We start from the raw sequence: 345,048 nt of genomic DNA, 5'->3' as shown, positions 1-345,048 counted from the left end.
CAGCGTTCGTCCTGAGCCAGGATCAAACTCTCCGTGAATGCTTTTCACGGGAGCGGAACAGTCGGAGGAATAATCCGACCGTTCACAGCGTCCTCGCTGTGTTATTTCAAAGGAACCTCGCCTCGGCTGTGATGGCCGGAGACGGGGTATCAACATATCTGGCGTTGACTTTTGGCACGCTGTTGAGTTCTCAAGGAACGGCCGCTTCCTTTGTACTCACCCTCTCGGGCTTTCCTCCGGGCGCTTCCCTTCGGTGTTCCAAACTCTATCAGTGTTTTTCCGGCTCTCTGACCACCATCCTGCGGGCATGCAGAAGGTGAGTCCGAGATAGGCTCTGACAAGTTGGGTGCTGCCGGATGAGGGCACGAGCTTGTGTCGCTCACCCCCAGGCAGGAGTACGACTGTACACGCGGCCGCGGATTGGGTGCAAATCACTCTGCGGTATGGTCTAGACCACTTCGGAGTGCTCACGCGGAACCGGCACTTCACGTGACATACCCTGCTGAACAGTGTGCCGCCTGGTACCGACCGGGACGGCCCCTACGATCTCCACCCCTGGGAGGCTTCCCATGACCACCGTGACGTCCCCACTCGCAGGACGCGCCATCGGACTGGCCGCCGTGCCGGATCCGGTCTTCTCCGGGGCCATGGTCGGCCCGGGTACAGCGATCGACCCCGTACGCGAGCCCTCCGAGGTCGTCTCTCCCGTGGACGGCGTCATTGTCTCCCTGCACCCGCACGCCTTCGTCGTCGTCGACGACCAGGGGCACGGCGTGCTCACCCACCTCGGTATCGACACCGTTCAGCTCAACGGCGAGGGTTTCGAACTGCTCGTGAACAAGGGTGACACCGTGAGGCGCGGTCAGGGCGTCGTCCGCTGGGACCCGGCCGCAGTCGAGGCCGCCGGCAAGTCCGCGGTGTGCCCGGTCGTGGCACTCGAAGCCACGGCCGAAGCTCTCTCCGATCTTCGCGACAACGGCGATGTGAAGGCCGGTGACAGTCTCTTCCTCTGGAAGTGACGTCGGTGCCGCCGTGAGGCGGCGAGTAATGCAGAACAACAGGCGACGGGAGTCGCCGCACTACGGAGACGGGTGAGATGGAGACAACGCTGCGAGGCGTCGGCGTGAGCCACGGTGTGGCCATCGGCGAGGTTCGGCATATGGGAACGGCGGTGCTGGAGCCGCCCGCGAAGCAGATACCGGCTGAGGAGACGGAGCGTGAACAGGGGCGCGCCCGCAAGGCCGTGGAGGCTGTGGCCGCCGACCTGACGGCGCGCGGCAATCTGGCGGGGGGCGAGGCGCAGGCGGTGCTCGAGGCGCAGGCCATGATGGCCCAGGACCCCGAGCTGATGGCCGATGTGGAGCGGCGGATCGCCGTCGGCAGCACGGCCGAGCGCGGGGTGTACGACGCTTTCGCCGCGTACCGCGAGCTGCTGGCGGGGGCGGGTGAGTATCTGGCCGGTCGTGTGGCCGACCTCGACGACGTGCGCAACCGCATCGTCGCCCGTCTGCTGGGGGTGCCGATGCCGGGCGTCCCCGACAGTGACGAGCCCTACGTCCTTGTCGCCCGCGACCTGGCACCCGCCGACACCGCCCTGCTGGACCCCACTCTGGTGCTCGGCTTCGTGACCGAGGAGGGCGGCCCGACCAGCCACAGCGCGATCCTGGCACGGGCGCTCGGTGTGCCTGCCGTGGTGGCGCTGCCGGGTGCCGGTGAGCTCGGCGAGGGCACCATGATCGCCGTCGACGGCAGCACGGGTGAGATCTTCGTGAACCCGAGCGAGGACAAGAAGGCCGAACTCCAGGCGGCGGCCGCCGCGCGAAAGGCGGCGCTGGCCGCATCGACCGGGCCCGGCGCCACCGCGGACGGTCACAAGGTACCGCTGCTCGCGAACATCGGTGGTCCTGCGGATGTGACCGCCGCCGTCGAGGCCGGTGCCGAGGGCGTCGGTCTTTTCCGCACCGAGTTCCTCTTCCTCGACGACAGCAAGCAGGCGCCGTCCGAGGAGAAGCAGGTCGCGGCCTACCGGCAGGTGCTCGAGGCGTTCCCGGAGGGGCGGGTCGTGGTGCGGGTGCTGGACGCCGGCGCTGACAAGCCGCTCGACTTCCTCACGCCGGGTGATGAGCCGAACCCGGCGCTGGGTGTGCGGGGGCTGCGGACGCTGCTCGATCACCCGGAGGTTCTGCGCACCCAGCTGACGGCGCTCGCGAAGGCCGCGGAAGGGCTGCCGGTGTACCTCGAGGTCATGGCCCCGATGGTGGCGGACCGTACGGACGCCCGGGCGTTCGCGGACGCGTGCCGTGAGGCTGGGCTGCGCGCGAAGTTCGGCGCCATGGTCGAGATTCCGTCCGCCGCGCTGCGGGCACGCTCGGTCCTTCAGGAGGTCGAGTTCCTGTCGCTGGGGACCAACGACCTCGCCCAGTACACCTTCGCCGCCGACCGTCAGGTGGGTGCGGTGTCCCGTCTGCAGGATCCGTGGCAGCCCGCGCTGCTCGACCTGGTCGCGCTGTCCGCCGAGGCGGCGAAGGCCGAGGGCAAGAGCTGCGGGGTGTGCGGTGAGGCCGCGTCCGACCCGTTGCTCGCGTGTGTGCTCGCTGGTCTGGGCGTCACCTCCCTCTCGATGGGCGCGGCGTCGATCCCCTATGTCCGGGCCACGCTGGCGAAGTACACGCTGGCGCAGTGCGAGCGTGCTGCTGCGGCGGCGCGGGCGTCGGACAGTGCCGAGGACGCGCGCGCGGCGGCGCAGGCGGTGCTGGCGGGCGAGTAGGCCCGGTATGAACGGCTGACATCCGGTCGTCAGGGGCGCTCCACCGTGGTGGCGCGCCCCTGACGCGTCTCAGTGGTGGTGCCCCTGGGCGGGCCGCTCTCCTCCGAGGTCCGGTGGTTCGCAGTAGTCGACGTTGGACTCCGGTGAGATGGGTTCCCCGGATTCGATATCGGTGCAGTAGGCGTCGAAGACCTCGCCCGCGGTGAGGGGTTCGAGTCCGAAAGCACGCACGCGCCAGCCGTAGATGCGGTCCGGGGTGCCTGGGGCGCTGGTGCGGATGACGAGGCCGCCGGGGCTTTCCGTGGTCAGCCCGAGGGCCAGGACCGTGGTGAATTCGAGGGCTTCGGCCTCGTCCAGTTCCAGGGCGTCTCCGGTGTCGGTGGCGTGGAGAGCGGCGAGGAGGGTTTCGGGCGGTCCGGTGACGCTGCACACGAGGTGCCGGTCGCCGGGCGGGGCGGTGTCGAGGATGCGGACGAGGAGGTCGGCGGCCCGGTCGAAGGCGGCGCGGCCGATGTCCTCGCCGCAGGAGGCGCAGGCGCCCAGACGGGCGAGGAGTGTGGTCGCGTACTCCCACGTGGCCTGCCGGACGGCTTCGTCCACGAGGGCCGGGAGGAGATCGCTCAGCGGCCGGCCGTCGTAGGGGAGCGTGGGGCCGGTGACCGCGAGTTGCGCCGTGAAGTGTGTGCGGCTGGTGGGGCTGTCGGGATCCAGGTCCTTGCGCGCGCAGAACTCGGCGTACTCCTCGGGGTCGAAGAGGGCGATCGTGGTGTGGCTCCCTTGCAGGGCGCGTGTCCTGAGGAGGCCTTCCACGTGTTTGAGGTAGGCCGTGTGGTCGTCGAAGGTGAAGCTGCGGTAGCGCCGCATGGCCCGGAAGTCGTGCTCGTCGGTCAGCAGGCCGATGGTGCCGGCGATCTCGCGGTGCAGTACGCGTCGCATGGTCCGGCTGTCGGTGTGCGCCATTGTTCTTCCCCCTGTGCGCGAACGATCAATGCTCACTCACCGTAATCGGGGGCACTGACAACGGGGTGCGCCAGCTGATGCACGTACTGGTGGGCGAGGGAGAACCGCAGGTCGCGACAGCTCAGTGCTGGGACCTGCGGTCACGGTCACGATGACGAGAAGTAGCCGAGGGTGTCGGTCAGGCACGTCGGGTGCGGTTGCGGGCCAGGTCCTGGTAGAAGGTGAGCAGGTCGAGGTTGTCGATGGAGCCGGGGTTGACCGCCTTGTCCAGCGGGGTGCCCTGGAGGAGGCGTTTGACCGGTACCTCGATGCGCTTGCCGGTGAGGGTGTGCGGGATGCCGGGTACTTCGATGATCTCGTCGGGGACGTGGCGGGGTGACAGCTGCTCGCGGATGGTCTGCTTGATGCGGTCGAGCAGGGCCTCGTCGAGGGCGGCTCCGGGGGCCAGGTGCACGAAGAGGGGCATCCAGTAGCCGCCGTCGGGCTCTTCGATGCCGATGACCAGGGACTCCCGGATTTCGGGGAGGCGCTCGACGGCCTCGTAGATGTCGGCGGATCCCATGCGGACGCCCTGGCGGTTGAGCGTGGAGTCGGAGCGGCCGTGGATGACGACGGACCCGCGGGATGTGACGGTGATCCAGTCGCCGTGCCGCCAGACTCCGGGGTACGTGTCGAAGTAGCTGTCGTGGTAGCGGCTGCCGTCGGGGTCGTTCCAGAAGTGGACGGGCATGGACGGCATGGGATTGGTGACCACGAGTTCGCCGACCTCGTCGACCAGGGGTTTGCCGCTGGGGTCCCAGGACTGCAGGTCGGTGCCGAGGCAGGGGGCCTGGAGCTCGCCGACGTGGACCGGGAGGGTGGGTACGGCGCCGGCGAAGCAGGAGCACACGTCCGTGCCGCCGCTGACGGAGGCGATCCAGAGGTCGTCGCGGACCTCGTCGTGGAGCCAGCGGAAGCCGTCGGGCGGCAGGGGTGAGCCGGTGGTGGCGACGCACTGGACCGAGGAGAGGTCGAAGTCGCGGGACGGGTGCACGCCCGCCTTGCGGCAGGCCATGACGTAGGCGGCCGAGGTGCCGTAGAGGGTGGCCCCGGTACGTTCGGCGACGCGCCACTGTGCGCCGGTGTCCGGGTAGCCGGGACTGCCGTCGTAGAGGACGGTCGTGGTGCCGGTGAGCAGGCCGGAGACGAGGAAGTTCCACATCATCCAGCCGGTCGAGGTGTACCAGAAGAAGCGGTCCTCGGGGCCCAGGTCGCAGTGCAGGCCGAGCTGCTTGAGGTGCTCGAGCAGGATGCCGCCCTGGGACTGGACGATGGCTTTGGGCAGGCCGGTGGTGCCGGAGGAGTAGAGCACCCACAGGGGGTGGTCGAAGGGCACCTGCTCGAAGACGGGGGCCGTGTCGGCGGAGGTGAGGGCCGACCATTCCAGTGTGCCCTCGGGCGGTTCGGTGCCCAGGAGGGGGATGTGGACCACGGCGCGCAGGGTGGGCAGGTCGCGGCGCAGTTCGGCGACGATGTCGCGGCGATCGTGCTCCTTGCCGCCGTAGCGGTAGCCGTCGACCGCGAACAGTACGACGGGTTCGATCTGCTGGAACCGGTCGAGGACGCTGCGGGCGCCGAAGTCGGGCGCGCAGGAGGACCAGACGCCGCCGACGGCGGCCGTGGCGAGGAGGGCGATCACGGCCTGCGGGATGTTGGGGAGGTAACCGCTCACGCGGTCTCCGGGACGGACGCCGAGGGTGCGCAGTTCGGCGGCCAGGGAGCCGACCTGGCGGCGCAGTTCGGCCCAGGTGACGGGGCGGGGTTCGTGTGTCTCGTCGACGTGCAGGAGGGCCGGTCGGTCCGCGCGGGTGCCGGCTGCGCGCAGGGCGTGTTCGGCGTAGTTGAGGGTCGCTCCGGGGAACCACCGGGCGCCCGGCATCGTCCGGTCGCCGAGCACCTGCGTGTAGGGGGTGGAGAAACGGACGTCGAACCACTCCGTGAGGGCTTTCCAGAAGGTGTCCAGCTCGTCGACGGACCAGCGATGGAGTGCCGCGTAGCCGCCCTCGGCGGGGGCGCCGTGCTGTTCGGCGGCCCAGGCCTGGAAGCGGGTGATCCGTGCCCGGGCGATGCGCTCGGGGTCGGGCTGCCAGAGCGGCTGGGGACTAACGGTCGACATGGTCGGCTCCCGGACTGTGCGCGTCGTGTGCGTCCTGCGCGCACGGGCTGGGGTGTGCGCGTGGCGCGGCTGGCACGGACAATGCCATGTGATCGACTTCGGCACCAGGGTGCGCCCCACATAGTCCGTGTCGTGAAGATGTGGCCCTGGCACGGGTGAACGGCAGTTGAACGACACCCACGCGCCGGGCGGTCAGTGGCAGGGTGAGCAGCATGAACGGTCGTGGCCTGGTGCGTTCGGTGAAGGCGGTGGGTTCGGTGGGGGCGGCGCAGGGTGTGCGCACCGTACGAGCAGCGTGGCGCAGGCGGCGGGCCGATGCCACCGGGCTGCCGCCCAGGGGGGCGGAGCGGGCTCGGGTGCCAGGGCACGTGGAGGACGTGGTGCCGGGGCCCGGGGGCGGTGTCGTCCGGTTCGCCCGGTCGGAGCTGCGGATTCTGGTCGCGGTGAACGGGGCCGTCTTCTGGGGCTGGGACGGGGCCGAGCCGGAGCCGTCGTACGCGCTGGCCGGGTGCCCGGAGCCGGACCCGCGGGCGGTGCTGGAGCCGGACACCGACGGTGGCTGGCGAGTGGTGGCCGAGCGGGTGACGGTCGTGGTCTCGCGGCACGGCGCGGTGGAGGTGCGGACACCCGGTGGTGTGACCCTGCGGCGTGATCTGCCGCCGCGCTGGTGGGAGCCGGTCGCCGGCGGCCCGGCGCGGTGGATGCAGCGCTCGGAGGTGGCTGCCGACGCGCGGTTCTTCGGGCTCGGCGGGCGGGCGTCGGGTCCTCGGTTGCCGGACGGGACGTACCGGCTGTGGAACACCGACCCGGGCCGCCCGTTCGCACCGGGCGACGACCCGTTGTACATCACGATGCCGGTGCAGTTCGTGGTGGCCGACGGCGGTACGCATCTGGCGTTCCACGACAGCTCGTGGGACGGCACGGTGAGGCTCCGGGAGGGTGAGGAGGGCGCGGGCTCCGGCCATGACCGCGCCGGGACGAGCGAGCTGCGCATGGAGGGCGGTCCGCTGCGCTGCTGGGTCATGGTGGGCACCCCGGCTCGCGTGCTGCTCGCCTGGGCGTCCCTCACCGGGGCTCCCGCGCTGCCACCCTCGTGGGCGCTCGGTCATCATCACGCCCGGTGGGGGTTCGGCAGCGAGCAGGAGGTGCGGCGGGTCGTCACGGGCTACCTGGAGCACGGACTGCCACTCGACGCCGTGCACCTGGACATCGACCACCTGGACGGGCACCAGGTGTTCACGGTCGACCAGGACCGCTTCCCGAAGCTGCCCGTGCTGGCCGAGGAACTCCGCAGGGACGGCGTCCGGCTGGTGTCCATCGTCGATCCGGCCGTCAAGGCGCTGCCGGGCAACGCCGTGTACGACGGCGGTGCGGCCGTGGACGCGTTCGTGCGGGACGCGGCCGGTGAGGTCGTGGAGGGTGTCGTGTGGCCCGGGGAGGCGGTGTTCCCGGACTATACGCAGGCGCGTGTGCGTGAGTGGTGGGGCGGCCTCTACGAGGAGCGGCTCGCCCAGGGGTTCTCGGGCTTCTGGCACGACATGAACGAGCCGACGTCGTTCACCGCCTTCGGGGAGTCCACGCTGCCGCGTTCGGCGCGGCACGGTCTGGAGGGGCGGGGCGGTGACCATCGTGAGGCGCACAACGTGTACGCCCTGTGCATGGCCCGGGCCGGCTTCGAAGGGCTGCGGAAGCTCGCCCCCGGGGAGCGGCCGTTCCTGTTCTCCCGGTCCGGGTGGGCCGGCATGCAGCGCTACGGAGGGGCGTGGTCCGGGGACGTGGCCACCGGCTGGTCCGGGCTGCGCGCGTCCCTGGCGCTGGTGATGGGGCTGGGGCTGTGCGGCGTTCCGTACTCGGGGCCGGACATCGGGGGCTTCGACGGGGAGCCGTCACCCGAGCTGTATCTGCGGTGGTTCCAGCTGGGCGCCTATCTGCCGCTGTTCCGGACGCACGCGAGTCTGCGGGCGGGGCGCAGGGAGCCGTGGGAGTTCGGTCCCGAGGTGCTTGAGCACGCGCGGGCGGCGCTGGTCGAGCGCCGTCGGCTGCTGCCGTACTTCATGACGCTGGCACATCTGGCGCGGCGTACCGGAGCGCCTTACGTGCGGCCCCTGTGGTGGTCGGCGCCGGAGGAGCGGGCACTGCGGGACTGCGAGGACGCCTTCCTGCTGGGTGACAGCCTGCTGGTGGCGCCGGTGCTGGGCCCGGGCGCGGACCGGCGCGCGGTGCAACTGCCGCGGGGGCGCTGGTATGACACGGTGACGGAGCGGGCTTACGAGGGGCCGGCGCAGGTGCTCGTCGACGCGCCCCTGTCACGGGTCCCGGTGTTCGCGCGCGCGGGTGCGGTGATCCCGGTACGGGGTCAGGACGACAGGCTCGAACTGGAGGTGTGGGCGCCCGCCCCGGGCCGGGCCGGGGGCGGGCTGGTCGTGCCGCCGGACGGGGACGAGGCCGGGGAGGAGCCGGAGATCGAGCGCTACACCGCTCGGTGGACGGGCTCGCGGGTGGTCGTCGACCGAGAGGGTGAGGACGGCGGGGCCGCGCCGTCCCACCCCGTGCGCGTCCGCGGGGCCGCAGAGGGCTGAGCTCAGATGTACCGCCCCTCGAACCAGGCCCGTACGGCCAGTGTGTGCAGGGGGAACGCGAGCTCTTCCGCCCTGCGCAGAAGGTGCCAGCCCGTCGTCTCGTCCGTGGTGGCGGAGGGCGGCAGGCTTTCGACCGGGCGTTCGGGCAGAAGACCGAACAGCAGCAGGTGCCCGTCGGGCGCGCTCATCGCGTCGACGAGGCGCACCTCCCGGGCGGCCGCGTCGATGCCTGTCTCCTCCTTCAGTTCGCGCACGACGGCCTGCCGCCAGTCCTCCCGGTCGTCGATGTAGCCGCCGGGCAGTGCCGTGCCTCCGCGCGCGGGAGCCACGGTTCGGGTGATGACGACCAGGGCGGTGCCCCTGGTGTCGTAGACGGGCTGGAGGGCCACCGCGACCGGGAGTGGATTGCGGTAGGCCACGGCGGCGCACGCCGGGCAGGTGCGGGGCCAGCCGGAGACGCCCTCTCCGTACGGCGCGCCGCAGCTCGAACAGTGGGAGCCCGGCGCTGAGTTGGCAGTGGAGGCTTGAGTTTCGGACACGCGGCGGACTGTAGCCGATCACGCGGAGGGCGTCGCGGGCAGGCGGCTCAGTGGTGGCCGGTGAGCGACTTCCTCGACACCGGGAAGTCGAAGTAGGTGTCCGGGTAGGGCTCGGGCTTGTAGGTGTAGTGCCACCACTCCTCTGCCAGGTTCACGAAGCCGAGCTTCTCCAGGGTGGTCTTGAGCAGCAGCCGGTTGGCGCGGCGGTCGCCCTGGACACGTGGGTCCAGGGTGTGCGAGAGGGTGTCGAAACAGTCGAAGCCGGTGCCCATGTCGACGGAGTTGTCGGGGAACCGCTCGCCCTTGGGTGCGAAGCACGGCACGAGGGGCTCTCCGGGGCGGTACGGCCGGGTCGGCCTGGCCGGCAGCTTCACCAGGGTGAGGTCCACGGTCGATCCGCGGCTGTGGCCGGACTTCCCGGCGATGTAGCCGTCGGTGAAGAGCCGGCTCTTGTCGACGTTCGGGTAGAACTCGCCCTTCATCGCCTGGTCGTCGAGGTCCTCGGCCCAGCGGACGAAGTGGTCCACCGCGCGCTGCGGCCGGTAGCAGTCGTACACCTTGAGTGTGTAGCCCTGGCGCAGCAGTTTCCGCTGGGCCTCGTGGAGGGCTCGGGCGGCGGGCCGGGTGAGCAGGCAGACCGGCTGGACGTAGCCGTCGACGCGCTCGCCGACGAAGTTGTGCGGGGTGAAGTAGCGCATCTCCTGGATGATCGTCGGGTCCACGCTTCTCAGGGCCACGAAGTCCCCGGGCGCCTCGGGCTCGGCTCCGGCCCGGGCGGTGGCGGTCGGGACGGTCGCCGCCAGCAGGGCGGCGACCGCGGTGATCAGGCCTCGGGCCAGGGAGGTGAGTCGTGTCATGGCTCTTGCGTCTACCAGGAGATGGTGCCGCCCGGGAAGGGATGCCGATTCCCGAAGGCCGTGGCAGACTTCTGACGTACCGTCAGATCCGGGTCGACGGGAGGCGCTGTGCCACGGACACGAACACCTGTGGTGGCGGGGTGGTTCGAAGGGGACGGGGACGGTTTCCGGCTGCTCGGGACGCGCTGCGCGTCGTGCGCCTCGGTCTTCTTCCCGCGTGAGGACCATTACTGCCGTAACCCCGCCTGTGCGAGCGGGGAGTTGGAGGAGATCCGCCTCTCGCGACGGGGGCGCGTCTGGTCGTTCACGGACAGTCGGTACCGGCCGCCGTCACCCTATGTGAGCGACCCGGAACTTCCGTGGCAACCGTACGTGTTGATCGCTGTGGAGCTGGCGGCCGAACGGATCGTGGTGCTGGGGCAGGCCGCCCCCGGGGTCACCGTCGCGGATCTGGCGGTGGGGATGGAAGCCGAGGTCGTTCCCGGCGTGCTCCACGAGGACGCGGCGACGACGTGGACGACGTGGCACTGGCGGCCGGCGGGGGTGCGGGCGTGACGGCGGAGGTGGCGGTGCTCGGAGCGGGGATGCACCCGTGGGGCAAGTGGGGACGGAGCTTCGTCGAGTACGGCGTCGTGGCCGCCCGCGCGGCGCTCGCCGACGCCGGGCTGCAGTGGCGGGACATCGGCTCTGTCATCGGCGCGGGCACCGTGCGGGGCGGCTATCCGGGGTACATCGCCGGAGCGACGTTCGCGAGAGCACTGGGTTGGCAGGGATCCCGGGTCGCCAGCGTGTACGCGGCGTGCGCGTCGGGGGCGCAGGCCGTCGACGCGGCACGGGCCCAGATTCTGTCCGGGCAGGCCGATGCGGTGCTCGTGGTGGGAGCGGACGCCGCTCCCAAGGGTTTCTTCCGCCCTGCGGGCGGGGACCGGCCCGACGATCCCGACTGGCTGCGCTTCCGGGTCCTCGGGGCGACCAACCCCGTGTACTTCGGGCTGTACGCCCGCAGACGCATGGCTGTGTACGGCGACACCACGGACGACTTCGCACAGGTGAAGGTCAAGAACGCGGCAATGGGGGCGCTGAACCCCAGGGCGCGCTACCGCAGCCCGGTCACCGCCGAGGAGGTCGCCGCGTCAGCCGTCGTCGCCGATCCGCTGCGCCTGCTCGACATCTGCGCGACCTCGGACGGCGGCGCGGCCGTGGTGCTCGCGAGCATGGAGTTCGCACGGCGGCACGGGCACCCCGAGCCGGTGCGGATCCGGGCCGTTTCCACGGTGACACCTCGTTTCCCGAACACCGTGCTGGACCTGCCGGACATCGCCACGGACTCCGCGGTGGCGGTCGATCCGCCCGGCGGGACGTTCCGGATGTCGATCGCCGGGGCCGCCTACGAGGAGGCGGGCATCGGGCCGGAGGATCTGTCACTGGCCGAGGTGTACGACCTCTCGACCGCTCTGGAGGTGCAGTGGTACGAGGACCTGGGGCTGTGCGGTGCGGGCGAGGGCGTGCGGCTGCTGCGGGACGGTGCGACGGCCCTGGGCGGGCGCGTACCCGTGAACGTCAGCGGTGGGCTGGCGTCCTTCGGAGAGGCGGTTCCGGCTCAGGCGATAGCGCAGGTGTGCGAGCTGACCTGGCAGCTGCGGGGTGAGGCCGGTGGCCGGCAGGTCGCGGGCGCACGCGTGGGCATCAGCGCCAACCAGGGGCTGTTCGGGCACGGCTCGGCGGTGATCGCGGTGCGGTGAGGTGCGGGCTGCCGGGCGGCCGTGACCGTGTCCGGCGTTACCTTGTGTCATCGCGTCGGAATTCTGCGTGAACGCCTCACGAAGCGGGCCCGGGGCGGGTGCCCCGGTGGAGTCCTCATGCTCCGGCGCGCTCCTGGACGGGCACTCTGTGCTTCGCCTTCCGGTCGGTGGTCGCCTCTTGCGCGAGGCTGCGAGGGCGTCGCACGGGGCGAGTCTGGTGCCGGGCCGGGCCAGCATGCCCGGGCACTCGTACCCGTGCACGCCCGGGTGCGAGTGCCGGAATGGCTCCAGGGCGGCTGAGCCCGCTCGGCAGGGCTGGATCAGATCTGCTGAGGAGTTCGGGGAGGGCCGGGCCCGGCGCAGGCACGGGACGCCCCGGGAGGGGCCGGCACACCCATGACAGCCCCACCCGTAGGGGCGCGCAGGCCGGGCAGGCGGCGCCCGGACACGGGCCAGGGCCTACTCCGTCGTGGCCGCGCACCGCGGCCGTCGGCGGGGCGGCACTTGTGCGGTTGAGGAACCGCCAGGTCAGGTGGATGCTGGTGCTAGCAAGCGAGGAGCAAGGTGCGGCTGGGCGATCGCCCGCGGCGGAGCCCAGCGAAGGCCGGACACCACCAGCCAAGCCTCGCGTGGCCGACCGAGGCCCGCGATGGCCCGACCAGATCTGAACAACGATGCGACCGGGCGCCGCCAGGGCCGTGCAACAACCGGCCACCCGGCCCGGCAGGAGCCCGGCCCGTCACATGGCCGTCAGCCGTTGCGGTCGGCGACCTTGACGCCCTTTGGGTGCCGGTGAACACTTCCGGTGTCAGTCGACATCGCCGTACATAATCGGCGCATTCCGGCAATGCGGCGCGCGGGCGCGCCAGAGCCAAGGCCTCTTCCCCCCACGGCGATTCGGCTGCGGCGGCACGCTCGTCACGGATGCCGGGCGGCGCGCGGGACCTCCCTGCCGCCGGCCGAAGTGGCCATGGGAACGCACCCTGCACGTGAGGACCGGGGCGGACCGTCTCGGGCCACGGCCTAGGAGCCGCCATGAGTAACGGAGACATTTTCTTCGGTGAGTTGATCGGCACGGCGATCCTGATCCTGTTCGGCGCCGGCGTGTGCGCCGCCGTCACACTGAGATTCTCGAAGGCCCGGGCCTCGGGCTGGATCGTCATCGCGTTCGGCTGGGGATTCGGCGTGCTGGCCGGCGCGTACACCGCCGCTCCCCTCTCCGGAGGGGTCATCAACCCGGCCGTCACCTTCGGTCTCGCCGTCGACACCGGCGTGTGGAGCAAGGTCTGGGTCTACCTGCTGGGTCAGATCACCGGGGCCATGATCGGGGCCATCCTGTGCTACCTCGTGTACTACGCCCAGTTCGCGGCCAACGTGCGGCAGACGGGCACCACGGAGGGCACGGCGGATGAACCGGTGCCGACACTCGGGATCTTCTCCACCATCCCGGAGATCCGGAACCCGATCGCCAACCTGATCACCGAGATCCTCGCCACCATCGCCCTGGTGCTGCCGATCCTCGCCCTGGTGGGCCAGGACAGGCACGTCGAGGGCATCGGCATCGGCCAGATCCCGGGCGCCGACGGCATCTACGGGTCCGGCATCGCGATCCTGCTGGTGTCCCTGCTGGTCGTCGGCATCGGCCTGTCGCTGGGTGGTCCCACGGGTTATGCCATCAACCCGGCGCGTGACCTCGGCCCGCGCATCATCCACTCCGTCCTGCCGATCCCGAACAAGGGAACCTCCGACTGGGGTTACTCCTGGATCCCGGTCATCGGTCCACTGATCGGCGGACTACTGGGTGGCGTCATCTACAACGCAGCCTTCTGAACCAGCCAAGGGGTAGCCATGACGGACAACGCCGAGAAGTACGTCGCAGCGATCGACCAGGGCACCACGTCGAGCCGCTGCATCGTCTTCAACCAGGACGGCGCCATCGTCGCCGTCGACCAGCGCGAGCACCGCCAGATCTTTCCCAAGCCCGGCTGGGTGGAGCACGACGCCACCGAGATCTGGTCCAAGACGCAGGCGGTCGTCGCGGGCGCGCTCGCGAAGGCCGGCCTGAGGGCCGACCAGCTGAGCGCGATGGGGATCACCAACCAGCGCGAGACGACCCTGCTGTGGGACCGCAAGACGGGCAAGCCGGTGCACAACGCCATCGTCTGGCAGGACACGCGGACGGCGGCGCTGTGCAACCAGCTGGGCGGCTCGGACGGGCAGGACCGGTTCCGTGAGCAGACGGGACTGCCGCTGGCCACGTACTTCTCCGGGCCCAAGGCGGCATGGCTGTTCGACAACGTGCCCGACCTGCGGGCCCGGGCCGAGCGCGGTGAGATCGCCTTCGGCACGATGGACTCCTGGCTGATCTGGAACCTCACGGGCGGTACGGACGGCGGGCAGCACGTCACCGACGTGACCAACGCCGGGCGCACCATGCTGATGAACCTGGAGACCCTGCAGTGGGACCCCTCGATCCTCTCGGCGATGAACATCCCGGAGGCCGTGCTGCCCGAGATCAAATCCTCCGCCGAGGTCTACGGCACGGCCGTCGGACAGCTCGCCGGGGTTCCCGTGGCCTCCGCGCTCGGCGACCAGCAGGCCGCCGTGTTCGGCCAGGCCTGCTACGACGTGGGCACCGCGAAGAACACGTACGGCACGGGCAGCTTCCTGCTGCTCAACACCGGGAACCGTCCGGTGCAGTCGAAGAGCGGTCTGCTGACGACGATGGGCTACAAGATCGGCAGTGAGGCGCCGGTCTACTGCCTGGAGGGAGCGATAGCCATCACGGGCGCGCTGGTCCAGTGGTTCCGCGACCAGCTCGGCATCATCCGTACCGCCGACGAGATCGAGCCGCTGGCGGCGAGCGTGGAGGACAACGGCGGCGCGTACATCGTGCCGGCGTTCTCGGGCCTGTTCGCACCGTACTGGCGCTCCGACGCGCGCGGCGTGGTCACCGGGCTGACCCGGTACGTCACGAAGGCGCACCTCGCGCGCGCGGTGCTGGAGGCCACGAGCTGGCAGACCCGCGAGGTCGTGGACGCCATGTTCCAGGACTCCGGGGTGCACATCACCACCCTGAAGGTCGACGGCGGCATGACGAAGAACAATCTGCTGATGCAGCACCAGTCGGACGTGCTCGACGTGCCGGTGGTGCGGCCCAAGGTCTCGGAGACGACCTGTCTGGGAGCCGCTTACGCAGCCGGTCTGGCCACCGGTGTGTGGAACGACACCGACGAACTCAAGGCGCACTGGCAGAAGGACGTCGAGTGGACCCCGTCCATGGAGGCGTCGGTACGGGACCGCGAGTACCACAACTGGCACAAGGCCGTGGAGAGGAGCTTCGGCTGGGAGGAGGACGGCGGCAGCTAGCCACGCAGATCCCGGCCCGGACCCTGTCGGCGTGGGTCCGGGCCGCGCCCGCGGGCCGGCCGTCGTCAGGTGGTCACGGACCGACGACGGTCGGCCGCGTACGCCATGGCGTGCTGGACGACCCCGATGAGTGCCTCCTTGACCGACTCGCGGTCGCGGGCGTCGCACATCAACAGCGGTACGCCCTCGTCGAGGTCGAGGGCCTGACGGACGTCCTCCACCGGGTAACGCGGGGCGCCCTCGAAGCAGTTGACGCCGACGAGGAACGGTATCGAGCGCCGCTCGAAGTAGTCGACGGCGGCGAAGCAGTCCTCGAGGCGGCGGGTGTCGGCGAGGACGACCGCGCCGAGCGCGCCCTCGGACAGCTCGTCCCACATGAACCAGAACCGCTCCTGGCCGGGCGTGCCGAAGAGGTACAGCACCAGGTCCTCGCGGAGCGTGATGCGGCCGAAGTCCATGGCCACCGTCGTGGTGCGTTTGCCTTCCACACCGCTGGTGTCGTCGACCGGGCGCCCGGCCTCGGTGAGCAGTTCCTCGGTGCGCAGCGGTCTGATCTCGCTGACCGCGCCGACGAGCGTGGTCTTCCCCACGCCGAAGCCGCCTGCCACCAGGATCTTGAGCGTGACGGGCTCGACCGGAGGCTTGCCGCGCTCAGAACGCCCGAAGATCATCGATCTCTTCTCCTGCTTGATGGGTGTCGGGCGACGGGGAGCCATAGCCTCCGCCGCCTGGGGTTTCGATGACGAGTACGTCGCCGGCATCGACATCGGCGAAGTCGCTGCCGCCGAGCGCGGTCACCGTGCCGTCGGCGCGTTCCACGCGGTTGGCTCCGAGCGCGCCCGGCTCTCCGCCCGCCATGCCGTACGGCGGGACCCGGCGGTGCTGCGACAGCGTGGAGACGGTCATGGGCTCCAGGAACCGGATGCGGCGCACCGCGCCGTCCCCGCCGCGCCACCTGCCGGAACCACCGCTGCCGCGCCGGACCGCGAACTCCTCGAGTCGGACGGGCAGGCGCCACTCCAGAACCTCGGGGTCGGTGAGGCGTGAGTTGGTCATGTGGGTCTGCACGACCGATGCGCCGGGGAAGCCGTCACCCGCGCCGGAGCCGGAGGCGACGGTCTCGTAGTACTGGTGGCGTTCGTTGCCGAAGGTGACGTTGTTCATGGTTCCGGAGCCCTCGGCCTGGACGCCGAGCGCCGCGTAGAGCGCGCCGGTGATGGCCTGGGAGGTCTCCACGTTGCCGGCGACCACGGCGGCCGGCGGCTCCGGGGCGAGCAGGGAGCCGGGCGGCACGACGATGTCCAGCGGGCGCAGGCAGCCGTCGTTGAGGGGGATGTCGTCGGCGACGAGGGTGCGGAAGACGTACAGGACGGCCGCGTTGACGACCGAGACGGGGGCGTTGAAGTTGGTGGGCAGTTGGGCGGAGGTGCCGGTGAAGTCGATGGTCGCGGCACGGTTCTCGCGGTCCACGCGCACGCGCACCCTGATGACGGCGCCCGAGTCCGTCTCGTAGGCGTAGTCACCGTCGTCGAGGGCGTCGATGACGCGGCGCACGGCCTCTTCGGCGTTGTCCTGGACGTGCTTCATATAGGCCTGGACGACGTCGAGGCCGAAGTCCTCGATCATGCGGCCCACCTCGTCGGCGCCCTTCCGGTTGGCGGCGATCTGGGCGCGCAGGTCGGCGAGGTTGGTCTGCGGGTTGCGGGAGGGGTGGGGCGCCCCGGTGAGGAGGCGGAGGGTCTCCTCCTCACGGAGACGGCCGTTCTCGGTGAGCAGCCAGTTGTCGAAGAGGACGCCCTCCTCGTCGATGGTGCGGCTGTTCGCGGGCATGGAACCGGGGGCGATGCCGCCGATCTCGGCGTGATGCCCGCGTGAGGCGACGTAGAAGAGGATCTCTGGGTCACTCTCCGTGTCACCGGGGGGCGTCGCGTCGAAGACCGGGGTGATCACCGTGACGTCGGGCAGGTGGGTGCCGCCGTGGTACGGGTCGTTGACGGCGTAGGTGTCTCCCGGCCGCATGCCGGAACCGCGCCGCCGGATGACCTCCTTGACGCTCGTGCCCATCGAGCCCAGGTGGACGGGGATGTGGGGGGCGTTGGCCACCAGGTTTCCGTCCGGGTCGAAGAGGGCGCAGGAGAAGTCCAGGCGCTCCTTGATGTTGACGGACTGTGCGGTGGATTCGAGGCGGGCGCCCATCTGCTCGGCGATGGACATGAAGAGGTTGTTGAACACCTCAAGCAGAACCGGGTCGACTCTGGTGTCGAGATCGGAACTCTGCGTAACCGCGACGCGTTCCATGACCAGATGCCCGTAGTGGGTCGCCGCGGCCCGCCAGCCGTCGTCGACGACGGTCGTCGCGCCGGCCTCGGTGATGATCGCCGGGCCGGTGACGGTGTCACCCGGGGGAAGGTCCTCGCGGCGGCGCAGGGGTACGTCGCGCCAGGCGCCGCCCGTGTGCAGGCGGACCGTCCGCGGCGCGGCGGGGCTGCCGCCGGTGGGGGCCTCGTAGGGGGCGAGAGCGGAGAGATCGGGGGGTTCGGTGATGCCGGTGGCTTCGACGGAGAGGGCTTCGACGACGATCGGACGGTCGAGCGTGAAGGAGTACGTGGCGCGATGACGTTCCTCGAAGGCGTGCCGCATCGCGTCGGGCTCGGTCAGCTCGACGGTGAGGGTGGTGTCCGTGCCGTCGTAGCGGAGCTCCGCGCGGCGGGTGACCTGGATCTGTTCTTCCGGGATGTCCTCGGCGCGGAGTTCGGCGCGTGCGGCTGCTTCGAGGTCCTCGGCGGTCCGGAGGACACCGGGCATCGATGCGGGTTCCAGGGGGGCCTCGACCGACTGTTCGCGCATGGCGGTGGTGTCGGCGAGGCCGATGCCGAGTGCGGACAGGAGGCCGGCCATGGGTGGCACGAGCACGGTGCCGATGCCGAGGGAGTCGGCGACCATGCAGGCGTGCTGACCGCCGGCTCCTCCGAAGGTGGTGAGGGCGTAGCGGGTGACGTCGTGGCCCTTCTGGACCGAGATCCGCTTCACGGCGGACGCGATGTTGGCCACGGCGATCTGCAGGTACCCCTCGGCGACCTGTTCAGGGGTGCGGTCGTCGCCGGTCCGCTCGCGGATCTCGCGCGCGAGGGCGGTGAAGCGGTCCCGGACGACCGCGTCGTCGAGGGGCTCGTCGCCCTGCGCCCCGAACACCTTCGGGAAGTGGGCAGGCTGGATGCGGCCGAGCATGACGTTGGCGTCGGTGACGGCGAGCGGGCCACCGCCCCGGTAGCAGGCGGGCCCGGGGGACGCGCCCGCCGAGTCCGGCCCTACGCGGTAGCGGGAGCCGTCGAAGCGCAGGACCGAACCACCGCCGGCCGCGACGGTGTGGATGTCCAGCATGGGCGCCCGCAGCCGGACGCCGGCGATCCGGCTGGTGAGGACGCGTTCGTACTCGCCCGCGAAATGGGAGACGTCGGTGGAGGTGCCGCCCATGTCGAAGCCGATGACCCGGTCGTGTCCGGCGAGCTGCGACATGCGGGCCATGCCGACGATGCCACCGGCCGGGCCGGAGAGGATGGCGTCCTTGCCGCGGAACTGCCCCGCCTCGGTGAGACCGCCGTTGGACTGCATGAACATCAGCCGTACGCCTTCGAGCGCGTCGGCGACCTGCCGGACGTAGCGGCGCAGGACGGGCGACAGATAGGCGTCGACGACAGCGGTGTCCCCGCGCGGGACGAGCTTCATCAGAGGGCTGGCCTCGCTGGAGAGCGAGATCTGCGGGAAGCCGATGCGGCCGGCGAGTTCCCCGACGGCCTGTTCGTGGGCCGGGTGGAGGTGGCTGTGCATGCACACCACGGCGACGGCCCGGATCCCCTCGTCGTACGCCTCCCGGAGAGGCCCGGCGAGGGCGTCCAGGTCGGGCTCGCGCAGCACGGTGCCGTCCGCGGCGATGCGCTCGTCCACCTCGACGACCCGCTCGTACAGGAGCTCGGGCAGTTCGATGCGACGGGCGAAGATGCTGGGGCGGTTCTGGTAGGCGATGCGCAGGGCGTCCCGGAAGCCGCGGGTGACGAGCAGCAGGGTGCGCTCGCCCGTGCGCTCCAGGAGGGCGTTGGTGGCGACCGTGGTTCCCATGCGCACGGTCTCGACCGGGGTGCCGGAATCGGCGAGCAGCGTGCGGACGCCCTCGACCGCGGCGTCGGCGTACCGCGCGGGGTTGTCCGACAGGAGTTTGTGCGTGAGCAGCCGGCCGTCCGGGCGACGCGCGACGATGTCGGTGAAGGTGCCGCCTCGGTCGACCCAGAACTGCCAGCCAGTCACGTCAGTACCCCGCTTCCGCGCTGCTCACAGCGCCCGCAGGCCGTTGATCACATCGCGCAGGATACTCTCGTCCGGCAGCTCGGCCGGGGGCACGGGCCGGTTCACATGGACGAATTCCGCGTCCACGAGATCCCCGACGAGGACCCGTACCACCCCGATCGGCAGGTCGAGTTCCGCTGCGAGTTCGGCGACCGACTGCGGGATGTCACGGCACAGCTCGACGATGTCCACGTGCTCCGGGGAGAGCATGTGGTCCGCCTCCGGATCGTCCGCGTGCGGCTCCGTGACCACGACGGCGATCAGGTCCAGGCGGTGCTGGCCCTGGCTGCTGGTGCGGCCGCGCGTCATAGCGTACGGACGGACCACCGGTCCGGCCTCGTCGTCGAACCAGTGCCTTCTTCCCTGTCCGTCAGCGCTCATGTCATCCCACTACCCGCCTGCGGGCAGGTCGGTGCGCGGAGCGGCACCCAGATGCACACCCACCCGCTTCACGAGGAGCGTCATCTCGTAGGCGACCTGGCCGACGTCCGAGTCGGCGTCCGAGAGGACGGCGAGGCAGCTGCCGTCCCCAGCGGCCGTCACGAACAGGAACGCGTCGTCGAGCTCGACGACGGTCTGCCGGACGCTGCCGGCCTCGAAGTGGCGTCCCACGCCCTTGGCGAGGCTGTGGAAGCCGGAGGCCACGGCGGCCAGGTGCTCGCTGTCCTCCCGGGTCAGGTCCCTGGACACGCCCGTCGGCAAACCGTCGCCGGAGAGCACGAGGGCCTTGCGGATGCTCGCGACGCGGTCCACCAGGTCGTCGAGGAGCCAGTTCAGCTCCCCCTTGATGGTCGCGGTGTGGCCGGTCGCCTTCGGTGCGGTCATCGACCGTCCCCCTTGTTCGTTCCTCGTGGTGCTGTGCTGCTGTGGGCGGCGTCGCCCGCTGCGTTCTCGTCGCGGCCGCGCTGCCAGCCTCGCTGGAGCGAGGCCATACGGCTGCGTACTTCCTCGGCGTCGCGTTCGACGGACTCGGTTCTGTCCTCCGTACGCGGCTCCGGCCCGCGCTTGAGCTGCGGGGCCAGGTTGGCCTGCCGGACACGCCGGGGCAGCGGAGCGGTGCCCGGGCGGGGCCCGGGTGGTGCGGAGCCGAGCCCGTCGTTTCGCTGTGCGGAGCCGGTCCACTGGCCCGTGCCGGGAGCCGAGCCGGTCCTCTGGTCCGCCACGGCCGGGCCTGACTCGTGTCGCATGGGCCCGCCGGTCCTCTCCGGCCCGGAGCCGGGGAGGTGATCGGGGCCGTCCGGGCCGCTCGAGGCGGACTCCGCACGGCGTGTGCGCTTGGGCAGGGCGGGCGGCTCGGACCCGGCGGCGCTGCCGGGCGAGGCCGGCGAGGTGGTGTGGTCCTCGCTGTGCCCGGCGGCGCCGATGCCGCGGCGGCGGGCCGGCAGCGGCGGTGCGTCCGGCTGCGCCTCGCTCCGGGCGCTCCCGGGCGAGGAGCTGTCGGTGCGGCGCCGCGCCGGAAACGCGGAAGCGGGCTCCGGCCCGGTCCGGTCCGTGGTCCGCCCACCCTCCTCGCCTCGGCGGCGGGACGGGAGTGAGGGTGGCATCCCGGATTCCTCCCGGCCGGCGCCCGTGGTGGTTTCCTCGTCGGTGTTCCCCCGCCGGGGGCGCTGGCCGGTGACCGGACGGCCGTGGGAACTGACCAGCTTGGGGGTGTGGCGGCGGGGCAGCTGCACCGGTGCGTTCAGCTCGTCGTCGGTGTCGGTCCGGTCCGCCGCGCCGCGGGCGTCGGACTGCTGGTGGGGCTCGCCCCGGCCGGCCGACCCGTCCTGTGCGCGGGTCAGGGAGTGGCGGGAGCGGAACAGACCGCCGTGCTCGCTGTTTCCGTCCTCGAGGACGCCGCGGAAGCCGTCGATGGTGTCCAGGTCGACGGGGGCCTCCAGCTCGACCGGTCCGTCCAGGAGGGAGGCCGGAAGGCCGGGCCGGGGTGCGGGTGCCTGGGACAGCGCGGCGCGGCGGCTGTCCCGCGGCTCGCTCTCCGGGGCCGGCTGGGGGCGGTCGAGCCGGAAGCCGATGCCGTTGGTGTCCGGGACCTCGTCCGTCAGCAGGGCGTCCGGGATGAAGACGACAGCGGTGGTGCCGCCGTACGGAGACGGCTGCAGGGAGACGCGGACGTTCTGCCGCTGGGCGAGGCGGCTGACCACGAACAGGCCGAGCCGGTCGGTGTCGGAGAGCTCGAACTCGGGCGTCTCGGCGAGCCGGAGGTTGGCGTCCAGCAGGGCTTCGGCGGCCATTCCGAGACCCCGGTCGTGGATTTCCAGGGTGAAGCCGTTGGCGACCCGCTCGCCCACGACCTGGACGGCGGTGTGCGGTGGCGAGAAGACCGTGGCGTTCTCCAGGAGTTCCGCCACCAGGTGCGTCAGGTCGGCGACGGCCGGGCCGGTGACGGCGATCCGCGGCAGGCGGCGCACCTCGATGCGTTCGTAGTCCTCGACCTCGGCCACGGCGGCGCGGACGACATCCATGAGCTGGACGGGCTTGCGCCACTGCCGGGACGGTGCGGCGCCGGAGAGGATCACCAGGCCCTCGGCGTGCCGGCGCATGCGGGTGGTCAGGTGGTCGAGCCGGAACAGGTCGGCGAGTTCCTCGGTGTCCTCGGTGCGGCGCTCCATGGCGTCGAGCAGGGTGAGCTGCTTGTGGAGCAGGACCTGGCTGCGGCGCGCGAGGTTGACGAAGACCTCGGAGACCCCGGCGCGCAGTTCGGCCTGTTTGACCGCGGCTTCGACGGCGGCGCGCTGGAGGGTGTTGAGAGCCTGGCCGACCTCGCCCATCTCGTTCTTGTCGTACTCCAGGCGCGGGACCTCGGTCTCGATGTCGACCTGCTCGCCCGCCGAGAGGCGGCGCATCACACTGGGCAGCCGCACCCCGGACGCCTCGTGGGCCTCCAGGCGAAGCTGCCGCAGGTCGCGGATGAGGGTGCGGCCGACGCGGACGGAGAGGAAGAGGGAGAGCAGCAGCGCGATCAGGCCGAGCGCGCCGGCGATGACCGCCTTGGCGATGACGCCCACGGCCACGGGGTGGACGCGGTCCTGGTAACGGTCGTTGGCCTGGTCGTTGAGGGTGCCGAGCTCGTCGAGCACGTTGCCTGCGGCGCTGTCCCAGCTCTTGGCGGTGACTCCGCGGGGGGTTCCGGAGCCGGAGTCGAGGGCTGCTTCCTCCGCCACCCGCAGCGGTGCGGAGGAGGCGTTCTTCCAGAAGCTCTCGTAGCGGTCGCGCTCCGCCACGGGCAGCAGCTGCAGGTTGACGTCGTACATCAGGGTGCGCTGGGCCACCAGGTCGGAGATGTCGCGCTCTTCGGAGTGCGAGATCCGGCCGACGACCAGGGCGGAGCCGAGGAGGGCGTCCTCACGGGAGAGCAGTTCGCGGGCGCGGGCGAGGTTGACCAGCGCGCGGTACTGCTTGTCCAGTTCCACGTTGTCGACCACGTGCAGGTTGGCCAGCAGCACGTAGCAGGGGTCGACCAGCCGGTTGTAGAGGCCCAGGGCCTGGGCGCGGTCGGCCGTGCCGTCCTCCACGCTGCGGCGCAACGGCTCGATGCCCTCGAAGGCGTCCAGGACCGCGGTCAGCCGCTCGTCGGTGTCGGCTCCCATCGCGTCGCGCACGTCGGGGTTCCGGGCGTTCTCGCGGATGCTGCCGACGGCCTTGTCGGTGGCGGCCCGGCTGCGCCGGAGCGCGGCGAGCCCGTCGGAGGCTCGTGGGTCAGCGAGGTAGACGAGGGTCTGGCGGCGTTCCTCCTGGAGGACGCGGACCGTGTCCTCGATGGGGTAGCCGATCTTCTCCACCACGGACGACACGTTGAACAGGTCGCCCGCCTCACGTCCCGTGAGCACCGTGGCGAAGGACCAGATCGCGGTCAGGGACACCAGCGGCACGAGGAGCAGCGCCACGATCTTCCGGCGGATGGACTTCCCGCGAAAGCGCATGGCCTCCCCCAGCTCGGGCCCCCCGGCCTACCGGGGGTACACATGTGCGTCAACAAACGCCGCGAGCCTACTACCGACGAACAGGGAACTCGAAGACCGGTCCGGAGCCTGAACTTCCGCGCCACTCGCCGGGCATGTCGAGTTGTCCGGGCATTGCGGGAGTTGTCTCCCCGAAACCGATGGCGGACGCATCGGCCGACCTCCGGGACTCACTTGGGCGGTTGGCTGAAATTTTTCGTCCTCTGGGAATCTTCGTGGTGGGTCGCTCGTCCTTCCCCGTAGGAAATGGGGGCGGAATCGGCCACAGGCGCCGCATCCCGCACTTGGGCGGCGTAATACAGCGCAAGCAGGGCAGCCACTGGGGAGCGCGGGTCTTCGGACGCGAGCGGGAGCGGTCTGCTGGCGGTGGGGAGTGACAGGGTGATGGGCACGGCGGAGCGGTACGAGGCGCCCGGGGCGGGCGGAAAGGCGCGAGACCCGCGCGAGCAGCGGTCCAACCGGCCCCTGTGGGTGGAGGAGCCCGCGCGGCGGCGCAGGCTGCCGGATCCGGTGAGGACGGCAGCCGTGCGGGCGGTCCTCGTCATCGCCCTGACGCTGCTTCAGGCCATGACGGCCTTCCTGTGCACGATGGCCGGCTCCTGGCTGGCCCTGCCCATGGTGATCAGCAGCGTGGTCAGCACCATCGTGGCGACGTGGGGCGTGCTCGACGTATGGGTGACGCGCCAGGTGTGGAACCAGCGCCATGGCGTGGTGTCCGTGCCGAGCAGCACGGCCCGGGCCCTGCGGCGCGAGCGGCGCCGTGCCCGACGGCGGGCGCGCGCCGACGAACGGGCGCGGGAGCGGATACGCCGGCGGGGCGGTGCCGGGCAGCTGTCCCACCCTTGAGGAGCACGCAAGGCGTCCGAGGGCACCCGTCAGGACGCCGATGGCGAGGGACGTCTGAACATCCTGGTCGCCGTGATCTCGCTGTGCACCGCCTCTCCCGCCTGGGGCTGCTGGGGCAGGCCCGGTCGGAGATGTTCCTCGACGCTGATGTACTTGAGGCCGGCCCGCAGGTCGGCGTCGTTGCGCATGCGGATGACGAGGGGGAACTCGGCCAGCGCGGTGGTGTCGAACAGGCCGGTGGTGTACAGGAGCTGGACGCCCAGGGCGTCGGACACCGCCCGCTGGAGTTCCAGCAGGTAGGTGGCGTTGGCGCGGCCGATCGGGTTGTCGAGGAACAGCGTGCCGGCGTGCCGGTGCTTGTCGCGGCCCCGGTCGTTGCTCCGCAGCGCGGCCATCGTGCAGTACAGCGCGATCGCCGCGGTGAGCAGCTGGCCGCCGGAGAACACGTCGCCCATCTGCCCGACGGGGACACGCTCGGCGCGCAGCACCGCGTCGGGCTTGAGGATCTCCACGGCGACGCCCCTGGGCTGCAGCGCGGCGGCGACGCCCCGCAGCAGCAGGGACATGCCGTCGCGGCGCAGGTCGGAGTTCTTCTTGACGGCGGCGCGGGTCGCCTCGTCGATGACCTCGCCGAGCCGTTCGGTGAGCGTGGCCTGGTCGGGCTCCTCGAAGCGGATGCGCAGGAACTCCTGCCCCGACCATTCGCCGAGGCCCTCCGGCAGCCGGGAGAGCCGCTGGGCGGAGCGCAGGGTGGCCAGTGAGGACTCGACCAGGCCGCGCAGGCGGTCCACGATCGAGTCGCGGTTTCGCTCCAGTTGCTCCAGCTCGTCCGTCAGGACGCGGAGCCGGGGCGCGAAGGCGTCCGCCCACTTCTGGGCGTGCTCGGGCAGCGCGGAGGCGGGCAGTTCGCGGATCTGCTGGCGGGCCGGCGTGCGGACCTGCTCGTAGCGCGTGGAGTTGGCGTGCCGGACGAGGATGTCGCAGGCCTCGCGGACGGCGGCCTCGGCGGCGGACAGGTCGGCGGCGCAGCCGCGCAGCGAGCGGCGGGCCTCGGCGGCCGACTGCCGGGCCTCCTCGGGGCTGCCGGGGTACGGCTCGGTCTCCTCCTGCTCCTCGTCCGTGGTGTGCTCGCGCAGCAGGTCGCGGAGCATCGCGGCGATCTCGTCGAACCCGCTCGCCGCGTCCTCGGCGGCGCGGTGTGCGTCGAGGAGTTCGGCGTGCGCCTCGCGTGCCTGGGTCAGCGCCTCGGTGTGGGAGGCGAGTTCGGCCGTGGCCGTGCGCAGCAGGGCCTGCGCGTGCTCCGCGTCGCGCGGCCGGCGGTCCTCGGGGAGTTCGGTGTGCGCGTCACCGTCCTCGGGTGCGTGCCGTTCGGCCTCGCCGCGCAGCCGCCCGAGCTGCTCGCTCGCGCTCGACATACGGGTTTCCAGGAGCTGCACCAGCTCCTCGGCGCGGGCGGCGGCGGCCTGGCGGCTGGGCCCGTCGGAGCCGTCGGGGGATTCGAGGAGCTGCTCCGCGCGTGTGCGGACCTTGTTGCTCAGCCGGTCCAGGTCCGCGCGCGCCGCGCTCTCGTCGCTCTCCGCGCGGGCCTGCTCGGCCCGCAGGTCCGCGCCGACACCGACCTTCTCGTACACCTGGGAGGCGGCCCGGTAGGCCTCGCGCAGAGCGGGCAGGGAGGCCTTCGGGGTCTGGGCGTCGTCCTCGGGCACGACATCGGGCGCGCCCGCGATCTCGGAGCGTTCGGCGCGCAGCGCACGGGCGGTGCGGCGGGCGTCGTCGGCGGCGCGCTGGGCGGCGCGCCGGTCCTCGTCGGCGGCCCGGGCGCGCTCCAGACACGCCTGGGCGGCCGCCTCGGACTCGGCCGCCTCGTCGGCCAGTTCGCGCAGCTTGGCCTGCCAGCCCGCCCGCTCGCGCAGCCGGAAGGCGAGCCCGGCGAGGGCGTCGGCGGAGCGGCGGGCCTTCTGGGCGGCCTCCTGCCGCTCGTCCCGGACGTGCGCGGCCTCGGCGGCGGCCTCCTCGGCCTCCGCCCGCGCGGTGCGGGCCTCGGCCAGCTCGGCCTCGGACTCCTCGGCGAACTCGCGGGTGGCGCGGGCCGCCTGGGCCAGCTCGGCCAGCCGGCCGGCCGGGCAGCCGGTGCGCCAGGAAGCGAGCCGGGCCGCCAGCTCCCGGTCCTTGCCCAGCCGGGCGGCGAGCGTACGGATCTCCTCGTCGCGTTCGGCCGCCCTGGCGCGCAGGGCCTGCCGCTCCTCGTCCGCGGCGTGCTCGTCGTGCATGGCCGGGTTCGGCGGCACGAGGAACACGTCACCGCCGTCGGTGTCCGGGGCCGGGGCCGGGGCGAGCAGGGCGGCGGCCGTGCCGACCGCCACGGCGGACCTCGGCAGCAGGGCGGCGTCGCCCAGCGCCTCCCGGGCCCGGGCGTGGGAGTCCGGGTCGGTGATGATCACGCCGTCGACGAGTTCGGGCCGGGCGGCCAGCACGCGCGCGTGGTCGGCCGGATCGACGGCCTGTGCGAGGTAACGCCAGCCGGGCAGCGCCGGGATGCCGTGCTCGCCCAGGAACTCGACCGTGGCCAGGACGTCCGGGCCGGGCGGCAGCAGGCCGCCGTCGCCGAGCGCGCCGAGGATCCGGGAGTCGTCGGCGGCGGCCGTCCGCAGGTCGAACAGCTGCCGTTCGGCGGAGGAGACGGCGTCGTCGAGCAGTTCGCGCAGGTCGTCGGCGAAGCGGTCGAGTTCCTCGGGGCTGAGTTGCTGCTCGCCGGCGTCCGGCGGGGCGGGCTGCTCGCCGTCCGTGCCGTGGCGGGGTTGGGGGATACCGGGGCGGGCCTTGGGGGTCAGGCTGAGCAGTTCCGCCAGCCGCTCCTCCCCCGCCAGCGCCTCGGCGGTGCGGCGCTCGGCTTGATAGGACCGCTCCGCCGCCGTGGCCGCGTCCGCCGCGCGGGCCGCGGTCAGCTCCGCGCGGGTCTCGGTGGCGGCTGCCTCCCGCGCGTGCTCGGTCGCCCGGCGTGACGCCTCGCGGGCGGCGTCCCAGGCCTCGACGGCGCTCTTCTCCGCGTCACTGGCGGCGAGGGCGGCGCGGGCCGGGTCGGCGTCGGGCGCGCTGTCGTCGAGCCAGCCGGCCCGCACCGCCTCGGCGGTCTCCTGCTCGACCTCGGTGAGACGCTGCTTCAGGTGGCCGACCTCGCTGCGGGCCCGTTGCGCCTGCGTGGCCGCGGCGGTGGAGTCGCGGTAGGCGCTGTCGCTGACCTCCTGGAGGGCGGCCGAGCGCTCCTCCTCCTCGTTGGCGTGGCTCTCGGCCTTCTCCGCGGCGGCGTGCAGGGCCCGTACCAGGTCGACGGCGGCCTGGGAGCGGGCGGCCAGGGCCGGGGCGGCGTCCCGCTCCGCCTCCTGGATCGCGGCGGACACCCGGGCGACACGGTCGGCGGCGGCGCGGTGCCGCAGTACGGCCTCGGCGGCCTGCCAGGCCGAGTACAGCGTGCGGGCGTCGGCGAGTTCGCGTTTCTGCGCGGCGGCGGACTTCTCGGCCGCGGCGAGGGCCAGTGAGGCGTGCCGGTAGGCGAGTTCGGCGGCAATCAGGGCACTGCGCTCGCGGGCCGCCTCGGCGTGGGTGACGGCGTACGCGGCGGCGGTGACCCGCTGGGCCAGGTCGGCGGCTCTGGCCCGCTCCCGCACGCCGCGCGCGGAGAGCCGGCGCGCCAGGGCGCGGGTACGGCGCTCGGCCCCGGCGTGGACGTCACGCGCGCGGGTGCGGGCCTCGGCGGCCTCGACGATCCGCCCGAGCAGGTCCACGGACCCGGCGGTGAAGTCCCGTTCGGCGATCAGCTCGGCGCGCCGGCCCAGCTTGTTGCCGAAGCCGCTGACCAGGTCGGCGAGCCCGTCGGTGTCCCGCGTGTCGGTGACGGCGCGCAGCAGCAGGTCGGTGAAGTCGGCGTCCTTCTTGACGGCGAAGAGGCCGGCGGCCTCGCCTTCGTCGGCGTTCATCTCCCGCTGGTAGCGGAAGAGTTCGGGGTCGAGGCCGAGGTCGCCGAGGTGCTCGATCCAGCGGTCGTGGATCTCCTCCCAGTGCACCTCCAGGTGTGGGTAGGTCCTGCCCGCCTCCGTCAGGGCGTCGCGGAAGCCCTTCATGGTGCGCCGCCGCCCGCGCGCACCCGACTGGCCCTCGGCCGGGGGCCGGACGGTGGTGGCCTCGGCCACGGGGAGGTTGTCGAGGCTGAGTCCGGGACCGGGCCGGAAGGAGTACCAGGCCTCCGCGAACTTCCGGGGGTCGTTGGAGACCTGCCGTCCGCGCCACTCGCTCACCTTGCCGACGACGACGCACTCGCCGGTCTGCACGTGCTGCCACTCCAGCGCCACGTGGCCGCAGTCGTCGGCGAGCAGGAACTTGCGCAGCACACCGGAGCTGGCGCCGCCGAGCGTGTTGCGGTGTCCCGGCAGCATCACCGAGAAGATCAGCTTGAGCAGTACCGACTTGCCGCCGCCGTTCTCCAGGAAGAGCACGCCGGCGGGCGCGGGCCGGCGCGGCGGCCCGACGGGCTCCTCCTCGAAGAACTCCGCCTGCGTGGGGGCGGGGTCGGGCACGGGTGCGCCCACCCCGCGCAGGTCAAGCACGGTGTCGGCGTAGCGCGCACCGGCGGGTCCGATGGAGTAGAGGCGGACCCGGGACAGCTCGTACATGGCGGACTCTCGTAAGCCTTCTTCAGAAAGGGATGTTCAGGAGGAGTGGAACGGCAGCCCGGCGTCGGCGACCAGCTCCAGGTCGTCGCTCTCCTCGGCGGGCAGCAGCGTCGGCGTGCCGTCGGTGACCGGGACGACGCCGAGCTCCAGCAGCTCGGCCATGGCTGCGCTGCCGGCCATGTCCCGGACCTGGAGCTGGTAGCGGGCGGTGGTGCGGTACGTGCCGCCGTTGTCGTCGCCGGTGCGCTGGAGGAATCCGGAGTCGGTGAGGAAGGCGAGGGCCTTGGCGACGATGCCGGTGGTCGAGCCGGCGAGCCGGCGGGCGTCCTTGGTGGCGCCGGTCGAGCTGCGCCGCACCCAGATCCGCCAGGCGGCCTCCAGCCCGGGCGCCTCGGTCGCCGGGTCGGTGTTCTCGCCCTGTTCGGCGGCGCGCTCCTCCAGCCGGCGGCAGGCCTGGCGTACGAAGGCGTCGACGCCGTTGACCGTGACACGGCCGATGTAGCCGTCGTCGGCGAGGTCCTCGGGGCGCGGGAACGCCATGGCGGCGACGGCGAGATGGGCGAGCCCGTGCAGGAACCGGTCGCCGCCGTCGGCGGACGTACGACGCGCGTAGTCACCCATGCGGACGGCGAACACCGAGTCCTCGGCGGCGGTCACGGCCATGCCCGCGCGCGGGGAGACCTCCAGCACGATCAGGCCGAGGCCGGTCGCCACGGCGTCGGCGAGCCGCGCGAACGGCGGGTCCTCCCGGTAGCGCCGCAGCAGGTCCGCGTACTCCTGGTCGCGGGCGGGCTGAAGCTTGGGCTGCAGCCCGAAGGACACGAGCCGCGCCGCGTCGGCGGCGTCGGCCGGAGTGACGGCGGCGGTGGCCGTCGCAGCCGGGTCCTCCGGCTCGCTCCACTCGACGTGCTCGGTCACGGTCGGGGCTCCTCGTTCCACTGGTGCTCGGTCATGCTGCTTCCGTCCGGTCCGCGGCCATCCCCGCCGCGTCCAGCAGTGCCGTGCCGACGATGAGGTCGGCTCCGCCGAACTCCGGGTCGTCGAGTTCGGTGCCGTCGTCCACGGCGAACAGCAGCTTCTGCTCGCCCTGGCGATAGGCCGTGCCGACCGGCGGACTGGCGGCGTGCACCGCCAGCAGGGCCACCAGATACGGCAGTTCGGGGTCTTGCCTGCGGGCTTCGGCCAGCAGCCCGGACAGCCGTCTCGGCGCGTCCGCCGGCAGGTCGAGCAGCTCCTGCGCGGCCGCCAGCTGCTCCTCGCTGAACCGGCTGTCGTCGGGTGTGGCGATGAGATCCGGCTCGGGCATCTCCGCGCCCAGGTGCTCCCGCTCCACCGGCGGCGTGAGCAGTATGTCGACGAGGTCGCCGACCCGGACGGACACGGGCGTGCGCAGACCGGTGCCGCGCCCGAAGAAGGCGTCCGTGACACGGACGGCCTGCTCGAGCGGCAGCGGCAGGACCGGGACGACGAGTTGGCCGTACAGGTCGATGCCCGAGGTGGCCGTCGGAGTGGCGAAGGCCTGCCGGTCCTGCTCGGCGCGGAACAGCGGCCCGGCCTCGAGCAGCCGGGACTGCAGCTGCGTGTGCCGGCGGATGCAGTCCTTGACGATGTCGACGAGCTCCGCGGCGCGGCGCTTGTGCTCCGGCTCCTCGGTCTCGTCGCGTGCCTTGCGGATGTTGGTGAGGATCGCGTTCTCGTGGCGGTAGCGGTCGGCGACGTGCTCCAGAGCCTCGGCGATCATGTCGGGCACGGTGCTGAGCCAGTCCACCGCGCGCACGTTGCGCCGGGTCGCCTCGAGGGCCCTGCGCAGGGTCTCCGAGTACTGCACGGTCCGGTAGCGGGCCTGTTCGGCGGCGAGCTGGGCGTCGGCCAGCCGGCCCCGGTTGATCAGCACCTCCAGCTTGACCTCGGCGGCGATCTGCGCGCTGGTGACGTCCGTGTCGAGGGCGCCGACGAGGACGTTGACCGCCTCGTCCGTCGTGCGCAGGTACACCGTGCCGCCCGGGCCGGGGACCTCCTCGATCAGCTTGAAGTCGTAGTCACGGCGCACATAGGCGCCGTCCGCACCGAAGGTGCCGTACACCGCGCGGAAGCCGCGGTCGACGCTGCCGACGTTGATCAGGTTCTCCAGGACCCAGCGGGCCACCCGCTCGTGCTCGGCGGCGGGCCGCCGCGGTGCCTGGGCGGCGATGCGCGGGATGAGCCGGGCGACGATCTGGTCGTGGTCCGCGCCCGTGTCGAAGTCCATGTTCAGGGTGACGAGGTCGATGGCCGCGAGGGCGACCTCAGCCATGCCGTACACCGAGTACTCGCCGGCGAGGTTGGCCTTGCGCGCGTCGAGGTCGTGCAGCGGCGCGGTGCAGGCGAGCGCGCGCAGGCGCCGCGCCAGGCCCTCGTCGGCGGCCGGCCCCGGCGCGGGGCGCGGCCCCGCGCTGAGCTGGGGCGGAACGCTGTCCGTCGATGCAGGCGAAGTCACGGTGCACAGACTAGGTCCTGGGTCTGACAACATCCCAAACGGCGCGGTACGGCTCCTCAGCCGTCCTCCCCGACGCGACGGCGGTACACCTCGACGACCCGCTGCAGCGAGTCGTCGAGGTATCCGGCGAGCAGCCTCGCGGCCTGCTCGCGGTCCCCACCCTGAAGCGCCTGCAGAATTGCGACATTTCGAGCGATATAGGGCTCATGCAGCCGCTGCGGGTCGTCCACCACGTGGAACGCGAGACGCAGTTCGGCGAAGACGCTGCGCATCAATTCGTCGGTGCGTTCACTCGCGGCCAGCGCGACCAGTTCCCGGTGGAAGTGGATGTTCGCCGTCCCCACTCCCTTCCAGTCGCCCTCGCGAGCCGCCCGCCTGCCCTCCTCGACGGCGGCGACCAGCCCGTCGAGAGCGTACGGCGGCTCCCCCAGGCTCCCGACCACGGCGCACTCGACCAGCTGCCGGGTGCGGTAGATGTCCTCGACGTCCTCCACGGTCAGGACCCGCACGAAGACTCCCCGGTTCAGCTCGTGGACAAGCAGGCGTTCGTGGGTGAGCAGCCGGAACGCCTCGCGCAGCGTGTTGCGGGAGACGCCGAGCGCGCCGCCGATGCTGTCCTCCGACAGCCGGGTCCCGGGCGGGAAGTACCCCTCGGCGATCCGGCTCCTCAGGATGTCGGAGACCCGTTCGGCGGTGCTGGTGCGCCCCAGGAGGGCCCGGTCGCCGGCGAGGTCCTTCAGCTGCTCTGCCATGCCGGAATTCAATCGCAGATCACAAGAACGAACCAACAGAGGTATTGAGGAATCGTTGAACAATCCTCTACGGTGCTCGCACGGCTCACCCCGAAGCGCCCTCCTCTCCTCCCTCTGCGAGGTGCCCATGAGCACGCCCCCTCCCCCCAGGACCCTGACCGACGAGACACGATCCACCGCGGCGGAACACCGCTCCGGCGACGGGGCATTCGCCTGGTTGCGCGCCCTGGGGCCGCGTGGCCGCCGCGCGTTCGCCGGTGCCTTCGGCGGCTATGCCCTGGACTCCTACGACTACTTCACGCTCCCGCTGAGCATGGTCGCGCTGTCCGCCTACTTCGGCCTGAACAGCGGCCAGACCGGCCTCTTCACGACGGTCACCCTGGTGGTCTCCGCGATCGGCGGCGCTCTCGCGGGTGTCCTCGCGGACCGCATCGGCCGGGTCAGGGCACTGATGATCACGGTGATCACATACGCCGTCTTCACCGTCGCCTGCGGCTTCGCGCCCAACTACGAGACGCTGCTGGTCTTCCGCGCCCTCCAGGGCCTCGGTTTCGGCGGTGAGTGGGCGGTCGGCGCCATCCTGGTCGCCGAGTACGCGAGTGCCAGGCACCGGGGCCGCACGCTCGGCGCGATCCAGAGCTCCTGGGCCGTGGGCTGGGGCCTCGCCGTGATCGTCTACACGCTGGTCTTCTCGGTGGCCGGCGACGACCTGGCCTGGCGCATCATGTTCTGGACCGGGGCACTGCCCGCGCTGCTGGTGATCTGGCTCCGGCGCAGTGTGCACGACGCGCCCGAGGCCGCCGCCGCACGTGAACAGAGCGCTGACAAGGGCTCCTTCACGGCGATCTTCAAGCCCGGCCTGCTGCGGACGACCGTGTTCGCGGTCCTGCTCTCGACCGGGGTCCAGGGCGGTTACTACACCCTGGCCACCTGGGTGCCGACGTACCTGAAGTCCGAGCGCGAGCTGTCGGTCGTGGGTACCGGCGGCTACCTGACCTTCCTGATATCGGGCGCCTTCATCGGCTATCTGACCGGCGGTTACCTCACCGACAAGCTGGGCCGGCGGCGCAACATCTGGCTCTTCGCCCTGCTCTCGGCGATCTGCATCCTGGCGTACGCGAACATCCCGAGCGGCGCCAACACCCTGATCCTGGTGCTCGGTTTCCCGCTCGGTTTCTGCATGTCGGCGATCTTCAGCGGCTTCGGCTCCTACCTCAGCGAGCTCTACCCGACGGCGGTGCGCGGCACGGGACAGGGCTTCACGTACAACACCGGACGCGCGGTGGGTGCCGTGTTCCCGACCACGGTCGGGTTCCTGGCCGACAGCTGGGGCGTCGGCGGCGCGCTGGTCTTCGGCGCGATCGGCTACGGCCTGGCGGCGCTGGCGCTGCTCGGGCTGCCGGAGACGCGTGGGAAGGAACTCGCGTGAGCCGCGCGGGCACCGGCACCGGGGACCGTCCTGTGGTTCTCGTCGACGAGCACGCGCACGCGTGGAGCCCGGAAACGGCACGGGCGCGCTTCCGCGAAGGCCTGACCGGCCCCACGGCCGGAGTCGCGGCGGGCCACACCCAGGTCAACCTGATCTCGGTGCCCGCCGACTGGGCCTACGACATGCTGCTGTTCTGCCAGCGCAACCCCAAGCCCTGCCCGGTCCTCGACGTCACGGACGCCGGTTCCTTCACGACCGTCCTCGCGAAGGGCGCGGACCTGCGCACCGACCTGCCGCGCTACCGGGTCTGGCGGGACGGCGAGCTGGTGGACGAGCCGACCGACGTACGCGCCCACTGGCGGGACGACCTGGTGTCGTTCCTGATCGGCTGCAGCTTCACCTTCGAGTGGGCGCTGGGCGAGGCCGGGGTGCCGATGCGCCACGTCGAGCAGGGCCGCAACGTCCCCATGTACGTGACGGGCCGGCAGTGCCGCCCGGCGGGGCGGCTGCACGGACCGCTGGTGGTGTCGATGCGGCCGGTGCCGCCCGGGCACCTGGCGGCGGCCATCCGGGAGAGCGGTCTGATGCCGGCGGTGCACGGCAGCCCGGTGCACTGCGGCGACCCCTCGGGGCTCGGCATCGACGACCTCGGCAGCCCCGACTTCGGAGACCCGGTGCGGACCGAGCCGGACGACATCCCGGTGTTCTGGGCGTGCGGAGTGACCCCGCAGGCGGCCGTGATGGCCTCGCGTCCACCGTTCGCCCTCACGCACGCGCCGGGGCAGATGTTCCTCACCGACGCCCGCGACGAGCAGTACCGCGTCGCCTGACAGGAGAACCCGTGACTTCGATCGACCTGAACGCCGATCTCGGCGAGGGCTTCGGCCGTTGGCGACTCACCGACGACGAAAGGCTGTTGTCCGTCGTCACCAGCGCCAACGTGGCGTGCGGCTTCCACGCCGGGGACGCGGCCACCATGCGCCGGGTGTGCGAGCTGGCGGCGGAGCGCGGTGTGCGGATCGGCGCCCAGGTGTCCTACCGGGACCTGGCCGGGTTCGGGCGGCGCGCGATGGACGTACCGCCCGCCGAGCTGGCGGCCGAGGTCGCCTACCAGATCGGCGCCCTGGAGGTCTTCGCGCGCGCGGCCGGCGCCGGTGTGGCCTACGTCAAGCCGCACGGCGCGCTCTACAACCGGGTCGTGCACGACGAGGAGCAGGCCGCCGCGGTGGTCGACGGCGTGCTCCTCGCCGACACCACGCTGCCCGTGCTCGGCCTGCCCGGTTCACGCCTGCTGGAGCTTGCCGCGAAGGCCGGACTGCCGGTCGTCACCGAGGCGTTCGCGGACCGGGCGTACACCGACGCGGGCACCCTGGTGCCGCGCGCCCAGGAGGGTGCCGTGGTCACCGACCCGGAGGCCGTCGTGGAGCGGTCCCTGGGGCTGGCCCGGACCGGGGAGGTCGTCTCCCGGTCGGGCACGCGGATCGAGGTGCGGGCGCGCTCCCTGTGCCTGCACGGCGACACGCCCGGCGCGGTGGAGCTGGCGCGGCGGGTGCGGGAGCGGCTGGAGGCGTCGGGGGTCCGGGTGGAGGCCTTCTCATGAAGGTCCTGCCCGTCGGCGAGGACGCCCTGCTCGTCGAGGTCTCCTCGGGCGAGGAGGCCCAGGCCCTGCACGCGGAGCTGCTGCGACGTCGTGCGGAGGGGTCGCTGTCGGCCCGCGAGATCGTCCCGGCGGCCCGTACGGTCCTCCTCGACGGCCTGGACTCCCCCGCCCGGCTGGCCGCCGAACTGGCCGCCGCCGAACTGCCGCCCGCTCCGCCCCGCGCGCGTGAGGCGGTCGAGATCCCGGTGCGCTACGACGGCCCGGACCTGGCCGACGTCGCCGCGCACTGGGGCGTACCCGAGGGGGAGGTCGCCCGCATCCACGCGGAGACGGAGTTCCGCGTGGCCTTCTGCGGCTTCGCGCCCGGCTTCGGCTACCTCACCGGACTGCCGCCTCGCTACGACGTCCCGCGCCGGGCCACCCCGCGCACGGCCGTCCCGGCCGGCTCGGTGGCCCTGGCCGGCCCGTACACCGGCGTGTACCCGCGCTCGTCGCCGGGCGGCTGGCAGCTGATCGGCACGACGGACGCCGTGCTGTGGGACCACGCGCGCGTGCCGGCCGCGCTGCTCTCGCCGGGCACCCTCGTGCGGTTCGTCCCCGAGGCGGGCCCATGACGGACCGCGCACTCGCCGTCGTACGGGCCGGTGCCCTGACCACCGTGCAGGACCTCGGCCGCCCCGGGCACGCCCACCTCGGCGTGCCCCGCTCCGGGGCACTGGATAGGCCCGCCGCGGACCTCGTCAACCGGCTGACCGGCAACCCGCACGGGGCGGCCGTCCTGGAGACGACCCTCAGCGGCTGTGCCGTGCGGCCTCGCTCGACCGTCACCGTGGCGGTGGCGGGCGCTCCCTGCCGGGTCACGGTGGACGGACGGCCCGTCGCGTGGGGGGCGCCGGTGCGCGTGCCCGCCGGCGCGCTGCTGGACGTCGGTCCGGCGGTGTCGGGGGTACGCGCCTACGTCGGGATCTCCGGGGGCATCGCCGTCGAGCCCGTGCTCGGCAGCCGCTCCACGGACCTGCTGTCGGGTCTGGGCCCGGCGCCGCTCGCGGACGGCACGGTGCTGCCCCTGGGCCGGCCGACGGGCGCGCCCGCGCGGGTGGACGCCGCCCCGCAGCCGGCGCCGCCTGCCGAACTGGTCCTGCGGGTGACGCTCGGCCCGCGCGACGACTGGTTCACGCGGGAGGCCTTGCGGGCCTTCGTGTCACGCTCCTACCGCGTGTCCCCCGCGAGCAACCGCATCGGACTGCGCACGGACGGCCCCGCTCTGGAGCGGGCACGGCCCGGGGAACTCCCCAGCGAGGGAGTGGTGCTGGGCGCGGTCCAGGTCCCGCCCGACGGCAGGCCGGTGGTGTTCCTGGCCGACCACCCGACCACCGGGGGCTACCCGGTGATCGCGGTGGTCCACACGGCCGACCTCGCGGCCGCCGCCCAGGCGGTTCCCGGAACGCCGGTCCGCTTCGTGGCGGTACGTCGCCGCTGAACCGGTCATGCCGCGTCGGGCCGCTCGGCCACCGACAGCGCCGCGAGGGCGGCCGACACCGCCGCGGACGCCCGCAGATCGAGGCGGGCGCTGGTGCCGCGGGCACGATGCCGGAGCTCGTCGGCGGCGAGTGTCAGCAACTGCGGCAGCAGGTCGGTGCACCGGCGAGCCACCCAGCCGGTGCCTGCCGTGGCCAGCCACCACAGGCTCGCCGACCTGGTGGGGACGGGGAACTCCGGCTCGGGCGAGGGCGCGCGCCCCGTCACGAGCCCGTGCTCGGCGAGCAGCGCGTGGAAGCGCAGGGCCAGCTGCCGGTGCCCCCGCTCCCCCGGGTGCAGGCGGTCCGCGCTCCACATGGACCGGTCCGTGATCCAGTCGCCCTCACAGGCGTGCAGATGCAGGGCTCCGTACCGGTCGGACAGGACGTGCACCACCGTGTTCACGGCCCGCTGCCGCCGGGCCAGCGGACGGCCCAGCGCCCCGGGCAGCCCGAGCATCGTGCCCGGGTCCGGCAGGCAGGCGGTGAGCAGGACCGCGCCCTGCTCGGTGAGGGCCGCGTACACCTGGTCGAGCCGGGCGGCGACGGCCTGGATGTCGAAGGTGCGGCGCAGGGTGTCGTTGACGCCGACGACGACGGACACGAGATCGGGCCGCAGCCCCAGCGCCACAGGAAGCTGCCGCTCCAGCACTTCCCGGGTCTGCGCCCCGCTCACCGCGAGGTTCGTGAAGCCGCCGGACCCGTCGGTGACGGGTTCCTCCGCGAGGCCGCGGGCCAGCAGCGCGGCCCAGCCGCGCCACGCCCCGTCGCCGGCCGGGTCGCCCACACCCTCGGTCAGCGAGTCGCCGAGGGCCACGAACCTCAAAGGTCCCGCGACCCCCCGGGGGCCGGCGAGGCTCCGCGGTCTCATGCCGCGCCTCCGGGCACGAACGGGCGCACGGCTGCGGCCGCGTCGTGCGCGGCGAGGAAGGCGTCCACCGCCGCGTTCCACCCGAAGCACTCGGCACGCCCGCGTGCGGCCTCGCGGCGGTACCGCCGCGGCCGGCGCAGCAGCAGGTCCACGGCATCCGCGAAGGACTCCCCGTGGTCCGCCGCGACGGCCCCGGCCGAGCCGATCACCTCGGGCAGCGCGGACGACGCGCTCGCCACGACGGGCGTACCGCACGCCATGGCCTCCAGGGCGGCGAGCCCGAAGGTCTCGGCGGGTCCCGGCGCCAGGGCCACGTCTGCGGACGCCTGGAGCGCGCCGAGCAGTCCACGGTCGGAGACATGGCCGAGGAAGGTGACCGGCAGCGCCCTCTCGCGGGCCCGCTGTTCCAGCCGGGCGCGCAGGGGGCCGTCCCCGGCCACCACCAGCACCGCCCGCCGTCCGCGCCGGCGCAGCACCTCCAGGGCGTCGAGCGCCGTGCCGGGCCGCTTCTCCACGGACAGCCGCGAGCACATCACCAGCAGCGTCTCGTCCCCACGGGCGTGGCGCGCGCGTACCTCCGGGTCGCGCAGGGCGGGGTGCCGCCGCACCAGGTCGACGCCCAGCGGGGCCCGGACGACGTTGCGGGCTCCGATCCGCACGAACTCCCGCTCGGCGAACTCGGTGGTGCACACCACGCGCGCGTACGTGTGGGCCGTACGGACGTTGAGGGCGTCGGCGGCACGCCGGGCGGCCCCGTCGGGCAGGCCCCAGGTGCGCAGTACGCCGTCGGCGGTCTCGTGGGACACCATCACGGCCGGGACGCGCGCCCGACGGGCCCACTTGCCGGTCCACCTCAGGGTCGTACGGTCGGACACCTCGAGCCGGTCCGGGGCGAGCTCCTCCAAGAGCCGGCTCACCCGCCGCCGGTCGGCGAGGACGCGGTAGCCGCCGGTGCCGGGCAGCAGCGGCCCGGGGAGGGTGATCACCCGCCCCTGTTCGGTCTCGCGGTCTGCGAAACGCTCGCCCGGGATCACGAGAACGGGTTCGTGCCCCGCCGCCTTGTAGCCCTTGCCGAGTTCGCGCAGTGCCGTGCGCAGACCGCCGGAGGCGGGCGCGACGAAGTTGGCCAGCCGGACGATCCGCAGCGACCGGTTGCTCTGGTTGCCCGTGTTCATGCCGCCACCGCCGTCCGGCGCCCGGCGAGCACGTTCGCGTAGTGCCCTATCAGCCGGTCCCCGACGGCCGCCCAGGTGCGGCCCCGCACCGCGGCCCGCCCGGCGGCGCCGAAGGCGGCCCGCAGCGCGGGGTCGGCGGCCAGGGCCCGCACCGCGTCCGTCACGGCGGTGGCGTCGCGCGGCGGCACGAGCAGCCCGGTGTGTCCGTGGGTGATCAGGTCCAGCGGTCCCCCCGCGGCGGGCGCCACCACAGGCAGGCCACTGGCCATGGCCTCCTGCACCGTCTGGCAGAAGGTCTCGAAGGGGCCGGTGTGCGCGAAGACGTCCAGCGAGGCGAAGACCCGGGCCAGGTCGTCACCGGTACGGCGGCCCAGGAAGACCGCCCCGGGCAGCGCCTGCTCCAGGCCGGGCCGGCTCGGGCCGTCGCCGACGACCACGACCCGGACGCCCTCCAGAGCGCACGCACCGGCGAGGAGTTCGACCTGCTTCTCGGGGGCGAGCCGGCCGACGTAGCCGACGATCAGCTCGCCGTTCGGGGCGAGTTCCCGCCGCAGGGCCTCGTCGCGGCGGTCGGGCCGGAACCGTTCGGCGTCCACGCCGCGCGGCCACAGCGCGACCCGGGGCACCCCGTGTGTCTCCAGGTCGCGCAGGGCCGCGGTGGACGGGGCGAGGGTGAGGTCGGCGGCACCGTGGACCGAGCGGATGCGTCGCCAGGCGGCGGCTTCTCCGGCGCCCATGTACGTGCGGGCGTATCCGGCCAGGTCGGTCTGGTAGACGGCGACGGCCGGAACGCCGAGGCGGGCGGCGGCGGCCATGCCGCGCACACCGAGGACGAAGGGACTGGCGAGGTGGACGACGTCGGCACGGTGCTCGACGAGGGTGGCGGTCAGGCGGCGGCTGGGGAGGGCGACACGGACCTGGGGGTAGCCGGGGAGCGGGAGGGAGGGGACGTGGACGACGGGGCACGGCACATCGGCGTCGGGCTTGTTCCCGGGCGCCGGGGCCGGGGCGACGACGACGGGGGCGTGACCGCGATCGACGAGGTGCCGGGCGGTCTGGAGCGCGCAGTGGGCGACGCCGTTCACATCGGGGGGAAAGGATTCGGTCACGATGACGACACGCATACCGGTGTTGTCGCCGTACCGGACGTGGCCGCGTCAACGTCGATCTTTCCGGGCGGGGAACGTCCCATGAGCGTTCTGAGGTGCACCCGCGCAGGTCAGGCGGTGTCCATGCCCTCCTGACCCGCGAGTCATCCCACGTTCACCCGGGCGGCCTGACGCTGCCCCGCCGATCTGCTGCGGAGGGGGTCACACAGCGGTCTCCTCCGGACCGATCCGGCTGCGTACGGCCGTCTGGACCTCGGCCTCCTCGGCCGGGTCGGCGGCGAGCCGGCGCAGCCGCTCGACGACCCGGGCGTCACCGGTCTCGGCATGCCGGGCGGCGACCTCTCGGGTGGACTCCTCGCAGTCCCACAGGCACTCGACGGCGAAGCCGGTGGCGAAGGAGGGGTCGGTGGCGGCGAGGGCGCGAGCGGCCCGGCCGCGCAGGTGGGAGGAGGCGGTCTCGCGGTAGATGTGCCGGAGCACGGGTGCGGCACAGGCGATGCCGAGCCGTCCGGCGCCGTCGACCAGGGTCCACAGCGTCTGTGCGTCGGGGCCCTCGCCGCGCACCGCCTCCCGCAGAGCCGCGAGGACCAGGTCCCGGTCGTGCGTTCCGCCCCGGCAGGCCAGGACGCGTCCGGCGGCGGCACCGAGCTCGTCGGGCCGGTGTGCCCAGCCCCGCGCCCGGTCCACGGCGGCAAGGCTCCGCATCCGCTCGAAGGCGTCGACGGCGGCCTCCACGACGACCGTCGAGCCGGTGGCCACGGCGCCCTCGATCAGGTCGAGGGCGTCGGGATCGCCGCCGTCGGCCAGGTAGCGCAGAGCCGTACACCGGGCTCCCTCGGTGCCGTCCTTCGCCGCCTGCACGATCTCGGCCCGGTCCTCGGGCCCCGCCACGGCCGTGAGGCAGCGGGCGGCCGGGACATGGAGGGCCGCCCCCCGTTCCAGGCCCTGCTGGGCCCACTCGAAGACGGCGCTCACGCTCCACCCGGGGCGAGGCCCGGGCGGCCGCATCTGCCGCTGCCAGCGGTCGAAGCAGCCCGCCTCGTGGGCGGCCCGCACGCGGGTGGCGACGGATTCGCGCGGGTCCTCGGCCCACAGCCGCCACGGCCGGGGCTCGAAGGCGTCCCGGACGGCGGCGGCCAGTTCGGCGTCTCCCTCGGGATCGGCCGGGAACCGCGCGAGGACGGGTGCGGCGAGGGCACGCAGGCCGGCGTCGTCGTCCCGGAGGGCGAGTTCGTCGAGGGCCCAGGCCCAGTTGGAGCCGTGGGCGGCGTACCTGCGCAGCAGTTCGAGCGCGTCCCGCCTGCCGTAGGAGGCGAGGTGCCCGAGGACGGCGAGCGCGAGCCCGGTGCGTGACTCGTCGGTGCCGAGGACGTCCTCGGCACTGAAGAGATGGGATTCGACCGCGTCCAGCTCGCCGTTCAGATCGAGGTAGAGGCGGGCGTAGTAGAGGGAGCGGTTCTCCAGCTGCCAGTCGTGGCGGGGATCGCGCAGTACGCAGTGGTTCAACGCCGCGAGCGCCTCGGAGCGCGGGGCGGTGAGCGCGTGCAGCGTGCCGTCGCCGCGGCCCCGCTGGAGCAGGCCGAGCAGCGTGCCGCTGGGCGCTATGACCGGATCGAACATGGGAAACAGCCTCACATCAAGCGTCGACGCGACCGGGGACGTGTAACTACCTGGCCGCGTGACAACACGTCGGGGCGCCCGCCGTTTCCTGCTTGCTGTAGACCATCTTCCTCTGCCTCTCGTCGGTGGCCCTTGCGGACCGCGTCACGGTCCGCGCGGTGCGGCACTACCTGCCCAGCCATCACGTCCGTGAACCACGTCGTCATGATGACCCGGCACTTCCGTCTGCCGCGACCGAAATTTCGGCGGCCTTGTACCGCCTCCCCCGTTTTCGTCGTCGTTTCAGGTCAGACTGGCCTGTTCAGTGCTCGCCGAACAGTTCCAGCAGTTCCGTCCGGCCGAACATCCGGGCCGTGTCGACGGCCGAGGGAGTGCCGGCGGACGGGTCGGCGCCGCCCTCGAGGAGGGCTCTGACCACTTCGGTCTCACCCTTGAAGGCCGCTCCGGCGAGCGGGGTCTGGCCCCGGTCGTTCACCCGGTCGGCCTCGGCGCCGCGGGCGAGCAGGGCCCGCACCGCGCCGGAGTGGCCGTGGTAGGCGGCGAGCATCACGAGCGAGTCGCCGCGGTCGTTGGTGAGATCGGCCGGAACACCCGCGTCGACGTACGCCACGAGCGCCTCGGTCTCCCCCCGCCGGGCCAGATCGAAGATCTTGGTCGCCAGCTCCACGACCTCGGGGTCGGGGACTTCGGTCATCGGCCGGACCGCCTCTCCACTGCACGTCACGTCAGGCGCGTACGCCTGCGAGTGGGGCAGCCGTACGAGTGAATCGCCAGGGTACTGGCTCGCGCCGTACATGACCCGATGTGCCCGAGGTAAAGATCACCACGGATCACCGACCAACCTGAATGGTCGGATTCATACCCAGTTGCACCTTTTATCGTATGGATACATCCTGTGAGCCTGGAAGTACTCATGGTGACTGTCCCCGCGAACCAGGAGAACCCACATGATTCTGTCCATCTCAGGCGTGGTCCTGCTCGGCATCGTCGTCTTCATCTTCTTCCGCAAGGACGGCCTGAAGGCGTCGCACGCCGTGGTGACGATGCTCTTCGGCTTCTATCTGGCCAGCACGGCCATCGCGCCGAGCATCAAGGCGGGTGGCGAGAGCCTGGCGAGCCTCCTGGGCGGAATCAAGTTCTGACGGCCCCGAGCCTCGTACGCGTCCCGACCGTAGGTACCCAGTGGAGGCAGCAGTGACCCGGCGCCCCCTCCCCCGCATTCTGAGCAACGGCGGCGCGCAGTTCGCCCGGAGCCGGGAGCTGGCCCGGACGGCCGCCGACAGCGCCACGGATGTGCTCCATCCGCTGATCACGATCACGCGGGGTCTGCGCCGGCTGGCGGCGGCCGGGCGGCGCAGATGGGCGCAGACCCCGAAGGAGAGGCGGGGGGCGCTGCTGTTCCTGGCGGCCTCCGTGATCCTGGTCGTGGCGCTGGTGCCGTACGGACCCCTGCTCGCGGCCATCACGCTGACCGCTTCGGCGGCCTGGCAGGGCAGGGACCGCGCCGCGACGGCACCCGACGGGCCCGACGAGTCGCAGTCCCAGCGCCTGACGTCGCTCTACGAGGCGCTCGTGCCCTACTTCTCCACCGCCGAGGACCCCGATCCGCTGTACGCGCACGGCGGCGCGTGGGACAAGGCCTTTCCCACCTACGCGTTCGACGGCGGCGCCCGGATCTCGCACCTGGTGGTGCGCTACCCGCCGTACTTCGCCGACGGCGAGGCCGACGCCCGGGCCCGGATCGAACACCTCCTCGCCGCCAAGTCGGGCCGTGGCCGCGAGTACCACTTCACGTGGGACGAGGAGGACAACCAGTTGACGGTCCGTGTGCTCATGCCGCTCGCCGCCGACATCGCCGCCCAGCGCTTCGTCACGGCTCCCGGCGAGATCGTCCTCGGCTTCACCGACCGGACCCGGGTCCGGCGCACGCTGCCCGTGGTCTGCGGAGAACAGCGACGGGACGTTCATCCGGTCCTCTGGCGCACGGGCCCGCGCTCCACCGAGCCCCACCTGCTCGCCCTCGGCCGGCCCGGCAGCGGCACGTCCACGCTGCTGCGGTCCGTCGCCCTGCAGGCGCTCCGGCACGGCGACGTGGTGATCGCCGACGGTGGCGGCACCGGCGAGTACGCCTGCCTGACCGGACGGGACGGCGTCCTGGCCGTCGAGTGCGGGCTCGCAGGGGTACTGGCGAGCCTGGAGTGGGCCGCGCACGAGACCGAGCGCCGCCTGATCGCCATCAACCGCGCCCACCAGGCGGGGCACCCGCCGCCCGACGACACCAGGCGCCCGCTCTGGATCCTGCTGGACCGCCCGTCGGCGTTCACCCACCTGGCCGCCGCGGACGACCGCAAGGACCCCCAGTCCCTTCTCCAGGTCCCCCTGCGGCACGGCCGCCTGGCGAACGTGACGGTGGTGGTGGCCGACCAGCTGGACAGCATGGAGACCCTCAGCGAACCGGTGCTGCACCACACGCGCGCCCGCGTCGTCCTCGGTCCGGCGACGGCCGGGCTGCTCGAGTCCGTCCTGGGCGCACCCCCGCACACCACCCCCGTCGACGAGGTCCCGCCCGGTCGCGGCTACGCCCGCCTGGGCACCGGCCCGGTCCACCGTCTCCAGGTCCCCGCCACCCCTCACCCCTACGACGACGCGACCACGGACGCCCACCGCCAGGCGGTGCTGGACCTCCTCCCGCCCCGCACGGCGCCGGCGGACGAAGCGACGGTGCCGGAACCGGCGGAAGGCGGCCCCGAGCCGGCGGATCAGGAGCCGGAGCCGGCGGAGCCCGAGCCCGTACCGGCGCTGACCAAGCCCACCCAGACGCCTTGAGCCGGTCGGCGAGCGCCGGCCCCGAGGGCTGGGGCCTGTTGTGAGAGTGACCAGCCTGTCACTTTCACAACAGGCCCTAGGCGACGAACGTACGCGGCGCCTCCGTACCGCCGACCCCACCGGACTCCACAAGCCCCGCCGCCGCGGCCAGCCGCACAGCCGCCTCCTCGGCCACCACACCCCCCACGGTGAACGGCAACCGCACGTATCCCTCGAACGCCCCGTCCACTCCGAAGCGCGGCCCGGACGGCACCCGGACCCCGACCCGCTCCCCGGCCTCCGCGAGCCGGGACCCGGAGAGGCCCCCGGTCCGCACCCACAGCGTCAGCCCGCCCCGCGGCACCTCGAACTCCCACCGGGGAAGCTCCCTGCGCACCGCCGCCACGAGCTCGTCCCGGTTCTGCCGCGCCTGCTCCCGCCGCGCCTGCACCGCCCGTTCCCAGCCACCCGTGCCGAACAGCCAGTTCACGGCCAGCTGCTCCAGCACCGGCGTGCCGAGATCCGCGTAGGCCCGTGCGGCGACCAGGCTGCGGACCACGTCCGGCGCGGCCCGTACCCACCCGATGCGCATCCCGGCCCAGAAGGCCTTGCTCGCCGAGCCGACCGTGATGACGGTCGAACCGGCCGGGTCGAACGCGCACACCTGCCGCGGCATCCGCACATCCGGATCCAGCCACAGTTCGCTCATCGTCTCGTCGGCGATCAGCACGGTCCCGGCGGAGCGCGCCGCGTCCACCAGACGCCGTCGCTGGTCCTCGTCGGCGAGCGCCCCGGTCGGGTTGTGGAAGTCGGCGACGACGTAAGCGAGCCTCGGCGCGGCGTCCCGCAGGACCTGCCGCCAGCGGTCCATGTCCCATCCGGCGAGCCCCTCGGCCATCGCGACGGGCACCAGCCGGGCTCCGGCCTCGCGCATCAGCTGGAGGATGTTGGCGTACGAGGGTGACTCGACGGCGACGCGCTCGCCCCGCCCGGCGAACAGATGGCAGATCGCGTCGATCGCGCCCATCGCCCCGGTGGTGACCATGATCTGCTCGGGCATGGTCGGAATCCCGCGAGCGGTGTACCGCTCGGCGATCATCGACCGCAGCGCGGGCAGCCCGGCGGGATAGTCGCCGTGCGTGTGCGCGTACGGCGGCAGTTCCTCCAGCGCGCCCTGCACGGCCCGGGTCAGCCACGGCTCGGGGGCCCCAAGCGCCGCGCAGCCCAGGTCGATCATCGACCCCAGGGCCTCGGGCGGCAGCGGTTCGAGGCCGCGCGCGGGCAGTGGGTTCCCGGCCGGCACCGCGGTCCAGCTGCCCGCGCCCCGCCGGGACTCCAGGAACCCCTCGGTGCGCAGCGCCTCGTACGCGGCGGCGACCGTGGTACGGCTCACGGACAGGGACAGGGCCAGTTCGCGCTCGGCCGGCAGCCGGGCGGCCACCGGGACGCGTCCTTCGAGCACCAGCAGGCGGATGCCGTCGGCGAGCGCACGGTAGGCCGGCGGGCGGCGGGCGCCGGGCCCCGCCGGGCGGTCCTGCTGGGAGCTGAGCAGCCGGGCGAGCTGCGCCGCACCGACGGCAGAGGTCCACTGCGCCATGAAATCAGTCCACCTTCCCCGGATTGGCCATGGATGGCTCGTCCGTACAAGCCACAGGGTGTCATGCGTCAGTCCACTACCACCACAGGGGGGCACCTCATGTCCACGCAGCGCCGTCTCGGTCGGCGACTGACCCAGCTGTACGCCGGTCTCGCGCTGTACGGCGCGAGTTCGGCACTGCTCGTCCGGTCGGGGCTCGGCCTGGAGCCGTGGAACGTGCTGCATCAGGGCATCGCCGAGCGGACGGGCATGTCCATCGGCGTGGTCCTGACCATCGTGGGTGCCATGGTGCTGCTCGCCTGGATCCCGCTGCGACAGCGGCCGGGTCTGGGCACGGTCTCCAACGTGCTGGTCATCGGCATGGCGATGGACGCCACACTGGCCCTGGTGCCCGATGCGCACGGCCTGGCGGTGCGCGGGGCGCTGACGGTGGGGGGAATCGTCCTCAACGGGGCCGCGACCGGCCTGTACATCGCGGCGCGCTTCGGCCCGGGACCGCGCGACGGTCTGATGACGGGCCTGCACCGGCTCACCGGCGTCTCGGTCCGCCTGGTGCGCACGGGCATCGAGCTCACGGTCGTGGCGACCGGCTTCGCCCTGGGCGGCACCGTCGGCGTCGGCACGCTGCTCTACGCGGTGTCGATCGGCCCGCTCGCCCAGCTCTTCCTGCGGGTGTCCGCCATTCCCTCGGCATCCGGCGGCAGCGCGGTCGTTGCCACCGGTCAACCACGAGGAGCGATACTGCGAGCGTGAGCTCGCGGATACGCCACCCCTACCTCGACCATCCCGGCCCGATCCCCTTCGCCCACCGGGGCGGGGCCGCGGACGGCCTGGAGAACACCGTGCGGCAGTTCCGGTGCGCCGTCGAGGCGGGATACCGGTTCATCGAGACCGATGTGCACGCCACGCGGGACGGCAGGCTCGTCGCCTTCCACGACGCGACCCTGGACCGGGTGACGGACGGGGCGGGCCGGATCGCCGACCTGCCGTGGCAGGAGGTACGGCGGGCGCGGGTGGCGGGCGCGGAACCGGTACCGCTCTTCGAGGAGCTCCTGGAGAGCTTCCCCCAGGTGCGCTGGAACGTCGACGTCAAGGCGGAGGCGGCCCTGCTGCCCTTCCTGGACCTGGTCGGGCGGACGGGCTCCTGGGACCGGATCTGCCTCGGTTCCTTCTCAGAGGCGCGTGTGGTGCGCGCCCAGCGGCTGGCGGGCCCGCGCCTGGCCACGTCGTACGGCACCCGGGGCGTGCTCAACCTGCGGCTGCGCTCCTGGGGGCTGCCGGCGGCGGTGCGCCGCTCGGCGGTCGCCGCGCAGGTCCCGGAGATCCAGTCCGGCATCCAGGTCGTGGACCGCCGCTTCCTCCACGCCGCCCACGCGTGCGGGCTCCAGGTGCACGTGTGGACCGTCAACGACCCCGAGCGCATGCACCGGCTCCTGGACCTGGGCGTGGATGGCATCATGACCGATCACATCGACACGTTGCGCAAGGTCATGGAGGACCGGGGCGTCTGGGCCTGAGGAGTGCGAGGACCTCTGAGGGCCCCGGGTCGCTCGCCTGCGCGTGTTCACGGGGAAGCGAGGGCGCGGGTGGGCACCGACACCGTGCGGACACCGCCGGCCGACGGGGCCGGGGAGCTCAGACGCGAGCAGCGGGGCTGGTACTTCTACGACTGGGCGTGTTCCGTCTACTCGACGAGCGTGCTCACCGTGTTCCTGGGCCCCTATCTGACCTCGGTCGCCGAGTCCGCCGCCGACGCCGACGGGTACGTCCACCCTCTCGGCATCCCGGTCCGGGCCGGTTCCTACTTCGCCTATTCGGTGTCCCTGTCGGTGATCGTGGCGGTGCTGACGATGCCCATCGTCGGGGCCGCCGCCGACCGCACCGGCCGCAAGAAGCCGCTGCTCGCCGCCGCCGCGTACCTGGGGGCGACGGCCACCACGGCCATGTTCTTCCTGGACGGCGGCCGTTATCTGCTCGGCGGGCTGCTCCTGGTGGTCGCGAACGCGGCGCAGTCCGTGGCGATGATGCTCTACAACTCGTACCTGCCGCAGATCGCGCCGCCCGAGCAGCGGGACGCGGTCTCCTCCCGCGGCTGGGCCTTCGGCTACGCGGCGGGCTCGCTGGTCCTGGTCGCCGACCTCGTCCTCTACACCGGGCACGACGGCTTCGGCGTCTCGGAGAGCACGGCGGTCCGCATCTGCCTGGCCTCGGCGGGCCTGTGGTGGGGCGCGTTCGCCCTCATCCCGCTGCGGCGGCTGCGCGATCGCGGGCCGGCCGCGCCGGGGGCCGCCCTGCCGGGCTTCCGGCAGCTCGCGGCGACCGTCCGCGACATGCGCCGCCACCCGCTGACCCTGGCCTTCCTGCTGGCCTACCTCGTCTACAACGACGGCATCCAGACGGTGATCAGCCAGGCCTCGGTCTACGGCTCCAAGGAGCTCGGCCTCGGGCAGTCCACCCTCATCGGCGCCGTCCTGCTGGTGCAGGTGCTGGCGGTCGCGGGTGCGCTGACGATGGGCCGGCTGGCCCGGGCCTACGGGGCCAAGCGCACGATCCTCGGTTCGCTGCTCGCGTGGACGCTGACACTGGCGGCCGGCTACTTCCTGCCGGCCGGGGCTCCGGTGTGGTTCTTCGCACTGGCCGCCGGGATCGGTCTGGTCCTCGGCGGCAGCCAGGCGCTCTCCCGGTCCCTGTTCTCCCATCTCGTGCCGCCCGGAAAGGAGGCCGAGTACTTCTCGGCCTACGAGATCAGCGACCGCGGGATGAGCTGGCTGGGCCCGCTGCTGTTCGGTGTCATCTACCAGCTGACCGGGAGCTACCGGGACGCGATCATCTCGCTGGTGGCGTTCTTCGTCATCGGGTTCGTTCTGCTCGCGAGGGTTCCGGTGCGGCGTGCGATCGCCGAATCGGGGAATCCGGTTCCTGACCGGATTTAGCACTGGAAGCGAAAGGGCTGTAGTGTACGCGTTTGGCCTGCCAGGCGGACCGTTACTGCGCGTCAAAGATGCCGAAACGCTAGGTCACATCTGCTATTAGATGTGACAAACCGGGCGCTGGTGGGTACAACAAGGGCGGCTACGACGGCGACGCATGACCCGGAACGGGACCCGGAACGGGAATCTTTACCGCCGACCGGACGTTGACCGGATGACGACGACAGCGACACCTGTCCTGTGGGCGACAAGCCCGGGAGGCACGATTCATGAGTGAGCGAGCTCTTCGCGGCACGCGCCTCGTGGTGACCAGCTACGAGACGGACCGCGGCATCGACCTGGCCCCGCGCCAGGCCGTGGAGTACGCATGCGAGAAGGGGCACCGCTTCGAGATGCCCTTCTCGGTCGAGGCGGAGATCCCGCCGGAGTGGGAGTGCAAGGTCTGCGGAGCCCAAGCACTCCTCGTGGACGGCGACGGCCCGGAAGAAAAGAAGGCCAAGCCCGCGCGTACGCATTGGGACATGCTGATGGAGCGGCGCACCCGTGAGGAACTCGAAGAGGTCCTCGAGGAGCGCCTGGCGGTTCTGCGTTCCGGTGCGATGAACATCGCGGTTCATCCGCGAGACAGCCGCAAGTCGGCGTAAGTCCCCTCCGGGGTCTGGCCGAGATTACAGCGCGTCAGTGACCGCGGGCGCCGTACGTGAAGTACGGCGCCCGCGGTCTTCTGCGTCCTGCCAGGCCTGCCAGACCTGCCAGGGGAAGAACTCAGTGCGCCAGCGGCGGGCGCGGTCCCTGCGGGGCGTCGCCCGGCTCGTCCCTGATCACCTCGCCCTGGACGACCTTGCCGTCGGGGCGGCGCATCCGGGCCTGCTGGAAGGCGCCGCCCAGACTGCCCGGACCGGCCTCCCGGAGCCTGCGCTCGAAGGTGCGTTCCGCTGAACGGCTCACGGCCTTCTGGACCGGGGGCAGCAGCAGGAGCAGGCCCACCGCGTCCGACACCACGCCGGGGATCATCAGCAGCAGACCGCCGAGCATCATCAGGCCGTTGCCCTCGCTGTTCGGGCGGTCCGCCGCCGGCATCACACCGCTCTGCTGCTGTTGCAGCGCCTCGGAGAGGTTGCGGAAGGCCCGCCGGCCGGCCCGCTTGATCACGACCGCGCCGAGGACGAAGCCGGCGATCAGGACGAGGAGGACCACCAGTCCGCTCGACGCCCCCGCGATCATCGTGAGCAGCCAGATCTCCAGCACGAACCACGCGGCGACGCCCAAGGGCAGGAAGGTGCGCAGCCGGGAGCGCCGGGGCCGGGCGGGGGACGTGGGAGTCTGAGCGCCAGTCGTCATGCCTCCAGTGTGCCTGGCCCCGGCTCAGCACGGGATAAGCCCGTGATCAGCGGTTCCTGGGCGCGGCCGGCCCGGCGGTGACCCGGTCGGCGTTACGGCTTCGACGGCCTGCTGTCGCGCCCCGTGACCTTGCCGACCCGCTCCCCGACGCCCCACGCGGTGACCCGCCACAGCGCCTCCACGAGGATGTCGCGGCTCATCTTGGAGTCACCGTGTTCCCGCTCGACGAAGGTGATCGGCACCTCGACCACGTGGTAGCCGGCCTTGACCGCGCGCCGGGCGAGGTCGACCTGGAAGCAGTAGCCCTGCGAGGCGACCTCGTCGAGTCCGAGGCCCTCGAGGGTCTCGCGGCGGAAGGCACGGTAGCCCCCGGTGATGTCACGCAGCGGCAGGTCGAGCGCCAGGCGGGAGTACAGGCTGCCGCCCCGGGAGATCACCTCGCGGGACTTCGGCCAGTTCACCACCCGGCCGCCCGGCACCCAGCGTGAGCCGAGGACCAGGTCGGCGCTCTTGAGGGCGGTGAGCAGTCGGGGCAGTTCCTCGGGCTGGTGGGAGCCGTCGGCGTCCATCTCGATCAGCACGCCGTAGTCGCGCTCCATGCCCCAGCGGAAGCCGGCGAGGTAGGCCGCGCCCAGGCCCTCCTTGCCCTTGCGGTGCAGCACGTGCACGTGGTCGTCGTCGACGGCCAGCTCGTCGGCCAGCTTGCCCGTGCCGTCCGGGCTGTTGTCGTCGGCCACCAGCACGTGTGCCTCGGGGACGGCCCCCCGCACCCGGCCGACGATGCTCTTGATGTTCTCCGCCTCGTTGTAGGTCGGGATGATCACCAAGGCCGTGCCGAGCGGGCCGAACTTCCTCCCCTGGGCTCCTGCCGCGAGGGTTCCGTCGCCGTCGTTCACTGATGCCCCTTCATGTCCGTACGCAGGGGTCCACCATAGTGCGCCCGGCCTGCGATGACATGACTGGACGTACGAATGGCGGTGTCGAGTCCGCGAGAAGCGGGTAGGAATGCGCCTTTGGCCGCGCGCGTACGGCGGATGGGGGCCCGGCGCCCTTCGGGCCGACCTGGGACCCGCTGGCTGCGGATCGACCGAAAGCCGTTGTCTACTGAGCGCCCGGGCCCCACCCGGGTCACACCTCCCCGACCGGCCGGAACCTTCCCTCGGCGCCGCGCCGGCCTGAGCCTGGCTCCCAGCGACGGTGCCCGGTGCGGCACACCGTCCCTGACCCGGCGGCGCTGCGGCGAGTGCGCGGACGGTTCCCGGTCGGGCGTCCGGTGGTGGACTCGGCCGAACCTACCGGCCTCCTGCGGCCGCCTGTCAACAGCCGTTTGACCTGCGCATGTTGCGGCAAAGCCCTGGTCAGGCGCAGGTCGAGTGACGGGGGTGCGGCACACGACCCGCGCGCGCCACCCCCCGTAGATCACTCGCCCGGCCGTACGAAGACCGTGCGTCCGCCCACCACGGTGCGCAAGCAGACGGGCAGGTCCCGGCCCGGGGTCAGGTCGGGCAGCCCCGGGGTGCCCGAGCGGGGGTCCGTCGACCAGCGGGCGACCCGGTCGTCCGGCGCCTGGACCACGAGTTCGCCGGTGCGCCACACCGCGTAGTCGGCGGGTGCCCCGGGGACCAGGACGCCCGCGTCGTCCCGTCCGACGGCCCGCCAGCCGCCCCGCGTGTGCGCCGTGAACGCCGCGCGGACGGACACGCGGTGCTCCGGGGTGCGATGGAAGGCGGCGGCCCTCACCGTGCCCCACGGGTCGAGCGGGGTGACCGGGCTGTCGGAACCGAAGGCGAGCGGGACGCCCGCGCGCAGCAGGCCCGCGAAGGGGTTCAGCGCACGCGCCCGCTCGGCACCCAGCCGCTGCGCGTACATGCCGTCCTCGCCGCCCCACAGGGCGTCGAAGGCAGGCTGGACCGAGGCGGTGAGGCCGAGTTCGGCGAACGCCGCGATCGTCTCGGGGCTGAGCATCTCGGCGTGCTCGACGCGGTGGCGGGCGGCCCGGACCCGTGCGAGACCGAGCTTCTCGGCGGCTTCCCGCACACCCTCGGCCACGGCGTCCACCGCCGCGTCGCCGATGGCGTGGAAGCCGGCCTGGAGGCCCGCCTCGGTGCAGGCCACGACGTGTGCGGCGACCTCGGCGGCGTCCAGGTAGGCCGTGCCGGTGTGGCCGGCGTCGGCGTACGGCTGGTGCAGGCAGGCCGTGTGCGAGCCGAGGGCGCCGTCGACGAACAGGTCGCCCGCGGCGCCGGCCGCGCCCAGCTGCCGGGCCTTGGCGACGTCCCGCTCGGCCCAGTAGCCGACGACGCGCGGGCCGGGCTCCTCGGCGGCGAGACGCAGCAGCCCGGTGAAATCGTCCTCGGAGGAGATCTCCGGGCCGGCGCACTCGTGGACGGTGCCGATCCCGAGCGACACGGCGTGCGCGAGGGCGGCGCGCTGGGCGTCGGCGCGCTGCTGAGGCGTCACGGCCGCGAAGGCGGCGGCGCGCACCGCGTGGTGGGCGTCGGCGGTGAGCGGTCCGTCCTCGCGGGTGACGTCCGCCGGGAGGAGGTCGAGCAGGGCCGTGGTGACGACCGCGGAGTGGACGTCGATCCGGCTGAGGTAGAGGGGCCGGTGGCCGGTGGCCTCGTCGAGTTCGGCGCGTGTCGGGGGGCGGCCGCCGGGCCAGCGGGCGGCGTCCCAGCCGTGCCCGAGCAGCACGCGGTCGTCCGGCCGGGAGGCGGCGAAGTCCCGTACCAGGGCCAGGGCCGCCTCGAGGGAGGGGGCGGCCGACAGATCGAGTCCGGTCAGCGCGAGCCCGGTGGCAGTGGTGTGCACGTGCGCGTCCGTGAACGCCGGTGTGACCAGAGCGCCGTCGAGGTCGATCACTTCGTCGACCCCGTCGGCGAAGGCGTCGGCGGCTCCCTCGGAACCGACCCAGGCGACCTGTCCCCGTTCCACGACCATCGCCGTGGCGAAGGGATCGGCAGGACTGTGGACCTCTCCGCGACGGAGCAGGAGGGTCTGGGGCGGCGCACTGGACTCACTCATGGGGCACAGTCTCACAGGGGCGGGTGCGACGCCCCGAGTCAGGGGCGCGGGGCCGCACGGCTGTGCGGCCCGCGGTGTGGGCACGGGCAACCCCCGAGACCCGCGCCCGGGAACCCGCGATCAGATCCGCGGCGGTCGCGCCTCGTACGGCGTGGACAGCACCACCGTCGTCCGTGTGGAGACCCCGGCCAGCGACCGCACCCTGGCCAGCAACTCCTCCAACTCGTGCGGGGTGGCCACCCGCACCTTGAGGATGTAGTTCTCGTCGCCCGCGACACTGTGACAAGCCTCGATCTCGGGCACACCCGCCAGCCGGTCCGCGATGTCGTCCGGCGCACTGGGATCGAACGGCTTCACCGAGATGAAGGCCGTCATGGGCAGTCCCACGGCCTCCGGGTCGACGACCGCCGCATAGCCCCGGATGACCCCCCGCTGCTCCAGCCGCCGCACCCGCTGATGCACGGCCGACGTGGACAGACCCGTGGCCTTGCCCAGGTCGGTGTAGCTCATCCGCCCGTCCTTGACGAGCAGCTGCACGATCTGTCGGTCCAGCTCCTCCATGGCGCAAGAACCTACAGGGCGCCCGGTCCCCCCGGACACCCGAGGAGCCAGAGCGGGCACCTGCGTACGGCATGTGACGAACGCCACAGGGTTCGAACAGTCTGCGTAATGTTCTCGTGATTACCGCCCAGGGGGGACGGGAAGTGCTTGCTGTGGCCGAGGCCGCAGCGCCTGAACGGCCCAGCCCGAGGGGGAGAATCCAATGCAGAGTCTTAAGCGCCCTGGTCGCACCGCACCCAAGCGGCAGCTCGTCGTCGAGCCCGAGCCGGAGGGCGTCGAACCCGACGCTCTCGACGACGAACTCGACGCCTACGACACCTTCGAGATGTTCCGGGTCGTCTGCCCGGACTGCGCGCAGCCCATCGCCCTCCTGGCGGACGAGGAGGTCCTGCCGGAGCACGCGCTGTGCGCCTCGCCGTGGAACCCCTTCGGGCTGACGGTCTGCGCCGGAACCGGCCGCCGGGCCACCGACGCCCGCCCCGCCGACGAGTCCGTCGGCCCTCAGGAGCAGGACACCGGCCTGTTGTTGACGCTCCCTCAGGGACTCGACTGGCGGACCCAGCCCTTCTCGCACGTCGGCGGACCGGGCTCACGCCCCATCAGGGTCCCCGTCCTGCGCCGCCAGGCGGCGTGAGCACGGACCTTTCCCGGCCCGCACGCTCCACTCCCGTAACTGCCCGCACCACGGCCCGAGGCCTGCCGTGGTGCGGTTCAGTGCGCCCCGGCGGATGACGGCGGTGCCCTGGTGCCGACGCGCCGGACGGGACACGGACGGCACACGGACCGGGCGCCCGTGAACGCACGCCCGAATCCACCCGCCGGTGACCTGTCCGGCCTTCGCCACGTTGCCCTGGCATGACCCCCATCTCCTCAGCGACCGGGCGTCAGCGCCTCCTCTACGTCCCGCCGCCCGCAGAATCGGTTCGGCCGACTGCGCCGCGGTATCAGGACCCGCCGATCTACAGCGACCTGATGCGGGCCTGGGCAGAGCGCGGCCGCACCCTCCCGGGCCGTCACGACCCGGAGTGGATGCGGCTCGCGGCACCCTGGCGGGGCCTGGACCAGTTCAGCGTCCCTCTGGACCCACGAGATGACGGGCGATGACCATCCGCTGGATCTGATTGGTGCCCTCGACGATCTGGAGCACCTTGGCCTCGCGCATGTAGCGCTCGACCGCGAAGTCCGCGGTGTAGCCGTAGCCGCCGAGGATCTGCACGGCGTCGGTGGTGACCCGCATCGCCGTGTCGGTGCAGTGCAGCTTCGCCATGGCCGCCTGCCGGGCGAAGGGCCGGCCCGCGTCCCGCAGTCGCGCCGCCGTCAGGTAGAGCGCGCGGCCCGCCTCGATCTGCGTCGCCATGTCGGCGAGCATGAAACGCAGACCCTGGAAGTCGGCGATCGGCTTGCCGAACTGCCGCCTCTCGGCCGCGTAGGCCAGCGCCTCGTCGAGCGCCGCCTGGGCCACGCCGATGGCGCACGCCGCGATGCCGAGCCGTCCCGAGTCGAGCGCGGACAGCGCGATCGCGAAGCCCTGCCCCTCCTCACCGATGCGACGGTCGTCGGGGACCCGTACGTCGTCGAAGTGGACCTGGGCGGTGGGCGAGCCCTTCATGCCCATCTTCTTCTCGGGCGCGGCGGCACCGACCCCCTGGGCGTCGCCCGGCACGAGGAAGGCGGTGATCCCACGGGGGCCCTCCCCGCCGGTGCGCGCCATGACCGTGTAGAAGTCGGCGATCCCGCCGTGCGTGATCCAGGCCTTGGTGCCACTGATCACCCACTCGTCACCGTCCCGCACGGCCTTGGTCCGCAGGGCGGCCGCATCCGATCCCGAATGCGGCTCGGAGAGGCAGTAGGCACCGAGCATGCCACCGCCGAGCATCGCGGGCAGGTGCTCGACCTGCTGCTCCTTGCTGCCGTAGGCGGCGAGGGCGTACGAGGCCAGGGTGTGCACGCTGACACCGAGGCCGACGGTGAGGCGGGCCGCGGCGAGCTCTTCCAGGACCTGGAGGTACACCTCGTACGGCTGGTCGCCGCCGCCGTACTCCGAGTCGTACGGCAGGCCGAGCAGGCCGGAGCGCGAGAGGAGGGTGAAGAGTTCGCGCGGGAAACGGCCGGCGTCCTCCTCCTCGGCCGCCTTCGGGGCGATCTCCTGCCGCGCGATGTCACGGACGAGCGAGATCAGATCCCGGGCCTCGTCCGTGGGCAGTTGCCGGTCCACCGGCTGCGGGGCGCGGTCGGGCATGTCGACGCTCTCCTCCCTGTCGGGCGCTGGCGGACGGGCCCGTGGGTGAGGGCGGCGCCGCCGGGTCGTTCCTGGTGCCTGGCCGATGCTTGCAGTTCCGGGTCTCGGAAGCTGCTGACCAGCGGCTCTGGGCTGTGAGTATGCCCGATCGGAGGCGTCCCGTCACCAGTTAACGACCGCTCACTTCAAGAAATACCCGAGTGCGCCCGCGAGGGCGAATTGGTCCGCACCATTGACCTGACTGGTCTAGTCCTCCTACTGTTTCGCTCCACCAAATCACCGCGTTCATGCCAATCTGCGCGCCTCGCGCTCCCCCTCTCCCCACGAGGAGACACCGGATGCACATCCCCCACCGCTCCCGCTTCCGGGCCATCGTGTCCGCGGCCTGTTGCGCCGTCCTCGGCGCCGGTCTGCTGGCCGGCGCGGGCACCTCGTCCGCCACCGCGGCGGCCTCGGCTCAGGAGGCCGCCGCAGTTTCGAAGACCGCCCCCGGCTCCCGGGCCGCCGGCTCCAAGGTCATCGGGTACTTCACCGAATGGGGCACCTACGACCGCAAGTACCACGTCAAGAACATCGAGACGTCCGGCTCGGCGGCCCGGCTCACGCACATCAACTACGCCTTCGGCAACGTCACCGGCGGCAAGTGCGCGATGGGCGACGCCTATGCGGCCACCGACCGGGCCTACACTGCCGCCGAGTCCGTCGACGGCAAGGCCGACACCTGGGACCAGCCACTGCGCGGTAACTTCAACCAGCTGCGCAAGCTGAAGCAGAAGCACCCGAACCTCAAGGTGCTCTGGTCCTTCGGCGGCTGGACCTGGTCGGGCGGCTTGCCGGAGGCGGCGAGGAACCCGGCCGCCTTCGCCCAGTCCTGCTACGACCTGGTGGAGAACTCCAAGTGGGCCGATGTCTTCGACGGCATCGACATCGACTGGGAGTATCCGAACGCCTGCGGCGCCACCTGCGACACCAGCGGCAAGGCGGCCTTCAGGAACCTGATGCAGGCCCTGCGCGCGAAGTTCGGCGCGCGGAACCTCGTCACCGCGGCGATCACGGCGGACGCCACGCCGGGCGGCAAGATCGACGCCGCGGACTACGCGGGCGCCGCACAGTACGCCGACTGGTACAACCCGATGACGTACGACTTCTTCGGTGCCTGGGACGCCGCCGGCCCGACGGCCCCGCACTCGCCGCTGACCTCGTACTCCGGCATCCCGAAGGCGGACTACCACACCTCGGCGACCATCGCGAAGCTCAAGGGCCTCGGCATCCCCGCCGCGAAGCTGCTGCTCGGCGTCGGCTTCTACGGCCGCGGCTGGACCGGCGTCACCCGGTCGGCTCCCGGCGGCACGGCGACCGGCCCGGCGGCGGGCACGTACGAACAGGGCATCGAGGACTACAAGGTGCTGAAGACCAAGTGCCCGGCGACGGGCACGGTGGCCGGTACGGCGTACGCCAAGTGCGGCAGCGACTGGTGGAGTTACGACACGCCCGCCACCATCGGGACCAAGATGGCCTACAAGAACCAGCAGGGCCTGGGCGGCACCTTCTTCTGGGAGCTGAGCGGCGACACGGCCGGCGGTGAGCTGATCAAGGCCATCAAGTAGGCCGGGTGGAGCGCCGGGGGCGGAGGGGCCGTGACGGTTCCTCCGCCCTTGCTCACGCCCCCTGCCGGGCGGCCTTTGGGGCCGGGTAGGCGGGGTCCAGGTCCTCGATCGCGCGCAGGGCGCCGCCGAGCCCCTTCACCAGCAGCTCGCACATGGTCCCGCGGGGCAGCTCGGGGCGGTCGATCCATTCGAGGGTGGCACCCTCGACGCCGCACACCCAGGCCAGCAGCCCCATGCGAGCCAGCGGGGCGATGTCGACGCGACCGTACGCCCCCTCGGCGATGGCGGCGACGATGGCCTCACGCACCCCGTCACGGATGGCGTGCACCTCGGTGTCGAAACCGACGCCGCCGCTGACGATCGTGCGGTACGCGGCCTGATGGTGCTCGGCGTAGCGCAGATAGCTGTCGATGGTGCGCTGGACACGGTCGACCGGGGGCAGTTCCAGGCCGCTCGCCGCCAGAGTGACCAGGTCGGTGACCGAGTCCTCGATGATGGCCAGGTAGTAGCCGCGCTTGGACTGGAAGTAGTAGTAGATCAGCCCCTTGGCCACGTGCGCCTGCCGGGCGATGTCGTCCATCGACAGGGCGTCGTAGGACGTGTGGGCGAACAACCTGCGCCCGATGGCGATGAGTTCGGCACGGCGCGCCAGCGAGCGTTCGGTGCCGCGGGCTCTGGGACGCGCGGCAGGTTGCTGACTGATATTCAATTTCGACCCTGGTTCCAACGGGCGGACTGGAGCCCTTCTCCCGCGGAGATCCATCAGAAGGGCCCAGGCGGGACACCCGCAGTATGGCAGGTCGCAGGGCCGGGTCGTGGGTCAGGTCACAGTGCCCCGGAGAGCCGGGTCACGGCGCTCAGGGACGGGGCACGGGCATCGCCGCGACAACCATGACGCGGACTCACACGCGCACGCCCACGGCCGCGAGCGCCATGCGCTGGGCCGCGGCCGGACGCGCCGGGAAGTAGAGGTAACAGACGCCGCCGGTTCCGGAGACGACCTTGCCGGAGGAGTTGTACCGCTTCGTCCGCAGCCAGATGTTCTCGAACTCACGACGCCGGTAGACCCGCCGCACGGCCTCGTTGCTCGCCGAGGCCGGGTCGTTCGCGATCACGTCGCCCTCGCCGGTGAAGCCGATGACGGTCATCAGATGTCCGGCGGTGCCGTACCCGGCGCCCGTCAGCTCCTCCTTCAGGAAGGACTGGGACGTTATGACCGGGACGCCGGCGGCGATCAGCGTCTCCAGGTCGGTGAGCGAGCCGAGCCGGGTGACCACACCCCGGAGATCCCTGAACGTGGCCGCGTAGGCGGCGTTGAACGGCCAGTTGCCGCAGCCCGCGTACTGGTGGTCGTACGTGAACCGGGCCGCGTGGCAGACCTGCGGGTCGGCGTACGCCGGATCGACCCAGGCCAGCTGCTCGGGTGTGAGCCGGCCGCCCCAGTACTCGATGATCATCTGGGAGGACGTGGGACTGCACCAGGCCTCGCCGCCGTTGTCGTACTCGGGGTACTGGCCCTTGTGGATCTCCTGTGAGTACCGGGGGACGGCCAGTTCGTTCGCGAGGCCGGGTACGGACGCCGGGACGGTGAAGCGGTCGGGGACGTCCGAGCCCATCACGTGCAGCCGCCACACGGTGGGCGTGGCCTTGGAGCCCGGCTTGCGGTACAGGGTCAGACGCAGCCGGCAGGAGGCCAGGCGCAGCCCCGTCGCCGGGTCGTCGACCGCCAGCGTGTCCGTCCAGACGGTGCTCCTGCCGTCGCTCTGGTCGTCGACCGAGGTGCGCCGGATGTCCTGGTCGCCGGCCGCCCAGCGGCCCATCACGTACCAGGGGGTGCTGGTGCCGTCGGTGTAGGTGCCCTTGAGCTCGGCCTGGAGCCAGGTGCCGGCCGGGGTGTGCGCGTTCCAGGAGACGATCGCCTCCGTCGCGGGAACCGCGAACCGGTGGGTGGGGGACGTCCAGGTGCCGTATTCCCAGGAGGCTGTGGTGCCGGTGTGCGGGTCCCTGTAGTCGGTGGTTCCGGCGGGCGTCGCGATCACCACGCCCGGGCGGGAGCCCGCGACGGCACGGGTGCCCCGGGCGGCGCCCCCGCTCCAGTCGGCGAACGAGGTCCAGGCCCGGTTGCCCACGGTGCGGGCCGGGACGGCGCGGGCGGGATCTGCGGTGTCGGTCGGCATGACGGCCTCGGGCTCGGCGGCTGCCGAAGTCGAGCCCGCTGTTAAGGCGGCGACGGCCGCGGCGGCCAGGACGGTTCTGCGTGACGGGTGTTCGGCTCTGCTCATGGCGGGGACCCCCGGATGTCGGAGTCGGGCAGGGGCGGGGCAGGCTCTGGCACGTGGATCGCACGTGTATGCGCCACATAGGAGCACAGCGCGCCGGGTCCCGCCAGCACTTCGACCGGCGCCACGCCAACCGGTACGGGCGTGGACCGGCCGCCGGGGCCGAGGGCACCCTCGTTAGAGTGCTGCACGAGATGAATGTGCCCTTCCGCTCCGCCCCGGGATCAGCAGTCCGCGATCTGGCCTCGCACATCCGCGGCCTCCCGCCCTCCTGCGGCCCGGTCCGTCTCGTCGGCGTGGACGGGCACGCCGGATCCGGGAAGACCACGTTCGCCGGTCGCCTGGCCACGGCGCTGGACGGCGCACCGGTGCTGCGCCTCGACGACATCGCCAGCCACGACGAACTCTTCGACTGGACCGGGCGCCTGCTCGACCAGGTGATCGAACCGCTGCGCCACGGCCGGACCGCGCGGTACGCCCCCTACGACTGGCGGGCCCGCCGCTTCGGCCCCCCGCGCCCCCTGCCGGCCGCCCCGGTGGCGCTCGTGGAGGGCGTCGGCGCGGGACGCCGGGACCTGCGCCCTCATCTGGCCCTGCTGCTGTGGATGGAACGGCCGGACGAGGAAGCCTGGGCGCGCGGGCGGGCGCGGGACGGGGAGGAGCAACGGGAGTTCTGGAACGGCTGGATCCCCGCCGAACGCCGGCACTTCGCCGACGACCCCTCGCGGCCCTACGCCGACCTCCTGGTGCGGGAGGTGGAGAAGGGGTATCACGTGCTTCCGGGGCCTGCAGGGTCCACTGGACCGGACCGGAATCTCACTCAGGGTGACGGGCCGCCCGCAGTGTGCTGAACTCGTGAAAGCCCTTGCGGGGCAACTTGGCGAAGTGCTCCAACTCGGCTTGACCGAGGGCCCGTACAGGATTTACGTTCTCAATGTGCGGCCATTCGGAGCCGCCCACAGACGCGAAGCCCCCGGTTGTTCCCCCGTGACCGGGGGCTTCGTTCTGTCTTCTTCCGGTTTTCGAGGCGCCGTATGCCGAGAACGCTCACCCTCGGTCACCGTGCGCTGCTTCGCCGCGTCCGCTCCCACCTCGCCGAACGGCCCGTGCGGCACCCTACGGGGCAGCGGCCCCCGCGGGTACGATGCCCTCGTTGCGACCCACGGACGGTTGCTTCGCGCACCTGGCAACTCCGGTCCGTGGCAGAGCGGTTCGAGCAGGGCAGCCGGCTGGGGGCGGCTCGTTGGCATTCCGACGGGGGCACGGTTCGTGGGGGACGTGATGGACTTCGGCACGCAGGGCCCTCAGGCCCCCGCCGACCTCGCCTGGCTGCGAGGCGTGGACGCCTACACCATGGGTGCCTATCCGCAGGCGGAGGAGGAGTTCCACGCCGCCGTCCGGATGGACCCGGGGATGGCCGACGGCTGGCTCGGGCTGCACGCGCTGCGCGTCGACACGACGACGGCGCTCCTCAGGATGTTCCGGCACCGTGACCGCTTCGGCGAGCAGCGTTCCCGCTACCGGCGCACCCTCAACTCCTGGTACTGGCTGGGCTGGTGGGTACAGCCCGTGCTGGAGAGCCCGCGCGATCTGCTGCTCGCGCACGCCTCCCACTGGCTGGACGGCCGCCACGTCCCCGAGCTGGACCGGGCGCTCGCCGGACTGCCGCCGGTGGACACCGATCACCACATCCGGTTCCTGCACGCCTGCCGCGCCTACCTGGTGAAGGACTGGGAGCAGCTGGTCCGGCACACCGACCCCCTCCTCGACGACCCGGTGCTCGGCATCGAGGCGGGCCTGTTCGGCGGCATGGCCCGGGTTCGCCTGGAGATGTACGGCCAGGCCGAGCCGCTGCTGTCCGCCGCGCTGATGCGCTGCCGCAGTGAGCAGCCCCAGCGCAAGGAGCTGCGCTACTGGCTGGCCCGGGCGCACGAGGGCACCGGCCGCAGCGCCGCCGCGCTCCCCCTGTACCGGGCCGTGCACCGCGTCGACCCCGCCTTCATGGACACCTCGGCGCGGCTCGCCGCGATCGCCGAGGGCGACGGCTACGACGCCGCCGATCTCGCGGCCATCACACTCACCGGCGCCGGCCAGGACGCCGTGGACGGTCCTGACGGGTTCGATCCCCTCTTCGGCACCGACGGCCGCGATCTGAGACTGCCCGATCCCGAGCCGCCCGGCTCCGCTCCCCTGCCACCGGTCAGCGACCCCTCGGTGCGCGAGAAAGGCGGGCCGGCGTCGTGGCTGCCCGCCGGGCCCACCGACCCGGCGTTACTCGAGGCGGCCCTCGCCGAGCTGGAGCGCATGGTGGGGCTGGAGCCGGTGAAGCGGCAGGTCAAGGCGTTGTCGGCACAGTTGAACATGGCCCGGCTGAGGGCCGGGCAGGGGCTGCCGGTCCAGCCGCCGAAACGGCACTTCGTCTTCTCCGGCCCTTCCGGCACCGGCAAGACCACCGTCGCCCGGATCCTCGGCCGCGTGTTCTACGCCCTCGGCCTGCTCGGTGGCGACCATCTGGTGGAGGCCCAGCGGGCCGATCTGGTCGGCGAGTACCTCGGGCAGACGGCCGTGAAGGCGAACGAGCTGATCGACTCGGCCCTCGGCGGTGTGCTCTTCGTCGACGAGGCGTACTCGCTGTCCAACTCCGGTTACGGCAAGGGAGACGCGTACGGCGACGAGGCGCTGCAGGTGCTGCTGAAGCGGGCCGAGGACAACCGCGACCACCTCGTGGTCATCCTGGCCGGCTACCCGGAGGGCATGGACCGCCTGCTCGCCGCGAACCCCGGGCTCTCCTCCCGCTTCACCACCCGCGTGGACTTTCCTTCGTACCGGCCCCCGGAACTCACCGAGATCGGCAAGGTGCTCGCGGCGGAGAACGGGGATCTGTGGGACGAGGAGGCCCTCGACGAGTTGCGGTCGATCGCCGGGCACGTGGTGGATCAGGGGTGGATCGACGAGCTGGGGAACGGGCGGTTTCTGCGGACGCTGTACGAGAAGAGCTGTGCGTACCGGGACCTCAGGCTGTCCGGGTACCCCGGGGTGCTGGGGCGGGACGATCTGGCGACGCTGCGGCTGCCGGATCTGATGCAGGCGTATGGAGAGGTCTTGTCGGGGCGGGGACCGCAGGATCCGTCGGCCATGTGAGTTCGCCGGCCGCGGGCCGGTGGGGCTGGTCGCGCGGTTCCCCGCGCCCCTGAGTGGGTCCGGTGAAGGCCGGTCGAGCCGCACCCACCTGTCCGGGGGCGGGGAACCGCGCGACCAGCCCCCACGTGCCCGCAGCTACGGTGCTACGTCGCCAGCACCTCTTCACCGGACCTCGGCTCGGTCAGCCGGACCTCGCGCACCTGCCGGTGAGCCGGATCCCGCACCTCCCCCACCAGCAGCTCCAGCACGTCCTCCAACGCGACAAGACCGAGCACCTTCCCGGCCCCGTCGGCCACCTGCGCCAGGTGCGTGGCCGCCCGCCGCATCACCGTCAGCGCGTCGTCCAGCGGCAGCTCGGGCCTCAGCGTCGTCATGGGCCGCCACAGCTGCTGCGGCACGGCCCGGTCCGAGTGCTCCAGGTCGAGGACGTCCTTGACGTGCAGGTAGCCCATGAACACACCGTTGTCCGCGGCGACCGGGAAGCGGGAGTACCCGGTGCGGGCGGTGAGCTCGACGATGCGGGCGGGGGTGACCGACGGGCTCACCGTCACCAGTGACTCGTGTGTCAGCAGGACGTCCGTCACCGGGCGGGAGCCCAGCTCCAGGGCGTCCTCCAGGCGTTCGGCCTCCTCGGGGTCGAGCAGCCCCGCCTGGCCGGCGTCCTCCACCAGCCGGTTGAGCTGCTCGCTGGTGAAGACGGCCTCGACCTCGTCCTTGGGCTCGACGTGGAACAGCCGCAGGATGCCCTGCGAGACCGCGCCGAGGGCGGCGGTGATCGGCTTGCAGAAGCGGGCGAACCAGACCAGACCGGGGCTGAGCCACAGCGCGGTCTTCTCGGGGGCCGCCATCGCCAGGTTCTTCGGGACCATCTCACCGATGACGAGGTGGAAGAAGACCACCGCGGCGAGGGCGATGACATAGGTGAGCGGATGGATCATGCCGTGCGGCAGGTGGATCCACTCGAACACCGGCTCCAGCAGGTGCGCGACCGTCGGTTCGGCGACCGCGCCCAGAGTGAGGGAGCAGATCGTGATGCCGAACTGGGCCGCCGCCATCATCTGCGGCAGCCGCTCCAGTCCGTAGAGGACCTGCCGGGCCCGGGCGGTGCCGAGCGGTTCGATCTGACTGCGGCGTACGGAGACGAGCGCGAACTCCGCGCCGACGAAGAAGCCGTTGGCCAGCACCAGGAGCGCGGCGAAGGTCAGTTGGAGCACGCTCATCGGGCGGCCTCCATCACGGCGACCGGGGCGGTCCTGACGAGCCGCACCCGCTCGGCGCGGTAGTGGCCGACCTGGCGCACCGACAGCCGCCAGCCGGGAAGCTCCGCCTTGTCACCGACGGCCGGGATCCGGCCCAGCAGGTCGGCGATGAGGCCCGCCACGGTCTCGTACGGGCCCTCGGGCACCTCCAGGCCTATGCGCTGGAGGATGTCGACACGGCAGCCGCCGTCGACGTCCCAGGCGGGCCTGCCGTCCTCGGGCGGGGCGGCGGCCAGCTCGGGCAGGTCGTGTTCGTCGTGCTCGTCGCGGACCTCGCCGACGATCTCCTCGACGATGTCCTCCAGCGTGACCACACCGGCGGTGCCGCCGTACTCGTCGACGACGACCGCGATGGGCTGCTCGCTGCGCAGGCGGGCGAGCAGCGGCCGTACGGGCAGGGTCTCGGGGACGAGCAGCGCCGGGCGGGCGATGCGGCCGACGGGGGTGCGCAGCCGGTCCCGCACGGGCACCGCCAGGGCGTCCTTGAGGTGGACCATGCCGACGACCTCGTCGATCTTGTCCCGGTAGACGGGGAAGCGGGACAGGCCGGTGGCGCGGGTCAGGTTGACGACGTCCTCGGCGGTGGCGGAGGACTGCAGGGCACTGACCTTCACCCGCGGCGTCATCACGTGCTGAGCGGTGAGCTCGGCCAGCGACAGCGTGCGGACGAAGAGATCGGCCGTGTCCTGCTCCAGGGCGCCGGCCCGGGCGGAGTGACGGGCCAGGGAGACGAGCTCGCCGGGAGTGCGGGCGGAGGCCAGTTCCTCGGCGGGCTCGATGCCCAGGGCGCGTACCAGCCGGTTCGCGACGGCGTTCAGACCGGCGATCACCGGGCGGAACAGCCGGGCGAAGACATGCTGCGGGCCCGCGACGAAGCGCGCGACCTGGAGCGGCCTGGACACCGCCCAGTTCTTGGGCAGCAGCTCGCCGATCACCATCTGCACGGCGGAGGCCAGCAGCATGCCGACGACCACCGTGACCCCGGAGACGGCACCCTCGGGTACGCCGATCGAGGTGAACGGGCCGTGCAGCAGCTCCGCGAGCGCCGGTTCGGCGAGCATGCCGACGACGAGGGAGGTGATGGTGATGCCGAGCTGGGTGCCGGAGAGCTGGAAGGACAGTTCCCTGAGGGACTCGACGACGCGGTGGGCGCGCCGGTCGCCCTCGGCTGCGGCCTTCTCGGCGTCCGCCCGCTCGACCGTCACGAGGCCGAACTCGGCGGCCACGAAGAAACCGTTGGCCAAAATCAGCAGGAACGCGGCTGCCAGGAGCAGCAGGGGGATGGTCATGATGCCGCCGCCTCCGCACGGTCGCGGACACGGTCCGCGCTATGTCGGCAGGGGGCGGCGCAGGTACTGCAGGACGATCCGTCCATCGCCGGAGAGGGTCACTCCTCGATCAGCAGGAGCCCCTGGCACACCGGGCGGGGCGACAGGGGCGGAGGCGCATCCGTTCACGCCTCCGCCACCAGATTAATCAAGACATGGCCCGATGCGGCAGGGTGACCACCCCGAGGATCTCTCCGAGCCGGTCCTCAGGGCCGCTCGCGGTCCGGCACGGAACGGGCCTCGGCGAGCGAGCGCAGGGCTCGGGCGTCGGCGATCGCGCGCTGTCTGGCCAGGCCCGGCTGAATGCCGAGCGCGGGCAGGCTGGTGCCGTCGCTGAGGTTGAGGAACACCCAGGGATCGCCCGGGCGGAGGGTCACCTGAAGGATCTCGGCCCACTCCAGCCGGCGCTTGTTCGTGAGATTGACGACAGTGACGCCGTCCTCGTCGGCGACGACCTTGGGCCGTGCCAGCAGGAGCAGCACGGCGTCCAGCAGGAGCGCCGTGAACACGAAGCTGACGCGCTCGCCCGGACTGAGCTGCTGCAGCGACATCGCGACGGCCGTGATCACCACGAAGACGGCGACGGCGGCGGTGAGCAGCACCACGCGGGTGCTGCCCGGCCGGAACGTGACGGGCAGGGTGGGCAGGTCGGACATCGGCTCTCGCCCCTCAGAGACGGCAGGCGTGGATGGCCGTGGTCAGGATGGCCCGGGCGCCGATGTCGTACAGATCGTCCATGATCCGCTGCGCCTCCTTGGCCGGAACCATCGCGCGGACGGCGACCCAGCCCTCGTTGTGCAGCGGGGAGACGGTCGGCGATTCCAGACCGGGGGTGAGGGCGACGGCCTTCTCCAGCTGCTCGACTCGGCAGTCGTAGTCCATCATCACGTACGTCCGGGCGACCAGGACGCCCTGGAGGCGGCGCAGGAACTGCTGCACCTTGGGGTCGTCGGCGTCCGCGCCGGTGCGGCGGATGACGACGGCCTCGGACCGCATGATGGGCTCGCCGACGACCTCGAGGCCGGCGTTGCGCAGCGACGTGCCGGTCTCGACGACGTCCGCGATGACCTGGGCGACGCCGAGCTGGATGGCGGTCTCGACGGCGCCGTCGAGGTGGACGACGGAGGCGTCGATGCCGTGGTCGGCGAGGTGGCCCGCGACGATGCCCTCATAGGAGGTGGCGACGGTCTTGCCCGCCAGGTCGGCGAGGCCGCTGATGGTGCCGGGCTTGCTCGCGTAGCGGAAGGTCGAGCGGGCGAAACCGAGGGCGAGGATCTCCTCGGCGTCGGCGCCGGAGTCGATGAGCAGGTCCCGGCCGGTGAGGCCGATGTCCAGCTGACCGGAGGCGACGTAGAGGGCGATGTCGCGGGGGCGCAGGTAGAAGAACTCGACCTCGTTCGTCGGGTCGACGATCCGCAGTTCCTTGGACTCCCGGCGCTGCTGGTAGCCGGCCTCATGCAGCATCTCCGCCGCAGGGCCGGACAGTGAACCCTTGTTGGGGACGGCGATGCGCAGCATGAGGTCGGCTTCCTTCGCGTGGTGTCTTGCGTGAACGGGGTGCGGCTCAGAGGTGGGCGTAGACGTCGTCGAGCGAGATGCCGCGGGCGACCATCATCACCTGGACGTGGTACAGCAGCTGCGAGATCTCCTCGGCGGCCGCCTCCTTGCCCTCGTACTCGGCGGCCATCCAGACCTCGGCGGCCTCTTCGACGACCTTCTTGCCGATGGCGTGGACGCCCTTGCCGACCAGTTCCGCGGTGCGGGACGTGGCCGGGTCGCCGTGGGTGGCCTTGTGCTGGAGCTCGGTGAAGAGCTCCTCGAACGTCTTCTTGGACATGGTGACGCTCAGCCTATGCCACAGCCGGCTTTCGTCAGCGCCAGGGTTCGGATACTGAGCGGAGGGTGGCCGCGGTCGCCACCGCCGCCGTCACCGCCTCGTGCCCCTTGTCCTCGTTCGAGCCCTCCAGGCCGGCGCGGTCCAGGGCCTGCTCCTCGGTGTCGCAGGTGAGCACGCCGAAGCCGACGGGGACACCGGTGTCGACGGAGACCTGGGTGAGGCCCTGGGTCACGCCCTGGCACACGTAGTCGAAGTGGGGGGTGCCGCCGCGGATGACGACGCCGAGGGCGACGATCGCGTCGTAGCCCCGGCCCGCGAGGACCTTGGCGACGACCGGGAGCTCCCAGCTGCCGGGGACCCTGAGGAGGGTCGGCTCGTCGATGCCCAGGTCGTGCAGGGCCCGCAGGGCGCCGTCGACCAGACCGTCCATCACCTTCTCGTGCCACTGTGCCGCGATGACGGCGACCCGGAGGTCACCCACATTGCGTACGGACAGCTCCGGTGCACCCTTGCCGCTCACGTCTCTCCCTCGTGCTTTCTTACTGGTTGCCGCAGGCCGGCACGGTGGTCGTGTCCAGCCAGGGCAGGTCGTGGCCCATCCGGTCCCGCTTGGTGCGCAGGTAGCGGAGGTTGTGCTCGCCGGCGCTCACCGGCATTGGGACGCGCGCCTTGACGATGATGCCGTGCCGGACGAGCGCGTCGGTCTTGTCGGGGTTGTTGGTCAGCAGGCGGACGCCGCGCACGCCGAGGTCGGCGAGGATCCGGGCCCCTGCCGCGTAGTCCCTGGCGTCGGCGGGCAGGCCGAGTTCGAGGTTGGCGTCGAGGGTGTCGCGGCCGCGCTCCTGGAGTTCGTAGGCGCGCAGCTTGGACATCAGGCCGATGCCGCGGCCCTCGTGTCCGCGCAGGTACACCACCACGCCCCGGCCCTCGGCCTGGATGCGCGCCAGGGAGGCGTCCAGCTGGGGGCCGCAGTCGCAGCGGGCGGAGGAGAAGACGTCACCGGTGAGGCATTCGGAGTGGACGCGGACCAGGACGTCCTCGCCGCCGCCGACCTCGCCGTGCACCAGGGCGACGTGCTCGACGCCGTCGACGGTGGAGCGGTAGCCGTACGCCGTGAAGGTGCCGTGGGCGGTGGGCAGTTGGGTCCTGGCCTCACGGCGGACGGTGGGTTCGCTGCTGCGACGGTAGGCGATCAGGTCCTCGATGGAAATGATCGTCAGGCCGTGCTTGCGGGCGAAGAGGATGAGTTCGGGCAGGCGCAGCATCTGCCCGTCCTCGCCGGCGATCTCGACGATGGCGCCTGCCGGGCGCAGGCCCGCGAGGCGGGCCAGGTCGACGGCGGCCTCGGTGTGTCCGTTGCGGGTGAGGACGCCGCCGGGGCGGGCCCGCAGCGGGAAGATGTGGCCGGGGCGGACGAAGTCGTCGGGCCCGGAGACACCGTCGGCGAGCAACTGGAGCGTGGTGGCGCGGTCGGAGGCGGAGATGCCGGTGCTCACGCCGTGCGCGGCGGAGGCGTCGACGGAGACCGTGAAGGCGGTCTTCATCGACTCGGTGTTGTCCTCGACCATCTGCGGGAGGTTCAGCCGGTCCAGTTCGTCGCCCTCCATGGGCGCGCAGATCAGGCCGCGGCACTCGCTCATCATGAAGGCGACGATCTCGGGGGTGGCCTTCTCCGCGGCGATGACGAGGTCGCCCTCGTTCTCCCGGTCCTCGTCGTCGACGACCACGACCGGCCGGCCGGCCGCGATGTCGGCGATGGCCTGCTCGACGGGGTCGAGCCCGAAGTCCTCGGGGTCTTCCGTGCCGTACAGGACAGTTGCGGCACTCATGCCGGCGCTCCTTCCAGAGTGGGCTGGGCTGCCGCGCGGGAGCGCAGCCACCAGTCGCGCAGGCCCCACAGGACGAGCGCGCCGTAGATGACGTAGACGAAGCCGGAGAAGGCGTAGCCGTTGGCGAAGTTGAGGGGGACGCCGACGAGGTCGACGAGGAGCCAGGCGAACCAGAACTCGACCATGCCGCGGGCCTGGGCGTACATGGCGACGATGGTGCCGACGAAGATGTAGGCGTCGGGCCAGGGGTCCCAGGACAGCGTGGGGTACGCCTTGAAGAGCAGCGCCACCGCGACGGTGCCGGCGGCGGCCGCCGCGGCCATCACCGCGCGCTCACGCCAGGTGGCGAACCGTACGGCGATGTGGCCGTCGTCCCCCTCCCTCTTGCCGCGCTGCCACTGCCACCAGCCGTAGAGGGCCACGAGCATGACGACGGCCTGCTTGCCCGCGCTGCCGGTCAGATGCCCGAAGAAGGCCCCGAAGAGGATGAGGCCGGCCAGGAACTGCACGGGCCAGGTCCAGATGGAGCGCCGCCAGCCCAGGGCGAGGGCGGCCAGGCCGAAGAGGTTGCCGACCATGTCGGACCAGAGGATGTGCTGGCCGAAGAGGACGAACGCCTCGGAGTTCAGCGAGTTCACTCGGCCGCCCCCAGCGTGCGGTCGCCCAGCATCCGCTCGACGTACTTGGCGATGACGTCCACCTCGAGGTTGACCGGGTCGCCGGGCTGCTTGTGGCCGAGCGTGGTCAGGTCGAGGGTGGTGGGGATGAGGCTCACGGTGAAGTGGTCGGGGCCGGCGTCGACGACCGTGAGGCTGATGCCGTCGACGGTGATGGAGCCCTTCTCGACCACGTACCGGGTGAGGTCCGCGGGGAGGGAGATCTTCACGATCTCCCAGTTCTCGGACGGCTTGCGCTCCAGGATCTCGCCGGTGCCGTCCACATGGCCCTGCACGATGTGCCCGCCGAGGCGTTCGCCGACGGCCATGGGGCGTTCGAGGTTGACGCGGGAGCCGGCCTTCAGAGCGCCGAGGCTGGAGCGGTGCAGCGTCTCGGCCATCACGTCGGCGGTGAACTCGTCGCCCTCGTGGTCGACGACCGTGAGGCAGACGCCGTTGACGGCGATGGAGTCGCCGTGCTTGGCACCCTGGGTGACGACGGGGCCCCGCAGGCGGAAGCGACAGGCGTCGTCGAGGGTCTCGACGGCGGTGACCTCGCCCAGCTCTTCGACGATTCCGGTGAACACTTCCCGGGTCCTCCTGCCTCTTCGGGCACGGACTCCGGGGCTGTCGATGACGACAGAAGGTACGAGCAGGAACACCGGGGACGACGCCGGTGGACTTCGTCCGAGGACGGTCCACTTCGGCGGCGCGCACGGATGCCCGCTCGCCGCGCACTGCCTCCCATCCGGACTTTAACCGTCGGTCCAGGAATTTCACCTGGTCAACCGGCCACTGGAGGCGGCCGGGTCGCGGACTTTAACCGCCGGTTCGGACTTTCACCGACCCCGGAGTGCGCTGCTGCTGATACATGGCCAGTGTGCCACGTCTGATCGACGTTAAGAATGTGGGGTGCCTCACAGACCGTGGCACCGCCCTTCCGCAGTGCGACAGGGCGGCCCAACCGCTGTCAGAGGCACACCTATTGACGCTCTGGTCTAGTCCTTTCTAGGGTCGACGCACATCCGCACAGACCGGCCCGGCGGCGGTGACGACGGCCCTTGCCCGCCGTCGGGCCCTACCACCCCGGAACGGGCCGTTCCCCAAGCGCGAAGAGTTCCTGCTGGGCGCGATCGCGGGCGGTGAGGAGGGCGCCGCGCAGGACCGCGCCGCCACCCAGTGCGGTCGTCCGCACCTCCGTGGCCAGCGGTGTCATCCGGGCGACGCGCCGCTGCACACGCCCCGCGAGTTCCTCGCCGCCGGCCTGGCCCACCTCGCCGCCGAGCACCACGCACCCGGGGTCCAGGATCGCCACGACCGCGGCGACACCCACGGCGACACGGTCGGCCAGGGCGTCGAGGAACCGAGCGGCGGAGCCGGCCTCAACGGTATGGCTCGCCCCCTCCCCCACCAGCCCCACCGCCGACCGCACCGCACAAGTCGCCGCCCGCACCACCCCCACCAGCGACGGTTCCTCCTCCGCGGCCACCGGCACGCCGCACAACGCCGCCAGCTTCACCACGGCAGCCGAGGAGGCCAGCGCGTGGAACCCGCCCTCGCAGTCCGTCGAGGACGGCAGCGCGGCCGCGCCCGGCACCGGCAGGAAGCCGATCTCGCCGGTGCCGCCCGAAGCCCCGCGGCGCAGGGCGCCGTCGAGGACCACCGCCGCGCCCGTGCCGTGCCCCAGCCACAGCAGCACGAAGGTGTCCCGGTCCCGCGCCGCCCCGTCGCGCTGCTCCGCGAGTGCCGCGAGGTTGGTCTCGTTCTCGACGCCGACCCGGGCCTCGGGCAGGCGCTCCTGGAGGGCGGCGACGAGCCGGCGGTGCCACTCGGGCAGCCCGGAGGAGTCGCGCAGTTCGCCGCCCGCCGGGTCGATCAGGCCGGGGGCCCCGATCCCGACGGTGTGCAGCCGGTCGGCGCCGGCTTCCTTCACCACGCGCTCGACCAGTGCGACCGCCTGCTCCACGGCGGGCCCCGTCCCCGTGTCACCGCCGATCGGCACGGACGCCTCGGCCAGCACCCGGCCCACCAGATCGGCGACGGTCACGGCGACGCCCTCGGTGCGCACGTCCAGCGCGGCCAGGTGCGCCCGGTCGGCGACGATGCCGTACACCTTGGCGTTGGGTCCGCGCCGCCGCTCCCCCGCCTCACCCACCACCGCGATCAGGCCGGCGGCGGCGAGGCGCTCGACGAGGTCGGCGACGGTCGGCCGGGAGAGGCCGGTCAGCTGCTTCAACCGCCCTGCCGTCAGCGGGCCCTCCTGCTGGAGCAGACGCAGGGCGAGCCGGTCGTTGATGGCCCGGGCGGTGCTCGGGGATGCGGGCATGCCGGAATCCTTCCAGACGGCGAGCCCGTCGGCCGCGGCCCGCCGGAAGACCCTCTTATTATCAGGCAGGGTTCCTGATAGTTTACGCCCGCTGCGGTGAGCGCGGCGGCGAAGACCTGGAGGGGGGCCGCAGAATGGGCAACGTGCTCGACGAACTGCGCGAGGTGAGGCGGTCGCGGTACGCCGTGGCCGCCGTCTTCGCCGTGCACGGCGCCGTGACCGGCTCCTTCGCCACGCGTGTGCCGTGGATCCAGGATCACGCGGGTGTCAGCGCGGGGCAGTTGGGGATCGCCCTGGCCTTCCCCGCGCTGGGCGCGTCCGTCGCCATGCCGCTGGCGGGCAGCGTCAGCCACCGTTTCGGGGCCCGTAACGCACTGCGCGGGCTGATCGCCCTGTGGACGATGTCGCTGGTCCTGCCGTCCCTCGCCCCGAACCTCCTCGCCCTCTGCCTGGCCCTGTTCACCTACGGCGCGACGGCGGGCATGGCGGACGTGGCGATGAACGCCCTCGGTGTCGAGGTCGAGAACCGCCTCGGCCGGTCGATCATGTCCGGGCTGCACGGCATGTGGAGCGTCGGGGCCCTGGTCGGTTCGGCCGCCGGCACGCTCGCCGCGCACCTCGGATCGGACGCCCGGCTGCACCACGTGCTGGCCGCCGCGGTCCTCACCTTGTCCGGTGTTCTGTCCTGCCAGTGGGTGCTCGACCTGCAGCCCGCCGAGGACGAGGAGCCGCCGCCGAGGTTCGCGCTGCCGCCCCGGTCGGCGCTGGTCATCGGCGCGATCGGATTCTGCGCGGTGTTCGCCGAGGGCGCGAGCCTGGACTGGTCGGCCGTGTACCTGCGCGAGCAGCTCGAGACCTCGGCCGGTCTCGCCGCGGCGTGCACGACGGGCTTCACCCTCACCATGGCCGTCGCCCGGATCGCCGGGGACCGGGTCGTGGACCGCTTCGGTGCCGTGCGGACCGTGCGGACCGGCGGGGTGCTCGCCGTCCTCGGCGGGCTGCTGATCGTCGTCGCGGAGCAACCGGCGGTGGCGATGACCGGGTTCGCGCTGACGGGGTTGGGCATCGCCGTCGTCGTGCCGCTGTGCTTCGCGGCCGCGGGGCGCAGCGGTTCCAACCCGAGCCTGGCCATCGCGGGTGTCGCGACCATCACGTACACCTCGGGCCTGATCGCGCCGAGCGCGATCGGCATGCTGGCCCAGGCGACCAGCCTGATGGTGTCGTTCTGCCTGGTGACGCTGCTGTCCGGCGGCCTGATGGCGTTCGCGGGCGTGCTGCGTGCCGGCGACCGGGCGAGGATCAGCCGGCCGGACGCGGTCGTTTCCGGCCCGCGGACCTGAGCGGATCCGGGGCCGGCCGGGGCGGCCCCCGTCAGCACCGCTCCGGGGGCACCCCGACAATGGTCCGGACACTCGCACGCACGACGAAAGCGATACCGCACCATGGATCTCGGCGTCCGCTGGAAACTGCACGGCGACGGACGCACCCCGGCGCCCGGCGCGGTGGTCCGCCCCGACGAGCGCCTGTCCTGGCCCCGCACGGCCGGGCTGGGTGCCCAGCACGTGGTGGCCATGTTCGGCGCCTCCTTCGTGGCCCCGGTCCTGATGGGTCTGGACCCCAATCTGGCGATCATGATGTCGGGCGTCGCGACCGTCGTGTTCCTGCTGGCCACGCGCGGGCGGGTCCCCAGCTACCTGGGCTGTTCCCTGTCGTTCGTGGGGGTGGCGGCGGTCATCCGCGCGCAGGGCGGCAGCAGCGCCACGGTGACCGGCGCGGTCCTGGTCGTCGGCGCCGCGCTGTTCCTGGTGGGGCTCGCCGTGCGGCGGTTCGGGGCGCGGATCATCCACGCCACGATGCCGCCCATCGTGACCGGCGCGGTGGTGATGCTGATCGGCTTCAATCTGGCGCCGGTGACGGCCTCGACGTACTGGCCGCAGGACCAGTGGACGGCGCTGCTGGTGATGCTGTTCACGGGTCTCGCCGTGGTGTGCCTGCGCGGGTTCTGGTCCCGGATCGCGATCTTCCTCGGGCTGGTCTTCGGTTACGGCATCTCCTGGGTCTTCGACCTGGTCTTCGGCAAGATCCACTCGGTCGACGCGAGCGGCGAGCTCACCGACCACTGGCGGCTCGACCTCTCCGGCGTCGGCCAGGCCGACTGGATCGGGCTGCCGGCCCTGCACGGCCCGTCGTTCGAGTGGTCGGCGATCCTGGTCGCCCTGCCGGTCGTCATCGCGCTGGTCGCGGAGAACGCCGGGCATGTGAAGGCGGTCGGCGAGATGACCGGTGACTCACTGGACGACAAGCTCGGCACCGCGATCGCGGCCGACGGCGTCGGGTCGATGCTGTCCACCGCGGTCGGCGGCCCGCCCAACACCACGTACTCCGAGAACATCGGCGTGATGGCCGCGACCCGCGTCTACTCGACGGCCGCCTACTGGGCCGCCGCCGGTTTCGCGCTCCTCTTCGGCGTCTGCCCGAAGTTCGGCGCGGTCGTGGCCGCGATCCCGGGCGGTGTGCTCGGTGGCATCACCGTCATCCTGTACGGCATGATCGGCCTGCTCGGCGCGCAGATCTGGATCAACGCCGAGGTGGATCTGCGCAATCCGCTGAACCTGGTCCCGGCGGCCGCGGGAATCATCATCGGCGTCGGCAACGTCTCCATGAAGTTCACGGACACCTTCTCGCTGAGCGGTATCGCCCTCGGCACACTGGTCGTCATCACCGGCTACCACGCGCTGCGGGCCTTCGCACCGGCCCACCTCAAGACGCAGCACCCGCTGCTGGACGAGGGCACCTCCTCCTACGACGACACCAAATCGTAGGAGCGTGGGCGCCCGTCGCCTCCCCGCGGCGGGCCGTGTTCCCCCGTTTCGGGGAAGTACCGGGCCCGCCGGCTCTCCGGCCGGTCCGGAACTGCGACGCTGCCCGCATGCCGCGATGCGAACAAGTCCCCCCGGCCGTGGACACTCCGGTCGACGGAGTCGTCTCCCGTATGCGCGCCCTCGACGCGACGCTGGATCCCCGGGACGGCGTGGCCGTCTTCAACCGCGTCTACCTCACCGTGACCCAGGCGGTGGACCGGCATGTGGACACCGGGCGGTTCGCCGACCGGTGCGCCGCGATCACGCTGTCCGTCCGGTTCGCGCAGCGGTACCTGACCGTCGTGGAGGGGGTCGCGGACGAGCGGCCTCCCCCCGCCTGCTGGCGGCCGCTGTTCCAGTTCCGCCGGCATCCGGGCGTACGGCCGGTGCAGTTCGCGCTCGCGGGCATCAACGCGCACATCGGGCACGATCTCGCACTGGCCGTCGTGGACACCTGCCGTACGCTCGGCTGCGCACCGGCCGAGCTGGAGGACGAGTTCGACACGGTGGGCGATCTCCTCGTCTCGCTTGAGGAGCGCATCCGCGAAGACCTGATGCCGGGTCCCGACCTCCTCCAGATCGCCGATCCGCTGACCCATCTGCTCGGCTCATGGAGCCTGGAGCGGGCCAGGGACGCGGCGTGGACGGCGGCCCGGGCCCTGTGGGCGCTGAGTGAACTCCCGGATGTCGCGACCGAGTTCACCGAGCGTCTGGACACGGCGGTGGGTTTCGCGGGGCGCATGCTGCTCACGCCCCTGCCCGAACCGCCGCCCGCGCGCTGCCGGTTCTCCTAGTCCTCCGGCAGCTCGACCGGTGCGATGTCGTCGTAGACGTCGCCGGGCCCCGGGTTGGTCGGGTCGGTCGTGCCGCCGAGGTGGTGCATGACGCCCCAGACCGCGTTGAGGGCGGTCTGGATCGCGCCCTCGGCCCAGCCGGCCGTCCAGGAGATGTCGTCGCCGGCGAGGAAGATGCCGCGCTTGTCCTCGGGCAGCCGGTCCTGCATGAAGTGGGTGAACAGGCGCCGCTGGTAGCGGTAGTGACCGGGGAGGTTGGCCTTGAACGCGCCCATGAAGTAGGGCTCGTTCTCCCAGGACACGGTGACCGGGTTGCCGATGATGTGCTTGCGGATGTCGACCTTGGGATAGATCTCGCCGAGCGACTTCAGCATGACCTCCATCCGCTCGTTCGCCGACAGCGGCAGCCACTTGAGGCTGTCGTCGCACCAGGTGTACGAGAGGCAGATGACGGCGGGCTTGTCCGGGCCGTCGTCCAGCAGGTAGGTGCCGCGCGTCATGCGGTCGGTGAGCGTCATCGACATGACGTCCCGGCCCGTCTCCTCGTCCTTGTCCAGCCAGAACGGGCGGTCGACCGGCACGAAGAGCTTGGAGCTCTCCATGTAGTGGGTGCGCTCGATGGCGGTCCAGTGGTCGATCGGGAAGAGCGAGTCGTCGCAGTCGATCTTCGACAGCAGCATCCAGGACTGGGCGGTGAAGATCGCCGCCCGGTAGGTGCGGATGTCGCCGCGCGCGTCCGTCACCGTGATCCGGTTGCCTGCGGTGCGGTGCAGGCGGGTCACCGCCGGGCGGGGCTCGCGGCCCTCGTGCAGGCTCGCCAGCGAGGTCCCCTGAGCCCAGTGGACGATCTTCTGCGGCTCGCGCTCCCACAGGCGCAGCGGCAGTTGCTGGGAGCCGCCGACGATGCCGCGGTGGTGGTCGTCGGCCTCGGTGTAGACGACGCGCAGGATCTCCAGGATGGAGTTGGGGAAGTCGGTGTCCCAGCCGCCCGTGCCGAAGCCGACCTGGCCGAAGATCTCGCGGTGCCGGAAGGACCGGAACGCCTCGGAGTCGCACAGGAAGCCGTAGAAGGTCTGGTTGTCGAGCTTCTCGACGAGCCTGGACCAGATCTCACGGATGCGCGGGACGTCCCGCTCGCGCAGGGCCCGGTTCATGTCGGAGAAGTCGGCGCCCTCCTCCAGGCAGCGGTTCCAGGCCTCGGCGACGTCCCGGTACACCTGCGGCAGGTCGTCGATGGTCTCGGCGTAGTGCGACTCGCCCTTGAGGTCGACGACGGTCGACGGGGTCGCTTCCGCCAGGGGGTTGGGGAAGGGCCGCGTCTCGAGGCCGACCAGGTCGATGTAGTGCTGGAGGGCGGTGGAGGACGGCGGGAAGCGCATCGCGCCCATCTCGGCGGTGAGGGACTCGTCGCAGCCGTCGAAGCCCACCGTCCGAAGACGCCCACCGATCTGGTCGGCCTCGTAGACCACCGGCTTGAGGCCCATCTTCATCAGCTCGTACGCGGCGACGATGCCGGACAGACCGCCGCCGATGACCGCGACCTCCGCGCCGTGCTCGGTCGCGGGTATCTGTCCGAGACCGGCCGGGTGGGCAAGGAAGTCGTCGTAGGCGTAAGGGAAGTCCGGGCCGAACATGGTGATCGGCGGCTGCTGCGCGTCTGCGTGCTCGACGGCGTTGGGCACGGTGGACGTCATGGGGTACGGACTCCTTGCAGGAAAGAACGGGAGGGAAGCTCGGGGGGGTGTCAGATCAGCGACTGGTACAGGCCGGGGCGCCGGTCCCGCAGGTACGGGTTGGTCTCGCGGGAGGCTGCGAGGAAGGCCGGGTCGACGTCGGCGAGCACGAGTTCCTCGCCGCGCCCGGCGCGGGTGCGGGCGACCCCGTCGGGCCCCGCGAGTGTGGAGAGGCCGACGAACTCGAACTCCCCTTCCCGCCCGGCCCGGTTGACGTACGCGACGTACATCTGGTTCTCGAAGGCCCGCACCGGGATCATCGACTCGGCGACGAACTGGAACGGGTGCATCTGCGCCGTCGGGACGACCAGCAGGTCGGTCCCGGCGAGGGCGTGGGCGCGGACGTTCTCCGGGAACTCGACGTCGTAGCAGATCAGGACGCCGACCCGGACACCGTCGATCTCCGCCTGGACCACCGGCCGGTCGCCCGGGGTGAAGTGGTCGCGCTCGAAGCAGCCAAAGAGGTGCGTCTTGCGGTAGTTGGCCAGACGGGTGCCGTCCGCTGAGATCAGCTGGGCGGAGTTGAACACCGTCGCGCCGGCCCGCTCAGGGTAGCCGTAGGCGATCGCCAGGCCGTGCCTGGTGGCTGTCTCGGCGATCGCGTCGGCGCAGTCGCCGTCGGCGGGTTCGGCGAGCCGGCCGATGTCGTCGCCGATCGCGTACCCGGTCAGGAACATCTCCGGCGTCACCAGCAGCCCCGCGCCCGCGGCGGCGGCCCGGCCCGCGGCCTCGTCGAGGACCTTGAGGTTCTCGGCGGTCGAGCCGGGGCGGCCGGAGCTCTGGAGCAGGGCGGTGCGCATGCGTGTTCCTCAGCGGGCGGAAGGGTGGTTGGAGGGGCCACATAGAAGGTACGGGCGGCTGACCAGGGGGGACAAGAAGGAGCCGTTGCGCGCCGGTGAACGGTTCGTTGCGTGCGCCGGGCGCCGGACGGCGATTCGTTGCGCGACGTGAGTCGGATCCCGGTTCCTCCTCGAAGCCCGGTCCGTCCCGCTCCCTTCCGCCGTCCGGCGGAGGCGGGGTCCCGCCCGCAGCGCGATGTCCTGGCCGTGCCGGGCCGCGAGAGTAGGGGCTGTCCGATCGACCTGCGGGAAGGAACGAGATGAAGCGCCGTACCAAGATCGTCGTACTGGGCTCCGCGCTGCTGCTCACCGCCGGGGTGGCGTCGGCCGCGACCGCCTCGGACGCGCCCCGGGGGCGGGAGGCCGCGGCCCTCACCGGCGCCGCCGAGCTGTACCGCTCGGACGGGGACGACATCACCTTCTCGTTCGACGCGCACCTGGCCGCGAGGGACAAGGCCGACCCCGCGAAGGCCACCGGCACTTTCGAGTTCAGCCACTACCTGAACGGCTCGGGCGCTCGGGCCGAGGTCAGGGTCGACTGCTTGCTCACAGGGGGCAAGGTGGCCGTCGTCTCCGGTGTGATCACGGAGTCGGACCTGCCGGGCGCCGAGGGCAGGCGGGTCGGCGTCACCGTCCACGACCTCGGGCGTCACGACCGGCTCGGCTACAGCTGGGCCGCGACGGGCAGTCCCAGTGAGGGGAACGAGCCGCCGAAGTGCGTCAGCTCCGCCCCCTTCGAGAAGGTCGAGAAGGGGACGGGCGACTTCACGGTCGTGCCGTGGCAGCCCGAGCTCTAGCCAGCGCCAGGGCTGTCACCAGGTAGGGAACCGCCAGCACGGCGAAGACCGTGCTGTGCGGCATGCCCCTGCCGAGCAGCGCGTACACGCCGAACGTGGCGACGGTGGCCAGCTCGGTGACCAGGCTCGCCACCGAGGTGAGCGTGGCCCTTCGGGACTCCTCGACACGGTGCTGGAGGCGGGCGTCGGCGAGTACCTCGGCCAGCTGGAAACCGGCGAAGGCGAGGCTCAGGAGGGCGATGCCGGCCAGGGAGCGCGACACGGCGCCGACGGCCAGGGCGAGCGCGGCGCCCGCGATCAGTGCCGCGAGCCCCCTCGTGCCGAGGCGTTCGGCCGGTCCGGCCAGGAGGCTGCCGACGGTGACGCCGGCCCAGATCGCCATGATCAGGTAGGGCACCGTCGCCTCGGCGACGCCGGTGTCCCGGACCAGCAGCGGGGTGTACTCGTCGAGCGCGCCCCACACCGCGGCCACCGCCGGGACCAGCAGCAGAGCGCCACGCACCGAACGGTCCCCGCGCACCTCGGCGAGTCCGGTCCGCAGGGTCGTCGCCCAGCCGGGGCGGGCGGTCTCCGGCCGCGCCCGGTGCTCGGGGAACCGGGTCGCGGTGACGGCGGTCAGCACACAGGCCAGGAAGCTGGCGGCGCCGACGGCCGCGTAACCCCCCTCGGCGAGGACGGGCCCCGCGAGACCGGTGGCGGCCACGGTGCCCAGCAGCCGCGCGGCCCGGGCCCGGCCCATGACCCGCGCGTACCGGCCGGCGGCGCCGAGCCGGTCCAGCTCGTCGTAGACCAGAGCCTCCAGCGCGCCGGAGCCGAGCGCCCCGCCCGCGCCCCACAGGACGAAGCCGATCGCGAAGGCCCCGTAGGAGGGGAGAACCACCCACAGCGCGAAGCCGGCGGCGGTGAGCAGCGGGCCGGTCCACAGCAGCCGGCGACGCGACACCGCGTCGGCCCAGGCACCGGAGGGCACCTCCAGTACGACTGACGTGATCGACCACAGGGCGAAAAGCGAGGAGATCTGCCAGAGCGACATGCCGGTGCCGGCGAACAGCAGCGCGTACACCGGATAGAGCAGGACGAAGTCGTCGAGGAACGCGTAGCCGTACAGCGTGACCGTCAGCCGGCGGACGCCGGTGGCGGTCACGCGTGTGGGTGAGACTGTCATGAGGCCTTCCCGCGGGGACGGATCGGATGCCGGAGGTACGGCGTCCGAGGCGGCCCTCGGGAGGCGCGGCTGGTGGATCAATGTCGCCAGGTCATGCCCCCGATGCTAAGGGCTGACCGGCGGATCGTCCCGTGGATTACGTGGGCGATCCCGACGAGAAGCGCCGCAGCAGCGGCGACAGGACGAGCACGGACTTGGTCCGCTCGACGAACGGCTCCCCGGCGATCCTCTCCAGGACCCGTTCGAAGTGCCGCATGTCGGAGGCGAAGACCTGGGCGATCGCGTCCGCGTCCCCGGTGACGGTGGAGGCGGCCACGACCTCCTGGTAGCGCTCCAGCCCCCGCTGGATGGTCTCCGGGGAGGTGTTGCCGCGGCAGTAGATCTCGACGAACCCCTCCGTCTCCCAGCCGAGGGCGCCCGGGTCCACCCGTACGGTGAAGCCGGTGATGGCTCCGGTGGCGCGCAGCCGGTCCACGCGCCGTTTCACGGCGGGCGCGGACAGGCCGACCAGTTGGCCGATGTCGGCGTAGGAGCGGCGGGCGTCCTCGGCGAGGGCGTGCACGATGCGTTCGTCGAGATCGTTCAGCACAGTGAGTTGGTCACTTCTCGGATGGTGCCAGTCGGGAACGGCGGTAGCCGTACCCGAAGTAGAACACGAGCCCGGCGGCCATCCAGACACCGAAGACCACCCAGGTGATGGCCGGCAGGCTGCCCATCATCCACAGGCAGAAGCCGAAGCCCACGGCGGGCAGGACCGGGGAGAGCGGCACCCGGAAGGTACGGGGCATGTCCGGCCGGGTCCGGCGCAGCACCACGACGGCCACGTTGACCAGCGCGAAGGCGAACAGGGTGCCGATGCTGGTGGCGTCGGCGAGCTGCCCGAGCGGGATCGCGGCGGCCAGGACACCGCAGAACAGGGACACGATCAGGGTGTTGGCGCGAGGCGTGCCGGTCTTCGGGTTGACCTTGGCGAAGACCTTGGGCACCAGTCCGTCGCGGGACATGGCGAACAGGACGCGGGTCTGGCCGTACAGCACGGTCAGGACGACGCTCGCGATGGCGATGACGGCGCAGAACGCCAGCAGGGTGCCCCAGAACGTCTGTCCGGTGACCTCGCGCATGATCTGGGCGAGGGCGGCCTCGGAGTCGGTGAAGTTCTTCCAGGGCTTGGCGCCGACCGCGACGGCCGCGACGAGCACGTACAGGGCGGTGACGATGACCAGCGACAGCATGATCGCGCGGGGCAGGTCGCGCTGGGCGTTCTTCGCCTCCTCACCGGCGGTGGACGCGGCGTCGAAGCCGATGTAGGAGAAGAACAGGGTCGCTCCCGCGGCGCTCACACCGGCCATGCCGAGCGGCATGAAGTTCTCGTAGTTGCCGGAGCGGAAACCCTGCACGCCGATGGCGCAGAACAGCACCAGGGCGCCGATCTTGACGATGACCATGACGGTGTTGGCGCGGGCGGACTCGCGGGCGCCGCCCAGCAGGAACGCCATGGCGAGGAGGACGACGATCAGCGCCGGCAGGTTGAAGACACCGCCGTCGCCGGGCGGAGCGGAGAGGGCCGCCGGGATGGTGACGCCTATCGTCCCGTCGAGCAGCTCGTTGAGGTATTCGCCCCAGCCGACGGCGACGGCGGCGACCGAGACGCCGTACTCCAGGACCAGGCACCAGCCGCAGATCCAGGCGATCAGCTCGCCCATCGTTGCGTACGCATACGAGTACGAGGAGCCGGAGACCGGGATGGTGCCCGCGAGCTCGGCGTAGGACAGGGCCGAGAACAGGGCGGTCAGACCGGCGATGACGAAGGCGAGCGTGACGGCCGGTCCCGCCTTGGGGACGGCCTCGCCGAGGACGACGAAGATGCCGGTGCCGAGGGTGGCACCGATGCTGATCATGGTGAGCTGCCACAGCCCGAGGGAGCGCCGCAGCGACCCTCCCTCGCCCTGGCCGCCCTCGGCGACCAGGCGTTCCACGGGCTTACGACGCATGAGGCGCGCGCCGATGCCAGGGGAGGCGGATACGGCGGTCTGGCCTGGGTTCTGCGGGGGTGCGCCTTGGTCGAGCACGCGCTGGCTCCTTCATCGCTGCCGGTCAGGGCGGCAGGGACCGGCAGCACCCTTGAGCAGGGACCACCTAGCGGAGTCCCCGCCACGCCACGTACGAGGCGACAGCCTACGAGGATTGGCGTTGCTGGTGAAATGCAGCAACCTTGCGCATCCCCGCAAGATCATTGCGTTGCTCCGCGCTCCGTGACTTTTCGTTGCGGTAGGCGTGTCGACCGTTGCGCGAGACCACTTCGACGAGGCCCTGACGACCACGCCGGTGAGCACACGGAACGGCCCCCGCGTTCCCGCGGAGCGGGTCGACGGGGGCCGACGACGCGACGCCGGGGAGCGTCAGCTCCAGCTGGCGTGCAGCGGCTTGCCCTCCGCGTAGCCGGCGGCGCTCTGGATGCCGACGATGGCCTTCTCCGCGAATTCCTCCAGGGAGCCGGCCCCGGCGTAGGTGCAGGAGGAGCGGACGCCCGCGATGATCGAGTCGATCAGGTCCTCGACGCCGGGGCGGTCCGGGTCGAGGAACATCCGGGAGGTGGAGATGCCCTCCTCGAACAGCGCCTTGCGGGCCCGGTCGTATGCCGACTCCTCCGAGGTGCGGTTGCGCACCGCGCGGGCGGACGCCATGCCGAAGGACTCCTTGTAGGCACGCCCCTGAGCGTCGTGCTGGAGGTCGCCCGGGGACTCGTAGGTGCCCGCGAACCAGGAGCCGATCATCACGTTGGACGCACCGGCCGCGAGGGCCATGGCCACGTCGCGGGGGTGGCGGACGCCGCCGTCGGCCCACACGTGCTTGCCGTACTTCCTCGCCTCGGCGGCGCACTCCAGGACGGCGGAGAACTGCGGCCGCCCGACGCCGGTCATCATGCGCGTGGTGCACATGGCACCGGGCCCGACACCCACCTTGACGATGTCCGCACCGGCCTCGATCAGGTCGCGCACACCCGCGGCGGCCACGACGTTGCCCGCGACGATCGGCACCTGCGGGTCGAGGTCGCGCACCAGCTTCAGGGCGCTGATCATCGACTCCTGGTGGCCGTGCGCCGTGTCGATGACGAGCGCGTCGGCACCCGCGTCCAGCAGCTGCTCGGCCTTGCCCGCGACGTCGCCGTTGATGCCGACGGCGGCGGCGATGCGGAGCCTGCCCCGCGCGTCGGTGGCCGGCTGGTAGAGCGTGGCGCGCAGGGCGCCCTTGCGGGTGAGGATGCCGGCGAGCGTGCCGTCCTCGTTGACCGCCGGGGCGTAGCGGCGGTTGGCGTGGTCGAGGGTGTCGAAGGCCTCCCCCGGGTCCATGTCCGCGTCGATCAGCAGCAGGTCGCGGGACATGACCTCGGCGAGCTGGGTGAAGCGGTCCACGCCGGACAGGTCGGAGTCGGTGACGACGCCGACCGGCTTGTGGTCCTCGTCGACGACGACGCCCGCGTTGTGCGCGCGCTTGGGCAGCAGGGACAGCGCGTCCGCGACGGTCTGGTGCGGGGACAGGATGATCGGGGTGTCCAGGACCAGATGACGGCTCTTCACCCAGGAGATGACCTCGGTGACCACCTCGATCGGGATGTCCTGCGGTATGACGACGAGGCCACCGCGGCGGGCCACGGTCTCGGCCATGCGGCGCCCGGCGATGGCGGTCATGTTGGCGACGACGAGCGGGATGGTGGTGCCCGTGCCGTCCGGGGCGCTGAGGTCGACGCCCTGCCGCGAGCCGACCGCGGAGCGGCTCGGCACCATGAAGACGTCGTCGTACGTCAGGTCGTACCCGGGCTGGATGTCATTGAGGAAACGCACGTGCTGCACATCCCAGTCGATCAGAGGTGACCCCCCAACCGGCCGGCCAGGGGGAAAGAGCACGTACTTCATTCTCCCATGCCGGTCGTGCGAACAACCCCCAGCAGATCATCCAGGCTGGTCAGGGCCCTGCTTGGAGGATTCTCCAAGGCCGAGGGTCACGAAGAGGCCCGGCCCCCGGTCCGTCGCCTCGGCGAAGATCTCCTCGGCGACCTGCCACTCCTCGGGCCGTGTCGCGGCGTACGTCCGCCAGCCCACGACGACGACCAGCAGCCCCCGCTCCTGAGCGCCCTCGGGCCACAGGGCGGGGTCGGACAGGCTGTCGGCGAGGGCGTCCCAGTCGCGGCCGAACCACTCGGGCAGCGCCAGGTCACGGGCGCAGCGGTCCATGAGGCCCGCCTTGTCCGTGACCCCGTCGAGGTCCAGGACGATCACGATCCGGCCCGCCGGGTCGTCCGGCACCCCGTGCGACTGGACCACGCGTCAGACTCCGTCCGGGTCGGCCCGGTTGAGCGCGGACTTCGGCGGCGGGCCCGCCGTCATCAGGTAGTCCGCGGCCGAGGTGTCCGTCACCAGGCTGGTGACCAGCCCGGAGCGCAGCACCGCGTCGATCGCGGGCCCCTTGCGCTGCCCGCCCGCGATCGCGACGACCTCGGGGATCCGGCGCAGCTGGTCGGCCTTGACGGTGATGCACCGCTCGCCCAGGTCGCGGCCGACCCGGCGGCCCTCGGCGTCGAAGAGGTGCGCCGACATCTCGGCGGCGACACCGAGGGAGGCGTAGTGCGCGCGCTCCTCGTCACTGAGCATGTCGTGCACCGTGGAGATGCCCGGCTCCCAGGAGCCGATGGAGACACAGGCGACGGTGACCTTGTCGAAGTGCTCGAAGGCCCGGGCGATGCCCGTCTGGTTGCGCAGCGCCGAGGCCGTGGCCGCGTCGGGCAGCAGCATCGGGGCGTAGATGGGGTGGGCGTCGCCCCCGGACACCTGGGCGGCGCGGCGTACGGCCTCGACCGAACCGCGCTCGGCGGTCCCGGCGTCGTACACGCCCGTCAGCTGCACCACCGTGCACGGCGGCAGCCGGTCGAGCGCCGCCGCCATGTGGATGGTGGAGCGGCCCCAGGCCAGGCCCAGGACGTCACCTTCGTCGACCAGTTCGCCGAGCAGGTCGGCGGCCACCTCTCCCAGGTTCTCGGGGTCGGGCGTCTCCTCGGCCTCGGCCGGGGACTCGACCACGACGGCGTGCCTGAGGCCGTAGCGGGCACGGAGCGCGTCCGAGCGATCCGCGTCCAGCTCGGCGGGCACACGGATCTCGATGCGCACGAGATCCCGTTCGAGGGCGGTCTCCAGGACCCGGGCCACCTTGAAGCGGCTGACGCCGAACTCCTCCGCGATCTGGATCTTGGACTTGCCCTCGAGGTAGAAGCGGCGGGCCATGGCCGCCGCCTGCACCAGCTCAGCGGGTCCCATCCGCATGGCTGACCGGCCCGCCGACATACCCGACACGGCGATCTCCTCACTGCTGTTCACACTCTGGATTCGCCGTTCATCCTTGCAGATCCGGCGCGCTTGATCAGCCCTGATCGGAGCCGTTCACTTGGCTGTGGCTCAGTGGTCGCAGGCCCAGGAGGCCTTGGCCGTCGTCGCCTCCGCCTGTGTGCGTAGTGCACGTACCGCCTCTGCCGGGTCGTTTGCCCCGTAGACCGCCGATCCGGCCACGAAGACGTCGGCCCCGGCGTCCGCGCAACGCTCGATGGTGGAAGCCGACACTCCGCCGTCCACCTGGAGCCAGAGCTCCAGTCCGTGCTTGCTGATCAACTCGCGGGTGCGGCGAATCTTGGGAAGCATGATGTCGAGGAAGGCCTGTCCCCCGAAGCCCGGTTCGACCGTCATGATCAGCAGCATGTCGAGCTCGGGGAGCAGGTCCTCGTACGGCTCGATCGGGGTCGCGGGCTTCAGCGCCATGGAGGCGCGGGCGCCCTTGGCACGGATCTCCCGGGCGAGCCGGACCGGGGCGGCGGCGGCCTCGACGTGGAAGGTGACGGAACCGGCCCCCGCCTCCACGTACTGGGGCGCCCAGCGATCGGGGGCCTCGATCATCAGGTGGCAGTCCAGCGGAGTGTCCGTCGCACGGGCCAGCGACTCTACGACCGGCACACCGAGCGTGAGGTTCGGGACGAAATGGTTGTCCATGACGTCGACGTGGAGCCAGTCGGCTCCCTCCACGGCCTTCGCCTGGTCCGCGAGGCGGGCGAAGTCGGCGGACAGGATGCTGGGGTTGATCTGCACGGCCATGTCCTAAGACTGCCATGCCCTCCGGGGGTTGCGGGCATCGGTCCCCGGTGGTCTGTTGGCTGCGGGCCGTGGGTGCTTGCTCGCGCCCACGCGGCGGAGCCGCAGATGTCACCGGCCCGCGCCCCTTGCGGGGCGCTTCTGCGGAGGGGGTGGCCATGAAGCAGGGCGTCGCGCATCTCGTCTGCGGGCGGCGGGCCAAGTGGCTGGTGCTCGTGCTGTGGCTGGTGGTGCTGTTCGTCGCGGCGCCGTTCGCCATGAAGCTCACCGACGCCCAGGACAACGACGCCGCGTCCTGGCTGCCGGGGTCCGCGGAGTCCACGCAGGTGCTGGAGATCTCCGAGGACTTCCGGCCCGAGCAGATCCCGGCGGTGGTGATCTACGCCCGGGACAGCGGGCTGACCGCCCCGGACCGGGCCCGCATCGCCGAGGACGTGCGGCAGCTCAAGGAGCTGCGGGACCACGGCATCATCGGGGCGCAGACCCGGGGGCCCGTGTTCGACCGGCAGGCCGATCCGCGGGCGGCGCAGGTGCTCGTGCCGATCATGATGGACGAGAAGGGCTGGGAGCGGATCTCGCCCGCCGTCGACTCCATCCGGGAGGACGTCGGGGAGAGCGGGGCCGGGCTGGCCGTACACGTGACCGGCCCGGGCGGCACCTCCGCCGACTTCGCGAAGGCCTTCGAGGGCATCGACTCGACGCTGCTGTTCGCGGCGATGGCCGTGGTCATCGTCATGCTGCTCATCACGTACCGCAGCCCCACCCTGCTGCTGGTCCCGCTGATCGCGGTGGTGTGCGCGCTGTTCACCGCACAGGCGCTGATCTACCTGCTGGCGGAGCACGCGGGCCTGACCGTCAACGGGCAGAGCGCGGGCATCCTCACGGTGCTCGTCTTCGGCGCCGGGACGGACTACGCCTTGCTGCTGGTCGCCCGCTACCGGGAGGAGCTGCGCCGGCACGAGGACCGGCACGAGGCGATGGCCCTCGCGCTGCACCGCGCCGGCCCTGCGGTCCTCGCCTCCGGCGCGACGGTCGTGCTGAGCATGCTGGTGCTGCTGGTCGCCGAGATGAACTCCACGAGCAGCCTGGGGCCGGTCGCCGCGATCGGCGTGGCGGTCGCGGCGCTGGCGATGATGAGCCTGTTCCCCGCCCTGCTGGTGATCTTCGGCCGGTGGATCTTCTGGCCGGTGATCCCGCACCTCGGCACGGCCGACCCGACCGAGCGCGGCGTCTGGGCGCGTATGGGCCACCGCATCGCGCACAGGCCCCGGATGACGTGGAGTGTGACGGCGGTGGCCCTGGCGATCTGCTCGCTGGGCCTGATCCAGCTGCGGGCGGAGGGCATCGGCAACGCGGACGCCTTCACCGGGAAACCGGACTCGATCACCGGTCAGGAGGTGTCGGCGCGCTACTTCCCGGCGGGCAGCGGTGATCCCCTGGTCATCGTGAGCAACCGGGCGCAGGCCGAGCAGGTGGGCCGCACGGTCGCCGGGACGCAGGGCGTGGTTCCGACGTCCCTTGGCCTGCCACCCGGCACGAAACCGATCCACGAGGGCAAGGTCCTCTTCGAGGCCACCATGACCGCCCCGGCGGACAGCGCGGCGGCCAAGCAGACGGTGGAGCGCGTCCGGGACGCCGTGCACGCGGTGCCGGACGCCGACGCCCAGGTGGGCGGCGGTACGGCCGCTCTGCTGGACATGGACGAGGCGACCACGCACGACAACGTGCTGATCATCCCGCTGGTGCTGGTCGTCGTCCTGCTGATCCTGTGCGTCCTGCTGCGCGCCCTGATCGCCCCGCTGCTGCTGGTCGGTACGGTGATCCTGTCGTTCACGGCGGCGCTCGGCATCAGCGCCCTGGCCTTCCGGTACGTGTTCGACTACGCGGGGGAGGCGACCGACTTCCCGCTGTTCGTCTTCGTCTTCCTGGTCGCCCTGGGCATCGACTACAACATCTTCCTGACCACCCGCATCCGGGAGGAGGCGACCCGCCAGGGCACCAGAGCGGGCGTGGTCACCGGGCTCGCCACCACCGGCGCGGTCATCACCTCCGCAGGCCTGGTCCTGGCCGGCACCTTCGCCGCCCTCGGCACCCTCCCGCTGGTGGGCTTCGCCGAGATCGGCTTCGCGGTCGCGCTGGGCGTCCTCATCGACACGTTCATCGTGCGCTCGGTCCTGGTGACGTCCCTGTTCCTGGACGTCGGCCCGAAGGTGTGGTGGCCGCACCGCCTGGCCAGGGAGGACGGCGGCGCGGCGGCCCGCGATGGCGTGGGGGCGGGGGTCAGCCGGTCCGGCGAATGAGCGCCAGATACATGGCGTCGGTCCCGTGCAGATGCGGCCACAGCTGGACGTCGGGCCCCTCGCCCAGGTCCGGCACGCCGGGCAGCAGCGGCCGGGCGTCGACGAGGTCGGTGTCCGGGTGCTGCTTGAGCACGTCGGCGACCACGGCCCGGGTCTCGGCGAGGTGCGGCGAGCAGGTCGCGTAGCCGACGACACCACCGACCCGCACCGACTCCAGGGCGGTGCGCAGCAGCCCGCGCTGCAACGGCGCGAACCCCTCCAGGTCGTCCGGCCGGCGCCGCCAGCGTGCCTCGGGGCGCCGGCGCAGGGCGCCGAGGCCGGTGCAGGGCACGTCGACCAGCACCCGGTCGAAGCTGCCGGGCCGCCAGGCCGGGCGGGTACCGTCGGCGGCGATCACCTGATAGGGCCCGGGATTGCCGTCCAGTGCCCTGGCGACCAGCCCCGCGCGGTGGGTCTGCTTCTCGGAGGCCACCAGCAGGGCCCCTCGCTCGGCGGCCAGAGCGCCGAGCAGCGCGGCCTTGCCACCGGGCCCCGCGCATCCGTCCAGCCACCGCCGGTCGGGCCCGTCCAGGGGCGCGCCCGCCAGCGCGATCGCCACGAGCTGGCTGCCCTCGTCCTGCACACCCGCACGCCCGTCCCGTACGGCGGCGACAGCGCCCGGCTCGCCGCCCTCGGTCAGCCGCACGGCGTACGGGGACCAGCGTCCGGGCACGGCGGCGTCCTCGTCGAGCAGTTCCCCGGCGGTGGATCGCCCGGGCCGCGCCACCAGTGTCACCTCGGGGCGCTCGTTGTCGGCGCTCAGCAGTTCCTCGATACCGGCGCGCCCGCCGCCGAGGGAGTCCCACAGCGCGGACACGACCCACCTCGGATGCGAGTGGACGACGGCGAGGTGTTCCTCGGGATCGTCGTCGTAGGGCGGCGCGACGCGCTCCAGCCAGCCGTCCAGATCGTGCTGCGCGACCTTGCGCAGCACGGCGTTGACGAACTTGGCCCGCCCGTCGCCGAGCACGACCCGCGCGAGCTCGACGGTGGCGGACACGGCCGCGTGGGTCGGGATACGGGTCCCGAGCAACTGGTGCGCGCCGAGGCTCAGCGCGTCCAGCACCGGCGGGTCGACCTCCCCCAGCGGCCGGTCCACGCAGTTCGCCAGGACCGCGTCGTACGTTCCCTGCCGCCGCAGCGTCCCGTACACCAGCTCGGTGGCGAGCGCCGCGTCCCGGGCGTCGAAGTTCTCGGGGCCCTCCCTCTCCCGCGCCTTGCGCAACAGGGGCGGCAGAACGAGGTTGGCGTAGGCGTCCCGCTCGTCCACGGCCCTCAGCGCCTCGAAGGCGAGGATGCGGACAGGGTCCTTCTTGGGCCGGCGGTAGGGCTTGCCGGACGAACGGGGCCGACGGGGCTGGTCGCTCACGAAAAAGGTGCTCCGGGTGTGAGAAGAAGTGCGCCGTCCAGCCTACGCCGCGCCGGGTGTGAACAGGTCACGGGAGGGTGAGCCCGTTCAGCCGGCGGGCCGGCCCACGCCACCTGCGGATCAGGCTCCGAGCCGCTCCCCCGCGCCGATCCGCACCCCGCGTGCCCAGTCCGCCGCCCGCATCGGCTTCTTGCCCTGGGCCTGCACCCACAGCAGTTCGACGCCGTGCGAGCCGGTGCCGGCATACACGTTGTTCTTCTGGGCGGCGATCTGTCCCGGCGCGAGATCCGTCCGGTCCGGCACCAAGGCGACCTGGATGAGCTTGAGCCGCTCACCACGGAACGTGGTCCAGGCGCCCGGTGCCGGGGTGCAGCCCCGCACCATCCGGTCGACGCGCAGCGCGGGGGCGTTCCAGTCGACGCGGGCGTCCTCGACGTTGACCTTCGGCGCCAGGCTGATCCCCTCGGCCGGCTGCGGCACGGCCTTCAGCGTGCCGTCCTCGATCCCGTCCATGGTCGCCGCGAGCAGCCCGGCACCGGCGAACGCGAGCCGCGTCAGCAGGTCCCCGCTGGTGTCGGTGGACCGGATCTCCTCGGTCACCGTCCCGTACACCGGCCCCGAGTCGAGTCCCTCCTCGATCAGGAAGGTCGAAGCCCCGGTGATCTCGTCACCGGCCATGATGGCGTGCTGCACGGGCGCGGCGCCCCGCCAGGCCGGCAGCAGCGAGAAGTGCAGATTGACCCAGCCGTGCGCGGGAACGTCGAGGGCCACCCGGGGCAGCAGCGCTCCATAGGCGACGACGGGGCAGCAGTCCGGCCCGATCTCCCGCAGCCGCTCGAGGAACTCGGGGTCCTTCGGCTTCGCGGGCTTCAGCACCTCGATCCCGGCCTCCTCCGCCCGTTCGGCGACGGGTGACGCGACGAGCCTGCGCCCGCGCCCGGCAGGCGCGTCGGGCCGCGTGACGACGGCGGCCACCTCGTGCCGCCCGGAGGCGAGAAGAGCGTCCAGAGCGGGAACGGCGACCTCGGGTGTACCGGCGAAGACGAGCTTCATGGGGTGGTGGGGGCCTCTCGGGCAGGGATCGACGACGGGCAACGCCCAAGTCTATGAGCCACGCACCGCAAAGCCGCCGACAGCGCCCCACCCCCACGGGAGAGCCCGGCCACTCAGCCAAGAGCTACGGGCAACGCCCAAGTCCATCAGCCACGCACCACAAAGCCGCCGACAGCGCCCCACCCCCACGGGAGAGCCCGGCCACTCAGCCAAGAGCTACGGGCAACGCCCAAGTCCATCAGCCACGCACCGCAAAGCCGCCGACGGCGCCCCACCCCCACGGGAGAGCCCGGCCACTCGGCCAAGAGCTACGGGCGGTGCGCGGGTGGGAGACCAACGCCGAAGGCCGCAGGCCGAGGCGCGCACCCCGCGCAAACAGGCGCACGCATATGCCCCCACGCCCCCACCCCGTGACCCGCGGAGCGAATCCGCGTTGGTCAAGACAGAGTTGACCACACGGGGCCGCCATCGCGGCCCATTCCTTTCATCGCCGGTTCGAGAGGCTTGTTCATGGCCGACCACGCAACCCACGACGCCCAGGCTCGGGCCAGCCTGCACTTGCTGGTGCGCGACATCGAGCGGGTCCGCCGGCAGGTGGACGCACTGCGCACGCTCACCGCCCAGCTGGGCAACGTCTACCGCCCGCGCCGCTCCGGCCCCTCCACGGGCTTCGTCGTCTACGGACGCGCCCCCGCCCCGACGGTGCGTCTCGCCCAGGAGCTGCGGGACAGCGTCGAGACCCTGGTCACGGCGGCCGTGGACTTCGACCGCTCACTCGGCTTCTCGTGGGACGCCGTGGGCTCCGCGCTGGGCGTCACCAAGCAGGCGGTGCACCGTCGTTACGGCGCTCGCCGTGCCACCGCCCAGCCGGCCGCGGCCGAGGCGGAGCGCGCCCCGGAACCCTCGGGAAACCGCACGGTCCAGGTGAGCACCGGTCTCCCCGCGGTCCCGACGGTCCCGGCGGCCCGCTCCATGCCCACCCAGCCGACGGCAGGCAGCCCGGCCCTCCGCGACGGGGCGAGGCCGACGGCCTTCCCCGGCCCGCGCAACGGCTGACCCGCGACAACTTTTCCTGCCCTCCCGGAAGTCCTCCGGGAGGGCAGCCGCGTCTTCGGACGAGGCGCAGCGAGCCGGCCCACACAGGTCACCCGATGTCAGCCGGATCGATCCGCACCCACACCCCGGTACCACTGGCTCCGCCACTGCCGCTCCCCCGGGCCATCCGCGCTGCCTGAGCAGCCTTCAGGGAGGCAGCCAGCGCCGCCCCCCTTCCGGGCGGCACCCGCAGCAAGGCCCGTTCCCACTGCTCCCCCGGCGGCGGCGCCCCCGTCCGCCGCGGTCGCCCCGCGGCGGGGACGGGCAGCGGCACCGGCCCCAGCACCTCGGCCTCCGGCGGCAGCCGGACCGCACGCAGGAAGCCGGCCACCGCTTCCGGCGGCCCCGACACCGCCGCCATCCGCGACACCGGCGGAAATCCCAGCTCCGCCCGCTCGGCCAGCTCCCGCACCGCGTGCCCCACGGGATCCCATCGCACCAGCGCCTGCACGGGCCGTAGCGTCGGCTCGGCCACGACCACCACCGTGCCCCCCTCCGACTGTGGCCGGACGAGCGCCCCGGCCGCGATCCACCGCCGCAACGCGTCCTCGCCCGCCCGCAGATCCGGCCGCCCGAGCATGGCCCACCCGTCCAGCAGCAGCGCCGCCGCGTACCCGCCTTCGGCGACGGGCTCGGCCCCCGGCGTACTGACCACCAGCGCGGGCGCCCCCGGCACCGTGTCGAGCACGTGCTCACGACCGGACGTCCGCACCGGAACCGCGGGGAAGGCCCGTCCGAGTTCCTCGGCGGTCCGCCGCGCCCCCACCACCGAGGCGCGCAGCCGGAAGGACCCGCACTCCGGGCAGTGCCAGCCCGCTTCCTCCCGGCCGCACCAGCCGCAGTTCAAGGCACCGCCGTCCCGCGCCTGGAGCGGCCCGGAGCAGTGCCGGCACCGCGCGGGCGCCCGGCAGGCGGCGCACGCCATGCGCGGCACGTATCCCCTCCGGGGCACCTGCACCAGCACCGGGCCCTGCCGCAGGCCGTCCCTGACGGCCTGCCAGGCGAGCGTCGGCAGCCGGGCGGCCCGGGCGGCCTCGTCCCGCGCCAGGTCCCCGTCCCCGACGGTTCGTACGAGTGGTGCGGCGGCGCGTACCTGCTCCCGCGCCGCGACGAGCGGCCGCGCCCACCCGGTCTCGACGAGCTGCGCCGCCTCCACCGTGCAGCCCCAGCCGCCGACCAGGAAGCCGCACTTGTCCTGGGCGGCTCGCAGCAGCAGCACCTCCCGGGCGTGCGGCTGCGGGGCGTGCTGCTCGCTGTGGCTGTCGTCCCCGTCGTCCCAGAGAGCGACCAGTCCCAGGTCCCGGACCGGCGCGAACATCGCCGCCCGGGTGCCGATCACCGCCCGGACGGAGCCCCTGCGCACCGCGAGCCACTGCGCGTACCGCTTCTCGGGCCCGGCGTCGGCCGTGAGGACCGCGTGCCGGCCTTCCCCCAGCAGGGCGGTCAGGGCCGCGTCGACCCGGGCGACCGCCCGTCCGTCCGGCAGGACGGCGAGCGCCCCGCGCCCCGAGGCCAGGGTCGCCGCGAGGGACCGTGCCAGTTCCTCGCTCCAGTGCGGTCCGGGCAGCGCGTTCCACACGGCCCGGGGCGCGCCGCCGGAGGCCAGCGACTCCACGAAGGCCGCTCCCCGCTCGTAGCGCTGCCAGGAGCCCGCCCCGGGCGCCGGGGGCGGCGGCAGCGGTGCGGGGGACGGGCGCTGCTCGGCCCGTGCGTTGCGTGGCGGCACGGCGAGTTGCAGGACGTCGGCGAGGCTGCCCGCGTACCGGTCGGCGACGGCCCGGGCCAGTCCCAGCAGTTCCTCGCTGAGCACCGGCTCGGGCGACACGACCTGGGCGAGGGCGGCCAGCGGCCCGGAGTAGTCGGACTCGGGCAGCCGCTCGACGAGGAACCCGTCGATCAGCCCGCCGCCCTCACGCCGCCCCTCCCGCACCCGGTGCCGTCCGGCCCCGAAGCGCACCCGCACGCGCACACCCGGCTGGGCCTCGGCGTCCAGCTCCTCGGGCACGGCGTAGTCGAAGTACCGGTCGAGATGGAGCACTCCCTTGTCGACGAGCACCCGCGCGACGGGCAGCTCCCTGGCCAGCGCGGCCCCCCGCCACGTCCGCGGTTTGGCCCGGGGCGCCTTGGCCTTCCGCACGCTCTCCCGGATGAGCGCGAGCTGCTCGGGCGGCGCGCCCTGCGCACCGCCGTCCGGCTGTTCGTTCCCGCTGCTCACGCTTGCATTCTTCCAAAAGCCACTGACAACCGGCGGCGCCCCTTCAGGCGCCCGGGGCGCGACGAGGCCCGGCCCCCCGAAGGGTGCCGGGCCTCGTGCGGTGTCCGGGGGACTTACAGCCCCGCCGCCTCGCGCAGCGCGTCCACGCGGTCCGTGCGCTCCCAGGTGAACTCGGGAAGCTCACGGCCGAAGTGGCCGTACGCGGCGGTCTGGGAGTAGATCGGGCGGAGCAGGTCGAGGTCGCGGATGATCGCCGCCGGGCGGAGGTCGAAGACCTCGTCGATCGCCTTCTCGATCTTCTCCGTGTCGATCTTGGCGGTGCCGAAGGTCTCGACGAACAGGCCGACCGGCTCGGCCTTGCCGATGGCGTACGCCACCTGGACCTCGCAGCGGGTGGCGAGACCCGCGGCCACCACGTTCTTGGCCACCCAGCGCATCGCGTACGCGGCGGAGCGGTCGACCTTGGACGGGTCCTTGCCGGAGAAGGCACCGCCGCCGTGACGGGCCATGCCGCCGTAGGTGTCGATGATGATCTTCCGGCCGGTGAGGCCTGCGTCGCCCATCGGGCCGCCGATCTCGAAGCGGCCGGTGGGGTTGACCAGGAGACGGTAGTTCTCCGTGTCGATCTTGATGCCCTCGTCCAGGAGCGCCTTCAGCTCCGGCTCGACGACGAACTCCTTGATGTCCGGGGCCAGGAGCGAGTCCAGGTCGATGTCGGACGCGTGCTGGGAGGAGACGACGACCGTGTCGAGGCGGACGGCCTTGTCGCCGTCGTACTCGATGGTGACCTGGGTCTTGCCGTCCGGGCGCAGGTAGGGGATCGTGCCGTTCTTGCGCACGTCGGAGAGGCGCTTCGACAGGCGGTGCGCCAGGAAGATCGGCAGCGGCATCAGCGTCGGCGTCTCGTCCGTCGCGTAGCCGAACATCAGGCCCTGGTCGCCCGCGCCCTGCTTGTCGAGTTCGTCCTCGTCACCCTCGACACGGGACTCGTAGGCCGTGTCGACGCCCTGGGCGATGTCCGGGGACTGCGCGCCGATCGACACCGACACGCCGCAGGAGGCTCCGTCGAAGCCCTTCTTCGAGGAGTCGTAGCCGATTTCGAGGATCTTGTTCCGGACCAGCGTCGCGATGTCCGCGTACGTCTTGGTCGTGACCTCACCGGCCACATGGACCAAACCGGTCGTGATCAGCGTCTCGACGGCGACCCGGGAGGTCGGGTCCTCGCGGAGCAACGCGTCGAGAATGGTGTCGCTGATCTGGTCAGCGATCTTGTCGGGGTGGCCCTCGGTCACGGACTCCGAGGTGAACAGGCGACGGGACACAACGCTCCCTGTGGTTGCAGCGGCTGCTGGCTGATCATTGGCGGACGGCGGGGGCTGCACCCGGCGCCGTCCGTGGAACAGTTTATCGGTCACGCTTCGGCCACGGTCCCCCTGTCTCGACACTCGGGAGCGCTGTGACCTGCGGCACAGGCATTCTGCCCAATGCCGAGCCGCGTTGGCCAGAGGCGCCACGCCCCGATCGCCGGTTTCAGGAAGGTGCAGGGCGACTGAAACATCAGCGCAGCCGCTCGGTCACCAGGTCCCACACGGTTTCGGCCAGGGCTTCCTTCGGTCCGTACGGCACGGCGGTCTCCTGGCCGTCGGCGCCGAGGACGACGGCCTCGTTCTCCTCGGATCCGAAGGTCTTGCGCTCCCCCACCTCGTTGACCACCAGCAGATCGCAGCCCTTGCGCTTCAGTTTCGCGCGGCCGTTGGCGAGCACGTCGTCGGTCTCCGCGGCGAAGCCGACGATCACCTGTCCGGGGCGGGCACGACCGGCGGAGATCTCCGCGAGGATGTCCGGATTCCGCACCAGAGCGATCGGCTCCGGTTCCTGGTCGTCCTTCTTCTTGATCTTCCCGGCCGCGTACGCCGCCGGGCGGAAGTCCGCCACCGCCGCCGCCATCACCACCGCGTCGGCGTCGGCGGAGGCCTTCAGCACCGCCTCACGGAGCTGGACGGCGGTGCCGACCGGGACGACGTCCACACCGGCGGGGTCCGGCAGGGCGCTGTTGGCCGCGATCAGGGTGACGCGGGCGCCACGGGCGGCCGCGGTGCGGGCCAGGGCGTAGCCCTGCTTGCCCGAGGAGCGGTTGCCGAGGAACCGCACGGGGTCCAGGGGCTCGCGCGTGCCGCCGGCGCTGACCACGACATGCCGGCCCGCGAGATCGGGCTCGGCCACGCCCCGGGCGAGCACCCGGCGGCAGACCTCGAAGATCTCGCCCGGGTCGGGCAGCCGGCCCTTGCCGGTGTCGACGCCGGTGAGGCGTCCCACGGCGGGTTCGACGACGACGGCGCCGCGGCGGCGCAGCGTCGCCACGTTCTCCCGGGTGGCCGGGTGCTCCCACATCTCCGTGTGCATGGCGGGGGCGAAGACGACCGGGCAGCGGGCGGTGAGCAGGGTGTTGGTGAGGAGGTCGTCGGCGAGGCCGTGGGCCGCCTTGGCGAGCATGTCGGCGGTGGCCGGGGCGACGACGACCAGGTCGGCGTGCTGTCCGATGCGGACGTGCGGGACCTCGTGCACGTCGTCCCACACCTCGGTGGAGACCGGGTTGCCCGACAGCGCGGACCAGGTGGCGGCGCCGACGAAGTGCAGCGCGGAGGCGGTGGGCACCACACGCACGTCGTGGCCCGACTCGGTCAGCCGCCGCAGCAGCTCACAGGCCTTGTACGCGGCGATGCCGCCACTGACCCCCAGAACGACCTTCGGCTTGTCCACCGTCTCTCCCCGGATCTCGGCGACCTACATGTCCCATCACACACCACAGGCCCGGCAGTAGGCCTGCCGGGCCTGTGGTCACGTCAGCGTCAAGCTGCGAGTGCCGCTTACTGCGCCGGGCCCTCGACGGCCTCGGACGTCAGCAGTCCCGCGTTGATCTCGCGGAGTGCGATCGAGAGCGGCTTCTCGTGGACGTGGGTGTCGACGAGAGGACCGACGTACTCGAGGAGACCCTCGCCGAGCTGCGAGTAGTACGCGTTGATCTGGCGGGCCCGCTTGGCCGCGTAGATCACGAGGCTGTACTTCGAGTCGGTGGCCTCGAGGAGCTCGTCGATCGGCGGGTTGATGATGCCCTCGGGCGCGGAGATGGAAGAGGACACGCTCTACCTTCCGATGGATGGGAAAGATTCTGTCGGGGTGATCAGCGAGGACCGGAAAGACCAGCGATGGTCACACGACGTTCATCAAGGCTAGCAGCTCGCGCGCCACGTCCTCGACGGAGGTGTTGACCAGGGTCGTGTCGAACTCCGGTTCGGCGGCCAGTTCGATCTTCGCCGCCTCGAGCCTGCGCTCGATCACCTCGGGCGGTTCGGTGCCCCGCCCGGTGAGTCTGCGCACCAGCTCCTCCCAGGAGGGGGGAGCCAGGAACACCAGCTGGGCCTCGGGCATCGACTCCCGCACCAGGCGGGCGCCCTGCAGGTCGATCTCGAGGAGGACGGGCTCGCCCTTCTCCAGACGCTCCTGTACGGCCGCACGCGGCGTGCCGTAGCGGTTGCCGGCGAATTCGGCCCACTCCAGCAGCTCGCCGTTGGCGATCAGCTTGTCCATCTCGTCGTCGGTGACGAAGAAGTAGTGGACGCCGTGCTGCTCGCCGGGGCGGGGCCCCCGGGTCGTCGCCGACACCGAGAGCCAGACCTCGGGGTGTTCCTTGCGCATATGGGCGACGACCGTGCTCTTGCCGACCCCGGAGGGGCCGGAGAGCACGGTCAGCCGCGGACGTACGTCCGGGGGTACGGGGGTCGTCCCCCGGGGTGTTGCAGCCATGCAGCGATTATCCAGCAATCCCGGACTGCCCGGGGCCGCTCCCCCGGACTGTCCGGTTCAGGAGCCGGTGCTGCCGAACTCGCGCTCCAAGGAGGCGATCTGGTTGGAACCGAGGCCACGCACGCGGCGGCTCTCGGAAATACCGAGTCGCTCCATGATCTGCTTGGCGCGGACCTTGCCCACGCCCGGCAGGGACTCAAGGAGGGCGGAGACCTTCATCTTGCCGATGACGTCGTTCTCCTGGCCCTGCTTGATGACCTCGTGAAGGGAGGCGCCGGAGTGCTTGAGTCGATTCTTGACCTCGGCCCGCTCCCGGCGAGCCGCGGCGGCCTTTTCGAGCGCGGCTGCGCGCTGTTCAGGGGTAAGGGGCGGAAGAGCCACGCCTACGTCACCTCGGATGTCGAACTGTCGGATACGGACCGGTGAGGAACCTAGTCGCCCCACACCTGGGGAGCTACGAGCAACACGCTTGCCCGTTCACTCTCGTCGGAGACTAGCGGGCAAGTCCGCCAGAGTCAGCGAGAACAGCGGAAAAGTCCTGGTCAGCCTTCATCTGAACGGACATTTAGGACATACTGCCCCGGATTTGAGAATGTATTCAGATTCAAGAAGGCCGCGAACCACTCATCGCAGGTCCCGGGAAGAGGTCAGGACGCGCCCCGGAGGAGGCCCGGAGGAGGTCAGGACGGGGCCACGACGTGACGAATCTCCTCCGCGACCCGCTCCGCGGCGTCACGGAGCGTGTCCGCGTCGGGACCGTGACGCAGCACACCCCGGCTGACGTTCGGCACGACGTTGCGCACCGCCGCGCCGAAGACCCGGGGCAGGTCGGCCGGTGTGGCCCCCTGGGCGCCGATGCCGGGTGCCAGGAGCGGGCCGTTGATGTCCAGGTCGTACGTCGACAGATCACCGAGGGTGGCCCCGACGACGGCGCCGAAGGACCCCATGGGCTCCTCCCCCGCGTTCTCCACGGACAGGTGCGCCAGCATCGTCGCTCCGATGTTGCGGCCGTCGGACCGCACGGCGTGCTGGACCTCGCCGCCCTCCGGATTGGAGGTCAGCGCCAGCACGAACAACCCCGCGCCGCTCTCCCGCGCCAGCGTGACGGCCGGGCTGAGCGAGCCGTAGCCGAGGTAGGGCGAGACCGTCAGCGCGTCGGAGAACAGCGGCGCGTCCTTGTGCAGGAAGGACTCGGCGTACGCGGCCATGGTCGACCCGATGTCGCCGCGCTTGGCGTCCATCACGACCAGCGCCCCGGCCGCCCGTGCCTCGGCCACGGCCGTCTCCAGGACGGCGAGCCCGCGCGAGCCGAACCGTTCGAAGAACGCGCTCTGCGGCTTGAGCACGGCGACCCGGTCGGCGAGCGCCTCGACGACCGTGCGGCTGAACCGCTCCAGGCCGGCCACGTCGTCGTTCAGCCCCCACTCGGCGAGCAGGGAGGCGTGCGGGTCGATGCCGACGCACAGCGGGCCGCGCCGGTCCATCGCCCGGCGCAGGCGGGCGCCGAAGGGTTCGAGAACGCTCATGCCGTCTTCCTCACGTCGGCGCCCACCGCGTCGGCGAGCGTGGCGTACGGGCTGGTGCGCAGGCGTGCGGCGAGGCCCTTGTGAATCGCGCGGGCGTAGAAGGGCCCCTCGTAGATGAAGGCGCTGTAGCCCTGGACCAGCGTTGCACCGGCGAGGATGCGCTGCCAGGCGTCCTCGGCGTTCTCCACGCCGCCGACGCCCACCAGGGTGATCCGGTCGCCCACGCGGGCGTACAGGCGGCGCAGGACCTCCAGGGAGCGTTCCTTCAGGGGTGCCCCGGACAGGCCGCCGGTCTCCTTGACCAGAGCGGGGCCGGACTTCAGGCCGAGTCCCTCGCGGGCGATGGTGGTGTTCGTGGCGATGATCCCGTCCAGGCCGAGCTCCACGGCGAGGTCGGCGACGGCGTCGACGTCCTCGTCGGCGAGGTCCGGCGCGATCTTGACCAGGAGCGGGACACGCCGCGCGGACGCGGTGCGGTCGGCGGCCTCCCGGACGGCGCTCAGCAGCGGGCGCAGCGCCTCGGTGGCCTGCAGGTCGCGCAGCCCGGGCGTGTTCGGCGAGGAGACGTTGACGACGAGGTAGTCGGCGTACGGCGCGAGCCGCTCGGCGGACTTCACGTAGTCCGCGACGGCCTCCTCCTCGGGTACGGCCTTGGTCTTGCCGATGTTGACGCCGACCACGGTCCGGAACACGGGCGTGCGGGAGGCCAGGCGGGCGGCGACCCGGAGCGAGCCGTCGTTGTTGAAGCCCATGCGGTTGATCAGCGCGCGGTCCTCGACCAGCCGGAACAGCCGCTGCTTGGGGTTGCCGGGCTGCGGCTCGCCGGTCACGGTGCCGATCTCGACGTGGTCGAAGCCGAGCATCGCCATGCCGTCGATGCCGACGGCGTTCTTGTCGAAGCCGGCCGCGAGTCCGAAGGGGCCGTGCATGCGCAGGCCCAGGGCCTCGGTGCGCAGTTCCTTGTGGCGGGGCGCGAGGGCCGCCGCGAGGAAGGTGCGCAGCACGGGGACGCGGGCGGCCAGGCGGATCCAGCGGAAGGCGAGGTGGTGGGCCTGCTCCGGGTCCAGCCGCTTGAAGAACAGGCTGAAGAAGATCTTGTACATGTCGTCCTCACGAGGACATGGCGTCCTCACGAAGAGGGGGACACCGTTTCCGGTGTCCCCCTCGGGGCTGCTAGTCGCGGGCCGCGGTCAGGTGTTCCGCGTGTTCCTGGAGCGATCGGACGCTCACGTCGCCGCGGTTGAGGGCGTCGATGCCCTGGACCGCCGCCGCGAGCGCCTGGACCGTCGTCAGGCAGGGCACGGAGCGCGCCACGGCCGCCGTCCGGATGTCGTAGCCGTCGAGGCGGCCGCCCGTGCCGTACGGGGTGTTGACGATGAGGTCGACCTCGCCGTCGTGGATGAGCTGGACGATGGTCTTCTCACCGTTCGGGCCGGTGCCCTCGGACTGCTTGCGCACGACCGTGGCGTTGATGCCGTTGCGCTTGAGGACCTCGGCCGTGCCGGACGTGGCCATCAGCTCGAAGCCGTGCGCGACCAGCTCGCGGGCCGGGAAGATCATCGAGCGCTTGTCGCGGTTGGCGACCGAGATGAACGCGCGGCCCTTGGTGGGCAGCGGGCCGTAGGCACCCGCCTGCGACTTGGCGTACGCCGTGCCGAAGACGGAGTCGATGCCCATGACCTCGCCGGTGGAGCGCATCTCCGGGCCGAGGACCGTGTCGACGCCGCGGCCGTGGATGTCGCGGAAGCGCGACCACGGCATGACGGCTTCCTTGACCGAGATGGGCGCGTCCAGCGGAAGCTCGCCGCCGTCGCCGTTCGCCGGGAGCAGGCCCTCGGCGCGCAGCTCGGCGATGGTGGCGCCCAGCGAGATCCGGGCCGCGGCCTTGGCCAGCGGCACCGCCGTCGCCTTCGAGGTGAAGGGGACGGTCCGCGAGGCGCGCGGGTTGGCCTCCAGGACGTAGAGGATGTCGCCCGCGAGCGCGAACTGGATGTTGATCAGGCCGCGTACGCCGACGCCCTTCGCGATGCCCTCGGTGGAGGCGCGCAGGCGCTTGATGTCGAAGCCGCCGAGGGTGATCGGGGGCAGGGCACAGGCCGAGTCGCCGGAGTGGATGCCGGCCTCCTCGATGTGCTCCATGACGCCGCCGAGGTAGAGCTCCTCGCCGTCGTAGAGCGCGTCGACGTCGATCTCGATGGCGTCGTCGAGGAACCGGTCGACCAGGACCGGCCGGGACGGGCTGATCTCGGTCGACTCGGCGATGTACGCCTCCAGGCGCGTCTCGTCGTAGACGATCTCCATGCCGCGCCCGCCGAGGACGTAGGAGGGACGCACCAGGACCGGGTAGCCGATCTCGTCGGCGATGGCCTTGGCCTCGGCGAAGGTGGTGGCGGTGCCGTGCTTGGGGGCCGGGAGGCCGGCCTCCTTGAGGACCCGGCCGAAGGCGCCCCGGTCCTCGGCGGCGTGGATGGCCTCCGGGGAGGTGCCGACGATCGGCACGCCGTTGTCCTTGAGCGCCTGCGACAGACCCAGCGGGGTCTGGCCGCCGAGCTGGACGACGACGCCCGCGACCGGGCCGGCCTGCTGCTCGGCGTGCACGATCTCCAGCACGTCTTCCAGCGTCAGCGGCTCGAAGTACAGGCGGTCGGAGGTGTCGTAGTCCGTGGAGACGGTCTCCGGGTTGCAGTTGACCATCACCGTCTCGTAGCCCGCGTCGCTCAGCGCGAAGGAGGCGTGGACGCAGGAGTAGTCGAACTCGATGCCCTGGCCGATGCGGTTCGGGCCGGAGCCCAGGATGATGACGGCCGCCTTCTCACGCGGCGCGACCTCGGTCTCCTCGTCGTAGGAGGAGTAGAAGTACGGCGTCCTCGCGGCGAACTCGGCGGCGCAGGTGTCGACCGTCTTGTAGACCGGGCGGATGCCGAGCGCGTGCCTGACCTCGCGGACGACGTCCTCGCGCAGCCCCCGGATCTCGCCGATCTGCGTGTCGGAGAAGCCGTGCCGCTTGGCCTCGGCGAGCAGGTCGGCGGTCAGCTCGGGCGCCTCGGCCAGCTCGTCGGCGATCTCCTTGATCAGGAAGAGCTGGTCGACGAACCAGGGGTCGATCTTCGTGTACTCGAAGACCTCCTCGGGCGTGGCTCCCGCGCGGATGGCCTGCATGACGGTGTTGATGCGGCCGTCGGTGGGACGGACCGCCTCACGCAGCAGTTCGTCCTTGTCGCCGGTCTCGCCGACGAAGGTGAACTGGCTGCCCTTCTTCTCCAGCGAGCGCAGGGCCTTCTGGAAGGCCTCGGTGAAGTTGCGGCCGATGGCCATGGCCTCGCCGACCGACTTCATGGTGGTGGTGAGGGTGGAGTCCGCGCTCGGGAACTTCTCGAAGGCGAACCGCGGGGCCTTCACGACCACGTAGTCGAGCGTGGGCTCGAAGGAGGCCGGGGTCTCCTGCGTGATGTCGTTCGGGATCTCGTCCAGCGTGTAGCCGACGGCGAGCTTGGCGGCGATCTTGGCGATCGGGAAGCCGGTCGCCTTGGAGGCCAGCGCCGAGGACCGGGAGACGCGCGGGTTCATCTCGATGACGATGACCCGGCCGTCCTCGGGGTTCACCGCGAACTGGATGTTGCAGCCGCCGGTGTCGACGCCGACCTCGCGGATGACGGCGATGCCGATGTCGCGCAGGATCTGGTACTCGCGGTCGGTGAGCGTCATCGCCGGGGCGACCGTGATCGAGTCGCCGGTGTGCACGCCCATCGGGTCGAAGTTCTCGATGGAGCAGACGACCACGACGTTGTCGTGCTTGTCGCGCATCAGCTCCAGCTCGTACTCCTTCCAGCCGAGGATGGACTCCTCCAGGAGCACCTCGGTGGTCGGCGAGAGCGTGAGGCCGGTGCCCGCGATGCGGCGCAGCTCCTCCTCGTCGTGGGCGAAGCCGGAGCCGGCGCCGCCCATGGTGAAGGACGGGCGGACGACGACCGGGTAGCCGCCGAGCTCCTCGACGCCCTTGAGGACGTCGTCCATCGAGTGGCAGATGTAGGAGCGGGCGGACTCGCCGTGGCCGATCTTCTTGCGGACCTCCTCCACGACCTCCTTGAACTGGTCGCGGTCCTCGCCCTTGTGGATCGCCTCGACGTTGGCGCCGATCAGCTCGACGCCGTGCTTGTCCAGGACGCCGTTCTCGTGCAGCGAGATGGCGGTGTTGAGGGCCGTCTGGCCGCCCAGCGTGGGCAGCAGCGCGTCCGGCCGCTCCTTGGCGATGATCTTCTCGACGAACTCGGGGGTGATCGGCTCGACGTAGGTGGCGTCGGCGATCTCCGGGTCGGTCATGATGGTCGCCGGGTTGGAGTTCACGAGGATGACCCTGAGGCCCTCGGACTTCAGCACCCGGCACGCCTGGGTGCCGGAGTAGTCGAACTCGGCGGCCTGGCCGATGACGATCGGGCCGGAGCCGATGACCAGGACGGACTGGATATCGGTGCGCTTAGGCACGCTGGCCCTCCATGAGCTTCACGAAGCGGTCGAACAGGTAGGCGGCGTCGTGCGGGCCGGCTGCCGCTTCGGGGTGGTACTGGACGCTGAAGGCGGGGCGGTCGAGGAGCCGCAGCCCCTCCACCACGTTGTCGTTCAGGCACACGTGCGACACCTCGGCGCGGCCGAACGGGGTCTCGGAGACCTTGTCGAGCGGGGCGTCGACGGCGAAGCCGTGGTTGTGCGCGGTGACCTCGACCTTGCCGGTCGTGCGGTCCTGCACCGGCTGGTTGATGCCGCGGTGGCCGTACTTCAGCTTGTAGGTGCCGAAGCCGAGCGCGCGGCCGAGGATCTGGTTGCCGAAGCAGATGCCGAACAGCGGGGTGCCGCGCTCCAGGACGCCCTGCATCACGGAGACGGGGTGGTCGGCGGTGGCCGGGTCGCCCGGGCCGTTGGAGAAGAAGACGCCGTCCGGGTTCACCGCGTACACGTCGTCGACGGTGGCGGTGGCCGGGAGCACGTGCACCTCGATGCCGCGCTCGGCCATCCGGTGCGGGGTCATGCCCTTGATGCCGAGGTCGACGGCGGCGACGGTGAACTTCTTCTCGCCGATCGCGGGCACGACGTACGGCTCGGTGGTGGCGACCTCGGCGGAGAGGTCGGCGCCCTTCATCTGCGGGGCTTCCTGGACGCGGGCGAGGAGAGCGCCGTCGTCCTGGACGGCGTCGCCGCTGAAGATGCCGACGCGCATGGCGCCGCGCTCGCGCAGGTGGCGGGTGAGGGCGCGGGTGTCGATGCCGGAGATGCCGACGACACCCTGGGCGGCCAGCTCCTCGTCCAGCGAGCGGCGGGAGCGCCAGTTGGACGGCACGCGCGCGGGGTCGCGGACGACGTACCCGGAGACCCAGATCCGCTTGGACTCGGGGTCCTCGTCGTTCACGCCGGTGTTGCCGACGTGCGGGGCGGTCATCACCACGACCTGACGGTGGTAGGAGGGGTCGGTGAGGGTCTCCTGGTAGCCGGTCATGCCGGTGGAGAACACCGCTTCGCCGAAGGTCTCCCCCACGGCCCCATAGGCACGGCCGCGGAAGATCCGGCCGTCCTCCAGGACGAGTACGGCGGGAGTTTTGGCGGCTCCCCTGGTGGAGGTGGTCATCGTTCGGCGCCTTCCCTGGTGTTCGTTTCGATCATGGAGTTGAGGGCTTCGACCCACTCGTTGTGCTCGGCCGCGCGGTCGGAGCGGAACCCGGAGTCGATCAGCCGGTCGCCGTGCGCCCAGGTGACGACGAGCAGGCCGCCCTCGGTGAGCACCTTGCCGGCGATGCCCTTGTCGAGGCGGGCCTCGCGCAGGGCGGCGGCCGGGACGAAGAAGTCGGTCGCCCCGGGGCGTACGACGTCCAGGCCGGCGTCGGTGAGGGTGAGCTCGGCACGGCTGCGGGTGCCCAGGCCGTGCGCGACGATGCGGTCGAGCCACTGCCCGGCGGTGGTGGAGCCGTGGTAGCGGCCGCTCATGGTCAGGCGCGGCGGGCCCGGTTCGTCCGGGCCGGTGGGCAGCTCGGGCAGGTCGCCCTGGAGGGTGCCGCGCCACTTCCAGCCCTCACGCATCAGCCAGTAGAGGAGCGCGACGAACAGGGCGAGGCCGACGACCCAGCCGATGCGGGCGGCCCAGTCGGTCACTTGCGCCGATTCCTTCTCGGCGGCCAGCAGGAGTACAGGTGTCACGTGAGCTTCCCGTCGACGAGCGTGGCCTTGCCCCGCAGCCACGTGTGCGTCACACGGCCCGGCAGCTCACGACCCTCGTAGGGGGTGTTGCGGCTGCGCGAGGCGAAGCCCGCGGGTTCCACCAGCCCACGGTATGCCGTGTCGACCAGGGTGAGGTTGGCGGGCTCACCTGCCGAGACGGGACGGCCGTGGCCCGTGGCCTGTCCGATCCGCGCGGGCTTGACGGACATCCGGTCGGCGACGCCGGCCCAGTCCAGCAGGCCCGTGTCGACCATGGTCTCCTGCACCACCGACAGCGCGGTCTCCAGCCCGACCATGCCCATGGCGGCCGCGGCCCACTCGCAGTCCTTGTCCTCGTGCGGGTGCGGGGCGTGGTCGGTGGCGACGATGTCGATCGTGCCGTCGGCGAGCGCTTCGCGCAGGGCCATCACGTCGCGCTCGGTGCGCAGCGGGGGGTTGACCTTGTAGACGGGGTTGTAGGTGCGCACCAGCTCGTCGGTGAGGAGCAGGTGGTGCGGGGTGACCTCGGCGGTCACCTGGATGCCGCGGGACTTGGCCCAGCGGACGATCTCGACGGACCCGGCGGTCGACAGGTGGCAGATGTGGACGCGGGAGCCGACGTGGTCGGCGAGCAGGACGTCGCGGGCGATGATCGATTCCTCGGCCACGGCGGGCCAGCCGCCGAGGCCGAGCTCGGCGGAGACGACGCCCTCGTTCATCTCGGCGCCCTCGGTCAGCCGCGGCTCCTGCGCGTGCTGCGCGATGACACCGCCGAAGGCCTTCACGTACTCCAGGGCGCGGCGCATGATCACGGCGTCGTGGACGCACTTGCCGTCGTCGGAGAAGACGGTGACGCCGGCGGCCGACTCGTGCATGGCGCCCAGCTCGGCGAGCTTCCTGCCGTCGAGACCGACGGTCACGGCGCCGATCGGCTGGACGTCGCAGTAGCCGTGCTCCCTGCCGAGCCGCCAGACCTGCTCGACGACACCCGCCGTGTCGGCGACCGGGAAGGTGTTGGCCATGGCGAACACGGTGGTGTAGCCGCCGGAGGCCGCGGCCCGGGTGCCGGTGAGGACCGTCTCGGAGTCCTCACGGCCGGGCTCGCGCAGATGGGTGTGCAGGTCGACCAGGCCCGGCAGCAGCACCTTGCCGTCGGCCTCGACAACGGTCACATCGTGCGCGCCTCCGGCACGACCGGCGCCCTCGGCGCTCAGACCGGCACGCACCTCGGCGATCGTCCCGCCGTCGATCAGCACGTCCTGCGGCTCGCCGCCGAGCACCTTCGCACCACGGATCAGGATCTTGCTCATCTGTCTTACTTCTCCTCGGTACGGGGGTGGGTGACGGCGGGCTCGTTGCCCCCGAGCAGCAGGTACAGGACGGCCATCCGGACGGACACTCCGTTCGCGACCTGCTCGACGACGGTGCAGCGGTCGGAGTCGGCGACCTCGGCGGTGATCTCCATGCCGCGGACCATCGGACCGGGGTGCATGACGATGGCGTGCTCGGGCATCCGGGCCATGCGGTCGCCGTCGAGCCCGTAGCGCCGGGAGTACTCGCGCTCGGTCGGGAAGAACGCGGCGTTCATGCGCTCGCGCTGGACGCGCAGCATCATCACCGCGTCGGACTTGGGCAGCGTGCTGTCGAGGTCGTAGGAGACCTCGCAGGGCCAGGTCTCGACGCCGACCGGCAGCAGGGTCGGCGGGGCGACGAGGGTGACCTCGGCGCCGAGGGTGTGCAGCAGGTCGACGTTGGAGCGGGCGACCCGGCTGTGCAGGACGTCGCCGACGAGCGTGATGCGCTTGCCCTCGAGGTCCTGGCCGAGTCCCGCGTCCGGGCCGATCAGTCGGCGGCGCATGGTGAAGGCGTCCAGCAGGGCCTGGGTGGGGTGCTGGTGGGTGCCGTCGCCGGCGTTGACGACGGCGGCGTCGATCCAGCCGGAGTTGGCGAGGCGGTAAGGGGCTCCGGAGGCGCCGTGCCGGATGACGACGGCGTCGACGCCCATGGCTTCCAGGGTCTGGGCCGTGTCCTTCAGGGACTCGCCCTTGGAGACGCTGGAGCCCTTGGCGGAGAAGTTGATGACGTCCGCGGACAGCCGCTTCTCGGCGGCCTCGAAGGAGATCCGGGTCCGGGTGGAGTCCTCGAAGAAGAGGTTGACGATCGTGCGGCCGCGCAGGGTCGGCAGCTTTTTGATCGGCCGGTCGGCGACCCGGGCCATCTCCTCGGCGGTGTCGAGGATCAGGACGGCGTCGTCGCGGGTGAGGTCGGCGGCCGAGATGAGATGACGCTGCATCTGTCAGGCTCCGTAAGGCAGTTCATTCGGGAGATTCGGGGCAGACGGGCGCGCGAGGGCGCGACGAGCGGGCGTACGGCGGTGGCGTACGCCTCGGGCGCTACTGAGGGGTCGGCTTGGCACCGAGCAGCACGGTGTCGCGACCGTCCTCCTCGGCGAGCTGGACCTTGACCGTCTCCCGCAACGACGTGGGGAGGTTCTTGCCGACGTAGTCGGCGCGGATGGGCAGTTCCCGGTGACCGCGGTCGACGAGGACCGCGAGCTGCACCGCACGCGGGCGCCCGAGGTCGTTCAGGGCGTCCAGGGCGGCGCGGATGGTGCGGCCGGAGAAGAGCACGTCGTCGACGAGGACGACCAGCTTGCCGTCGAGGCCGTCACCCGGGATCTCGGTGCGGGCCAGCGCACGCGGCGGGTGCATGCGCAGGTCGTCGCGGTACATGGTGATGTCGAGCGAGCCGCACGGAACCTTGCGCTCGGTGATCTGCTCGAGCTTGTCGGCGATCCGCCGGGCGAGGAAGACACCCCGGGTCGGGATGCCGAGGAGCACCACGTCGTCGGCGCCCTTCGCGCGTTCGACGATCTCGTGGGCGATGCGGGTCAGCACCCGCGCGATGTCGGGTCCCTCGAGAACGGGCCTGGCATCGGACTGCGTGTCGTGCTTGTCCATACGAAACGGACCTCCTTCTCCGCCTCACGGGACGGACCTTAAAGGACGTCGGGATTGCGCCATCCACCGTAGCAGGCCCCCACGATCGCCCGGACAGCCCCCTCGGATCACCCGTTCGGCCCAACGGGGTGCCGCTACCACGGAAGAGTCGGGGCGGACCATTCGGCTTGACGCGGCAGAGTAACGCTGCGTAACCTCACAGTGAGTTACCAGCCGCGCGGTCCGGCAACACAGCCGAGTCGCGTCGACACAGTGCCGGGGAGCTATATGTCCAGCGAATACGCCAAACAGCTCGGGGCCAAGCTCCGGGCGATCCGCACCCAGCAGGGCCTTTCCCTCCACGGTGTCGAGGAGAAGTCCCAGGGACGCTGGAAGGCGGTCGTGGTCGGTTCGTACGAGCGCGGCGACCGCGCCGTGACGGTGCAGCGCCTCGCCGAACTGGCGGATTTCTACGGCGTTCCCGTGCAGGAGCTGCTCCCGGGCACCACCCCGGGCGGCGCCGCCGAGCCGCCGCCGAAGCTGGTCCTGGACCTGGAGCGGCTGGCCACGGTGCCGGCCGAGAAGGCGGGCCCCCTGCAGCGCTACGCGGCCACGATCCAGTCGCAGCGCGGTGACTACAACGGCAAGGTGCTCTCGATCCGCCAGGACGACCTGCGCACACTCGCCGTCATCTACGACCAGTCGCCGTCGGTCCTCACCGAGCAGCTGATCAGCTGGGGTGTGCTGGACGCGGACGCGCGTCGCGCCGTGGCGACGCACGAGGAGGGCTGAGCGCTCCGCCAGGGGGCGCAGAAACGTGCCGCCGGGGTGGCCGGAACCATATGGTTCCGGCCACCCCGGCGGCGTTCCCAGGGCCTGACAGCACGCGGACCGGGCGGGAATGCCGGAGGGCCCGCAGCGGTGTCGCTGCGGGCCCTCCGGCATTCCCTGTCTGTCTCAGGCCTCGTCGCGGCGGAGCGAGGGCTTGAGGTCCTTCAGCCGGCCGAGCAGACCGTTCACGAACGAGGGCGACTCGTCCGTGGAGAACTCCTTCGCCAGCTGCACCATCTCGTCGAGGACGACGGCGTCCGGGGTCTCGTCCACCCAGATCAGCTCGTAGGCGCCGAGCCGCAGGATGTTGCGGTCGACGACGGGCATCCGGTCGAGCGTCCAGCCGACCGAGTACTGGGCGATCAGCTCGTCGATGCGCTTCGCGTGCTTCGCGTAGCCCTCGACCAGCTCCATCGTGTACTCGCTCACCGGCGGCTGCCGGGTGTCCGCCCGGGAGAGCCGGACCCAGTCCGCGAGGACCGTCAGGGCCTCGGCGCCACGCTGGTCGCCCTCGAAAAGGATCTGGAAGGCGCGTTTGCGGGCCGTGTTGCGGGCAGCCACGGTTAGCTGTTCACCCGGCCGAGGTAGTCACTGGTGCGGGTGTCGACCTTGATCTTCTCGCCGGTGGTGATGAAGAGCGGGACGTTGATCTGGTGACCGGTCTCCAGGATGGCGGGCTTGGTGCCGCCGGTGGAGCGGTCGCCCTGGACGCCCGGCTCGGTCTCCTGGATGACGAGCTCGACGGCGGCCGGCAGCTCGACGAAGAGGACCTCGCCCTCGTGCTGGGCGACGGTGGCGGTGAAGCCCTCGATCAGGAAGTTGGCGGCGTCGCCGACGGCCTTCTTGTCGACGTGGAGCTGGTCGTAGGTCTCCATGTCCATGAAGACGAAGTAGTCGCCGTCCATGTAGGAGAACTGCATGTCGCGCTTGTCGACGGTGGCCGTTTCGACCTTGACGCCGGCGTTGAAGGTCTTGTCGACGACCTTGCCGGAGAGCACGTTCTTGAGCTTGGTGCGCACGAAGGCCGGGCCCTTGCCGGGCTTGACGTGCTGGAACTCGACGACGGACCAGAGCTGGCCGCCTTCGAGCTTGAGCACCATGCCGTTCTTGAGGTCGTTCGTGGAAGCCACGGTTGCGGAATCTCCTGGACTGACGTACGACCCCGGGGCACGCACCTGCCTACAGGGCGAGCAGCTCCTTGGTCGTGATGGTGAGTAGCTCGGGTCCGCCGTCCGCCTCGGGGCGGACGACGAGCGTGTCATCGATCCGGACGCCGCCCCGGCCCGGGAGGTGGACCCCCGGTTCGACGGTGACCGGCACGCAAGCGTCCAGTTTACCCATGGCCGCGGGACTCAACTGAGGGTCCTCGTCGATTTCGAGCCCGACCCCGTGTCCGGTCAGGACCGTGAGGCCCTCGGTGTACCCCGCGGAGTCCAGGACCTGGCGGGCGGCGCGGTCGACATCCCGGCAGGCGGCGCCGGGTACCAGGCTCTCACGTCCGGCCCGCTGCGCCGCGAAGACCAGGTCGTACAGCTCGATCTGCCAGTCCGCGGGAGCGGTGCCGATGACGAAGGTACGGCCGATCTCACAGCGGTAGCCGCGGTAGGTGGCGCCGAGGCAGACGGAGAGGAAGTCGCCCTCCTCCAAGCGCCGGTCGGTGGGCCGGTGGCCGGGCCGCCCGGCGTTCGGCCCGGTGGCTACGGAGGTCGGGAAGGCAGGTCCGTCGGCTCCGTGATCCACGAGTCGTCGCTCGAGTTCCAGGGCGAGATGGCGTTCGGTGCGGCCGACGAGGATGGACTCCAGCAGTTCGCCCAGTGCCTGGTCGGCGATCTCGGCGCCGATGCGGAGGCAGGAGATCTCCTCCTCGTCCTTGACGACGCGGAGCTGTTCGACCGCGCTGCCGAGGTTGGCAAGGCGCAGGCGCGGGGCGACCGAGCCGAGGGCGCGGTGCCGGGCCACGGTGAGGTGGTGCTCCTCCACGGCGAGGGAGTCGGCGCCCTGGCCCGCGGCGAGGTCGGCGGCCGCGACGGCCGGGTCGCCTCCGCCGGCTCCGGGCAGGGTCTGTACGCGCAGCGCCTCGTCGGGGCGCTCCTGGCCGGGTCGGTCGGCCGTCGGATCGCTGCACACCAGCAGATCCTCGGTCTTGCCCAGCAGCAGAACGGCGCCGCGCGGGGCGGCACCCGCGAGATAGCGCACATTGGCGGGACGGGAGATCAGCGCCGCCGCGCTGCCGCCCGCGTTGCAGCATTCCCTCAGGCGCGTCCGGCGGGCCGCGTACACCTCTGACATGACCCGAGCCTACGAGCGGGGGCGGGATGTCGCCGGTCGAGAGGGCCGAGTGGGGGTTATGGCGCGTGAGCGCGGGCGCGCGCGGTCGGCTTCGTGGTGGGTCGGGGCCGTGCCGGGGGGTGTCCGTCCTCGGAACGGCGCGATGGAGTCGGATACCGAGTGACTGTCCGTTGACGCGCCAACCGCTGCGGGCGGACACCCCCCGACACGTCCCCTTCCGTGCGTGCGCGGCTGCGGGCCGTCCTAGCTGCCGGCCGTCCTAGCTGCCGGCCGTCCTAGCTGCGGGCCGTCCTAGCTGCGGGCCGTCCTAGCTGCGGGCAGTCGTGCCGCTGGGGCGGCACGGGTGGGCGCAGCGGCACCTCGTCGCGCCGAGTTGCGCAACGCCCCGCCCCTCGCACCAACGCCCAGCACCTCGCAACGCCGGGCTCCGCACCCACCCGCCCCCAGCACCCACGCCGGGTACCTGGAACCGGCCGCCGCCGCTGCGGGCAGTCGTCCCGCTGGGGCGAGGGGGTCCCCTGCTCGAGCGAAGCCGAGAGCTTGGGGGAGGGTGGGCGCAGCGGCACCCCGCAACGCCGGGGCGCGCAACGCCCCACCCCCAGCACCAACGCCCAACACCCGAAACGCCCGGGTCAGTGCACCGACCGCACGTCGGCTACCACTGCGGCGGACTCGCGATGGACCTGGCCAGCACATCGTCCAGCACCCGCGCCGTCTCCGGCACGTCCAGCTGCGAATTGTCGATGATCGGCAGACCGGACCCGTACCACCCGGCCATGCGCCCATGGATACGCGCGACCTCCTCGTCCGTCAGCCGCCGGTTCCCCGAGCGCTCCGCATTGCGTTCCAGAACGATGTCCAGCCCGGGAAGAAGGACGACCGGCAGCAGCCCCGGCCCCACATGCCGCTTCCAGCCGCCGAGGCCGACGACCGGCCGGTCGGGGAAGACCGCGTCGTCGAGGATGCACGAGATGCCGTTGGCCAGGAAGTTCCGCGCGGCGAAGCCGCAGGTGCGGCGGGCGAGGCGGTACTGCGCCTCCGAGTTGTCGTTCCACCCGGACTGCGGGTCCGCGAAGCCGGAGCGGACCCACTCGCGTACGTCGTCGAGGCTGATGTGCGCGGTGGGAACCCGGCGATGGTCCGCCCAGTACTTGGCGACGCTGGTCTTCCCCGCCCCGGCGGGCCCGATGAGCAGCACGGCGAGCGTCGTACCGGCCGGGTCGGATGCTGCCGGGGCGGGCGGCGCGCTCGGCGCGCCCACCGGCCCGGCCGGTGGCAGCGGCACATGGCCGGTGGTGTCCGGCGCGGGAGGAACGGGGGCGTGCCGGGGAGGCGGGGCAGGTGGAACCGGCCCGGGCGGGGGCGCGGCCGGGGGCGGCGGTGGCACGGGCGGGGAGCCGTGGTGGGTGCCCGGGTGGTGCGGCCCCGGGTGCTGTGCGGCCGGCGACCAGCCGGCGGCCGGTCCGTGCCCCGTCTGGTGGGGCGGCGGCAGCGGGGAACCCACTGCGTGCTGCATCCGGTGCCACTCCGTCTCGTACAGGCGATGGGCTCTGACCGCGGGGGCGGAACCCGCTGCTAGCGAACGGTACCGCCCCCGGTCGTCGTTGTGTGAACGGCCGGGGGCGGCCCTAAGTGCCCGGCCCCGTAAGGCGATCCGGGCAGAAGGCGCGTCGCGTGACTTACTGGCCCACCTCGCCGTACGCGGCGAGCAGCACGGCCGGGTCGGGTCCCTCCAGCACGGTGGGCTTGGCCAGACCGTCGAGGACGATGAAGCGCAGCAGGTCTCCGCGGGACTTCTTGTCGACCTTCATGGTCTCCAGCAGCTTCGGCCACTGGTCGTGACGGTAGTGCAGGGGCAGCCCGACCGATTCCAGGATCGAGCGGTGACGGTCGGCCGTCGCGTCGTCCAGCCGGCCCGCCAGGCGGCCGAGTTCGGCGGCGAAGTGCATGCCGACCGAGACGGCGGCGCCGTGGCGCCACTTGTAGCGCTCGTTCTTCTCGATGGCGTGGCCGAGCGTGTGGCCGTAGTTGAGGATCTCCCGCAGGCCCGATTCCTTCAGGTCCGACGAGACGACGTCGGCCTTGACGCGGATGGAGCGCTCGATGAGCTCGGCGGTGTGGGGCCCTGCCGGTGTGCGGGCGGCCTCGGGGTCGGACTCGATCAGGTCCAGGATCACCGGGTCGGCGATGAAGCCGGCCTTGATGACCTCGGCGAGTCCGGAGACGTAGTCGTTCACCGGGAGGGAATCCAGCGCGGCCAGGTCGCAGAGGACACCGGCGGGCGGGTGGAAGGCTCCGACCAGGTTCTTGCCCTCGGCGGTGTTGATGCCGGTCTTGCCGCCGACGGCCGCGTCGACCATGGCGAGCACGGTGGTCGGGACGGCGATCCAGCGCACCCCGCGCAGCCAGGTGGCGGCCACGAACCCGGCGAGGTCCGTGGTCGCGCCGCCGCCGACGCCGACGATGACGTCCGTGCGCGTGAATCCGGACTGGCCCAGCGCCTTCCAGCAGTAGGCGGCGACCTCGGCGGTCTTCGCCTCCTCGGCGTTGGGCACCTGGATGGCGACCGCCTCGTAGCCCTGCTGGGCCAGGTCGGCACGGAGCGCGTCACCGGTCTCGGCCAGGGCCTCGGGGTGGACGATGGCGACCCGCTTGGCCTGGGTGCCGATCAACCCGCCGAGTTCGGCGAGGAGTTGGCGGCCCACCAGGACCTCGTAGGGGTCGGTTCCCGCGGTGCCGCCGACCTGGATCCGCGTCACTGCCTCAGTCATACGTCCTTCAACTCCAGTGCGTCCAAGGCGGCTCGGGTCACTTCTTCGGGGGTGCGGCCGTCGGTGGCGACCACGGCCGTGGCGACCTCTTCGTACAGGTGCCGGCGGGCCTCCATCAGCTCGCGCCACTGCTTGCGGGGGTTGACCGCGAGCAGCGGCCGGGCCGCGTTGAGGCCGGTGCGCTTGACCGCCTCCTCGACGTCCATCGACAGGTACACCACTCGCTGCCCGGCGAGCAGCGCACGTGTGTCGGCGTCGAGCACGGCGCCGCCGCCCAGCGCCAGGACTCCGTCGTGCTCGGTGAGCGCCTTGTGCACGGCCGCCTTCTCGATCGCCCGGAAGGCGGGCTCGCCCTCGTCGACGAAGATCTCGGCGATGGTCCGTCCCTGGGCGGCGACGATGTCGTCGTCGGTGTCCCGGTAGGCGACATCGAGCCGCTCGGCGAGCAGCCCGCCGACAGTCGACTTGCCCACCCCCATGGGGCCGACCAGGACGACCAGCGGCCCGCTCATCGGATGGCGAGGTTGTCGAGGTACGAGGTGACGTTGCGGCGGGTCTCGGCCACCGAGTCACCGCCGAACTTCTCCGCCACGGCGTCCGCCAGAACCAGGGCCACCATGGCCTCGGCGACGATGCCGGCGGCCGGGACGGCGGAGACGTCGGAGCGCTGGTGGTGGGCCTGCGCCGCCTCGCCGGTGGTGACGTCCACGGTCTGCAGGGCGCGGGGGACCGTCGCGATCGGCTTCATCGCGGCCCTCACGCGCAGCAGCTCACCGGTGGTGAGGCCGCCCTCCGTGCCGCCGGAGCGGCCGGAGGTGCGCCGGATGCCCTCATCGGTCTTCACGATCTCGTCGTGCGCCTTGGAACCCGGGACCCGCGCCAGCTCGAAGCCGTCGCCGATCTCCACGCCCTTGATCGCCTGGATGCCCATGAGGGCGCCGGCGAGCCGGGCGTCGAGCTTGCGGTCCCAGTGCACGTGGGAACCCAGCCCGACGGGCACGTCGTACGCCAGCACCTCGACCACACCGCCGAGGGTGTCACCGTCCTTGTGGGCCTGGTCGATCTCGGCGACCATCGCCTTCGAGGCGTCGGCGTCCAGGCAGCGCACCGGGTCCGCGTCCAGCTTCCCGACGTCCGCCGGTGTCGGGTACACACCCTTGGGTGCCTTCGCCGCGGCCAGTTCCACCACGTGGGAGACGATCTCGATGCCGGTCGTCTCCTTCAGGTAGGACCGGGCCACCGCGCCCAGCGCCACCCGAGCGGCGGTCTCCCGGGCGGAGGCCCGCTCCAGGACGGGCCGGGCCTCGTCGAAGCCGTACTTCTGCATGCCCGCGAGGTCGGCGTGACCGGGCCGCGGGCGGGTCAGCGGGGCGTTACGGGCGAGTCCGTCGAGGATCTCCGGGTCGACCGGGTCGGCCGCCATGACCTGTTCCCACTTCGGCCACTCCGTGTTGCCCACCATGACCGCGACCGGGGAGCCGAGCGTGAGCCCGTGCCGGACGCCGCCGAGGAAGGTGACCTCGTCCCGTTCGAACTTCATGCGGGCACCGCGCCCGTAGCCCAGGCGCCGCCTCGCGAGATGGTCCGCCACCATGTCCGTGGTGATCGGCACGCCGGCGGGAAGACCCTCCAACGTCGCGACGAGTGCGGGACCGTGGGATTCCCCCGCGGTCAGCCAGCGCAACCTGCTCAACGGTGCTCCTCAGTGCTCGCGGCCTGCTTACTGCCCAGCGTACGCATGCCACCGCGTACGGCGACGGGCGGACCGGATGCGCGGCCACGGCCCGCCGCCTTTGATCCTCCCATGTCCTGGGAACGGCTCCGATCCGAGTCCGGCAGACGGACAGACGGACGGCGGGCAGACGAACCACGGGAGGCGTCAGCCCCGCTGTGCGGCCTCCCGCATCGCGGCGAGCGGCGACCGCGGATCGCCCGTGAACTGCCGGAACTGGAACACCGCCTGGTGGACGAGCAGGTCGAGGCCGCTCAGCACCTGCCCGCCACGCTCCGCCCACGCCGCCGCCAGAGGCGTGGGCCAGGGCTCGTAGAGCACGTCGAACAGCGTGCCCACCCGCGCGGGCACCTGCTCGGCCAGCGCGTCCGTCCCTCCGGCGGGGGTCGTGGAGACGACCAGGGGCGCCTCCAAGGCCTGCGCCGCCTCGGCCCACTCGGCGGGCCGGACCCGGACGCCGAGCCGCTCGCCCCACTGGCGCATCTGAGCCGCACGCCGCTCGCTGCGCACGTACACGGCGACCTCGCCCGTGCAGATCCTGGCCAGTGCCGCGAGAGCCGAGGACGCCGTGGCGCCGGCGCCCAGGATCGCCGCGCTCTCCACCTTCTCCACACCGCGCTCGTGCAGTGCCGCCACCAGTCCGGGGATGTCGGTGTTGTCACCGACGAGCCGCCCGTCCGGCTGGAAGACCACGGTGTTGACCGCCTCCACCGAGGCCGCCGTGCCGGTGATCTCGTCGAGCAGCGGGATCACCGCCCGCTTCAGCGGCATGGTGAGCGACAGCCCCGCCCACTCAGGTCCGAGCCCCGCGACGAATCCGGGCAGCGACTCCTCGTCGATCTCGAACCGGTCGTAGGACCAGTCGGTCAGTCCCAGCGCCCGGTACGCCGCGGTGTGCAGCCGCGGTGACAGGGAGTGCGCGATCGGCGAGCCGAGAACGGCGGCCCGGCGGGGTACGGCCATCGGTTGTTCCTCAGTTGTTCCGCGAGGCGTTGAACTTGTCGACCAGCTTCTGGTGATCCGCGTTGGTCTTGGTGAACTCGCTGGTCTTGCCGTCCAGCGAGATGAAGTAGTACCAGCCGTCCTTGGTCGGGTTGAGAGCGCCCTTCAGCGCCTCCTCCCCCGGGTTGTCGATCGGTCCGGGCGGCAGGCCCTTGTGGAAGTACGTGTTGTACGGGTTGTCGTAGGTCCGCAGTTCGCTCAGACTCAGGTCGATCTTGCTCTGGTTCTTGATGTAGTTGTACGTGGAGTCGAACTCCAGCATGCCGTTGGTCTGCGGGTTCCCCGGCTTCATGCGGTTGTAGACGACCTCGGCCATCTTGCGGAAGTCGTCGTGGCTCGTGCCCTCGGCCTGGGCCAGGCTCGCCACGGTGATCAGCTGCCAGGGGTCCTCGAGCCCGAGGCTCTGGGCCTTCTGCTCGACGCCGAGCTTGTCGTACGTCTGGGTGGCTCGCTCGACCATCTGCTTCAGGACGCCCTCCGGGGTCTGTCCCTTGGCGATGCCGTAACTGGAGGGGTAGAGGAAGCCTTCCAGCGGGTCCTTGACGCCCGGGTGGTTCATCGCCCAGCCGGGCAGGCCGAGCTTCTCGTAGTCCTTCTTGGCGACGGCGGCGGTGGTGCCTTCCTCGACTTCCAGCCGCTTGTCGATGAGGCGGTAGATGTCGGCGTTGCGCTTGCCCTCGGCGATGATCAGGTTGTCGCGGCTCTCCGGGCTGAGCATCATCTCGACCGCGCTCGCGGCCGACATTTGCTTCTGCAGCGTGTACACGCCGTCCTGGATGTTCCGGCCGTCGGGGTTGCCGGCCTGCGCCGAGACGAAGGCGTCGACGCTCTTGACGACCCCGGCCGACTTCAGCACCCGGCCGATCGCGTAGCCGTCCGCGCCCTTGGGGATCTCGACGGACACTTCCTGCCCGCTGCCGTCCCCGGCGAAGTCCGGGGCGTCGGCGAAACGGTCCTGGAAGAACTGGTAGCCGAAGTAACTGACGCCCGCCAGACCGCCGCCCAGGACCACGGCGACCAGCAGGCAGGCCATGCCGTTGCGGCTCTTCTTCGGTTTGCCGCCCCGTGCTCGCTGGTCGTCGCGCCCGCGGCGGTCCCGCTGCTCGTCGCCGTCGTCATCGTCGTCCCCGCCGGCGAAGAAGGCGTGCTCGCCCTGGTCGGGTCCGGGGTCCCAGTCGGTCTCCGGCTCCGGTTCCGGCTCGGCGCGCCGCCGGCCGGGCGGTTCCGGAGGCGGGTAGGCATCGGCCGTGCCGTAGTCGTCCGCCTGTTCCGGGCCGTACCCGCCGGCGTGCTGCCCGTAGGGGTCCGCGGCGTCCCCGGGGTACGGCGTGTGCGGGTGCGATCCGGTGGCCCAACCACCGTCGTGGTACTGCTGCTGGTACTGGCCCTGCTGAGAGCCGTGCCCCTGCGCGTACTCCTGCCCCTGGTAGGGCTGGCGTCCCTGCGCCGCGTACTGCTGGTCGTACGGGTACTGCTGCTGACCGTGTCCGGCCTGCTCGCCGGTGCCCCAGTCGCCGTACTGCTGCTGCTCTGGATAGTGCTGCGGCTGGCCGCCGTAGGGGGACTGCTGACCCTGGTGGGCCTGCTGGCCTCCCCATCCGCCGTCCCCGTACAACGGGTCCTCCGGATGCCACGGTTCGGAGCCTGGGCTCCGGCCATACTCAGTCATCGATCCCCTAGAGCCGCGAGGCGGCGGTCGCGCGGCTTCCGGCCCGCCTCCCGTCCCGCCTCTTGCTGTGCGGTGGCTGTTCGAACGCCGCCGCATCGCGCGGAACGTTACCGTATCGCGATCAGATGACCACTTCGACGCCTTCGCCGGGTGCTTTACCTGACACCCGTTCGGATTCAAGGGCCTGTTGCAGGATGATCACGGCTGCTGCCTGGTCGATCACGGACCGCCCCTTCTTGGATCTCACGCCCGAGGCGCGCAGTCCCTGACTGGCCGTCACCGTCGTCATGCGTTCATCGACGAGTCTCACCGGAATCGGCGCGATCATGCGCGCCAGTTCCTGGACGAAGCCACGGACCTTGACCGCGGCCGGGCCCTCGCCGCCCTTGAGGGAACGCGGGAGACCGACCACCACCTCGATCGGCTCGTACTCCTCGACGAGTTGCTTCAACCGTCGGTGAGCTGCGGGGATGTCACGCCCTGGCACCGTCTCCACCGGGGTGGCGAGGATCCCGTCGGGGTCGCACGAGGCGACCCCGATGCGGGCGTCCCCGACGTCGATCGCGAGTCGACGTCCTCTGCGCATCTTCTCTACCTGATCCTTACTTGGCCGTCTCGGCGACCAGGCGCTCGACGGCGTCGACGGCGTCACCGACGGCGGCCGGGTTCTGGCCGCCGCCCTGGGCGACGTCCGGCTTGCCGCCACCGCCGCCGCCGAGGGTCTTGGCGGCCGTGCGGACCAGGTCGCCGGCCTTCAGACCGCGCTCGCGGGCGGCCTCATTGGTGGCGATCACCGTCAGCGGCTTGCCGTTCGCCACCGTGAACAGGGCGACGACGGCGGCCCGGCCGCCCTGGATGCGGCCCCGCACGTCGAGGACGAGCTTGCGCAGGTCGTCGGCGGTCGTGCCGTCGGGGACCTGACCGGTCACGAGCGCAACGCCCCGGACGTCCTTGGCGGACTCGGCGAGACCGGCGGCGGCCTGGAGGACCTTCTCGGCGCGGAACTTCTCGATCTCCTTCTCGGCGTCCTTCAGCTTGCCGAGCATGGCGGAGACCTTCTCCGGGAGCTCCTCCGGGCGGCCCTTGATCAGCTCCTGGAGCTGGGCGACGACCGTGTGCTCCCGGGCCAGGAAGTTGTAGGCGTCCACGCCGACCAGGGCCTCGATGCGGCGCACACCGGAGCCGATGGAGGACTCGCCGAGCAGCTTCACCAGGCCCAGCTGGGCGGTGTTGTGCACGTGCGTGCCGCCGCACAGCTCCTTGGAGAAGTCGCCGATGGTCACCACGCGCACGCGCTCGCCGTACTTCTCGCCGAACTCGGCGATGGCGCCCTGCTTCTTGGCCTCGTCGATGCCCATGACGTCGGCGCGGACGTCCAGGTCGCGGGCGAGCACCTCGTTGATCTTCTGCTCGACGTCGGTCATCACGGCCGTCGGGACGGCGGACGGCGATCCGAAGTCGAAGCGGAAGCGGCCGGGCTGGTTCTCGGAACCGGCCTGGGCGGCCGTCGGGCCGAGGGCGTCGCGCAGGGCCTGGTGGGTCAGGTGCGTGGCCGAGTGGGCGCGGGCGATGGCCTTGCGGCGGCGGTCGTCGATGGCGGCGTGGGCCTTGGCGCCGACGGTGACCTCGCCGACCTGGACGACGCCCTTGTGGACGTAGACCCCGGGGACCGGCTTCTGGCAGTCGCGGATCTCGATGACGGCACCGGAATCGACCTTGATGCGGCCGGTGTCGCCGATCTGGCCGCCGCCCTCGGCGTAGAACGGGGTGCGGTCGAGGACGATCTCGACCTCGTCGCCCTCGGTGGCGGCCGGGGAGGAGGCACCGTCGACGAGGATGCCGACGATCGTGGACTCGCTCTCGGTGTCGGTGTAGCCGATGAAGTCGGTGGCACCGGCCTGGTCGGCGATCTCACGGTAGGCACCGGCACCGGCGTGCCCGGTCTTCTTGGCCTGGGCGTCGGCCTTGGCGCGCTCCCGCTGCTCCTTCATCAGGCGGCGGAAGCCGTCCTCGTCCACGGACAGGCCCTGCTCGGCGGCCATCTCCAGGGTGAGGTCAATCGGGAAGCCCCAGGTGTCGTGGAGCAGGAAGGCCTTGTCGCCGGGCAGGACGGTGCCGCCGGCGGCCTTGGTGTCGCTGACGGCCGTGTCGAGGATGTTGGTGCCGGCCTTCAGCGTCTTGAGGAAGGCGTTCTCCTCGGCGAGGGCGACCTTCTCGATGCGCTCGCGGTCGGTGATGAGCTCGGGGTACTGCTGGCCCATCATGCCGATCACGGTGTCGATCAGGTCCTTGACGACCGGACCGGTGGCGCCGAGCAGGCGCATGTTGCGGATGGCGCGGCGCATGATGCGGCGCAGCACGTAGCCGCGGCCCTCGTTGCCGGGGGTGACACCGTCGCCGATGAGCATCACGGAGGTGCGCATGTGGTCGGTGACCACGCGCAGGGAGACGTCCGAGGCCTGGGCGTCGCCGTAGCGGACGCCGGTCAGCTCGGTGGCCTTGTCGATGACGGCCATCGAGGTGTCGATCTCGTACATGTTCTGCACGCCCTGCAGAATCATGGCGAGGCGCTCGAGGCCGAGGCCGGTGTCGATGTTCTTGCTGGGCAGTTCGCCGAGGATCTCGAAGTTGTCCTTGCCGATGCCCTCGCCCCGCTCGTACTGCATGAAGACGAGGTTCCAGATCTCCACGTACCGCTCGTCGTTGACGGCGGGGCCGCCCTCGGCGCCGAACTCGGGGCCGCGGTCGTAGTTGATCTCGGAGCAGGGGCCGCAGGGGCCGGGGACGCCCATGGACCAGTAGTTGTCCTTCATGCCGAGGCGCTGGATGCGCTCCTTCGGCACGCCGACGACCTCGTGCCAGATGCGCTCGGCCTCGTCGTCGTCCTTGTAGACGGTGATCCACAGGCGCTCGGGGTCGAGGCCGTAACCGCCCTTGTCCTGGGGGCTGGTGAGCAGCTCCCAGGCGAGCTTGATGGCGCCTTCCTTGAAGTAGTCGCCGAAGGAGAAGTTGCCGCACATCTGGAAGAACGTGCCGTGCCGGGTGGTCTTGCCGACCTCTTCGATGTCCGGGGTGCGCACGCACTTCTGGACGCTGGTGGCGCGGGCGAAGGGCGGCTTGACCTCACCCAGGAAGTAGGGCTTGAAGGGCACCATGCCGGCCGGGACCAGGAGCAGAGTCGGGTCGTCCGCGATGAGCGACGCCGAAGGGACGACGGTGTGACCGCGCTCCTCGAAGAAGCTCAACCAGCGGCGGCGAATCTCAGCCGACTCCATCAGTGGTCCTCATTCCGGTTGTACGGGTACGTCTGGTACGCCGAGCCCTCGACGTACTTCGGGTTGTTGCGGTTCTCGATGGCGGCGTACCGCCTGGGGGCGGGGAGTTCGGGATTCTCGTTGATCCCCAGGGCGTCACCCAACTCGGCTTCCCGCACGGCCATGTTGTGCCGGACGTCGAGGGCGAAGCCAACCGCCCGGTCCTTGATGCGGTGACCGGCCTCGATCGCCTTGTTCCCCGCGGTTCTGGCGAGGCTCTCGGGGGTCAGCTGCTTGAGCTTGCGGTTGACCTTGTTGGTGGCCCAGACACCGGCGGCGACGCCCGTGGTGAACCAGAAGGTACGGCGGAACATCGCTGACTCTCAGTCCTTCTTGCCTCGGGTGCTGCGCCGGGAGACCGTACGGCCCACGATCACGGCCCGCCTGGACTCCTTGGCCGGCGCCTCCTGCTTGCGGCCGCCGATGGCCCGGCGCACGCCGTACCCGAAGGCGGCGACCTTGACCAGGGGGCCGCCGAAGGTGGACGCGACGGTGGTCGACAGCGCGGAGGCGTTCGACGTGACCTCCTGGACGTCGGAGGCGATCGCGTCGACCCGGTCGATCTGGGTCTGCGCGGAACGCACCGCGGAGGAGGCGTCCGCCAGCAGCGGGACGGCCTGGTCGGTCACGTCCGCCACGAGCTTGGTGGTCGCCTTGAGCGTCTGGGCCAGCCTCGCCAGCGCGACGGCGAGGAAGGAGACCAGGATCGCCCAGAAGACGGCCACCAGGATCCCGGCCACCTCTCCACCGGACACTGTGTGCACCCGCTCCCTGAAACGTGCCTGAACATCGAAAAAGTCGTGCCACGAGCCTATCGCGCCGGGGGTGGCGCTCCGTACCGGATTACCGCCCAGGGGCAGGGCAATCGCGAAAGCCCGCCGTCCCGCCCGCCCGGAAGGGCGGGGAGACGGCGGGCTGAGGTACCGCGTGCCTGCCGAGAGATCAGCGGGCGTAGTACTCGACGACGAGCTGCTCGTCGCAGATCACCGGGATCTCCTTGCGGTTCGGCTCACGGTCCAGGCGGAACGCCAGGGCCTTGAGGTTCACCTGGAGGTAGCGCGGGGTCTCGCCCTCGGGGGCGAAGCCACCCTCACGGGCGATCGTGAAGAGCGTCTTCTCCTTGGAGCGCTCGCGCACCTGCACGACGTCGTCCGGGCGGACACGGAAGGAGGGCTTGTCGACCTTCTTGCCGTTGACCGCGATGTGGCCGTGCACGACCATCTGACGGGCCTGGTAGATCGTGCGGGCGATGCCCGAACGCAGGACCAGGGCGTCGAGACGACGCTCGAGCTCGATGATCAGGGCCTCACCGGTCTTGCCCTGGACCTTGGAGGCACGCTCGTAGGCGCGGACGAGCTGACGCTCGGACACGTCGTACTGCGCGCGCAGGCGCTGCTTCTCGAGCAGACGGACCTTGTAGTCCGAGTTCTGCTTGCGGCCGCGGCCGTGCTCACCCGGCGGGTAGGGGCGGGCCTCGAAGTACTTGACGGCCTTCGGGGTCAGCGCGATGCCGAGGGCACGCGACTTCTTGACCTTGGGGCGGGACTGGTTCGCCACTGTCTCTCATTTCCTTGATTCGGCTTGTCAGGGTTGTGGGAGGTCGCATCCGCAGCCGGGGAATCCCGCCTCGCCCTTGCGGACGGGGTGGGCAGCCGCTCCCCTGGTCTGGGCACATACGTGCAGCACGCGAGTGGCCCACCGGCCGCTCCCGCCAGGGGCGGGTGGTGGTGGGCTGCCCGCGACACCGTTCGACGGTGCGCGACGCTCCTGGAACCGGATCCGGAGGACTGTGCCCCGACCGGCTCCGGCCGACTGTCCCGTTCTGACTGCACGGGACGCGGCACTCCGGACGAGTTTACAGGGTGCTCAGGACCGCTTTCGACCGAGGTTCTTCCGGGTCCACTCGACGGCGTCCGCGTAGCGCGCCTCCGCGCCGTGCCGGGTGGGCTCGTAGTACTCGCGGTCCTTGAGCGCGTCCGGGGCGTACTGCTGGGCCGCGATGCCCTCGGGCAGGTCGTGCGGGTAGACGTATCCGTGGCCGTGGCCGAGCTTGGTCGCGCCCTTGTAGTGGCTGTCGCGCAGATGCGCGGGGACCGGTCCGGCCAGGCCCTTGCGGACGTCCTCCAGCGCGGCGCCGATCGCGGTGGTCGCGGCGTTGGACTTGGGCGCGAGGGCGAGGGCGATGGTGGCGTGGCTGAGGGTGAGGGCGGCCTCGGGGAAGCCGATCATGGCGACGGCCTGGGCGGCGGCGACCGCCGTCTGCAGGGCGGTCGGATCGGCCAGCCCGATGTCCTCGCTGGCGGAGATCATCAGACGCCGGGCGATGAAGCGGGGGTCCTCGCCGGCCTCGATCATGCGGGCCAGGTAGTGCAGGGCGGCGTCCACGTCGGATCCGCGGATGGACTTGATCAGAGCGCTGGCCACGTCGTAGTGCTGGTCGCCGTCGCGGTCGTACTTCACGGCGGCGCGGTCGACCGTCTCCTCCAGGGTGGTCAGGCCGATCTCCGTCTCGCCCTTGTCCAGGGCGGCTCCGGCGGCCGCCTCCAGGGCGGTCAGGGCGCGGCGGGCGTCGCCGCCGGCGATGCGCACGAGGTGGCTCTCGGTTTCCTCGGGGAGGGTGACGGCGCCCCTGAGACCGCGCTCGTCGGTGAGGGCGCGGCGGATGAGGCCCCTGATGTCGTCGTCGGTCAGCGGTTCGAGGGTGAGCAGCAGGGAACGGGAGAGCAGGGGTGAGATCACCGAGAAGTACGGGTTCTCCGTCGTCGCCGCGATCAGCGTCACCCAGCGGTTCTCGACGGCCGGGAGCAGGGAGTCCTGCTGGGCCTTGCTGAAGCGGTGGATCTCGTCGAGGAAGAGGACGGTCTCCTTGCCGTACCCACCGGAGGCGCGACGGGCGCCGTCGATGACCGCGCGGACCTCCTTGACGCCCGCGGTGATCGCGGACAGTTCCACGAAGCGGGCGTCGGTGGCCTTGGAGACGACGTACGCCAGGGTGGTCTTGCCGGTGCCGGGCGGGCCCCAGAGGAGCACCGAGGAGGCGCCGGCGGGTCCGGCGGCGCCCTCGCCGACCAGTCTGCGCAGGGGCGAGCCCGGCTTCAGCAGATGCTGCTGGCCCACGACCTCGTCGAGGGTGCGCGGGCGCATCCGCACCGCCAGGGGGCTGCTGGACGGTTCCTTCTCCTGGCGTTCTTCGGCTGCGGCGGTGAACAGGTCGGGCTCCACGTCTGAAACCCTAAATCAACGCACTGACAATCCGGCCGGGCCCCGGAGCGGGCTCAGCTGGTCCAGAAGTCCCACCAGCGGGTCAGGACCAGCATGCCGATGATGCCGATGTGCAGCACGGGCATGACCCAGGTGAACTCGCCGAAGAAGCCCTTGAGCCAGTTCGGGGCGGGCAGGAAGCCCTTGCGGATGTTGAACGACGTCACGTACCAGAACATCAGGATCGTCGCGACCCAGGCGAGGGAGCACCACAGGCACAGCGCGTTGATCCGGTACAGGGACTGGAACATCAGCCAGGCGCAGAAGGCGACGCCGAACAGGCAGCCGGCGTTGAAGGTGAGCCAGTACCAGCGCGGGAAGCGGGCGCGTGCGAGCAGCGCCACGCCGACGCCGATGACGATGCCGTAGCAGACCAGGCCGAGCATCGGGTTCGGGAAGCCGAAGACGGCGGCCTGCTTGCTCTCCATGACGCTGCCGCAGGAGACGACCGGGTTGAGGCTGCAGCCGGGCGTGAACGTCTTGCCCTCGACCTTGGCCTCGAGGATCTTGAACTTGTCGATCGTGATGACCCACGACGCGAGCAGCCCCGCCGCTCCGGTGATCACCAGCAACAGGGCGAAGGCCCGGCTACCGCCCTCACGACGGGGCGCGATCCCGGCGCGCTCCGGCTGTGGCTCCGTGGAGACGTCCTTCACTGTCGTCTTGCTCATCCCGCCCGATTCCGTCACTAGAGACCCGGACTGCTTCGGTCAGGGCCATTGTGCCGCACGGGGCCTCCGTCCACCGTTCAGCGGACATAAGCATGTCCGCGCGGCGCCCCTGAGGGGCGGGTTCCGGCCGGTGCCCGTCGCAAGGCGCCGGGAGGCCCGGCGCCTTGCGACGCGTCTCAGCCCAGCCGCGCTTCCAGTTCCGCCACGATCTCGTTGACGCCCACCGGCGTCTGCTCGCCCGACTCCATGTCCTTGAGCTGGACGACGCCGTCGGCGAGGTCGCGTTCGCCGGCGACGATCGTGTAGCGGGCGCCGCTGCGGTTGGCGTTCTTCATCGCGCCCTTGAGGCCCTTGCCGCCGTAGGAGAAGTCGGCCGCCACGCCGTTCTTGCGCAGCTCGGTGACCTTGGCGAACAGGACGCGGCGGGCCTCCTCGCCGAGCGGGACGGCGAACACGCTGGTGGTGGCGGGCAGTTCGAGTTCGACGCCCTCCGCCTCCAGGGCGAGGACGGTGCGGTCGACGCCGAGGGCCCAGCCGACGGACGGCAGCGCGGGTCCGCCGATCATCTCGGACAGGCCGTCGTAGCGGCCGCCGCCGCCCACCGCGGACTGGGAGCCGAGGCCGTCGTGGACGAACTCGAAGGTCGTGCGGGTGTAGTAGTCCAGGCCGCGCACGAGCTTCGGGTCGTCCTCGAAGGCGACGCCCGCCGCCGTGATCAGCTCGCGGACCTCCTCGTGGTACGCCTTGCACGCGTCGCAGAGGTAGTCGCGCAGCAGCGGGGCGTCCCCCAGCTGCTTCTGGACCGACTCGCGCTTGTCGTCCAGGACGCGCAGCGGGTTGATCTCCGCGCGGCGCAGGGTGTCCTCGTCCAGGTCCAGGCCGCGCAGGAACTCCTGCAGCGCCGTCCGGTACACCGGGCGGCACTCCTTGTCGCCCAGGCTGTTGAGCAGGATCCGGAAGTCGCTCAGGCCCAGCGAGCGGTACGCCTGGTCGGCCAGGATGATCAGCTCGGCGTCGAGCGCCGGGTCCTCGGCGCCGATCGCCTCGGCGCCGACCTGGGAGAAGTGGCGGTAGCGGCCCTTCTGGGGGCGCTCGTAGCGGTAGTACGAACCCGAGTACCAGAGCTTGACCGGGAGGTTGCCCGCCTTGTGCAGGTTGGCCTCCAGCGCCGCGCGCAGAACCGAGGCCGTGCCCTCGGGGCGCAGGGCGAGCCGGTCGCCGCCCTTGGTCTCGAAGGCGTACATCTCCTTGGTGACGATGTCGGTGGACTCGCCGACCCCGCGCGCGAAGAGCTCCACGTTCTCGAAGCCCGGCGTCTCGATGTAGCCGTAACCGGAGTCGCGCAGCGGCGCGGCGATGGCCTCGCGGACGGCGAGGTACTTCGCGCTGTCCGGCGGGATCAGGTCGTACGTGCCCTTGGGGGCCTTGAAGGTGCTCACGGAAGGTCTCGTCACATTCCTCGTCGGGGAGCGTCGGCGGCGCCGTGTCCTTGGCGGCCTGCCGCCACCTGCCGCAGATACGGGTTGGTGGCGCGCTCCTGGCCGATGGTCGTCTGGGGGCCGTGGCCGGACAGCACCACGGTCGAGTCGTCGAGCGGCAGGCACACGCGGGCCAGCGAGTCGAGCAACTCGGCCATGTCACCGCCGGGCAGGTCGGTGCGTCCGATGGAGCCGGCGAACAGCAGGTCGCCCGAGAACAGGATCGGCGGGATGTCCGCCGCCTCGGGCATCCCGAAGGTCACCGACCCCTTGGTATGGCCCGGGGCGTGCGCCACGGTCAGCTCCAGGCCGGCCAGCTCGAGCTTCGCGCCGTCGGCAAGTTCCCTGACGTCGTCGGGCTCCCCCACGGTCAGCTCGCCCAGGAGCGGCATGCCGATGGCACGGCCGATCCCCTTTGCGGGGTCGTTCATCATGTAGCGGTCGTCGGGGTGGATCCAGGCCGGCACGTCGTGCGCGCCGCACACCGGGACGACCGAGGCCACGTGATCGATGTGGCCGTGGGTGAGGACGACGGCGACGGGCTTGAGCCGATGCTTGGCGATCGCCTCCGCGACGCCGTCGGCGGCCTGGTGGCCGGGGTCGATGATCACGCACTCCTCACCGGCGGCGGGGGCGACGAGATAGCAGTTCGTCCCCCAGGCCCCGGCGGGGAACCCGGCAATGAGCACGATCGTCCTTCGTTGTGTCGATACGGGCGGCTGCGGCTGTCCACAGAGCCTACCGGCGCTGCCGATTCCTCAGCGAACCCATATACGGTACGGGGCACACGCAGGCGGTCGGCGCACAGGCCCCACGCGTACCGGTCGACGTATCCGACGCATGAGGAGAGAACCCGGTGGTCAGCCAGGAACAGCGGCGGCGTCAGCTCGCCCGTGAGAAGTACTTGCGGCAGCAGCAGCGACGCACCCAGACGCGACGCAAGGCCCGGATCCGGAACTCCGTGATCGCCTCGGTCCTCGGCGTGGTCGTGGTGCTCTCCGTGACGGTCTTCCTGACCAAGCCGTTCGAGGACGACGGAAAGAAGGAGAACGCGGGCGCGGAGGTGTCCCCGAGCGCCTCCCCCAGCAAGGCCCCGGACCCGTGCGAGAAGCCCGCCGCGGGCAAGGTCAAGTCGGAGACCTGGAAGAAGGAACCGGCTATGACCATCGACAAGTCGGCGAAGTACACGATGAAGATGGACACGACCTGCGGCGAGATAGACATCGCCCTGAAGGCGTCGGCGGCGCCGCACACGGTCAACTCGTTCAACTTCCTCGCCGGAAAAGGCTACTTCGATCACAGCAAGTGCCACCGGCTCACCGACCGGGGCATCTACGTGCTGCAGTGCGGTGACCCGCAGGGCACCGGCATGGGCGGACCGGGCTACACGATCCCGGACGAGAACCTGAAGGACAAGAGCCTCAAGGGCGGGGTGTACCCGGCGGGCACGGTCGCGATGGCGAACCAGTACAACCCGCAGGCCAAGAAAGGCCGGAACACCGGTGGCAGCCAGTTCTTCCTGGTTTACCAGGACAGTCAGCTGCCGCCCGACTACACACCGTTCGGTACGGTGTCCGAGGCGGGCATGAAGGTCCTGAAGAAGATCGCCAAGGCGGGGGCGCAGGCTCCCGATCCGCAGACGGGCAACACGGCGCCCAACGCGACGGTAGTGATCGACAGGGCCACGGTCACGAAATCCTGATCCTCAACTGCCTGATTTCGGTCGCGCGGGATGCGGACACGCCCCCCGCCGGTCGCCTATGTTGGCCGTGACGAAACTGTGGACGATGCCCGGGGGAGCTTCAGGCCCCTCGCAGGCATCATGTGGAGGAGGCGCTGTGAGCAGCGACCCGTGGGGCCGCGTCGACGAGACGGGGACCGTGTACGTGCGTACGGCCGACGGCGAGCAGGTCGTCGGTTCGTGGCAGGCAGGCTCCCCCGAGGAGGCGCTGGCCTATTTCGAGCGCAAGTACGAGGGCCTGGTTGTCGAGATCGGCCTCCTCGAGAAGCGAGTGAAGACCACCGACCTGTCCGCGAAGGACGCCCAGGCCGCGATCGACCACATCCGCGAGCAGGTCGACGCGCACCACGTGGTGGGCGACCTGGACGCGCTGCGGGTCCGGCTGGACAAGCTCGTCGAGCTGGTGGAAGCGCGCCGCGAGGAGCGCAAGGCGCAGCGGGCGAGGCAGTCCGACGAGGCGCGCAAGGCCAAGGAGGCGCTGGTCGCCGAGGCCGAGGAACTGTCGCGGTCCGACCAGTGGCGGGCGGCCGGTGAACGGCTGCGGGCCCTGGTGGACACCTGGAAGGGCCTGCCGCGGCTGGACCGCAAGTCCGACGACGAGCTGTGGCACCGGTTCTCGCACGCCCGGTCGGCGTTCTCCAAGCGGCGCAAGCAGCACTTCGCGCAGCTGGACGCGCAGCGCGAGGAGGCGAGGCGGACCAAGGAGCGACTGGTCTCGGAGGCCGAGGCGCTGTCGAACTCGACGGACTGGGGTGCGACGGCCGCGCGCTACCGCGAGCTGATGGCCGAGTGGAAGGCCGCCGGCCGTGCCCAGCGCGAGCACGAGGACGATCTGTGGAACCGCTTCCGCGGCGCCCAGGACGTCTTCTTCGCGGCGCGCAGCTCGGTCTTCGCCGAGCGGGACGCCGAGCAGGCGGAGAACCTCAAGCTCAAGGAGGAGCTGGCCGAGGAGGCCGAGAAGCTCCTGCCGATCACGGACCTGAAGGCGGCCCGTGCCGCGTTCCGGAACGTGAACGAGCGCTGGGAGGCCATCGGTCACGTGCCGCGCGACGCCCGGCCGAAGGTCGAGGGCCGTATGCACGCCGTCGAGCGGGCCATCCAGGAGGCCGAGGAGGCCGAGTGGCGCCGGACGAACCCGGAGGCACGCGCGCGTGCCGAGGGTCTGACCGGCCAGCTGCAGGCCGCCGTGGACAAGCTGAGGGGCCAGATCGAGCAGGCCCGCGCGCAGGGCAACAACGCCAGGGCCGACAAGCTCGAGCGTGAGCTCGAGGGCCGGCAGGCGCTGCTGGACCAGGCTCTGAAGGGTCTGCAGGAATTCGGAGGCTGATCGGCCTTACGGAAAGGGGGCTCCCGTACGCGCGGCGTACGGGAGCCCCCTTGTCCGTGGGCGCTACGGCCGGTTACGACCTGCTGCGCGCCGAGGTCACGCGGTACACGTCGTAGACGCCCTCCACGCCCCGGACCGCCTTCAGCACATGGCCGAGATGCTTCGGGTCGCCCATCTCGAAGGTGAAGCGGGAGGTGGCCACGCGGTCGCGGGAGGTCTGGACGGCCGCGGAGAGGATGTTGACGTGCTGATCGGACAGCACCCGCGTGACGTCGGACAAAAGCCGGGAGCGGTCCAGTGCCTCGACCTGGATGGCGACCAGGAACACCGAGGACTGGGTGGGCGCCCACTCGACGTCGAGGATGCGCTCCGGCTCACGGGAGAGTGAGTCGACGTTCACGCAGTCGCTGCGGTGAACCGAAACGCCGCTGCCGCGGGTGACGAAGCCGATGATGGGGTCGCCCGGGACGGGCGTACAGCAACGGGCCAGCTTGACCCATACGTCCTCGACACCCTTGACGACGACGCCCGGGTCGGCGCTGGAGCGGCGCTTGCGGCTGCGGCCGCGGGCCGGCGGGACCGACTCGTCGATCTCCTCGGTGGCGGCCTCCTCGCCGCCCAGGGCCTGGACCAGCTTCTGCACGATGTTCTGTGCGGAGACGTGGCCCTCGCCGATCGCCGCGTACAGCGCGGAGATGTCCGCGTAGCGCATCTCGTGCGCCAGGGTCACCAGCGAGTCGCCGGTCAGGATGCGCTGGATCGGCAGGTTCTGCTTGCGCATCGCGCGGACGATGGCGTCCTTGCCCTGCTCGATCGCCTCGTCGCGGCGTTCCTTGGAGAACCAGGCCCGGATCTTGTTGCGGGCGCGCGGCGACTTGACGAAGCCGAGCCAGTCGCGGGAGGGCCCGGCGCCGGGTGCCTTGGAGGTGAAGACCTCGACCAGGTCGCCGTTGTCGAGCGTGGATTCCAGCGGGACCAGCCGGCCGTTGACCCGGGCGCCTATCGTGCGGTGCCCGACCTCGGTGTGGACCGCGTACGCGAAGTCCACGGGTGTGGCGCTGGCCGGGAGCGCTATGACGTCGCCCTTGGGGGTGAAGACGAAGACCTCGTTGCGGGACAGGTCGAAGCGCAGTGACTCCAGGAACTCGCCGGGGTCCTCGGTCTCCTTCTGCCAGTCGAGGAGCTGGCGCAGCCACGCCATGTCGTTGAGGTGGTCGTCCTTGCTCTTGCCGGACGACTTGGGGGCGTCCGTGCGGACCTTGGAGGCGCCGGCGACGGCCTCCTGCTTGTACTTCCAGTGCGCGGCGATGCCGTACTCGGCGCGGCGGTGCATGTCGAAGGTGCGGATCTGCAGCTCGACCGGTTTGCCGCCGGGGCCGATGACCGTCGTGTGCAGCGACTGGTACATGTTGAACTTGGGCATCGCGATGTAGTCCTTGAACCGGCCGGGGACCGGGTTCCATCGCGCGTGCACCGTGCCGAGGGCCGCGTAGCAGTCGCGGACGGTGTCCACGAGGACGCGGATGCCCACCAGGTCGTAGATCTCCGCGAAGTCCCGGCCGCGGACGATCATCTTCTGGTAGACGCTGTAGTAGTGCTTGGGGCGGCCGGTGACGGTCGCCTTGATGCGGGCCGCCCGCAGGTCCTGCTGGACCTCGTCGGTGACGATGGCCAGGTACTCGTCACGCTTCGGTGCCCGCTCGGCCACCAGGCGGACGATCTCGTCGTACATCTTGGGGTAGAGGATCGCGAAGGCGAGGTCCTCCAGCTCCCACTTGATGGTGTTCATGCCCAGGCGGTGGGCGAGCGGCGCGTAGATCTCGAGGGTCTCGCGCGCCTTCTTCTCCTGCTTCTCGCGCTTGAGGTAGCGCATGGTGCGCATGTTGTGCAGGCGGTCGGCGAGCTTGATGACCAGCACGCGCGGGTCCTTCGCCATGGCGACGACCATCTTGCGCACGGTTTCGGCCTGGGCGGCCTCGCCGAACTTGACCTTGTCGAGCTTGGTGACGCCGTCGACGAGGAGGGTGACGACGTCGCCGAAGTCGCGGCGCAGGTCGTCCAGGCCGTACTCGGTGTCCTCGACCGTGTCGTGCAGCAGGCCGGCCATCAGCGTGGCGGGATCCATGCCCAGTTCGGCCAGGATGGTCGTGACGGCGAGGGGGTGCGTGATGTACGGGTCGCCGCTCTTGCGCTTCTGGCCGCGGTGCCAGCGCTCGGCGACCTGGTAGGCGCGCTCGATCTGGCGGAGTGTCGCCGTCTCGATCTTCGGGTCGTTGCTGCGCACTATGCGCAGCAGCGGCTCCAGCACCGGGTTGTACGGGTTCGCGCGCTGGACGCCGAGGCGGGCGAGGCGGGCGCGGACGCGGTTGGAGGAGCCGGTGCGGGCGGGCTGGCCGGCTGTCTGGCGCACGGCGGGCGGGGCCGGCTTGGGGCGCGACTGCTCGGCCGGCTTGTCGACCGGCGCCGACTGGGCGTGCTCGACCGGCCCGCGGGTGTCGTTCTTCGCGTGCGGCGCGTTCGGCGCGGGCTTTGCCGCGGCTGCCGAGGCGGACTCGGGCTTGGCGGCGGTCAGGTGCTGGGCCTCGTCTGGCAAGAGGGCTCCTCGTGCGCGATCCGGGTCCCCCGGTCAGGCTCCGGAGACCCCATGGTAGCGATCCTGAGGCCAGGGATCGCCTTCGAGCCGATGTGAGGACCGTCTACCCGGGAAACGCGAGAGGCGGACGCCGGATTCCTCCGGGTCCGCCTCCGCGGTGCCGTGCCGGTGTCCACCGGGCTGCCGTGGGCCTTCTAGACCGTGAGCAGTGCCTCCAGCGGGGCTCCGTTCAGGGCCGGCTCCAGGCGGGTCCGGCCGTTCAGGAAGCCGAGTTCCATGAGGACGGCGAGACCGGCGACCTCGGCGCCGGCCCGGCGGATGAGCTGGGCCGAGGCCTCGGCGGTGCCGCCGGTGGCGAGGACGTCGTCGACGATCAGGACGCGGTCGCCGGCGGTCAGGTCCTCGGCGTGCACCTCGATCTCCGCCGAGCCGTACTCCAGGTCGTAGGCCTGGGCGAGGGTGGCTCCGGGGAGCTTGCCCGCCTTGCGTACGGGGATGAAGCCGAGGCCGGCGCGGACGGCGACGGGGGCGCCGAGGATGAAGCCCCGGGCCTCCAGCCCGACGACCTTGGTGGCGCCGGTGCGGTCGGCGATCTCGGCGAGGGCGTCGGTGAGCGCGGTGAAGGCCGCCGGGTCCGCCAGGAGCGGGGTGATGTCCTTGAACATCACGCCCGGCTCCGGGTAGTCCGCCACGTCCCTGATGCGGCTGAGCAGCAGCTCCTTGATGTCGGTCATCGGCGCTTCCCCGAGGGTCGGCCGCGGCCTCGGCTGCGGGACGCGGGCTGGTTGCGGGGGCCGACGACCGCGGCCGCGGCGTCCCCCGGCTCGCCGGCGTACGCCTCGTCGGCGGCCTCCGGCCGTGAGGTCTCCTCCTGCTGGGCCCGCTTGGCCAGGACGCGCTTCTTCAGGGCCTTCATCTGCGGCTCGCGTTCCTTGAGGTCGGCGACGAGCGGCGTGGCGATGAAGATCGAGGAGTACGCACCGGCGGCGAGGCCGACGAACAGCGACAGGGAGATGTCGTTCAGCATGCCCGCGCCGAGGACACCGCCGCCGATGAACAGCAGGCCCGCGACCGGCAGCAGCGCGACCACCGTGGTGTTGATGGAACGGACCAGGGTGCTGTTGATCGAGCGGTTGGCGACGTCGCTGTAGGTCCAGCGGGTCTGCTTGGTGATGTCCTTGGTCTGTTCCTTGAGGCTGTCGAACACCACGACCGTGTCGTAGAGCGAGTAGCCGAGGATGGTCAGCAGACCGATCACCGTGCCCGGTGTGACCTCGAAGCCGACGAGGGCGTAGATGCCGACCGTGATGGTGATGTCGTGGATCAGGGCGACGAACGCGGCCACCGCCATGCGCCACTCGAAGGCGATCGCCAGGTAGATGACCACGAGCACCATGAAGATGCCCAGGCCCTGCCAGGCCTTGTTCGCGATCTGCTCACCCCAGCTGGGGCCGACCAGTTCCGCGTTGATCTGCTCCGGGTCGATCTCGAAGTCGTCGGCGAGGCTGGCCTTGATCTTGCTCGCCGCGCCGGTGTCGATGCCGGCGACCTGGATGCGCAGGCTGCCGTCACCGAGCTTCTGGACGATCGCGTCGTGACCGGAGGCCTCTTCCGCGTACTCCTCCGCCTTCAGCACCGAGACACTGGTGTTCTTGGGGGTGTTGAAGACGGCGCCGCCCTGGAACTCGATGCCCATGTTCAGGCCGCGGACCGCCAGGCCGACGATGGCCGTGATGGTGATCAGGATGGACAGGCCGTACCAGATCCTGCGGTTCTTGACGAAGTCGTAGCCGATCTCACCGCGGTGCAGCCGGGCGCCGAGGGTGCCGAGTTTCGACATCTCACGCCTCCTTCGTCTCGATGGGGGCGGAGGGACGGCGGGTGCGGCGCAGCGGCGGTTGGGCACCCAGGCTCTTCGGGTCGAGGCCGGACCACTTGTGGCCGTTCGCGAAGAACGGGCGGCGGGCCATCAGCGTGAGCAGCGGCTTGGTGAAGAGGAACACGACGACCACGTCGAGCAGGGTGGTCAGGCCGAGCGTGAACGCGAAGCCCTGCACCTTGCCGACGGTGACGATGAACAGCACCGCGGCGGCGAGGAACGACACGAAGTCGGAGACCAGGATGGTGCGCCGGGCGCGTGGCCAGGCCCGCTCGACGGCGGGACGCAGCGAGCGACCCTCGCGGATCTCGTCGCGGACGCGTTCGAAGTAGACGATGAACGAGTCCGCCGTGATGCCGATGGCGACGATGGCACCGCACACGGCCGGCAGGTTCAGCGCGAAGCCGATGGCCGGGCCGAGCAACGACATGAGCGTGTAGGTGAGGGCGGCGGAGACCAGCAAAGAGAGGATCGCGATGAACGACAGGCCGCGGTAGTAGAGCAGGAGGTAGATGACGACCAGCGCGAGGCCGATGGCGCCGGCGATCAGGCCCGCCTGCAACTGGTCACCGCCCAGTGCGGCGGTCACGGTATTCATGCTGTCGACCTTGAAGGTCAGGGGCAGCGCGCCGTACGACAGCATGTTGGCCAGCTCCTGAGCGGACTGCTGGGTGAAGTTGCCGGAGATCTCGGCGTTGCCACCGGTCAGAGCCTGCCTGACGGACGGGTCGGAGACCACGTCGCCGTCCAGGACGATCGCGAACTGGTTCTGCGGCGGCTGGTTCTGGGCCAGCTTGCCGGTGATGGCGCCGAACTTCTTGGCGCCACCATTGGTGAAGTCCATCTGGACCGTCCAGCCGGCGCCCGTCTGGGTGTTCAGGGTGGCCTGGGCCTTGTCGACGTCGGTGCCGTCGACCTCGGCCGGGCCGAGGATGTACTTCTGCCACTGGCCACCCGAGTTCTTGCCGCAGGCCAGGGTGGACTGGGAGGCCTTGACGCCGTCGCCGACGGAGGAGCGGGTCTTCGGGTCCGTGCAGTCGAGCTTCGCGTACCGCTCCTGGAGCTTGCCCGGGTCGTCGGCGCCGGTACCGCCGCTCGCGGAGGCGGAAGGGCTGGCCTTCGCCTGGTCCGAGGCGCTCGCGGACGGCGTCGGGGAGGCCTTCAGCGCGTCGGTGACCGCACGGCCCTGCGTGGTGGGAGAGGCGGACGGAGACGCGGAACCCTTGTCCGTGACCTCGGGCCTCTCGGTGGCCTTGCCGGACGGCTTGCCCGTGGGGCTTCCGGTGGGGCTGGGCGAGGGTTTGGCCGCGCCGCCGCCGGAGACCTCGGTGGCGATGACCGGACGGAAGTAGAGCTTGGCGGTGGTGCCGACCTGCTTACGGGCCTGCTCGGAGTTCGTCCCCTTGGGGATGTTGACGATGATGTTGTCGCGGCCCTGCGTCTGGACCTCGGCCTCCTGAACGCCCAGACCGTTGACACGGCGTTCCATGATGGAGACGGCCGTGTCCATGTTGGTCTTGTTGATCGCCGACTCGTTGCCGGCCTCCGGGACCGCGCGGAGCGTGATGCTCGTGCCGCCGGCCAGGTCGATGCCGAGACGCGGGGTGGTGTGCCCCGAGGCGAACATTCCACCGGTGAGCGCCGCGATGGCGATCAGGATCAGGGCCAGCGAGCGCCCCGGCTTGCTCTGGGCGCTCGCGTTCCGGCCCTTTTTAGGTGTGGCCACCTTCTCGTACTCCCTCTCGGGCCGCCTCGCTCCGGATCGGCGGACGGGCGGCCATGACTAATGTCGGGATTCCGTGCGAGCTGGGCGTGTCCCGGGGCGCGCGGGCAGGACCCGCGCACCCCGGGACACGACTACTTCGCCTCGGAGTCGCCGTCGGTCTTCTTCGGCTCTTCGTCCGTCTTCGCCTCGCCGGCCGGAGCGTCGTCGGCGGGCTCGTCGGCCGCGTCCTTCTTGCCGAGGTCGACGGCCTTGTCGTCAGCGGTGGCGTCGGCGGCGGGGGCGCCGGTCTCGGTGAGGGAGGAGGCGTCGTCCGGGACGAGGTCGGCGTCGGACTTCAGGTCGTGCTCGATGCCGTGCACGATGCGGTTGTACTCGTCGTCGGTGAGGACGGCACCGATCGCGTTCTTGGCGAAGAGGAGCTCGACGCCCGGGCCGGCGTCGACGAGGACGGTGTCCTCGTTCACCTCCTTGACCGTGGCGTACATGCCCCCGATGGTGCGGACACCGCTGCCGGGCTGCATTTGGTTCCGCATCTCCACGGCCTGCTGCTGCTTCTTCTTGGCCGACCGGGTCATCAGGAACATGGCCCCGATGAGCACGATGAACGGGAGGAGGGTCAGGAGACTCACGGGTCGGTACTTCCTTCACACGACCGCGCTGTGAGCGGCCAGATGGTTGGGGGTGTGTACGCCGCCGACAAAGGCGGCATCGGCGGAGTCTAAGCGAGTCCGCGCGCATGGAACAACGCTCAGCATGGCACCGGGGTTCCTGCTCCGGCCACTGGCCTCGCCGTCCCGGAGGCGTGATGGCGGCGTCACGCCCCGAACAGATCCTGTTGTCCGTTTCCCGCGGTCTGGGAGCGGGGCGGGGTGAGGCCGAGATGCGCCCACGCGGCGGGGGTGGCGACCCGGCCGCGCGGGGTTCGGGCCAGCAGTCCCTCCCGTACCAGGAAGGGCTCGGCGACCTCTTCCACCGTCTCACGCTCCTCCCCCACCGCGACGGCGAGCGTGGACAGGCCGACCGGACCGCCGCCGAACAGCTTGAGCAGGGCTTCGAGCACGCCTCGGTCGAGGCGGTCGAGGCCGCGGGCGTCCACCTCGTAGACGGCGAGGGCGGCCGCCGCGATGTCCTTGGTGATCAGCCCGTCGGCCTTGACCTGCGCGTAGTCCCGGACGCGGCGCAGCAGCCGGTTGGCGATGCGGGGCGTGCCGCGGGAGCGGCCGGCGATCTCGGCGGCGCCGTCCGGCTCGATCTCGACCTCGAGGAGGTTCGCGGAGCGGTGGATGACCCGCTCCAGTTCGGCCGGTTCGTAGAACTCCATGTGGGCGGTGAAGCCGAAGCGGTCGCGCAGCGGCGGCGGCAGCAGCCCCGCGCGCGTGGTGGCGCCGACCAGGGTGAACGGGGGCAGCTCCAGCGGGATGGCGGTGGCGCCCGGGCCCTTGCCGACGATGACGTCGACCCGGAAGTCCTCCATCGCCATGTACAGCATCTCCTCGGCGGGCCGGGACATGCGGTGGATCTCGTCGAGGAAGAGCACCTCGCCCTCCTGGAGGGAGGAGAGGATCGCGGCGAGGTCGCCGGCGTGCTGGATGGCGGGGCCCGAGGTGATGCGGATGGGGGCGCCCATCTCGGCCGCGATGATCATCGACAGGGTGGTCTTGCCGAGTCCGGGGGCACCGGAGAGCAGCACATGGTCGGCGGTGGCGCCACGCGCGCGTGCGGCGCGCAGGACGAGGTCGAGCTGCTCGCGGACCTTCTCCTGGCCGATGAACTCGTCCAGGTCCTTGGGGCGCAGGGCGGCCTCGACGGCCTGGTCCTCACCGTCGGCGACAGGGCCCACCAGCCGCTCGCCGGCGGAGGTGTCGGTCGTGTCGTCCCAGTTCATAGAAGTGCCTCAGGGGGTCGTGGATCAGCGGGCGCGGTTCAGGGTCTGCAGGGCCGCCTTCAGCAGCTGGCCCACCTGGGGCGCGCCCTCGGCGGCCTCGGCCTGCGGGGCCACGGCGGTCACGGCCTCGTCGGCCTCCCGGGTCGCGTATCCGAGGCCGATCAGGGCGGCGTGCAGCTGGTCGCGCCACCCGGTGCTGGCGGGTGCGCCGACGGCGGGCGCGCCGACCGGCTCGCCGAGCCGGTCCTTCAGCTCCAGGAGCAGCTTCTGGGCGCCCTTCTTGCCGATGCCGGGGACGGCGGTGAGCGCCTTCTCGTCGGCTGTGGCGACGGCTCGGCGCAGGGCGTCGGGGCTGTGCACGGCGAGCATCGCCTGGGCGAGTCTCGGCCCCACGCCGCTCGCGGTCTGGAGCAGCTCGAAGACCTGTCGCTCGTCGTCGTCGGCGAATCCGTACAGGGTCAGGGAGTCCTCCCGTACGACCAGGGAGGTGTGCAGTTTGGCGGGCCGGCCCACGCGGAGCGTGGACAGGGTGTTCGGTGTGCACTGGACGGCCATGCCGACGCCGCCGACCTCGACGACCGCGGCGTCCGGAGCGAGTGCGGCCACTGTGCCGTTGACGAAGGCGATCATGCCGTACGGCCTTTCGGTGCTTTGGCGGTGTGCAGGGCGACGGCCCGCTGGAGCCGGTTCTGCGCGGGGGCGCGCCAGATGTGGCAGATGGCGAGCGCGAGGGCGTCGGCCGCGTCGGCGGGCTTGGGCGGTGCGCCGAGCCGCAGCAGCCGGGTCACCATGGCGCCCACCTGGGCCTTGTCGGCCCGGCCGCTGCCGGTGACGGCGGCCTTGACCTCGCTCGGGGTGTGCAGGGCGACGGGGATGCCGCGGCGGGCGGCACAGAGCATGGCGACGGCACTGGCCTGGGCGGTGCCCATCACCGTACGGACGTTGTGCTGGCTGAAGACGCGCTCGACGGCGACGAACTCCGGCCGGTGCTCGTCCAGCCACTGCTCGATGCCCTGCTCGATGGCGACCAGGCGGTGGCCGAGGTCGGCGTCGGCGGGCGTCCGGACGACGCCGACGCCGACCATGGTGAGCGGCCGCCCGGCGACGCCCTCGACCACGCCGACACCGCACCGGGTCAGTCCCGGGTCCACCCCCAGCACGCGCACGCGCGCCCTCCCCTCTTTGCGGCTGAACCGCCGCCGCTCTCGCGGACGTGGCTGAGCACCGTCGTGGTTCCTCAATCGATGGTCGCGGTCGTGGACGGTGATCTTTGACTCCGCCAGGCTATCCGCTGCCACTGACAACGACAGCGGGCCGGAGGACTCGTGTCCCCCGGCCCGCCGAGATCGCGGCGCTCGCACATTCGCGGCAGCGTTACGCGTCGACCTTCTCCATGACCTCGTCGCTGACGTCGAAGTTGGCGAAGACGTTCTGCACGTCGTCGCTGTCCTCGAGCGCGTCGATCAGCTTGAAGATCTTCTTGGCGCCCTCCTCGTCCAGTTCGACCTGCATGGTCGGGACGAAGTTGGCGTCGGCGGAGTCGTAGTCGATGCCGGCGTCCTGGAGGGCGGTGCGGACCGCGACCAGGTCGGTGGCCTCGCTGAGGACCTCGAAGCTCTCACCGAGGTCGTTGACCTCCTCGGCGCCCGCGTCGAGCACGGCGGTCAGCACGTCGTCCTCGGTCAGCTCGCCCTTGGGGACGATCACGACGCCCTTGCGGTTGAACAGATAGGACACCGAGCCCGGGTCGGCCATGGAGCCGCCGTTGCGGGTCATGGCGACGCGGACCTCGGAGGCGGCGCGGTTGCGGTTGTCGGTGAGGCACTCGATGAGCACCGCGACGCCGTTCGGGCCGTAGCCCTCGTACATGATCGTCTCGTAGTCGGCGCCGCCGGCCTCCAGGCCCGCGCCGCGCTTGACCGCGGAGTCGATGTTCTTGTTGGGGACCGACGACTTCTTCGCCTTCTGAATGGCGTCGTACAGCGTCGGGTTGCCCTCGGGGTCGGCGCCGCCCATCCGGGCCGCCACCTCGATGTTCTTGATCAGCTTCGCGAAGAGCTTGCCGCGCTTGGCATCGATGACGGCCTTCTTGTGCTTCGTCGTGGCCCATTTAGAGTGGCCGGACATCTGCCTGTCTCCTTCGCGTAACCCATCTCAGCAACGAACGCAGGAATCCTACTAGGAGTCGGCTGCCCGGTTCGCGCGCACCATCTCGACGAACAGGGCGTGCACACGGTGGTCACCGGTCAGTTCCGGGTGGAACGACGTGGCCAGCGCGTTGCCCTGGCGGACGGCGACGATGTGGCCGCCGTGCTCGGCGAGCACCTCGGCCCCGGCGCCGACGGACTCGACCCAGGGGGCTCGGATGAAGACGCCCTCCACGGGGTCGCCCTCGACACCCCTGACCTCGACGGCCGCCTCGAAGGACTCGTTCTGCCGGCCGAAGGCGTTGCGGCGCACGATCATGTCGATGCCGCCGATGGTCTCCTGGCCCGAGCGCGGGTCGAGTATCTTGTCGGCGAGCATGATCATGCCGGCGCAGGTGCCGTAGACGGGCAGGCCGTCCCGCACACGCGCGCGGAGGGGCTCCATCACCCCGAACAGGACGGCCAGCTTGGAGATGGTGGTGGACTCGCCGCCGGGGATCACGAGGCCGTCCACCTCGGCGAGTTCTTCGGGGCGCCGCACCGGCCTGGCCACGGCGTCGGCCGCGGCCAGGGCGACGAGGTGCTCCCGTACGTCGCCCTGGAGGGCCAGGACGCCGATCACAGGTGCTTCGGTCATGTCTCTGATGTGCCTTACCAGCCGCGGTTGGCGTAGCGCTCGGCCTCGGGGAGGGTGTCGCAGTTGATGCCCACCATGGCCTCGCCGAGGTTGCGGGACGCGTCGGCGACGATCTTCGGGTCGTCGTAGAAGGTGGTGGCCTTGACGATGGCGGCGGCACGCTTGGCCGGGTCACCGGACTTGAAGATGCCGGAGCCGACGAAGACGCCCTCGGCGCCGAGCTGGCGCATCAGGGCCGCGTCGGCCGGGGTGGCGACGCCACCGGCGGAGAACAGCACCACGGGGAGCTTGCCGAGCTCGGAGACTTCCTTGACCAGCTCGTACGGGGCGCGCAGTTCCTTGGCGGCGGCGTACAGCTCGTTGTTGTCGTAGCCGCGCAGGCGGGCGATCTCGTTCTTGATCTGGCGCAGGTGACGGACGGCCTCGACGACGTTGCCGGTGCCGGCCTCGCCCTTGGACCGGATCATCGCGGCGCCCTCGGCGATGCGGCGCAGGGCCTCGCCCAGGTTGGTGGCGCCACAGACGAACGGCGTGGTGAAGGCCCACTTGTCGGAGTGGTTGACCTCGTCGGCCGGGGTGAGGACCTCGGACTCGTCGATGTAGTCGACGCCGAGGGACTGCAGCACCTGGGCCTCGACGAAGTGGCCGATGCGGGACTTGGCCATCACCGGGATGGAGACGGCTTCGATGATGCCCTCGATCATGTCCGGGTCGGACATGCGGGCCACGCCGCCGTCCTTGCGGATGTCGGCCGGGACCCGCTCCAGGGCCATGACGGCGACGGCTCCCGCGTCCTCGGCGATCTTCGCCTGCTCCGGCGTGACGACGTCCATGATGACGCCGCCCTTGAGCTGCTCTGCCATGCCGCGCTTCACACGGGCGGTGCCGGTCTCGGGGGCCTGGTTCTCGGAGATGGACACGGGTGACCTCGCTGGGTGAAAGAGGGTTACTGCGAGCACCGAGGAAACGCGAGGGGACCGGTCCACATCAAGGGCCAATGGGAAGCCGGTGGATTTTTTTGGTGAGCGACGCGCGGGAGGGCCCCACCGGCGTCCCGGCCGGTGGGGCCTCGTGAGCTGCTTGCCCTAGGAGGAACGGCTCCTCTTCTCGCGGGCGATCCGTATGTCCGTGTCGAGGGTGCTCAGCCGGACGGGGTCCCGCCGGTCGTCGATGACGACGGCACGCAGGACGGTGCCGACCAGAGCCTGTTGATCACCCGACGGCCATGCCGGGCTCTTCGTGTTGTCGATGAAGCCGCGGGAACCATGTCCCGATTCGACCTCCAGGCCCCACGGGCGGGCGGCGACCACGGTCACGTCGACTTCATGGTGCAAGTGATAGTCCATGGCCGTCAGTCCTTCTTGCCCTTCAGCCACTCACGCTTGACGGTGAGATCGTTGAAGTCCTTCAGCCGGTCGACCGGGATGACGAACTCGATGCGAGGCTTGCCGTCCGGCCCCTTCCAGTCGTATCGCTCGGCGCAATCGGCGAACTTGGCCAGGAATTCGGGGGACATTTCATAGCGGATCATACCATCAGCAAAGGGGCCACTTCCGCTGCCCACGTATTCCTTGGCCACGCTGTACTCCCCGAAGTAGACGGAGGCATCGCCTCCTGTGTGCGCGGCCCCGTTCGGCCCGTTCTTCAACTCGTAGTCCTTGTCGACCATCTTGGGTGTCCGGTAGATGGAGACCGTCACTGCCGGGCAGTCGTCGTCTCCCTTGCCCCTGCTTCCGGCCAGGCGCATCGCGGACTTGGGGGAAACTCCGGACTTACGGCCCTTGGCCTTCTTCGCGAAGCAGTCCGGGATTTTTCGTCTGATTTCCTCGATGAACTTCTCGCCCTTGTCGACAAGTTTCCTCGCCTTGGCCGTCTTGTCGAGAAAACCGTTGATCCCCGCGATGGCCTTCGCGATTCTCGGCAGCTTGCTGGCGATCTTGAGCGCCTTGGCCGGGCCGAGGTTCTGGATGATGGCCCAGAGGCAGATCCCGACGTCGGGAGCGTCCCAGCACTCCTTGATGTCCTCGGCGAACAGTTCGACGAGGAGCTCGCCGCCGTTCTCCTTCAGGTAGTCGAGCAGGTCCTGCTGGGCGAGTGCGCGGGCCGCCTCGTACTCGGCGGGGGTCATACCCGCTGCTTCGAGCGCCTTGCGGTCAGCGTCCGAAAGGTCACTCGGGGCGTCCTTCTTGCCCTTAGCGGCCTCCTCGCGTTCCTTTCGCTCCAGTTCGCGCTGGTACTCCTCGGCCTTCTTGGCGGCCTCGTCGGCCTCCTTGGCGTAGGTGCCGGCGTTCTTGGCGGCGGTCTCCGCCGACTTGGCGTGCTCCTCGGCCGAGGTGGCGAGCTTGGCGGCGTCGGCGGCGTCCTTCTCCGCCTGGGTGGCCGCACTCTGGGCGACGCTCGCCTCCTTCTCGGCCAGCGTGGCGGCGCTGCTCGCGGCCGCGGCATGGTTCTCCGCTTCGGCGGCGGCTCCCCGGGCGCGTGCGGCCTCGGCCTCGGCCTGGGTGGCGGCGTTGCGGGCCGCTGCCGCGTCCGCGAATGCCTGGTCGGCGGCCTGGCGGGCGAGTTTCGCGTCGGCCTGCGCCTGGGCGTCGGCCTCGTCGGCCCGTGCCGCCGCGGCTCGGGCCTTGGCTCCGTCCTCGGCGGCCTGGGCCGCGGATTTCATCGCGGCCACGGAGGAGCGTGCCGCGTCCGCGGAGGAACGCGCCGCCGCTGCCGCCGCCTTGAACGCGGGACCCACCTCGGCGTTGGCACGTGCGGCGGCGGCTTCGGCCGCTTCGGCGGCCTTGACCGCCTCCACCGCTCTGGCCTCGGCCTTGGTCACCTCCGCCTGGCCCATCGCCTGGGCGGCCTGGGCGACCTCCGCGGCGAAGTCGGCGTTCACGTCGGTGCCGGTGAACGGCGCGGTGATCTGGATGGCGGTGTTGGCCGGGTCGGCGATTCCGGAGGCGGTGGTACGGGCGGAGGTGGCGGCCTGGACGGCGATGGTCGACTGCAGGCGGGCCATCGCCGCTTCCCTGGTGGCGCCGTCGGCTTCCTCCCGGGTGCGGTTGGCCGCCTGGAGAGCCTGGTTGGCGTGGAGGGCGGCGAGCCCGGCGAGCCGGGAGGCCTCGTGGGCGGCGATGCCGGCCCGGGCTTCCTGCGCGGTGGCCTCGGCCGCCTTGGCGTTGGCCCGCTGCGCCGCGGCACGCGTGGCCGCGGCCTCGGACTCCGCCTTGTTCGCCGCCGCGTTCGCGGCGAAGGCGGCGGCTTCGGCCTTGTTGGCCGCGGCGTTTGCCCGCGCGGCGTGCGCCGCGGCTTCACTGGCCGCTGCCCGCGCCCGCGCGGCCGCACCGGCGGCCTCGATGGCCGCCGAACGCGAACGCACCGCCGCCTCGGACGCCTGATCCGCAGCGCCACGGGCCGAACCGGCGGCAGTCCCTGCCGCGTTCGCAGCGGATCGTGCCTCCGTGGCCGCCGTGCGCGCGGTCTCGGCGTGCTCGGTTCCCTTCGCCTTGGCGGCCAGCGCTTCGGTCGCCCTGGCCCGGGCCTCTTCCGCCCTGTGGACGCGTTCGGCCTCCACCGCCTTGTTCCGGGCGTTGCGGGCCTTGGTCTCCTCGCCCCTGGCCAGCTCGTCGGCCTTGGCGGCGATACCCTCCTGGGCCTGCGCGGTGGCCCGCTTCTCGGCCGCCACGGCCGCGGCGCTCTGGGCATCGGCCCGCTTGGCCGACGCGGTCCGCGCTTCGGCCTCGGCACGCGCGCGTGCCTGAGCGGCCACATCGCGTTCCTGTTCGGCACGCGCCCGTGCGGCCGCCGCCAGGTCACGCTCGCGTTCGGCGATCGCCCGCTGGTCCGCTGCGATCTTGGCCTGCCGCTGCGCTTCGATCCGCGCGGCGCGCGTCCTCTGGGCGTGGTCCCACGCCTGCTTCTCGGCCTGCTCGGCTTCGATCCTGGCCTGGCGGGACTTGGCCGCCGCGTCCGCCGCGATCTTCGCCTGCCTGGCCGCCGCCTCGGCGAGCCGGGCCGCCGCCTTCGCGTGCTCCTCGGCGTTCTCCCGCCACTTGGCGGCCTGCCGGGCGTGGAGCTCGGCCTGGTTCTTGGAGTTCAGCCCGGCGGCGTCGGCGGCTGTCGCTCCCACGGCTTGCTGCGCGGTGGCCGCAGCCTTGGCCGCAGCGTCCGCCGCGGCCTCGATACCGGAGGCGACCTCCGCCCACTGGACGCCGTGGGTGAGCCCCGTCTCGACCAGAACGCCGGCTTGTACCTTGGCCTGGCCCGCCGCCACCTGCGCCTGCTTGGCCGCGTCCTCGGCGATACCGACCTGCCGGGCGATCTCGGTCTTGACCGGCCCGTAGTCCGACAGGCGCTTGCCCGCCCGGTCGGCGGCCAGCATCCGGTCGGCCTCGCGGGACTGCGCAGCCGCCGCGCTCATCGCGTTCGAGGCGGTCTTGAGATCCTTCACCGCCTTGCCGTGCGCGGCGATCAGCTTGGTACGGGCCTCGGCGGCCGTGGCCGCCTGCTCCGCCAGCTTGCGCAGCCGCTCCGCGGCCTCCAGCGCCTCCTTCTGCGCCTTCTCGTGCGCGGCCCGGTCGTCCGCGTCCTTCTCCGCGGCGACCAGGTAACCCTTCTCCAGGAACTCGGCGATCACCTTGTCGTCGCCCGTGGCGAGGGCTTCCTGTGCGGTCCGCTTGACCTCCGGACCGCCCACCGCGACGAGCATCTCCACCCGCTTGCGGTTCTCCGCCGCGCGTTCCTTGTCGTTCTGCTCCGTCGCTTTGTCCCGCTGCCGCGCGATCTCGGCACCGAAGGCCAGGAAGTCGGCGCGGTCGCGGGCTGTTCCCTTCAGGACCCGCTCGACCTCCGCGTTGAAGAACGGGCCGCCCGTGCCGCGCATCGCCTCGATCTGACGACGGTTGGCGACGTCCGCAGTGTCCCTCTTGTCCTTGGCACGCTGCCGTGCCTCGGCTTCTCCCCGCTCCAGGAAGTCACGGATCGCATTCGGATCCGTACTCTCCAACGCCTTCCTGGCTGCCTCGCGGACCTCCTCCTCCTCGTCGAACTCCGCGAAGTCCTCCACCAATTGCCGATCGCGGTCCTCGGCAGCCTCCTCCAGAGAGGAACGCGCCGGGACCGGGTCGGTCTCCGGCTTCGGTAATCCGGCCAGGATGCGTGTCAGCTCAATCCCGTCGCCCGGCCTCTCCGGTGTGACGGCACGGGCCTCGCCGGCCACACCGCCGAGGACGGCCAGGGCCATGACGGTCGACACCGCCTTGCCCAGCATTCCGGGCACCCGCCCGCGTAATGTTCCGGCTCTCAGCCGGAATCTTCCCCTCACGGGAACTCCTTCAATAAGTTGACAAGTCAGAGGACGTCGGCAAAAAAATTCCCCGCCCTCTGTGCGCGGGCAGGGGTGAGCGGGGCCTCGGCCGCGAAGGGCGGCAGCAGTACAGAGCCGCTGTGTGGCCGTCGGCCCGGTGGACCGGCCCGGCGCGGTGTGCGCCGGGCCCGCGGCGTCAGCCCTGGACGCGGTTCTCGCTGTCCCGGGCCCGGTCTGCCATGTCCTTCCAGAAGGCGGCCGTCAGGGCGGCTTCCGCCTGCTCCGCGGCCCAGTCACTCTGCCGGGCCTCGGCCGGCGCGCTGATCTTCTCCCAGATGGCGTCCGCGCTCTCCTTGGACAGCCGGGCGATGTTCTGCCAGCTCTCCGCCTGCGCCCTGGCCGCCTCCTGCTCGGCCAGCCAGGCCTTCTGCGCGCCGTCCGCGTGATCGGCGACCGCCCGCCAGGCCAGCTCGGCCTCGGCACGCGCCTTCGCCGCGTCGGCCGACGACTTCAACGCCTCCTCCGCGGCCACCGCACGCGCGACCAGCAAAGACAGCGCGTGCTGTCGCCGCACCTCCCCGTCCGCCACCCGAAGGCGGTACGCCTCGACGTCCAACGCCGCGCCCGTCGCCCAGCCGTAGCCGAAGAACTCCGCGACGTCCGCGTCCGTGGAGCCGGGACGCAGCGCCCACTGCGCCGCCACCCGCACCTGTTCGCCCGGATCGCCGTCCGCGACCGCCCGCACGAAGGCACGGTCCTTCGCGGCCACCTCCAGACGGCGCTGCGCGTCAGCCTCCCGCATCACGCGGTCACGCTGCTGCGCCTCGGCGTAACCGGTCTTCACGAACGCGGCCCGATCGGCGTCGGTGCCCTTCAGCGCCCGCTCGGCGGCCGACCGCACCTCCGGGGAGAAGGCCACCGGATGCGTGCTCACCACCCGTTCGCAGAACGCCCGGTTGCGTGAGCGCGCGTCACGCAGGCGCTGCTTCGCCGCGTCGTAACCGCCCCCGGGGGCCAGCCACTCCGCGATCGCCGCGTCTCCGCGCGTACTGCGCAGCGCGTTCCACGCCGAGGTGCGGATCTCCGCGGGCAGACCCGATTTGGCCAGCCGCAGCACACGCGCCCGCGCCTCGTCCGCCGCGGCTGCGGCCACCAGCGACGTCGGGTCGGCCAGGTCGGCGGCCACCGCGGGCGTGTCAGCCCCAGCGGGCGCCGCGTGCACCGGTGCGCCGCCACCGGCCAGCACCGCGACCACCAGCGCGGACACGGCCCATCTCTGACGTCTCACGCCGTGACCGGCGGAATCTGCCACCACTGCCGCCCTCGCTCGTCAGGGTGCCATCGGTGCGGTGACGCGCCAGGCCGCCATCCGCACCGGCTGGGCTTCACCCGGGACACCACCGGGCAGGGGGAACGACATCTCCGAACGGGCGTAGACCTCCGTCGTCGTGGGCGCCAGCCAGTTCACGCCGCTACCGGCGTCCTGCTTGAAGGACACACCGTTGATCGGGCTGGGCAGCGGCCGCGCCGGGAACGGCCGTGTGCACCACGTGGCACTCTTCCGGAACGCAGCGCTCCGATCGTCCGCGGCGATCTCCACGCGCAGTCCGTTCCTCTCGGCCTTGCCGCTCCTGATGTAGTAGCCGGGCTTGCGCACGGACTCGAAGGAGTAGCACCCCGGCCGGCTGGCGAGGGAGGGCACGATGACCCAGGTGGCGTCCTCGCGGTCGGCCTGTGCGCTGGTGCTCTTGAGCGTGCCGTTGAGGACGACCTTCCCGCCGTTCGCGCTGGACTGGCGCGCGTACTCACCGTCCCCCCACGCCCTGAGGGACTGGCGCTTGAGCCGGTACTGGGTGTCCGCCTTCAGGAAGACGGCGACGTCGTCGTCACTGCCGGCCAAAGCCTTTTTGGCCGCGGCGACCAGGTTGGGGTTGACTCCCCCGTTCTCGGCGGCGGCCTGGATCTGGAGAGCGAGCTTGCGGTTGGCCTCGGCGAGCTTCTTGCGCCGGTTCTCGTCGTCGCGCTTGTACGCGGCGTCGGCGCCGGTGTGGATGTACGCCTTCCACACGGCCGGATCCGAGCTGCTGGTCGCGCGCTGCCCCTCGGCATACAGCTCGGTGCCGTGCAGGTCGGCGGCGGCCAGGCGCAGCAGCTCGCGGATGAAGTTGTCGTCGCTCAGCCCGAGCATGGCCTCGGAGGGAGTGATCCGGAACAGGGCCGCGGCGTTCTTGCGCGCGGCGAGCTCCTTGCGGCGCTCGGCCTCCAGGCGGTCCTTCTCGGCCAGGTCCTCGAGTTCCTTGGCCACGTCGCGTTTGTGCGCCTCGCGGGCGCCGTTGACGATGAACTCCCGCCAGTCCGCCGGCTCACCGGACAGCGCCTGCAGTGCCGCGGCCCGCACCTCGGGACCGGACGCCTCGTGCCTGGCGACGGCCCGGATGAAGTTGTCGTCGCTGAGGGCCAGCAATTCAGGGGTGCTGGGGATGCCGATGGTGAGCAGGACCTGCGACTTGGCCAGCCGCGCCACCCGCTCGGCTTCGGCCTTCTCCCGCTCCCGCTGCTGGTCGAGCCGGTACGCCTCGTGGACGCCGGTCACGATGAAGCGCACGTGGTCCTCGGCGACCGTGCTGGCCATCGCCTGCTCGGCGGCGGTGCGTACCGCGTCCAGCTTCTCGCCCGCGTCGCTGGCCTTCTGCCACAGCGCGTGGATGAAGTCGTAGTCGCTGAGCAGAAGCACCTCGGCGGTCGGGTCCAGACGGACCACGGCCGCGGCCTCGACGCGCTGGGCGTCGGTCGTGCCGATGCTCGCCGCGCCGGCCACGAGGTTCGATGCCGCGATGTCCGGAGAGCTGTCGGCGACCGCTGTCGGCGCGACGGCGCCGGCGACGGCCGCGAGGGCGGTCGCGGTCACAAAGCCGCGCGTCACGATCCGCCCCACACGCGCAGAGGCGATGTGATTGCTGTTCATAGGTGAAAAAGAAACCTTTCTGCCGTCACGTGTTGGCGGCTCGTCAAATGGGCATGCAGAGGGGGCCCGAAGGCTCGGGCGGGCGACGGCCACGGCGAAGTGGGCGCGGCAGGCGGGCGCGTCGGCGGTCGTCGCAGCACACCTGTACTCGTACACGCCGATCGGTGACATGCGGGCGCGAGGTTCAGGACCCCGAATATGGCTGCGACCTCACGAATGCGAGACTACAAAAGCGTGAGGAAGCGCTGAAGTGTCACAGATAAAAGCGCACGCCTACCGTGCCCTGAGGCGAAGACGCACTCGGTAGCGCAACAGCACAGACGTCCGCAATTTGATTTCCCCCACAGAAGTCAGAAATTGGGGAAGCGCCCGGTCCTTCAGAGCATCACTGCCCTTTTGGTTCCCCTCCAGCACGCTACCCGGCCAAGCTGGTCAGGCCGGCCGCCAAGACGTTAACCCACCTTCATCGAAGCGCGCAACGATTTTCGTGCCGCTGAGAATGGGGGGCGATTTATGGATGAGCAGAATCAAGCCAGTTCCCTCACGGACCCTGATGCATGGATCCTAGGCGGCCCGGTCCACCAGGGCCGCCGGAGGCTCGTCGTCCATTTCGAAGGCCATGGGGAAGGGCGCGTGGCCGGCCAGCCGGAACCAGCGCACCTTGCGGTGGCGGCGCAGGGCCCGAGCGGCCCGTACCGCGTCGTTGTGGAAGCGCCGGGCCATGGGGACCCGGCGGACGGCCTCGCTGAGCTCCCTGGCCGCCTCCTCTCCCCCGGGTGCCTCGCGTACCGCCTCCACCTGCGCGGGCTCGGCGAAGACGGCGCGCAGTGCCTGGCTCAGCTCGCTCTCGGCGACCTCCCGCTGATCTTCCTCGGCTTGGCGGGCGGCGTGGGCGGCTTCGTACAGGACGATCGAGGCGGCCGGGTCCAGGACTCCGGAGGTGGCCAGCTCCTGGGCCACCGACGCCCGGCGCAGCAACTGCGCGTCCAGGGCGGCCCGGGCGGCGTCGATCCGGGCGTGGAGGCGGTCGAGGCGTCCGGCGGTCCAGCTCAGGTAGAGCCCGATCGCCACCAGGGCCACGGCGATCCAGATGAGAGTGGTGGTCACGGGCGGCAAGGCTAGCGCCAGGGCGGGTCCGGCCGTGCATCCCACCCCGCCCCGCGCACCGGCTCGAAACTCCCCCGCAGCCAGGTGTCAGGTCAGTCCCGGGCCAGGCCCAGCCTTCCCCAGAGCCCCGTCGTGCGCTCGTCCTCCGCTACCGCCGCCGCTCCCGCCGTCACCGTCTCGTACACGGACAGGATGTCCGCGCCGACCGTCGACCAGTCGAAGCGGCGTACGTGGGCGCTGCCCCGTGCGCGCAGTTCCGCGCGGCGGGCGGGGTCGTCCAGGAGCCGGACGGCCGCGTCGGCCAGGGCGTCGGCGTCCTCGTTGGGGAACAGTTCGCCGGCCTCGCCGCGGTCCAGGACCTGCGCGAAGGCGTCCAGGTCGGAGGCGAGGACGGGCGCTCCGGCGGACATGGCCTCGACCAGGATGATGCCGAAGCTCTCGCCGCCGGTGTTGGGCGCCACGTACAGGTCGACGCTGCGCAGGAAGCGCGCCTTGTCCTCGTCGCTGACCATGCCGAGGAACTCGACCCGGGAGCGCAGCTCGGCGGGCAGGGACTCCACCGCCTCCTTCTCGTCGCCGCGCCCGGCGACCAGAAGGCGGGTCTGCGGCCGGGCGGCGAGGATCCTGGGCAGGGCCTTCATCAGCACCGGCAGACCCTTGCGGGGCTCGTCGATGCGCCCGATGAAGCCGATCGTGTCGCCCTGCCACTCGGTCTTGGGCTCGGCCTCGGCGAAGAAGTCGACGTCGACGCCGTTCGGGATCACCACCGCGTCACCGCCGAGGTGCTCCACGAGCGTGCGGCGGGCGTACTCGCTCACCGCGATCCGCGCGCTGATCTTCTCCAGTGCGGCCTGGAGGATGGAGTACGCGGCGATCATGGCCCGGGAGCGCGGGTTGGAGGTGTGGAACGTCGCCACGATCGGGCCCTGGGCTGCCCAGCAGGTCAGCAGGCCCAGCGAGGGCGAGGTCGGCTCGTGGATGTGGATGACGTCGAACGCGCCGTCGTGCAGCCAGCGGCGCACCCGGGCGGCGCTCAGGAAGCCGAAGTTCAGCCGGGCCACCGAGCCGTTGTACGGCACCGGTACGGCGCGTCCGGCCGAGACGACGTACGGCGGGAGGGGCGTGTCGTCGTCGGCCGGGGCGAGGACGGACACCTCGTGCCCGAGGCGGATGAAGTACTCGGCCAGGTCCCGGATGTGGAACTGGACGCCGCCCGGTACGTCCCAGGAGTACGGGCAGACGATGCCGATTCTCACGAGGTTCCCTTCGCGGGGTCGAGGTCCGCGAGCCACAGACGCTGCAGCATGTGCCAGTCCTCCGGGTGGTCGGCGATCCCGGTGGCGAAGGCGTCGGCCAGCGCCTGTGTCATGACAGACGTCTTCTCGGTGCGCGTGCCCGACTCGGGCACCTCCACCGGCGGGTGGACGCGACCCCGCATCACGGGCGACTCGTCGTACCAGAGCGTGACGGGCAGCAGCAGGGCGCCCGTCTGCTGGGCGAGCAGAGCCGGTCCGGCCGGCATCCGGGCCGTGTCGCCGAAGAAGCCGACCTCTACGCCGGAGGCGGACAGGTCACGGTCGGCGACGAGGCACACCAGGCCACCGTCGCGCAGCCGCCGGGCCAGGGTGCCGAAGGCGGTGCCCCCGCTGTGCGGCAGGACCTCCATGCCGAGGCCCTCGCGGTAGGCGACGAACCGGTCGTACAGGCTCTCCGGCTTCAGGCGCTCCGCGACCGTGGTGAAGGGGATGCCCAGCTCCGTGGTGACCCAGGCGCCTGCCAGGTCCCAGTTGGCCAGGTGCGGCAGGGCGAGTATGACGCCCTTGCCGGCGGCCAGGCCCTCGGTGAGGTGGTGCAGGTCCTTGGGTTCGAAGCCGTCCCTGACGCGCTCCTCGCTCCACGCGGGGAGCCGGAAGGACTCCATCCAGTAGCGCAGGTAGGACCGCATGCCCGCGCGCGAGAGCTCGGCGAGGCGCTCGGGGCCTGCGCCGGGCACCACGCGCGCGTAGTTGCTCTCCAGGCGTTGCACGCCCTTGCCCCGCTGCTTCCAGGCCAGGTCGGCGATGGTCCGTCCGAGCCGGGCGGCGACCGGCTCGGGGAGCTTCTTGACCGTGCCCCAGCCGAGGCCGTACAGCGCGTCCGTCAGGCGGTCCTGGGCGCTCACGTGGCCGCCTCGCTCCCGTGAGAGGCGTTCTGCTGCTTGCCTTCATTGTCCTGCGCCGCCTCGGCCTGCTCGGCCTGCTCGGCCTCGGCGGACTCCCGGCGGACCGTGACGACCCGCTGGATCAGGGTGACGAGGCTGCCCACGGCGACGATCCACAGGGCCACGGGCAGCAGGTACTGGATGCCGGGGACACCGAACGCGTGCAGGCCCGCGAGACCGGCCGCGACCAGGGAGATCACCAGCCGTTCGGCGCGCTCGACGAGCCCGTTGACGGCGACCGGCAGGCCGATCGACTCGCCTCGGGCCTTGGTGTACGACACCACCTGGCCGCTGGCCAGGCAGAAGATCGAGACGGCGCACAGGACGAGGTCGTCGCCCCCGCCCGCGTACCAGAGGATGAAGCCACCGAAGATCGCGCCGTCGGCGACCCGGTCGAGCGTGGAGTCCAGGAAGGCGCCCCAGCGGCTGGAGCGGCCCAGCTGGCGGGCCATGTTGCCGTCGACGAGGTCGGAGAACACGAACAGCGTGATCACGACCGTGCCCCAGAAGAACTCGCCCATGGGGTAGAAGACCAGCGCGCCCGCGACCACACCGGCGGTGCCGATGAGCGTGACGGTGTCGGGGCTGACGCCCCGCCGGATCAGAAACGCGGCGAACGGTGTGAGGACACGCGTGAAGAATGCACGCGCGTACTTGTTCAGCATGGCCTTCCCGAGGGTCGGTGTCGCCGTCTGGCCCCTGCTGGCCACCGGCTGGCCCATCGTAGCCACGCGCGGGTGCGGGCGAGGGGTGGGCACCCTGACCCCTTCGGTTGAACCGTCAAGCGGCTGCCGTGAGGGGCGATCACGCCGTTCGTATGGACGCACCGGGACGGGAGTGGGAAGGTCGAATGACCGCGGGCGTCGCCGGAGCCGCACCGCACGCGGATCCCGCGTGTCCGCGCCCACAGTGACCTCACCGTGCACGGGAGGCAGGATCATGGGCGACAAGGCACAGACACACCCCGGAGCCGCCGGCAGGGCACAGGCGGCCGACCACCCCCAGTCCGTACGGAATGTGGTGCTGGTCGGCCACTCCGGATCGGGCAAGACCACGCTGGTGGAAGCCCTCGCGCTCACGGCGGGGGCGGTGAACCGGGCGGGCCGCGTGGAGGACGGCGGCACCGTCTCCGACTACGACGAGATCGAGCACCGGCAGCAGCGCTCGGTACAGCTCTCCCTGGTGCCCGTCGAATGGGACGGCATCAAGGTCAACCTTCTCGACACCCCCGGATACGCCGACTTCGTCGGGGAGCTCAGGGCCGGTCTGCGGGCGGCGGACGCGGCCCTCTTCGTCGTCTCGGCCTCGGACGGCGTGGACGGCTCCACCCGCATGGTGTGGGAGGAGTGCGCGGCCGTGGGCATGCCACGTGCCATCGTCGTCACGCACCTCGAAGCGGCGCGCGCGGACTTCGACGAGATGACGCGGGTCTGCGCGGAGGCCTTCGGCGCGGACGACCCCGATGCGGTCCTGCCGCTCTACCTGCCCCTGCACGGTCCTCAGGCCCCGGACGGGCACGCGCCCGTCACCGGTCTGATCGGACTGCTGTCGCAGAAGCTGTTCGACTACTCGACCGGCGAGCGCAAGGAGTCCGAGCCGGGCGAGGACCAGCTGCCGCTGATCGAGGAGGCGCGCAACCGGCTCATCGAGGGGATCATCTCGGAGAGCGAGGACGAGACCCTGATGGACCGCTATCTGGGCGGGGAGCCGGTCGACGTCAAGACGCTGATCGACGACCTGGAGCGGGCCGTCGCGCGCGGTGCCTTCTTCCCGGTCCTGGCCGCCGCCCCCGCGGCCGAGGGCTCCCGGCAGGGGCTCGGCACCGTGGAACTGCTGGAGCTGATCACGCGGGGCTTCCCGACGCCGCTGGAGCACGAGACGGTGCGGGTCACCACCGTCGACGGCGAGCCGCGCGAGCTCAAGCCGTGCGATCCGGACGCTCCGCTGGTCGCCGAGGTCGTGAAGACGTCCTCCGACCCGTACGTCGGCCGGCTGTCCCTGATCCGGGTGTTCTCCGGCACCCTGCGCGCCGACCAGACGGTGCACGTCTCCGGGCACGGGCTGGCCGACCGCGGGCACGAGGACCACGACGTCGACGAGCGGATCGGCGCCCTGTCCACGCCGTTCGGCAAACTGCAGCGGCCGGTGTCGCACGTCATCGCGGGCGACCTCGCGTGCGTGGCCAAGCTGAGCCGCGCCGAGACCGGTGACACCCTGTCCGCCAAGGACGACCCGCTGCTCATGGAGCCGTGGCAGATGCCCGACCCGCTGCTGCCGCTGGCGATCCAGGCGCACAGCAAACCGGACGAGGACAAGCTCTCCCAGGGCCTGGCCCGGCTGGTGGCCGAGGACCCTACGATGCGACTCGAACAGAACCAGGACACCCACCAGGTCGTCCTGTGGTGCCTGGGCGAGGCGCACGCGGACGTCGCCCTGGAGCGGCTGCGCAGCCGGTACGGCGTCCAGGTCGACGTCGTCCCGCACCGGGTCTCCCTGCGTGAGACGTTCGCGAGCAGGTCGGCCGGGCGCGGCCGGCACGTCAAGCAGTCCGGTGGGCACGGCCAGTTCGCCATCTGCGAGATCGAGGTCGAGCCGCTGCCGGGGGGTTCGGGCATCGAGTTCGTGGACAAGGTCGTCGGCGGCGCGGTGCCGCGGCAGTTCATCCCGTCGGTGGAGAAGGGTGTACGGGCCCAGGCCGCCAAGGGAGTCGCCGCCGGGTATCCGCTCATCGACGTACGCGTGACCCTGCTGGACGGCAAGGCGCACTCGGTGGACTCCTCCGACGCCGCGTTCCAGACGGCCGGCGCGCTCGCGCTGCGGGAGGCCGCGGTGGACGCGAAGATCCATCTGCTGGAGCCGGTGGCCGAGGTGTCGGTACTGATCGGCGACGACTTCGTGGGTGCCGTGATGAGCGATCTGTCGGGGCGCCGCGGCCGGGTGCTCGGCACCGAACAGACGCCCGGCGGGCGCACCCTGATCCGGGCCGAGGTGCCGGAGATCGAGATCGGCCGCTACGCGATCGACCTGCGGTCGATGGCGCACGGCACAGCCCGTTTCAGCCGCCGCTACGCGCGGCACGAGCCGATGCCGCCACAGGTGGCGGAACGGGTGCGCGAAGAGGCGCGCGCGGCCTCATAGTTGGCGCCCGGCGCCACCAAGTTCACCCTTGGGGACTCCTTTCCGCAGCGGCGAGCGGCTTGCGGGCCGCCCGCCGACGGACGCCGGCGTCTGCCGATACGCTGATGACCTGATCAACAGGTGTGCGGAGCGCGGAAGTCGGGAAGGCCGCAATGCAGGTGCGGCAGCGATGGGGGCGGCAGTGACGGACGGATTCGACTTCAGCCCTGGGGCCCAGGTGCCCTTGGCGGGTGCGACTGGCCAGACGGCGGCGACCTATGCACTGGCCGCCGCGGCGTACCGGGACGACGAGGTCACCAAGATCCTCGCCGCCGACAACGAGTGGCACCAGTCGAAGGTGACACCGCCGCGCCCCTGGGCGAAGATCTTCCGCCCCCGTCTCGGGGAGGCCTTCTCCCGCGCGATCATCGACCGGATGCTGGGTGCCGAGCGCGCGCCGGTCATCCAGTCCTTCGGTATCGAGCCCCAGGTCGTGGTGGAGCACTGTCTGGCGGCCCACCGCATCCGCCGCGACCGCGACAACTGGCTCTCGGCGGTCACGGTGCTCTGCGGGGTGCTTTTCCTTCCGGGCTTCCTGGTGTGGCTGCTGGTGTTCACGCTGCGCACCACCATGGCCAAGCGCGAGGACAAACGCACCGGGGTCCTCGCCACGACCCTGCTGGTCGCGGTGGGCGCGCTCGCGGTGCTGTTCCTGGTCCGCATGCCGTTCACGGGCTTCTGGGCGCTGTACGGGCGCGCGGCGGTCGTCATGCCGGTCGTCGGCTGGTTCTGGGCCAAGCACATCTGCGAGCGGACGGCCCGTGACCTGCGGGAGCGCTGGGCGGGTCTGCTGGCCGGCGGCGGCGTGGGAGCCAAGATCCCCGAGGCCGTGCCGGGCAACCCCGGCGACGCGGCCGAGCAGGTGCGCAAGGAACTGGCCCGCCTCGGCGCCGAGCAGCGCTCCAACTCCGTCTTCTACGCCGGGCCCAAGGGCATACTCGGCATGGGCACGCGCTGGGGCAGCTGGCAGCTGGCCGAGGAGCTGGTCTCCGCGGAGCCGGGCAAGGAGTTCCATCCCTTCCGCAGCTGGGACGTCATCGTGGCGATCCAGGGCGGCCTGGGCATGCTGGAGCGCACGTCCATCAACACCGGCGGCTTCCCCAAGCCGTCGATCACGCACTGGATCGTCACGCCGATCGGTGAGAAGGCGACGGAGGTGTCCCGGCCGAGCGGCACGGACGTCGACGCGTACACGGTCCGGACGCACGCCATCCAGGACATCTGCAACAAGCAGCAGTTCGGCAGCGGCGACCGGCACTACCTGGGCGTGCAGTGGACGCTCTGGGACGGCCATCTGGTGATCACGATGCTGATCACGGTGACCGTGCTGCACGACACCCTGCGCATCGAGGTCACGGGGCACGCGCTGGGACCGGTCAACCCGCTGTTCAACGAGAAACCCGCGGCCAAGGAGAAGACGGTCCAGAAGTCGTTGCGGTTCTGGGAGACCCGCACCGTGAAGCTCCCGCTGATCGACACCGACGAGGTGGTACGGCTGGCCGCGCGGGCCCCGCTGACCTGGTATCCGCCGTTGCTCAACTGGCTCGGCGGCAAGCTGACGCTTCCGGAGCCGTTCGGTCTGCGGCACGCGTGGGCGGATCAGCCGTGGCGGCACCGGTTCATGGCGGACGATGCGCTGCGGGCTGCGACGCCTGTGCTGCGTGTGGTGCATGCGGCGGCGTTGAAGGTGCTGCGGGAGAACGGGGTGGACGTGGAGAAGTTCGGGGCGCGGTCGGCGGCGCTCAGTGGGACCGTGCAGGAGGCTTCGCCGAAGAAGGCGGATGTGTACGACGCCTAGGCCTCCGGCGGTCGAACTGTTCAGCCGCAGGCCGGTTGTGGATTGAGTCCCTGGGGGCTGCGCCCCCAGACCCCCGTCGGCCTGAACGGCCTCGTCCTCAAACGCCGGACGGGCTGAGGAGGCCCGAGCTCGCCGGGTTCAGCTGGTCGGCCAGGCCTCCGACAGCATCTTCCTCGTGTCGGCCAGGAGTTGGGGAAGTACCCGGGTGTGGCCCACCACCGGCATGAAGTTCGTGTCTCCGCCCCAGCGCGGCACGATGTGCTGGTGCAGGTGCGCCGCGATGCCCGCGCCGGCGACCGAGCCCTGGTTCATGCCGATGTTGAAGCCGTGAGCGCCGGAGGCCGTGCGCAGGGCCGTCATCGCCTGCTTGGTGAGCTCGCCGAGCTCGGCGGTCTCCCCCGCGGTGAGTTCGGTGTAGTCGGCGACGTGGCGGTAGGGCACCGTCATCAGGTGCCCGCCGGTGTACGGGTACAGGTTGAGCACCGCGTAGACCTGCTCGCCGCGCCTGACGACCAGCCCGTCCTCGTCGGACTTGGCCGGGATCGAGCAGAACGGGCAGCCGTCACCCGAGCCCGGGCCGGTCGGCTTGTTCTCACCCTGGATGTACGCCATCCGGTGGGGTGTCCACAGACGCTGGAACGCGTCCTGCGTCCCCACTCCCAGCTGCTGCTCCGGCTCACTCGTCATGCAGTGCAGCATATGGCGTCGAACTGGGGGGACGGCAAAAGGCCCCCGGGATCATCCCCGGGGGCCCGTGCGCCGTGTGATCAGACCTGCGCCCGCTCCTCGACGACCTTCTGGATCTTCGTGATGGCCTCGTCGAACGGGATGCCGTTCTCCTGCGAGCCGTCGCGGTAGCGGAAGGACACCGACCCGTGGGACATGTCCTCGTCGCCCGCGATGACCATGAAGGGCACCTTCTGCTTCTGGGCGTTGCGGATCTTCTTCTGCATCCGGTCGGAGGAGGAGTCCACCTCGACGCGCAGGCCCTTCTGCCTGGCCGCCGCCGCGAACTTCTCCAGGTACTCGACGTGCGCGTCACCGATCGGGATGCCGACCGCCTGGACCGGCGCGAGCCACGCCGGGAAGGCACCGGCGTAGTGCTCCAGGAGCACCGCGAAGAACCGCTCGATCGAGCCGAACAGCGCGCGGTGGATCATCACGGGGCGCTGCTTGGCGCCGTCCGCGCCGGTGTACTCCAGGTCGAAGCGCTCCGGCAGGTTGAAGTCGAGCTGGATGGTCGACATCTGCCAGGTGCGGCCGATGGCGTCCTTGGCCTGGACGGAGATCTTCGGCCCGTAGAAGGCGGCGCCGCCCGGGTCCGGGACGAGGGGCAGTTCCTGCTTCTCGGCGACCTTGCGGAGGGTCTCGGTCGCCTCCTCCCAGGCCTCGTCCGAGCCGACGAACTTCTCCGGGTCCTTGGTGGACAGCTCCAGGTAGAAGTCGGTCAGACCGTAGTCGCGGAGCAGGCCGAGGACGAAGGTGAGCGTCTTGTCGAGCTCCTCCGACATCTGCTCGCGGGTGCAGTAGATGTGCGCGTCGTCCTGGGTGAAGCCGCGGGCGCGGGTCAGGCCGTGCACGACGCCGGACTTCTCGTACCGGTACACGGTTCCGAACTCGAACAGGCGCAGCGGCAGCTCACGGTAGGAGCGCCCGCGCGCGTCGAAGATCAGGTTGTGCATCGGGCAGTTCATGGGCTTGAGGTAGTAGTCCACGCCCTCGTCGAGCTGCATGGGCGGGTACATGCCGTCGGCGTACCAGTCCAGGTGGCCCGAGGTCTCGAAGAGCTTCCCCTTCGTCGCGTGCGGGGTGTAGACGAACTCGTAGCCCTCCTCCTCGTGGCGGCGGCGCGAGTAGTCCTCCATGACGCGGCGGATGATGCCGCCCTTGGGGTGGAAGACGGCCAGCCCGGAGCCGATCTGCTCGGGGATCGAGAACAGGTCGAGTTCGCTGCCGAGCTTGCGGTGGTCGCGCTTCTCGGCCTCGGCGAGGAACTCCAGGTGCTGCTTCAGCTCGTCCTTGGTCGGCCAGGCCGTGCCGTAGATGCGCTGGAGCATGGGGTTCTTCTCGCTGCCGCGCCAGTAGGCGGCCGCGTTGCGCATCAGCTTGAACGCCGGGATCGCCCGGGTCGAGGGCAGGTGGGGACCGCGGCAGAGGTCCTTCCAGCACAGCTCGCCCGTCTTGGCGTCAAGGTTGTCGTAGATCGTCAGCTCGCCGGCGCCGACCTCGACGTCCGCGCCGTCGTCGCTGGACGCGGAGCCCTTGAGGCCGATCAGCTCCAGCTTGTACGGCTCGTTCGCCAGCTCCTCGCGGGCGGCCTCGTCGGTGACCACGCGGCGGGAGAACCTCTGGCCGCGCTTCTGGATCTCCTGCATCTTCTTCTCGATGGCCTTGAGATCCTCGGGCGTGAACGGCTTCTCGACGTCGAAGTCGTAGTAGAAGCCGTCCTTGACGGGCGGGCCGATGCCGAGCTTGGCCTCGGGGAAGAGCTCCTGCACGGCCTGCGCCATGACGTGCGCGGTGGAGTGGCGCAGGATGTTGAGGCCGTCCTCGGAGGAGATCTCGACGCCTTCGACCTCGTCGCCGTCGCGGAGGGCGTACGACAGGTCCTTGAGCTCGCCGGCCACACGCGCGGCGACGACCGACCGCTCGCCGGCGAAGAGCTCGGCGGCCGTAGTGCCCGTCGTCACCACGCGTTCTTCCCGCTCGGAATCGCGCTGGATGATCACACGGACGTCTGACACCGGTCTCTCCTGACTGAAGGTGGGGCTGCGTGCGCCATACCGGAGCGCGCGCACGAGTAAGGATCGTACCGACCTCGGACCGCCCTGGGCGAAATCAGTCCCCGCAGTCCCCGCCGCAGGCTTCCTCGAAGAAGTCGAGGTTCTCGTGGAGCTCCTTCATCATCCGGTCCCGGTCGGCGTCGTCGACGTGCACCGGCACGACCCCGTGGGCGCCGGTGAGGCGCCGGAACCCGCCGCGGCTCTCCAGTCGCCCCCGCACCCGCACCGGCAACCCGACGAGGTGGGCGTGCCCGGCGATCCGGTACGCCTCCTCGTCCAGGGTGATCCGCACGTGCGGCACGTCGCTCCCGGCGAGTACCCGCAGCCGTACGGTGCCCTCCCCACGCGGTCCCGACCTGCGCATACGGACGACCGTTCCGGTGATCTGGACCGGCACGGCGGGTTCCTGGCGGCGGTAGCGTGCGCCGGCCTCGCGCAGCGCGGGCAGGTCGCCGGGGGAGAACTCGACGGGCCCGGCGGAGGGCGCGCAGCCCTCGGGCACTCCGGCCGCCGGGGCCCAGTCGACGGCGATCCGGGCGCCCTCGGTGCCCCCGACCAGGGTCACGAGCGCCTCGGTGAGCTCATGGCTCACTCCGGCCTCGACCGCCCCGTCGAAGGCGTCCATGCCACCGGTGGCGCGCTGGTAGTCGATGGCCTCCCGGGCGGCGAACAGGGCGTGGTGGAGACGTACGGCGAGCGGGCGGCCGCCGGCGACGGGCACGAAGGCGGTGAGCCTGCCGTCGGTGGCGGAGCCGACGAGGACATGCTCCAGGGACGCGGCGGCGAGGCGGCGGTGGCGGGCCCCGTGGTAGCCGGCCCGTGCGCGGGTGGCGAGCGCCGCCGCTAGCAGCATACGTCGGGCGGCGGTGCGCAGCCGGTCCTCGACGGTCCAGGGCGCCGCACCGGCGGGCCCGGCCGGTACGTCGTGCCACCAGCGGATCTCGTCGCTGGGCACGGCGAGGGCGACGAGGACCTCGCGCGCCGACGGCGAGCCGCTGCGGGACAGGGCGAGCAGCGCCTCGCCGAGCAGGTCGTCGCTGTCGGGGAAGGCGCGGCTCTCGGGCACCAGCAGGCTGGTGCCGCCCGTGCCGGGACCGGGCGGGGTCCAGCGGCCGTAGCGCCCGGGGGCGCCGCCGCGCCGCCGCCAGCCGTGCCGGCGCAGCAGGATGCTCAGGACGGCCGGGTCGACGTCCGCGGGCTCGGGCGGGCTGCCGTACCGGCCCGTGGTCTCGGCCGGGTGCGGCCGGACCTGCCGTAGGGGCTCCTGCGTCGGGCGGTGCGTCACGGTCTGCCTCCCGTCCCGGCCCGCGTCATGATCTCGCACAGCGCGCGGTCGTCGAAGATGCGTGAAGTCGGTATCCGCACGGTGGTGCGGCGGCGGCCGGTGATCGGGTGGCCGGCGAGGTTGGTCCAGTAGCAGCAGTGCCGGAGGTCGAGCCGGTCGTGACCGGCGCGCAGCCAGTCGTCCTGGGAGCGCGGCACCAGCATCACCACCAGGATCTTGTGCACGGAGACGGGGGTGCGGGCGAGCTTGGCCAGGTGGTCGTTGTCGAGTGTGAAGGCGAAGGTGCGCCCCGGTGGGTTCGGCGGCACCTGGTAGGTGGCCTTGAGCTGCACCTTGATGGTGACCTCGTCGTCGACCGTGTGCCCGGGGGCGCTGTGGCTGACGTGCCAGTCGATGCCGTTGTCCGGGAAGGGCTGTGACAGCGAGCAGCCGGCGGCCGCCGCGACGGCGTGCAGATAGCCGACCTGCAGTGTCTCCATGCAGGCGGTGGTGGCGAGAGTGCCGCGAGAGGGAGCCGTGCGCTCGGGCAGCAGCCCGCCCCGTTCGGGCTGCGCAACGGCCATGGCCAACAGCCTTCCAGAACAAGTGAGTCCCCGTGCGGGCCGCTGAACTGCATCAACCCGTACTTCTGTTGTCTCCTTCCGGCGTACGGCGCAAACAGCCCGGGTATCACCGGATCGGGCAGCGGACGGTGCGTCAACTGCCGAAGGTCGACAAGGGGTTGATGGCTATGACGACGTGCTGGTACGAGGGGCCGTTGGCCGCCTTCGACACGGAGACCACGGGCGTGGACGTCGAGACCGACCGGATCGTGTCGGCCGCCGTGGTCGTCCAGGACGCCCCGGGCGTCCGGCCGAGGGTCAGCCGCTGGCTGGTGAACCCGGGGGTTCCGGTGCCCGCCGAGGCGACGGCGGTGCACGGACTGACGGAGGAACACTTGCAGCGCAACGGGCGCTGGCCGGCGCCGGTGATGTACGAGATAGCGGAGGCGCTGGCCGAGCAGGCCCACGTCGGCCGTCCGGTGGTGGTGATGAACGCGCCGTTCGATCTGACGCTGCTCGACCGGGAGTTGCGCCGCCACCGCGCCTCGTCCCTGGGCCGCTGGCTGGAGTCGGCGCCCCTGTGCGTGCTCGACCCGAGGGTCCTGGACAAGCATCTGGACCGGTACCGCAAGGGCCGCCGCACGCTGACGGATCTGTGCGCGCACTACGGCGTAGCCCTGGAAGGGGCGCACGACGCGGCGGCCGACGCCGTGGCGGCGCTGGAGGTCACCCGAGCGGTGGGCCGGCGCTTCGCGACCCGGCTGGAGCGGCTCGCTCCGGGTGAGCTGCACACGCTGCAGGCGGTGTGGCACGCGGCGCAGGCCCGGGGGCTGCAGGCGTGGTTCGCGCGCAGCGGGGTGGAGGAGGCGGTCGACCCTGCCTGGCCGCTGCGTCCGGACCTGCCGGCGGCGGCCTGAGACCTGGTGCGGGCATGAAAAAAACCGGCCCGTCTGAGACGGACCGGCTGTTTCCGGTGGGCGATACTGGGTTCGAACCAGTGACCTCTTCGGTGTGAACGAAGCGCTCTCCCACTGAGCTAATCGCCCGGGAACGCACTGAACAATACAGGTCCCGGCACGTTTCCTTCAAACCGCTTGGAGATGGCCGGCCAGTCCGCGTGCGCCCGCCCGCATCATCAGCCGGTGATTGGCCCGGAAGACGGGCCGGCAGGGCAGCGCGAGCCAGCGCAGCAGCGGCTTGCGGACGTCGACGACCTGCTCGTACCGCGCGAGGGTGCCGGTCCCGAGCGGCGTGACCGTCCAGCGTGCCCAGCCCTCGATGTCGCCGGACAGGGAGCTCTCCAGCACCCCGGCCGCGGGGTCGCGCCGCACCTCGCGCGCCGTGAAGGTCATGTCGTACGGCAGGACGGAGCGGATCCGGAGCACGCCGGTCGTGTCGTCGAACCGGGTCACCTCCCGGACCTGGGGCCACCACCGGGGGTACTCCTCGGCGCGCTCCAGCGCCTGGTACACGGTGGCGGGCGGCGCGGGCAGGGCCCACCGGCTGCGGAAGCGGTAGTGGTTCCAGTCCATGGCGCCAGTCTGCCCACTGACCGTGGTGCGCTGTCTGAGTACGCGCCTGAGTACCCGCACTCATGCCCGCAGGAGGTGACCCGCACCACACTGCCGGGCATGACACACCTTCCGCCCCCGGCCGAGGAGTTGCGGCTCCTCGATGCCGAACTCCGGCAACTGGATGCCCGACGCACCCAGTTGCTGACCCGTCGCGCCTGGCTGGTCGCGACCCTGCGACAGACGCGGCCGCAGGCGCCGTCCGCGGCGCCGCCCCGCCCGGAGACCACGGCGCCCGGCGTGCAGAACGTACTCCTGGTGCTCGGCGGTGTCCTGCTCACCCTCGCGGCGGCGGTGTTCACGCTGGTCAGCTGGGGACATCTGGGGATCGCCGGGCGGGCGCTGGTGCTCGGCGCGGTGACGCTCGCCGCGCTCGCCGCGCCGGTGGTGTCGCTGCGGCGGGGGCTGCGTTCGACGGCCGAGTCCGTGGCGGGGCTCGGGCTGGCGCTGAGTGTGCTGGATGCCTACGCGCTGTACGCGGCCGCCCTCGCCGGGGTGGACGGCACCGGGTACGCGTCGGCCGCGTCGGCGGTGCTGGCGGTGGTCTGGTCGGCGTACGGGCTGCTGCCCGCCACGTCCGCGCTCCGGCTGCCCCTCCCCTGTGCCTTGACGGCGGCCCAGTTCCCGCTGCCGTTGTGCGCCCTGGCCGTGGACGCGGGTCCGTACACGATGACGGCCGCCGTGCTGGTGACGGCCGGGTTCGACGCCGCGGTGGCATTGCGCGTCGTGACCAAGTCGGTACGGATCACCGCCATGGCCGGTGCGTACGCCGTGGGCGGCTGCGGCGTCCTGGCCGCGGCCTGGCTGTCCCTGGCGGCCGGCGGTCCGGCCGCGGCCGCTCGTGCCGGGGTCCTCCTGCTGTTCGCCGCGGCGATCGCGCTGGGCGCCGCCTGGCAGAGCCCGGGCGGGAAGCACCCTCTGGGCCTCGCGGTGGCCTCGGGGCTGCTCACGGTCGGCGCGCTCGGCGGCGTGGTCCGCTCCTGGACGCCGGGGATGTGGACGGTTCCGGCCTGTCTGGCCTGCGGGATCGCGCTGCTGGCGGCGCTGCGGGCCGGGTGGCTGCCGGACCGGGTGCGGGTGGGCTTCGCCTGGGCCTCCGGTGTCGTGCAGGCACTGGCCGTGCTGTGGACGCTGCCCGTCGTCGCCGTGGTGACGCTGGGACCGGCCGGCTGGCTGGGCCGGGTGTGGAGCGGTGCGCCGGCGGACGCGCGGGCGGCGGTCACCGTCGAAGCCCCCTGGCCGCCCGGCGCGTCGGGAGCACCGCTTGTCCTGGTGGCCGTCGCGGTGGTTCTCGCCCTGGCGGTCCGTGCGCAGGGGTGGCGTGCCCGGGCGCGGACCGGCGCGCTCGGTCTGGGGGCGGCCACGGCGCTGATCCTCCCGGCGGTCCTCGACATCCCGTACGTCGCGGGCCTGCTGGTTCAGGTGGTGCTGACAGCGGCTGCCCTGTACCTGTGCCGGACGGCGGTGCCCGCCGCACGGACCGCCGCCCTCGTCCTCGCCCTGGTCATCTCCGCATGTCTCACCCTGGTGTCCCTCGCCTCCCAGAGCGCCACCCTCGTGGTGCTGTCGGTGCTGACGGCACTGTTCGCGGCGGCCTCGTGGCAGCCGGCCATGGCACCCGTGACGGCTCCGGCCGCCCTCGGGTACGCCGCCGCCCTGGCCTCGGCGACGGGTGCCGCCGCGGACTGGGCACCGGCCCGCGTCGCCCTGCTGGTCCTTGCCGTCCCCGTGGCCGCCGCCCTGCTCGCGGCACGCCTCGACGGGTCCCGGGCGACCGTGCCGGTCGAGGTCGCGGGAGCCGCCACCGGCGTGCTCGCCGTGGGCCTCGCCGTCACGGAACCACCGCTGCTCGCCCTGGTGCTCGCCCTGTGCGGAGTGATCGCCGCGGGCACGGCGCTGCGTCCGGGGCGTCGCCGGGCCGGTTACGCGGCCACGGCCCTGTTCGTGCTGGCCGCCTGGGTGCGCCTGGCCGCCTGGGAGGTCGCCACACCCGAGGCGTACACGCTCCCGGTGACCGTTCCGGCTCTGGTGGTCGGCGCCCTGCGGCTGCGGCGCGATCCGCAGGCCTCCTCCTGGGCGGCCCACGGTCCCGGGCTCGCGGCCACCCTCGTGCCGAGTCTCGTCGCGGCCTGGGGCGACCCGGGCTGGACCCGGCCGCTGCTGCTGGGCGCGGCCGCGCTGCTGGTGACCCTGCTGGGAGCCCGGCACCGCCTCCAGGCGCCGCTGGTGCTCGGCGGCACGGTACTGGCCCTGGTCACGCTGCACGAACTCGCGCCGTACGTCGTGCAGGTGACCGGGGCACTCCCCCGCTGGGCACCTCCCGCCCTCGCGGGACTCCTGCTGCTCGCGCTCGGAGCCACGTACGAGCAGCGGCTGAGGGACGTCCGGCGGGTGCGGGAGGTACTGGGGAGGATGAACTAGCTCTCGGCTAGGGCATCTTGTCTCCGACCAGCGCCAGGTTCTGGATGGCGGCCAGCCCGTACAGCGCCGTGGCGTTGGTGGAGACCCAGGCCGCCTCGCTGCCCGCCACCAGACCGGCCGGGCCCTCGATCCTCTTGGTCGACCAGTCGGTGCTCTCCTTGTAGTCCCAGGTGTCGGCGCTGTTGTAGAACTGCCGCCATGCCCGGGCGGCCAGTTTCTCGTCGCCCGTCAGGGCGGCAGCGTAGGCGTCCTGCCGGGAGTGGCCCTGGAAGAGCAGCAGGCTGCCGAAGTCGGAGCCGTAGCGGGCCTTCTGCTCGGCCTTGGTGGCGTTGTAGTAGCGGCAGTAGTCGAGCCAGGCCTCCTTGAACTCCGGCATGTCGATCTGGTCGATGAGTTCCGCGCACATCTCCACCAGGCCGAACATCGCCGACAGGTGTGAGACCCCGACCACGGGCTTGTCCGCGACGGCGAACCTCCCGGTGTCCAGGTCGTACAGCCCGTTGCCCTGGACGAAGCCGTTGGGCTGGGCGGCGATGGTCTCCATGGTCGACAGGACCCGGGCCCTGGCCTTCTCCCACTTGGGGCCGCGCCGCTCCCACTCGGTGAGCCAGGCGGAGACCAGGCCGCTCCAGTCGGTGCCGAAGCCGATGGAGAGGGCGTTGCGGTCGGGGGTGTAGGGCTCGGTGCGGATCTTGCGGATGGGGTCGAGGACGAGGAACGTCTCGTCGGAGTCGACGTTGGCGTGCATGAGGTCGCCGACCCGTTCGTCCGCCGTGAGGAAGTAGTAGTACCGGCGGTACGTGGTGTTGGCGATGCGCTGCTGCTTGGCGCTGTCCGCGAAGTGCTGGACGCCGTGCCGGGTGCCGAGGCCCGCCCACTTGCCGAGGTGGTAGACGTCGACCTCGCCGGTGTGCCGGGTCATGGCCTCGGCGAACCGGAAGATGTCGGCGCGGCCGGAGCGCATGTACGCGAACCAGAGCCACAGGTCGGGCGAGAGTTCGGAGTTGTCCCAGGCGTAGCCGCCGACGTCGTAGCACCACTGGTGACGGCTGGGGTCGTAGCTGTGCATGATGTCGCCGTAGTCCCAGAAGCCGTACCAACGGCGCTGCTCCACCTGGTCCTTGTAGTACGTGAAGAGGAAGTCGAGGTGGTCCTCGATCTTCGCCTTGGCGGCGGTGGAGCGGTCGGGCTCGGAGAACAGCTTGCCGAAGACGCCCGCCGTGATGAGCTGCTCGGGCGGGGCGGCGAGCTGCGGTGGGGTGCGTACGGCTTCGACCTGCCCGGCCATCCGCTCGGCGCTCGGTGTGGAGTCGTGGGCCCAGAAGAGGAGTTCGCTGGTGCGGGCGATGCCGTAGGGGGTGCCGAAGCCGGGCTCGTAGTCCTCGTAGGTGATGTTGAGGCCTTCGAGCTGCTCGGGATAGGTGTCCTGGCCCATGCCGTCGTGGTAGAAGCGCAGGTCCATGGGCTGCGCCTCGGGCGACCAGAGCCAGAGCGTGATCTCGGCGGTGTCGGTCTGGGCGTCGCGGATGTCGAGCTGGGCGGGGAACTTCTCCCAGAAGTCCCTGAGGCCGAAGGCGAATCCGCCGCTCGCGCCGCCGACGTACCCGAAGCCGCTGGCCCTCCGGCCGCCGCCCGCGCCGATCCAGCCGTGGCCCTTCTTGGTGCGCTTGCGGACCGTGAAGCCGTCGGCGGACAGCTGGGAGAGGGTGTAGTCGCCCCACTCGGGGATGTACCGCAGGCGGGTGGTGACCCGCTGGTCCCAGGTCGCCGGGTCGGACAGCTTCCTGCCCTCGAACTGGGCCGTGCGCACGGCCGCTCCCGGGTCGCGGCGCAGGCCGGTGATGCCCTTGACGGCCTCGCGGAGCAGGCCGGTGCCGTCGCCGCCGATGCGGATGTGCCGGTCGTAGGCGGCGTCGCGCATCGGCACCTGGAAGCGCACGCCGAGCCCGCGGATGAAGTCGCCGCTCGCCTTTCCGGGCTCCTGGGTGCCGTCGAAGGTGAGGGTGTGGACCATGCGGAACGACTCGGCGCCCGCGTAGAAGTAGAGCCGGATCGAGAAGGGCAGCAGTCTGCGGCCGCCCTTGCGGTGCTTGCCGTCGATCCTGACGACCGCGCGGACCGGGCCCTCCTGCTCGACCTCCACCTTGGAGACGGCGCCGTCGAAGCGCTCGGTCCTGACCGCGCCCTGGTCCTCGTCCTCGATCTCGGGCTGGCGGATCAGCACCAGCCGGCCGTTCCTGGCGATCTCCGTCGAGCCCCGGGAGACCGACTTGACGATCGTGGAGCCGGACTTGCCGATCCTCACGGTGATGACGCCGGTCGAGACGCCGATGGTGCCGCCGCTCCTGTCGACGGTGACCTTCTTCTCGGGCGCTGCGGGCTTCCCGGCCGCGAGGGTGAGTTTGCCGGTACCCGAACCGACCGCGTGCGCGGTCCACTTGAGGGAGCCGTCGGGCCAGTAGGCGATCGGCCACGACTGCACGGGTACCGCCTGGCCGGTCGCGTCCGTCAGCGCGAAGGTCTGGTCCTTCCGGTAGGCGCCCTTCGGCCAGGGCACGCCGACGGTGGAGCCGGGGGCCGCACCGAGGCCGCCGTCCTCCAGCCAGTCCAGGGTCACCGGATCGGGGTCGGCGGTCCCCGCTTGGGGGGCGGCCTGCGCGTCCTGCGCTCCCAGCGCCCAGCTGAACTGGGCAGCGGCTCCGGCGACGGCGGCCGCCTTCAGGAGGGACCTGCGGGGGATGGGAGACATGGGGATGCTGCCTTTCCTGGTGGGCTGGTCAGGGGCATGACAGAACAAGGTGCGGCGCCGGGGCGCCGACCCGGAATGCGGGCACCACAGGTCAGCGGTGCCGGTACCGCTCCTCCACGGCCACGGCCGCCGCCGCCACGGCCCCGAGGACGGGGGCCGCCAACGGCGCGGCGAACCAGGCGGACAGGGCCACCACGGCCAGACCCGCGACGACGAGGAAGGAACCGGCCGGGTCGAGGATCGTCCGGCGCCAGGCCTGGGCGAGCAGCGTCCGCCAGCGGGCGTCCGGCTCCCAGACCGCCGCCGCGCGCAGCCCGGCCACGACGAGCCCGATGAGCGCGCCGACTCCGGCGGCCCCGACGAGCGGCCCGCCCGGAATCCCCGCCCGGGCCGCCTGGACGTCCACCCAGACCGCGGCCACCGCCGCCCACCCGGCCACCCCGGCGAGCCACCCGCCGCGCAGGGCGGTACAGAAGTCCGCGGCGAACTCCCGCCAGCCGCCGTCCTCGTGCGCGGTACGGCGCCGCAGGTGCCGCGCCCCGGCGGCGAAGGCCGCCGGGTACGTGACGCCCCCCAGCGAGGCCACCGCGATCCACACGCCGGTCAGCAGGCACTCGGCGAACACGGAGAACCTCTCGGCGAGCATCGACTCACCACGTGCCTTCACCCGAGTCCCGGCCATGCTCACCTCAGCCCTTCAGGCCCGACGTGGCCATGCCGTCGATCAGGTACCGCTGGAAGGCCAGGAAGAAGGCGAGGACCGGCAGCAGCGCGACCAGCGACATGGCGATCATGCCGCCGTAGTCGGCCACGGCCTCCTGGTCCACGAACATCTTCAGGCCGAGCGAGACCGTGTACTTGTCCGGCTCGTTGAGGTAGATCAGCGGTCCCATGAAGTCGTTCCAGGCGTTGATGAACGTGAAGATGGCGCTGGTGATGAGGGCCGGGCGGCACAGCGGCAGCACGATCGACCAGTAGATGCGCAGGTGCCCGCAGCCGTCGAGCCGGGCCGCCTCGTCGAGCTCCTTGGGCAGATTGCGCATGAACTGCATCATCAGGAAGACGAAGAACGCCTCCGTGGCCAGGTACTTCCCCAGCAGCAGCGGGGTGTAGGTGTTGATCATCTCCATGTTGCGGAACAGCACGTACTGCGGGATCAGCAGCACGTGGTACGGCAGCAGGAGGGTGCCGATCATCAGGGTGAACAGCAGGTTCCGGCCCGCGAACCTGATCCGCGCGAAGGCGTACGCCGTCAGCGAGCAGGACAGCAGGATGCCGGCCACGGAACCCACGGACAGCGTGAGCGAGTTGAGGAAGAACGTGGAGATGGAGATGTCCGCGATGCCCTCGCCGAGCCGCGTGTAGTTGGAGGTGATCGGGTCGCCCGGGAAGAGGTCCAGGCTGCCGACGATGTCCTCGCTCTTCTTGAAGGACCCGCCGATGACCCAGACGACCGGGTAGAGGATCACCGCGAGGATCAGCAGGGATCCCAGGTGCCAGGCCAGGGAGCCGGGCAGCTTGTGCCGCAGTCCGCCCGCGCGCGGGGTGACGTCGGTGGCGTGCGCGCTCATCGGGCGCCCTCCTCGTAGTGCACCCAGCGCTTCTGGGACCAGAACAGCACCGCCGTCACCAGGGCGACCGCGACGAGCAGCATCCAGGCCATCGCGGAGGCCAGTCCCATCCGGCTGTTCTCGAAGCCCTGGACGTAGAGGTAGCAGGTGTACACCATGGAGCCGTCCGCGGGGCCGCAGGCGTTGCCGCCGGCGCCGCCGCCGACGATGTACGCGGAGCTGAAGATCTGGAAGGAGTGGATCGTCTCCAGCAGGACGTTGAAGAAGAGCACCGGGGAGATCATCGGCAGCGTGATGTTCCAGAACCGACGCAGCTTGCCCGCCCCGTCGACCTCGGCTGCCTCGTACAGCTCGCGCGGGACCTGCTTGAGGCCGGCCAGGAAGATGACCATGGGGGCGCCGAACTGCCAGACGGTGAGCGCCACCAGGCTGTAGATGATCATGTCCGGGTCGCCGGTCCAGCCGCCGGCGTCCACGCCGAGGATCTTCTGCGTACGGTCGACGATCGCGTCGTCCGAGAAGATCGCCTTCCAGACGATCGCGACGGACACGCTCGCACCGATCAGCGACGGCGCGTAGAACGCGGCCCGGTAGAAGGCCTGGCCGCGCCGGCTCTGGGCGAGCAGCAGCGCGACGCCGAGGGCCGCGAGCAGCTTCAGCGGTGTACCGACGACGACGTACCAGAGCGTGACCTGCACCGAGTGGCGCCAGCGCGGGTCGCCGAACATCTCGGAGAAGTTGTCGAGGCCGATCCACCTGGGCGCGTCGAACAGGTTGTAGTCGGTGAACGCGAAGTACAGCGAGGCGACCATCGGGCCCGCGGTGAGCAGCAGGAACCCGGCGATCCACGGGGACATGAAGAGGTAGCCGGCCAGGTTCTCCCGGCGCCGCCGCCGCTTGAGGGCGGCGGGGCGCGCGGACTTCACCGGACCGTGCCGCGGCTCGGAGTCCTTCGTCAGGCCCTCCATCGCAGGGGCGTGTGTCACGGTGGTTCCCATCAGGTGCCGAGAGCCGTCTTCGACTCGGTGAAGAACTGCTTGACGGCCTCGTCCACCGAGCGCTTGCCCAGGGCCAGCTCCTCGGCGATGCGCAGGAACGCGGACTCACAGATGTCCGCGCCGTTCGGGTGCGGCGTGATGGGCTCCAGAACACCGGCCTGGACGAGAGACTCCTCGTAGGCGGCGATCGCCTTGTTCACCTCGTCGGTCGGCTTGTACGCGTCGTACTGGGCCTGGGTCGCGGGCACTCCTCGGTCGTAGCCCATGATCTTGGCGACCTCGGGGTCGTGCACCATGAAGTCGATGAACTGGGCGACCTCCTTGGGGTGCTGGGTGCGCTTGGAGGCGCTCAGCATCAGCGAGCCGAGGTACTGGCCGGTCTTCTTGCCGTCCGTGGTCGGGATGGGCGCGAGGCCGTACTCGCTCTTGCCCTCGGCCGTGTAGCGCACGGTGAAGTTGTCCCAGGTGAACTCACCACCGGCGAGCTCGGCGGCGACCGCCGACTTGGGCTTGATCTGGGCGACCTTCTTGGGGTCGGCGTAGACGCCGTCCTTCACGCCCTTCTCGGCCTTGGTCCACCAGTCCGTCAGGTCCGCCTCGGTGAAGCCGAGTCCGTCCTCGGTGAAGAAGGCCTTGCCGTTCTGACGCAGGTACAGGTCGTAGAGGTACATGACCCCGTACATGCCGCTGTCGCCGGCGCGGCCCGTCCTGTCCCGGATCTTCTTCATCGCGGCGTCGAATTCGTCCCAGGTCCAGCCCTGCTCCGGCTTCACTCCGGCCCGCGTGTAGACGGGCTTGTCGATGACCAGGGACATGGAGTTCGAACCGACCGGAACACCGAGGAGCTTGCCGTCGATCTCGCCGAACTTCTCGAGGCCCGCGCGGAATCCGTCCATCCGGAGGTTGCCGGCCTCGACCTGCTCGCCGAGATCGAGCAGCACGTTCTTCGCGTCGTATTTGCGCAGGAAGCCGATGGCATTCTGGAAGACGTCCGGCGGATTCCCGCCGGAAGCCTGGGTGTTGAACTTCTTCCAGAAGTCGAGATAAGGCTGGAAGTCCGTTTTCACCTTGATCTTCGGGTACTTCTTCTCGAAGAGGGCGATGGTCTTGTTGATGCGCTGGGCGCGGTCCTCGGCCCCCCACCACGCGTAACGGATCGTCACCGTTCCGTCCGTGGAGGCCCCTCCGTCCCCACCGCAGCCCGTGGTCGCGGCCAGCCCCAGCGTGGCCGCCGTGGCACCGGCCGCCTTCAGGATCGTACGTCTCTCAACATTCCTGGCGTTCACCACAGTTGGGCCTCCCCGCACGTCGTCCCGCTCGCATGAATCGTTTCAAGTAAGCGCTTGCTGGCACAAGGTACGGAGGGGCTGAGGGTGCGTCAATGATTCGGACAAGAATTTCTCGGGGACGGGCTGCGAGGCAGGGAGGGGGCAGCACCCGCCCCGCACGGCACCGACACGGCGATGTCACTGGTGAGAGGGGTGCGGCTCGAGGGAGGAACGAGACGCGGCAGATCACGGACATTCCGGCCGCGACCGAAAAACGACGCCGGGATGGAGAGCCGGGCGGTGCGGACGATGTCCGGTTTCCGGCGGCCGGCGAGGGCCTGCGCGAGGTTCGAGGCTCCGTGGACGACGACGTCGGCCCGCCTGCACGCAGTGTGCAGACGGGCCGACGATCCGGGTGGGCGATACTGGGTTCGAACCAGTGACCTCTTCGGTGTGAACGAAGCGCTCTCCCACTGAGCTAATCGCCCGGGCGCAGGAAGAACATTACCCCATGTCAGAGGGTGCCTGTGACCACAGGGCCGGCACCGGCACCCTCACCGGGGCTCACTGGTTCTCGATCTTCCACGGCATGACGATGCCGAACTTCCACACGTAGATACCGACCAGTACGGCCACGATGACCAGCCCGATCGAGGTCAGGATGATGTTCCGGCGCCGCACCCTGGGGTCGAGGGCGCGGTGGGCCGCCTCCGTGACCTTGCGCTTGGTCCAGCGGAGCACCAGCTGGGCCCACACGAACTCGGTGGCCCAGATCGCCATACCGCCGAAGATCACGACCCAGCCCGGGCCGGGCAGCGGCAGCATGATGATGCCCGTCACGACCACCGCGAGCCCGATGACGAAGACGCCGACCTGCCAGCTCACATGCAGTGCGCGACGCGCCTTGATGAATTCCGGCGCACGCGAACCGAGCCCCCGGTCCTGTTCGCTCCGCGTCTCGTCGGTCCCCGTCTCGTCGGACGCCACGGCCACCTCGCCCGGCTCGTTACTCCCCGTATTCATACGGGCAAACACTACCCGAGCGAAACCAGTCACCGGAATGGACGCACGACGCGAACGATCTCTCGGCCAGAAGAGTTACGTAAAGGCACGCAAAACACTCAGAGGGGTTTACAACGGCACCGTAGGTGGCATGTCGATTTCGCCGACGTGCGAATCCCCGAGCGCACACTGAGCGAAAGGCCCTGGCGCTTATGAACACCACGGTCAGCTGCGAGCTGCACCTGCGCCTCGTTGTGTCGAGCGAGTCCTCCCTGCCTGTCCCCGCAGGCCTGCGGTACGACACGGCCGACCCCTACGCCGTGCACGCCACCTTCCACACCGGAGCCGAGGAGACCGTCGAGTGGGTGTTCGCCCGCGACCTCCTCGCCGAGGGACTTCATCGCCCTACGGGCACCGGCGACGTCCGCGTCTGGCCGTCGCGCAGCCACGGTCAGGGCGTCGTGTGCATCGCCCTGAGCTCTCCGGAGGGCGAGGCCCTGCTCGAGGCCCCGGCGCGGGCCCTGGAGTCCTTCCTGAAGCGCACAGACGCCGCCGTGCCGCCCGGCACGGAGCACCGGCATTTCGATCTCGACCAGGAGCTCTCGCACATCCTGGCGGAGAGCTAGGGCGAGGCCCCTCACCAAGCCGCCCGGCGCCGTCGACTCGGGGAGACGGCTCGGGCCCGGACAACCGCATACGGGATACACCGGCGCCGGCACCGCGCATCTCGCGGGGCGGCGCCGGTTCGCGTGCGCACGCGGCCTCGCGGGGCCGGCCGGGCGGGAACCATGTCCGGCCCGGCGGCGTTGTAATCGAAGCCATGTGCGGGCATGGGGACGGTCCGGCGCTGGTGGAGCCGTTACCATCGGCCAGCATCGGCGGGCGCCTGCCCGACCCTCAGGCCAGGGAGCGAATCGTGCTGATCACCCACGACACCCGGTGCGCCCTCGACACCGTGGTCGATCTGGTGAACACCGCACCGGAGGACGAACCGGCCTCCGACGGTCTGCCTGACGTGGCGGCCCTCGGGGACTTCGTACGAAACCACGAGATCAGCGACGTCGGCACGCTCTCGGAGTTCGATCTCTCCGCGGTGCGGAAGATCCGCGGGCGTTTCGCCTCCGTCTTCGCCGCCCCCGACGCCCGGACCGCCGCCGGCCTGATCAACGAGCTGGTAGCGGCCGCCGGCACCACTCCCCGGCTCACGGACCACGACGGCTACGACTGGCATGTGCACTATTTCGCGCCCGGCGCGTCCGTCGCCGACCACCTGGCGGCCGACTGCGGGATGGCGCTGGCGTTCTTCGTCGTCGCCGGGGAGCAGGAGCGGCTGCGGCGGTGCGAGGCGCCCGACTGCCGGCGTGCCTTCGTCGATCTGTCCCGCAACCGCTCGCGGCGGTACTGCGACAGCCGTACCTGCGGGAACCGCCTGCATGTGGCCGCGTACCGGGCACGCCGCAAGGAAGCCGCCGGCTGACGCCCGGTCCGCCGCGCGGGGCCGGCCCGACCGCGCACAGGGACATGATGCCGACGCGGTCCCGGCGGGTGGCGCCGGGCAACGCGGGTACGGCTCACAGCAGCAGCAGGTCGTGCAACGAGGCCATGAGCAGCAGACTCCCGATCACCGCAAGGAAGATCATCAGCGGTGGCTGGGAAAGGGCGAAGAGGCAGCCACGTGCCTCTTCCTGTGGCGGCGCGGGGTCGCTCTGTGTCGTGTCCAGCATCTCGCGGCGATGATGACGCAGCCGGGCGGCCGAACGCGATCAGTGCCCCGGTTCGGAGCGGGAGTGCGCCGATTCGGCGAGGTCCGGTCCAGGTTGTGATCACTTCCGCGCGCCCTCGGACGCACTGTGACGATTCGGCCGCCGTGGGTCCCGTCAGATGCCGTGCTTCTTGAGGATGGCCTCGATGTCGCTGAAGTCGTCGTCCCCCTTGGGGGCCGCCGCGGGCCGAGAAGCCGGGCGGGAGCCCTGCCGCAGGGAGGGTGCCGAGGCCGCCGGGTCCACCGCGTCCGGCTGGGCCGCGGCGCGGGCGGCCGCTCTGCGTTCCGCGCGGGTGCCGCCGCGGCGGCGCTCCACGACACGGGTGGTCATGAACAGCACCCACGCGAGGCCGAGCACCCCGAATCCGGCCCACGCCGTGGGGCTGAACGCGGTGTCGGCCAGCCACTCGACGACTCCGGTCATCACCAGACCGATCGGCACGAGCGAGTACGCGGCGATGCGGACCGCCGCGAGGAAACGCTTGCGGTACGCCGTGACGGCGGCGATGCCCAGGCCTGCCGCGGACACGGCGGAGCAGACTGTCTCGGCGATCATCCGGTCCTCCAGCGTGGCGCGGTCGAGCAGGGGCTTCGTCCCTTCCATCCTGCACCCGCCGCCCCCGGCGGGCCACGCCCCGGCCGGGACATCAGGGACAACTCCGGGTCGTCTCCTCCGCGGGTGCCGCTCGCCCCTGCCTCGTGAGGTCCGGTTGGGGCGGGTGCCGCGAGGGCTGGAAGACTGTCGGCATGAGCGACTCAGCCCCCGCCCGCCCCGCCGCCCCCGTACTCGAGGTCTGGTGCGATCTCCAGTGCCCGGACTGCCGCACCGCGCTGGACGACCTCCACGCCCTGCGCGCCCGCTACGGCGACCGTCTGGAGCTGCGGCTGCGGCACTTCCCCCTGGAGAAGAACAAGCACGCCTTCGCCGCCGCCCAGGCCGCGGAGGAAGCGTGGGAACAAGGCCGGGGGTGGCCCTATGTCGAGGCACTGCTCGGGCGGGTCGAGGAGCTGGGCCGTAAGGGCGAACCCTTCCTGGTCGAGCTGGCCCGCGAACTGGATCTGGACGCCGAGGAGTTCGACACGGCGCTGATCGACGGCCGGCACATCCTGTTCGTGGACGCCGACCAGGCCGAGGGCAAGGCGATCGGCGTCACGGGCACCCCGACCTACGTCATCGGGGGTGAGCGGCTCGACGGGGGCAAGAGCCAGGAGGGTCTGCGCGAGCGGATCGAGGAGATCGCGGACCGGCTGCTGGCGGAGCAGGAGCGGCAGGGCTGACACCCGCCGGCCCTGGAGCTACAGCAGCGGCTTGTACATGGCGTACTGCTCCGTCTCGTAGCCGAGGGACGCGTAGAGGCGTTCCGCCGGTTCGTTGCCCGCGAAGACGTTGAGGCCGATGACCCGTCTGCCCTCGACGATCGCCTGGGCCTCCGCCAGCAGCATGAGGGTGCGTCCGTGTCCCCTGCCCCGGTGGGCGGCGTGGGTCTCGACGTCGAAAACGTAGGCGTTGTCCTCGCGCAGCGCGAGCCACAGCGTGCCCACCGGTGTGCTCCGGTGTTCCACGACGCTGATGAGATGCCCGGGGGTGGCGAGACCCTCGGGCAGCACAGTGGCGTGGTCGCGCTCCGACTTGGCCCGGGCCTCGGCCTCCGGAACACCCCGCTCGATCCAGCTCCGCGCGTAGCCCTCCTTGCCCTTCTCCAGCCAGGGGCCGAACTCCGCCTCGGTCATGGGCCGGCCACGGCTGCCCTCCGGCAGGTCCGGCGGGGTGTCGCCGAGCGGCTTGGCCATGGCGCGGTTGCGCACGACATAACCGAGCGCCGTGGCGAGCCGGAACGCCGGCTCGGAACCGGCCGGCACCGCCACCTCGATACGGCGGCACCCCCAGCCCCGCGCCACCTCCTCCGCCGCGAGCGCGGCCACCGTGCCCCGGCCGCGCCCGCGGTCCGGTTCCTCGATGCGCAGGCTCATGATCCGGGCCACGGCACCGCCGAACACGGGATGTGTGCCGAGGTGTATCGCCCCTACGGGTCGGCTGTTCACGCACACCTGGTAGCGGCGCGAGCGCGTCCCGTCGGCGTTCTGCTGCAGCGGCTCGGTCGGCCGCAGGGTCGTGGTCATCAGGGCTGTTCTACCCGCGAGCCGCGCCCCTGTTCAGCCGAATATCCCGACGACGGTCAGGGGTCGAGGTCGTTCCCGGACCGCTCCTCGAAGATCCGCATGGCCTTGGCCGTCGCCGGGCCCGGCGCGCCCGGCAGCTCACGGCCGTCGACCCGGTGCACGGCCTGGACGTCCCGCAGCGTCGAGGTGAGGAACACCTCGTCGGCCCGCTCCAGTACGTCCAGCGGCAGGTCGGTCTCCGTGGCGCCGGTCCACTCGATCGCCAGCTCGCGCGTGATGCCCGCCAGGCAGCCCGAGGCCAGCGGCGGCGTGTGGATCTCGCCGTCGAGGACGACAAAGACGTTGGACCCGGTGCCCTCGCAGAGCTGTCCGACGGTGTTCGCGAAGAGGGCCTCGGAGGCGCCCCGTTCACGGGCCCGGGCGAGGGCGACGACGTTCTCGGCGTACGAGGTGGTCTTCAGGCCGGTGAGCGCGCCGCGCTCGTTGCGGGTCCAGGGGACCGTGATCACGGCGGTGGAGTCGGGGCGGCGGGTGGTCTCGCCGACGGCGACGACCAGCGTGGGGCCGTGTTCGCCCCGGTCGGAGCCGAGCGGGCCGTGGCCGCCGGTGTAGGTGATGCGGAGGCGGCCGAGCGGCACGGGGTTGGCTTCGAGGACGGCGGCGCAGGCGCGGCGCACCTCGTCCTGGTCCGGGTCCGGCAGGCCCAGGCCGCGCGCCGACCTGGTGAGCCGGTCGAGGTGCCGGGTGAGTGCGAAGGCGTGGCCGTGCACGGCCTTCAGCGTCTCGAACACACCGTCGCCCACGGTCAGTCCGTGGTCGAAGACGGAGACGCGGGCGGACTCGATGTCCTGCAGCCCGCCGTCGAGCCAGATCTTCACGTCAGGTCCTCTCCACTCGCCTCGTACCCTCCCGACGCTATCGCGAGCAGCCGGGCCGCCTTCAGTTCGGTCTCCCGCCACTCCCCCTCGGGGTCCGAGCCCCAGGTGATGCCGGCGCCGGTGCCGAAGCGCAGCAGGCCGTCGGCGCGGTCTATCCAGAAGGTCCGGATGCCGACGGCCAGCTCACCGGCCCGCCGGTCCGCGTCGACCCAGCCGATCCCCCCGCAGTAGGGTCCCCTGGGCGCGGTCTCCAGGGTGTCGATGATCCGCAGGGCACTCGACTTGGGCGCGCCGGTGACGGAGCCGGGCGGGAAGGCGGCGCCGAGCAGCTCGGCCCAGCCGGCCCCGTCCGCCAGCTCGCCGCGGACCGTCGAGACGAGATGCACCAGCCCTGGATGCTTCTCGACGGCACACAAATCGGGCACCGTCACACTGCCGGTCGCGCAGACCCGTCCGATGTCGTTGCGGACCAGGTCCACGATCATCACGTTCTCGGCGTAGTCCTTCTCCAGCAGGTCCGCCTCGGTGCGGCCGGTGCCCTTGATCGGCCCGGACTCGACGACCCGCCCGGCGCGCCGCAGGAACAGTTCGGGGGACGCCGTGGCGATCTCCACACCGTGCGCGGGCAGGCGGATCGTTCCCGCGTAGGGGGCCGGGTTGCCGCGGGCCAGCAGCGCGGTGAGGGCGTCCACGTCGGCTCCGGGCGGGACGGGCGCGGACAGGACCCGGCACAGGTTCGCCTGATAGACCTCGCCGGCCGCGATGTGCTCGCGGATCCGCCGTACCGCCGCCGTGTACGCGGCGCGGTCGAGCGAGGACGTCCAGTCACGCGCCGCCGGGCCCCGCCATGCGCCGGGTACGGGAGCGGGCACCGGAGCCCTGCGCACCTCCCGGAAGCGGGCGCAGGTCAGACGGCCCTCGAAGTCGGCGCAGACGGCCCAGAAGCCACTGGATTCCAGGGCCTCGGGATCATCGGTGACGTCGAGGAGCCCGGTTGCGACACGGTCGCCGAAGCGGGCGAGGGGAGGGTGGTCGAGCACGCAGTCGAGTCTATGGCGGTGTCCTCGGGATGACCGGGGCATGTCCCCTCAGGGGGCTCCGCGACGTCCCTGAGCAGGGGAGGCGCAGCACGCTGCACAAACGCGTTTTTGTACTGGCTCCGGAATCCGCTAGAGTTCAACACGTCGCCGGGCCGCGAGAGCGGACCGAAACGACAGGCGGACGTAGCTCAGTTGGTAGAGCGCAACCTTGCCAAGGTTGAGGTCGCGAGTTCGAACCTCGTCGTCCGCTCGAAGGAACAGGGGGCTTCCCGGCCCCCTACACTCCTGGTGGAGTGGCCGAGAGGCGAGGCAACGGCCTGCAAAGCCGTCTACACGGGTTCAAATCCCGTCTCCACCTCCAAGGACGATTAGCTCAGCGGGAGAGCGCTTCCCTGACACGGAAGAGGTCACTGGTTCAATCCCAGTATCGTCCACTGGATCTGATCGAAGATCCGAACCCGCGCGATTAGCTCAGCGGGAGAGCGCTTCCCTGACACGGAAGAGGTCACTGGTTCAATCCCAGTATCGCGCACGCAGTGCCCATGATCCGCTCCATTGGGTGGCCATGGTCCCGAGGACGATTAGCTCAGCGGGAGAGCGCTTCCCTGACACGGAAGAGGTCACTGGTTCAATCCCAGTATCGTCCACAACACCGGAGCCCCCGGTGGCCGAACGATTCGGCCACCGGGGGCTTCGTCGCGGCCGACTCGTCCCGTTACGACGAGAACAGCATGTGCCCGAAGCTCTTGTGGCGGTGGTGACCGTGGTGACCGTGGCCGCCGTGCGGAGCGCCCCAGGCGGGGGCGGGATGGGCCGGGTAGGCCTGCGGGGCAGGCGGAGGCGGCGGGGCGCCTTGTGACCACTGGGCCTCCAGGCGGGTCAGCGACTCCAGCTCGCCGTAATCGAGAAAGATCCCCCGGCAGCCGCTGCACTGCTCGATCTGGACGCCGTTGCGGTTGTACGTGTGCATCGGCGCATGGCACTTCGGACACTGCATGGTCGTTCACTCCTCGCCGGTTCGGTCCCGCTTCGTGTGTCACCGGGACAGACTTCGTCCCGCTGTGGTCGGTTGCAGCCTACTTCGCGTACTCCCGCGTCAACTGTGCGGCGGGACGGCAGCCATTCGGTCACAGGCGTCCACGACCGACCGCTCCACCTCGTCCAGGGGCCGGCCGGCCGCTGCCGCCTTCACCACGGCCCGGGCCGCGGTCTGCACGGTGAGCGCGCGGGCGGGGACGTCCAGGACGGGCCAGGGGTCGCCGTCGGCGGGGACGGCCGGGCCCCCGGCCTCCCGGTAGGCGGCGAGGAAGCGGCCCCAATCGTCGGGCGGGAGCAGTCCGCACGCGTACCAGGCGGCGGGGCGGGCGAGGTCCCAGGCCGGGACGCCGACACCGAGATCGTCAACGTCGATCAGCAGCCAGGGCCCTTCGGGGGCGGGGTGGCGTACGAGCTGGCCCAGGTGCAGGTCGCCGTGGCACATCGTCGTGGTGTCCGGCATCGGGGCCCCCGCCCGGGCCCAGGCGGGGAGCGTGCCCCAGGCCCGGCGGACGGGGGCGGCGGCCGGGTGCGGGCCCGCCTCCCGGAGACGGGCGACGGCACGGGCCGCCTTGGCGGGGCCCCGCATGGCGGGCAGTGCGCGCGGGGCCGGGGTGCGGTGCAGCCGGGCGAGAAGCGCGGCGGCGGCCTCCCAGGGGGCGGCGTCAGGGGCCTCCGGGTCGACGGGCGCTCCGTACGGCCAGAACGTCACGAGGCGACCGTGCAGGTCGACCGGGGTCGGGACGAGTGGGGCCAGCAGGATGCCGGGGTGACTCGCGGCGACGGTGAGGCGGCTGGTGAGTTCGGTGGAATCGGTGTCCGGGGGGTGGGCCTTCGCGACGGTGTCCGCGTGGCGGACGACGGTGCCGTCGGGGCGGTCCGCCAGGGTGGCCGCTCCGCAGGGGCAGGCCGGGGAGCGGGCGTGGGCGGTGGCTCTGGCCCGGGCGGTGAGGTCTTGCAGGAGCAGGGTGGCGGTCACGGGGCGAGGGTACGCGCAGGTGGAAGCAGGACTGTGGGAACTGTCCGCTTCAGGTGCCCGGCGTGGCTGCTGAGGCCGGGCAGGTCCGCAGCCCGGCGTTGCGGGGTGCCGCTGGGCCCACCCTCCCCCCATCGCCCATAGCGGCACGACTGCCCGCAGCTAGGACGGCCGGCGCCCGGTTCCAGGTACCCGGCGTGGGTGCTGGGGGGGCGGGGCGTTGCGCAACTCGGCGCGACGAGGTGCCGCTGCGCCCACCCGTGCCGCCCCAGCGGCACGACTGCCCGCAGCTAGGCGGATCGGCGGCCCGCCCCCGCGCACCCGCAGCCGCGTACGTACGGAAGGGGACGTGTCAGGGGGTGTCCGCCCGCAGCGGTTGGCGCGTCAACGGGGAGTCACTCGGTATCCGACTCCGTCGCGCCGTTCCGAGGACGGACACCCCCCGGCGCGGCCCCGACCCACCACGAAGCCGACCGCGCGCGCCACCGCCAGAGGCAAAAGCAATGCCGGCGCAGCTCCCCAGCTGCGCCGGCATCTGTGCCGTCCGCCGCACCCCCGTCCCCACGGGGTTTCATGGGTGGATGTCCCCGCCCGGACCGCTCTTCCGGGCCTGGGGTCGCCGCTCAGCGCCCCAGCATCTCGCCCACGGACGACGCCTGTGTGGCCACTGTCTCCCACCCGTCGAAGACGACCAGGAGCAGGACCGCCAGGGGAAGGGCCATCAGCGTCGCCACCACGGGGTGGCGACGGCCCTGGCGGCGGGGGCGGAACGCGGCGGCGTACGCCTTGCGTCCCTCCTCGCGGATCAACGTCCGCGGTGCCGTGTGGGCCATGGTCCCTCTCCTGACCGTTCTCAGTTGTCGTTGGCAGCGGCGGGTGTGTGACCTCGGGGGACGAGTGCTGCACCCGCCGCTTGACCTCAAATCTAGGCTCCCGGCCCTCCCCGGGGCGTCATGCCCTCGTACCGATTGCCGGGCCTCCCCGAGGATGAGCCGTCCTCCGCGACGTACTCCCCTGGTTGGAGACGCGCCCCCCGGTCTCAGGGTCTTCCCCGAGGGGACTCAAGGCTCACCCGCCCTGTTCGCCCCCCCCGGGGCCCCATCGCGTGACTTCGCTCACTCCTGCGTGCGCGCCGCGTCACCGGCCTTCACGGCCGTCTTCACGCGACCCCCCGTGACGGGTCCAATCGCCCTACCCCGTCAGCCGGTTGGGATACCCGTCCGTGTGACACCTCCGGTCCGCGGGTCCCCTGACCGCCCTTCAAGTTTCCGGCCCCACACTGACATCCGTCGCCCCGAGAGGGCGCGGCCTCTGCGCAAGGGCGGCTGTGGAAACGTAAGCTGTGGCTCGTCACAGGACCGGGCAGCGGGGATGAACATGGCGATGATGCGCCTGAGGCGCGAGGACCCGCGCGTCGTCGGCTCGTTCAGGCTTCACAGACGGCTCGGCGCGGGTGGGATGGGCGTGGTCTACCTGGGCTCCGACAAGAAGGGCCAGCGGGTCGCGCTCAAGGTCATCCGGCCCGATCTCGCGGAGGATCAGGAGTTCCGCTCGCGGTTCGCCCGCGAGGTCTCGGCTGCCCGGCGGATCCGCGGTGGCTGTACGGCACGTCTCGTGGCCGCCGACCTCGACGCGGACCGCCCCTGGTTCGCCACGCAGTACGTACCCGGCCCCTCCCTGCACGACAAGGTCGCCGCCGAGGGACCGCTCTGCGCGGCCGACGTCGCGGCCGTCGGGGCCGCACTGTCGGAGGGCCTGGTCGCCGTGCACGAGGCCGGGGTCGTGCACCGGGACCTCAAGCCGTCCAACATCCTGCTGTCCCCGAAGGGGCCGCGGATCATCGACTTCGGTATCGCCTGGGCCACTGGCGCCTCGACGCTCACCCATGTCGGCACGGCGGTCGGCTCACCCGGCTTCCTCGCGCCCGAACAGGTGCGTGGGGCGGCCGTGACCCCGGCCACCGACGTGTTCTCGCTCGGTGCCACGCTCGCGTACTGCTCGATGGGCGACTCTCCCTTCGGACACGGAAGTTCCGAGGTGATGCTGTACCGCGTCGTGCACGAGGAACCGCAGCTTCAGGGTGTGCCCGACGCGTTGGCCCCGCTCGTCCGGGCCTGCCTGGCCAAGGACCCCGAGGAGCGGCCCAGCACGCTCCAACTGTCCCTCCGGCTGAAGGAGATCGCCGCTCGTGAGGCGCAGGACCTCACCGGCGTCAGGCCGCCCGGGCCGCGCGTCGCCGACACCGAGCGGCATACCGAGACCTACGCCGAGCGCCCGCGCCGTCCGCAGACACAGCAGGGTGCGGGGCCGTCCGGCGCGCAGCGGGGCCGTGGCACTCCCCCGCCGCGGGCGGCCTCTGCCACGGGGGACGGCGTTGCCCGGCGGGCGAACGGTACGCAGGGCGGCGGCAAACCCGCGGGGCGCGGCTCCCGCGGTGGCGCGCCGTCACGATCCGGGTCGCGGCCGACGCCCACCGGGCGCGACGGGACGCGTTCGGGCAGCGGCAGCCGCCCCGCTCCGCACAGCGGTGCCGGGCGTCCGGCGTCCAGGAACACGGGGACCCGGCTGCGGCCCGCCAATCCGCGGCTGCTCCGGCAGCGGCTCTTCGTGTTCGTCGTGGTCACCTTGGTGGTGGCGCTGGGCATCGCCCTGATCCAGGGCTGCCAGGGCCCGGCGCGGGGGCTCGGCGACGGAGACGGTGTGCAAGAGCGGCAGGTGCACCGCTCGCAGCCGCTGGACGACGCGGCTGCGAAGCCGCGGCACCCGAGCCGGGGCTGAGCCGGCCCGTCCGGCAGCCGGAGCCGGAGCCGGGGCCGACCTCACGCCTCCGGCAGGATCCGCTCGAAGAACTCGCGATCGCCGTCGAACACCGGGTCGAGGGCCAGGAACTCCTCCGGCGTGACCCAGCGGGTCTCGGCAACCTCCCCCGGGTCGGGGACCACCTCCCCCGTGTCCGCGCGGGCGGTCCACCAGTGGAGGCGGAACCGGTGGTCGTCGGTCTCCGACTCCCAGACCTTCCCCAGCGGCACCACGGTGAGGCCGACCTCCTCGCGGACCTCCCGGACGACCGCCTGCTCCTGGGTCTCGCCCGGTTCGACCTTGCCGCTGAGCGGCTGCCAGTAGCCGGGGCGGGCGACGGCCGGACCGCGCCGGACAGCGAGGACGCGGTCCCCGCGCCGCAGGACAGCCACGATGGCCTCGCGCTGCTCCACGTACCGGCCCTAGCTCTGAGGGCGGCCGGTGGCCACGGCGTAGAAGGCCACCGCGGCGGCCGCGCCCACGTTGAGGGAGTCGACGCCGTGGGACATGGGGATGCGGACCCACTCGTCGGCTGCGACCAGGGCCTGGGTGGACAGGCCGTCGCCTTCGGCACCGAGCATGAGGGCCACCCGGTCCATGGTGTGCGGGGCGGCCTCGTCGAGGGGGCGGGCCTTCTCGTCGGGGGTGAGGGCGAGGAGCGTGAAGCCCGCCTCGCGGACCGACTCCAGGCCCTTGGGCCAGGTGTCCAGACGGGCGTACGGCACGGAGAAGACCGCGCCCATGGAGACCTTCACGCTGCGGCGGTAGAGGGGGTCGGCGCAGTCCGGTGAGAGCAGGACGGCGTCCATGCCGAGGGCCGCGGCCGAGCGGAAGATCGCCCCGATGTTGGTGTGGTCGTTGACCGACTCCATGATCACGACGCGGCGGTTGGTGCGGAGGAGGTCGGCCGCCGTGGGCAGTGGCTTGCGCTGCATGGAGGCGAGCGCGCCGCGGTGCACGTGGTAGCCGGTGACCCGCTCGGCGAGCTCAGGACTGACGGCGTAGACCGGGGCGGGGAGTTCGTCGATGACGTCGCGCATGACGTCGACCCACTTGGCCGAGAGCAGCATGGACCGCATCTCGTAGCCGGCTTCCTTGGCCCTTCTGATGACCTTCTCGCCCTCGGCGATGAAGAGGCCCTCGGCGGGTTCGCGCTTGCGGCGCAGTTCCACGTCGGTCAGGCCCGTGTAGTCGTGCAGGCGCGGGTCGTCGGGATCCTCGACGGTGATGAGATCGGCCACAGGGTGATACTGCCTTGTCCTGGGTGCGGTGCCAACGGCTCGGGACGGGTTGGTTACCCCGGGTTACTCGCTTGTCGCCGCAGTCGTGGGGCCGACCTTCACGACCTCACCGATGACGATGACCGCCGGGGGCTTCACGTCCTCGGCCCGGACGGTCTCGGCGACGGTCGCCAGCGTCGCGTCGACGCGGCGCTGGGCGGCCGTCGTGCCCTCCTGGACCAGAGCGACGGGGGTGTCGGCCGGCTTCCCGTGCGCGACGAGCGTCTCGGCGATCTTTCCGATCTTGTCGACGCCCATGAGGATCACCAGCGTGCCGGTCAGCCTGGCCAGAGACGGCCAGTCGACCAGGGAGCGCTCGTCGTCGGGTGCGACATGGCCGCTGACCACGGTGAACTCGTGGGCGACCCCGCGGTGGGTGACCGGGATGCCGGCCGCGCTCGGAACCGAGATCGAGCTGGAGATCCCGGGTACGACCGTGCAGGGGATGCCGACCTCGGCGAGGGCCTGCAACTCCTCCATGCCACGGCCGAAGACGTACGGGTCGCCGCCCTTCAGACGGACGACCGACTTGCCCTGCTTCGCGTGCTCGATGAGCGCGTTGTTGATGGCCTCCTGGGCCATGTAGCGACCGTAGGGGATCTTCGCCGCGTCGATCACCTCCACGTGGGGCGGGAGTTCGGCGAGAAGGTCGCGCGGGCCGAGGCGGTCCGCGATGACGACGTCCGCCTCCGCGAGCAGACGGCGCCCGCGCACGGTGATCAGGTCCGGGTCGCCGGGGCCGCCACCGACCAGGGCGACGCCGGGCGTCCGGGTGCGGTGGTGCGGGGCGACGAGCGTGCCGTCGCGCAGGCCCTCGACCACGGCGTCCCGGATGGCGGCGGTGTGCCGGGGGTCGCGGCCGCGCGCGTCCGTGGTGAGCACGGCGATGGTGACGCCCTCGCTGTGGCCGGTGGCCGGGGTCCAGGCCGTCGCCTCGTCGGCGTCGTCGGAGCGGACGCACCAGACGCGGTGGCGTTCCGCTTCGGCGGAGGCGAGGGTGTTGGCCTGGGTGTCCCCGGTGGCGATCAGGGCGTACCAGGCGCCGGTGAGGTCGCCTTCCTCGTAGCGGCGCCGGTGCCAGGTGATCTCGCCGGCGTCGGCCATGGCCTCGACGGACGGGGTCACCTCGGGAGAGACGAGATGGACGTCGGCGCCGGCCGCGATGAGGGCGGGGAGGCGGCGCTGGGCGACCTGACCGCCGCCGAGGACGACCACGCGGCGGCCGGTGAGGCGGAGGCCTACGGGGTAGGCGGGGTGTTCGGCCATGACGGTGTGGCTCCTGTTGTGGCGGTTCTCGGGGCCCTGACGTGCGGATTTTAGGCTGCGGGTGGGGTCGGGCGCACAGGTGTCCGGTGGCTGGGCATCGTTACGGAGTGCGGGCCCCGCAGGACCCGCAGACCTACGGGACCTACGGGACCAACGGGACCCACGGGGGGCTTACTTCTCGGTCACTCCGGCCGAATCGAAGGTCGCCACCTCGTGCATCGCCCTGGCCGTGCTCTGGACCAGCGGGAGGGCGAGCAACGCGCCCGTGCCCTCGCCCAGCCTCAGGTCCAGGTCGACCAGGGGGCGCAGGCCGAGCTTGTTGAGGGCGGCCACATGGCCCGGTTCGGCGCTGCGGTGGCCTGCGATGCAGGCGGCCAGGACCTCGGGGGCGATGGCGCGGGCCACCAGGGCGGCGGCGCCGGCGCTGACGCCGTCCAGGATGACGGGCGTCCGCAGGGACGCTCCGCCGAGGAGGAGACCCACGATGGCCGCGTGTTCGAAGCCGCCGATCGCGGCGAGCACGCCGATCGGGTCGGCCGGGTCCGGCTGGTGGAGTTCCAGGGCACGGCGGACGACCTCGGTCTTGCGGGCGAGGGTCTCGTCGTTGATGCCGGTTCCCCTGCCGGTGACCTCGGCCGGATCCGCGCCCGTGAAGGCGGAGATCAGGGCGGCCGAAGCGGTCGTGTTCCCGATCCCCATCTCACCGGTGAGCAGGGCCTTGTTACCGGCGGCGACCAGGTCGCGGGCGGTCTCGATGCCCACCTCGATGGCCTGTCGGGCTTCCTCGCGGGTCATCGCGGGGCCGGTGGTCATGTCGGAGGTACCTGCCCGGACCTTGCGGGGCAGCAGGCCGGGAGTGGCCGGGAGGTCGGCGGCCACACCCACGTCGACGATGCAGACCTCGGCACCGACCTGAGTGGCGAAGGCGTTGCAGACGGCGCCGCCGCCGAGGAAGTTGGCCACCATCTGGGCGGTGACCTCCTGCGGCCAGGGGGTGACCCCCTGCGCGTGCACGCCGTGGTCACCGGCGAAGATCGCGACGGCCGCGGGCTCCGGGATGGGCGGCGGGCACTGGCGGGACAGGCCGGACAGCTGCGCGGAGATGATCTCCAGCATGCCGAGCGCTCCGGCCGGCTTGGTCATGCGCTTCTGACGCTCCCACGCCTCGCCGAGCGCCTTGGCGTCGAGCGGGCGGATCTGCGCGACGGTTTCGGCGAGCAGGTCGTGTGGTTCCTCTCCGGGCAGGGCACGTCGGCCGTACGTCTCCTCGTGCACGACCCAGGACAGCGGGCGGCGCTTGGACCAGCCCGCCTGCAGCAGTTCGGGCTCGTCCGGGAACTCGTCGACGTATCCGACGCACAGGTAGGCGATGACCTCGAGGTGCTCGGGCAGGCCGAGGGCGCGGACCATCTCGCGCTCGTCGAAGAAGCTGACCCATCCGACGCCGAGGCCTTCGGCGCGGGCGGCGAGCCAGAGGTTCTCCACGGCGAGGGCGGCCGAGTACGGAGCCATCTGGGGCTGGGTGTGGCGGCCGAGGGTGTGGCGGCCGCCGCGGGTCGGGTCGGCGGTGACGACGATGTTCACCGGGGTGTCGAGGATGGCCTCGATCTTCAGTTCCTTGAACTGCTTGGCCCGGCCCTTGGGGAGGGACTTGGCGTACGCGTCGCGCTGGCGCATGGCCAGTTCGTGCATCGCGCGCCGGGTGTCGGCGGAGCGGATGACGACGAAGTCCCAGGGCTGCGAGTGGCCTACCGAGGGCGCGTGGTGGGCGGCCTCCAGGACGCGGAGCAGCACCTCGTGCGGGATCGGGTCACTGCGGAAGCCGTTGCGGATGTCACGGCGTTCGCGCATGACCTTCAGCACGGCCTCGCGCTCGGCGGGGTCGTAGCCGGGTGCGGCGGGGCCGGTGGGCTGTCGTGCTTCCGGCACTTCGGCCGTGCCCTCCGGCTCGTGGCGTTCCTGGTCCGCCACGTCTTCCTGTTCGGCGGCCCTGGTGTCCAGGTCGTCGGCGTTCTGTACGAGTTCGGTGTCGCCCTCGCGGGGGGCGGGGACGATGACCACGGATTCCGCCTCGGGTCGGGCCGGCTGAGCGGCGGCCGGCTGGGACTGCTGCGGGCCCTGGAGGCCGGGCTGTGCGCTCTCGTCGGTGGCCTGCGGGGGGACGTTCCCCGCGGGCTCCGACGTGGGTGCGGCCGGCTGGGGTCCGGTCGGTTCAGGTGCGGGCTGTGCCGCCGGATCGGGTGCGGTCGGTTCCGGTGCTTCGGCGTGCGGTGCCTGAGCAGGTGCGGGGGTCTTCGCCGAGGGCGCCGGGGCGACCGTCTCGGCGGGCTGAGCGGGTGCGGCCTCAGCGGGCTGAGCCGGTACTTCTGCTGGTGCCTCGGAGGCGGACGCGGCAGGGGCCACCGCCTCGGCGGCCGTAGCCCCGGCAGCGTCTGCCGGTGCTTCGGTGGCGGGGGTCTGCGGAGGCCTCGCCTCATGGACGACTGTCGTGACGTCAGTTGCCTCAGGTACCTGGGGGTTGGTCTGCGGGGCAATCGGCTCGGCAGGCTGCGCGGCGGACTCGCCAGCGGTGGCCTCCGGCTCCTGACCGGCGGCCTGCGCGGGGTCCACGGCCCCACCCGGCGCAACCGCCTCGGGCCCAACACCTCCCGCCGGAACCTGCGCAGCGGACTCGACACCCGACGCCTCCGGCTCATCACCGGCTGCCTGCCCAGGGCCCACGGCCCCACCCGGCGCAACCGCCTCGGGCCCAACACCCGCCGCCGGAACCTGCACAGCGGACTCGACACCCGACGCCTCCGGCTCATCACCGGCTGCCTGCCCAGGGCCCACGGCCCCACCCGGCGCAACGGCCTCGGGCCCAACACCCGCCGCCGGAACCTGCTCGGCGGACCCCGGCGCGCCGGGTGTCTGCGCGGCAGTGCCGGGCTCGGCAACCGCCTCTGCGGCGCCGGCCTCACAGGGCGCGGTGGCGGTGGGCTGGGGCGTGACGGGAGCCTCCGGGAAGGGGACCGCCTCGGGGGCCTGGACCGCAGCCTCGGGGGCAGGGGCGGGCGCCACGCCCTGCTCCTCGGCAGGGACTGCCGTGCCCTGTCCGGCGCCGTCGGCGATGTCGTCGGCGACGGCCGTGCCCGGGGCGTCGGGAGCCGCAACGGCCGGAGCCTGCTCGCCGTCCCGGCCGGCGCCGTCCACGACCGGCGCCGGCACGGTCCCGCCCTCGGCTGGGGCAGCAGCGGCGGCGGCGCCCTGACCGGACGCCGGCGGCCCGGCCTCGGCGGCTACCGGATGATCTGCTTCCGGTCCGGTGCCCGTGCCGGCGGCGTCAGCCACGCCGGGCGCGGGGGCGGCCACCTGGCCGCTGCCCGGGTGGGCAGCCGCCGTACCGGGCTCGCCGGCAACCTCCGGGTTCTGCGTGGGCATCACCTGCGCGGCCTCGGCGGCAACCTCCGGGTTCTGCGTGGGCATCACCTGCGCGGCCTCGGCGGCAACCTCCGCGTTCTGCGTGGGCATCACCTGCGCGGCCTCGGCGGCAACCGCCGCGTTCTGCGTGGGCATCGCCTGCGCGGCCTCGGCGGCAACCGCCGCGTTCTGCGTGGGCATCGCCTGCGCGGCCTCGGCGGCAACCGCCGCGTTCTGCGTGGGCATCACCTGCGCGGCCTCGGCGGCAACCGCCGCGTTCTGCGTGGGCATCACCTGCGCGGCCTCGGCGGCAACCTCCGGGTTCTGCGTGGGCGTCGCCTGCGCGGCCTCGGCGGCAACCGCCTGACTCCCGTCCGGGCCTGGGCCGGTGGGGTGCGTCGGTGCCGGCCGGCCCGTCTCCGTAGTCGCGCTCGTGGCAACCGCCTGGGCCTCGCCCACCGGATGCGGAGCCGGAACAACCGTTTCCGCAGCGGCCGCCCCGGCGCTCACCGGGGCCTGCGGGGCCGACTGCGCGCCCCAGGGGGCCGCCGGGGGCGAGGACGCCTCCGTGGCGCGCGGGGCGTCGAGGTACTCGGGGCCGGCCGACGCGGGCGCGGCCTGGCGCGCCGGCGCGTCCGCGGGACCGCGGTCGGCGAGGGAACGGACCGGGCTGGCGGAGCTGTCGGGCAGCGGCGGGCCGAGGTGCAGGGGCCTGCGCGGAGTGATGGGCGGGATGGGCGGCGGGTCGGGGAGGCGTACGCCGCCGAGGTCGACCGAACCGCTGTCGCGGCCGGAGAGCTCGTGCGGGCCCGGCTGGTGCACGGCCTCGACGACCGGCTCCGGCGCGGGCGGGGCGACCTCGTTGCCCCAGGCGCCCTGGGAGCCCGGCAGCAGCAGCTCCTCGTCCTCGACGGTGTCCTCGGAGAGGTAGGCGTACGCACCGTGCGCGGCGGCGCCCGGCTGCTCCACCATGCCTGCGCTCTCCGGCTGCCCCTCGCCCGGGACCTGGCCGGTGTCGGTCATGCGTACCCCTCGCCCATCGGTTAGTGCTCCTCAGTCCAGCTCGCCCGGAACGGCGCACCGACCGCCCCACAGTGAAGAACGAGCGTGCGTCCCCAGCGGCACGAACGGCCCGCCCGGAAAAGGCGACAAAGCCACTCACTGGCATTGTTGCGGCCGAACCACCGTCACGGCACCTTGATCCGCGACGGTTCCGCTGTGGACTGCGCCACGTTGCGTGTCCTTCGGTTGTGCCGTACCACACCCACCCCAAAACGGGCGGGTTTTCCGGACATTGACCGACGAACCGCCGGGCGTCCTGGTGCGGTGCAGCGATCGGCCAGCCTACCGCGCGCGGTACGACAAACCGATCACGGGGACGACGGCGGGGTCAGGCGCCGCGCCGCGGCAGCACGCCGCTGAGCAGGAACGTGACGCTCCGTTCCTTCTCCGTCCAGGCCCGGGTGTCGAGTTCGACGGACTGGAGCAGGGCGCACTCGACGTCGTAGCCGTGCTCCGTCAGGTCCCGGCCGATGAGCTCGGCGGCGTCACGGGTGGCGGCGTGGGTGACGATGCGCTGCGGGCGACGGTCGGCCACCGCGGAGACGACCGCCGCTCCCCCGCCGCCGACGCGGACGACGTCGGGTTCGGGGAGGTTCTCCAGGATGTGCGGGGCGGTGCCGTGCACGAGCTGGAGCTGGACGCCGAGACGGCGGGCGGTCGCGTCGGTGCGGGCGCAGGCCGCCTGGTCGCTGTCGACGGCGATGACGGCCGCGCCGGCGCGTGCGGCCTCGACGGCGAGGGCGCCGCTGCCGCAGCCGATGTCCCACACGAGGTCGCCCACGCGCGGTCCGAGACGGGCGAGTTGGGAGTCCCGCAGCAGCTGGTTCTCGCCCTCGCCGAGGTCACCGCCGTACGCCTCGGCGGGCAGGGTCCAGCCACGTGGCCCGGCGGACGGGTCGCGGCCGGCGATCCAGCCGCCGGACTCCGCGCCGGGGCGGGCCGGACCGCCGAGGACGATGACGACGTTGGGGTCGCGCCAGGTGTGGTCGGCGGCCTTGTCGGAGGTGACGACGGTGACCCGCTCGCGTTCGGTGCCGAGTTCCTCGCAGATGACGAAGGAGCGGTGGACTCCTTCGAGAAGCAGGCCGAGTTCGGCGGGGCCGGCGCCGGGTGAGGTGAGCACGGCCACCTTGGTGTGCGCGCGGCACACATTGACCGCGCGACGCAGGGTACGACGGTGTGCGACGACCACCTGTGCGTCGTCCCAGGGCATACCGGCGCGGGCGAAGGCCGCGGCGACCGAGGAGACGGCGGGGACGACCTCGACCTCGAGGCCGAATTCGGGGGCGCGCAGGGTGCGTACCACGCCGAAGAAGCCGGGGTCGCCGTCTGCCAGCACGACGGCCGTGCCGCGGTGGGCGGCGATACGGCGGGCGGCGAGGGCGACGCTGCCGAGGCGGATGCGCTCGGCGCCGGCGGGGACCTCCGGGAGCGCCAGGTGGTGGGCGGCACCCGCCACGAGCGTGGCGGCGCTCAGGGCGGCGCGCGCCGCGGCGGTCAGCGGCGAACCGTCCCAGCCGATCACCGTGACCCGGTCGGCCATCGTCGTCAGTCTCCAGGGGTTCTCGCAGGTCGTCTGCGTGTCGTTTGGTGAGCGGCCCGCGGGCGGGCTCCGTGAGAGTACCCGGTGAAGACGGCGGAGGGGGGCGGCGGTGCCGTGGTGGGCGGGGTCCGTCCGGTCAGTTCCAGTCGCCGAAGGACGTGAAACCGTCCGGCGACTGCTCGCCGACGCCGTCGAGGTCCTCGGGGAGCAGGCTCCAGACGATGAGGTCGGTGCGCACCTCGGTCCACTCGTCGTCGTGCCGGGACCGCGCTATCCAGGCTCCGCGCAGCACTCCCTCACTGATGCAGCCGATCTTCTGGGCCACCTGCTGGGAGGCGGTGTTGTCGGCCGCGGTGCGCAGTTCGAGGCGCTCGAACTTCTGGTCGTTGAAGAGCCACTGCGCGGTGGCCAGCGCCGCCTCACAGGCGTAGCCCTCGCCGCGGGCCCAGGGGGCGATGACGTAGGAGATCTCGCTGGAGCGGACCCGCCAGTCGGTGTTCTTGAGGTGGACGACGCCGACGAGCCGCTGAGTGAGGAACTCGGCGACGGCGAAGACGATGCCACGGCCCTCGGCGCGTTCGGCGGGAGCCTGTTCGGTGATCCAGGAGCGGGCGTGGGCCTCGGTGTAGGGGCGCGGGACGGTCGTCCACGTGGTGACGAGCTCGTCGTTCATCATGTCGGTGAACGACTGGATGTCCGGCTCGTCGAGGGGGCGCAGTACCAACCGCTCCGTGCTGATGGAGACGTTGGGAAAGGTGCTCGTCATGCGCCGCTCCAAAACCTTCGGTAAAACCTTCAGGGCCTGCTGAACTGCCCAGCATGCAGCATGAAAGCCCTGATCCGCACCACGGGCCCTCCCCCACCCCGGTGAGGGAGGACGCCGTGCGTGGCGGGTGCCGGACGCGGGCTCAGAAGGAGGCGAGCACGGAGCCGGCGTACTTGTCCTGGATGAACTTCTTCACCTCGGGCGAGGTGAGGAGCTTCGCGAGCTTCTTCACCCGCGGGTCGTCCTCCTCGCCCTTCTTCACGGCGAGGAAGTTGCCGTACGGGTTGTTCTCCGGGGACTCGAGGACGAGGGCGTCCTTCGAGGGCTCGAGGTCGGACTCGATGGCGTAGTTGCCGTTGACCACGGCGGCGTCCACGTCGTCGAGGGAGCGCGGGGTCTGGGCCGCCTCCAGCTCCTTGAACTTGAGCTTCTTGGGGTTCTTGGCGATGTCGCCGGGGGTGGCCTCGCTGCCGACGCCTTCCTTGAGGGTGATGAGCCCGTGGGCGGCGAGGAGCTTGAGGGCGCGGGCCTCGTTGACGGTGTCGTTGGGGATGGCGAGGGTCGCACCGCTCTTCAGGTCGCCGGCCTTCTTGACCTTGTGGGAGTAGAGGCCGAGCGGCTCCAGGTGGACCGTGACGACGGGCACGATGTCGGTGCCGTTCTTCTTGTTGAAGTCGTCGAGGTACGGCTTGTTCTGGAAGTAGTTGGCGCCGACGGAGCCGTCCTGCGTCGCCGTGTTCGGCGTGACGTAGTCGGTGAACTCCTTGACCTGGAGGTCGAGGCCTTCCTTCTTGGCGAGGTTGTCCTTGACGTAGTTCAGGATCTCGGCGTGCGGGGTGGGGCTGGCGGCGACGATCAGGGGTCCGTCGGAGCCCGAGGCACCCGAGCCGCAGGCGCTGAGCCCGAGGGTGAGGGCTCCGGCGGCGAGGGCGGCAGTGGTGATCTTGGCGGTGTTACGCACGAAAAGTGCCTTTCCTTAGGGCCTTGCGAGTGGTGCGACCTCGTCGTGGATGGACGAGGGGATCAGGAGGCGGCTTTGAGCAGCCGCAGTTTCGGGGCGGGTCCCGAATGGGCGCCGCGGCGGTGCAGGGAGCGGGCCGCGTAGTCGCCGGCGAACTGGATGAGCGAGATGACGACGGCGAGGATCGCGACGGTGATCCACATCAGCTGCGTCTCGAAGCGCTGGTAGCCGTAGCGGATGGCGATGTCGCCCAGGCCGCCGGCGCCGACGGTGCCCGCCATCGCGGAGTAGCCGATGAGGGCGACGATCGTGGTGGTGGTGCTGGAGATCAACGACGGCAGGGACTCGGGCACCAGGACCTTGCGGACGACGGTCCAGGTGTTGCCGCCCATGGACTGCACGGCCTCGACGAGCCCGTGGTCCACCTCGCGGACGGCCGTCTCGACCAGGCGCGCGAAGAACGGGATGGCGCCGATGGCGAGCGGCACGATGGCGGCCTCGCGGCCGATGGTCGTGCCGGTGATCCAGCGGGTGAAGGTCATGAGCGCGACCATCAGGATGATGAACGGCAGGGAGCGGGCGATGTTCACGACCTGCCCGATGACCTTGTTGGCGGCGAGGTTCTGCAGCAGGCCCCCGCGGTCGGTCAGGACGAGCAGGATGCCGAGCGGGAGCCCGCCGACGACGGCGATGAGGGTGGACCAGCCGACCATGTAGAGGGTGTCCCAGCACGCCTGCTCCAGCAGGGGCCGCATCTCGGACCAGGTCACTTGGCGCTCTCCTTCACCAGTTCGGCCTCGTGGCCCAGGACGTCGATCTGCAGGCCCTTCTCGCGCAGGAAGCCGATGGGCACGACGTTGTCCTCGTAGCGGCCGGGAAGTTCGATGCGCATCCGGCCGACCTGGAGCCCGCCGACGGTGTCGATGGCGGCGCCGAGGATCGATATGTCGATGTTGTAGGTGCGGGCCAGCTGCGAGATGACCGGCTGGGTGGCGCTCTCGCCCTGGAAGGTGACGTCGACGACGGTGCGGTCGTCGCCGGAGGCCTCGCCGCCGAGCGGGAACAGCGCGGCGGCCAGTTCGGAGCCCGGGGTCGCGAGGAGCTCGCTGACCGTGCCCGACTCGACGATGCGGCCGTTCTCCATGAGCGCGGCCGAATCGCAGACCGACTTCACGACGTCCATCTCGTGGGTGATGAGCAGCACGGTCAGGCCGAGCTGCCGGTTCAGGTCGCGCAGCAGGGCCAGGATCGAGCGGGTGGTCTCCGGGTCGAGGGCGCTGGTGGCCTCGTCGGACAGCAGGACCTTCGGATCGCCGGCCAGGGCGCGGGCGATGCCGACGCGCTGCTTCTGGCCGCCGGAGAGCTGGGCGGGGTAGGCGCCGGCCTTGTCGGCGAGGCCGACCAGGTCGAGCAGTTCCAGTGCCTTGCGGGAACGTTCCTTCCCGGACTTGCCGAGGATCTCCAGCGGCAGCTCGACGTTGTCCTGGACGGTCCGCGAGGACAGCAGGTTGAAGTGCTGGAAGACCATGCCGATCCTGCTGCGCGCCCGCCGGAGCTCCCGTCCGGCGCGCGGGCCCCTGCCCGCCAGGGCGGTGAGGTCCTCGCCGGCGACCGTCACGGTGCCGGAGGTGGGGCGTTCCAGCAGGTTGACGCAGCGGATGAGCGAGGACTTGCCGGCGCCGGACTGGCCGATGACGCCGTACACCTCGCCTTCGCGGACGTGCAGGTCGACGCCGTCCAGGGCGGTGACCTCGCGGCCGCGCGAACGGTAGACCTTGGTCAGGTCCGTTGTGGTGATCACGTGGGTTTCCGTCACTGTCGAGTGCGCGGGCGCGGGTGTGCCCGGGCACGGGTGCGTTCGTTCAGGGACGCGACACGGTTCTCGCGGGGGCGTGGAACCGGGGAGAACATGTGCGCGGGGCGGCTGGGCGTCACGCACCGCTCAGGGCGTGCGGACATGCCGCGGTCTCGCTTCGGGGCGCGAGCTCAGGGGGTGGTGCAGGGGCCCTCTAGAAGGCGCACATTCGACACGTACAACGAGCACCGGGCGTCATGGTCGCCTCGGTCGCGGGGATGCGGTCGCTCGTCGTGGTCATGCCGTCAGTAAAACACGCGTACGGTCCTGACAAGCCGCCACTGTCCGCATGGTGGACAGCGGTGGACAGGGGCCGGGGGCACGTCAGCCCCGGGCGGAGATCTCCACTCCCCGCTCGGTGACCAGTGCCGACAGGGCCGACAGATCCTCGACGACCAGATCGGCGCGCAGCTCGTGGGCCTGGTGGGTTGTGGTCAACGCCACGGTGGTCATGCCGGCGGCGCGTCCGGCCGCGAGGCCGGCGGGCGCGTCCTCGAAGACGACGCAGTGGGCGGGGTCGGCGCCGAGGGCGCGGGCCGCGAGCAGATAGGGTTCGGGGTCGGGCTTGCCCCGGGTGACGTCGTCGGCGGCGACCAGCGTCTTGGGCAGGATGCCGACGGCGTCGAGCCTGGCCTCGGCCAGCCGCCGGGTGGCGGAGGTGACGACGGCCCACCGCTCGGCAGGCAGGGCGTCGAGGAAGGCACGGGTCCCCGGCAGCAGGTGCACTCCGCCGCCCGGCACGTCCTCCACCTCCAGGTCCTCGATCCGCGCGACGGCCTGCGGCACGAGCTCGGCGGGCAGCAGGTCGGTGGCTATCTCGGCGGCCGGCCTGCCGTGCAGCTCGACCCGCGCGAACTCCTCGGCCGTGATCCCGTACTCGGCGGCCCACCGCGTCCAGCAGCGGTCCACGGAAGCGAGGGAGGAGACGAGGGTTCCGTCGTTGTCGAACAGCAGGGCGTGCGCGTGGATCTTCATGTCCTCGACCCTACGGGGCGGCCCGGGGCCGGAGGCATCGGGCCTTTTCGGCCGTAATAAGGTCGCAGCATGCTTGATGCCCTGACGCTGGTGACCGGCGTCGCCGCGCTGCTGCTCGCCGTCTGGTGCGGCTGGGCCGCCTACCGTGACCAGCCGACGAAGGACTGGCACTTCATCGGGATGGCCGTGGTCACGCTGCTGTCGGTGGTCCAGCTCGTGGTGGGGATCGTGCTGCTGGCGCGAGGCGAGAAACCGGAACAGGGCACGACGATCTTCGTCGCGTATCTGCTGGGGGCGTTCGCGTGCGTCCCGGCGGCGGGGTTCATGTCGCTGGCCGAGCGGACACGGTGGGGCTCGGTCACGGTCGCCGCGGGTGGCGTGGTGCTGGCGGTGCTGGAGGTGCGGCTCCATGACATCTGGGGAGGTTGAGGTGAGCCGGCGACGGCTGACCAGTGGGCCGGGCACGCTGCTGGTGTGGCTGTACGGCGTGATGGTCGTCGGGGCGGTGTCGCGGTCGGTCTATCAGATCGCGACGGAGTTCGACCGGGCGCCGCTGGCGTACTCGCTGTCGGCCGTGGCCGGTGTCGTGTACGGGTTCATCACGTACACGCTGGTGCGGGGCGGGGAGAGGGCCCGGCGAGTGGCGCTGGTGTGCTGTGCCGCGGAGCTTGTGGGTGTGCTGACGGTGGGGACCTGGACGTTGGTCGAGCCGTCGGCGTTTCCGGACGCGACCGTGTGGTCGGACTTCGGGATGGGCTATGTGTTCATCCCGGTTCTGTTGCCGTTGTCGGCCATCTACTGGCTTCGGCGGTCGCGTACGCGGCAGGGGGACGCGGGCTGAGGGGCGCCGGCGAGTACGCCTCGTGTGTGGCTGTTCGCGCCCACGCGGCGGAGCCGCACTTCGACACAGCCCCGCGCCCCTGAGAGCTACGCCGTCGCCGCGTACGTCCCGGCCGGCTTCTCCAGGACGATCATCGGGACGCCGTCCGCGCCCTGGGAGGTGCCCACCGTCTGGTAGCCGACCTTGCGGTAGAGGCGGAGGTTGCCCTCGCTGCGATGGCCCGTGTGCAGGCGGAAGCGGGTGGCGCCGTGCTGGCCGGCGAGGGCCGATTCGGCCGCGCGGAGGAGACGGGCGCCGATGCCGTGGCCCTGGAGCCGGGGGTGCACGCAGAGCTTTCCGATGGCGGCCGCGCCGTCCTCGGTGACCGAGCCGCGTACCGAGCCCACGACCTCGTCGCCGAGCCGGGCCACGAAGACGCAGTCGCGGGTGACCTCCTCGCGGACGGAGTCGAGTGTTTGGACGAGCGGGTCGATGCGGTAGTTCCCGTACAGCGCCGCCTCCGGCTGGAAGCACAGGTACTGCAGCCTGAAGATCTGCTCCGCGTCCTGCTCGGTCGCCGCAGAGATGGTCACACTCATGCCCATGTGCGCACGCCTCCCGCTCATCTGATCACTGTCGTCCCTCACTCCTATCCCCGTCCTCAGCGGGCCGCAACCTCCGGCGTGAGCAATCTCCGCAGACATCCCAGGCATCTGGAACGTTCCGGACCAAGACTCCCCTGTGAGATACCCAACTCCCCTGCGATTTCCTGGTATGTCAGGTCCTCGGGCGAGAGCAGGGCCTCCATCAGCCGGGGGCAGCGGCCAGGGAGGCGGCGCACGGCCTCGCGCAGGGTACGGCCGCCGGCCGCGGCGAGTGCGAGCTCTTCGGGGCCGCGGTGATCGTCGTCGACCGGCTCGACGGCGTACGGCTGTTCGAGGCTGCTGGTCCGGCGGGTGCGTCGGGCCTCCGAGCGGACGGCCCGGCGGAGCCATTCCGGCGGGTCGGGCGGCGGATCCTCGGCGTCGAGACGCTCCAGCAGGCGGAGCCAGACCGCCTGCTCCAGGTCGCCCGGTTCGGCTCCGGCGGCAGGCGCTTCCGCGCGCGCCTCGGCGGCGAGCAGCGGGCGCAGGGCGTCGACCAGGTCGTGCGTCACATACGGATCGACGCGGCCGCCCGGGCGGCGGGTTGCCCCGGCGGCCGAAGCTCACCCCACCGGGGGGGTGTGAGCTGAAGGCGTTGACGCGCTCAGCCGTTGAGGAAGTCCTCGCGGGCCAGCAGGCCCGTGTCGGGCTGGTCGGTGAAGACGCCGTCGATACCGGTCGCGAAGTACGCCCGGTACGCGCCGAAGACGTCTCCGTAGGCGTCGGCCTCCGTGCCGTCGCGGAAGTCCGCGGGGAGGAAGGGGTTCTCGTTGCGCAGGGTCCACGGGTGCAGGATCAGGCCCACCCGGTGCGCGTCCGTGACCAGCGTCGTCGGCTCAGTGAGGTTGCCCTCGGCGTCCCGCGGGATCACCAGGTCCAGGGTCGGGCCGATGCCCTGGGCGTAGGAGGCGATCTCCCTCAGGCCGGCCGGCTTGACCAGGTCGGCGACGGTGCGCGGGTCGCCGGTCTCCACGAAGTCCCAGGGGCGGGAGTTCGCCGAGGACAGCAGGACGACCAGGGGGTTGTCGACGAGCTTGTTGAGGCGTTCGATGCTGGTCGGCTCGAAGGACTGGATGACGACCGGGGAGGTCCGCCCGTCCTTGCCGTGCATGCGCAGCAGCTTGGCGACCCGCTCCTCCAGCGGCAGGCCCTGCTTGCGGAAATAGGTGGGGTGCTTGAGCTCGGGGTAGATCCAGACCTGCTTGCCGCTCCTGCGGGTCTGCTCGTCCTGCCACTGGAGGACCTCTTCGAAGGTGGGCACTTCCCAGCGCCCGTCGTAGAGGGTGTTGTGCGGTCGGTTGGCCGGGATGCGCTCGACCGCCCGCAGGGTCTTCAGCTCGGCGAGGGTGAAGTCCTCGGTGAACCAGCCGGTGGTGGAGACGCCGTCGAGGAGCTTGGTCCGCTTGCGGTCGGCGAACTCGGGGTGGTCGGCGACGTCGGTGGTGCCGCCGATCTCCGGCTCGTGACGGCAGACGAGGTGGCCGTCCTTCGTCGGCACCAGATCGCCGGCCTCGACGATGTCGGCGCCCATGTCGAGAGCGAGCTGGTACGAACCGATGGTGTGCTCCGGGCGGTAGCCGCTGGCCCCCCGGTGGCCGACGATCGTCGGCCTGGGAAGGCTCCTCAGTCCCCCGTGCGCGCCGCCGTGCCGGGCACCGTCCGCTCTCGCCGTGCCGGTCACCCCGAGGACCGCTCCGCCGGCGCCGAGCACGGCCGCCCCGAGCAGGGCCCGCCGTCCGGTGCCGCTCGATACCTCGTTCGACTTCTGCGTTCCCATGAGCGGCCTCCCTGCCGTCGGCTCGTCACTGCGGGCTGATCGTAAGGGCGCGTACATGACGAGTGGGAGACGCCGCGCGGAACAGGCGGGTGACGACGGGTGTCACAGTGGTCCGTGTGGGCGAGAGTTGACGGCCCGTCGGGTTTCCACCGCGATCCGGTGGATTCGGAGCGGCTGTGCCGGGAACGCGTGCGAGGTCACCGGCGGTGCGCCCGGGGCGATGTCCGTCACACCGTGACGGCCGGGTCACCGGCCCTCGACTGTGCGTCACCGCAGGTAAACACGCGTCAACAGTACGTAAGGCCTCGGTTAAGTCGCCGTGCCGATGTGCGCGACCCCGGGGGCCGCGAGTATCGTCCTCACCTGCACAGACTCATAAAGCATCCCTTGACACCGGAGGATCCGTTGTCCCGCTTCGCGCTCATCAAGGCAGTGCTCGGCCCGATCATGCGCCTGATGTTCCGCCCACAGGTGGAAGGTGCGGAGCACATTCCCGCCCACGGTCCGGTCATCCTGGCCGGCAACCACCTGACGTTCATCGACTCGATGATCCTTCCGCTGGTCTGCGACCGGCAGGTCTTCTTCATCGGCAAGGACGAGTACGTGACCGGGAAGGGCTTCAAGGGCCGGCTGATGGCCTGGTTCTTCACCGGCGTCGGCATGATCCCGGTCGACCGCGACGGCGGCCGGGGCGGCGTGGCCGCGCTGATGACCGGGCGGCGGGTGCTGGAGGAGGGCCGGGTCTTCGGCATCTACCCGGAGGGCACGCGGTCGCCCGACGGCCGCCTGTACCGGGGACGTACCGGCATCGCCCGGCTCACGCTGATGACGGGGGCACCGGTGGTGCCGTTCGCGATGATCGGCACGGACCGGCTCCAGCCGGGCGGAGCGGGTCTGCCCCGGCCGGGCAAGGTCACCGTGCGGTTCGGTGAGGCGATGGAGTTCTCCCGGTACGAGGGGATGGACCGGGATCGCTATGTGCTGCGGGCCGTGACCGACTCGGTGATGAGTGAGGTCATGCGGCTGTCCGGGCAGGAGTACGTGGACATGTACGCGAGCAAGGCGAAGGAAGCGGCGTAGCTCCGAGCGGGCGCGCGCCGTGGTCGGGGGCCGTGGCTCTCGCGGCCGCGGATGCGTGGGGGCTGGTCGCGCGGTTCCCCGCGCCCCTGAGGGCGCGGACCCTCAGGGGCGACATGCGTGGTCCGTGTCGTTCTCCAGCTTCTGCCCCCGCAGCAGGAACCACGCCGCCGACGCCGCGGCCAGCAGGACCGCCGCGCCGACGCCCGACGCGAGTGCCAGTCCGTCGACGAAGGACGTGCGGGCCGCGTCCAGCATCACCGTTGCGTTGTGCGCGGGCATGCCCGTGGCCGCCTCGACCGCGCCGCCCAGTGACTCGTGGGCCGCGGCGGGCGTGCCCGCCGGGCCGGTGAAGTCGCGGTAGACGCCGGTCACGATCGAGCCGAGCACGGCGATGCCGAGGGCGGCGCCGAGTTCGTAGGCCGTCTCGGAGACGGCGGAGGCCGAGCCCGCCTGCTCCCTGGGCACGCTGGAGAGGATCACGTCGGCGGTCACGGTGAACGAGAAACCGGCACCGACACCGACCACCAGCAGCACGGCCCCGAGCAGCGGATAACCGGTGGACTGGTCGATCACCGTGAGCGCGGCCAGGGCGAGGCCGATCGCCGCGAGGCCGCCGGAGACCACGGCACGCACCGAGAGGCGGCGTGCCGCCCGCCCCGCGACGAGACCGGCCGCCACCGCGCCGATCGCGGCGGGCAGTTCGGCCAGACCCGCCTCGAGCGGGCGCCTGCCCTGCACGAGTTGCAGGTACTGGGAGAGGAAGAACACCAGCCCGGACAGGCCGAGGATGGTCAGCAGGTCGGCCAGCACCGCTCCGCTGAAGCCGCGGCTGCGGAAGAGCCGCATGTCGAGCAGCGGGGCCGGGAGCCGGAGCTGACGGCGGACGAACCCGTACAGGGCGGTGGCGCCCAGCAGGCCGGCGACCGAGGCGGTCCAGGCGAGACCGTGTGTGGCGGTCTCCTTGATCGCGTACACCACACCGACCATGCCGACCAGCGACAGCAGGACGCTGACCAGGTCCCAGGGGCCCGGGTTCGCGGTGCGCGACTCGGGCAGCAGCCTGATCCCGAGGAGGACCAGCACGGCCATCACTGGCAGGTTGATCAGGAAGACCGAGCCCCACCAGAAGTGCTCCAGCAGGAACCCGCCGACGATGGGGCCGACGGCGGTGCCCGCGGAGGCGGTGGCGCCCCAGACGCCGACGGCGAGACTGCGTTCCCGCGCGTCGTGGAAGAGGTTGCGGATCAGCGCGAGGGTGGCCGGCATCAGGGTCGCGCCGGCGACGCCGAGCAGCGCCCGCGCGGCGATCATCATGCCGGGCGTGGTGGCGTAGGCGTTGAACACCGATATCGCACCGAACGCCGTGGCACCGGCCAGCAGGATCCGCTTGCGGCCGATACGGTCGCCGAGGCTTCCCATGGAGACGAGCAGACCGGCGATGACGAACGAGTAGACGTCGCCGATCCACAGCAGCTGTGTGCCCGAGGGGTTCAGGTCCTCACTGATGTAGGGGGTCGCGAGACCGAGGACGGTCGCGTCGACGGCCACCAGCAGCACGGCGAGCACGAGAACGCCGAGCGCGAGCCAGCGGCCCGGGCGCTTCACCGCCTCGGTCGTCGTCGCCGTCTGCAGGGTGCTGGTCATGATTCCTCTCTCCGTAGTGCGCCGCCGAGCAGCAGCTCGACGATCATGTGCTGGAAGTCCTTGGGGGCGCCCTTGCCGCTGCGCACCATCCAGGCGCCGGACGCGATCAGCCCGTACAGCGCCTCGGTGAGCCAGGCCGGCGTGAGGTCGATGCGGAACTCGCCGCTGAGCTGGCCGCGCCGGAACAGGGCGGAGATCCGGTCGTCGATCAGGGACCAGCCCGCGTTCTGCTCCTCGCCCTCGAACAGCTGGTTCTCGGTGTAGAGGAAGGCGAGCAGTCCGGCGGCCGGCTCGGCGGCCCCGACCAGCCGGCGGACGGCCTCGCTCGCCGTGCCCTCGTCCAGCCGGGCCGCGTCCAGGGCGGCCTTGCACTCCGCGATGCAGAGCGTCTCGAGTGCGCGGACCAGGGCGTCCCGTCCGGCGAAGTGGCGGTGCAGCGTGGCCCGGCTGATCCCGGCGGCCTTGGCGACCTCGTCCATCGTCGCGGTGGATTTGCGGGTCAGCAGCGCGGCGGCGGAGCGCAGCACGTGGTCAGGGTCGACAGCCATGAGACAAGCATAGGCCATATGAGACATGAATGTCTCATGCGGGGCGTGCGTGACTCACGATGCGGAGTCACGGAGAAGGAAGAGTGGTCAGTGCCAGGGCAGCTGTCCGCGCCGCTCCCAGTAGGCACGGGGTTCCTCGGCCAGCGTGGCGAGGCGGGCCAGCTGGTCGTCGTCGAGGTCCACGACCGCGGCGTGCAGGTTGGAGGCGAGCTGGCCGGTGGTGGCGGCGCCGGAGAGGACCACGCCGGCCCAGGGCTGACGCAGGACGACGGCCAGGGCGACGGCGTCGCAGCCCAGCCCCGTACGCTCGGCGACCTCCTTCATGACGTCCGGCGCGTGCGGGCTGGCCAGCCGGCCGTTGGCCATGCCCTCCTTGACGATCACGGTCAGTCCGGCGGCGTGCGCCTCGGCGAGGGCGGGGGCGGCGGAGGTCTCCAGCACGTTGTACGTGGACTGCACGGTGCGGAAGAGGGGTTCGCCGTCGACCGTCACGGCCAGGGCGGCGCGGATCGCGTCCGCCTGCGCGGGACCACTGGTGGAGAAGCCGACGGTGAGGCCCTGGGCGGCGGCCTCGGCGAGCCTCGCGTGGAGTTCCCTGTCGGCGAGGGCCGGGCTGTCCGGGGTCACCGAGTGGATCTGGTACAGGTCGAGCCGGTCGCCGAGCAGCGCCTCGCTCTCCGCGCGCTGCCGCTCGTAGGCGGCCAGGGTGTGGTCCTTGACCTCGTGCGTCTCCGCGTCGGTGGACCAGTCGGCGGTGTAGGTGTAGCCCCATTTGCTGCCGACGACGATGTCATCGAGGCCGGGCCTGCCGCGCAGCCAGTCGGCGAGGAACTCCTCCGAGCGGCCGTAGGAGCGAGCGGCGTCGAAGTAGCGGACGCCCTGCGCGTAGGCGGCGTCGAGGAGTTCGTGGGTGCGTTCCCGCAGGGCGTCGACCGTGCGCTCTGCGGGAAGGTCCTCGTCCCGGCCGAGGTTGATGTAGCCGGGGCGTCCTACGGCGGCGAGGCCCAGGCCGATGTGACAGGTGGGGGTTGTCGCCGTGGCCAGGCGGGCGAAGGGCATCGGGGGCTCCGTTCGGTCGGCTGATGACCAACGTAACCCCGGCGATGACCTTCGCCTCCGAGCTCGGGACCTGTGGTGGCGTGGCGTGGTGGCGTGGCGGGTGCGGGTTGTCTGTGGTGACTCGCGCGGTTCCCCGCGCCACTGGGGCCGGTCAGTCCTGCTTCTTGGCCGTCGCCCACTCGTGCTGGGCCGCCACGTCCGCCTTCACCTCGGCCAACTGGGTGGCGACCGCACTCGGTGCCGTGCCGCCCCTGCCGTTGCGGGAGGCCAGCGCGCCGGGGACGTTGAGGACCGTCCGCACCTCGGGAGTCAGGTGGCTGGAGATCTTCGCGAACTGCTCGTCCGTCAGGGCGTCCAGTTCCTTGCCCTCGGCCTCGGCGGCCTTCACGCACTCGCCGGCGACCTCATGGGCGACGCGGAACGGGACGCCCTGCTTGACCAGCCATTCGGCGATGTCGGTGGCGAGGGAGAAGCCGGCCGGGGCCAGTTCCTCCATGCGCTCGCGGTGCACGGTGAGCGTGGCCATCATGCCGGTGAAGGCCGGCAGCAGGATCTCCAGCTGGTCGATGGAGTCGAAGACCGGCTCCTTGTCCTCCTGGAGGTCTCGGTTGTAGGCGAGGGGCAGTGCCTTCAGGGTGGCGAGCAGGCCCGTCAGGTTGCCGATCAGGCGGCCGGACTTGCCGCGGGCCAGCTCCGCGATGTCCGGGTTCTTCTTCTGCGGCATGATCGACGAGCCCGTCGAGAACGCGTCGTGCAGGGTCACGAAGGAGAACTCCTTCGTGTTCCAGATGATGACCTCCTCGGCGATCCGGGAGAGGTTGACGCCGACCATCGCGGTGATGAAGGCGAACTCGGCGACGAAGTCGCGGGAGGCCGTGCCGTCGATGGAGTTGCCCGCCGAGCCGTGCTCGAAGCCGAGGTCCTCCGCCACCGCCTCCGGGTCCAGGCCGAGGGAGGAGCCCGCGAGGGCGCCCGAGCCGTACGGGGAGACCGCCGTGCGCTCGTCCCACTGGCGCAGGCGCTCGGCGTCCCGGGACAGGGACTGGACGTGGGCCAGGACGTGGTGGGCGAAGAGCACCGGCTGGGCGTGCTGGAGGTGCGTGCGGCCGGGCATCGCCACGTCGGGGTGGGCCTCGGCGAGGCCGATCAGCGCGTCCTGGAGTTCGGCGAGCAGACCGCCGATGACCCGGGCGTGGTCCCGCAGGTACATCCGGAAGAGGGTCGCGACCTGGTCGTTCCGGGAGCGGCCCGCGCGCAGCTTGCCGCCCAGGTCGGGGCCGAGCCGCTCCAGGAGGCCGCGCTCCAGGGCGGTGTGGACGTCCTCGTCGGCGATGGTGCCGACGAAGGAGCCGTCGGCGACGTCCGCCTCCAGCTGGTCCAGCCCGGCGATCATCCGGGTCAGCTCGTCCTCGGTGAGCAGGCCCGCCTTGTGCAGCACGCGGGCGTGCGCACGCGAGCCGGCGATGTCGTACGGCGCGAGCCGCCAGTCGAAGTGGACGGACGCGGACAGCTTCGCCAGGGCCTCGGCGGGACCGTCGGCGAAACGGCCGCCCCAGAGCCGGACGTCACCGCTGTTGCTGCTCACGTGCTGTGCTCCTCAATGGGTGTCGGTGTTCCCCCGCCTCCCCACGTGTGGGTGAGGTGGCGGTCATCACGCTACTGCTTACGCGAGGTCCCGCCGGGGCGCGATCTTCGACGACAGGCCGCATGCATGAGTATGCAGAAGTCTGCATGATTCGTCAATCCGCCGAGGGGTGAGAACCCGCTTCCGGCCATGCCGAGAGAAATTTGAAGATCCCTTGAACACGGGAAACCGCTTACCCGTATCTCTCGCCGAACGCAGGCGCCGCGTTGTACGACCACAACACCCCCCGACCCCTAGTGAGGCATCGGCATGTCCAGGGCTCTTCCGAAGTACAACAAGCGTCGCGTCACGTTCATCGGCGGCGCCGCCGCGGTGGCGCTGTCCGGCACGGTGATCGCCGGCTTCGCCCTCGCCGGGGAAACGCCCGAGGGCGGCGGAAAGAGCGCGCGGACGCTGGCCGGTCCCGGCACCATCTCGTGCCCCGACGTCACCGGCCAGCTTCCGGCGGTCCCCGCCTCGGCGAAGGCGGAGGTCGACCGCAACCTGGCCGAGCTGGACAAGCAGATCGCCGAGGCCAACAAGCGCCTCGTCGACACCGTCGGCCAGGGCGGACCCAACTTCGTCCAGAACGCCATCCTCGGCCCGCTCGAGGACAAGCGCGTCGCCGCCCTCAACCGCATCGAGACCGCCATCGGGCGGGCCGCCGCGAAGCCCGAGGGCCTGGAGGCCTTCGCCGCCTGCCAGCTCAGCGCCGACGGAGCGGCCGGAGCGGGCGAGGCCGCGGGTGGCGAGGCGGGCGCCGGTCAGGAGGCCGGCGCCGGAGCGGAAGCGGGTGCCGGAGCGGGCGCCGAGGCCGGTGCGGGCGCGGAAGCCGGTGCGGGCGCGGAAGCCGGTGCCGGGCAGGACGCGGGTGCGGGCGAGGCGGGGAACGCCGGGGCCGGCACGATCAGCTGCCCGGACGTCGCCTCCCAGCTGCCGGCGATCCCCGCCTCCGCGCAGGCGGAGGTCGACCGCAACCTGGGCGACCTGGACAAGCAGATCGCCGAGGCCAACAAGCGCCTCGTCGACACCGTCGGCCAGGGCGGACCCAACTTCGTCCAGAACGCCATCCTCGGCCCGCTCGAGGACAAGCGCGTCGCCGCGATCAACCGCATCGCCACCGCCATCGGCCGCACGGCGGAGCGACCCGCGGGCCTCGACTCCCTGGCCGCCTGCACGCTCACCAAGTGAGGTGACAGGCGCTGTGGCCGCCCCGTTTGAGCGCCGGCCGGGGCGGCCGCAGAGCAGGCGCCGGGGGCGGGATCCGGCAGAGGTGACCGGATCCCGCAATTCCTTAGACTGCCGAAGGAGTTGCGCCCATAATCGTCAGACATGGGAAAGACTCATGAGGGCATAGACGGCCGGCTCCGCTCGTTCATCGAGGCGCAGCCGGTCTTCTTCACCGCCACCGCTCCCCTGTCCGCCGACGGCACGGTCAACCTCTCCCCCAAGGGCCTCAAGGGTTCCTTCGCGGTGCTCGACGAGCACACGGTGGCCTATCTCGACTTCGCCGGCTCCAACGCCGAGACCATCGCCCACCTGCGGGAGAACGGGCGGATCACCCTGATGTGGTGCGCCTTCCAGGGGCCGCCGAACATCGTGCGCGTGCACGGCAGGGGCGAGCCGGTCTTCCGCGACGATCCCCGGTTCCGGGAACTGCTCGCGCACTTCCCGGACATCGACCCGACGCGGCACGGCCTGCGCGCCATCATCGTCGTCACCGCCGAACTCGTCCGTGACACCTGCGGCTACGCGGTGCCCTTCATGGCGTACGAGTCCGAGCGCGATCTGCACGGCAAGCGTTTCGCCCGCGAGGACGACGCCTCGCTCAGCGCCTACTTCACCAAGAAGGAGCACATCGCCACCAGCCTGGACGGACTACCCGGGCTGCCGTTGCCGCTGCCTCCCTCTAGCGTCTGAGGCATGCGCCCCGGTGGCCTCGCCCTCGCCGTCTCCTCCCTCGTGGCGCTCGGCACCGGGCCCCCGCCCCCCTCGTCACAACCGTTGCCGGCCCGGATGGCGGACACCGGCGGCGGCACCCAGCTGATCACCGCGGTGGCCCCGCAGGCCGCCTCGACGACGGGCACCGTCACCTGGTGGGACCGCAGGGACGGACGATGGGTGAAGGCGGGCTCCGCGCGCGCACGCTTCGGGGTGAACGGGCTGGTCCAGGGCGCCTCCCGCGAACAGGGCACGAACACGACACCCACGGGTCTGTTCGGCCTGCCGTACGCCTTCGGCATCGAGGCGGCGCCGCGCGGGACGGCGTACCGGTACCGCCGGGTGCACCGGGACTCCTGGTGGTGCCAGGACAACGAGTCCCGCTCCTACAACCGCTGGACCGAGCCCCGCGCGGCCGACTGCCGGTCCGCCGAGTCCGAGCACCTGATCACCTACGGAGAGCGGTACGCGCACGCGCTCGTCATCGGCTTCAACTACCGTCGTCCCGTCCGGGGGCGCGGGGCCGGCATCTTCCTGCACGTCCACGGACGCGGGGCGACAGCCGGCTGCGTGTCCGTGCCCAAGGACGCCATGCGGCGGATCCTGACGTGGGCCGACCCGGCACGGCGCCCTCACATCGCGGTCGGGACGACGAGCGGCGCCACGGCCGTCACCCGGTACTAGGGGGCTGGCAACGTTCGCCCCGGCACGACGACGGGTTACCCCCGGTCACTTCTGTCGGCACAGGACTCGGCGCGTGGCTGAACACTCCCGTGCCCCGGCACGTATCTGTGGGCCAAGGGTCAATGCCCCACGGAGGAACCGTGACCACCACGCTCGCAGGCGGACGTGCCGCCCGCCGCCAGACGATGCGCCGCATCCGCCCGCGCCGCTCCCCGGCCGTCCCGCTGCTGATCGCCCTGGCGGCCGGGGCGGCGGCCGTGCTGTGGCTGTGGTGGGACAACACACCGTCCCTCGCGGACACCTCGAGCAAGATCCTGGCCGCGGGCCGGATCACCGGACTGCTCGCCGGATACCTCATGGCGCTCGTGGTGCTCCAGATGGCCCGGGTGCCGGCGCTGGAGCGGCGGGTGGGCAGCGACCGGGTCGCGCGCTGGCACGCCATGAGCGGCCGTTACACGCTCTGCCTGGTCCTCGCCCATGTCTTCCTCACCATGTGGGGCTACGCCCTCCAGGCGGGCAAGGGGCTCGGCGACATCGTCCAGCAGACGATCGACTCCATCAACCAGCTGCCGGACATGGGCAAGGCCGCCATCGGCACGGGCCTGCTGTTCGTCATCGGGATCCTGTCGATCGGCGGGGTCCGCCGGATGATCGGGTACGACACCTGGTACCACGTGCACCTGCTGACGTACGCCTCGGTGTACATGACGTTCTGGCACCAGATCACCACCGGCAACGAGTTCGCCGTCGAGCCCGCCGCGAAGACCTTCTGGTACGGGCTGTACGGCGCGGTCACCGCGCTGGTGCTCTGGTACCGGATTCTCGTCCCGATCCGGCTGAACCTGCGGCACCGCATGCGCGTGGCGGCGGTCATCGAGGAGACACCGGGCATCGTGTCCGTGCTGATCAGCGGGCGCAAGCTGCACCGGATGGGCGCGGAGGCAGGGCACTTCTTCCGCTGGCGGTTCAAGGCACCGGGCATGCGCTTCAGTTCGCACCCGTACTCGCTGTCGGCGGCGCCCCGCCCGGACATGCTGCGGATCACGGTCAAGGCGATCGGTGACCACACCTCCCGGCTGCGTGAACTCGAGCCCGGCACCAAGGTGTGGGCCGAGGGCCCGTACGGCGCGATGACCGCGCAGCGCCGCAGCCGCGGCAAGGTGCTGCTGGTCGCGGGCGGTGTCGGCATCACCCCGATGCGGGCGCTGTTCGAGACGCTGCCGGGGGCGTCCGGCGACATCACCCTGCTCTACCGGGCCAACACCACGCAGGACCTGGCCCTGTGGGGCGAACTCGCCAAGATCGCCGAGGAGCGCGGCGCCCGGCTGATGTACGCGGTCAACAGCCCGGACGGGGAACGCCCCGACATCTCCGCGGAGTCCCTCCAGCGGAAGATCCCGGACATCGAGAACCACGACGTCTTCATGTGCGGGCCGCCCGGCTTCGCGCAGTCGGTGTACGAGGCACTGCGCGGCGCGGGAGTCCCCGCCCGCCGTATCCATCACGAGTCGTTCGAGATGTGAGCGACGGGACATCAACGGCCCTTCAGGAGCTTGAGGAACATGAGGAAGAGTCACCCCGTCCGGCGTGCCGTGCTCGCCGGCGCAGCCACCGTCTCCGGCATCGTGCTGCTGCTGTCCATGAAGCCGGCCTCCGACCCGGGCGGCGCCCAGGCCGCGGGCGGTCAGATCCCGCCCGCGGCGGCGGGGCAGGCCCCGCAGGGCGGCGTGAACGGCGCGGTCACCGGTGACGCGGCGCAGACGCAGTACGGCGCCGTGCAGGTCCGCCTGACCATGAGCAACGGCAAGATCACCCAGGCCGAGGCGGTGCAGGCGCCCAAGGGCGGACGCAGCGACCAGATCACGGCCAGCTCGGTGCCCCGCCTCAACCAGGCGGCGGTCGCCGCGCAGAGCGCGGACATCGACGCCGTCTCCGGGGCGACGTACACCAGCGCCGGTTACAAGAAGTCCCTCCAGTCCGCGCTGGACAAGGCCAAGGCCTCGTCAGGCGCCTCGCAGGGCTCGGGCAACGCCCAGACCGTCACGGGCGACGTGGCGCAGACGCAGTACGGGCCGGTGCAGGTCCGCATCACCGTCGCCGGCGGAAAGATCACCAAGGCCGAAGCCGTCCAGGCCCCCAAGGGCGGACGCAGCGACCAGATCACCTCCTCCTCCGTCCCCCGCCTCAACCAGGCGGCGGTGGCGGCGGGCAACGCCCAGTTCGACGCCGTCTCCGGAGCCACCTACACCAGCGCCGGATACAAGAAGTCCCTGCAGTCCGCGCTGGACAAGGTCCCGGCGGGAGGCGGCTCCTCGCAGGGCGCGGGCTCCGGCGCGGGCAGCGCCCAGGCCAGGACCGTCACGGGCAGTGTCGCGCAGACGCAGTACGGTCCGGTCCAGGTCCGCATCACCGTCGCCGGCGGAAAGATCACCAAGGCCGAAGCCGTCCAGGCCCCCAAGGGCGGACGCAGCGACCAGATCACCTCCAACTCGGTGCCCCGCCTCAACCAGGCGGCGGTCGCGGCGGGCAACGCCCAGATCGACGCCGTCTCGGGAGCCACCTACACCAGCGCCGGCTACAAGCAGTCCCTGCAGTCCGCGCTGGACCAGGCCGGTGGCTGACACGGTGGCCGACTCCGCACAGGCACCCGCCGCGGTGCGTCATGTGGAGGAGACGATGGGGACCGTCTTCTCCCTCGACGTCCGCGGCGGGGAACCGGCCGCCGTGCGCGCGGCGGTGGACGAGGCCGTGGCCGGGCTGCACCGGGTGGACGAGGTGTTCAGCACCTATCGCGAGGACAGCCAGATCTCCCGGCTGCAGCGCGGCGAACTGACCGTCGAGGAGTGCGACCCCGAGGTCGCCGAGGTGCTGGAGCTGGCCGCCGAGGCGGAGCGGCTGAGCGACGGCTGGTTCAGCACGACGTACCAGGGCCGCCTCGATCCGACCGGCATCGTCAAGGGCTGGGCGGTCGAGCGGGCGGCGCGGCGGCTGGCTCGGACGCCCGGCGTGAGCGGGGTGAACATCAACGGCGGCGGCGACGTGCAGATGCTCGGGGCGCCGGAGGCGCAGCGGCCGTGGCGGGTCGGAGTGTCGGACCCGCTGCGTCCCGGGGGTCTCGCGGCGGTCGTCTCGGCGGCCGGGGCGGACGAGCTGGCGGTGGCCACGTCCGGTACGGCGGAGCGGGGTGCGCACATCATCGACCCGCGCACGGGGCGTTCGGCTGTCACCGACCTGGTCGCCGTGACCGTGGTGGGGCCGCGGCTGACGTGGGCGGACTGCTGGGCGACGGCGGCGTTCGCGATGGGGTCGCGGGAAGGGCTGGCGTGGCTGGAGTCGCTGCCGGGGGTTGAGGCCTTACTCATCACGGCGGGTGACGAGGTGCGCTGTACCGGGGGGTTGGCGGCGCGGCTGGGGTGAGCGGGGGCTGGGGCGGGGCGTTGCACAGCCCGGCGGAGCGGGGTGCCGCTGCGCCCACCCGTGCCGCCCTAAGCGGCACGATTGCCCGCAGCTAGGCGGAACCGGCCTTCTTGGGGGCGCGGGGAACTGCGCGACCGGCCACAGTCCACCCGCACACGCCCACCGGCGCTCAGTGGCCGTTCTGCGCCAGCCTCAGCAGGTGATCGGCCAGCGCCTGCCCCCCGTCCGGCTCCCGGCTGATCAACAGCAACGTGTCGTCACCGGCGATGGTCCCGAGGATGTCGTGCAGCTCGGCCTGGTCGATCGCCGAGGCCAGGAACTGCGCCGCCCCCGGAGGGGTCCGCAGGACCACGAGATTCGCCGAGGCCTCCGCCGAGATCAGCAGCTCCTGCGACAGCCGCCGCATCCGCTCCTCCTTCGCCGACCCGCCCAGCGGCGCCCGCGGCGTACGGAAACCGCCCTCGCTGGGCACGGCGTAGATCAGGTCGCCGTCGGCATTGCGGATCTTCACCGCGTTCAGCTCGTCCAGGTCCCGCGAGAGCGTCGCCTGCGTGACGCTCAGCCCGTCGTCGGCGAGCAGTTTCGCCAGCTGACTCTGCGACCGCACGGGCTGGCGGTTGAGGATGTCCACGATCCGGCGGTGGCGTGCGGTGCGGGTCTGCGGCACGGCGGGCCCGTTCGCCCCCGGCTGCTCGTGGTCCTGCGCCTGGCTCATCGTCGTCTCATTCCCCGGCTCGTCCGTCCCCGTAGGCTGTGTCGAGGACGCCGGGCAGGGCCCGGAGGAACGCGTCCACCTCGGCATCGGCGATGTTCAGCGGCGGCATGAGCCGTACGACATCGGGGGCGGGCGCGTTCACCAGGAGACCGGCGTCCTGAGCCGCCTGCTGCACCTGGGGCGCGAGCGGCTCGGTGAGCACGATACCCAGGAGCAGGCCCGCGCCCCGGACGAAATCGATCAATCGGTGGCCGAGGCCCTCGATCCCGTCCCGCAGCTTCTCGCTCTGCCGCTTGACGTTCTCCAGCAGCCCCTCGTTCTCGATGGTGTCGAGGACCGCGAGCCCGGCGGCGCAGGCGACGGGGTTGCCGCCGAACGTCGTGCCGTGGTGGCCGGGCCGGAGCAGCTCGGCGGCCCGCCCGAAGGCGACGGTCGCGCCGAGCGGCAGTCCGCCGCCGAGGCCCTTGGCGAGGGTGACGACATCGGGCAGCACACCCTCGTGGGCCTGGTACTCGAACCAGTGCCCGGTCCGGCCGACGCCGGTCTGCACCTCGTCGAGGACGAGCAGCGCCCCGGTCGCGGCGGTGATCGCGCGGGCGGCCTTGAGATAGCCGACGGGCGGTACCACGACCCCGTTCTCGCCCTGGACCGGCTCGATGACGACGAGGGCCGTCTCCTCCGTCACCGCGGCGGCCAGCGCCTGCGCGTCGCCGTACGGCACGTGCGTGACGTCGCCGGGCAGCGGCAGGAAGGGCTCCTGCTTGCCGGGCTGGCCGGTGAGCGCGAGGGCGCCCATGGTCCGGCCGTGGAAGCCGCCCCGGGTGGCGACCATGTGGGTCCGGCCGGTGAGCCGGCCGATCTTGAAGGCGCCCTCGTTCGCCTCGGCACCGGAGTTGCAGAAGTAGACCTTGCCGTCGCGGCCGAAGAGCCGCAGCAGCCGCTCGGCGAGCGCGACCGGCGGCTCGGCGACGAACAGGTTGGAGACATGGCCGAGGGAGGCGATCTGCCGGCTCACGGCCTCGACGATCGCCGGGTGGGCGTGGCCGAGCGCGTTGACCGCGATGCCGCCGACGAAGTCCAGATACTGGTTGCCGTCGGCGTCCCACAGCGTGGTGCCCTCGCCGCGGACGAGCGGGAGCCTCGGGGTGCCGTAGTTGTTCATGAGCGCGCCCTGCCACCGCGCGGTCAGTTCCTGGTTGCCCACGACGTTGCCCGCGGCCTGGTCCACGGCGTTGTTCACGATTCCCCCTGTTCGCCCGGTCCCCCGGGTTTCTCGTCGGGCACGACCATCGTGCCGATGCCCTCGTCGGTGAAGATCTCCAGCAGGATCGAGTGCTGGACCCGGCCGTCGATGACGCGGGCGGTGGTGACGCCGCCCCGTACGGCGTGCAGGCAGCCCTCCATCTTCGGCACCATGCCGGAGGACAGGTCCGGCAGCAGCCGCTCCAGCTCGGTGGCGGTGAGGCGGCTGATCACCTCGTCGCTGTTCGGCCAGTCCTCGTAGAGTCCCTCGACGTCCGTGAGAACCATGAGGGTCTCGGCGCCCAGTGCGGCAGCGAGTGCCGCAGCCGCCGTATCGGCATTGACGTTGTAGACATGTCCGTCGTCCTGGGAGCGGGCGATGGAGGAGACGACCGGGATGCGGCCGTCGGCGAGCAGGGCCTCGATCGCGCCCGTGTCGATCGCGGTGATCTCGCCCACCCGCCCGATGTCGACGAGCTCGCCGTCGATCTCGGGCTGGTGCCTGGTCGCGGAGATGGTGTGGGCGTCCTCGCCGGTGAGGCCGACGGCGAGCGGCCCGTGCTGGTTGAGCAGCCCGACCAGCTCGCGCTGCACCTGGCCGGCCAGCACCATCCGTACGACGTCCATGGCGTCCTCGGTGGTCACCCTCAGGCCCGCCTTGAACTCGCTGACGATGCCGTGCTGGTCGAGGGCGGCGCTGATCTGAGGGCCGCCGCCGTGCACCACGACGGGCTTGAGGCCGGCGTGGTGCAGGAACACCACGTCCTGGGCGAAGGCGGCCTTGAGGTCCTCGTCGACCATGGCGTTGCCGCCGAACTTGATGACGACGGTCTTGCCGTTGTGCCGGACCAGCCAGGGCAGCGCCTCGATGAGGATCTGGGCCTTGGGGAGGGCGGTGTGTTTCCGCGTCGGACTGCTCATGACGAATACGCGCTGTTCTCGTGGACGTAGTCGGCGGTCAGGTCGTTGGTCCAGATGGTCGCGGTCTCGGCGCCGGCGGCCAGGTCGGCGACGATGTGGACCTCGCGGAAGCGCATGTCGACCTTGTCGCGGTCCTCGCCGACTCCGCCGTTCTTGCAGACCCAGACGCCGTTGATGGCGACGTTCAGCCGGTCCGGCTCGAAGGCGGCGGCGGTGGTGCCGATGGCGGAGAGCACCCGGCCCCAGTTGGGGTCCTCGCCATGGATGGCGCACTTGAGGAGGTTGTTGCGGGCGATGGAGCGGCCCACCTCGACGGCGTCGTCCTCGGTCGCGGCGTTGATCACCTCGACCTTGATGTCCTTGCTGGCGCCCTCGGCGTCCCGGATGAGCTGCTGACCGAGGTCGTCGCAGACCTGCCGCACGGCCTCGGCGAACTCCTCGTACTGCGGGGTGACGCCGGCCGAGCCGGAGGCGAGCAGCAGCACGGTGTCGTTGGTGGACATGCAGCCGTCGGAGTCGACCCGGTCGAAGGTCGTCCGGGTGGCGGCCCGCAGCGCCTTGTCCAGGGCGTCGCTGTCCAGGTCGGCGTCGGTGGTGAGGACGACGAGCATGGTGGCGAGGCCGGGGGCGAGCATGCCCGCGCCCTTGGCCATGCCGCCGACGGTCCAGCCGTCCTTGGTCACGACGGACGTCTTGTGGACGGTGTCGGTGGTCTTGATGGCGATGGCGGCCTTCTCACCACCGTGCTCGCTCAGGGATCCGGCGGCCTTCTCGACGCCGGGGAGCAGTTTGTCCATGGGCAGGAGGACGCCGATCAGGCCGGTCGAGCAGACGGCGACCTCGATGGCGCCGACACCGAGCACGTCGGCGGCCTTCTCGGCGGTGGCGTGGGTGTCCTGGAAGCCCTTCGGGCCCGTACAGGCGTTGGCGCCGCCCGAGTTGAGGACCACGGCGGAGAGCCGGCCGTCCTTCAGCACCTGCTCGGACCACAGCACCGGGGCGGCCTTCACCCGGTTGGAGGTGAAGACGCCGGCAGCGGCGCGGCGGGGGCCCGTGTTGACCACGAGGGCCAGGTCGGGGTTGCCGTTCTCCTTGATCCCGGCGGCGATGCCCGCCGCCGTGAATCCCTTCGCTGCCGTCACACTCACGGCGCAACTCCGATCGTCGTCAGTCCGGTGGACTCGTCGAGCCCGAGGGCGATGTTCATGCTCTGCACGGCACCGCCCGCGGTGCCCTTGGTGAGGTTGTCGATGGCGCTGATCGCGATGATCCGTCCCGCGGCGGCGTCGTACGCGACCTGCACCTGAACGGCGTTCGAACCGTAGACGGACGCCGTGGCGGGCCACTGCCCCTCGGGCAGCAGGTGCACGAAGGGCTCGTCGGCGTAGGCCTTGTCGTAGGCGGCGCGCAGGGACTCGCCCGTGACGCCTTCCTGGGCGGCGGCGGTGCAGGTGGCGAGGATGCCGCGGGGCATCGGCGCGAGGGTGGGCGTGAAGGAGACGGAGACCGGATCCCCCGCCGCCGCACTGAGGTTCTGGGTGATCTCGGGGGTGTGCCGGTGGCCGCCGCCGACACCGTAGGGGGACATGGAGCCCATGACCTCGCTGCCCAGCAGGTGCGGCTTGGGTGCCTTGCCCGCGCCGGAGGTGCCGGACGCGGCGACGATCACGGCCTCGGGCCGGGCGAGACCGGCGGTGTAGGCCGGGTAGAGCGCCAGCGACACGGCCGTGGGGTAGCAACCGGGCACCGCGACGCGCTTGGACCCCTCCAGCGCGGCGCGGGCACCCGGCAGTTCGGGGAGGCCGTAGGGCCAGGTTCCGGCGTGCGGCGAGCCGTAGAACTTCTCCCAGGCGGCGGCGTCCGTGAGCCGGAAGTCGGCCCCCATGTCGATCACCAGCACGTCGGGGCCGAGTCGCTCGGCGACGGCGGCGGACTGCCCGTGCGGCAGAGCGAGGAAGACGACGTCGTGCCCGTCGAGGACCTCGGGGGTCGTCTCCTGGAGCACCCGGCCGGCCAGCGGCAGCAGATGCGGCTGCAGCGCGCCGAGCCGCTGTCCGGCGTTGGAGTTGCCGGTCAGGGCACCGATCTCGACCTCGGGGTGCGCCAGGAGCAGACGCAGCAGCTCCCCGCCCGCGTATCCACTCGCTCCGGCCACTGCCGCACGTACCGCCATGGAATCTCCTCCTTAGAGGGCATGACTATACGTTTCTCCGCAGGTTTATGCAATCGGCGGTGGCTCGTGAACACGCGCCGGGGCCGCTGACCGGCGGACAGCGGCCCCCGCGGGAATGGTGTTATCTCTGCTTGATCCTCAGGAACGTCACGGAGTTCGCCGGGAAGGTGTACGTGAACTTCCCGGCCACCCCGCGGAACGTGGACGTCACCGGCGCCACCGGCGTGTCCGTCTCGGTGTTCACCGCGTCCTGGCCGGCGGCCAGCGTGGTGACGCGGGCGGTGGAGGCGACCTTCGCGCCGCCCAGGTCGACGGCGGTCCGGGCCTGTGCGGACTGGGCGTTGACGACCTTGACGATCAGCTCACCGGTCTTCGCGTCCTCGGTGACGACCTGGCGGAAGGGCTCGGCCGGCTTGTCGTCGGTGAAGCCGCCCCACTCCTTGCCGTCCAGGAACAGCGTCACCTGGCGGCCACGCACCTTGATGTCGATGTCGTAGGCGCGGCCCGTCTCGATCGATCCGGCCTTCGTCATCAGTGTGCCCTTGCCGCCGTCCACGGCCTGCTCGATCGCGGACTGGGTGTTGTTCCAGCCACCCAGGTTCCACCAGTAGTAGTTGCCGGTATCCTTGACGCCGAAGGCGATCAGGAAGCCCTCCTTGCCGGACTTCTTGGTGGCCCTCACATGCAGGTCGTAGTCCTTCCAGGCCGGGTCGCCCGCCGTGACCATGGTGTTCTCGGCGGCGGTGTCGCTCTGCACGAACTGGCCGTCCTGGACGCTCCAGCTGCCCCGGCCGCTGGTGGTCCACTTCGAGGCGCCGGCGGAGAAGTCGTCGCTGAGCAGGGTCGAGCCGTCCGCGGAGGTGACCGACACGTCGTCGTACGCGGCGCTGGTCGCCCAGGTGGACAGGCCGACGGCGCCGGTGATGGGGCCGCTGACGTTCGGCGTGGTGGTGGCCGTCGACGGGACCACGCGGTCGCCGACGTTGGTCATGAACAGCTTCTGCACCTCGTAGTCGGCCGAGTTCCAGGAGGCACGGTTGTTGAACCAGATCATGTCTGGCCGCCACTGCACGTAGTCCTCGTTGGCGAGCAGCGGGGCGTACGAGGCGAGCTTGACGATGTCCGCGTTGCGTTCCAGACCGGTCATGTACGCGGCTTCGGCGAGGCCGTTCTTCCAGGCGTTGCCCTGCGAGGCGTACTCACCGAGGAAGACCTTCGGGCCTTCGCGGTCGTAGGAGTCGTAGCGGTCGTTGTTCTGGAGGAACCAGGTGGGGCTGTTGTAGTAGTGCTCGTCGACCATGTCGACCTTGCCCTCGCGGTTGAGCTGCCAGGCCGTGTCGAAGGTCGTTCCGGCGTCGTCCGGGCCGGAGTTGGAGATGACGGTGATGTCCGGGTACTCGGCCTCGATCGCGGCCCGGAACCGCTGGAAGCGGGCGAAGAACTCCCTCGGGAGGTTCTCCTCGTTGCCGACGCCGATGTGGGTCAGGCGGAAGGGCTTCGGGTGGCCCATGCGGGCGCGCACCTTGCCCCACTTCGACGTCGCCGGGCCATTGGCGAACTCGATGAGGTCGAGGGTGTCCTGGATGTGCCGCTCGAGCAGGGCGTCGTCGTCGGTGGCCTTGTTCTGGCCGCAGCCGGTGACCAGAGCCGGGACGACGGGCAGCGGCATGGCGCCGATGTCCTCGGAGAAGCGGAAGTACTCGTAGTAGCCGAGGCCGTAGCTCTGGTTGTAGCCCCAGAAGTTGGCGTTGGTGGCACGCTCCTCGACGGGCCCGACGGTGTCCTTCCACTGGTAGCTGCGCTTGCGCTGCCAGCCGCTCGCCTCGCTGTAGTCCGCCATGGAGCCGGTGTTGACCAGGCAGCCGCCGGGGAAGCGCACGAAGCCCGGCTTCAGGGCGGCGATCTTCTCGGCGAGGTCCTTGCGCAGGCCGTTCGGCTGGTTCTTGTAGGTGTCGCGCGGGAACAGCGACACCATGTCGAGCGCCGCGGCGTTCGTCGAGGCGACGGCGAGGCGGCCGCGGTTGCTGGTGCGGGTCGCGGTGAAGGTGGCCTTGTACTTCGCCCAGCCGCCCTTGACGGCGATCCGGCGGGCGGTCGCCAGGGTACCGGCGGCGTCCTTCAGGGAGACGGTGAGCGTGGTGCCGCTCGCGGCGCGGGCCCACACGGAGAAGTCGTACCGCTTGCCCTGCTCGACGCGGATGCCGGTGTTGTAGCCGGCGTTCGTGACGGACGAACCGGCGCCCAGGGAGAGGTAGTTGCGGTTGCGCTCGCCCAGCCGGCCCGAGTCGTTCACGACCTCGGCCGTGCCGCCGGCCGTCCAGGAGGTCAGGGGCGTGTAGGAGCCGTTGTCGGCGGTGGAGTACTCGAAGGACCGGTTCTGCACGAGCTCGGCGTACAGACCACCGTCGGCGGCCCGGTTGATGTCCTCGAAGAAGACGCCGTACATCGTGTCGTCGATCTTCGCGCCCCGGGCGGAGGAGTCGACGGTGATCGCGTAGTCGGTGACGTCCTCGGCGTGCGCGGGGGCCGGTACGAGGGCTGCCGCCGTCAGGAGGGCGGTGGCCGTGAGGCCGGCTCTCCATCGGGTGCGGACGGTGCGTGGCATGGATACTCCGCGGCTCTCTGGTAGAGGAGTGTTCGAAATATCAGACATTGATCAGCACTTCGAACGGCAACATAGGGAGGGAGATCAAGCGCGTCAATGGGTCGCGCGGCAACGGATGTGGCGGAGAGCGGGACGGTATGGGTGAGTTCTGGCCAGTGCCCGACGCCCTGGCGTATCTGGCCGGGCGGTGGAGGGTGACGCGGTCGGTGCGGGATCTCGCGAGCGGCATGGAGGGCGAGTTCACCGGAACCACTGTCTTCGAGGCCGAGGAGAGCGGCGGCCTGCTGCACTTCGAGTCCGGCACCTTCGTCTGGCAGGGCATCGCCCGGCCCGCGCAGCGGACCCTGCGGTTCCTGCCGGGTCCGGGCGGCACGGCCGACGTGCGGTTCGCGGACGGCCGACCGTTCCACGACCTCGACCTGCGGTCCGGCCGGCATGTCGCCCGCCATCCCTGCGCGGCGGACCTCTACCGCGGAGAGTTCACCGTTCTCGACGCCGGCCGCTGGCGGACGGTGTGGCGGGTCCGCGGCCCCGCGAAGGACCTCGTCCTGCGCACCGGCTACGCACGCGCGGGCTGAGCGGACGCACCGTCGAAGCGCAGGTTCCAGCGCCCCGCCCGGCCGGTCACGACGGTCGTCGACAGCGGGCGGACGTCGATGTTCCAGTACGTCGAGGGCGGCGCCTTCAGGGCGTACACCAGGGCGGCCCGGATCACCGACGGCTCGGCCACCGCCACCACCCGGCAGCCGTCCTCGACGGGCCGGGTGTCGAGCCAGCCGCCGACGCGGGTGATGAAGTCGACCAGCGACTCACCGCCGTGCGGAGTGGCCCGCGGGTCGGCGAGCCAGGTGTCCACGGCCGCCGGCTCCCGGGCCATCGCCTCACCCAGGGTCAGGCCGCGCCACCGGCCCATGTCGCAGTCCCGCAGACCGAGCTGGACGAGCGGCGCGTAGCCGAGCCCTTCTCCCGTCGCACGGCTGCGCGGAGTCGGCGAGCAGTACCGCAGTTCGGCGGCGGCGAGCGGGAGCAGCTCGTGGGCGGCGCGCTCCACCTCACCCCAGCCGGCCTGGTCCAGCGGCCGGTCGTCCTCGAAACGCTCGGCGAGCAGCGGGGAGCTGCGAGCGGCGGCGACGAACGTGACCCTCAGTGGCATGCGGGGATCGTGCGTCCCGCAAGTGCGCAGGTCAAGAGGTGTTGTCCGGAAGTTACCTAGGGTGTGCCCGCTCTCACTGCGCGAAGATGAGGGCCATCCACTGCTCGGGGTGCTCCAACTCGGCGAAGCCCAGCTTCTCGTAGACGCCGTGGGCGTCGTGCGTGGCGAGCAGGATCCGGCGCACGCCGTACGAACGAAGTTCGTCCCGCACGGCCGCCACGAGCGCCGAACCGACTCCCTTGCCGCGTACCGACCGGTCGACGTACACGTCACACAGCCAGCCGAAGGTCGCCCGGTCGGTGATGACCCGGGCGTACGCGACCTGCTCCCCCGACACCGCTTCGTACACGCCGAAGTTGAGCGAGCCCGCGATCGCCCCGTCCTGCTTCTCGCGGGGGCGGCCCAGCGCCCAGTACGCGTCGGTGGACAGCCAGTGGTGCACGCGCCCACGGTCGATGCGGCCAGGGTCGGTGGAGAGCTCGTACCCCTCGGGCAGGGGCTGGGTGTCGGTCATGGCGTGATGCTCGCAAACCTTCGGCCCGGGCGTCGAACGCTTATCCCAGCACCTCGTCGCAGGCGGTACGCAGCCGCCGCACACCCTCCGCGATCTCACCGGTCCCGGCGACCGCCGCGAAGCTCAGCCGGATGTGCGGGGCCGGCGGCTCGGCGCTGAAGTAGGGACGGCCGGGGGCGATCGCGACGCCCGCGCGCAGGGCCGCCGCCGTCAGGGCGGCCTCGTCCGTTCCGTCGGGCAGACGCGGCCACAGGTGGTAGCCGCCGGACGGGACGTGCGGCAGGGCGATTTCCGGCAGGTGCAGCGCGAGCGCGCCGGTCATGGCGTCGCGGCGCGCCTTCAACTCGGAGGCGACGGCCCGCAGATGCCGCGGCCATGCGGGAGAGCCGACGAGTTCGAGCGCTGCCTCCTGAAGGGGCCGCGGCACGAAGAAGGTGTCGACGACCTGGATGGCGCGCAGCCGCTCAAGGACCGGGCCGCGCGCGGCCAGGGCGCTCACCCGGAAGCTCGGCGAGGTCGCCTTGGTCAGCGAGCACACGTGGACGACGACGCCGTCCGGGTCGTCGGCGGCCAGCGGCCGGGGCAGGGGGCCCGCGTCCTCGTGCACCAGTCGCCGTACGAAGTCGTCCTCGACGACGAACGCGCCCGCCTCACGGGCGATGCGCAGCACCTCACGGCGCCGCTCGGGCGCGAGCACGGCACCGGTGGGGTTCTGGAAGAGTGGCTGACAGACGAAGGCCGGGGCCCCGCTGGCGCGGAACGCGTCGGCGAGCAGCGCCGGTTTCACGCCGTCCGCGTCCACCGGCACGGGCACCGGCCGCAGGCCCGCGGCACGGGCGATGGCGAGCATGCCGGGGTAGGTCGGCGACTCGACCAGCACGGGGGCGCCTGGCGGGGCGAGGGCACGCAGGGCGGTGGTGAGCGCGGACTGGCCGCCCGCGGTGATCAGCACCTCGGCCGCCGTGCAGGACCCGCCGATACCGCGCGCGAACCACTCGCGCAGTTCCGCGAGCCCCTCCATGGGCGGACGCCCCCAGGCTCCGGGGCGGCGTCCCGCACGGGACAGGGCGGCGGCCATCGCCCGCTCCGGCTGCAAGGACGAGTGCAGATAGCCGCCGTTGAACTCGATGACGCCGGGCGGCGGGGCGGCCAGCGAGACCAGCACGCCGGAGGCGTCCACCGAGCGCGGCACGAGCTCGGCGGCGCTCTCGGCGCTGAGGGCGACCTCCTGCCAGGACGTGTCGCCCGCCGGGGCCGGTGCCGTCCGGGCCGGTGCGCGGAAGGCGCCCGCGCCGGGCCGGGTGACCACCAGTCCCTCGGCGGCGAGCTGGGCGAGGGCGCGCGACACGGTCACCGGGCTCACCCGGAACCGGTCGACGAGGGCCCGACTCGACGGCAGCTTTCCACCAGGTGAGTAGCGGTCCAGCTCCCGCCGCAGTCGTTCCGCCATTTCACCGACGCTGCTACGCTCTTGCATGAGAGCAGAGAGTAGCGCTACCGCCGCACCGCGGATAGCAGTCACCAGTGAGCGGGACCGCCCCGGCCTCGGCGCCCTCCAGGCCGCCCTCGGCGTCGTCGCCTTCTCCCTCACCTTCCCCGCCACCGCTTGGGGGCTCGAGGGATTCGGGCCCTGGTCGCTCGTCGCGGCACGCAGCGTCCTGGCCGCGGTGATCGCGGGCGCCGCGCTGACGGCGGTGAGGGCGCGGCTGCCCGCCCGCCGCCACTGGCCGGGGCTCGCCGTCGTCGCGGCCGGTGTGGTGCTCGGCTTCCCCCTGCTGACGACGCTGGCGCTGCAGACGTCGACCACCGCGCACGCAGCCGTCGTGGTCGGACTGCTCCCGCTGACCACCGCGCTCATCTCCGCCCTGCGCGTGGGCAGCCGCCCCTCGCGCACCTTCTGGGCGGCGGCCCTCGCGGGCGCGGCGGCGGTGCTGGCTTTCACCGCGCAGCAGAGCGGCGGCGCCCTGACCACGGCCGACCTGTACCTCTTCGCGGCACTGCTGGTGTGCGCCGCCGGCTACACCGAGGGCGGCCGGCTGGCCCGGGTCATGCCGGGCTGGCAGGTCATCGGCTGGGCGCTGGTGCTGTGCCTGCCGCTCACCGTGCCCGTCGCGGCCCTGGCGCTGGCGCATGAGCCCGTGCGGCTCACCGCGCACAGCGTGACCGGGCTGCTGTGGGTCGCGGCGGGCTCACAGTTCCTCGGACTCGTCGTCTGGTACCGGGGCATGGCGGCCATCGGCATTCCCAAGGCCAGCCAGTTGCAGCTGGCCCAGCCGCTGCTCACACTGGTGTGGTCGGTGCTGCTGCTGGGCGAACACCTGACGGTGGCCGCACCGCTGACGGCCGCGGCGGTGCTGGTCTGCATCGCCGTCACACAGCGGGCGCGCGGCTGAGCGGGGCGGCACACCCCCTGCCAACCCGGGCCCCCCGCCGTAGACTCGTGGCCACGGACCGCTGCTCCGCACCCCGTGAGGAGGCCCCAGATGCGCGCAACCGTGGGCGACCAGCTTGTCCAGCACGGCAGGGTGGTCGGTCAGCACGACAAGGTCGGCGAGATCGTCGAAGTGCTCGGCCAGGAAGGCACTCCCCCGTACCGCGTCCGGTTCGAGGACGGGCACGAGGGCATCTGCTCGCCGGGGCCCGACACCGAGATCCGGCACCGGGAGACCACCACCGGGCCGTGACCACCGTGACTCAGCGCGGGGCAGGCGCCGGCTGCCCGTAGTGGTCGGCGACCACCCGCGCCATCGCCCCGATCCGATCGACCGCCATGTCCTTGGCGGCGAAGAAGACGTGCCCGCGCACCTGCGCGTGCTCCTTCGCCAGTGTCAGGTGCCGGGACAACTCGGCCGGGTCCTGCCAGGCGGCCGGCTGCGCCGGGTCACCGGCCTTGTACAGCGCCTCCCCCACGTAGAGCCGCGTCGAACTGCCACGCGCGGCGTCCGCCCACCAGCGCACGAGTTTCTCGTAGTCGGCGGCGGCGAAACCGATGTTCCAGTACAGCTGCGGGACGATGTAGTCGATCCAGCTCTCCCGCACCCACTTGCGGGTGTCCGCGTGCAGGTCGTCGTACGTCTGGACGCCCGCCCGGGTGTCCGAGCCGAGCGGGTCGGTGGCGGCGTTGCGCCACACGCCGAACGGGCTGATGCCGAAGGCGGCGCCGGGCCGGACCCGCTTGACGCGGTCCGCCGTCTCCCGCACCAGCCGGTCGATGTTGTCCCGCCGCCACGCCGCCCGGCCGGGAAAGCCGGCGCCGTGCTCCTCGTAGGCCGTGTCGTCGTCGAAGGTCTGGCCCGCCACCGGGTACGGGTAGAAGTAGTCGTCGAAGTGGACCCCGTCGACGGGGTACCTGGCCACCGCGTCGAGCATCGCGTCCTGAACGAAGGCACGGACCTCGGGCAGCCCGGGGTTGTAGTAGAGCTTCCCGCCGTAGGTGACCACCCAGTGCGGGTTCCTGCGGGCGGGGTGCCCGGCGGCGAGCCGGGCCGGATCGGCGTGCACGGCGACCCGGTACGGGTTGAACCAGGCGTGCAGCTTCAGGCCCCGGGCGTGCGCCTCCTCGACCGCGGTGCCCAGCGGGTCCCAGCCGGGGTCCTTGCCCTGGGTTCCGGTGAGGTACTGCGACCACGGCTCGTACGGCGAGGGCCACAGGGCATCCGCCGTCGGCCGGACCTGGAGGATCACGGTGTCGAGCCGGTTGCGGACCGCCCTGTCGAGGTGGGTGATCAGCTCGGCGCGCTGCTGGGCGGCGGTCAGTCCCGGCTTCGACGGCCAGTCGCGGCCCGCCACGGTCGCCAGCCACACCCCCCGCATCCCGGTGGTCGCGCCGCCGCCCCCCTTGCCGTCCGGCTTCGGCGCGGCCGACGCCGGAGGCATCATGGTGAAGGCCGACAGCGCCGCCACCGCGAACGCCCTGCGTGACACTCGTCCCATCCGCATGCCCCAAAAGCCGCGGATCCGCCGGTCGCGGATCCCTCCGGGGTCAGCATGCCCGGAGCGGGCCCGCCCCCACCCGATCGATCATCGATACTTGGGAGTAACGTGCACGATCGGAGCAGGCACCGGAACCCGGCGCACCTGCCCAGAAGTGGATCAGCAGCGAAAGGGACGATGTGACGGACATCCCAGCGGGAGACATTGCACGCGTCGGAGTCGTGGGCTGCGGTCAGATGGGCGCGGGGATCGCCGAGGTCTGTGCCCGCGCCGGCCTGAACGTCATGGTCGCCGAGACCACCGGCGAGGCGCTGGAGATCGGCCGGACCCGGCTGTTCAGCTCTCTGGCCAAGGCGGCGGAGCGGGGCAAGATCACCGAGGAGGAGCACGAGGCCACCCAGTCCCGGCTCAGCTTCACCACGGACCTCGGCGAGTTCGCCGACCGTGACCTGGTGATCGAGGCCGTCGTCGAGAACGAGCAGGTCAAGACGGAGATCTTCCAGGTGCTCGACCAGGTCGTGACCCGGCCGGACGCCATCCTGGCCTCCAACACCTCCTCCATCCCCCTGGTGAAGCTGGCGGTGGCGACCTCACGGCCCGACCAGGTCATCGGCATCCACTTCTTCAACCCGGCGCCGGTGCAGAACCTCGTCGAGCTGATCCCGGCGCTCACCACCTCCGAGGGCACCCTCAGCCGCGCCCAGCTGTTCACCGAGAAGGTGCTGGGCAAGCACGCGATCCGCGCCCAGGACCGCTCCGGCTTCGTGGTGAACGCGCTGCTGATCCCCTACCTGCTCTCCGCGATCCGCATGTTCGAGACCGGCATCGCGAGCCGCGAGGACATCGACAACGGCATGGAGATGGGGTGCGCCCACCCGATGGGCCCCCTGAAGCTCTCCGACCTCATCGGCCTGGACACGGTCGCCTCGGTCGCCCAGTCGATGTACGAGGAGTACAAGGAGCCTCTGTACGCCGCTCCCCCGCTGCTCCAGCGCATGGTCGACGCCGGCCGGCTGGGCCGCAAGACGGGGTCGGGCTTCTACGCCTACTGAGCCCGGGGCCACCTCTCAACGCCGCCGCTCCTCCGGCCACGGCCGGACCCGGCGGCGTCCCCATTCCTGCGCCTGTTCGCTGAGGCGGTTGCGGAGCCAGCCCATCCACAGGGCGAGCGGAGTGGCCACGAGAGCCAGCAGCAGCGCCGTGCCCCACCCGGTGCCACCGGAGGAGAACCGGATCATCAAGACCGCCACCGCGTACAGTGCCAGCGCGTACGCCGCGGTCTTCTGCCACTTCGTCATGGCGTCCCGGGTACCCCCGGCGGCCGGTTACGGACGGTCAGATTTCGGCCAACCAGCGGGCCCGGCACCGGTTCTGGTGCCGGGTCCGCGGCATTCACACACCGTGTGCGCGCCGGGCTCGCATATGCCCGTCGCACACTCTCCCCAGGTGCCCACCAGGCGAGTTGACTCCACTGCGCACACCAGGGATGTGAAACGACTACGGAAAGGAGCGGACTTGTGACCGCCGATCCCGAGCATCCCGTCGTCCATGGAGAACTCGCAGAGTTACGACGCCGCCTCGATGTGGCGTACGCCCGCGTCGAGGGCGGGCTGGCTCTGCTCAGCCATCGCACCGAGGAGACCGCCAAGGAGATCGAGGAGCTCAACACCCGGATCCACACGCTCGAACACGCGCGCTGGCCGCTGCCCGCGGTCGCCGCCCTCACCGCCGTGGGTGCCCTCGTCGTGGCGATCTGGCAGGCACTCGGACGCTAGGGGTGTCAGGGCAACGTGTCCTGTCCCAGCCTGAGATGGTGCAGCAGAAGTAACGCGGCCGCCATGTTGGCGGCCGGGACCTCCCCGCGGGCGACCAAGTCGGGGACGAGCTTGAGGGGAACCCATTCCCTGCGGTCCGACTCGAAGTCGTCCACGGGGTGCCCGACGTACTCGCCCGCGTCGGCCCAGTACACGTGGTGCCGGGCGTCGGTGAGCCCGTTGGACGGCTCCACGCTCATCAGGTGGCGCAAGGGTCCCGGCCGCCAGCCGGTCTCCTCCTCCAGTTCCCTGGCGGCCGCGCGGGCGACGTCCTCGCCGTCCTCGACGACGCCCGCCGCGAGTTCCCACCCCCAGCTGTCCGTGATGAAGCGGTGCCGCCAGAGCAGCAGCACCTCGTTGGCCTCGTTCACCACCGTGGCCACGGCGACGGGCCGCAGCCGGATGAGGAAGTGGTCGAGGTGCCGGCCGTCCGGCAGTTCGACATCCGCGAGATTGACGCTGAACCAGCGGTTTGAGTACACACGTTGTTCGTTGTGTTTCGTCCACTGCACGGTTCTGCCACCTTCCATCGAGTGAGTGGCAATATCGCAGCAGGGACGTGCTGACAGCAGGCGCACAGGAAGCGGCTGGGGGTCAGGCGGGCGCCGCCGCCCGGGATCTACAACGGTACGCGCAGTGCCCCGTCGATGAGTTCGGCGGCCTCGCCCGTGCCCGCGCACCCACTGCGCACCAGGTGCTCGCGCACCGCCCGCAGCCGGTCGCGCAACCGCTGGGACTCCATGCCGCGGGCCTGCTCGGCCATCTGCACGGCGATGACCACCGCCTTGTCGGCGTTGCCCTGCCGCAGTTCGATGGTGCTCAGCATGGCCAGCCGGTGCACCCGGCCGCGGTCGTGCGCCGGGTTGCCGACGGCGGCAGTGGCATGCTCCCCGGCGGCCGCGACCTCCCCGAGACTGAGCAACGCCTCCGCCACCTGGACGTTGACGAGCCCGGGCTGGACATAACCGGTCTCGTCGGGCTCGTGGCCGCGCCGGATGCGCTCGGCGGCCTGCTCGGCCCGCCCGATGCACGCCAGGGCGCTGGTGCCGTCGCCGAGGTGCGCGTACGCCTTGGCCTGCATCGCGTACAGGTCGGAGGCGAGCGCCGGGGTGATGTGCTTGCCGGCGGCCCGCAGAGCGGCCTCCGCGAAGGCGACGGCCTGCCGGTACTCCCGCATGAACAGCGACTGGTTGACGAGCAGCGCGATCACATAGGCGCCCAGTCCGCGGTCCCCGCTGGCCTTCGCGAGCCGCAGCGCCTGGTGGAAGTAGCGCTGGGCGAGGCCGTGCGCGTCGGAGTCGTAGGCGCAGATCCCGGCGACGGCCACCAACCCGCCGGTGGCGCGGTGCAGCTGACGGCCCGTCTCGTCGGTGTAGCTGCCGCGCAGCAGCGGAGCGGCCTCGGCGTTGAGGAACCCGACGATCCGGGCACGTGTCGCGATGCCCCCGGCCTTGCGGTACATCTGCTCGTAGTGCGTACGGGCGGCGCGCAGCATCTCCAGTTCGCCCGGGGTGACCCGGTGTCTGCCGCCTCGGGAGACGTCGACGTCCTCGGGCGGGTTCTCCCACTCCCACACCGGCATCACGGCGGGCGTGCCGGTGAGCGCGGGCGCGCCGAGGATGTGCGGGCGCTGCTGCTGGTCCGAGCGCCACAGGGCGGTGGCCCGCTCGACGAACCCGGACAGCGAACCGGTGTGCGGGGCGGACGGCTCGCCGGGCACACCGAGGCCGATGTCGTCGAGGGTGACCTGCCGGCCGAGCCGTGCGGCGAGCACCTCGCAGATCAGGTCGGGCACCTGGCCGCGGGGACGCTGCCCCTTCAACCACCGTGCGACGGCGGTGTGTTCGTACCTCAGGGACAGGCCACGGGCCCGTCCCGCCTGGTTGACGTGCGCGGCCAGCCCCGCGTGCGAGATCCCGGCCTCGTCCAGGATCGCGTCGAGCAGAGTGTTGGGCTGCATGTGGGCCCCCCGGTGGCTCGGTGCGCACAGATTAGTGGCTGCGCCTTCACACGGGGTGTGAACGGAGTGCTCGAATCCGTGCTGTGTGCGCGCTGTCGCTCAGAGTTGCCGGCCGGTTGACTGAAAGACCTCGCAAGAGGCCGGCCGGGCCGCCGGCTCCCCCTCGTACAGTGCGGCGGCTCGCACCCGCCGTCCGCCCAGCTGCCTGCCCGACACTCCGTGGCGGGGCGGACGGCCCCGCCGGCCCGTCTCCGTCGCGTCATCGGCGCGTTTCCGGCCGCTGGTGCCCCGTGGCTTGTCGCGCAGTTCCCCGCGCCCCCGAGGGACGCGCACGCACCGGCCCGTACCACGCAAAACCGGACCGGCCCAAGAGACCGGTCCGATTCGGCCCCTTTTCAGGGGCGCGGGGAACTGCGCGACAAGCCACCACAGCCCGGCGGCCGACGGCGACGCGCAGCTCCACGCCGCTAACTCCGCAGGACGGCCCCCACGCGCTCACCCGCGAGCGCTACCGCCGCGTCCCGGGCCGCGGAAGCCTCATCCACGGTCAGGGTCCGGTCAGCCGCCCGGAACCGCAACGCGTACGCCAGCGACTTGCGGCCCTCGCCCAACTGCTCGACGTTCTCGTACACATCGAACAGCCGGATCGACTCCAGCAGTTCCCCGGCCCCGTCCCGCAGCGCCTTCTCGACCTCCGCCGCCGGAACGACCGCGTCGACGACCAGGGCGACATCCTGCGTGGCGACGGGGAACGTGGAGATGCCCGGAGCCTTCACGGTCGCGTCGCCGGCCGACGCCACCGCGTCCAGGTCGATCTCCATCGCACAGGTGCGCTCCGGAAGCCGCAGCGCCTTCACGACCCGCGGATGCAGTTCACCCGCGTGTCCCACGACCCGCTCCGCGCCGTCCACGGTGATCGCCAGCTCGGCGCACCGCCCCGGGTGCCACGGCCCGTACTGCCCGTTGCGGATGACCAGTTCGGCACCGGCCTCACGGGCGACCACCCGCGCCGCCTCGACCGCGTCGGCCCAGTCGGCCGGCCGGCCCTTGCCCCACCAGCCGGCCTGCTCGCGGGCGCCGGCGAGCACGATGGCCGCGTGGCGCGGCTGGTCGGGGAGCGCCGCGTCCAGGTCGGCGATCTGCTCGTCGGTGGGCCGTCGGTCCACGGGCAGCCGGACGGCGATCCGCTGTTCCTCGCGCGGATGGAAGACCAGCCCGGTCTCGAACAGCGCGAGGTCGTGGCTGCCGCGGCCGTCGTTGCGGCGCAGCGCGGCGAGCAGCCCCGGCAGCAGCGAGGTGCGCAGCGCGGGCTCCTCGTCACTGAGCGGGTTGGTCAGCCTCACCACGCGGCGGGCGGGGTCGTCGGAGTCGAGTCCGAGCTGGTCGAAGACCTGCTCGCTGACGAACGGGTAGTTCGGCGCCTCGACGTAGCCGGCTCCGGCCAGGGCGCGGCCGATCCGCCGGTGCAGCCGCTGCCGGTGGGTCAGGCCGCGTCCGGCGGGGGGCCTCGGCAGCGTGGACGGCAGGTTCTCGTAGCCCTCGAGCCGGATGACCTCTTCGGCGAGGTCGTTCGGGTCGGTGAGGTCGGGCCGCCAGGACGGCACGGTGACGATCAGCTCGTCCTGCCCGTACACGTCGCAGCCGATCTCCTGGAGCCGCCGTACGACGGTCTCGCGGCCGTAGACGACGCCGGCGACCTTGTCCGGGTGGTCGGCGGGGATGGTGATGGTGCGCGGCGCGGTCGGCGCGATGACCTCGGTGACGCCGGCCTCGGCGGTACCGCCCGCGAGCAGCACCAGCAGGTCCACCGTGCGCTGGGCGGCGGCAGCGGCGGCCTCGGGGTCGACGCCGCGCTCGAAGCGGCGGGACGCCTCGGAGGACAGCTTGTGGCGGCGGGCCGTGCGGGCGATCGACGTGGCGTCGAAGTGCGCCGCCTCGATGACGACGTCAGCCGTGGCGTTCTCGGCGTCGTCGTGGTCGGCGATCTCCGTGTCGGCGCCGCCCATGACGCCCGCCAGCCCGATGGGGCCCCGGTCGTCCGTGATCACCAGGTCCTCGGCGTCCAGCGTGCGCTCGACGCCGTCGAGGGTGGTGAGCCTCTCGCCCGGCTCGGCCCGGCGCACGCCGATGGTGCCCTGGACCAGGCCGCGGTCGTAGGCGTGCAGCGGCTGGCCGAGCTCCATCATCACGTAGTTGGTGACGTCGACGGCGAGCGAGATCGGGCGCATGCCGACCTTCTGCAGGCGGCGCTGGAGCCAGATCGGGGAGCGGGCCTCGGCGCTCAGGCCGGTCACGGTGCGGGCGGTGAAGCGGTCGCAGCCGGTGGGGTCCGAGATCCGCACCGGGTAGCCGTGGGCGTTCGGGGCGGGCACGTCGATCAGGGCCGGGTCGCGCAGCGGCAGGCCGTAGGCGGTGGCGGTCTCGCGGGCGACGCCGCGGATCGACAGGCAGTAGCCGCGGTCGGGCGTGACGGCGATGTCGAGGACCTCGTCGACCAGCTCCAGCAGCTCGACGGCGTCCCTGCCGACCTCGGTCTCCGGGGGCAGCACGATGATGCCCTTGGTGCCGTCGTCGCCCATGTTCAGCTCGTCGCTGGAGCAGATCATGCCGCGGGACATCCGGCCGTACGTCTTGCGCTCGGCGATCTCGAAGTCACCGGGCAGGACGGCGCCCGGCAGGGCCACCACGACCTTGTCACCGACGGCGAAGTTGCGGGCGCCGCAGATGATCTCCTGGGGCTCGCCGGTGCCGTTGGCCTGGCCGACGTCGACGGTGCAGAAGCGGATCGGCTTCTTGAACTCCGTCAGCTCCTCGATCGTCGCCACCTGGCCCACGACCAAGGGGCCCTTGAGGTCGGCGCCCAGGTGCTCGACGGTCTCGACCTCGAGGCCTGCCGAAATGAGTTTGGCCTGGACGTCGCGCCCGGTCTCCGTCGCCGGCAGCTCGACGTACTCCCGCAGCCAAGAAAGCGGGACCCGCATCAGATCTCCATCCCGAACGGCCGGGTGAACCGGACGTCACCCTCGACCATGTCTCGCATGTCCTCGACGTTGTGGCGGAACATCAGCATCCGCTCGATGCCGAACCCGAAGGCGAAGCCGCTGTACTTCTCGGGGTCGACGCCGCAGGCGGTGAGCACCCGCGGGTTGACCATGCCGCAGCCGCCGAGCTCGATCCAGCCCTCGGAGGAGCAGGTGCGGCAGGAGCGGTCGGGGTTGCCGACGGACTCGCCCTTGCACACGTAGCAGAGCATGTCCATCTCGGCACTCGGCTCGGTGAAGGGGAAGAAGTTCGGCCGCAGCCGGGTCTTCATGCCCTCGCCGAACAGCGACTGCACCATGTGGTCCAGGGTGCCCTTGAGGTCCGCCATGGTGAGGCCCTCGTCGACCGCGAGGAGCTCGACCTGGTGGAAGACGGGGGTGTGGGTGGCGTCCAGCTCATCGGTGCGGTACACGCGGCCGGGGCAGATGACGTAGACCGGCAGCTCGCGGTCGAGCAGGGAGCGGATCTGCACGGGCGAGGTGTGGGTACGCAGCACTACGCCGGACTCGGTGCCGCCCTCGGGACCCTGGACGAAGAAGGTGTCGTGTTCACCACGCGCCGGGTGGTCCGGGCCGATGTTGAGGGCGTCGAAGTTGAACCACTCCGCCTCGACCTGCGGGCCCTCGGCGACCTCGTAGCCCATGGCCACGAAGATGTCCTCGATGCGCTCGGACAGTGTGGTCAGCGGATGACGGGCGCCCGCCGCCAGTCGGTCGTGGGGCAGCGTGACGTCCACCGCCTCCTCGACCAGCACGCGCGCGTCCCGTTCGGCCTCCAGCTCGCTCTGGCGGGCCGCGAGGCCCTTGTTCACGGCGCCGCGGGCCTGGCCGACGCGCTTGCCGGCGTCCGCCTTGGCGTGCGGGGGCAGGGCGCCGATCTCGCGGTTGGCGAGGGCCAGCGGGGAGGCGGGGCCGGTGTGGGCGACCTTGGCCTCGTGGAGCGCGTCGAGGGAGTCCGCGGCGGCGAAGGCGGCGAGCGCCTCGTCCCGCATGCGCTCGATCTCTTCCGGTTTCAGTGCCTCGACCTCGACAGGGTCGTACGACTTATTGGGTGCCGACATCTCTTCCCGTGCTTCCGGTTGGCTGGCTGGAACGCCCCGTCTACGGTCCGCAGACGCTTCGGCTGCGGAACTGGACGCAAAGGTGCCAATGGCCGAGTCTAACGGGGCGGAGGTGTGCGAATGCGCCCGCGGGCCGCTCAGGTCAGGTAGGCCGGAGCGCTCACGGGCAACGTAAATCGGAACTCGGCGCCGGCACCGGGGGCGCGGCCGACGGTGATGGTGCCGCCGTGGGCCTCGACGATGCCCTTGACGATGTAGAGCCCGAGGCCCGTGCCGCCGCGCTTGCTGCCCCGCCAGAAGCGGGTGAAGACGCGGTTCATGGACTCCTCCGGGATGCCGGGCCCCTCGTCGCTCACCGTGACCGACGTACCGGTGTCCTCGCCCTCCCGGGGAGACGCCGTGGCCGTGATGTCGATCGTGACAGTTCCCTCGCCGTGCCGCACGGCATTTTCCAGGAGGTTGCTTAGCACCTGGTCGATCTTGTCGGGGTCGGCCCACAGGTCGGGCAGCGGCTGCTGGACGCGGAGCAGGAACCGGTCTGCGGGCTGTCCGGCGGCGACGTAGGCCTGGATGTGCCGTCCCACGGCGGCGCCCATGTCGACGGGCTGGCGGCGCACCTCCAGGCGGCCGGAGTCGATGCGGGAGATGTCGAGCAGCTCGGCGATGAGCCGGGTGACCCGGTCGGCGTCGGCGTCGACGGTCTCCAGCATCAGCCGTTTCTGGTCGTCGGTGAACCGTTCCCACTTCGCGAGCAGTGTGGCGGTGAAGCCCTTGACCGAGGTCAGCGGGGAGCGCAGCTCGTGGGCGACGGTGGCGATCAGCTCGGCATGGCTGCGCTCGGTGCGTCGGCGGGCCTCGGTGTCGCGCAGGGTGACGACCAGGCGCCGGACGGGTCCGGTGGGCCGGGTGCGGACGTAGCGCGCGGAGACCAGCACCTCGCGGCCGCCGGGCAGGAGCAGGTTGCGCTCGGGCTGTCCGACGCGGATGGCGAGCCCGCCGTAGGGGTCGGTCAGCTGCCACCAGCGCCGGCCCTCCAGGTCTTCTAACGGCAGGGCCTTCTCCAGGCGCTGCCCGAGGACGTCCCGGGCGCGGGCGCCGGTGATGCGCCCGGCGGCGGTGTTGAAGCAGATGACGCGGCCCTGCTCGTCGGCGACGACGAGCCCGTCGGGCAGCTGGTCGGGGTCGATGCCGAGGTCGGCGTGATCACCGCTGGGCCGGGACGCGGCGGGCGGGTTCCCGGCGTCCTGGGCTCCCGGTGCGCTGCTCGTGCCGGCAGTCATCCCCGTACCCCACCTCCAAGGCTCGCAGAGGGGTCCCTGAGCTGGTCACCTTACTAGTTCCCGGTGACGGAGCGGCACCCTCCGGCGGCGCGCTGTGCACGCGCCGACGCATAGAGACATACGGCGGCGGCGGTGGCGAGGTTCAGGCTCTCGGCCTTCCCGTGGATCGGAACACGTACGACGGCGTCGGTGAGGGCGCGGGTCTCCTCCGGCAGGCCCCAGGCCTCGTTGCCGAAGACCCAGGCGGTCGGGCCGCCCATGGTGCCCTTGTCGAGCTCGTCGTCGAGGTCGCGGTCTCCGGCACCGTCGGCGGCGAGGATCCGGACACCGGCGTCCCGCAGCCCCTCGACCGCCTGCTCGACGGGGACGCCGACCGCCACGGGCAGGTGGAACAGGGAGCCGACCGAGGCGCGGACGGCCTTCGGGTTGTACACGTCGACGGAGGCGTCGGTCAGCACCACGGCCTCGGCACCGGCGGCGTCGGCGCAGCGCAGCACGGTCCCGGCGTTGCCGGGGTCGCGGACGTTGGCCAGCAGGGCGACGAGCCGGGGGCGTGCCTCCAGGACCTGGTCGAAGGGCGTGTCCAGGAACCGGCAGACGCCGACGAGGCCCTGCGGGGTGACGGTGGTGGAGATGTCGGCGATGACCTGCTCGGAGGCGAGGTGCAGCCGGGCGCCGGCGTCCCGGGCGGCCCCCACGATGTCGGCGTACCGCTCGGCGGCCTCCAGCGTCGCGAACAGCTCCACGAGCGTGGGCGCGCCACCGGCCCGGTGCCCGGCCGCCTCCCTTACGGCCTGCGGCCCCTCCGCGAGGAACAGCCGCTCCTTCCCCCGGAAGTTCCGCTTGGCGAGCCGCCGCGCCGCCGAGACACGGGAGGACCGGGGGGAGATGAGCTCGGGGGTGGGCATGCGATTCACCTTGTCAGTAACTCGGACACAGCAGGACCCGCAGGCGTTTCCACCTGCGGGTCCTTCAGTCACTTCGGCTCAGAGCCGGCGTCAGGCCGCCTTGGGGGCGTTGACGTCGCTCGGCAGCGCCTTCTGGGCGACCTCGACGAGCGCGGCGAAGGCGCCGGCGTCGTTGACGGCCAGCTCGGCCAGGATCTTGCGGTCGACCTCGACGTTCGCGGCCTTCAGACCCTGGATGAAGCGGTTGTAGGTCATGCCGTTGGCGCGGGCAGCGGCGTTGATGCGCTGGATCCACAGCTGGCGGAAGTCACCCTTGCGCTTCTTGCGGTCGTTGTAGTTGTAGACCAGCGAGTGGGTGACCTGCTCCTTGGCCTTGCGGTACAGGCGCGAACGCTGACCGCGGTAGCCGGAGGCCTGCTCGAGGATCGCCCGGCGCTTCTTGTGGGCGTTGACTGCCCGCTTGACGCGTGCCACTTCTTAACTCCTTGTAGGGGGGCCGCGGTGGTCCTCACACGGCCCGAAATCGATTGGGTCCCGGTCCTGACGTGCGGCGCTCACGCGCCCGGCGTCACTTGCCGAGAAGCTTCTTGATCTTCTTGGCGTCGCCCGGGGCCATCTCGGCGTTGCCGGTGAGGCGACGCGTCACACGGGACGACTTGTGCTCGAGCAGGTGGCGCTTGCCGGCACGCTCACGGAGCACCTTGCCGGAGCCGGTGACCTTGAAGCGCTTGCTGGACCCGCTGTGCGACTTGTTCTTCGGCATAGCGCCGTTCTCTCCTCGTCGGTGGCGCTCCGGTGCCCGGTCGCGAAAACCGGGCACGGTGGAGCGTCGTCTTGTTTCGATTGCTTCCTGGGACTCGCGTCCCCAGGGGTCACGCCTCGGCGGGCTCCTCAGCCGGCGCCTCGACGTCCGCGTCCGCGGCGTTCTGCGAGCGGCCGGGGTTGGCCTTCGCTTCCGCCTTGCGGGCCTCCTGCGCCTGGCGAGCCTCGGCCATCGCCTCGGTCTTCTTCTTGTGCGGACCGAGGACCATGATCATGTTCCGGCCGTCCTGCTTCGGGTTCGACTCGACGAAACCGAGGTCCTGGACGTCCTCCGCGAGACGCTGCAGCAGTCGGTAGCCCAGCTCGGGCCGGGACTGCTCGCGACCACGGAACATGATCGTGATCTTGACCTTGTCGCCCTGCTTGAGGAACCGGACGACGTGACCCTTCTTGGTGTCATAGTCGTGCGGGTCGATCTTCGGCCGGAGCTTCATCTCCTTGATGACCGTGTGCGCCTGGTTCTTGCGCGCCTCACGGGCCTTCATGGCCGACTCGTACTTGAACTTCCCGTAGTCCATGAGCTTGCACACGGGCGGACGGGCGTTCGCCGCGACCTCGACCAGGTCCAGGTCGTACTCCTGCGCAAGCTCCAGTGCCTTGGCCAGCGGGACGATGCCCACCTGCTCGCCACTGGGACCGACAAGTCGCACCTCGGGAACGCGAATCCGGTCGTTGATGCGGGGCTCGGCGCTGATGGATCCTCCTCGGTAGCACCACGCGACGGTCTGGCGGACGGCCGCGTAACGTCTCTTTTCGATAGACCTAACCGCGCCGAAGCAAGAAAAATGCCCCGGACGATTCCCAGGCGGGGCTCCTCGAACTACCGGAGCACCGCCGCGGGGAAACCGCGGGGCGCGCTTTCGGACGGATCACCGCCGCTGGGACGGGCCGTCTGACCGGTGACCCGCCGCCCTGGGGGTGGCCGGGTGGGAGTTCGAAAGCCTCCACTTGTGGGCCGGACTCGCGGGCCGCGAGGCATGCATGTCCAGCCGGTCGTTACATGAGGTTACCAGCAATGGCCAGCAACGGCTAATTGCGGCGCCCCGGGGTCCGGTGCGGTGCCCGCCCGCTCTGCGCCTATCGTGTGGGACATGAGTGAGACCCCTGCTGAGTCCCCCGACTTCGACGCCATGGCCCGCGACATCGCCGAGGTCCCGGCGGTCGAGGTGATCGTGACGGTCGCCGTCAACCTGATGAGCGCCGCCGCGGTGAAGCTCGGTCTGACCGAGGAGGGCGACAAGCACAAGGACCTGGACGAGGCCCGCAAGCTGGTGCACGCGCTCGCCGGTCTGCTGGACGCGACGGCGACCGAGATCAGCTCCTTCCACGCGGCGCCCCTGCGCGACGGCCTGAAGTCGCTCCAGCTGGCGTTCCGCGAGGCCTCGCTCGTCCCGGACGAGCCGGGCAAGGGGCCGGGCGAGAAGTACACCGGCCCGGTCTACGGCTAGCCCCTGGGGCAGGCCCCCGCGTCAGCGTTCGTACAAGGGCTCGCCCGGAGGCGTCGCCCCGGCCGGCAGCAGTGCCAGGTCGAGGCCGCGCACCAGGCGGGCCCTCAGTGTCTCGTCGGCGGCGAGCCGCCGGGCGACGGCCTGCGCGGCCTCGGCCGGGGCGGCGGACGGGTCCAGGACCAGCGCGAGGGTCCCGTCGGCCTGGCCCGGACCGAGGTGGGCGCGCAGGACGGCGGGCTCGGCCGCCACGGCGGCCCGTACGGCCTCGACGACGGCCGGGTCGGCGAGCGGATCGGTGCTCGTGCGGCCCTCCGCGAGGGCGAGCAGGGCGGGCCCGGTCAGTTCGAACGGCACCGGCCCGGCCAGGTCGAGCACGACCGTGTCCGCCTTCTCGTGCGCCGCGGCCTGGAGGGCCTGGTGCAGCGGCACGGCCACGGGCCGCGCCGCCGGGTCCCAGCGGGCGAGGGAGTCCGTGGAGGTGAACGCGGGCAGGGCGGTGCGTTCGCCGGCCTTCAGGGTCGGCACGGCCATGTCGCTGGTCTTCTCGCGGCGCAGTCCCCGCTCGTCCTCCTCGACCTCGCCGAGTACGGCCACGACGGGGACGAGCAGCCGGGCGTCCTTGAGGGCGTTCAGCACCGGGCCCACCGCGGCGCGGTTCTCGGACCAGGCGGCGAGGGCCGCGCTCAGCCGGGGGTCGGCGGAGCCGTCGTCGTCGGAGAAGCCGGGGTCGGGGATGTTCTTGTTCGCCACGGTCGTCGACCCTATCGGCCGGGTGCCACGCCGTCGGCGGCGGCTCAGAAGTCCTCAGTCCTCGCGGCCGGCTCGGCGGCCGCGCCACAGGACCACGGCGGCGACCAGCAGGACACCGCCCGCGCCCCCCGCGAGGGGGGCGGCCCAGTCCGCGGTGCCGTCGCCTGAGGCGGCGGCGTCGGGGCCGCTGCCGAAGTACTCCTGGCCGTACGCCGCCGCGTGCAGGCCCTTCGGCTCGATCCGGCCGGCGGCCCTGATGGCGGCGGCCGGGTCGACGAAGCCGAAGCCGCGGGAGTCGTCGCGGCCCCCGGCGGGGGCATTGCGGGCGGTGTCCTCGAGGAGCGTCTTGACCTGGGCCGGCGTCAGATCGGGGTGGGCCGCCTTGACCAGGGCGGCGGCGCCGGAGACGAAGGCGGCTGCGGCGCTGGTGCCCCAGCCCTCGTAGTACTTCTCGTCGGGGTCGGCGATGACGACGTCCACCCCGGGGGCACTGACGGTCGCGTACCAGCGGCGGGTGGAGAAGGGCGCGCGGGTTCCGGAGCGGTCGACCGCGGTGGCGGCTATCACGCCCGGGTAGGCGGCCGGGTAGGAGATGTGGTCGCCCTTCTCACCGCCGTTGCCGGCGGAGGCGACGACGATCACACCCTTTCTCAGGGCGTACTGGATGGCCTGGTCCTCGCTGGGTTCGGGGTGCGCGGAGGCCGAGTCGTCGCCGAGGGAGAGGTTGATGACGTCCGCGCCGTGGTCGGCGGCCCAGCGGATGCCGTCGGCCAGGGCGTTGCCGCGGGTGCTGCGGGCCTTGGCGCGGGAGGGGTCGCCGTCCTCCAGGATCACGCGGACGGGGAGGATCTTCGCCTCGGGGGCGATGCCTATGACGCCGTCGCCGTTGCCCGGGCCGTGTCCGTGGCCGGCGATGATCCCGGCCATGGCGGTGCCGTGCCGGGCCCAGGCGCGGTCGCCGGGTTCGGCGCCGAAGCGGACCAGGTCCTTGCCGGTGAGGACGTTGCCGGTCAGGTCGGGGTGGTCGGCCTCGACGCCGGTGTCCAGGACGGCGACGGTGACGCCCTCGCCCTTCGTGGTCTGCCAGGCCTCCTGGGTGTGCATGGCCTCCAGGGCCCACTGCTGGGCGCGGATGCCGTCGGCGTGGGCGGAGGTGGCCGGGAGGAGGACGAGGCCCGCGGCGAGCAGGACGCTCAGCGCCGCGGGGCGACGGGCTCCGGGGGCCGCCGCCCTCGTCTTCCTGGTGGCTTTCACGACGGCTGCTCCGAGGCCGAGCGGACGTTCTTGCGCAGACCGCGCTCGACACGGTCGGCCAGGCCCTGCGCCTCGTTGCCGAGGCCGGCCTGGGCCGGGGCGGTGGTGGCGCCGGACCGCATCGCGTCCTCGGCGGGCTGCGGGTCGTCGACGGCGCGGCCGTCGGCCCAGCCGGAGACGGCGAAGACGACGACCGGTGCCTCGGTCAGGACGGAGACGGTCCAGGCGGCGCGCTGCTCCGCCCCGAAGTGGGCGGCGGGCGTGCCCTTGGCGGCGTACGGCAGGGGCATCAGGTCGCTGCGGCGGTCCAGGCGCTCCGTGCGGAAGCGGTTCGCGAGGGAGGTCATGCCCGGGGCGTCGGCCGTGGTGAAGAGCAGGCCGACGGTGGTGACGTAGCTCTGGGTGGCGTCGGTGTAGGTGGCCCGCAGGAGCCGCTCGCAGCCGACGGGGGCCAGGACCTTGCTCAGCAGGGGGTCGAAGGCGTCCTTGCAGCCGCTGTCCCGGGCGACGGCGATACGGGTCCAGGTGCGGTCGGCTCCCCCGGGGCCGGCGCCCCGGCCCTCCACGGTGGGCGGGAACAGCTGGTCGACGGGGACGCTGTGCCACAGGCCCCCGGCGGTGGCGAAGGTGCCGCGCGAGCCCTCTTCCCCGGAGTCCCCGACGAGCCAGCTCCCGGTGACCGCGCCCGAGATGAGCCCCAGTCCGAGCACGAGACAGGCGGTGGCCGCGGCGGCCTGTGACGCGCGGCGCCGCCCGAGCGGCCGGGGTTGTCCGTCGCGGTCGTATCCCTCGGGCTCGCCGAAGGACACCAGGGGGCGCGTGGCGCCGGGGGCGCCGCCCGGGGCGAGGGGCGCACTCCAGGAGAGGGCGGGGTCGGGAGCGACGGGGGCGGCCTCCGGGCGCGGTGGGGTTGCGGGGGCGGGGCGCTGGGCGGGAGCAGCTGTGCGGGGTTGCCCGGCGGGCGGCGACGGCAGGCGCGTCCCATGGCCGGTGGGGTCGGCATCGGCACCGGGTGCGACTTGGGCGCCCGTCCGTGCGCCGGCCTGGGGGGCGTAGGCGGGGCGGGGCGGGACCTCGGCGCGCGGAGTACCGGGACGGCCTGCCCGCGATCCGGAAGCGGCGGACGCCTCCGGCGCACCGGGGCGGCCGGAGGGGGCCGGGGGGACGGGACGCAGGCGAGCGGTCGTCTCGGACGAGTTCCGGTCGGGCACGCCGGCGGGGCGGGGCGGGGCAAGGCGGAACGGCCGCCCCGGCGCGGCCGGCGAAACCCCCGACGAACCATCCGAACGCCCCGACCGGTCGGACTCAGCCGACGCCTCACCCGACCCACCAGGCGAAGCCACGCGGAACGGCCCACCGGACGCGGCCGGCGAAACCCCCGACGGCGCCTCCGAACGCCCCGGCCGGTCGGACGAGGTCGAGGCGTCTGCGGAGCGATCCGGTGCGTGACGCGGACGGGGAGGCGTGGCAGGGGGTGCGGACGGCCTGTTCGACTCGGATCGTGTCATGTGCCCGACGGCGGGGGGCGTGTCCGGAAAGCGGGCGGAGGCGGGAGGCGGAGGCGGTGTGGCGGGCTCGCCGCGCCGGGGGGTCGTCGGCTCGGGGGCCGTGCGGCCGGTGCCCGGGAAACGGGGGTGGCCGTTCGAGCCGGGGGATGCCGGACCGGCCGTGCCGGCGCTCCGTGGAGCCGTTCCGGCGCTGGTGCCTTCACCGGCCGAGGAGCCACTCACATGCCTGTCGGTTTCCGTACCGGCCGACGAACGCGGTCCGGGGGAAGCGCCTCGCGACGGTCCGCGCCCGCCGGACGCATCCCGGGTCCTTGGGTCAGCGGACCGCGCCGGGCCCGTCTCCCGCTCCGGCGACGGCCGCCGCGCGCCCGGCGTGTGCTGCCCGGCCGGATCCGGGCTCGGCCTGTCGGTGCCCACGCGCCCGGTGCTGTCCGGGGAGGACGGCACGCCGCCCCCGGCTCGCCCGGAGGGCTCGGCCGGGCGGTGCGGCCGCTCCACTCGCGGGTCATCCGGCCGGGTCGGCGGGTGTGCGGGGGGCGGTGGTGTGCCCGGCTGCGGAGGGAACGGGGCACGCCGTGCTTCCGTGCTCATGCCCCCCCGTTTCCTCGTGCCCGGGCCGCCGCGGTTTGCTGGGCGGCGGTGTCGTCCTGCCCGGCGCCCGGCACCGAGTCGTCCCGGGCACCCATACCCGTACGGACGGAGCGTCATCCCGGCTCGGATTTCCGGCCGGCGCCGTTCCGCCGTACGTGCGCGTCACTCTACGGCGTGTTCCTGCGCGAACGGGAACCAGTCCACAACGCCGGGGCATCTGCCCGGAACGTCCCCCTACCCTGCGGTAATCCTGTCTGGCAGGCTGCGTTCATGACTGCGCGCGCCGCCGACCGGGCCCGTTATGACCGGGCCACCGCCCACCTCGAAGCCCCTCTCGCGATCGTGGACCTGGACGCCTTCGACGCCAACGCCGCCGACCTGGTCCGCCGCGCCGCGGGCAAGCCGATCCGGGTCGCCAGCAAGTCGGTGCGGTGCCGGGCGCTGCTGGAACGCGTCCTGGCCCGGGACGGTTTCGCGGGGATCATGTCGTTCACCCTCGCCGAGTCGCTGTGGCTGGCCCGGTCGGGTTTCGGCGACGTGCTGCTCGCCTACCCCTCGGCCGACCGCGCCGCGTTCGCCGAACTCGCCGGTGACCCGAAACTCGCCGGCGCCGTGACCGTCATGGTCGACGACGTCGCCCAGCTGGACCTGATCGACGCGTCGAGGGGCGGTGGCCGCGAAGTCGTCCGCGTCTGCCTGGAGTTGGACACGTCCCTGAAGTTGCTCGGCGGGCGGGTGCGGGTCGGGGCGCGGCGTTCGCCGTTGCACTCCCCCGCCCAGGTCGCCGACGTGGCCCGGGCGGTGGCCCGGCGGCCGGGTTTCGAGGTCGTGGGGATCATGGCGTACGAGGGTCATGTCGCCGGTGTGGGGGACTCCGTGGCGGGTCGGCCGCTCAGGTCCCGTGCCGTCCGGCTGATGCAGGCCGCGGCCAAGCGTGAACTCGCCGCCCGGCGCGCGGAGGTGGTGCGGGCCGTGCGGGCGGTCGTTCCGGGGCTGGAGTTCGTGAACGGTGGCGGCACCGGCTCGGTGCAGCACACGGCGGCCGAGGACGCGGTGACGGAGATCGCCGCCGGGTCGGGTCTGTACCTGCCGCGGCTGTTCGACAATTACACCTCGTTCCGCGGCCGTCCGGCGGCTCTCTTCGCGCAGCCCGTGGTACGGCGGCCGGGGGTGGGGGTGGTGACCGTGCTCGGTGGCGGGTATCCCGCCTCGGGGGCCGCCGGGGCCGACCGGTCGCCCGTGCCGTACCTGCCCGAGGGACTGCGCTACGACCCCCAGGAGGGGGCCGGCGAGGTGCAGACGCCGCTGCTCGGCTCGCCCGCCGACGATCTGCTGATCGGCGACAAGGTGTGGTTCCGGCACGCGAAGGCCGGTGAGTTGTGCGAGCGGTTCGACCGGCTGCACCTGGTCGAGGGCGACGCGGTGACGGCGACCGTGCCGACGTACCGCGGCGAGGGCCACACGTTCCTGTAGACCACCGGCCGGAAAGCGGCCGGCCGGCGGGCCACCCCGGCGACGGGCGCGGCGGTCCTCGTCCGCCCGGTGCCACCGCCCTGAGGCGAGGGCACCGGGCCGGTGACGGTCCCGGGTGCGCGGCGGCGCAGGTGCGGGCCGAGCGGATCGGGATACCGGCCGGCCGGTGGCGTCACGCTCATCCCGGCACCGCGCGGCGGGATCCCGGCCGTCAGGGCACGCCTACAGGGGGGTGACGTACGCCCCGGCGATCCCGCCGTCGACCAGGAAGTCGGTGGCGTTCACGAAGGAGGAGTCGTCACTGGCGAGGAAGGCCACGGCGGCGGCGATCTCCTCCGCCTCGGCGAACCGCCCGACCGGGATGTGCACCAGGCGGCGGGCGGCGCGCTCCGGGTCCTTGGCGAACAGCTCCTGCAGCAGGGGGGTGTTGACCGGGCCGGGGCACAGGGCGTTCACGCGGATGCCGTCGCGGGCGAACTGCACGCCCAGTTCCCGGGACATGGCCAGGACGCCGCCCTTGGAGGCCGTGTACGAGATCTGGGAGGTGGCGGCGCCCATCCGGGCCACGAAGGAGGCCGTGTTGATGATCGAGCCCCTGCCCTGCTGCCGCATGTACGGGATGGCGGCCTTGCAGCACAGGTAGACGGAGGTGAGGTTGACCTCCTGGACACGCTTCCAGGCCTCCAGGCCGGTCTCCAGGATGGAGTCGTCGTCGGGCGGCGAGATGCCCGCGTTGTTGAAGGCGATGTCGACGCTGCCGTAGGTGTCGTGGGCGGTCCTGAAAAGCGCCTCGACCTGCTCGGCGTCGGTGACGTCTACCTTCACGAAGATGCCGCCGGTGTCTTCGGCGGCCGCCTTGCCCCGGACCTCGTCGACGTCGCCGCAGACGACGTGGGCGCCCTCGGAGGCGAGGCGCCGGGCGGCGGCGAGACCGATGCCGCTGCCGGCTCCGGTGACGACGGCGGTACGGCCGACCAGGCGGCGGCAGATGGTGTCCTGAGCAGTCACTGTGCGGGGCCCTCCGTGCTGATGAAGACGTTCTTGGTTTCGGTGAAGGCGGCCAGGGCGTCGGGGCCGAGCTCGCGGCCGACGCCCGACTGCTTGTAGCCGCCGAAGGGGGTCCAGTAGCGGACGCTGGCGTGGGAGTTGACGGACAGGTTGCCGGCGCGGACGGCCTGGGAGACACGCAGGGCGCGGCCGACGTCCCGGGTCCAGATGGAGCCGGAGAGGCCGTACGGGGTGTCGTTGGCCAGGCGGATCGCGTCCTGCTCGTCGGTGAAGGGCAGGAGCACGGCGACGGGGCCGAAGATCTCCTCGCGGGCGGCCGGCGAGTCGGGGCTCTCGCCGGTCAGGACGGTGGGCGGGAACCAGAAGCCGGGGCCCTCGGGTGCGCTGCCGCGCAGGGCCGGGGCGGTGTCGGGCACGAAGCTGCGGACCCGGTCGAGCTGCTGTCGGGAGATCAGCGGGCCCATCTGGGTCTTCTCGTCGGCCGGGTCGCCCACCACCACGGCGGACAGGGCGTCGGCGAGCAGTTCGCGGACCTCGTCGAGGACGGACTCCTGGACCAGCACGCGGGTGCGGGCGCAGCAGTCCTGGCCGGAGTTGTCGAGGAAGGAGAAGGGATCGACGGCCGTCTTGAGGTCGGCGTCGGCGAAGACGATGTTGGGGCTCTTGCCGCCGAGTTCGAGGGTGACCGGCTTGACCTGCTCGGCGCCGAGCGCGGCGACGCGCGTGCCGGTGCGGGTGGACCCGGTGAAGACGATCTTGGCGACTCCGGGGTGCCGGACCAGGGCGTCGCCCGTGATGTCACCGCGTCCCGGCAGGACCTGGAAGAGGTGCTCCGGCAGCCCGGCCTCCAGGGCGAGTTCGGCGAGGCGCAGCGCGGTGAGCGGGGTGGTCTCGGCGGGCTTGAGGAGGACCGCGTTGCCGGCCGCGAGGGCGGGGGCGGTGCCCCAGGCGGCGATCGGCATGGGGAAGTTCCAGGGCGCGATCACGCCGACGACGCCGAGCGGTTCGAGGATCGTGACGTTCAGTCCGCCGGGGACCGGGATCTGACGGCCGGTGAGCCGCTCCACTCCCCCGGCGGCGTAGTCCAGCAGGTCACGGACGTTGCCGGCTTCCCAGCGGGCGTTGCCGATCAGGTGTCCGGCCTCCCGGACCTCCAGGCGGGCCAGTTCCTCCAGGTGCTCGTCGACGGTGGCCGCGAAGCGGCGCAGCAGCCGGGCCCGGTCCGCGGGGGGCAGGGCGGCCCAGATCCGCTGTGCCCTGGCGGCGTGGGTGACGGCCGCGTCGACGTCGGCCGGACTCGCCCCGGCCACGGCGGCGACGACCTCCTCGGTCGCGGGGTTCAGTACTTCCAGAAGGTGCTCGGAAGACACGAAGGACCTCACATGCGTTCGAAGGAGCGGCGCAGCTCCCAGTCGGTCACCGCGGCGTCGAAGGCGTCCAGTTCGACGCGCGCCATGTTGCGGTAGTGCGCGACGACCTCGTCGCCGAAGGCGGCCTTGGCGATGGGGCTGTTCTCCCAGAGCTCGGCGGCCTCGCGCAGGGTGGTGGGGACGTGGGCGAAGTCGGCGGTGTAGGCGTTGCCCGGGCAGGGCTCGGGCAGTTCCAGCTTCTGCTCGATGCCGTGCAGTCCTGCGGCGACCAGCCCGGCCACGGCGAGGTAGGGGTTGACGTCGCCGCCGGGGAGCCGGTTCTCGAAGCGCAGGGAGCGGCCGTGGCCGACGACGCGCAGCGCGCAGGTGCGGTTGTCGTGACCCCAGGCGACGGCGGTCGGGGCGAAGGAGCCGGGCTGGAACCGTTTGTAGGAATTGATGTTGGGGGCGTAGAGGAGGCAGAAGTCGCGCAGGGCGGCGAGCTGCCCGGCGAGGAAGTGCCGCATGAGGTCCGACATGCCGCCCTCGCCGTCCCCCGCCATGGCGTTGTGGCCATCGGCGTCGGCGAGCGAGAGGTGGATGTGGCAGGAGTTGCCCTCGCGTTCGTTGTACTTGGCCATGAAAGTGATCGACATGCCCTCCTGGGCGGCGATCTCCTTGGTACCGGTCTTGTAGACCGAGTGCTGGTCACAGGTGACCAGGGCCTCGTCGTAGCGGAAGGCGATCTCGTGCTGTCCGGGGTTGCACTCGCCCTTGGCGGACTCGACGACGAGGCCGGCGGCTGCCATCTCGTTGCGGATGCGGCGCAGCAGGGGCTCGATGCGGCCGGTGCCGAGGACCGAGTAGTCGATGTTGTACTGGTTGGCCGGGGTCAGGCCCCGGTAGTTCGCGTCCCAGGCCTGTTCGTAGGTGTCCTTGAAGACGATGAACTCCAGCTCGGTGCCGACCTGCGCGGTGTAGCCGAGTTCGGCGAGGCGCTCCAGCTGGCGGCGCAGTATCTGGCGGGGAGCGGCGACGACCGGGGAGCCGTCGCTCCAGGCGAGGTCGGCGTGGAGCATGGCCGTGCCCTCGTTCCAGGGGACGCGGCGCAGCGTGGCGAGGTCGGGGTGCATGGCGAAGTCGCCGTAGCCGCGGTCCCAGGAGGACATCGCGTAGCCGTCGACGGTGTTCATCTCGGTGTCGACGGCGAGCAGGTAGTTGCAGCCCTCCGTGCCGTGCCGGAGGACCTCGTCGAGGAAGAAGCGCGCGGCGAACCGCTTGCCCTGGAGCCGCCCTTGCATGTCGGGGAAGGCCAGGACGACAGTGTCGATCTCACCGCCCGCGACGAGGGCGTGCAGCTCCTCGACGCTCAGCGGGGGTGTGCGGTCTGCCACGGGAGGGCCTCCTTGGCTCTTGGTCCGCCGGGAGCCATAAGGTATTGCGGAGAACCATTGCTTGGGAAGGGGGTACGGCCACATGCCGGAGGAAGCGGGCGGCGAGGTGCCGGACGGGCTGGCGCCGGTGCTGCGGCCGGTGCGCGCGGGCAACGGCTTCGAGGAGGCGCTTGAGCAGATCCTCCAGGTGGTACGGCTGGGCCTGGTACCGGGGGGCGAGCGGCTGCCGGCCGAGCGGGAGCTGGCGGAGCGGCTGGGCATCAGCCGGGTGACGCTGCGCGAGGTGCTGAAGGTGCTCCAGGACCAGGGGCTGGTCGAGGCGCGGCGCGGACGGTACGGCGGCACGTTCGTGCTGCCGCGCGCGGACGTCGGCGGCGAGGACGAGCTGCGGCGCCGGATGGCCGAGGTCGACCTGGAGGACGTGCTGCGGTTCCGCGAGGTGCTGGAGGTGGGTGCGGCCGGGCTGTGCGCGGCGCACGGGCTGGACGAGAAGCAGGCGCAGCGGCTCCGCGAGGCCCTGGCCCGCACGCACGACGCCCCGCTCGCCGACTACCGCCGCCTGGACACGCTGCTGCACCTCACGCTCGCCGAGCTGTCCGGCTCACCCACGCTCACCGCCCAGTACGCGGCCGTCCGCGCGACCGTCAACGACCTGCTGGACTGCATCCCGCTGCTGGTGCGCAACCTGGAGCACTCGCAGCGCCAGCACACCGCGGTGGTGGAGGCCGTGATCGAGGGCGACGCCGACCAGGCGCGGGAGATCATGCGCGAGCACTGCGGGGGCACGGCGGCGCTGCTGCGCGGGTTCCTCGGCTGAGCGCGGTGGTGAGGATTTACGGGCGATTAACGCACGGGTATTGCGTTCCCGCGACGGACACGGCAAAGGTATGGATCCATTCCATTGGGCCGGGGCCCGCTCGACCCCGCGCTCGACCCCGTGTCCGCCTCCCGTGGGGAGTCTGCCCATGTCCCAGGAATCCACCAGTACACCCGCCGCGGAGGCGGACGTCTACCTGGAGCGCCGGGCGCTCCGCCGCGGCAGCGCCGGCTGGGTGCTGCTGACCGGTCTCGGCGTCGCCTACGTCGTCTCCGGTGACTACTCGGGCTGGAACTTCGGCCTCGCCGAGGGCGGCTTCGGTGGCCTCGCGATCGCGATGGTGCTCATGGGCGCGATGTACGCGTGCATGGTCTTCGCGCTCGCCGAGCTGTCCTCGATCCTGCCGACGGCGGGCGGCGGCTACGGCTTCGCCCGCCGGGCGCTCGGCCCGTGGGGCGGCTTCCTGACCGGTACGGCGATTCTCATCGAGTACGTCCTCGCGCCCGCCGCGATCGTCATCTTCATCGGTGACTACGTCGAGTCGCTCGGCCTGTTCGGTCTGGAGTCCGGCTGGCCGGTGTACCTGGTCTGCTTCGCGATCTTCCTCGGTATCCACCTGTGGGGCGTGGGCGAGGCACTGCGGTTCAGCTTCGTCGTCACCGGCATCGCGGTGGCGGCTCTCATCGTGTTCGCGCTGGCGGCTCTGCCCGGCTTCTCCCTCGGCTCGCTGGACGACATCCCGGTCGACACCTCGGCCGCCGGGTCCGGCTCCTGGCTTCCCTTCGGCCTGCTCGGCATCTGGGCGGCGTTCCCCTTCGGCATGTGGTTCTTCCTGGGCGTCGAGGGGGTGCCGCTGGCCGCCGAGGAGACCCGGGAACCGGCCCGCACGCTGCCGAAGGCCATCCGCTGGTCCATGGGCATCCTGGTGGTGCTGGCCGTGGTCACGTTCTTCGCGGCGGCCGGCGCCCGCGGCTCGAACGCGATCCAGGAGGCGGGCAACCCGCTGGTCGAAGCGCTCCAGCCGGACGGCGAGGCGACCGCCCTGAGCCGCGTCGTCAACTACGCGGGGCTGGCCGGCCTGGTGGCGTCGTTCTTCTCGCTGATCTACGCGGGCTCGCGGCAGCTGTTCGCCCTCTCCCGCGCGGGCTACCTGCCCCGCTTCCTGTCCCTCACCAGCCGCCGCAAGGCCCCGTACCTGGGCCTGCTGGTGCCCGGCACGATCGGCTTCGTGCTGGCGGCGGTGTCGGGCGACGGCGCGCGGATGCTGAACATCGCGGTGTTCGGCGCGACCATCTCCTACGCGCTGATGTCCCTGTCGCACATCGTGCTGCGCCGCCGGGAGCCGGAGCTGCCGCGGCCGTACCGTACGCCGGGCGGGGTACTGACCTCCTCGGTCGCGCTGGTGCTGGCCTGCGCCGCGCTGGTGGCGACGTTCCTGGTGGACGTGACGGCGGCGTTCATCGCGCTGGTGGTGTACGCCGTGGCCGTCGCCTACTTCGGTCTCTACAGCCGGAAGCGGCTGGTGGCGAGGGCTCCGGAGGAGGAGTTCGCGGCGCTGGCGGCGGCCGAGGCGGAGTTGGCGAGGGACTGACGGGGTACTGGGGCATCGACCGTGAGGGAGTTTTCGTGGCCAGGCCGTTGATCGGTGTCAGCACCTATCTGGAGTCGGGTGCGCGCTGGGGCGTGTGGGAGCTGGAGGCCGCCCTGCTGCCGGCCGGATATCCGCGACTGGTGCGGCGGGCGGGCGGTCTCGCCGCGATGCTTCCGCCGGACGACCCCGAGTACGCGGCGGCGGCCGTGGCCCGAATGGACGGGCTGGTCATCGCGGGTGGCCCGGACGTGGAACCGGCCCGTTACGGCGCGGAGCGCGAGCCGCGGACCGGGCCTCCGGCGCGGGAGCGGGACGCGTGGGAGCTGGCGCTGATCGACGCCGCGCTGGAGGCGGGGGTGCCGTTGCTGGGCATCTGCCGGGGGATGCAGCTGCTGAACGTCGCCCTCGGGGGGACGCTGGTGCAGCACCTCGACGGGCACGCGGAGGTCGTGGGCGTCTTCGGCGAGCATGCCGTCAAGCCCGTGCCGGGGAGTCTGTACGCGGGTGTCGTTCCGGAGGAGACGTCCGTGCCGTCGTATCACCACCAGGCCGTGGACCGTCTGGGTGAGGGCCTCGTCCCCTCGGCGTACGCGGAGGACGGGACGGTGGAGGCGGTGGAGCTGCCGGCCCACGAGGGGTGGGTGCTCGGGGTGCAGTGGCATCCGGAGATGGGGCAGGACCCGCGGGTGATGCGGGCCCTGGTCGAGGCGGCAGCGGCACGCTGAGTACCAGGGGGCTCCTGCTCAGCCCGTCCGGCGTTCGAGGACTAGGCCGTTCAGGCCGAAGGGGGCCTGGGGGCGCAGCCCCCAGCGGGGCCGAAGGGACAGCGCCCCTGGGGACGGGACGGGAAGGGGCGGCGGGGGCGAGGAGAACTACCCCCGCGTCAGCGACAGCAGGTCCCGGGCCGGACCGGTGGGCCGATGCCCCGTGGGCCACACCGCCCTCAGGTCCCGCGCCAGGGCCATCCCCTCCACCGGCACGCGGACCAGACGGCGCATCGCCAGCTCCTCCCCCACCGCCAGCTCACTCAGCACCGCCGGCCCCGCACCGCTCACCGCCGCGGCCTTCACCGCCGTCGTCGAGGACAACTCGATCAACGGCCGGGCCAGCCCACCCAGCGCCGCGTCCAGGACCTGCCGCGTGCCCGAGCCCCTCTCACGGAGGATCAGCGGTGTCGCGGCCAGCTCCGGCGCCTCCAGCGGACGCCGGCGGCGGGACCAGGCGTGGCCCGGCGCGGTGACGACTATCAGGCGGTCGTGGGCGATGACCACCGAGTCCAGCCCGGTCGGGACCGTCAGCCCCTCCACGAAGCCCAGATCCGCCTCGTCCGACAGCAGACGCTCGGCGACCACCGTCGAGTTGCCGGCGTGCAGCGACACCGCCGTGTCGGGCCGCTGCGCGCGCAGTGCGAGGAGCCAGCCCGGCAGCAGGTATTCGGCGATCGTCATGCTCGCCGCCACCCGCAACCGGGAATCGCGGCGGTCCCGCAACGCCTGCGCACCCACGTCGAACGCTTCCGCGGCCTCGACGATCCGCCGGGCCCAGTCCGTCACCAGCGCACCGGCGTCCGTGAGCCGGGAGCCACGCGGCGAGCGGTCGACCAGCGCCACGCCGAGCTGCCGCTCCATCGACCGGATCCGGCTGCTGGCCGCGGGCTGGGTGATGCCGAGTTCCCGCGCGGCTCCGCCCAGGCTGCCGAGCCGCGCCACCGCCAGCAGCAGTTCGAGCGCCCCCAGGTCGGGCACCCGGTGTGCCAGGGCCCCGGCCGACGGCGCACCTGGCTGCTCATCCGTGTGGCTCATAAACCCAGCTTATGCCGGTGCTGATCGCAGGGCCCGGCCCAGAACCCGCGGCGCCTCGGCCAGCGACGGCCCGTACCACGTCAGGTGCCGACCGCTGACGAGCGCGCAGGGCAGGCCCGAGAAGGCCTCCGGGCCGTCGTCCACGGTGAAGCGGTACGGCTCGTCGGGGAGTATCACCACGTCCGGCCGCCCGGCGCGCAGTTCGGCGAGCGGGATCCTGGGATAGCGCTCGGGGTGCGCCGCGTGGAGGTGGTCGACGCCGAGGCGGCTGAGGACATCGCCCGCGAAGGTGTCGCGGCCCAGGACCATCCACGGCCGGCGCCAGACCGGCACGATCGCCGTGCGGCGGGTCTCCGGCTCCGGCAGGCACGACCAGGTGTCCTCCGCCTCGTCAAGCCAGCGCGGCCGGGACGCCACCTGGCAGGCGTCCAGGACCCGTGCCAGTTCCCCGAAGGCCTGCGGCACGTCGCGGATCTGCGTGACCAGGACCGCGATGCCCGCCGCGCGCAGGGCGGCGAGGTCCGCTTCGCGGTTCTCCTCCTCGTTGGCGATCACCAGGTCCGGAGCCAGGGAGGCGATCCGGTCGGCCCGGGGGTTCTTGGTGCCGCCGACGCGGACGACGTCGAGGCCGGGCGGATGCGTGCACCAGTCGGTGGCGCCGACCAGGGCACCGGGCGCGGACCGGGCCACGGCCTCGGTCAGCGAGGGCACCAGCGAGACGACCCTCACCTGCGTGGCCGGTCCCGGACCGCCTCGATGTGCTCGGCCACGGCGACGACGAGCACGCGGGTGTCCGACTCCGCGGCCCGCCAGCGGTGACGTACGCCGCCGGTGAGGTACAGCGTGTCGCCGCGTCCGAGCCGGTAGGCGCGGCCCTCCGCCTCGACCTCCACGGCACCGTCGGCGACGTACATCAACTGATCGTTTCGGTACTGGAGTTCACGGCCCGCGTCGTGCTCGCCGGTGAATTCGGAGGCGTGCATCTGATGGTGGCCGCGGACCAGGGACCGGCTCCGCGGCTGCGGCAGCGACAGCGGCTCGGTGTCGTCGCCGCGGACGACGTCCACGCTGCACGCCGGGTCGGCCGCGGCGAGGAGCTCCACGGCGGTGGTGCGCAGGGCGTCGGCGACCTTCTCCAGGGAGCTGGTGCTGGGCCGCGCGCGGTCGTTCTCCACCTGGCTCAGGAACGGCACCGACAGGCCGCTGCGCTCGGCCACGACGGCGAGGGTGAGCTCCAGCGCGCGGCGCCGCCGACGCACGGCCGCGCCCACTCGAAGGGGCTGTTCCTTGTGGTCGCCCATCGCCCCGGCTCCCTCCTTCGCCCGTCGATCCGCTCCCTGCGCGCCGGCGTCGCGGCGCACTCTCCGATGTTGCGTTGTCTGCACCCTACGCAGGTTCGGCAAACCGTTTCAGGGGGCCGTCGCATCGACGTCGTACCGGGCGGCGCGCGACCTCACGGTTCGCGCCGGGGTTCCGCCTCCTGGAGGGGGCCGCTGGATTCCTCCTACGGGAGGAACGGAGGGAGGAAGAGGTGGTCGGCGGATGGCGTAGCGCTCTGCGGTTGTCCGGATCCCGCTCGCGGGAAGAGGGTGTGTGCGGCACGCGGCGTATCGCGCACCCCACCCCGGAACCCTACTGCGGAGTCCCCGCGGCGTCATGCGCTGCCCCCCCTTGACCGCCTTGTTGATCCCGGCCTCGCGAACCCGGTCGCTGTCGGTGGCGTACGGCATGATGCGTGACGTGACCGGACGACTGATGCTCCTCGACACCGCCTCCCTGTACTTCCGCGCCTACTTCGGCGTGCCCGAGTCGGTCAGGGCACCGGACGGCACTCCGGTGAACGCCGTACGCGGGCTGCTCGACTTCATCGACCGGCTGGTCAGGGACCACCGGCCGGATCACCTCGTGGCCTGCATGGACGCCGACTGGCGGCCGCACTGGCGGGTCGAGCTGATCCCCTCCTACAAGGCGCACCGCGTCGCCGAGGAGCACCCGGCCGGCCCGGACGAGGAGGTGGTGCCCGACACGCTGTCGCCGCAGGTGCCGGTCATCGAGGAGGTGCTGGACGCCATCGGGATCGCCCGGGTGGGCGTCGCCGGCTACGAGGCGGACGACGTGATCGGCACGTTCACCGCCCGGGCGAAGGGCCCGGTCGACATCGTCACGGGCGACCGCGACCTGTACCAGCTGGTCGACGACGCGCGCGGCGTGCGGGTGCTGTACCCGCTGAAGGGTGTGGGCACGCTGCAGCTCACCGATGAGGCCGTGCTGCGGGAGAAGTATGGGGTCGACGGCAGCGGGTACGCGGATCTGGCCCTGCTGCGCGGCGACCCCAGCGACGGCCTGCCGGGCGTGCCGGGCATCGGAGAGAAGACGGCCGCCAAGCTGCTGGCCGAGTTCGGCGACCTGGCCGGGATCATGGCGGCGGTCGAGGACCGGCGGTCGAAGCTGACGCCGACGCAACGCAGGAGGCTGGACGAGGCTCGCCCGTATCTCGCGGTGGCGCCGAAGGTGGTCCGGGTCGCGGACGACGTCCCGCTGCCGGACGTCGTGACGGAGCTGCCGGGGGCCCCGCGTGATCCGGCGGCGCTTCAGGCGCTGGCGGCCCGGTGGGGGCTGGGCGGGTCACTGGAGCGGCTGCTCGCGACGCTGAGGGTGTGACGGACGCGGGTTCGGCGGACTTCCTGGGGCCCCGGCTCTGCCGGGTGCTCGAGAGGTGTCAGGTGGTGGCGGGGTGCTAACTTAGGTAACCCTAACTATGTGAGACAGGGAGGTCCTCATGACAGAGCGACCGGGACGCCAGCCGCGCAGGACGCACTCCGCTCAAGTCGTCCGCACCGAGCGGCTCACGCCGCACATGCAGCGCGTGGTGCTCGGCGGCGAGGGCCTTGCCGACTTCTCGGCGGACACCTGCACCGACCACTATGTGAAGCTGCTGTTCCCGCCGGCGGGCGTGGCCTATGCAGAACCCTTCGACCTGCAGCGCGTCCGCGACGAGCTGCCCCGCGAACAGTGGCCGGTGACCCGGACGTACACGGTGCGCCATTGGGACGCCGAGCACCGCGAGCTGACGCTGGACTTCGTCATCCACGGCGACGAGGGTCTGGCCGGTCCGTGGGCGACCCGGGTCCAGCCGGGCGAGACCGTGGTGTTCATGGGGCCCGGCGGAGCGTACGCGCCCGCCCCGGGCGCCGACTGGCATCTGCTCGCCGGTGACGAGAGCGCGCTGCCCGCGATCGCCCGGGCCCTGGAGTCGTTGCCGCGCGGGGCCAGGGCGTACGCCTTCGTGGAGGTCTCCGGTCCCGAGGAGGAGCAGAAGATCGACTCCGATGTGGAGGTCGTCTGGCTGCACCGCGGTGACCGGCCCCTCGGTGAGGCGCTGGTCGAGGCGGTACGGGACCTGGACTTCCCCGAGGGCCGGGTGCACGCCTTCGTCCACGGCGAGGCGCACTTCGTGAAGGAACTGCGCCATCTGCTCCGGGTCGAGCGCCACATCGCACGCGAGGACCTGTCCATCTCCGGCTACTGGCGGCTCGGCCACAACGAGGACGGCTGGCAGGCCTCGAAGCGCGAGTGGAACGCCCGGATCGAGGCGGAGCAGGAGAGCACGCCGGCCGCCTGAGCCGGGCCGTGGGCAGGCCGCTCAGCCGGGCGCCTGGTGCCCTCCGGGCCTGCGGGGTGCGGCGGGCCTCGTACCCTGGGCGGCGATGAGACGACGCAGAACCACGCTCCCGCCCTCTCCCCTGCCGCAGCGCCGCGGGGTGGACGCGGTGCGGGTGCGGTTGCCCGCCGAGGGCACGTGGGCCACGGTGCGTGAGCACCTGGTGGAACGGCTCACCGGGGCCGGCGACGGAGTCGTGGACGGGATGTTCGAGGCGGGGCTGGTCGTCGGGGCGGACGGGCGGGCCGTGGCCGCCGACGCACCCTACGTGCCGGGGATGTTCGTGTGGTTCCACCGGGACCTGCCCGACGAGGTGCCGGTGCCGTTCCCCCTGGAGGTCGTGCACCGGGACGAGCACATCGTCGTCGTCGACAAGCCGCACTTCCTCGCCACCACCCCGCGCGGCAGCCACGTCGCCGAGACCGCGCTGGCCCGGCTGCGCCGGGAGCTGGAGATCCCGGCGCTCACCGCCGCCCACCGCCTGGACCGGCTCACCGCCGGACTCGTGCTGTTCACCGTGCGCCCCGAGGAACGCGGCGCGTACCAGACACTGTTCCGCGACCGGCGGGTGCGCAAGGAGTACGAGGCCGTAGCGCCCCACGATCCCGGACTCGCGCTGCCGCGGACCGTACGCAGCCGGATCGTGAAGGAGCGCGGGGTGCCGGCGGCCCGGGAGGTGGCGGGCGTGCCCAACGCCGTCAGCCGTGTCGAACTCGTCGAGCACCGCTCGCACGGGGCCGGGCGGCTCGCCCGGTACCGGCTGGTACCCGGCACCGGGCAGACCCATCAACTGCGCGTGCACATGACCGCGCTGGGCGTGCCCATCCTCGGCGACCCGCTGTACCCGGAGGTGACCGGCCCCGCACCGGCCGGCGACTTCCGCCGTCCGCTGCAGCTGCTGGCGCGGGCCCTGGAGTTCACCGACCCGGTCACGGGCGGCGAGCGCCGGTTCCGCAGCGGCCGGGAACTCGCCGCGTGGACGTCGTACGACCGGTGGGCCGCCGGGACGTACGACGGCCCGACGGTCCGTCAGTAGCCCTGCCACCAGCGCAGCAGACGCTGCCAGACGCCCTTGCGGCGAACGGGTTCCTCCGCCGCCGGGTGCGCCTGCGGGTGCGCGGGGGCCGGCTGCGGCTGAGGCTGAGGTTGCGCGGCGGCCGGTGCCGGCTGGGGCTGGCGCTGTGGCTGTGGTTGTGGTTGTGACTGGACGGTGCCGATCTGCCAGTCGCGCTGCCTCGGGACGACGTTGTGGTGGGGCGTCTCCGACACGTCCTGGGGCGGCTTGGGCGAGAACTGCACCGGCAGGGACACGAGGTGGCGGGCGGCGATGGACGCCGTCCAGCGCAGCTCGTCCTGGTCGCAGTCGAGTTCGACGTCCGGAAGCCGCATCAGCAGCGCGTCGACACCGACGTCGGCGATGGAGCGGCCGATGTCCTGGCCGGGGCACTCGTGCGGGCCGCCGCCGAACGCGAGGTGGGAGCGGTTGCCCTGCATGCTGGCGGACAGGTCCGGCCGGATCCGCGGGTCGACGTTGGCCGGGAGCGGGGCGAAGAGGAGTCCGTCGCCCCGGCGGATGCGCTGACCGCCGAGTTCGGTCTCCTGCTTGGCGAAGTAGGCGAAGACCGTGCTGAACGGCGGCTCGTTCCACAGCGACTGCTCCACCGCCTCCGGCACCGTCATCTGGCCGCCGTTGAGCTGAGCCCTGAAGCGCGGGTCGATCAGCACCGTGAGCAGCACGTTGGACAGCAGGTTGGTGGTGGCCTCGTAGGCGGCGAAGAGCACCAGGCGCAGGTGCTCCCTGACCTCATCGTCGCTCAGCCGGGCCGGGTGGGTGATCAGGTAGCTGGCGAGGTCCTCCTCGGGCTGGGCGCGACGCCGGGCGGTGAGCCGGCTCAGGGCCTCCATGACGTACGAGTGGCTGGCGATGGCGGTCTCGGTGCCCTTGAGCGCGTCGCGGGCGGCCTCGACGAGACGGTCGTCGTAGTCGTCGCGCATGCCGAGGATCTCGCACATCACGGCCATCGGCAGGTGCTCGGTGAACTGGCTGACGAGGTCGGCCTCGCCCTCCTCGCAGAAGCGGTTGACGATGGCCTGCGTGCTGCGGTTGATGTAGCGGCGCAGGCTGCGGAAGTCGATGGTCGAGATGGCGCCCATGACGGCGCCGCGCAACCGCTTGTGCTCGTCGCCCTCGGCGTGCGAGGCGATGGGCTGCCAGGCGATGTGGGGCATCAGCGGGTGGTCGGGCTTGACCAGGCCGTCCCTCAGGGGCGTCCAGATACGGCTGTCCCGGCAGAACTGCGAGGGCGAGCGCACCATGTGCAGGTTCTCGGCGTGGCCGAGGACGATCCAGATCGGCACGTCGTCGTGGAGCAGCACGGGCGCGACGGGGCCGTGCTCCTCCCGCAGTTGTTCGTACAGCGCTCCCAGGTCCTCCGACTCGTGCAGCCGGTGCAGTCCCCCGGGCCCGAGTCCGTGCGCGGGGCAGCCGGGGGGCGGGCCGGGCCGGGAGGTGTCCGTACCGGTCGGGGCGTGGGTTTCAGGCGTCACAGTGCTCGCTCCGGAAACTGAGGTGGATCCAGGTGTATGGGGGGGGTGGAAGGTGGGGCGGGCGCGGATCCCGGTCAGGTTCGCGAGCCCGTCATCGCGAGTGAGTGCAGGAAGCGCATCAGGGTCATCAGCACGTCACGGCTGGAGGCCCGGCGCCGCGCGTCGCACTCCATGATCGGGATGTCCGGGGTGAGGTCGAGGGCCGTGCGCAGCTCTTCGATGGCGTAACGGGGCGCGTCGGGAAAGGCGTTGACGGCGACCACGAACGGCACGCCGCGCTCCTCCAGGCGCCCCATCACGTCGAAGCTGACCTCAAGCCGGCGGGTGTCGACCAGCACCACCGCGCCGAGCGCGCCCTCGAACAGTCCGTTCCACAGGAACCAGAACCGCTGCTGGCCGGGCGTGCCGAAGAGGTACAGCACGAGCTGCTCGGTGATGCTGATCCGGCCGAAGTCCATCGCCACGGTGGTGGCCGTCTTGGACGCGGAGCCGAAGTTGTCGTCGACACCGATGCCGGCCTGCGTCATGGTCTCCTCGGTGGTCAGCGGGGTGATCTCGCTGACCGAGCCGACCATGGTGGTCTTGCCGACGCCGAAGCCACCCACGATCACGATCTTGGCCGCGGACTGTGCCGTGTGGGGCAGCTGGTCCTCGGCCCGGGGGCCCGGGATGGTGTCAGAGCCTTTGAAGTCCATTCATCACCGCTTCGAGAAGGGAACGGTCGGTGCGTGACTGGCGGACGATCGGCGCGCGCGCCTGCACCAGTTCCGCCGTCAGCAGTTCGGTGAGCAGTACGCCCATCGCGCTGAACGGCAGGTGGAGGTAGGCCGACAGTTCGGCCACCGACAGGGGGGCGGCGCAGAGCCGGAGCAGCGCCGCCTGCTCGGGAGAGGCGGAGGGCGGCGGGTCCGCGACACGCGCCACGATCAACGTGACCAGGTCGAGTTCGGCCCGCTCACCGTCCGGACCGGCCACCACGTACATCCGCTCCGGGTTCCTGGCCTCGCCCTCGCCCTCGCTCTCCTGGGAAGGCCGCGGGGGCGGTTCCGGTGCGGGTCCGCGCCGCTGGCGTTGCGGAGGCGTCATACGGTCTGCCCGTTCCGCCGGGGCGGACTGGTGAGGTGGCCGCCGATCCGGACGACCAGATCGCGCATCATCGCGCTCATCCGGCCGGGTTCGCACCGCACGTCGGAGAGCACCGCGAGGAACGCGTTGGCTCCGGCGTTCATCAGGTAGAAGTAGCCCCGGTCGATCTCGATCATGACCAGCTTCATCTCGCCTTCGCCGACGGTGAGTTCCTGGCAGATGCTGCTCGCGAGGGACTGCAGGCCGGCACAGGCCGCGGCCACGCGGTCGGCCGCGTCGGGCTCGCCGCCGTAGCGGGCGATGCGCAGGCCGTCGGCCGAGAGCACCACGATCATCTCGATGCCCGGCACGCCGTCGGCGAGCTGCTTGAGCATCCAGTCGAAGTTGCCTCGCTGCTGGATCACTTGAGGTCCCCCTCGTCGTCGGCCTCGGTGGGGGCCGGGTCGTTGAGCAGGTGCAGGTACTTGGTCGGGTTCCGGATGAAGTCGGTCGGGTGGGTGCCGGGTTCGATGCCCTGCTTGAGTCCCTCCCAGAAGGCTTCGAGGCCCTTGCCGGGGGCGTCGGGCGCCGACATGTCAAGCAGGGGCTTGGTCTCGGGCTCGGGCTCGTGTGTCGCCGCCCAGGGGTTGTACTCGCCCCGTGCGGCCGCCTCCCGGTCGGCCTTCTCGTTCTCGGCCTGCTGGGCGAGCCGCTCGGCGAGCGGTGTCTTCACCCGGCTGCGGCGCTGCGGAAGGCCGTTCGCCGTCCACTCGGTGACCTCGGGGACGTCGTCCTCGAGGGAGACGGTCGCGGGGATCTTCGGGCTGGTGGGGCGGCGCCTCTTGGGCGTGCGCTTGGGGCCCTCGGGGATGCCGACCGTCATGGGGATGCCGGTGGCGCCGATGCCGTGGGCGAGTCCGACGCCGGGCTCGTGGGTGATCATCTCGCTCGGCACGATGAGGATGGCGCGGACGCCGCCGTACGCAGAGGCCCGCAGCGAGACCTGCATGTTGTACGCCGTGCAGAGGCGGCCCACGACGGCCAGGCCCAGGCGCGGGTGCTCACCGATGTCCTGGAGGTCGACGCCCGCCTTGGCGGCCTCCAGCATGCCCTCGATCCGGGCCCGGGCCTCCTCGTTGAGGTTGACACCGCCGTCCTCGATCTCGATGCACACGCCGGTCTGCACCTCGGTGGCCGTGACGTGCACCTTGGTCTGCGGCGGCGAGTAGCGCGTGGCGTTGTCGAGGAGTTCGGCGGCGGCGTGGATGACCGGCTCGACGTAGATGCCCTTGACGCTGACCTTGGCGATGGAGGACAGCTGGATGCGCCGGTACTCCAGGATGCGGGACATGGCGCCGCGCAGCGTGCTGTACAGGGACACCGCCTCGGGCCACTGCCGTCCCGGACGTCCGCCGCCGAGGACGGAGACGGAGTCGGCGAGCCGGCCGATCAGTGCGTTGCCGTGGTCGATGCGCAGCAGGTCGTCGAAGACCTCCGGGTTGCGGCCGTGGTCCTCCTCCATCTCCCGCAGTTCCTGGGCCTGCTGGTGGATGATCGCCTGGACGCGGCGGGCGACACTGACGAAGGAGCGCGCGGCGGCGTCGCGCATGGTGACTTCGTAGTCCACGATCTTGAGCAGCTTCAGCAGCGTCTCGTGCTGCGGAGCGGGGAGGTCCCGGTAGGCGGGGTCGGCCAGGCCGAGCTTGCGGATCGCCTCCCTCGGGGAGTTGCCGGCGTGCAGCAGATCGAGCGCCGCGGGGATGATCTCCCTCGCGAAGCGGACCAGTTCGTGTTCGTGGGCGGCGATCCGCTGTTCCAGGTGCGCGCTGTGACGGGCGTGCTCGCTCCGGTGCCGCCGCAGGACACGGCCGCGGCGCACCGCCTCGGCAGCCGTCGCGATGACCAGCACGGTGGCGAGGCCGCCGCACCAGCCGACGGCGAGCCGGGCCGGCGCCGTCACCAGGGCGACGGCGGCCACGGTCGCCGCGGCCATCACTATGGCCGGGAGCAGCAGCACGCGCGCGTAGGGAAGTTCACGGCGACCGGGAGGGGATTGGACACTCACCATGTAGGCCTTCTGACAGGAGTCAACTGGGGGCTTCCGCACATTGGGGAACAAGCGCACGAATTCACCTCAAGCTGGTGCGCTGCGGGCGAGCTTAGTCCGACCGGATCATCGCCATGTCATATTCGGCAACTGCCGGAAACCGGACGCGAAGGGATAGTACGCTCGGTCGCTTATACGCTGCGACATCGTTCGAATGCGGTACGTAACAGCGAACGGACGTACGAAAGCCCACTCACCATGAAGAGTGAATGGGCTTCGGTACGGCGCCGTTCCGCCGGTCACCCCACCGACGAGTACGCGACGACACCCCGCAGCAACAGGTCCACGGCCTTACGGGCGTTCTTCACCACGGACGAGCCCTGCGGAGCGGCCGCCGCGATCTGCCCCAGCACGTCGATGACCTGCTTGCACCACCGCACGAAGTCGCCCGCCGGCATCTCGGCCTCGCGCAGCACCTCGTCGAGTCCCTTCCCGGAGGCCCACATGTACGCCGCCCAGGCGAAACCGAGGTCCGGCTCGCGCTGTCCGACGCCCTCGGTCTGGGTGATGCGGAACTCCTCCTCCAGCGCGTCCAGCCGGCCCCAGATCCGCACCATCTCGCCCAGCGCGGCCTTGGCCTTCCCCGAAGGCAGCTTCGGCGCCATCGCGTCGTCCGCGACGCGCGACTCGAACACCAGCGCCGAGACGCACGCGGCGAGTTCGGCGGGTCCGAGCCCCTCCCAGACGCCCTCGCGCAGACACTCGCTGGCGAGCAGGTCCAGTTCGCCGTACAGCCGCGCGAGCCGCTTGCCGTGCTCGGTGACCTCGTCGGCGCGCAGGTAGTCCATCTCGGTCAGCAGCGCGACGATGCGGTCGAAGGTCCGGGCGATCGTGTTCGTACGGCCCTCGATCCGCCGCTCCAGCTGCGAGGTGTCGCGCAGCAACCGGTGGTACCGCTCGGCCCAACGGGCGTGGTCCTCACGGTCGTCGCACCCGTGGCAGGGGTGCGCGCGGAGCGCGGTGCGCAGCCGCGCGATCTCGCGGTCGTCGGCCGCCTGGGAACGCCGCTTGCGGTGCCGCTCGGCCGGGATGTGCCCGGCCTTGGTACGCAGGGCGGAGGCGAGGTCCCGACGGGACTGCGGGGAGCGGGGGTTGAAGGACTTCGGGATCCGCATCCGCTCCAGCGGCTCGACCGGCACCGGGAAGTCCATGGACGCCAGCCGCTTCACCTGCCGTTCGGCGGTCAGCACCAGCGGGCGCGGCCCGTCGTGGTGCTCGAAGCCGCGGTGTCCGTTCGAACGGCCGGCGGGCAGACCCGGGTCCAGCACCAGCGCCAGGCCCGCGTACTTGCCGGTGGGCACGTGGATGACGTCACCTGGCTTCAGCTTCTCCAGCGCGACGGCGGCCTCCGCGCGCCGCTGTGCCGCGCCCTGCCGGGCGATCTCGTTCTCCCGGTCCTTCAGTTCGCGGCGCAGTCGGGCGTACTCCTCGAAGTCACCGAGGTGGCAGGTCATGGAGGCCTTGTAGCCCTCTAGGCCCTCCTCGTTGCGCTGCACCTGCCGTGAGATGCCGACGACCGACTTGTCCGCCTGGAACTGCGCGAAGGACGTCTCCAGCAGTTCGCGCGAGCGGTGCCGCCCGAACTGCTCGACCAGGTTGACCGCCATGTTGTACGACGGCTTGAAGCTGGACCGCAGCGGGTACGTGCGCGTGCCCGCGAGCCCCGCCAGGTGCTCGGGGTTCATACCGCGCTGCCAGAGCACCACCGCGTGGCCCTCGACGTCGATACCGCGTCGCCCCGCACGCCCCGTCAGCTGCGTGAACTCGCCCGGCGTGATGTCGGCGTGCTGCTCGCCGTTCCACTTGACGAGCTTTTCCAGCACGACCGAGCGGGCGGGCATGTTGATGCCGAGGGCGAGGGTCTCGGTGGCGAACACGGCCTTCACCAGGCCGCGCACGAACAGTTCCTCGACGACCTCCTTGAAGGTGGGCAGCATGCCCGCGTGGTGGGCGGCGATGCCGCGCTCGAGGCCCTCCAGCCACTCGTAGTAGCCGAGGACGTGCAGGTCCTCGGCCGGGATGGACGCCGTGCGCTCCTCGACCAGCGAGCGCACCTGCTCGCGTGCCTCCTCGTCGTTGAGCCGGAGCCCCGCGTACAGGCACTGCTGGACCGCGGCCTCACAGGCGGCGCGGCTGAAGATGAAGGTGATCGCGGGCAACAGCCCCTCGGCGTCGAGCCGCTCGATGACCTCGGGCCGGCTCGGTGTCCACACCCGGGACCGCTGCCTGCGCTCACGCTCGCGGTCGGCCTCGCGCATGGACCGGCCGCGCCGGCGGTCCTGGTACGACGGCCGGCTCGCCTCCATCCGCGCAATGCGCGTCAGATCGGGGTTGACGGCCTTCTTCTGGCCCTCGCCCTCCTCGAACAGGTCGTACATCCGCCGCCCCGCCAGCACGTGCTGGAACAGCGGCACGGGCCGGTGCTCGGAGACGATCACCTCGGTGTCGCCGCGGACCGTGTCGAGCCAGTCGCCGAACTCCTCGGCGTTCGACACCGTCGCCGAGAGCGAGATCAGGGTGACCGAGTCGGGAAGGTGGATGATCACCTCTTCCCAGACGGCGCCCCGGAACCGGTCGGAGAGGTAGTGCACCTCGTCCATGACCACGTAGCCGAGGCCGAGGAGGGTCTGGGAGCCGGCGTACAGCATGTTCCGCAGCACCTCGGTGGTCATCACGACCACCGGGGCGCCGGAGTTGACGCTGTTGTCGCCGGTGAGCAGGCCCACCTTCTCCGTGCCGTAGCGGCGGCACAGGTCGGCGTACTTCTGGTTCGACAGCGCCTTGATGGGCGTCGTGTAGAAGCACTTCTTGCCCTGCTGGAGGGCCAGGTGGACGGCGAACTCGCCGACGATCGTCTTGCCGGAGCCGGTGGGCGCGGCGACCAGCACCCCCTTCCCCGCCTCGAGCGCCTGGCAGGCCTCGATCTGGAAGGGGTCGAGGCCGAAGTCGTACATCTCGCGGAAGGAGGCGAGCGCGGTGGCCTGCTCGGCAGCGCGCCTACGGGCTGCCGCGTACCGCTCGGCCGGTGAGAGGTCCTCTGTCATCGTGCTTTCGAGCGTACCGGGCCGCACTGACAACAGGACGATCATTATCCGGATCCGTCTCTGTGCGGCAAACCTCAGAAGCCGGGATCGGTGCAGCTCAGGGACAACGGACCTCGGGGCCTCAGGGCCTCAGGGGCCGACGACCCGCACGCCCCCGCGCACACAGCGCGCGCTCAGCGGCAGCGGGCCGAGCGGCTCCCCGTCCGCGTACCCCGTGATGCCATCGGCGGCGATCTCGACCCGGGCGGCCCGCAGCACGGTCACCTTCGGATGCTCGACGTGCGTCCCCCGGTACACCCGTGGGAACACCCGCAGCAGCGTCCTGCGGTCGCAGTCCCCGACCACGGTGATGTCGAACAGCCCGTCGGTCAGGTCGGCTCCGGGGCAGATCCGCATCCCGCCGCCGTACGACGAGCCGTTGCCGACGGCCACGAGGGTCGCGTCCACCTCACGGACGTCGCCGTCGTCGAGCCGGATCCGGTAGGGGACGGGCCGGAACGCGGCCAGTTCGGCGATCATCGCCAGGTCGTACTTGAAGCGGCCGGCGGGCCGGCGCATGCGGTTGCCCCGGTCGCTGACACGCGAGTCGAAGCCGGAGGCGAGGACCGTGCCGAACCATCGGTCGCCCACCTGCCCGAGGTCGATGTCGCGGATCCGGCCGCACTTGAGGGCGTCGGCGACCATACGTCCGGCCGCGGCCGGCTGGCGCACGGGCAGGCCCAGGGCGCGGGCGAAGTCGTTGCCGGTGCCGACGGCGACCAGACCGAGCGGAGTGCGGGTCCCGGCGACGGCGCGCAGGGCGAGGCCCGCCATGCCGTCGCCGCCGACGGCTATCAGCGCGCCGGTGCCGCCCGCGACGGCCGCGCGGGCCCGGGTGAGGGCGTCCTCGGCGTCCTCCCCGAGCACGGTACGCACCGAGAAGCCGGCCGCCCGCAAAGCCGAAGCGGCCGGCTGCGCCGCGCGGGCGCCCCGGCCGCGGCCCGCGGTGGGGTTGACGAAGAGGGTGATCTCGCTGGTCACGGGAGTGACCCTATGAGCTGTCCGCCGATCTTCAGGTCACGTCGTCATAACCGTTGACCCGGTCCGAGCGGTCCGCGCTCGCCTGCTCGGGCAGGGCGGCCCGGCCGGTCGTCACGGGCTCGATCTCGCCGATGTCCTCGGGGGTGAGGTCCAGCTCGGATGCCTCGTCGTCGGCGGGGCCCAGCGCCTCGCGGCGGCTGCGGCGACGGTCGTTGAGCAGGGAGACGGCCGTGGCGCCGAAGTAGAGGATCCAGATCGGCCCGGCGAGCGCCAGCATGGTCAGCGGGTCGGTGCTGGGTGTGGCGATGGCCGCGAAGACCGTGATGCCCATGATCATGCCGCGCCACCAGCCGAGCATGCGCTTGCCGCTGATCGCCCCGGTGAGATTGAGCATGACCAGCAGCAACGGCAGCTCGAAGGAGAGGCCGAAGACGAGCACCATCCGCATGACCAGGTCGAGCAGGTCGTCCAGCGGGAGGAGGTTGGACGTGCCGACCGGAGTGAAGTCGAGCAGCACCTTCGCGGTGGTGGGAAGGACGGTGTACGCGAAGTAGGCACCCACGACGAACAGCGGGGCGCCCGTGCCGACGAAGGCGTAGGCGTACTTCTTCTCGTGCCGGTGCAGGCCGGGCGCGACGAAGGCCCAGAGCTGGTAGAGCCAGACCGGTGAGGCCAGCACGACACCGGCCATCAGCGACACCTTCAGCGCCAGCGTGAAGGGCGTCAGCAGGCCGTTGATGGTGATCTGCGCGCACGGCTTCGAGCCGGGCTGCGACTTGGCCAGTTCCGCGAAGGTCTTGTCACAGCCGACCGAGTCGAGGATCGGCCTGGTGATCAAGTCGATGATGTCGTTGTAGAAGAAGGCGGCGAAGACCGTGACGACGACGATCGCCAAAATCGCCTTGGCGAGCCGGTTGCGGAGCTCGCGAAGGTGCTCCGCGAGGGGCATCCGCCCCTCGGGATCCTTCTCCTTCTTGCGGGCAGACTTCAGCAACCCACGTTCCCATCTCGTGCGGCGGGCCGGAGGTCACCGGCCCTGCGTCAGCGCTTGGTCGTGTCCTTCGGCTCGTTGACCGGGCGGGAGCTGGTCACGTCACCGGGTGCGGCCTGGATGGTGCGCTGCGCGGGCTGCTCGTCGTTGTCGGGCGGACCGGCCGGGGTCGTGGACGACTTGCCGTCGTCCTTCATCGCCTTGGCCTCGCTCTTGAGGATGCGGGCGGACTTGCCGAGCGACCGCGCCATGTCCGGAAGCTTCTTCGCGCCGAACAGCAGGATGATGACGACGAGGATGAGAATGATCTCGGGGGCTCCGAGCCTTCCGAACATAAGTCTTTACCTTCTCACCGAGGCGGCTGTGGTGGGGTGCTGTCCGACCGGTCGGACATGTGTCCGAACGATCGTGTCGACAGCGATCGTAACGCTCGGGGGTGAACGTGAGGCAATCCCTCTGCATCCCCTGTGCGTACTCCCGTCCGCGGCCAGTGCCTCGTTAACCGGGCCGCGACCAGCAGCGTACCTGTCCCAACCGCACCGGTGACAGGGCGAACCAGCCCAAAAGCACATCCCACAGCCGACGGCCGGCGACTCACAGGGCGTCGACGGACCGGGCCGCGCTCTCCGCCGCCCGCTCCAGGTCCTCGGCGGCCCGGTTGATGCGCCGTGCCGAGTCCGTGACCTGCCTGCCCAGACGCTGCGCCTCGACGAAGACCCGTACCGCGAGCACCCCCAGCACGGCGAGACCCACGAACCCCAGAGCAATCGCGAACATCGGCCAGAACATGACGCCGAGCCTAGACCCTCCTGGCGGGGGGAACGGCCAGGCCCTCTAGAGGGCCGAGTGCAGCCGCAGGGTCCGCACGCCGCCGACGGTGAGCAGTTCCACGATCCGCTCGCCCGCGGGCTTGCGCACGGACGCGCCGCACTCCGGGCAGGTGAACGAGTAGAAGGTGGTGCGGCTCGTCGCGCCGATGGCGAGGCGCAGGGCGCCCGCGGTGAGCTCGAACCGCTCGCGGCAGTCCGGGCAGCCCGCCCGGAACACGACCGGGGCCACGCTTCTCATCCCGGCGAACGCGGACTCCGCCGTCATGCCCCGCGCACCGGACGTCGCCGACTCGCTCACAGCTCTCGCTCCTCTTCGTCGGGTGGTTCGCCTCCGGGACACCAGGTCCGGGCAGGTCACGGCCGGACGCGCGGTCCCCCACGCGCGGCCCGGGACGGCCGGACCGGGGGACCCGAGGGCGGCACCGGCCCGGGCCGGCCCGCGGCCGTACGCCTTCGGGACAGGCGGGCGCTCCCGTGCGCACCTGCCCCACCGCACCGCACGCCAAGACGGCTCACGCACGCCCGCCGTCCGGCCCGGCCGCAATGGTGTGCGCCGGACTCGGCGCCTGCGCCCCGGCCGCCTCCACCCTGTCGCCCACCGACTCCAACCCGTCGTACGCCGCGAGTGCCTCACGGGCTGCCTGCCGGGCGCTGTCGGCCAGCTCGGGCGGCGACACGATACGGCCGTCACGCCCGAGCCGCAGCGCAAGACGCCGCAGCGACGCCGGGTCGGGGGTCCGCAGAGTGATACGCAGCCCGCCGTCCGCGAGTTCATCCGCACTGTCGTGCGGGTAGTACTCGGCGACCCAGCGGCCGCCGGGTCCGACCTCGACCACCACTTCCGGGTCCTCGGCCGCGGGCTGCACCAGTCCTTCCGACAGATCCCGCAGCTCGATCTCCGGCGGCGCCGACGGCTCGTCCAGGATCCTGATCTCGGCGACCCGGTCGAGGCGGAACGTGCGGCGCGCCTCCGAGCGGCGGCACCAGGCCTCGACGTAGGTGTGCCCGACGCTGACCAGGCGGATCGGGTCGATCTCCCGCTCGGTGACCTCGTCGCGCGCGGGCGAGTAGTAGCGGATCCACAGACGGCGGCGCTCGGCGATCGCCCGGTCGACGTCCGCGAAGACGCCGCCCTCGGACTCGAAGGTCACCGACAGCCGCGAAGAGGCACCCGCCGCCTCGCCGGCCGCGGTCTCCACCTTGGCCGTCGCCCGCAGGAGTGCCTGCCGGTCGCTCTCCCGCAGCCCGGGCAGCGTGGCCACGGCCCGGGCGGCGACGAGCAGGGCGGTCGCCTCGTCGGCGGCGAGTCTGAGCGGCTCGGCCGCTTCCGCGGCGAGGGCGGCCGGGTTGTGCCACCAGATGCGCTCGCCGTCGGTGTCGATGTCGAGCAGGTCGCCGCCGCGGAAGCTGGTGCCGCACATGGGCAGCACGTCGAGGTCGGAGACCAGCTCGTCCTCGGTGATGCCGAAGGCGCGCGCGACGTCCTCGACCCGCGCCCCGGGGCGCTCTCTCAGATATGTCACCAGGGAGAGCATCCGCCGGGTCTGGTCGATGGCGTTCACGGGCCTGACCGGTTTGCCTGCCACTGTATTGCTCCGCTCCCCCTCAGCCCTTGGCCACGGCCCGCAGGCGGTCCACCACGTCGGCCCGCAGCTCAGCGGGCTCCAGGACGACCACGTCCGGCCCGAACTCGACCAGCCAGGCGTCCAGCCCGTGGCCGTACGGAATCTCCAACTCGTCCCAGCCGTCCCCCAGTTCCCGCACCGAGGTGGCCTTCGCCCGAAGGGGGTACCCCGCGTCCGACCTGAGCCGGATCCGTGCCGAGCGGTCCGCGATCTCTCCGGCCCAGCTCGCGACGGTCTCACGGACCGTGACCACGTCCGGCACGGGGGCCGTGTACCGGCCGCCGCGGGAACGGACCTTGCCGGTGATCCTGGAGAGCCGGAAGACCCGCTCGGCGCCGCGGTCGCGGTCCCACCCCGCCAGGTACCAGTGGCCCCGCCAGCACTCCAGCGCCCACGGCTCCACGTGCCGCTGCTCGGGCCGGGCGGCGGTGGCCTTGCGGTAGTCGAACACGACCGGCCGGCGGTCCCGGCAGGCGAGCATCAGCGGTTCGAACGCCGCCTCGTGCACGGGGATGCGAGGCTCCAGCGCGCCGTGCGGCCCGTACGGGTCGACGTCCTCGGGGAGTCCGGCGGCGCGCAGCTTCTGCAGGGCGCCGCTGGCCGCGCCGGCGAGGCGGGCCTGCTGCCACACCTTGGCGGCGAGCCCGAGCGCGGCGGCCTCCTCGGCGTCCAGGGTGATGGGCGGCAGGCGGTTGCTGTCGCGGCGGGCCAGATAGCCGATCTCGCCCTCGAGGCTCTCCACGGTCTCGATGACGAGTCCGAGTTCGCGCAGGTCGTCCTTGTCGCGCTCGAACATGCGGTTGAAGGAGTCGTCGTTGCCGGTCGCGCCGTTGCCCGGACCGAAGGCCTCGACGTAGGCCTCGATGGAGTCGCGCAGCTCACGCTTGCTGAGCGGACGTCGCGTCCCGAGCAGACACAGCGCCAGGTTCATCAGCCGCTCGGCCTTGGCAATGGCCATCGACGCCCTTCGCCTCCCTATGGTGCTTTACGACGACGACCGTACCGCCCCGCGGGGGCACCGCAAAGCCGAGGGCCCACGCCCGAACAGGCGTGGGCCCCACGTGATCGAGTCTGTCGGACCTTGCTCAGACCCCGAGCAGGTCGACCACGAAGATCAGCGTCTCGCCGGGCTTGATCGCCGGGGTCGGGCTCTGGTTGCCGTAGGCGAGGTGGGCGGGGATGGTCAGCTGGCGGCGGCCGCCGACCTTCATGCCCTGCACGCCCTGGTCCCAGCCCTTGATGACCCGGCCGCCGCCCAGCGGGAAGCGGAAGGGGGTGCCGCGGTTCCAGCTGGCGTCGAACTCCTCGCCCGTGCTGAAGGCGACACCCACGTAGTGCACGGTGACGGTCTGACCGGCCTGCGCGACCGGGCCGTCGCCTTCCCAGATGTCCTTGATCTCGAGGTCCGCCGGGGGCTCGCCGCCCGGGAAGTCGATCTCGGGCTTGTCGATGCTCACGTCTGATGCTCCTGCTTGTCTGCGAAAAGGCGAACACGCACAGTCTTACATCCCACGCGCGTCACAGCTTCGCGAGGATGTCCACCGAAAAGACCAGCGTGGAGTCCTTCTTGATACCGCTGCCCTGCGGCGGGTTGTCCCCGTAGCCCAGCTTCGGCGGGATCACGATGAGGACCCGGCTGCCGACCTTCTTGCCGGTCAGGCCCTGCGCCCAGCCCTTGACGACCTGCTGGAGCGAGAACGACACCAGCTGCTTGTTGGCGTACGACGAGTCGAACTCCTTGCCGCCGTCCCACAGCACACCCTTGTACTGCACGAGGACGCTGTCCTCGGCGGCGACCTTCTCGCCGTCGCCCTCCAGGACGTACTCGGCGACGAGCTTCTTCGGGGCGGAGGCCTTGGGCACCTCGATGGAGGGCGCCTTGCCGTCGGTGTTGGTTCCCACCTTGGGCAGGTCCGCGTCCTCCTGGGGAACCTCCTCGCCCTTGGCGGAGCTCGTGGCGTTGAAGGTGTCCTGCACGTCGACGACGAAGACCAGGGTGTCGGTGCCCTTGATGCCCGCCTGCGGGTTGCCCTGCGAGCCGTATCCCCAGGTGGGCGGGACGGCCATCTCGACACGGCTGCCGGCCTTCTTGCCGGCCAGCGCGTACCGCCAGCCGTCGATGATCCGCCCCTGGGAGAGCTGGATGGCCAGACGGGCCTTGCGGTCGTAGGAGTTGTCGAAGACCTTGGCGGTGTTCCAGACCTGGCCCAGGTAGTTCGCCACGACGAAGTCGTTCTCCGCGACGGCCTTGCCGCTGCCCGCGATCAGCGTCTTCACCGCCAGCTGCTTCGACGGCTCGCCGCTGCCCTTGGCCACCGTCGGCTTCTCGTCGAACCCGGTGCCCGCGGTGACCGCCGGCAGCGGACCGTCCACGATCTTCGGCGGCGGGGCCGAGGCGGGAGCGGACGCCGAGGGCGACGGGCTGTCGCTGGCCTTGCTCGAGTCGGACTTTTCGTCACCGCATGCGGCGAGCGTGGCCAGTCCTGCGGGAACGGCGATGAGAAGTGAGCGTCGGCGCACTGTGGGGGCCTCGTAATCAGTCGATCTTCTGATGGCGTGCGCGCAACTCTACGGCGTGAGCAGGGCGCCGTACTTGTAACGTACGGCGCCCGTGTGGCGTTCCGGCGATTTCCTCTCCGGCGCGATTCCTCACATTCCGGCGATGAGCTTCTCCACCCGGTCGTCGACGGAACGGAACGGGTCCTTGCACAACACGGTGCGCTGGGCCTGGTCGTTCAGCTTGAGGTGGACCCAGTCGACCGTGAAGTCGCGGCGCTGTTCCTGGGCGCGCCGGATGAAGTCGCCGCGCAGCCGGGCCCGAGTGGTCTGCGGCGGGACGGACTTGCCCTCGAAGATCTTCAGGTCGTTGCAGACGCGCGCCGCCTGCCCCTTCTTCTCCAGCAGGTAGTACAGGCCACGACGCCGGTGGATGTCGTGGTACGCGAGGTCTATCTGCGCGACCCGCGGATGCGACATGGTCATGTTGTTCTTGCTGCGGTACCGCTCGATGAGCTTGTACTTCATGACCCAGTCGATCTCGGTGCCGATGCGGTCGAGGTCCTCGGTCTCGATCGCCTCCAGCGTCCGGCCCCACAGCTCAAGCACGCGCTCTACGGTTCCGGTGCGGATGCCGCGGCGCTCGCAGAAGTCCAGGGCCTTCTCGTAGTACTCGCGCTGCACCTCCAGCGCGGAGGCCTCCCGGCCGCTGGCCAGGCGGACCTTCCGCCGCCCGGTGATGTCGTGACTGACCTCGCGGATGGCCCGGATGGGGTTCTCCAGGGTGAGATCCCGCATCACCGTGCCCGCCTCGATCATGCGCAGCACCAGGTCGGTGGCGCCGACCTTGAGCAGCATGGTCGTCTCGGACATGTTGGAGTCGCCCACGATGACGTGCAGGCGGCGGTAGCGCTCGGCGTCCGCGTGCGGCTCGTCGCGGGTGTTGATGATCGGCCGGGAGCGGGTCGTCGCCGAGGAGACGCCCTCCCAGATGTGCTCGGCCCGCTGGCTGACGCAGTACACGGCCCCGCGCGGCGTCTGCAGCACCTTGCCCGCACCGCACAGCAGCTGCCTCGTCACCAGGAACGGAATGAGAATGTCCGCGAGCCGGGAGAACTCCCCGTGCCGGGCGACCAGATAGTTCTCGTGGCAGCCGTAGGAGTTGCCCGCCGAATCGGTGTTGTTCTTGAAGAGGTAGACGTCGCCCGCGATTCCCTCCTCGTGCAGGCGTCGTTCGGCGTCCACCAGGAGTCCTTCGAGAATGCGCTCGCCCGCTTTGTCGTGGGTGACCAGTTCGATCACGTTGTCACATTCGGGAGTGGCGTATTCCGGATGTGAGCCCACGTCGAGATAGAGGCGGGCGCCGTTTCGCAGAAAGACATTGCTGCTGCGGCCCCATGACACGACACGGCGGAAGAGGTACCGCGCCACCTCGTCAGGAGACAGGCGGCGCTGTCCCCTGAACGTACACGTGACGCCGTACTCGTTCTCCAGCCCGAAAATGCGGCGGTCCATGAGGGAACATTACGCCCGATCCCCTGAACTGAAACGGGGTTCGAGGGCACGGTTCGGATCATTTTCCGAACCGGCCGCGACGACCGCACCCTGGCCGGGAGCTGCGAGTACCCGTGCCGTGGCGATCAAAACCAGCAGGGACAAGCCCCCCGCGACACCCGGCACGGCGAAGCCCCACAGGGCCCCGCCGGCCTCGACGACGGGCCCCGCGACGCCCGTTCCGACCGAGTGGCCCACGGTGAACGTCGTCACGAGCCAGGAGAACGCCTCGGTGACCGTCCCGCGCGGCGCGTGCCGGTCGACCAGGACGAAGGCACAGGCGATGGTGGGAGCGAGGAAGACTCCGGCCAGCACCGTCAGCGCCACCATGGCGGCCGCCCCCGGCATGAGCAGCAGCGGCAGGTAACACACCACCAGAAGAGCCACCAGTACCGTCAGTCGCCGCGCGGGCTCACCGGCCCACTGCCGGGCCCCGTAGACGGTGCCGCCCACCAGCGCCCCGAAGCCCAGCGCCGCCATCAGCCAGCCGTACACCACGTCACCGCCGTGCTCGTCCGCGTAGGGGACCGAGGCGACGGTGATGGACCCGAGCGCCATCCCCACGAACAGCAACGCCGCCAGCAGCGCCAGCAGCCCCGCCGAACGCAGCGCACCCAGCCAGTGCGCCTCGCGCGGCGCCGACCGCCAGGCCCGCGAGGGCGGCGACACCACCACGGACAGCGCCCCCAGCACCCCGACCGCGTTCAGCACCAGCAGCGCGGCCTGGGCCGACCACAGGGACACGCACAGCGTCACCAGCAGCGGCCCGACGGTGAACATCACCTCCTGGGCCACGGCGTCCATGGCGTACGCCGTGTGCACCTGGCTCTCCTTGCGGAGCACCGAGGGCCACAACGCCCGAAGCCCGCCCTCCAACGGAGGGGTGAAGAGCCCGGCGGCCGCGACGGCGGCATACGCGAGGGGCAGCGACCCGATACCGGCGAAGGCGAAGAGAGCCATCGCCAGCCCGGACAGGACCGCCGCGGGCAACTGCACACGCGGCTGCCCACGCAGGTCCACGAGCCTGCCGAGCACCGGCTGCCCCACGGCGTTGGCGACGCCGTACACGGCCGCGAGCGCCCCCGCGAGACTGTAGGAACCGCCCTCGGCCCGGACGAACAGCAGGATCGCGATGGCCGCCGTGGCGTTGGGCAGCCGGCCCACCAGCGTGCCGGCGAGCAGCCGGGCGGCGTGTCGCGCCCGAAGGATCTCCAGGTACCCCAAGACCATGCCCCCCTCTAGGTTTTACGTATAACGTCGGCTCCCATACGTACCATGTCGGCTGTTCGGGAGTCCAGACGAAAGAGCAGGCCGACGGTGGCACAAGGCAGCACCCGCCCCACGAGCCGGGACGTCGCCCAGGCCGCCGGCGTCTCCCAGGCGGCGGTCTCCCTGGTTCTCGGGGACAAGTGGCGCGGACGCGTCTCAGAGGCCACCGCCGAGCGCGTCCGCGAGGCCGCCCGCGACCTGGGCTACCGCCCGAACCTGGCCGCCCGCAACCTGCGCCTGGGCCACACCCGCACGGTCCTCCTGGTCGTCCCCGCCCTCACCACGGAGTTCTTCGCCGGCGTCTACACGGGCGCCGCCCGCGTCGCCGCCGAGCACGGCTTCGGCGTGGTCCTCTACCCCTCCCCCGAGGGCATCGGCCCCGCGCGCGACCCCTTCGCCTCCGCCCAGGCCGCGCTGGACGGCGTGATCGCCTCGTCCATGGCCGCGGACGCGCTGACGGCGATCCGCGGCGACCAGTTGCCGCTGGTGATGCTGGACAGCGACCCCCAGGGGAGCCTGGGGGCGGCCACGGTGAACCTGGACATCGCCGACGGTGTCCGCCAGATCGCGGAACACCTGCTGTCGCTCGGCCACCGCCGCTTCCTCCACCTGGCGGCGGACGTGCCGTCCTGGACCTTCGAGGCACGCGCCCGGGAACTCTCGGAACGTCTGCGCAGGGTGCCGGGTACGTCGATCCGCACGGCTCGCGCGCCGATCTCCATCGAGGGCGCGGTCGCCGCGACCGAGAGGGCCCTGTCCGAGGCCCGCCCGCGCCCCACCGCCCTCGTCTGCGACGACGACAAACTGGCCGCCGGGGCGTACAAGGCGGCCCGCCGACTGGGTCTGCGCATCCCGGACGACGTCTCGGTCACCGGCCTGGACGACCTCGCCCTGGCCACGGCGATCGACCCCGAGCTGACGACGGTCCGCCTGGACGCGGAGCTCTTCGGGGAACGGGGTATGCGGGCGCTGCTGGCCGTTCTGGAGGGCCGGGAGCCCGAGGGTGGGGACATCCCCGTGCGGCTGGTCGTACGGGGCTCTACGGCACCGCCAGGGCGCCTCTAGGTACTCGGCGTTGCTGCCGGGGCCGGGGCGTTGCGCAACCCGGCGTTACGGGGTGCCGCAGCGGCGGCGGCCGGTGCCCGGTTCCAGGTGCCCGGCGTGGGTGCTGGGGGCGGGGCGTTGCGCAGCCCGGCGTCGCGGGGTGCCGCTGCGCCCACCCGTGCCGCCCAAGCGGCACGACTGCCCGCAGCTAGGACGGCCGGCAGCCGCGTATGGCGAGAAGGGGACGTGTCGGGGGGTGTCCGCCCGCAGCGGTTGGCGCGTCAACGGGGAGTCACTCGGTATCCGACTCCATCGCGCCGTTCCGAGGACGGACACCCCCCGGCGCGGCCCCGACCCACCCACGAAGCCGTTGGCGCCCCGGCCAGGAGAGACCGGGGCGCTCGGCAACACGCGACTACTCGTCGTCTCCGGACTCGGACTCGGACTCGGACTCGGACGCCGACGCCCCCGCACCGTCCGAGCCCAGCAGCCTCGACAGCTGACGCCCACTGATCCGCTTGAACTTGCGCTTCTGCGGACGCGTACGGTCCAGCACCGCCACCTCCAGCCGCTCCGCGGGGATCTCCCGCTCGCTGCCGTTGGTGTCGCGGGACAGGGACTGCACCGCCAGCTTCAGCGCCTCGGCCAGCGTCATGTCGTCCCGGTGGCGCTGGTCCAGGTAGCTGCTGATCTGCTCCGCGTTACCCCCCACCGCGACCGAGCCGTGCTCGTCCACGATGGAGCCGTCATGCGGCAGCCGGTAGATCTGGTCCTGCTCCGTGGTCTCCCCGACCTCGGCCACCACCAGCTCGACCTCGTACGGCTTCTCCCCGACACTCGAGAAGATCGTGCCCAGCGTCTGCGCGTACACGTTCGCCAGGCCCCGGGCCGTCACATCGTCCCGGTCGTAGGTGTAACCCCGCAGGTCGGCGTAGCGCACACCGCCGATCCGCAGGTTCTCGTACTCGTTGTACTTGCCGGCGGCCGCGAAGCCGATCCGGTCGTAGATCTCGCTGAACTTGTGCAGCGCGCGGGACGGATTCTCCCCGACGAACACGATGCCGTCGGCGTACTGCAGCACGACCAGGCTGCGACCACGAGCGATGCCCTTGCGGGCGTACTCCGCCCGGTCGGCCATCTGCTGCTGGGGTGAGACATAGAACGGCGTCGACACCGGTTATCCGTCCCTCTCTTCAGGATTCCGTCGGTTCACTGGACCACCCTCATGAAGACAGCCCGCCGCTCACAGCAGCGCGGCCCGCGGACCGTCGGGCTGCTCCAGACGCCGCTCCAGGACCGAGCGGGCGATGTCGGACGCCTCGCCCTCGGAGAGCCTGCGGAAGCCGTCCTCGGTGATCACGGTGACGATGGGATAGATCCGGCGGGCGACATCGGGACCACCGGTCGCCGAGTCGTCGTCTGCCGCGTCGTAGAGCGCCTGGACCACGAGTGTCGTGGCCTCGGACTCGCTCAGGTCGTCCCGGAAGAGCTTCTTCATCGCGCCGCGCGCGAAGATCGCCCCGGACCCCGTGGCCGCGTACCCCTGCTCTTCGGAACGCCCACCCGTGACGTCGTAGGAGAAGATCCGCCCCTTCTCCCGGTCCACGTCGTACCCGGCGAACAGCGGAACGACGGCCAGCCCCTGCATGGCCATCCCCAGGTTCGAGCGGATCATCGTCGACAGCCGGTTCGCCTTGCCCTCCAGCGACAGCTGCGCGCCCTCGACCTTCTCGAAGTGCTCCAGCTCCAGCTGGAACAGCTTCACCATCTCCACGGCCAGACCCGCCGTGCCGGCGATGCCCACCGCCGAGTACTCGTCGGCCGGGAAGACCTTCTCGATGTCCCGCTGCGCGATGACGTTGCCCATGGTGGCCCGCCGGTCACCGGCGAGCACGACACCACCGGGGAACGTCACGGCGACGATCGTCGTCCCGTGCGGTGCCTCGATGACGCCCTTGGTGGGAGGCAGTTGCCGGTTGCCGGGAAGGATCTCCGGCTGGTGCTCGGACAGGAAGTCCATGAAGGAGGAGGACCCTGGCGTCAGGAAGGCAGCTGGTAGACGCCCGGTGCTACGAGTGTTGGCTTCCACGCGATTCCTTCCACGTAAGCGGCAGCCCGCCTTATGGCATCGGGCCGATCTTTGAACTGCCCCAGTGCGGCGTTGCAGCTGAAGCACAGTACGCCACGGACCCTACCCGTCTTGTGGCAGTGATCCACATGCTCAGGCACGGCCGCCAGACGGATACAGCACACGCCTCCCTGAGAAGCGATCAGACTGTCGCGCTCGGCTTCCGTGATGCCGTACTTCCGCTTCAGATGCCCCTGCCGACCCTGCACCGCTCGGCATGCCTTGCAACGGGTCGACAACCCGTCGGAAGCGGTCGCGTTGCGGTGCCATGCGCTGTGAGGCTTGATCTCGCCACATGTCCGGCAGAGCTTGTGTCCAGTCGGAACGTCCACCTGCTCCCGGACCGGCTTCCCCATGGCCTCCCGACGACGCCGGTAGTGCGCAGCGCTGTACTCCGCCACGCACTCCCGGCAGTGCACCTGGAGGCCGTCACGCCGATTCTTGTCGCGGGCGAATGCAGCAAGAGGTAAATCCCGCTCGCACTTCCTGCATTGCCTCGCGTTCGGCTCGTTGGCCGCTTCCATCCCCCGTCACCTTCAGATCAAAGGCTGAAGCGCCACCCCGCCTTTACTCTCCGCCTTTTTGCACGAAGCTTCGGACGAAATCCTCGGCATTTTCCTCGAGTACGTCGTCGATCTCATCGAGGACAGAGTCCACGTCGTCGCTCAGCTTCTCCTGACGCTCCTTGAGGTCCTCCGAAGCCTGCGCCTCCGCGGCCTGCTCCTCGACCTCCTCGGTGGACCGGGTGGCCTTCTGCTGTCCGCCGCCGGTGTCCTTCGTCGCCATATCCCTCACCCCGCTCGGTTCGCCCGACACAGTTGCTCGGTCAAGATCAGACCCTACTCTCCGGGTCTGACAATGGCCCCGCAGTTTCTCCAACGTACGGGGACCACCTCGATGATTCCCGGACCAGGGACTTTCCACCCTGCCCGGGCGGCTTCTCCCGGAAACCCGTGATCGGCGCTCACCCGCCGGACAGGACCCTGACCAGGTCTTCCGCGGTGCGGCAGCGGTCCAGGAGCTCCTTGACGTGATTACGCGTTCCGCGAAGCGGTTCCAGGGTTGGCACGCGCTGCAGGGAGTCCCGCCCCGGCAGGTCGAAGATCACCGAGTCCCAGGAGGCCGCCGCGACGTCGTCCGCGTACTGCTCCAGGCAGCGGCCGCGGAAGTAGGCGCGTGTGTCCTCAGGAGGCGCCGTACGGGCCCGCTCGATGTCCGCCTCGCCCAGCAGGCGCTTCATCCGCCCGCGGGCCACCAGACGGTTGTACAGGCCCTTCTCGGGGCGCACGTCGGCGTACTGCAGGTCGACGAGGTGCAGCCGTGCCGCGTCCCAGTCCAGGTCGTCCCGCCGCCGGTAGCCCTCCATGAGCTCCCGCTTGGCGACCCAGTCCAGCTCGCCGGCCAGGCTCATCGGGTCGTGCTCCAGACGGGTGAGGGTGTCCTCCCAGCGGGACAGGACGTCCTTGGTCTGCTCGTCGGCGTCCGCCCCGAACCGCTCCTCCACGTACTTGCGCGCTAGTTCGTAGTACTCCATCTGCAGCTGGACGGCGGTCAGTGTCCGGCCGCTCCGGAGCGTGACGAGACGCTTGAGCGACGGGTCGTGCGAGACCTGGTGCAGCGTGCGAACGGGCTGGTCGACCGCCAGGTCCACCGCGATGAAGCCGTCCTCGATCATCGACAGCACGAGAGCCGTCGTCCCCAGCTTCAGGTACGTCGAGATCTCCGACAGGTTCGCGTCGCCGATGATCACGTGCAGCCGGCGGTACTTCTCGGCGTCCGCGTGCGGCTCGTCGCGGGTGTTGATGATCGGGCGCTTGAGCGTGGTCTCGAGGCCGACCTCGACCTCGAAGTAGTCGGCCCGCTGGCTGAGCTGGAAGCCGTGCTCGTGCCCGTCCTGGCCGATGCCGACGCGGCCCGCTCCGGCGAAGACCTGACGGGAGACGAAGAACGGCGTCAGATGGCGCACGATGTCCGAGAAGGGGGTCTCCCGCTTCATCAGGTAGTTCTCGTGCGTGCCGTAGGACGCGCCCTTGTTGTCGGTGTTGTTCTTGTACAGGTGGATCGGCTGGGCACCGGGCAGCTGAGCGGCCCGTTCCGCGGCCTCCGCCATGATCCGTTCCCCGGCCTTGTCCCAGAGGACGGCGTCCCGGGGGTTGGTGACCTCGGGGGCGCTGTACTCGGGGTGTGCGTGGTCGACGTAGAGCCGTGCGCCGTTGGTGAGGATCACGTTGGCCAGGCCGATGTCCTCGTCGGTGAGCTGGCTGGCGTCGGCGGCCTCGCGGGCGAGGTCGAAGCCTCGGGCGTCCCGCAGCGGGTTCTCCTCCTCGAAGTCCCAGCGGGCCCGGCGGGCCCGGTGCATCGCCGCCGCGTAGGCGTTCACGATCTGGGACGAGGTGAGCATGGCATTGGCGTTGGGGTGGCCGGGGACGGAGATCCCGTACTCCGTCTCGATGCCCATTACTCGCCGTACGGTCATGCGGCCCTCCTTGCCCGGCGGCACCCTCGGTCATGGGCGCCGCTCAGATACCGCTGGCGCTCGGTTGCGTGTGCGGTGCCCGTCCCCGCACTGCGCGACTTGGCGGTACGCAAGAGCCTAGAACGCCTTTGCGCTGGTGGGGAGATCATTTGCGTCATTGCGTTGCTCCAGCCGTGGCCTGGAAAGCAGTCGGCTGCGGGTACCCGCCGAGGGCACCCGCAGCCGCCCTGTCTTTTACAGGTACTGACCGGTGTTCGCCACCGTGTCGATGGAGCGTCCGGTGTCCGCGCCCTGCTTTCCGGTGATGAGCGTACGGATGTACACGATCCGCTCGCCCTTCTTTCCGGAGATCCGGGCCCAGTCGTCCGGGTTGGTGGTGTTCGGCAGGTCCTCGTTCTCCTTGAACTCGTCCACGCAGGCCTGGAGGAGGTGGGAGACGCGGAGACCCTTCTGGTTCTTCTCGAGGAAGTCCTTGATCGCCATCTTCTTGGCACGGCCGACGATGTTCTCGATCATGGCGCCGGAATTGAAGTCCTTGAAGTAGAGGACTTCCTTGTCACCATTGGCGTAGGTGACCTCCAGGAAGCGGTTCTCCTCGGATTCGGCGTACATCTGTTCCACGGCTGTCTGGATCATGCTCTGGACCGTGGAGGCCTTGGAGCCGCCGTGCTCGGCGAGGTCGTCGCCGTGCAGCGGGAGGCGCTCGGTGAGGTACTTGCCGAAGATGTCCTTCGCCGCCTCGGCGTCCGGACGCTCGATCTTGATCTTCACGTCCAGGCGGCCGGGGCGCAGGATGGCGGGGTCGATCATGTCCTCACGGTTGGAGGCGCCGATCACGACCACGTTCTGCAGGCCCTCCACACCGTCGATCTCGGCGAGCAGCTGCGGGACGATGGTGTTCTCCACGTCCGAGCTGACACCGGAGCCACGGGTGCGGAAGAGGGACTCCATCTCGTCGAAGAAGACGATGACGGGGGTGCCCTCGCTGGCCTTCTCACGGGCCCGCTGGAAGACGAGGCGGATCTGCCGCTCCGTCTCACCGACGTACTTGTTGAGCAGCTCGGGGCCCTTGATGTTGAGGAAGAAGCTCTTGCCGGCGGCCTGGCCGGTCACCTCGGCGACCTTCTTGGCCAGCGAGTTGGCCACGGCCTTGGCGATCAGGGTCTTACCGCATCCGGGGGGCCCGTACAGCAGCACACCCTTCGGCGGCCGCAGTTCGTGCTCCTTGAACAGGTCCGGGTAGAGGTACGGGAGCTCGACGGCGTCCCGGATGGCCTCGATCTGGCCGCCGAGTCCGCCGATCTGCTCGTAGCCGATGTCGGGGACCTCTTCGAGGACGAGTTCCTCGACCTCGCTCTTGGGGACGACCTCGTAGACGTATCCGGAGCGGGGCTCCAGGAGCAGGGCGTCGCCGGGGCGGATGGTGACGTCCAGCAGCGGCTCGGCGAGCCGCACCACCCGCTCCTCGTCGGTGTGCCCGAGCACCAGGGCCCGCTCACCGTCCTCGAGGATCTCCTTCAAGGTGACGATGTCACCGACGCTCTCGTACTCCATGGCCTCGACCACGTTGAGAGCTTCGTTGAGCATCACTTCCTGGCCGCGCCGGAGCTCCTCGAGCTCGACGCTGGGGCTGACGTTCACCCTGAGCTTGCGGCCGCCGGTGAAGATGTCGGCGGTACCGTCCTCGTTCGCCTGCAGGAAGACCCCGAAGCCGGCCGGCGGCTGCGCGAGCCGGTCGACCTCCTCCTTGAGGGCCACGATCTGGTCCCGGGCCTCACGGAGTGTGCTGGCGAGTCGCTCGTTCTGTGCGGACACGCCGGCCAGGTTGGTCTGCAGCTCGACGATCCGCTCTTCGAGAATCCTCGTGTGTCGCGGAGAGTCGGCGAGCTTGCGTCGCAGGACGGCGATCTCCTGCTCAAGGTAAGCGATCTGCCCGGCCGGGTCGTCGGACCCGCGTCCCGGGCGGATGCCGCGGTTCATGTCGTCGTCGTGGGCTGCCACGGTCCTCACCTCCTCCAAGGGGAGCTGGACGCTTCCAGACCCTACCTGGGCGGGTGTCGATTGAAACCCCTAGATCACAAAGACGGTCGGGGTGTGTCCGATCTTCACCCTTGCGCTCTCCCTCACGCCAGGGGAATACCCAGCGAAGATGATTGGAACCCAGCCGGAGGTAGGGTCGAAGCGTTCAACACCCGTCAGAGCTGGCCGGATTCCCGACCCGGCTCGACGTATGAAACGGCAGGAGACATGAGCGTGCAGCAGGAGGCCGGAGTCGAGGGCGAGGCGCTGGAGGTCTGGATCGACCAGGATCTGTGTACCGGCGACGGCATCTGCGCGCAGTACGCGCCCGAGGTGTTCGAGCTGGACATCGACGGTCTGGCCTATGTGAAGAGCGCCGACGACGAGTTGCTCCAGGACAAGGGCGCGACAACGCCCGTCCCGCTGCCGCTGCTCACGGACGTGATCGACTCGGCGAAGGAGTGTCCGGGCGAGTGCATCCACGTGCGCCGCGTTTCGGACAGGGCCGAGGTATACGGACCGGACGCGGAGTGACTACTTCTCTACGTTCCGTCACTACTGTCTGATATCTCACACACCGGTGCCGCACGGGTCTCACACGCTGCGGGCGCCGGAGGGCGTCGAGCGGACGAACGCACCGTTCTGCCAACGCCATTTCACGTCGCTCTTCACGTCGGGGCAGCAACGCGGCACGTCGGACGACGAGTAGCCGAGGAGCGTGGCCGTGACGGCGCCGCCGTGTACGGCGAAGTCGCCGACGGTGCTGCGGTCCTCGGGGGCGAGCAGGGTGGCCACCACGCGCGGCTTGCCGCCGTCGCCGTCCCGGGTGATGACGTACACGCCGTCGGGCGGTGTACCCATCGGCGAGTCGCAGTGAACCACGGCCACCGTCTCGGGATCGCCGTCGCCGTCGAGGTCTGCGGAGGCCTTCTTCTTCACCACCGCCTCCACCGGCCCGCACTCGATGGGGAACGTCACCGCGGCCGGGTCGGGCGGAGCGATGTGCGCCGCGGCGCTCTTCGTCTCGGGGCCGGCCGCCTGGGCCGCCGTCGCGGCTCCCGGCTGCATGAGCGAGGAGAGGGCCACGACGCCGGCGACGGCCGTCGCGGTGGCGAGCCAGTGGATGGGGCGGGTGTGGGTGTGGGCGAGCTCCGGGACGGCAGAAGGCTGCACTAGGAGTGTCTCCTGAGGCTGTGCCGGTGGGGTGGGATGGCCAGCATGGTGCCACACGTCACACCGCGAGGGAACAGCGGGGTGTGTGCACGTCCTGCGCCGGGGAAGCCGGACGGGTTACGGCTCCTGCCGCTGTGTCAGTCGGCTGGTGTCCGCGCGGCACGGCGCGGTGGTGCGCCCGCGGTGGCAACGGAGAGGCGCGGTGGCGGAGTTCCCGGAGTGACCTGGGGAACTCCGCCACCGCGCCGGTGCGTTCTGCGGGGGACGGGCGGTCTCAGCGGCCGTTGCCGCCGTCGGCGTTGGGGCCGGCGTAGTCCTCGCCGTAGGCGCCCTTGGCGGGACGGCGTCGGCGCATGGGCGGCTCGACGCCGTCGGCGAGCCGGCGGGCGGTGAGGAGGAAGCCGGTGTGGCCGATCATCCGGTGGTCCGGGCGGACGGCGAGGCCCTCGATGTGCCAGTTGCGGATCATCGTCTCCCAGGAGGTCGGCTCGTTGAAGCAGCCGATCTCGCGGATGGACTCGACGGTCCGGGCGAGCTGGGTGGTGGTCGCCACGTAGCAGCACAGGATGCCACCGGGGACGAGCGCCTTGGAGACGGCCTCCAGGCACTCCCAGGGGGCGAGCATGTCGAGGATCACGCGGTCCACGTCGGTGTCGGACAGGTTGTCCTGGAGGTCGCCGACGGTGAGCTGCCAGGCGGGGTGCGGGCCGCCGAAGTAGCGTTCCACGTTCTGCCGGGCGATGTCGGCGAAGTCCTCGCGGCGCTCGTACGAGTGCAGCATGCCCTGGTCGCCGATGGCACGCAGCAGGAAGCTGCTGAGCGAGCCGGAGCCGACACCGGCCTCCACGACGCGGGCGCCGGGGAAGATGTCGGCGAAGGCGAGGATCTGCCCCGCGTCCTTGGGGTAGACCACGGCGGCGCCGCGGGGCATGGACAGGACGTAGTCGGGGAGCAGGGGGCGCAGCGCGAGGTAGGCGACGTTTCCGGTGGTGCGGACAACGCTGCCCTCGGGAGCGCCGATCAGTTCGTCGTGCGGGAAGGAACCCTTGTGGGTGTGGAAGTTCTTCCCGGACTCGAGCGTGAACGTGTAGTGGCGGCCCTTGGGGTCGGTCAGCTGAACCTGGTCCCCGACCTTGAAGGGCCCGCGCCTGCGGGCGGCACCGGTCGGTTCGGACATGTGACCAGCCTACCGGCAGCCGGGAGGGCCGCCGACCATCAGGAGGGCCTGGCCATCGCCTTGACGAAGGCGCGTTCCACGTCGGCCGCGGACAGCACGCCGTAGATCTCACCGGTCTCCTCCACCACCAGGTACTCGGTGGCGGGGGCGGCGCGCAGGGCGTCCAGCAGTGCCTCTCCGGAGAGTTCCGCCGAGACGCGCATGCCGTCGGTGAGCTCCTGGGCGAGGCCGCTGACGGCGACCCAGGGGCGTCGGTGTTCGGGGACGCCGGCGATGGCGGCCTCGCGGACGAGGGAGACGGGCCTGCCGTTCGTGTCGACGACGACCAGCGCGCGGGCGCCGGCGGAATTGGCTCGGCGCAGGGCCTCCGAGAGGGGGGTCTGGGGCTCGACCGGGACGGCACGGCGGGTGAGCGCACGGGCGCGCAGTTCGGGGAGGTGTTCGCGCAGCCGGGCCATGCGCAGGCTGTTGCCGGCGCCGGTCCAGATGATCGCGGCGAGGATGGCGGCGAGCAGGGCGTCCAGGACGGTGTCCATGCCGACGTTGTCCACGGCGTCGGAGCCGAGTGCGCCGGACTGGGTCAGCAGCGGCAGGCCGATCAGGACGGAGACGGCGAGGACGCGGCCGACCCAGGCGGCGGCGACGGTGCCGCTCATCGGTTTGCCGGTGAGCTTCCAGACGACGGCGCGGAGCATGCGGCCGCCGTCGAGGGGCAGACCGGGCAGCAGGTTGAACGCGGCCACGATGAGGTTGGAGATCATCAGGCCGGCGAGCAGGACACCGGGGACGGTGCCGGGTTCCACGGTCTGCACCGCACCGTAGAAGACTCCGGCCAGGACGAGGGAGAGCAGCGGGCCGACGAAGGCGAGCACGAACTCGCGGCCGGGGGTCTCGGCCTCCTTCTCGATCTCGGAGACGCCGCCGAAGAACTGGAGCTGGATGCGGCGGACCGGGAGCTTGAAGCGGAGGGCGGCGACCGTGTGGGCCAGCTCGTGGACGAGTACGGAGGCGTAGAAGGCCACCGCGAAGAACAGGGAGACCAGGTACCGCGCCGCCCCGAGCTCGGGCAGCACGCGCTCCAGCTGCCCGCCGAACACCCAGGTGATCAGCGCGGCGACGAGGAACCAGCTGGGCGCGACGTACACGGGCACCCCGAACGGCCGCCCCATGAGCAGCCCGCCTCGGCGCTCTGGGGGCCGCTGGGGGGCGTGGCCCTTGGCGTCGGTGTGCGCGGGAGGACGGGGGCGGCGGTGCGGGCCGTCCGCGTCCGGGGCCGGCGCCGTGGGCCGGCTTTCCGCGTCTGGTTTGCCGCGGGCGGGGGCCGGATGGGGGCCGCCGGCGTAGGCGCGGTCGGGGTGCGTGTCGTCCTCGGGCGAACGCCTCCCGTCGGCCTCGCCGTACCCGGGGGCCGATCCGGAGCCGTCGGCGCGTGCGTCACCGGAAGGACCCGGAGTCGATTGCTGCGCCGGGCCGTCGGCGGACTCGGCCGACCCCGGCGGGACCTGGCGGCCGTCAGCGGACTCGGTCCGCCCTCGCACGACCTGCGAACCAGCCTCCGACCCGGCCTGCGTCGGCGGGGTCTGCGAGCCGGCGGCGGTCCCGGCCTGCCCTGACGGGGTATGCGAGCCGGCGGCGGACCCGTCCCGCGCCGGCGGGGCTTGCGAGCCGGCGGCGGAATCGGCCTGCCCCAGCGGAGCCCGCGAGCCAACGGGGGAATCGGCCTGCCCTGGCAGGGTCTGCGAGCCAGCGGCGGAATCGGCCTGCCCCTGCGGAGCCCGCGAGCCAGCGGGGGAATCGGGCTGTCCGGGCGAGGGCTGCGGGCCGTCGGGGTTCTGGTGCGTCATCGAGTCGGCCGGCCGTCCGGGGGTCTGTCCGGACGGGTGGTCGCCGGTGTCGGGGGCCTGGTCCTGGGCCGAGTCGGTGGCCACCGGCGGCTGCGGGGACGGGCGGTCGTCGGAGCCGGGGTGCGCGCCCGGCCGCGGCGATGTCGCGGCCGGGGCGTCGTCGTCGGGCTCGGGAGGGAACCGCCCTTCGCTCGCGGGCCGTTCGTCGGCGGGAGTCGGGTCGGTGGACCGGGCCGGAGGTCCCGCGTGGCGCTCGGCCGACTCGTCGTTGCCGGACCGCGGCTGCCCGCGCCCGCCGCTCTCGTCCACCGGTGTCCCCTCGTTCGAAGCGTCTCCCGCACTTGCCGGACGGGAGGTTCTCGACTCGATGGTATGCGTCCGTCGAGCCGCGTTTCTCCCCGGCACCCTGTGTTTCACTCCGTCCCCGCCCGCCTCACGCCGCGGGCGCGGCCCGCGGCTGGGTCACTGTCAGTGGCGGGCCGTATGGTCTGAGGCATGGAGACGAGCACCGAGGACGGGGCGCCGCCCGACGCGGCAGTGGACGCGTCCGTCAAGACGGCCATGGAATCAGCGACCGAGACCGTACCCACCGCCATACCGCCCGCCTCGCTGTCCCCCTCCCGTGCGAGTGACTTCATGCAGTGCCCGCTGCTCTACCGCTTCCGGGTCATCGACCGGCTGCCGGAGAAGCCGAGCGAGGCGGCGACGAGGGGCACCCTGGTGCACGCGGTCCTGGAGCGGCTCTTCGACGCCCCGGCCGCCGAGCGCACGGCGCCCCGGGCGAAGTCGCTGATCCCGGGCCAGTGGGACCGGCTGCGCGAGACGCGGCCGGAGGTCCTGGAGCTGTTCGCCGACGATCCGCAGGGCGAGCGGCTGGCGCGCTGGCTGGGCGAGGCCGAGCGGCTCGTCGAGCGCTGGTTCACGCTGGAGGACCCCAGCAGGCTGGAGCCGGCCGAGCGGGAGCTGTTCGTCGAGGCCGAGCTGGAGTCCGGGCTGCGGCTGCGCGGGATCATCGACCGGGTCGACGTGGCGCCCACGGGCGAGGTCCGGATCGTCGACTACAAGACGGGGAAGGCACCCCGGCCCGAGTACTCCGAGGGTGCCCTGTTCCAGATGAAGTTCTACGCCCTCGTGGTCTGGCGGCTGAAGAACGTGGTGCCACGGCGGCTCCAGCTGGTCTATCTCGGCAGCGGCGAGGTGCTGACGTACGACCCCGTCCTCGCCGACCTGGAGCGGATCGAGCGCAAGCTGCTGGCGCTGTGGGAGGCGATCCGGCGGGCGACCGAGACCGGTGACTGGCGGCCGCGCCCCACGAAGCTGTGCGGCTGGTGCGACCACCAGGCCCACTGCCCCGAGTTCGGCGGCACTCCCCCGCCGTATCCGCTTCCCCTCCCCCGGAGGGACACAGCCGCCGCCGGTGAGGGCGCCTGATCCGGTCGGGTCCGCGCAGGGCAGAATGGGCCGGACTAGCGAAGGAGACTTACGTGGCCATCCGCGTCCTACTGGTCGACGACCAGCCGCTGCTCCGTACGGGCTTCCGGATGATCCTGGAGGCCGAGCAGGACATCGCGGTCGTCGGCGAGGCCGGAGACGGCCTGCAGGCGCTCGACCAGGTGCGGGCCCTGCAGCCCGACGTGGTCCTGATGGACATCCGCATGCCGCGGATGGACGGTGTGGAGGCGACCCGGCAGATCACCGGCCCCGGGCGGGACGGCCCGGCGAAGGTGCTGGTGCTGACCACCTTCGACCTCGACGAGTACGTGGTGGAGGCCCTGCGCGCCGGGGCCAGCGGATTCCTGCTGAAGGACGCCCCGGCCAACGAGCTGGTGCAGGCGATCCGGGTCGTGGCCGCGGGCGAGGCGATGCTCGCGCCGAGCATCACGCGCCGCCTGCTCGACAAGTACGCCACGCATCTGCCCTCCGGTGACGAGCCGGTGCCGGACACGCTGCACACGCTCACCGACCGCGAGGTCGAGGTGCTGAAGCTGGTGGCGCGCGGGCTGTCCAACGCCGAGATCGCCGCCGACCTGTTCGTCAGCGAGACGACCGTCAAGACGCACGTCGGGCACGTGCTCACCAAGCTGGGCCTGCGCGACCGTGTGCAGGCCGCGGTCTACGCGTACGAGAGCGGGCTGGTGCGCCCCGGGGCGCAGTGACACCGAACGCGTGAGGGCGCCCCCTGGGGACAGGGGGCGCCCTCTTTCCATCGCGTGCTTTCACACCTGCGTGTCAGACGTCGTCCTTGCTCAGCTCCCAGAAGCGGAACACGGTCGACGCGTCGAGGCAGTACTCCAGGCCGTAGACGCCGTCACGGACGACCGCGTACTGCTTGGCCTGCCACACCGGCAGGACGGGCAGCTCGTCGGCGACGATGTCCTGGAGTTCGCCGAACTCCTTCTCGGTGGAGGAGCGGTTGGTCAGGGCGGCGGTGCGCGGGATGAGCGTGCCGGTGATGGTGCCGTTGTCGTAGTTGTTGCCCAGCACGTTGTCCTTGCCGAAGAAGGGCGCCGTGAAGTTGTCGGCGTCCGGGTAGTCGGGCACCCAGCCCTTCACGTAGACGCCGTACTTGCCGGCGGCGATGTCCTTCTCGTACTGGCCGAAGGGCACGGACTTGACGTCGGCGTCGAACAGGCCGCTGGCGTTGAGCTGGCCGGCGATGGCCTTCAACTCCTGGTCGGTGGCCGGGCCGTAGCGGGACGGGGTGGACCAGAGGGTCAGCTTCACCTTGCCGGTGATGCCGTCGGCGCGCAGCGCGGCCTCGGCCTTGGACTTGGACGGGCGGGCGCCGTAGGTGTCGAAGAAGGCCGTGTTGTGGCCCGCGATACCGGCCGGGATGATCGAGTACAGCGGGGTCGCGGTGCCCTGGTAGACGTCCCTGATGAGGGCTTCGCGGTCGAGCAGGTGGGCGATGGCTTTGCGGACGCCGACCTTCCCGGCGACCGGGTCGTCCATGTTGAACACCAGGTGCTGGACCTCGGCGCTGCTTCCCTCGACGACCTCGGTGCCGGTGCCGTCGTCGGCCTTCTCCATGTCGGCGATGTCGCTCGCGGTGAGACCGCGGTAGGCGATGTCGACGTCCTCGTTCTGGATGGCCTGCTTCAGGGCGGCCTGGTCGCCGTCGAAGAACTTCAGGGTCACGCCCTTGTTCTTCACCTTGGCGGAGCCCTTGTAGTTCTCGTTGACGGAGAAGACGGCCTGGTCGTCGTCGATCGAGTCGAGCTTGTAGGGACCGGAGCCGACGGCCTTGCGGTCCTTGCGCAGCTTGCCCGCGTCGTACTCGTTGTGGTTGACGATGGAACCGGCGCCGGAGGCGATCTTGCTGGGGAAGGTGGCGTCGGACGTGTTGAGGTGGAAGACGACCGTCGTCTCGTCCGGCGTCTCGACCTCGTCCAGCGTGGGGAACATGATCGCGGGCCCGTCGGGGTCGTTGATCTTCAGCATCCGGTCGAAGGAGAACTTGACGTCCTCGGAGGTGAGGGCGTCACCGTTGCTGAACTTGAGGCCGTCTTTCAGCGTGCACCTGTAGACCGAGCTCTGCGTGTCCGTGAAGGTGCAGCTCTCGGCGGCCTCCGGCTGGGGCTCCGTGGCGCCCTTGGGGAAGCTGAGCAGTGACTGGAAGACGTTGTTGAACAACAGCCAGGAGCCTGGGTCGTATCCGGAGGCCGGGTCGGTGGCGAGGACGTCGTCGGACATCCCCACCACCACGTTGTTGCCGTCCCCCGAGGAGTCTCCGGTCTCCGAGCCGCAGCCGGTCAGCAGGCCGGAGGCGAGCCCCGCCACGATGGGCAGGACCGGCCACTGGTTGCGTATGTTCACGTGTGTGCCTTGTCGTCGGTTCTCGAGAACACCCGGAGCATGTCCCTGGCTCCGGGGCACGGTTCCCCGGGGCCGCGGTCAGAGGCCCCGGGGTTCCATCGGGTCCGTCAGCCGCTCACACCGCGGCCGAGCTCCCACAGCTGGAGCGTCGAGGCGGAGTTGAGCGCGTAGGCGGTACCCGTGATGTCGTCGCGTGCGGCGACGTACTGCTTGCCCTGCCACAGTGGCAGCACCGGGACATCGCCGGCGACGATGTCCTGAATGTCCGTCAGGCTGGTGGAGGCTGACAGCCGGTCCGCCTCGCGGCGGGACTCCGGGATCAGGGTGTCGCGGATCCGGCTGTTGTCGTACGGCGAGCCGAGGGTGTTGTCGGCGTCGAGGAACGGCGCGAGGAAGTTGTCGGCGTCCGGGAAGTCGGGGAACCAGCCCATGCCGTAGACGTCGTACCGGCCCTTCTTCTCGGCCGGGCGGAAGGTGCCCCAGGGCGCGCCCTTGATGTCGACGTCGAACAGGCCGCTGGAGTTCAGCTGGTCGCGGAGGACCTCGAACTCCTCCTTGGTGGCCGGGCCGTAGTGGTCGGTCGTGTAGTGCAGGGTCAGCTTCACCGGGGTGGTGATGTTCGCCTGGTTCAGCAGGGCACGGGCCTTGGCGGCGTTCGGCTCCCCGTACCTGTTGAAGAACGAGTTGGAGTGGCCGGTGATGCTGGCCGGGACCAGCGAGTACAGCGGCTCGGCCTGGGAGCCGTAGACCTTGGAGACCAGCTCGCTGCGGTTGACGACCTGGGCCATGGCCTGCCGCACGGCCTTCGACTTCACGGGCGGGGCATCGGTGTTGAAGCCCAGGTAGCGGATTTCCAGGCCGGACATCTCGACCAGGTCGACACCGTTGTCCGCGTCACCCGAGAGCTCCCGGATCTGCTTCGGGGACATGGCACGGGTCATCAGGTCGATGTCACCCTTGTCCAGCGCCGCCCCCATGGCGTCGGCGTCCTTGAAGGAGACCATGGCGACCTTGTCGTTGTTCACCTTCAGGCTCCCCTTGTAGTGGGGGTTCCGGGTGAACTCGGCCCTGACCATCTCGCCGTTCTCGACGTCGGCCCTGAGGGTGTACGGGCCGGAGCCCTGGAGGTCGAAGCCGTCGCGCAGTTGGCCCTTCGGGTAGTCGTCGGGGTCGACGATGCCGGCGACAGGGGTCGACAGCTTGTACGGGAAGGTGGCGTCGGCGGTCTTGAGGTGGAAGACGATCTCGCGGTCGCCCTGCGTCTCGACGGTGTCGATGGTGGACAGCAGCGCGGAGACTCCGCTGTCGGCCTTGAGGGAGAGCGCGCGGTCGATGGAGTACTTGACGTCGGCCGCGGTGACGGGGTCGCCGTTCGCGAACTCCAGGCCGTCCCGCAGGGTGCAGGCGTAACGCTCGTTGCCGGTGTCGGTGAAGCCGCAGCGTTCGGCCGCCTCGGGAACCGGCTCGCCCTCGCCGCGGGGCTGGATCATCAGGGTCTGCACGGTCTGGCGGAGGATGTTCCAGGTGCCGACGTCGTAGGCGTACGCCGGGTCGAGGGGCGCGGGGGCCTCCTTCGAGGCGGTGAACCGGTCCGTGGTGCCGACGACGATCGCGCCGTCGTCTTTGCTCCCGCTGTCGGTCCCGCCGCAGGCGGCGAGCACCGGCGCGAGCAGGCCGATCACGGCCGGCAGCACCAAAGTCTTGCGGTTCATGCTCGAGTTTCTCCACAGCTGTCGACTCCGTGTACCCGGCATGCAGGGGTGGCGCAGCGGATCACGGGGGGTGGGGCGATGTTCTCGCATCGAGATTAGTCCGCGCCCGCAGGAGGGTTCGCCGCCACCGGAGTTGAGCACCCATCACGCTGCGGAACCGGGCGTGGACACACCGAAAACCCGACAGCGGAAGCTTTGGTGCAGCGTTCCACCAATCGGGACACAAGGGCACGTCGATGACCCCCTGATGGTGACCTGCAGCACATGCCGGATCCGGTGTCGACCCCGGCCCGCGTGGGGAACGTCACACGCGTAAACGGGTTCGACGTACGGGAATTCGACCCCCGTGAGGGGTTCGAATTCGCCTTCGGAATTACTGTTGTAACTCCGTTGCACGCTGGGTGAACGCCTAGCGCATTTCCGTCATCAGGCCGTGCAGAAATGTCAGGTCGACTTCTTCCAGGGAGCTGACGACCGTGCGGCGCAGGGCCGGGGTGATGGGAGCCACCGAGGGCACGGCCACGACATGGCAGCCCGCCGCCTCGGCCGCGGCGACTCCGGTCGCGGTGTCCTCGATGACGGCGCACCTGGCCGGCTCCGCGCCCAGGCCGGCGGCGGCCGCCAGGTACGGGTCCGGGTGCGGCTTGGTGCGCGGCACCTCGTCGCCGGCCACCGTCAGGCCGAAGTGGTGAGCGCCCAGGGAGGTGAGCACCCGGTCGATGATGCGCCGGTGCGAGGCGGAGACCAGGGCGGTGGGGATCTCGTACTCGTACAGCTCGGCCAGCAGCCGCGCGGCGCCCGGCATCAGCGGCAGGGCGCGGCCGATGCGCTGCTCGAAGCCGTCGTTCAGGAGCACCGTGAGCTCGTCGAGGGTGATGTCGGCGCCGGTGGCCTCGATCAGGAAGCCCGCGCTGCGGGTCATGGGACCGCCGACCACGACATGGCGCCAGGAGTCGTCGAGTGTGTGGCCGAGGGACGCGAAGACCTCGACCTCGACGTCCCACCAGAAGCCCTCCGTGTCCACGAGGGTGCCGTCCATGTCGAGGAGCACGGCCTGCAGGGCCGACCCATCGGCCGTACGGGTACTGAGCGCGGGGACCGTACTGGTCATCCACCTACCTCCTTGAAGGGACGATCAGGCCGGTTCCCGCACGGGGAACCGGCCTGCAGTGGACCGACCAGTCTACGTCGTGTGCGGGCGAAGCGCCTCGTTTAGCCGTTGCGCCCCGGGGCATACCGTGGATACGCCGAGGGGCGCCGTGACGTGCGCGGAAGCGCCGCTCAGCGGGCGTTGAAGTACTTCGCCTCCGGGTGGTGGATCACGATGGCGTCCGTGGACTGCTCGGGGTGGAGCTGGAACTCCTCGGACAGGTGGACGCCGATGCGCTCCGGCTGGAGCAGGTCGGCGATCTTCGCGCGGTCCTCCAGGTTCGGGCAGGCGCCGTAGCCGAGGGAGAAGCGGGCGCCCCGGTACTTCAGCTCGAACATGCCCTGCATCTCGTCCGGGTCCTCACCCGCGAAGCCGAGTTCGGAGCGCACGCGCGCGTGCCAGTACTCGGCGAGCGCCTCGGCGAGCTGTACGGACAGGCCGTGCAGTTCGAGGTAGTCCCGGTAGGCGTTGGCCTCGAAGAGCCGGGCGGTCTCCTCGCCGATCCGCGAGCCGACGGTGACCACCTGCAGGCCCACGACGTCCGTCTCGCCGGACTCCTCCGGGCGGAAGAAGTCGGCCAGGCACAGGCGGCGGCCACGGCGCTGACGCGGGAAGGTGAAGCGGGTGCGCTCGTTGCCCTGCTCGTCCAGGATGATCAGGTCGTCGTCCTTGGAGACGCACGGGAAGTAGCCGTAGACCACGGCCGCCTCCAGCAGGTTCTCCGTCTGGAGCCGGTCGAGCAGGCCGCGCAGCCGGGGCCGGCCCTCGGTCTCGACGAGCTCCTCGTAGGAGGGGCCCTCGCCGGTGCGGGCCTGCTTCAGGCCCCACTGGCCCTTGAACAGGGCGCCCTCGTCGAGCCAGCTCGCGTACTCCTTGAGCTGGATGCCCTTGATCACGCGGGTGCCCTGGAAGGGTGCCTTCGGGACGGGGTTGTCGGTGGCGACGTCGGAGCGGACGTGGCCCTCCTCGGGGCGCTCCTCCACGGCGGCCGGGGCGGTGGCCCGGACGCGGCGCTGCTTCAGCTCGGGCAGCTTGGCGCCGGGTACGCCCCGCTTGACGCCGATCAGGGCGTCCATCAGGCGCAGGCCCTCGAAGGCGTCGCGGGCGTAGCGGACCTCGCCCTCGTAGATCTCGTGCAGGTCCTGCTCGACGTAGGCGCGGGTCAGGGCGGCGCCGCCGAGGATGACCGGGAAGTTCGCCGCCAGGCCGCGCTGGTTCAGCTCCTCCAGGTTCTCCTTCATGATCACGGTGGACTTGACCAGGAGACCGGACATGCCGATGACGTCGGCCTTGTGCTCCTCGGCGGCGTCCAGGATCGCGGAGACCGGCTGCTTGATGCCCAGGTTGACGACGTTGTAGCCGTTGTTGGACAGGATGATGTCGACGAGGTTCTTGCCGATGTCGTGCACGTCGCCGCGCACGGTCGCCAGCACGATGGTGCCCTTGCCCGCCTCGTCGCTCTTCTCCATGTGCGGCTCCAGATGGGCCACCGCCGTCTTCATGACCTCCGCGGACTGCAGGACGAACGGCAGCTGCATCTGGCCGGAGCCGAACAGCTCGCCGACGACCTTCATGCCGTCCAGCAGCGTCTCGTTGACGATGTCCAGCGCCGGCCGCTGCTGGAGGGCCTCGTCCAGGTCGGCTTCGAGACCGTTGCGCTCGCCGTCGATGATGCGCCGCTTCAGGCGCTCGTCCAGCGGCAGGGCGGCCAGTTCCTCGGCCTTGCCGGCCTTCAGCGACTTGGCGGTGGCGCCCTCGAACAGCTGCATGAGCTTCTGCAGCGGGTCGTAGCCCTCGGCACGGCGGTCGTAGATCAGGTCCAGAGCCGTCTGGACCTCCTCCTCGCTGAAACGGGCGATCGGCAGGATCTTCGAGGCGTGCACGATCGCCGAGTCCAGGCCCGCCTTGACGCACTCGTCGAGGAAGACGGAGTTCAGCAGGATGCGGGCGGCCGGGTTGAGGCCGAAGGAGATGTTGGACAGGCCCAGCGTGGTCTGCACCTTCGGGTGGCGCCGCTTGAGCTCGCGGATGCCCTCGATGGTGGCGACGCCGTCCCCCCGGGACTCCTCCTGGCCGGTGCAGATGGTGAAGGTCAGGCAGTCGACGAGGATGTCCTCCTCGTGGATGCCCCAGTTGCCGGTGAGGTCGTCGATGAGCCGTTCGGCGATCTCGACCTTCTTCTCGGCGGTGCGGGCCTGGCCCTCCTCGTCGATGGTCAGCGCGATCAAGGCCGCGCCGTGCTCCTTGGCCAGGGCCGTGACCTTGGCGAAGCGGGACTCGGGGCCGTCGCCGTCCTCGTAGTTCACCGAGTTGATCACGGCGCGGCCGCCGAGCTTCTCCAGGCCGGCCCGGATGACGTCGACCTCGGTGGAGTCCAGCACGATCGGCAGCGTGGAGGCGGTGGCGAAGCGGCCGGCGAGTTCCTCCATGTCGGCGACGCCGTCGCGGCCGACGTAGTCCACGCACAGGTCGAGCATGTGCGCGCCCTCGCGGATCTGGTCCCGGGCCATCTCCACGCAGTCGTCCCAGCGGCCTTCCAGCATGGCCTCGCGGAACTTCTTCGAGCCGTTGGCGTTGGTGCGCTCACCGATGGCCAGGTAGGAGGTGTCCTGCCGGAACGGCACGGACTGGTACAGGGAGGCCGCGCCCGGCTCGGGCTGCGGGCTGCGCTCGGTGGGGGCGAGGTCCCGGACGCGTTCGACCAGCTGGCGCAGGTGCTCGGGGGTGGTGCCGCAGCAGCCGCCGACGAGGGAGAGGCCGTAGTCCTGGACGAAGTTCTGCTGGGCGTCGGCCAGGCCCTCGGGGTCCAGCGGGAAGTGGGCGCCGTCCTTGGTGAGGATCGGCAGACCGGCGTTCGGCATGCACAGCAGCGGGATGCGCGAGTGCCGCGTCAGATAGCGCAGGTGCTCGCTCATCTCGGCGGGGCCGGTGGAGCAGTTCAGGCCGATCATGTCGATGCCGAGCGGCTCCAGAGCGGTCAGCGCCGCGCCGATCTCGGAGCCGAGCAGCATGGTGCCGGTGGTCTCGAAGGCCATCGAGCACAGCAGCGGCACCTCGACGCCGGTGGCCTCCATGGCCCGGCGGGCGCCGAGGACGGACGCCTTCGTCTGGAGCAGGTCCTGGGTGGTCTCCACGAGCAGCGCGTCGGCGCCTCCCGCGAGCAGGCCCTCCGCGTTGGCCTGGTAGCCGTCGCGGATGGCGGTGTAGGTGACGTGGCCGAGCGTGGGCAGCTTGGTGCCTGGGCCGATGGAGCCCAGGACCCAGCGCGGGCGGCCGTCCTGGGCGGCGTACTCGTCGGCCACCTCGCGGGCGATCCGGGCACCGGCCTCGGACAGCTCGTGCACGCGGTCGGAGATCTCGTACTCCGCCGCGGCGGTGTGGTTGGCGCCGAAGGTGTTGGTCTCGACGCAGTCGACGCCCACGGCGAAGTACGCGTCGTGGACGGAGCGGACGATGTCCGGCCGGGTCAGGTTCAGGATCTCGTTGCAGCCCTCGAGGTTCTGGAAGTCCTCGAGCGTCGGGTCCTGCGCCTGGAGCATGGTGCCCATGGCACCGTCGGCCACGACCACACGGCTGGCCAGCGCCTCTCGGAGGGCGGACACACGGGTCCGGCTGTCTGCGGAAGGGGTCGGCGGCAACGAGGCCATATAAGGGCTCCCTCAAGTGCGACGGCTGTCGGCTATGCGGCTTCCCGGCCACCCGGGAGTGGTCCCGGGGGGAAGGGCGCACGGCGCCAGCCTAACCGGGAGTCGCCCGGGACGGGCAGGGCGTCCACGAGGCGGACGCCTCTGGCGGCCGGGCGGGCCGTTGCGGAACGTATGGCCGCTGGGAGGCGTCTGCCCTGCGAACCCGAGTCGACACGCCGACGCGGCCCCTCCGGCCCCGCCGGCGCAACGAATGGTGACGCGCCATTAGCGAGAGGTCGCCTTCGACCGGTAGTGTTCGACATTGCCGAACGAGGGCTGCGGACGCCGCTGCTCGGCGGTCAAGGGGACGGAGGCAGTACGGCGATGGCACGGAACATCCAGTCGCTCGAGCGGGCGGCCGCGATGCTGCGGCTGCTCGCGGGCGGCGAGCGGCGGCTCGGCCTGTCGGACATCGCCTCGTCGCTGGGCCTGGCCAAGGGCACGGCCCACGGCATACTGCGCACCCTCCAGCAGGAGGGCTTCGTGGAACAGGACGACGCCTCCGGGCGCTACCAGCTGGGCGCCGAGCTGCTGCGCCTCGGCACCACCTACCTCGATGTGCACGAGCTGCGGGCGCGCGCCCTGGTGTGGACCGACGACCTGGCCCGGTCCAGCGGTGAGAGCGTCTACCTGGGCGTCCTGCACCAGCAGGGCGTGCTGATCGTGCACCACGTCTTCCGGCCGGACGACAGCCGGCAGGTCCTGGAGATCGGGGCCATGCAGCCGCTGCACTCCACGGCGCTGGGCAAGGTGCTGTCCGCCTACGACCCGGTCGCGCACAGTGAGGCCCTGGAGTCCGACCGCAAGGCGTTCACCGACCGGACCGTGTGCGAGCCGGAGGACTTCGAGCACATCCTCGACGTCACCCGCGCCCGCGGGTACGCGGCGGACGTCGAGGAGACCTGGGAGGGCGTCGCCTCCATCGCCGCGCCCATCCACGACCGGCGGCGCATGCCGGTCGGCTCGGTCGGCATCACCGGTGCCGTGGAGCGGCTGTGCCGGCCCGACGACGAGGGAGCGCTGCGCCCGGAGCTGATCGCGGCCGTACGGGACTGTGCCCGCGCGGTGTCGCGGGATCTGGGCGCCGGGCGGTTCTGACGGCACACGCCGGCACCTGCCGGGGACCGGGACGCCGTGCGGCGTCCCGGTCCTCGGCATGTCCGCGCTCACCTGCGGCGAAGATCACCGAACCCACGGCGATCAGTAACGATCAGATATTCGAGTACACAGCCCTTGACGTGCTCGTAACGCCGAAGCAAGACTCCCGTCCATCGGTCGACATTGTCGAACAGCTACCGGCAATACGCGCTAGAGTGTGACAACGCCAGGCCGGTATCGAACTTCCCTGGACGTAGGACAAAGGAGTCGCGGGTGTCCAGCTCCGACATCTTCATCGGCGAGACCATCGGGACCGCCATACTCATCCTCCTCGGCGGCGGAGTCTGCGCCGCCGTCACGCTGAAGGCCTCCAAGGCACGCAACGCCGGCTGGCTCGCCATCACCTTCGGGTGGGGCTTCGCGGTGCTCACGGCCGTCTACACCACGGCGCCGCTCTCCGGCGCACATCTGAATCCGGCCGTGACGCTGGCGATCGCCATCAAGGACGGCGACTGGAAGAACGTTCCGGTCTACTGGGCCGGACAGGTGCTCGGCGCCATGATCGGCGCGGCGCTGGTCTGGGTCGCCTACTACGGTCAGTTCCACGCCCACCTCACCGACCGCGAGATCGTCGGCGGTCCGGGCGCGCAGGACACCGCCGCCAAGGCCGTCGAGGCCCAGGAGAAGGGCGCGGGCCCCGTGCTCGGCGTCTTCTCCACCGGCCCCGAGATCCGGGTCGCCTGGCAGAACATCGCCACCGAGGTCATCGGCACCATCGTGCTGGTTCTCGCCGTGCTCACCCAGGGCCTGAACGACAAGGGCAACGGCCTCGGCACCCTGGGCGCGCTGATCACCGCGTTCGTGGTGGTCTCCATCGGTCTGTCCCTCGGCGGCCCGACGGGGTACGCGATCAACCCGGCCCGTGACCTCGGTCCGCGCATCGTGCACGCCCTGCTGCCGCTGCCCAACAAGGGCGGCTCCGACTGGGGCTACGCCTGGGTCCCCGTGGTGGGTCCGCTGCTCGGCGGCGCCATCGCGGCGGGCATCTACAACGTCGCGTTCGCCTAGGAGCGATTCCCGCGCCTTTCGCGAAACTCTCAGCACGCGCCGTACGTAAAGCCCCATAAACACGGAATTTCCAGGAGCACACAGTGACCGACGCGCACACCGCCGGCCCCTTCATCGCAGCCATCGACCAGGGCACCACCTCCAGCCGCTGCATCGTCTTCGACCGGGACGGCCGGATCGTCTCCGTCGACCAGAAGGAGCACGAGCAGATCTTCCCGAAGCCGGGCTGGGTCGAGCACGACGCCAACGAGATCTGGACGAACGTCCAGGAGGTCGTCGCCGGAGCCGTCCAGAAGGCCGGCATCACCCGTGACGACATCAAGGCCATCGGCATCACCAACCAGCGCGAGACGACCGTGCTGTGGGACAGGAACACCGGCGAGCCCGTCCACAACGCCATCGTCTGGCAGGACACCCGCACCGACGCCCTCTGCCGCGAGCTGGGCCGCAATGTGGGCCAGGACCGCTTCCGCCGCGAGACGGGCCTGCCGCTCGCCTCCTACTTCGCCGGCCCGAAGGCCCGCTGGCTGCTCGACAACGTCGACGGGCTGAAGGAGCGCGCCGAGGCGGGAGACATTCTTTTCGGCACGATGGACACCTGGGTCATCTGGAACCTGACCGGCGGTGTCGACGGCGGCCGGCACGTCACCGACGTCACCAACGCCTCCCGCACCATGCTCATGAACCTGCACACCATGCAGTGGGACGAGAAGATCTGCGAGTCCATCGGCGTCCCGCAGCAGGTCCTGCCCGAGATCCGGTCCTCCGCGGAGGTCTACGGCGAGATCAAGGGCGGCAAGCTGGGCGACCTGCTCGGCGGCATCCCGGTCGCCTCGGCGCTCGGCGACCAGCAGGCGGCCCTGTTCGGCCAGACCTGCTTCTCCGAGGGCGAGACCAAGTCGACGTACGGCACCGGCACCTTCATGGTGATGAACACCGGCGACAAGATCATCAACTCGTACAGCGGCCTGCTGACCACCGTCGGCTACAAGATCGGCGACCAGGACACGGTCTACGCCCTGGAGGGCTCGATCGCCGTCACCGGCTCGCTGGTGCAGTGGATGCGCGACCAGATGGGCCTGATCTCCACGGCCGCCGAGATCGAGACGCTCGCGCTGTCGGTGGAGGACAACGGCGGCGCCTACTTCGTGCCGGCCTTCTCCGGCCTGTTCGCCCCGTACTGGCGCTCCGACGCCCGCGGTGTGATCGCCGGCCTGACCCGGTACGTCACCAAGGCGCACCTGGCCCGTGCCGTCCTGGAGGCGACCGCCTGGCAGACCCGGGAGATCGCCGACGCCATGACGAAGGACTCCGGCGTCGAACTGGCCGCCCTCAAGGTCGACGGCGGCATGACCTCCAACAACCTGCTGATGCAGACCCTCGCCGACTTCGTGGACGCCCCCGTGGTGCGCCCGATGGTCGCCGAGACCACCTGCCTCGGCGCCGCCTACGCCGCCGGTCTCGCCGTCGGCTTCTGGAACAGCACCGACGACCTGCGCGCCAACTGGCGCCGGGCCGCCGAGTGGACCCCCCGCATGGACGCGGACACCCGCGCCCGTGAGTACAAGAACTGGCTCAAGGCCGTCGAGCGGACCATGGGCTGGCTCGAGGACGAGGAGTAAGAAACAGCATGACCAGTCAGTCCACCCTGCAGTCCGTGCCTGCCCTGGGGACGCACCCGGCCTCCGGCTCGAACCCGAGCCGGGCCGAGACCAGGGAGCAGCTCTCCAAGGCGTCGTACGACCTTCTCGTGATCGGCGGCGGCATCCTGGGCATCTCCACCGCCTGGCACGCCGCGCAGTCCGGCCTCAGGGTGGCTCTGGTCGACGCCGGCGACTTCGCCGGCGCCACCTCCTCCGCCTCCTCCAAGCTGCTCCACGGCGGCCTGCGCTACCTGCAGACCGGCGCGGTGAAGCTGGTGGCGGAGAACCACTTCGAGCGCCGTGCGGTCTCCCGCCAGGTGGCACCCCACCTGGCGAACCCGCTCACGTTCTACCTCCCCGTCTACAAGGGCGGGCCGCACGGCGCGGCGAAGCTCGGGGCGGGTGTCTTCGCCTACTCCGCGCTCTCCGCGTTCGGTGACGGCGTCGGGCACCTGCTCTCGCCGGCCAAGGCGGCGCAGGACGTGCCCGAGCTGCGCACCGAGAACCTCAAGGCCGTGGCCGTGTACGGCGACGACCAGATGAACGACGCGCGCATGGCGCTGATGACGGTCCGCGCGGCCGTCGAGGCGGGCGCGGTCGTCCTGAACCACGCCGAGGTGACGGGCATGCGCTTCACGCAGGGCCGGGTCACCGGTGCCGAGCTGAAGGACCGCCTGTCCGGAGACGAGTTCGGCGTCAACGCCCGGCTGGTGCTGAACGCGACCGGCCCGTGGGTCGACCACCTGCGCAGGATGGAGGACCCGAACGCGGCGCCGTCCATCCGCCTGTCGAAGGGCGCGCACCTGGTCCTGAAGCGCACCTCCCCGTGGAAGGCCGCGCTCGCCACGCCCATCGACAAGTACCGCATCACGTTCGCCCTCCCCTGGGAGGACATGCTGCTGCTCGGCACCACGGACGAGGAGTTCGAGGGCGACCCGGCGGACGTCGCGGTCACCGAGCAGGACATATCCCAGATCCTCGACGAGGCCGCCTTCTCGGTCCGCGACCAGCAGCTCAGCCGCGACCTCATCACCTACTCCTTCGCGGGCCTGCGGGTGCTGCCGGGCGGCCCCGGCGACACCGCCAAGGCCAAGCGCGAGACCGTCGTCACCGAGGGCAAGGGCGGCATGCTGTCCGTCGCGGGCGGCAAGTGGACCACCTTCCGCCACATCGGCCGTACGGTCATGCAGAAGCTTCAGGCCCTGCCGGGCCACCCCCTGGGTGACGACTTCGAGCCCATCAGCTCGCTGCCGAAGAAGCTTCCGCTGCCCGGCATAGCCAACCCGCGCGCGGTCGCCCACCGGCTGCTGACCGACCGCCCGGCACCCGGCCCGCGCATGGCCGCCGACACCGCCAGGCACCTGGCCACCCACTACGGCTCGCTGGCCTTCGACATCGCCCGCCTGGCCAACGAGAGCCCCGAGCTCGCCGAGCGCGTCCACCCGGACGCCCCGGAGATCTGGGCGCAGGTCGTCTGGGCCCGGGACCACGAGTGGGCCGAGACGCAGGACGACGTGCTGCGCCGCCGGACGACGCTGACGATCCGCGGCCTCGCGACGGACGACGTCCGCGCCAGGGTCCAGGACCTTCTCGACAAGAAGTAGACCCCGGGGGGTTCCCGATCACGGAAGGGGCGGCTCCACGCCGACGGAGCCGCCCCTTCCGGGCTGCCGACCCCGCATAATGGCCTGATACGTCGGAGGTCTTGAGCGACAGGGAGCCCGCCATGGCAGTCACCGACGAGGCGATCGAGAAGATCAAAGGCATGATCGTCTCCGGCGCGCTGCGGCCGGGCGACCGGCTGCCCAAGGAGAGCGAACTCGCCGCCGGCCTCGGGCTGTCCCGCAACTCCCTGCGGGAGGCCGTGCGGGCGCTGGCACTCATCCGCATCCTGGACGTCCGGCAGGGCGACGGCACGTACGTCACCAGCCTCGACCCGCAGCTCCTGCTCGAGGCGCTGAGCTTCGTCGTCGACTTCCACCGCGACGACACGGTCCTGGAGTTCCTGGCCGTACGCCGCATCCTGGAACCGGCCGCGACGGCCATGGCGGCGCTGCGCATCAGCGAGCAGCAGCTGGACGCGCTCACGGCCCAGCTGGACAAGCTCGGTGACGCCCCGTCCGTGGAGGACCTCGTCGCCTGCGACCTGGAGTTCCACCGGGGCATCGTGCGGAGCTCGGGCAACTCCGTGCTGTGCTCGCTGCTCGACGGCCTGTCGGGTCCCACCACCCGGGCCCGGGTCTGGCGCGGCCTCACCCAGGAGGACGCCGTCGGCCGCACCCTGCGCGAGCACCGGGCGATCCTCGCCGCGCTGCGGGACCGGGACGCCGAGGCGGCGCGCTCGTGGGCGACGGTGCACATCGCGAGCGTGGAGCAGTGGCTGCGCTCCACGCTGTGACCAGAGGCTCTCACCTACTGCTCGGATGATTACGGGGTGTTCAGGGACGTATCACGGGGCAGTCATGGGGTCACTCCCCCTGCAAGGGGGCTGCGGGCGCCCCCTTGGCACGCCGTAAGGTTGGGTGGTCAAGCGAGGGCACGTCGGAAGGAGGCACTGGGTGATCGAGCTCGAGGGGGTTCCCGAGCTGATCGACCCGGTCATGGTGGCCGCGTTCGAGGGCTGGAACGATGCCGGCGACGCCGCCTCCACCGCGGTCGCGCATCTCGACAGGGAGTGGAAGGGCGAGGTGTTCGCGGCGCTGGACGCCGAGGACTACTACGACTTCCAGGTGAACCGCCCCACGGTGTTCATGGAAGCGGGCGTCCGCAAGATCACATGGCCGACGACAAGGTTGTCGGTGGTCCGGGTCGGTGGTGAGAAGCCACGCGACCTGGTCCTGGTCCGGGGTATCGAACCGTCGATGCGGTGGCGCTCGTTCTGCAACGAACTCCTCGGCTTCGCGCACGAACTGGGCGTGGAGCTGGTGGTCGTCCTGGGCGCCCTGCTCGGCGACACCCCGCACACCCGTCCGGTGCCGATCAGCGGGACGACGTCCGACCCGGACCTGGCCCGCCGCATGGACCTGGAGGAGACCAAGTACGAGGGCCCCACGGGCATCGTCGGAGTCCTCCAGGAGGCGTGCACGCACGCGGGCGTGCCGGCCGTGTCGCTGTGGGCGGCGGTGCCGCACTACGTGTCCCAGCCGCCGAACCCGAAGGCCACGCTGGCCCTTCTGAACCGGCTGGAGGACCTGATCGACGTGCGCATCCCGCTGGGCGAGCTGCCCGAGGACGCGCGGGCCTGGCAGGTCGGCGTGGACCAGCTGGCCGCCGAGGACAGCGAGGTCGCCGAGTACGTCCAGTCACTGGAGGAGGCCCGGGACACGGCCGAGCTGCCGGAGGCGTCGGGCGAGGCGATCGCCCGCGAGTTCGAGCGCTACCTGCGCCGCCGGGACGGCGGCGGACCGCCGGCTTCCGGCGGACACGCGACAGCGGACGGCAGCGACAGCACGTCGTACCTCAGGGACAACCCCAGCGGCCGTACGCGCCCGCCGAAGCCGCCGAAGGCCGGCGGCGCCGATGACGAGGAGTCGTCGGAGGACTGAGCCCGGGGGGCGGCCTCACTGTCGGGTGCCCTGGTCGGCGCGACGCCGCGACGTCGGTGCTGGGGGGGTAGGCGTTGCGCAGCCCGCAGCGGCGGCGGCCTGCGCCCGGTTCCAGGTACCCGGCGTGGGTGCTGGGGGCGGGGCGTTGCGCAACTCGGCGCGACGAGGTGCCGCTGCGCCCACCCGTGCCGCCCAAGCGGCACGACTGCCCGCAGCTAGGACGGCCACGACTGCCCGCAGCTAGGACGGCGGGCAGCCGCGTACGTACGGAAGGGGACGTGTCGGGGGGTGTCCGCCCGCAGCGGTTGGCGCGTCAACGGACAGTCACTCGGCATCCGACTCCATCGCGCCGTTCCGAGGACGGACACCCCCCGACACGTCCCCGCCCCCCCACCCCGCGGCACGCGCACGCGCAGGACGCCCGGGCGGCGCCGATGCCGCCCGGGCGCCTCCGGCTTGATCGCGGCTACAGCGCGACGCCGAGCAGCGCGTCCACCGCCCGGGAGACCACCCCGGGCGCGCTGATGTCCGTGCCGCCGGTCTCCTCCTGCAGCGCGGCCCAGCGGTCGACCGCGGTGAGCGCGGCCGGCGCGTCCAGGTCGTCGGCCAGAGCCTCGCGGATCTCCTCCACGAGCGCCTGGGCCGATGGCCCGTCGGGCCGGGACACGGCGGCCCGCCAGCGGCCCAGCCGCGCCACGGCGTCCGCCAGGACCTGGTCGGTCCACTCCCAGTCGGCACGGTAGTGGTGGGCGAGCAGGGCGAGCCGGATGGCGGCCGGGTCGACGCCGTCGTGCCGGAGCTTGGAGACGAAGACCAGGTTGCCCTTGGACTTGGACATCTTCTCGCCGTCGAGGCCGACCATGCCGGCGTGCACATACGCCTTGGCCATGGGGAACTCACCGGTGAGGGCCTGGGCGTGGGAGGCGCCCATCTCGTGGTGCGGGAAGGCGAGGTCGGAGCCGCCGCCCTGGATGTCGAAGCCCATGCCGAGGTGGTCGAGGGCGATGGCCACACACTCGATGTGCCAGCCGGGCCGCCCGCGTCCGAGCGATCCGCCGTCCCAGCTGGGCTCGCCCTCGCGGGCCGCCATCCACAGCATCGGGTCGAGCGGGTTCTTCTTGCCCGGCCGGTCCGGGTCGCCGCCGCGCTCGGCGGACAGCAGCCGCATCGCGGCGGCGTCCAGGTTCGAGACCTTGCCGAAGTGCGGGTCGGACTCGACGGAGAAGTAGACGTCCCCGTCGAGCTCGTACGCCGCGCCCAGGTCACGCAGTCGCTCGACGAGCGGCACGATCCCGGGTATGGCCTCGACGGCGCCTATGTACTGCTGCGGCGGCAGCATCCGCAGGGCCGTCATGTCCTCGCGGAAGAGGGCCGTCTCCCGCTCCGCGAGCGCGGCCCAGTCGAGGCCGTCGCGCTGTGCGCGTTCCAGGAGCGGGTCGTCGACGTCGGTGACGTTCTGGACGTAGTGAACCTGCCGCTTGGTGTCGAGCCACACGCGCTGCACGAGGTCGAACGCGTTGTACGTCGCCGCGTGTCCCATGTGGGTGGCGTCGTACGGGGTGATGCCGCAGACGTAGATACGGGCGACGGGACCGGGGTCGAGGGTGACGAGGCCGCCGGTCGCGGTGTCGTGGATCCTCAGGTCGCGGCCCTGACCAGGCAGGGCGGGGACCTCGGAAGCGGGCCAGGCATGCATGCCATGAGCCTAACCGGACTGAAGTTCCATATACGAATGGGAGCGGCCCGGACGGCCGAGAAGGCGCTCTTGCGGGAAACCGCCGGTCGTGCTGCTACACGGGTGGCCAGGGGATCGCCGGCCACTCCCCGCTCGGCTCCGGATGCTTCCCCGAGGCGAGCAGCGCGCCGACCCGCGCGCGCGTGGCCTCGATCTCGGCGCCGGTGATCAGCGGTTCGAGCCGGGCGGCGAGGGCCCCGCCCTCGGCCAGGTTCGTCCTGAGGTCCTCGAGGACGTCGGCCGCCTCGGAGGTGAGCGGCTCCCCCGCCCATCCCCACAACAGGGTCCGCAGCTTGTTCTCGACGTTGAAGGTGACCCCGTGGTCGATCCCGTACAGCCGCCCCTCGCCGGTGGGCAGCAGGTGCCCGCCCTTGCGGTCGGCGTTGTTGAGCACGGCGTCGAGCACCGCGAGCCGCCGCAGCCGCTCGTCGTCCGCGTGCACCAGCAGCGCGGTGCGTCCCTCGCCGACCTCGGCGAAGCCGATCGCCTTCCAGCCCGGCCCGGGTTCCTCCCGGTCGACCAGCGCCAGGAGTTCCGCCTCCGGCGCCGCCTCGACCCACAGCTGGCACATGCCCTCGCCGTACGGTCCGTCACGCAGCACGGTGGGCGGTACGAGCCCCCAGCCGGTCGCCTCGGAGACCTCGTACGCGGCGACCTCGCGCTGGGCGAGCGTCCCGTCGGGGAAGTCCCACAGGGGCCGCTCCCCGGCGATCGGCTTGTAGACGCAGGCCGCCTCCCGGCCGTCGTAGGACACGGTGCAGTACAGGGCCGCGTTGGACGCCTCACGGATGCGTCCGCGCACGGTGAGTTCGCCCCGGGCGAGCAGCCGGGCGGTGTCCGGGGGAGGTGTCACGCTCCGCGGCGGTATCCGTTCTGGCGCGGACATACGTGTCCTTCCGGGTCGAGCGGGAGGCTGCACAGCGGGCACGGCGGCCGCCCCGCGTTGACGACGTCGAGGGCGCGCTTGGCGAAGGCCCTGGCCTGCGCGCCGGTGAGCCGGACCCGCAGCATCGGGGGCCCGTTCTCCTCGTCCTGGAGCAGCCGTTCCTCGGCCTCGGCGAGATCCTCCTCGGATTCGGCGTCGAGTTCGACGAGCGCCTGCGCCTCGACGATCATGAGCTGTTCGTCGCCGTCCCAGGCGAGTGCCATCGTGCCGACCCGGAACTCCTCCTCGACGGGGGTTTGCAGCGGGTCGGTGTCGGTGATCTCCGACGGCGCGACGGCAGGTACGGAGGCGCTGCCTCCACTACGGCGTACGACCTCGTCGAGCAGTTCGTCCATGCGTTCGGCGAGCGCTGCGACCTGGGTCTTCTCCAGGGCCACGCTGGTCACCCGGGTGCCGGCTGTGGCCTGGAGGAAGAACGAACGACGCCCGGGCAGCCCGACCGTACCGGCCACGAAACGCTCCGGATGGTCGTAGAGGAACACCTGACGGGACACGTCCTGTCTCCATTGGAATCGTGGGAACCGTGTGACCACGGCACTGCTGCGACCGCTTCACCCTACTGCGGCCGACGATCACGGTGCGCCCGCACCACCACCGACTTGGGCTTGGTCGCCCGGCGGTTCCTCGCGCGGCACGAGGGACGTGAGGTTCCCGGTGTCGCCGAGGCGGACGAGAAAGGGCCGCAGCCGGGTGTAGCGGATCGCGGTGATGGAACACGGTTCAACAGAAATCCGCTGGAAGAGGTCCAGATGAAGTCCGAGGGCGTCCGCGACGAGCGACTTGATGATGTCGCCGTGCGAGCACATGAGGTAGACGGCGTCGGCGCCGTGGTCGCGCTCCACGCGCGCGTTCCACTCGCGTACGGCCTCGGCGGCGCGCGTCTGCATCGCCCGCATGGACTCCCCGCCGGGGAACGCCGCCGCGGACGGGTGCGCCTGCACCACCTCCATCAGGGGCTCGTCCTTGAGCTCGTCGAGCTTGCGTCCGGACCAGTCGCCGTAGTGGCACTCGCCGATGCGCTCGTCGGTGTGCGGGGTCAGCTCCGGCCGGGCGTCCAGAAGGGGCCGGATCGTCTCCTGGCAGCGCTGGAGCGGGCTGGTGACGATCTCGGCGAGGGGCAGTTCGGCCAGGCGGCCGGGCAGCGCGGCGGCCTGCGCGGCGCCGCGTCCGTCGAGGGCGACACCGGGCGTCCAGCCGGCGAGCAGTCCCTCGGTGTTGGCGGTGGAGCGTCCGTGCCTGACCAGGATCAGCGTGGGCATGCGGTCCAGCGTAGGCGCACGCACGCGTGCCGTGTCGTTCGAGTGACGGGAGACTCGCTTCGTGATCGTCGACTGTGCCATCTACCGCGACGGACACCGGTCGGAAGGGCCCGAGGACTTCTCCGACGCCCTGGGTGAGGCCCGCGCTGCGGGCGGTTTCGTGTGGGTCGGGCTGCATGAGCCCACGGAGCGCGAGTTCGACCACGTCACCCAGGAGTTCGGCCTGCACCCGCTGGCCGTCGAGGACGCCCTCAAGGCGCATCAGCGGCCGAAGCTTGAGGTGTACGACGACTCGCTGTTCGTGGTGCTCAAGCCGGTGACGTACGAGCCGCAGAGCGACACCGTCTCCTCCGGCGAGATCATGGTCTTCCTCGGTGACTCGTTCGTGGTGACGGTCCGGCACGGCGAGGGCGCCCCGCTCAAGGCCGTGCGGCGCCGTCTGGAGCAGGAACCGGAACTGCTGGGCAACGGCCCCACCGCCGTGCTGTACGCGGTCGCCGACGCCGCCGTCGACCACTACCTGGACGTGGCGACCGAGTTGCAGACCGACCTGGAGGAGCTGGAGGCGGAGGTCTTCTCACCGGACACCGGCGGATCGGGGAACACCGCCTCCCGGATCTACACCTTCAAACGGCAGGTCCTGGAGTTCCGCCGGGCGACCGGGCCGCTGGCCCTGCCGATGAGCCGGCTGGCGGGCACGGCTCCGTACGGCGTGGCGGTCCCGTTCCTGGACGACCGGGCCCGGCCCTTCTTCCGGGACGTCAGCGACCACCTCACGCGCGTCAACGAGTCCGTGGAGAACCTGGACCGGCTGGTGTCCGACATCCTCTCGGCCCACCTGGCGCAGATGAGTGTCCGGCAGAACGACGACATGCGGAAGATCTCCGCGTGGGCTGCCATGGCCGCGATCCCCACGATGTTCGCGGGGATCTACGGCATGAACTTCGAGCACATGCCCGAGCTGCGCTGGGTGTGGTCCTATCCGGCGCTGATCGTGCTGATGGCCGTGCTGGAGGTTCTGGTGTTCCGGCTGTTCAAGCGACGGGGGTGGTTGTGAGGCGGCCCGGCTAGACGAACTCGGGTTCCGCTGGGGCCGGGCCGCCGAGGGCGTTGCGGCGCTCGGGCGTCTTCAGCGACACCATCCGGCGCCAGCCGCCCAGCCGTTCGTAGGCGTACATCGCGTGGATGCCCGCCGCGAGCACGGCCGACTTGGCCTTGGACCAGCCGAGGATGCGGCCCATGTTCGCCATGACCGCGAGGCTGACGTCCCGGTAGATCCGGATCTCGGCCAGCGCGCACTCGCGCAGGGTCCGCTGGATGGCCCGGCCGTGGCCCGCGTAGGCGAAGCGGAGCAGTTCCTCGTGGCAGTACGCGAGGTGGTTGTCCTCGTCGTTGGAGATCTGCTTGACCGCGCGGCCGATGTCGGGGTGGTCCGCGAAGTGCTTGCGCAGCAGGTCCATCTGCTCGGAGGCACGTTGCTCGGTGACCCTGCTGTGCGAGAGATACGTGACGATGTCCTGGACCGTGAGCCGCTGGTCCCGCTTCAGCTGCTCGTGGGCGAGGCCGATGCCGTGCTTCTCCAGCAGCATGGTGTAGTCGGTCTCCGGCGGGACCGGGACCGGTTCCAGGCCGCGCTTCTTCATCAGGGCGTTGAAGATCCGGCCGTGCTTGTCCTCGTCGGCACCGTGCCGGGTGATCTTGGGGGCGAGTTCGCGTTCGCTCTCCGGGACGAGGGCTGCGATCCGGGCGTTCTCCCAGCCGCCTTGGGACTCGCCGCTCGCGGCGATGGAGCAGAACAGGGCGAAGGAATCGTCGTTGGCGAGGATCTCCTGGAACAGACTCTTGGCCGAAAGCATCGTGAGCACCTCTCCCGCGCGCGTGCGCGTGCCGCGTGACTCCGCAGGATCCGATCCGCAGGATTCCGCAGACAACGAGTCAAGTGCGGGGCGGCAGGGGCTGCAACAGGTGCGGGGGAGGACTCCGCCGAATGGAGGACGCGGCGGGGCGGGGCCGGGCCGGGCCGGGCCTGTCCGGGACGGCACGGGCGTAACCGCCGGGGGGTACGGAGCGTTGTTCCGCGTGACGGCCGTGGCGGGGATGACCCCCGAGCCCCCACCACGGCCGCAGAAACCTACGCGAGTCCCGCGCGCTCCAGGGCCTCGCTGCCGGCCCGCAGGGACGTGAGCCGTTCCTCCAGCGTGAAACCGGCCGGCGCCAGGCTGAGGGTGGTGACCCCGGCGGCGGCATAGGCCTTCATCCGATCGGCGATCCGGTCCACGGAGCCCAGCAGGGTGGTCTTGTCGATGAGGTCGTGCGGGATCGCGGCGGCGGCGCCCTGCTTGTCCCCGGACAGGTACTTCTGCTGGATCTCGGCGGCCTCCTTCTCGTACCCCATGCGCTGCGCGAGCTGGTTGTAGAAGTTCTGCTTGGCGCTGCCCATGCCGCCGACGTACAGCGCGGTGTAGGGACGGAACGTGTCGGCGAGCGACGTCACGTCCTTGTCGTCGCCGACGGCGAGGGGCAGGGTCGGGCAGACGTCGAAGCCGTCGAGGGTCTTGCCGGCCTTCTCGCGGCCGGCCCGCAGGTACTTGATCGCGGTGTCCTCTAGGTGGTCGGCGGAGGGGAAGATCAGCAGTGCGCCGTCGGCGATCTCGCCCGTCTGCTCGAGGTTCTTGGGCCCGATCGCGGCGATGTACAGGGGGATGTGCTCGCGCTGCGGGTGCACGGTCAGCTTGATGGGCTTGCCCGGGCCGCCCGGGAGGGGGAGGGTCCAGTGCTCGCCCTCGTAGGTGAGCCGCTCGCGGGTCATGGCCCTGCGGACGATCTCGACGTACTCGCGGGTGCGGGCGAGTGGCTTGTCGAACCTGACCCCGTACCAGCCCTCGGAGACCTGCGGGCCGGAGACGCCGAGGCCGAGGCGGAAGCGGCCGCCGGAGAGGGAGTCGAGGGTGGCAGCCGTCATGGCGGTCATGGCGGGCTGACGGGCCGGGATCTGGAAGATGGCGGAGCCGACGTCGATCCGTTCGGTCTGGGCGGCGACCCAGCTCAGGACGGTGGCGGCGTCGGAACCGTAGGCCTCGGCGGCCCAGCAGACGGCGTATCCGAGCCGGTCGGCCTCCTGGGCGACGGCCAGATTGTCCGCGTCCATTCCGGCACCCCAGTAGCCGAGGTTGATACCGAGCTGCATGCCGTATCCCCTTACCGATCAGTAACGTGCCTTGTGCGGAGACCATAGCGCGGGGGCTGCGCCTGCGGCATGGGGTGGGTCGGGGCCGCGTCGGGGGGTGTCCGTCCTCGGAACGGCGCGATGGAGTCGGATGACGAGTGACTGTCCGTTGACGCGCCAACCGCTGCGGGCGGACACCCCCCGACACGTCCCCTTCCGTGCGTGCGCGGCTGCGGGCCGTCCTAGCTGCCGGCCGTCCTAGCTGCGGGCCGTCCTAGCTGCCGGCCGTCCTAGCTGCCGGCCGTCCTAGCTGCGGGCCGTCCTAGCTGCGGGCAGTCGTGCCGCTGGGGCGGCACGGGTGGGCGCAGCGGCACCTCGTCGCGCCGAGTTGCGCAACGCCCCGCCCCTCGCACCAACGCCCAGCACCTCGCAACGCCGGGCTCCGCACCCACCCGCCCCCAGCACCGACGCCGGGTACCTGGAACCGGCCGCCGCCGCTGCGGGCAGTCGTGCCGCCATGGGCGATGAGGGTCCCCCCGCTCGAGCGAAGCCGAGAGCTTGGGGAAGCACCGGGCACAGTCGTCGTGCACGGCCCCTCACACGAAAGGCTCTGGCCAGTAATCTCGGCGTTCATGGAGCAGAGGCATCTCGGCCGCACCGGCCTGCGTGTGTCCCGGATCGGGCTCGGCACCCTGACCTGGGGACGGGATACCGACGAGCATGACGCGGCGGACCTGATGAAGACGTTCTGGGAAGCGGGCGGGACCCTCGTCGACACCGCGGACGTGTACGGCGACGGAGAGGCCGAGTATCTGATCGGCAGGCTCATGGACGGCCTGGTGCCCCGCCGGGACCTGGTCATCTCGACCAAGGCCGGCAGCGTGCCGGACCCCGACCGCCGCTTCGACGCCTCCCGCGGCCACCTGCTCTCCGCGCTGGACGCCTCGCTCTCCCGGCTCGGCACCGACTACGTCGACCTCTGGCACGTGCACGCCTTCGACCCGGACACGCCGCTGGAGGAGACCCTGCACGCCCTGGACCTCGCGGTCGCCAGCGGCCGGGCCCGCTACGCCGCCGTCTCCAACTTCTGCGGCTGGCAACTGGCCAAGGCCGCGACCTGGCAGCTGGCGGCCCCCGGCACCCGGACCCGGCTGGCCGGTACGCAACTGGAGTACTCGCTGCTCCAGCGCGGCGCCGAAAGGGAGGTGCTGCCGGCCGCGCTGGACCTCGGCATCGGACTGCTGCCGTCCTCACCGCTCGGGCGTGGCGTGCTGACGGGCAAGTACCGGGGCGACGAGATGCCACCGGACTCGCGCGGTGCCTCGGAACACCTCGCACCGTTCGTCGCGCCGTACCTCGACGACACGGCGAGCCGCATCGTGGACGCCGTGGCGACCGCGGCCGACGGTCTCGCGGTGACACCGCTCCAGGTGGCGCTGGCGTGGGTCCGCGACCGGCCGGGCGTGGCCGCGCCCGTCGTCGGCGCGCGCAACGCGCAGCAGCTCGCGGCGGCATTGTCAGTGGAGACCCTTAGTCTTCCTGACGAGATCTGCCGGGCGCTCGACGACGTGTCGGCGCCTGTGCACCGCTATCCCGATCACGACTGGAGCACGCTGTGAGCACGGAGCCGGAGACCACGGGCGACGCCGAGCCGGGGACACCGACCGGTGGTGCGGGCACCGAGGGGGACGCTCCCGGCGCCGGTCAGGTGTCCGAGGCAGAGGCCGAGCTGCGGGCTCAGCAGGCCGAGCGGGAGCGCATCGAACAGCGGAAGGCGGAGAAGCAGGGGCCGATCGAGAGCGGCGGGAAGCTGAGCGGCAAGGCCGCCGATCTGCTGGCGGCCGTACGGGCCGTGGAGAGCGGCGAGAAGCCGGCGGCCGCGGTGTTCACGGAGCCCGAGCCGGGCCCCCGGCGCTCCGCACCGGAGCCTGCGGTGCGGCGGCCGCAGCCGGTGGCCGCCGAGACCGTCGCCGCGTCGGCGGCCCCCGCGCCGGAAGCGGTGCGGGCCGTGCGGGCGTTGCTCGGCGAGGGGGGTGCGCCGGAGACGCTCGCGCCGCAGGTGGCCGCGGTCCTCGGCGAGGACGCGGACGACCAGCTGCGTGCTGATCCCTGGCAGTTGCTGCGGATCGCCGGCGTGCGACCCGAGCAGGCCGACGGGTTCGCGCGGACGCTGCTGGGCGCCGGCTGCGGGCCGGACGACGATCGGCGCGGCCGGGCCGTCACCGTCTGGCTCCTGGAGCAGGCCGCACTGGCCGGGCACACCGCCCTGGAGCTGCCGGCGCTCGTGACCGCCCTGGCCCAGCGGGGCGTGCCGGACCCGGACCGCGCTGTGCAGGACACGATCGCGGAAGGCGAGGCGCTGGTCTTCCAGGACGCCTTGGAGGAGTCCGGTGCGGCGCCGGCCCGGGCCGAGGAGGAGGGCGCGGAGGACGAGGAGCGCCCCGTCCGTGTGCTGGTCGGGCTGGAGCGGTACGCACTCGCTGAGGAGAGCCTCGCCGACGGTCTGGCCCGGCTGGCCAACTCCGCGCCCAAGCAGGACGGGCCCACCGAGGAGTGGGAGCGGGCCGCCGCCTCCGCGCAGGGGTCGGCGGGTGAGCTGATCCGAGCGGTCGCCGCTCACGGGCTGGTCCTGCACACCGGCTCGGAGGCGTCGCTGGCCGAGCCGGCGGCGCTGCTGCACGCGGCGCGCTCCCTCGGGCTGCGTGCCTGGGCGGCCGCCTACGCCCCGATCGGCCGCAACCGCTTCGCGGCCCTGCTGGGGCGGTCCGGTGGGCCCGAGGTGTCCCCCACCGCCCACTCCCCCGTCGCCACCGTGGCAGGGCTGCTCTCCGGCCTGGAAGGTCCCGGACGGGATGCCGACGGGGCGCTGGATCTCGATCTGCTCGTCGTGCTCGACGCACCGCAGCTGGACGTCGAGACGGCGGCTCTGCTGGCGGAGTCGCTGCCGGACGGGGCGAGGCTGGTGCTGGCCGGGGACCCGGGGGTGCTGTGGTCCGTGGGCCCTGGGCGGGTGTTCGCGGATCTGCTCGCGGTGCGGATCTGCCCGCAGATCGCCTCACGGCGGCCGGACCCCGGGCCGCTGGGCGAGCTGGTCTCCGGTATCGGCGTCGGCGAGCTGAACCAGGTCGAGGCCCCCGGCAGGGAGGTCGTGATCGTGCCGGTGCGGGACGCCGGTGAGGCCGTTCACCGGACGGTGCAGCTCGTCGTGGACTCGGTGCCGCGGGCGATCGGTGTTCCGGCCGAGCAGACGCAGGTGATCACACCGGGGCACGGCGGCGCCGCCGGTACGCGTGCGCTCAACGCGGCGTTGAAGGAGCGGCTCAATCCGGGCCCGGGCCGCTTCGGCGGCTTCGACCCCGGTGACCGGGTCGTCCACTCCCCCGTTCCCGGGCGGGTGCTGCCGGGCCGTGTGGTGAAGGCGGACGCCGAGGGGCTGCACCTGTCGTGCGAGGGCGAGGCCGTCCTCGTACCGAGGGAGCGGGTGGAGCAGTCCGTGCGGCACGGGTGGGCGCTGACCGCGCACCAGGCCGTGGGGAGCCGCTGGCCCGCGGTGGTCGTGGTGCTGCCCGGTGACGCTGCGCAGGCCCTCAGCCGGCCGTGGGTGTACACGGCGTTCGGGCGGGCCGACCGCCATCTGTCCGTGGTGCATGGCGTGGAGCAGGCGCTGCCGAAGGCCGTGGCCGAGGTTCCGGCGAAGCCCCGGACGACCCGCCTTCCCGTGCTGCTCGCCCCGCAGATGGGTGGGTGAATGACGTGGGGGGTGGTCACCGGGCCGGGCCCTGCGACCACCCCCCACATGGTGGCTGACGCACCGGCTCAGCGGCTGTCCACGTCCAGTGGCTCCAGGTCCTCGTCCTCGTCGAGGTCGCTGTCGAAGTCGTCCGTGTCCTCGGTCTCGTCGTCATCGTCGGCGTCGTCGTCGATCTCGTCGTCGAAGACGGCGCTCACGTCGAAGCGGCAGACCACCTGCTGCGGATCGACCTGCTCGAACGGCGCCTGAAGCCACTCACCGGGCTCGGCGGGTTCGTCCGCCGCTGTCACCCAGAGCGTGGAGTCGCCCTCCTCGAGCCCGAACTCCTTGTGCCGGGAGGCGATCTCGTCGGGTTCGAACTCGCCGAAGAGGAGTCCGAGCGCGCCGTGGATCGTCCCGGAGGCGGCCGGGCCGTCCTCGCCTTCCGCGGCCTCGATCCGTTCCGCCTGCGCCAGCAGCCGCTGTGGCTCCGCCACCGCGTAGTCGCGGCGGATCAGCACGCTCAGCGCGTTCGGTTCCTCGGGCCCGTTGTACGGAGGCAGCGCGTCCTCCGCACCGGGGATCTCGAAGGGTGTCACCTCGTCGTATCGGTCGTAGAGCAGTTCGTCGTACACCTCTGCGGCCGCGGCCAGCTGGTTGAACGCCTCGTAGACGGCCGGGTCGTCCTCTCCCGACCTGCGTTCGACCGCGGCCAGGTGGCGGTCGAGCGCGGTCTTGACCGCCTCGGCGGCGGCGCGTACCTCGGCAGCGGTGGGCTGCGCAGCATCAGACATAGTGCAGACGCTATCCGTACCAGGGCCCAGCCCGCACAATAGATGCGATGCCGGAATACGAATTTGTCGACGTGTACGTACCTCGCGGGGTCTCCCGCAAGGAAACGGCACGTCTGCTGACGGACCATGCCGAGTACGGACACTGGGAGTTGTACCGCCTGAGCCTGCTCCGCGACGGCAGCCGCAGGGTGCGGTTGCGTCGGCGGATCATCCGCCAGGTGCGGGCCACGTGGTGAGCTGAGAGGCGCACGGGAGGATCACACACAGAGCGGGCCCCGCTACGGCGGGGCCCCCTCCGTTTCCCGGGGATCAGGCCGAGGCGCGCGCCTTGCGGTAGAGGATCGCGCCCGCCAGCAGCGCGCCGGCGCCGGCCGGCAGGGCGATCCCGAGCGGCAGGTCGCTGCCGGTGCTCGCGAGCTGGGCGTCGCCCTTGGGCTCGGTGACGAACTGGCCGCCCGGCTTGTTCCCGTCCGGCGAACCGCCCGGCGTCTCACCGCCGGTGGCGGGCGGCGTACCGGGGGCGCCGGGCTGACCCGGCTCGTCAGGGTTGCCGGGGCCGCCCGGGTTTCCGGGACCGCCCGGGTTACCAGGGCTGCCGGGATCACCCGGGTTTCCGGAGCCGCCAGGGCCACCCGGATTGCCCGGGTTACCGGGGTTACCGGGGTTACCCGGGTTACCGGGGTTGCCCGGGTTACCGGGGCTGCCCGGCTGCCCCGGGTTCTCGTGGCCGCCCCCGGGCGGGTTGGTGTGGTGTCCGCCGGAACCGCCGTTTCCGCAGCCGTTGCCCGTGGCGGCGTTGCCTGCGCCGATGATGTCGACGCTGTTGCCGCAGACGTTCACCGGCACATGGACCGGAGCCTGGACGTGGTTGCCCGAGCCGACGCCGGGCGAGTCGGTGGCGTGTCCGTCGGCGTGCGAGCCGCCGTGTCCGCCGTGTGCTCCCGACGACGATCCGCCCCCCTTGTTCGCACACGAGTTGCCGACCGACGGATTGAGAAGCCCGATCACGTTGACCGTGTTGCCGCAGACGTTGACCGGCGCGTGCACCGGCGCCTGCACCGTGTTGCCGGACAGCACGCCGGGTGAGCCCGATCCGGCGCCGTGTGCGCCCGAGTCGGCGTGCGCCGATCCGCCCGCGGCGGCGATCACGCCGGTCGCGGCCGCCACGGTCATCAGGCCCTTGCGGGTGACCTGTCGCATTGCTGAGTACCTGCCTTCGACCCTGTCTGGAATTCTTCTCGAATTCGTCTCGAATTCCGCAAAAGAAGCATTCGGTCCCGGAGCGCATGGCGGGCACTCCGGGACCGATGGCTTGGAACTCCCCTCAAAGAGGGGGAATCACTTGTTGATGCAGGTGTTGCCGAAGGTGGGGTTCAGCAGCCCGATCACGGAGACCGTGTTGCCACAGGCGTTCACCGGAACGTGCACGGGCACCTGAATGACGTTGCCGGACACGACACCCGGGGAGTTCACCGCGGCACCCTGAGCACCCGAGTCGGCAACGGCCATGCCCGCGCTCGCGAGAACCAGCCCACCGGTGGCAGCCGCAGCAGCGACGACCTTCTTGATCATTATTCCTCCTAGTTGGCAAAGCGACCCATCTTGCGATCGCATGAGATGTAACGAGGAGGGAGTAATGAGGCTACGAGCTTATGGTCGCATTCACCCTTCCCAGTCGATCTCGCACGCCCGACCGAATAACGGTGTTTTCCCCGTGCCGATTCAGGACGCGTCGATGAACCGGTCGAGCACCCGCACGCCGAACTTCAGGCCGTCGACCGGCACCCGCTCGTCCACGCCGTGGAACATGCCGGCGAAGTCCAGCTCCGGCGGCAGCTTCAGCGGCGCGAAGCCGAAGCCCCGGATGCCCAGGTCGTCGAAGGACTTCGCGTCCGTCCCGCCGGAGAGCATGTAGGGGATCGCCTTGGCGGTCGGGTCCTCGGCCAGCAGCGAGGACTGCATCGCCTCCACGAGCTTGCCGTCGAAGGTGGTCTCGACGGCCTTGTCGGCGTGGACGTCCTCACGCCGCACCTTCGGGCCGAGGATGCGGTCGAGGTCGGCGAGGAACTCGTCCTCGAACCCGGGCAGGAACCGGCCGTCGACGTGGGCGGTCGCCTCGCCGGGGATGACGTTGACCTTGTACCCGGCACCGAGCTGCGTGGGGTTGGCCGTGTTGCTCAGGGTCGCGCCGATGAGCTTGGCGATGCCACCGAGCCTGGCCAGGGTCGATTCCATGTCCTCCGGGTCCAGCTCGATGCCGAAGGCGTCACCGAGCTCGTCGAGGAAGGCACGGGTGGTCTTTGTGACCCGCACGGGGAACTTGTGCCGCCCCAGCCGCGCGACGGCCTCCGACAGCTCGGTGATGGCGTTGTCCCGGTGGATCATCGACCCGTGACCGGCGGTGCCGGCCACGGTGAGCTTCATCCAGTGCATGCCCTTCTCGGCCGTCTGGATGAGGTACAGCCGCCGCTGCTCGCTCACGGTGAACGAGAATCCGCCCACCTCGCTGATCGCCTCCGTGACGCCCTCGAAGAGGTCGGGGTGGTTGTCGACCAGGTAGCGGGCCCCGAACTTGCCGCCGGCCTCCTCGTCGGCGAGGAAGGCGAGGACGATGTCGCGCGGGGGCTTGCGGCCGCTGCGCAGCCGGTCCCGTACGACCGCGAGGGTCATCGCGTCCATGTCCTTCATGTCCACGGCCCCGCGACCCCACACGCAGCCGTCGGCGATCTCGCCGGAGAAAGGGTGGTGGGTCCAGTCGTCCGCGTTGGCCGGTACGACGTCGGTGTGGCCGTGGATGAGGAGCGCCGGCCGGGAGGGGTCCTCGCCCTCGATCCGGGCCACCGTGGAGGCGCGCCCCGGGTGGGACTCGAAGATCCGCGGTTCGAGCCCGACCTCGGCGAGCTTCTCGGCGACGTACTCGGCCGCCTTGCGCTCGCCCGGACCCGAGTGGTCGCCGTAGTTGCTGGTGTCGATCTGGATCAGCTCGCGGCAGAGGTCCACGACCTCGTCCTCGCCGGTGACGCTCCTGGCCGTGTCCGTCTCGCTCACGTGCTTCCTCCCGCTGTCACTGCTGGTGGGTCCCCTCATCCTCTCTCTCCGCGGCGCCCGCCCCAAGAGCGCTCCCGGCCCGTCACACGTCGTTCACGCCCGGTCGCGGCGCGGCCGGGGGGTGATCGGCCACCCCTGAAAGCCTGGTAATGTTTACGTCGTCGCCGCGGGGAGAACCCGCGCGACAGACACCTTGTCCGGGTGGCGGAATGGCAGACGCGCTAGCTTGAGGTGCTAGTGCCCTTTATCGGGCGTGGGGGTTCAAGTCCCCCCTCGGACACATGAGGCTGAGGGCCGTGACCGCGAGGTCACGGCCCTCAAGCGTTGTCGCGGAAGGGTGACCATGACCAGCCGTTCCTGCCCGTGCGGACTGCCCGGCGCCTACGAGGCGTGCTGCGGGCGCTATCACGCCGGGACCGCCGCCCCGACCGCCGAGGCGCTGATGCGGTCGCGGTACTGCGCCTTCGTGAAGGGGGACGTCCCCTACCTGCTGCGGACGTGGCATCCGCGGACCCGGCCCGGGCGGCTTGAGCTCGATCCCGGGATGCGGTGGACGGGGCTGGAGATCCTGGACACGAGCGACGGAACCGCGTTCCACACCACCGGGACCGTGGAGTTCCGGGCGTCGTACCGGGGCGGGTCGCTGCACGAGCGGAGCCGGTTCGAACGGGTGGACGGGGCGTGGGTCTACGTCGACGGGGTCTTCCCGGCCTAGCCGGGCGTCACGGCGCCAGGATGTCGAGTTCCTGGAGGGCGCCGACCGTGATCTCGCGGGTCAGCTCCTCCGCCCGGGCCGCGTCGCCCGCGCGCACGGCCTCGGCCACCTGGACGTGCAGGGTGACGGCGGCCGGGTCGGGGTCCTCGAACATCACGTCGTGATGGGTGCGGCCCGCCAGGACCTCGGCGACGACATCGCCGAGGCGGGCGAACATCTCGTTGCCGGAGGCGTCCAGGATGACGCGGTGGAAGGCGACGTCGTGGACGAGGTACGCCTCGAGCTTGTGACCGCGTGAATTGGCGACCATGCCGAGGGCGCACTCGGTGAGTTCGGCGCACTGTTCGGCGGTGGCGTGCCGGGCGGCGAGGCCGGCCGCGACCGGTTCGACGGCGGAGCGCAGCAGGGTGAGGGAGCGCAGCTGCCCGGGGCGGTCCTTGCCGGCCAGGCGCCAGCGGATGACCTGCGGGTCATAGACGTTCCACTGCGACTTCGGACGCACCGTCACGCCGACGCGGCGGCGCGACTCGACCAGGTGCATGGACTCCAGGACGCGGACCGCCTCGCGCATCACGGAGCGTGAGACGTCGAAACGCTGGGCGAGTTCGTCCGTGCGCAGGACACTGCCCGGCGGGTACTCACCCGCCGTGATCTCGGGGCCGAGAGTCTCCAGAACATGGCCGTGCAGCCCCCGGCCCGGTGTGGTCATGCACTCAGCGTACGGGGTAGATCACGGAGACAAAAAGTCAGACTTATTCATCATCACCTCTTGAATTAGTCGTATCTAATGGGTTTCAGTTGCGTCGACATCACGTGTCGACCTCGGACAGCAGACAGTGAGGCAGCGATGAACACCCCCCACGTCGTCGTGGTCATGGGCGTCGCCGGCACCGGCAAGACCACCATCGGTCCGCTGCTCGCGGCCCGGCTCGGCGTTCCGTACGCCGAGGGCGACGACTTCCACCCGCAGGCCAACATCGCCAAGATGTCGGCCGGGACGCCGCTCACCGACGAGGACCGCCTGCCCTGGCTGGACGCCATCGGCGCGTGGGCGCACCGGCGGGCCGGGCTCGGCGGGGTGGTCAGCTGCTCGGCGCTGAAGCGGTCGTACCGCGACCGGCTGCGGGCCGCCGCGCCCGGCGTGGTCTTCGTGCACCTCGCGGGTGACCGCGCGCTGATCGAGGACCGGATGTCGCACCGGCAGGGGCACTTCATGCCCACGGCGCTGCTCGACTCCCAGTTCGCCACGCTCCAGCCCCTTCAGGCGGACGAGGCGGGGGCCGAGGTGGACGTCTCGGGCAGTCCGGAGGAGATCACCCGGCGGGCCGCGCTCGCCCTTAAGGACCTCCCCGAACCCGTGCAGTAGCCCCTGGCGGGACCCGTCCCCCGCTCCCCAACGCAAAGGGAACCCACCCCGTGACCAGACTCAGCGTCGAGATGCTGGCAGCGGACGCACCCGAGCCGATCACCTCGGCCGGCCACGCTCAGCTGGGCATCGCCGTCCTGGCGGGCATCGCCGTCATCGTCCTGCTCATCACCAAGTTCAAGCTGCACGCCTTCCTGTCGCTGACCATCGGGTCGCTGGCGCTGGGCGCGATCGCCGGGGCGCCGCTGGACAAGGTGCTCCTCAGTTTCAGCACCGGCCTCGGCACCACGGTCGCCGGCGTCGGGGTGCTGATCGCCCTCGGTGCGATCCTCGGCAAGATGCTCGCCGACTCCGGCGGCGCCGACCAGATCGTGGACACCATCCTCGCGAAGGCCGGCGGGCGGTCGATGCCCTGGGCGATGGTGCTGATCGCCTCCGTGATCGGACTGCCGCTGTTCTTCGAGGTCGGCATCGTGCTGCTGATCCCCGTGGTGCTGATGGTCGCCAAGCGCGGCAACTACTCGCTGATGCGGATCGGCATCCCGGCCCTCGCGGGCCTGTCCGTGATGCACGGCCTGGTGCCGCCGCACCCCGGCCCGCTGGTCGCGATCGACGCGGTCGGGGCCGACCTCGGCGTGACGCTGGCCCTCGGTGTCCTGGTCGCCATACCCACCGTGATCATCGCCGGTCCGGTGTTCTCGAAGTACGCGGCCCGCTGGGTGGACGTCCCCGCCCCGGAGCGCATGATTCCGCAGCGTGCGTCGGAGGACCTGGAGAAGCGCCCCGGCTTCGGCGCCACTCTGTTCACTGTCCTGCTGCCGGTGATCCTCATGCTGGCCAAGGCGCTCGTCGACATCGTCGTCGACGACCCGGAGAACCCGGTCCAGCGCGTCTTCGACGTGATCGGCGCCCCGATGATCGCGCTGCTCGCATCGGTGCTGGTCGGCATCTTCACGCTGCTGCGTCCCGCCGGGTTCTCCAAGGAGCGGATGTCGCCGCTCGTCGAGAAGAGCCTCGCGCCGATCGCGGGCATCCTGCTGATCGTCGGCGCGGGCGGCGGCTTCAAGCAGACGCTGATCGACACCGGGGTGGGCCGGATGGTCCTGGACATCTCGAAGGACTGGTCGATCCCCGCGCTGCTGCTGGCCTGGCTGATCGCGGTGGCGATCCGGCTCGCGACGGGTTCGGCGACGGTGGCGACGGTCTCGGCGGCGGGTCTGGTCGCCCCGCTCGCGGCCGACATGTCGACCACGCACGCGGCCCTCCTCGTCCTGGCCATCGGCGCGGGCTCGCTCTTCTTCAGCCATGTCAACGACGCCGGGTTCTGGATGGTGAAGGAGTACTTCGGGCTGAGTGTCGGACAGAACATCAAGACCTGGTCCGTCATGGAGACGATCATCTCGGTGGTCGCCGGCGGCATCGTCCTGCTGTTGTCCCTGGTGATCTAGGAGAGACGCGATGACGGCTCACCCACTCTTCGACATCAGCGGCCGTACGGCCCTGGTGACCGGCTCCAGCCGGGGCATCGGACTGGCCCTGGCCCGTGGTCTGGCGGAGGCCGGCTGCACGGTCGTCCTGAACGGACGCGACGAGGACCGGCTCGCCGAGGCCGCCGCCGAACTGCCCGGCGGCACGGTGCACACGGCGGCCTTCGACGTGACCGACGGGCCGTCCGTGGCGGACGGCATCGCGGACGTCGAGGAGCGGGTGGGCCCGCTCGACATCCTCGTCAACAACGCGGGCATGCAACTGCGCGCACCGCTGCTGGAGTTCACCGACTCCGACTGGCACCGGATCCTGGACACCAACCTGACCAGTGCCTTCCTGGTCGGCCGTGAGGCGGCGCGCCGGATGACGGAACGCGGCCACGGCAAGATCATCAACATCTGCTCGCTGCAGAGCGAGGTGGTACGGCCCGGGATCGCGCCGTACGCCGCCACCAAGGGCGCGCTGAAGATGCTCACCAAGGGCATGTGCGCGGACTGGGGTCCCAGCGGCGTGCAGGTCAACGGGCTCGGCCCGGGTTACATCGAGACCGAGCTGACACAGCCGCTCGTCGAGGACGAGGAGTTCGGCGCCTGGGTGCGGCGGCGCACCCCGGCCGGGCGCTGGGGCCGTACGCGGGACCTGGTGGGCGGGGTGCTGTTCCTCGCCTCTCCCGCCGCGGACTTCGTCAGCGGGCAGGTGCTGTACGTCGACGGTGGCATGACGAGCGTGCTGTGACCGGCCGGGAGGCTGTGATGCTGGGTTGTGTGATCCACGGTCAGGGTGATCTCCGGGTCGCGGAGTTGCCGGTCCCGGCTCCCGGGCCGGGTCAGGCGCTGGTCGCCGTCCGGTACGGCGGGGTGTGCGGATCCGATCTGCACTACTGGCGGCACGGCGGGGTCGGTGACTTCCGGCTCCGGGAGCCGATGGTGCTGGGGCACGAAGTGGTGGGGACCGTTGTGGAGTACGGCCCCGGTGCTTCGGGTCCGGCTCCGGGTACGGCCGTCGCCGTGCATCCGGCGAGCCCGTGCGGGGCGTGCCCGGAGTGCGGGGACGGGCGGCGCAACGTCTGCGGGGACACGCGGTATCTCGGCAGTGCGGCGCGGTTCCCGCATGTGCAGGGGGGATTCGCGGATCGGGTGGTCGTGCCGGGTGAGCAGCTGCGGGCCCTGCCGGAGGGGCTTGGGCTGCGGCGGGCCGCGCTGGCCGAGCCGCTGGCCGTCGCCCTGCACGCGGTGCGGCGGGCCGGGAAGGTGGCAGGTCGTCACGTTCTGGTGACCGGTGCCGGGCCCATCGGGTGTCTGGTGGTCGCGGCGGCGAAGGCGGCCGGGGCCTCGCGTGTGACCGTCACGGATCTGGTGCCGGAGGCGCTGGAGTACGCCCGGGTCGCCGGGGCGGACGTGGGGGTGCGGGCCGACGATCCGGACGACGCCGGGTGGCCCGATGACGTGGATGCCGCGATCGAGGCGTCCGGGGTGGCCGCGGGGCTCGACGCGTGTCTGCGGCGGGTGCGGCGCGGTGGGGTGGTGGTGCAGCTCGGGATGTTGCCGCCGGGGCGGAGTCCGTTCGCGGGGAACCTGGTGGTGAGCCGGGAGATCGAGCTGCGCGGGGCGTTCCGGTTCGATACCGAGTTTGACGAGGCGTTGGGCTTGCTGTCGGTGGAGCCGGTGTTCGACGGGCTGGTCAGTGCGGTGGTTCCCGTGCGGGAGGCCGAGTCGGCGTTCGTGCTGGCGGCTGATCGAAGCCGGTCCTGCAAGGTGCTGTTGGATTTCGCCCCGGCGCCGTAGGGGTTGTCGCCGTTGGGCGGATGCGGGCGGGTTGTGGCTTGTCGCGCAGTTCCCCGCGCCCCTGAGGTGGTGCACCTACCTACGGGTCCTGCGAGGTGCTGTTGGATTTCGCCCCGGCGCCGTAGGGGTTGTCGCCGTTGGGCGGGCGCGGGCGGGTTGTGGCTTGTCGCGCAGTTCCCCGCGCCCCTGAGGTGGTGCACCCACCTACCGGTCCTGCAAGGTGCTGTCGGGTTTCGCCCCGGCGCCGTAGGGATTGTCGCCGTTGGGCGGATGCGGGCGGGTTGTGGCTTGTCGCGCAGTTCCCCGCGCCCCTGGGGGGAGAGCTACGGGCGCCACAACGAGTGCTGTCGGTCCGCCCACTCTCGGCTCACCTCGCCCGTGCGCATGCCCTTGCGGGCCTCCGGGTCGGCCAGGGCCATGCCGATGTGACCGGCCAGGACGATGCCGATGGTGAGGGCCAGCCAGTCGTGGACGAAGGTCGCGCTGGTCCGCCAGACGAGGGGGGTGAGGTGGGTGAACCACATCATCAGGCCGGTGGCGAGCATGACGAGGGTGGCGCCGGCGATCCAGGCCGCGTAGATCTTCTGGCCGGCGTTGAACTTGCCGGCCGGGCGGGACTCGTGGCGTCTGTCGCGGTGCAGGGCGGCTCGCAGCCAGGTCCGGTCGTGCGGGCCGAAGCGGTTGAGGCGGCCGAGGTCGGCGCGGAAGGCGCGGGAGGCGAGGCCGGCCAGGACGGGGACGGGCAGCGCGAGGCCGGCCCACTCGTGCAGGGTGACGACCAGGGCCCGGCGGCCGACGAGTTCGGCGAGCTGGGGGACGTAGAGACAGGCCGCGGTCAGCACGCAGACGCCCATCAGGGCGGCGGTCGTGCGGTGCACCCAGCGCTCGGTCCGGCTGAAGCGCCTGACACCGGCCGTGGTGTCAGCTCGTAGGCTCATCGTCGCGTCCGTTCGAGCGGCCCACCCAGGCGTCGACGTCGTAGCCGCGCTCCTCCCAGTAGCCCGGCCGGACCTCGTCGGTGACGGTGATGCCGGAGAGCCATTTGGCGGACTTGTAGAAGTACATGGGCGCCACGTAGAGGCGGACGGGGCCGCCGTGGGAGTGGCCGAGGTCCTTGTCCTGCATGCGCAGGGCGACCAGGACGTCCGCGCGGCGGGCCTGACGGAGGGTGAGGCTCTCGGTGTACGTGCCGTCGAAGCAGGTGAAGCGGATGGCCCTGGCGGTGGGCCGGACCCCTGCCGCGTCCAGCAGGCGGGACAGGCGTACGCCTTCGAAGGGCGTGTCGGGGACGCGCCAGCCGGTGACGCACTGGACGTCGCGGACCATGCGGGTCTGCGGGAGGGCCTTGAGGTCGGCCAGGGTGTAGGTCGTGGGGTGGTCGACCAGGCCGTCGACCTTCAGCCGGTAGGTGTCGGCGTTCTTGCGCGGGACGGAGGAGGCCACCGAGTAGTAGCGGAAGCCGCCGCCGTTCGGGAGCAGTCCGGTCAGGCCGGTGGGGTCCTGGTCGGCGGCGCCGCCGAGGAGGCCTTCCAGGCCGCTTTGCAGCTTGGGCGCCGCGAGCACGCCGAGGGCGCCCAGGCCGAGCGTGCCGAGGAAGACGCGGCGGCCGACCGGGGTGCCCCGCTGTTCGGGGTCGGTGTCGTTCACACCCTTGTACACGTCCTCGTCCACGTTCTCATTCGAACACCCGCGACCCCCGTAGGACAGGGATCGCGGGTGCTCGTCAGACTTCCGTAACCACTTCTCGCGTCGCCCGTGTCAGGACGACGCCGCCTTGTCCAGCTGGAACGCCTCGTTGCCGAGGCCGATGCGGGCGTGCTTCTCGGGGGCGCGGGCGCGCAGCACCAGGCCGAGGGCCAGGCCGGCGATCAGGGCGAGCCCGATGGTGCCGGGCAGGATCCAGCTCAGGGAGGAGCCGGGGCCGGCGCCGACGAGCACCTCGAAGTCCTTCACGGTGTAACCGGCGATCACGACCAGGGCGAGGCCCGCCAGCGCGGAGGTGACCAGCCGCCAGGCCTGGGCACCGGCGGCGCCGCGGCGGACGAAGAAGACGACGACCGACAGGGAGGCCGCCGCCATCAGCACGATCACGCCGAGTGCGCCGATGTTGCCGAACCAGGTGAACAGGTGCAGTACGGGCGCGGTCGGGTCGCCGGCCGGCTTGTCGTCGGCGATCGCGAAGGCGACGACGACCGCGACGGCCACCGCGCTCTGGAGCAGGGAACCGGTGCCGGGGGCGCCGCTGCCGCCGCTGGTGCGGCCGAAGGCGGCGGGCAGCAGGCCCTCGCGGCCCATGGCGAAGGCGTACCGGGCGACGACGTTGTGGAAGCTGAGCAGGGCGGCGAACATGCCGGTGACGAACAGGACGTGCAGGACGTCGGTGAATGTGCCGCCGAGGCGGGACTCGGTGAGGAAGAACAGCAGTCCGGCACTCTGCTTCTGGGCCGCGCCGACGATCGCGGAGGGTCCGGTGGCGACGGTGAGGGCCCAGCTGCTCAGCGCGAAGAAGACGGCCACCCCGCCGACGGCGAGGAACATCACGCGCGGCACCAGGACGTGCGGACGGCTGGTCTCCTCGGCGTAGACGGGGGCCTGCTCGAAGCCGAGGAAGGCCGCGATGCAGAAGCACAGCGCGGTGCCGACGCCCGCGCCGGTGAGGGTGTCGGGGTTGAAGGCGTGCAGCGACAGGCCCTCCCTGGCGGGGTCGGCGAGGGCGGCGATGTCGAAGATCACGACGAGGAGCACCTCGATGACCAGTAGCACGCCGAGCACACGCGCGTTGACGTCGATCTTCAGCCAGCCCAGCAGACCGACGACGACCGCGGCGACGAGGGCCGGTATCCACCAGGCGACCTGCACGTCGGCGTAGGTGGCGAAGAGCCCGGAGACCTCGAAGCCGAAGATGCCGTAGATGCCGACCTGGAGCGCGTTGTAGGCGACGAGGGCGACCAGGGCGGCGCCCGCGCCGGCGGTGCCGCCGAGGCCGCGGGAGATGTACGCGTAGAAGGCACCCGCGTTATGGACGTGGCGGCTCATCTCGGCGTAGCCCACGCTGAAGAGGATCAGCACGACACCGAGGACGACGAAGAGCAGGGGCTGGCCGACGATGCCCATCACCGCGAATGTGGTGGGCATGACACCCGCGACCACCATGAGCGGGGCGGTCGCGGCGAGGACGGAGAGCAGCAGTCCCCCGGTGCCGAGGCGGTCGGCGCGCAGGGCTCGCTCCTGCCCCTTGAACGTACTGATGCCGCCGCCGGCGGCGGACGTGCTCGTGCTCGTGCTCGAACTGTCCGTGGTCATCGGGAGAGCGTCCTCATTTCTGGGATTTCCGGGATCCGTGGGTGTCAGGCGGTGCCGAGCGCGCCGGCGCGGGCGGCGGCGAAGGCGGCGTGCGGGTCGCGGTCCGGGTACGACCAGGGCGCCTGGGTGGCGTACCGGCCGATCCGGTGGAACAGGGCGGCGGCCTCGGCGCCCCGCCCCTCGCAGTACTTGGCGTGGGCGAGGAAGTTGAGGTCGATCAGCCGGCGTGGATGGCCTTCGAGCTCCCACTCCAGCCACCAGTCGAAGGCGGCCTTCATCACCTGCCGGGCACGGCGGCCGGTCCAGTGGCCGGAGGCGGACGGGTCGGCTGGTTCGTACCCGGCGGCGGCCAGGACGCGGTAACGCTCGGCATGCGCGATGACCGGCAGGATGGCGAGCGGGGAGTCGGCCGGTGCCTGTTCGGCGGCCCAGGCGGCGAAGTCGTAGACCTCGTGCAGCGGGTCCGGGCCGGCCTCGGCGCGGCGTTCGGCGAGCCGGGCGACCATCAGGTGGTGAGCGTGGTGGTGGTCCGCGTACCGGGCCCGGACGTGCTCGAACGTCCGGACCACGTCCTGGTCGGTGCCGACCGCGCACTCCAGCATGAGCAGGCCGAGCCAGGGAGTGGGGTCGGCGGGGAGGCGCGCGGCGGCCGTCAGGCAGGCCTCGCGGGCGCCCACCGGCGTGCCCTTGCCGTGCAGTACGCGCCGGACCTGGGCGAGGGCGAGCAGCACGGAGGCGTCGGCGGACTCGGGTTCGGCGAGCAGCCACTCGCGGGCCCACGCGGCGCAGTAGGACTCCTTCGCGAGGACGGTGACGCGGTGGCAGCGCCGGTCCCAGTCGTCTCCGGTGTGCACCAGCAGCGAACGGGCGTTCTGCCAGCGGCCTTGCGCCAGCGCGGCGCGCGCGGCGACGAGGTCGGCGTCGTCGAGGGCCTCGTCGAAGGGCTGCGGCGCACGTCTGCGGCCACGGCCGAGGGGAGGCGGGGGTGGGGGCACCGCGGACTTCCTCACGCGCTCTTCTTGTGTTTCGGCTCACGGCGGTCGATGGAAGCGCGGTGTGCGCAATGCCATGAACTGATCACAGACAGCAAACCCCCAGCCAACGTTTGACGTCAAGGGCCGCAAGGCCGTTACACGCGTCAACCGGTGTCACTCGTGAGCATTCCGTGACCAAAGGGGATCGGGAGAGAGCCATGACGGCCATCCGATATTTCCGTTTCGCCCTTTGTGACGTGCGTCATAGTGCGGAGCGGCAACCGCCCCTCACGATGGCATGACGTACGGGCGCGCCGGGCGGAGCCGGCCGGTACAGTCGGCCCTTACGCAACCGTGACCCGACCTGATCATCGAGGTACACCGCGTGTCGGTTCTAGTCCTGGTGCTTGCTGTGAGTGCCGCCTGCTGTCTGGGCTTCGGCTTCGTCCTGCAGCAGAACGCGGCCCGCCAAGCTCCGCTCAACGACTTCCTGTCCTTCCGCCTGCTCGTCGACCTGGTGAAGGTTCCGCGCTGGCTCGGCGGTATCGCGCTGATGGTGGCGGGCATGGCGCTGGGCGCCGCCGCGCTGGGGCAGGGAGAGCTGTCGCTGGTGGAACCGCTCCTGGCGACGAACCTGCTCTTCGCGCTCGCGCTGTCCCGCAGGCAGACCAGGCAGCCGCTGGGCCGCCAGGGCTGGGGGGGTCTGCTGCTGCTGGCGGGCGGCGTGACCGCTTTCATCATGGCGGGTGAGCCGCAGGGCGGCACCGCGATGGCCGACCCCACACGGCAGTGGGTGATCATCGGCGCCATGATCGCGCTCGCCCTGATGCTCACGACGCACGCGAAGCGCTCCCGGCTGAGCTCCGGCCCGGTGCTGCTGGCCCTGGCCGCCGGGCTGCTGTACGGCGTACAGGACGCGCTGACCCGGGTGAGCGGCCAGAGGTTCTCCGAGGGCGGCTTCGCCGAGCTGCTGACCGGCTGGCAGCCCTACGCGGTCCTCGCGCTGGGCGTCACGGGCCTGCTCCTCGTGCAGAGCGCCTTCGAGACCGCGTCGCTGCGCAAGTCGCTGCCCGCCCTGACCGCGGCCCAGCCGCTCGCCGGGATCATCTGCGGCGTCGGCTTCCTGGGCGACCGGCTGCGGACCGACGCGGTGGCCCTGTCCTGGGAGGCGGGCGGGCTCCTGGCCGTGGTGGCCGGGATCGTGCTGCTGGGCCTGCACCCGGCCATGCCGACGGGCGCGGCGGAACCGGCGCGCGTGGGGCAGCTGCAGCCTCAGCCGCAGTGAGGCCGTTTCTCGCCCGCGGGCGTGCCCTGCTTGGATGAGGGCATGAGCGCCGCTGACGAGATCCTCGACATCGTCGACGAGAACGACCAGGTCACCGGGCAGTCCCCCCGGGGCGAGGCCTACGCCCGGGGACTGCGCCACCGCTGCGTGTTCGTCCAGGCCAGGGACACCGAGGGCCGGATCTTCGTGCACCGGCGGACAGCGAGCAAGCTGGTCTTTCCCTCCCTGTACGACATGTTCGTCGGCGGCGTGGTCGGCGCGGGCGAGGACTACGGGGCGGCGGCGCTGCGCGAGGCCGAGGAGGAACTGGGCGTGTCCGGCCTGCCGCGCCCCCGGTACCTGTTCAAGTTCCTCTACGACGACGGTGCCGGCCGGAGCTGGTGGTCGGCGGTGTACGAGGTCACCTGTGAGCTTCCGGTCCGGCCGCAGGCCGAGGAGGTCGCCTGGCACGACTTCCTGGCCGAGGACGAGGTGCGGCGGCGGCTGCGGGACTGGGAGTGGGTGCCGGACGGGCTGGCGGCCTACGAGCGGCTCACGGCGTTCCGGTCGAGGGGCTGAGCGGACTCGGGCCGGGACAGCGGACGGCGTGCCGGTAGGGTCGCGCATGTGATCGAGTTCGTACGGAACGTCCGGTTGTGGTTCGCGCCCGCGGAGATCCGGCAGGACGGCAGGACGCCCGACTACCGGTTCTCGCTGGCGAACGAACGGACCTTCCTGGCCTGGCTGCGCACCGCGCTCGCGCTGATCGGCGGCGGTTTCGCCGTGGACCAGTTCCTGCCGGACCTGCGCTGGGGCTGGCGGGTGGGGCTGGCGCTCGCGCTGCTGGCCGCGGGCGTGCTGTGCTCACTGCGGGCGGTCAACCACTGGGTGCGCTGCGAACGGGCCATGCGCAGAGGTGAGGACCTGCCGGTGTCCCGTTTCCCCGCGGTGCTGAGCCTCGTCGTCGCGGTCGTGGCCCTCGCCATGGTGCTCGTCGTGCTCGTGGGGTGGGAGGGGTGAGCCCGCAGGAGCGCGTGCCCCGGGACTCCGACCGCGACCCGGGCCTCCAGCCGGAGCGGACCCGCCTCGCGTGGCGGCGTACGACACTCTCCGCCACCGTGGCCGCCGTGCTCGCCGTGAGGGCCGCGCTGCACGGCGGGGCATCGGCGCCCGGGATCGTGGCGTGCGCCCTGTGCTGCGCGCTGTGGCTGGGCTTGCTGACTGTCGCCCACCGGCGCATCCGCACCCTCGCGGCCCGCGCCAGTCCGACGCCGTTCCCACCCCGGCACGCCACGGCCGCAGCGCTGTGCACGGTGGCGATGGCGGTGTGCGGGGCAGCGCTGGTTCTCTAGTGCCGCGGCAGGCGACGTTCGCCCCGTGCGCGGCGCTACGCGTTCTCCTGCTCCCAGTCCACCGTCACGACGATCTTGCCGCGGGTCCGGCCCTCCTGGTTCAGCCGGTGCGCGTCCGCCGCCCGCTCCAGGGGAAACGTTTCGGAGACGTGCACGCTCACGACGCCTTCTTCGGCCAGGTCGGACAGCCGCTGCAGGTCCTCGGGGTCGGGTCGGACGAAGTAGTAGCGGCCGCCGTAGTTCACGACGTCGCCGTCGGCGATCGACACCAGGCGGCCCTCGGGGGCCAGCAGGTTCGCCGAGGCCTTCAGCGCGTCCCCGCCGACCGTGTCGAACACCGCGTCCACGCCCTGCGGGGCCAGTGCCCGCACCCGATCACCCAAGCCGTCGCCGTACGTCACCGGCTCCCCGCCGAGCCTGCGTACGAAGTCGTGGTTGGACTCGCTCGCCGTGCCGATCACACGGGCGCCGAGGTGGACCCCGAGCTGCACGGCGAGCGAGCCGACACCCCCGGCCGCGGCGTGCACCAGGATCGTCTCGCCCCGCCGTACCCGCAGCCTCTTGATCAGCACCTGGTAGGCGGTGAGCCCGGCCAGCGGCAGACCCGCCGCCTCCTCGAAGGAGAGGTTGCGCGGTTTGCGCGCCAGGGTGCGCAGGGGCGCCGCCACGTACTCGGCGAAGGTGCCGCGGGAGAGGAAGTCCTCGCGCACGTACCCGATGACCTCGTCGCCGACGTCGAACTCCGAGACCGCCACCCCGGGCCGTACCACCACGCCCGACACGTCCCAGCCGGGCACCACGGGGAAGACGGCTTCCAGGGTGCCCTCGAGGTAGCCCTCGCGGGCCTTCCAGTCGACGGGGTTCACGGCCGCGGCCCGCACCTTCACCAGCACCGCGTCCGGGCCGACCTTCGGATCGCGGACCTCCCCGAACGCCAGCACCTCGGGGCCGCCGTACCGTGAGTAGCTGATGGCCTTCATGGGTCCGACCTTCCAGGCTTCCCGCGCGGCCCGCAAGCCGGATGGGCCGACGGACGGGCTGGACGAACCGGCGGGAGGCTCCCCCTGCGCCCCGCGATCGGCCCTGTCGGCCTATCGTGGCTCCGATCACGTTTCGCCCCCGCTCTGGACGACATACCGACCGGTCGGCATCATGAGTCGGGAACCGTTCACCTCCCCGAGGAGCGACGCATGAGCCCCGACCATCCGCCCGGACTCGATCTCGACCGGCTGCGCGGCCTGCTCGAACGGGAGCGGCCCGGCCTGGTGACCGGCCCGCTGTCCGGCCGGCTGATCGAGGGCGGACGGTCGAACCTCACCTACGCGGTCTCCGACGGCACCTCGCGCTGGGTGGTACGGCGGCCCCCGCTCGGCCATGTCCTGGCCACCGCGCACGACATGAGGCGCGAGCACCGGGTGATCAGCGCCCTGCACCCGACGGCCGTTCCGGTTCCGGAGCCGGTGCTTTTGTGCGAGGACGAGGAGGTGCTCGGGTCGCCGTTCTACGTCATGGAGTTCGTCGAGGGCACCCCCTACCGGACCGCCGACCAACTCGCCCCGCTCGGCCCGGAGCGGACCCGGGGCGCGGTGCTGAACCTGGTGGACACGCTGGTGGAGCTGCACGCGGTAGACCCGGGCGAGGTGGGGCTCGCCGACTTCGGGCGGCCCGAGGGCTTCCTGGACCGGCAGCTGCGGCGCTGGGGCAAGCAGCTGGACGCCTCCCGCAACCGCGACCTGGACGGCATCGACGAACTGCACGCCGCCCTCGGCCGGGACCTGCCCCGCTCCCCCGCGCCGGCCGTCGTGCACGGCGACTACCGGCTCGACAACGTACTGATCGGCGAGGACGACTCGATCCGGGCGATCCTCGACTGGGAGATGTCGACGCTGGGCGACCCGCTCACCGATCTCGGCCTGCTGGTGATGTACAGCATGCCGCTGGGCATGCCCGAGTCCCCGGTCTCCACGACCGCCGAGGCCCCCGGGCATCCGGCGCCGTCCGAACTCATCGAGCGGTACGCCGCACGATCGGGGCGCGACGTCTCCGCGGTCTCCTGGTACACGGCCTTCGCCTGGTTCAAGCTCGCCGTGATCCTCGAGGGCATCCACTACCGCTACACGCTGGGCCAGACGGTCGGGCGCGGCTTCGACCGCATCGGCGACCTCGTGCCCGTCTTCGTCCGGCACGGACTGACCACGCTCAACGAAGGCCTCCAGGAGGGCTGATCCGTATGGACTTCGCTTTCGACGCGCGCACCGAAGAGCTGCGCGCCAAGCTCCTCGCCTTCATGGACGAGTACGTCTATCCGGCCGAGTCCGTCGCGCACGAGCAGCGCGAAGGGCTGGCCTCGCCGTGGGAGACGGTGCCCGTGGTCGAGGAGCTCAAGGCGGAGGCACGCAGGCAGGGCCTGTGGAACCTCTTCCTGCCGGACTCCGAGTACGGGGCCGGACTGACCAACCTCCAGTACGCGCCGCTCGCCGAGATCATGGGCCGCTCCCCGCAGCTGGCGCCCACGGTGACGAACTGCGCGGCGCCCGACACCGGCAATATGGAGGTGCTGACGCAGTTCGGCGACGAGCAGCAGCGCAAGCAGTGGCTGGAGCCGCTGCTCGCGGGCGAGATCCGCTCGGCGTTCGCGATGACCGAGCCGGAGGTGGCCTCGTCGGACGCCACCAACATCACCACCCACATCGAGCGGGACGGCGACGAGTACGTCATCACCGGCCGCAAGTGGTACATCTCCGGGGCGATGCACCCGGACTGCAAGATCTTCATCGTGATGGGCAAGACGGACCCGGACGGGGAGGACATCCGCCGTCAGCAGTCCATGGTGCTGGTGCCGCGCGACACGCCCGGTGTCACCATCAAGCGCGCGATGCAGGTGTTCGGCTACGAGGACCACTACCACGGCGGGCACGCCGAGGTGGTCTTCGACCGCGCGCGGGTGCCGGTGTCGAACCTGATCGGTGAGGAGGGCGGAGGCTTCGCGATCGCGCAGGCGCGGCTCGGCCCCGGGCGGATCCACCACTGCATGCGGCTGATCGGCATGGCGGAGCGGGCGATCGAGCTGATGTGCCGGCGGGCGGTGTCGCGGACGGCGTTCGGGAAGGCGCTGGCTCAGCAGGGGGTGGTGCACAACTGGATCGCGGACGCGCGGGTGACGGTCGAGCAGTTGCGGCTGCTGGTGCTGAAGACGGCCTGGCTGATGGACACGGTGGGCAACAAGGGGGCCCACACCGAGATCCAGTCCATCAAGATCGCGACGCCCCGGGCGGTGGTGGACATTCTCGACCGGGCGATCCAGTTGCACGGGGCGGGTGGGGTGAGTCAGGACTTCCCGCTGGCGGAGCTGTACGCCGGGGCGCGGACGCTGATGATCGCCGACGGGCCCGATGAGGTGCATCAGCGGTCGCTGGCTCGGCGGGAGCTGAAGAAGTACCTGTGACCGGGGGCGGGCGGCGGGGTTCTTCGCCCCCGCCGCCCCTTCCCGTCCCGTCCCCAGGGGCGCTGCCCCTTCGGCCCCCACTGGGGGCTGCGCCCCCAGACCCCCCTTCGGCCTGAACGGCCTCGTCCTCAAACGCCGGACGGGCTGGATGAGGCGGCGGGTGGCATGGGCCCAGGGCCCAGAGGGGCGCTGCCCCCTCGGCCTGACGGCCTCGTCCTCAAACGCCGGACAGGCTGGATGAGGCGGCGGGTGGCATGGGCCCAGGGCCCAGAGGGGCGCTGCCCCCTCGGCCTGACGGCCTCGTCCTCGAACGCCGGACAGGCTGGATGAGGCGAGCCCGGCTTCCTGGCCGGCCGATTCGGGTGGCGGGTGGGCGCAGGGGCGGAGCCTCTCGGTTACGGGCGCAGGGCCCGCAGCAAGAGGTCGGCCAGATGATCGGCTACCTGCTGGGGGGTCAGGGGCCCGTCCGGCCGGTACCACGTCGACAGGTGGTGGACCGAGCCGAAGTGATAGTCCACGACCAGGTCCGCCGGGGTCGCCTTGGAGAACACGCCCGATTCCTGGCCCTCCTCGACCAGCGCGCGGAAGCGCTCGTGGTAGCGGCGGCGCTCGGCGCGCACCTGTTTGTCCTTCTCGGGGCTGAGGTGGTGCATCGAGCGCCAGAAGATCATCGCGTCGTCGAGGTTGTCGATGGTCGTGACCACGACATCCGCGGCGGCGGCCCGCAGGCGCTTCTCGACCGGCTCGTCGGCGTCCGCGACGGCGTCCAGTCGCTCCTGCTGGATGCGCAGCACACGCGCGTACACCTCGTGCAGGAGGTCGTCCTTGGAGCCGAAGTAGTGGTAGAGCGCGCCCTTGGTGACTCCGGCCGCCTCGACGATCTCCTGCACCGAGGTGCGGTCGTAGCCCTGCTCGGCGAAGAGCCGGGTGGCGGCGGCCAGGAGCCGCTGAGGCACGGGAGTGCCGTCCGAGTCCGTGGTCCTGGGCACTGCCGCCACCTGCCTTTCCGTTCTGCTGTCAGTTGTCTCGCGTCCGGGAACGCAGTTCCCGACGGAGGATCTTCCCACTGGCCGTCTTCGGCAAGTCGGGCAGGATCTCCACCTGGCGCGGGTACTTGTAGGCGGCCAGTCTCTCCTTGCAGTAGGCGGCGAGCGCATCCGGGTCCGTCCCGGCGTCCGGACGCAGACTGATGTAGGCCTTGACGGTCTCCCCGCGATACCCGTCCGGCACGCCGACGACGGCTGCCTCACGCACCGCCGGGTGCGTGTAGAGCACGTCCTCGACCTCACGCGGCCACACCTTGAAGCCGGACGCGTTGATCATGTCCTTCTTGCGGTCGACGACGTACAGCCAGCCCTGCTCGTCCATGAATCCGATGTCGCCGGTGCGCAGTTCCGCGCCGGGGAAGGTCTCGGCGGTGGCATCGGGGCGGCGCCAGTATCCGGGCACCACCTGCGGGCCCCGTACGACGATCTCGCCCTGCTCCCCGAACGGCACCTCGTCGCCGTTGTCGTCGACGATCCGTACGACCGTGTCGGGGCCGGGCAGGCCCACGGCCAGGGTCCCGGACGCCGGGTCGACGGGCGCCTCCAGCCCCGGTGGCACGGAGGCGCAGGGCGCGGTGCACTCGGTCAGCCCGTAGCCGTTGCGGATGTACGGCCCGAAGCCCGCCCGGAACTTCTCCACCAGCGCCGGGGGCAGCGGGGCGCCGCCGGAATTGATCACCCGGAAGGAGGAGAAGTGGTCGCGGGTGACGGAGGGGTGGGCGGCCAGGGCCATGAAGGCGGTGGAGGGGCCGACGGTGTAGTGCGGGCGGTGCTCGGCGAAAGCGTCCAGCACCACGCCCGCCTCGAAGCGGTACGCCAGGACGAGGGTGCCCGCGCTGTTCAGGCAGGCGCCGAGCTGGCAGACCATGCCGGTGATGTGGAACAGCGGCGCCAGCGCGAAGTACACCGGCCGTTCGGGCAGCCCGAGCCCCGTCCGCTGCCGCTCGGCGTTGTACATGATGTTGCCGTGCGTGTTGGTGGCGCCCTTGGGTGTGCCGCTCGTGCCCGAGGTGTAGCTGATCAGCGCGATGTCGGAGGGACCGGGCACGCGTCCCTCGGGCGCCTTGTGCCCGGCCCGGGCGACGGTCGCGAGGTCGTCGGCGTCCGAGGCCCGCGGCCGCCGCTCGAAGGTCAGCACACGCGCGTCGTGACGGCTCTGGAAGTCCAGTTCGCATCCGGTGAGCACGATCCGGACGGGCGAGTCCGCGGCCGTCTCGCGCAGATACGACTCCCACGCCCGGTCCGAGCAGATCAGCGCGGTCACCTCGCCGTCCCGCAGGACGTGGGCCACCTCGCCCGACTTGTACATCGGGTTGACCGGCACGACGACCGCACCCGCCTTCCAGGCGCCCAGCAGGGCGAGCACGAAGTGCGGGGAGTTCTGGAGCAGCACCGCGACCCGGTCACCGGGCTCCAGGCCGCGCGCCGCGAGGTGCCCGGCGACGGAGTCGCTGAGCCGGTCCACGTCCCGGTAGGTCAGCCTGCCGTCGAAGTAGGCCAGGCAGTCGGTGCCGGGCGCCTCGGCCACGGCCCGGCGCAGGGCGTGCACGAGGGACGCGGCGGGGCTTATCGCACCCTTCTGGGCGTCGCTCAGCAGGCCCAGCCAGGGCCTGGCCGCGTAACGGGACTCGGTCACCGGCTCTCCTCCCACTGCCGCTGGATTCGGTTCATGCCGGACAGCCACCGGTCGGGGTCACCGGCCCGGGCCTGGTAGTACTCGGCGACCTCCGGGTGCGGCAGGATCAGGAACCGGTCCTCCTCGATGCCCTTCAGCAGGGCGTCCGCCACGGCCTCCGGCTCGATCGCGGTCGGCTGCAGCACCAGGTCGCCCGCGCTGCCGGTGGCGGCGAGCATGTCGGTGCGGACGCCCTGCGGGCAGATGGCGTGGACCTTGACCCCCCGGTGCCGGTACGTCAGCGACAGCCACTCGGCGAAGGCGAGGGCGCCGTGCTTGGTGACGGCGTAGGGCGCGGCACCGATCATGGTCAGCAGCCCGGCGGCGGAGACGGTGGAGACGAACCGCCCGTTCCCGCGCTCCAGCCAGGCGGGCAGCAGCGCGTGGGCGGCGCGGACATGCGCCATGACGTTGACCTCCCAGGAGGTGGCCCACCCCGTCTCGTCCAGCGGCGCGTCCGCGTCGCCGCCGCCGAAGGCGACGCCGGCGTTGGCGCAGTAGACATCGACGGCCCCGCCGAGCGCGTCCCGTGCGTCGTCGACGACCGCCGAGGCATCGCCGGGCAGGGCGATCCCCCCGATCTCCTCCGCGACGTGCTTGGCCCGCTCGGCGTCCAGGTCATTGACGACGACCCGGGCGCCTTCGGCGGCGAAACGCCGGGCGAGCGCGGCCCCGATACCGCCACCGGCCCCAGTGACAACGACCCCGGACCCCTGAAAGGCTCCCACCATCGGCTCCTTAGACGCGGCTCTGCAACGCGGTCAGACTAACCGGTCGGTATGTTTCAGGGAAGGGGAAGGCGCAGCACTCTAAGGGGCGCGAGGAACTGCGCGACCAGCCACGACGAACCGTCACGAAACGGATCACGGAGGCCCCCCCCATGCGCCCTTCCAGACGAGCCGTACTCACGGCGGCCACGGCGACAGCCGTCTCAGCCGCACCCACCGCCGCGGCGGTCCAGCGTCACGGACAGTTACGCACCGGCTTCGAACGACTCGCCCGCGACGGTTACGCCCTGCTCGGAAAAGAAAAGGTCGGCATCGTCACCAACCCCACCGGCATCACCCGCGACGTCCGCCACATCGTCGACGTCATGCACGCCGACGACCGCGTGAACCTCATCGCCGTCTTCGGCCCCGAGCACGGCTTCCGCGGCACCGCCCAGGCCGGCGGCTCCGAGGGCCGCTACGACGACCCGGCGACCGGCCTGCCCGTCTACGACACGTACCTCAAGAGCGGCCGGGCGCTCGCCGACGTCTTCACCGCGTCCGGCGTGGACACGGTCGTGTTCGACATCCAGGACGTCGGCGCGCGCTTCTACACCTACATCTGGACCCTGTACGACTGTATGGAGGCCGCCCGGCTCGCGGGCAAGCGCTTCGTGGTCCTGGACCGGCCCAATCCCGTGACCGGACGAGCCGCCCTGGGACCGGTACTCCACAAGGAGTTCGCCACCTTCGTCGGGCGGCAGCCCGTCTCCCAGGCACACGGGATGACCGTCGCGGAGCTGGCGCGGCTGTTCAACGGCGAGTTCCTGACCGAGCCCGTGCCGCTGGAGACGGTGAAGATGTCGGGCTGGACACGGTCGGAGTTCTTCGACGCCTCCGGGCTGCCCTGGGTGCCGCCGAGCCCGAACATGCCGACACCGCGGACCGCCCTGGTGTACTCGGGCACGTGCCTGTTCGAGGGCACCAACCTGTCGGAAGGGCGCGGTACCACACGGCCGTTCGAACTGCTGGGCGCGGAGGGCGTCGACGGGCGCTGGGCGGCCGCGGTCAACGAACTCGCCCTTCCCGGCGTGCGCTTCAGGGAGGCGTACTTCGCGCCCACCTTCTCCAAGTTCCAGGGCAGGACGATCGGCGGCGTGCAGCTCCATGTGCACGACCGGGACGTCTTCGACCCGGTGCGCACGGGAATCGCCCTGCTCGTGACCGCGAAGAAGGTCTGGAGCGGCTTCGCCTGGCGCCCCGACCACTGGATCGACAAGCTCACCGGCTCCGCGCGCGTGCGCACGATGATCGACGCGGGCACGGACACCGACGAGGTCGTGGCGGGGTGGCAGGAGGAGCTGGCCGCGTTCCGCAGGACGCGGCGGAAGTACCTGCTCTACCGCTGAGTGCCGGCTCGCGCGCCGAATGCGCCCGTGACGTATGGCCATGTGCCTCCGTTGGCAGGACGATGCGCCCATATCGTGGCGTCACCCGGGGACGAGGGGGCCTGTCATGGCGGATCCGGCGATGAGTGTGACTCCCTACTGGGAGCTGGCCTTCGACGCGGACGGGGACCCGGCCGGCCGCCTGCGCGACCGGCTGCTCGCCGGGGTGAGCGACCGCAAGGTGCGCGATCTGATCGTCTTCGCGCACGGCTGGAACACCGACCGGTCGGGCGCGAACCGGCTCTACGACCGGTTCCTGGCACCCATCCCACGGCTCGCCCCGTCAGCCCGGATCGGTTATGTCGGAGTGCTGTGGCCCGCTATGCGGTTCTCCGACGAACCCATCCCGGACCTGCCGCGGGCGGTGGCGGCGGAAGCACCCCCGCGGCCCGCGCTCGACAAGGACACGCGGCACGCCCTGCTGGAGACCTTCCCGGGCCGGGCCGTCCTGGTCGACCAGATCGCGCGGCTGCTGGAGCAGCAGCCGCCGGAGGAGGGCGAGCTGGAGGAGTTCGGACGGCTCGTGCGGCTGCTGGTGGAGGTGGTGCCGCCCGGGCCGCAGGCGCTGTTCGCGGCGGACACGGTGGCGGAGGGGCTGCCGCAGAGCGAGCCGGAGCTGGTCGCCGGGTCCGCGGCGAGGGCCTGCGAGGAGTTCGCGCGGGCACTGGCGGGCCTCGAAGCGTCCGGCGCACAGCGCGGGTTCAGGCTCCCGAACCCCTGGGACGGGGCACACGAACTGCTCCGCCAGGCGACGTACTACGCGATGAAGCGGCGCGCCGGGACCGTCGGTGAGCGAGGTCTCGGCCGGGTCGTCGGGCAGCTCGCGAAGGCGGCGCCCGGCGTGCGGGTGCACCTCGTCGGGCACAGCTTCGGCGCGCGGCTGGTGTCGTTCGCGCTGCGCGGCCTGCCCGAGGGCGTCCGCACGGTGAAGTCCGTGACACTCCTGCAAGGCGCGTTCTCGCACTACGCGTTCGCGGCCCGGCTGCCGCACGACGCGCGCGCCGGAGGGGTGCTCCAGGGACAGCAGAACCGCGTCGACGGCCCCCTGGTGTGCTGCCACTCCCGGCACGACTCGGCCCTCGGCACGATGTACCCGCTGGCCTCGCGCATGGCGGGGGACAGCCGGTCGGTCACCGGACTCGACCTCGGCCGGGCCCTGGGCGCGAAGTGGGGTGCGATCGGCTACGGCGGGATCCGGGCCGTACCGGGCACACGCGCGTACACCCTCGCCGAAGCCCTGCGGGCGGAACTGCCCGGCTCGGGGTGCGTCAACGTCGACGCGACGGCGGTGGTCCGCCGCGGCGGCCCGCCGGCCGGCGCGCACAGCGACATCCTGCACGAGGAACTGGCCAGACTGGTGCTGGCGGCGGGCCGCATCCGCTGACCCGCCGCCGGACTCAGGGCCTGTGGTGTCTCACCGGTGCGAGGTGAACTCCACGACCTGCTGGTAGGTGGGCCGGTTCTGCCAGCTGATCTTGCCGTGCTTGATGCCGCCGAGGGTGCGGTGGTTGATGGAGTCGGCGCACCACTGGTCCCCCGCCGCGCACACGTCGTCGCCGGGGTAGACCTGGGCCGCGGTCTTGCCGGCCGCCTCCTTCAGGGTGCTGATGAGGGTGTCGCGACAGGCGGCCAGGCGGCCGTCGCCGCAGTAGGTACGGGCCAGCGGGCCCTTCACCTGCTCGCCGAGCACGGCCCGGACGTCCTTGTCGACGTAGCTCCACCAGCCGTACTGGAAGGAGCTCCCGGCGTGCGAGCCGGTCGGGCCGTGCGCGGCGGACGGAGACTCGTCGACGGGCAGGTTGGCGGTCATGGCCCCGAACAGCTCGCTGCCGAGGCCCGGTTCGAACTCGGCCTTGACCAGCAGCGGCCACCAGGCGTCGAGGATGCGGATCGCGTCGGCGTCGGCGTACTTCCTGGAGCCGGCCGAGGTCTCCGTGCGCTTGCCGCCTGCGGCAACCCAGGCCTGGAGCTTGCTCACGGCGGCCGCCGCGGCGGGGTCGGTGACAGGCGAACCGCTGATCACCTTCAGCAGCTTGGGCAGGACGTCTTCCGCCCGCAGGTCGGCGAGCCCGGCGTCGGCCATGGCCTTCGTCAGCGAGGCCCGGGTCACGCCGCCCTGCTGGACCAGCTTGCGCACCCGGTCCTCCAGGAGGTTGCCGCGGTGCACGGAGCCGTTGCCCCAGGGCGCGGCCGCGTAGTCCTTGGCCTGCTTGTTGTTCCAGGAGACGTAGTAGTCCTGGTCGATGGAGTGGGGGTGGGCGGAGGGCGGCGTGTAGTCGGCCGTGTTGGTCGCCGGGTCCCAGGTCCGCCACTCGTACGCCGGCCGCGCCCACACCGGGAACTCCGCGTCGACGCCGCTCGCGCGCACCGGGTTGTCGCCGCTGTTGTAGTACGCGGTGTGCCGGGAGTCGGCGTAGAACCAGTTGAAGGTGTAGTTGATGTGCTGCACCGCCTTCTGGAAGGACTCCGGACCCTTGACGTAGCCGGGGTCGTTCAGCATCTGGAAGCCGATGATGGAGTCGGCCTCGTGCATGAAGGAGGAGCGCAGGGTGGTGTAGGCGACCTTCTTGCCGCCGACCGTCGCGCGGTACTCGACGGGGCCGTACTTCGTGCGCCAGGCGCGCATCGTGTACGAGCCGGCCGCGGTCCCGTCGGCGGTCGTCGGCTTCCAGGCGTTCTTCTGCTCGATCTTCTCCATCGGCGTGCAGGTGCCGCGGTACAGGTAGTGGTAGTCGTCCTGGCAGAGTTCGACGGCGTAGGTGTCGATGATGTCCTGCCCGGAGGTCGTGGCGCTCCACGCGTAGTCCTGGCCGCGGCCGAGTTCCACGTACATGCTCAGTCCGGCGAAGGAGGCGCCACGGGCGCTGATGCCCGGGCCCTGGAGCTCCTGGAGCAGCAGCAACTGAGGGGCGAAATAGCCGGTCTGCGGGCCGAACACGGCGACGGGACGGCCGCTGGCCGTGTGCTCGCCGCTGACCACGAGGGCGTTGGACATGCCGCGCTTGGCGGACGACACGGCCGCCCTGGCCGCCTCCCCGGACGCACCCCTGGCGTCGGACGTGGCGGCGCTGCCGGTGCGGTCGTGGACGAGCGGCTCGGGCTTCACGGTCCCGGCGTCGGGCAGGGCGGCGCCCTGCGGGGCGTCCGGCCTGGCCCCGTACGGGAAGCTGCCGTCGTGGACGGTGAGGACGGCCTCCGGGTCGTTGCGCATCCGGAAGGACTCCCACACCTTGGTGCCCTCCGCCACGCCGTACTTCTCCTGTGCGGCGAGCAGCGAGAGCGCGTTGTTGACCTCGCCGCCCCCGCCGGAGCCGAACAGGGCGCCGATGACGGAGCCCAGCGCGACCATGTCGGTGATCTTGAAGTGCTCGATCGTCCCGGCGTTGGTGACGGAGTCCTTGTGCCCGGTGAGGACGTACTCGCCGGGGAAGTACCGGCCGCTGTCCGAGGCGTCGATGTAGGCGTTGATGCCGTCGAGATAGGCCTTGGCGTCGGCCAGTGCCTGCTGGCCGCGCTCACCGTTGGCGGCGACGGCGTTGTCGATCTGTGCCTGCAGATCGGCCTCGGTGTACGGGGCGTGCCGCCAGAACTGCTGTTCCAGGCCCTGGTTGGAGGGTGCGCCGCCGGCGAATGAGGTCAGCCGGCCGCGCCCGACGTGCCGGAAGACGTCCATGAGCCACAGCCGGTCCTGGGCGGCCGCGTAGCCGGCGCCGAACTCCGTGCCGTACCTGGTGGTACCGGTGATGTGCGGCACACCGGTCTTCTTGTCCCGGACGATCGTCACGTCACCGCGCCCGGCGGGCTTGAGGGTGGAGGCGACCTGGTCGGCGGGCACCCCGAACGACGCGTCGTTGAAGAAGGTGTTGATCGTGTCGTTGGTGAGGCCGGTGTGCCCCTTGGCGAGGGCGGCGTAGGGCCCGAGCTGGTCCTCGGCGTGCTCGGGCTGGGTGCCGAAGGCCTGGTTCAGGAGGATCTGGGCGAGGGTGGCGTTGCCGTTCTGACCGGGCGGGAGGATGTCGGAACACTGGTTGCCGCAGTAGTCGTTCACCGCGGCTGATGTTTGCGCGGTCTCTGTTTCCGAAGCGGCAGCCGGGGCAATCGGCGACAAAAGACCCGCGATCAGGGCGCATACCGAGGCGGTCTTCAGGAACCCGGGGATTTCGCCGGGAGTTCTCATGTGGGGGGCTCCTCGCGACTGGGGTGGCCGGGATGTTACCGCCGGTATCCCCGAGTTTGAAGGTGAACAAGCGTCAACTTCTGGAGTCAGCACAACAGACACACGGGCCACGGCAGTCGACTCGCGAGCCTCGACGGAGGCTTATGGAGGCCATTTGAAATCGGATGGAGCCGATTCGCTTGTCGATACGTCTATTCGGCGACGTCCGTACGACGACGCCGAAATGACCGGATTACAGGTGCAGGTGTGACGGAGGTGCAGGACGATGGCCGGTTTCCGGAGTCTGGCGAGACAGGTTCGCGATCCGCGGTGCGATCTGGCCTTGCGGCGCTATTCGCTGCGCAAGTGCCTTGAGAGGTTCGCGCCTTACGGGCACAGGGCGACCTGGGACCATTTGTGCTCCCGGGCAGGGTTCGGTCCCGAGGACCGGTCCCCCGATCCGGCGCGGCTCGTGGCCGCACTGGACGAACTGGAGGAGGCGCGGGCGGTCTGGCTGGCCTACGAGGTCGAGTTCGCCGAGCGCCGCAAGAAGGAGAAGCACGACGGACTGCGCCGGCCGGGCAGCGTGGACGACTGGCACCGGCTGACCTGGGGCGGCTTCGGCGTGGCGTGGTGCGACGATCCGGCGGTCCATCCCCGGGAACCGCTGGCCGAGGTACTGCGCCGGCTGATCGCCGCGCTGGAGCGCGAGCCGGGCTCGGCCTGCCCGGTGTGCGGCGGGGATCGGCTCGCTTGGAAGTACGGCCTGGACCATGAGCCCTCGGCGGGTCCGGTCTGCTCGGACTGCGGGATCCTGGTACCGCGTCCGGTGCTCACGCCCGGGGCCCTGGCCGATGCCAGGCGAGCGAGGATGCTGGTGTCGGCTTGACGATGGCGAGTGCGCGGGGGGTGCGCCGGGGATGCCGCACCCCCACTGTCGCGGCGGGAGCCGACGGTCAGTGCTGACTGGCATCATCGGGGCATGGTGCAGGTGTGTCTGAACGGGGGGCGGGGCGCCGCGGACGGCGCGGTGGTGCCGCTGACGCCCGAGACGATGGCCGGGTCGGCCGCCGACGCCGTCGCGGCCGGGGCCACGGACATCCATGTCCATCCCAAGACGCCGTGCGGGCGGGACACTTTGTCGCCGAGGGTGCTCGCGGTGAC

At 71.5% G+C, this 345,048-nt stretch carries 304 protein-coding genes, 8 tRNA genes and 1 riboswitch (1 of these 313 only partly in view); of the genes, 97 read left to right on the top strand and 215 right to left on the bottom strand.

The features are described from left to right. The first annotated feature begins 569 nt into the window (after positions 1 to 569). Together IE212_RS07910 and ptsP are read left to right on the top strand one after the other, a co-directional pair. Positions 570 to 1,019: a PTS sugar transporter subunit IIA gene (locus IE212_RS07910; RefSeq protein ID WP_190196981.1), complete on the top strand. Its 450-nt coding sequence runs from the start codon at positions 570 to 572 to the stop codon at positions 1,017 to 1,019. A gap of 77 nt (positions 1,020 to 1,096) precedes the next feature. After that, a complete protein-coding gene (ptsP, locus tag IE212_RS07905; protein WP_190196980.1) occupies positions 1,097 to 2,767 on the top strand; it encodes a phosphoenolpyruvate--protein phosphotransferase in 1,671 nt (556 codons plus the stop codon). A gap of 69 nt (positions 2,768 to 2,836) precedes the next feature. Here the strand turns inward: ptsP and IE212_RS07900 are convergent, their stop codons facing one another. Further along, a complete protein-coding gene (locus tag IE212_RS07900) occupies positions 2,837 to 3,727 on the bottom strand; it encodes a DUF8829 domain-containing protein (RefSeq protein WP_190196979.1) in 891 nt (296 codons plus the stop codon). 178 nt (positions 3,728 to 3,905) lie between these two features. Continuing rightward, the gene (locus IE212_RS07895) at positions 3,906 to 5,882 is read right to left on the bottom strand and encodes an acetoacetate--CoA ligase (protein WP_190196978.1); all 1,977 of its coding nucleotides are present in this window, start codon (positions 5,880 to 5,882) and stop codon (positions 3,906 to 3,908) included. Between the two features lie 212 nt (positions 5,883 to 6,094). Here IE212_RS07895 and IE212_RS07890 point away from each other — a divergent pair, with 212 nt between their 5' ends. Continuing rightward, a complete protein-coding gene (locus IE212_RS07890) occupies positions 6,095 to 8,461 on the top strand; it encodes a glycoside hydrolase family 31 protein (RefSeq protein ID WP_190196977.1) in 2,367 nt (788 codons plus the stop codon). 2 nt (positions 8,462 to 8,463) lie between these two features. Here the strand turns inward: IE212_RS07890 and IE212_RS07885 are convergent, their stop codons facing one another. Both IE212_RS07885 and IE212_RS07880 read right to left on the bottom strand, forming a co-directional pair. After that, complete coding sequence (locus tag IE212_RS07885; RefSeq protein ID WP_190196976.1) at positions 8,464 to 9,000, bottom strand: NUDIX domain-containing protein; 537 nt, start codon at positions 8,998 to 9,000, stop codon at positions 8,464 to 8,466. Positions 9,001 to 9,047: 47 nt separating this feature from the next. Next, positions 9,048 to 9,857, bottom strand: coding sequence for a M15 family metallopeptidase (locus IE212_RS07880; protein ID WP_190196975.1), 810 nt, complete (start codon positions 9,855 to 9,857; stop codon positions 9,048 to 9,050). A gap of 129 nt (positions 9,858 to 9,986) precedes the next feature. Here IE212_RS07880 and IE212_RS07875 point away from each other — a divergent pair, with 129 nt between their 5' ends. The 4 genes from IE212_RS07875 to glpK (IE212_RS07860) all read left to right on the top strand — a co-directional run bounded on the left by IE212_RS07875 (position 9,987) and on the right by glpK (IE212_RS07860) (position 14,968). Then, complete coding sequence (locus IE212_RS07875; RefSeq protein WP_190197009.1) at positions 9,987 to 10,412, top strand: Zn-ribbon domain-containing OB-fold protein; 426 nt, start codon at positions 9,987 to 9,989, stop codon at positions 10,410 to 10,412. Next, positions 10,409 to 11,599, top strand: a complete 1,191-nt coding sequence (locus tag IE212_RS07870) for a lipid-transfer protein (protein ID WP_190197008.1) — start codon at positions 10,409 to 10,411, stop codon at positions 11,597 to 11,599. Before IE212_RS07875 ends, IE212_RS07870 begins: the two co-directional genes overlap by 4 nt. Positions 11,600 to 12,634: 1,035 nt before the next feature. Beyond that, positions 12,635 to 13,429: an MIP/aquaporin family protein gene (locus IE212_RS07865; RefSeq protein ID WP_190196974.1), complete on the top strand. Its 795-nt coding sequence runs from the start codon at positions 12,635 to 12,637 to the stop codon at positions 13,427 to 13,429. Between the two features lie 18 nt (positions 13,430 to 13,447). After that, a complete protein-coding gene (gene glpK, locus IE212_RS07860; RefSeq protein ID WP_190196973.1) occupies positions 13,448 to 14,968 on the top strand; it encodes a glycerol kinase GlpK in 1,521 nt (506 codons plus the stop codon). Positions 14,969 to 15,033: 65 nt separating this feature from the next. Here glpK (IE212_RS07860) and IE212_RS07855 read toward each other — a convergent pair whose 3' ends face one another. From IE212_RS07855 to IE212_RS07835, 5 genes are read right to left on the bottom strand one after another with little or no spacing between them, the layout of a single operon-like run. Continuing rightward, a complete protein-coding gene (locus IE212_RS07855; protein WP_190196972.1) occupies positions 15,034 to 15,639 on the bottom strand; it encodes a GTP-binding protein in 606 nt (201 codons plus the stop codon). Continuing rightward, the gene (locus IE212_RS07850) at positions 15,620 to 19,270 is read right to left on the bottom strand and encodes a hydantoinase B/oxoprolinase family protein (protein WP_190196971.1); all 3,651 of its coding nucleotides are present in this window, start codon (positions 19,268 to 19,270) and stop codon (positions 15,620 to 15,622) included. Before IE212_RS07850 ends, IE212_RS07855 begins: the two co-directional genes overlap by 20 nt. Positions 19,271 to 19,294: 24 nt before the next feature. Next, complete coding sequence (locus IE212_RS07845; RefSeq protein ID WP_190196970.1) at positions 19,295 to 19,690, bottom strand: DUF742 domain-containing protein; 396 nt, start codon at positions 19,688 to 19,690, stop codon at positions 19,295 to 19,297. Positions 19,691 to 19,699: 9 nt separating this feature from the next. Next, positions 19,700 to 20,134: a roadblock/LC7 domain-containing protein gene (locus tag IE212_RS07840; protein WP_190196969.1), complete on the bottom strand. Its 435-nt coding sequence runs from the start codon at positions 20,132 to 20,134 to the stop codon at positions 19,700 to 19,702. Beyond that, on the bottom strand, positions 20,131 to 23,229 hold the full coding sequence (locus tag IE212_RS07835) for a sensor histidine kinase (RefSeq protein ID WP_190196968.1): 3,099 nt from the start codon (positions 23,227 to 23,229) through the stop codon (positions 20,131 to 20,133). Before IE212_RS07835 ends, IE212_RS07840 begins: the two co-directional genes overlap by 4 nt. Before the next feature lie 423 nt (positions 23,230 to 23,652). On the opposite strand from IE212_RS07835, the gene IE212_RS07830 reads away from it, so the two are divergent. Next, on the top strand, positions 23,653 to 24,114 hold the full coding sequence (locus IE212_RS07830; RefSeq protein WP_190197007.1) for a hypothetical protein: 462 nt from the start codon (positions 23,653 to 23,655) through the stop codon (positions 24,112 to 24,114). 29 nt (positions 24,115 to 24,143) lie between these two features. Here the strand turns inward: IE212_RS07830 and IE212_RS07825 are convergent, their stop codons facing one another. The 4 genes from IE212_RS07825 to IE212_RS07810 are packed head-to-tail and all read right to left on the bottom strand — an operon-like array spanning position 24,144 to position 32,009. Then, positions 24,144 to 28,781, bottom strand: a complete 4,638-nt coding sequence (locus tag IE212_RS07825; protein WP_190196967.1) for a hypothetical protein — start codon at positions 28,779 to 28,781, stop codon at positions 24,144 to 24,146. Between the two features lie 36 nt (positions 28,782 to 28,817). Continuing rightward, on the bottom strand, positions 28,818 to 29,699 hold the full coding sequence (locus tag IE212_RS07820; RefSeq protein ID WP_190196966.1) for a hypothetical protein: 882 nt from the start codon (positions 29,697 to 29,699) through the stop codon (positions 28,818 to 28,820). A 31-nt stretch (positions 29,700 to 29,730) separates the two neighbouring features. Continuing rightward, a complete protein-coding gene (locus IE212_RS07815; RefSeq protein WP_190196965.1) occupies positions 29,731 to 31,257 on the bottom strand; it encodes a hypothetical protein in 1,527 nt (508 codons plus the stop codon). 56 nt (positions 31,258 to 31,313) lie between these two features. After that, the gene (locus IE212_RS07810) at positions 31,314 to 32,009 is read right to left on the bottom strand and encodes a GntR family transcriptional regulator (RefSeq protein WP_190196964.1); all 696 of its coding nucleotides are present in this window, start codon (positions 32,007 to 32,009) and stop codon (positions 31,314 to 31,316) included. A 127-nt stretch (positions 32,010 to 32,136) separates the two neighbouring features. On the opposite strand from IE212_RS07810, the gene IE212_RS07805 reads away from it, so the two are divergent. The 5 genes from IE212_RS07805 to IE212_RS07785 are packed head-to-tail and all read left to right on the top strand — an operon-like array spanning position 32,137 to position 36,518. Beyond that, on the top strand, positions 32,137 to 33,438 hold the full coding sequence (locus IE212_RS07805; RefSeq protein WP_190196963.1) for an MFS transporter: 1,302 nt from the start codon (positions 32,137 to 32,139) through the stop codon (positions 33,436 to 33,438). Then, positions 33,435 to 34,268 (top strand): putative hydro-lyase, encoded by an 834-nt coding sequence (locus IE212_RS07800; protein ID WP_190196962.1) that lies wholly within the window; start codon positions 33,435 to 33,437, stop codon positions 34,266 to 34,268. Before IE212_RS07805 ends, IE212_RS07800 begins: the two co-directional genes overlap by 4 nt. A gap of 11 nt (positions 34,269 to 34,279) precedes the next feature. Next, positions 34,280 to 35,038, top strand: coding sequence for a LamB/YcsF family protein (locus IE212_RS07795; RefSeq protein ID WP_190196961.1), 759 nt, complete (start codon positions 34,280 to 34,282; stop codon positions 35,036 to 35,038). Further along, on the top strand, positions 35,035 to 35,652 hold the full coding sequence (locus IE212_RS07790) for a 5-oxoprolinase subunit B family protein (protein ID WP_190196960.1): 618 nt from the start codon (positions 35,035 to 35,037) through the stop codon (positions 35,650 to 35,652). The genes IE212_RS07795 and IE212_RS07790 overlap by 4 nt, the downstream gene beginning before the upstream one ends. Next, positions 35,649 to 36,518, top strand: a complete 870-nt coding sequence (locus IE212_RS07785; RefSeq protein ID WP_190196959.1) for a 5-oxoprolinase subunit C family protein — start codon at positions 35,649 to 35,651, stop codon at positions 36,516 to 36,518. Before IE212_RS07790 ends, IE212_RS07785 begins: the two co-directional genes overlap by 4 nt. Before the next feature lie 5 nt (positions 36,519 to 36,523). Here the strand turns inward: IE212_RS07785 and IE212_RS07780 are convergent, their stop codons facing one another. The 5 genes from IE212_RS07780 to IE212_RS07760 all read right to left on the bottom strand — a co-directional run bounded on the left by IE212_RS07780 (position 36,524) and on the right by IE212_RS07760 (position 42,024). Then, positions 36,524 to 37,426, bottom strand: coding sequence for an SGNH/GDSL hydrolase family protein (locus IE212_RS07780; RefSeq protein WP_190196958.1), 903 nt, complete (start codon positions 37,424 to 37,426; stop codon positions 36,524 to 36,526). Continuing rightward, positions 37,423 to 38,601 carry a glycosyltransferase gene (locus tag IE212_RS07775; protein ID WP_190196957.1) on the bottom strand — a complete coding sequence of 393 codons (1,179 nt, stop codon included), beginning with the start codon at positions 38,599 to 38,601 and terminating at the stop codon, positions 37,423 to 37,425. Before IE212_RS07775 ends, IE212_RS07780 begins: the two co-directional genes overlap by 4 nt. Further along, positions 38,598 to 39,725, bottom strand: a complete 1,128-nt coding sequence (locus IE212_RS07770) for a glycosyltransferase family 4 protein (protein ID WP_190196956.1) — start codon at positions 39,723 to 39,725, stop codon at positions 38,598 to 38,600. Before IE212_RS07770 ends, IE212_RS07775 begins: the two co-directional genes overlap by 4 nt. Positions 39,726 to 39,911: 186 nt before the next feature. Beyond that, positions 39,912 to 41,330 carry a HEAT repeat domain-containing protein gene (locus IE212_RS07765; RefSeq protein WP_190196955.1) on the bottom strand — a complete coding sequence of 473 codons (1,419 nt, stop codon included), beginning with the start codon at positions 41,328 to 41,330 and terminating at the stop codon, positions 39,912 to 39,914. Positions 41,331 to 41,631: 301 nt separating this feature from the next. Continuing rightward, complete coding sequence (locus tag IE212_RS07760; protein ID WP_190196954.1) at positions 41,632 to 42,024, bottom strand: ankyrin repeat domain-containing protein; 393 nt, start codon at positions 42,022 to 42,024, stop codon at positions 41,632 to 41,634. 253 nt (positions 42,025 to 42,277) lie between these two features. Between IE212_RS07760 and IE212_RS07755 the strand changes: the two genes are divergently transcribed. After that, entirely contained in the window at positions 42,278 to 42,472 is a 195-nt protein-coding gene (locus IE212_RS07755; protein ID WP_003988891.1) for a hypothetical protein, read from the top strand. A 52-nt stretch (positions 42,473 to 42,524) separates the two neighbouring features. Beyond that, positions 42,525 to 44,156 carry a hypothetical protein gene (locus tag IE212_RS07750; RefSeq protein WP_190196953.1) on the top strand — a complete coding sequence of 544 codons (1,632 nt, stop codon included), beginning with the start codon at positions 42,525 to 42,527 and terminating at the stop codon, positions 44,154 to 44,156. Positions 44,157 to 44,232: 76 nt separating this feature from the next. On the opposite strand, the gene IE212_RS07745 is transcribed toward IE212_RS07750, so the two are convergent. Further along, positions 44,233 to 45,732: an SCO1417 family PLP biosynthesis transcription factor gene (locus IE212_RS07745; RefSeq protein ID WP_190196952.1), complete on the bottom strand. Its 1,500-nt coding sequence runs from the start codon at positions 45,730 to 45,732 to the stop codon at positions 44,233 to 44,235. 63 nt (positions 45,733 to 45,795) lie between these two features. On the opposite strand from IE212_RS07745, the gene yczE reads away from it, so the two are divergent. The 4 genes from yczE (at position 45,796) to IE212_RS07725 (ending at position 49,306) form a co-directional block, all read left to right on the top strand. Beyond that, positions 45,796 to 46,485, top strand: a complete 690-nt coding sequence (gene yczE / locus IE212_RS07740) for a membrane protein YczE (protein ID WP_190196951.1) — start codon at positions 45,796 to 45,798, stop codon at positions 46,483 to 46,485. Further along, positions 46,482 to 47,249: a glycerophosphodiester phosphodiesterase family protein gene (locus IE212_RS07735; protein WP_190196950.1), complete on the top strand. Its 768-nt coding sequence runs from the start codon at positions 46,482 to 46,484 to the stop codon at positions 47,247 to 47,249. Before yczE ends, IE212_RS07735 begins: the two co-directional genes overlap by 4 nt. A gap of 69 nt (positions 47,250 to 47,318) precedes the next feature. Then, entirely contained in the window at positions 47,319 to 48,665 is a 1,347-nt protein-coding gene (locus tag IE212_RS07730; RefSeq protein ID WP_190196949.1) for an MFS transporter, read from the top strand. A 266-nt stretch (positions 48,666 to 48,931) separates the two neighbouring features. Next, on the top strand, positions 48,932 to 49,306 hold the full coding sequence (locus tag IE212_RS07725) for an RNA polymerase-binding protein RbpA (RefSeq protein WP_003977404.1): 375 nt from the start codon (positions 48,932 to 48,934) through the stop codon (positions 49,304 to 49,306). Positions 49,307 to 49,427: 121 nt separating this feature from the next. Here the strand turns inward: IE212_RS07725 and fxsA are convergent, their stop codons facing one another. The 4 genes from fxsA to IE212_RS07705 form a co-directional block, all read right to left on the bottom strand. After that, positions 49,428 to 50,003, bottom strand: a complete 576-nt coding sequence (gene fxsA, locus IE212_RS07720; protein WP_190196948.1) for an FxsA family membrane protein — start codon at positions 50,001 to 50,003, stop codon at positions 49,428 to 49,430. A 92-nt stretch (positions 50,004 to 50,095) separates the two neighbouring features. Continuing rightward, positions 50,096 to 50,899, bottom strand: coding sequence for a polyprenol monophosphomannose synthase (locus IE212_RS07715; RefSeq protein WP_190196947.1), 804 nt, complete (start codon positions 50,897 to 50,899; stop codon positions 50,096 to 50,098). Between the two features lie 523 nt (positions 50,900 to 51,422). Then, positions 51,423 to 53,027 carry an amidohydrolase gene (locus IE212_RS07710; protein WP_190196946.1) on the bottom strand — a complete coding sequence of 535 codons (1,605 nt, stop codon included), beginning with the start codon at positions 53,025 to 53,027 and terminating at the stop codon, positions 51,423 to 51,425. A 120-nt stretch (positions 53,028 to 53,147) separates the two neighbouring features. Continuing rightward, on the bottom strand, positions 53,148 to 53,588 hold the full coding sequence (locus IE212_RS07705) for an Lrp/AsnC family transcriptional regulator (protein ID WP_006136660.1): 441 nt from the start codon (positions 53,586 to 53,588) through the stop codon (positions 53,148 to 53,150). Positions 53,589 to 53,790: 202 nt separating this feature from the next. Between IE212_RS07705 and IE212_RS07700 the strand changes: the two genes are divergently transcribed. Beyond that, on the top strand, positions 53,791 to 54,222 hold the full coding sequence (locus IE212_RS07700) for a hypothetical protein (RefSeq protein ID WP_190196945.1): 432 nt from the start codon (positions 53,791 to 53,793) through the stop codon (positions 54,220 to 54,222). Between the two features lie 432 nt (positions 54,223 to 54,654). Here the strand turns inward: IE212_RS07700 and IE212_RS07695 are convergent, their stop codons facing one another. Continuing rightward, positions 54,655 to 55,827 carry an acyl-CoA dehydrogenase family protein gene (locus tag IE212_RS07695; RefSeq protein WP_190196944.1) on the bottom strand — a complete coding sequence of 391 codons (1,173 nt, stop codon included), beginning with the start codon at positions 55,825 to 55,827 and terminating at the stop codon, positions 54,655 to 54,657. A 338-nt stretch (positions 55,828 to 56,165) separates the two neighbouring features. On the opposite strand from IE212_RS07695, the gene IE212_RS07690 reads away from it, so the two are divergent. Further along, on the top strand, positions 56,166 to 57,434 hold the full coding sequence (locus IE212_RS07690) for a glycoside hydrolase family 18 protein (protein ID WP_190196943.1): 1,269 nt from the start codon (positions 56,166 to 56,168) through the stop codon (positions 57,432 to 57,434). Positions 57,435 to 57,486: 52 nt separating this feature from the next. Here the strand turns inward: IE212_RS07690 and IE212_RS07685 are convergent, their stop codons facing one another. Next, a complete protein-coding gene (locus IE212_RS07685; protein ID WP_190196942.1) occupies positions 57,487 to 58,143 on the bottom strand; it encodes a TetR/AcrR family transcriptional regulator in 657 nt (218 codons plus the stop codon). A gap of 193 nt (positions 58,144 to 58,336) precedes the next feature. Beyond that, positions 58,337 to 59,716 (bottom strand): C39 family peptidase, encoded by a 1,380-nt coding sequence (locus tag IE212_RS07680; protein WP_190196941.1) that lies wholly within the window; start codon positions 59,714 to 59,716, stop codon positions 58,337 to 58,339. Between the two features lie 191 nt (positions 59,717 to 59,907). Between IE212_RS07680 and IE212_RS07675 the strand changes: the two genes are divergently transcribed. Further along, positions 59,908 to 60,564 (top strand): uridine kinase family protein, encoded by a 657-nt coding sequence (locus tag IE212_RS07675; protein WP_190197006.1) that lies wholly within the window; start codon positions 59,908 to 59,910, stop codon positions 60,562 to 60,564. A 430-nt stretch (positions 60,565 to 60,994) separates the two neighbouring features. Continuing rightward, positions 60,995 to 62,854 (top strand): AAA family ATPase, encoded by a 1,860-nt coding sequence (locus tag IE212_RS07670; protein ID WP_190197005.1) that lies wholly within the window; start codon positions 60,995 to 60,997, stop codon positions 62,852 to 62,854. Positions 62,855 to 62,997: 143 nt separating this feature from the next. Here the strand turns inward: IE212_RS07670 and IE212_RS07665 are convergent, their stop codons facing one another. From IE212_RS07665 to IE212_RS07620, 10 genes are all read right to left on the bottom strand, one after another. Further along, on the bottom strand, positions 62,998 to 64,074 hold the full coding sequence (locus tag IE212_RS07665; RefSeq protein ID WP_190196940.1) for a hemolysin family protein: 1,077 nt from the start codon (positions 64,072 to 64,074) through the stop codon (positions 62,998 to 63,000). After that, positions 64,071 to 65,402, bottom strand: coding sequence for a hemolysin family protein (locus IE212_RS07660; protein WP_190196939.1), 1,332 nt, complete (start codon positions 65,400 to 65,402; stop codon positions 64,071 to 64,073). Before IE212_RS07660 ends, IE212_RS07665 begins: the two co-directional genes overlap by 4 nt. A gap of 245 nt (positions 65,403 to 65,647) precedes the next feature. After that, complete coding sequence (locus tag IE212_RS07655; RefSeq protein ID WP_190196938.1) at positions 65,648 to 66,097, bottom strand: PH domain-containing protein; 450 nt, start codon at positions 66,095 to 66,097, stop codon at positions 65,648 to 65,650. Between the two features lie 13 nt (positions 66,098 to 66,110). Beyond that, a complete protein-coding gene (gene hisG / locus IE212_RS07650) occupies positions 66,111 to 66,959 on the bottom strand; it encodes an ATP phosphoribosyltransferase (RefSeq protein ID WP_190196937.1) in 849 nt (282 codons plus the stop codon). Positions 66,960 to 67,005: 46 nt separating this feature from the next. Further along, positions 67,006 to 67,278: a phosphoribosyl-ATP diphosphatase gene (locus tag IE212_RS07645; protein ID WP_190196936.1), complete on the bottom strand. Its 273-nt coding sequence runs from the start codon at positions 67,276 to 67,278 to the stop codon at positions 67,006 to 67,008. Between the two features lie 34 nt (positions 67,279 to 67,312). Further along, on the bottom strand, positions 67,313 to 67,798 hold the full coding sequence (gene ribH / locus IE212_RS07640) for a 6,7-dimethyl-8-ribityllumazine synthase (RefSeq protein ID WP_030247057.1): 486 nt from the start codon (positions 67,796 to 67,798) through the stop codon (positions 67,313 to 67,315). A gap of 19 nt (positions 67,799 to 67,817) precedes the next feature. Next, positions 67,818 to 69,107 carry a bifunctional 3,4-dihydroxy-2-butanone-4-phosphate synthase/GTP cyclohydrolase II gene (locus tag IE212_RS07635; RefSeq protein ID WP_190196935.1) on the bottom strand — a complete coding sequence of 430 codons (1,290 nt, stop codon included), beginning with the start codon at positions 69,105 to 69,107 and terminating at the stop codon, positions 67,818 to 67,820. Further along, positions 69,104 to 69,745 carry a nicotinamide mononucleotide transporter family protein gene (locus IE212_RS07630; RefSeq protein WP_190196934.1) on the bottom strand — a complete coding sequence of 214 codons (642 nt, stop codon included), beginning with the start codon at positions 69,743 to 69,745 and terminating at the stop codon, positions 69,104 to 69,106. The genes IE212_RS07635 and IE212_RS07630 overlap by 4 nt, the downstream gene beginning before the upstream one ends. Then, positions 69,742 to 70,350, bottom strand: coding sequence for a riboflavin synthase (locus tag IE212_RS07625; RefSeq protein ID WP_190196933.1), 609 nt, complete (start codon positions 70,348 to 70,350; stop codon positions 69,742 to 69,744). The genes IE212_RS07630 and IE212_RS07625 overlap by 4 nt, the downstream gene beginning before the upstream one ends. 143 nt (positions 70,351 to 70,493) lie before the next feature. Beyond that, a riboswitch (FMN riboswitch) is annotated at positions 70,494 to 70,624 on the bottom strand. 217 nt (positions 70,625 to 70,841) lie between these two features. Next, on the bottom strand, positions 70,842 to 72,089 hold the full coding sequence (locus IE212_RS07620; RefSeq protein ID WP_190196932.1) for an ROK family transcriptional regulator: 1,248 nt from the start codon (positions 72,087 to 72,089) through the stop codon (positions 70,842 to 70,844). Between the two features lie 134 nt (positions 72,090 to 72,223). Here IE212_RS07620 and IE212_RS07615 point away from each other — a divergent pair, with 134 nt between their 5' ends. The 3 genes from IE212_RS07615 (at position 72,224) to IE212_RS07605 (ending at position 75,744) form a co-directional block, all read left to right on the top strand. Next, positions 72,224 to 73,429, top strand: coding sequence for an MFS transporter (locus IE212_RS07615; protein WP_190196931.1), 1,206 nt, complete (start codon positions 72,224 to 72,226; stop codon positions 73,427 to 73,429). Between the two features lie 102 nt (positions 73,430 to 73,531). Continuing rightward, a complete protein-coding gene (locus IE212_RS07610; RefSeq protein WP_190196930.1) occupies positions 73,532 to 74,911 on the top strand; it encodes a uracil-xanthine permease family protein in 1,380 nt (459 codons plus the stop codon). Between the two features lie 107 nt (positions 74,912 to 75,018). Continuing rightward, positions 75,019 to 75,744: a DUF5995 family protein gene (locus tag IE212_RS07605; protein ID WP_190196929.1), complete on the top strand. Its 726-nt coding sequence runs from the start codon at positions 75,019 to 75,021 to the stop codon at positions 75,742 to 75,744. Here the strand turns inward: IE212_RS07605 and IE212_RS07600 are convergent. Both IE212_RS07600 and IE212_RS07595 read right to left on the bottom strand, forming a co-directional pair. Beyond that, positions 75,741 to 77,438 carry a flavin monoamine oxidase family protein gene (locus IE212_RS07600; protein WP_190196928.1) on the bottom strand — a complete coding sequence of 566 codons (1,698 nt, stop codon included), beginning with the start codon at positions 77,436 to 77,438 and terminating at the stop codon, positions 75,741 to 75,743. The two genes, IE212_RS07605 and IE212_RS07600, sit on opposite strands and share 4 nt — an antisense overlap. Before the next feature lie 50 nt (positions 77,439 to 77,488). Next, positions 77,489 to 78,277 (bottom strand): carbon-nitrogen hydrolase family protein, encoded by a 789-nt coding sequence (locus tag IE212_RS07595; RefSeq protein WP_190196927.1) that lies wholly within the window; start codon positions 78,275 to 78,277, stop codon positions 77,489 to 77,491. Between the two features lie 299 nt (positions 78,278 to 78,576). Between IE212_RS07595 and IE212_RS07590 the strand changes: the two genes are divergently transcribed. Further along, positions 78,577 to 79,113 (top strand): Repetin, encoded by a 537-nt coding sequence (locus IE212_RS07590; protein WP_190196926.1) that lies wholly within the window; start codon positions 78,577 to 78,579, stop codon positions 79,111 to 79,113. On the opposite strand, the gene IE212_RS07585 is transcribed toward IE212_RS07590, so the two are convergent. From IE212_RS07585 to rpe, 7 genes are all read right to left on the bottom strand, one after another. After that, positions 79,082 to 80,278, bottom strand: a complete 1,197-nt coding sequence (locus IE212_RS07585) for an MFS transporter (protein ID WP_190196925.1) — start codon at positions 80,276 to 80,278, stop codon at positions 79,082 to 79,084. The two genes, IE212_RS07590 and IE212_RS07585, sit on opposite strands and share 32 nt — an antisense overlap. 136 nt (positions 80,279 to 80,414) lie before the next feature. Beyond that, complete coding sequence (locus IE212_RS07580; RefSeq protein WP_053668336.1) at positions 80,415 to 80,867, bottom strand: Lrp/AsnC family transcriptional regulator; 453 nt, start codon at positions 80,865 to 80,867, stop codon at positions 80,415 to 80,417. A gap of 10 nt (positions 80,868 to 80,877) precedes the next feature. Then, positions 80,878 to 82,347: an amino acid permease gene (locus IE212_RS07575; protein ID WP_190196924.1), complete on the bottom strand. Its 1,470-nt coding sequence runs from the start codon at positions 82,345 to 82,347 to the stop codon at positions 80,878 to 80,880. Positions 82,348 to 82,677: 330 nt separating this feature from the next. Beyond that, the gene (locus IE212_RS07570) at positions 82,678 to 84,120 is read right to left on the bottom strand and encodes a GuaB1 family IMP dehydrogenase-related protein (RefSeq protein WP_190196923.1); all 1,443 of its coding nucleotides are present in this window, start codon (positions 84,118 to 84,120) and stop codon (positions 82,678 to 82,680) included. 108 nt (positions 84,121 to 84,228) lie between these two features. After that, the gene (locus IE212_RS07565) at positions 84,229 to 84,582 is read right to left on the bottom strand and encodes a barstar family protein (protein ID WP_190197004.1); all 354 of its coding nucleotides are present in this window, start codon (positions 84,580 to 84,582) and stop codon (positions 84,229 to 84,231) included. Between the two features lie 21 nt (positions 84,583 to 84,603). Then, complete coding sequence (locus IE212_RS07560) at positions 84,604 to 85,647, bottom strand: sugar-binding transcriptional regulator (protein ID WP_190196922.1); 1,044 nt, start codon at positions 85,645 to 85,647, stop codon at positions 84,604 to 84,606. A 78-nt stretch (positions 85,648 to 85,725) separates the two neighbouring features. Next, positions 85,726 to 86,412, bottom strand: a complete 687-nt coding sequence (gene rpe, locus IE212_RS07555) for a ribulose-phosphate 3-epimerase (protein ID WP_190196921.1) — start codon at positions 86,410 to 86,412, stop codon at positions 85,726 to 85,728. Between the two features lie 155 nt (positions 86,413 to 86,567). Here rpe and IE212_RS07550 point away from each other — a divergent pair, with 155 nt between their 5' ends. Beyond that, on the top strand, positions 86,568 to 88,709 hold the full coding sequence (locus IE212_RS07550; protein WP_190196920.1) for an MMPL family transporter: 2,142 nt from the start codon (positions 86,568 to 86,570) through the stop codon (positions 88,707 to 88,709). Here the strand turns inward: IE212_RS07550 and IE212_RS07545 are convergent. Both IE212_RS07545 and fmt read right to left on the bottom strand, forming a co-directional pair. Continuing rightward, positions 88,690 to 90,117, bottom strand: coding sequence for an RsmB/NOP family class I SAM-dependent RNA methyltransferase (locus IE212_RS07545; protein WP_190196919.1), 1,428 nt, complete (start codon positions 90,115 to 90,117; stop codon positions 88,690 to 88,692). The genes IE212_RS07550 and IE212_RS07545 overlap by 20 nt on opposite strands. 120 nt (positions 90,118 to 90,237) lie before the next feature. Next, positions 90,238 to 91,170, bottom strand: a complete 933-nt coding sequence (gene fmt, locus IE212_RS07540; RefSeq protein ID WP_190197003.1) for a methionyl-tRNA formyltransferase — start codon at positions 91,168 to 91,170, stop codon at positions 90,238 to 90,240. Between the two features lie 510 nt (positions 91,171 to 91,680). Here fmt and IE212_RS07535 point away from each other — a divergent pair. After that, a complete protein-coding gene (locus tag IE212_RS07535; RefSeq protein WP_190196918.1) occupies positions 91,681 to 92,226 on the top strand; it encodes a hypothetical protein in 546 nt (181 codons plus the stop codon). Between the two features lie 88 nt (positions 92,227 to 92,314). On the opposite strand, the gene IE212_RS07530 is transcribed toward IE212_RS07535, so the two are convergent. The 14 genes from IE212_RS07530 to pyrR all read right to left on the bottom strand — a co-directional run bounded on the left by IE212_RS07530 (position 92,315) and on the right by pyrR (position 108,953). Further along, positions 92,315 to 94,480, bottom strand: coding sequence for a primosomal protein N' (locus tag IE212_RS07530; RefSeq protein ID WP_190196917.1), 2,166 nt, complete (start codon positions 94,478 to 94,480; stop codon positions 92,315 to 92,317). A 113-nt stretch (positions 94,481 to 94,593) separates the two neighbouring features. Continuing rightward, positions 94,594 to 95,802 (bottom strand): methionine adenosyltransferase, encoded by a 1,209-nt coding sequence (gene metK, locus IE212_RS07525; protein ID WP_190196916.1) that lies wholly within the window; start codon positions 95,800 to 95,802, stop codon positions 94,594 to 94,596. 235 nt (positions 95,803 to 96,037) lie between these two features. Continuing rightward, positions 96,038 to 97,240 (bottom strand): bifunctional phosphopantothenoylcysteine decarboxylase/phosphopantothenate--cysteine ligase CoaBC, encoded by a 1,203-nt coding sequence (gene coaBC / locus IE212_RS07520; protein WP_190196915.1) that lies wholly within the window; start codon positions 97,238 to 97,240, stop codon positions 96,038 to 96,040. A 107-nt stretch (positions 97,241 to 97,347) separates the two neighbouring features. Then, positions 97,348 to 97,620 carry a DNA-directed RNA polymerase subunit omega gene (gene rpoZ, locus IE212_RS07515; RefSeq protein ID WP_003988945.1) on the bottom strand — a complete coding sequence of 91 codons (273 nt, stop codon included), beginning with the start codon at positions 97,618 to 97,620 and terminating at the stop codon, positions 97,348 to 97,350. A 70-nt stretch (positions 97,621 to 97,690) separates the two neighbouring features. Beyond that, complete coding sequence (gene gmk, locus IE212_RS07510) at positions 97,691 to 98,284, bottom strand: guanylate kinase (RefSeq protein ID WP_190196914.1); 594 nt, start codon at positions 98,282 to 98,284, stop codon at positions 97,691 to 97,693. A gap of 57 nt (positions 98,285 to 98,341) precedes the next feature. After that, complete coding sequence (locus IE212_RS07505; RefSeq protein WP_003977346.1) at positions 98,342 to 98,665, bottom strand: integration host factor; 324 nt, start codon at positions 98,663 to 98,665, stop codon at positions 98,342 to 98,344. 299 nt (positions 98,666 to 98,964) lie between these two features. Further along, positions 98,965 to 99,810, bottom strand: coding sequence for an orotidine-5'-phosphate decarboxylase (pyrF, locus tag IE212_RS07500; RefSeq protein WP_190196913.1), 846 nt, complete (start codon positions 99,808 to 99,810; stop codon positions 98,965 to 98,967). Then, a complete protein-coding gene (locus tag IE212_RS07495; protein WP_190196912.1) occupies positions 99,807 to 100,913 on the bottom strand; it encodes a quinone-dependent dihydroorotate dehydrogenase in 1,107 nt (368 codons plus the stop codon). Before IE212_RS07495 ends, pyrF begins: the two co-directional genes overlap by 4 nt. Before the next feature lie 70 nt (positions 100,914 to 100,983). Continuing rightward, a complete protein-coding gene (carB, locus tag IE212_RS07490) occupies positions 100,984 to 104,292 on the bottom strand; it encodes a carbamoyl-phosphate synthase large subunit (RefSeq protein ID WP_190196911.1) in 3,309 nt (1,102 codons plus the stop codon). Next, positions 104,285 to 105,427, bottom strand: coding sequence for a glutamine-hydrolyzing carbamoyl-phosphate synthase small subunit (gene carA, locus IE212_RS07485; protein WP_190196910.1), 1,143 nt, complete (start codon positions 105,425 to 105,427; stop codon positions 104,285 to 104,287). Before carA ends, carB begins: the two co-directional genes overlap by 8 nt. Continuing rightward, positions 105,424 to 105,993, bottom strand: a complete 570-nt coding sequence (locus IE212_RS07480) for a PH-like domain-containing protein (protein ID WP_190196909.1) — start codon at positions 105,991 to 105,993, stop codon at positions 105,424 to 105,426. The genes carA and IE212_RS07480 overlap by 4 nt, the downstream gene beginning before the upstream one ends. Next, entirely contained in the window at positions 105,990 to 107,303 is a 1,314-nt protein-coding gene (locus tag IE212_RS07475; protein WP_190196908.1) for a dihydroorotase, read from the bottom strand. The genes IE212_RS07480 and IE212_RS07475 overlap by 4 nt, the downstream gene beginning before the upstream one ends. A 5-nt stretch (positions 107,304 to 107,308) precedes the next feature. Beyond that, the gene (locus tag IE212_RS07470; protein WP_190196907.1) at positions 107,309 to 108,286 is read right to left on the bottom strand and encodes an aspartate carbamoyltransferase catalytic subunit; all 978 of its coding nucleotides are present in this window, start codon (positions 108,284 to 108,286) and stop codon (positions 107,309 to 107,311) included. 100 nt (positions 108,287 to 108,386) lie between these two features. Next, positions 108,387 to 108,953, bottom strand: a complete 567-nt coding sequence (gene pyrR, locus IE212_RS07465) for a bifunctional pyr operon transcriptional regulator/uracil phosphoribosyltransferase PyrR (protein ID WP_190196906.1) — start codon at positions 108,951 to 108,953, stop codon at positions 108,387 to 108,389. Positions 108,954 to 109,220: 267 nt separating this feature from the next. Between pyrR and bldD the strand changes: the two genes are divergently transcribed. Next, positions 109,221 to 109,724, top strand: a complete 504-nt coding sequence (bldD, locus tag IE212_RS07460) for a transcriptional regulator BldD (RefSeq protein WP_010046440.1) — start codon at positions 109,221 to 109,223, stop codon at positions 109,722 to 109,724. A gap of 165 nt (positions 109,725 to 109,889) precedes the next feature. On the opposite strand, the gene nusB is transcribed toward bldD, so the two are convergent. The 18 genes from nusB to IE212_RS07370 form a co-directional block, all read right to left on the bottom strand. Next, entirely contained in the window at positions 109,890 to 110,324 is a 435-nt protein-coding gene (gene nusB, locus IE212_RS07455) for a transcription antitermination factor NusB (protein ID WP_190196905.1), read from the bottom strand. A gap of 2 nt (positions 110,325 to 110,326) precedes the next feature. Next, positions 110,327 to 110,893, bottom strand: a complete 567-nt coding sequence (gene efp / locus IE212_RS07450; protein ID WP_190196904.1) for an elongation factor P — start codon at positions 110,891 to 110,893, stop codon at positions 110,327 to 110,329. Positions 110,894 to 110,942: 49 nt separating this feature from the next. Next, on the bottom strand, positions 110,943 to 112,052 hold the full coding sequence (locus tag IE212_RS07445; RefSeq protein ID WP_190196903.1) for an aminopeptidase P family protein: 1,110 nt from the start codon (positions 112,050 to 112,052) through the stop codon (positions 110,943 to 110,945). A gap of 655 nt (positions 112,053 to 112,707) precedes the next feature. Next, a complete protein-coding gene (locus IE212_RS07440; RefSeq protein ID WP_190196902.1) occupies positions 112,708 to 113,568 on the bottom strand; it encodes a Pro-rich N-terminal domain-containing protein in 861 nt (286 codons plus the stop codon). Positions 113,569 to 113,731: 163 nt separating this feature from the next. After that, entirely contained in the window at positions 113,732 to 114,823 is a 1,092-nt protein-coding gene (aroB, locus tag IE212_RS07435; RefSeq protein WP_190196901.1) for a 3-dehydroquinate synthase, read from the bottom strand. Next, positions 114,820 to 115,335, bottom strand: coding sequence for a shikimate kinase (locus IE212_RS07430; RefSeq protein ID WP_190196900.1), 516 nt, complete (start codon positions 115,333 to 115,335; stop codon positions 114,820 to 114,822). The genes aroB and IE212_RS07430 overlap by 4 nt, the downstream gene beginning before the upstream one ends. Next, positions 115,332 to 116,516, bottom strand: coding sequence for a chorismate synthase (gene aroC / locus IE212_RS07425; RefSeq protein WP_190196899.1), 1,185 nt, complete (start codon positions 116,514 to 116,516; stop codon positions 115,332 to 115,334). The genes IE212_RS07430 and aroC overlap by 4 nt, the downstream gene beginning before the upstream one ends. Before the next feature lie 186 nt (positions 116,517 to 116,702). Beyond that, positions 116,703 to 117,518: a shikimate dehydrogenase gene (locus IE212_RS07420; protein WP_190196898.1), complete on the bottom strand. Its 816-nt coding sequence runs from the start codon at positions 117,516 to 117,518 to the stop codon at positions 116,703 to 116,705. A gap of 10 nt (positions 117,519 to 117,528) precedes the next feature. After that, entirely contained in the window at positions 117,529 to 119,226 is a 1,698-nt protein-coding gene (gene mltG, locus IE212_RS07415; protein ID WP_190196897.1) for an endolytic transglycosylase MltG, read from the bottom strand. 121 nt (positions 119,227 to 119,347) lie between these two features. After that, on the bottom strand, positions 119,348 to 119,812 hold the full coding sequence (gene ruvX, locus IE212_RS07410) for a Holliday junction resolvase RuvX (protein ID WP_190196896.1): 465 nt from the start codon (positions 119,810 to 119,812) through the stop codon (positions 119,348 to 119,350). Positions 119,813 to 119,828: 16 nt separating this feature from the next. After that, positions 119,829 to 122,501: an alanine--tRNA ligase gene (gene alaS / locus IE212_RS07405; RefSeq protein WP_190196895.1), complete on the bottom strand. Its 2,673-nt coding sequence runs from the start codon at positions 122,499 to 122,501 to the stop codon at positions 119,829 to 119,831. Next, positions 122,501 to 122,854: a hypothetical protein gene (locus IE212_RS07400; RefSeq protein WP_190196894.1), complete on the bottom strand. Its 354-nt coding sequence runs from the start codon at positions 122,852 to 122,854 to the stop codon at positions 122,501 to 122,503. The genes alaS and IE212_RS07400 overlap by 1 nt, the downstream gene beginning before the upstream one ends. Before the next feature lie 9 nt (positions 122,855 to 122,863). Then, complete coding sequence (locus tag IE212_RS07395; protein WP_190196893.1) at positions 122,864 to 123,304, bottom strand: DUF948 domain-containing protein; 441 nt, start codon at positions 123,302 to 123,304, stop codon at positions 122,864 to 122,866. A 178-nt stretch (positions 123,305 to 123,482) separates the two neighbouring features. Then, positions 123,483 to 124,097, bottom strand: a complete 615-nt coding sequence (gene rpsD / locus IE212_RS07390; protein ID WP_190196892.1) for a 30S ribosomal protein S4 — start codon at positions 124,095 to 124,097, stop codon at positions 123,483 to 123,485. A gap of 309 nt (positions 124,098 to 124,406) precedes the next feature. Next, positions 124,407 to 125,762, bottom strand: coding sequence for a replication-associated recombination protein A (locus IE212_RS07385; RefSeq protein WP_190196891.1), 1,356 nt, complete (start codon positions 125,760 to 125,762; stop codon positions 124,407 to 124,409). Positions 125,763 to 125,815: 53 nt separating this feature from the next. Beyond that, complete coding sequence (locus IE212_RS07380) at positions 125,816 to 126,472, bottom strand: vitamin K epoxide reductase family protein (protein ID WP_190196890.1); 657 nt, start codon at positions 126,470 to 126,472, stop codon at positions 125,816 to 125,818. 176 nt (positions 126,473 to 126,648) lie between these two features. Then, complete coding sequence (gene hisS, locus IE212_RS07375) at positions 126,649 to 127,911, bottom strand: histidine--tRNA ligase (protein WP_190196889.1); 1,263 nt, start codon at positions 127,909 to 127,911, stop codon at positions 126,649 to 126,651. An 11-nt stretch (positions 127,912 to 127,922) separates the two neighbouring features. Beyond that, positions 127,923 to 128,639, bottom strand: a complete 717-nt coding sequence (locus IE212_RS07370) for an MBL fold metallo-hydrolase (protein ID WP_190196888.1) — start codon at positions 128,637 to 128,639, stop codon at positions 127,923 to 127,925. A 167-nt stretch (positions 128,640 to 128,806) separates the two neighbouring features. On the opposite strand from IE212_RS07370, the gene IE212_RS07365 reads away from it, so the two are divergent. Together IE212_RS07365 and IE212_RS07360 are read left to right on the top strand one after the other, a co-directional pair. Continuing rightward, the gene (locus IE212_RS07365; protein WP_190196887.1) at positions 128,807 to 129,652 is read left to right on the top strand and encodes a peptidylprolyl isomerase; all 846 of its coding nucleotides are present in this window, start codon (positions 128,807 to 128,809) and stop codon (positions 129,650 to 129,652) included. Between the two features lie 136 nt (positions 129,653 to 129,788). Beyond that, positions 129,789 to 131,018, top strand: coding sequence for a DUF349 domain-containing protein (locus IE212_RS07360; RefSeq protein WP_190196886.1), 1,230 nt, complete (start codon positions 129,789 to 129,791; stop codon positions 131,016 to 131,018). Between the two features lie 73 nt (positions 131,019 to 131,091). Here the strand turns inward: IE212_RS07360 and relA are convergent, their stop codons facing one another. The 19 genes from relA to pgsA all read right to left on the bottom strand — a co-directional run bounded on the left by relA (position 131,092) and on the right by pgsA (position 154,169). After that, positions 131,092 to 133,611: a GTP pyrophosphokinase gene (gene relA / locus IE212_RS07355; RefSeq protein WP_190196885.1), complete on the bottom strand. Its 2,520-nt coding sequence runs from the start codon at positions 133,609 to 133,611 to the stop codon at positions 131,092 to 131,094. 194 nt (positions 133,612 to 133,805) lie between these two features. Further along, positions 133,806 to 134,345: an adenine phosphoribosyltransferase gene (locus IE212_RS07350; RefSeq protein ID WP_190196884.1), complete on the bottom strand. Its 540-nt coding sequence runs from the start codon at positions 134,343 to 134,345 to the stop codon at positions 133,806 to 133,808. Further along, entirely contained in the window at positions 134,342 to 135,451 is a 1,110-nt protein-coding gene (gene secF, locus IE212_RS07345) for a protein translocase subunit SecF (protein ID WP_190196883.1), read from the bottom strand. Before secF ends, IE212_RS07350 begins: the two co-directional genes overlap by 4 nt. Position 135,452: 1 nt before the next feature. Further along, positions 135,453 to 137,216, bottom strand: coding sequence for a protein translocase subunit SecD (secD, locus tag IE212_RS07340; protein WP_190196882.1), 1,764 nt, complete (start codon positions 137,214 to 137,216; stop codon positions 135,453 to 135,455). A 131-nt stretch (positions 137,217 to 137,347) separates the two neighbouring features. Next, on the bottom strand, positions 137,348 to 137,845 hold the full coding sequence (gene yajC / locus IE212_RS07335; protein ID WP_190196881.1) for a preprotein translocase subunit YajC: 498 nt from the start codon (positions 137,843 to 137,845) through the stop codon (positions 137,348 to 137,350). A 185-nt stretch (positions 137,846 to 138,030) separates the two neighbouring features. Further along, positions 138,031 to 139,101, bottom strand: a complete 1,071-nt coding sequence (gene ruvB, locus IE212_RS07330) for a Holliday junction branch migration DNA helicase RuvB (protein WP_190196880.1) — start codon at positions 139,099 to 139,101, stop codon at positions 138,031 to 138,033. Positions 139,102 to 139,125: 24 nt separating this feature from the next. Further along, positions 139,126 to 139,731, bottom strand: coding sequence for a Holliday junction branch migration protein RuvA (gene ruvA, locus IE212_RS07325; RefSeq protein WP_190196879.1), 606 nt, complete (start codon positions 139,729 to 139,731; stop codon positions 139,126 to 139,128). Further along, a complete protein-coding gene (gene ruvC / locus IE212_RS07320; RefSeq protein ID WP_190196878.1) occupies positions 139,728 to 140,267 on the bottom strand; it encodes a crossover junction endodeoxyribonuclease RuvC in 540 nt (179 codons plus the stop codon). The genes ruvA and ruvC overlap by 4 nt, the downstream gene beginning before the upstream one ends. A 208-nt stretch (positions 140,268 to 140,475) precedes the next feature. Further along, positions 140,476 to 141,228, bottom strand: a complete 753-nt coding sequence (locus tag IE212_RS07315) for a YebC/PmpR family DNA-binding transcriptional regulator (protein ID WP_190196877.1) — start codon at positions 141,226 to 141,228, stop codon at positions 140,476 to 140,478. Between the two features lie 51 nt (positions 141,229 to 141,279). After that, positions 141,280 to 141,885 carry a pyridoxal 5'-phosphate synthase glutaminase subunit PdxT gene (gene pdxT / locus IE212_RS07310; RefSeq protein ID WP_190196876.1) on the bottom strand — a complete coding sequence of 202 codons (606 nt, stop codon included), beginning with the start codon at positions 141,883 to 141,885 and terminating at the stop codon, positions 141,280 to 141,282. A gap of 14 nt (positions 141,886 to 141,899) precedes the next feature. After that, on the bottom strand, positions 141,900 to 142,805 hold the full coding sequence (gene pdxS, locus IE212_RS07305; protein WP_190196875.1) for a pyridoxal 5'-phosphate synthase lyase subunit PdxS: 906 nt from the start codon (positions 142,803 to 142,805) through the stop codon (positions 141,900 to 141,902). A gap of 165 nt (positions 142,806 to 142,970) precedes the next feature. Next, on the bottom strand, positions 142,971 to 143,231 hold the full coding sequence (locus tag IE212_RS07300; RefSeq protein ID WP_190196874.1) for a hypothetical protein: 261 nt from the start codon (positions 143,229 to 143,231) through the stop codon (positions 142,971 to 142,973). Positions 143,232 to 143,236: 5 nt separating this feature from the next. Then, the gene (locus IE212_RS07295) at positions 143,237 to 147,139 is read right to left on the bottom strand and encodes a hypothetical protein (protein WP_190196873.1); all 3,903 of its coding nucleotides are present in this window, start codon (positions 147,137 to 147,139) and stop codon (positions 143,237 to 143,239) included. A 232-nt stretch (positions 147,140 to 147,371) separates the two neighbouring features. Beyond that, positions 147,372 to 148,463, bottom strand: coding sequence for a hypothetical protein (locus tag IE212_RS07290; protein ID WP_229864112.1), 1,092 nt, complete (start codon positions 148,461 to 148,463; stop codon positions 147,372 to 147,374). A gap of 42 nt (positions 148,464 to 148,505) precedes the next feature. After that, positions 148,506 to 150,140, bottom strand: coding sequence for an AbfB domain-containing protein (locus tag IE212_RS07285; RefSeq protein WP_190196871.1), 1,635 nt, complete (start codon positions 150,138 to 150,140; stop codon positions 148,506 to 148,508). A 564-nt stretch (positions 150,141 to 150,704) separates the two neighbouring features. Continuing rightward, positions 150,705 to 151,247, bottom strand: coding sequence for a LemA family protein (locus IE212_RS07280; protein ID WP_190196870.1), 543 nt, complete (start codon positions 151,245 to 151,247; stop codon positions 150,705 to 150,707). 92 nt (positions 151,248 to 151,339) lie between these two features. After that, on the bottom strand, positions 151,340 to 152,503 hold the full coding sequence (locus tag IE212_RS07275) for a glycosyltransferase family 4 protein (protein ID WP_190196869.1): 1,164 nt from the start codon (positions 152,501 to 152,503) through the stop codon (positions 151,340 to 151,342). Continuing rightward, positions 152,500 to 153,408 (bottom strand): phosphatidylinositol mannoside acyltransferase, encoded by a 909-nt coding sequence (locus IE212_RS07270; protein WP_190196868.1) that lies wholly within the window; start codon positions 153,406 to 153,408, stop codon positions 152,500 to 152,502. Before IE212_RS07270 ends, IE212_RS07275 begins: the two co-directional genes overlap by 4 nt. After that, complete coding sequence (gene pgsA, locus IE212_RS07265; protein WP_190197002.1) at positions 153,405 to 154,169, bottom strand: phosphatidylinositol phosphate synthase; 765 nt, start codon at positions 154,167 to 154,169, stop codon at positions 153,405 to 153,407. The genes IE212_RS07270 and pgsA overlap by 4 nt, the downstream gene beginning before the upstream one ends. Before the next feature lie 217 nt (positions 154,170 to 154,386). Here pgsA and IE212_RS07260 point away from each other — a divergent pair, with 217 nt between their 5' ends. Both IE212_RS07260 and IE212_RS07255 read left to right on the top strand, forming a co-directional pair. Next, on the top strand, positions 154,387 to 156,585 hold the full coding sequence (locus tag IE212_RS07260; protein ID WP_190196867.1) for an elongation factor G-like protein EF-G2: 2,199 nt from the start codon (positions 154,387 to 154,389) through the stop codon (positions 156,583 to 156,585). A gap of 169 nt (positions 156,586 to 156,754) precedes the next feature. Then, entirely contained in the window at positions 156,755 to 158,422 is a 1,668-nt protein-coding gene (locus tag IE212_RS07255; RefSeq protein WP_190196866.1) for an AbeC-like domain-containing protein, read from the top strand. Between the two features lie 138 nt (positions 158,423 to 158,560). On the opposite strand, the gene IE212_RS07250 is transcribed toward IE212_RS07255, so the two are convergent. The 4 genes from IE212_RS07250 to IE212_RS07235 all read right to left on the bottom strand — a co-directional run bounded on the left by IE212_RS07250 (position 158,561) and on the right by IE212_RS07235 (position 163,053). Further along, entirely contained in the window at positions 158,561 to 159,121 is a 561-nt protein-coding gene (locus IE212_RS07250; protein WP_190196865.1) for an HIT family protein, read from the bottom strand. 68 nt (positions 159,122 to 159,189) lie between these two features. Beyond that, positions 159,190 to 161,166, bottom strand: a complete 1,977-nt coding sequence (gene thrS, locus IE212_RS07245; RefSeq protein WP_190196864.1) for a threonine--tRNA ligase — start codon at positions 161,164 to 161,166, stop codon at positions 159,190 to 159,192. A 94-nt stretch (positions 161,167 to 161,260) separates the two neighbouring features. Further along, positions 161,261 to 162,490, bottom strand: a complete 1,230-nt coding sequence (locus IE212_RS07240) for a hypothetical protein (protein WP_190196863.1) — start codon at positions 162,488 to 162,490, stop codon at positions 161,261 to 161,263. Next, entirely contained in the window at positions 162,487 to 163,053 is a 567-nt protein-coding gene (locus IE212_RS07235; RefSeq protein ID WP_190196862.1) for a DUF4365 domain-containing protein, read from the bottom strand. Before IE212_RS07235 ends, IE212_RS07240 begins: the two co-directional genes overlap by 4 nt. Positions 163,054 to 163,220: 167 nt before the next feature. On the opposite strand from IE212_RS07235, the gene IE212_RS07230 reads away from it, so the two are divergent. Further along, positions 163,221 to 163,949: a 3'-5' exonuclease gene (locus IE212_RS07230; RefSeq protein ID WP_190197001.1), complete on the top strand. Its 729-nt coding sequence runs from the start codon at positions 163,221 to 163,223 to the stop codon at positions 163,947 to 163,949. A gap of 57 nt (positions 163,950 to 164,006) precedes the next feature. Here the strand turns inward: IE212_RS07230 and IE212_RS07225 are convergent. Together IE212_RS07225 and IE212_RS07220 are read right to left on the bottom strand one after the other, a co-directional pair. Further along, positions 164,007 to 164,078: transfer RNA gene (locus tag IE212_RS07225), tRNA-Val, on the bottom strand. 39 nt (positions 164,079 to 164,117) lie between these two features. Further along, entirely contained in the window at positions 164,118 to 164,564 is a 447-nt protein-coding gene (locus IE212_RS07220; protein ID WP_190196861.1) for an SRPBCC family protein, read from the bottom strand. A 99-nt stretch (positions 164,565 to 164,663) separates the two neighbouring features. Between IE212_RS07220 and IE212_RS07215 the strand changes: the two genes are divergently transcribed. Beyond that, entirely contained in the window at positions 164,664 to 167,024 is a 2,361-nt protein-coding gene (locus IE212_RS07215) for an SCO7613 C-terminal domain-containing membrane protein (RefSeq protein ID WP_190196860.1), read from the top strand. Between the two features lie 7 nt (positions 167,025 to 167,031). Here the strand turns inward: IE212_RS07215 and IE212_RS07210 are convergent, their stop codons facing one another. The 7 genes from IE212_RS07210 to IE212_RS07180 form a co-directional block, all read right to left on the bottom strand. After that, the gene (locus IE212_RS07210; protein ID WP_190196859.1) at positions 167,032 to 169,773 is read right to left on the bottom strand and encodes an exo-rhamnogalacturonan lyase family protein; all 2,742 of its coding nucleotides are present in this window, start codon (positions 169,771 to 169,773) and stop codon (positions 167,032 to 167,034) included. A 91-nt stretch (positions 169,774 to 169,864) separates the two neighbouring features. Then, entirely contained in the window at positions 169,865 to 170,455 is a 591-nt protein-coding gene (locus IE212_RS07205) for a hypothetical protein (RefSeq protein ID WP_190196858.1), read from the bottom strand. A 7-nt stretch (positions 170,456 to 170,462) separates the two neighbouring features. Further along, positions 170,463 to 171,344, bottom strand: coding sequence for a carbohydrate ABC transporter permease (locus tag IE212_RS07200; protein ID WP_190196857.1), 882 nt, complete (start codon positions 171,342 to 171,344; stop codon positions 170,463 to 170,465). After that, positions 171,341 to 172,342: a carbohydrate ABC transporter permease gene (locus IE212_RS07195; protein WP_190196856.1), complete on the bottom strand. Its 1,002-nt coding sequence runs from the start codon at positions 172,340 to 172,342 to the stop codon at positions 171,341 to 171,343. The genes IE212_RS07200 and IE212_RS07195 overlap by 4 nt, the downstream gene beginning before the upstream one ends. Next, positions 172,342 to 173,631 (bottom strand): ABC transporter substrate-binding protein, encoded by a 1,290-nt coding sequence (locus IE212_RS07190; protein ID WP_190196855.1) that lies wholly within the window; start codon positions 173,629 to 173,631, stop codon positions 172,342 to 172,344. The genes IE212_RS07195 and IE212_RS07190 overlap by 1 nt, the downstream gene beginning before the upstream one ends. 395 nt (positions 173,632 to 174,026) lie before the next feature. Next, a tRNA-Val gene (locus IE212_RS07185) sits at positions 174,027 to 174,098 on the bottom strand. 76 nt (positions 174,099 to 174,174) lie between these two features. After that, entirely contained in the window at positions 174,175 to 174,633 is a 459-nt protein-coding gene (locus tag IE212_RS07180) for a TIGR02611 family protein (protein ID WP_190196854.1), read from the bottom strand. 191 nt (positions 174,634 to 174,824) lie between these two features. Between IE212_RS07180 and IE212_RS07175 the strand changes: the two genes are divergently transcribed. Together IE212_RS07175 and IE212_RS07170 are read left to right on the top strand one after the other, a co-directional pair. Beyond that, positions 174,825 to 175,238: an SsgA family sporulation/cell division regulator gene (locus IE212_RS07175; protein ID WP_004002642.1), complete on the top strand. Its 414-nt coding sequence runs from the start codon at positions 174,825 to 174,827 to the stop codon at positions 175,236 to 175,238. A gap of 290 nt (positions 175,239 to 175,528) precedes the next feature. Then, complete coding sequence (locus IE212_RS07170) at positions 175,529 to 176,089, top strand: CGNR zinc finger domain-containing protein (RefSeq protein ID WP_190196853.1); 561 nt, start codon at positions 175,529 to 175,531, stop codon at positions 176,087 to 176,089. 94 nt (positions 176,090 to 176,183) lie between these two features. On the opposite strand, the gene IE212_RS07165 is transcribed toward IE212_RS07170, so the two are convergent. Both IE212_RS07165 and IE212_RS07160 read right to left on the bottom strand, forming a co-directional pair. Next, on the bottom strand, positions 176,184 to 176,336 hold the full coding sequence (locus IE212_RS07165) for a hypothetical protein (protein WP_190196852.1): 153 nt from the start codon (positions 176,334 to 176,336) through the stop codon (positions 176,184 to 176,186). Between the two features lie 153 nt (positions 176,337 to 176,489). Next, positions 176,490 to 176,930, bottom strand: a complete 441-nt coding sequence (locus IE212_RS07160) for a hypothetical protein (RefSeq protein WP_190197000.1) — start codon at positions 176,928 to 176,930, stop codon at positions 176,490 to 176,492. A 191-nt stretch (positions 176,931 to 177,121) separates the two neighbouring features. Between IE212_RS07160 and IE212_RS07155 the strand changes: the two genes are divergently transcribed. Continuing rightward, entirely contained in the window at positions 177,122 to 177,652 is a 531-nt protein-coding gene (locus IE212_RS07155; RefSeq protein ID WP_190196851.1) for a DsbA family protein, read from the top strand. An 18-nt stretch (positions 177,653 to 177,670) separates the two neighbouring features. On the opposite strand, the gene IE212_RS07150 is transcribed toward IE212_RS07155, so the two are convergent. The 3 genes from IE212_RS07150 to IE212_RS07140 are packed head-to-tail and all read right to left on the bottom strand — an operon-like array spanning position 177,671 to position 180,413. Next, complete coding sequence (locus tag IE212_RS07150; RefSeq protein WP_190196850.1) at positions 177,671 to 178,495, bottom strand: GNAT family N-acetyltransferase; 825 nt, start codon at positions 178,493 to 178,495, stop codon at positions 177,671 to 177,673. Positions 178,496 to 178,551: 56 nt separating this feature from the next. Then, entirely contained in the window at positions 178,552 to 179,373 is an 822-nt protein-coding gene (locus IE212_RS07145) for an aminotransferase class IV (protein ID WP_190196849.1), read from the bottom strand. Then, complete coding sequence (locus IE212_RS07140; protein WP_190196848.1) at positions 179,370 to 180,413, bottom strand: chorismate-binding protein; 1,044 nt, start codon at positions 180,411 to 180,413, stop codon at positions 179,370 to 179,372. The genes IE212_RS07145 and IE212_RS07140 overlap by 4 nt, the downstream gene beginning before the upstream one ends. Before the next feature lie 177 nt (positions 180,414 to 180,590). Between IE212_RS07140 and IE212_RS07135 the strand changes: the two genes are divergently transcribed. The 5 genes from IE212_RS07135 (at position 180,591) to IE212_RS07115 (ending at position 181,060) form a co-directional block, all read left to right on the top strand. Next, positions 180,591 to 180,663, top strand: a tRNA-Gly gene (locus IE212_RS07135). 37 nt (positions 180,664 to 180,700) lie between these two features. Next, positions 180,701 to 180,774 (top strand) — tRNA-Cys (locus tag IE212_RS07130). Between the two features lies 1 nt (position 180,775). Further along, positions 180,776 to 180,847: transfer RNA gene (locus tag IE212_RS07125), tRNA-Val, on the top strand. A 26-nt stretch (positions 180,848 to 180,873) separates the two neighbouring features. Continuing rightward, positions 180,874 to 180,945: transfer RNA gene (locus IE212_RS07120), tRNA-Val, on the top strand. Positions 180,946 to 180,988: 43 nt separating this feature from the next. Next, positions 180,989 to 181,060: transfer RNA gene (locus IE212_RS07115), tRNA-Val, on the top strand. Positions 181,061 to 181,128: 68 nt separating this feature from the next. Here the strand turns inward: IE212_RS07115 and IE212_RS07110 are convergent. The 3 genes from IE212_RS07110 to IE212_RS07100 form a co-directional block, all read right to left on the bottom strand. After that, positions 181,129 to 181,410 carry a TFIIB-type zinc ribbon-containing protein gene (locus tag IE212_RS07110; protein WP_190196847.1) on the bottom strand — a complete coding sequence of 94 codons (282 nt, stop codon included), beginning with the start codon at positions 181,408 to 181,410 and terminating at the stop codon, positions 181,129 to 181,131. A gap of 99 nt (positions 181,411 to 181,509) precedes the next feature. Further along, positions 181,510 to 182,427 (bottom strand): phosphotransferase family protein, encoded by a 918-nt coding sequence (locus IE212_RS07105; RefSeq protein WP_229864110.1) that lies wholly within the window; start codon positions 182,425 to 182,427, stop codon positions 181,510 to 181,512. Between the two features lie 620 nt (positions 182,428 to 183,047). Next, positions 183,048 to 183,257 carry a hypothetical protein gene (locus tag IE212_RS07100; protein WP_190196845.1) on the bottom strand — a complete coding sequence of 70 codons (210 nt, stop codon included), beginning with the start codon at positions 183,255 to 183,257 and terminating at the stop codon, positions 183,048 to 183,050. A gap of 538 nt (positions 183,258 to 183,795) precedes the next feature. Here IE212_RS07100 and IE212_RS07095 point away from each other — a divergent pair. Further along, positions 183,796 to 185,202 (top strand): serine/threonine-protein kinase, encoded by a 1,407-nt coding sequence (locus IE212_RS07095; RefSeq protein ID WP_190196844.1) that lies wholly within the window; start codon positions 183,796 to 183,798, stop codon positions 185,200 to 185,202. Positions 185,203 to 185,243: 41 nt separating this feature from the next. On the opposite strand, the gene IE212_RS07090 is transcribed toward IE212_RS07095, so the two are convergent. The 10 genes from IE212_RS07090 to IE212_RS07045 all read right to left on the bottom strand — a co-directional run bounded on the left by IE212_RS07090 (position 185,244) and on the right by IE212_RS07045 (position 198,330). After that, positions 185,244 to 185,636, bottom strand: coding sequence for an NUDIX domain-containing protein (locus tag IE212_RS07090; protein ID WP_190196843.1), 393 nt, complete (start codon positions 185,634 to 185,636; stop codon positions 185,244 to 185,246). Between the two features lie 9 nt (positions 185,637 to 185,645). Continuing rightward, positions 185,646 to 186,464: a TrmH family RNA methyltransferase gene (locus tag IE212_RS07085; RefSeq protein ID WP_190196842.1), complete on the bottom strand. Its 819-nt coding sequence runs from the start codon at positions 186,462 to 186,464 to the stop codon at positions 185,646 to 185,648. 63 nt (positions 186,465 to 186,527) lie between these two features. Beyond that, positions 186,528 to 187,769, bottom strand: coding sequence for a uroporphyrinogen-III C-methyltransferase (cobA, locus tag IE212_RS07080; protein ID WP_190196841.1), 1,242 nt, complete (start codon positions 187,767 to 187,769; stop codon positions 186,528 to 186,530). A gap of 171 nt (positions 187,770 to 187,940) precedes the next feature. Beyond that, positions 187,941 to 192,191 (bottom strand): nicotinate-nucleotide--dimethylbenzimidazole phosphoribosyltransferase, encoded by a 4,251-nt coding sequence (gene cobT, locus IE212_RS07075; protein WP_190196840.1) that lies wholly within the window; start codon positions 192,189 to 192,191, stop codon positions 187,941 to 187,943. 367 nt (positions 192,192 to 192,558) lie between these two features. Then, positions 192,559 to 193,773, bottom strand: a complete 1,215-nt coding sequence (gene cbiE / locus IE212_RS07070; protein WP_190196839.1) for a precorrin-6y C5,15-methyltransferase (decarboxylating) subunit CbiE — start codon at positions 193,771 to 193,773, stop codon at positions 192,559 to 192,561. A 136-nt stretch (positions 193,774 to 193,909) separates the two neighbouring features. Beyond that, positions 193,910 to 194,539: a GNAT family N-acetyltransferase gene (locus tag IE212_RS07065; protein ID WP_190196838.1), complete on the bottom strand. Its 630-nt coding sequence runs from the start codon at positions 194,537 to 194,539 to the stop codon at positions 193,910 to 193,912. Positions 194,540 to 194,681: 142 nt separating this feature from the next. Then, positions 194,682 to 195,500 (bottom strand): MetQ/NlpA family ABC transporter substrate-binding protein, encoded by an 819-nt coding sequence (locus IE212_RS07060; protein ID WP_190196837.1) that lies wholly within the window; start codon positions 195,498 to 195,500, stop codon positions 194,682 to 194,684. Positions 195,501 to 195,562: 62 nt separating this feature from the next. Further along, the gene (locus IE212_RS07055; RefSeq protein ID WP_190196836.1) at positions 195,563 to 196,270 is read right to left on the bottom strand and encodes a methionine ABC transporter permease; all 708 of its coding nucleotides are present in this window, start codon (positions 196,268 to 196,270) and stop codon (positions 195,563 to 195,565) included. Beyond that, on the bottom strand, positions 196,267 to 197,301 hold the full coding sequence (locus IE212_RS07050) for a methionine ABC transporter ATP-binding protein (RefSeq protein ID WP_190196835.1): 1,035 nt from the start codon (positions 197,299 to 197,301) through the stop codon (positions 196,267 to 196,269). The genes IE212_RS07055 and IE212_RS07050 overlap by 4 nt, the downstream gene beginning before the upstream one ends. 378 nt (positions 197,302 to 197,679) lie before the next feature. Further along, positions 197,680 to 198,330, bottom strand: coding sequence for an HAD-IA family hydrolase (locus IE212_RS07045; RefSeq protein WP_190196834.1), 651 nt, complete (start codon positions 198,328 to 198,330; stop codon positions 197,680 to 197,682). 69 nt (positions 198,331 to 198,399) lie between these two features. Between IE212_RS07045 and IE212_RS07040 the strand changes: the two genes are divergently transcribed. After that, positions 198,400 to 198,759 (top strand): hypothetical protein, encoded by a 360-nt coding sequence (locus IE212_RS07040; protein WP_190196833.1) that lies wholly within the window; start codon positions 198,400 to 198,402, stop codon positions 198,757 to 198,759. Then, positions 198,740 to 199,171 carry a hypothetical protein gene (locus tag IE212_RS07035; protein ID WP_190196832.1) on the top strand — a complete coding sequence of 144 codons (432 nt, stop codon included), beginning with the start codon at positions 198,740 to 198,742 and terminating at the stop codon, positions 199,169 to 199,171. The genes IE212_RS07040 and IE212_RS07035 overlap by 20 nt, the downstream gene beginning before the upstream one ends. Positions 199,172 to 199,257: 86 nt before the next feature. Here IE212_RS07035 and IE212_RS07030 read toward each other — a convergent pair whose 3' ends face one another. From IE212_RS07030 to IE212_RS07020, 3 genes are all read right to left on the bottom strand, one after another. Further along, on the bottom strand, positions 199,258 to 199,755 hold the full coding sequence (locus tag IE212_RS07030) for a GNAT family N-acetyltransferase (RefSeq protein WP_190196999.1): 498 nt from the start codon (positions 199,753 to 199,755) through the stop codon (positions 199,258 to 199,260). 56 nt (positions 199,756 to 199,811) lie between these two features. Beyond that, positions 199,812 to 200,306, bottom strand: coding sequence for an RNA polymerase sigma factor (locus IE212_RS07025; protein WP_190196831.1), 495 nt, complete (start codon positions 200,304 to 200,306; stop codon positions 199,812 to 199,814). Between the two features lie 92 nt (positions 200,307 to 200,398). Continuing rightward, the gene (locus IE212_RS07020; RefSeq protein ID WP_190196830.1) at positions 200,399 to 201,571 is read right to left on the bottom strand and encodes a glycerophosphodiester phosphodiesterase; all 1,173 of its coding nucleotides are present in this window, start codon (positions 201,569 to 201,571) and stop codon (positions 200,399 to 200,401) included. A gap of 405 nt (positions 201,572 to 201,976) precedes the next feature. Between IE212_RS07020 and IE212_RS07015 the strand changes: the two genes are divergently transcribed. Next, the gene (locus tag IE212_RS07015) at positions 201,977 to 202,651 is read left to right on the top strand and encodes a lysophospholipid acyltransferase family protein (RefSeq protein WP_190196998.1); all 675 of its coding nucleotides are present in this window, start codon (positions 201,977 to 201,979) and stop codon (positions 202,649 to 202,651) included. Between the two features lie 102 nt (positions 202,652 to 202,753). Here IE212_RS07015 and IE212_RS07010 read toward each other — a convergent pair whose 3' ends face one another. The 4 genes from IE212_RS07010 to argH form a co-directional block, all read right to left on the bottom strand. Further along, positions 202,754 to 204,295 carry an MFS transporter gene (locus IE212_RS07010; protein WP_190196829.1) on the bottom strand — a complete coding sequence of 514 codons (1,542 nt, stop codon included), beginning with the start codon at positions 204,293 to 204,295 and terminating at the stop codon, positions 202,754 to 202,756. Continuing rightward, positions 204,292 to 204,843, bottom strand: coding sequence for a TetR/AcrR family transcriptional regulator (locus IE212_RS07005; protein WP_229864109.1), 552 nt, complete (start codon positions 204,841 to 204,843; stop codon positions 204,292 to 204,294). Before IE212_RS07005 ends, IE212_RS07010 begins: the two co-directional genes overlap by 4 nt. Positions 204,844 to 204,930: 87 nt before the next feature. Beyond that, entirely contained in the window at positions 204,931 to 205,902 is a 972-nt protein-coding gene (locus IE212_RS07000; protein ID WP_190196827.1) for an aldo/keto reductase, read from the bottom strand. Between the two features lie 151 nt (positions 205,903 to 206,053). Further along, positions 206,054 to 207,487 carry an argininosuccinate lyase gene (argH, locus tag IE212_RS06995; protein WP_190196826.1) on the bottom strand — a complete coding sequence of 478 codons (1,434 nt, stop codon included), beginning with the start codon at positions 207,485 to 207,487 and terminating at the stop codon, positions 206,054 to 206,056. A 309-nt stretch (positions 207,488 to 207,796) separates the two neighbouring features. On the opposite strand from argH, the gene IE212_RS06990 reads away from it, so the two are divergent. From IE212_RS06990 to IE212_RS06965, 6 genes are all read left to right on the top strand, one after another. Continuing rightward, a complete protein-coding gene (locus tag IE212_RS06990) occupies positions 207,797 to 208,717 on the top strand; it encodes a hypothetical protein (RefSeq protein ID WP_190196825.1) in 921 nt (306 codons plus the stop codon). Between the two features lie 141 nt (positions 208,718 to 208,858). Continuing rightward, complete coding sequence (locus IE212_RS06985) at positions 208,859 to 209,446, top strand: pyridoxamine 5'-phosphate oxidase family protein (protein ID WP_190196824.1); 588 nt, start codon at positions 208,859 to 208,861, stop codon at positions 209,444 to 209,446. Between the two features lie 3 nt (positions 209,447 to 209,449). Further along, the gene (locus tag IE212_RS06980) at positions 209,450 to 210,151 is read left to right on the top strand and encodes a L,D-transpeptidase family protein (protein WP_190196823.1); all 702 of its coding nucleotides are present in this window, start codon (positions 209,450 to 209,452) and stop codon (positions 210,149 to 210,151) included. A gap of 140 nt (positions 210,152 to 210,291) precedes the next feature. Further along, positions 210,292 to 211,674, top strand: a complete 1,383-nt coding sequence (locus tag IE212_RS06975; RefSeq protein ID WP_190196822.1) for a ferredoxin reductase family protein — start codon at positions 210,292 to 210,294, stop codon at positions 211,672 to 211,674. Between the two features lie 39 nt (positions 211,675 to 211,713). Continuing rightward, positions 211,714 to 212,772: an FMN-binding protein gene (locus IE212_RS06970; protein WP_190196821.1), complete on the top strand. Its 1,059-nt coding sequence runs from the start codon at positions 211,714 to 211,716 to the stop codon at positions 212,770 to 212,772. Beyond that, positions 212,765 to 213,568: an FAD:protein FMN transferase gene (locus IE212_RS06965; RefSeq protein WP_229864107.1), complete on the top strand. Its 804-nt coding sequence runs from the start codon at positions 212,765 to 212,767 to the stop codon at positions 213,566 to 213,568. The genes IE212_RS06970 and IE212_RS06965 overlap by 8 nt, the downstream gene beginning before the upstream one ends. Before the next feature lie 169 nt (positions 213,569 to 213,737). Here IE212_RS06965 and IE212_RS06960 read toward each other — a convergent pair whose 3' ends face one another. The 6 genes from IE212_RS06960 to IE212_RS06935 form a co-directional block, all read right to left on the bottom strand. Further along, entirely contained in the window at positions 213,738 to 214,283 is a 546-nt protein-coding gene (locus IE212_RS06960; protein WP_190196820.1) for an arginine repressor, read from the bottom strand. 7 nt (positions 214,284 to 214,290) lie between these two features. Further along, on the bottom strand, positions 214,291 to 215,487 hold the full coding sequence (locus IE212_RS06955; RefSeq protein WP_190196996.1) for an acetylornithine transaminase: 1,197 nt from the start codon (positions 215,485 to 215,487) through the stop codon (positions 214,291 to 214,293). 32 nt (positions 215,488 to 215,519) lie between these two features. Further along, positions 215,520 to 216,446, bottom strand: coding sequence for an acetylglutamate kinase (gene argB, locus IE212_RS06950; RefSeq protein WP_190196819.1), 927 nt, complete (start codon positions 216,444 to 216,446; stop codon positions 215,520 to 215,522). Then, positions 216,443 to 217,594, bottom strand: coding sequence for a bifunctional glutamate N-acetyltransferase/amino-acid acetyltransferase ArgJ (gene argJ, locus IE212_RS06945; protein WP_190196818.1), 1,152 nt, complete (start codon positions 217,592 to 217,594; stop codon positions 216,443 to 216,445). The genes argB and argJ overlap by 4 nt, the downstream gene beginning before the upstream one ends. Next, the gene (gene argC / locus IE212_RS06940; protein WP_190196817.1) at positions 217,591 to 218,619 is read right to left on the bottom strand and encodes an N-acetyl-gamma-glutamyl-phosphate reductase; all 1,029 of its coding nucleotides are present in this window, start codon (positions 218,617 to 218,619) and stop codon (positions 217,591 to 217,593) included. The genes argJ and argC overlap by 4 nt, the downstream gene beginning before the upstream one ends. A 121-nt stretch (positions 218,620 to 218,740) precedes the next feature. Beyond that, the gene (locus IE212_RS06935) at positions 218,741 to 221,224 is read right to left on the bottom strand and encodes an alpha-L-arabinofuranosidase family protein (protein ID WP_190196816.1); all 2,484 of its coding nucleotides are present in this window, start codon (positions 221,222 to 221,224) and stop codon (positions 218,741 to 218,743) included. Positions 221,225 to 221,361: 137 nt separating this feature from the next. On the opposite strand from IE212_RS06935, the gene IE212_RS06930 reads away from it, so the two are divergent. Continuing rightward, positions 221,362 to 221,802, top strand: a complete 441-nt coding sequence (locus IE212_RS06930) for a DUF6314 family protein (RefSeq protein WP_190196815.1) — start codon at positions 221,362 to 221,364, stop codon at positions 221,800 to 221,802. Here the strand turns inward: IE212_RS06930 and IE212_RS06925 are convergent. The 3 genes from IE212_RS06925 to IE212_RS06915 form a co-directional block, all read right to left on the bottom strand. Continuing rightward, on the bottom strand, positions 221,784 to 222,377 hold the full coding sequence (locus IE212_RS06925; protein ID WP_190196814.1) for a histidine phosphatase family protein: 594 nt from the start codon (positions 222,375 to 222,377) through the stop codon (positions 221,784 to 221,786). The two genes, IE212_RS06930 and IE212_RS06925, sit on opposite strands and share 19 nt — an antisense overlap. A gap of 73 nt (positions 222,378 to 222,450) precedes the next feature. Then, a complete protein-coding gene (locus IE212_RS06920) occupies positions 222,451 to 222,891 on the bottom strand; it encodes a GNAT family N-acetyltransferase (RefSeq protein ID WP_190196813.1) in 441 nt (146 codons plus the stop codon). A gap of 40 nt (positions 222,892 to 222,931) precedes the next feature. Beyond that, positions 222,932 to 224,368 carry an aminotransferase-like domain-containing protein gene (locus IE212_RS06915; RefSeq protein WP_190196812.1) on the bottom strand — a complete coding sequence of 479 codons (1,437 nt, stop codon included), beginning with the start codon at positions 224,366 to 224,368 and terminating at the stop codon, positions 222,932 to 222,934. Here IE212_RS06915 and IE212_RS06910 point away from each other — a divergent pair. Further along, complete coding sequence (locus tag IE212_RS06910) at positions 224,367 to 225,284, top strand: DMT family transporter (RefSeq protein ID WP_190196811.1); 918 nt, start codon at positions 224,367 to 224,369, stop codon at positions 225,282 to 225,284. The genes IE212_RS06915 and IE212_RS06910 overlap by 2 nt on opposite strands. Positions 225,285 to 225,374: 90 nt before the next feature. Further along, positions 225,375 to 225,575: a DUF1918 domain-containing protein gene (locus IE212_RS06905; protein WP_030243868.1), complete on the top strand. Its 201-nt coding sequence runs from the start codon at positions 225,375 to 225,377 to the stop codon at positions 225,573 to 225,575. A gap of 10 nt (positions 225,576 to 225,585) precedes the next feature. On the opposite strand, the gene IE212_RS06900 is transcribed toward IE212_RS06905, so the two are convergent. After that, positions 225,586 to 226,824, bottom strand: a complete 1,239-nt coding sequence (locus IE212_RS06900; protein ID WP_190196810.1) for a glycoside hydrolase family 10-like protein — start codon at positions 226,822 to 226,824, stop codon at positions 225,586 to 225,588. Positions 226,825 to 227,003: 179 nt separating this feature from the next. Here IE212_RS06900 and IE212_RS06895 point away from each other — a divergent pair, with 179 nt between their 5' ends. Next, the gene (locus IE212_RS06895; protein WP_190196809.1) at positions 227,004 to 227,876 is read left to right on the top strand and encodes a 3-hydroxybutyryl-CoA dehydrogenase; all 873 of its coding nucleotides are present in this window, start codon (positions 227,004 to 227,006) and stop codon (positions 227,874 to 227,876) included. Positions 227,877 to 227,891: 15 nt separating this feature from the next. Here IE212_RS06895 and IE212_RS06890 read toward each other — a convergent pair whose 3' ends face one another. Beyond that, the gene (locus IE212_RS06890; RefSeq protein ID WP_190196808.1) at positions 227,892 to 228,122 is read right to left on the bottom strand and encodes a hypothetical protein; all 231 of its coding nucleotides are present in this window, start codon (positions 228,120 to 228,122) and stop codon (positions 227,892 to 227,894) included. 219 nt (positions 228,123 to 228,341) lie between these two features. On the opposite strand from IE212_RS06890, the gene IE212_RS06885 reads away from it, so the two are divergent. Further along, on the top strand, positions 228,342 to 228,599 hold the full coding sequence (locus tag IE212_RS06885) for a hypothetical protein (protein WP_037760511.1): 258 nt from the start codon (positions 228,342 to 228,344) through the stop codon (positions 228,597 to 228,599). A gap of 5 nt (positions 228,600 to 228,604) precedes the next feature. Here IE212_RS06885 and IE212_RS06880 read toward each other — a convergent pair whose 3' ends face one another. The 9 genes from IE212_RS06880 to infC form a co-directional block, all read right to left on the bottom strand. Then, positions 228,605 to 229,150, bottom strand: coding sequence for an NUDIX hydrolase (locus IE212_RS06880; protein ID WP_190196807.1), 546 nt, complete (start codon positions 229,148 to 229,150; stop codon positions 228,605 to 228,607). 107 nt (positions 229,151 to 229,257) lie between these two features. After that, positions 229,258 to 230,598: an NsdA family TPR-like regulatory protein gene (locus IE212_RS06875; protein ID WP_190196806.1), complete on the bottom strand. Its 1,341-nt coding sequence runs from the start codon at positions 230,596 to 230,598 to the stop codon at positions 229,258 to 229,260. 467 nt (positions 230,599 to 231,065) lie between these two features. Further along, positions 231,066 to 233,579 carry a phenylalanine--tRNA ligase subunit beta gene (gene pheT, locus IE212_RS06870; RefSeq protein ID WP_190196805.1) on the bottom strand — a complete coding sequence of 838 codons (2,514 nt, stop codon included), beginning with the start codon at positions 233,577 to 233,579 and terminating at the stop codon, positions 231,066 to 231,068. Then, positions 233,579 to 234,700, bottom strand: a complete 1,122-nt coding sequence (gene pheS / locus IE212_RS06865) for a phenylalanine--tRNA ligase subunit alpha (RefSeq protein ID WP_190196804.1) — start codon at positions 234,698 to 234,700, stop codon at positions 233,579 to 233,581. Before pheS ends, pheT begins: the two co-directional genes overlap by 1 nt. 137 nt (positions 234,701 to 234,837) lie before the next feature. Beyond that, entirely contained in the window at positions 234,838 to 235,980 is a 1,143-nt protein-coding gene (locus IE212_RS06860; protein ID WP_190196803.1) for a sensor histidine kinase, read from the bottom strand. Between the two features lie 53 nt (positions 235,981 to 236,033). Next, complete coding sequence (locus tag IE212_RS06855) at positions 236,034 to 236,888, bottom strand: TrmH family RNA methyltransferase (protein ID WP_190196802.1); 855 nt, start codon at positions 236,886 to 236,888, stop codon at positions 236,034 to 236,036. Between the two features lie 90 nt (positions 236,889 to 236,978). Further along, positions 236,979 to 237,362: a 50S ribosomal protein L20 gene (gene rplT, locus IE212_RS06850; protein WP_003989074.1), complete on the bottom strand. Its 384-nt coding sequence runs from the start codon at positions 237,360 to 237,362 to the stop codon at positions 236,979 to 236,981. A gap of 94 nt (positions 237,363 to 237,456) precedes the next feature. Further along, positions 237,457 to 237,651 (bottom strand): 50S ribosomal protein L35, encoded by a 195-nt coding sequence (rpmI, locus tag IE212_RS06845; RefSeq protein WP_003989075.1) that lies wholly within the window; start codon positions 237,649 to 237,651, stop codon positions 237,457 to 237,459. Positions 237,652 to 237,760: 109 nt separating this feature from the next. After that, on the bottom strand, positions 237,761 to 238,405 hold the full coding sequence (gene infC / locus IE212_RS06840) for a translation initiation factor IF-3 (RefSeq protein ID WP_229864124.1): 645 nt from the start codon (positions 238,403 to 238,405) through the stop codon (positions 237,761 to 237,763). 396 nt (positions 238,406 to 238,801) lie between these two features. Between infC and IE212_RS06835 the strand changes: the two genes are divergently transcribed. Further along, on the top strand, positions 238,802 to 239,158 hold the full coding sequence (locus IE212_RS06835; RefSeq protein ID WP_190196801.1) for a DUF1844 domain-containing protein: 357 nt from the start codon (positions 238,802 to 238,804) through the stop codon (positions 239,156 to 239,158). Positions 239,159 to 239,179: 21 nt separating this feature from the next. On the opposite strand, the gene IE212_RS06830 is transcribed toward IE212_RS06835, so the two are convergent. Genes IE212_RS06830 through IE212_RS06820 form a run of 3 tightly spaced genes read right to left on the bottom strand, consistent with a single transcriptional unit; the run spans position 239,180 to position 241,971 of the window. Then, positions 239,180 to 239,908, bottom strand: a complete 729-nt coding sequence (locus tag IE212_RS06830; RefSeq protein WP_190196800.1) for an SseB family protein — start codon at positions 239,906 to 239,908, stop codon at positions 239,180 to 239,182. A 54-nt stretch (positions 239,909 to 239,962) separates the two neighbouring features. After that, a complete protein-coding gene (mycP, locus tag IE212_RS06825) occupies positions 239,963 to 241,162 on the bottom strand; it encodes a type VII secretion-associated serine protease mycosin (RefSeq protein ID WP_190196799.1) in 1,200 nt (399 codons plus the stop codon). Then, complete coding sequence (locus IE212_RS06820) at positions 241,159 to 241,971, bottom strand: hypothetical protein (RefSeq protein ID WP_190196798.1); 813 nt, start codon at positions 241,969 to 241,971, stop codon at positions 241,159 to 241,161. Before IE212_RS06820 ends, mycP begins: the two co-directional genes overlap by 4 nt. 1,560 nt (positions 241,972 to 243,531) lie before the next feature. Here IE212_RS06820 and IE212_RS06815 point away from each other — a divergent pair. Beyond that, on the top strand, positions 243,532 to 244,734 hold the full coding sequence (locus tag IE212_RS06815) for an amino acid deaminase/aldolase (RefSeq protein WP_190196797.1): 1,203 nt from the start codon (positions 243,532 to 243,534) through the stop codon (positions 244,732 to 244,734). 222 nt (positions 244,735 to 244,956) lie between these two features. Here IE212_RS06815 and IE212_RS06810 read toward each other — a convergent pair whose 3' ends face one another. From IE212_RS06810 to IE212_RS06800, 3 genes are read right to left on the bottom strand one after another with little or no spacing between them, the layout of a single operon-like run. Continuing rightward, a complete protein-coding gene (locus IE212_RS06810) occupies positions 244,957 to 245,742 on the bottom strand; it encodes a 3-oxoacyl-ACP reductase (RefSeq protein ID WP_190196796.1) in 786 nt (261 codons plus the stop codon). Next, the gene (locus IE212_RS06805) at positions 245,739 to 247,112 is read right to left on the bottom strand and encodes an aldehyde dehydrogenase family protein (RefSeq protein WP_190196795.1); all 1,374 of its coding nucleotides are present in this window, start codon (positions 247,110 to 247,112) and stop codon (positions 245,739 to 245,741) included. The genes IE212_RS06810 and IE212_RS06805 overlap by 4 nt, the downstream gene beginning before the upstream one ends. An 8-nt stretch (positions 247,113 to 247,120) precedes the next feature. Continuing rightward, positions 247,121 to 248,485, bottom strand: a complete 1,365-nt coding sequence (locus tag IE212_RS06800; protein WP_190196794.1) for a glutamine synthetase family protein — start codon at positions 248,483 to 248,485, stop codon at positions 247,121 to 247,123. Positions 248,486 to 248,567: 82 nt separating this feature from the next. On the opposite strand from IE212_RS06800, the gene IE212_RS06795 reads away from it, so the two are divergent. The 3 genes from IE212_RS06795 (at position 248,568) to IE212_RS06785 (ending at position 251,618) form a co-directional block, all read left to right on the top strand. Then, positions 248,568 to 249,302: a FadR/GntR family transcriptional regulator gene (locus IE212_RS06795; RefSeq protein ID WP_190196793.1), complete on the top strand. Its 735-nt coding sequence runs from the start codon at positions 248,568 to 248,570 to the stop codon at positions 249,300 to 249,302. Positions 249,303 to 249,450: 148 nt separating this feature from the next. Next, on the top strand, positions 249,451 to 250,893 hold the full coding sequence (gene eat, locus IE212_RS06790; RefSeq protein WP_190196792.1) for an ethanolamine permease: 1,443 nt from the start codon (positions 249,451 to 249,453) through the stop codon (positions 250,891 to 250,893). 47 nt (positions 250,894 to 250,940) lie between these two features. Then, on the top strand, positions 250,941 to 251,618 hold the full coding sequence (locus IE212_RS06785) for a gamma-glutamyl-gamma-aminobutyrate hydrolase family protein (protein WP_190196994.1): 678 nt from the start codon (positions 250,941 to 250,943) through the stop codon (positions 251,616 to 251,618). Positions 251,619 to 251,765: 147 nt separating this feature from the next. Here the strand turns inward: IE212_RS06785 and IE212_RS06780 are convergent, their stop codons facing one another. From IE212_RS06780 to IE212_RS06770, 3 genes are read right to left on the bottom strand one after another with little or no spacing between them, the layout of a single operon-like run. Continuing rightward, positions 251,766 to 252,695 (bottom strand): LysR family transcriptional regulator, encoded by a 930-nt coding sequence (locus IE212_RS06780; protein ID WP_190196791.1) that lies wholly within the window; start codon positions 252,693 to 252,695, stop codon positions 251,766 to 251,768. Positions 252,696 to 252,704: 9 nt separating this feature from the next. Continuing rightward, complete coding sequence (locus tag IE212_RS06775) at positions 252,705 to 253,424, bottom strand: helical backbone metal receptor (protein ID WP_190196790.1); 720 nt, start codon at positions 253,422 to 253,424, stop codon at positions 252,705 to 252,707. Next, positions 253,421 to 253,996 (bottom strand): helix-turn-helix domain-containing protein, encoded by a 576-nt coding sequence (locus IE212_RS06770; RefSeq protein ID WP_190196789.1) that lies wholly within the window; start codon positions 253,994 to 253,996, stop codon positions 253,421 to 253,423. Before IE212_RS06770 ends, IE212_RS06775 begins: the two co-directional genes overlap by 4 nt. Before the next feature lie 430 nt (positions 253,997 to 254,426). Between IE212_RS06770 and IE212_RS06765 the strand changes: the two genes are divergently transcribed. The 3 genes from IE212_RS06765 (at position 254,427) to IE212_RS06755 (ending at position 257,392) form a co-directional block, all read left to right on the top strand. Next, entirely contained in the window at positions 254,427 to 255,356 is a 930-nt protein-coding gene (locus tag IE212_RS06765) for a 5'-3' exonuclease (RefSeq protein WP_229864123.1), read from the top strand. A 118-nt stretch (positions 255,357 to 255,474) separates the two neighbouring features. Further along, on the top strand, positions 255,475 to 256,317 hold the full coding sequence (locus tag IE212_RS06760; protein ID WP_190196788.1) for a siderophore-interacting protein: 843 nt from the start codon (positions 255,475 to 255,477) through the stop codon (positions 256,315 to 256,317). A gap of 85 nt (positions 256,318 to 256,402) precedes the next feature. Next, a complete protein-coding gene (locus tag IE212_RS06755) occupies positions 256,403 to 257,392 on the top strand; it encodes an RluA family pseudouridine synthase (RefSeq protein ID WP_190196787.1) in 990 nt (329 codons plus the stop codon). Here IE212_RS06755 and IE212_RS06750 read toward each other — a convergent pair. From IE212_RS06750 to IE212_RS06670, 17 genes are all read right to left on the bottom strand, one after another. Beyond that, positions 257,386 to 258,903 (bottom strand): cytochrome P450, encoded by a 1,518-nt coding sequence (locus IE212_RS06750; protein WP_190196786.1) that lies wholly within the window; start codon positions 258,901 to 258,903, stop codon positions 257,386 to 257,388. The two genes, IE212_RS06755 and IE212_RS06750, sit on opposite strands and share 7 nt — an antisense overlap. 74 nt (positions 258,904 to 258,977) lie before the next feature. Beyond that, positions 258,978 to 259,598, bottom strand: a complete 621-nt coding sequence (locus tag IE212_RS06745) for a GTP-binding protein (protein ID WP_190196785.1) — start codon at positions 259,596 to 259,598, stop codon at positions 258,978 to 258,980. Beyond that, positions 259,579 to 259,989 (bottom strand): DUF742 domain-containing protein, encoded by a 411-nt coding sequence (locus tag IE212_RS06740; RefSeq protein ID WP_190196784.1) that lies wholly within the window; start codon positions 259,987 to 259,989, stop codon positions 259,579 to 259,581. Before IE212_RS06740 ends, IE212_RS06745 begins: the two co-directional genes overlap by 20 nt. Continuing rightward, positions 259,986 to 260,393, bottom strand: a complete 408-nt coding sequence (locus IE212_RS06735; protein ID WP_190196783.1) for a roadblock/LC7 domain-containing protein — start codon at positions 260,391 to 260,393, stop codon at positions 259,986 to 259,988. The genes IE212_RS06740 and IE212_RS06735 overlap by 4 nt, the downstream gene beginning before the upstream one ends. Beyond that, positions 260,390 to 262,036: an ATP-binding protein gene (locus IE212_RS06730; RefSeq protein ID WP_190196782.1), complete on the bottom strand. Its 1,647-nt coding sequence runs from the start codon at positions 262,034 to 262,036 to the stop codon at positions 260,390 to 260,392. Before IE212_RS06730 ends, IE212_RS06735 begins: the two co-directional genes overlap by 4 nt. 278 nt (positions 262,037 to 262,314) lie before the next feature. Then, positions 262,315 to 265,164: a DEAD/DEAH box helicase gene (locus tag IE212_RS06725; protein WP_190196781.1), complete on the bottom strand. Its 2,850-nt coding sequence runs from the start codon at positions 265,162 to 265,164 to the stop codon at positions 262,315 to 262,317. An 84-nt stretch (positions 265,165 to 265,248) separates the two neighbouring features. Beyond that, a complete protein-coding gene (locus tag IE212_RS06720; protein ID WP_190196780.1) occupies positions 265,249 to 266,139 on the bottom strand; it encodes a diacylglycerol kinase in 891 nt (296 codons plus the stop codon). 31 nt (positions 266,140 to 266,170) lie between these two features. Beyond that, positions 266,171 to 267,133 carry a twin-arginine translocase subunit TatC gene (gene tatC / locus IE212_RS06715; RefSeq protein WP_190196779.1) on the bottom strand — a complete coding sequence of 321 codons (963 nt, stop codon included), beginning with the start codon at positions 267,131 to 267,133 and terminating at the stop codon, positions 266,171 to 266,173. 47 nt (positions 267,134 to 267,180) lie between these two features. Further along, on the bottom strand, positions 267,181 to 267,465 hold the full coding sequence (gene tatA / locus IE212_RS06710; RefSeq protein ID WP_190196778.1) for a Sec-independent protein translocase subunit TatA: 285 nt from the start codon (positions 267,463 to 267,465) through the stop codon (positions 267,181 to 267,183). A gap of 259 nt (positions 267,466 to 267,724) precedes the next feature. Further along, the gene (locus IE212_RS06705; RefSeq protein WP_190196777.1) at positions 267,725 to 267,919 is read right to left on the bottom strand and encodes a hypothetical protein; all 195 of its coding nucleotides are present in this window, start codon (positions 267,917 to 267,919) and stop codon (positions 267,725 to 267,727) included. 45 nt (positions 267,920 to 267,964) lie between these two features. Beyond that, positions 267,965 to 268,258 (bottom strand): hypothetical protein, encoded by a 294-nt coding sequence (locus IE212_RS06700; RefSeq protein ID WP_190196776.1) that lies wholly within the window; start codon positions 268,256 to 268,258, stop codon positions 267,965 to 267,967. A 214-nt stretch (positions 268,259 to 268,472) separates the two neighbouring features. After that, the gene (locus IE212_RS06695) at positions 268,473 to 269,546 is read right to left on the bottom strand and encodes a helix-turn-helix transcriptional regulator (RefSeq protein WP_229864104.1); all 1,074 of its coding nucleotides are present in this window, start codon (positions 269,544 to 269,546) and stop codon (positions 268,473 to 268,475) included. A 19-nt stretch (positions 269,547 to 269,565) separates the two neighbouring features. Next, a complete protein-coding gene (locus IE212_RS06690) occupies positions 269,566 to 270,543 on the bottom strand; it encodes a helix-turn-helix transcriptional regulator (protein ID WP_190196775.1) in 978 nt (325 codons plus the stop codon). Positions 270,544 to 270,670: 127 nt separating this feature from the next. Further along, entirely contained in the window at positions 270,671 to 271,042 is a 372-nt protein-coding gene (locus IE212_RS06685; RefSeq protein WP_019754140.1) for an FKBP-type peptidyl-prolyl cis-trans isomerase, read from the bottom strand. Between the two features lie 61 nt (positions 271,043 to 271,103). Continuing rightward, a complete protein-coding gene (locus IE212_RS06680) occupies positions 271,104 to 272,105 on the bottom strand; it encodes an FKBP-type peptidyl-prolyl cis-trans isomerase (protein ID WP_190196774.1) in 1,002 nt (333 codons plus the stop codon). A gap of 129 nt (positions 272,106 to 272,234) precedes the next feature. Further along, on the bottom strand, positions 272,235 to 273,596 hold the full coding sequence (pafA, locus tag IE212_RS06675; RefSeq protein ID WP_190196773.1) for a Pup--protein ligase: 1,362 nt from the start codon (positions 273,594 to 273,596) through the stop codon (positions 272,235 to 272,237). Positions 273,597 to 273,605: 9 nt separating this feature from the next. Beyond that, the gene (locus IE212_RS06670) at positions 273,606 to 274,865 is read right to left on the bottom strand and encodes an MFS transporter (RefSeq protein WP_190196772.1); all 1,260 of its coding nucleotides are present in this window, start codon (positions 274,863 to 274,865) and stop codon (positions 273,606 to 273,608) included. Between the two features lie 87 nt (positions 274,866 to 274,952). Here IE212_RS06670 and IE212_RS06665 point away from each other — a divergent pair, with 87 nt between their 5' ends. After that, on the top strand, positions 274,953 to 275,969 hold the full coding sequence (locus IE212_RS06665; RefSeq protein WP_190196771.1) for a LacI family DNA-binding transcriptional regulator: 1,017 nt from the start codon (positions 274,953 to 274,955) through the stop codon (positions 275,967 to 275,969). A gap of 394 nt (positions 275,970 to 276,363) precedes the next feature. Here the strand turns inward: IE212_RS06665 and prcA are convergent, their stop codons facing one another. The 6 genes from prcA to arc form a co-directional block, all read right to left on the bottom strand. Beyond that, a complete protein-coding gene (gene prcA / locus IE212_RS06660; protein WP_190196770.1) occupies positions 276,364 to 277,122 on the bottom strand; it encodes a proteasome subunit alpha in 759 nt (252 codons plus the stop codon). Positions 277,123 to 277,191: 69 nt separating this feature from the next. Further along, positions 277,192 to 278,037 (bottom strand): proteasome subunit beta, encoded by an 846-nt coding sequence (gene prcB, locus IE212_RS06655; protein WP_190196769.1) that lies wholly within the window; start codon positions 278,035 to 278,037, stop codon positions 277,192 to 277,194. Further along, positions 277,989 to 278,600 (bottom strand): endonuclease VII domain-containing protein, encoded by a 612-nt coding sequence (locus IE212_RS06650; protein WP_190196768.1) that lies wholly within the window; start codon positions 278,598 to 278,600, stop codon positions 277,989 to 277,991. The genes prcB and IE212_RS06650 overlap by 49 nt, the downstream gene beginning before the upstream one ends. A 43-nt stretch (positions 278,601 to 278,643) precedes the next feature. Further along, positions 278,644 to 278,862 (bottom strand): ubiquitin-like protein Pup, encoded by a 219-nt coding sequence (locus IE212_RS06645; protein ID WP_037760434.1) that lies wholly within the window; start codon positions 278,860 to 278,862, stop codon positions 278,644 to 278,646. A 178-nt stretch (positions 278,863 to 279,040) separates the two neighbouring features. Next, entirely contained in the window at positions 279,041 to 280,552 is a 1,512-nt protein-coding gene (gene dop / locus IE212_RS06640; RefSeq protein ID WP_373301353.1) for a depupylase/deamidase Dop, read from the bottom strand. Between the two features lie 234 nt (positions 280,553 to 280,786). Then, positions 280,787 to 282,553, bottom strand: coding sequence for a proteasome ATPase (arc, locus tag IE212_RS06635; RefSeq protein ID WP_190196767.1), 1,767 nt, complete (start codon positions 282,551 to 282,553; stop codon positions 280,787 to 280,789). 246 nt (positions 282,554 to 282,799) lie between these two features. Between arc and IE212_RS06630 the strand changes: the two genes are divergently transcribed. Continuing rightward, positions 282,800 to 283,105, top strand: coding sequence for a ferredoxin (locus tag IE212_RS06630; RefSeq protein WP_094055292.1), 306 nt, complete (start codon positions 282,800 to 282,802; stop codon positions 283,103 to 283,105). Between the two features lie 60 nt (positions 283,106 to 283,165). Here IE212_RS06630 and IE212_RS06625 read toward each other — a convergent pair whose 3' ends face one another. The 3 genes from IE212_RS06625 to IE212_RS06615 all read right to left on the bottom strand — a co-directional run bounded on the left by IE212_RS06625 (position 283,166) and on the right by IE212_RS06615 (position 287,074). Continuing rightward, positions 283,166 to 283,744, bottom strand: coding sequence for a hypothetical protein (locus IE212_RS06625; protein WP_190196766.1), 579 nt, complete (start codon positions 283,742 to 283,744; stop codon positions 283,166 to 283,168). 274 nt (positions 283,745 to 284,018) lie between these two features. Further along, the gene (locus tag IE212_RS06620) at positions 284,019 to 284,921 is read right to left on the bottom strand and encodes a tRNA (adenine-N1)-methyltransferase (protein ID WP_190196765.1); all 903 of its coding nucleotides are present in this window, start codon (positions 284,919 to 284,921) and stop codon (positions 284,019 to 284,021) included. Between the two features lie 38 nt (positions 284,922 to 284,959). Continuing rightward, on the bottom strand, positions 284,960 to 287,074 hold the full coding sequence (locus IE212_RS06615; RefSeq protein WP_190196764.1) for a site-2 protease family protein: 2,115 nt from the start codon (positions 287,072 to 287,074) through the stop codon (positions 284,960 to 284,962). Between the two features lie 186 nt (positions 287,075 to 287,260). Here IE212_RS06615 and IE212_RS06610 point away from each other — a divergent pair, with 186 nt between their 5' ends. After that, entirely contained in the window at positions 287,261 to 288,196 is a 936-nt protein-coding gene (locus tag IE212_RS06610; protein WP_190196763.1) for a RecB family exonuclease, read from the top strand. A 53-nt stretch (positions 288,197 to 288,249) separates the two neighbouring features. After that, the gene (locus IE212_RS06605; protein ID WP_020141342.1) at positions 288,250 to 288,921 is read left to right on the top strand and encodes a response regulator; all 672 of its coding nucleotides are present in this window, start codon (positions 288,250 to 288,252) and stop codon (positions 288,919 to 288,921) included. 73 nt (positions 288,922 to 288,994) lie between these two features. On the opposite strand, the gene IE212_RS06600 is transcribed toward IE212_RS06605, so the two are convergent. The 4 genes from IE212_RS06600 to metH form a co-directional block, all read right to left on the bottom strand. Next, on the bottom strand, positions 288,995 to 290,581 hold the full coding sequence (locus tag IE212_RS06600; RefSeq protein WP_190196762.1) for an ABC transporter substrate-binding protein: 1,587 nt from the start codon (positions 290,579 to 290,581) through the stop codon (positions 288,995 to 288,997). A gap of 107 nt (positions 290,582 to 290,688) precedes the next feature. Further along, a complete protein-coding gene (locus IE212_RS06595) occupies positions 290,689 to 292,293 on the bottom strand; it encodes an ABC transporter substrate-binding protein (RefSeq protein ID WP_190196761.1) in 1,605 nt (534 codons plus the stop codon). A gap of 409 nt (positions 292,294 to 292,702) precedes the next feature. Beyond that, complete coding sequence (locus IE212_RS06590; RefSeq protein ID WP_190196760.1) at positions 292,703 to 293,404, bottom strand: HAD family hydrolase; 702 nt, start codon at positions 293,402 to 293,404, stop codon at positions 292,703 to 292,705. A 170-nt stretch (positions 293,405 to 293,574) separates the two neighbouring features. Beyond that, positions 293,575 to 297,090, bottom strand: coding sequence for a methionine synthase (gene metH, locus IE212_RS06585; RefSeq protein ID WP_190196759.1), 3,516 nt, complete (start codon positions 297,088 to 297,090; stop codon positions 293,575 to 293,577). Positions 297,091 to 297,453: 363 nt separating this feature from the next. Here metH and IE212_RS06580 point away from each other — a divergent pair, with 363 nt between their 5' ends. The 6 genes from IE212_RS06580 (at position 297,454) to IE212_RS06555 (ending at position 304,483) form a co-directional block, all read left to right on the top strand. Beyond that, a complete protein-coding gene (locus IE212_RS06580) occupies positions 297,454 to 298,227 on the top strand; it encodes an IclR family transcriptional regulator (protein ID WP_190196758.1) in 774 nt (257 codons plus the stop codon). A 273-nt stretch (positions 298,228 to 298,500) separates the two neighbouring features. After that, a complete protein-coding gene (locus IE212_RS06575) occupies positions 298,501 to 299,295 on the top strand; it encodes an MIP/aquaporin family protein (RefSeq protein ID WP_190196757.1) in 795 nt (264 codons plus the stop codon). An 83-nt stretch (positions 299,296 to 299,378) separates the two neighbouring features. Then, on the top strand, positions 299,379 to 300,917 hold the full coding sequence (gene glpK / locus IE212_RS06570) for a glycerol kinase GlpK (RefSeq protein WP_190196756.1): 1,539 nt from the start codon (positions 299,379 to 299,381) through the stop codon (positions 300,915 to 300,917). Between the two features lie 8 nt (positions 300,918 to 300,925). Next, the gene (locus IE212_RS06565; protein ID WP_190196755.1) at positions 300,926 to 302,542 is read left to right on the top strand and encodes a glycerol-3-phosphate dehydrogenase/oxidase; all 1,617 of its coding nucleotides are present in this window, start codon (positions 300,926 to 300,928) and stop codon (positions 302,540 to 302,542) included. 122 nt (positions 302,543 to 302,664) lie between these two features. After that, complete coding sequence (locus tag IE212_RS06560; protein WP_190196754.1) at positions 302,665 to 303,336, top strand: FadR/GntR family transcriptional regulator; 672 nt, start codon at positions 302,665 to 302,667, stop codon at positions 303,334 to 303,336. Positions 303,337 to 303,496: 160 nt separating this feature from the next. After that, complete coding sequence (locus tag IE212_RS06555) at positions 303,497 to 304,483, top strand: PAC2 family protein (protein ID WP_030244055.1); 987 nt, start codon at positions 303,497 to 303,499, stop codon at positions 304,481 to 304,483. A gap of 466 nt (positions 304,484 to 304,949) precedes the next feature. On the opposite strand, the gene mshC is transcribed toward IE212_RS06555, so the two are convergent. From mshC to IE212_RS06535, 4 genes are all read right to left on the bottom strand, one after another. Then, the gene (mshC, locus tag IE212_RS06550) at positions 304,950 to 306,179 is read right to left on the bottom strand and encodes a cysteine--1-D-myo-inosityl 2-amino-2-deoxy-alpha-D-glucopyranoside ligase (protein WP_190196753.1); all 1,230 of its coding nucleotides are present in this window, start codon (positions 306,177 to 306,179) and stop codon (positions 304,950 to 304,952) included. A 94-nt stretch (positions 306,180 to 306,273) separates the two neighbouring features. After that, the gene (locus IE212_RS06545) at positions 306,274 to 307,104 is read right to left on the bottom strand and encodes an SCO1664 family protein (RefSeq protein ID WP_190196752.1); all 831 of its coding nucleotides are present in this window, start codon (positions 307,102 to 307,104) and stop codon (positions 306,274 to 306,276) included. Further along, positions 307,068 to 307,658: a DUF3090 domain-containing protein gene (locus IE212_RS06540; protein WP_190196751.1), complete on the bottom strand. Its 591-nt coding sequence runs from the start codon at positions 307,656 to 307,658 to the stop codon at positions 307,068 to 307,070. Before IE212_RS06540 ends, IE212_RS06545 begins: the two co-directional genes overlap by 37 nt. A 78-nt stretch (positions 307,659 to 307,736) precedes the next feature. Then, positions 307,737 to 308,423, bottom strand: coding sequence for a histidine phosphatase family protein (locus IE212_RS06535; protein WP_190196750.1), 687 nt, complete (start codon positions 308,421 to 308,423; stop codon positions 307,737 to 307,739). A 61-nt stretch (positions 308,424 to 308,484) separates the two neighbouring features. On the opposite strand from IE212_RS06535, the gene IE212_RS06530 reads away from it, so the two are divergent. Next, positions 308,485 to 309,480 carry a magnesium and cobalt transport protein CorA gene (locus tag IE212_RS06530; protein ID WP_190196749.1) on the top strand — a complete coding sequence of 332 codons (996 nt, stop codon included), beginning with the start codon at positions 308,485 to 308,487 and terminating at the stop codon, positions 309,478 to 309,480. Between the two features lie 10 nt (positions 309,481 to 309,490). On the opposite strand, the gene IE212_RS06525 is transcribed toward IE212_RS06530, so the two are convergent. Beyond that, on the bottom strand, positions 309,491 to 310,279 hold the full coding sequence (locus IE212_RS06525; protein WP_190196748.1) for a ferritin-like domain-containing protein: 789 nt from the start codon (positions 310,277 to 310,279) through the stop codon (positions 309,491 to 309,493). A gap of 275 nt (positions 310,280 to 310,554) precedes the next feature. Further along, positions 310,555 to 311,610, bottom strand: a complete 1,056-nt coding sequence (locus IE212_RS06520; RefSeq protein ID WP_190196747.1) for an LLM class F420-dependent oxidoreductase — start codon at positions 311,608 to 311,610, stop codon at positions 310,555 to 310,557. Between the two features lie 611 nt (positions 311,611 to 312,221). Between IE212_RS06520 and IE212_RS06515 the strand changes: the two genes are divergently transcribed. Further along, the gene (locus tag IE212_RS06515; protein ID WP_190196746.1) at positions 312,222 to 313,208 is read left to right on the top strand and encodes an aldo/keto reductase; all 987 of its coding nucleotides are present in this window, start codon (positions 312,222 to 312,224) and stop codon (positions 313,206 to 313,208) included. Continuing rightward, positions 313,205 to 315,337, top strand: coding sequence for a helix-hairpin-helix domain-containing protein (locus IE212_RS06510; protein WP_190196745.1), 2,133 nt, complete (start codon positions 313,205 to 313,207; stop codon positions 315,335 to 315,337). Before IE212_RS06515 ends, IE212_RS06510 begins: the two co-directional genes overlap by 4 nt. A gap of 68 nt (positions 315,338 to 315,405) precedes the next feature. Here the strand turns inward: IE212_RS06510 and IE212_RS06505 are convergent, their stop codons facing one another. Next, entirely contained in the window at positions 315,406 to 316,113 is a 708-nt protein-coding gene (locus tag IE212_RS06505; protein ID WP_190196744.1) for a hypothetical protein, read from the bottom strand. A 47-nt stretch (positions 316,114 to 316,160) separates the two neighbouring features. Here IE212_RS06505 and IE212_RS06500 point away from each other — a divergent pair, with 47 nt between their 5' ends. After that, positions 316,161 to 316,349: a DUF5703 family protein gene (locus IE212_RS06500; RefSeq protein ID WP_030244084.1), complete on the top strand. Its 189-nt coding sequence runs from the start codon at positions 316,161 to 316,163 to the stop codon at positions 316,347 to 316,349. Positions 316,350 to 316,422: 73 nt separating this feature from the next. Here the strand turns inward: IE212_RS06500 and IE212_RS06495 are convergent, their stop codons facing one another. The 3 genes from IE212_RS06495 to IE212_RS06485 form a co-directional block, all read right to left on the bottom strand. Then, positions 316,423 to 317,313, bottom strand: coding sequence for a chaplin (locus IE212_RS06495; RefSeq protein WP_190196743.1), 891 nt, complete (start codon positions 317,311 to 317,313; stop codon positions 316,423 to 316,425). A 138-nt stretch (positions 317,314 to 317,451) separates the two neighbouring features. Then, the gene (chpH, locus tag IE212_RS06490; protein WP_190196742.1) at positions 317,452 to 317,685 is read right to left on the bottom strand and encodes a chaplin ChpH; all 234 of its coding nucleotides are present in this window, start codon (positions 317,683 to 317,685) and stop codon (positions 317,452 to 317,454) included. Positions 317,686 to 317,835: 150 nt separating this feature from the next. After that, entirely contained in the window at positions 317,836 to 319,161 is a 1,326-nt protein-coding gene (locus IE212_RS06485; RefSeq protein WP_190196741.1) for a M20/M25/M40 family metallo-hydrolase, read from the bottom strand. A gap of 195 nt (positions 319,162 to 319,356) precedes the next feature. Here IE212_RS06485 and IE212_RS06480 point away from each other — a divergent pair. Both IE212_RS06480 and IE212_RS06475 read left to right on the top strand, forming a co-directional pair. After that, positions 319,357 to 319,441 (top strand) — tRNA-Leu (locus tag IE212_RS06480). Between the two features lie 63 nt (positions 319,442 to 319,504). After that, positions 319,505 to 319,876, top strand: coding sequence for a YchJ family protein (locus IE212_RS06475; RefSeq protein WP_190196740.1), 372 nt, complete (start codon positions 319,505 to 319,507; stop codon positions 319,874 to 319,876). Positions 319,877 to 319,883: 7 nt separating this feature from the next. Here the strand turns inward: IE212_RS06475 and IE212_RS06470 are convergent, their stop codons facing one another. Then, the gene (locus IE212_RS06470; protein ID WP_190196739.1) at positions 319,884 to 320,585 is read right to left on the bottom strand and encodes a FadR/GntR family transcriptional regulator; all 702 of its coding nucleotides are present in this window, start codon (positions 320,583 to 320,585) and stop codon (positions 319,884 to 319,886) included. Positions 320,586 to 320,723: 138 nt separating this feature from the next. Here IE212_RS06470 and IE212_RS06465 point away from each other — a divergent pair, with 138 nt between their 5' ends. Genes IE212_RS06465 through IE212_RS06450 form a run of 4 tightly spaced genes read left to right on the top strand, consistent with a single transcriptional unit; the run spans position 320,724 to position 324,514 of the window. Next, complete coding sequence (locus IE212_RS06465) at positions 320,724 to 321,242, top strand: gluconokinase (protein WP_190196738.1); 519 nt, start codon at positions 320,724 to 320,726, stop codon at positions 321,240 to 321,242. A 50-nt stretch (positions 321,243 to 321,292) separates the two neighbouring features. After that, entirely contained in the window at positions 321,293 to 322,690 is a 1,398-nt protein-coding gene (locus IE212_RS06460) for a GntT/GntP/DsdX family permease (RefSeq protein WP_190196737.1), read from the top strand. A gap of 10 nt (positions 322,691 to 322,700) precedes the next feature. Further along, complete coding sequence (locus IE212_RS06455; RefSeq protein WP_190196736.1) at positions 322,701 to 323,465, top strand: SDR family oxidoreductase; 765 nt, start codon at positions 322,701 to 322,703, stop codon at positions 323,463 to 323,465. Between the two features lie 17 nt (positions 323,466 to 323,482). After that, complete coding sequence (locus tag IE212_RS06450) at positions 323,483 to 324,514, top strand: L-idonate 5-dehydrogenase (protein ID WP_190196735.1); 1,032 nt, start codon at positions 323,483 to 323,485, stop codon at positions 324,512 to 324,514. Positions 324,515 to 324,837: 323 nt separating this feature from the next. Here IE212_RS06450 and IE212_RS06445 read toward each other — a convergent pair whose 3' ends face one another. The 4 genes from IE212_RS06445 to IE212_RS06430 form a co-directional block, all read right to left on the bottom strand. Next, the gene (locus IE212_RS06445; RefSeq protein ID WP_190196734.1) at positions 324,838 to 325,452 is read right to left on the bottom strand and encodes a cytochrome b/b6 domain-containing protein; all 615 of its coding nucleotides are present in this window, start codon (positions 325,450 to 325,452) and stop codon (positions 324,838 to 324,840) included. Further along, complete coding sequence (locus IE212_RS06440) at positions 325,436 to 326,185, bottom strand: molybdopterin-dependent oxidoreductase (RefSeq protein WP_373301352.1); 750 nt, start codon at positions 326,183 to 326,185, stop codon at positions 325,436 to 325,438. Before IE212_RS06440 ends, IE212_RS06445 begins: the two co-directional genes overlap by 17 nt. An 87-nt stretch (positions 326,186 to 326,272) precedes the next feature. After that, complete coding sequence (locus tag IE212_RS06435) at positions 326,273 to 327,817, bottom strand: APC family permease (protein ID WP_190196733.1); 1,545 nt, start codon at positions 327,815 to 327,817, stop codon at positions 326,273 to 326,275. Positions 327,818 to 327,861: 44 nt separating this feature from the next. Next, positions 327,862 to 328,812: a hypothetical protein gene (locus tag IE212_RS06430; RefSeq protein ID WP_190196990.1), complete on the bottom strand. Its 951-nt coding sequence runs from the start codon at positions 328,810 to 328,812 to the stop codon at positions 327,862 to 327,864. 364 nt (positions 328,813 to 329,176) lie between these two features. Here IE212_RS06430 and IE212_RS06425 point away from each other — a divergent pair, with 364 nt between their 5' ends. The 4 genes from IE212_RS06425 to IE212_RS06410 are packed head-to-tail and all read left to right on the top strand — an operon-like array spanning position 329,177 to position 331,407. Next, entirely contained in the window at positions 329,177 to 330,076 is a 900-nt protein-coding gene (locus IE212_RS06425; protein WP_190196732.1) for a DMT family transporter, read from the top strand. Positions 330,077 to 330,118: 42 nt separating this feature from the next. Then, positions 330,119 to 330,634 (top strand): NUDIX hydrolase, encoded by a 516-nt coding sequence (locus IE212_RS06420; protein ID WP_190196731.1) that lies wholly within the window; start codon positions 330,119 to 330,121, stop codon positions 330,632 to 330,634. A gap of 48 nt (positions 330,635 to 330,682) precedes the next feature. Further along, positions 330,683 to 331,075, top strand: a complete 393-nt coding sequence (locus IE212_RS06415; RefSeq protein WP_190196730.1) for a YidH family protein — start codon at positions 330,683 to 330,685, stop codon at positions 331,073 to 331,075. After that, positions 331,072 to 331,407 (top strand): DUF202 domain-containing protein, encoded by a 336-nt coding sequence (locus tag IE212_RS06410; protein ID WP_229864102.1) that lies wholly within the window; start codon positions 331,072 to 331,074, stop codon positions 331,405 to 331,407. Before IE212_RS06415 ends, IE212_RS06410 begins: the two co-directional genes overlap by 4 nt. Before the next feature lie 35 nt (positions 331,408 to 331,442). Here the strand turns inward: IE212_RS06410 and IE212_RS06405 are convergent, their stop codons facing one another. Then, the gene (locus IE212_RS06405) at positions 331,443 to 332,387 is read right to left on the bottom strand and encodes an NADP-dependent oxidoreductase (protein WP_190196729.1); all 945 of its coding nucleotides are present in this window, start codon (positions 332,385 to 332,387) and stop codon (positions 331,443 to 331,445) included. A gap of 210 nt (positions 332,388 to 332,597) precedes the next feature. Here IE212_RS06405 and IE212_RS06400 point away from each other — a divergent pair, with 210 nt between their 5' ends. Together IE212_RS06400 and IE212_RS06395 are read left to right on the top strand one after the other, a co-directional pair. Then, the gene (locus tag IE212_RS06400) at positions 332,598 to 333,632 is read left to right on the top strand and encodes a phosphotransferase family protein (protein ID WP_190196728.1); all 1,035 of its coding nucleotides are present in this window, start codon (positions 332,598 to 332,600) and stop codon (positions 333,630 to 333,632) included. A 5-nt stretch (positions 333,633 to 333,637) separates the two neighbouring features. After that, positions 333,638 to 334,852, top strand: a complete 1,215-nt coding sequence (locus IE212_RS06395) for an acyl-CoA dehydrogenase (RefSeq protein ID WP_190196727.1) — start codon at positions 333,638 to 333,640, stop codon at positions 334,850 to 334,852. A gap of 395 nt (positions 334,853 to 335,247) precedes the next feature. Here the strand turns inward: IE212_RS06395 and IE212_RS06390 are convergent, their stop codons facing one another. The 3 genes from IE212_RS06390 to IE212_RS06380 are packed head-to-tail and all read right to left on the bottom strand — an operon-like array spanning position 335,248 to position 338,304. Beyond that, the gene (locus tag IE212_RS06390) at positions 335,248 to 335,841 is read right to left on the bottom strand and encodes a TetR/AcrR family transcriptional regulator (protein ID WP_190196726.1); all 594 of its coding nucleotides are present in this window, start codon (positions 335,839 to 335,841) and stop codon (positions 335,248 to 335,250) included. Positions 335,842 to 335,869: 28 nt separating this feature from the next. Further along, a complete protein-coding gene (locus tag IE212_RS06385) occupies positions 335,870 to 337,534 on the bottom strand; it encodes a class I adenylate-forming enzyme family protein (protein WP_190196725.1) in 1,665 nt (554 codons plus the stop codon). After that, on the bottom strand, positions 337,531 to 338,304 hold the full coding sequence (locus tag IE212_RS06380; protein ID WP_190196724.1) for an SDR family oxidoreductase: 774 nt from the start codon (positions 338,302 to 338,304) through the stop codon (positions 337,531 to 337,533). Before IE212_RS06380 ends, IE212_RS06385 begins: the two co-directional genes overlap by 4 nt. Positions 338,305 to 338,453: 149 nt before the next feature. Here IE212_RS06380 and IE212_RS06375 point away from each other — a divergent pair, with 149 nt between their 5' ends. Both IE212_RS06375 and IE212_RS06370 read left to right on the top strand, forming a co-directional pair. After that, positions 338,454 to 339,689 carry an exo-beta-N-acetylmuramidase NamZ family protein gene (locus IE212_RS06375; RefSeq protein WP_190196723.1) on the top strand — a complete coding sequence of 412 codons (1,236 nt, stop codon included), beginning with the start codon at positions 338,454 to 338,456 and terminating at the stop codon, positions 339,687 to 339,689. A 106-nt stretch (positions 339,690 to 339,795) separates the two neighbouring features. Next, positions 339,796 to 341,112 carry a serine-threonine protein kinase gene (locus tag IE212_RS06370; protein WP_190196722.1) on the top strand — a complete coding sequence of 439 codons (1,317 nt, stop codon included), beginning with the start codon at positions 339,796 to 339,798 and terminating at the stop codon, positions 341,110 to 341,112. A gap of 30 nt (positions 341,113 to 341,142) precedes the next feature. On the opposite strand, the gene IE212_RS06365 is transcribed toward IE212_RS06370, so the two are convergent. Then, positions 341,143 to 343,905 (bottom strand): penicillin acylase family protein, encoded by a 2,763-nt coding sequence (locus IE212_RS06365; protein ID WP_190196721.1) that lies wholly within the window; start codon positions 343,903 to 343,905, stop codon positions 341,143 to 341,145. Between the two features lie 265 nt (positions 343,906 to 344,170). Here IE212_RS06365 and IE212_RS06360 point away from each other — a divergent pair, with 265 nt between their 5' ends. Both IE212_RS06360 and IE212_RS06355 read left to right on the top strand, forming a co-directional pair. Beyond that, positions 344,171 to 344,773: a hypothetical protein gene (locus IE212_RS06360; RefSeq protein ID WP_190196720.1), complete on the top strand. Its 603-nt coding sequence runs from the start codon at positions 344,171 to 344,173 to the stop codon at positions 344,771 to 344,773. A gap of 93 nt (positions 344,774 to 344,866) precedes the next feature. Then, positions 344,867 to 345,048, top strand: the 5' end (the start) of a protein-coding gene (locus tag IE212_RS06355; RefSeq protein WP_190196719.1) for a 3-keto-5-aminohexanoate cleavage protein. It continues 556 nt past the right edge of the window; the window shows 182 of its 738 coding nt (coding positions 1-182); it begins with the start codon at positions 344,867 to 344,869; the stop codon falls past the right edge of the window.

Source organism: Streptomyces djakartensis (assembly GCF_014651075.1).
GTDB classification, from domain to species: domain Bacteria; phylum Actinomycetota; class Actinomycetes; order Streptomycetales; family Streptomycetaceae; genus Streptomyces; species Streptomyces djakartensis.
This window is presented reverse-complemented; position numbering and strand designations above follow the sequence as displayed.

Coding starts and splice junctions, on each gene's coding strand:
- IE212_RS07910 (WP_190196981.1), top strand. CDS start 570: ATGACCACCGTGACGTCCCCACTCGCAGGACGCGCCATCGGACTGGCC.
- ptsP (WP_190196980.1), top strand. CDS start 1,097: ATGGAGACAACGCTGCGAGGCGTCGGCGTGAGCCACGGTGTGGCCATC.
- IE212_RS07900 (WP_190196979.1), bottom strand. CDS start 3,727: ATGGCGCACACCGACAGCCGGACCATGCGACGCGTACTGCACCGCGAG.
- IE212_RS07895 (WP_190196978.1), bottom strand. CDS start 5,882: ATGTCGACCGTTAGTCCCCAGCCGCTCTGGCAGCCCGACCCCGAGCGC.
- IE212_RS07890 (WP_190196977.1), top strand. CDS start 6,095: ATGAACGGTCGTGGCCTGGTGCGTTCGGTGAAGGCGGTGGGTTCGGTG.
- IE212_RS07880 (WP_190196975.1), bottom strand. CDS start 9,857: ATGACACGACTCACCTCCCTGGCCCGAGGCCTGATCACCGCGGTCGCC.
- IE212_RS07865 (WP_190196974.1), top strand. CDS start 12,635: ATGAGTAACGGAGACATTTTCTTCGGTGAGTTGATCGGCACGGCGATC.
- glpK (WP_190196973.1), top strand. CDS start 13,448: ATGACGGACAACGCCGAGAAGTACGTCGCAGCGATCGACCAGGGCACC.
- IE212_RS07855 (WP_190196972.1), bottom strand. CDS start 15,639: ATGATCTTCGGGCGTTCTGAGCGCGGCAAGCCTCCGGTCGAGCCCGTC.
- IE212_RS07845 (WP_190196970.1), bottom strand. CDS start 19,690: ATGAGCGCTGACGGACAGGGAAGAAGGCACTGGTTCGACGACGAGGCC.
- IE212_RS07840 (WP_190196969.1), bottom strand. CDS start 20,134: ATGACCGCACCGAAGGCGACCGGCCACACCGCGACCATCAAGGGGGAG.
- IE212_RS07835 (WP_190196968.1), bottom strand. CDS start 23,229: ATGCGCTTTCGCGGGAAGTCCATCCGCCGGAAGATCGTGGCGCTGCTC.
- IE212_RS07830 (WP_190197007.1), top strand. CDS start 23,653: ATGGGCACGGCGGAGCGGTACGAGGCGCCCGGGGCGGGCGGAAAGGCG.
- IE212_RS07825 (WP_190196967.1), bottom strand. CDS start 28,781: ATGTACGAGCTGTCCCGGGTCCGCCTCTACTCCATCGGACCCGCCGGT.
- IE212_RS07810 (WP_190196964.1), bottom strand. CDS start 32,009: ATGGCAGAGCAGCTGAAGGACCTCGCCGGCGACCGGGCCCTCCTGGGG.
- IE212_RS07805 (WP_190196963.1), top strand. CDS start 32,137: ATGAGCACGCCCCCTCCCCCCAGGACCCTGACCGACGAGACACGATCC.
- IE212_RS07790 (WP_190196960.1), top strand. CDS start 35,035: ATGAAGGTCCTGCCCGTCGGCGAGGACGCCCTGCTCGTCGAGGTCTCC.
- IE212_RS07785 (WP_190196959.1), top strand. CDS start 35,649: ATGACGGACCGCGCACTCGCCGTCGTACGGGCCGGTGCCCTGACCACC.
- IE212_RS07780 (WP_190196958.1), bottom strand. CDS start 37,426: ATGAGACCGCGGAGCCTCGCCGGCCCCCGGGGGGTCGCGGGACCTTTG.
- IE212_RS07775 (WP_190196957.1), bottom strand. CDS start 38,601: ATGAACACGGGCAACCAGAGCAACCGGTCGCTGCGGATCGTCCGGCTG.
- IE212_RS07770 (WP_190196956.1), bottom strand. CDS start 39,725: ATGCGTGTCGTCATCGTGACCGAATCCTTTCCCCCCGATGTGAACGGC.
- IE212_RS07765 (WP_190196955.1), bottom strand. CDS start 41,330: ATGTTCGATCCGGTCATAGCGCCCAGCGGCACGCTGCTCGGCCTGCTC.
- IE212_RS07760 (WP_190196954.1), bottom strand. CDS start 42,024: ATGACCGAAGTCCCCGACCCCGAGGTCGTGGAGCTGGCGACCAAGATC.
- IE212_RS07755 (WP_003988891.1), top strand. CDS start 42,278: ATGATTCTGTCCATCTCAGGCGTGGTCCTGCTCGGCATCGTCGTCTTC.
- IE212_RS07745 (WP_190196952.1), bottom strand. CDS start 45,732: ATGGCGCAGTGGACCTCTGCCGTCGGTGCGGCGCAGCTCGCCCGGCTG.
- yczE (WP_190196951.1), top strand. CDS start 45,796: ATGCGTCAGTCCACTACCACCACAGGGGGGCACCTCATGTCCACGCAG.
- IE212_RS07725 (WP_003977404.1), top strand. CDS start 48,932: ATGAGTGAGCGAGCTCTTCGCGGCACGCGCCTCGTGGTGACCAGCTAC.
- fxsA (WP_190196948.1), bottom strand. CDS start 50,003: ATGACGACTGGCGCTCAGACTCCCACGTCCCCCGCCCGGCCCCGGCGC.
- IE212_RS07710 (WP_190196946.1), bottom strand. CDS start 53,027: ATGAGTGAGTCCAGTGCGCCGCCCCAGACCCTCCTGCTCCGTCGCGGA.
- IE212_RS07705 (WP_006136660.1), bottom strand. CDS start 53,588: ATGGAGGAGCTGGACCGACAGATCGTGCAGCTGCTCGTCAAGGACGGG.
- IE212_RS07700 (WP_190196945.1), top strand. CDS start 53,791: ATGCAGAGTCTTAAGCGCCCTGGTCGCACCGCACCCAAGCGGCAGCTC.
- IE212_RS07695 (WP_190196944.1), bottom strand. CDS start 55,827: ATGCCCGACCGCGCCCCGCAGCCGGTGGACCGGCAACTGCCCACGGAC.
- IE212_RS07690 (WP_190196943.1), top strand. CDS start 56,166: ATGCACATCCCCCACCGCTCCCGCTTCCGGGCCATCGTGTCCGCGGCC.
- IE212_RS07680 (WP_190196941.1), bottom strand. CDS start 59,716: ATGAGCAGAGCCGAACACCCGTCACGCAGAACCGTCCTGGCCGCCGCG.
- IE212_RS07675 (WP_190197006.1), top strand. CDS start 59,908: ATGAATGTGCCCTTCCGCTCCGCCCCGGGATCAGCAGTCCGCGATCTG.
- IE212_RS07670 (WP_190197005.1), top strand. CDS start 60,995: ATGGACTTCGGCACGCAGGGCCCTCAGGCCCCCGCCGACCTCGCCTGG.
- IE212_RS07665 (WP_190196940.1), bottom strand. CDS start 64,074: ATGAGCGTGCTCCAACTGACCTTCGCCGCGCTCCTGGTGCTGGCCAAC.
- IE212_RS07660 (WP_190196939.1), bottom strand. CDS start 65,402: ATGACCATCCCCCTGCTGCTCCTGGCAGCCGCGTTCCTGCTGATTTTG.
- IE212_RS07655 (WP_190196938.1), bottom strand. CDS start 66,097: ATGTCCGACCTGCCCACCCTGCCCGTCACGTTCCGGCCGGGCAGCACC.
- hisG (WP_190196937.1), bottom strand. CDS start 66,959: ATGCTGCGCATCGCCGTCCCCAACAAGGGTTCACTGTCCGGCCCTGCG.
- IE212_RS07645 (WP_190196936.1), bottom strand. CDS start 67,278: ATGTCCAAGAAGACGTTCGAGGAGCTCTTCACCGAGCTCCAGCACAAG.
- IE212_RS07635 (WP_190196935.1), bottom strand. CDS start 69,107: ATGAGTGCCGCAACTGTCCTGTACGGCACGGAAGACCCCGAGGACTTC.
- IE212_RS07620 (WP_190196932.1), bottom strand. CDS start 72,089: ATGCCCGCATCCCCGAGCACCGCCCGGGCCATCAACGACCGGCTCGCC.
- IE212_RS07615 (WP_190196931.1), top strand. CDS start 72,224: ATGGGCAACGTGCTCGACGAACTGCGCGAGGTGAGGCGGTCGCGGTAC.
- IE212_RS07610 (WP_190196930.1), top strand. CDS start 73,532: ATGGATCTCGGCGTCCGCTGGAAACTGCACGGCGACGGACGCACCCCG.
- IE212_RS07605 (WP_190196929.1), top strand. CDS start 75,019: ATGCCGCGATGCGAACAAGTCCCCCCGGCCGTGGACACTCCGGTCGAC.
- IE212_RS07600 (WP_190196928.1), bottom strand. CDS start 77,438: ATGACGTCCACCGTGCCCAACGCCGTCGAGCACGCAGACGCGCAGCAG.
- IE212_RS07595 (WP_190196927.1), bottom strand. CDS start 78,277: ATGCGCACCGCCCTGCTCCAGAGCTCCGGCCGCCCCGGCTCGACCGCC.
- IE212_RS07590 (WP_190196926.1), top strand. CDS start 78,577: ATGAAGCGCCGTACCAAGATCGTCGTACTGGGCTCCGCGCTGCTGCTC.
- IE212_RS07585 (WP_190196925.1), bottom strand. CDS start 80,278: ATGACAGTCTCACCCACACGCGTGACCGCCACCGGCGTCCGCCGGCTG.
- rpe (WP_190196921.1), bottom strand. CDS start 86,412: ATGGCCGTGCAGATCAACCCCAGCATCCTGTCCGCCGACTTCGCCCGC.
- IE212_RS07550 (WP_190196920.1), top strand. CDS start 86,568: ATGAAGCAGGGCGTCGCGCATCTCGTCTGCGGGCGGCGGGCCAAGTGG.
- fmt (WP_190197003.1), bottom strand. CDS start 91,170: ATGAAGCTCGTCTTCGCCGGTACACCCGAGGTCGCCGTTCCCGCTCTG.
- IE212_RS07535 (WP_190196918.1), top strand. CDS start 91,681: ATGGCCGACCACGCAACCCACGACGCCCAGGCTCGGGCCAGCCTGCAC.
- gmk (WP_190196914.1), bottom strand. CDS start 98,284: ATGGCTGCAACACCCCGGGGGACGACCCCCGTACCCCCGGACGTACGT.
- pyrF (WP_190196913.1), bottom strand. CDS start 99,810: ATGAGCGTTCTCGAACCCTTCGGCGCCCGCCTGCGCCGGGCGATGGAC.
- IE212_RS07495 (WP_190196912.1), bottom strand. CDS start 100,913: ATGTACAAGATCTTCTTCAGCCTGTTCTTCAAGCGGCTGGACCCGGAG.
- carA (WP_190196910.1), bottom strand. CDS start 105,427: ATGACCACCTCCACCAGGGGAGCCGCCAAAACTCCCGCCGTACTCGTC.
- IE212_RS07475 (WP_190196908.1), bottom strand. CDS start 107,303: ATGAGCAAGATCCTGATCCGTGGTGCGAAGGTGCTCGGCGGCGAGCCG.
- IE212_RS07470 (WP_190196907.1), bottom strand. CDS start 108,286: ATGCAGCGTCATCTCATCTCGGCCGCCGACCTCACCCGCGACGACGCC.
- pyrR (WP_190196906.1), bottom strand. CDS start 108,953: ATGGACAAGCACGACACGCAGTCCGATGCCAGGCCCGTTCTCGAGGGA.
- bldD (WP_010046440.1), top strand. CDS start 109,221: ATGTCCAGCGAATACGCCAAACAGCTCGGGGCCAAGCTCCGGGCGATC.
- IE212_RS07445 (WP_190196903.1), bottom strand. CDS start 112,052: ATGTCAGAGGTGTACGCGGCCCGCCGGACGCGCCTGAGGGAATGCTGC.
- IE212_RS07440 (WP_190196902.1), bottom strand. CDS start 113,568: ATGCAGCACGCAGTGGGTTCCCCGCTGCCGCCGCCCCACCAGACGGGG.
- aroB (WP_190196901.1), bottom strand. CDS start 114,823: ATGACTGAGGCAGTGACGCGGATCCAGGTCGGCGGCACCGCGGGAACC.
- IE212_RS07430 (WP_190196900.1), bottom strand. CDS start 115,335: ATGAGCGGGCCGCTGGTCGTCCTGGTCGGCCCCATGGGGGTGGGCAAG.
- IE212_RS07420 (WP_190196898.1), bottom strand. CDS start 117,518: ATGGCCGTACCCCGCCGGGCCGCCGTTCTCGGCTCGCCGATCGCGCAC.
- mltG (WP_190196897.1), bottom strand. CDS start 119,226: ATGACTGAGTATGGCCGGAGCCCAGGCTCCGAACCGTGGCATCCGGAG.
- ruvX (WP_190196896.1), bottom strand. CDS start 119,812: ATGCGCAGAGGACGTCGACTCGCGATCGACGTCGGGGACGCCCGCATC.
- alaS (WP_190196895.1), bottom strand. CDS start 122,501: ATGGAGTCGGCTGAGATTCGCCGCCGCTGGTTGAGCTTCTTCGAGGAG.
- IE212_RS07400 (WP_190196894.1), bottom strand. CDS start 122,854: ATGTTCCGCCGTACCTTCTGGTTCACCACGGGCGTCGCCGCCGGTGTC.
- IE212_RS07380 (WP_190196890.1), bottom strand. CDS start 126,472: ATGAGCAAGACGACAGTGAAGGACGTCTCCACGGAGCCACAGCCGGAG.
- IE212_RS07350 (WP_190196884.1), bottom strand. CDS start 134,345: ATGACCGACATCAAGGAGCTGCTGCTCAGCCGCATCAGGGACGTGGCG.
- secF (WP_190196883.1), bottom strand. CDS start 135,451: ATGTCGAAACTCGGCACCCTCGGCGCCCGGCTGCACCGCGGTGAGATC.
- ruvB (WP_190196880.1), bottom strand. CDS start 139,101: ATGAACTGGGACGACACGACCGACACCTCCGCCGGCGAGCGGCTGGTG.
- ruvA (WP_190196879.1), bottom strand. CDS start 139,731: ATGATCGCCTTCGTCAACGGCACAGTGGCCGCACTCGCTCCGGACGCC.
- IE212_RS07315 (WP_190196877.1), bottom strand. CDS start 141,228: ATGTCCGGCCACTCTAAATGGGCCACGACGAAGCACAAGAAGGCCGTC.
- pdxT (WP_190196876.1), bottom strand. CDS start 141,885: ATGACCGAAGCACCTGTGATCGGCGTCCTGGCCCTCCAGGGCGACGTA.
- IE212_RS07300 (WP_190196874.1), bottom strand. CDS start 143,231: ATGGACTATCACTTGCACCATGAAGTCGACGTGACCGTGGTCGCCGCC.
- IE212_RS07295 (WP_190196873.1), bottom strand. CDS start 147,139: ATGCTGGGCAAGGCGGTGTCGACCGTCATGGCCCTGGCCGTCCTCGGC.
- IE212_RS07285 (WP_190196871.1), bottom strand. CDS start 150,140: ATGAACAGCAATCACATCGCCTCTGCGCGTGTGGGGCGGATCGTGACG.
- pgsA (WP_190197002.1), bottom strand. CDS start 154,169: ATGGGCCAGCCGGTGGCCAGCAGGGGCCAGACGGCGACACCGACCCTC.
- IE212_RS07260 (WP_190196867.1), top strand. CDS start 154,387: ATGGGCGACAAGGCACAGACACACCCCGGAGCCGCCGGCAGGGCACAG.
- IE212_RS07255 (WP_190196866.1), top strand. CDS start 156,755: ATGGGGGCGGCAGTGACGGACGGATTCGACTTCAGCCCTGGGGCCCAG.
- IE212_RS07250 (WP_190196865.1), bottom strand. CDS start 159,121: ATGCTGCACTGCATGACGAGTGAGCCGGAGCAGCAGCTGGGAGTGGGG.
- IE212_RS07235 (WP_190196862.1), bottom strand. CDS start 163,053: ATGGCCGTTGCGCAGCCCGAACGGGGCGGGCTGCTGCCCGAGCGCACG.
- IE212_RS07230 (WP_190197001.1), top strand. CDS start 163,221: ATGACGACGTGCTGGTACGAGGGGCCGTTGGCCGCCTTCGACACGGAG.
- IE212_RS07220 (WP_190196861.1), bottom strand. CDS start 164,564: ATGGACTGGAACCACTACCGCTTCCGCAGCCGGTGGGCCCTGCCCGCG.
- IE212_RS07215 (WP_190196860.1), top strand. CDS start 164,664: ATGACACACCTTCCGCCCCCGGCCGAGGAGTTGCGGCTCCTCGATGCC.
- IE212_RS07210 (WP_190196859.1), bottom strand. CDS start 169,773: ATGTCTCCCATCCCCCGCAGGTCCCTCCTGAAGGCGGCCGCCGTCGCC.
- IE212_RS07205 (WP_190196858.1), bottom strand. CDS start 170,455: ATGGCCGGGACTCGGGTGAAGGCACGTGGTGAGTCGATGCTCGCCGAG.
- IE212_RS07200 (WP_190196857.1), bottom strand. CDS start 171,344: ATGAGCGCGCACGCCACCGACGTCACCCCGCGCGCGGGCGGACTGCGG.
- IE212_RS07195 (WP_190196856.1), bottom strand. CDS start 172,342: ATGGGAACCACCGTGACACACGCCCCTGCGATGGAGGGCCTGACGAAG.
- IE212_RS07180 (WP_190196854.1), bottom strand. CDS start 174,633: ATGAATACGGGGAGTAACGAGCCGGGCGAGGTGGCCGTGGCGTCCGAC.
- IE212_RS07175 (WP_004002642.1), top strand. CDS start 174,825: ATGAACACCACGGTCAGCTGCGAGCTGCACCTGCGCCTCGTTGTGTCG.
- IE212_RS07165 (WP_190196852.1), bottom strand. CDS start 176,336: ATGCTGGACACGACACAGAGCGACCCCGCGCCGCCACAGGAAGAGGCA.
- IE212_RS07160 (WP_190197000.1), bottom strand. CDS start 176,930: ATGATCGCCGAGACAGTCTGCTCCGCCGTGTCCGCGGCAGGCCTGGGC.
- IE212_RS07155 (WP_190196851.1), top strand. CDS start 177,122: ATGAGCGACTCAGCCCCCGCCCGCCCCGCCGCCCCCGTACTCGAGGTC.
- IE212_RS07150 (WP_190196850.1), bottom strand. CDS start 178,495: ATGACCACGACCCTGCGGCCGACCGAGCCGCTGCAGCAGAACGCCGAC.
- IE212_RS07110 (WP_190196847.1), bottom strand. CDS start 181,410: ATGCAGTGTCCGAAGTGCCATGCGCCGATGCACACGTACAACCGCAAC.
- IE212_RS07100 (WP_190196845.1), bottom strand. CDS start 183,257: ATGGCCCACACGGCACCGCGGACGTTGATCCGCGAGGAGGGACGCAAG.
- IE212_RS07095 (WP_190196844.1), top strand. CDS start 183,796: ATGAACATGGCGATGATGCGCCTGAGGCGCGAGGACCCGCGCGTCGTC.
- cobA (WP_190196841.1), bottom strand. CDS start 187,769: ATGGCCGAACACCCCGCCTACCCCGTAGGCCTCCGCCTCACCGGCCGC.
- cobT (WP_190196840.1), bottom strand. CDS start 192,191: ATGACCGACACCGGCCAGGTCCCGGGCGAGGGGCAGCCGGAGAGCGCA.
- cbiE (WP_190196839.1), bottom strand. CDS start 193,773: ATGGCCGACCGGGTCACGGTGATCGGCTGGGACGGTTCGCCGCTGACC.
- IE212_RS07065 (WP_190196838.1), bottom strand. CDS start 194,539: ATGACGAGCACCTTTCCCAACGTCTCCATCAGCACGGAGCGGTTGGTA.
- IE212_RS07045 (WP_190196834.1), bottom strand. CDS start 198,330: ATGAAGATCCACGCGCACGCCCTGCTGTTCGACAACGACGGAACCCTC.
- IE212_RS07040 (WP_190196833.1), top strand. CDS start 198,400: ATGCTTGATGCCCTGACGCTGGTGACCGGCGTCGCCGCGCTGCTGCTC.
- IE212_RS07035 (WP_190196832.1), top strand. CDS start 198,740: ATGACATCTGGGGAGGTTGAGGTGAGCCGGCGACGGCTGACCAGTGGG.
- IE212_RS07030 (WP_190196999.1), bottom strand. CDS start 199,755: ATGGGCATGAGTGTGACCATCTCTGCGGCGACCGAGCAGGACGCGGAG.
- IE212_RS07020 (WP_190196830.1), bottom strand. CDS start 201,571: ATGGGAACGCAGAAGTCGAACGAGGTATCGAGCGGCACCGGACGGCGG.
- IE212_RS07010 (WP_190196829.1), bottom strand. CDS start 204,295: ATGACCAGCACCCTGCAGACGGCGACGACGACCGAGGCGGTGAAGCGC.
- IE212_RS07005 (WP_229864109.1), bottom strand. CDS start 204,843: ATGGCTGTCGACCCTGACCACGTGCTGCGCTCCGCCGCCGCGCTGCTG.
- IE212_RS07000 (WP_190196827.1), bottom strand. CDS start 205,902: ATGCCCTTCGCCCGCCTGGCCACGGCGACAACCCCCACCTGTCACATC.
- IE212_RS06990 (WP_190196825.1), top strand. CDS start 207,797: ATGTCCAGGGCTCTTCCGAAGTACAACAAGCGTCGCGTCACGTTCATC.
- IE212_RS06985 (WP_190196824.1), top strand. CDS start 208,859: ATGGGAAAGACTCATGAGGGCATAGACGGCCGGCTCCGCTCGTTCATC.
- IE212_RS06980 (WP_190196823.1), top strand. CDS start 209,450: ATGCGCCCCGGTGGCCTCGCCCTCGCCGTCTCCTCCCTCGTGGCGCTC.
- IE212_RS06970 (WP_190196821.1), top strand. CDS start 211,714: ATGAGGAAGAGTCACCCCGTCCGGCGTGCCGTGCTCGCCGGCGCAGCC.
- IE212_RS06960 (WP_190196820.1), bottom strand. CDS start 214,283: ATGAGCCAGGCGCAGGACCACGAGCAGCCGGGGGCGAACGGGCCCGCC.
- argB (WP_190196819.1), bottom strand. CDS start 216,446: ATGAGCAGTCCGACGCGGAAACACACCGCCCTCCCCAAGGCCCAGATC.
- argC (WP_190196817.1), bottom strand. CDS start 218,619: ATGGCGGTACGTGCGGCAGTGGCCGGAGCGAGTGGATACGCGGGCGGG.
- IE212_RS06935 (WP_190196816.1), bottom strand. CDS start 221,224: ATGCCACGCACCGTCCGCACCCGATGGAGAGCCGGCCTCACGGCCACC.
- IE212_RS06930 (WP_190196815.1), top strand. CDS start 221,362: ATGGGTGAGTTCTGGCCAGTGCCCGACGCCCTGGCGTATCTGGCCGGG.
- IE212_RS06925 (WP_190196814.1), bottom strand. CDS start 222,377: ATGCCACTGAGGGTCACGTTCGTCGCCGCCGCTCGCAGCTCCCCGCTG.
- IE212_RS06920 (WP_190196813.1), bottom strand. CDS start 222,891: ATGACCGACACCCAGCCCCTGCCCGAGGGGTACGAGCTCTCCACCGAC.
- IE212_RS06910 (WP_190196811.1), top strand. CDS start 224,367: ATGAGAGCAGAGAGTAGCGCTACCGCCGCACCGCGGATAGCAGTCACC.
- IE212_RS06915 (WP_190196812.1), bottom strand. CDS start 224,368: ATGCAAGAGCGTAGCAGCGTCGGTGAAATGGCGGAACGACTGCGGCGG.
- IE212_RS06905 (WP_030243868.1), top strand. CDS start 225,375: ATGCGCGCAACCGTGGGCGACCAGCTTGTCCAGCACGGCAGGGTGGTC.
- IE212_RS06900 (WP_190196810.1), bottom strand. CDS start 226,824: ATGGGACGAGTGTCACGCAGGGCGTTCGCGGTGGCGGCGCTGTCGGCC.
- IE212_RS06890 (WP_190196808.1), bottom strand. CDS start 228,122: ATGACGAAGTGGCAGAAGACCGCGGCGTACGCGCTGGCACTGTACGCG.
- IE212_RS06875 (WP_190196806.1), bottom strand. CDS start 230,598: ATGCAGCCCAACACTCTGCTCGACGCGATCCTGGACGAGGCCGGGATC.
- pheT (WP_190196805.1), bottom strand. CDS start 233,579: ATGCGGGTCCCGCTTTCTTGGCTGCGGGAGTACGTCGAGCTGCCGGCG.
- pheS (WP_190196804.1), bottom strand. CDS start 234,700: ATGTCGGCACCCAATAAGTCGTACGACCCTGTCGAGGTCGAGGCACTG.
- IE212_RS06860 (WP_190196803.1), bottom strand. CDS start 235,980: ATGACTGCCGGCACGAGCAGCGCACCGGGAGCCCAGGACGCCGGGAAC.
- IE212_RS06855 (WP_190196802.1), bottom strand. CDS start 236,888: ATGCCCACCCCCGAGCTCATCTCCCCCCGGTCCTCCCGTGTCTCGGCG.
- rpmI (WP_003989075.1), bottom strand. CDS start 237,651: ATGCCGAAGAACAAGTCGCACAGCGGGTCCAGCAAGCGCTTCAAGGTC.
- IE212_RS06835 (WP_190196801.1), top strand. CDS start 238,802: ATGAGTGAGACCCCTGCTGAGTCCCCCGACTTCGACGCCATGGCCCGC.
- IE212_RS06815 (WP_190196797.1), top strand. CDS start 243,532: ATGACTGCGCGCGCCGCCGACCGGGCCCGTTATGACCGGGCCACCGCC.
- IE212_RS06795 (WP_190196793.1), top strand. CDS start 248,568: ATGCCGGAGGAAGCGGGCGGCGAGGTGCCGGACGGGCTGGCGCCGGTG.
- eat (WP_190196792.1), top strand. CDS start 249,451: ATGTCCCAGGAATCCACCAGTACACCCGCCGCGGAGGCGGACGTCTAC.
- IE212_RS06780 (WP_190196791.1), bottom strand. CDS start 252,695: ATGAGCCACACGGATGAGCAGCCAGGTGCGCCGTCGGCCGGGGCCCTG.
- IE212_RS06770 (WP_190196789.1), bottom strand. CDS start 253,996: ATGGGCGACCACAAGGAACAGCCCCTTCGAGTGGGCGCGGCCGTGCGT.
- IE212_RS06765 (WP_229864123.1), top strand. CDS start 254,427: ATGCGTGACGTGACCGGACGACTGATGCTCCTCGACACCGCCTCCCTG.
- IE212_RS06760 (WP_190196788.1), top strand. CDS start 255,475: ATGACAGAGCGACCGGGACGCCAGCCGCGCAGGACGCACTCCGCTCAA.
- IE212_RS06755 (WP_190196787.1), top strand. CDS start 256,403: ATGAGACGACGCAGAACCACGCTCCCGCCCTCTCCCCTGCCGCAGCGC.
- IE212_RS06745 (WP_190196785.1), bottom strand. CDS start 259,598: ATGGACTTCAAAGGCTCTGACACCATCCCGGGCCCCCGGGCCGAGGAC.
- IE212_RS06740 (WP_190196784.1), bottom strand. CDS start 259,989: ATGACGCCTCCGCAACGCCAGCGGCGCGGACCCGCACCGGAACCGCCC.
- IE212_RS06730 (WP_190196782.1), bottom strand. CDS start 262,036: ATGGTGAGTGTCCAATCCCCTCCCGGTCGCCGTGAACTTCCCTACGCG.
- IE212_RS06725 (WP_190196781.1), bottom strand. CDS start 265,164: ATGATCGTCCTGTTGTCAGTGCGGCCCGGTACGCTCGAAAGCACGATG.
- tatA (WP_190196778.1), bottom strand. CDS start 267,465: ATGTTCGGAAGGCTCGGAGCCCCCGAGATCATTCTCATCCTCGTCGTC.
- IE212_RS06705 (WP_190196777.1), bottom strand. CDS start 267,919: ATGTTCTGGCCGATGTTCGCGATTGCTCTGGGGTTCGTGGGTCTCGCC.
- IE212_RS06690 (WP_190196775.1), bottom strand. CDS start 270,543: ATGGCCATTGCCAAGGCCGAGCGGCTGATGAACCTGGCGCTGTGTCTG.
- pafA (WP_190196773.1), bottom strand. CDS start 273,596: ATGGACCGCCGCATTTTCGGGCTGGAGAACGAGTACGGCGTCACGTGT.
- IE212_RS06670 (WP_190196772.1), bottom strand. CDS start 274,865: ATGGTCTTGGGGTACCTGGAGATCCTTCGGGCGCGACACGCCGCCCGG.
- IE212_RS06650 (WP_190196768.1), bottom strand. CDS start 278,600: ATGGAAGCGGCCAACGAGCCGAACGCGAGGCAATGCAGGAAGTGCGAG.
- IE212_RS06645 (WP_037760434.1), bottom strand. CDS start 278,862: ATGGCGACGAAGGACACCGGCGGCGGACAGCAGAAGGCCACCCGGTCC.
- dop (WP_373301353.1), bottom strand. CDS start 280,552: ATGACCGTACGGCGAGTAATGGGCATCGAGACGGAGTACGGGATCTCC.
- IE212_RS06630 (WP_094055292.1), top strand. CDS start 282,800: ATGAGCGTGCAGCAGGAGGCCGGAGTCGAGGGCGAGGCGCTGGAGGTC.
- IE212_RS06620 (WP_190196765.1), bottom strand. CDS start 284,921: ATGTCCGAACCGACCGGTGCCGCCCGCAGGCGCGGGCCCTTCAAGGTC.
- IE212_RS06610 (WP_190196763.1), top strand. CDS start 287,261: ATGGAGACGAGCACCGAGGACGGGGCGCCGCCCGACGCGGCAGTGGAC.
- IE212_RS06595 (WP_190196761.1), bottom strand. CDS start 292,293: ATGAACCGCAAGACTTTGGTGCTGCCGGCCGTGATCGGCCTGCTCGCG.
- IE212_RS06590 (WP_190196760.1), bottom strand. CDS start 293,404: ATGACCAGTACGGTCCCCGCGCTCAGTACCCGTACGGCCGATGGGTCG.
- metH (WP_190196759.1), bottom strand. CDS start 297,090: ATGGCCTCGTTGCCGCCGACCCCTTCCGCAGACAGCCGGACCCGTGTG.
- IE212_RS06580 (WP_190196758.1), top strand. CDS start 297,454: ATGGCACGGAACATCCAGTCGCTCGAGCGGGCGGCCGCGATGCTGCGG.
- IE212_RS06565 (WP_190196755.1), top strand. CDS start 300,926: ATGACCAGTCAGTCCACCCTGCAGTCCGTGCCTGCCCTGGGGACGCAC.
- IE212_RS06560 (WP_190196754.1), top strand. CDS start 302,665: ATGGCAGTCACCGACGAGGCGATCGAGAAGATCAAAGGCATGATCGTC.
- mshC (WP_190196753.1), bottom strand. CDS start 306,179: ATGCATGCCTGGCCCGCTTCCGAGGTCCCCGCCCTGCCTGGTCAGGGC.
- IE212_RS06545 (WP_190196752.1), bottom strand. CDS start 307,104: ATGTCCGCGCCAGAACGGATACCGCCGCGGAGCGTGACACCTCCCCCG.
- IE212_RS06535 (WP_190196750.1), bottom strand. CDS start 308,423: ATGCCCACGCTGATCCTGGTCAGGCACGGACGCTCCACCGCCAACACC.
- IE212_RS06525 (WP_190196748.1), bottom strand. CDS start 310,279: ATGCTTTCGGCCAAGAGTCTGTTCCAGGAGATCCTCGCCAACGACGAT.
- IE212_RS06520 (WP_190196747.1), bottom strand. CDS start 311,610: ATGCAGCTCGGTATCAACCTCGGCTACTGGGGTGCCGGAATGGACGCG.
- IE212_RS06515 (WP_190196746.1), top strand. CDS start 312,222: ATGGAGCAGAGGCATCTCGGCCGCACCGGCCTGCGTGTGTCCCGGATC.
- IE212_RS06505 (WP_190196744.1), bottom strand. CDS start 316,113: ATGTCTGATGCTGCGCAGCCCACCGCTGCCGAGGTACGCGCCGCCGCC.
- IE212_RS06500 (WP_030244084.1), top strand. CDS start 316,161: ATGCCGGAATACGAATTTGTCGACGTGTACGTACCTCGCGGGGTCTCC.
- IE212_RS06495 (WP_190196743.1), bottom strand. CDS start 317,313: ATGCGACAGGTCACCCGCAAGGGCCTGATGACCGTGGCGGCCGCGACC.
- chpH (WP_190196742.1), bottom strand. CDS start 317,685: ATGATCAAGAAGGTCGTCGCTGCTGCGGCTGCCACCGGTGGGCTGGTT.
- IE212_RS06475 (WP_190196740.1), top strand. CDS start 319,505: ATGACCAGCCGTTCCTGCCCGTGCGGACTGCCCGGCGCCTACGAGGCG.
- IE212_RS06470 (WP_190196739.1), bottom strand. CDS start 320,585: ATGACCACACCGGGCCGGGGGCTGCACGGCCATGTTCTGGAGACTCTC.
- IE212_RS06465 (WP_190196738.1), top strand. CDS start 320,724: ATGAACACCCCCCACGTCGTCGTGGTCATGGGCGTCGCCGGCACCGGC.
- IE212_RS06455 (WP_190196736.1), top strand. CDS start 322,701: ATGACGGCTCACCCACTCTTCGACATCAGCGGCCGTACGGCCCTGGTG.
- IE212_RS06450 (WP_190196735.1), top strand. CDS start 323,483: ATGCTGGGTTGTGTGATCCACGGTCAGGGTGATCTCCGGGTCGCGGAG.
- IE212_RS06445 (WP_190196734.1), bottom strand. CDS start 325,452: ATGAGCCTACGAGCTGACACCACGGCCGGTGTCAGGCGCTTCAGCCGG.
- IE212_RS06435 (WP_190196733.1), bottom strand. CDS start 327,817: ATGACCACGGACAGTTCGAGCACGAGCACGAGCACGTCCGCCGCCGGC.
- IE212_RS06420 (WP_190196731.1), top strand. CDS start 330,119: ATGAGCGCCGCTGACGAGATCCTCGACATCGTCGACGAGAACGACCAG.
- IE212_RS06405 (WP_190196729.1), bottom strand. CDS start 332,387: ATGAAGGCCATCAGCTACTCACGGTACGGCGGCCCCGAGGTGCTGGCG.
- IE212_RS06400 (WP_190196728.1), top strand. CDS start 332,598: ATGAGCCCCGACCATCCGCCCGGACTCGATCTCGACCGGCTGCGCGGC.
- IE212_RS06395 (WP_190196727.1), top strand. CDS start 333,638: ATGGACTTCGCTTTCGACGCGCGCACCGAAGAGCTGCGCGCCAAGCTC.
- IE212_RS06380 (WP_190196724.1), bottom strand. CDS start 338,304: ATGGTGGGAGCCTTTCAGGGGTCCGGGGTCGTTGTCACTGGGGCCGGT.
- IE212_RS06375 (WP_190196723.1), top strand. CDS start 338,454: ATGCGCCCTTCCAGACGAGCCGTACTCACGGCGGCCACGGCGACAGCC.
- IE212_RS06370 (WP_190196722.1), top strand. CDS start 339,796: ATGGCGGATCCGGCGATGAGTGTGACTCCCTACTGGGAGCTGGCCTTC.
- IE212_RS06365 (WP_190196721.1), bottom strand. CDS start 343,905: ATGAGAACTCCCGGCGAAATCCCCGGGTTCCTGAAGACCGCCTCGGTA.
- IE212_RS06360 (WP_190196720.1), top strand. CDS start 344,171: ATGGCCGGTTTCCGGAGTCTGGCGAGACAGGTTCGCGATCCGCGGTGC.